Origin of the sequence: Alcaligenes sp. SORT26 (genome assembly GCF_017377875.1) — a bacterium.
GTDB classification, from domain to species: domain Bacteria; phylum Pseudomonadota; class Gammaproteobacteria; order Burkholderiales; family Burkholderiaceae_B; genus Alcaligenes; species Alcaligenes parafaecalis.
The window spans coordinates 689,533-1,142,856 of record NZ_CP070975.1; the positions used below are offsets into that span (position 1 = coordinate 689,533).

The following is a 453,324-nucleotide window of genomic DNA, read 5'->3' on the forward strand; positions in this document are numbered from 1 at the left end:
GGCTCCGCTTGAGCCAAAGGCGTGGCAGGCGTATGTCGTCAGGAAGATGCAGCAGAAACGGTGGCCGACTCTCACTTCGGGATAGAGCGCAATCGGTTGTGTGGGTGGTTGCTCATGACAAGTCCGGAAAAAGTTGTTGGGGATCAAAGCAATCCAGCTTTCCGCTATCCAGATGAAGAATGACCCCATAGCCGCGAGCGCCTTTTACAGCAATGGTTGCGATGGCTACGCCGAATTGGCCTGTGCGGGAGTCTCCCGCGCCAACCAAGTATCGAGATTGTGAGCCTGGGGGGATTTCATTGATTTCGATGAAACGTGAAACATCAAGTTTGTTTTTCATGGCCTGCTGTCCTCCTGGCACCGTGGGCAACATCCGGCCCAAAAGTTGACCTTGGAAATGAATGAGCCACATCCTTGGCAGCGGAGCGGTTCTTCTCTCTCGGGTTTTCGCTCAGCTAGGACAATCCCTGTCCCAGCCAGAGCTTCATCGCGTTTGACGTACTGCATGTCCACGGCTGGGCGAGTCTTTGCGTCGATGTACGCCTTGGGCCAAGGAATGTCAGTCTCCCGGCTGTTGTGCATCGCCTGGGCTTGCTCTTGGGTGTAGAGCTGGGCTTTTCGCAGGTCGGTGGTGTATCCATTGTCGTTCAGCCCCCAGAACAGCATGTCGTTCCCCACATAACTGCGGCTGTCTTGTAAATAGAAGAGGTCGCTCATGGACTGGCCTCCCATTTGTTCTCACCCCAGACCACACAAGAGCGTTGCAGCTTATGGCACAGGGATGCATATCCGTTATTGAAATGACCGTGGGTGTGCGTACGGCGGATCAGTTGCCGGGGCGCGGGGTCATAGCGAAGGGTAAAAAATTGCCCCGGTTCGATGTGTCGAAGGCGGGGCAAACGTGTGCTGCTGGGATGGCGTGTCATGTAAAGGATGCGTCGCTTATTTGTCCTTAGTAACGTAAACTAAAACACTTACCGTTTTTAATTAAAGATAAAATGGAACGAGCGTTTTTTACCAAAAACCCGACGCCTGCTGAGCTAAGAGTGTTGGCTAATTATCTTGGGACGTACCGGGATGGGACGGGAGGCTACCGTGAGAAAGATGGTAGTTCTCGTGCGGACTCTAGGCAGATTGAAAGATGCTTTGCGGAATTTTTGCATGGGAGCGCAACTGAAAGCAAAATGTTCTATGATTTTCTCATTGAGTTTAATGAGAGTGGGGGTGTGGCGGTTCGTGGTGCTTCTATAAAATCAAAAGAAGTTAAGGAGTTAAGAAGCTATAAAAAACTGGATTTAAGAGCTCATCTTGAAATCTCGAATTCTAGTGCGAGTGACTGGCGGTTATGCAGAGAAAACAACCTAACAGAAAATGATTTTTTAGAGATGAGGTATCCAGAGAAGTTTGGGGAAATAATATTGGCTAGACAGGTGAAAGAAAGAATTCTTTCTGAGGGTAAATATAAAGAAAAAAATTCCACAAAAAACAATCTATTTTTTGTGGATAAAGAGAGTATTTTTATATCGGTTCTTTATTCACCGATGCTGAGGGGGGAGAGGGATTGGTTGGTGTCAACATTTAATATAAATTTACCAAAACCAGAAAAGTGGCAGTTTGAGGGTAAAAGATTGGTTGGTTTAGATGAGACAGGCGGCCGTATTTATGAATGGTATGCCTTGTCGGGTAGTCAGTTTAAATACTATCCAAAGATAAGCTCCAGGGCGTATGGAACTGATCTATTTACTCTTCCTAAGCCAACCGTTGAGAGATTGCAGGCTAAGTCTGCTCGGCTTTTCGGCGCTTAAAGAATTTCTTTTATGTTTCTCATTATTTGCTGCATTAAGAGTGGTGGAACAGCATTTCCAATTTGTTCAAATTTTTCTGCTAAATCTCCCTCAGGTTCAAAATAAGAAGGAAACGTTTGTATAGCGGCACACTCCCTCCAAGATAACCTTCTTGGAGGATGTAAGTTTGGAAATTCTGGCGCAAATTCTAAGTGGTCATATATGTCCGTAAAGCGCCATTTTTGTTTCCAGCCATTTGCCAGGTCGCTCCACTCAAGCTCCATCAGGGGTGAGGCGGGATGGAGTGTTACGTGGCGGAAGTTTGCAACGACAGTGAATGCAGTTTCATCCCAACGATGCCGGCGGTTACGAGACATGAAATACCAGGAGAAGTTTCCCTCAGGGTCATGTGGACGTTCATAATACTCGCCTATTGGATTTGGCGGTAAATGACGGATAGCCTCACCATGAGAAGCCCAAGGCAGAAGTCCTGTTTTCTTCACTAGAGAAGGTTTGCAGTGAGTTGCCGTTGGGAAGATGAATTTATTATTAATGTCATGACGAACACCAACAATAATTACTCGCTTTCGTTGTTGTGGAACACCGTAGTCAGCAGCATTCAATAGCATTGAGGATACGTGGTACTTGACAGAGAGCTGGTTTTCATAAACGTCAATTTGTTTTTTGAACCATTCGCCATTTTTTATTTTTGTTAAGCCGGAAACGTTTTCTGCGATAAATATTTTTGGCTTTATTCTGTTAACTGCTTCAGCAAAGCCTAAGAACAGATTGGATCGCTCGTCTTTTGCTGGATTTCTTAAGCCGCCCATAGAGAATGATTGGCAAGGATAGCCACCCATCAAAATGTCGGCTTCGGGATATGGATTCTTCTTGCTTTCATTAAACTCAAAAATACCCGTCGTTTTAACGTCAGTGTCTGGAAAGTGTTTGGCAAATGTAGCCGTAGACGCTGCAAACTTGTCGAGTGCTAAAACCGTTTGGAAGCCCTCTGCGTGTGCTCCAAAGTCCATACCGCCGGCGCCAGAAAAGAGGGAGATAATTCGCAAACTCATGTGTGTTTTTATCCAGTAAAAAGTGGGTCAATTTTAAGAAGGTTTTCTCATCTTGGCCAGCAATATGTTGTTTTTATTCTACATATTAGATGTTGTTGCATTGTAGGAGCTAGGCTCAGCACTAAGCTGGCTTCTTTCTTCTTTGTAGTGTCCATTGCAAAGGGGCTGGGGTAAAGGGGTAGGGCGGAGTGTGGCAGCTAGAGATAGCCCGAGGACGGAGGTGCACTATTTAACACAGTCACGACGTCAGCGATCAGGCCGCCCAGCTCCGAAGTCATCAGCGTCATATCAGCATCAAAGATTTCGTCATCGTTGACGGCCGTCACATCTTGTTTTTCAGTCAGGATGTCCAGCGGGGCCACGCGTTTGACGTCCAGCGCGTCGGTCAGCACAAAGCTGATGCGATCCGCCCAGGTCATGGCCAAACGAGTGCATTGCTTGCCGGCTTCAACGTGCTTGCGCACTTCGTCAATGTCGGCGCTTTGCTTGACGTAGCGCACGGCAGCACCGCTGTCGCCTGTAGAGCGCAGCTCAGCATCTTGGTCAATGCTGAAATTGGCGGGGGCTTCATCATCAACCAACCAGGCCGTCATGGCGCCTGCGGGTGACCACTCGGTATACAGGGGCAGAACAGGGAAGGGATCTACGCTCTTGGCGAACAAGCCCAGCACCTCATCACTCTTCGCCACGGCTGGAGTATCGATAACAAACCAATGGTTTCGTGCGTCGATCCAGACCATGGTGTCGCGCTGCACGGCATGGGAGCGGGGCATCAAATCAATGATGATCTGCTCTTTGATTTCCTTCATTTGCTTGCGGCCTGGCTTATAGCCTTGCTGCTCTTCAATTTCGCGGGCCTTCTCGCGGGCTGCCTGGTTGACCACAGCACTCGGCAGTAATTTCTTCTCAGCACGCATGCAGATCAGATAGTGACCATTCACTTCATACACCAGCTCACCACCTTCGCGTGGCGGCACCCAGCCGAGGCTGAGAGGTTCTTGGCTGCCGCATGGCGTGAATGGATGTTTGGTCAGCATTTCGGCCAGTTGTTGAGCGGACAGGGCAAATGCCGTATCCATGCGATAGATACGCAAGTTCTTAAACCACATGGGTGTATTCCTTTCAGGATGGGCTATGCTCACGCAGTTATGTAACTGCATGTAGCGAGAGGGCTATGAGAATTAAATGGAAAGAGGATTACAGCTCGATCACCCAAAGAAAATTTGGTTTGCTGGTGGGTTATGCGGGCGGGTTGGTCTCAGCTTGGATTATTTATGGTGTCTACACATCGTGGTCGATGTTCGAGGCTGAATCATGGCTGGACATACTTTCAACTATCGGTACGCTAGGGGCAGCTCTTGCTGCCGTTTATGCGGGACGGGTTGCAATATATATTGCAGAGAACGAACGAGAAGATAAAAAATTAGAAATGGAGTTGGATAAAAAAAACAAGATTTATATATACGAAAGGGTGTTTGTGGGTGCCTACGCTGCCGTTCATGATGATCTTGTTTTGATGATAAATTTATTGCAAGAAAAAAAGCGGAATGAGTTAATGAAAATGATATCTGGAGGCGGATTTCTACATTTAAGAGCGCTTTTAAATAATGTTGATAAGCTTATATATTTCAAATCGAATGATATTGATAACCTTGTTCAAATGATTGCCTGCTTGGAGCTTGTCAAGGAATCAGTGGCTCAAAATTATGCTTCCGCTCTATCTGCTCTCTACAACAGGGATAATATGCTTGATGGGCAAGGCAGCCTTCGTGCCAGCAGGAATAAAGAGTTGGAGGAAATTGAGCGATTAGAGAATAGAATGGATTCCTTGCTGAAGAAAGTTTATGTGCATGCTCTTTCGGTCGAATGGTTAAGGAAAAATCTTCCTGACGGAGAGAGAGATTTTAAGCGAATGTTTACTAGCGGTCGGTTTGAGGTCGAGCCCTCTTCTGGTTTGTAGTTCTTATTACTCAAGATAGCGCAAAATTTGTATCTGTTTCGTAATGATTTCGGAGGTGTAGCGCTCCTGGCTGTCCTGGCCGGTCCACTTACGGGCTCGGGCCAGGCGCTAGTTCAGATGCAGTAGGCGTTGCGTGAGAGTAGAGGGGCGAACGGGATGTCATCGTCCATATCCGCCAGATTGCCGGACGAGGGCGGTGGAGACTGCCTTTGCTGCTGATCACGCCCAGTGGCATCAGCGTAGTTGTTGCGCTGCTGGCCCTGTAGCGGTGAGTTGGGTTGCTGTGCTTCCCCGTCACGACCGCCCAGCATTTGCATTTGCTCGGCAATAACTTCGGTGGTGAAACGCTCCTGACCGTCCTGGCCTGTCCATTTACGGGTGCGCAGGCGACCTTCTACGTAAACGGGACGGCCTTTGCGCAGGTACTCACCCGCGATTTCAGCCAGACGGTTGTAGAACACCACACGGTGCCGCTCGGTTTCCTCGCGGCGCTCGCCGGAGGTACGGTCTTTCCACTGCGAAGTCGTGGCAATGGAAATATTGCAGATGGCCGAGCCTTCTGCGCTGTAGCGTACTTCTGGGTCGCGGCCAAGGTTGCCCACCAGAATGACTTTGTTGACTGAGGCCATTTATGCGGCCTCCAGCAGGGCGTCCCGCAGTTCATGCTGATACTTGGTGACTGTTCGCTCGAACTTCATCAGATCGGATTCCAGCGAGTCGATCTGGTTGTCGTCGCGCTCGATGCGGATGATTTTCATGCGGTCCAGGTCGTGAACCCACAAAACCAGATCCACCCACTTTCGGCCAAGCAGCCACATTGCGCCATTGCACTGATCTACATAGGCGGCAATATCACCGTTCACAAAGGCTGTGAACAGGGTGTCGCTGCTGACCATTGTCTTGATTTCAATGATCCCGTCATCGCCTACCAAACCGTCTACGCTGACCCCAAACAGGCGGTCCGGTGTCGTGATGAAACCGGCCTCGTCAACGATGTGGCCTGTCTTACGCTCATAAACAGCGCGGGCGTAGGGCTCTTGTTCGGTTCCCAGGCGCATGGCGCCGTTTACAAAGACCTGCAAGGGCTCACCGCCTTCACGTTCCCGCGCCACGTCCATGGCGTAGTCCAAACATTTCTTGGATGGAGCACCGTTTTTTAGCCGGTCGCGACAGACATTGAAACGGCTGCCGGTGATGATGCCCTTACGGGCCTGGAGCCATTCTGGGGTGCCCTGTTCGGCGGTGTGAATGATTAAGCCTTCCATTATTGAGCCTCCGTGAGCATCTTTTTCTTGTCCGATACGGCCTTTTTGAAGGCGTTGTAATCGGTAAGATTGTTGGTTGCGTAAATGACGTTGCCGCCTTCCTGCCAGATGGTTTCCAGCTTTTCGAGTGTGTCAGTCTTGGTCACTTCGCTGATCCACTCGTCGCGTAGATCGGCGCTGATCTTCGAGTTAGCACTGCCTTGTCCGTCATCGTCGTCACCTTTTTCAGAAACGCCGGTGATGGCTTTGAGGGTGTGGCGCTCTAGGTAAGTGACGGTGGACGCGATGGCCTGGATGTTGTTCTTGCTCCCGCTTTGGTCTGCGTTGGCCTCAAGCCACACAGAGTCGGTATGGCCCTGTCGGTGCTTGAGAATGCAGGTAACGCGGATCAAGTCTTTCTCTTGATGAGTTTTCCAGCTCCAGGCGAAGCCATGCCTTGAAAGGGCAGGGCCTACCGCTTCGACCACATCGGAAAGCTCTGCGTACTTGTAGTAGGTGCGTCCCTTTTGACCGGTGAAATCGACAGTTTTGCGTTTGATGATTTCGACAGCTTCGGACTTGAATGCAGCCAGGGCATCGTTGAACGCTTTCTCGGCCTCGCGCTCTTCCCAGCGTTGTTGCAGGTTCATCATCTGCTCCACCTGGTCGAGCGTGGCGCCTTGTTTCATTGCAGCCATCATCATGCCCATGGGCGAGTTGGCGGGTACTTGATCTGCTGGCGCGGTCAGTTCGCGTTGTGGCGCCTCAATGATTTCTGTGCTCATAGTGTCCTCAATACTGGATTCGGATAGCCGGAATCAGGCCCTTGGCAATCAGAATGACGGCTTGCTTGGCGCACTCGTCTGGCATGCCGTTTTCGATGAATGCAGCTAGGGCGGCGTTGTTGATGCTGGCCTTGTGCGCTTTGTCCTCTTCGCGGCGGCGCTGCTCGGCCTCTTCGGCTGCCTTTTCGTCGGCCTGGCGTTTGATTTCGGCCTGACGGGCAGCCTCAGCGGCTTGCTTGGCCCGCTCGGCTGATGCAAGACGTTCAGCTTCGGCCTGTTCTTCGGCGCGGCGCTGGCGTTCGGCGGCGTCCTTGGCGTCCTGCTCGGCCTTGACCTGGGCGGCTTTCGCGTCCGCCTCACGCTTGGCGGCTGCATCGCGCTCAGCTTGGGCTTTGGCTTCCGCGTCGACTCGGGCTTTGTCTGCCGCTAGGCGAGCAATCTCAGCTTCGCGGTCTTTCTGCTCCTGCTCGGCCTGTTTGCGTCGTAGCTCGGCCAGTTCCGCCTGCTCAGCTTCGTACTTCTGGCGCTCAGTCAGGGCTGCGTTCAGGATTTCCAGAGCTTTGGCTTTGACCCGGTGAGCCTCAGCCTCAAATTCTTCCCAGGACTCGCCTATCACCACAGACTCAACCACTGCGATGCGCTGGCGCAGGGATTCAACATCAAGCCCACCGACTTCTCGGGCTTGATCAGCCATACCGTCCAGGTCGGCACGGTGGAGCGCTACCCGGCTGGCCTCTGCTTCTTCCCAGTCCGTCAGAGGCTTGCGCACCTCGTCCGCCAGTGAGTCCAGTTCGTCACGCATGCGCTTGCGTTCAGCGTCGATCAGCTTGGGGATTTCCTTGAGCCGGTCCACCTGCTCTTTGCCCAGGCTATCCAGAGCGGTTTTGATCTTGCGCACCTTGAATGCGCGGCTGGCGATTTCCTTTCGGCCCTTGTCGGTCTTCAGGTTCGGCGCATGCCCGGTGACTTCTTGTCGGATGCGCTCGATATACGGGTCCAGACCGTTTGGTGTTTGGTAAATTTGCAGCGCCGTTTCTGCCGGCGGCAGTTCCGTCAGCTCTAAGACTTCGGTCATGTCATGCTCCAATCGCTCGGGCCGCCAGAGTCGGGCCGAAAAAAAGCAGTCCGCAGACTGCTATGGCAAAGAGTAGGGTGAGGGGCCAGCCCCAAGGAGGTGTGCTGCTATTTGGTGCGTAGCATCCCCGTCCGTCGAATTGATTGCGGCGCCGGGTGCGGGGGAAGCCGGGGTTCTGGTCATTCACTGTTGCCTCCAGATACTAAGAACGCCCTCAATTCCGAGCGCAACAAAGAAAGCAGCGCAGCAAAAGAACACTGCAAAGATGAAAAACTCGATCAGCACGGCAGCGCCTCCAGCTCTTGCTGGGTCATGCAGTTATGCGTGGTGTCTGCCCAATCGCCGATGATTCGCTCACGCTTGGTGCGTAGGGCAGGGCGCAGGCTTTCATCATCCAGAGCAGCAAGCAGCTTTGCCGAATAGTCGAAACCTGCCGAACTGGACGTCAGAAGCGCATTCTCCATTTCCTCGATTAGTCCTATGCGGCTTACCTTCTGAGGAATCGATTGCAGGGTCCAGGCGATGTTCACGTACAGTGTTTTGCCGTACAGGCAGTTGCGGATCTGCTCCGCGATATAGGCGCGGCGGCGCTCCGCCAGCTCGTGCGCGTCTATCTCACGCATAGCAAAAGCGTTCATGTTTAGCTCCGGGGGGATTGCGCCGCGTCCGGCGCCATTGAAAGGGAAGAGGGTTAGCTTGTGGTCACCACCCTCACGTCCGGTGCGCACCGGAGCGGTATTGGTGGAGTCCCAGAGTTCTATGCCCTCTAGTCGCAGCACTCCCGACCGCCCATGGCGTGGGCGGGGCTGATTTAGAATTGGTTAAGGGATTGGGAATGCTGCGGCTGGAGAGCCCGAGATTGAGTAAGGCTTGGTGGCTTACTTTGTAACAACGCTATCTATATATGTGAACAGCGCTCATAGTGTGTCCAGGGACATTTTTCCCCTGATTAATTAGGACATACATTGAAAACAGAAATTGGTATCGTGAAGTGGTTCAATAACGAAAAAGGCTTCGGCTTCATCGCACCGGAAAGTGGCGGTAAAGACCTCTTCGCACACCACAGTGAAATTCAGGGTACTGGGTTTAAGTCTCTTGACGAGAACCAACGAGTTTCTTTCGTTGCAGGCGCTGGCCAAAAAGGCCCTTGCGCTACCCAGATCCAAATCGTTTGATCCCCTGCTTGCCTGACTAGGCAAGTGTTGAGTTGATCGGTTAAGGCCGGGCCCTTTGAAACATTGGGTTCGGCCTTTTCGTATGTGGGCGCCCACTCTTACCATGCGGGCCATGGGCCTGTGCGCTCTCAGGCTGGCGTGTGGCTTGCCGGGTGCTACCCGTATGCCAGCGGCGGGGAGGCCAGCGGCACATCATCCCCGTTATTCCTGGCTGGCCGGATTACTCGATCCGGTGCCTGCTAGTTTCCTGCTGACCATCACATAGCAGCCCCGGCACTGATCTCCGGGTTGAGGCGCTTCTTAGGCGGCGTCGAGCTTGCTTATTCGCTTGAGCCATCCCCGGGAGTCAGCCACGTCCCCCTGCGTATCAGCCTACGCATTGCTGCTATGTGATGCCCCTATCCTGGCGCAGGGAAGGCAGATCACTATCTGCTGCCAGTACGGCTACCCAGGTCGGCCCGCCGCGGGCCCGAGGAGATCCGGCAGTGCCGGCCCGCCTGGGCGGGTCATGATTCAGTAGGGCAGCCATGCCATGAGCGGCTTGCCTGTACGCTTATTGATGGAGCCATCGGGTTTCGGTCCGCGAAACATCACGCGCAGCCCGTTGGCTTTGACTGTCTTGTGCGCCAAGTCGATCCAGTCCTGGCAGAACTGCGGTGCGTCAAACTCAGGCGACACTTGCCGGGGTTTGCTCGACTCAAGAATCGTTGCCGCCCGCTCCGCATACCACTCGCTCAGTTCTTGGGCGGTCATCTTTTCCCGCGCCTTCTTGGGGGGGGCTTTACGCGCTGCCAGCGATTTGGCCAGCGGCTCGGTCATACCAAATACACAAAATGCTGACATGGGTTTCTCCCTTGGTTGCCATCCGGCGCGACTCTCAATGAAACCTGCCTCGGATAATGCCGGTCTATTCCCGGCTGTCACCTTCCGTGCTAAGTTGGAAATTCCGATTACAACTAGACATGGAGGGAGAGCGTGATTCCTGTTCGATCCAGTGCTATTGCTGCGGTTGGCTACGACCCCAACACTAAAAGAATGCAGATACGGTTTACTAGCGGTGGCATTACATATACATACTGCGGAGTTCCGCAATCTGTATACGACGGCCTTATGTCTGCGCCATCCAAGGGCACTTACTTCGACAGGGTTATTCGTGATCGCTATCAGTGCTAGATAGCGCTTGAATAGCCTGGTCGATAAGGCCTATTTCTTTATTGAAGTCGATCGTCCAGGAGGTTCCTTCTGATCGCGGAAGATCTGGACGATCGGTTGTAAGCGTGTTGTTGGTCGCGCACATCGCTAGTCGTGCAGCCTTTAGGGCCTGATTGGCCTTATCAATAGCCCTTCGGCGGGCATCTTTTATCTCAGTCATTAATCCTCTCGCTTCAGTAAGCACCACCATTGATGCTTACCAAAGCGGCCTGTTTCCAGGCCGTTGCTGGGATTCCAACCAGCGTGACCGTTTCCGTTTTTGGCCGTCTACGCCTCACCCTCTTTCTCCGTAAACCGTGCTTTGACGGACTGGAGACGGCAGGGATACCGCGCAGAGCCACAACCATGTTTGTGGGTGCCATTGATGCCGGACGAACACCCCACATAGGCAGGGTGAGCAACATCGGCAGGTGTGTTTTTAAAGAGCCTCCGCCGTAGCGGGCGCAGCCTTTGCTGCTGGCGCTCTCTGAACCGTTACTTACCGTGGCTTTGCCTAAAGGTGTTCTGCGGTTTTGGTGGAGCGTTGAGATGAATACTAGCATTGCTAGTATTCTAAAGTCAATAGCAACGCTATTTGATTTGTGGTTAAAAACCCGCCGAAGCGGGAAGGGGCGTTTCTATTAACGTAGGTTAGATAGTGCGCTGGTCAAGTCTTCCGCCAGCTCAATGGCGAGTTCCAGCAAGTTGGGCTGTAGTCCGGAAGTCAATACAGGGATAAGCTCAGCTAATTGGGCAGAGCGTTTTTGGGCCATCTCGGAATCCTCCAACGATAGACCGAGAGGCCGCGTTGGTGGAGTGTCAATGAAACTCGTCATATCGCAATGCTCTTCTCTTACAAGTGGGCGTTTTAAATACGCGCTCTGATTCGTGGGAGCTACGTGGAGCGCACCAATATGGCGGGGCGGGGGGATAGTTGTACTGTATATCTATACAGTATTTTAGGTCAAGGTAATGCGGCTAACTGTTGGTCTTGGTCTTGGTCTTGGTCTTGGTCTTGGTCTTGGTCTTGGACTGGGCGGCTTGGCTGGCCCGTGTAAGCCCTGCGCCAGCCTAATCTGGTACGATTTCGTCTTTATTCGTTACTTGGGAGAGGGGAGTGAAAAAGATTCTGGCTGCAGTGGCAATCGCTGCGCTTGTGGGTTGTGCCTCGACAGGCGTCCAGGTGAAAGACGAGCACCTGAGTGAAATGAAAGTAGGCGAGACAACCCAGGCTGATGTGTTATCGCGCTTTGGCAAACCAACAACGTCAATGCGAAACTCTGATGGCACTCGTACGTTAATGTATGTCTATGCTGAGTCACGCACCCGGGCATCTACCTTTATCCCATTCGTTGGAGCTTTTGTCGGTGGTGTGGACACGAACTCAACTAGCGTAATGCTCCGCTTTGACAAAGAGGGCAAGCTGCTTGACTACACCAGCGCCGAGAGCGAAATGGGCACGGCTACCGGCATTGCGGTGGATGCTGAGTCAGTTGAGAACCAGCCCCGTAAGCAGTAGTCTGGCATAGCCAACCTGACACAAAAGAAGAAGGACAGAAGTAACGCCTAAGAAAAAGCCCCCGGAGGGGCTTTTTCTTAAGATTGGAGAGTAGTAGTTAAAGAACCAATCTTTACTTTAGGGCTACTACGCAGCTTTCTTGCGACGTGCAATTCGGGGCGGTGACGAGGGTGCTGCTATCGCTAGTGCTGGGTGTTTATCTAAATAAGCTAAGCTATCCGGATTCTTTCGCTTGAAGTAACTCACCCCATTCACAGGGAGCCAAACATTTCGGAACCAGGTTCGAAAATCCGCCAATAGCGTATCGGGGTAAAGCTTTGCTTCTACAACACGTCCGTCATCTGGGTATATGTGTTGATAGGTTGGTAATGAGTTGGTATCCATACCTTTGTTTTCTCTCAACCACTTGCAAAAACTACGGCCGACTGAAATATCAGGAACCCAATCTGCTGGAATGATAAAGCCAACGTTATGTAGAGGGCCGAAAAGGTTTAGTGCTGTTTCCTGTAGGACAGAGAAGTATCCTGGGTGGACGTTGGGATCGTTAGCAAGGTACCTTGCAAGATGAGAAGGGAGTGGGGCTGGTTCTCTCGGTGCTCCTTGGCCGCTCATCCATTCGTACACCCACTCGGAGACTTGTACAGCAAAATCAGCTGATAGCCATTGCGCAAGATGAATGGCGACTTTTGGGTGTACCCACGTGCTAGCGGTACCGTTCTTATCTCTAACCTCTTGATTTAAATCCAAAACGCTAATTCGCGTTTTGGCAGCAAGTGCTCGTAAAAAATTTCCAGTAGTCTCGTTGCGAACGTAGTTATGCCAACGTTTGCCGGCTGCGTGACAAAGTTCTGTGGCATTGATGTAGCCGTCTGATGAGCGTTGCTGAACTATCCCTTGATCCGTCTTGTGTGTGATTAGGTAGAGTGATGTTTGATGTTGCGGGCGCATTGGTGTACGTTCCTTACATTGCAAGTCAGGTTGACGCCAGCACCACAAAATTAGACAATACCTACAGACACGGATGTCATTTTCTTGGTGCTAGCAAGAAATACAGACATCTCAAGGCCGCCGGGTTTCCCCAAACCCAGGCGGCTTTTTCTTTATCTGCCGTTACATTCTATGGCGTTCCATTTGGTTAGTCCAGATAGAAAGTCTGTCTGGGCACTAGTCTGTTACAATTTTGATCTGTTTTTATTGATATTTTTTATGGCTGTTTTTATATACACCACTATATGTAGTGGTTTTTGGGGCGGGACAGGTGTTTTAGTTTGGTCATTACGGCGTAACTTCTTGATCGGTTGACGCGGGTATTGATGTAGCTCACACCCAGTAGGGGTAAAAGGAGTAGGGCAAACAGATCAAGGAGTTACCGTTGAATAAAAAGCCCCGCTTGGCGGGGCTAGTGACATGGGTTTGAAAAAACCTCTAGGTGTAGGGTTTAGGACCGTCAATCTGTAAGGTTCATTTCTTCAAATAGGTATGGAGCAATTGAGATCTGCTTCTGATGAGCTGCTTTTCCTACGAAGTATTTTATATCTCGGCTGTCTTCCATTTTCCCTTGTACTCGCCCAATTTGATGGACTAGCATATTGCGCCCGTCTACGCTAAGCCATTGGTGAAATCTCGCCCGTCTCTTGCCGTCCGAAGTAATATTCAGTTCGTTCAACTTACTTTTCAAAAATCCGTACTCAAGAGGCTCGTAAATGTATTTGTTGATAAATTTCCCGTAGTACTGCGGCCTTGATCTAGATGTGGTAGGTTGATTACCGTACAGCCTGTCCAGTTCAGCGAAAAACGAATCTGGAAAGGTATGAACCCACTTTTGAAGTCCTTCCGCCAGATACTTGGAAAGCAGAAGACGCAGAGCGTCGTGCTTACGGTCTTTCTGAAATCCTGTAGCCTCGTCAATCAGAGCGTCTATACCCACTTCGGCTAAAGCGCTTAAGAGTATTTCTGACTGGATCGCAAGTTTCTTCTGTGGTTCCGTTAAGATGTCATCCCCTGCACGTCGCGCTGCTAAATAAACCTCACACATCTTTGGAAGTAGCCCGGCTGAGTACCCGGTTTTTTCCTGCCTTCCATCAAGGTATCGAATTACTTTGGTCCGGTCTAAAACCTCTTGATTTATAAAAGGTTCTAGGTTTTTTGCGGCAATAAAAGGGGGGATTTTGGTCCCATCTATCTCAAGTCGGGAATTCGCCCCTTTTCGCGGCCTCCCAAAAGCCTTAAAGATCGAGGCTGCTGATAGCACGCGTGTCTCATTCTCTAGCACAGCGCACTCTAATTCAACGTCTCCAATAGGAAGCAGCCCAGGATATACAGCTTTGGGCAAAGATTGAGATGTCCTCTGCTCTGTTTTCTCGGTGGGCTCGTTGTTGGTTGATTGCTGCAGGTTGTTGACAGATGGATTTGCCAGACCAATATCTGAAAACAGTTGCTCCGAGATACTAGTACTTAATGGGTTAATGCTGATTAGATCCTCGGGTTTTAACGCAAGGCCGTACTGCCGAGCTAATTCCATTAGTTTAAGGTGCCATTTCACTGGAATGGTCCCGGACTTGGCCCAATACGCTGCTGTGCTTTGAGCTATTCCCAAGAGTTGAGCTAGCGCAGACTGGCCGCCGAATAGATTGATGACTTCGCGTGCGTGCATGATCTTCTCCTAGGGGTTTTGAGATTTTTACAGTCAGTTATTAATGGATTTTATTTTTTAGTCAGCTTTATTTGTCGCTTCTGTCCGCCTCTTGTCTTCCATGTTTTCACATGCGAGGCTAAATCTAAGTGTTTCGTGGTTAAAAAATAAGGAGCCAAACGGCTCCTTGTCTCTTCCTGCTCAGTCCTTCTTACGTACAGCCTCCCTGGGCTGGGTCACGTTTCCTATCATTCACTTGCTCTCGTCTTTCTTTACGTCCAGACCGAGCTGGGCGGCGGCATTCAGAACTGACTTTTCCAACTGGGATCTGGCGCTATTGTCCAGGGCTTGGATTTTTCGCTCATCAAGCAAATCGAATGGCCAAGCAGCCCCGTCTTCGCTGTCGCCGGTCCACATCTCTGCTGCCTTAATCGTCTGAGCGATCGAAGGGCTGAAGTCTTCGATATTTACGCCCAGGCCAGACGCAAACCCCTTGGCCGCCTTCATATTCAAGGGCCTTCTGCCGTTCAAGTACTGCCACACAGCCCCCTGGTTGCCTATATCAAAACGAGCCCCGAACTCTGCTTGTGAGAGAGACGTGCGTTCGTTGTATAGGCGTTTCAGACGCGCAGCGTCGTCTTGCGGGGTTTGGGACAAGGGTTTGCGTGTTTGCATTGGCGAAATATAGCAACGCTATTAATATGTGCAACTAGCATAGCTATTGATTCAATTTAATAGCGATGCTAGTATTTGTTCATGAACCCTATTGCTCACTACCTAAATGCGACTGGCCTGACTCAGGCTGAGTTCGCCCGGAGGATTGGCGTAAGCCAGTCTCAGGTCTATCAATTCCTGAACGATATCCGCCCAGTATCTGAAAAGGTTTGCGTGCGTATAGAGGAAAGGACGAATGGGGAGCTAAGCCGGAAACATCTGCGTCCACACGACTGGGCGGACATTTGGCCTGAGCTTAGGAGATCCCCTCTGAGTCCCTCGCCACAGGAGCGTACCAATGTGTGATTCAGAAAAGCGGGAGCCGATTCCAATCGGCCCGACCGACGTTATTACGAAAGGAGAGTGCTGATGCGCAAGTTATATGCCCGATTCGTTTTGTTTCTGATCCGCCCGGCGCTAGAGATGCATCGCGCAAGTACGAAAACAGAGCGCGAGAACGAGATCGATGAAACCGTCTTCAACAAGATGATCCTAGGGAAAAGCATGATTAAAGACGGTCTCGAACATGGTTACGACATCACTTTGATCAGTCGTCAGAAGTAGTGCTAGCGGACTTCAAGATGGACTGCAGCAGTTTCCCGCCACCCTTTATTTCTTTTGCATTTGCTAGAGCAAGAAAGCAATTTCGAAATGCTGTTTTGTCTGGGTGCGTTTCCACCAAAGCCTTGATTGCACAAGTTAGAAGCTCAAATTCATCAGATTTTGAATCGCTCACGGCCAATTCCTTTCAAAAAGTTTAGTTACTGGAATCTCTAAGCATAGCTGATTGGAGTTGGCCACTTAATGCAGTTCATGAGTAGGGCAGGCGGGTTCATCTAGTTCCCGCGTGTCCTGCTCATCACACAGACGCGCAAACAGTTGCATGACGGTTTGCTGCGTTGGTTCTTCAAAAGTGCGCCGGGCGATGTCTTCTGCCTGGGTCAAGATTTTCTCGGTTTCGGTCATTTGATTGGCCCTTGTTTTATTTGGATGTATTCGATGAACACAGAAACAGTATCGGGCGAGCGGCGCGAAAGCACACGCAAGAACGGTGCACGAATTCAAGCACTGATCATGAGCCGACTTGCAGAGGTAACGCAGGCCCGTGCATCAGCTTGCATCGGCGTGGACCCAAGCACGGTAAGCCGCTGGGTGAAGGATGACCTGGAGTCAATCTGTCTTCTGTTGGCTTCGTTGGGTTTTCAGGTTTCTCGAACCACATCGATGGTGGTTGATCGGGACGAGCTCAAGTTTATGAAGCGCGTTGTGGCCAAGTACTTCATTGCTGAGCTTGAGCGAGAAGAGGACTGACATGCAAATCGTGAACAGCGACGAATCCCTGCAGCGCTTTATGGGCGACTTGCGTAGTCAGTACCAAGTCCACCGATACCTGCGAATTTCGATTAAGACCGGCAAGGCCCGTACTCTGCCGCAGAACGACATTACGCATGTCTGGTATGGGCAGATAGCGCGTGAGTTGCCCGAGGATGATGCGCTGGGCTGGCGCTGCTACTGCAAGCTGCATCACGGCGTGCCGATCCTGCGGGCCGAAGATGCCGAGTTCCAAGGCATGTACGACTCGATCATCAAAGGCCGGACCTATGAAGAAAAGCTGCTGATGATGAAGTATCTGCCGGTCACGTCATTGATGAGCCGCAAGCAGTTGAGTGCGTACGCCGAGGCTGTGCAGGCTGATTTCCGGGCCCGTGGAGTGATGCTGGAGTTTCCGGAGGCGTCGGCATGAGGACCGCCTGGAACAGCACCTTGCGCGCCGGTGGACCGCTGCGCACGTACAAGCCGATGAAGTCCAGTCCCTGGAAGAAGCGGGCGCCTAAGAAGCGGCCAGGTCGGCACGACGCCAAGCTGCGCAATGCAGTGCGTGGTCACCCCTGTTACTTGCAGATTCCCGGGCTGTGTCGCAGCTATCCCGACGACCCGACTGTGGTCCCGTGCCATCCCAACTGGTTGGAGTACGACAAGGCAGGCGGACTGAAAGCCCCTGATTTTTATACCGTCCCTGGCTGCTATGCCTGCCACGCAGAGTTGGACCAAGGGCGGCGATTTACACGTGATGAAAAGAAAGCCATGTGGGAGCGTGCGTTTGCCGCGTGGCGTCCAGTGCGGGATAAGGAGTGTGTATGAGCGTCAAGGTAATGACGGCCGTATTTGAACGGTACCCGGTCGGCGGTGGGGAGATGATTCTCGCTCTGGCATTGGCCGATCATGCTGATGATGACGGATGCAAGGTGTTCCCGTCCATTGAGCATTTGATGATCAAGACGCGGCAATCGCGCCGCACTGTCCAGTATCAGTTACGCAGGATGGAAGAGTCCGGCTGGCTGATTCTGGTCAATAGCGGCAATGGGGGCCGGGGCCAATCTCGCGAGTATCGAATCAACCTGGATTGGATTAAAGGTGGCGAACTGCCGGGCCAAGAAAACGGTGCAGAAATTGCACCCATTTCTGATGAAAAAAACGGTGCAGATTTTGCGCCCATTAATTCACCCGAAAAGGGCGCAATCCACGACATAAAGGGCGCATCTGACGACACAAAGGGTGCAAACGGCGACATGAAAGGGTGCAACGGGTTGCACCCGCATATAACCACCATAGAACCATCAAGTAACCGTCATAAACCATCAAAGGATGACGCCTTGATTTTGCCCGACTGGCTGGATTCTGATGCGTGGTCGATGTGGGATGAATTCCGAAAAGAAAAATCCGGTAAGGCTTGGACGGAGGCAGCCAAGCGGCTTTCTCTGCGAACGCTTGGAAAGCTGCATGCCGCAGGGCAGGACCCAACCGCCGCCATCGAGCAAAGCATTGAGCGTGGTTGGACTGGGCTTTTTGGTATCAAGGAAAGCAACACCGGACAAGGGATCTCAGTGCAGTCCAGAGGATTGAACCGCCAGGAGGCACTGGAGGCCCGAAACCGAGAAATTGCCCGTCTAGCCGCTTTGGAGTCCTGAGATGCACGACACTGAAAAACAGCAGTTCTTTGGCCTTATGGCCGACGTTTATGCCTTCTATCACCGGGACACATCCCGCTTTGCGCTGAACGTCTGGTGGGAGGCCATGAAACCCTTTGATTACCCTGCCGTGAACGAAGCCATAAACCGGCATTGCGTGAACCCCGACAATGGCCAGTATGTGCCTAAGCCTTCGGACATTGTGAAGCTGTTGCGCGGCTCGACTCAGGATAGCGCCTTGGTGGCCTGGGCCAAAGTGAATAAAGCCGTGCGCACCGTTGGCACATACCGCAGCGTGACATTTGACGATCCGATCATTCTGCTGGTCCTGCAGGATATGGGCGGCTGGATCGCACTGGGGACGAAGAAAGAAGACGAATGGCCGTTCGTGGCGCGTGAATTTGAGAATCGCTACCGCGGCTACGCCACACGCCCCAGCCTAGAGTATCCCCGTTGGTTGCCCGGCATTGCCGAAGCGCAGAACAGTCAGTCTGGCCAGCGGGTAGAGCCGCCGGTGCTTATTGGTGATGCCATGCGCGCCAGGCTGGTGCTGCAGAACGGTTCCGATATTCAGCGCATTGGATTCCAACAGCTCAGTGAGGAAGAGATGCAGGAGGCATTTGCGCCCAGCTCGCCGCGGAGGCTGCAAGCATGAAGCGCAAGTACGGAAACCGAAAAGTCACGCTGGACGGCCATACCTTCGATTCAAAGCGGGAAGCGTCCCGGTATGGTGCGCTCAAGCTGCTGGAACGGGCAGGGAAGATCACCGGACTGGAGTTGCAGCTACGTTTCGAGCTGATCCCCAAGCAGCGCCGGGCAGACGGTAAAGCAGAGCGAGCCTGTGAGTACGTAGCGGACTTTCGATACACGGACGTCCGCACCGGTCAGCAGGTAATCGAGGACGCCAAGGGCATGCGTACACGGGACTACATCATGAAGCGCAAGCTCATGCTCCAGGTTCACGGCATTTCGGTGAGGGAGGTTTGATATGTCATACCCAAGCTGGATGTACCAAGACCCGTCCAAGCATGTTGATTTTGTGCGCCGGAAGCGGCAAGAGCACCAGGAGCGGCAGCCCGAAGCAAAGCGAGAACGGGCACGAGAAGGACTCAAAGCGTTATTCGGGGAGGGCAATCATGCAAAAACTGAGCGGCGATGATTTGCTTTGGAACTGGGCTCGTTGGTGCTGGTCCGGCGAGACGGTTGGGAATATGGAGCGGTACGTGCCCTGGGAGGACGACTACCGCCCGATCAATCAGGACCACGCCGAGGCCGTGAATATTCTGTACCAATGCCTGCCGCTTTATCAGGCCATGGTGGTGCAGGCCGAGTACACCCGGAAGAACTCGCATTTTGGCAACCTGTCGGCATCTGAGCGCTTGGTGGTAGCGCGTCGGTGGATTCGCCAGATCACAGGAGCCATCTTGCGGGACGAGGATTACAAACGTCACCTGAAAGGGTTTAGGGCCAAGGTAGAAAAGGAGGTATTGCTGTGAAGTATGCGTCGGAGGTGATAGATCTGCTGGCGGCGTATCCGGGCCGAGAGTTCAGGATGGCTCAGATTGTGCGGCATGTCACCAGGGCAATGCCCGTGTCGGATGTGGAGCGGCATGCTGTCCGGAAAGGTGTAGAGCGAGTGCTGCGCAGCCTTTGCTCTTCTGGCCAGGTGGTACAAACGAAGGAAGGGCCAACGTCTGCCTATTACTCTTGGTGTCGCAGTCTGCGACATGGAGTTAATGCAAACTGCGACGTTAGTTGCGACAATAGGCCTGTACAGTTGCGCCCGTAAGATTTGAACAGCTCCGCCAGTCGAAAGATTGAGCGGGCTTTTGCTTTCATGCGCGGAGTTGACTCTTGTGGGCGACCGAATCAGAGTGCAGACAATATAGAAAAATACACCGCCGAAAAGCCAGCGCTTAGTAGTGCAATCGCAATGCTAAGTGCCCGGTTTACTCCGCGAGTTCGCCAGGCTAGTACAAGCGAAAGCAATGTAATGATAGGCAGAAGGATGATGATTGGCATGAGGTGGCTTTCCAATGGGGAGAGCATGCGATGTTAGCATTCGATACAGGTAGAGTAGGCCCGCCCATCGTGAGATCGGCGGGTTTTTCTTATTTCATTTCCCAGATATCTTTTGGAATATCTATCTCGACGGACTTGTAGTCTGTAGACCCCCTGAAATAGCTAAGCAAATTCTCAAGAAGTCGACCGTACAGTTTCACCATAGCGTCAGCATCCTTTTCTTTGTCCGGGACCCACCTAGGGCAGAACTCAATACTTTTTTCGTTTGTATTGTCTGTATGGAAGAGCCAGAACTCACCCTTATCAACCCAGTGCCCGCCACTGGTGTTGTGGTAGAGAGCTGCCCTGGTTACCACAACCTCTTTCTTGTCTCTTATGATTGTTTCCTTCCGTTGCCTATATGACCAAGTAAGTGATGTGTCACTTTTAGGGTCCTTGGCAGCAGCCATAATGCTTCTCAAATGTTTCTCTGGGTTGTCTGTGTAAATTTTTATCATCTATCTATCCTTCTCGCTAAGCCGGCGAAACTAAAAAATACGCGGAATGCGTCAACATAGAACGGCTGTTCGCCGCATATCTTTAATCGGGCTATGAGAGTAGCGCAAAACACTAGGCGAATGACCATTATGACCGCACAAGACAAGGCGGCTGCTAAGTCTAATAGCGGTCGTGCTTTGACCTCGAAACAAAGATGCTTTGTTGAGGAATACCTAATTGATCTGAACGCCACGCAGGCTGCTATTCGTGCTGGGTACAGTGCCAAGACTGCCGGACAGATCGGCGAGCAGAACTTGAAGAAACTTGAAATTGCTAATGCGATTCAAGAGGCCCAAGCCAAGCGGTCTGAGCGTCTACAGGTAGATGCAGATTATGTGCTGGCCCGTCTGGTCGAGATAGACCGAATGGACGTGCTGGACATCATGACCGATGCAATGAGTCTGAAGCCTCTCAGTGAGTGGCCCAAGGTATGGCGTCAGTACTTGACCGGGTTCGACCTAGCTGAGTTGTTTGGAGGTTCGGGCGATGATCGCGCGGCCATCGGCGTCCTCAAGAAAATCAAATGGCCTGACAAGGTGAAGAACCTGGAACTGCTGGGCAAGCATGTCAGCGTCCAGGCTTTCCGTGAGCAGGTTGGCCACGGCAGTCCTACTGGTGGGCCGATTGAGCTGGCTACCCTGACGAAAGAAGAATACAAACAGGCCCGGCAGGAGATGCTGGCTGATGACGACTGCTGACCAACGAACATACGCCCGCAAGATTGAGTGTGAAGAAGACGGCCTATATTTTGGCCGTTTTTTTTTCAAACAACGCATGGGCGCCAAGATGATCGTGGCCCCACACCACAAGGTGATCCAGCAAACGCTTGATCGTGTGGTGTCTGGTGAGATTACCCGCCTGATTATTAATGTGCCCCCTGGGTACACAAAGACCGAGTTGGCGACGATCAACATGATCGGGCGAGGTCTGGCGCTGAACAATCGCGCTCGGTTCATGCACCTGTCTTACTCGCACAATCTGGCGCTGCTGAACTCCAGTACGGCGCGGGGCATTGTGAAGTCGCAGGCTTATCAAAGCATGTGGCCCATGGTGCTGCGCGACGATGCAGACAGCAAGGCCATGTGGTGGACCGAGCATGGTGGTGGCGTATATGCGTCGTCTGCTGCCGGTCAGGTCACTGGCTTTCGAGCCGGCCACATGGAGCCAGGCTGGCAAGGTGCGCTGATCATTGACGACCCGGTCAAGCCTGATGATGCATACAGCGATACGGTGCGCGGCGGCATTAATGACCGATTCAACGAAACGATCAAATCACGGCTGGCAATTGAAACCACGCCGATGATCGTGATCATGCAGCGGATTCACTACCAGGACCTGAGCGGCTATTTGCTGCGTGGCGGGTCTGGGGAGAAGTGGCACCATTTGAATCTGCCTGTGATCATCGACAACAGTTTGCCGTACCCGGAAGAGAATACACACGGCATCCCGATTGATCACGGCCTGCCTGATGGCTGGCTCTGGCCTTTCAAGCACAACGAATCGCACCGGGCCGCGCTGTTTTCTCACCGGCGAACGGCAGAGGCGCAGTACATGCAGCGGCCACGGAAGTTCAACGCGGAGGGAGCGCTGTGGACTGAGGCGCTGATTACGGCTGCTCATGCTTTGCAGATCAGGCATGAGCTCGTACGCACGGTGGTGGCGGTTGACCCGGCCACGACTGCGAGTGACGAAAGTGACGAGACCGGCATCGTGGTGGCCAGTTCCTACGGAGCAGGCGACAACCGTCAGTACTCGGTAGACGGTGACTACAGCGGCAAGTACAGCCCGAATAGCTGGGCGCTGAAGGCCATCGGCGCATACGAGCAGCACAATGCCGACGCTATCGTCATTGAGACGAACCAGGGCGGCGATATGGCTGAGTCCACGCTGCGTAATGCTGGATTTAAGGGCCGCATCGTCCGTGTCCATGCCAGCAAGGGAAAGTTCGCCCGAGCTGAACCTATCTCAGCACTTTATGAGCAAGGCCGGGTCGCGCACAAAGGCGCTCTGTACCTGCTCGAAAACCAACTTATGGAATATGTGCCAACAACGGCCAAGAAATCGCCAGACCGGCTTGATGCCGCAGTCTGGGCATTGACCGAGCTTGCGCCAAATATCGGCTTGAAGTCGGCCGGAGTTGTCACAACTGCTTTTGGATAATCACATGCAAGACCCAAGTATCAAGCACCCGGAGTACATCAGCTTTGCTCCTTCATGGGAGTTGATGCGTGATGCGGTAGCGGGTGAGGACGATGTTAAGGAAAAAGGTGAGAAATACTTGCCGATGAAGACCGGCACAACAGCCATTGAGGATCCGGTCGCCAAGGCCCGCGTGTACGACTTGTATAAGACGCGAGCTGAGTTTCCTGAGGTGACCGCGCCAACAATTCGGGGGGCGGTCGGCATTATGTTGGCCAAGCCTGCGAAAGTTGAGCTGCCGGAATCCATGGAACATCTACGAGAGCGGGCCACGCTTGATGGCCTGACACTGGACGCCCTACACCGGCGCATGGGCATGGAAATCATGACCACCGGCCGGTATGGGCTGTTGCCTGGTCTTACCGAGGACGGGAAGCCCTACTTGTCTGGTTATGTGGCTGAATCCATCATTAACTGGGACTCGACGGATGGTGTGCCGGACTATGTGGTTCTGGATGAGTCTGGGCCCGTCCGTGATCGTGAAACCGGTGAGTGGAAACAGGTGACACGACTGCGTGAGTGCATGGCTTATGGCGGCGTGTACCGAGCCCGAGTTTGGGAGAAGGTTAATGGTGGCTGGCAAGCTGGTGAAGAGATTTCCGCCTCTACGCCACGAGGGGCTGTTCTGGATACTTTGCCTTTCGTTTTCGCTGGGTCACTGGACTTAACGCCTGAGCCAGACGATGTACCGCTTTATGGCTTGGCAAAGCTGGCTGTGCGCATCTACCGCCTGGATGCTGATTTCTCCTTCTCGTTGCACATGACCAGCGAGCCGACGCCAGTGGCCATAGGGTTTGACGATCCTGTAAGTGCAATTCAGCAAGGACTTGCGCCCAAAACGCTGGGTTCTTCAGTGTTATGGATTTTGCCGCAAGGTGGCGACGCCAAGTATTTGGAGTTTACTGGCCCAGGTCTGGAGAAGCAGGCAAATGCCATTCAAGAAGCCCTTGCACGAGCGGCTCAGTTTGGTGCTCAGGTACTCCAGTCAGGCCAGTCGGCTGAAAGCGGAGAGGCTCTAAAGCTACGCGCTGCCAGCCAGACTGCCACACTCACAAGCATTGCCCAGACCTCTGCCGCTGGTCTGGAGCGGGCACTGCGCAATATCGCTAAGTGGATTGGCGAAGGTCCTGAAAAGGTCGTTGTGACGCCGAACTTGGAGTTCTTCGATCGTTCTATCACCGCTCAGGACATTCAGGCGCTCGTTGCCGCATGGCAAGCGGGGGCTATGTCTCACAGAGCACTATTCGACAAGTTGCAGCAGGGCGGTGTCATACATGAAGACCGTACCTATGAAGAGGAAGAGGCCGGAATTTCTGATGGGGATTCCGGCCTTGATCTTTTAGCGGGCGCTAGCCCGCAGTTTACAGGCGCCGAGGGCGCTACTAATTAGGAGGCCATGACGTGGCTTTGAAATCTTTCTATACCGAAGCGGGTGAGGTTCCAGAAAACCTCAAAGACCTATACACAGAAGCGGCCGATGGCCGCTTTGTTTTGGACGTCGAGGATATCGACGCGCACCCGAAGGTTTCCGGCGTGATTCGCGCCAACAAGGAAAACGCCGCCAAGGCCAAAGAGCGCTTGACCAAGATCGAGGAGCTGGAAGGCTGCATTGGTGCGATGCCCGAGGACTTCGACGCTGACGAATGGGAGCGCCTTAAATCTGGGGCCAAGCCGGATGAACAGCTAGCTCAGCTTAAAGATCAGCATGCCCGGGCGGTCGAGGGCCTGAAAGCCAAGCACAAGACGGACCTGGACGCCATGACGGCGCAGGTGGCCGAGCGTGACGGCTATATCGACGGGCAGACTCGGCGTGATGCGCTGAATGCGGCCCTTGATGAAGCAGGTTTTGATCCTGTCCATAAGCCGATGTTGTCCAAGTTTCTTGCCGATCAGATCAAGGTACGTCGCGAAGACGATGGTCAGCGTGTCGCTTTTGCAGATACCGATCTGGGTGAAGTCTCCCCGGTGGAGTTCGTGAAAGATTTTGCTGCCAAGCAAGGAAAGGCGTATCTGGCCAAGGCGTCTGGCCCCGGCGCACCTGGAAGCCACGGCGCAGGGCAGCGCAGTCAGGCTGCCGGAAATTTTGGTGGTTCCAAAGAGGAGCGCCAACAAGCAATCGCTGCCAAGTATCCAGAGCTTGGCCGATAGATAGCTGCCCCGATGGGTGCAGCAACGCGCGAGGCGCGACAACACAAACTTAGCCGCCTCGCGCGGCATCCATCTTTACAGCTATAGGAGCTACAGATGTCTCTCTCTCAAATGGAAGTATTCAATAAGTACTTCATGCCAGCGACGATTGAAACGCTGGCCCAAATGGTCGATAAATTCAATGCCGCCTCCAACGGTTCCATTGTTCTGACCACTGAAGGTTTTGAAGGCGATTTTGTGATGACTTCGTTCTTCAAAAACCTGTCCAATGCGCGTCGCCGCGTTGATCGCTATGGCACCAACAATGCCGTGACGCCGGTGGATCTGTCGCAAGATAAGTTCGTGGCAGTGAAAATTGCTGGTGGTTTTGGCCCTGTGCGCTACGAGCCCTCGCAGATGACGTGGCTTAACAAGCCTACGGCTGAGGGCGTCGAGGTTGCCTCCCGCGCCTTTGCGGAGCTGTTGCTGCAAGACCAGCTCAATACCGTCATTGCTGCGCTGGTGGCCGCCATTGGCAATCAGGGGGCGGCCGCGACCGTGGATGTGTCTGCATCCAAGAAAGTTGATTACTTGACGGTGAACGAGTCGCACGCCTTGTTTGGGGATCACTCCAGCCAGATCGTTGCTCAGGTGATGGATGGCATTCAGTACCACAACTTTATCGCCTTGAATCTGGCCAATGCTCAAACGTTGTTCCAGGCAGGTAACGTTCGTGTGGTCGATATCTTGGGGCGTCCATCGATTGTGACTGATGCACCAGCTCTGTTTACTGCAGCCGCAGCGGAAGTCCCAGCGAAGCGTCGTGTTTTGTCCTTGACTACCGGCGCAGCCTTGGTGCGCGATCCTCGCAACCTAGTCTCCAACGTGGAAACGAGCAACGGCAAGGAACGAATTGAAACCACGCTGCAGATTGACTACGACTTCACCGTGGGCCTGAAAGGCTATGCCTGGGATATGGCCAATGGCGGCAAATCGCCTGCTGATTCCGAGATCGCTACCGGGTCGAATTGGGATCTGGTTGTGTCCAGCATCAAGCACAGCGCAGGTGTGATGGCCGAAGGCCAGGGTTAATCGATTTGAAGAGGGCGGCTTCGGCCGCTCTCCTTTATTGGAGATTTGGATGAAAGTCATCTACCAAAAACATCCGGTTACGCCGGAGCAGAAGGCGGATTTGCGGTCTCAAGGCTACAAGATCATTGATGCAGCTTTTGCTCCAGCTGGTTATGTGCATCCGATTGCGCGGCGTGAACAAGTAGAAGCTCAAGCTAAGGCAGAGCTTGAAGCGGCAGCCAAGCTCGAAGAGGATGCGAAGGCTACAGTAGATTCAACAAATGCCAGCGCAATGTCCGGCGATGGCCTGGATGAGTTAGACGTAGATCAACTGCATGCGCTGGCTAAAGAGCGCGGTGTATCCGTACACCACAAGGCAGGGGCTGACAAAGTGCGTGAGGCACTGCGCCAAACGGCGTAAGGGGCTGACATGGATTATTACGGCACTCTTGATGGGGCGCTGGAGTATCACTCCATGTCGGCTGGAGGTGCTGCTTGGTCCGGCACTGATGTGACTGATGTCCAGCGCACAGCCGCGCTAGTGCGGGCTAGTAGGTCCCTGGATGGGCAGTACGGGGTGCGTTACCCGGGCAAGCCCACGCAAGGCCGTGCACAGTCTCTGGCATGGCCAAGATCAGGCGCTGTCGATCATTGTGCAAATGAAGCGTTGCCCGACAATTCCGTACCGATCGAGATCGAGCATGCCGCCTATGCACTCGCGCTGGTGGAGCTTTTGACGCCAGGCGCGTCCAGCCCGAGTTTTACGCCGGGTGCTGTGAACAAGCGTGAGCGCGTGGATGTGATCGAGCGTGAACGATTCGGGCCGGCTGATGGTGTTGCGCTGACTCTTGATATGCAGCGCGCACAACTGGCTGAAGTTGAGGATTTGCTGCGCTGCCTACTGGTCAAGCGTGGCGCAACACAGTGCGTTTTGAGAGTGTGATATGGCCGACTTCTATTCAGACATGGCTAAGATGGCCGCTCAGCTGCTGGCTCCAACCAGCCAGGGGGGGCTGGGTCAGGGGGAGATAAAGCTCATTCGAAAAACACCAGGTGCGTCAGGGCCCAATCCTTGGGACCCAGTTAAGCCGGTCACTCAAAAGGAAACGCTACATGGCGCTGTGCGCGGTGTTAGTAAGCAGCTTATTGGCACAGAGATGGACGGGACGGTTATTTTGGCATCTGACCGGCAGGCTATATGCACAGTTCCAGCGATGCGGTACACGGCAGGCGACGTGCTGTCTGTGGATGGCGTGCCGGTTCACATTATCTCGGTAGAGCGCATACCGGCAGCCGGCGTTACCAGTGCAGTGAAATTCATTATTCGGGGCTGATATGGCTACACGTAGACCCAACCGGTCGCAGGCCCGCTTATTTGCCCAGCTCATTGCAGAGCTTGAGCCGGAGATTCACCGGGCTTTCATGGCTTCGGTTACCGACCTGCAAGCCAACGTCGATTGGCGGGCTTTGCTTGAAGCGCTGGCCAGAACGGACGTCGAGGGCGCGATTGCTGCGCTCAATATCAATGAGGCGGCCTGGGCTGAGTATTCATCCAAGATGACGCAGGCCTATGCACTGGCTGGCGCATCCACGGCGGCGCAGATCCAAGCGCAGGGGCTGGGCGGCATCGGCACTCGGTTCCGCATGACCAACCCCGGCGCTCAAGAGTGGATTCGCCAGAATGTCGCCAATCGCGTTGTGGGGTTCGCCGAGGAACAGACCCAAGTGGCCCGTATGGTTATTGAAGCTGGGTTCGGCAGGGGTCAAGGGCCACGCAATATCGCAGTCGATCTGGCAGGCAGGGTGCAAGGAGGGTCACGCGCTGGCGGCGTGCTGGGCTTGGATGCTCCCCGTGCAGCACGTTTGCAGGCAGTCACACAGGGTATGCGCTCCGCAGATGGTGTGCGAGATCTGGTGATTGTCCGGCAGGACGGAAAACTGGCGCTCCGGTACAAGGTGAACGCCGCGACCGAGCAGCGGATTATCCGGGCTTACAAAGCAGGAACGGCGGTGCCAGAGGCTGATCGGTTGATCAGTGAGCAGCAGTTCAGTAATGCGCTGCTGAAGGCAAGGGCGGATACGGTGGTAGCCACTGAGACAGCGAATGCCGTTATGTCGGCTCGGGACGAGCAATGGCAGCAGTTAGCGGAGTCAAAGGGGTTGGACAAGAGCGCGATTATCAAGACTTGGCATCATCGGCGCGGCGCAACCAAAGAGAGCCGTCCAGATCACGTGGCTATGTCTGGTCAGTCGGTCCGAGGATTGGATACGCCATTTGTATTTCCTGATGGCACGAGTATGCAGCACGCACACGATCCGGCCGGCGGAGCAAAACACGTTATTTCATGCGGCTGTGACACCACATACCGCCTGGATCATTCTGTGGGGCTGGAATGAGTAATTCATTTGCTGCAACAGTGTCAGCCTGGGCTGCGCAAAGCGAAAAGAGGCTTGAAGCGACTTACAGACGCTCGATTGAGCTGCTTGCTGATGAAATGCGGGAAACCAAACCAAATGGTGGGCGCCTACCTTTTCAGACAGGGAACTTGGCGCGGTCGCTTATGGCTTCCACGCAAGGTATGCCACAAGGAGCAGAGGGCGCGGCTGCATTTCTCAGCGATCAAGACGTAGGGGCAGTTACTGCCACCCTTGGGCTCGGTCAAGCTGTCTGGATTGGCTATCAAGCTATTTATGCCCGACGGCAGAACTATGGCTTTGTCGGAGCGGACTCCCTAGGCCGCGTTTACAACCAAGCAGGCTCTTACTTCGTTGAAGGAGCTATTGCGAACTGGCAGCAGATCGTGGCTAAAGCGGCAGCCGAGCTGCAATCAGCAGTTGAGGCGAAGAGCAAATGAGCGCAAGGATCGAAACAGCAATTTGGCTGGCTATAAAGGCCCGGATTGAGTCACTGCCTCTTGCTTATGCTAAAGCCTGGCCGGGCCAGACCTTTGAGGTGCCGCATGCGGGCGGGCTGCCGCAGCCGTACTTGCGGGTAGGGCGAGTTACAGTGGCGCCAGTTCGGCAAATGATCGCGCCAGGGAAGCCGCACCGACGAACAGGAGCCTTGATCATCACTCTGGTTTATCCGCTTGGCCAGGACGTTTCAGCCTACGACCAGATCGCGGGAACGGTAGCGGATCATTTTCGTGACGGCACGCAAATGACCTACGGTGGTGTGTGTGTGTCAGTGACCGACTATCCCCACGTTCAAGAAGGCTTTGAAGATAACGGGTTCTGGACTGTTCCGGTCCGCATCCCATGGCAGTGTTTTGCATAGGAGATATCGATGTGTACAGATTGTGAGGCCCGGCGAAAGCTGGCGCGTGATGCTTGGGTGAACGGGAAAATCGGTGAGGCTGCCGGCCATATGGCTAAGGGCGCAGCCGAGATGGTGGGCCTGAAACCGAAGACTGGCCGCCAGGAGTTCACCGGAAAACCGGAGCGGACGAAAACATCCGCTAATAAAGAATAGCCGCCATCCAGGCGGTTTTTTTATGCCCGTTCATTCGGGCAGACGCTTCCAAGCAACCTTAAATCGGTAGGTGCCGAGCCCGAGAGAGTGGGAGGGCCTGTTTGTTGATGTTTGGATGCTGATTGGTAGTGGAGGATCTCTCGCTCGGTGAAAGTGATATATGATGCGTATAGTTTTGTTACGCTTCTGTAGAACTTTTATTGATGGAATTGGGAGAGAGTGATGGAGGGGCTGGAAATACATAATGCGGTAATTCATCAGCTTGTGAAAGAGCAACATCAGAGGATACAGCCGTCAGTAACAAGAAGTACTGTGTTAGATCCAGCTCATGATGCAGTAGTGTCTACAATTAGTGGTGTAATCGCGGTTTACGGAAAGAAAAATAATAGTGCTCATTACGGTATTTTTAAAACTGGCGAAGGGCGTGGTGCATTTCCAGACGCTTTTGAGGCTTATGCCGATCTTTCTGAGGAACTGCCCGATGAAAATCAGTTTTTAGATCTTTCTATAATAGCGATGGAGCGGCTATACGATAAAGCATCCTCAGAGACAGCTGCATCAGGTGGGTACATACTATTTGCAGATTATTCTTTAGGTAATCAGGGGCGTTCCTTTCTGATTGCTATGGTTAAGCAAAAGAAAGGCATAACTTTGAACTCAACTCTTGAGCCTGAGGAGTTAATGCATTTAGACCTTTCTCGATTGAATCAAGCCGCAAAGGTTAGTTTTCTTAAGTTAAGAGATTATTTGAATACACCACCTAGCGATCGTGCTGAGTTAGGTAATTATCTTAGTTTTGTTAGCTCAGGATCTACTAAAACAGCGTCCGGATACTTTGTTATGGCGCTTGGATGCTCGGAGGGGACTGCCTCTGCTCAGGCCACAAGAACTTTAGTTCAAGAAACGCGTAGATTCTTTCGAGAGACTGAGGGGCTATCATCCAGTAGGAATGCATTTAATAAAAGTTTAGTTGAGTATTTGGGCAGGAAGGAAAATACTCGTACGTCTGTTAAATTAGTTGAAATTGAGCAGATTATAAGAAGGCATATACCTGATGAAATGGCTGAAAGAGCTGACGAGTTAGCTGAAGAGATTTTAGCTCGTTTGAATAGTGAAGAGTTTTCTGTGCCAGTTGAGTTTCCTGTAAGTAAAAGCGCGCTCACGCGAATAACCCAAATAAAAGGTGGCACCGACTCTTGGAGTATGTCTTTTGATAAGGGAGCGCTCGGTGATGCGCCTGGGGCAGATATTTATTATGATCGCGATAACGAGCTGCTTATCATACAGAATATCCCCGAAGGGCTGAAAGAAATGGTGCTGAGCGAACTCGATAGCCGAAATGGAGCGTAACTATGTCGTTAGGCCCCCTTGTCGGATTATATAGATTATGCAATCGCCCTGATTTAAATGGGGGAACGCGCATTAACAGCACTGCGCCGTACAGGGATGCTAAGCCATATATTGAAGAAATTGCTAGTGGAACTCTAGGGCATCTGGAAGAAATCATAGTAGATGGTAATGAATACGCTGTCACAGAATTACCTAATAGTGGTGAGCACCTAGAGTTTTCTCTCGCCCTGCCCGCAATGTCGAACGTGAGGTTTTATTCAAATATTGGAGAGTTGCTGAGGCTTGATAAAAAAGTGTCTCGAGGTGTGATTCCAGCAGAGTATTACATAGTTGAATCGGATTACTATAGCAACGACGTAGATGTCCCTGTCCCGGCATCATTAGAGGTTTTAAGTCGTGTGTGTAGATTAATATCAGGACTCTCGGAGCTTGCGCATTATCATGATGAAAAGCTAGGTGGTGGATATTTGAAATTGGTTTTTATTAGATCTGAAGCTATTTCGGACTTGAGGCCAATTGAGATTGAAACAAAAATCACTGAATCTATAATTGAAGCGGCAAAGAGTCTGAATGTGAGATTGGTCGATGAGTTATCTCAAAGCACCGCCGCTAATGATCCACATTACTCCGCTAAGGTGGGAGTGTTTGGAACAAGTTTGGCTGAGTTTGTGGCTGGTAAAGGGGTGGGTAATTCTTTCGATTATTTAGTTAGTCATTGGGATGAATTCGTTCGAGGTTATCAGCGAGATTTATCAACCTATTTAAGTGGTTTTGCTTTTCATAAGGCGAAAGTTGAAGTGGTAGAGGCCGAGCTGAAAATAGCTAATGAGTTTTCTAAGGTGTTAAATGATATTCTTGGTAAATTGCTCGGTATCCCGGTTTCTCTCGCTGCTGTTTTTGCAATTGAAAAAAATGATGGATTGTTAAAGCAGTTATTTGTCGTTTTTGGTGTTTTGATTGCTTGTTTAATCTTGTCTCGGGTTGTGGGTAATCAGTTTCGTCAATTTAAAAGAGTAGATAATGCAAAGGATATCTTGATTGGTGCTATAGAGGGGAAGAAGGAGTCTTATCCGGAGGATCTTAAAAAAGAAGTTGATGGATTGTCTTTGGCTTTGAAGGAAAATTCTGAGTTTCTCAGGAATACTTTGTATTTTTTTAGAACTCTTTGTTGGCTTCCATTGTTTGTGGTTTTTGTATATTTTGTATATATCAATTGTGAAGAATTTTTAAGATGCTTGTTAGGTCTTAGTTGCTTGCTTGGTGGGGAAGTAGAATTTTGATTTGTTATTTTCCTCGTCTATTTATTGACGTTTTTTATTTTCCTTAATCTAGACACCTTTCATTAATTGACCCGGCCAAGCGCCGGGTTTTCTTTTTCTGGCCTCGCTAAATCAGCGGGGCTTTTTTATTGGAGAAACCCATGAGCGGTGGACTTTACCCGGTATCCGGGTCAAAGCTGTATATCGGCGGACGTGTAACCGCCAAGGGAACTGTTACTGCGGCTGACTTTGCAGACGCGACCTGGACGGAGATTGGCGGTTGGGCCAATGCGGGCGCAATCGGCGATACGCAAGAGGTTGGCGAGCAGGCGTTGATCAACGAGAAGCGTGTGCGCAAGTTCAAGACCACTTTGAATGGCGGCACGATGGAAAACACTTTTGTACCAATGGCCCTGGACCCTGGCCAGATCAAGTTCAAGGCGGCTATTGCAGACTGCGTTCCGTACGCCTGGAAAATTGAATGGGGCGCTGATTGCATGCCGTCCTCTGATGTGACGATTAGTGTTGCAGCTCCGGCTGTAGTTACATGGCCAAGCCATGGCTTAGAGGCTGGTCAGCCTGTTGTGTTCAGCAATGAGGGTGGGGCTCTGCCCGCTGGCCTGGAGGCCGGAAAGATCTACTACGTCATTGCAGCCGGTCTTGCGGCTAACGCTTTCTCTGTTGCCACCACTCCCGACGCTACAGCCGGGATTGAGACGACCGCCGCTGGAACTGGCACGCATACCGCATCCGCGCCACCTGCTGGCATGACCGATATGTTTTACGGCCTTGCTCTGCCAGGCGCTCGCCAAGGTGGTGACGCGACTGCCGCGCACTTGCGCGCATGGTCGATAGCCGTCGATAGCAACATCATCGAGATCTAAGAACCCGCCATAGCGGTTAGGGGCGGGCGGAACTGGTCTCGCCGCTTGCCCCGTCTTGAGACCTGGGACCATAAGGATTGGAAATGGAAATCAAAGATCTGGTTTTGTCTGACGAAGCCTTGAACGTAATCGATAAAGGCACTTGGGTGGGTGATCTGGATGGCGCTCCCGGTGTTGAGCTGCTGGTGTGCGGCATTAGCTCCAAAGATGCCCAGAAGGCCCTGAGCCAAAAGCAAGCGGCACTGCGCCTAAAGAACCGCGGCAAACCCTTGAATGAAGAGCAACTGGCGAAGGCCATGCGTGAAACCTTGGCAGAAGTGGTTCTCAAGGGCTGGCGTGGCCTTAAGGATAGCGGCAAAGATCTGGTATATAGCCCAGAGCTGGCCGTGAGCTTCATCACTTCCCGCAACGGCGAACGATTCGCGGGCTTGGTTCTGCAGGCAGCTCAGCGTGTAGATGTGGACGCAAGTCTGTTTGTGGAGGAAGCCACAAAAAACTGATTGCCCGCCTGCGCTGGAGCCTTGATAACCCGAATGCGAAGAGAACCATTGAGGACTATGAGCGTTTCGGGCAAGACATCCCGGAAAGCCTGATACCGCCCGATCTTCATGATGTTGAGTGGAATTTCTGGCAGGCTTTCTGGGAGCTTTCTACAGACAGGCAGGTGGGTATGGCTTCAGGCCCTGTGCCTTGGACCGCGATTCATGCATATGCGCAATCCGAGCGCATCACCGATGTGTCGTCCTTCGCGAGAATCATTCGGGCCATGGATGATGCTTATCTCTCGCACCAGGGAGGGGAAAGCAAGACGTTTACACGTGACATGCTGAAGCGGTGAGTGTCTTGCTGCTGATGCGCGAAATGGATGATGTGTATTTGTTTTATCAGACCAATGAAAAACCGTCTTCTCGTTAGCGCCTAGCGCGGGCTTTCGTCGTTGGCTATGATCTCTGCATCGACTTTGTGGAGGTGGGGATGAGGAAGTTTTTTGTTGGGCTGGTGGTGCTTGTATGCGGTTTGTTCATCGGTTGCGTGTGGATATTCAATCAACGAGCTGCTATTGCCATTGAGTCAGTGGAGTCTGCGCTTCTCGCAAGCGGGGCAGAGAATGTTGTAGTGATCTCCAAGACTGTTACTTTTGACTGGAGAGACATTCTTGTTTGCGGGAAGGTTCGCACAGACAATGTGGTATCTGTAGATTCGTTTCCATCGAAGATTATTTACTTTGAGTATTTTCTGGGCGACGAGGCCACTTTATTCCCTGCAAGAACGACAGGAAGGGACCCAACGATTTGCCAAAAGAGCCATCCATGGTGGTGGATAAGCTGGTAGTTCAGGTCCATTAATCGAAGCACCTTAGGGTGCTTTTTTTGCGCTTGTACGGTTTGAGATTGTCGGTGTTTCTGGCTCGCTACGGCGGGTTTTTTTATGGGTGAAACATTATGGAAGTCGCCGCTTTAGGTTTGCGCGTTGACGGCGCAGATGGGATTGAACGTGCTCGCGATGCTCTAGGCGGTTTCACCAAGGCGAGTGAAGGCGCTGAGCGCTCTACCGAGAAGCTCGGCAAGGGTGGTCGGAAGGCAGCAGAAGGAATCAGTGAGGTTGATAAAGCCGCTGCCAAGGCTAGCAAAAGCTTGGCGGCCATGTACACAGATGCCATGCGCACCGCAAAGGGCTTGGTTGGTTTGTTTGCGCTTCGCCAGCTCCAACAGTTCGCTGATGGTTGGTCTGATTTGCAGAGCCAGGTGGGTGCTGCTACAGGCGATATGGATGGCGCAGCTGACTCTATGCAGCGGCTCACGGATATGGCAAACGCCTCATACTCACCGCTTCAGCAGACCGTTGGTGTCTACGCGAGAAACGTGGCGACATTCCGTGATCTGGGCCGTAGCGCGTCCGAAGCCGCCGATTTCACTGAGGCAGTGAACCATGCTCTGGTGACAACTGCCACGCGTGGGCAGGATGCAGATGTGATGATTGGTTCGCTTTCGAGGTCTCTGGCAACAGGCAGGCTCGATGCCCAGGCATTCGATACGATAGTCTCGCGTAGCCCACGAATCCTGAAGGCAATGGCCGACCAGATGGGAGTTACCACCAGCGAACTGCGTAAGCTTGCAGTGGAAGGGAAGGTTACGAGCGATGTCATTGCGACTGGCATGGTTTCATCGCTGAGCCGTCTGAGCGAAGAGGCCGCGTTGATGCCCGCCACTCTGACTGATGCGTTCGTGCGGGTACAGAACAACCTAACTGAGTTTGTTGGGAAGATCGATAAAGCGTCAGGCGCTTCCGGTGCCCTGGCAGAAGCTGTGCTTGGCTTTGCTGATGGCATTCGTATGGCGGGTGATTACGTGCTGGCATTTGGGGCTTTGGTGGGCCCAGCCTTTGATGTTGCTGGGTCAGCGCTGTTAGCTGTAGCCAAGTACGCTGACATTGCTGCCATAGCCTTGGCTGGGTTCTATTCCCCGGCTTTGATTGGTGGCCTTGCTGTTCTAACCAAATCGTTGGCCGGCGGGGTAGTTGGGGGCATTAAGGCGGTGACTGCCGCAATTGCAGCCAATCCCATTGGAGCGATTGTGGCCGTGCTGGCCGCTGCTGGGTACGCAATGTATTCAGCATTCTCTGAGGCAAAAAGCGGGGCTGATGCTCTTGCTCGTACTGTAGAGGACCTGAGATCGCCGCTCAGCTCGGTGGTCGAAAGTTTTAATAAGCTCAGCAAGGATCAGCAGGCCGGAAAACTTGTGGAGTACACAGAGGCTCTTGGAGAGGCAGTAAAAGTTGCTGATGGAGAGTTCGCAAAGCTGATATCAACGCTCAACTCTAATGTTATGGCCCAAGCCGGTGTTCCTCGGAGTGAAATTGAAGCGCTTGTCAGTCAATTGAAAGAGGCGAAGGCAAGTGGCGAGGCGCTATCTCCAATTTTGAATGACTTTGCCACTCGGTTTGGCATCCCGCGTAGTGCTTTGGACTCGTGGGTAAAATTGGCGAAGAGTTTTGATGAGGCAAAATCAAAAGCTGAAGGAGTGAAAGAGGGTCTAAATGCAGTTAATCAGTCCCTAAGTATTCTTTCGTCCTCATCAAACAGCTTCGCTGCTGGCATTGAGAAGTGGGACGAATACCTCAAGAAGCTGACTGATGCCCGCGATGTGATCGGCATGAGTGCACGTCAACTGGGCGTGTTTGAGGCCGCGCAGGCGGGTGCTAATTCAGTTCAGCGAGAAATGGCTGGTGTTATCACCGCACAGACTGATGCGTACAAGAAGCTGCAAACGGCTATTGAGGGTAAGGACAAGAAAGCCGCCGAGGCCGCCAAAAACAATATCCGGGCGTTGGATGTCGAGCGGCAGAAAGTGGAGTTGCTGGCGATCAAAACCCAGGCCCTTATTGCCGCAACCAATGCGTTTGCGCGCGGGGAGGTGTCGGGCGATGTGGCAAGCGGAATTTTGCAGAACATGCTTGCTGGTTTTGCCCAAGCCGAGGCAGCGATCAAGGTTAGCAAGGAGGCTGAGGCGCAGATTACCAACATCTACGCTAATGCTGTGCCTAAAAAAGATACTGGTGGCTCATCAAGGAGCGATGAACTCAAGAACGTGATCAAGCAGCTCACTCTCCAGAAGGGCGCTCTAGGCATGACAGCCGAGCAGGCCGCCAGGTACGAGATTGAGATGGCCAAGGGCTCGGAGACAGACCGTAAACGAGCCTTAACGCTGTATGACCAGATCCAAGCCTGGAACGAAACTGAGAAGGCTATGCAGGCGGCGATTGATTCGAGCCGTCAGTATTTGGCTTTCCAGCAGGAAATGGACGTGTTCCAGCAAAAGCTGAATCTGGAGTCAGCGGGCGTTGGGATGGGCGACCGACAGCGTGAGTTGGCCCAGGCTGACCTCGCTATTCGTCAGGAGTATGCCCAGAAGCGTCTTGATCTGGAGATGGCCCAGCAGGTCAAGGAAACGGCGCTCACTCAAGAGCAATACCAGTACCGTCTTGATTTATTCCAGCAGTTCGAGGAGCAGAAGCTCGCCGGCCTGCAGCAGTCAGCCGAAGCGCGAGCCATAGCCGAGGCTGATTGGACGAATGGCATGTCTCGTGCATGGGATAACTTCGCCACCAAAGCTCAGGATATCGCAGGTCAGACCGAAGCAATCTTTACCGGAATGCTGAACAGCTTTTCTTCCGGATTCGGTAATGCCTTCGAGAAAATGATTTTTGATTCTGAGAACCTGGGCGATGCTATGCGCAACGTGGCTCAAGGTATGGCGAGGGCAGTTGTCAATGCCTTGGCTCAAATGGCGGCGCAATGGCTGGCTTATCAGGCCGTGCAATTGATTGTTGGCAAGACCACTCAGGCGTCTAGCGCCATGGCCATGTCAGCTAATGCGTATGCAACTGCATTACAGGCAGGCCTGGCTGCCTTTGCTAGTACAGCTGCGATCCCGGTCGTCGGCCCTGCTGCGGCACCCGCTGCGATGGGGGCGGCATTGGCAGTAGCTACACCGCTGGCAACTGCTGTCAGCATGACCGCAATGGCCGGTATGGCTCACGACGGTATCGATTCTGTCCCTCAAACGGGGACATGGCTGCTGGAGAAGGGTGAACGAGTTACGACAGCAAAGACGAGCGCACGTCTTGATTCGGTGCTGGAGCGGATTGATGCGCGTCAGCGTGCTGGCCGTGCGTTTGACGGTCAAGCCGGGTCGTCCTCCAAGTCCGAGCCACGCGTCGTAGTTCAATTGATGGGCAGCGAGTTCCAGGGGGCGCAGGTGACAGAAGAGCGGGGATCAACCGATGAAGAGCTGATTGTCCGCGTAGTGTCACGGGATTTCCTGCAAGGCGGTAGAACCTTTGACGCGCTGCAGTCCGTTAGCAATGTACGAAGGGTAGGGGCATGATTCACACAGACATTAACTACCCTGAGGGCCTTCCTTGGCCAGTCCGTGATGGCTACGGGATAAAACACGCTCAGCCTTTTCAGCGAACGCAGATGGAGGATGGCCGAGCCCGCCAACGAAGGCGATTCAGCTCGGTCCCTACAACCGTCAATGTGAACTGGATCTTCAATGGCGATAACGAGGCCGCGCTTTTTGAGGCTTGGTTCCGGGATGCTATTAAAGACGGGGCCGAGTGGTTTAACTCGCCGCTTAAAACCCCGGTTGGTGCACAGCACTATGTGTGCCGCTTCGTCTCAATGTATACCGGTCCAGATCCGGTGGGAATGTGCGCCTGGCGTGTGGGCGCCACCTTGGAGATATGGGAGCGCCCGCTTATGCCCGTAGGCTGGGGCGAGTTCCCGGAGCTTGTGCTGGGGGCAAGCATTATTGATGTTGCACTTAACCGGGAGTGGCCAGAAGCATGAGTGCCTTAGAGATTGTGTATGCCAGCGCTCCGACCGATGCGATGTTGCTTTATACGCTGGAAGTGTCCGCGCCTGGTGTGACCCCGGTGCGGATTGTTCAGGGGTATGAAGATCGGATGCTGGGAGTAGATGGTCAACTGGTGTTGTTTGAGGCGGCAGCGGTTGAGTTGTCTCTGCCTTCGCGCAATGCATTAGGGCAGCAGTCTTTGCGGTTTGGGATTGCAGGGGCCAATGAGCGGATAAGACCCATCGTGTATTCCATGCTTGAGTCAGGGCACATGGTGACGCTGACAAGCCGGACGTACTTGGCCAGCGACATTACGGCACCGGCAGAGCGGCCGTATGTCATGACTGTGCTGAGCGGGCAGTTTGAGAACGGCACGTTTGTGGCTGAGGCCAGTTACTACGACTTGCTCAATACCGCCTGGCCGCGAGAGCGCTACACGGCTGAGACGGCACCGGGGATTCAATGGCTATGACGATTGATGACTTTCTGCGTACACGGTACAAGCCGTTTGGCCGTACCGTTCCGGAGCTGGACTGCTGGGGGTTGGTCAGGTTGGCCAGAGCCTCGCTGTTCGGCAGGTCCATGCTGCCCAGCTATTCGGAAACTGACCCGGACGATAAAGCGGGTCTGACCATGGCGGCCAGCGAAGTGCGGGAGCAGGGTGGGTTCAAGGAAGTGCAGCCCAGGCCCGGCGCCATTGCCACCGGCTGGCGCGCGCGGCTGTGTGTTCATGTCGGGCTTGTCGTAGAGGCAGACGGCAGACTCTGGGTGCTAGAAACAGACAGTGGAACAGGCCCTACTCTCACCAAGATCAACGGTTTTGAGGTTCGGTTTCTCAAGGTGATCTACTATGACAGCGAAATTTGAGAAGAAAGCACTGTCGGCTACTTTTTGGCTGCTTCGTTATCGGCCCAACTAGGTAAGGAGAATGCGTTGAATTTTGAGTCTTTGTTGTCCATATTGCTTACTTCCACCGCTGTTAGTGGATCTGTAGCTTTCCTGCTCAAAAAATGGCTAGAGCATTCTCTTAACGCGAAGCTTGCAGAGCTAGAGTTAAAAAATCGTATGCGAACACATGAACATCAAATTCGGTTTACTCGTTTTGATCAGAACGTGACTTCCGCCATAGAGGGAGCTTATGAACTTGTGTGTGAGTATACGGACGCTATTTCAGCGGTCATTAACGCAGCCTATATGAGCCCTGCTGAGGTTCAAAAGGAATATGCAGCTACAGATGAGATTGCACAAAGATTCTTAGAATATATGCGAAGGAAGTCAATTTACTTACCTAAGGATATAGCTGATCAGTTGGTGTTGACGAGACTAAGTTTGCGGGATGAATATATGACGGTGCTGGAGCGGAGTCGGCGGAATCTGTCGGAAACGGACAGTGAGGTCCCCAAAATACCCGCATTAATCTGGATGTTTGAGAAGTCCGGCTGGCAAAGAAAAAGTAATACTCTCATGCATGAACTTCAGGAGTTGGTGAGAGAGCACCTTAGTCAATTTGTACTGAAAAAAAATTAATCGGGTGGGCTCCAGTGACTATTCGCGTTTATCTGAGCGCTGCTTGCGGGCAGCCGTGTGAAGTATATGAATGGACCGGCACTTTAGCCGGTTTTTTGTTTTCTAAAGGACGGACATATACGCTGGCAGAGCTTCCTAGATCGCACGTGACGGTCAATGGGAAACCATTACCGATACTTGAGTGGGCTGACTTTCATCTTGCCGCTGACGACGATGTGGTGATGACGGCGATTCAGTACGGTGGCGTTTTCTCAGGCCTAGGCAAGCTTCTAGGGAGCATCTTCAACTTTGCCTTTGGCTGGTTGATGCCAAAGAGCAGCAGTCAGAACTACGGTTCCCCGGAGCAGGGCCAACGGCTTGAGACGACTTCAGCCAAGGCCAACCAGGCAAAGCTGGGCGATGTGGTGCCTGAGCTTGCCGGTCGCTTTCGTCGCTTCCCTGATTACCTGACGCCGCCGCGCCGCCGCTTCGTGAACTGGCGTGAACAGTGGCTGGAGTTCCATGCGTGTATCGGCCCAGGCCAGTACCAGATCAATGACGCGGACGTGAAAGTAGGGGACACGCCGTTCTCTGCTCTGGGTGCTGACGGTTCATATGCCATCTACGGTCCAGGTGCAGATCTTTCGGGAACATCCACCCATGAGCATTGGCATACGGTCCCTGCGGTCGGTGGCACATCGTCGGGCACGGCAGGTTTGGAAATGTCTACCGAGCTGGCAAACCGGGAGAACACTCAGCCTGCAAGCTACTCATTCGATGGCAGCTATATCTGGCGCTCTTCCGAGAGTGATTTTCCTCCTGGATGGGGCGCTGGAACTATCGTAGACATAACTCTTCCACAGCAATTTGACGTGTCGCGTCCTAACTTGCCGTTCCCAAACCCTCAGCGCAATCGATTTATTGGGGCTTTCAAGCATTTAATGCCCTTGGGAGGATTGGTTGGGAATGCGTCCCTAAGCATGGAGTTCTCTGGGCAACGATATACCGTGGTGGCCAGCTCAATGGAGCTGGACGAAAACGGAGATGGCTGGATCGAACTAACATTTCCGAGACAAAACCCGGACGATCCTGCCCAGTGGGTCAATTTCGTTCCTCTTGGTCAACAAACGATTATATTTCAGCGCTCTCCAGTGCCGCGCTACGCCATTCAACAATACTCTTCTGACAATATCGTTGTTTGGCGTTTGCTGCCCAACGGTCAGAACGATCCTAATTGGAAGGGCTTCCCACAAGTGACAACTGGTGACGCCACCATCACTTTCAACGGCGGTACGGTGTATGGCGAATGGAGCAGTGAGTTTGTAGCCACACCAGGCAAGGAAACAACGACTGGCATAGAGATCGACTTCTTCTTTCCGAATGGGCTAGGGTACATACGCGATAACGGTGATGTCACTACTCAAGGACTGGGCATCGAAATTCAGTACCGCAATGCAGATGGCGGCCCACGCACGACGATCAGCAAGTGGTATGAAAACTGGACGCTGGATCAGATCGGAATTACCGAGTCGATCAGTGTTCCGCAAATGCGGCCGTCTGTACGCGTTCGGCGGGTGGGAGCAAGCGCCACGTCAACGCAGGTCAAAGACACGATCCAGTGGTATGGACTGAAAAGCCGCCTGCGAACGCGGACGAGCTACCCGCGATGGACTACCATGGCGGCCAAGCTGCGAGTCGGTGGACGGCTGGGTGCGCAGTCGGAAAACCAGATTAACGTGGTTGCGACGAGGATCCTGCCAGTTCTGCAAAGTGACGGCACTTGGTCTGCGCCGCAGCCGACGCGGGACATTTCTGCATTTGCTCGCTATATCACCGGCTCAATTGGTTACTCGGATCTGAACCTGGATGCCGACGAGCTGAGGCGCTTGGATGCGATTTGGAAGGCCCGAGGTGAAACGCTCGATCATGTGTATGACCTGACGACCGCGCAAGATGCACTGAAACTTGCTTTCCGGGCCGGGTTCTCTGAGTTGACGGTGTCGCATGGCTTGATCAGACCGGTCCGCGATGATGTGCGCACGCAGTTCGAGCAAAGCTACTCACCGCTGAACATGACCAAGCCATTGCGTGAAAGCGTGAGTCCTCGTAAGCCCATGGACCCGGACGGGGTTGAGGTCGAGTACATCGACGAGGAGACCTGGACGTCAATGACAGTGAGGTGCCTGCTTCCAGGGGATCAGGGGTTCAAGCTGGAGAAACTGAAACTCGATGGCGTGACGGACCGGGTCCGAGCTTGGCGAATCGGTATGCGCAGGCGTCGGGAGCAGGCCTATAGAAATCGGGAGTACAGCTTCGGCACAGAAATGGACGCATTCAACAGTGAGTACCTGTCTTATGTACCGCTGTTCGATGACGAGCCCGGTAACGCGCAGATGGGCCTGTTGACCGATATCCGGGCCACCACTGGTGGCGCGCTGTTGCGAATCAGTGAGCCTTTGCGCTGGGTTGCCGGTGCGCCGCATTCTGTGGGCTATCGGACTCCAGATGGCAAGTTTGTGGGACCGTTCGTCGCATCGCCTGGACCCGACGACTTTTCTATCGTTGCTGATATTCCGCAGCCCTGGCCAGCGGTCAGCCTTAGGCAGGATCTGCCGCATATTTACTTTGGCTTGACGGCTGACTGGATAAAGCCAACACTTATTACGAACATCCAGGCCCGTGGCACCGATGCTACTGACGTTACCGCAGCAAATTACGACGTACGTGTGTACGCCGATGACAACAACAATCCGCCGGATTAATCCCGGCATCAGCATCAATCAACCCGCTTCGGCGGGTTTTTTTATGGGCGTTTGAAATGACGACATACAAAACCGGCAACCCACTTGGCAGTGTGGCTCCCCAGGACTTATTTGATAACTCCCAGAATTTAGATAAAGCGGTAAATAGTCAGGAGAGCACGTGGGAGGACAGGTTCGGAGTTGTCAGACCAACATTAAAATCCGCCGTGGACCCCATGGGGCTGGTGCAGGAGGCTGTGGAGGCAGCGGGGCGGGCTGAAGAGGCGGCAGATATTGCCGAGCATATCGCTGCCATGGGGACTTACCTCACAAAAACGGAAGCGGATGCGGCCTTGCCTAAGCCTAAAGGCACGGTAATCCGAGTAACTAACGACCCCGATCCAGCCAATAATGGTTACTGGGTATCCGATGGCTCGCAATGGGTCTGGTCTGGTGTGCAGCCTGCCAATTCAATCGACGTCCAGCGTTTGATGGCGCAGGACTCGCGCACGATCAATTCGGGCAAAGCTTATCCGTATTTACGAAAAGTGCGCGCTGGCAACAATTTCGAGCAGCGCGCCGAGTTTGCCAATGCGATCTTGGATGCCCGTGTTTACAGCGCAAACCCGCTCTATTTCTACCGCATCGCGGTCCTGGGCAACGGCAGCACGTCGCTGGGCGGCCCAACTGGGCAGGGCATTCGGATTGAGCGCTGTCTGATCAGCGCATTCACGACGACGGGCACAGGACAGGCTATCCACTCGGAAACCTCGTCTGTCGGCCTGACCTTTGACTACAGCGTGGGCGGCGTTCAGCGGCGGGCTATCCGAGTCGATGCGGTCAGCGGGGAAACCCTCGAACTGACGATTGACCTGTCCAAGCTTCCGGCATACGGGACGGCCGTGGCGTCGATCGCCAATCAACTGGGTGGGAACTGGGTCATTGATCCGTCCAACTATTTCACCGTTCCCAGCCCCACAGACACCGCCGCCACCGTGGCAGACACGGCGGCGCGAGACAGCTACACGATCAATTCGGGCAAAGCTGCGCCCATGGAAATCATCTTGCGCGATAGTGCCTCTCCGTTAAATATTCATCCGTACTTGCGATCTGCATTAGTGGATGGTCGCGTGAGAGGGGCCCGTGAGGGCTATTCCTATCGTGTTTCGTTTATTGGTAATGGCGCGGATGCTGGTGGCCAAAACCCAAACTACGGGGTGACGATTGCTCGGATCCCGGATGACCGCATGACCGAAGGATACGAACAAAACATCGTCACTTATAACGATTTGGGCGTGCGCATCATCCCGGATCGGGGAAAAGGCGGGTTGCAGACGTTCGCCGTTCCGTGCCCTCTGGACGATGGAACTACCGCCTATCTCACGTTTGACGTCGATAAGATGCCCGCCGACGGAACGGCGATCAACGCCAACAAAGGAAATAACGGTTTCAATGCGCGTTTGCTGCCCGCCGCCTACGAGTACCGGCCTGGCTTGGAATGGCGAGAAGGCGATGTGCTCGTCGAGTATTCGCCGACCGACAACAAGCTGATGGTGTCATACAAAGCCGGCAGCAAGTGGTACCGTGTGCACCTCGCTCGAAAGGCCGTCAACTACACCTTCACGCCGCTCGGTTTCAGCTTTGCCGAAGCATACAGCAGTCTCGGAGACCTCGTGTCGGTGCAGAATGCGTCCTGGACAATTCGGGCAGAGGCCCTCAGCGATTATCATGCGCCCATGACTATTGAGGCTGTGAATGACACCGATATCGTGGTGGAGTCATTTGCTGGCGAAAACCTGACTCCGGGCGACCCGGTCACTGCGTACAAGTCCGGCGTGGCCGTCGGCACGTCTACGGTCAATGCCTTGGGCTATTACGCAGTAAACGTGAAGGGTTCGGCGGCTTTGGGTGAAGTCTTGCAAGTTCAAGTCGGTACGTCAGCTTTGGTAGATCGCACCGCGAAAGTGCCGGTTAACCGATATTCGTCCGGCTCGCACGGGACCAATGGTGACGACACCGGAGACCCCACAGCTCAGCAAGGCGAGCTGATGATCCTCGTGGATGGTGTCGCAATTGACCTGGCGAAGAGTTTGAAGGTCCGTGCCCGGCGTGTCCGCTGCATTGGGAGTACCGCCGTCAAGGCATTCAACACATTCCAAACCGGACGTTTCGTCCTTGACCAGAATTATGTCTACGATTTGGGCGTCGACGGCCTTTGGATTTCCAATACGGTCACTTTTCGTGAATCGGTGAAGGTTTATGCAGACAATGCATGCCAGGCGTACATGGCAGGCCTCACGCCAATCGACAAGAACACTTACCTCTTCTGGGGCGGAAATACGGCCTCTCGTACGGCCATGCCTGTCGGGGCGTTTACAAGTGGAACCAAAGCGCAGTACCCGCGTGTTTTGGGCGTGTCGATTCGCCATCCCATTGCGGGCGAAATGTCCGTCTGGGTCGATCTGGATTACGGCGTTGGCAATCGCGACAACCTGGCTACGAACAATACGCTCTGGGATCACTCGAATGTTAACGGGGCCAAAATTTACCCCCGTATGTTTAATTACTCAGATCCCAAGACTTTTGCGGCTGGAGATAGCTACAAGTGGAGGGGGGGGTATCGGTGGGGCATGCCGACAAACACCGAGATCAACGACACGGTTCTTAACACGCAGGCAGGAGCCGTAACAGTTGAGCCAAACGGTATGTACAGGGTAATCGAAGAGTAAGGGTATTTAGCTACAGCGATGAGTCTTGTTTCATTTAACAATGCAGCTAAAGTTTTGCCGCAAGGCAGATCTGCGGATGTGAATGCTAAATAAGTTTACACAACCAATGTGGAGTAGATAATGAGTGGAGATTTTATCGCCTGGGATGCTTGCTCCGAGACGTTGCGCTGGCTGCAGGGAGTGGAGGATATGGCTGATCTGAGTGAGAATTTGCATAGCCATGTCGATTCATTTCAGCCTAGTACGAGCCATGAGGATATGAGTGCTGGAGAGGTAGGGGGGAGATTTGATGAGTTTGTTTTAACTTATAGGCGATCTTTGAATGCTGACCATTTTTTTCTAGAAGCTACGCGAAATGCAAGTCGTTGGGCTGGGCATTTGCTTAAACTCGATCCCTCTATCGAGGCAGAGGTTAATGACTTTGAAGCCGCAATTGTAGAGGTTAAGGCTATACGCGATATGCGCGTACATGCAGATGATTACATGGTGCCGGGCCGCAAAGGCAGGCGTAAAGACTTCGTCAGCCAAGTTGTTGAAAATGATATTCCCGTCGCGATGGTGGATGCTACATCCTCAGAGCGGCGCGGAAAAGACGTGATTTACGCCGGGCGGGTAAGTAGAGAAGCCGTGCGATCTGCTTCTAACCAATTAAGGGCTTTTCTTGCTCACAAGCTTCAGCACTATGAACAGGATATCCCATGAGCTAATGGCACGCGCAACAGGTCTTTAAAGACGCCGAAGGAAGCCAGGATAGTTCGTCTCGATAGACGGCGCTCCTATTTTTATCGCCCGCACTAGCGGGTTTTTTTACATCTGCTGCTTTTGCAGCGTTTCGCGGGAGACAGCCATGCCGACCGTAAACAAGGGGAAGAAACCAATGCTGCACAACGACGCCGCTCATTTGCCCATCAGCACCGGCTCGGCTCTGCTTATTTATGGATGGACGATGCAGGACTTTGTGCTGACGCTCTGGGCAGCCTATGTAGTGATTTTGATTGTGACTAAGTTGCCCGATTTCCTGCGGTCAGCAGCCCGTTTGGTTGGTGGCCTGCAGCGTGCTTGGGGGAATTTTAAGGAGTGGAAGCGTGGATCTAAAAACTAAGGTCGGTACAGGGGTAATTGCGGCTGCGATTGGTCTGGTTGCTGCATGGGAGGGACGTTCGCTGGTGGCCTATGTGGACCCGGTGGGCATCCCGACTATCTGTGACGGCTATACCCATGGCGTGAAGCTGGGCGATGTGACTACGCCAGAACGGTGCGACGCTCTGACAGAGCAGGAGGTGCGCAAGGCCTTGGCAGTGGTAGACCGTTCTGTGCCACAGGCTTTGCCGGATGGCGTACGTGTGGCGCTGGCAAGCTTCGTCTACAACGTGGGGCCTGGCGCTTACGGCAGCTCCACGCTGTTGCGCAAGCTACGGGCTGGTGATCTGGCCGGGGCTTGTAATCAGCTACCCCTATGGGTGTATGCCGGCGGCAAGAAACTGCGCGGCCTTGAACGGCGGCGCGAAGCAGAGAGGCAAATATGTCTATCCGATCTGCAGTAACGGGGGCTGCTGGACTGGCAGCCCTTTTTATTGGGCTGCAGCTCTACGGCTCAGCCGAGCACAAGAAAGGCTACAGCCAGGCCCAGGCAGAATACATGATCGCTGTTGCGCATGCAGAGGGCAGGGCGCGGCAGATCGAGCACGAATTAACCGAAGAAATGGAGGCCCGAGACCGTGACACCCAGAGAAAGCTTGCACAGATTGCTCTTGCTGAGCGCCATGCTGCTGATGAGCGCGTGCGCAAGTCAGCCGAAGAATACGCAGCCCGCTATCGTCGGGATACCGCGCTTGCCAGCGCTGCCGCAGAGCGCCAAGCAGCCGACGCCGCCCTCAGAATGTTTGCCGAGTTGCTTGGAGGGCTTGATGAGGCTGCGGAAATCTATGCAGCAGAGGCTGATCGTCGCGGAATAGCTGTGCTGGCGTGTGCGGCTGCATACAGGAACGCCCAAGGGCGGTAGCTACTGCGCGGCCGCTCAGCGCCCGTTCCAGTGGCGTTCTGATGCCTAGTGACGACGCGGCTTTTCCTGGGCGTCAACCGTCGACCCTGAGCAGACTTCCACTAACGCCTGAATTAAGCCATGTCTTGAGCGCCATCGGATTGAATGAATTGTTAGCACTCACGATACAGCAACAGCCTTGGCAAGAATTTCTTGCTCAAGTTGCTTTAGCTTTTCTGAAACCGGGACTCGATTCACTGGGTGCGTGGTGTCTACCTTTGCCACTACTACCGATAGCGATTCATCCGGCTCTTCTCCAAGAAGCGTAGAAACTCGCGACGAGATGCCATGGTGTTTTTCGTCCCAGAACAGCACGTCACACTCGTAATTAAAGTTCTTAAGGGTGTCGAATGCGCGTCGAGTCAGATTGCTGCTCCCTATGGCTGCGACAATAGGCTCACCTTGCGACTTTCCAATAAATACTTTGGCATGCCACTTATCACCACGGAGACGGAGTGGCGTGTGATTAATACATATGGAACAGCAGTGCGAGGCTATTCCTTTGGTGAAGTCTGAATAGCTGACCTTGCCCCCTCTGTAGTAACCAACTGTTGTCAGATGGAGATTATTGCAACAGCGAGATATGCCTGAGAACTTGGCAGCACTGATGCTATATGACGAATCTTCTTGGAAGAAGCCGCTGCAGAGCAACGCACTGTCTACATCAGGCATGTTTAGGGCAGCCATCACGGCTTCGCTGAACTTATTCTCTGAGAGCTTATTTCTTAGGAAGAATGCGACACTATTCATGTGAGTGCTAACGGACTATGTAAGCCGCCCGCAGTATGCTGGTCGGATTGAGTGATGGATTAGGCGGTCGGCCATGTTACTTTTATAGCAACTTTCTGGTTGTCAATTGCTTTGTATAGAACTCTTCCTCCATCTAAATGAATTAAAAGCTCAAGTTTGATTAGAGAACCTCGGGCATCATTTCCAGCGTGAACGAATACTTGCGCATAGCCTCCCGGTGGAAGCAGACAAGGCGGATAAGCAGTCCATTGATTTGGCGCTGTAGAATTTTCAAATGCAGTGCATGCAATCGGGGCGAAAAATTCAATTTCTTCTCGATTTTTGCAAGCCTTTTGTATTGCTGAATAGTTGTCTTTATTAAATTCCATGGGTTTATTTATTTTTAACTGGATTTAGATGAAAGCAAAAAAGCTCGTCGTTGTCATAAAAACGAATCTACCGGTAATTTTGAGAGTGAGCAATGATAAAAAGCTTCTTAGACAAACCTAAGAATCTCGGAATTGGATCTTGCTGATAGTAGCACTAAGAGTAATGATTAAACGACTGCTTATAGCTTGTTGCAGTCATTAAGGAAATAAACCCTCATTTTCACCTGCCCTTAAGTTTGTAGCGCACAGCTATGATGTGGTCGCAATCGTAACTATAATATGCGACTATCCAGTAAATTGGAATCAGACGATAAACATGGCTTTTATGTCAATACTTATGGCGCTGACACAGAATTTTATGGGGTACACAGTAGCCTAATTCAGTGAATAGCCCGCTTAATTCCATTCATTTCATCAGAGTACAGATTGGACTCCTGTCGGTCCGTTCAGATGGCGGTTGGATGATCTGTATTTGACGCTTGGTATTTAACATTGCTCATTTGCCGTGTGACAGGGTGCCATTGAAATGCAGCCTCGGGCCGCGCAGTGCTCAGCAGCTCCAGCGCTGCCTCGATTCCGGTTTCCGGGGAGGTCCATTCCCGTGCCGCTCCGGGCGTCAGCACGACCGGCCGCCGGTCACGCATCAGCCGGCGCCAGACGTAAAAAAGCCCGCCACAAGGGCGGGCGATTGTCAGGTAGATAGTCATCGACTCACCCATGTTGATGGGCCGGCAGACACCCTGCAGAAGCATTCTCATTTTTGGGGGCATAGATGGGGGTATGAGGCCCGTTCTTAAAAGAGGAAGCCTAGACATAACAACAGCCTAGCCAAACACCCCCGTTCCAGTACTGCCTACCAGAATACATGCACACAGCTCCAAGCTGTGCCAAGAAAAGCCCCAAAGATCAATGCTTTGGGGCTTTTTTGTTGCCTAGTTTTCCAAATCGCGCCGAGATGTTTTGGGGGCATGGTTGTAAGTGCGGCCACTTTGTTATGATCATGGTGTGCCAACGCGTGCTCAAGGCTCCCTGAGCGGAAACCGCTTTGCACAGTAGCGTTTATGAGCTCAAGTGCAATTTCTTCGTTCTTGCTGAGATGTGGGTCTGGTTGCTGTTACGAGCTGCCATCTGGCCTCTCCAAGTATTGAAACGAAGAGGATAAGCCAGCTAAGTAGGGTAAACCCGTGGTCAACCGAAATGGGTTGTAAGTGCTTCTCTCTATGGGGAAGCATTTATTTGACTCGTCGATGAATTAGCCCGTTTGAGTTGATTGCGTGCCGCCTTCGAGCGGTTTTTTTTACGCCTGTTGCTTTTGCAGCATTTCACGGGAGACAACCATGCCGACCGTCTTACACAAGGGGAAGGACGTGGAACCTACAAGCGCGGGAACATCGGCGGCTGTTCAATGCCGGTCACCAGGTCGGTGCTGCTGAGCAGAAACAAACCAAAGGCAGACAAAGCCGCCGTGGAGGTATCAACAGATGCCTCTGAAACGATTGAGCACCTGGACGATGATGCTGTGCGTGATCATGCTCGTCAGCGGATGCGTGACGAACAGGGGCGTTAGTTATTACGCAGTCGCTCAGCGACCGTTCAAGTGGCGTTTTAATGCTGAGATTGACGTTACGCCGATCAGGGTGCTGTGCTACGTGGAGCATGAACACAGTATTCAGGCCAGGTTCAGAGTCTAGGGAGCAGAGTGATTGAGCTGATATATATCAGCTCAATCAGCTTCTAAAGGAGCTTTACGATGAAACGCTCGACATTAGTTTGCGCTGTAACTATGGGTGCGATTGGCTTAGTTGGCGGCGCAACCGCCATGGCACAAAACCCCGTTCCTACCACCCATGACTCTGCTTATTCTGTACAAAAGGCGGCATCTACTCACCTTGCCTCTGCTCGTCCCGAGACTCCACAGTCTCCAAAGCCGAAGCCCAAAACGCACTAACTAAGTAAGTTGATCTGATAAAAGGGCCAGGCTTTGCTTGGCCCCTACTTCTTCAACGGCACGCTGCTTCTTGCGCCATTCCTTGATGGCCTTGTGTAGAAGAACGGTGATCGCAAGGTCTTCATACTTTCTGGCCTTGTGTTCGTTGCGTCATGCTGGGGTATCTTTAATCAGCACAAGGAACTCATTAGTCTCGCGCATGACCGCTTGACTGGTGTTGCAGGCCGTGGGGCGGGAGGTGGGCCGATTGGCTGAGGCTTGGAGGTGGAAAGCTTAAAAGCAAGCTGGGAGAGTTAACAAGTTTGCATACGCAAAAAAGCCCGCACTATGGCGGGCCTATTTTTTGTGTGGGGAATTTGTGGAAAATTAGCAGCAGCTAGTAGACGCTTATGAGCACTTAACTGTAGTCGGCTGTGGTCTGATTCCCTTTAAATCAATGGTTTAGTGTCCACCATGCTTGCATAGGGTGCAAGGGGGTGAAGGTTCAAACTCTTCCGTTGCGACCATATGTAAAAAGACCTGCAGCATTTTTTCTTTAGGCCTTTGTTCTTTCCTAAAGGGCTCGACCCCAGTTTTTTTGGGCGCTTTTTGCGTATTGCTTACCAGATGAAGATAAACAAGTTATTTATCGGTTTATGGCCTATCCTGTACTTACGTCCTGATATTTGTTGGGGCGACCATTGACCAATGGAGGTCATAATGGACAAGAGAGGCAAACCGCCTAAGAAGCCAAGTACACGCAAGTCTGAGCTCACGCCGTCGCAAGAAGGTTGGCCAGCTCAGGCTCCTAATGCGGGGATCAAGCGCGCCAGTGCTGCTCATGATCATAAACCCACGGGAAGAGGGGCTGCACGGGGAAGATAAACCTCGAGACTTGCATTCCCATCCTATTCCGCTATAGAAAGGGCCTGCGATGATACATCATCGCAGGCCCTTTTGATTGCAACCCTACACAGGGTACTAGCGTTGAAAATCCTGCAACATGCCCGGCCATAGCTTGAACCCTAAGCAAGAGCCCCAACGGTCACGCTCATACAACCACAATGTTTTGCAGTTGGAGCATTGGTATAAAGATTTTTTAGCTTCATCAGGGCCTTGCGAGCAAGGGCCAGCAGCAGCCATAAATTCGTGCTTGAGGCTGAGCGACGAGGATAGGGGCAAAAGCAGGCACAGAGTGCACAGATTATGTGAGCTTTGGTAGGGCACCTTGTTCTCCTGAAGGGGGCTCCAAGCGTTAGCCAGAGTGGTGAAAAGTTTTTATTGTTGTTGGAGGCGTCAGGGGTAGGGCTGTTGAGGCAGACGGGCCGTCCTGGAATGTTGACGGCCGTTTTGCAGACTCGTTGGTGCGAGTCTGCAAAAGCTACTTACTTGCCTTTCGGCGGGGCCTGCGGAGACTTGTCATCTTTTTTGCCATCTTTCTTGTCGTCAGGATGCATGGCTGCTTTTCGATCAGAAGAAGGTGATGGGTTTTGGGGAGGGGCTTGGGGTTTGTTAGGTGAGCTTGTTGTTTGTGTCATGAGAGACTCCAATAGGTGAACATTGCAGCAAACCAGGCATGTTGAGTGCACTGCTTTGCGCTGTGAGGCACCGATAGTTAGTTAAAAATGGATTGATCGTTTTGCGCTGGAGGAGGGGTGCGAGGCTTCTTGTCGCCGATAGGCTCATCGTTTGCAGGTAGCGTCTGATCGTCTTCGTGGATCCGTTCAATTTCGACGGGGCGTTTGTCGCGTGGGTCCGGGATAACGGGTTCGGCGGGGTCCGTGGCCGAGAGAAGGGGGAAGCGAAGCAAGTTAACTTTTCTTCCAATGGACCGGAGATTGTGTGTCATAGGCACTCCTGCCATGACTGGCGGGATATCTCTCAGAGAGTCTGAGCAACAGCGCCAGTAGCGCCTTCAGGGTGTCAGCGAGAAGGTCTAAGTTCATACTAGGCTGATCCTGGAATTGCCCACCATGCTAATTTGTAAATCATTGTATTGTAAGGAAAAGTTGAGTCTGTACGCTTTGATTTAATCCAGCCTGAAACGCTGGTGAAGATTACACTGAACCTTCATTCGACTGTCGACGGGAGGGGTTATGAGTACAGAAATATCATCGAGCGGGGGGCAATGGGACGATGATGGCGGGTCTCAATTGAAAGCCTTGGCAGTGGCACGAGCCGTGGATCAGCTAGATGACGATGATCAGTTGATACTAGGTTTTTTGGGGGCGTCGCTCTTGAGCTTATGGGATGATTTACCTGCCAGTGAGCAGCAGAGGTTGTTGAATAGTCAGGCTATTGAAAGTGCATTTGATAAAGCAGAAATCAAAACTCGAATTCAGCGGCTGGAAGAACATTTCAAGCGGTTAAAGTAGTCGCTCGCTTGGGCGGTGCCTCGGCCTTTCGGGCCTTGGCGAATGTTATGCGTGAATATAAAAAAACCGATCCATAATGGACTTTGAGTTTTCTAATAGATGAGGGCGTAAGCTGGTAGCCATTACCTTCCTGCAAAAGCATTTTCACCTATGGGTCATGGCTTTGGGGGTATGAGGCTAACCTTTGAAAGAGGAGTACTAAGCATAACAACAGCTTAGCCAAATCCCCTCATTCCAGTACGGCCTACCAGAATACATGCGCACAGCTCCAAGCTGCGCCAAGCCTCGATGAGTCGAACAAAGAATACGCCGCCAGTTGCTGGTGGCATGCCACGCTCGCCATTGCAGCCGTAGAGCGGCAGGCAGCCGACACTGTCATCTGAATGTTTGTCGAGTTGTTTGGAGGGCTTGGTGAAACCGTGGAACTCTATGCAGCAGAAACTGATCAGCGCTGAGTAGCTGGCTTGGCATGTGAGTTCGCTTAAGCAAATGGGTAGAGACGGGAGCTACTGTGATGGAGTTAAGTAGCCAAGGGAATTGGTCGTCGGGGGCGGCGCACCCCTTTGGGCAGCACTGCCTGATCGTCGCTGAACATGACGCCGTCGCCTTTTTTGTAGCGAGCGCTGGTTTCCTCTAGTTCTAAAACGACTCCTCTGTAATACCCGTTGGTTTTCTCAGGTAGTGCCGTCACCCGGATGCGCACCAGTACGCCTACTCGGGCGCACAAAAGCCGAACTTCATCCCCAATATTTATAACAATCATGCCTGGTGCTCGATGCGTATCGTTATGACCAACGACAACTTCCCAGCACGCAGGGCCGTGGCAAATAAATGCTGCCCGTACCCGCTGTTCAGCTTCGATAATCCGTGAAATTGCAGATTCCAGACTTGATGCAGATATGTGGTATTCATGCGCTGCTTCATCGACAGTCATACGATTAATCAGAACGTCTTCGGCTGCCTGGCTTGTTTGTTGCTCTATACCTAGCAGGTAGGCCACTGCTTGAAGCTGTTCAATTGTCATGGCTTAGTCTGCAAGAGGTTGGGAAGTGTTCGTGGCTTGATATTTCATATTACTAATTTGCTTGGCTTGTGCTGCTAAGTCACATTGGCGCGGTTTTTATTGACAAAAAATAGGCCTTGCTTATGTAGGGCATGAGGTTTCCTCCTAGCCTATTCCGAGCTTTTGTTTTTTGCCGCGAGGTTGATGGCCTTCTCTAAATTACCTCTTGAGCGCTACAACTGATGCGCTTTCTTAAGTTGGGCTAGTCAGCTTGGTGAGTGATCACCATGGTAACTGATCACTGATTTTTGCCACGTAAACCCCAATACCCGTCAACCTTACCCAGTCCTAGGATGAGAGCAGCGCGACGTGCGCTCTTACCAAACGAGGATCATCATGAAATTTGTGCTTTACAAGGACAAAGGTGGTGAATGGCGGTGGCGATTCAAGGCCGCGAATGGCAATATCATTTGCGTCAGCTCGGAAGGGTACTCAAGCAAGCAGAGCGCACAACACAGTATTGAGTCTGTGAAAAAGGGGATGGCCGACGCTCCAGTCGTTGAGGAGTAAGTAGATGAGGCTTTAACTGGCTCTCGTCATCACATAGGTGGGCTGGGCTTAGTTCTTGTTTGCCAGGTTCATGCAGGTTCTGCTGCCGCATGGTCAAGTGTGAAGGCAGGCCAATTGCGTGGATTTTGTGACCCTGCTTATGCTCATTCACGTCTACCTATGTGATGCATCTTCCAGCTATAAGGCGCTTATTTCATTTATATCCGCACCATATCACCATTAAAAACCGATAAAGAGGGCTTTATCTTGCTATGTGGCCTATGCTGTGGCGTTGGGCGTCGCAGGTTCGCGTAGCTCATGGTTGAAGATGAGGTGGATATGGATAAGAAAGATAAGGAACAGGGCACAGTTAACCCTGAGCCGGTAAAGCCTGCTTTGAAGCAGGTGCAGTCGCGCTGGCCCGGACAGAACGCGAATGCAGGTTTCAAGAATTCAAAATCTTTGCAAGGTCGCCGGCCGGTTGGACGAGGATCGGCCCGGGGTCGATAGCAGGGTGTAGAGCGCCAAGTCTGTTTCGAGCGTTTGATCAAGCAACAAAAAAGCCGCTAAAGCGGCTTTTTTGCAAGGAGGGCTTCAACGTATTAGAACGGAAGGCCCGGAAAACGATCTTTTAACTGCCGTATCAGATTTTGGCGGGTTTCCACTAATCGTTTGGCAAGGCCTTGCGAGCTTTCTGTGTCCGAATATTGTGATTCGACTAACGGCGATGTATGTAATGGGCTATGGCGAGCCTGATTCAGTTTTTTGTAAATAATTAAAACCTTCAGTGCTTTTTGTCATTAATCAACCTAGGGGCTAGCATGCATAAGCAGCCAAACACCCCGGATAGAAAAAATTAAAGCGTATTAAATTTATAAGTTAGCGAAATTGCTAATTTTGAGATTATGTACTCAGTAGATCAGTGTGGGATCTAAAATTGAAAAAGTACAGATCTGTATTGTAACATTTAAAACTGTCAAGTCAAAATAAAGGTATCTTGAAATTGATTTTGATAGCACGCACCAGCTTTGAAAACGACTTTCATCTATTTGTGGCTCGACCTGGGAAACGGTTCACTGCATGCCAGACAGTCAGGCAACTAGCTCGCGTCCTCTCGCAAACAATTGAGTGCGCGCCGGAGGTCCTTGGGTTCTGGGCTCAGGCCCACTGCACGTAGATGGCGGTTACAGATGAACCAGATCTCATCTTTGTCATTGGCCAAGATAAAGAAGGCATCGGAAGTCTCTGAGGGATTGAACATCCCGAGTGCACGATAGGCTGTCTGCATATTGAAGCCGCTTTGCAGCGGGAGGGGCTTGGGCCCATCGGTCAGCTCTTGAACACGAAGATAAAGTCCCGTCTCTAATGTGATCATTTAGGCCTCACCCTTGTTGGTTTTCTTTATTCTATGGATAGGATGAAGCGAGCGCTACTCGTTGAGACGGATAAATGTAAACAAGTAATTGAAGGTTTAACCAGGCTTATTGTTAGCAACAAAAAAAGCTCCCGATAAGGGAGCCAATAAAACTATTCAGTTGCATTGTTTATAGGGTGTGGATGCCAAGAAAGTGGTCATCCACATATCCGCTACTAATCCAGCATAGCCTCCGCTTCAATTTCAATTAACCATTCTGGTTTGGCCAGACCGCTAACAAGAATCCATGAAGATGGGGGCGGGTTGGTGGGGAAGCGTTTCAGCAAGGCGGCTGCTATATCCTCTTGTTCCTCTTGAGAGCTCGCGTCGTCCCTGATGAAAATACGTAGCATGATTACCTGATCAATGGTGCCCTCCACGTCAGCGAGAACCAGTTCGATATTGTTCAACGCCGCTTCAGTTTGCTCGCGCATTCCGCCCTGGACGGTTTGCTCTTGAGCGTCGACCCCCACTTGGCCTGACAGCATGACGCGGCGGTTGCCGGTAACGACCAGGCCTTGGCTAAAGCCGTATTGCAAGGAGTTGAATACGGTAGATGGGTTAATAGCGCTTTTTGTCATCTTGATAAATACATAAAAAGTTGAGGCGGTGCGTTCACGCGCCATCACCTTAACTTGGGGCTTTTTGATGAAAGACAAGGCCGTGTCTTTAAACCTGGTTTTCCTGGGTAGAGAGGGGCAATGCACAAGGCCTCTATATGCAGGGAGCAAGGAAAATTCGTCAATATTCGTTAAGTTTTATTTAAAGTGTCCATCATCTGGCTTTATGGGTTTTTGTTCTAAATAATCCATTTCCCTCTGCTATACTCGCCGCTTATTTTTTTCGGTAATAAAGGGAGCGGGAAATGAAGAAGATCGTATTTATAGCAGTCATGTCATTGGGCTTGGCTGGGTGTGAAACGATGAACTCCATGACTAAAGGCATTGATGATGCTTTTGCCAGTGTTAACGAAGCAATGGGTGCCGGTCCGATTGCAGATACGCCGGCACAAATTTGTTCAGAGATGCATGCTAACCATGCACGTGCTGTGAACAAATACAGTGGGAAAACCGTAGAAGTTACCGGCAAGCTGGAAGCCATGGAGCAGAACACACTGGCCGAAGCAATGAGCGGCATGAACTCGAAAGTGTGGGGCAGCGCCAAGCAGTTTGACGTTCGCGTGAGCAGCGGGCCTATCGTTTTTTCCTCCTTGATCAACCGTCGCACTGATCAATTGAATGTGTTCAATATTGGGGACACGGTGACGATCAAAGGCCGTATCAGTACGATAGGGAAAGGGAAGTCTTGTAGAATTTCCCTTGAGGAAAACATGAGCATCAAGCAGAAGTAAAGGTAGGAAGTCCGTTATGACGGACTAGATGAAAAGCCCGCTTTATAGCGGGCCATGTTGTTTCTGGGACCTGGGTTTTGTGCGGCGCTTGCTTGGGTGGGCGGCTTACATTGAGTTTCTAGCATCAGGCGATTCAGCCGTAGAATGACTCACAATCTACCTATAGAGGTGCGTATGGAAAACGACAAATCCATGATTCACGGGAAATGCCTGTGTGGTGCCGTTTCAATCAGTTTTCAGCAGGACAAGCCTTCAATCAGTGCCTGCCATTGCGGGATCTGCCGCAACTGGGCAGGAGGTCCGTTTTTGTCGCTGGAGTCTCACAAGGCGCCTGTGATCCAGGGTGAAGAGCATGTACGCTCCTATGCATCTTCCGAATGGGCAGAGCGCAGTTTTTGTGATGTGTGCGGCACGCATTTGTTTTATAGACTCAAGGCGGGCGGCTTTCATGCCATTTCTGCGGGGCTGTTCAAGGACAGCGGAAGCTGGCCGTTTGAGCTGCAAGTCTTTATTGATGACAAGCCAGATAACTACCAGTTCGCCAACAAAACACGCGAGATGACAGGTGAAGAGGTGGTTAAGCTATTTTCCTGATTCCTTGATCGGCCGGTACCGGTGGCAGAGTTAGTGTTCCATTGGCTGCGACTTGTATGGATATGGCCGTCAAAGCACGATTGCAGGCGCAAGACTGTTACCCATATTCCAGGAGAGCTCTGATGAAAAAAATCCTTTTCTTATCTTTGTCGGTACTGCTTGCCGCTTGTGCCTCTTCCCAGGCTGATCTGGCGACTCAAAAAGACGTAGACCTGAATAAGTACATGGGCACTTGGTACGAGCAGGCGCGTTTGCCCAATAGCTTTCAGCGCGAGTGTGTTGGGGATGTGCAAGCCAATTACGTGATGGAAGCGGACAAGAGCATCACCGTGACCAATCGCTGTCAGGCTGCGGATGGTGAAGTGAAAGAAGCCGTCGGGCAAGGGCGGCTATCGAGCAGTGTGGACCCTACCGATCCTGCAATACTGGAAGTGCGTTTTGCCCCGAAGTGGCTGTCCTGGTTCCCTATGGTTTGGGGGGATTACTGGATCATGAAGTTAGAAGGGGATTACCAGTACTCCCTGGTTGGGACGCCGGATCGGAAGTACCTCTGGGTTTTGTCCAGAGAAAAGCAGGCGGATTCAGCGACGGTCAATGACTTGCTGGATTACGCTGCATCCCAAGGTTTTTCGGTGCAGAAAGTGATCCCGACCAATAAGTAGAACGCAGCCGCTCATTGATAAGCACATCCCCCCCTAAACCAGAAGTTCTCCTTAGCGCTTCTAGTTATAAGCATGGGGAAATTTGATTGTTTTGAATAGATAGCGGCTGTGGTCGAATGGCACAACGGTATGTATCGGACGTGCCATTTTTTTATCGGGATGTTTTTATCATGAAGTCGTTTTTAAGCATTGCCGCAACCCTTACCCTGGCGTTGGTGGCTGGAGTGGCCCAGGCTGATCGTCTGGATGACATCAAGAAAACGGGTGTGTTGAAAGTTGCGTCTTTTGACAGTAATCCACCGTTTGGCTTTGTGGATCAGAAATCCCGACAGATCACTGGTTTGGATGTGGATTTTGCTCAGGCACTGGCGGACAAGCTGGGTGTGAAGCTGGAAGTGTTGCCGACCAATCCGGCTAACCGTGTACCTTTGCTCACTTCCAATAAAGTGGATCTGGTCCTGGCAAACTTCACCATTACAGAAGAGCGTGCCAAACAGGTCGACTTCAGCATTCCGTACTTCGCATCGGGTCAGCAGTTCCTGGCTAAAAAGGGCGTTTTGTCCTCCCCCGAGCAGTTGAACTCGCTGCGTATTGGCGTGGACAAGGGTACGGTTAACGAGATCGTGCTGCGTGAAAAATATCCCCAGGCCAAGCTGGTCGCTTATGACGACACCCCTTTTGCTTTTACCGCTTTGCGTAATGGCAACGTGCAGGCCATCACCCAGGATGGCCCCAAGCTGATCGGTTTGCTGGCCAATGTGCCGGACAAAGAAAACTATGAAATTCCGGCTTTCAGCATTTCCGAGGATTTGATCGGCATTGGTATTCCGAAGGGCGAGACGGCCTTGAAATCCTTCGTGGATGAAACCTTGTTGGAACTGGAATCCCAGGGCAAGGCTCAAGCGATCTATGACGTTTGGTTTGGCCCTCAGTCCAAGACCCCGCTGGAGCGCTTGTACCGCATCGGTCAGCAGCAGTAAGTTATCCCGCTGCGCGCAGGCCAGCCTTGTGTGAACAGGCTGGCCTTTTCCTGTTTGTATTGCTAACAGCGGGGTCAGCCGATCCTGCTTTTTGGTGTTTGCTATGCCGTCTTCTGATTTCTGGCTGGCACCCCACTATGTGGGTTGGTTGCTGCAAGGGTTCTGGGTCACGATCCAGCTCTCTTTCGTCGTTTCTGTGGTGGCGACCGTAGCAGGTTTTCTGGTGTGTATTGCCCGGCTGTCACCCTTTGTGTGGCTGTCCTGGCCGGTACGCGCTTATTTGAGCCTGTTTCGGAATACCCCTTTGCTGGTGCAACTGTTTTTCTGGTATTTCGGTGCCTCGGCCCTGATGCCTGCGCAGTGGGTGCAATGGTTGAACACGCAACATGTCTTGCGCTTGGTGCTGTTTGATGTGCAGTGGCCCAGCTTCGAGATGCTGGCCGCGTTTACGGGTTTAACGATCTACACCAGCGCATTCATTGCTGAAGAGTTCCGCTCTGGCGTACGGGCTGTGCGTAAAGAGCAATGGGCGGCCGCTGCTTCTTTAGGGATGCGTCCCATGCAGGTGTGGCGTTATGTGGTGATGCCGCAGGCTTTGCGCAATACTTTTCCCTCGCTGGTGGGGCAGTACATGAATGTCATTAAAAACACCTCACTGACCATGGCGATTGGTTTGGCGGAGCTGTCCTATGCTTCACGTCAGGTGGAAACCGAAACCTTCAAAACCTTCCAGTCCTTTGGTATTGCCACCTTGCTGTATGTGTTGCTGGTGATGCTGGTTGAGGTAGGTGGGCAATGGTTGCAGCGTCATCGGCTACAGGTTCGAGGTGGTCTGTAATGAGCTTCGATGTTATTCAGGATAATTTGCTGTACTTCCTTATAGGCGCCTATCCTCATGGGCCTTTAGGGGGCGCCGCATTAACACTCTTGCTAAGCGTGCTCTCGGCCAGCCTGTCGGCTATTTTGGGCCTGGTGTTTGGGGTGGCCCTGGTTCTGACGCGCGGTGTGACGCATACGGCTTTGCTGGTGTTTCTGGGCTTCTTCCGAGCCATCCCGGTCATCATGTTGATCTTCTGGGTGTATTTTTTGCTACCCATTTTATTCAAGGTTGATGTGCCAGGGCTGTTCACCGTTGTCTGCGCCTTGTCTCTTATCGGTGGTGCCTATCTGGCGCACTCGGTGGCTGCAGGTATTGGCAGTTTGCCAGCAGGACAGTGGCAGGCGGGTAAGGCTTTGGGTTTGAAAACGGCACAGATCATGAAGGCCATCATTCTGCCGCAGGCGCTGCCCGTGATGCTGCCTTCTTTTATCAATCAGTGGGTGGCCTTGATCAAGGATACCTCGCTGGCCTATGTGATTGGTGTGGCTGAACTGTCTTTTGTTGCCACCCAGGTCAGTAACCGGGTCATGGTGCACCCTACTGAAATCTTCTTGTTTGTCGGGCTACTTTATTACGTGATTTGCGCCACGCTGGAATTGATGGCGAATCGAGTGGCTCGACGTTATGACAAACATATGCGACTGGATGGCAAATGATCCGTATCGAGAGTGTTTCCAAGTGGTATGGCACCTTTCAGGTGCTGAAGGACTGCACGGCCCAGGTAGACAAGCAGGAAGTGCTTGTGGTGTGCGGGCCTTCGGGGTCAGGCAAATCGACCTTGCTGAAAACCGTTAATGGCCTGGAGCCGTTTCAGCAGGGAACGATTTGGGTGGATGGTATTTCCGTAGGAGATCCGGCAACGAGCTTGCCGGATTTGCGCAGTCGGGTCGGGATGGTGTTTCAGAATTTCGAGCTGTTTCCGCACTTGAGTGTCCTGGCCAATCTGACCCTGGCACAGCGCAAAGTGCTGGGCCGGGATCGTGACGAGGCGGATGAGCGGGCCTTGCTGTACCTGGATCGGGTGGGTTTGAAAGCCTTGGCAGACCGTTATCCAGCGAGTTTGTCAGGTGGGCAGCAACAGCGTGTGGCGATTGCGCGGGCCTTGTGCATGGACCCGGTCTGCATGTTGTTTGATGAACCGACCTCGGCGCTGGACCCGGAAATGGTCAATGAGGTGCTGGATGTCATGGTTAGTCTGGCTGAGGAAGGCATGACCATGATGTGCGTAACCCATGAAATGGGCTTTGCCCGCAAGGTGGCAGACCGGATGATTTTTATGGATCAGGGCAGGATCTTGGAAGACGTGGCCACTGAAGTGTTTTTTGGTGATCTGGCAGGTCGACCTGAACGGGTTCAAACCTTTTTGTCCAAGGAGCTGCGCCTGTAATCGTCTGTACGCTTGTCGGATAGAGGGCTTGATGAGCAGCTTGTCAGCCCGTTCATTTAGCCATGCGCAAAAAAAAGCCCGCCTGTTGAAAAATCGGCGGGCTTTTTATGGGCGACTACGCAAGGTTTGGTCAGACAGGGCAGGCAAGAGAAACAGAGGCCCGGCCTGGCGTGTGTCGCAATACTCACTCTTACTGAGTGCTCGTTTCGAACGATTGCAGCAAGGATTCTGCTGCCAGTACAGCACAGCGGGCTTGCTCGTGCTGATCATGCAGGGCCAGGTAACGTGCTTCGGCCTCATCGCCTCGTGTTACTTCCCCTTTGTATGACTGCTGGACGTAGTTCGCGTACCAAACAGACTCGGCAGCGGTCATGCCTACAAACACTTCATTGTTGTCCTGGTCTTGCGACAGGGCATGGATACCAGATAAATACGCCCGTTCACGGGGCTGAAATTCCAACATAAGACTCCTTAGATAAGCCTCCATTGTAGTTGCTGGAGGAAATCAGGCCAGAGCCGGGGTGATAGGGCAGGTCCAAAACGAGGAAAACTTGGCTAAATCGTGTGAGAGGAGGGTGTCAGAAGATGTCCAGACGGGCCATTGATAGCTTCCATGTCATTGTCTTGTTGTGAAGTTTTTTGATATGACAGGAAATGCAGCCAGTAAGACAGCAGATTATTGTGAAATAAAGAATTATTGTCTTGGTTTTTTGTTGTCGTTAATAAGTAATCTGACTAAAGGCTGAAATAAAAAATGCCTGATAAAAAATTACCAGGCATGGAAGAGATTTCCTAACTACTTGACTGAAAAAAGACTGACGCTTAGGCGACCTGTTTCTCAGGAAATAGTGTGCTTTATAGGCTATTTATCCCAACTATCTTGGTGTGGCTCATGCAGTGGGCACTGATTTTATAGGTGAAAACCAGGTAACCAATACCCAGGGTGACGATACTGATCAGTACCCACAAGAGGATATTGCCAATGATGCTAGCCAGATCAATGGTGCAAACCAGGCGGCCAACACGCTGCCCCTGCTCGTCATAGGCGTAAGTCTTGCTGATAATAAAGCGCTGCATGTAGTAAGGGAAGACAAACAGCGCCAGACCCAGTGTGACGATGGCTAGTAAAACCCAAATAATGACGTGGCCAATAACTTCCATGAAACCAAGTTCGGACTTCAACTGATAGTTGTGAAATGTAGTGCTCATTTTTATGCTTAAGTAGAGGTGAAAAAATGCATTTTATACAAGATTTGTTGAAATAGAAGTGGCTTTATTTTTTTGGCAATTTTTATTGATTTTTGTTTTTTTGGAAAATTTCTTTTTTTTTGAGTTTTTATTGAATATTTAGCGTGAAATTTTCTGCAATGGAGTTAAATGTTTCTTGTTTTTGACAAAAATGTTCGCGCTTTTAAGGAAATAGGAACGGCTGTTTTTCAACACGCTTGGGTGTTGACCATTGACAGCTAGCCTAGGGCGAGCGAAGTCAGGGTCCCGATTTGCAGGACGTTATTCAGGAGTGCCAGGCTAAGGTTGCCAGGCTAAGGTTGCCAGGGGTTTGGTGCCGAGTTAATACCTTGCATTCAGGATATGATTACAAAAAAAATACCATGGAGGGAGTATGAAAACGAACTGGATGATCGCGCTGCCCACTGCGGCATTGTTGCTGTTTTCCTCGCCAGCAGTATTGGGGCAAGTTACATCGGCTCGTGAGCAGGCATTGGCTCAGTGTCAGCAGGACTATCCCTATGCGCAAGAGGTCATGCGGGTTTGGCAATTAGGCGCCTCGAAAGAGGATTTGCTTAAATGGGCAAACAATGACGAGGAGCGTGTCTTTATGGTCGAGTCTGCATTTCAGCAGCCACGGTTTACTTCCGGGCAGTATCAATTGCAGGCGATCAGCGATTTCGGTGACTGGTACCTTAGTCAATGCAAGGTGTTGGCAAACAGCAAGTAAGCCCTTGAGGGGTTTACTTGCTCGCTATTGAGTATTAAGCAGGCATCGCTACCTTCTTCAGCCTGTATGCCAAAGCAGGCCGAGTCAGTCCTAGCCTGCGTGCCGCTTCTGAAATATTCCCGTTCGTTTTCTTCAGCGTCAATTGAATGATTTGCTCTTCCAAATCATCCAGATTGAAGGGTGTCTCCAGCAAATGCTCCACGCATTGGGTCTGGTTTGCCGTAAAACAGGTTTCCTTGGCCATATAGCCCTGGGTATTCAGGCTGCTCAGATATTGCAAAGCGCTTTTTTGCTGCGGGAACAGGTGATGGGTTTCGATCTCGTGATTGTGCTCGGTCAGGATGACACCACGTTCGATCATGTTCTCGAACTCACGGATATTGCCCGGCCAGTCGTACTGCATCAGCAATTCGCGGCTGCGGTCGCTGACGCCCATCACATGTTTTTTGTACATGCTGGAGTACTTGTTCAGGAAGTACTCGGTCAGTAGCGGAATGTCTTCCTTGCGTTCACGCAGAGGCGGGATGTGGATAGGGAACACATTCAGGCGGTAGTACAGGTCAGCACGGAAACTTCCTTTTTGTACGGCTTCGGCAAGGTCTTCGTTGGTAGCTGCTACGACTCGCACATCAATGTGACGAATGTTCTCATCCCCCACGCGTTCCAGCTCCTGTTCCTGCAAGACCCGGAGCAGGGCGGCCTGGGATCGGGGCGACAGCTCCACGATTTCATCCAGAAAGATGGTGCCGCACTGGGCGCGCTCAAAGCGGCCAGGGCGGGATTTGTGTGCGCCGGTATAAGCGCCTTTTTCCACGCCAAACAGTTCCGATTCAATCAGCTCCGGGGGAATGGACGCACAGTTCACCGCAATAAAAGGGTGATCAGCCCGGTCGCTGGCGGCATGCAGGCCGCGTGCGAAGGCTTCTTTCCCTACACCGGTTTCCCCCAGCAGCAGCACCGACACTTTGCTTTGTGCGGCTTTTTCCAGCAGATGACAGGCGGCCTGGTAGGCGGCTGACTGACCAATGGAGTTGGGCAAGGTGAAGTTGGCGCTGGAGTGTTTGAACTCCTGTTCGCGCAACTTCACCAGCTCACATCGCAAGGCAAACAGTTCGTCCTGGACCGGGTCAGGCAGCATGAAACGGTCGATCTCGGGGTCATCATCCTCCCATTCCTCGGCAGGCTTGCCCACGATCTTGCAGTGGCTGTGGCCCATGGCGCCGCATTGGGTTTCTTTGTAGATGATGCTCTTGCCCATATAGAAGCTGGTGTAGCCACTGGCATACCCCAGCAAGCTCCAACAGACCGGTTCGCTGGATTGGCCATGCTCTTTCTGGTGATTGCTGACTTCATAGGAATCGAACCAGTCAAATTCACCGTAGTACTGGCCAGCATCGCGATCAAAGGTCAGGGCGGTGGGCACCACTTTGACCATCCCGCGGATCGTGTGCATTTGCGGGCCTGCCAGAAAGGTCTCTTTCAGTGACAGGTCCGGGCGCACTTTTTGCGACACCTCGGCGTCCTTCATGCCCGCATGGTAGCCAAAGCGCATCAGAAAGTATTTGGCGCGTTCGCTACCCAAAGAGGCAATCAGTTCCTTGCGTAGCTGGCCAAAGCCGCTGGCGTGCAGCAAGAGCATGCGCTGTTCGCCAAACCATATTTTTCCTTCACGCGCATCAAAGCGAATAGCGTCGATCAGATCCTGACTTAATGGCAGTGTGAGTTCAGTAGCCCCCATGGCCGTCTCCATCCTGTTGTTTTTTATTGTGGTTTTGGGTGTTTTAAAAATCAGTATGCCGCCTGTCTTTCGGGTGACTCCAGGAAAACACAATAGTGTCCAGAGGACGGATAAAACGGTTTTTTCTAGGGCTTTACCCTAACTCAGCATTTGATGAAAACGGTGCTAAGCACTTGATCAAATGATCAATTTTCCATTCGCCTGCTTCGCCAACAGCGCATTCTGTCTACACCTTCATCCCTCTATCTCTTTAATCCTAAAGGGTTAAATCCTTCAAATTTAAAGTTGGCACGCGGTTTGCTGTGAACAGGCTGTGGACACTCATGCAACAGCTTGATCAGGAGGAGAACCGATGTCAGACACGAGCTTGCCCACTTTGACAAAGTACGTACGAGTACGCAGTCCCGCCAACGCCCGTTTTGTGGAATTTGACTTTGCCATTGGCCAGCCGGATTTGTTTGTAGAGCTGGTGATGCCACCCGCCGCCTTTGAGCACTTCTGCCTGCAAAACAATGTCCAGCTCATGAGTGATGAGCAAATGCGGATCAATGACGAGAACGAAGAAAAATGGCGTTTTGGTTATGACACTTTGGTCGGTAACAGCCGTCAGGCTGGAGCCCAATAGGTTTTATTCAGGAGAACAAGAGGATGACATTAGAAATTAAAACGGCCAGTTTGCAGCCTGTGCGGCAAACCTTCGCCAACGTGGCCCGCCGCTTTGGTGAGAAACCGGCCACGCGCTACCAGGAAGCGACTTACGACGCCCAGGCAACGGCCAACTTCCACTACCGCCCCTTGTGGATGCCGGACAAGACCCTGAACGACCCCACACATACCGCCATCCAGATGAAGGACTGGTATGTGTTCCGTGATCCCCGCCAGTTCTACTACGGCGCTTACGTGCAAAACCGCGCCCGCATGCAGGAGTCGGCAGAAACCAATTACGGCTTTTTTGAAAAGCGTGAACTGGCTCAGTACCTGAGCGAGGACGTCAAAGCCAAGGTCACCCGACTGCTGCTGCCTTTGCGTCATATCGAGCAAACCGCCAACCTGAACTTCATGTCCGGCTCGGCCTACGGTTATGGCACCACCATTACCCAAGCCTGTCTCTATGCCGGGATGGACTCGCTAGGTATGGCGCAATACGTCTCCCGTATTGGTCTGCTGATTGATGGCAATAGTGCCGACTCCCTGAGTCAGGCCAAAGAAGCCTGGATGCAGGATGCAGCATGGCAAGGTCTGCGTGCCTTGTGCGAAAAAACCTTGATTCAGAAAGACTGGTTTGAGTTGTTGATGGTGCAGTCCTTGCTGATCAACACCGTGGTGCACCAAGTGGTGTATCAGGGCCTGGTCGCGGATCTGGCCAAAGCAGGTGGCCGCGATCTGGATATGTTGCTGGAGTTCATGCTGGATTGCCATAAAGACCTGTCCAACTGGAGCGATAGCGTCTTCAAGATTGCCGTTGCCGAAAGCGAGGAAAACAAGCAGCAACTGCAAACCTGGCTGGATCAGTGGATGCCACAAGTGCAAGCTGCCTTCATGCCTTACATCCAGGCCGCCTTTGACGACCAGGCCGATCAGGTTTGGCAGCAAGTTCAGGACACTATTTCTAAACGCGTCACGAAAGCAGGCTTGAGCCTGGGTGGAGAAGCCTGATGACATCCAAGGTTTATATCGGTCTGCAAGATAACGACATGTCGCGCTACATCGTCGAGGCTATTGAAGAAGACAACCCGGACGCTACGGTCATTTACCAACCCGCCATGGTGCGTATCGAGTGCGCCGGTCAGCTGGTGGTCAAGCGTGAGACCGTAGAAGAAAAGTATGGGCAACAGTGGGACATGCAGGAGCTGCATCTGAATCTGATCACCTTGGGTGGCAACGTGGATGAGGATGAAGACCGCTTGTTGTTGCACTGGAACAGCTAAATCAGAAAAGGGGGCATTATGGCCACGAAAAAACTAAATATCAAAGACAAATATCGCTATCTGACTCGTGATCTGGACTGGGAATTCAGCTACCAGGATCGCAAAGAAGCCTTCCCCTACGAGGAGTTCGAGGGCATCAAGATTACCGATTGGTCCAAGTGGGAAGATCCGTTCCGTCTGACAATGGACGCGTACTGGAAATACCAGGCTGAGAAAGAAAAGAAGCTGTACGCCATTTTTGATGCCTTCGCGCAGAACAATGGCCAGATGAATATTTCTGATCCACGTTACCTGAACGCGATCAAGGTGTTCCTGACCGCGGTGACCCCGCTGGAATACCAGGCTTACCAGGGCTACTCCCATGTGGGACGTCAATTCAGCGGCATCGGTGCACGTATTGCGTGCCAGATGCAGTCGATTGACGAGCTGCGTCACGTGCAGACGCAGGTTCACGCCATGAGCCACTACAACAAGTTTTTCAATGGCTTCCAGGACTGGAGCCATATGCACGACCGCGTCTGGTATCTGTCCGTGCCCAAGTCCTTCTTTGAAGATGCCCGTGCCGCTGGTCCCTTCGAGTTCCTGCTGGCGATCAGCTTCTCCTTTGAGTACGTGCTGACCAACTTGCTGTTCGTGCCCTTCATGTCGGGCGCGGCTTACAACGGCGACATGGCCACCGTGACCTTCGGTTTCAGCTCGCAGTCTGACGAAGCGCGCCACATGACGCTGGGTCTGGAAGTGATCAAGTTCCTGCTGGAGCAGCACGAAGACAACGTGCCTATTGTTCAGCAGTGGATCGACAAATGGTTCTGGCGCGGTACCCGCCTGCTGTCCGTGGTCGGCATGATGATGGACTACATGTTGCCCAACAAGGTCATGTCCTGGAAAGAAGCCTGGGAGGTCTATTTCGAGCAGGCCGGTGGCGCTCTGTTCAAGGATCTGGCCCGCTACGGCATTCGCATGCCCAAGTACAGCGAAGTGATCGAGAAAGAGAAAGAGCACATCTCGCACCAAGCCTGGTGGATCTTCTACAACTTCGGTCACGCTGCCGGTTTCCACACCTGGATCCCCAGCGACGAGGAACTGGATTGGCTCAGCGCCAAGTACCCCGATACCTTCGACAAGTACTACCGTCCGCGTTGGGAAATGGCCAAGAAGATGGAAGCCGAAGGCAAGCGCTTCTACTCCAGCGGTCTGCCCCAGTTGTGCCAGGTATGTCAGGTGCCCATGACCTTTACCGACATGGAAAAACCCGACGAAATTACCTACCGCCAAAGCCAGTACAAGGGGGAGCGTTACCACACTTGCTCGGACGGTTGCCGCGACATTTTCGAGCACGAGCCTGAAAAGTACATCCAGGCCTGGCTGCCGGTGAACCAGATCCTGCAAGGTGGCTGCGGTGGCCCCGATCTGGAGAAGATCCTGAGCGACTACTACCAACTGAACGTGGGTGTCGACAATATGGACTTCAAGGGCTCCGTGGACGAAGCGCGCTGGAACGAATGGAAAGGAGTGACGGCCTAGTCACACGAGAAAAAGGGCAGCGCTCCCGGTGGGCGCTGCCACTACCTATAAAAATTGGAGATCAATATGGCAGTTACTGCAATTACCCCGGACTATCAAGGCTACGCGCGCGATCAGAAGTCGCATTACGGCGAAAGCATGCTGTTGTACATCGGTTGGGATGAGCACTTGTTGTTCTGCTCGGCCAAAGCCTTTCTGGTTCAACCCGACATGACCGTCTCGCAACTGATCCAGGAACTGATGCCCGCCGGTTTTGCCCAGCACCCTGACTTTGAACAGATCGAGTGGAGCAAGGTGCAATGGAATCTGAATGGCGAGGCCGTTGAACTGAACCCGGACGACACCTTGGGTGCCAAGGGTTTTGATCACAAATCCTTGTTGCGTTTCAAGACCCCTGGCCTGAATGGCTACAAGGGTACGGGCGTATAAGAGGCGGAGGCAGCAATGACGTATCAGGTAACCGTAGAACCCACAGGTGATGTGGTAGAGGTGGAAGACGGACAAACCTTGTTGGACGCCGCGTTGCGACAAGGGGTTTGGTTGCCTTTTGCCTGTGGACATGGCACGTGTGGCACCTGCAAGGTACAGGTGCTGGAAGGCTATGCAGACGCAGGCGATGCGTCCAGCTTTGCCCTGATGGATTCGGAGCGGGATGAAGGCAAGCTGCTGGCTTGCTGTTGCCGCCCCGAATCCGATATGGTCATCGAGGCCGACGTGGACGTGGACCCGGATTTCCAGGGCCTGCCCGTCGAGGATTATCAGGGCAAGGTCGTCCTGATTGAAGACTTGTCGCCCACGATCAAGCACATCCGTCTGGAGCTGGATCGTCCGATGGCGTTCCAGGCCGGGCAGTACGTCAACCTGCATGTGCCGTCCATTGACAGTACCCGTGCTTTCTCCATTGCGAATCCGCCGTCCATGACCGGCATTATCGATTTGCACGTACGAAAGGTAGAAGGGGGCGCAGGCACGACCTGGCTGCACGAGGAGCTGGAAGTGGGGCAGTCTCTGGATGTGTCCGGCCCTTATGGTCAGTTCTTTGTGCGCAAGTCCGACCCGCAAGGCGCAATTTTTATCGCCGGTGGTTCGGGCCTGTCCAGCCCCGAATCCATGATTATGGATTTGCTGGAGCAGGGCGATACCCGTCCCATTTATCTGTTCCAGGGGGCGCGTAATAAAGCCGAGCTGTATCACGCGGATCATTTCTATCAGTTGGCTGAAAAGCACGACAATTTCCACTACATCCCGGCCTTGAATGCGCCTTTGCCGGATGATGCCTGGGAGGGCTTTGTGGGCTTTGTGCATGAAGCCGTGGGGCAGTTTTTTGAGCAGCGTTGCGCGGGCAACAAGGCCTATTTGTGTGGCCCGCCCCCCATGATTGAAGCGGCGATCTCCACCTTGATGCAAAGCCGCCTCTTTGAGCGCGACATTCACATGGAGCAGTTCCTGACAGCAGCAGATGGCGCCACTGGCAAGGTACGTTCGGCGCTTTTCAAGCGTATCTAAGCGGTTTTAACTGACGGCTGGCCAGACCTTTTTGTAATGAAAAGGTCTGCTGCTGGTAGCTCTGTGAACGCCGTACTTTTCTGGCCTTGCAAGAAGCGTTCACGACGCTTTGCAGGGCCTTTTTGTATTAGGTGGTGGCGGCTTTGCAGTCTGACGGTATCAGCGCAAGCAAGTGAAGTAGAAGGTTTCGCTGCAAGCCAGAGCAGGCCAGTTGCTCATAGGCTTGCAGCCGTCAACAGGGTGGCGGCCCGTTGCTCAAGGCGCTGTGCCCCGGAATCAGCCAGGGCGGGTTCTCCGCATACATTTCCTCAATAAAGGCATGCATCTGGGCGATGTACCAGGAGTTGTCGTTTTTCCTGTGGCTGAAAATAATAGGCGAGGTTACTTTCTCGTCGTCAATCAGCCGGTACACCAGATCACTGCGTATCTGTGCTGCTGAAGGAATCAGGCACAAACCCACCCCACCTGCGACCAGTCCCATCGCCGTTTGCAGCTCCAGCACTTCGTGCACTTCGGTGGGGAAGATAGCGTTGTCGTGCAGAATATTCAGCACATGATCGGCAAAGCTGGGGCGTGGGGATTTGGGATACACAATAAAGGCGTGATCAGCGATGACTTGCAAGGACACTGGCCCCCGGTCCTTGGCCAAGTCAATCTTTGGCGGGATAGCCAGAACCAGGCGTTCTTCACGCAAGACAGTGCGGCACACGGCGCTGTCATGGATGCGCACACGCCCAAAAGCAATATCAATACGTCCGGCGCGCAAGGCGGGAATTTGCTGGCTGGAGGTCAGCTCCAGAAAGTGGAAGCGGATATCCGGGTAGGCGTGGCGGAACTTCTGGATCAGGATGGGCAGGCCACCGTACAAGGTGGAGGCCACAAAGCCAATCGACAATTGTGGGCGCTGGTTCAGACCGACTTCGGTGGTCGCCGCTTTCATCACTTCCACACGATTGAGCAATTGCAGTGATTGCTCGTAAAAGATGCGGCCCGCCTCGGTCAGTTGCAGGGGGCGGCTTTCACGTGACAGCAGCAGGACATTGAGCTCTTGTTCCAGCAACTGGATCTGTCTGCTGAGCGCAGGTTGGGCTATGTGTAACTGCTCGGCAGCGCGAGTGAAATTGCGCGCTTTGGCGACCGCAACAAAGTAGCGGATTTGTTTCAAGTCCATGTGCTTTGCCCGTGGTCCAGGTCCAGAAAATCCGAACCAATATATCACCTATCTCGACCATCCAAGCTTCAAGCATATACCCGACAAGCTCTAGGGTTAACGATAGGTTTTGTGTTTTAGATGATTTAAGTGGCTGATTTAATTCATAAAAAAACAAACTATAGCATTTTGCTATGGAGCGGGACCGATATGGTATTGGAAGCCTGCACCTCCAAAGACTGTAATGAAAGCCATGCAGAACAGCCCAGGATCTTTAGATAAAACGGGCTGGGCAAGATCAGTCCGATAGTGTCCCTGTCGGGCTTGAATCAGGCTCAAGGCCAAGCCAGCAACACGCTGCCACGAGCCAGTCCGGTCTCAATCCGGAGCGATTTTTCTTTTCTATCACGCGTACTTGCTATGCCTTCATGGGCATGGGCAGGGACGGCTGCAACTCTCATAAAGGCCACATCATGTCAGTCCTTATGGATAAAACCAAAGATATCAGGCACTTGCTTGATACTGCCCTGGAAGAAAACCAAGAAACGGGCGTGTATCGCTGCCGTCGTGACATCTTCACGAATCCGGATCTGTTCGAGCTGGAGATGAAGCATATTTTTGAAGGCAATTGGGTCTACCTGGCGCATGAAAGCCAACTGCCTAATGTGAATGATTACTTCACTACCTATATTGGTCGCCAGCCCGTGTTTCTGACACGCGGCAAAGACGGTGGCTTGAATGCCTTTATTAATGCCTGTGCTCACCGGGGTGCCATGCTGTGCCGCCGCAAGCATGGCAATAAAGGCAGCTTTACCTGTCCTTTTCATGGCTGGACCTTCAATAACGCAGGCAAGCTGCTCAAGGTCAAGGACGAGAAAAACACTCAGTATCCCGAGCAGTTCAATACCGAAGGCTCGCACGACTTGAAGCGTGTCGCGCGCTTTGAGAACTATCGCGGCTTTCTGTTCGGCAGCCTGAACCCGGATGTGGTGTCTTTGGACGAATATCTGGGTGAAACCAAAGTCATCATCGACCAGATCGTGGATCAAGCCCCTGAAGGCCTGGAAGTGCTGCGCGGCAATTCTTCCTATATCTATGACGGCAACTGGAAGTTGCAGATGGAAAACGGGGCTGACGGTTACCACGTCAGCAGTGTTCACTGGAATTACTCCGCCACCATGGGTCGCCGCAAAGAGGGCGGCACGCAAGCAGTGGATGCGAACGGCTGGAGCAAAAGCCTGGGTGGTGTGTATGGCTTTGATTACGGCCACATCTTGCTGTGGACCAAGACCATGAATCCAACCGTGCGCCCGGTCTATGAGCACCGCGAGGAGCTGAAGCAGCGCCTGGGCGAGGAGCGTGCCGAGTTCATCGTCAACCAGACGCGCAACCTGTGTGTGTACCCGAACGTGTATTTGATGGACCAGTTCTCTACCCAGATTCGGGTAACGCGTCCTATCAGCGTGGACAAGACTGAGGTCACGATTTACTGCTTTGGCCCCAAAGGTGAAAGCGCCGAGCAACGTGCCATCCGTATTCGTCAGTACGAAGACTTTTTCAACGTGTCCGGTATGGGAACGGCAGACGATCTGGAAGAGTTCCGTGCCTGTCAGGAAGGCTATGCCGGTATTGCCGCCCCCTGGAATGACTTGAGCCGAGGCGCACCTTTGTGGGTGCAAGGCCCGGACGAGAATGCCACCGCCATGGGCATGAAGCCCTTGATCAGTGGGGGGCGTAGTGAGGATGAAGGCTTGTTTGTCTGCCAGCACGAGTACTGGGCCAAGACCATGAGCCAGGCGCTGAAAGCAGAAAACGGGGAGGCATAAGCCATGAACGAAAGTTATCACTCTATTTGCGCGTTCCTGTATCGCGAAGCCCGTTTGCTGGATGACCGCCAGTGGGATGAATGGCTGGAATGCTATAGCCCCAAGGCTCAGTACTGGATGCCTTGCTGGGACGATGATGATCAACTGACCGAAGATCCGCATAGCGAGGTCTCCTTGATTTTCTATCCCAACCGTAACGGTCTGGAAGACCGAGTTTTCCGCATCAAGACCGAGCGTTCCGGAGCCTCGACGCCCGAGCCGCGTACCGCTCATATGCTGAGCAATATCGAGGTTCTGGCCGAACGTGATGGGCAGGTGGATGTTCGCTACAACTTTTTGACACTGAACCATCGCTATCGGGTGACGGATCAATTCTTCGGCACCATTTATCTGACCTTGTCGCCTCAGGAGCAGGGCTGGTTGATCGAGCAAAAGAAGGTGGTGCTAAAGAACGACTACATCCGTCAAGTGATTGATGTGTATCACATTTAAAGCGGAGAGCCAGTCGTGAACAGCTATCGTATTGCGCTGAATTTTGAGGATGGCGTCACCCGCTTCGTGGACTGTGGTGAACACGAAAAAGTGCTGGATGCCGCGTATCGCCATCAGATCAATCTGCCTATGGATTGCTCGGACGGGGTGTGCGGCACCTGTAAGTGTCAGGCCGAAAGTGGCCAGTATGAGCAGGGCGATGACTATATCGAGGATGCCCTGACGCAAGAGGAAGCGGACAAGGGTTTGGTTCTGACCTGCCAGATGATTCCCAAGTCGGACTGCGTGATTGCCGTGCCGATTTCATCGGGCGTGTGCAAGACCGCCGTGGCCAAGTGGCAGGGGCAGGTGTCGGAATGCCGTCAGTATGAGGATGCAGCTTACGAGCTGAAGATTGATGCGGCTGATGACGCCTTGCCTTTCCTGCCTGGGCAGTACGTGAATATCACGGTGCCCGGTGGGCAGGCGCATCGCTCCTATTCCTTCAGCTCTGCGCCGGGCGAGTCGCGTTTGAGTTTCCTGATCAAGCAGGTTCCAGGTGGCTTGATGAGTTCCTGGCTGGCGGCACAGCCGCTAGGACAACAGGTGGAAATGACCGGGCCTTTGGGCAGTTTTTATCTGCGTCAGGTAACACGCCCTTTGTTGTTCCTGGCCGGTGGTACAGGTTTGGCACCGTTCTTGTCCATGCTGGAAGTGCTGGTCAAGCAGGGCTGTACGCAGCCTGTGCATCTGGTCTATGGCGTTACGCGTGATCAGGATCTGGTGATGCTGGCTGAGCTGGATTCCTATACCCAGCGTTTGCCCGAATTCAGCTACACCACCTGCGTGGTAGACCCGGAATCCAGCCATGAACGCAAGGGCTACGTGACTCAGCATCTGGATCTGGCGCATTGGCATGAAGGGCAGGTGGATGTGTACCTGTGCGGGCCGCCGCCCATGGTGGATGCGGTTAGCCAGTTCATTGATGCACAAGCCTATGCTCCCGCGAATTTTTACTACGAAAAATTCATCACCAGCCAATAAAGGCATTCAAGCAGCGCCCCCTTTTGCGGGGCGTGCTGTGCTGGATGACTCCTACAAGGAAAGATCATGACTGCGCCTCTGCGTTTTCATCAAAAAGTGGCCATTGTGACGGGCGCGGCCCAAGGCATAGGCCGTCGCGTTGCCGAGCGCTTGCAGGCTGAAGGGGCCTGGGTGCTGGCGGTAGACCGCTCTGAATTGGTGCGGGAACTGGCCAGTGATACGGTCCTGACGCTGGAAGTGGATCTGGAAACCGTTGAAGGTGCACAAGCCGCGGCCCAGGCGGCGCTGGATAAGTGGGGGCGTATTGATATTTTGATCAATAACGTCGGGGGCACGATCTGGACGCGTCCTTACGAGCACTACACGCCGACGCAGATCGAAGCCGAGATACGCCGCTCGTTGTTCCCAACCCTGTGGTCCTGTCATGCCGTGTTGCCCAGCATGCAGGAGCAGGGCAGCGGGGCCATTGTGAATGTGTCCTCGATTGCAACCCGCAGCATCAACCGCGTGCCTTATGCCGCAGCCAAAGGCGGCGTCAATGCCTTGACCGCCTCATTGGCTTTTGAGAATGCCCAGCGCGGCATTCGGGTCAATGCCGTCTCGCCCGGTGGAACCGAGGCACCGCCACGGCGTGTTCCCCGCAATACCCAGATTCAAGAAGATCCCCGGGAAGCGATCTGGTATCAGCAGATTGTGGATCAGACCGTGGCCAGCAGTTTGATGAAGCGTTACGGCAGCCTGGATGAACAGGCCGCCAGCATTTTGTTTTTGGCCTCGGACGAGGCTTCGTATATCACCGGCACTGTCTTGCCAGTAGGAGGCGGCGACCAGGGCTGATCAATCGATGCGTGCGGCTGGTAGAGCGCAGGGCATCAAGACAAAAAACTCCATTTGGGGGAGACAAATCATGAAAACACTAGAAGTTAATGAAGTGATTGAGCAGGCGCGCTTCGGGCGCTTTCACTGGATGGTGATGAGCTTGTGTGCCTTGTTGCTGATATTCGATGGCTATGACTTGTTTATTTATGGTGTGGTCTTGCCGGTGCTGATGGACGAGTGGAATTTGACGCCGGTGCAAGCAGGTGCTTTGGGTAGCTACGCCTTGTTTGGCATGATGTTTGGTGCTTTTGTGTTCGGGCCGCTGGCAGACAAGATTGGCCGTAAAAAGGGCGTGACGATCTGCTTTGCCTTGTTCAGCCTGGCCACGTTCCTGAATGGCTTTGCAAGTTCTCCAACCGAGTTTGGTGTGTATCGCTTTCTGGCTGGTTTGGGCTGTGGAGGGCTGATGCCCAACGCCGTGGCCTTGATGAATGAGTATTCGCCCAAGCGCTCGCGCAGCACCTTGGTGGCGATCATGTTCAGCGGCTATTCATTGGGTGGTCTGTTGTCGGCGGCGATCGGCATTTACATGTTGCCGCGCTTTGGCTGGCAGTCCATGTTTTTCTGTGCGGCCATTCCGCTGTTGCTGCTGCCTTTTATTGTCTGGAAATTGCCCGAGTCGCTGGCGTTTCTGATTCGCCAAGGGCAAGAAGAAAAAGCACGCCGCATTGTGCAGACCTTGGCCCCAGAAATGGGCGTGTCCCACGATACCGTCTTGACCTTGCATGAGCAGAAAAAGATGGGTGTGCCGATGCTGGATCTGGTCAAGGAAGGGCGCTTGCTGGGCACCTTGATGATCTGGGTAGCGTTTTTCTGCTGCCTCTTGATGGTCTATGCCCTGGGCTCCTGGCTACCTAAATTAATGGCCAATGCGGGCTATAGCCTGGGTTCCAGCTTGTCTTTCCTGGTGGCCTTGAACTTGGGCGGCATGTTCGGTGCGATTCTGGGTGGTTGGCTGGGGGATCGTTTCAGCTTGCCTAAAGTGGTCGCCTGGTTCTTCCTAGTGTCGGCGGTGTCCATTACCTTGCTGGGTTTCAAGAGCCCGACTCTGGTGCTGTATGTGTTGATCGTGATTGCTGGTGCCACCACTATCGGTACGCAGATTCTGCTATACGCTAATACAGCACAGTTTTACCCCTTGTCCATGCGCTCCTCGGGCTTGGGTTGGGCGTCAGGCGTGGGGCGTATCGGTGCCATTGCCGGGCCTTTCCTAGGCGGTACTCTGATGGCGGCGGAGTTGCCTTTGCAGATGAATTTCATGGCCTTTGCTGTGCCGGGTGTTATTGCCATGCTCGCATTTCTAGTGTTTTTGGCATCCTCGCGTTCATCTCCCAAAGTGGCGCTTAATGCGGTGGCTGGTTGAGGGTGCTGAAAACGGTAGAGCAGGTGGCGGCGCGGTCATGCCAAGTTCACTTCAATCTTGAGTCGTTCCCATAGATTCTGGGTTCTTGTACTTGTTCTTCCCGCTAGCTTCTTGATTTTGAAGCTACTCGGAGTAAAGTGCATATACACCGTTTTCAATCGACGAATGCCAGCCTTTCAGTCTGAAAGGCTGGCATTGTCTATGGAGCCAAGCAGAATCATGACCGCCAGTAGCCTTTTGTTGTTTTTACCCGCCTGTTTTGCCCTGAATATGGCCTTCGGACCCAATAATCTGCTGTCCATGACGGTAGGGGCCAAGCAAGGAGTGTCGACTGCATTGGTAGCAGCCATGGGGCGTCTGGTCGCTTTTGCCATCATGATTGTGGTGGCGGCCTTGGGGATGGGCACCTTGCTGATGGTCTCGGAAACGGCCTTTACCGTGGTCAAGCTTGCGGGGGCGGCGTATCTGATTTGGCTGGGCATCAAGGTGTTGCGTGCCAGTGGCAAAACATCAGCAGAGCAGACTGAGGTGAGCAAAAAAGATATCTGGGGCCTGGTGCGTCAGGAGTTCTTCGTGGCTATTGGCAATCCTAAGGCCATTCTGATCTTCACCGCCTTCTTCCCGCAGTTTGTGGATATGAATAACTATTGGGCCAGCTTCATGACACAAGGAGTGATTTTTCTGCTGCTGGAAGTGATCGCGATTGCGGCATATGCCTATGTGGGGACCAGGCTGTCAGGTGTGATGCAAAATGCGCGTGGTCTGCGCTGGGTGAACCGTATTAGCGGCAGCATGATGATAGGCTTTGGTGTGATCCTGGCCATGGCGCGACGCTCTTGATGTGAAACCTGATCTGGCAGCTCAAGCCAGTTAGCAAAAAGCTCTCCTTGCGAGAGCTTCTTTTATGCCTATCACCGGCTTGAGAAGGCCAAGCCTCATGTTTTTACTGGCGTTTTTAGGTTCAATGCAAAGAACTTGAAAAATCCTATGTGGTTGTGTGAAGCACCTGTTTTGTTTGTGTTTCTATTTGTACAGGGTAAACACTGAATATGCTGTTTAACGCTTGAAGTTTGTAATTTTTTTGTTAGGATAAAAATTCGTTCTAGGCTTTCTTGATTAAATAAACAGCAGGAGGTTTGGATATGAATGACATGCCCATGAACTGGCCCAGTGATTTTCCGAGCAAGCACGATTCAATATAAAACTTCCAAGAAAGACGGAGACCATTAACCAGCTTGGCCGCCCTATGGGCGGCTTTTTCATTGGTGCCTGATTGTTCTGTTTTTTATATCGGTATGCTTTGAGGCTGAGCTGGTCGTTTATTGATAATATTCAAATTCTGAACAGCCCAAGGATGGAAAGTTTCACAGGGCTACCTTAAATTAGGTTTTATTGCGTTTTAATGCATTGGGTGGCTCGGGAAAACACGGAGCAGAAAAAGAATGAATGGTATCAAGGTCTTGTTTGTTTTGTGTTTTCCCCTGCTTCTTGGCGCTTGCTCCAGTATTGCCGTTACTTATCATAGCGACCCGGAAGGAGCCACTGTCGTTTGCAATGGCAGTGTCTACGGCGAGACTCCGCTGACCATTAACTATAAGCTTAGGGATGTCGATAAACGCCTGGGCATTCTTTATACAGATCCTTGTTATGCGCAGTGGCTCAGTGGATACCGAGTCTCGTATACCAATCGGGTGCCTCTGCCCCCGATCCCGGTTTTCGGCTATCAAATGGCTAAACGGCCTCTGGGTGACGGCTATGCGCAGGACGCAGATTACGGCTTGCGCGTGCAGACTCTGCGTCAGATGCGAGAACAGCAAGAAGAAAACCGCAGATTGATGCAAGCCCAACTCCGAGAGCAGCGTAAAACCAATTGCCTGCTGGAGGGGAAGTCAAAATGTTAGTGCCCCCTTGGGCAGGTATTAACTTGTACTATGGCGCCTGATCAAGATTGACCAAGCATCTTGGCCAAGACTTCTTATTTTTAAAGGTAGGCAGGTTCCTTAATGAGTAATTCAAAGCGGGTAGATCTGGGCGGCCTTGTAGGTGTCGCTTTTTGGATGTTGCTTCTGGGCGTTTTATTTGTAGGCTTTGTCTACCTCTTGTCCTTTCCATGGGCCTGGGTTGTGAAGGCGGCAATTGGCCTGGAAGTTGTGCTGCTGCTCATGGCTTTGATGATGGAAGTTTCCGCGAAGGACGTGGATGGAGCCGGAGGCTGGGCGACGTTCGGGTTTGTGTTGGGACATGCCTGGATATTCGCTGCTGCACTGGTTTTGCGCGGCATCGTGCTGGTGGGGCAGTGGATCTTTGGCTGATGTTGGCAGGTTCACCGCCTTGTTCCGCGTAAACAAGCCCTCAGGGCTATGCTATTTTCTTCTCTTTCCCTTTTCTGATTGATCCAGCCTTGCCACGCTCCTCTACTACCCCCTCTCGCCGTATCACCATCCGCGATGTCGCCAAGGCGGCAGGGGTGTCTTTGACGACGGTTTCACACGCTTTGAATGATCGGGGAGTCGTGGACCCCTTGACGCGGGCCAAGGTGAAGCAGATTGCTGCGGATATGGGCTATCGGCCCAACGTTCGGGCACAGCGTTTGCGCTCTGGCTCGGCCAATAGCATTGCGCTGGTTTCTTCCATGCCTTTTGCCGTGTCGGGTGGGGTTTCGCGTCTGGGCTTCATGATGGAAGTGGCGGGGATTGCAGCAGAAGCCGCCATGCGGCGTGGTCTGGCCCTGGTCTTTGTTCCTCCTCTGGAGAATGCCCAGGCTTTTTTGGAAGGCCTGGATATTGATGGGGCGATTCTGCTTGAACCCATGACGGATGACCCCAATGTGCGCTTGTTGCAAGAGCGGGGCGTGGCCTTGGTGTCGATTGGGCGTCAAGGGGGCGGTGCAGAAAGCATTCCTTTTATTGATCTGCAGTCCACAGCAACGGCGCATTTGCTGTTGAACCATCTGTGGGAACAAGGGCGGCGACGTATTGCGCTGGTGCAAAGCAGCGCGGCGCGGGATTCCTATGCCAGTCACAAGAAAGCCTATGAGAACTTTGCGACGGCGCATGCCATGCCTTTGCGCTATATGCAGGTAGAGGAAAGCCTGGGAGAAGTCGGGGGCCACAAAGCATGTGCGAAGTTGCTGGCTCAGTATCCGGATACGGATGCCTTATGTGTGCCTGTGGATGCCTTTGCGGTTGGCGCTCTGGAGGCTGTACAGCAAGCCGGTTTGCGAGTTCCGCAAGATGTGATGATCGCAACCCGTTACGACGGTTTGCGCGCTCGAACTGCAGAACCCGCCTTGACTGCAGTGGATCTGCATCTGGAACAAGTGGCTACTTTGGCGGTCGAGCTCTTGTTCGAGCATTTGTCGGGCGACAAGAGCCGCATGTCGGCATTGGGCCCAAAGCCGGAGCTTCGGGCCCGTGCGTCTACTCAGTTGGATGATTAAGTCAGCATGACGGCCAGACCGGATACGGTCGCAAAGACCAGAACTCCGATACGCAGGCGACGTTGATCCAGCCTGTGATGAACCAGGCTACTCAAGCCCATACCAAGCAAGAGCGCAGGTAGGCACAAGACGGCGTAGTTCAGGTGTGACCAGGCCAAGGCGCCTGATAAACCCAGCACGATTAGCGAGATCACTTCCCCCACCAGAAAGCACAAGGCGACTGTCGAGCGCAAGGTGGCGACGGGGGCATGCTGATACACCAGAGCCAAGGGTGGGCCGCCAATACCGGTCGCTGTTTCGGTAATTCCGGTGACCAGGCCCGTGGCAATAAAGGCTTTTTTGCCAGGCGTAAAACTGGGGGCCAGGACCGAGGCCAGTACAGCCAACAAGGTGCTGATACCCACGAATTGGTTTAACCAATAAGTGGATAGGACCAACAAAATGCCCAGCCCGGCAAAGGTGCCTGCAAAACGTCCAACGGTAATCCAGCCTGCTCCACTGCGGTCAATTGCCCCGCGTTCCCGCCAGGCGACATAGGCGTTCAAGGGCAACATCAGGAACAGGAGTGCTCCAGGAATGGCTTCGGGGTGAACCAATGCCAGGACCGGGACCACGATCAGGGCAAAACCCATGCCGCTGGCCCCTTGGATAAAGGCGCCAGCCAGGACAGCCGCGAAAGCAATTAACAAACCTGCTGTCATGCCAGGGCCTTTTCCTGCTCTGCACGACGGGCCAGATGCTCGGTGGATGGGGCATGGAGTTTGCGAATATCCGATTGGGCGACTGCGTGGCGAGCCAGTTCACGGACTTCTTCCAGCAATGGCAAGGGGTCCCAATCCACAGGCTGCCCTTCCCACAGACGCAGCTTGCCTTGGACGACGACGGCGCGGATCTGGTCGCGGGCGGCAATCCGTACCAGCTCCCAAGGCAGATCCCAGGAAGGCGTCATTTCAGGCACCTGCAGGTCCACCACTAGAAAGTCGGCTTGAGCACCCACACGAATCTGTCCGGTTTGTGTCCCCAGACCAATGACATCGGCACCGCCTCGGGTGGCCATATCCAGCCAGGTCCAGCCTGCGCCGCAGGAGGAATCGCCCACCATCATGCCAAATGCAAAGCGTTGTGCGGCCTCGCCATAATCCATCATGCGAAACGCGTCGCTGCGTGTGCCGTCTGTTCCCATGCCCAGCCGTATCCCCTGAACTCGCATGGCTTCTGCTGGGGCAACCGCATTGCCTTTCCAGGCGCTGGCAACGGGGTTGTAGGAAACAGCAGCATTCAGGTCTGCCAGCAGACGGATCTCGCTGGGGGTTACCAAGGTGGCATGGGCCAGCAAAGAGGCTGAGCCCAGCGCCCCGATGTGAGCCAGATGCTCGATGGGACGGCGGCCGTGGGCATTCAAGGAACGCTCAACCGCGACCAGATGCTCGTTGGCATGCGTCTGGAAAACACGACCGGCTTCTTCACTCATGGCATAGACGCGATGCAACATGGCGTCACTGGCGGCCTCGGGAATGGAAATGGCCAGTGAGGGACTGATCAAATCGTGGTGCTCCCATTGCTGTAAGTGGGCTTGGGCGCGAGCCAGAATCGGCTCGGCGTCCAATAGTACCGCGCCGTGCTTGTCGTTGCAGATCAGGCCCAATACGCAGCGTATTCCCACGTCCGTAGTGGCTTGCACAATGGCATCCAGGTCTTCCGAGGAGCGCGTACCGGCATCGCAGACAGTGGTGAAACCGCCGCGCAAGGCTTCCAGTGCCGACAGCTTGCTGGAGGCATACAGATGGCGCGCGTTCAAGGTACTTTCCAGGGGCACCCATACGCGGCGGAAAATCTCCGAGGGCTCGCCGTAAACCAGCGATTTTCCATAAGACTGGGTGACGTGGTGGTGTGCATCGATAAAGCCGGGCATCAATAAATGGCCGGGCAGGCTGAGCCGAGGCAGTTCAGGGTGACGGGTCGCGATGTCCTGAACCGTGCCAATATCACTAAAGCGACCTTCTTCAATGACGACGGCGTGTCCGCTTACAGGTCCTTGTGGCAGTAAAAGATGTTCAGGCTCCAGAATGCGGGCGTGGGCCAGGTCTTGGGATTGGAATAAAGCAGCGTGATTCATGACACAGCTCATTAAGAATGTTGAAGGGGGACGGCTTTGGCCGAGCGCTGACCCACGTGAATGAACAGGTAGTTCAGCACGGCAGCCGTCAGGGCACCCATAGCGACGCCGTTGGACAGCAGCAAACGCAGTTGGGCGGGGAGTTGGTCGTAAATGCCGGGGACAACAATGGGCAGCAAACCGATGGCCAGGGCCGTGGCGACGACGTACATGGCGGAGTGACCGCGCAGATCAACTTTGCGCAACATGTCTATGCCCATCGTGCCCACAATGGCAAAGACCACCAGGCCGGTTGCACCAATGACGGAGGCCGGGATCACGCTAATCAGGGCGGACAGGGGCGAGAACACGCCAAAGAGAATCAGGAACAGCCCGCCGACGGCGGTGACATAGCGCGAACGTACTTGGGTGGCGCGGATGATGCCGATGTTCTCGCCGCTGGTAATGATGAGCGAGGTCCCGAAAATGCCGCCTAGCAAAGAGGCCAGCCCATCACCGCGAATCGTGTTGGGTACTTGGGCTTGTTGCTCGGCCTCGTCTTCCTTGCCCAGGACTTCATTCAAGGCAATGGTCTGACCGGTGGCCTCCACCATGGAAATCAAGGTGAACAGCAGTAGCGGCAAAGCAGCAATCAGATCAAAGTTGGGTGGGCCGAAAGGGAAGGGGGAGGGCAGAGCCAACAGAGGTCCGCTGCCTACGCCACTCAGACTGATATCGCCCATCAAGGCGGCGGACAGGGCACCCACAATCAAACCCAGCAAGATGGCCAGTTGGCGGCACATTCCTTTCAGCAGACGCGCAAAGAGTACGGTGGAGGCAATGGTGATCAAGGCCAGCAGCAGATTGTCGGTATTGCCAAAATTGGCGCTACCGGGTGTACCAGCGATCAGCTTGCCGGAGATCTGTGCCAGGTTGATCGCTACCAGCAAGAGCATGATGCCAATGACCAGCGCGGGGAAGTAACGCAGAAAGCGTTTGAAGATAGGGACGATCAGAAAGTAGAGCAAGGCAGACAGAATGACGGCGCCGGAGGCCGTAGGCAGATCGGTTTGTTGCGCGATCAGAATGAACAAGATAATGGGTGCGCCGCCAGGCAACATCACAAAAGGCAGTTTTGCCCCTATGCCAGCCGGGCCGAAGGATTGGATCAAGGTGCCTATGCCACAGACCAGAAAGGTGGCGCTAAGCAATTGGGTGGTCAGAGCGGCATCAAAACCCAGGGCCTTGCTCATCAAAAAAACAGCGGCGATGGGCGAGGCGGCCATGACCAGTACGTGTTGCAGCCCGAAGGCAATCATGCGCTGGGGGGAATACAGCTCATCCACTTGCGCCGTGGAGGTGTTTTTCATCAGTGTCTCCTGTGCTGCGTGGTCAGGGTCTCAAGGAGCCTGCCGCAGTCCTTTAGGTTTTTATCGAATTTTTGAGTAAAACGATTTGGTTGGCAATTTTATGTCTAACCAAATCGTTTTGGTAGTGTATTAATGCTTTTCTAAAAAGTCGATGTGGAAAACAAATAAGGATTATTGCTTTAGGCTGAAATAGCCTGTTGAAGACAGGGACAGGGACAGGGACAGGGACAGGGACAGGAGCAGGAGCAGGAGCAGGAGCAGGAGCAGGAGCAGGAGCAGGAGCAGGAGCAGGAGCAGGAGCAGGAGGTAGGAGGCTGGGGGCAGGAGACAGCGTGGCCAGTTCCGCCCTTCAGGCAGTCAGCCTTGACTACCTGAAGCGCTTTTTACGTAACAGGCTTTAATCCACGATGTACAGCGTGGCGCCTGTTTGGGTAGAGGAACGGTGCGGCTCGGCATTATCGGCCACGTGGTAAGACTGTCCGGGCTCCAGAGTGAAGCGGCGTCCGTCTTCCAGTTCTGTGTCCAGCTTGCCTTCCAGGCACAGCAGCATATGGCCTTTTACGCACCAATGATCGGCCAGATAACCGGGGCTGTATTCCACCATGCGTACGCGGATAGGGCCAAACTGCTGGGTGCGCCACAGGGCCATGCCTGTCTCGCCTTTGTGTTCGGTGGGGGTGATGTCGGACCAGTTGACGGTGCAAAAGGGTAAGTTCTTGATATCCATGCTTGCGGCTCGTGAGAAGGGATTGTGAGCATAGTAGGCCTGTTCTCGGGTTTTGGCCTGCTGGTCTGGCTATTTTCCCTGATACAGGCAATTTCAATTTTGAGGTTTGCTGACGACTCAAAGGCCGTGGAATCAGGAATACTCGCGCTCAACAGGGGCTGGTCAGGGCACTTGTACTAATAAAAGGGGAAGCGCATGAATCTGTCTCAATCATTCCTATCGGCACGACGACTGGGGCGCTGGAGCTTGTTAAGCGCCGTTTTAGTTCTGGCAGCATGCAGCAACTTGCCGCCGCAGTCTGCGCAGCACGCTGTCTCGGCATCGGCTGCACCCCAAGCGAAGGCGAGCTTGGGAACCCAATGGGGGGAAGGGCGCGAGTCACGGGTTTATTCTGTCCAGGCCCAGCGTGTCGAGCCGCAGCGCGATGAGCTGCAATTCAACTATTCCGACGAGCAAAGTATTCGCCGGGCCTTGGGAAGCAATCTGGATGCACAACGCAGCATTTTGCTGGACAAGGGCAATGTAGAGCTGTCCGTACATGATGCAAGCGACAAGCCTTTGACTATCTATAGCAGCGTGGGCCAAAACAATTATCAATTGGCCGGCAAGGAGGGTGAGCGATATGTGCTGGTCTATACCAATCGCAGCGGAACGCCTTATGAAATCATTACAACCGTAGATGGCTTGGATGTATTGTCCGGCAAACCGGGTAGTCGTCGTCATAACGGCTATATGTTGCAAGCCGGGGCTGTGCTGCGTATTGAAGGGTTTCGCAAGAGCGCAAAAGAAGTGGCGGCCTTCCGTTTCTCCAGTAAAGATAGGGCGTATGCCGCTAACAGCCTGGCGGGCGATACACGTAATCTTGGCGTGATCGGTACTGTGCTTTACGAGGTACGTCCCGTGCAGCCGCGTCAACCTGCTGCTCAGACGCCTAATCCCTTTCCGGGGGATGACAGCAAGGGCCAGTACGCAGCACCACCGCGTTACTAAGTCTTGATCGTCTTCTTCGCCAGAATCGGTAAGCGGTTCTGGCGAAGTCGAGAGTGGCGGATATCGGGATACAAACGTCCTGGCGGGAAACTACGCGCTTGGAGCCCCGGAATGTCTCTGTTAAGGTGTGCCAGGATTAGCCACTATGCAAGGACAACGCGTGCCGCCAGAGTTGATCCATCCAGAGCATTTTGTCCACGTACGCATCATTATCGGTATGGTGCTGGGTATCAGCATTTCTCGTCTGATCGTGGGCGTTTCCGAGTTCATCCAACACCCCAAAGCCAAGCGTATCTATCCCATTCATCTGGGATGGGTTCTGTACTTGTTCCTGACGATTATCCATTTCTGGTGGTATGAGTTCAGCCTGGTCAAGGTACAGGTCTGGTCTTTTCAGTTGTACTTTTTCCTGATCCTGTATACCTGTGTCTTTGCCATCATGGCGTCCTTGCTGTTTCCCAGCAATATGCAGGAGTATCGGGGGTTTGAGGATTATTTTCAGACCCGGCGACGCTCACTGTATGGCTTCTTCGTACTGATTCAGATCATGGATCTGATCGACACCGCCATTAAAGGCAAAGCGTATTTTTTAAGCCTGGGTATAGAGTATCCCTTGCAACAGGCCATGTTTATTGCTCTGGGTCTGATTGCAATGGTGGTGTCCAGCAAACGGTATCAGGCTGCCTTGATCGTGTTGACGCTGGTCTATAAAGGGCAGTGGATTTTCCGTCTGTATGACATTCTGAATTAAGGCGGCACCTCGTGCTGCCTATTGCTAGTGCTCCTTTGCGGGACTCTGCATTACCAGCAGATAGATAAACAAACGATAGGGTGGTCAAAGATCCTCTTTAGCGGATCTGTCATCGAGCCTGGGCTAGAATCCCTTTTTCAGTTGTGTTCTTGGAGATGGTAACGACATGAGTGGCTCCTTTACTTTTGTAGTGATGGTGGCGTTTTTGGCGGTGGTCGTCGTGATGGCCGGAGTCAAAGTGGTCCCTCAGGGCCAACAATGGACGGTCGAGCGCTTTGGTCGCTACACCCGCACGCTGACGCCCGGTTTGTCTTTGCTGGTGCCTTTTATGGACCGCGTAGGCCGAAAACTCAAAATGATGGAATCCGTGCTGGATGTTCCATCGCAAAATGTCATTTCCCGCGATAACGTGGCCGTGACCGCCGACGGTGTGGTGTTCTATCGCATCGATAATGCCGCTCAGGCAGCGTACGAGATTGACCACCTGGAACTGGCTATCGTCAACCTGACCACGACCAATCTGCGTTCGGTTCTGGGGTCGATGGAACTGGACCATATGTTGTCCAACCGTGAAATGATTAACGACCGCCTCCTGGCTGCCGTGGATGCGGCCACGACCCCGTGGGGTGTGAAGGTGACGCGGGTAGAAATTCGCGATTTGAATATGGCCCCCGAATTGCAGGAAGCCATGAATCTGCAAATGACGGCTGAACGTCATCGTCGTGCGGTGGTGACCAAAGCCAGCGGCCAGAAAGAAGCGGAAGTGTTGCAAGCAGAAGGCGAAAAGCAGGCGGCCGTGTTGCGTGCTGAAGGTGAAAAACAATCCGCTATTTTGCGTGCCGAAGCGCGTGAACGTGAGGCCGAGGCCGAAGCCCGTGCCACTCGTGAAGTGTCCGAAGCGATTAAAAGCGGTGATGTTCAGGCCTTGCAATACTTCGTGGGTTTGAAATATGTGGAAGCCTTGCGCGACGTGGGTAATGGCCCTAATAGCAAGCTGGTTCTGATGCCTTTGGAGGCCAGTGGTATTACCGGCGCGGTTGCGGGTGTGACCGAGCTGCTGAAATCCACAGGCGGCAAGTTGGGACAAGGTTAAGCGGACGACGGGAGGTGCTGATCTTGGCATTCATTTTCGATTCCTTTTGGTATTGGCTGGTGGCCGGTGTGGTGCTGGTCGCCGCCGAGGTCGTCCTCTCCGGCGTTTACTTGCTGTGGCTGGGTCTAGGGGCACTGACGGTGGGTCTGTTTACCGCGGCCTGGCCTGATGCTCCTACCTGGTTGCAGTGGCTGATTCTGGCTGTTGCCATGTTGGGCTGGGTGGTGGTGGGCGTGCGCTGGCAACGACGCAGCCGGGCCAGTCAGCCCGATATCCTCAATACGGGCTTGAGTGCCTATGTGGGGGCGCGTGCCCAGGTCAGTGAGCGTTTTGTGAATGGCCGTGGACGTATTCGGCTTAACGATAGTTATTACAGTGCCACAGCGACCCAGGACCTGGAGCAGGGTACGGCAGTGGTGATCTTGGCTGTAGAAGGCGCCGAAATGCGTGTTCAGGCTGTTGAGTAATAGACATAGCACGGTGTAGAGCAATGATGAACAATCGCTACGGCAAGCTGGCTTCTTTGGTGTATCACCTGGATAAGCCCATAGGGCGCTCATTCGGGGATGTTGAGTATTACCTGGAGCGTTTGCACGGTATAAGCGGGCCTGTCCTGGAACCTGCGGTTGGCACGGGGCGTATTTTGATCCCCTTGCTGCAAGCGGGGCTGGATGTGAGTGGGTTCGATATCTCTCAGGAGATGCTGGATTATTGCCAGCGCGAATTGGGGCTGCGCTCCTTGAAAACTCGGCTTCAGTTGGCCGGTTTTACAGACTTCATGACGGAGCGTCCTGTAGAGGCGATTGTGGTGCCTGCCGGATCTTTCCAGCTACTGGATTCTTTCGAGCAAGGCATGGCGGCCTTAAGTCGTTTTCACGCCAGCTTGAAAACAGGCGGACGACTGTTGCTTGATCTGGATCCAGTCGCTGCCATTGTGAATGTGAGTCCTGGTATGCGGACATGGTCAGCGCCGCCACATGGTTTGATTACCTTGAACGCGACTGCCCTGGAAAAGGACTACTGCGCCCAAGTGACTCGTGAAATGCATCGCTACGAGTTGTGGGAGCATGGGGTATTGCTGGAAACCCAGTTAGAGCAATTTTCTTTGCGTTGGTGGGGCGTACAGGAAATGCGTATGGCCCTGGAACAGTTGGGCTTTGGTGAGATCGTGATATCGGGCGGCTATCGATATGGCAAGCCGCCTCAAGATACGGATGGGATTATTTCGTTTGAAGCGCGCAAGCTTTGAGACCGTTGCTTTCAAGAAAGTGCTGAGCTCAGTCTTGATGCCTGTGTTTGCACCTAGAGCGTGGCAGGTTTTTAATAAACCTGCCTCTGCCTCTGCCTCTGCCTCTGCCTCTGCCTCTGCCTCTGCCTCTGCCTCTGCCTCTGCCTCTGCCTCTGCCTCTGCCTCTTTTGCAGGCTCGACTTCCACCTTGGCCTTTTTCTCCCTCTTTATCCCCTTTACAGCCCCTGTTCCATCCAAGTCGAGGCTCTGGTCTTTTGGGCTCCTGGCCTTTTTGTTTGTTTTAATCAGCGTGTTCAGTCCCATCGTAGAAGGGAGCAGTCTGCAACAAGATGATCAAGGCTGGGTCTACGTGAATGATCAGGGTGAACCCATCTTGCGCCCCTTTATCTATGACAACGGCCCTGATTATTTTGAGGAAGGCCTGGCTCGTTTCGTATCCAAGGGGAAGATGGGATTTCATGACCAGGCATTGAAAATTCAAATTCCTGCCCGCTACGATTTTGCTTTCCCTTTTGTAGATGGCTACGCCAAGGTTGGCATGAACTGCAAGTTCATCCCGGAAGGCGAGCATCGTTCGGTGCTCTGCAAGCAGTGGGAGAGTATTCCCAATCCCTTGTCAGGCTCCAAAGATCGGCCCGCAAACTAGCCACTGCAAAGTACACTGCCATACAGACTTTATCCGGAGAGCACGATGAAGAAATGGGGAATCCTGGGGCTGGTGGGCGTGTTGTCTGCCTGCGCGAATCAAGCCACGACACAGCCACCGCTTGGTATTGCCAATCCTGCGTCGGCATATTGCGTGGAAAAAGGTGGGCGGCTAGATATTGTGAATACCCCGACCGGGCAGGTCGGGATGTGCACTTTGCCTGATGGCAGTGTGATTGAGGAGTGGGAGTTGATGCGTCGCGATCATCCATCGCAACGATCTTGAGACCACATGAAAAAAGCCAGCAATATGCTGGCTTTGTTGTCTTGAGAGGGGCCTGTGCAATCAGCGCTCGATACGGACTTCAAAGTAAGCTTCAGACTCGCCCAGATCGCGAAAACCATCGCTCATGGCGCGGGTGGCGGCTGCTATCCATTTTTTGGCCAAGGCAATGTCTTCCCCGGACAATTCTGTCTCTGCCGTTTCCTCGGCCAGTTGCCAGGCCCGATACGCCTGGACCACCGCCTCGGGGCCTTGCATAACTTTTTCTAAGCTACGGCGAAAGCGCTCTTCAGCCTCGCGGCGACCGCGTTCGGTGATATCGGAAGGAGCGTCGTGCAAAGTAATGGTATAGGACATGATGCTTCTTTTGCTGTATGGATGAACAGTAATTTAGCACGACTTTTTGTCTTGGGCTAGATTTTTATGATGGTTACTACCTGAGCTATTAGCCGACGTCTTTTTAGGGTTCAGACGGCATGGAAAATAGCTCGTCGCGCTTAGCTCTGCGAACTGTTGTACCAGACCTGATTTTCCACCATAGACTATCTTGTTCAGCCCGTGGGTATACTGCTTTCAACAGATCCACGCTCTCTTTTTATGGACGAGGTGCAGGGTGCAGCTTGTAGCAATTGGCAGTATTACCGTTGATATTGTGGTCTCTGGCATGCCCGCCGAGCTAGCGCGTGGAGACAAGCAAGAGGTGGGCTCGATAGACTTGTATCCGGGCGGCGGAGCACTCAATGCGACAGCCAGTTTTATGGCGCAAGGCGAGTCCGTACGACTGTTGGGGGCCTTGGGGCAAGATGGGCTGGGCGCTCGCTTATGCTCGCATATTGAACAGTTGGGTATTGATGTCAGCAGTGTGCAGCTTTGCCCAGATCAACCGACAGGTAAAGCCATTGTTTTGGTAGAACCTTCTGGAAGTGCGTCGGTGTTGGCCCGCCGTGGTGCTAATGCGTGCTTGCGTGTGCAGGCTCAGGATCTGCAGGCGGATTTGATTTATGTGGCGCCATTGGCACTGCAACCCATGGAGAGCCTGGCTCAAGCTTTGGCTGAAAGAGCAGACCAGTCAGCCTGCCTGGTAGTTAATCCCAGCGTGGCGTGTTTGCGCCAACAAGGGCAGGGATTCAAGCAGGTCTATGCTCGGGCAGATGTGCTGGGCCTGAACGCAGTAGAGGCTCAAATGTTGGCAGGCGTTCAGGATGCCGACATTCAGTTGGAACTGTCGATTCAAGAAGCCTGCGACTTGGCGACCCGTTTGCAGCATCACCCTCAACAAGCCTTGCTGATTACCTTGGGTGTACAGGGGGCGGTTTTGGCGTTCAATGGGCAGCATTATGCCGAGCCAGCGTGCAAAGTGACTGTATGTTCAACCGTTGGAGCGGGGGACGCATTTCTGTCCAGCTTTGCTTTGGCGTGGAAACGAGGCCTGGAGCCTTCAGCAGCCTTGAAGCTGGCCAGTCAGTCAGCGGCGGCACGCTTGGGACAGTGGGCGGCTAACAACTTCCCGCCCTTGTTCGGGCAGGATGCAGATGAGGTTCTGGTTTTATAAATAGCAGCAACAAAAAGACAGCGTAAAACGCAGCAAAACATAAGAACGGGGGAAACAATGGCAGCCACCACCACCACCATTATTATTGTGGGTTTGTATCTGCTAGTGACGGTCTTGCTGGGTGTGACACTCTGTTATACCCGGCCCAAGAGCTGGAAGCGTGACACTGCTTTATTAATGATTACGCCCTTGGCAGTGCCCGTGGTTTATGGTTTGTTTACCTTGCTGAGTTAATCGGCTCTGTTTGAACTGATACGTTTCCAAGGCTGTTTGTTGCGTGTTATGAGCTTTTGCGGTAATTTTTGCCACAAAAGTAAGCCCATGTAGCCTGATCTTGGTCTTTGTGTCGTCTCTGTGTCGGATCTTGACAATCGTTGACTTCATGTTCTGAGGGTGGCCCGTTACCATAGTCTTAAGCTTGTTTTAGTTGGGATTTTGGGATGTACGCCATGATTAATGCCTCGAATTTGATCGATTATGTACCTATGGTATTAATGTTGGCTGGCTGCGGTATTTTGGGCTTTATTTTGCTGTCATTCTGGCTGCACCGCTCTTGATTCACGCCCAGCGGCACTGTGCTTTGCAATAAAGCACGGATATTTACGCTTGATTTCAGCCCCATCTTTTACCTGACGTGTTGCTTTTGCTGCACGCTTGTCATCACACACTTTCCGTATCAAACAAGTGTAGTAAGCTATTTCCACGATCTGTTTCGCGACCAGCGCCTTGAGCTTTGCTCCTAACGTGCGCTAACAGCAGACGCTGCCTGTACCGCCATCACATTACGTGCTGGCTCAGGCATCAGCAAACATCAGGTCAAGGAGAAGGAAATCATGTTTTTCCGCTTAGTTTCTGCCTGCGCAGGTTCTTTGATGTTGTCAGCGTGCGCCAGCTCCACACAAAGCACCAAACCTGTGGCCCAAGCCAATTTGGCTTCTAACTTCTGTCAACGTATGGGTGGGCAAACCGTTGTCCATGAAAGTGGGCAAGGGGCTTACGGAACCTGTTTGATGAAAGACGGCTCGGAGTCGGAAGAATGGGCCTTTTACCGTAGCTGGTATCCCCGGATGGACTGAATTCTTCGCCAATTGTGGTTTTTGTGGCGATACTACGCCGCGATTGCAGGTGAAGGTGATAAACTTATCCAATCAAATGTGTTATTTGGGAAGCAGAATCTTATGAACTCAACGCGAACTACCCGTCGGCAAATCTAGCCGTGGCCGCGTAGCGTTTCGTTTGCTTTCCAAGAACGTTCAATTCAAAAGCGCGGCCTTTTCAAGGCCGCGTTTTTTATTTCAGGAAGTGTTATGGTTCGAATCACACTGCCCGATGGCTCCCAGCGAGAGTTTCAGGGCCCGGTTTCCGTCAGCGAAGTGGCGAACTCGATTGGTACTGGCCTGGGCCGTGCCGCCCTGGCTGGCCGCGTCGGCACGCCAGGCACTGAGTCGCGTCTGGTGGATACCTCGTATGTGATCGACCAGGATAGCAATTTGGCCATTATCACCGCCAAAGATGCGGATGGTTTGGACCTGATCCGCCACTCGACCGCTCACTTGCTGGCTTATGCCGTGAAAAGCCTGTTTCCCGATGCTCAGGTCACGATTGGCCCGGTGATCGATAACGGCTTTTACTATGACTTCTCCTACAAGCGTGCTTTCACGCCTGAAGATCTGGAAGCCATCGAAAAGAAAATGGCTGAACTGGCCAAGAAAGACGAAATCGTGACTCGCGAAGAGTGGATGCGTGACGATGCCGTGGCCTTTTTCAAGAGCATTGGCGAGGACTACAAGGCAGAAATCATTGCCTCTATTCCGTCAAACGAGCCGATCAGCCTTTACCGTGAAGGTGACTTCATCGACTTGTGTCGTGGCCCTCACGTGCCATCCACTGGCAAGTTGAAGGTGTTCAAGCTGATGAAAGTGGCTGGTGCTTACTGGCGTGGCGATAGCAATAACGAAATGCTGCAACGCATTTACGGCACTGCCTGGGCGACCAAGGAAGATCAGCAAGCCTACCTGACCATGCTGGAAGAGGCCGAGCGTCGCGACCACCGCAAACTGGGTCGTGAACTGGATCTGTTCCACTTCCAGGAAGAAGCTCCCGGTCTGATTTTCTGGCACCCCAAAGGCTGGGTGATCTGGCAGCAGGTCGAGCAATACATTCGCCGTGTCTATCAGGACAATGGCTACCAGGAAGTGAAAGCGCCACAAATTCTGGATTTGTCGCTGTGGAAGAAAACCGGCCACTGGGATAACTACGCTGAAAACATGTTCACGACTGAGTCGGAGAACCGTGTTTACGGCTTGAAGCCCATGAACTGTCCCGGCCACGTGCAAATCTTTAATTCCGGTCTGCATTCCTACCGTGAATTGCCGATTCGTTACGGTGAGTTTGGTCAGTGCCACCGCAACGAGCCTTCGGGTGCGCTGCACGGCATGATGCGAGTGCGCGGCTTTACACAAGACGACGGCCACATTTTCTGTACCGAAGACCAGTTGCAAGACGAATGCGCTGCTTTCACTGCGCAGTTGCAAGCGGTGTATGCAGATTTCGGGTTTACCGAGATTCTGTATAAGGTTGCCACTCGTCCTGAAAAACGGATTGGTGACGACGCCGTTTGGGACAAGGCTGAACAAGCCCTGATCGAAAGCTTGCGCCGTACCGGTTGCGAGTTCGAGATCTCTGAAGGCGAGGGCGCGTTCTACGGTCCGAAGATTGAATACACGCTGAAAGACGCGATTGGCCGTCATTGGCAATGTGGCACTATTCAGGTGGACTTTTCCATGCCTGCCCGTTTGGGTGCCGAGTATGTGGATGCCCAGGATCAGCGTCGTGTGCCAGTGATGTTGCACCGTGCTATTTTGGGTTCCTTCGAGCGTTTCATTGGCATGCTGATTGAAAACCACGCCGGTGCCTTGCCGGCCTGGTTGGCTCCAGAGCATGTGGTGGTATGCTGCATTTCCGAAAGTTCGGCCGATTATGCCCAATCCGTGGCGCAAAATCTGAAGAAAATGGGATTCCGTGCCTCCTCTGATTTGCGTGGTGAAAAAATCACTCGTAAAATCCGTGAGCACAGTATGCAAAAAGTGCCCTATATTCTGGTCGTGGGTGAAAAAGAGCGTGAAAACGGCGCAGTTGCCGTGCGTGCGCGTGGTGGCGTGGACTTGGGCGTCATGCCGTTAGCCGATTTTTCTGCACGATTGAAGCAAGAGATCGATAGCCGTCAGTAAAACAGGAACGCTATCGTTTTTATCGACATTTTTAGGAGTTTTCGACATCGCAACCGAGAAAAAACATCGCATCAATGGTGAAATTCGTATTCCAGAGGTGCGACTCATTGGAGTCGAGGGTGAGCAGCTAGGTATCGTCAAGGTGCCTGACGCCTTGGCAATGGCAGAACAACATGATGTGGATCTGGTGGAAATCGCCCCTGCGGCCGTGCCACCAGTGTGCCGCTTGATGGACTACGGCAAATTCCGCTATCAGGAACAGAAGCGCCAACAAGAAGCCAAGGCCAAGCAGAAAATCATTCAGATCAAGGAAGTCAAATTCCGTCCCGGTACGGACGAAGGCGACTACCAGGTCAAGCTGCGTAACGTGAAGCGTTTTATCGATGATGGTGACAAGGTCAAAGTGACTTTGCGTTTCCGTGGTCGTGAAATGGCTCACCAGGAATTGGGGATGCGTGTACTGGAACGGGTTCGCGACGAAGTCAGCGAAATCTGTCAGGTTGAAGCCATGCCCAAGCTGGAAGGCCGTCAAATGGTCATGGTCTTGGCGCCTCGCAAGAAAGCGTCCTGATACTCTTGCACGATACTGCCTGGATCCGCCCAGGAGCATTATGCGTCGCTCGATTCGCTCCCAAGTAGCGAGTCGGGCACAATCGCCTTTGCAGCCCGTCTGCAAAGGCGTTTTTCTCTAGGTGTGATATGCACGTTTTATTCATCATTGATCCCTTGCCCAGCCTGTCGGCTTACAAGGATTCCTCCGTTGCCATGATGCGTGCATTTTTGGCGCGTGGTCATCGCGTCAGCGTGACCCTGCAATCTGACTTGTACATTTCCCAAAGCCGGGTTCGTACGCGCAGTCAGGCGGTCAGTATTGCTGCTGATGCCGATTTGCGTGCGCCTTCGTGGTGGACACATCCCGAGCCTGCTGTCGAGCAGGAATTGAATGTCTTTGACGCAGTCATCATGCGCAAAGATCCGCCTTTCGATATGGAATATTCCTATTCCACGCACTTGCTCAGCTTCGCGCAGGAGCAGGGGGCCAAGGTATTCAATTCGGGTGCAGCCATTCGCAATCACCCCGAAAAACTCGCTATTACCGAATTTCCGGAATTTACGCCTCCCACCTTGGTGACGCGTGATATGGCCCGTTTGCGCGCCTTTCACCAGGAATACAAGGATGTCATCGTCAAGCCGCTGGACGGCATGGGCGGCATGGGTATTTTCCGGTTGCAAGATCCCGAGCCCAATCTGGGCGCCATCCTGGAAACGCTGACCGACAACGGCACGCAAACCATCATGGCACAGCGCTACATCCCGGAAATCGTCAAGGGTGATAAACGCATCCTGATTATTGACGGCGAGCCTGTGCCGTATGCCTTGGCCCGTATCCCCCTGGCGGGCGAGACGCGTGGCAATCTGGCCGCGGGTGGTCGTGGTGTTGCGCAACCTTTGTCTGAACACGACTGGCACATCGCCCGTACCCTAGGCCCGGTTCTGGCCGAGCGCGGCTTGTTGCTGATCGGTCTGGATGTGATTGGTGAGTACGTCACGGAAATCAACGTGACCAGCCCTACCTGTTTCGTCGAAATTACCGAACAGACAGGCTTTGATGTTGCGCAGCGTTTTGCCGAGGCCGTCGAAAAAGCGACGGGACGCGCGTGATTCGCCTTGCCTTGATCATGCACGAGCCCCTGGCCAGTGCGTTTGCCAGTTGTGCCGAGCACGTCCTGGGTGAAAAGCCCGATCTGTTTGTCTTCGACATTCAGGCCGACGAGTGCACGGACACGGCGGTAGACCGTTTGTTGGGGCAGTTGCAGACGCAAGCGCCGGACTCACCCGCCACACTGATATTGTGCGACCTGTACGGTGCCACCCCATTCAATGTGGCCCGTCGAGTTCAGCAAGCCTTGCAAGATCAAGGGCAGGGTGCGTATTTATTGACCGGCACCAATATGTGCATGGTGTTGAAAGCCTTGACCGAGCGACGTGACAACCCCGAGCAGTTTGCTCAGGATGTCATGGCAGGCGCGTTGCGTGGCATTGTCCATGCCGACTGCCATTGCTAATTTGAATTTTCACTTTCATTTTTCCAGTTGCCCTTATGCCTAGCGTATCCATCACGATCAGTAATAAATTAGGTCTTCATGCACGGGCAGCAGCCAAGCTTACCCAGTTGGCCGGCCGTTATAGCAGTGAGATTTTTATCGCGCGCGGCTCGCAGCGCGTGAATGCAAAAAGTATTATGGGTGTCATGATGCTGGCCGCCGGAATGGGGGTCACCGTGGTTGTTGACGCCCAGGGCGACGATGCCGATCAGGCCCTGAATGATATCCAGGCGTTGTTTGACGCCAAGTTTGGCGAAAACGAATAAGGAAGAAATCTGGTCATGAATAGTGCTGCAGCTCGAACTCCGGCGTCTGATTTGTCCGCGATGTTTACCGCTCAAGGTCAAGCCGTCGGGAAGGGGTATGCCATTGCCAAAGCCGTGGTGATGAGCGCAGCAGCACTGGAAGTTCCTCATTACCGGATTGCGGCGGAAGACGTGGACTCTGAAAGCCAGCGCTTGTTAAGTGCCATGGCCAGTACACGCGACGAACTTCGCGCCATGGTGGATCAGTTGCCCGTTGATGCACCGCGCGAACTCGCGCCTATTTTGACGGTGCATAGCCTGCTTCTGGACGACCCCATGTTGACGCAGCAAACCTGTGCCATTATTGCGGAACGCCATTACAACGCGGAATGGGCATTGACCTCACAAGGTCAGATGCTGGTCGAGCAGTTTTCCCAAATGGAAGACGAATACCTGCGCGAACGTGGTGCCGATGTGCGCCAGGTCATCGAGCGCGTATTGCGTGTTCTGGCAGGCAAACCCGCGTTGTTGCCCGGTTTTTCGGCTGCTCAGGAAGAGCCGCTGATTGTGGTGGCACGCGATATTTCCCCGGCAGATATGCTGCGCTTGCGCGGTGGTCATTTCGCCGGTTTTTTGACAGACCTGGGTGGGCCTACTTCCCACACGGCTATTGTGGCTCGCAGCTTGAGTGTTCCTGCCGTCGTCGGCTTGGGCAGTTTCCGCAGCCTGATCCGCGATGGCGATTATCTGATCGTTGATGGCTTCTCGGGTGCGGTTATCGTCAATCCGTCGGAACGGGTACTGGCTGAATACCGAGAGCGCCAGGAGGCCTACCGCCGCGAACGTGCCGAATTGGAAGAGCTGCTGGATGCACCTGCTGTGACTCTGGACGGCATCAATGTACGTCTGGAAGCGAATATCGAGCTTCCCGAAGAAGCCGAGCTGGCCTTGAAGGCAGGTGCTGATGGCATCGGTCTGTTCCGCAGCGAATTTCTGTTTATGGGCCGTAGTGATCTGCCTTCCGAGCAGGAGCAGTACGAAGCCTATTCTCGTGTGGTCAAGGCCATGCAAGGCAAGGTAGTCACCATCCGTACATTGGACATCGGTGCTGACAAGACGCTGGATGGGGACGCCACAGTAGCCACCAATCCCGCCTTGGGTTTGCGTGCGATTCGCTACTGTCTGGATAAGCCGGAAATGTTTGCCACACAGTTGCGCGCCTTGCTGCGTGCCAGCCAGCACGGACAAATTCGCATCCTGATTCCCATGATTTCCTCCATGAACGAGGTGCATGCCAGCCGTCAGGCGATTGAGTCCGCTGCTCGGGAGCTGGAGAAGTCTGGTACTCCGTTTGCACGGAACTACTTATTGGGCGCCATGGTGGAAGTGCCCGCCATTGCTATCGCTATTGAGCCTTTTGTGCAGGAGCTGGACTTTCTGTCCATAGGCACGAATGACTTGATTCAATATGTCCTGGCCGTAGACCGGGGCGATGCGGAAGTGGCTAGTCTGTACGACCCCATGCATCCTGCCGTGTTGCGCTTGATCGCCCATACGATCAATGCCGCCGACCGTGCAGGTAAACCCGTTGCGATCTGTGGCGAGATGGCGGGGGACGCGTCAGTGACCCGTATGCTGCTCGGATTGGGCCTGAAAGAGTTTTCCATGCATCCGCAGCAATTGCTGGATGTGAAAAAGGAAGTGCGCCTGTCGCATTCCAATGCCTTGCGCGTGAAGGTTGCCAGTGCCTTGAACCGTGCCGAGCGCATCGATCTGGCAACCTTAGCCGCCTAAGTTGTTGAAACTAGGCCAATTTAATTTGGCAAATATGTAACAAACCCCGGCTGTAGCCCTATGAGGGATTCTGTTTGTAACAGAGCCCCAGAACCGGGCTGCCTGCTAGGTGCTTGTTGTTAAAGGGTTTGTCACAAACCTTGAGCTATATCGTCAGAATAATTGAAATCAGGATTTACACTAATAGATTGGTCTGCTCGCTCAGCACCGATAGAATGGCTTCTAGGGGAGTTGTAACAGACCCAAGGCCGAGCTGGAAGTCGCACCAGGCATCGGCCCATTCTATCTAGCGACCTTGGAATAGTAGGAAGGAAATCTTATGAAACTGACTCGTGCTCATTTTGCTGTCATGGCCGCTGCTGCTTCGATGACTCTTTTGGCTGCGTGTTCCAAAGAGGACGATAAAGCCGCTACGAGCGCGCCACCTGCTCCTGTCGCTACACCACAATCGACAGCACCTGCCACTCCACCTGCACCAGAAGCTAACAAGTCCCTGGAGCAAAAAACGGAAGAACTGAAGCAGGACGCCGCTAAAGTTGCTGACGACGTCAAAAAAGAAGCAGAGGAACAGAAAGAAAACGCCAAGGAAAACACCAACACCCTGAAGGAAGATGCCAAGGCTGCTGGCGATAAAGTCGCTGAAAAAGCAGGTGAAGCGAAAGATGCAGTGGCTAACGCCGCTAGCCGTACGGGCGACGCTATTAAAGAAGGTGCTGCCAAGGCTGACAGCGCAATCCAAAGTAAGCTGGGTAATGGTGTAGATTCTTCGCCATCTTCGGTTCCTTCGGAACAAGCCAAACCTTAAGGTTTGAATAATTCGGCTGATTGTCTGGCCAGATGAAAAAAGCGGGTGCCTTTGGCACCCGCTTTTTCTATACTGCTGGTAGTGTCAATATTTTCAGGAGAGGACCATGATTAATCGTAGCGAGTGGCTGGAAGATCTGCAAAAAAACGTCTCGGAGCTGATCGCCAAAAGTCCGGCTGCCGATATTGAGCGCAATGTAAAAGCCTTTATGGGTCAGGCCTTCAACCGCATGGACTTGGTAACTCGTGAAGAGTTTGATACCTACAAGCTGATGCTGGAACGCGCGCTGGCTCGTGTAGCCGCTCTGGAAACACGCCTGCAAGCCCTGGAAGGGCGTCAAACGCCAGTGCCTCAAGACAGCGATACCGCTGGAAAAGAGGGCAGCCAAGGCTGATCACTTCATTTGAATACGGTCACCAGGCCTGGGGGCAAACAATCGGCCAGCCCCTTTTTTATTGCTGTTTTTCTTGTCCTGACCGGGGTGTGCGCCGCACTGCATGTGTGGAAAGTACCCCCGGCTTTGCCTTTTATGCAGCGGGAACTGGGCATGGATCTGGTGCAGTCCGGCTTTTTGCTGGCCAGCGTACAGATGGCAGGAATGCTGCTGGGGCTATGCATAGGCTTGATCTCCGAGAAAATCGGCCTGCGTCGCTGCATCCTGATCGGGCTGGGGATTTTGAGCTTGTCCTCGGTGATTGGCTCCCAGTTTGAGCACAGTAGCCTGGTCTTGTTGGGCCGGATGATAGAAGGCTGTGGCTTTCTGATGGTGGTGTTGCCTATTCCAGCCCTGATCAAGCGCATTACGGATGCGGCGCGTTTGAGCCGTGTAATGGGTTTATGGGGCTGTTATATGCCCGCTGGCGCTGTGTTGATGTTGTGGGCGGGAGCTGCCTGGCTAGCGATAGGCTCATGGCGCACCTTGTGGGTCGTGTTGGGCATACTGACGGCCATCGTCATGGTCTTGACCTTTATTTTGGTGCCGCCGGACTCTCAGACTCAAACCAAAAGCGCGGCACAGAATACCTCCTCCCATCGTTGGTCCAACTTGCTGCGCACGACTTTGAGTTCCGGCCGGGTCTGGCTGCTGGCCCTGGCGTTCGGTGTGTATGCCGCGCAATGGGCGGCGGTCGTAGGCTTTATGCCTACTATCTACAATCAGGCGGAGATTGCGGTCGGTACAGCCGGTTTGCTGACTGCCTTGATTGCTGCAGGTAATGTGGTGGGCAATCTGGGGGCAGGGCGCTTTTTACATGCGGGTATCCCGCCACATCGCCTGCTGCAAGCGGGTTACCTGGGCATGATTGCGTGCGCAGTCGTGGCTTTTGGCCTGACACAAAGTCTGGTCGTTCAGTTTGTCGCGATCTTGCTGTTCTCGATTGTGGGCGGCTTGATCCCCGCAACCTTGTTTTTTTTGGCTGTAACGGCAGCACCTTCACCCGAAACCACGTCAACCTCGGTGGGTTGGGTGCAGCAATGCTCTTCATTGGGCCAGTTTGTAGGCCCACCCGTTGTGGCTTCGGTAGTACATGCTTTGGGCGGATGGCAATGGGCCTGGATCGCCACCGTTAGTTTTGCCATATTGGGTTTGATTATTGCCTCGCGCCTGTCACGGCTGGGTTTACCCAACGGCCGTTAAGCATTGGTCAAAGCACTTCCACATAGCACGACGTAGTCAATGAAAGAGCCAGCTCAATAATGCTGGCTCTATTTTCTTGAAGGAAAAGCAGCAGCATGCTTGTCAGTAATGTCTTGGTCAGTAGAGAGGAGTTGGTCGATCTTCTGGCCGCTTCCCATGAGTCTTTACGCTTTGAAAACTGTAGCTTCGACGGCGAGGATCTGTCGGGTCTGGAGTTGGAAGGCTTGCAGTTTGCAAGCTGCAGTTTTCTGGATACCCGCTTTACACGGGCACATCTGCAAGACACAGTCTGGGAGCGTTGCAAGCTGGGCCAAGCAGATTTTAGTCTGGCCGATCTCAGTTCGGCCCGTTTCAGAGTGTGTGACTTGCACTTGAGCAAGTGGGTGCGCACGCAGATTGCCTCTGTGCAGATTGAGGACTCCAAGTTAAGCGGCGCAGTTTTTAATGAAACGCGTGGTTTGGATCTGGGTTTGCGCGAATGCAAGCTGGTAGGGACGACCTTGCGCGCTATTAATTTCCGTAAGCAAAGCTTGGTGCAACTGGACTTCTCCGATGCGGATTTAGGCGGTTGTAATTTCCAGGATGCTGTCTTTGAAGGCGGCAGCTTGCGCGGTGCCAGCCTGCGAGGGGTGAACTTTAAAGGTGCGGACTTGCGTAGTGTGGAACTGGGCAGCATCACCTTGTACGACTTGAATAATTCTTTTCAAGGTGCGTGTCTGTCTGTGGAGCAGGCGGTCCAGTTAGTCAGCTCCATGGGAGTGCAGGTTCAGTAAGCCCTGTAGACCGTACAAGTACGCAGTGATGTTTTAAGGCAGGCATCTGGAGCTTCTTTTTCCTGACGGGCAGACTGAATGTTTGCCTTGGAAAGGGAGAAGGGCATATGTCCTTGGCCGTGTTGAACAGTTGTGCCTTATCGGGCCTGGATTTTATCGACGTGCGTGTCGAGGCGCATGTCGCTCCAGGATTACCTGCCTTTCATATTGTTGGTTTACCCGATGCCGGTATTCGCGAAAGCCGGGAGCGCATACGGGCCGCCTTGCAAGCCAGTGGTTTTGATTTTCCCGCTGCCCGACTGACCATCAATCTGGCTCCTGCTGATTTGCCCAAGGATTCGGGGCGTTTTGATTTGCCTGTGGCTTTAGCAATCTTGCTGGCTAGCGGCCAACTCAGTCGTCCAGACGACAAACAACGTGAGCAGGCCATCACCGGTCTGGATCGTTATGTCATGGCCGGGGAACTGTCTTTGACCGGGGCTGTGGTTCCGGTTCAAAGCGCCTTGACGATAGCCTTGGGTATGGCGCGTCGGCATCCAGAGCTTTGTTTGCTTCTGCCTGCGCAGAGCGCAGAAGTTGCCGCCCATGTCCCTGATCTACAGGTCTGTGGGGTTGCCAGTCTGGCCGAGGCGGCGGGGTATCTGCGAGGGGACAAGGAACTGGAACCTGCGTTGGCCAAGCCCTGGCCAGAGTTGAATGAGGGCCAGCAGCTTTGTCTGTCGGACGTGCTGGGACAGCCTTTGGCTTGCCGTGCTTTAGAGGTGGCGGCTGCAGGTGGCCATAGCCTGTTGTTGAATGGCTCGCCGGGTGTAGGCAAAACCATGCTGGCTCAACGTCTGCCGGGTTTATTGCCAGATCTGGATCGATACGCTCAGCTGGAAGTGGCCGCCTTGTATTCCTTTGTGCAAGAACAGGACTTTTTCAGCAGGCGACCGCCTTTTCGCGCTCCGCATCATAGTATTTCGACTCCTGCCTTGATTGGTGGGGGAAGCCGACCTAGGCCAGGAGAGGTATCCTTGGCTCACCGTGGTGTATTGTTTTTGGATGAGTTGCCAGAGTTTAACCGCCGAGCATTGGAGGCCTTGCGTGAACCCTTGGAGCAGGCTTGTGTACGCATTTCACGTACTCAAAAACAAGCGGTCTTCCCGGCTCAGTTCCAGTTTGTTGCGGCGATGAATCCTTGTCCTTGCGGTTGGGCTGCTAGCCGGCATCGAGTGTGTCGTTGTTCGCCGTCGCAGCGGGAGCTCTATAGACAACGTTTGTCAGGTCCTATGTTGGACAGAATCGACTTATTAGTCACGATGACAGAAGTCGATTCGGAGCGTGCTCAAGCAGCAGAACCGTCGAGCCATATAAAAGAACGCGTTCAGAAAGCAATTGAACGACAGTTGCTGCGTCAGCGTTCAAGAAATGCACATTTGACGGTATCTGGTTTTAAAAAGTATGGCTTGTTATCTGGGGAGGCGGCGCAGTTGTTGACTAATGCTCGGCAACGTTGGCAATGGTCTGAAAGAGGGCAGGGTAGATTGCTGCGTGTTGCGCTTACGATTGCGGACTTGGCAGGAAGCAAGGAAATTACACGTTCCCATCTTGCAGAAGCCTTGCAGTTCCGTGCTGATTTAATGGCTACTGTGTGGTAGATGGCACTGTGGTCATAGAAGCTATGACCAAGCTGCCGGGCGGTCAGAGGTCTTTTTCTCGTATAAATGTACGGGCTGCCGAGAGGGTGGGACCGGTGGGAGACTCGCCTTCTTCTGAGACAAGCAGAATATTATTCTGGATGTTCTCTTCTCCTAGTTTTTGAATGATGGCTTGCCTAATATTTGTATATAAGCTTTCTATTATTTCTGCCTCATAGGAGTTTGTTTTGATTTCTCCTATCAAATCTTTTGTTAGAAATCTTTGTTCAAATATTTTTCCACTGCTCTTTTGGCCTGTTTTGAATATTATGTTAAATACATAAATTTTATTATTTTCATCTATGTTTGTTATTTGAAGGTTTATTATCGTTTCTATTTTTTGAGGTTTTGTTTTTTTTATTTTTGTTTCTTTTGTTGTTTCTTTTTTATAAAGCTGTGATGCATTATTGTCTTTTTCTAAAAGATCAAAATTTTCTATGCTTTCAATAATTGATTTTTTTTGAATTTCTTCTAGGTTTTTTAACAGGAATTCTTCTAGTATTTCCTGTATTGAGAAATCATATTTTCCTTTTTGGAATTTTATTGTTCCATTTGATTGTGCTATGAAATTCCAAAAAATTATTCCCAGTGATTCTGTGTAGTATTTCATCCATATTTCAGGGTTGTTAAATCTATTTTCGTATTCATTATCAGCCACTAGCTGAATGAAGAGATTGCTATGGATGGCATCTTTGTAGGTGTTTAAGTCTGTGTTTTTCTGGGTTGTTGAAAATAGATTCCCTGATACAACATAGTCATTGTTTGTTGAGATTTCCATTTTTTTGCTCCTTGCTATGTTAAAAGCCCGGGGTGCCCCGGGCTAGTTATGTTATTTCTTTTTAAGTACCAGGCCGTTGATAAAATCATCGGCGTTTTTACCTAATTTCTTCAGAACCGCAGAGCGAACCTGCGCATATACCTGCTCATTAAGCACGCTTTGTTGTGCTGCGCGGAACATGACAGAGTTTTTTGTTGACCATTTCCAAAATAGGAAACAACCATGTTGTTCTGTTGTTGTTGCATCCACTGAGGTCAATAACATGATTGTGTTGCCATCCCTGTCTTGTAGGGTTGGCAAAATCTGAAATGTACCAGTTTGACCAACGGTGCTTGTCATGCTGAATAAATCGACTGCATCCTTGTTTTTAGGATCGTTTTCCATCGAATCGAATGTTCGTTTTGTCAGCAAGTACGCTTCACTTGTTGGGCTAATGATTGCTCCTATTATTTCCAGAATAATCTGACTAATAGTGGCATTGGTGTTCTTTGGGTTGTATTTTTGATAGACATCGCTAAATCGTCCCCAGCCTAAATTGGCAAGCCCGCTTGTATAAAAATTAAACCAATCCTCTCGTTCTGTCCTGGGGTTGAACTGGGCATCAGCAGCAAGCTGCATTAGTAATGTGCTGTTTTGTACATCCTCTCTTGCTTGCTTAGGTAGTCCAGTAACAAAGCATGCGACGCTACCGCCTACAACATCGGCTGAGTCTTCTTTGTCTTCTACATTGAATCTTTGTTGCCTTGCCTTGATTCTAAGAAGAGCTTCTTCAGGGATTTTTAGAGATTCGATCCAGTCGTGGCGTTCTTTTTCATTTGAGATGGTGCTCATTTTTATTCCTTAAAATAAAAATAAATAATTTGAAGGCTGACTTTTTCAATCTAAAATGGAATTTTATTTTTCCATTTGTTTTATTTCATATTTTTTTCTTCTCTGAGTCCAATATCGTTCAGATATATTGCTCGTCTTTTTTTGTGTTTTTGGTTATTCGTGGCCATTTAGTTAGTTTGTTTTTAGTTGTTTTTCTTTGTTTTTTTCTTTTTGTTCCTTCTTATCTGCCTGTTTATTATTTCCTTGCGGATTGTGTTTGCGCTAACTTGACGATTCTTGTGGGGATATATAGTTGTGGATAGCGGGCCGGTAGCTTGGTTCAGCCACTGACGTCAAACAGGCTGTGCCACTCGTGGTAGCTTGAGTGGTGTTGCTAGATAGCATCTGTGTGGGCAGAAGGGGGAGGCGGAAGGGGGGCTATCGAGGACAGCACCAGCGGCCTTGATATCTAGCTATGGGGAATTGATAAAAGGCGATGAAAATCTGGACAATTTCCCAAGAATCACCCTATAATCAAGAGCTTTTCCCCTGTTTGGATTTGTTCTGGCAGCGGGCAAAGAAAAAAATAAGTGCCTGTTTTGGGTCATACAAGTGTCAGCCAGCTTCCTAGGCGACCACCCGCAGACACAAATTAGTCGAGTAATTTCATGCCTAAAATGAAAACCAAAAAAAGCGCCTCCAAGCGCTTTGTGGTTCGTGGTAGCGGTTCCATCAAGCGGGGCCAAGCGTTCAAGCGTCACATTCTGACCAAGAAGACGACCAAGAACAAACGTCAGTTGCGCGGTGCCGTCGAGGTTCATAAAGCCGACGTCGCTTCCGTAAAAGCAATGATGCCTTTCGCTTGATTAGGGAGAATCGAACATGTCACGAGTAAAACGCGGTGTTAACGCACGCGCACGCCACAAGAAAGTAATTGCCCAGGCCAAAGGTTTTCGCGGCCGTCGCGGTAATGTATTCCGTATAGCCAAACAGGCTGTCATGAAGGCAGGTCAGTACGCCTACCGTGACCGCCGTAACAAGAAACGCGTATTCCGCTCGCTGTGGATTACCCGTATCAACGCAGCTTGCCGCGAACTGGACATGAGCTACAGCCAGTTTATCGCCGGCCTGAACAAAGCCTCCATCGCTTTGGACCGTAAGGTTCTGGCTGACTTGGCTGTTAAAGACAAAGCAGGTTTTGCTGCTGTTGTTGCACAGGCTAAGAACGCTCTGGCTGCTTAAGCGGTATCTGACTGTATAGTTCACAAACGGGGCCTTTGGGGCTCCGTTTGTTTTTGGAAAGTAACACGCCATGACTTCCTCCCACGACGATCTGATTGCCCAGGCTCGGGCCTTATTTGAGCAGTCTCAGGACGCCGCCTCGCTGGAAAACGCTAAAGCTCGATTTTTGGGCAAACAAGGTGCCATCACTGCCTTGATGAAAGGCCTTGCCCAGATGGAGCCGGAGCAGAAAAAAGCAGCAGGTGCCAGCATCAACGTGCTCAAGCGCGAAATTGAAGATTTGCTGAACGATCGTCGTGCTGCCCTGGCGGCAGAACAATTGAACCAGCGACTGGCTCAAGAACAAATTGATGTGACCTTGCCCGGCCGTGGTCGTGGTATTGGCGGTATTCATCCCGTCATCCAGACCTGGCAGCGCGTCGAGGCCATTTTCCGCTCTATCGGTTTTGAAGTGGCTGACGGCCCCGAAATCGAAAACGACTGGACCAACTTCACGGCGTTGAACAGCCCTGAAAACCATCCCGCCCGCTCCATGCACGACACGTTCTACGTGGACATGCAGGACGAGACTGGCGAACCCTATTTGCTGCGCACGCACACCAGCCCCATGCAGGTGCGTTACGCCCGCATGAATCAGGCGCCCATCAAAGTGATTGCCCCCGGCCGCACCTATCGTGTTGATAGTGATGCCACCCACTCGCCCATGTTCCACCAGGTGGAAGGGCTGTGGATTGCCGAGAACATCTCCTTTGCTGATCTTAAAGGCGTCTACACCAATTTCCTGCGTGCCTTCTTTGAAAGCGACGATCTGGTCGTACGCTTTCGACCTTCTTTCTTCCCCTTTACCGAGCCATCCGCCGAGATTGACATGATGTTCTCCTCCGGTCCCAACAAGGGCCGTTGGCTGGAAATCTCCGGTTCCGGGCAGGTTCACCCGCAAGTGGTGCGCAATTTCGGTTTGGACCCAGAGCGTTACATCGGTTTCGCCTTTGGTTCCGGACTGGAGCGCCTGACTATGTTGCGCTATGGTGTTAACGATTTGCGCCAGTTCTTTGAAGGCGATCTGCGCTTTCTGAAGCAGTTCAATCGTTGATTCCTACTTCGCGCCGCTGGGCCTCTTAGGCCCGGTCGGTTCCGGTATACGCCGTTTTACGTCTCCATCTTTGCATCATGTTATTTTCCGAATCGTGGCTGCGCCGCTTTGTGAATCCCAAACTGGGAACTGAAGAACTGGGTCATCAACTGACGATGGCTGGCCTGGAGGTTGAAGAAATTCAAGCCGCCGCGCCAGCGTTCGAGAATGTTGTCGTTGGCTTTATTGCCGAGATTGCCCCTCATCCCGACGCTGACCGCCTGCGCGTATGCCAGGTCGATGACGGCTCGGGCAAGCTGCTGCAGATTGTGTGCGGTGCGCCCAATGCGGCTCAAGGCATCAAGATCCCGGTTGCACGTGTTGGTGCAGAACTGCCCGGTGGCATGAAAATTGGCCCGGTCAAAATGCGCGGCGTGGAATCCGCCGGCATGCTGTGCTCGGGCCGTGAATTGGGCCTGTCCCAGGATCACGACGGTTTGCTGGTACTGGATGCAGATGCACCAGTGGGCCAGAGCCTGCGTGAACTGCTGGATCTGGATGACCAGATTATCGAATTGAAGTTGACGCCTAACCGTGCGGACTGCTTGTCCGTGCTGGGCGTGGCGCGTGAAGTGGCCGCCTTGACTGGCGAACCACTGACACTGCCAGACTTCACTCCTGCTCCTGTCACGATTGAAGATCGCGTTTCCGTCTCCGTGAAAGACGCTGATCTGTGCGGCCGTTTTGCCGGTCGTGTAATTCGTGGCGTCAATGCGCGTGCGAAAACTCCGGACTGGATGAAAACCCGTCTGGAACGTAGCGGTCAGCGTTCGATCTCCGCTTTGGTGGACATCTCCAATTACGTCATGCTGGAACTGGGCCGTCCTACGCACGTGTTCGATTTGCAGCACGTACAAGCCGGTCTGGAAGTGCGTTGGGCACGTAAAGGCGAGCAACTGGAGCTGCTGAGCGGTTTGAACGTCGAGCTGGATACCGATGTTGGCGTGATCGCGGTTAACGATGTACCGCAAAGCATGGCCGGTATCATGGGCGGCGAACAAAGTGCTGTCACGCTGGACACGACGGATGTGTATCTGGAGGGCGCTTTCTGGTGGCCAGAAGCCATCATGGGCCGTGCTCGTCGCTACAAGTTTTCTTCCGACGCCAGCCACCGCTTTGAGCGTGGCGTGGACTTCGACTCCATTACCCCGCATCTGGAACGCACTACAGCGCTGATCCTGGAAATCTGCGGTGGTCAGGCTGGTCCTATGGACGATCAGGTTGTTGCCTTGCCCGAGCGCAAGCCAGTGGCCATGCGTCTGGATCGCTGCCGCCGTGTTCTGGGTATTCCGCTGGATCAAAAGCAGGTTGAGAGCATTTTCACCTTGCTGGGCTTGAGCTTCTCAGTCGCTGACGGTGTCTTTACGGTCAATCCTCCCAGCTTCCGTTTCGATTTGACGATCGAAGAAGACCTGATCGAGGAAGTCGCCCGTATTTACGGTTTTGAAAATATTCCTGATCTGCCTCCGGTCGCTGCCGCGCAAATGCGTGTGCCCGTTGAGTCCTTACGTGGCCCGCACGCCTTGCGCGCTGTGCTGGCTGCCCAGGACTACCAGGAAGTGATCAACTTCTCCTTTGTGCAGGAGTCCTGGGAAAAAGACATTAACGGACAGGCTGATCCTATCCGTTTGCTGAATCCCATTGCCAGCCAATTGGCGGTGATGCGTACCAGTCTGATTCCTGGTCTGCTGGCCAATATTGAACGCAACGCCAACCGCCGTCAGTCGCGCGTACGTGTGTTCGAGTTCGGTCGCGTTTTCATGCGCGATGCTTCTCAAGAAAATGGTCCTTTGACTGTGGCCGGTATCCACCAGCCCAACCGCATTGCGGCTGCTGCCTGGGGCCCGGTCGTAACCGAGCAGTGGGGTCAGCCAGATCGTCCAGTTGACTTCTTTGACGTTAAACGTGATCTGGAAACCTTGCTAGGCCAGCGGGCTGCTCAAGTTCGTTTCGAGCCTGAAGCTCACCCCGCCTTGCACCCAGGCCGTAGCGCCAGTGTGAAGCTGGATGGTAAAACCATAGGCTGGATTGGTGAAATCCATCCCCAGTGGCTGGCCGAATTCGGCTTGAATCAAGCGCCTGTGGTCTTTGAAGTGGATGTAGATGCCATTTCGCATGACGAGGTCGTGCATGCTCAAGAAGTATCCAAGCAGCCTGTGGTGCAACGAGATCTAGCAGTTTGGCTGGATAAAGACGTATCCTATCAAGCTGTGCTCGATACCTTGAACAAGGTGCGTAGCAGCGCAGAACAGGCAGCCATCGTTAAAGACATTCAATTGTTTGACGTTTGGCGCGACAAGAACGATGCATCGGAAAAGAGTCTGGCGATTCGCTTCTGGTTGCAAGACAGCGCCACCACGCTGGACGATGAGCGTGTCGAACAATGCCTGGAGGTATTGTTGGCAGCACTGGTGTCCGCGCATGGTGCACGGGCAAGGGCATAAGGAGACACAATGAACGTAGAGCGTACTTTGACCAAGGCGGATTTGGCCGAACTCTTGTTTGAACGTGTTGGCTTGAATAAACGCGAAGCCAAAGATATTGTGGATACCTTCTTTGCGGAGATCCGCGATTCCCTGGCTGAGGGTGTCGAGGTCAAGTTGTCCGGTTTCGGGAATTTCCAGGTTCGGGATAAACCTCCGCGCCCGGGTCGTAACCCCAAAACGGGTGAAGTCATTCCTATTTCGGCTCGACGGGTTGTGACCTTTCATGCCAGTCAAAAGCTGAAAAGCGTAGTCGAAGGGGCGCCAGTGTCACCTGAGGATGAACAGGACTAAGTCCTGGTACGTTTGCGTACAGTTTTGCCTGACTGAACGTGTAAAATCACTCCTATTGTCGATGAGCATTAGTGGCCATGAGCACAAACGAAAAGACGGCGACCTTGCCTCCTATCCCAGCCAAACGTTATTTCACCATTGGTGAAGTCAGTGAGCTTTGTCTGGTCAAGCCCCATGTCCTGCGTTATTGGGAGCAGGAATTTACGCAGTTAAAGCCCGTCAAGCGACGTGGCAATCGACGTTATTACCAGCACCACGAAGTGCTGCTGATTCGTCGAATTCGCGGTTTGTTGTACGACGAAGGTTTTACCATCAGTGGTGCGCGTAACCGCTTGGGTGATGGCCCGGATATGCCTTTTGATCAGGAAGCCGCTGTGCGCCTGACCGGGCAGGAAATGCAGGCCTTGCGCACGAATCTGGGACAGATTCAGACCATGTTGGACCAGGCTTTGGCAATGACGGACCCGGGCTCTGCCCAGTAATCCTTGATTGTCCTGCGGGAATGAAGGTCGGCCTTGGAGCCGACCTTTTTTATGGAAGGGATGGACGGTGAGTTTACGTAGTCAGGCTTTGGATGCTTTGCTGGTGCAGGAACCGGCTGCCAAGTTGGCAGCGGTTCGGGCCATTGGGCACGGCTTGCCCGTCGGGGCGGACGAACATCTGGAAGAACCGCCTGGCGTGCCTGGACGACCCCTTGGTTTGCAGTTCGTGAACCCGCAACATGTGCCCAAGCGTTCTGTGCGTACGATACCGGGGCGGGCTGCGCTTTTACATTCCTTGGCCCACATCGAATTTAATGCCATTAATTTGGCTTTGGATGTGTTGTGGCGCTATCCCGGTTTGCCGGATGCTTTTTATGCAGGCTGGTTGCAAGTGGCGGTTGAGGAAGCCTTGCATTTTGAGCTGCTCAACAATCATCTTCAAACCTTGGGCATCAGCTACGGCGATCTACCTGTCCACGATGGGCTCTGGGATATGGCGGAGCGTACCCGGTTTGATTTCTTGGCGCGTATGGCCCTGGTGCCTCGTACCCTGGAAGCGCGTGGTCTGGATGCTTGTCCTCTTGTGCATCGCAAGTTGTTGGAGGCCGGGGATGAGAAAGCCGCAGCCATTATTGCCATCATCTTGCGGGATGAGGTGGGCCATGTAGCTTTGGGGAATTACTGGTATCGCAAAGTGTGCCAGGAGCAGGGCTTGTCAGACTTCGATACCTATGGCGAATTGGCGCAGCGTTATCGTGCGCCGCGCTTGCGTGGGCCTTTTAATCGCAAAGCCCGCCTGGAGGCGGGCTTCACGGTAGAGGAAATTGACGAGCTGGAACGTCTGGATGCGGCGTTCAGGAACGAGTTGCGGACGCGTTAGCTTCGTTATTGGTGTTGGGCAGGGTGTCCAACTGCCCAAAGCTGACGATGCGGCCAATATAAAGCACGGGGCCTTCGGGTGCGCCGCTATTGGAACCGCCTTCTGTCTCTAGCGTCATTTCAAAAATCTGCTCATCTTCCACTGTGCCAATCAAGCCAGCGGGCACGGTAATAGGGCGGTTGGGGTCAATCAGGCCCAAAGAACGAATTTGAGTTCCGCGCGGGGTGTGTGTCCACAACTGTACGGATTGGGTCGCTTTGACTTCGGTGCTGACCTTGGGCACCAGCAGTACATTGCCTTGTGGGTCAACCGTGGCAATCCAGGCGGGCGTGGAGGATTGGCCCGGTGCCTGCAAAATGGCGGCTTGACGGGGTTTCATCTCAATCACGTTGACTGGTGGCTCCGAGTTCAGATTCATGAGCAAGGCAATGACCAGGCCCAGAATAAGTACAGCGGCCAAACCACCCAGCAGCAGCGGTTTAGGAAGCGCAAAGCCACGAGACTCGCGTTCGCCGTCTACAACAGATTCAGGTTTGCGTTTCTCGGCTGCCAGGGCCTCAGGTTCGGCCTTAGCCAGCTTTTTCTTGTCCGCAATTTTGGGTGCTGCAGGCGGTGCTACTTCAGGTTCCGTTGCCGTGCTTTTGTTGGCAGGGTCGGAGTCCGCACGTAACAAGGTAGGGAAGGGCGGAGTGTGCTCGTCAGCCTTGTCGTTGACGCTGGGGCTGCTGGCAGACCAACGGGGTTCGGTACGAGTGGCGGCAGCGGTGGGGGCGCTGTCTGCAGGAGCGCTGACCTTGATGCTGGGCTCTTGCCGTTCTGCTTTTGGTGCTGGGCTATGGGGGCTGGCCTTGCTGCTGACGCTGCTTTCTTTGCTGGCAGGTGCTTCGCCGCTGGCAGGACTTGTTGTGCTGCCAGCTTGGCGACGCGCTGCGGGAGGAGGCAAGCCCAGGGTGTGATGAATATGCGCCAGGCTGGTCGGGGCGGGCACAGTTGGGGTCAAGCAATCCACCAGCTCCAGCCAGGCTTGTTCCCAAGCCAGGGCCAAACGGGCGGCCTGATCATTTTGTTGCATCAAGGTATGGGCTTGGGCCAGTTCATGCTGGCTTAGGAGCCCCAGCGTGTATTCGCCAATCATGACCGCATGACGGGGATCGTTGGCATTCCCTTCATTGATCAAGGTACTAAGCTGCTGCAGGCCATGCTGAACCACCGCACGCAATTGAGCAGGCGAGCGGTTCAATTGAGGGCCTAACTGCTCATAGCTATTGCCGTGCAAATAGGCATGGATCATGGCTCGTTGGCTGGTGCCATCGAGCTTGCCCAAGGCTGGAATGAAGCGCTGTCCGCCTTGTGGCTTGATGGCGGGTAGTGCGTAGTTGTTGTCTCCACTTTGACTGCGTTGACGCAGGCGGGCCAGCAGCCTGAACCGCAGAATGCTGTAAATCCAGGCACGGCCTTCGCCTAAATCAGGGTCATAACCGGCGGCATTCTTCCAGAGCAGGACGAAGCTGTCGCGCAATACCTCTTCGGCATCAATGCGGCGACCTAAAACGGCCTGGCCCAAAGCCAGCATTAACGGCGCTTCCTGGTCGTACAGCAAATCCAGCGCCTGGCTGTCTTGTGCGGCTAACTGATCCAGGGAAGAAGAATACGAAAAAGAAGAAGACGGCATGAATGAGTTTTGCACGGTAAAGGGAGTCAAGAAGCAGATGTCAGGTGCCAGGCGCAGCGGGCAAGGTGTCTGCGCCTGTTTTAGACAAGCAGGTATTGTATGCTTTTCGCCTAAGGCTTGAAGGTAACAAAGTGCTGGATTGCCAGCATTTTCTTTGCAGTGGCAAGCCGTATATTTCCTGATTTGCAGCGCTTTTTCTGTGGTGGCCTGGATTGTCGCTCTCCGCACTGTGGTTTGTAGGCCATTAATCCGGCAAACAAACACGCCGACAGCAGGGTCTTGCCCAGGAAGTCAGACGCAAAAGGCTATACTTTCTTGTTGCTCGCGACCTGACCTTTTCTTGTTGGCTTCTTGGTTAGCGGGCCTTATTTCTACATTCGCATCAAGGGCATAGCAGGGCCTTACCTGCTGGTGACATAGGCGGCCTGCCTATCTGCTCTTGATTTCAGCGTTGTGCTGCAACTTATTTTTAAGCTGTCTGTGATTCTGCGGCCTGGTGCTGTTCGACACGGACCTATTGCGCGTGCCTCCTCGTCCTGAAGTGCTTGATGGTGTCTCCGGTGGTTTGAGCACCCTGAAATCCTTGTTCCCCTATGTTTGGCGATTCAAGACTCGTGTGGTCTTGGCCTTGTCCTGTTTGCTGTTGGCGAAAGTCGCAACCGTGATGATGCCGATCTACCTGAAGCAGGTCATCGATGCCTTGAGTTTGCCAGCCACCGCCTTGACGCTGCCGGTCGCCGCTTTACTGGGCTATGGCGCGGTACGTTTGGCCTCCAGCGCCTTGGGAGAAATACGGGACGCCTTGTTTGCCCGAGTCACGCAAGGATCGGTGCGCCTGATTGCGAATAATGTTTTTCGCCATTTGCTGGATCTGTCCTTGCGCTTTCATACCGAGCGGCAAACGGGCGGCTTAAGCCGGGATATAGAGCGCGGCACCAAGGGTGTCAGCTTTTTGCTGAATTTTCTGGTCTTTAATATTCTGCCTACCTTGCTGGAAATCGCGCTGGTCTGTGGCATCTTGCTGTGGCGTTACGAGTGGGCGTTTGCAGCCGTCACCTTGGGGACGATTGCCGCCTACATTGTGTTTACCTTGTTAGTGACAGAGCGCCGCATGCGGTATCGACGTGCCATGAATGACCTGGATAGCCGGGCGAATTCTCGCGCCATTGATGCCTTGCTCAATTACGAGACGGTCAAGTACTTCGGCAACGAGGATTACGAAATTGATCGCTATGACCAGAATATGGGGCAATGGGTCCAGGCGGCTGTACGTAATCAGGTCTCGCTGAATCTGCTCAATATTGGGCAGGCCTCGATTATCAGTATCGGGGTGACGGCGCTGCTGTTCATGTCGGCGCAAGGGGTGCTGGCCGGAACCATGACAGTGGGTGACGTTGTCCTGGTCTCTGCGTTCCTGACCCAGCTTTATGCGCCGTTGAACTTTCTGGGCTTTGTGTATCGCGAAATCAAGAATTCTCTGGCTGATATGGAGCGTCTGTTCTCTTTGCTGCGCCGCAAGCAAGAGGTGACCGATTCGCCGAACGCTCAGGTCTTGTCCTGTGAGCAGGCGGGTGTGCGCTTCGAGAACGTCAGCTTTGCCTACGATAGCCGCCGCAAAGTCATTCAAAACCTGAGCTTCGAGATTCCGGCTGGTAAAACGGTGGCGGTGGTGGGTTCTTCCGGAGCTGGCAAATCGACTTTGTCGCGCCTGCTGTTTCGTTTTTACGACGTCAGCGAAGGTCGTATCCTGTTGAATGAGCGCGAGCTGCGTGATTGGACACAAGAGAGCCTGCGCCGTCATATTGGTATCGTGCCGCAGGACACTGTCCTGTTTAATGACACGATTTTGCACAATATTGCTTACGGTCGCCCCGATGCCAGCAAAGAACAAATTGTGGCGGCGGCGCGTGCGGCCAGCATTCACGACTTTATCCTGAGTCTGCCGGATGGCTACGAGACGGTAGTGGGGGAGCGAGGTTTGAAGCTGTCTGGCGGTGAAAAGCAGCGCGTGGCGATTGCCCGCACACTTTTGAAGAACCCGCCTGTACTGATTCTGGACGAGGCCACCAGTGCCTTGGACACCCGTACCGAACGTGCCATTCAGTCCGAGCTGAACGAGATCGCTCGCGACCGCACCACCTTGATCATTGCCCACCGTTTATCCACGATTACAGACGCGGATTTGATTCTGGTTCTGGAGCGTGGACAGATTGTGGAGCAGGGTACGCATGCCGAGCTTTTGGCACGGGATGGCGCCTATGCCCGTATGTGGAATATCCAGCAAAGTCTGCAGGGATAATTTGACCATATAGTACCAAAGCGGTACTATATTGCTCTACGACCTGTTCAGAGAGAAGGAATGCTGCGAATCAGTAAAATCATTGATTACGGCACTTTGGTGCTGACACACATGGCTGGCGATCCAGACCGTGTGTTCAGTGCGTCTGACTTGGCCGCCATCCTGGGTTTGGGCCAACCAACTGTCAGCAAGGTGCTTAAACTGCTGGGCCAGCACGAGCTGGTGATTAGCAGCCGAGGCGCGCGCGGAGGGTATGTGTTGGGCCGCCCCGCCAAACAGATAAGTGTAGCGCAGATTATTGATGCACTGGAAGAGCAGCCTTTTGGCTTGACCGAGTGTGTTGCCACTCCCGGGGCCTGTTCCGTGGAGTCGGATTGCCATATACGTAGTAACTGGCAGCGAATCAACGATATTGTCCGGCGCACTTTGGAAGAAGTCAGTGTTGCAGACATGATACGCGTGCCCGTTACCGAATTTCCCCTGACACACAAGCCGGGTCCCGAATTGAAAAACAGAAACAAGGCGAGCACCTCCAACGTGGAGTTAACCGAATGAGTACCGTCAACGAACATCTGGACACCTTCCTCGATCGTGATTACGAGGCAGGCTTTGTCACCGACATCGAGTCTGAAACCATTCCGAAAGGTCTGAACGAAGACGTCATCCGTTTCCTGTCCGCGAAAAAACGCGAACCGGAGTTCATGCTGGAATGGCGCCTGGCGGCTTACCGCCAGTGGCTGACCATGAAGTATCCCAAGTGGTCGATTGTGGAATATCCACCTATCGACTTCCAGGACATCAGTTACTACTCCGCGCCCAAGAGCAAGGCCGACGGCCCCAAGAGCCTGGACGAGGTAGATCCCGAATTGCTGCGCACCTACGAAAAACTGGGTGTGCCTTTGCACGAACGCGCTCGTCTGGCCGGTGTGGCCGTTGACGCCGTGTTTGACTCGGTCTCGGTTGCCACCACCTTCCGCAAAGAGCTGGAAGAAGTGGGCGTGATCTTCTGTTCCTTTTCCGAAGCCGTGCGTGAATACCCGGAACTGGTCAAAAAGTACCTGGGTACGGTTGTCCCTCCTAGCGACAACTTCTACGCCGCACTGAACTCGGCCGTGTTCTCCGATGGTTCCTTTGTGTACATCCCCAAAGGCGTACGCTGCCCGATGGAGTTGTCCACCTACTTCCGTATCAATGCCCGCGACACCGGCCAGTTCGAGCGCACCTTGATCATTGCGGAAGAGGGCGCTTCGGTCAGTTACCTGGAAGGCTGTACGGCGCCGATGCGCGATGAAAACCAATTGCACGCAGCGGTCGTGGAACTGGTCGCGTTGGATGACGCCAAGATCAAGTACTCCACCGTACAAAACTGGTATCCCGGCGATAAGGACGGCGTAGGCGGTATTTACAACTTCGTCACCAAGCGTGGCGAATGCCGTGGCGCACGTTCGCACATCTCCTGGACGCAGGTTGAAACCGGCTCGGCCATCACCTGGAAATACCCCAGCGTGGTGCTGCGCGGCGATGATTCTCAAGGCGAGTTCTACTCGGTCGCCCTGAGCAATCACCGTCAGCAAGCCGATACCGGCACCAAAATGATTCATATGGGTCGCAATACCCGCAGCACGATTATCTCCAAGGGGATTTCGGCGGGCCAGGGTATCAATACCTATCGCGGCCTGGTTCGTATTACCCCCAAGGCAGAGAACGCCCGCAATTACACCCAGTGTGATTCGCTGCTGATTGGCAAGCGCTGTGCTGCACACACCTTCCCAACCATGGAAGTGCAGAATCCCAGCGCCAGTGTGGAACACGAAGCAACGGCTTCGCGCATTGGTGAGGACCAGCTCTTTTATGCCATGCAGCGCGGCCTGACTGCCGAAGATGCCGTCTCCATGATCGTGAACGGCTTTTGTAAAGAAGTAATTAAAGAATTGCCCATGGAGTTTGCGGTCGAAGCACAGAATTTGCTCGGCGTCAGCTTGGAAGGCAGTGTAGGTTAAGGAGAATAATGAAATGCTGACGATTAAAGATTTGCGCGCTTCGGTTGAAGATAAACCTATCCTTAAAGGTCTGAATCTTCAGATCAATCCCGGCGAAGTTCACGCCATCATGGGCCCGAACGGCTCGGGCAAGAGCACCTTGTCCCAGGTGCTGGCTGGCCGTGAAGACTACACCGTTGAAGGCGGTTCGGTAGATTGGCTGGGTCAAGACCTGCTGGAAATGAAGATCGAAGACCGTGCCCGTTCCGGCCTGTTCCTGGCATTCCAGTACCCCATTGAAATTCCCGGTGTCTCCAACGCCTATTTCCTGCGTGCTTCCGTGAACGCCGTGCGCCGTCATCAGGGTTTGCCTGAGCTGGACGCCATGGACTTCCTCAAGCGCGTTAAAGAGGAAATGAAGATTGTTGGTATGCGTGAAGAGTTCTTGTACCGCTCCGTGAACGAAGGTTTCTCCGGCGGCGAAAAGAAACGCAACGAAGTTCTGCAAATGAGCCTGCTGGAACCCAAGCTGGCCATTCTGGACGAAACCGACTCCGGTCTGGATATTGACGCTTTGCGCGTGGTTGCGGACGGCGTGAACCGTCTGCGTTCCCCCGAGCGTTCCTTGCTGGTGATTACTCACTACCAACGTCTGCTGGACTACATCGTGCCTGACTTCGTGCACGTGCTGGCGGGTGGTCAGATTATCCGTTCCGGTGGCCGTGAATTGGCTCTGGAACTGGAAGAACGTGGCTACGGCTGGGTGCTGGAACAAGCAGCCGCCGAACAAAAAGCCAAGGGAGCTGCGGTATGAGTCTGCCAGATTGGGTCAACAGCTTTGCCGCTCAGGCTGCACAAGCACCTGGGGCCGGTCTGCCATGGCTAAGCGCTATGCGTCAGCGCGCCCTGGATCGTTTTGCACAAGAAGGCTGGCCAACCACGCGTATTGAAGCCTGGCATCACACCTCTTTGGCTTTGCTGGAACAGCAAAGCTTTGCACCTCAGAAATCGGCCTCGGCTGCCGAGATGGTGGCTGCAGTGCGTCAGGAAGAAGACGGGTATTTCCTGGTCTTTGTGGATGGTCATTACGACGCGTCCTTGTCGCATCTGCGTGAGTTGCCTGCTGGCGTGCGTTTGTCGTCGCTGAGCGCCTGTCTGGAACAAGATGCGGACTGGTTGCAACAAGCGTACGGGGATGAGTCCCGGGGGGCGTCCACCGCTGCCTTGAATCTGGCCTTGGCCCAGGACGGTGCTGCGCTGCATATAGCTGCTGGTAAACATCTGGAGCAGCCTGTTCACTTGGTGTTTGTACGCACGCAAGGGGGCAGTGCCAGCTTTACCCGTAACCTGATTTCTCTGGAATCCGGTGCCAGTGCAACCGTAGTGGAACACTATCTGGGTCAGGATGGTACCGACGCTTCTTTGAGCAGCGTGGTTACTCGCTTGAATGTGTCTCCTGATGCCAACCTGACGCACATGAAGTTGCAGCAGGAAGCTCTGCAAGACTTCCACCTGGCTGCAATTGATGTGCAGCAAGGCCGTGGCTCGGTATTCAATTCGCACTCCCTGTCCTTCGGTGCCCGTATTGCCCGTAACGATATTGCTACCGTTTTCAACGGCGAGCGCTGCGAAACCTTGTTCAATGGTTTGTACTTTGTAGACGGCCGCCGTCACGTAGACCACAACACCATCATTGATCATGCCCAGCCTAACTGCCAAAGCCGTGAGTTCTATCGCGGTATTCTGGCCGACACCGCTCGCGGCGTATTTAGTGGACGTGTTCTGGTTGGCAAGGGCGCTGACGGTACGGATTCGGTACAGCGTTCGGACAGCTTGCTCTTGTCCAAAATGGCACGCGCAGATTCCCGCCCCGAGCTGGAAATCTATGCGGATGACGTCAAGTGCGCACACGGTGCCACGGTGGGTCAACTGGATGCGGATAGCCTGTTTTACCTGCGCTCGCGTGGTATGACGATGGAAGATGCTCGCAATATGCTGATCTACGCGTTTGCGGCCCAGTCCCTGGAGCGTATCGCTTCCGAGAGCCTGCGTAGCCGTGCCACAGTTGGTATCAACGCTTTGTTGCCCGGCGGTCTTGCCCTTGGAGAGCTTGCATGAATGCGCCTATGCCCGTAACTGCTGCTGGTTTGCTGAATCACCGCGAGGATTTCCCTATCCTGGCGCGCCCCATCCGGGGTCAACGTCTGTCCTATCTGGACAACGGGGCGACGACGCAAAAGCCGCGCTCGGTTATTGAAGCCGAGGCGCGATTCTATGAGCAGTCCAATGCGAACATCCATCGCGGTGTGCATTGGCTGTCTCAGCACGCTACTGAGCTGTACGATCAGGCCAGAAGTACAGTGCGGGCATTTCTGAATGCCGCACGCGATGAAGAAATTGTCTTTACACGCGGCACAACAGAATCCATCAATCTGGTGGCCTATAGCTGGGGCATGGACAATCTGAAAGCAGGCGATGAAATCCTGCTGACAGGCCTGGAGCATCACTCCAACATCGTGCCTTGGCAGCTTGTTGCTCAACGTACCGGAGCCATCATTCGCGTGGTGCCAGTGCTGGACAACGGTGAACTGGATCAGGAAGCATTCAAGCAACTGCTGAACGAAAAAACCCGTTTGCTGGCCGTTGGACACGTTTCCAACGCCCTGGGTACGATCAACCCCATTGCCGAAATGACCCGTCAGGCCCATGCCGTCGGTGCCAAGGTGCTGGTGGATGGTGCTCAATCCGTTCCTCACGGTGTGGTGGACGTTCAGGCTCTGGATGCTGACTTCTATACCTTTTCGGCGCACAAGCTGTACGGGCCAACCGGTATGGGCGCCTTGTACGTGCGCTACGAGATTCTGGACAGCATGTCGCCTTGGATGGGCGGCGGTGACATGATCACCACCGTCAGTTTCGAGCAAAGCAATTACGCGCCTGTGCCACAGCGTTTTGAAGCGGGTACACCCAACATCGCCGGTGCCATTACTATGGCTGCCGCCATCGACTATTTGATGGCGATTGGCATGCAACGCATTGCTGATCACGAGGCCTTGTTGCTGGATTACGCCACCGAAGCCTTGCTGGCGATGCCGGGTATCCGCATCATCGGTACGGCTGCACACAAGGCGGGCATTGTGTCCTTCCTGGTCGACGGCATTCACCCGCACGATCTGGGCACCATTCTGGACATGGACGGTGTTGCTGTACGTGCCGGCCACCATTGCGCCATGCCCTTGATGACGCGCTTTGGCATTCCTGGTACCGCTCGTGCCTCTTTTGCCTTGTACAACGATTACGCTGATATTGATGCTTTGCTGGGCAGCCTGCGCAAAGCTCAAAAACTATTTGGAGTTGGCTAAATGAGCCAGGATTTCAACGGGCTGCGCGAGCTCTACCAAGAGGTTATTTTCGACCACAACCGTAGCCCGCGTAACTTTGAAGTAATAGAAAACGCCAGCCATTTTGCCAATGGCCACAATCCTCTGTGCGGGGATCAACTGGCTGTCTACGCGGTCGTGGAAGACGGCATTGTGAAGAAAGTCAGTTTTGTGGGGCATGGCTGCGCTATTTCCAAAGCTTCGGCATCCTTGATGACTGAAGCGGTGAAGGGCCTGAGTCTGGCCGAGTTTGAGTCTCTCTTTAAAGACATGCACGCCATGTTGACAGAGGCCCACCCCGATCGAGACCTGGGCAAGCTGGAAGTGTTATCGGGTGTGCGTGAATTCCCTGCACGGGTTAAATGTGCCACCTTGGCCTGGCATACCCTGCATAACGCCATCAATCAGGCCAAAGAAACCGCGCAAACTGAATAAAGGCGCAAGCAAGCCATGAGTTACTTTGAACGACATGATGTGCTGGTCAGCCGGGATTGCCCGGCCGTCAGTATCCCTTACGGTGCGCCCGTCACGATCGAGTCGGGCTGTACGGCAACCATTACCCAGAAGCTGGGTGGCAGCTATACCGTGATGGTAGAGGGCAACCTGTACCGGATTGAAGGTGTCGATGCCGATGCGCTGGGTTTTGAGTCCCAGGATAAGCCCGAGGTGTTTGTTCCCGAGCTGCCCCTGAGCGAAAAAACCATTGAAGACGCCGCATGGATTGTGCTCTCCAGCGTGTATGACCCGGAAATTCCCGTTGATATCGTCAACCTGGGCTTGGTCTACGCCTGCCACGTCACGCAAACTGGCCCAGAGACCTTTTCCATGACCATGGAAATGACGCTGACGGCGCCTGGCTGCGGCATGGGCACCATGATTGCTGATGAGGCCCGCTACAAGCTGGAGACTATTCAGGGCGTTGAAAAGGCCGTTGTGGATCTGGTTTGGGACCCACCGTGGAGCCGTGAACGCATGAGCGAATCAGCCCGCTTGCAATTAGGGATGCTGTAAAAGAGAAAGCCTGCAGAATATGCAGGCTTTTTTTTGTCTGGAGCTTTTATCTAGGTGCTCTTGCTGGAGGTGTGAGCGGCTTCCGGTGGTAGTGACAGTACGGTTCGTAATGGTGTTAGCGTTTGAAAACACTTCTTTCTTTAGCAAATTCATGTGCTTATTTTTGCTGGTTATTTAGACAAGATATTGCTTGATAGCGACAAGTACTTGCCTTATTATTCGAATCTAAAGGAAATTGATTTAATTCGTGTTTGTGTGGCACGAAAAGTGTCGATTATTATATTTCTTGGTGTTTTATCAAGAATATGAGCTTTTAGCAGAATTCAATATGCGTGATTCTTGGCTGTGATGTTCGGCAAGATCATCCGAGGTCTATTCTTGGGCTAATACCAGGTCCCATGCGCTTTAGTGCCAGGCCTTACCTCAGGCACCAAGGCTTCAGTCAGTAAATAACAATCCGGGATATCAGTGTCATGTCGCTGCCGCTCAGTATGGTCGGCAGATTGCCTGCGTGTGGGCATATTTTTAGTAAAAGGGAGATTGCGATTGTTCAGGATTGAAAAAATCATATTGTTATTTGACGACAATGATCTAATCCAACGGCTGACTACTGATTTTGCTTTATGGGGAATCCCTTTGCGTGTGCTTCAAGAAAGAAGCGCTGCGGAGTTATGTTTGGATTCTGCCGAGCCAGGCGAGTTAATGATGATGTGCTCGCATAAGCAAGAATTATTGCGGGATGTTGGATGTTTGCGGGCTCAGTCACCGACTATAGGTATTGTTGTTTTGCGAGTCGATGAAATGCTTTCGCCTGTACACAGTGGATTTTTGATGCTGGCAGGCGCTGATATCTGTTTGGATCAACGCGCCCAAAGCATGGAGGTCCTGGCCAGTATCCAAGCCTTGCGTCGACGCGAATTGGCGTTGAAGGCCAAGTATTTAGAGAGTAGGGACAAGGTTTTGCTGCCCGCTCCCATAGAGTTCAACGCGAATGATTTCCGCCTTACACACGGCCCAATCTGCGGTTGGAGCTTACTGGAGGATGGATGGCGTTTGATGACACCCGGAAGCCATGCGGTAGCACTGACGGGGGCTGAGCGACGGGTGATGCGGGTATTGTTGGAAGTAAGTCCCGAGCCTGTAACGCGGGAAAAACTGTTTAGCGATAAAGAAGAGGGGCAACCCACGAGTCGCTATATCGATGTGGTGGTTAGTCGGTTGAAACGCAAGGTGGCCTTGCATGGTGAACGACTCCCTATTCGTTCTGTGTGGGGCGTTGGCTATGTTTTTGCGGCCGACTAATTATAGAAATGTTGCTTTCGAACGCCCGTAGATAGTCCGTTTTTAGCTATTACGCTGACTGCGTAGAGATACAGGTCTGTCAGCAAATGAAATTAGGTATCACTATCGTTATCTGAATGATGCCAATTCAATCAAGTTATTCAGACTAGTTTCATCCATCTTTTTCCCCTGACGCAAGTACATCTCATAAACCAGACGAATAATGCGTGCCTCTGCTTCTGGCCGCAGGCCTACGCTTTTTGCCTGAAATAATAACTGCGCCTTGGTGATGATTTCCTCCAGGATATCCAGTTCCAGCACTGTGGATGATGGTTCACATGGAGTAGGGCTGCCTTCGCCTGATGCGAGCCAACTGACCGACAGATTGCTTGCCTGGGCCATTTTTACCAGACTTGACCGAGAGGGGTCGGAGTTCCCTGAACGCCAACTTCGTAACACTGATGTGGACATTCCCATTTTATCCGCCAAGCTCTTTGCGCCACCGGCTCGCGCGATTGCCAAGTTGATCCGGTCCGGGAAATCTTTGAATTCATTGTCCATATGAGTGTTATCTAATCTGCTACGAAGTTGGGGGGAGGGCGCCTCAACTAATTTAATTGCAATTTAACGTCTCGTTCTTTGTCTCTGATCAATTCTTGTCGTTTCAGCAAGGTAACACCTTGTCGCGATAAGGTCGTGCTGCACTGCGCATGCATAGAGATATGGGAGTGCATGTTCTTGATGGGAAAGCGGCAATTTCCAGCGTTATCCTGCTCTGTTCAACAAACAATCCATTCTATCGATTAACGTTTGTTGCAGTGTGACGCTTTCTTCATGCTTGGGTGTGTTGTGCGTAGTGTCTCATCAGAGTCACTAGCGACTCTCGCGGCGCGCTTGCTATGCCGCTGGCTGCTTGAGACCTTAGCTGCGGTGATTCTACCTCTTGAATGTTCATTTGTGTTGAATGTGTGATTATCGTCTTGATATAAGCGATACAAAAAGTCATATATAGGCATTTTTTCAGTCTGAACTCTCGATGGATGAGTGCATGGTGGCAGGCGCAGCAGAAGACATCCTTGGCACTTCTACGCTTTTACTTGCTGTGGTGACATGAGTCCGCCATCCTCTTTAATATGAAATTTATATTTCATTTGTTGCGATGTGATTTCACTCGAGAGTCTCAGTTTTCAGACTATCTGGCATAAACCCTGTTTTGAAATTTAATCATTAATTAACAGTAGTTTAGGTGCTTTCCTGCTACGCCAGATTCACCTTTTTGATCTAACCCAAGGGTAAATACGGAGCCAAATCATCGCAGCCATAATTGAAATTTAAATTTTATTAAGTATTATGTGAAAAACAAATTTCAATTTTAGGTTGTGTCATGGTCATCAAAGATTCGATCCTGGATATTCTCGATGTCCTGCCCAGTGCGGAGCGGCGTTTGGCCGATGTGGTCTTGTCTCATATGGGGCAGTTAGCCACGTATTCCGCCCAGGAACTGGCCGAGAAGGCAGGCGTGTCAGCGGCTACCGCAGTGCGCTTTTTCCGGCGTTTGGGTTTTAACGGTTTTAACGAGTTCCGGGTCACAGCCCGCGAGCAAATGGGGGATGGTGCTCCTTTCAAGCGCCTGCACTCCATGTCCAGCAGCGGTATTCAGGCTGATATGACGCCGTTTATCAATGCAGACGTACAGAACATTTCCACCACTTTTCAGAACATCACTGAACAGCATCTGGACAATTTCACCCAAGCCGCTCTGAAAGCACGACGCATCTGGGTGTTTGGTTTCCGCAATGGCCAGATCCTGGCGTGCTATGCCCACTCCTTATTGCAGCAACTGCGCTCCGATGTGCATCTGGCGGTGGGGACGGTTGCCCATCTGACCGAGCAGTTGGCCGATGTGGAAGCAGGGGACCTGGCCCTGGTGATGGACTTTCGTCGCCGCTCGGTGCTCTTGCCTTCCTTGGTGGAGCACCTGCGGGGCGAGTCGGTTCAGATGGCCTTTTTGACGGATGGTCTGGAAAGTTCCTTGCTGCGTTCGCAAGACATTGCTTTCACGGTAGCGACACGCGGCGAGTACTTGTTTGACTCGCATACCGGGACGCTCAGTCTGATCAATTATCTGGTCAGCCGGGTGGCCTTGCAGGCCGAGACGCAGGTGGCGCGCAAGTTGCAGAAGATTGAATCCATCCATCGCAGTTTTCAGGACTTGAAGTCCAATAATTAAACCCATAAAAGTGGAGCAGACATGAACAAACATGCCGTTCGGGAGCAAGGCGCGGTGCAACTGTATCTGAACCCTCGTTGCGTTCAGGACAGCCAGGAATACGACGCCTCCTTGCAATCGATTTTGTCGGTAGCCGCCTTCGAGCAGGCTCAGGCCAGCATTGTGCAGTGGCCCGGTTATGCGCCTACCCCTTTACGTCATTTGCCCGGTCTGGCCGCGCAGATGAAGGTGGGCGGGGTGTACTACAAGGATGAGGCCGGTCGTTTTGGTTTGGGCAGCTTCAAGGCCTTGGGCGGAGCGTATGCGGTCAATCGCTTGTTGCTGCGTCAGTTGCAGGCCTATACCGGCAATGCCAGCCTGAGCTTGGATGATCTGAAGAACCCCGCCTACAAAGACTTTATTGCAGGCCTGACGGTCACGTGCGCCACTGACGGTAATCATGGCCGTTCGGTTGCCTGGGGGGCGAAGAATGCGGGTTGCCAGTGCGTGATCTATATCCATGAGCACGTCAGTTCCGGTCGTGAACAGGCGATTGCGTTCTACGGTGCCAAGGTGGTCCGGGTGCCCGGCAATTACGATGATTCGGTCCGTCAGGCGGCTGAAGATGCCAAAGAGCATGGCTATTTTGTGGTGTCCGATACGTCTTACCCCGGCTATATGGATGTGCCCAAGGATGTGATGCAGGGCTACACCGTCATGGTGCAGGAAGCCCTGGACCAGATCGGTTCGGGCAAACCTGTCAGCCATGTCTTTATTCAAGGCGGTGTGGGTGGTTTGGCGGCAGCCGTGTGCGCTCATATGTGGGAGCGTCTGGGTGCACAGCGTCCTCGCTTGATTGTGGTTGAACCCAACAAGGCGGATTGTTTGTTCCAAAGTGCCGTGCAAGGTAAACCGGTCACCGTTACCGGTGATTTGAATACGGTGATGGCCGGTCTGGCCTGCGGCGAAATCTCTTTGCTGGCCTGGGAAATTCTGGATCCTGGCACCTATGCCTATATGACGCTGGAAGACGATGCCGCCTTGCAAACCATGCGCCGTCTGGCCCGTGCGGATAAAGGTGATGCGCCGATTGTGGCGGGTGAGTCTGCTGTGGCCGGTGTAGCCGCTTGCATGGCCGCTTGCGAGCAGCCGGATTGGCGTCAGGCCTTGGGCATTGATGAAAACAGCCAAATCCTATTTTTTGCCAGCGAAGGCGATACCGATGCGGAGCTGTATCAGCGCATTGTCGGTATGAGAGCCAAAGACGTGCTGGCTCAGGAGCCGGTATGAACAGCCCAGCCAGCACTTGTTTAGCCATTAATGGCGAACGCCTGCTGCAGCGTATTGCGCAGTTGGCGCAGATTGGTGCCATCGACGGGGGCGGCGTCTGCCGTCTGGCCTTGACGGACGAAGACAAGGCCGGTCGGGATCAGGTCGTTCACTGGATGCGCGAACTGGGCATGAGTGTGCAGATCGATCAGATCGGCAACATTATCGGGACACGCGCCGGTCTTCTGGATGTGGCGCCAGTCATGACGGGTTCGCACATTGATACGGTGCGCACTGGTGGGCGTTATGACGGCAATCTGGGTGTGCTGGCTGGTTTGGAAGTGGTGGCCAGTTTGAACGATGCTGAGGTGCAACTGGATCGTCCCTTGCAAGTGGTGGCCTTTACTAATGAAGAGGGCGCACGCTTTGCACCGGACATGATGGGCAGCCTGGTCTTTCAAGGTGGTTTGTCCTTGCAAGAGGCGCTGGACACCGTGGGCATTGATGGCAGCACCGTGCGCGAGAACCTGGAGCGTATTGGCTACGCCGGTTCCGTGCCTTGCGGCCAACCCAATGTGCATGCCTATATGGAACTGCATATTGAGCAAGGCCCGGTGCTGGAGCACGAAAGCATCGATATTGGTGCCGTGACTGGAGTGCAAGGGATTTGCTGGCTGGAATTTGAAGTGCAGGGCGTATCCAATCACGCAGGCACCACTCCCATGCATTTGCGTCATGACGCCGGTGTTGTGGCACAGCAGATCGGCAGTTTTGTGCGTCAGTTAACGGAGCGCTACGGCCCACCGCAACTGGGGACAGTAGGGCGTTGTGAGCTGTTCCCGAATCTGGTCAATGTGATCCCCAGCAAAGCCGTGTTCACCGTGGATTTGCGCAATGTGGACAAGGTCAGCCTGGACCAGGCCGAGCAGGAAGTGCTGGATTTCGCCCGGCAGGCTGCGGAGCGCGAGGGTGTGCAGATCAAGCATCGCCATCTGGCCCGCTTTGATCCTGTGCAGTTTGATGAACGCTTGATCAGCACGGTCGAGCAACACGCCAAGGATCTGGGCTGCTCGGTCAAGCGCATGCCTAGCGGTGCCGGGCACGATGCGCAGATGCTGGCTCGTTCCTGCCCCACAGGCATGATTTTTGTACCGAGTGTGCGTGGCCTGAGCCACAACCCGGCAGAGTTTACCCACGACAAAGACCTGATAGCGGGATGTTCGATTCTGCTATCGACCTTGGTGGAGCTGGCCCGTGAATAAGCAGTAAACCCCCGATGACGGGACCGCCGCCACAAGAGCAAAGGCGGACCGCTTTTAACTACCTGGAGAGACAAAAAATGAGCAACCTGCTTAAGGACCGCTTGCGTCCTGCCAAATCGTTAGCCGCCGTCTGGGCTGCCCTTGCTATTACCGCGATTGCCCCTGTGGCCGTCAGTGCTCAAACCACGCTGACTGCCGTGATGGAAGCGCCCTTGCGCTCCCTGGATCCGGTCATTACCACCTCCTACATTGTGCGCAACTACGGCTATATGGTGTACGACACCTTGCTGGCTGAAGATGCGCAAGGCCAGGTCAAACCGCAGATGCTGGAGGGCTGGAAAGTGTCCGAGGACGGCCAGACCTACACCATGACCTTGCGTAAAAACTTGCGCTGGCATGACGGCTCGCCAGTGACGGCAGAGGATGCGGTGGAGTCCATCAAACGCTGGATTCAATTGGACAAGATGGGCCAGATCATGACGGAGTTCCTGACCAAGATGGAGGTCGTGGATGATCGCTCTTTTGTGATGCAGTTCTCTTTCCCCACGGATATTGCCTTGCGAGCGATGGGCAAGCCCAGTTCTCTGCCTTTGTTTGTGATGCCTAAAGAGGTGGCACGCACACCGGTCAGTCAGGCTATTACCTCTACCGTGGGTTCGGGGCCATTCCGTTTTGTGGACAAGGAGTATCGCCCAGGTGTGCAGGCCGTGTTCGAGAAGAACCCGGACTACGTACCTCGCAATGAACCCGCCAGTGGTTTGGCCGGTGGCAAGCAGGTCAAGGTAGACCGCGTACGTTGGGTGGCCATGCCCGATGCCATGACAGGGGTGAACGCGCTGCGCAGTGGCGAGATTGATGTCATCGACCAAGTGCAGTTGGACCTCCTGCCTCTGCTGCAAAACGAATCCGACATCGTTCTGAACGCCTCGACGGCTCGCGGTGCGCAGACCGAGATGCGTTTTAACTTCTTGCAACCGCCATTCAATAACAAACAAGTGCGTCAGGCCGCCATGATGGCCTTGAATCAGAAGCCCTTGATGCAAGCGCAAGTGGGCAACCCGGAATACTTTGAAACCTGCGGTGCGGTGTTTGGCTGCCACAGCGTGTTCCCATCACAAGCGGGCTCTGAAGCCTATTTCAAAGGTGATGCTGCCGGTGCGAAAAAGCTCCTGGAGCAGTCCGGATACAAGGGTGAGCCCGTGGTTCTGCTGCATCCCACGGACTTCCTGACCTCGCCCGTGGTGCCTGTGATTGCGCAGCAATTACGCAATGCCGGTTTCACCGTCAACGTGGAAGCCATGGACTGGCAAACCGTGCAGACACGTCGCACATCCAAGCGTCCCGTGCAAGAGGGCGGCTGGAGCATCATCACCACCTATTCGGGCCTGGTGGATGTGAGCAACCCCTTGAGCTTTATGGCGGTGGCCTCCAATGGCGACAAGGCCTGGTTCGGCTGGCCGGATGTTCCTGCCATTGAAAATACACGCATGGAATTTGCCCGCGCTAGCGGCGAGTCCGAACTGGGTCGTTTGGCGACTGATCTGCAAAAACACATCATGGATGAAGGTGTGATCGTCCCCCTGGGTGAGTTCAAGATGGTTAGCGCCATGCGCAAGAACCTGAACGGCTTTCTGCAAACCCCGGTTCCGGTCTTCTGGAATGTGGAGAAGCGATGATTGGGCTTATTTTCAAGCGCGTACTGGCCACTATCCCGGTATTGCTGATTGTGGCGCTGGTGATCTTTGTGGTCCTGCGCATGACACACGGTGATGCCGCGGTACTGGTGGCGGGGGACAACGCGACGGATGCACAGATCGCCGAAATCCGTCACCAGATGGGGCTGGACCAGCCCGTACCGGTGCAGTTCGTTCAGTGGCTGGGCAGCATGGTGCAAGGGGACTTTGGTACGTCCCTGATCTCCAGTCGCCCGGTCAAGGATCTGGTGCTGGATCGTTTGGGACCGACGGTGTCACTGACCTTGTTGACCCTGGCTTACACCCTGGTTATTTCGATTCCGCTGGGGGTGTGCTCGGCCTGGTATCGGGGCAAGTCTCTGGATCGCTTTGTGATGGCGGGGTCGGTGGCGGGCTTTTCCGTACCGGTATTCATCGTGGCTTACTTGTTGATCCTGCTGTTCTCGCTGGAGCTGCGCTGGTTGCCGGTACAGGGCTACAAGCCCTTGAGCGATGGCCTGTGGGAGCACTTGCGGCATTTGATTCTGCCTGCGGTGTCTCTGGGCACGGTGTACATCGCCCTGATTACCCGCATTGTGCGCACCAGCGTGATCGATACCTTGAACGAAGACTACATCCGTACGGCCCGTGCCAAAGGTCTGAATGAGCGTCGTGTCCTGACACGTCACGCCCTGGGCAATGCAGCGGTTCCTATCCTGACGATTATCGGCATCAGCATCACCATGCTGATCGGCGGGGTGGTGGTAACGGAATCGGTCTTCAACATTCCGGGACTGGGACGTTTGGTGCTGGACGCGGTGCTGTCACGCGACTTTACGGTGATTCAGAGCCTGATCGTGCTGTTTTCGCTGGTGTATGTAGGGGTGAATCTGCTGATTGATATCTCCTACATGCTGGTCGATCCCCGTATCGATTATTGAGCCCTCGCTTTTTACAGGTAGAACAATATGCAAAAGCTCAACAAATTGAAGAAAGTGGTCGCCAGCAATTCGGCCCGTGCCGCCTTGCTGTTCCTGATCCTGATGGCGTTCATGGCCATTTTTGCTCCCTTTCTGGGCACACAAGATCCCACTCAGCTAGACCCCAGTGTGCGCTTGCAGCCGCCTTCCGCGCAGTTCTGGTTGGGGACGGATGCACTGGGCCGGGACTTGTATTCCCGCGTGGTGTACGGGGCGCAGGTGTCCTTTATGGTGGGGTTTGGTGTCCTGGCCATCAGTGTGTTCTTTGGGGTGATTCTGGGTTCGCTGGCGGGTTATTTCCGTCGTCTGGACGCGGTCATCATGCGGGTGATGGATGGGGTGATGGCGATTCCCGGCATCTTGCTGGCTATCGCCCTGGTGTCAGTATCCGGTGCCAGCCTGACCACGGTACTGATCGCTATCGCCATTCCTGAAATTCCTCGCATGACCCGTTTGGTGCGTGGCGTGATTCTTAGCGTCCGCTCCGAGCCTTATGTGGAAGCGGCCATGACGGTGGGGACATCGGCCTATGTGATTCTGTCGCGTCATATGTTCCCCAACACCTTTGCGCCTTTGATTGTGCAGGGCACCTATGTGTTTGCCTCGGCCGTTTTGCTGGAAGCTGTCTTGAGCTTTCTGGGGGCGGGCATCCCGCCGGAAATGGCCTCCTGGGGCAACATCATTGCCGAAGGCCGTCTGTACTTCCAGTTGATTCCCGGCATCGTGCTGTACCCCGGCATTGTGCTGTCCATCACCATTCTCAGTATCAATGTTCTGGGCGACGCCTTGCGCGATGCTCTGGACCCCAAGCTGGTCACACGGCTGTAAGTGACAAGGGCAGGAGACATGACAATGAATACCTCTAATAGCCAGGCTCAATGCGTTTTGTCGGTGAAGGACCTGTGCATTGAAACCAAAGCCGCCCAGCCGCGCCAGTTGGTGAACAAGCTCAGCTTTGATGTTTATGCAGGCGAGACGCTGTGCATTGTGGGCGAGTCCGGTTCAGGCAAATCCCTAAGCTCTTTTGCCATCATGGGTTTGCTGCCGCCCGATACCTTGCGTGTCAGCCAGGGCAGTATCGAGCTGATGGGCCAGAACCTGCTGACGATGGACAAGGAGCACTTGTTGTCCTTGCGGGCCTCGGCCATGTCCATGGTGTTTCAGGAACCCATGACAGCCTTGAACCCGGTGCAACGGGTGGGTGAGCAGATTGATGAAGTCATCCGTATCCACGAGAAGAACAGCTCCCGGCAGGAGCGTCGTCAACGTGTGATCAATATGCTGGAGCGCGTGCGTTTGCCGGAGCCGGAGAAGCTCTTCATGGCCTATCCGCATGAGCTGTCCGGTGGTCAGCGCCAGCGCATCATGATTGCCATGGCCTTGATCTTGCAACCGCGTTTGTTGATCGCGGATGAACCCACCACGGCACTGGATGTGACCACGCAAAAGCAGATCCTGAGTCTGATCAAGGAGCTGCAAAGCGAATGTGGTACTTCGGTGATTTTTGTGACGCACGACTTTGGCGTGGTGGCGGATATTGCCGACCGGATTCTGGTGATGAAGCGTGGCGATAGCGTGGAGATGGGCACGTGTCAGCAGATTCTGTCCAACCCCAAAGAAGCCTACACCCGCTCTCTGATTGCTTCCGTTCCCAATGTGCATCCGCCAGCAAAAGAGGAAGTGCAAAACGAGATCGTGCTCAGCGCCCGTGGTTTGGGCAAGGTCTATGGCTCGGACTGCTGGTTCTCCAAGGGGCGCAAGATGCATGCGCTTAGCGACATCAATCTGGATATACGCCGTGATGAAGTGCTGGGTGTCGTGGGGGAGTCCGGCTCGGGCAAGTCCACCTTGGCCCGCTGCATTATTGGTCTGGTCGAGGCCAGCTCGGGACAGATCACCCTGAACGGTGAAACCTTGCCCGCCGCCTGCAAGGACCGCAGCCTGGCGCAGCGGCGCAAAGTGCAGATCGTGTTTCAGGACCCGTATCGCTCGCTGAATCCTCGCGTGACGATTGGCCAGTCTTTGACAGAAGGCATGCACAACATCGGCGTTGATCCCAAAGTCGCTATCGAACGCGTGACCGAGGTCTTGTCCATTGTGGGCCTGGACGCGGATGTGCTGGAGCGCTATCCGCATCAATTCTCGGGCGGTCAACGGCAACGGCTTTGCCTGGCCCGCGCCATTGTGATGGAGCCGGATGTACTGATTGCGGACGAATCCGTGTCGGCGCTGGATGTGCTGGTGCAAGAGCAGGTGCTCAAGCTGCTGCTGGATATCAAACGCAAAACCGGCGTGGCCATCCTCTTCATTACCCATGACTTGCGTGTTGCTGCGCAGATTTCTGATCGCATTGTGGTGATGCAAAAGGGCCGGATTGTGGAGGCCGGAGACCCGGGGCGTGTCATTAGCCAGCCTAGCCAGGCTTACACCCGTGAACTGGTGGAATCTGCACCCGGTGTGCATTGGGATTTTCAGAATTTTTGTGCTTATGCCTGATTAACACGGCTGTTGAGGCTGTGTTGATCGTGCAGGGCTAAATCCTGCTTCTGGAAAGAAGCAGGGCGTACCGAATCCCGCCTTGGGCGGATCTTAATTGTTGATGGAGTTCAAATCTCATGTCCAGGTTTGTCAATGTAGCAGCGGCTCAGTTGGGCCCTATCGCACGCAGCGAAACTAAAAAACAGGTAGTGGACCGCCTGTTGGCCCACTTGCATCAGGCCAAAAAAATGGATGTTGATGTGGTGGTGTTTCCTGAGCTGGCGCTGACCACGTTTTTTCCTCGCTGGTTTAGCGAAGATATTTCGGACTTTGATTGTTTTTATGAAACCCAGATGCCGGGCCCGGACACCCAGCCCTTGTTTGATGCCGCTGCCAAGCTGCAGATTGGTTTCTATCTGGGCTATGCCGAGCTAGTCATTGAAAACGGCGTGAAACGTCGCTTCAATGTGTCCATCCTGGTCGATAAAACCGGCACGATTGTGGGCAAGTATCGCAAAGTGCATTTGCCGGGCCACGGTCAGGATGAGCCTTGGCGTGCTTTCCAGCATCTGGAGAAATACTACTTCGAGCCCGGTCAGGAATTTGGAGTGTGGTCGGCCTTCGGGGGCGTGATGGGTATGGCCTTGTGCAACGACCGCCGCTGGTCGGAAACCTATCGTGTCATGGGTTTGAAGGGGGTGGAAATGGTCATGCTGGGCTACAACACGCCGGTTCACAACCCGCCAGCGCCAGAGCATGATGACTTGTCCATGTTCCATAACCACTTGGTGATGCAGGCTGGGGCCTATCAGAACGGCACCTGGGTCGTAGGGGTGGCCAAGGCGGGCAGCGAAGAGGGGATCGAGATGATCGGAGGCAGCGTGATCATTGCACCGTCCGGCGAGATTGTGGCGTCTTGCTCAACCAAGGGTGACGAGTTGGCCATTGCCCGTTGCGATCTGGATTTGTGCAATTCCTACAAGAACACCACCTTCAACTTCGAGCGGCATCGTCGACCAGAAGCGTATGGTTTGATCAGCTCGCAACGTGGAGCGGTCGTGCCATGGGCGTGAACGAACATAAAGCCAGGGAACTGGCCTGGGATGCCGTCAGTCTGACACAGGCTTTTGTTCGCATCCCCAGTCTGTCCGGGCAAGAGCAAGGCATGGCGGATTTTGTGCGGCAAGTCATGCGGGAACTGGGCTTTGATCAGATCAGTGTGGACGAGAAAGGCTCGGTGCTGGGTTTACTAGGCCCGGCACAGGCACCGTTAGCCTTGCTGTTTGATGCCCACATGGATGTGGTGCCGATTGCGGGGACCTGGACGGTAGAACCTTTTGGGGCCGAGATCCGGGACGGACGCATGTATGGGCGTGGTACCAGTGATATGAAGGCCGGTCTGGCCGCCGCTTTATGTGGCGCGGCAGCCGCGGCTCGTTCGGGCAAATTAAAGCAACGCATCGCCGTATCAGCCAGCGTGATGGAAGAGGTGATCGAAGGCTTTGCCTTGTCTCAGGCGCTGGAGCACTGCGAACCCGCGGCTGTCGTGATTTGTGAGCCATCGCGTTTGCGCATCATGGTGGGACAGAAAGGGCGTCAGGAGATTTTGTTGCGTCTGCAAGGTCGCCCGGCGCATGCCGCCTTGCCGCATCTGGGGGTGAATCCTATTCAGGCGGCAGCCAGGGCGATTTCCGCACTGCAAACCCTGGATTTGCCGCAGGATGCACAGGTGGGGCAGGCCCTGCTGGTGCCTACTGACATTATTTCCGATCCGCATCCGTCCATCTCCCTGATTCCTTCCTCCGTGACAGTGCGTTTTGATCGCCGCACGCTGGTGGGAGAAAGCAGCGTATCGGTGTTGCAGCAGATGGAGCAATGCTTGCAGGCGGCAGGGGTGGAGGGCTTTTCGCTGGAACTGGTAGACAGTCAGGTACAAACGTATACAGGTCAGCAGGCCAGCCCTCAGAGAGACTTGCCCGCGTGGCGTCTGGACGAGTCTGCGCCATTGGCGCAAGCCATGGTGCAAGCGGTTCAGCAAGCAGGGCGGCCGGTTGAGATGGATACGTGGTGGTTCTGCACGAACGGGTCGGAGTCTGCAGGGCGACGGGGGATTCCAACCATCGGTTTAGGGCCTGGCGAGGAGGCTCAGGCGCACACCGCCGATGAGTCCGTGGCGATCGATGATGTTCTGGGGGCTAAGGACATCTACGAGCAGCTCTGCATCCAACTGGCGGGACAGGCGTAATAGCAATCGGAGACAAGTGATGCGTATTGCAGTAGCGGGTTTTCAGCACGAGACCAATACCTTTGGACCGGCCATGGCCACGATGGCGGATTTTGAGCATGGGGGCGGCTGGCCAGGGATGTGCCGGGCAGCCGCCATCGAGCCTGCCTTGCGTGGGGCCAATATTCCGGCGGCTGGCTTTATGGCGGCTGCTGCGCAGGCCGGGGTCGAGTGCGTCCCGCTACTGTGGGCCGCCGCCAGTCCTTCTGCACCAGTCGAGGCCATGACTTACGAGGCGATTGTCGCGGAGATTCTGTACCGTCTGGAGCAAGTTCTGCCCGTGGATGCGGTGTATCTGGATTTGCATGGCGCCATGGTGGCCGAGCATCGCGATGATGGTGAAGGGCATTTACTGGTTCTGGTGCGGGAGATGGTGGGGCTCGATGTGCCTGTGGTTGCCAGCCTGGATTTGCACGCTAATGTCAGCGATACCATGCTGGTGCAGGCGGACATTCTGGTCGCCTACAAAACCTATCCGCACGTGGATATGGGCCAGACCGGAGAGCGCACATTTCAAGCCCTGATGCGATGTGTCAACGAGGGAGAACGCCCCAAGCTGGCCTGGCATCGACTCCCTTTCCTGATTCCAGCGATATGGCAAAGCACAGAGATGGAACCCGCTGCCAGCTTGTATCGCAGCTTGTCAGCGCTGGAAGAGATAGAGGGTGAAGGCAGCGTGTCATTTGCGATGGGTTTTCCCGCTGCCGATGTGCCGGAATGTGGAGCTGTACTTTGGGCCTATGCACAAAGCCAGGAGCAGGCCGATGCTCGTCTGGCGGAGTTCCTGGATGAGGTCTTGAGTAAGGCGGAAGGCTTTCAAGGCAAGCTCTACGAGCCGGATGAGGCGGTGCAATGGGCACTGAATCATCCCGGTAAAGGCCCGGTCATTATTGCGGACGCCCACGACAACCCCGGCGGTGGTGCCAGCTCGGATACCTGTGGACTGCTGCGGGCCTTGTTGAAAGCCAAGGTCTCGGACGCGGCTTTGGGGCTGATCGTGGACCCGGAAAGCGCAGCGCTGGTTCATCAGGCCGGTGCGGGTAAAACAATTGAATTGTCCTTGGGCGGTAAATCCGGTGTGCCCGGTGACATGCCTTTGCATGCACGCTTCTATATCGAGTCGGTATCTGATGGGCAATTCCGCGCCACTGGCCCGTACTACGCAGGCTGTGCCATGAATCTGGGCCCCAGCGCCTGTTTGCGCATAGAGGGGGTGCGTATCGTGCTGGCGTCCTACAAGTCGCAAATGGCCGATCAAAGCATGTTCCGTTTTGTCGGAATAGAACCGGAACAGATGAAGATACTGGTGCTGAAAAGCGCCGTGCACTTCAGGGCAGACTTTGGCAGCATCAGCGACCAAATCATTGTGGGTGCGGCGCCAGGAGGTGTTTCCATGCGCACAACGGATTTGCCGTGGCAGCGCTTGCCGGTAGAACGCCTGCTGTATCCCGGTGGTCCCAGCTTGTTGCAATGGCGGATGATGCAGTCAGAAGGGCGGGCAGGATGACAAGAGCTTTGCATTTTTAAACCAAGTAGGTATACTCCTGCCTTCACGGTTTTGATACGGATTTGCTTGGTAAGCGAGCATTGAAAATCAGACCGCCTGTTCAAGCAAGTACAGGATTTTGATTGATGCCGAGATTAACTATCGAAAATCTCGAATCGAAAGAAAATACCTAAAAAATACTTGCCAGAAAGGAAGAACAGGGTTATAGTTTAATTCTTTCGGGGCGTAGCGCAGCCTGGTAGCGCACTTGCATGGGGTGCAAGGGGTCGAAGGTTCAAATCCTTCCGTTCCGACCAGATTTTAAAAGGCCTACAGCATTTTTGCTGTAGGCCTTTTTTCATTGTTGTGGGAGTTTTGTGGGGATTCATTTTCATTGTTCCCTACGCCTTGTCAAAACTCCACAGCGGAACGAATGCTGCAATGCGATGCATTGGCTTTAGACGAATTGCATATAGCTGAATCCTGTTGGTCAACACTCGCCCACGTACCCGGCAAGCTTGATATGCCTGTCATTCGCAAGCTCTCTACCTGGTTGCTTTCGATCACGCGTTGTTGAGTCTGTGGCAGGGGTTGCGTGCTTAAAACTCGAACTTTTGTGGGGAGTTCGACTCCGTCATTTCCATATCAATGCAGCTTTCAAGAAGCGTGTAGCTACCTCCTGTAGTGCTGGCGAGTCGGTCGCAATAGGAGACGGTTTTCTCGGGTATGGATTCCCACATGTTTTTGAGCTTGTTGTACGAGCTTTGCTCCATTTTGATGCACTCGTTCGCGAGCGTTGCGGACCCTCCCGATAGAGAAGAGATTCTTTCGCAGTACTTGTTCGGGTCGTATCGTGGCAGTTCAGCAGCTTGAGCGATGGACATGACACTAAGTGCTGTGATTCCAATGACGATGGCAGTTTTCTTCATTACCCCTCCGGTAACTATTGATATATAAAAAATAAGGAGCCGAAAGGCTCCTTGTCTTTTTTGCTCAGTGTGTGTCTCGTACGAATAGTGAATTGATGGCTTCAGTCATTTTCCCTATGTCTCTATCTTGTGTCTGTACGCCCACCTACTGAACGAAGTATGGGATTTGCTTGCTAGTGGTATCCCTCGGGCAAGGATTCAACAATGTTCTTCGCGCCCATATAGATCTCTTGGTCCGGATTTCGTGTGCAGTAGTTCTGCATCCATTCAGCGACTCGCTCGGGGCTCAGTCGGATTTGGCCATTTTGTGGCCTATGAAGGTTTGTCGCGGAAATGAAGCCTTGGACCCAAGACATGTAGGCCAAGCTCATTGTGGCAAAAACTTCTCCATCAGAGGGATCTTTCCACATGGCATTGTGCGCGCGCATGTCTAAAGCTTCAGCCATGGATTTGCATTTGTGATGAGCGCCCAGACCTTGTCCGATGCCTTGTCCGACGCCTTGCGCATTTGCCGTTGTAATGCCTGTAAAAAGACAAATGGCCAATATTGTTTTTTTCATTCTGATGCCTCCCGCGCTAAGCGCTCCTATCTTTTGGTATTGGCGAAATATAGCAACGCTACCAATTCGTGCAACTAGCATAGTTACTGATTGGATTCTGTATTGATATCTTGGCGTGAATTTGAGTTTCAGGATGGAACTGCGCCGGGACAAAAGCCTGGGAGACAGGCTTTTGTGTTTAATGATTGTGTTCGCTGGTTCTCTTACCAACCCCAGCAAGTCCCCGCCGCAGGCTTGCCGCAATTGCGGTAGTTCACTGCAAACCACAACTTGCCAGCCCCCCGTGGACTGCCGTCAGACTTGATGTCATCGCGTGGTAGTTCTTCCAGGGTGTCGCGCGCTTTTTTAGTGACCGAGTCACTGGCAGCGTCGGCTTCCAGGACGATACGGCCTAGCGTTGCTGCATCACGGTCTTCAAAGACCAGATCGGTATCGCTCAAGGCTGTCATTTTCAGGGCAGCATCCCGCACGGCAGCCGCGTAGCTGTCGTCTGAACCACCGGGTTTCAATGCCTTGTTCAGGGTGCTGGCGGCCAGGATTTGTGCCGGTGTGGCAGGTGGGGCCATCAGGTATTCGTCCAGCTTGGTCAATTGGCCCTCTGAAGCCTGGCGGCGTAGCCAATCGCCCCACAGAAACTCCGCGTATTCCGGCAAATTGCCATTGTTATAAGCAATGTCGCGGGTGAAATACACCAGGGAGCGATAGCGGTCTTCCTGCATGCCTCCGGCTTCTTTTTCGCTGGCAAGGCCGACGCGGGTGGGAAGCTGCTCGACGGTAATAGCTTGGTTTTGCCCGTCGCGCAGCCAGACCAGTTTCTCTTTGCTCATGCGTTCCCAAAAGGCGGACGCTTCACGAATATCGCTGTAATTGGCACTGACTTTGACCCAGACGGGGAGTTTGGGGCCACCGTCAGAGATCTCGCGCAGGGAGGAGAAGGTATGGTGGCCATCGGTCAGGTACAGATTGCCGTCCCAGCCTACAACCACGGTTTTAAGGTTCTCTGTTTGCGAACCCAGAGGGTCTTTGCACAGGTAGGTCGTGGGTTGATCCAGGCGGGCGGCTTGTACTTCGGCAATAGTCAGAAATTTCTGTGCTCGCTCGGTGCCGCCCATGTCTTCACAGTAGTCGTCAAACTTTTTGCCGATCGTGCGATTCAGATAGTCCAGTTGCTGCTTGGGATTGTTTGCCCATGTTGAGCGATCCAGATCACCTTGCCAGCGCCCGAGCTTGTAGTAGACCTGATCGTAGCCAATGGCCGCTTGGGTGGGGTGCAGTTCGTCGATGCGCACTTTAATCACATCGCCTGCTTTGTTGTTCAGATAGGCGGTGTTGCGGGGTGGTTCTGGTGTTGGCTCTTCGGTGACTGGGGGCGTGACGACGGGAGCTTCGGGAGAGTTGTTGCCGCCGGTGCTGGAGCCGCTGTCACAGGCCGCCAGGGCTAGGGGGAGCAAGGCAATGCCCAGGGTGCGCAGGAGCTGCTGTCTGGCGTGAACGAGAGTGTGCAGGGAAGCGAGAGTCATGGTCCGTTGGGGGATTTTGTTGGAAGATCCTAGATCATGAGGGATGGGTATTGCCGGAACATTGCATTCAGAAACATTCAGCGCTTGTGCGGGTTGTGATCGGATACGTGGCGGGATGTCACTGATGAGCTGGAAATTGTGACGAGCTGGCTCAGTCTCCTCTGCATTAGGCTGAATCCCGTAAACTATCCACGCTTAAATTAAATTGATAAATCACTTCCAGGCAGTGGGAGCTGATTTTAAAAGGTCATTAATGTCGCTCTACAAAAAAGCCTGGCTGTTTACCTTGTTCAATGTCGTGCTGCTGGTCGCCTTGTATTTTGGGCTGCCGGTGTTGGACCGTGTGTTTGGGACTCTCGGGTTTTTGGTGTTTGGCTTCTACATTCTGGGTCAGGGGCTGGTGGCGATGACGGCTTTTAGTTGCCCACAATGTGGCTTGTCACCGTTTATGGGCAGCCAGAGCTTGTTCACCAGTTATTCGCCATTTCCGCGCAAAAAGTGTGGTCAATGTGGGCATGACCACACTCAGACTGAGTAGAGTAATGGCGATCCGGCGATCCGGCGATCCGGCGATCCGGCGCGGTGACGCCTTACTGACTCAGTCCTTGCGCAGTGGGTTCTCTTTCGGGGCTTAGCCTGGGTGATGGTTGTGATCTACCACCATGTTTTCGCCAAAAGTAGAGAATTTAGCGGTGACCGCAGCAGGCAATTTGGCCTCTGCTGCGCTGGTGTTCTTGACCAGGCGTTCCGCCGCATCTGCATTCATCCCCGCCATGCTCAGGGTTTCCACATCGTTCAAGCCGTCGCCTCCGCACATATGCACATTCCATTCACCATGGCGATTTTTTAGCAGCGCACGGCCGCCACGCGCTAATTGTGTCCATCCGGCCAAGGCGTAGTCGCCTTCGATCACGATAGGTTCTACGGAGAGGGGCGCTTCAGGGCTATCCCAAATTGCCTTCATGGCGTGTGCAATACGATCTGCTTCTGAGGGTGCAGCGCGAGCCACGCCAGACAGGGCAGCGAACAATATGAACAGCGCCATGGCGAAGAAAAAACCATGCAGCGTCACCTTGAAGGTTTGGCGAGCTTGTAAACCTGTTTTCATAAAAACTCCTTGTTTCTTAAGCTGATAAAGGACAGGGAGGAGCTTTCGCCCCGAGCAGAAGGCTCATCTGATTTCCATTCAGACGTGGATGGGTTCCCAGACCTTCAACAATCAGTCGCTTCAATTGGAAAGTCATGCCGTAGCCTTTGATAGGTGTTGAAGAAAGGTGTGATCAGTACTGGATCTGGACGCCCGCAAAGACGGCTCGCCCAGTACCCGGCTCGAACAAGGGCGAGGAGGCCGTTGCATAGTCCGTGATGCTGGCACTGGCGATGCAGCGGCGGTCTGTCAGATTGCGGCCATCTATATAGAAGGAGTAGGGGCCGTGTTCCCAACCGGCTCGCAAGCCCAGCAAGGCATAGGAGCTGGTCTTGGTCGTGTTCGCGTTATCGACGTAATAGGCCTGTGGCACCCACTCCATGTTGGGGCCAATGTGAAAGCCCGACGGGTGTTTGTAGATGATCTCTGCTCGCAGATAGTGCTTGGGTACTCCGGGCATGTGATTGTTGTTCCAGTCCTGATCATTGTCGAACTTGAAGTTGCTGTAGGTGTAGGCACCTTTGATGTCCAGACTATCCGTTTGCAGACCTTGTACAAACAGGCCACGGCCTGCTGTCCATTGAACACCCAGCTCCAGGCCTTGATGTGTTGTGCGGTCTGCGTTCACGGTCTTGTCGCAGATGTTCCAGGGGGCGCTGATGCATTGCAGTTCATTTTTGATGCGTGCATGGTACAGCGAGACGTCCCAGACCAGGTCTCCGCTTTCTCCTCGGGTGCCTATCTCGAAGGTGGTGGCGCGTTGTGCTTGCAGGCGATCCAGATCATTGCTGGTCGAGAAGCTCATGTCATCAAATGTTGGCGGCTCGGCGCTGCGTGAGATATTGCCGTAGATTTGCCATTGTGGGCCCGCGTCCCACAGCAGGCCCAGCTTGGGACTGAAGAAGTTGTAGCTCTTGTCCCCGGAGCGTGTGGTGGGCAGGCCACCGTTATAAAGGTCCTGACGCTTGCGTTCGGCGTGCAGGTATTGCAAGCCGGTAATCAGGGATAGATCAGGGCTAAGGCTCCAGGCGTTTTCAGCGTAGGCCGTCAGGTTGTTGGCTTTGTCTTTGCTGGCGGACAGCTTCTCCAGTCGGTTCCCCCCAGCGTTTACGGAGTTTTTTGCATCGATCTTGCCTGCCGACCAGGTCAGGCCCAGTGTGAATCGATTGTCTCTGCCCGCAAGCGGGGTGGAGTTGACCAGTCTGCCGTAGGCACCATAGCTGGTGGTGTCTCTGTCAACAAATTGATAAATAGGATGCCGCAGCGAGCTTTGCTCAAACCAGTCACCCAGTTCATATTGGGTCTCCCCGATGACCATAACGGTACGGTTGGCAATACGGCCTCCATCCAGATTGAGCTGCCAGTCGTGTTTTTTATTCTCTGTGGCGGCTTGTCGTGGCTTATTCAGCGCGTGATCGCGGCTGACTGAACCGGGAATCTCTTGATGAATTTGATAGCCACTCAGGTAGAAGCGGGTTTCTGCCTGATCTGATAGCCGCCAGCCCAAGTTTGCGCTGGCTCGCAAGGAATGGCCTGCGCTTTGTTCACGATACCCATCTTGAGTTTGCCAGGAACCAGACACCATTCCATCCAGTTTCTCGCCAGCGAAACCACTGCTGAGTTGCACGCGTCGCCAGCCAAAACTGCCTGCATCCAATCGTCCTTGAAACGCATCAGCATCCCAGCCTGTAGGGGTGACGAAGTTGATGGCTCCGCCTAAGGTAGCGGCTCCGTACTGCAGGGCATTGGCGCCTTTGTAGACCTCGGTATAACGGTATGCTGTTGGGTCGATACGGTGAAAATTGCTGCTGCCGTCCGGGTCATTCAGCGGGATGCCATCTTGATACAGACTGATGCCACGAAGATGGTAATAGCGTGACAAACCTGAACCACGTATGGACAAGCGTGCATCATCTCCCCATTTGGGCTGCGCAAAGACCCCTGGCGTGTAATCCAGCATGTCTTTGACCGTGGCGGCTTTGCTATCACGCCAGGCGCTGTCAGGCACCAGGGCGACTCCTCCGGCGGTTTGTTCAAGGGTCTTTTGAGCTGTCTGCAGATCAGGAACCGTCAGACTTTTACCGCGCTCTGGCGTGACGATCACAGGTGCCAACGTCGGCGTCTGCGCGTGGGCAAGTGTTATCCAGGAGCTGGAGCACATCAACGCCAGCGCCAGAACGCAGATTCGTACTTGTGGGGAGGGACCCGGGCCGTGCGTCAAGCCGACAGCGGGCAGCAAAGGAGGGGCCTGCACAGCGCGGGCCTGTGCAGAAACACAAAAAATGGACATAAAAAAACCTTGTAATGATTTCGCTGACAATCGACCGCCCACGAGGCAGTCGGCTAGGAGAGATCAAACAAGGTTGGCAGGGGGAGCGCGTGACCCTAGAGGTGGCCCCAGCGCAGGCAGAGGTGGCAGGGTTTGATTGCGGTGCACCAGCAGCAAAGGCTGGTGGGCCACCGGAGCATCCAGACTTGCCAGAGCGGTGCTGGGCAAGGCCACTTGGGACAGAACCAGGGCGTAAGGACACTTCTGGATATCCGCATGTTCGTTAGATTGCGGCTGGTCGGCTTGTCCTGTCAGGCTCATCCAGACCGTGCTGGGTGTTCCACCGGGGGCACAAAGTGTGACGGAAAAGAAGCCGTCCTGCTCGCCAGACCTGTCCGGCATGTAGCCCGCTGGAACTAGCGAACGGCACAGAAATGACAGGATTGCCAGGCAAAACAGAATTTGCCAGGCTACGCCATTCTTTGCAGGAGAGCAGTGCCGTTGGACAGACATGGCGCGATTGTATTCCAACTGATTCTCAATTGGATTTGATTTACGTAATGGTCTGACTCAGAAATTAATGATGGATCACGGTTTTGCCGAAGTGATGGCTTTGTTGCACGTAATGGCAGGCATCATGGGGGATTCATGCAGGGTTTAGGGTCATTACTCCGTGGTCTTGCTCAATGAGGCCGTCAGCTTAGTAACGGCCTGCTTGTCTTTTGTTGATGGCAGCGCATTGTGCTGTCAAGCGGCGCTTGCAGTGAGTCCTGTTTACCGCTTGCTTTGAAGGCCACGCCCTTTATCCAGATAGGCCTGAAATTCCGCCTCGGGCACCATGCTGCCCCCCGTCCCCCAGACCAGATGAGTGGCGTTTTGTAATTGAGCCTGTGTAAAGCCCATACGCCGCACATACTCGGGTGAGTTCAATACTCGCGCCATGCCCGGCACACCCGCCAGGGCGGAGGGTTCCAGCTTGACCTTGTCCTGTTCGTAGGCAATCACCATCAAGCGGTAGAGTTCTTCGTCCGTGACGGTGTAGTAGCCATCAATCAGGCGCTGCATGGCTTTGCCGACAAAACCCGAAGGACGGCCCACGGCCAGGCCATCGGCAGCGGTGATGTTATCAATCCCTATATCCTGTACGCTGATTTCATCATGCAGACCGGTATACACGCCCAGGAGCATGCAGGGTGAATGGGTGGGCTCGGCAAAGAAGCAGTGCACCGCATCCCCAAAGATCAGCTTCAGGCCAAAAGCCACACCGCCGGGACCGCCGCCTACGCCGCAGGGTAGATACACAAACAAGGGGTGTTCGCTGTTGACGTGAATGTTTGCGTCCAGGAACTGTGCAGCCAGACGTTCCGCCGCGACGGCGTAGCCCAGAAACAGATCAGGCGAGTTTTCATCATCCACAAAATAGCAGCGAGGGTCGTGGGAAGCCTGTTCACGCCCTTGTTCTACGGCCACGCTGTAGTCGGATTGGTGCTCGACCACATTGACGCCGTTGGCGCGCAGCTTGTCTTTTTTCCACTGTCGGGCATCAGCAGACATATGGACGCTAACCTTGAATCCCAGCTTGGCGCTCATGATGCCAATGGAGAGTCCCAGATTGCCGGTAGAGCCGACCGCGATGGAGTACTGGTTAAAGAACTGGCGAGCCTTGTCGCTGGCCAGGGTGCTGTAGTCGTCTGTCAAACGGATCAGACCAGCCTCCAGCGCTAAGTCTTCGGCGTGTTTCAGAACCTCATGGATACCGCCACGGGCTTTGATGGAGCCGGAGATGGGCAGTTCGCTATCGGCTTTCAACCACAAAGCGCCGACGTGCTCCAAGGCGTTTTCCTGAATCAGGGTCTGGCGCAATTGAGGTAAAGGCGTGATGGGGGATTCGATAATGCCTTGGGTGGCTGCCGTGTCGGGGAACACGGTTTTCAGATAGGGGGCGAAGCGTTGCAGGCGAGCGCTGGCGGCTTGTACATCTTGGGCTGTCAGCCCGACATCCGCCAAGGCTTGGGCGGTGGGGGCGATAGCTGGATTGAACCAGGTGCTTTCTTTCAAGGCGATCAGATCGCGGATAAGAGGATGGCTGTCTTGCCAGGCGGCCAGGGTTTTTCCATGGATCATGTGTGCACCTGATGAATAACTGGGTTTCAAGGTAAAGAGAGAAAAGATGCTACACGATTGTGCTTAATGAGAGGGGCGGCAAGGCGGTCTAATAGCAACTGCCCTCATCAAGAGGGCAGTTGCTATGGTGTTGAGAAGGTCTGTCTTCAGGCCCGAAACCTTTAGACAGGCTTTGGCAGATAAACCTTAATCAAACCAGGAATTGCAGGTGTTAATACCGGGCATCCTTGGGCTTTTTACCGTTCGGCCAATCGTTCACCTTGCCTGCGAAATCAGGTCGTGGCATATGCGTAAAGTATTCGGCAATGTCCACGGCATCCTGATCTTCCAGCACACCGCCTTGGCCCCAGGCTCCGTGCGAAGCGACGCTCATCGGCATGTTGTATTTGATGAAAACTGCCGCTTTGAAGGTACGCGCCATCCCTGCGCCAATATTGAAGGACTCATCGCCCCAGAGCGGAGGGAACACAATATTGCCGCGTTCATCTTTCAGGCCTTCGCCGTCCATGCCATGACAGGTGGCGCATTGGGCGGCATAGAGCGCCTTGCCACGTTCCGGGTTGGGAATCAGTTCATGATCCAGCGGGCCATCAATGGGCACTTGTACCTTTTGACCCGGCTGCACGCCTTGAGCCAGCCATTTCATATAGGCCAGCATGCCTTGCATTTCGGGTGAATCCACAGGGACGGCCTTGCCGTTCATGGAACGCATGAAACAGCCATTGATACGGCCTGCCAGATCCACCATCTTGCCCGAGCGGGGCATGACTTTGGGGTAGCTGACAAAGCTGTCGATGTAGTGTGCGCCACGCGGTGCCTTGCCTTGATCAATGTGGCAGCTATTGCAGTTCATGGCCGCCCCCACATTATTGGGAAGCAGGCGGCGCGTTTCGTTCAGCAGGCGTTTGCCGTACAGAATGGCCGCGGCGTCAGGTTCTTTTTCGATCAGCAGATCGGAGGGAATGGTGTACTGGCCCACGACCTCTTTGCTGTCCACATTAATAATGGGATAGGTGGTTTGGGCTGGCGCTGTCAGGGCGGGGCTGGCTGCAAAGGCATACCAGCTTGCCGCCGCCACACCGGCAATGGCCACAGCCAGAACGGACAGGGTTTTGGCTTTACTCATGGCTGGCTCCTTCGGGCAGGATATTGGGCGATTTATTGGCTACAAACTGGCGGATATGGGCAACGTCGGCCGCCTGGACGGTGGGCGCTTCGTTGGTCCAACTTGTGCGGATGTAGTTAACAAGATCGGCAATGTCCTGATCGCCCAGGTGACGGAAGGCAGGCATGGTGAAGGTCATTTTGTCGACCTTGTTTTCAGGCATGCGACCGCCTTCCAAGGTGACTTGAATGACGGATTGCGGGTTGTTGGCAAAAACGGCCGAGTTACCTGCCAGTGCCGGGAAAATGCGCGGTACGCCTTTGCCGTCGGCCCGGTGACAGGTCACACAGTGGGCGGCATACAGCCAGGCTCCGGGCGAGGTGTATTCACCATCCAGCTGTTTTTGTGTGGTGGTATCTGTCTGATGTGGGATCTCGGGCTTACGGCCTTTAACCGGGGGTAGGGATTTCAGGTACTGCACCATGGCCGTTTGATCCTGCGGCGTCATGTACTGCGTGCTGTGCTCGACGACGTCTGTCATGGCACCAAAGGCGGCCACCTTGTCGGTACGGCCTGTGGCAAAGAAGTCCAGCAGTTCGGCTTCCGACCAGCTCGCCAAACCACGCCCTTCGCCGCGCAAGCTTTTGGCACGCCAGCCATCAATGACGGCACCGGACAGGTAGTCATCACCGTCTTTCAGGCTAAGGGCCAGCTCCTGGTATGCCAGCCCGCGCGGTGTGTGACAGGCGCCGCAGTGGCCCGGTCCTTGAACCAGATAGGCTCCGCGGTTTTTCAGATCATCCAGACCTTCATCGGCGACAAAACCTTGATCTTTAGGCGCAAACATCCACTGCCAGAAAGCGATCGTCCAGCGCATCTGGAAAAGCTTGGGCAAGGTGGGGGCGGCATTTTCCTGTTTGACGGCCGGGACACCTCGCATGAAGTAGGCATACAAGGCATCCATATCCTCGTCGCTCATGATGGCGTAGGAGGGGTAGGGCATGGCCGGGTACAAAGCGGCCCCGTCTTGACGCACACCGTGCTGAACGGCGGTCTTGAACTGGTCCAGGGTATAGCTGCCTATGCCGGTTTCTTTATCGGGTGTGATATTGGTGGAGTAGATGGCTCCCAGTGGCGTTTGCATGGCCAGGCCGCCCGCATACTTTTGACCACCGGGAACGGTATGACAGGCTACACAGTCGCCTGTCCTGGAGACGTAGGCTCCCTGTTGGATCAGGGTTTCATCATCCAGATTTAGTGTGTTTGCCGATGAGGACACGATACTGCGCTGCGACAAGATGAGCTGCGACCCGCCATAGGCGGCCCCCAGCCCCACGAGCGCAACGATCAGGGTCTTGGACAAGGCTTTCATAGACATTACCCATAATTATTAAATAAATGTGCCAAATAACTTCATGTCACACTCAGTACGCATGGTATAGACAGCCCAAAGGGCAAGAAACCCTTGTCCAGACCAAAATTGATCTAACTCAAGGGTTATATACATAAGCTTATAACGAGATTGAAATTGTAAACTTAAAGTGACAGTTATATGGCGGCTGAATAGAGTGTTCAGGGCTCAAGTGGTGGAAGAGGATCAAACGAGGCTTAGTGCTTAACGTTCGCATCTACGCTGGCTTTAGGGGGTGCTCAAGCGTATTTTTTTGCTGAAGATGTATTTTGAGTGTCAAGCTGATCTGCTTTTTTGGCCGCTGCTGTTTGAATCAAATGTAAGCAGGGAATGGGTAGGGCTGTGGGTTTGAACACGTATCTTGTTGAGTCTCAAGGCCTTGTTTTATTTGATTCATCGTTCAAAGGCCAAGAGCGACAAGCAAGTTTTATGCCAGTTATGGGGCATTGGCCTGGTTAGCAAGGCTGTGCGAGTTGGCGTTCTACTTTTCAGAATCAAGATCAAGAAATCGCTGATAAGTATTATTTAGATACATCAAGAATTATTTAATTAACAATACTCCATCAAGTCATCACGATGCATGGGCATGATTCGGGCTGCCCTGTGCGCCTTTGAGTCAGTGTTTGTACGCTCAGGGCCGGTAGAGAGGGTGGCGTAGATCGTGCTAAAGCAATGCCATCGGCCCCTTCGCCCTTGTTTGCTTTATTGCTACGGAATTCCCATGCTGAAGATACGGCTGAAAAAAGCGAGCCTGGCCTTGGCCCTGGCTGCGCTTTCTGCCACCGCTATGCCTGTTATGGCTGTCACACAGCCTGCCACCCCTGAATCAGTGCAAAGCAGCCGCGCGCTGGCGGAGCTAAGCCGCTATGTCCAGGAAATGGCTCGCAAAGTAGCCTTGCGCCCGAACTTTAGTAGCCTGCAATATGCCTTGATTGAGAACAACACCGTTGTGTTGTCCGGCTATGCGGGCGAGAACGATACGCCCCTGGACCATGAGACGGTTTACGCCATTGGCTCTGTCAGCAAGATGTTTGGGGCAGCCAGTGTCATGAAGCTGGTGCAGGACGGCAAGCTGGATCTGGATACGCCTATTTATCAGTACTTGCCCGACTTTCGCATGGCGGACCCCCGTTATCAGCAGATTACGGCTCGGATGTTGCTGAATCACTCCGCTGGTTTGCGGGGGGATGACGTCATCAATGATTCGCTGTTCATGGGTGATAACAATACCAAGGGTTATGAATATTTTCTGGACACCCTGGCGCTGCAAACCTTGAATGCTGATCCCGGTGCGTTTTCTGTCTATTGCAATAGTTGCTTCACTTTGGCGGAGAAGCTCGTTGAGCAGGTGAGCGGACAAAGTTTTACTGATTACATTCAGTCCTCGTTTAACGAGCCTTTAGGCATGAGGCACACCAGCACTCCCGTACAGGGTCCGGGCGACAATTATGCGCGCTTGAAGTGGCCAGGCCGTGACGGTGGTTTGCCCTGGATTCATTACAACGTGATTGCTTCAGGTGGCGTTAATTCCACGGCTGAAGATATGGCCAAGTTTGCTCGTCTGTTCATGCAAGACGGTCCAGATCTTTTATCCCCTCAATCGCGGGAGGCGATGCAAGCCCCGGAGTATTTGCGTGGTTTCTGGCCAGAGGACAGGGACGACAGCGGTAATTACGGTTTGGGTTGGGATAGCGTCAAGCTTTATCCCTTTAATGACCTGGGTATTCAGGCTTTGGCTAAAGGCGGAGACATCAGCGCGCATCATGCGATTCTGGTGGTCTTGCCCAAACTGAACATGGCTGCCGTCGTGCTGAGTGCGGGCGGGAATAGCGGCACCAATCAGTTGATGGCGACAAGAATCCTGCTTAAGGCCCTGGAGCTGAAAGGGTTTGACTTGTCCGCTCTCAGCACAAAATCCTTCCCGGTAGAGGCGGGCGCATCAATGCCCCCACACTTGCTGAGCTATGCCGGTGTCTATGGCGATAGCGGCTCTTTGATGCAAGTTGATATCCAGGCGAATGGGGCCTTGCGTATCGAAACTGGAACGCAGGAAACGGAGCACTACCAGTACGCCGGTCAGATGGGCTTTGTGGATGCCAAACGCGCTATTCGTATTGAGTTCGTGGAAGCCGCCAATGGTCATACCTATTTGTGGGATCGACGCTATGAAATGGACAAGGGCCTGGGCCAGAACGCGGAATCCGCGTACCGGGCCCAGAAACTGCCGCCCAATCTTCTGGATGAGGCTACCCAGGCGGTGTGGGCGCAACGCGATGGCTTGCGCTACTTTCCCTTGAAGTACCTCTACAACTCGGAGTACTACTTTGTGGACGGGCTGCCAGGTGCCAAGCTGGCCTTGAGCAAAGAGCTGGCCGGTTATGTGGGCGCTTTGCGTATTCGTGATGCTTATACCGCAGCCAGTGAAGTGCAGATTCCGGGACAGGCGGGTCGCGAAACCCAGCATGCCAGTTTTGAGCTGCATGATGGTCAGGAGTATCTCTTGCTCAATAACGATTTGATGCTCAGTGAGCAAGCTATTCCGACCTTGTCGACTAAGACGTCTCGCGTGCAGATCGGAACCAATGGTTTTGCGCAATGGTTCTTGCTGGGTGATCAAACCGCCGAGCAGACCTTGAACGTGACATTAGCGGCAAAAAGTGCTTACGCCGTTTATGACAAAGAGGGGGCGTGTGTTCATTACAGTTTGCTGGATGGGGCCGGTCCGGTGCGCTTGCCCAAAAAAGGCAGCATTGTATTTGCAGGTTCTCCAGCGGCGGTGTTTGAACTGAGTATTCCTTAAGTCTGTTTTCCCAAGGGCGTCCTGTTGAGCACGGACGGGCGCTTTTTAACCTTCTGACTCGTTTGGGTCAGAAGGTTTTTTTATCTTTTTTCTAGCGCAGTCTTGTTGTTCGACTCCGCCGGATTTCAAAGAAATTCCATGATGTTTGAATAATTTGCTGGCTAGATACGGCTTTTTGGCCCTTGACGTGTCCATGTCTCTATCTCCTTGTCGCAAGCTCTGAAAACCGGGGGAATCCTTCGCTTGGAGGTGAAAATGACTGGGAAGCGGCTTGAAATAAGGCTCCGGTTTCACTTGAAAGTGTCCGCCTAGTAAAAACCCTCTTGGATGTTTTTCTGGGAAAGACCTACTATTAGCCCTCAATTATCGGATATGAGAATTTTATGGTGTATGACTACGTAATTGTTGGGGCCGGGATGGCGGGCGTGTCGTTGGCCTACCGTTTGCCCGAAAGTGCCCAAGTGCTGATTCTGGAAAGAGAGTCCCATGCTGCGTATCACTCCACGGGACGCTCGGCCGCGATGTTTGTTGAAACCTACGGTACTGAGACGATCCGAGCCTTGACGGTAGCGGGCAATGATTTCTTCAGCCATCCGCCTGCCGGGTTTAGCGATCAGCCTATTTTGTTGCCGCGTGGGGTCTTGTACGTGGGCACGGCCGAGCAACAGGATTTGCTTGATAGCCAGTTCAAGGATTGGCACGAGCAAGGCCTGGATGTCAGCCGTTTGACGGCCGAGCAAGCCTTGGCCATGGTGCCGTGCCTGGATGCGGCGCAATTGGCCGGTGGTTTGTATGACGCACAAGGTCAGGACATGGATGTGCATGCCTTGCATCAGGGTTTCCTGAAAGGCGCACAAGCCAAGGGCGTGGCCCTGCGTCTGGATACCGAAGTTGTGTCGGCTCAATGGGATGGCGAATGCTGGGAGGTTCAGCTCAGTTCCGAGCCGACTCCTTTGCGCACCCGCGTGCTGGTCAATGCCGCCGGTGCTTGGGCGGATACCTTGGCCCAGCGTTGTGGTGTCCAGCCTTTGGGTATTCAACCCAAGCGCCGTTCTGCTTTCCTGTTCTCGCCACCAGAAGGGGTGGAACATCGTGACTGGCCCGCCGTGATTGATATTGGCGAAGAGTTCTACTTCAAACCTGATGCGGGCATGTTGCTGGGTTCTCCCGCCAATGCAGATGATGTCGATGCGCACGATGTCGTGGCCGAGGAGCTGGATGTGGCGACCGGTATTTACCGTATCGAAGAGCGTACTCAGCTTCGTATCCGTCGCCCCAGCCATACCTGGGCCGGACTGCGCAGCTTTGCGCCCGATGGCGAACTGGTGATTGGTCAGGATGCCCAATGTTCAGGATTTTTCTGGTTGGCGGGCCAAGGGGGGTATGGCATTCAGACCGCGGCCGGAGCTTCCTTGCTGGCAGCCAGTTTGCTGCAAAACCAGGAACTGCCTGACTGCTTGATGGCCTTGGAAGTGGATCCGGCTGTGGTGTCTCCCGCTCGTTTCAGAACATAAAAACAGCAGCACTTTGATCTCCCGGAGGAGAAAGCATGTCGAATATAAAAAATATCCTGGGCATTGCGATGGCTTTTGTCGGTGTGGTGGTGGGGGCCGGCTTTGCATCAGGACAAGAGATATTGCAGTTTTTTAGCAGCTTTGGGTACTGGGGCTTGCTGGGAGGGGTGGTTAGTGGTCTGTGTTTTACGGTACTGGGCATGGCGGTGGGGGAGCTGAGCCAGGTTTCAGTGTCGCATTCGTTTAAAGAGGGTTTGTATCTGATTTGTGGTCCACGTCTGGGCGTGGTGGTCGACATCATGATTACCTTCTTCATGTATGCCATTGCCGTGGTGATGTTTGCAGGGGGCGGCTCGTTGATGGAGCAGCAGTGGGGCGTCCCGGCAGAGTACGGCAGCATCGCGGTGATGTTGATTACTGTGTTGATTGTGTTCTTGCGCGTTGACCGGGTGATGGCCTTTATTGGCAGCGTCACCCCCATTCTGGTTCTGATGGTAATTTTCCTGTGTATTTACAGTTGGAATACGCGGGGTTTGCCCTTGCAGGAGCTGGATGTGATTGCCCATACCAAACCGCAGGGAGCGGGGCATTGGTTGGTTGGCTCTTTGCTCTACGTGTCCTACAACATGGTGGTGGGTGCCCCGTTTCTGATGATTGCAGGCGCACAAGCTACATCTCGCCGCAATGCTTTGCTGGGTGGCCTGGTAGGGGGCTTGTTGCTGGGCTTTTTGATTGTGCTGATCAGTGCCGGTGTGTTTGGCCGTATCGACACGATTGGTTCGGCTGCCTTGCCCATGTTGATGCTGGCGACTGAACAATCCAAGCTCTTGGGGACCATTATGTCAGTGGTGATTTTTGCCATGATTCTGACAACATCCGTGGGGGTTTTGTATTCCTTCTCGGCTCGTATCCTGCCGCCCAACACGCGCAAATTCAATATTGGAACGGCTATTGCCGGGGTCCTGGGATTGGTGGGAGCCAAGATTGGATTCATCAACTTGGTCGGCACGGTATACCCGTTTTTTGGCTACCTGGGCTTCGTGTTGATGGCCTGGATTCTGATTGCCTGGTTCCGTTTGTGCCGCTTACAATCCAGGAATGCTACGTAATGAACTGCTCAGCAAGGAACAGGTAGGAACCCGCCTGCGCCAAGCCCGACATAATCAAAAACAGACTCTCAAGCAGTTGTCTGAAAAAACCGGCTTGGCGCTTTCTACTATTTCCAAAGCAGAGTTGGGGCAGGTCACCTTAAGCTATGAAAAGTTTGTGGTGCTGGCCCGCGCCTTGAATATAGAAGTGGGCTCCCTGTTCGCTGTCCCGGATGGGGAAACCGCCCAGCCTTTGCCCACTACGGAAGTGGGCATTTCCAGCCACAAATCAACCGCTACTCCAGGCTATGCCACCCGTAACTACGAGTACGGTTTGCTGTTTGGCGAGTTGAGCGGCAAGCACATGAACCCGATTCTGGCCGTGATTGACTCACGCGATGCCAGCGAGTTTGACGACTATATCCGTCATGCCGGACAAGAGTTTGTTATTGTGCTGTCCGGCTCTATCGCCATTCAATTTGAGACGGGCGAAACCCTGTTTCTGGATGCCCATGAGTCTGCGTATTTTGACAGCGGCATTGGACATATCTACCTGTCTACCAGCGTGGATGATGCCAAGGTGGTCGCTGTCTGTACCAGCGGCTTGCCGCCGGGGATTGTTTAGTCTTTATTGAATGCGGCTTGCTTAAACATCATCAGGTTGTGGATGCTTGTCGTACCGAGACACTGGAAAGATGTTTGTATCCGCTCGCAATCGTGAGCAAGGCCGCGGCACCGCCACCGACAGCAATCCAGAAACCGTTGGACGGGCCATAGACGGCGCTTGCCAGTCAATATTGCCAGTGTGTTTGGGACAGCATGGCGACAATGCCGATGGTTGTTATGGGTAATGCCAGCGCAATGGGCGAAGCAGAATGCCTAGCCTTGTGAGGTAGCACCCTGAACTTGGGGTTTGTCCACCACATCATCAAAAACCGGTGGCAGGATGGTGTTTGGCGCGGTGGGCAGTGGTGGCGTCCCGTTCGATTTCAAGGGCGCAACACAACGCGCCGTAGCATTCTGGACGTAGACGGTGCCAGCAGGACGACCACGCAGGCGGGCCAGTTCGGGCTTGGCTTCTATGCTTGCCTCGGACAAAGGAAACACAATCCCACGTGTGGGGATGGTGTTGCGTGAGGAGTTGGCCTCATCGCTGCCGCCTTTGAAAATACGGATATGGGCTGGATCGCGTGCCGGGTCGGAAATAACCCATTCATGCAGTCCGCTGGCCATATCTTGTATGCCCAAGGGGTTGGGCGGGAAGGCACCGGTATTGTTTTTGTCGGCCTCACTGCTTTGGGTGGGCAAGTTTCGGCCTGCTTGCCATTGACCGTTATCAGTGGCCCAAGGCAGAGGCTGACCACGGCTGCGTGCGGCGTATTCCCATTCAGCTTCGGTTGGCAGGCGCATATCCAGGCTGCTGTGTTCGCCCAGCCAGACGCAAAAAGCTTCGGCTTCGTCGTAAGGCATATTGGCGGGCTGTTCTCCATCCCCTTTGACGGGTTGCCAGCGGGCAGGGCGTTTGCTTTGTTTCAGAAAACGGTCATACAGCGCGTTGCTGGCTTCTTTTTTCATGATGGAAAAAGCGTTGACCTCGACCGGATAGGGAGCCAGAGCCGCCTGGTCGGGCTGCGCGACCCATTGCACCGATTGCTCGCCATCCGGGGCGCGCATGGGAACCTGAAAATTTCCGGCCATAAAGGAGCCGCCTTCTACCTGGATCAATTCGGGACCGGGGTCGGGGCTGGTAGACAGTGATCTCAAGACCAGCAAGAGCAATACGCTGGCAACGATGAGGGTCGCACTGATCCGGACAGGGGTATGACGCAATCTTGTTTCCTTGCTCCGGACTTCGGGGAAGAGGGAGCTTTATTAATAAATTTCGCTTATACGCTTCCGTATTATTTCATGCCTGCTTATAAGACGGGTTTGTCTGTGTACAGAGTTTCTTCATTTATTGGCACAGTTTGGACGCTAAATCAGTTTATTCTGTGTTTTTTGGGGACTTTTCAGGAATAAAGCGCAAAGGAATACGAATGGCTTGCCCTTCCTGAATGACAACACTCCAGCGCTCGGGATCAAACAAGGCAGGGCTGATCTCAAACACGGCGACATCTGACACGCTGACCGATGGATTGATCTTGTCCGAACCTACCGTGTCCAGATCATGGGCGTAGCGATAATCCTGCGTGGCTCGTTGATTGGGGGCCACTTTCTGACCTGATGAGTCCGCCAGAAACAGGCGTGGTTTGTGGATTTGCGGGTTCAGCGGGCGTGTTGTCGTATTGGTATAGCGGTAGTGCAGGACGATAAACAGATTGTCCTGACGAGCCGGTGTGGCCCCCGTATCCAGTGTGGTCTGGCTATGCCATTGATCCAGGTAGGTATGCAGGCGCACGCCCTGATAGTCGGGCGTGAACAAGACGGTCCCGTAGTTCAGCACGGGAGCCGCAGGAGGAATAGGGGGAATGCTGCGAGGTGCAGCAGGTTGTTTTTGCGTGGACAGAACCCGATCGTTTTGACTGTAGGCAGTGGCAGAACATAAGGCCAAGGCGGCGCACAGCCAAAAACGGGGCAGGGTAGCAATCATGGGTGTGAACAGAGCAGGTTCGATAAAGGTGAGCGGGGGTTAAGCTTATGCCCAAGTGGCAGGCAAAAAAGAAACGGCTCATTGGCCGTTTTTTTTAACTACTTTTTTCAGATCATCCAGCTCTTTGCGCAGGGCGACGACTTCGTCGCTGAGCAAACCAATAACAGCCATTTGACTTTGGTACATCTCTACCAGGGGGTGATAACTGATACCACGGCTGGTCAGTTCCCGACACAGCGCGCTAAGACCCGTTCCAGCGCGCTTGGTTAAGGTAGCCATCTTCCGGTGATCCATAAGCCTGCGTCCTGATCTGTAGTTGTTCGATGTTTACATCCGTTAACCATACCAAAATTCAATGACAATAGTCGGTTTTCTTAAAACTTCTTGTATATCTGTGGTTTAGCCACAGGTTTACCCGACTTGAAAGTTGCCTTCCGGGTAGCGTATGCGGCTGCGCTTGCGGGTGGCCAGGGAGTAAATCAGGGTCAGGGGGCCCAGTCGGCCTGCAAACATCAAGACCATGATCAGGATCTGGCTGGGTGTAGAGAGCTTGTGGGTAATACCGTGGCTCATACCGGTGGTGCTCAAGGCTGAGGCGGCTTCAAACAGCAGGCTGGTAATGGGCATGTCTTCAAACAAGGTCAGCAGCAAGACGCTGATGAAATACAGAGCGCCGGTAATCAGGAACAGAGCCAGGGCTTTCTGGACGGTTTCGGGGGCGACGCTGCGCTCCATCAAGACCACTTCTTCGCGTTGACGGATATAGGAACGTACCGCCGCCAGCAACACAATCAAGGTGCCGATTTTGATACCGCTGGCCGTACTGAGCGAGCCGCCGCCAATCAGCATCAGCACAATCAGGGTGAGTTGGGTGCTATCGCGCAGGCTGGCAATGTCCATGGTGGTGAACCCGGCCGTGCGAGTGGCCGCATTTTGCATCCAGGCGGCCAGGGCCTGATCGCCTACGCCCAGCATGCCCAGGGTTTTCGGGTTGCTGAACTCCAGGGCCCACAGGCTGCTAAAGCCGATCAGGTTCAGAATCAGGGTGCCGATCAGAATCAGCTTGGTGTAGGGCAAAAGGGTTTGCCAGCGTTTTTTCTGACCCACATCGGCCAGGACGGTAAAGCCGATCCCACCCAGAATAATCAGGCCCGACAAGGTCATGACCGAGACAAAATCCCCGGAAATGGGGATGAGTGAGTCATGGAAGAGCGAAAAGCCTGCATTATTGAAGGCGGTCACTGCATGGAACAGGGCGCGGTAGAGCGCGGTGGTCCAGGGCAAATCAATGGTCCAGCGTAGAAACAGGATGGCGGCGGCGATCAGTTCGATCAGGGCTGCAATCTTGAAGACCTGGAACGCTGTGCTGCGGATACGCGAAACGCTGGTTTGATTAAAGGCTTCCAGCGCCAGCGCCTGTTGGCTGACGCTGATACGTTTGTGCATGGTGATGGCGGCAATGACGGCAAAGGTCACAAAGCCCATGCCGCCAATCTGCACCAGCAGTGCCAGCACAATCTGCCCAAAATGCGTCAAATCCGTGGCGGGGTCAATGACGGCCAGACCGGTCACGGTAACGGCCGAAGTCGCCATGAACAAGGCCTGGAAAATTCCCAGCCGCTGTTCGGCCGCTTGTGGCAGGCTTAGCAAAATAGCACCCAGCACAATCAGGGCCATAAAGCCCAAGGCCAGAACCAGTGGGGGGCTGGCACTTAAGGTGCGGGTATGGGGGTTGACCTCAAGGCGGCGGGTCAGACTATTTGGCAGCCAATTGCGCATACATCAGACCAGTTTGGGGGCGGCAGTGCGTAGTGCTTGCAATTGTCCCAGCAGGATCAGCAAGTCTTTGGCGTGCAGGGCAAAATCCGGGTCCGGCTGTATGGTGGTTTGCCCACGACGTTTGACCAGCAAGACCTGCACATCGTCCATTTGTTCGCGCAGCACGTCTTTGATGGTCTGGCCATTCATATTGTCGCTGGCCGTCACTTCCACTACATAATCGCCATTACCCAGACTGATATAGTCGTTGACCATGGGGTAGCTCAGCATTTGCGCCACCCGTATGCCCATTTCTTCTTCGGGGTGAATAATTCGGTTCACGCCGATTTTGGCCAGAATCAAATGCTGGGTGTGGGAAATGGCTTTGGCCCAGATGGTGGGGACACCAAAACTTTTCAGGTGTACGACACAGACCAGGCAGGATTCAATATCTGCCCCAATCGCAACCAGAACTACGTCATAATTGTCCAGCCCCAGCTCTTCCAGAGCCTGGCGGTCAGTGACATCAGCAATAACGGCGCGGTTTAATTGGTCCGCATATTTGTTGACCAATTTGGGATTGGTATCCACGCCCAGCACGGAGTGGCCCATTTTCATGAGTTCCAGGGCGCAGGCCGAACCGAAGCGGCCTAATCCTATAACGGCGAACTGTGCCATGGCTTATTTGATCCGTTTGATGCTTGAAACAATTTCAAGCCAAATTAAGCGTTGATGGTATAAAGACATATCTGGTAAAAACCCTTATCGGGTATTCCCTTGGGCGCGTGTCGTTCTGGCCCTGGCGGAAACATCAATAGTGGACAGTGTAAAACAATGGTTAGTTTGTTTGATCCAATCAAACTGGGCGATATTGAGCTCATGAACCGCATCATCATGGCGCCCATGACACGCGCGCGCGCCTCGGAGGGCCGTATGCCCAATGATTTGATGCGTATGTACTATTGTCAGCGGGCCAGTGCGGGGCTGATTGTAGCCGAAGCCACCTCGGTTTCGCCGCAAGGTGTGGGCTATGCACACACGCCGGGCATTTGGAGCAGTGCGCAGGTTGATGCCTGGCGCACCATTACCGAAGCCGTACACGCCAAGGGCGGCCGTATTGTCTTGCAGTTATGGCATGTTGGGCGTGTCTCTGACCCGGAATTTCTGAATGGCCAGATGCCGGTAGCCCCCAGTGCGATTGCCTGTGAGGGCACGGTCAGCCATTTAAGCCCGGAGCGTGCCTTTGTGGTGCCGCGTGCCTTGCGCAGCGAAGAGATTGCCGACATCGTCGACGATTTCGCCGTTGCCGCTCAGAACGCCTTAAGTGCGGGTTTTGATGGGGTGGAGATACACGGTGCCAATGGGTATCTGATCGACCAGTTTTTGCATGATGGCTCCAACACGCGTACGGATGTGTATGGCGGCTCGATTGAAAACCGGGCGCGTTTCCTCTTGGAAATTGTGGATGCCTGTGTCGCCATTTGGGGTGCTGGTCGAGTTGGTGTGCATTTGTCCCCACGCGGTGGCTTGCATGGCATGAAGGACTCCGATCCGGCCCGTTTGTTCTCCTACGTGGCTTGTGAACTGGACCGACGCGATATCGCCTTCTTGTTCTTGCGTGAAAGCCCGGCCTCAGACAGCTTGTTGCCCATGATCAAGTGCCAGTTTGGTGGTGCGATTATTGCCAACGAACATTTTGATTTGCCCACGGCACAGACCACTTTATCCAAAGGCATGGCAGACGCCGTGTCGTTCGGTAAGGCTTTTTTGTCTAACCCGGATTTGCCCTTGCGTTTGCAGCTACGCGCCCCCTTGAATGGCTGGGATTGCGGCTCCTTCTATACCCAAGGACCTAAAGGCTATACGGACTATCCGTTCTTGAAGTCCAACCCGGAATGGGATCAGCCTGTGGGTGAGGATTTGCAGGCGCATTAAGGCCTTAAAGTTAACTGCCGCGTACAACCCGAAAGGTTGCGGCAGCTTTCACCAGCAAGCGATCTTTCTCGTCGTAGCCACCGCCTTCACAATAGGCTGTATCACCTTCCAGATACAGGCATTTGGCCTTGAACCAGACATCGCTACGCGCAGGCAATAGAAACTGTGAGTTCATGTCTATGGTGGCCATGCCCGAGCCAGGGCGTTGAGCCCGTGCGGCGGCGCTAAGGGTAAAGTCCAGAATGGCCATCAAGGTTCCCCCGTGCACATCGGCACGGGAGTTGGCATTGCAGGCTTGCCAGGGCAGAAAGGTGATCACTTCCTGCTTGGTGCTGCTGACGGTTTGCAGGCCCAGATGCTGCATCAGAGGGATATGAGTGCCGAAAAAATCCTGTTTGGGCTGCGCCAGTTCGGCCTGCAAATGCTTCATGGGTTCAGTTTTTGCTTCACTTGTGCGGAAACCATGGACATATCGGCACGGCCTGCCAGCTTGGTTTTCACCAAACCCATGACTTTACCCATCAAGGCAGGGCCTTGCGCGCCATCGGCTTGAGCCTGGGCAATGGCATCAGCAATGGCGGCATCCACTTCTGCGCTATCGGCTTGCTGAGGCAAGTACTCCTGCAGAATCTGCAATTCAGATTTTTCTTTGTCGGCGCTTTCTGTGCGGCCTGCCGATTCAAAAGCCTGAATGGATTCGCGGCGTTGTTTTACCTGCTTTTCGATGATGCTAGTTACTTCGGCATCGCCCATCTCGATACGTTCGTCCACTTCGCGTTGTTTGATCGCAGCTTGCAGAAAACGCAAGGTCTCCAGGCGTCCGCTGTCGCGAGCGCGCATCGCCGTTTTAATATCTTCAGCTAAACGGGTTTTGAGTGTTTGACTCATGGTGGTTCCTGGTTGAACGGGCAAAGCGCTAGTTTAACGCAGCGCGGGGGTCGGGAAAAATCCGAGATGAGAATTTTGTGATGGGCAGTAGAAGGGGAGCCTGCTATTGAAAATCCCGGCTGCGGGCGACCAAGTCCCCAATCAGATGATTCATCGTCACCAGACGGCGGGCAATCAGATGGCAGACGGCCCCGTCGCGTTGCCAGACGCCATACACGCCCAGCAAACGGGATTGCAGCAAGGCCTGGGATTGTTCCTGTGCCAGCTCTTCTCGCACAATGACATTCACACTGCCAGTTTCATCTTCCAAGGTCACAAAGACGGTTCCTTTGGCTGTGCCGGGCCGTTGGCGGGTGGTGACCAAGCCACAAGCCCGCGCCAGACGCCGATCAGGACAATGCTGGTTCAAGTGTTCGGCTGTTAAAAAGCGCATCGGCTCCAGTTGCGTACGTAGTAATGCCAAGGGGTGGCGGTTCAGGCTAAGTCCTACCGCCTGATAATCGCTAAGTACTTCTACGCCCAGGCTGGCACGCGCCAAGGTCGGTGTAGTGTCTGGCGTTTCAGCATGACTGAGCAAACCCGGCTGACTGGGACGTCTTGCATCCCAGACGCTCTGGCGGCGTTGGCGATAGGCGCTACGCAAGGCATGGGCTTGTGCCAATGCTTGCTGGTCGTGGGCTGACAGGGCTAGTTCCTGGCGCAAGCAGGCCAGATCCAATGTTTGCTCCGGGTGGGTTTGCCGGTAGCTAACGATGGCTTGTGCGCCATGCTGGCTTAAGCCCTTGACCATATGCAGGCCCAGGCGCACCTGACGAGGGCTGCCGGGTTCTGAACACACATGGCTGTCGAACCTGCTGTATTGCACATCCACCGGCAGCACGTGTACGCCGTGACGGCGTGCATCCTGGACCAACTGACTGGGGCCGTAAAAGCCCATAGGCTGGGAGTTGAGCAAGGCAGCCAGGAAATGATCGGGATAACGTGCTTTCAGGTAGGCACTGAACCAGGCCAGTTTGGCAAAGCTGGCTGAATGACTTTCGGGGAAACCGTATTCCCCAAAGCCACTGATCTGATCAAACAAACGTTGGGCGAATTCCGGTGCATAGCCTTTGGCGGCCATGCCATCCAGCAGCTCTTGCTCGAAAGGCCCTAAACCACCCCGACGACGCCAGGCAGCCATGGCCCGACGCAAGGCATCGGCTTTGTCCGCCGAGAAACCGGCGGCCTCCATGGCCAATTCCATGGCTTGTTCCTGAAAGATAGGCACGCCCAAAGTACGTTCCAGCACATGACGGATTTCGGGGGCGGGGTAGTCGACTTTGCTGTGATCGCGGCGACGTTCCAGATAGGGATGCACCATGCCACCTTGAATGGGTCCGGGGCGCACAATTGCTACTTGCACAACCAGGTCATAAAAACACTCGGGACGCAGACGTGGCAGCATGCTCATCTGGGCGCGGGACTCGATCTGGAACACGCCTATGGTGTCGGCCCGCCGTATCATCCGAAAGGTTTTAGAGCTCTGTAATGGAATGTCCTGCAAGTGAAACGGTTCGCCCTTTTGCTGGCTGATGCTGTCCAGACAACGGCGCAAGGCACTGAGCATGCCCAAAGCCAGAATATCGACTTTCAACAGACCCAACACATCCAGATCGTCCTTGTCCCATTGCACGACACTGCGCCCGGGCATGGCGGCATGTTGAATAGGCACCAATCGGTTCAGGGGCGTTTGTGAAATCACAAAACCGCCCGGGTGTTGGGACAGGTGGCGCGGGAAGCCCATCAACTGACGAGTCAGAGATAGCCATTGATGGGCCTGCTCCGGCGGGCATTCTGGAAAGCGTGACAGGACTTCATCCTGGATATGGGTGTCTTTAAGCCAGGCCCGATCGCATTGAATCAAGGCCTCGATCAGGGCCTGAGGAATACCTAGCGCTTTACCCGTATCGCGCAAGGCACTGCGTCGCCGATAGGTGGTGATGACGGCCGTCAAGGCTGCCCGTTGACGACCATATTTGCGATAAATGTATTGGATGACTTCTTCGCGGCGCTGGTGCTCGAAGTCCACATCAATATCCGGTGGCTCGGCTCGTGCACGACTGATAAAACGGGCAAACAGAGTATGGCTGCTGGCCGGGTCGACCTCGGTAATGCCCAGGCAATAACACACCGCAGAGTTGGCTGCCGAGCCCCGGCCCTGACACAGAATTCCCTGGCTGCGTGCATAGCTGACGATATCGTGCAAGGTCAGGAAATAAGACTCATAGCCCAAATCTTCAATCAGGCTTAACTCCTCTTGTAGCCGCTTGTGCAAACTGGCGCTGACGCCTTTGGGGTAACGAACTTGCGCCCCGCGCGCGGTTTCCTGACGCAGGTAATCGATGCCACTCATCCCCGGCGGAACAATCTCGATCGGGTATTCGTATTTGATTTCACTTAAGGAAAACTGGCACAGGTTCTGAATGAGGTCGGTCGTCTCACGCAGATCGGCCGGGTATAAATTGGCTAGCTGAAAACGGCTGCGTAGATGATGCTCGGCATTGCTGGCCAGAGACCAGCCACATTCCTGTACTGGTGTTTTTAACCGTATCGCCGCCAGCGTGTCGTGCAAAGGCTGGCGGGAGCGTACATGCATATGGACACCCCCCAAGGCCGCACAACGTAAACCACAGGCTTGCGAAGCCAGACGAACGGCACGTAAATGGTGCATGTCCTGATCGCGCCGGTGCAGGCTGACACCTAAAAACAGACGATCGGGAAATAGTTCCAACAGGCGCTGGGCCTGATGTTGAATGTGTGTGCTGCTCAAGCCATAAGCGGGTTTGTAAATGACCAGACAGTCTGGCAAAACCTGATTGAGTTCGCTTGGACTGGCCTGCTGCAAAAAAGACCAGTCAATGCAGGCCTCCTGTTTCAAATCCAGCGACTGATGCAAATGAGAGATGAATTGGCACAGATTGCCGTAGCCCTCTTTATTGCGGGGCAGTATCAGGAGTTCGTGGGCCAGCCTGTCGTCGCAGGTATTCGTGTCGATGTTCTTGGTGTGTGTGGCCGTGGTTTCCCAAGTTCCAGTAAACCGAAAGCGACTTCCCACCAGAAACCGAATCTCCGGGTGCAACTTGGCCTGGGCATAGGCGCGTACAACCCCGGCCATGGAGGCGTAATCACATAAAGCCAATGCCTTATAGCCCAGCTCTACCGCACGGCTGATCAGTTCTTCAGGGTGGGAGGCACCATTCAAAAAACTGTAGTTGGACAGGCAGTCCAGCTCGGAATACAGCAGATCGATGGGATTCATCCAAAGACTCCGTGCAGATACCACGCGTGTTCCTGGCTTAAATCCCGATACACCCAATACAGCCGTCCTTGCGGACATTGGGCAATAAAGTAGTCCCGTTGTTGATGTCCGGAGCCACTCCACCACGCGGTTTGCACCCGTTCCGGTCCTTGAATCAAGCGCAGGCGCTGATTGTCCAGGCAAGGAGACTGATGATCGTGTTGCAAGGGCTGAGCCGGGTCCAGCATCCAGCAGGGACGTTGCAAGGCGGGGGCAAGTGCGCAGTCAGGCGGGTCGGCTTGCAAGGCTAACCATCGGTTTGCTTGCTCGGGCAGATAGCTGGCTTGAGCAGCAGGGGTCAGAATCTGCTCGGCTCCCAGCCTGGCCTGCAAGCGTTCCAGAAGTTGCTGGTCTTGCTCTTGCCAGTGGCGGGCGTCTGGAAACAGGCTGCTGGCATGGGTTTGACGCGGGTGCAGTTGTTGCGCTGTCAACACAAGGCTTTGCACTGCTGCCTGCAAGTGCAGTTGCTGAAATTGTTCCTGCCACACAGGTAGAAAATCCTGGCTGCGCCAGCAAGATCGAGCCATTTGTAGTTCTAAGGACGTGGCGGTGGGGGAGTCTTTATATCGTTCGGTGTGCAGTACCAGTTCCAGCCGCCCGCAAGCGAGTTGGTATTGATTTAGCCAGCCCTCCAGCTTGTTCAGCATCCGGTTCACACTGCGTAATACGGCCGTTTTGTTATTGGATGGGGTATCCAGTTCAAGGCGATGCGTAAATTGTGGAGCCGCGTGTACCCAATCCAGGGCCCAGCTTTGTGTGCCGTAGGCTTGATCCAGTTGCAATAACAGCGGGCGCAGACCGCGTTGAGACAGACCGTCACGAGGCAATTGATGCAATTGGCCCAAGGTATGACAGCCCAGATTGTCTAGCCACTGCAATTGGTCGGCGGGTGGAGACAGCAAATGGATAGGTAAAGGACTCAGGCAGGCGTGCAAGCGCCGCCAGCAACGCCGTTGCGGACGCTTGGATAAGGCCAGCAGACAGGCGGCTCGGGCGGTGGGAGCCAGGGCCAGACGCGGCGTCAGGATAAAGGCTTGCAGATCAGCCTGGATGCTTCTGTACAGGCTGCGTACCCCCCCAAACAGCCGGATGCTGGCATTGATGTTCAATACCCATAAATCGGCTTGAATCCGTGCCAGTTGAGGGCTGTAGCGCAGTAACACCGCCTGAATCCCATCCTGCTGTTCGGAGCTACCCTCAGGCGTAAGCAGGTTCTGGGGTAGGCGCAGGCACAGGTACATGGGACGGGATAGCCGCAGGCGGCATCAAAGTGTGGTGAAGCGCTAAGGCAATGCTATCCATGCACGGTGGCCCACGCCGTTTGCGGATATGAACATCCAGCCAGGGCTGTCCTTGGCTGTCTTGTCGTGTTTGTAGTTCCAGACGTAAAGAGGCTGGACTATTGGATTGGCTGTGACTAGGGCGCAAGCAAAAAAACAGGCTGTCACTGTGGCTGGCCAAAAGCTGTAATTGGCGCAAGGAAGCCAAAGGGACATGGGCAGGTAACCAGGTCAGTACGGCTGCACAGTGTCCATGACGCAAGGCCTGGGCACTGGCCCACAAGGTGTCGTTCAGGTGTTGGCTACGTATCCAAAGCAGGCGGGCGGGCAAGCTTCCTTCCTGGGATGGAGGGTGCTGGCTTGCTGGAGTACCGCGCCAAAGCTGCTGCACAGGCTGATAAGGCGGTGCCACCAGAATGCGCAAACGCTCCGCCTGCAAGGTGTTCAAGACGGGCAGCAACAAGGACAAGGCGCTGCTATTTAAGGGGGCCTGAAGTTCGATAAGACTGCCTACAGGCCACCCTCCACCGGGTAACTGGGCATCTAGTGCATCAAAGCCGCTGGGCAAGCAGGAGCCTGCGGTATGCGCATAATGTTTGCCTGTCCAAAGCGAGGGATGGAGGTCTAAAAGGGAACGAAGTGAGTTGGCCATGTGCTTGCTCCTATTGCTGTATAAATATACAGTAAATCTGTTTGGGAGCAAACTGGGCATCTGTTTCAAAGAGGATCTTTTATATACTGTGGCCTTCTGTTTGGCGCCTCTGCATGAATTCTCCTACTCCTTCTCGCCCTGGTCGTTGCACACAGTGTCAGCGCCCGCTAACGCGTTGTCTGTGTCCTTTGATTCCTTCAATTGAAGCAGCTTGTTCCGTATTGATCCTGCAGCATCATTCCGAAGCCCGGCATGCGCTGAATACGGCGCGTCTGGCGTATCTGGGCTTGAAAGGAACGGAACTCTGGGTGGGGGAGTGTTTTGAGGATCTGGACGCGCGTCTGGCCCAAGCCCGTCAGCCGGTGCTCTTGTTTCCGGGGCCAGAGGCCCAGGTGGCGGGGGCGAAGCCCCAGGGAGAAAAGCCGGATTTGATTGTGGTGCCGGATGGTACCTGGCGCAAGGCTCGCCTTATTTTGCATAGCAATCCGGCCTTGCAGACCGTGCCGCGCTGGGTGCTGCCTGAAGGAGAGGTTTCGCGTTATCGGCTGCGTAAAGCGCCGGACCCGCAGGCGGTGTCGACCTTGGAGGCCATTGTCCGTGTCATGCAGATCATGGAGCCAGGGCGAGATTTCAGCCCCTTGTTACGGCCTTTCGAGCATTTGATTGAAGAGCAGATCCAGGCCATGGGCCTGGATACCTATCAACGTAACTATCCTACTTCCAGGTAAAGTTCAGCTCGCGCGACTGGCCTTCGACGATAGAGGCCTGGCGTTCCTGGGTTTGGCCCTGGTAGGTGGCAAACACCTTGTAATTGCCGGGGGACAAGCGGACCAGGCAGTAGGGGCCGTCGATCAGGCTGTTCAGGACGGTTTGGTCGGTGCTGCTGCGGATCACTAGCTGCACATCCGAGATATAGCCCACACGCTCGCCCTGATTGGCGGAGAAGTTCACCGATAGGGGAAAGGTGTTGCGCACCATGCGAAACAGTTGGGCTTCATCGCTGCCTATGCCGCCGCTGATGTACTCGGTCGAGCCGTAGTATTGGCTGGGTGGCAGTTCCTGGGCATGCACAATGGGGCTGCTCAATAAGGCCAGCGACATGGCAATGCCGATCAATGAAAGACGAGGACTCATGAGATTTCCTTGCTGGAAGTAGGGTGGCTAAGCGGGCCATCAATGGCCCTGTTGCTGTTATGGACGTTTTTGGGGACCGCGCAGGGATGAAAACCTGGCCAGGACACCGGCCAATCATGCTGACGGCTTACTTGGGCATCGGCATTGAAACTGCGCTCGCGCAGCAGGCCTTGCCCCTGCTGATTAATCGCAATCACGGTGGTGCAGCGGGTGCCGTAATCGGGGCTGACAATAAACGGGCTGCTTAACAGGCGTTCGTGCTCCAGGCTTAAGCCGGTCTTGGGCAGATCTGTATCGGGGGCGACTTCCTGATTGCGCAAACCCTGAAACAAACTTTCAAAAGCGGGTTCTGAGCCATCAAAATGCTGTGCCTGCAGGGTTTCTTTCAGGAACAGGCTTTTGGGCCAGGGTGTGTTGAGCCAGGCATTGCTCAAGACATGCACGCCCGGCTCAAGAATGTGTGGGCTGCCGTCGTGATGACGGTTGCTGTAATAGCCCAGACGCAAGGGCTGGTCGCCCGTGGGCCACTGCAGCACAAACAGATTAAAGCCTGCGTAGTCGGCCCCTTGCAGGGCTAGCTGTTCAAGATAATCTTTGGGAGAGCGCTCATCGCGCAAAAACTGCGGGATTAACTCTCCGCGAGAGCGCTGCTGACCGGTTTTACTGCCGGGGATTTCCCGATAATTGGTGAGCAGGGCCAAACGTCCGCGGTTTTGCGTCAAGCCTAGCCAAGTTCCTCCGGCCAGCAGATCCCGACCCGCCAGAATGTCAGGCTCGTCTTGCCAGGGCTTGGCAGCCTGGCTGGGGCGAGCATGATATTCGTCGCGATTGGCGGCAATAATCAGCGGCCAATCTGCATTAACTCCGACGGCGATATAAGCGATGCACATGTGCCGATTGTAGGATGGCTATGTAGGCTTTGGTAGCCAAAGAGCCGCCAAGTTCCGTTTTTTTTCTCGCTATTGAGAATACTAATAGTGACTTGGTATAGTCGCATCACGGTGAAAGCACGCCTGATCCATGACTGTGTCGAAGACCTTGAGGCCAGGATAGAACCTACCTGAATGGCGAGTAAGCGCTTAAGTGGATGAATAGTCCCGAGCCAGACGCACCACGGTGACACCAGGGCGAAGTTGACGCAGAGAAGGCATCACCAAGGTGCAGTTGTCGTAGGGGGTCAATAAGGGCTGGCCATCGGCATGGCCTATTGTGCTGCCTGCTTTGGGCAAGGTCTCCAGCCCCTGCCAGTTCTCGGTGAAGCTGACCTGCATGGAGGGGGCGACCAGGGCATGGGTGACCTGCAGAACACGTTGCTGATCGGGATCGGCCCGACGCCAGGCTGAGGGCAAGTCTGTGGCATCGACAATCTCTGAGGCCAGCAGGAAACGGGCTATCAAATCCAGGGCGATGTCGGGCGTATCGGGGTCGCCATGAAAGCCGCACTCCAGAAGCAGGGAACAAGCCTCATGGGCCTCCGGGTCCGCAAAGCGGCCGTAATCGCGCATGCGTACGCCATCTTTATGGCCGGTATCCACAATCACATGCTCGGGGGCTCCCAGAGTTCGGGCCAGTTCGATATTGCGTGGCAAAGGACCGGTCAGCAACAAGGGGGCGCTGGGTTCATGCATGGAGTGCAGGTCCAGGAGCCAGTCGGCCTGCTCCAGCCACGGCAAAATAGCCTGGGCGCGGACTTGTTCCCGTGTTTGCTGTAGGGACAGTTTCTGATCACTCCAGACACGGTTCATGTCCTCGTCCACATAGCGGCTGGCATCGTGCTGCGCAGGATCAAAACGGTCAAAAGCGTCCAGATTGCAAAAGGCCAGAATCAACTTGCCTCGACGTGGCTGTAATTGACTGGCTAGCAGGGTTTTCAAGGCCCAGGCGCCGCACAGCTCATTGCCGTGTATCAAGGCGCTGATCATGACATTGCGGCCAGGTTTGCCAGAGTCCAGACACCAAACGCCAGGAACGCCGGTATTGCCCTGACGCTCTTGGGAAATGTCAGGGAAAGAAAGGGAGAATTGCATGGTGATGACTCCATCGCCCCAGCCACAGGCCGGGGCGCATGTACTTTATTCGGCTTGCAGTTTGGCCAGTTCGACGAGACGGGCGTATTTCTCGACCTCTTTAGCCTGAAACTCCGCTGCGTTCATGCCGGGGGCGTACAGCGTTGCGCCATTGGATTGCATTTTCTCTTGCAAGGTGGGGGACTCCAGGCTGCTGTCCAATGCTTGACGCAAGGTCGTGGCGACGGATTCTGGCAGCCCTTTGGGAGCATACAAACCAAACCAGACGTTGATATCGACTTTTTCAAAGCCGGGAGTGTCTGCCAGCGGTGGAATTTCCGGGGCAGCGGGGGAGGCATGGGTTTCGGTAATGCCCAAAGGCACAATCGCACCGGCTCGGGCTTGTGACAGGCCCGAGGACAGGACCAGGTAGGCGGTGTCCAACTGTCCGCTCATCAAGTCCGATACCAGTGGTGGTACACCCCGGTAGGGCACGTGCATGGCGGTAGTGCCGGTAGAGGCATTCACCATTTCACCGGCCAAGTGCAGGGTGGTGCCTACGCCGGAGGAACCAAAACTAAAGGCCTCAGGTTTGGCGGCCCGCAGTTTCTCGGCATAGTCTGCGGCGGAGCGAATACCGGATTCTTTGGAGGCTGCCAGCAGCAAGGGCTGGGAGGCAATCATGCCAATGGGTGTGAAGTCCTTTTGCCCGTCGTACCGCACGGCCTTATTGATCATGCCCGCGATGATCATCTCGTTGGTGGAACCCAGCAATAAGGTGTAGCCGTCTGCTGCCGCACGCTGTACGCGTTGGGCGCCGATGGTGCCGCCAGCACCGCCTGCATTTTCAACCACAACGCTTTGCCCTAAACGGCTGCTGAGTTCTTCAGCCAGCAGACGGGCGGTTAAATCAACGCTGCCGCCAGCGGGGTAACCCACGACCAGGGTCAGGTTGCGTGAAGGATAGGTGTCTGCATGGCTGATCGTGGCCTGCAGCAGGCTACAGGTGCCTAGAACCGCCAGAACCAGTCCGCGCTTGGGTATGGAAAAAGACATGATGTGCTCCCCGTTCGATGGATAGGTCTTCAGCAAGCGGCCAGTGCGGGCGCTTCGGACCTGTTTATCCTTAGTTATGAAAGGGTATTGTGTCTGCTGTGGTGAATCGTGATGTGCCGTTACAGCACATCTTCGTGCTGTTTGTGGTTTTGATTGTTTAGCGACTGTGCTGAGTGAAGGCCCAGACGGATTCAGCCAGATCGGAGAGCTGGGCGCGGGAGCGATACAGGCGCACCTCAAAGGCAATCTCATCGCCTTTACCGCCCAATTGCACTAACGTGCCGCGACGGCATTCATTGGCAATCATGGATAGTGGCAACCAGGCCACGCCCATCCCTTTCAGCACCGAACCCATTGCGGTATCCAGAGAATCACAGCGCACCGTACTGACCAAGGGATAAGGGAAGTGATGCAGCTTGTCGCCCAGGATGCGAGCCATGGCCAGGCCACCTGAATAAGAAATCAAGGGAACGCTGCGACCGCCATCGGCATTCAATTCATACAAGGGAGTGCCGTTCTTGCGCCGCTGACAGGTGGGCACCAGCTTGTCGGTGGCGATCGTCATATAGGTCACTTGCTCGGCCAATAATTCGATGGACAAAGCCGGGTGTTCATAGCAGCACAGAAAGTCTGTTTTACCTTGAGCCAGCAGCTTGGCCATATCAGCCATCATGCCAGTGCTGATATCGATGGGGACATGCGCAGACAAAGGTGCCTGGCTGCCTTTTTGAAGACGGCTGACCCAGTCTGTGACCAAGGTGCGAGCCAGGCTGCGGCCTGTAGCGATACGTAAAGAGCCTTGCCCGGCCTGATCCGAGGTTTGTAGTTGCCGCCGCACGCGATTCAGTTGCTCCAGCACCTGGTTTGCTGTGTTGTAGAACACCTGACCTTCCGGTGTCAGGCTGATGGGCAAGCTGCTGCGCTCCACCAATGGCGTTCCGACCCAGGCTTCCAGAGCGCGTATGCGACGTCCAAAGGCCGGGTGCGTGACATGACGCTGTTCTGCCGCCCGTACAAAGCTGCCAGCGCGTGCCAGCGTAACGAAGTCTTCAAGCAGTTTGAGCTGGGACATGGGCGGGCCTTTTTATCGTGCTGGACTCAGGATCAAGGCCAGCCAGTAATTGTTATAAGACGGCTGTAAAAACGCCCCAAAACCGGGCCAGATGACCGGGTGTTGGGGCGCTTAAGACCAGGACTGCTCAGGCGCAAGCAAAGTGCTTAGAGCATGGCCAGACCGTTGGATTTTTCAACCAGATCGCGAATACGAACGGCATCGCCAATACGCGAATAACGACCGGAGGAATTCAGCAGCACAATCGCCACTTCCCGGTCTTCGATCTTGGTCAGCATCACCAGACATTCACCGGCTTCATTGATGAAACCGGTTTTGGATACCTGAATATCCCAGTTCGCGTTCTTCACCAAACGGTTGGTGTTGTTAAAGACCAATTGGCGACCGCGCACCGGTTGTACGGAGTATTGATCGTTGGTGGTGTATTGCTGAATGCGGGCGTGCTGGCTGGTAGCTGTCAGCAGCTTGACCAGATCGCGCGGGCTGGCCACGTTATCGCTGGACAAACCGGTGGGTTCCACAAAACGGGTATTGCGCATACCCAAAGCACGCGCCTTGTCGTTCATGGCACGAACAAAAGCGGGCAGGCCACCGGGATAGTTGCGACCCAGTGCATGGGCAGCACGGTTTTCCGAGGACATCAGGGCCAGATGCATCATGTCGGCCCGGCTCAGTTTGGAGCCGACGCTAAGACGCGAGCTGGAATGTTTGACGCGGTCTACATCTTCGTCGATGATCTCCAGCACTTCGTCCATAGGCAAGCCGGACTCAGCCACGACCAGGGCCGTCATCAACTTGGAAATAGAGGCAATGGGGCGGACGGCGTCACTGTTCTTCTGGTACAGCACGGTGGACGATTCCAGATCTTGCACAAAGGCAATTTCGGAACGCAGCGCGGCGTGCTGGATCAGGGCGTCGTGTTTCAGGGCGTTCAGGGCGCGGCGGCTATCGTTCTCGCTGTAGCTGATGGGCTGCAGGTTTTTCTCGAAAACCAGATGCGGGACGTTATAGCTGATGGCGGCTGTTGCTTCGTCCAGCGTGGACGGTTCAGCCAAAGCCAAGGTTTGCGCCAGGGACGAAATCGAAAAAGGCGCTAAAAATAAAACACATAGCGCACGGTGCATGAATTTATTTGTTCTGGTCTGAGGCATTTTTCAGTTCCCGGAGGGCGAGAAACAGAAGGGCGAATAGAATTTATGCGCTTATGCTACCAGAAAAAATCCTCTTTATATTAGTATCTTACGGCTCAAAGTTAAAAAAAATTTAAGATATCTGCGCGGTATCATTAAGAAACTTATTTTTATCTGTATAAAAACACAGTTTATGTATTTATTGAAATTCCGAAATAATAAAAAACCTGTTTTTATAAACAGTTTTTTAAATTCCTTATTCATTTTTATGTCTGTGGGAAGTGTGCCTGCAATGGGACACAGTGCGTCTTTAGCATGGGACGGAGAGCAGCTTAGCGATGCCATCACCACTGGTTCACCACGCACTCAGCAAAGCTTTATGCCACCAGAGGCGATACGGGCGCAGGCCAGCACTATTGGCAAGGTCGAAATCAGCTACGACCATAATGGGCGGGCCGTTCTGAAAAGCCGCCTTTGCTTGCAGGGTGGCTCCTGCGTAGACATGAATGGATCGGTACTCAGCACCCGCGCTTTTGTGGGACAGGATGCGCGTCATGGCTTTGTGCTGGAGCATGAAGTCTGGAGCTGGGCCGGGAGCACCGAGGCAGTACGTGTGCGGGCCTCCATACGGGTGAATTACCAGCGCTAGTCGAGTGCGGTTCCTCAATAAGCGATTTAATTTCGTTTGTCGTTGATCCACCTCAAGGTCTAAGCCTAAAGAAACCCGTCTAACTGCCGATATGTAGTCCTGACGCCCATCGGGCCCATAACCAGGACTTGTGCATGAATCCCTCTACTCTGATCGGCATCGTAGCCAGTGTGCTGCTGTTTGCCGTGATCTTGTTTTTTACGGCAGAAAACCCTGCCTTGTTTGTGGACCTGCCCAGTCTGGCGGTGGTGCTGGTGGGCACCTTGGCGGCAACCTTTATCAGCTACCCCTTAAGCGAAGTGGTTCGTATCTTTGGCTTGATCGGTACTGTCTTGCGCAACGAGCGTCTGTACACCCAGCAGGATATGGATGAGCTGATCAACATCTCCCGACTGTGGATGATGGGCGATATCCGGGCGGTTGAAGATGCGCTGGAAAAAGTAGCCAACCCGTTTTTGAAAACCGGCGTTCAACTGGTCATTGACCGGGCTCCGCAAGAAGATATTGAAGATCTCTTGCAATGGCGCATCAGCCGCCTGCGCGCTCGTGAGCATGCCGAAGCTCAGCTATTTCGTTTGATGGCCAGTTTTGCACCGGCCTTTGGCATGGTCGGCACCCTGATCGGCTTGGTCAACTTGATGTTCTTGTTGGGCGATGGCGATATTACGTCTATTGGTCAACAAATGGCCCTGGCCCTGATGACGACTTTCTATGGTGTGCTGTTGTCCAATCTGGTGTTCAAGCCGGTGGCGGTCAAGCTGGAGCGTCGTACGGAACAACGCGTGGTCTTGATGAATATGATCATGCAAGGGGTATCCATGATGAGCCAGCGCCGAGGCCCGGCCTTGATGCGCGAGACGCTCAATTCTTTCATGGCTCAGTACCAGGACGAGATCAATGACCGGGGTGGCCGTGACGATGATGCGGACCCGGCTCCGGAGAGAGGTTGATCCCATGGGCAATATGGAACAGGACCTGACCTTGGGGGAACTGGCTGATCGCCAGAAATCCCTGCAAAAGGAACTGGAGCAGGCCCGGGGCGCCAAGATCGAGCAGCAACTGGCCAGCAACCTGGGAAACCGACGCCGCAGCCGACCCTGGAATGATCCAGGCCTGGCTGTGCCAGAAGAGGAAGAGGCCTGGCTGACCACCTATCTGGACATGATGACCTTGTTGCTGGTCCTGATGATTGTGATGTTGTCTTTTGCAGGCAAGCGAGCCCAAACAGCAGCACAAGGGCAGGGACAGGGCGCGGCCGCTGTGGTGGCGCAAGTCGGTAAAGAGGGGGGCGGATTGTTGCCCGCAGGCGCGGGTTTGTTTCCGGACTCAGGCTTGGGTGAGGGCCAAGGGAAAGGCAGTCATGGTCTGGATCTGGACGGTTTGGGCGACAGCATCGATGTGGTCATGAACGATCAATCCGTGAGCTTTCGCATTAACAGCGAACTTCTGTTTACGTCTGGCGGCGCGGATCTGGGCCTGGAAGGTTTGACGGTCTTGCGTCAATTGGCGGCTGTGCTGCAAAAGTCCCAACATCCGGTGGTGATTGAAGGGCATACGGACTCGGTGCCGATTCGCAGCTATCGCTATCCCTCGAACTGGGAGCTGTCAGGCGCACGAGCAGGCAGCGTGGTGCGTTATATGGAAGCCAATGGTGTAGGCAGCTCGCGTTTGAGTGCGGTAGGTTATGCCGATACCCGGCCTTTGGGAGACAATGAAACCTCGCAGGGGCGGGCAAGTAATCGACGGGTGGAGATTATTGTGCAGATCCCGCAAACACAGGCGGAACCTTCAACAGAGACACCCTAAAAACAAAACCCCGGTTTGTATGTCGCAAACCGGGGTTTTGTTTTGGCCTTGATTCAGAGGCGTGGAGTTTTAATCCAGCACACGGGTCGAGGATGCCAGGGTGCCCAAATCAAACTTGGGCAGATGACGGCGCAAAGGCATGATCAAAACGCTGAGGATCACCGGCACAATAGCTGCCAGCAAGAACGATTCCAGCAAGTAATCCATCGGCCCGTTCGGGCGAGGGAATACCGCCAGACCGGCAACCAGACCACCGATTGTGCTGATCGTGGCGGTAAAGCCATCGTAGCGGCGGCTGTATAGACCAAAGAAAACCGGAAAGGCGGCTGCCGAGCACAGCAAGTCGGCCAGCAGGAACAGGTACAGCACGCTGAAACCCTGCGCCGAGGCGTAGAGCACGGGGATGGAGCAAATCCAGATCAGGGAGCGGGACAGACTCATCATTTGGGCGGTATTGCGATGCGGCATGATGCGGCCCAGGTCCACGGCAATCAAGCTGGAGACGGCGCTGATGGCGGTGTCCGCACTGCTCATGACCAGCGACAGGCCCAGTGGAATCAGCAGCACCAGGAACCAGACGGGCACGTGCGGCAAGATCACATTGAACAAGGCCACGGAGCTGTCACCGGGCGAGCCCAAACCGACAAAGGCCAGACCAAACAAACCCATCAGGAAGATGAAGGGGGCAACAAACAAGCCGCCCAGCAAAAAGCCCCGACGCATGGATTTGGTGTCTTTGGCGGCATAAATACGCTGCCAATTGCCTTGGTGGAACAGGCCGGTCAGCAGGATGGCTACAAAGAAGGTCAGCCCGGCTTTGATACCGACGGGATCGCTCAGCTCAATCAGACGAGGAGCTTCCAGTTTCACACTGTCAAACAATTGCACCGGGCCGCCCACCGCTTGCCAGCCAAACATCACGATCAGGAACAGCATGGGCAGGATCACAAACATCTGTACCTTGTCGGTAAAGATGGAGGCTCGCAGTCCGCCGTAGGAGGTGTAGATCAGGGTAGCCAACAGCACAATGCTGGCGGTGACCCAGAGAGGAATAGGGGCAATCAAGGTGATCATCTTGGACATGGCGGTAATTTCAGCTGTCATGGAGATGAACATGTAAAACAGCATGATGATCAGGGTCAGCGCATACATGGGACGGCCATAGCGGGCAATCACGAACTCACTCAGGCTGTGGCCGCGCGGCAGCAATTCACGCATGCGTTTGCCCAGCGGAATCATGGCCAGACGAGGTGACATGGAACCGATGGCATAGCCAATGACAGCGCTTAAACCGCCCCAGGTGGCCGCCTGGGCTGGCGAGAACAGAATCCATGCGCCCAGCGAGGAGGCTAATAAAGTCAGAATGGTGGCGACGGAGCTTTGACTATTGCGGGCCACCACAAAGTCTTCAAGCGAGTTTCTATAGTGGCGGGCGTACAGCACACCGGCCAAGGCAAAAGCGGCAGAAAAAACGATCAGCCACAGGAGGGTGGCGGTTTGGTCCAGCATGAGATCTCCCCAAAAGCCTGTTGAACAGGCACAAACCGGCCCAGTTGGCAGGGAGCCAAGACAGGGCGCAGAAAAATGGAGGGATTGAAATGGGGCTGTGAGCTTGTGAATGCGCCACACAGAGACGTGCGGGCAGGCTGCCAGGCCGCGTTTCCTTTCCCTTCGCCGGCATGATCCGGATCAGGTTCTAAGGGTTACCGCAGCAATTGCGGAGTCTCAGCCCGTTAAGGACTCCCCCAGGAACAGGCTAGAAGAGTAGGAGAGCTTCTTTCAAATGTCAATAATACGGTTTGCTGCAATTTATGCTATGGTCTGGCTGCGGCACGGGGTGTCCTTCATGAAAAGGGCTGAGATAAAACCCGTCGAACCTGATCCAGCTCATACTGGCGAAGGGATGTCCGAATCCATAGCCCTGCGTCCGAACTGGGCCGACATCCTCGCCGAATTTTTGCAAGGAATGTCATGTCTGTGGAACACGTCTCGGAACTCTCCCAACAATTGGTCCTGGTCACCGGCGGCGCACGCGGCCTGGGGGCTTGCCTGGTGCGCGCCTTTGCACGTCAAGGCGCCAAAGTTGTCATCAATTACCTGAAAAGTGAAGCAGCCGCCCAGGCGCTGGCGGACGAGTTCCCGCAGCAATGTCTGGCCGTACGAGCGGATGTGACGGATGCGGCTTCGGTGCAGGCTTTGTTTGCCAAGGCCCAGACGCATTTCGGCCAGCCTGTCACCACAGTCGTCAATAACGCTTTGCCTGAATTTTCTTTCAACGGCGATGCCCGTCCCCATGCCGATACTCTGACATGGGCACAGTTGAATCAGCAGTTGGAAGGCATTGTGGGTGGCGCCTTGAACACCACGCAAGCCGCCTTGCCCGGCATGAAGCAGGCCGGTTTTGGCCGCATCATCAATATCGGCACCAATCTGTTCCAGAACCCCGTTGTGCCGTATCACGACTACACCGCAGCCAAAGCCGCCTTGTTGTCCATGACACGCACCCTGTCGCACGATCTGGGGCCAGATCAGATCACCGTGAATATGATTTCCGGCGGTTTGTTGCGCACCACTGATGCATCCTCGGCCACACCGGAAGCGGTCTTTGATTTGATCGCCGCCAGCACACCGCTGCGTCGTGTGACCACGCCAGAGGAATTTGCGGATGCGGCTCTGTTTTTTGCAGGCCCGTGGGCACGTGCAGTGACAGGTCAGAACTTGGTAGTTGACGGTGGATTGGTGAAAAACGGATGAGGCAGTTGCACTTCAATTTGTTCATTATGGGCTGCGGGCATCACAAAGCAGCATGGCGTCATCCCGATTCGCAGGTAGAGCGTTTAGGCGATGTACGGTTTTACGAAGAGCTGGCCCAGATAGCGGAGCGTGGCAAGCTGGATGCCATCTTCTTTGCAGATGGCCAGGCCAGCGATAATGTTTCGGACGGCCCGCGCTGGTTTCTGGAACCCTTGACCATGATGGCCGCGCTAGCGCGAGCCACCGAGCGTATCGGCCTGATCAGCACTGTCTCCAGTACCTTCTATACCCCCTTTGTGGCAGCACGCATGTTGTGTTCGCTGGATCATGTGTCCAAGGGACGGATGGGCTGGAATGTGGTGACCTCCATGTTTGATGCCGAGGCGCGTAATCACGGTTACGAAGCCATGCCCGATCACGCCTGGCGTTATGCGCGGGCGGAAGAGTTTGTTGATACCGCACTGCAACTGTTCGACTCCTGGAGCGATAGCGCTTTGGTGATGGACAGACAGGGCGACTACGCCAAGGTTGATCAGGTTCGCCAGATCCTGCACAAAGGTGATCACTTCCTGGTGGATGGCCCCTTGACCTTGCCGCGTTCGCCTCAAGGTCAGCCCGTGTTGTTCCAGGCTGGTGCGTCTGAACAAGGCCGGGATCTGGCCGCCCGTAAAGCCGAGGCAATTTACGCCGTGGCTTACGACTTGCCCTCTGCCCAGTCCTATTACCGCGATATCAAACGACGTGTACGTGAAACTGGCCGCGGCGTGGATGTGCCTGTGATGCCCGGTTTGGTGACCTATGTCGGCTCTACCATGGAAGAAGCACGTCGCAAACAGCGCGAGCTGGACGAGCTCTTGCCCGCCGACACGTCCTTGCGTCAACTGGGCATGTTTGTCGGTCAGGACTGCATGAACTGGGAGCTGGATGCGCCTGTGCCGCCACTGCCACCGTTGGAAAGCTTCAAAGGCCCCAAAGGACGTTACGCCACCATGCTGCGTATCGTCGAAATGGAAAAGCCGACGGTGCGTCAACTTCTGGGTCGCATTGCGGCTGGTGGTGGACATTGCACGATGGTCGGGACGCCAGAATCCATTGCCGACCAGATCGAGCAATGGTGGCGCAATGAAGGGGCGGATGGCTTTAATTTGATGCTGCCTTCCTTGCCCGACGGCATCAGTGATTTTGTCGAGCAAGTGATTCCTGTTCTACAAAAACGCGGCCTGTTCCGCCATGAGTACGAGCACGCAACCCTGCGTGGCCATCTGGGCCTGGACCGTCCTGTAGCCTGATACACAGGTGGGGGAAAAGCGAGCTTTTCTATAGACAGATTTGCCCGCTTTTTCCCTAGGGTGAAGGGACTACTAAGTTCCGGAAGTTTGCTATCCTTAATGCTTTAATTGTCGCCTGCTTAACGAGCAGCGAGCTGTATAGGGATCGCACTATGAAAACCGCTGTTGTCACCGGGGCTTCCTCAGGGTTTGGGGCTGCACTTGCCCGTAAATTGGTATCTGAAGGTCATACCGTGCTGGGTCTGGCCCGTCGTCAGGACAAGCTGGATGCATTGGCTGCAGAGCTGGGTGAACGCTTTGTACCGGTCAGCGTGGATCTGACGGATCGTGCGCGTGCCGAAGCGGTGTTGGCTGATCTGACGGCTCGTTTCCCCAATATCGATGTGCTGATCAATAACGCCGGTCTGGCTCTGGGTGTGGACAAGGCGCAAGACGCCAAGATGGATCAGTGGGACACCATGGTGGCCACTAATATCAGCGCGCTGCTGCATATTACGCATGCTTTGCTGCCTGGCATGGTCAAGCAAAACAAGGGTCACATTATCAATCTGGGTTCGACCGCAGGCGAGTATGCCTACGCAGGTGGCAATGTGTACGGCGCAACCAAGGCATTTGTGCATCAACTGGGCCTGAATCTGCGTGCCGACCTGTCGGGCACGGCAGTTCGTGTGTCTACCGTGGCTCCTGGCCTCTGTTCCGGTACGGACTTCTCTACCGTTCGTCTGGGCGATAAAGATAAAGCCGCTGCGCTTTACCAGAATGTGGATGCCCTGACTCCTGACGATATTGCCGACACCATCGCCTGGATCATGAATGCGCCTGCTCATATGAACGTCAACTACATCGAGTTGATGCCAGTGGCGCAAAGCTTTGCTGGTTTGAGCGTGCATCGCAAGGCCTAAGACCTGCGGCTGACCGGAGCCGTGCTTGATTAGAGTCGGGCTCCGGTCTTACACTGCAAACGTCTTCAGGGCGGGGTGCAATTCCCCACCGGCGGTAAAGGAAATCTCCCAAGCCCGCGAGCGCTTTCCTTCAGGGAAAGGTCAGCAGATCAGGTGAGAAGCCTGGGCCGACGGTAAGAGTCCGGATGAAAGAAGATGAAGCATCGCTGCCTTGTGATCAGGGCAGCGACGTGTTTTATTGCTGCCCAGAGGACGCATTGTTTACTCAAGGATGCGTTCAAATGAAAAATCTGAAAATCTCCCCTGCATTAGCCGTTGGTCTTTTGCATGAAATCTGCGAAGGAGTGTGCTGATGTATACCGGGATTGTTAAAGCGGTTCGTCCTCTGACGGCCGTCAAGGCTGAGCTAGGCCGTACCGAATTCGAGATCGATTTCACCGACGAGCTGCTGGTAGACCTGCAATTGGGTGCCAGTGTCAGCGTTGAAGGCACATGCCTGAGCGTGACCAGTATTTCCGGTCCTAAAGTGACGTTCGATGCGATTCCCGTCACGTTAGAGCGCACGAATCTGGGTACTCTGAAAACAGGTGATCTGGTCAATATCGAGCGATCGGCCAAGTTGAATGAAGAAATTGGCGGCCACGTCATGGCTGGTCATATCGCGACTACGGCTGAAGTGCTGGAGTTAAGCATTACTGAAGCGGGTAACCGCCTGCGTTTCCGTGTACCGGAAGATTGGGCCAAATACGTGTTCCCACGCGGTTTTCTGGGCGTTAATGGCTGCAGTTTGACGGTGGCGGATGTGGAAGAGGGCGTTGTGACCATCAACCTGATTCCGGAAACGCTGCGCCAGACGACTTTCTCCCGCTACAAGGCGGGTGATCTACTGAATATTGAAGTGGATCAGCAAACAGTTGTTCTGGTCGATGTGCTGGAGCGTACGGTGGCAGGGACTCTGTCTCGCGTGATGCCCGCTTTGAAAGGCTGATTTCCGCCTGAATGAAGTGAAAAGAGCGGTCAGTTTTAAGACTGGCGGCTCTTTTTTATGGAGCTTTTGCTGTGCCTTGCTGTGTCGAATGCTTTGGTTTGCGTACAAGGCTTGGAGTGAACCGCAGCCCACAAGTGGATTATGGGCCTGTGTGAGCCCGCCCCTTTTACTGACCTGATAGCTTGCATAACAAGGCTTTACTCACATTTGAGCTAGCGCCTTCAAGACAAAATCAGCACGTTTCTCTACTGTTGTTTTGGGCAACAGGCTCACTTGGTAGCCCAGCAAGGGATAAATACGCTCCAGACGTTCATACTCACGTAAAGCGGCGTCCATATCGTGACGACGTTCTGGATCAGCCTCGTATATTTCAGGCCAGGGCGGCGTTAAAAACACCTGTGAGTGGTAAGGGCAGGACTTGTTGAGATCATCCAGCAGTGGCACACCCTTCAATTCCTGCAAAGCGGCTGCCGCATCAAGCAAGCCTCGATCAAAAAACACCCAGCGACCGTCTTTTGGGGCATTCAAATAGTCATCCTGCGCTGTCTTTATGGCTTCTATCAGGAAGGCTTTCATATCCAGCCAGGGAAGGGCAGAGCCACCCTTGGCCAGTTGCTCCTGAACAATACGTCGTCCAGGTTCCTGAATAACCGTATAGCCTCGCTTTTGAAGCTCGGATAATAAAGTGGATTTTCCGCCGCCAGAGCAGCCGGAGATAAGGACGAAAGGATTCATAAACGTAAGGTCAGTAAAAGGGGAAAGACTGGTACAGACGTGCTCAAGCCCCGAAACTGAAGTCGGATGTAGGGATGTAGGGATGTAGGGATGTAGGGATGTAGGGATGTAGGGATGTAGGGATGTAGGGATGTAGGGATGTAGGGATGTAGGGATGTAGGGATGTAGGGATGTAGGGATGTAGGGATGTAGGGATGTAGGGACGAGCTAAGGCTGGATAGTGGGGAAATCTTGATCAGATACCCGCGGGGATTTCGCGAGTTTAACGTATTTCCGCATCGCCTATATCCATATCCCATCCCTAGCCAGCAATACGCACTAATCTGAGAATAATAAAATGCAATTAACGGAAAAGAGTTTTCTTCATCGAAAAGATAGTCTACAGCAAAAGGAAGGGCGGATTTACTCACCATCCATTGGCTTGTTGACGCAGTATCAGAAGGAAGTGCAGCGATGGAGAGCATTTCTTGCTCTCATACATTCATATCAAGACCTTTCCTCAAGACCAGACTGATACTTTGAGCAAACAGACCCCCATACACACATAAAAAAGCTCAAAGAAAAACGCCGATTATCCAAAGGACAATCGGCGTTTTTATCTTTCAAGAAACTCTTGAAAGAGGGGGCGCTGTTAAGCCGACAACTTCTCCACCTTGGCTGGCAAGCCTTGACGCACGGCAGCGCCAGACACCCAATCAATCCAGACGTTGTCCTGGCCATTACCACGGGTCGGGTCAGCAAAGCCCAGTTCGTTCAGGTTTACACCTGCAGCCAGATCCGTCAGGTGAGGCATCGCTTCACCGTCAATCTGGTGCGAACGCGCACCCAACTCGGTATGTCCAAAACCGTGCTCGATAGCGATAGCCCCGCGCATGATACCGCCGCGCACCAAAGCCACACCATCAACAGCACCGCCCGGTGTGCTGACGCGAATGCGGTCACCGTTGCGAATACCCATGTTCTTCGCATCATCCAAATTCAAGGAAATCGGATTATGCGGGTGTACCTGGCGCAGACGAGACATACCGATAGACATGGAACTCATCAAATTGGATTTGTAGGAGCTCATCAGCAGCGGCCATTCCTGTTCAGAGAAATGTTCGCGCATTGGGCTTCCATCGGCCAGACGGGTAGGGTACCAAGTGGGGCAACCACTCAAGCGCTCGCCTGTCATGGTGTGACGCATCTTGGCCAGGTCTTCGTTCCAGACCTGCAAAGCGTTGTCGTAGCGGTTTTTAAGCTGATTTCCTTTCCAGGCGTTTTCGATTCGGTCGAATCGGCCACCACGAGTCAACAGCATCGCTACTTTACGTTGCTCTTCCGGATGCAGGCGCGATTGTAGATCCGGCAAGAGGCGATCAACGCCTGTCACACGCATATCGTCGTCGGATGCATCGCCAACCGGGCGGCCTGCACCAAAAGCGATATTGGCCATACCTCGCAGATAGAAGTCCTCTGCACGCAGCAAATCGTGTGGATTCCCTGCTTTGTCTTTCAACACGCCTTTACCAAAACCAGGCAGTCCAAGACGCAAGGCCACCGCGAACAAGAAACTTTCCAGATTGATAGGCTGATCGTCAGCAGTCCGGTCTACGCGTGGCTGCATGACAGGCCAACGCAATGTGGAAGACTTGGCAATCACGTCCGCCCACGGTGCGGAAACGCCCCAGCTTTCATAGGTCACCGTGTCGGGCACGATGTAGTCGGCGTAGGCATTGGTTTCGTTGATGAACGGGTTGACCGAAATCGACAAAGGCAGAACAGCCGGGTCTTTCAGCTTGTGCAGCAAGGCATTTTTGAAGCCAGCAATCGCGTAGACCGGATTGCTCATGTGGTTAATCCACACTTTGCTGGTGTAGGGGTAGCCGTTCAAGCCCGAAGCGATCATTTCACTGCTTAAGGCGCCCACGGCGGGGTACCAGGGAGCGGGAGCCGGGTATAAAGCCTCACCATTCGCCTGACGACGCTTGAATTCGCTGGATTTTTCGTAAGCGAAGCGATGGCGCGACAAGGACACGCCTTTCGCCGTCACTTTGCCGGGGAATTGGGCGAAGTTATAACGTGGGCCGGGGCCGAATGGGCCAAATGGACCTGCATCCAGCACCAAACCACCTTTCAGGTTCAAGTTGCCCACCAAGGTGTTCAACATGGCGATGGCATAAGCCGTGTAAAAACCCGAGCCGTTCATGGTGCCACCGTGGGCGTCGGCAACGGCTTGGCGGCCATAGCTGGTGAATTCACGGGCCAGCTCGATCAGGGCTTCTTCGTCCATGCCGCAGCCTTTGGCGTAGTCGGCAATGGATTTTTCCTGACTGCGCTCGCGTAGCATGTGCAAAGCGGTACAGACGCGTACGTCCTTGTCTTCCAGTGCTACCGTGCGGTCGACAAACAGCGTGGCGCGGTCCAGATCGGTATGGGCGCGCAGCTCGCCTTGTTCGTCCTGAACGATAAAGGGCGACTCGGCACCTTCAGCCACTTCCCAACCCAGGTCTGTGCCACGCAAATAGCGGCCAAAACCAGGATGCTTGGGATCGGCGATCAGCAAATGGCTGGCGTTAGTCCAGGACGCGGTGTTTTCGTCTTGCTCTGTTGGAGCATGGGGCAAGGACAAGTGCTCTACATCAAAGCGTTCTTGTTCCAGAATCCAGCGCAACATGCCCATGACCAGAGATAGATCCGTGCCCGGCAGAACAGGTTGCCAGCGGTTGCCACTGCCCGAGGCCAGGCTGGACGAGGTAGGCAGGATCGGGGAAACAACAACGTATTTGAAGGTGTTTTCAGGACGCGAGCGGGCTTCAGCCAATTCACGGCCCTGACGCTGGAACGGGTTACCGGATTGAGCTGGTGCTGCACCAATAAACAGCCCAAACCGGGCATTTTTCCAGTCAGGCTTGCCGTGTGGCATGCCTTTAATGTCGCCCATCGCCGCACCGGTACCAACACGGAAGCTTTGGCCGCAGTAAGAACCGTGATTACTGACGTTAATCGTCCCGAAAGCCTGCTCAGCAAAGCGCTTGACCAAGGGTGTACGGCCTTCGTTAGCCGCATCCGTGAACAGCAACTGGTTGGCCAGCGGACCAAACTCGGGGTTTTGCGGGTCAATCAGGGTTTCGTGATCCCAGATCGCACGCAAACCGTCGACTTGACCTTCTTTGAACAGATCGCCGCCTTCGCAGACCTCTTCAATCAATTGTTCAAAGCTGATGCGCTCCCATTGACCGGAGCCACGAGGGCCAACACGTTTCAAAGGCGAGAGAACGCGGTAAGGGCTGCTGTGCTGTTCCAGCATGGATGCACCACGGGCACAGGCGCTTGCGCGGCCTTCCAGACCGTTTTCCCCACCCAGCATGGCGTAGACCTCGCGCACAGGCTGGTCCATGGGGGCCGACTGTGTGGTGGCCAGGGGGTGGTAGGGGTTACCTGCGATACGCAGAATCTTGTTGTTCTCCGTATCGATGCGAACACGCACACCGCACTGTGTCCAGCAGCCCAGGCAACTGGAGGGGCTCACAATTTGACCGGGCTGGGTATCGAGCAGGCCCGTGATCGGATCGATACGGAATTCAGCCTGCAAGGAGTTACCACGGGTTGCGTGGGCGGTGGGAACACCGGCTGTGCCTTGACCCAGACCTTGCACCGCTTTAACCACGGTATCGCTATAGCCCGCCGCGAAGGCAGCCAGACCACCCACGGCAACGCCGCCGCGGGTCAAGACCTGTCGACGCGACAGGTTAGGGGTTTCTTTTTTCTTGCTCATGACGATAAGTACCTGAAAGCTAGTTAATCTGCGGGGCTCAAGCCGTCAAGGAAGGACGACGAGCCGGGAACAGAGAAAGCAGGGTGGTGCTGGCGGCAAGCAAGGCAATACACAAGCCCAGCACACCCAGCATTCCCAGCAGACCATCGCTGCCTAAGGGCATGGTGTAGAGGTACAAACCAGCGCCGTATTTAGGGACACCTTGTACCGCCATGAAAATAATCCAGCGAAATACCCAGGCAGAGCCGAGCAGAAAAGCTGCGCACAACAAGCTGTAGAAATTGCCTTGCAAGGTGCTGACAGGGCGGCTGAGCATGTACAGAATCAACAGACCAAAAGCCGAAGAACCCAGGAAGCCCAAGCGCCAGACGGGGTAAGTCTGGAACAACTCCCAAGCTGCGCCGAAGGAATGGCTATAACCCATCAGACCGGAGCCAACCCAGAACAGGGCCACCACGATCAAGGTCGCGACTACACCTAAAGACCAGCGGCGTACGTATTCCAGCGGCAAAGCAGCCACACCGCCAGGCAGGAAACGAGCCACCAGCAAAATAGCGCCCAGGCTAGCCAAAGCCGCTGTCAAAGCAAAGTTGATCGGCAGGAAAGCGGTATTCCACAAAGGACGCGAACGCAACACCATCACTTCAAAGCCGCTGTACACCAGAATAGACAAGGCCGACACCAGCAAGGCCAGGCTCAACCAGCGCCACAGGGCACGTTTATTCAACCACCAGGCCAAGACATTGGCCACGGACAAGCCGACAAACAAAGGCAACAGAACAGCGCCTAGCGACATCCAGGACCAGGGGGTGAAATGGGCATAGAAATGCCAGAATCGACCGGGTTGGTGCAAGTCCGCCAACAAGGACACAGGAGCGGCAATGCTGCTGCACAGCAGCACGATCATCAGCGCGGGTTCCAGACGGCGCAAGGCACTGTCGCTGGACCAGGCACAACGCCATACCCAGACGGTGCTGGTGGCGGCCATACCGACCAGGAAGAAGTATTGAACCGCCCAAGGTAGCCAGGCAACTTCGTAGGCGGGGGTCAGGATTTCGATAATAGACATAGCGGCCCCTTAGAACTGATTGGTCAGGCGCACACTGGCCTGGCCATCCACACCATCAACGAACTCGTCCGGCAAACCGATGTAGAACACATGCGGGTTGGTATTCATACCGGGTTTGAGCACGCGGATTTCCTCTTTGTGCTCTTTAAGCAGTTGGGAAATGGTGCTGGTTTCGTCGTTCATATCGCCAATAACGCGCGCGCCACCCACGCAGCTTTCCACACAGGCGGGCAGCAGGCCCACTTCCAGGCGGTGCTCGCAGAAGGTGCATTTATCGGCGGTTTGCGTTTCATGGTTAATGAAACGGGCGTCGTAAGGACAGGCTTGAACACAGTAGGCACAGCCGACACATCGTTCGTTGTCGACCAGCACCACACCGTCTTCGCGCTGGAAGGTCGCCTGTACCGGACAGACCGGCACACAGGGCGGGTTGTCACAGTGATTACAGAGGCGTGGCAGGCTCAGCATGGCCGCCTGCTGTTGCTCATCGAGCACCTCGTACTGCAGAACCGTGGTGCGGAACTGCCCGATAGGCGGTGCGTTTTCGATAGAGCAACTGACCGTACAGGCCTGGCAACCGATACATTTTCTTAGATCAACCACCATGCCATAGCGGGCCCCATCTTTCCCACCGCTACGTCGTGGAGGTTGGCTGTTCATGGCAGCTTGAACAGGTTGAATAGGAATAATCGTTGCACCGGCACTAAGGCCCAGCAATTCCTTAAGAAAACGTCGCTTGCCCTTTTTGGGCTCGGCGGTTGGAATCATGTGTTTTCCTTTTTATGCTTGGGTTGAACCCATTTACATTATTTGTAGTTATAAGCATATGAAGAATACAAAGGTCTAGTCTTGATGAAGGTCAAAAAGAACATTTAAAGGTTGAAATGTTGACGCTCGGCTGTATTTTTCAGACATAAAAAAACGCCCCTCCATTTTTTGGAGGGGCGCTATATACCTGAGTTTTAGACGAGAACTGCTTAGAACGTCCCGCTCAAACCCAGGAAGAAAGTGCGACCTGGTTGGTTGAAAGTATGAGCCCCGGCACCGTAAATGTAGTTGGGTGTACCCAGGTTCACACCGATGGCATTACCACGGCGGAACAGGCGTTTGTCAAAGAGGTTATCGACACCGGCATTGATACGGAAATGCTTGTTGATCTTGTATTGCGTACTCAGACCAAACAAGGCGTACGGGGAGACCTTGTCGGTTGCAGAACCCGTTAAAGGCTGGCCGTAGTAGTCATACTTCGGTGGCTTTTGCTCGCCGTAGAAGGTTGCCTTGGCGCGCAGGGACCAGTCGGCATTCACATTCCAGTCCAGAGTCGTGTTGATGGTGTACTTGGGAATTGTCGACAGCGCTTCACCTGTAGTCTTGTTCTTGGACTCAATCATGTAGGTGAAGTTGGTTGACCACAGCCAGTTTTCGGCCAAAGGCAGCGTCAAGTTACCTTCCAGACCCGAAACCACGGCTTTGGGAATGTTTTCCCATTGCAGAATCAGTTGCTGATTGTTCAAGGCCGTAAAGCTGCTGGTGGCAAAACGCCCAGCTTCCACTTTGTTGCGGTAATCGTTGTGGAAGTAGGTCAGGCTGGCACCCAGGCCGTTGTCACCCACGTACTCAACACCCAATTCTTTATTGATGCTGGTTTCCGCCTTCAAGTCCGAATTACCTTGCAGGAAGCAACCCGTGCTGCTGCCCGTGGTATTGCCCCAGCAGCCGTTACCCAGGCTGTACAAGGTGTAGCCGTCATTGCTTTGATACAGGTTGGGAGCCTTGTAAGCGCGGGCAATACCGGCTTTCAGCAACCAGTTATCCGTCACGGCATGCGTCAGGTTCAGCGAAGGGCTCCAGTTGCTGCCATGCTTGTCGTGATAATCAAAGCGCAGACCGGGGGTAACCGTAGTCTTATCAGTCGCGTAAATATTGTTTTCAGCGAAAACCGAGTAAATATTCGCCCGCGACTTGGGTTTGTATTTGTTGGGGACGCCAGGGATACGGGTCGGATTACGTTGTGCCAAGTCCGAGGACTTGTCGTTCAGTTCCTGACCCACCCACTCCATACCGAAAGTGGCGTATTGCTCAACACTGCCAGTCTTGAATTGATGACTGGCCTCGGCGTGAGCCGTCATGGTCGTCAGATCCACCGTGCCGAAACCACCATCATTCACACGTGTTGGATCATTAAAGGCCCCTTCAGTACCACCTGCCAGACCCTCAAGCAGACGATAGTTGCGCGTTTTTTCGTACTGGAAGTAGGCGAGGGAATTCGTCTTGTCATTCCAGTCGCCACGATGCGTCAGCGAGTAGCTCTGGCGATACATCTTGTTCGTCTCATCGCCCAGCTGACGTTTCACCTCGTCGTTGGTATTCGTATTCTGGGTATCACCCGTGTAGATATTGCCCTGGCGGCTATAGGAAGCCTCCAGATCTACGGTTTGGCGGCTATCCGGGCGCCAGGACAGCAAACTATTGATGTCCTTGTTGCGCACACCTTCACGACCGGCTGGCAAACTGTTCGCGTTGGCACCGCCACGCTCGGTCTGATGCCCTTTATTGATCTCCGGATCATCCGAATCGGTCTTGTTCAGGTTCCCGTACAAACGGAAAGACAGGGACTCGCTGATCGGGCCGCTCAAGCCGAAGCTCATGCGTCGCGTTGCACCTTCATCACTATGCTCAGGTAGGTTGCCGTACAAGGAGTAGGTGCCCTGGAAGGTGTCTGTTGTAGGCTTGGTGATGATATTGACCACACCACCCGCTGCGCCGTTACCGTAACGGGCCGCTGCCGGGCCACGCAGCACTTCTACACGCTCGATCTGTTCAGCAGGCACCCAGTTGGTGTCACCACGCGAATCGCGCTCGCCACGCCAGCCGAAACGCACGGCAGAGCGGGAGCTGACGGGTTTACCGTCAATCAGAATCATGGTGTTTTCCGGGCCCATGCCACGAATATCAATCTGGCGATTATTACCGCGCTGGCCGCTGGCCGAGTTACCGGTCAGGTTCACACCCGGCATGGTGCGCAGGACTTCGGAAATATCGTTGGCGGGAGGGGATTTCTGGATGTCTTCGGCGGTGATGATGGAGGAACCCAGAGTTTGCTTGAGTTCATCCTCGGCCTTGACCACGATGCGGTCTAACTCGTCCACCGGTTGCGCATGTGTCTGATAGGAGAAGGCCAAACATAAAGCCACTGCCAGACTGCTTAAAGGCAAAAAAGATGCGCCGCTAGGCACCTGGCGCATAGCGGCGAGAGACGAGGACACCGACATAATAAACACCCAGTAATAATGAGATTGATTCGTGATTATAAACAGGGCGAATCATGTTACAGGGCGTTAATCTCGTAAAACCAACACATGGGGCCGGACAAATTCAGCCTGGGCCGCGCCGTTCCAACCATAAGGGCAGGACTGTCAGAGCTAACAGCTTGCTTATGCGGCGTACTGACGGTATTTAGGCGCAAACGCTGCAGCCGGGGCCCATACAGGTGTGGATCACAGAGTTTCGGGTACTGGATCGGGTGCCTGGACCCGTTACATTATTTCCGGCCAAAGCCTGCTGTGGCGTCAAACCGCGCGTGGGGCTGTCTTTGCTGAACAGTCGTCGTGGTGCGCTTACTTGCAGCAAGAGGCTGCCTTTTTCACAGGCAGGGCAGGTTTGGGGATCATTGCGGGTGGCAATACTGCGCAAATGGCTGCTGCGTTTCAGGCAATGATTACAGAGGTAGTCGTACAAAGGCATGGCAAATCCGAGTAAAGCAAGCCCTGGCTCTGAATCCAGAACCAGGGCCAGAGACCGATCAGGTCAAGTTACAGCGAGTGCCTGGACGGCCAAAGCGGGCCGCATCATTCAGAGCACCTTTAGGCAGGATATCGGTATCAAAAATACCGGTAGGCAATGCCAGAGAAGCGGAGCTGTTAGGCAGATCCACTACGCCACCGTAACGGCCTTCAACCGGAGCCGCTGTCAGCAGCATGTAGGCCTGTGCACGCGACAGGTCTGTCGTGCGGCTGATGTAGTCGATAGCGGCCAGACAGGCCTGGCGGTACGCAACCGTGGAATCCAGGTAGTAGTTGACGCCTTCCTCGACACTGATGCCGGTGAAGTGCATCCACTGATCGTACTTGGGATCGTGACGGCCTGGAACGTAGATAGGCGCGGTCAGATTGTACTTGGCCATACCGCCTTTGATCAGATCAAAGCCGAGATGGGCCGCACCGTCCATTTCAATGGCGCCACAGAAGGAGATTTCGCCATCGCCCTGGGAGAAGTGCAAGTCACCCATGGACAGGCCCGCACCCTTCACATAGACGGGGAAGTAAATCCGCGAGCCAATGGTCAGGTTCTTGATGTCCAGGTTGCCGCCGTGCTCACGTGGAGGCACGGTACGGGCGGCTTCTGCCGCCATGCGGTCAAATTCAGCGCCTTTTACGCCGCGCAAAACGGCTGTCTTGGCATCAGGTGGGTTGGCATGGCCTTTAGGCACCAACAGGGCTTCACGGCGATTCCACTCGCGCAGCAATTCGTGCGAGGGCAGGGTGCCGATCAAGCCAGGGTGCATCATGGCAGCGATACGCACGCCAGGGATGTGACGGGAAGTGGCGTACACGCCGTGCAAGTCCCAGATGGCCTTGTCGGCTTCAGGGAAATGCTCAGCCAGGAAACCACCGCCATTTTCTTTGGCAAAAATGCCAGAGAAACCCACAGGGGTAATGCAGCGAATATCCAGCAGGTCCACCACCAGAATATCGCCAGGTTCGGCGCCTTCTACGTGGATAGGGCCAGTCAGTGGGTGGGCACGGGTCAGATCAACGTCGCGCACATCATTTGCGCTATCCGTGTTTTGAATCTGGGCGTCCAGAAAGTCCATACATTCCAGAATCATCTCTTCGCCAGGTTTCACGCTGGTCAGGTCTGGAATATCCGGATGCCATCGGTTGTGACCGATCTCGGCTTGCTCGGCCAGGGGTGCGCCGGGTTTGATTTTTATATGCTGCATGTGTTCTCCGAATAATGTGTGCGAGGTCCGCACAACGGCGCTTTTAATGCGCTTGGCGACACCATTAACATGACTGAAGCAGCATGGTCAAAATGTGTGGACAGGCGGTTTTATATGCTTTTTTATGCCATTAAATAAATTCTTAAGCGGGCCAATGATTTAGGCTTTAAGCGATTAAAGGACAATACTCCGACGTTTTTGTCCAGAGGATAAATCCTGATTTTGAGCAACTTTTTTATGTCGCCGTATGCCGTAAAAAAAATGGGGCATCGATATACAGGAATCCGTATAGAAGACATATGGGTTCCTGAATGACATAGGAATAATCAAGCTTTGGAGCGGAACTGGCTCACAGGATCCTTGGGCTTCAGATAACCCTTATCACAGCAGGTATATAAGTCGGCAAGTCGAACTGACAACAATAAAAAGCAAATAAAACGCAGGAGACACACTCATGATTAGCCGTTCCCCGATCCTGTGGATTCGCAATCCACTGGCCTGTTCAGATGCGCAAGCTGCCGGTGGCGTACTGGTACAAGACAGCCGCATTATTGAAAAGGTCGCTGCCGGACAACAGCCCCACCAAGCCTACGATCAAAGCTGGGATGCATCCCGCCATGTCTTGCTGCCCGGCTTGGTCAATACCCATCATCACTTTTATCAAACCCTGACACGGGCCTATACCCCTGCGCTGAACAAGCCCTTGTTCCCCTGGCTGACCACGCTATATGACGTCTGGGCCGGTCTGGATGATGAGCAAATGCAGGTGGCCAGTGAACTGGCTATGGTGGAACTGCTGCAATCGGGCTGTACCACCGTCGCTGATCACCACTATGTGTTTTCGGGGGCCTTGCAGCATGCGATTGATTGTCAGGCAGAAACGGCTCAGCGTCTGGGTGTTCGGGCAGCCCTGACACGCGGCTCCATGAGCGTAGGCCGCGATCAAGGCGGCTTGCCCCCGCAAAACGTCGTACAAGATGAGCAAACCATTCTGGACGACAGCCTGCGCCTGATTCGCCAGTATCACCAACGTGAAGATGGGGCCATGATTACCTTGGCTTTGGCTCCGTGTTCGCCGTTTTCCGTCAGCCGCGAGCTGATGAGTGAAAGCGCCAAGCTGGCCGAGCGCGAAGATGTGCGCCTGCACACCCATTTGGCTGAAACCGACGACGAAACCGCTTACTGCGAACGCCTCTTTGGCATGCGCCCGCTGGATTATCTGGATCAGCAAGGCTGGTTAAGCAATCGCACCTGGCTGGCCCACGGCATTCACTTCAACGCTGAAGAAATCCAGCGTCTTGGCCGCGCCGGTACGGGCATCGCCCATTGCCCCTCGTCCAATATGGTGCTGGGCAGCGGCCTGTGCCGCACCATCGAGCTGGAAGCGGCTGGCGCACCGGTAGGCTTGGCCGTCGATGGCTCGGCCTCCAACGATCACTCCAATCTGGCTCAAGAGATGCGACAGGCACTCTTGTTGGGCCGCCTGCGCTACGAGCCGGGCCAAGTCACCCATCAAGCGGTTATCCGTTGGGCAACCCAAGGTTCGGCCCGTTGTTTGGGGCGCGAAGACATTGGTGGCTTGAATGTGGGGCAACAGGCCGACCTGGCTTTGTTCACCCTGGATGAATTGCGCTTTTCCGGCGCAGAAAATCCCCTAGCTGCCTTGCTGCTCTGCGGTGCAGATCGTGCTGACCGTGTCATGGTCGCCGGTCAGTGGCGAGTTATTGACGGCCAACCCTGCGGCATTGATTTGGAAGACTTAATGCAGCGTCATCAAGCCGCCGCCCGTCGCTTGCGCGACAAGGTACTGGATACCGCGACGACGGCTTAAGTTCAGTAGCGACAGGGCCTATAGAGCCCTGCCTATTTATTTTCGGAGACATCCATGACAACACCTACAACGGCTACGGGTGCAGCGACTGCTCAGCGCCCCGAAGACGAGAATCTGGGCCTGGGCGCTAATCTGGCCTATGGCTTTCAACACGTATTAACCATGTACGGCGGCATTATCGCCGTGCCCCTGATTATTGGCGAAGCGGCGGGTTTGCCTGCCAATGAAACCGGCTTGCTCATTACCGCCTGCCTGTTCATGGGCGGCCTGGCCACCTTGCTGCAAACTCTGGGCGTCCCATTCTTTGGCTGCCGTCTGCCTTTGGTGCAGGGCGTCTCGTTTTCCGGTGTCGCCACCATGATTGCCATTCTGGGCACGGGTGGCGGTTTGCCAGCGGTCTTTGGTGCCGTCATTGTGGCCTCAATAATAGGGCTGCTGATTACACCAATCTTTTCACGGGTCATCCGCTTTTTTCCGCCCTTGGTAACAGGCTGCGTCATCACGACGATTGGGCTGACCTTGATGCCCGTCGCGGCATTCTGGGCTATGGGCGGCAACCCCTCATCGCCTGATTTTGGCAGCGTTGGCAATATTTCCCTGGCCGCCATGACCTTGGTGATTGTGCTGCTGCTCAGCAAACTGGGCAGCGCCACCATCTCGCGCTTGTCTATCTTGCTGGCCATCATTATCGGCACGGTGATTGCAGTGGCGATGGGCCATGCCGACTTCTCCGCAGTCAGTGAAGGCGAGGTCTTTGCCTTGCCCAGCCTGTTTCACTTTGGCATGCCTACCTTCCAGACAGCCGCCATTATTTCCATGGTGATTGTGATTCTGGTCACCCTGGTCGAAACCTCGGCCGACATTCTGGCCGTGGGCGACATTATTGAAACCAAGGTGGACTCCCGCCGTCTGGGTGATGGCTTGCGTGCCGATATGTTGTCCAGCCTGGTCGCTCCAATCTTTGGCTCCTTCACACAAAGTGCATTTGCCCAGAACGTCGGCTTGGTCGCCGTCACTGGCGTGAAAAGCCGCTATGTCGTCGCGTTTGGTGGCCTGATTCTGATCGCGCTGGGCCTGCTGCCGGTCATGGGCCGTTTGGTGGCGGCTGTTCCACCCGCCGTCCTGGGCGGCGCAGGCATGGTCTTGTTTGGCACCGTAGCCGCCAGTGGCATCCGTACCTTGGCCAAGGTGAACTACGAAAACAATATGAACCTGATCATCGTAGCAACGGCCATCGGTGCAGGCATGATCCCGATTGTGGCTCCCAAGTTCTACGAGCATTTCCCTGTCTGGTTTGCAACGATTTTCCATTCCGGCATCAGCTCGGCCGCCTTGGTCGCCATTGTGCTGAACCTCTTGTTCAACCACTTTACCCTGGGCAATCCCGATCAGCCTTCTGTGTTTGCCGCTGGAGGAGGCCGCTATTTGCGGGTCTCGGATGTGGCCAAGCTCAATGAAGGTGACCGTGTCATCAATGGCAAGGTCATGGATAAAGACGGCAAGGAAGTCCCGGTGATTGGGGATGAGCACCCCGAGCCGGAGCAGCATGCCATCCTTCATGCCAAGCCGGGTTTAAGCAGCACTTGATTGAGACAAAAGCCCGCATCCAGACCGATATAAAGGCCATCTCAACACACAGGTAAAAAACATAAGATCGTACCTTTACCCGCCTTGTCTCCCTAGGGAGTCAGGCGGGTTTTTTTATCTAGACTCTTGAAATATCAGGCACTAACGCCATGTGTAGTGACGTAGGCGAACGAGCCCACGCCTTCCATTGCAGCAGGGCTCAGCAAAGGAAAAATGGAGATCGAGCATGGCAAATCATTTGACACGTTTTAATCCGTTTGGCGATCTGGCAGGCCTGGATACATGGCGGGATATTGAAGACATCTTCCGACGCGTCCCTGTTGTCGGCTCTTTAGCCGGTAATACACCGCCCAGCATCCGTCTGGACGTCAACGAGACCGAAGAAGCCTATCAAGTCAGTGCTGAAGTGCCTGGCATCAACAAAGAAGACGTGCATGTCAGTGTTGAAGGCAATGTCGTTTCTATTCGCGTAGAAAGTCGTCGCACTCAGGAAGAAAAAGAGGGCGATACGGTCTTGCGCAGTGAGCGCTATTACGGGGTTCAAACCCGTCGCTTTAGCCTGGCGCAGGATATTGACGAGTCCCAAGCCACAGCCAAATGCGAAAACGGTGTGCTGGAGCTGATCCTGCCCAAGAAAAAGAGTGGGACAGGCGCCAAGAAGCTGGAAATTCGTTAAACGGCTAAATCGGCAGATCCGTTAACAGGAATGGCCCCCTAGGCCTGGACTCGTGTCCAGCTTTTGGGGGCCATTCACTTTGTTGCGGTTCTGTCGCTTGTTGCCTTTATTTATGCCCAAGTTCCAGCACAGAAGCCAGACCACCGGCATCGATACGTCGTAACAAACGAAGCCCGGCACGATCAAACATGGCTTCAAATTCGCCTAAAGTGCGCTCCCGGCTATCTTCCAGCACACACATGGTGATCAGATCCAGCAACTTGCCGCCATTAGGCTTATTGTCGGGTTCGATCACACTTTCCAGCACCAGAATCCGGCCATTTTCAGACATGGATTGTGCACAGTTACGCAAAATAGTGATGCCTTGCTCATCGCTCCAGTCGTGCAAGATCATCTGCAATAAGTACACATCACCAGCCGGGCAACTCTGAAAGAAATCCCCATCCACCAGTTTCCATCGTTCGGGCTGATTCAAGCCAGGTAATACAGAGTTGGCTAAAACCTGGGCTTGGTCAAACAAAATTCCATATGCGTCCGGGAATTTTTTCAGAATCAATAAAAGCAAACCTCCTATCCCACCACCGACATCCACCACGGTCGCATTGGCAGGAATGGAGATTTCATTAATTAAAAACACATTTGAAGCACGAGACAATCCTGAAACGCCTTGATGAAAAATATCGTGAATGTCTGTATCGTCCCAATGCTCAAAAAAAGCATGCCCAAATCTTTCTTTAAATATGGGAATGCCAGCCGCCGCTTGTGATAAATCGCCTGCGCAATGAAGAAAGGTTTGATCGGTCAACATCAAGGCTGCTTCTTTCAAACGACTGGGCGAGTCCGAGCACAGGTTCCAGCCCAATTCATCCAGTTGATACGTATTGACCGGTTGCTCTTTAAAGACTCGATGGGCGCACAAGACGCGCAAGATGCGCTGCAAGTGGGACGCCTGAGTACGACTGGCCTGAGCCAAGGCTTCTACGGTTTTGGGGCCGTCTTTCATCAGGTCTGCCAGATCCAGTTGGGCGGCTGCCCGGACTGCTGTGGAAATGGAATACGCCATGATCAGATTAAGCAACTCTGTACCGCTATGGCGGGTAACGCCAGAATCCTGCTTTAGTTGATTCACTCCATTATGCGTCTTCATGTCTACTCCCTTTTTATAAAAAAAAGCCGGTCACTGAGACAGTGAACCGGCCATTTAAAAAACGAAAGCCAATCAGTCAGAATGAGCGACTAATATGCATGAGTTTTTAATATCAACATTCAATAAAAACTAAGGATTATTGCTTTGGATCATGTAGGTTAAAGAACTGGCCAACAAAGCACGGGTCCCAATTCGGAGTGCATCTTCGTTAATGACAAACTCTGGGGAATGATTCGGCGCACCATCCTTGTCAGCATAGGGAGAGGCGAACAAACGCCAAAAAACCAAGGGGATGTTTTTGCCAAACGCACTGAAGTCTTCCGATGCCATGGATGGTTCCGTCTCATGGGCTCCAATCCCGTCCGTAGCCAACTCCAGAGCGGGGATCAGCATGGCTGTCGTTGCGGGATCACTAATGACAGCATCGTAACCACCGCGAATAACAATATTGGCCGTTACGTCATGGTTTTTGGCGATGTTTTCGGCATAGCGTCGAACCAGGTCCTGAGCAATTGCCTGGTTGTTAGGCGAGTAAGAACGTATGGTTCCTGCCAGACTGGCCGTATCGGGAAGCACATTTCCTCGAATCCCGCTTTGCAGCTTGCCCAGGGTCACGACGGTCGTGCCATCCGTAGGATTGGTGCGTTGCGCCACAATATTATTCAAGGAGAGGGCAATCTCTGCGGCAGCAAGCAAAGGCGATGTTGCCGTCCAAGGCGAGGAACCATGGCCACCTTCACCTTGCAGGCCTATCGTAAAACCATAACCACCGGCCGAGATGGCGCCCTGACGATAGCCAATGCCTCCAGCCGGCTGCGCCGCGCGGATATGCTGCGCCATAATGACATCCACTTTAGGGCTATCCAGCACACCTTCAGCCATCATGGCATTCGCGCCGCTTAGCCCACCAGGCGTAGGATTCCCTTCTTCTGCCGGTTGAAACAAAAGCACAATGGTGCCCGGCAAATCGGCGCGCAGATCAGAAAAGACTTGAGCGGCACCCAAGAGCATTGCTACATGGGTGTCATGACCGCACACATGGGAAATAGGCACGTCCTGCCCTTGCCACGTTCCACGGGCAGTGGATTTGAAAGGCAAGTCATTCACCTCCTCAATAGCCAAAGCATCCATATCGGCTCGTAGCGCAACAACAGGCCCTGGCTGACCACCTGTCAATACCGCTTTAATCCCCGTTTCGGCAACGCCGGTTTGAATCACATAACCGGGCATGGTTTCCAGGGCTGCCTTGATATAAGCCGCCGTATTGTTCTCCTGATAGGAAAGCTCGGGGTTTTGATGGATATGACGTCGCCACGTAATGATTTGCGGCTCTAATAAATCCGCCTTCTGCATGGCAAGATCAATAATCGTAGGGGGTGTTTGTGCCATAACAGTACTGGCAGCCATATACGTTGCAGCGAGAAAACCAAAACAAATAGAACGCTTCATGATGCTTCTCCCTTCCGTGGTGAATGGTGGGCTGATAGTAGCATCGACGTAAATAAAAAAATAAAATATCAGAAAATTAAATTAATCCTCTTTAAAATCAATAAGATATGTAAATTAAATTAATGACACCCAATGGTATGAATAAATTTTTGCAAAATAAAAACCAAGAAAAAAGCCAACCCATAATAATGAGCCGGCTTAGCGGAAGAACTATGGATTTATTGAATTTTTAGCGAAAAACCCATTCATTAAGCACAGGAAAATATGATCAAGGCTTCTTGTTCTCCAGCATATACGTCAAGGAACTGGACAACAAAGCACGTGTACCAATACGCAATGCTTTCTCATCAATCATGAACTCAGGCGAATGATTCGGCGCACCCATTTTGTCGGCATAGGGAGAGGCATTGAGACGCCAAAAGACAACGGGCACATTCTTGCCAAACGCACCAAAGTCCTCCGAACCCATGCCGGGAGCGACTTCTTTGGCGCCAATCCCGTCAGTCGCCAGATCCAGGGCAGGAATCACGGTTTGCGTCGCTTTAGGGTCGCTGACCAGGACCTCATAGCCTGTGTCGATACGGACAGTGGCTTTCAAGTCGTGGTTCGCGGCAATGTTTTGCGCATAACGCTGAATCAGCTCATGCGCGGTTGCCTGGTTCTGCTTGGATAGGGAACGCACGGTGCCGCTGATGTCAGCGCTTTCCGGCAATACATTGGGGCGGTTACCGCTTTGCAGCGAGCCTACCGTCACGACAGTCGTACCGTCCTGTGGATTGGTACGCTGAGCAATGATGTTGTTCAAAGCCACCACTGTTTCAGCCGCCGCAACCACGGGCGAGGCCGCATTCCAGGGAGAGGAGCCATGGCCGCCTTTACCTGCCAGGGAAATGGAAAACACATCGCCACTGGCCATCAGACTACCGGGGCGATAGCCAATGCTACCTGCGGGGTAGGAGGGCCCAATATGCTGGCCCATCACCACATCCACCTTGGGCTGATCCAGCACACCTTCAGCCATCATGGCGTTGGCACCGCTCAGTGGTTTGCCGGGACCTTGTTCTTCAGCAGGCTGGAACAGCAGCACGATGGTGCCGGGCAGTTCATCACGCATATCCGAGAACACTTTGGCCGCACCCAAGAGCATGGCAACGTGGGTGTCATGGCCGCAAGCGTGCGATACCGACACCTCTTTACCTTGCCAGATTCCTTTTGCCGTGGACTTGAAGGGCAGATCATTGCGTTCCTGCACGGGCAGGGCATCCATATCGGCCCGCAAGGCAACGACCGGACCCGGTTTACCGCCTTTCAGCACCGCTTTAACGCCAGTCTGGGCAATGCCGGTTTGAATCTGGTAACCCGGCATGGTTTCCAAGGCCGCTTTGATATAGGCCGCCGTGTTGTGCTCTTGATAAGACAACTCGGGATTCTGGTGAATATGACGACGCCATTCAATAACCTGCTGCTCCAGCGCATCGGCTTTGCTCATGGCTGTGTCAATCATGGGGTTGCTGGCTTGCGCCAAGGCTGTACCAGCCATCAAACATGTCACTGCCAACAGGCTCAGGCGGAATGAATGTTTCATACAGTCTCCTCTCTTTTTTAGTAGTAATAAGCGATTGATCATAGCATCGCTCTATACAGCCGACGGAGGAATTAATTGACATCTATAGCATTGATATGGACCTAAAGCGGCGGAAGAAAAATCACCGTAGACCATCTGCGATACACACAAAAAAAACCGGCTCACCAGGAGGGTGAGCCGGTTTGATTACCCTGCATCAACCGTCAAATCAAATGGATAAAAAAACGTGCGGCAGCAAGCGCTCAATCGCCTCCAGTCAGAATCAAGGGCTGGAGTTTTCAATCATGTACATCAAGGCAGTGGCCAGCTTATCAACGCCTAATCAACATTCTGTTTCTGACGGCTGTAATGACCGGGGGTCACACCTGTCTGTTCTTTGAAAAAGGCAATAAAAGCACTGTCGCTGGCAAACCCCAAGTCCGAGGCCAATTGGGTGACACGAGCACCGGTAGAGAGCTGCTCAATAGCCTTGAGCAAGCGCCATTGTTGTCGCCACTGCTGGTAGTTCAAGCCGGTATCCCGCTTGAACAGACGGCTGATGGTTTTTTCGCTGGCCCCCAGATAGCTGGCCAGCACGTTCAGCGATGGGGGGAGGGTATCCAGATCGATATGTCTCAGTCGACTATCTTGGGGCAAGGGCAGAAAGAGAGCCTGGTCGGGAGCGTGTTGCAGCTCATCCAGCAAGACCAGCATGACATGCCGTCCCGGTGCCTGATCCCAATCCATATCCAGATCAGCTTGTGTAATCCGGTCCAGTGCGGCTGTCAGCAAGTCGTTCGCCGCCAGGAGCTGAACTTTGGCAGGGAGGTCCGGGTAGTGAACGGGGTCCAGATATACGGAGCGGTAGTCCACTTGTTCGCTCATTTGCGCTTGGTGGGGCAGAAGGGCAGGAATCCAGATCAAGCGTCCCGGTGGCAACAAACACAACTGCTGATCCAGGGTGACGGTAATGCAGCCGCTATGCGTGTACAGAATCTGCCCCCAGGGATGCTGGTGCAGGCCGGAATCATGTTGCGCCAAGCGGGCAGCAATACCCAAGACGTGGCGGCCTGTCAGATCGGGAAAAGGGTCACTTGCGTCTAGCCAGGGCATGATTGTCTGATTTCATGGATTTTTAAGCAGAATACTTGTAATGGAGAAATTCGACCAGCATTACGCTGATTCTTTTCAAACTGATATGTGAATTGGCATGACTCGTTTTCTTCTCTTGATGATCGCTTTGATCATGTTCCCGCAGGTGGTGGAGACCGCCTATAGTCCCGCTTTACCCTTGATTGCCCAAACCTACGCTGTCTCGGCCAGTGAGGCGGGGCAAACCTTGTCCGTCTACTTTATTGCTTTTGCCGTCGGTGTGCTGTTCTGGGGGTGGCTGTGCGACCGGCTAGGGCGCAGACCAGCGGTTCTGGCGGGTTTGACGGTATATGGCCTGGGCTGTCTGCTTGCCTTGTTCAGCCCGAACTTCACGGTGCTCTTGCTGGCCCGCATGATTAGCGCATTTGGTGCAGCGGTGGGCTCCATTGGCGTACAAACCATGCTGCGGGACCGGTATCAGGCCGAAGAGTTGGCCAAGATTTTCGGCACTATCGGGGCCGCTCTGGCGCTTAGTCCTTTGATGGGTTTGGCCATGGGTGTGGCCTTGTCCTCGGGTGCTCAAGTGATGCCGGTTTTTATCGGTCTGCTGGTTCTGGCCTTGGTTCTGTTGAGCGTCTGCCTATTGCAGCTCCCTGAAACCCGTCCCGTCCAACGCCAAAGCAGCAGCTTGTGGCAGGTTCTGATTCGCCTGCTGAAAGATCCTGCAATCTGGCAATCAGCCTTGTTGGTGGCTCTGTTCAACACCACGATTTTTGCGTTTTATCAGTGGGCTCCCTTTTTGCTGCAAGGTTTGGGTTCGGACAACCGGCCCATGATGATTGCCGGTGTCTTGCTGGCTGCGGGCACGTTTATCGGCGCATTCTTGAACCGCCGCTGGCTGGCAGCGGGGCAGTCATCCCATAGTCTGATTTGGCGGGGAATCCTATTGTTAGCGGTATCGGCTATTGGGCTGGAGCTCGCGGGCAAACACCTGATTTTTCTACTACCTGCCATGTTGCTGGCACTGGCCTATGCGGTGGCCATTCCTAACCTTTTATCCGCCGCCTTGCAGAACTATCGTTCCGTTGCCGGAATGGCAGGTGCTGTCTTCGGTCTGATGTACAGCCTGCTACTGGGCTTGGGTTTGGCCTTGTCGGCCTGGTGGGGAAATCTGGCAGATGTCACGGTAGTTTGCGCCGTGCTAGCAGCAATCTGCCTGGCTTTACCTTTGAAAAAAGCCTAAGGACAAGCCCTGATGCTTCGTTCGTAAGGCGGCTCACCATAGGGAATATACTAATACATATGTATTGACATGCATTAAGCGGAATCACCATAATCCTTCATGTTTAAAGCAATCGAAGAGTGTGCCTCACAAACACTCAGCTTGAACATTTTTCCAAAGGAGAGGATGACATGGTGGAACAGGGGGTTATGGGCACTCCGCTCGACAAGGCCAAGCCACGCGGCGCAATTGCCTTGTTAATGTTGCTGATGGCTGTGATGGGCGAAATGTGCCTGGCAGCCGACTTTTACGGCTTTGCTGCCGTTATCAAGATTGTGTCGGCAGACCTGTCGCTAAGTCCCGCACAAGCCGGGCTGGTGCAGGGGGCTTTTGGGGTTTCGTTCGCCTTGGGCATGTTGTTCTGGGCACCACGCGGTCGCTCCATGAACTCGGCCCGTCTGTATCTGATTGGTTTGGGCGGCAGCGGTTTGCTGATGCTTTTGCAAACCCAGGCACAGGATTTCACCCAGTTATTTTTGCTGCGTCTGGTCGTGGGCTTTTTTGACTCTGCGGTGTGGGTCGGGTCCATGAAAATCGTCATGCAATGGTTTGCACCACGTCGTCAGGGCCTGGTCCTGGGCATCATTCTGGCCGCGTATTCACTGGCGATTACCCTGGACTTTGCCTTGGGGCTGCCTTACGCCATGGACCATGGCTGGCGCGCTTTCTTCCTGGTGCTCGGTGGCCTGACCTTAAGTGCCTGTTTGATCACGCAATTGGTCGTCCGTCCCGGCCCTTATCAAGATCCTCACGACAAGATCAAAACCGATGCAGGTGTGTTGCGCTCCATTGCTGCACGCCCCTGGATCTGGGTTGGCATTCTGGCGATTTTTGGTGCCTTGTTCTCGGTAGCGGCAACCGCAACCTGGCTGATTCCTGCCTTGATTGATGTGCAGAAAATGGCCCCTGAACAGGCTCCCTTGTTCGGCACCATCATGGGCTTGTCCCAAGTCTTTTTCCTGATTCTGGGCGGTTACGTCAGCGATCGCTTCACCCGTGTTGGTGTGATGCGTGTGGGAATGTGGTTAACCATTCTGGCGGCTAGCGCCTGTGTTCTGGTTGCTTGGCAGGCCTTGCCCTACAGCGGCTTGCTGATTGTGGCCATTCTGTGCGGCGTAGGGGTGTTTCATGGCGGGGCCATTTTCAGCTATGTGGGTGAACGCTATGGCGTGAACCTCGGTCCTTGCGCCGCTGGCTACGCCGAGATGGGCGGTGTGTTCGCTACCTTTGTCGCGCCGTCCTTGCTGGGCCTGTTACTGAGCCTGACCGGCTCCTACGTCTGGGCCTTTGGCAGCTTCCTAGCGGTGGAAGTGCTGGTTTTCATCGGTTTCCTGATGTTGAACCGCTTGTCTTCGGCGCAGGCGGAGTAAAGCAATGAACAAACTTGTTTTCGATCCAGCCGACCTGGAGCAATACCGGCTCCAGGCCTCGGTCTCGGACTTTGATGCTGAAATGGCCGCCTACAAGCATGCCAGTGAACGCGCCCGTACTACCTTGGGCTCCTGTTTTAGCACCCATGCCTATGGCGATGATCCGGCAGAAAAGCTGGACGTCTATGCAGCCAGCCAAGTCGGCGCCCCGGTTTATCTGTTCATCCATGGCGGCTACTGGCGCATGTTGTCCAAGAACGACTCGGCCATGATGGCGCAAAGCCTGCATGCCGCCGGTGCCACGGTAATTTGCCTGGACTATGGCCTGGCCCCGGAATACCGCCTGCCGCAGATTATTGAGCAATGTGAACGCGCCTTGCAGTGGATCCACGCCAACGCCGCGCAGTTCAATGGCGATCCACAGCGTATTCATATTAGTGGCAGCTCGGCAGGAGGCCATTTAAGCGGCATGTTGTTGGCCGCCGATGCCCAACGTGAACAACGTCTGATTCACAGCGCCAGCATTATCAGCGGCGTGATGGATTTGCATCCGATTTTGCAAACCGCCGTCAATGGCTGGCTGCAACTGGACGAAGAACAAGCCCAACGCTACAGCCCGGCCCTGTATCCCCCCGCCGCCCGCACTCCCGTGCTGGTCGCCTGGGGCGAACTGGAGCCCGCCGTCATGCAGGAACAAAGCCGCCACTACGCCCGGCAATGCGAGCGGGCGGGCTGTTACGTACACAGTCTGGCTGTGCCAAACCGTAATCATTTCAATGTCTTGATGGATCTGGAACAAAGCGACAGCGCATTGACGCTAGCCGTGTTGCAGACCATGAACTGTCATACCAAGGAGGAGAGACTATGACACAAGCAACTTCCCACTCCATCCAAACCGCGTGCTTTGAGCCCCGCCGTCTGGGCCACGTCAATCTGTGGGTTGATGAACTGCAACGCGGCGAAGATTTTTACAGCCAGGTGTGCGGCCTGAAAGTGGAGTTTACCGAGCCTGATCTGGTGGCGACTTTTCTAGGCACCGGCCACACCCCCCACGATCTGGGCATGATGGAAACCACCAAAGGCGTTAACCGCTATGGTCGCGACGGCCTGTTGCAGCTACCTGGCACGATCGGCTTGACACCCGGCTTGAATCACTTGGCCTGGGAACTGGAAAACGAGGCTGAACTGGTCGCTGGTTGGAAGCGTGCCAAAGAACAAGGCCGCGATATTGATATGACGGTGGACCACCAGGTGGCCCATAGCGTCTACATGTTTGACCCTGATGGCAATTACAACGAGTTCTACTGCGACACCATTAAAGACTGGCGCAGCGTGTTGGGCGGCCCTATGGAATTGCTGACCAGTCGCTGGGACCCGGAAGCTCAGGAACCCTTTAGCGAAGGCCGCTACGATTCCGATCCCATTCTGGAAACCGTGGCTGATGCTCCCGTACAACCACGTCGCGTTACTCATGCGGTCTTGCGTACGGCTCAACTGGATGCGATGCGTGTTTTCTACACCGAAGTCGGTGGACTGGAAGTGGTCTATCAGAACGAGCAGGTGGTGTATTTGCGTGCAGGTCTGGCTAATTATGACTACAGCCTGATTCTGGTGCAGGACGAGCAGGCCTCCTTTTCTCATGGCAGTTTTGAACTGGCCAGTGTGCAGGATCTGGAGCACACTTTGGAGCGCTTGAAAAAACAGAACATCACGCCTGTGCACGATGTAAATCTGCCCTGGAAACGGTCCTTATTTCTGCGTGACCCCGATGGCTTGCTCAGTGAGTGGTATGTGACTCTGGCTGGCGAGCGTGTGCTGGACACCAATCACTCTTTGCCTTTGTGGGCGCAAGTTTAAGGAAAGCATCATGTCCGAGAAAAAACTAAGTGCCTTGATTGCGGGTGGTGGTCTGGGTGGCTTGGCTACGGCCGCCGCTCTGGCCCAACGCGGCTGGGATGTCACCGTGCTGGAGCGCCAATCGGAATTACGCGCCAATGGCTCGGGTATTTATATCTGGGAAAACGGCCTGCGCGTCCTGAAAGCCTTGGGCGCTTACGAGCAAGCCATCGAAGGCGCTTTTTACGGTAGCCACTTTGAGCAACGCGATCTGAACAATGAAGTCATCGATTGCGGCCCCACACCGGCGAATCGTCGTCTGATTACCGTGATGCGCTCGCAACTGCTGAAGTCTCTGGAGCAAGCGGGCAAGCGCGCAGGCGTGAAAGTTCGCACAAATGTCGAAGCCATTAGTGCCAGTGCGCGTGGTGAAGTCCAGCTGGCTTCGGGAGAGCGTCTGCGGGCTGACCTGGTGGTCGGCGCTGATGGCATCTGGTCACGCATCCGTCAATCTTTGGGCCTGGAGCTGATTCACGAGCAAACGCGTGAAGGTGCCTTGCGCACCATGATAGATCGCAAGCCCGGCGACACCGCTGAGCAAGACGCCCAGAAATATATTGAGAACTGGAACGGCCTGCATCGTTTATTGATTACGCCAGTCAGCGAAACCCAGACCTATCTGGCTCTGACATGCCCGCACGATGATATACGCGCCAGCAATACACAGATCGACAAGGAATATTGGTCTGCCTTGTTCCCCCATTGGGCACATTTGATCGAACGTATTGATGGCCCCGTAAGCTGGGGTCGCTACAGCGTGACGCGTTGCAAAGCCTGGTCCAGCGGCCGCACGGCTATTTTGGGTGATGCCGCACACGCACAACCACCCAATCTGGGACAGGGTGGGGGCATGGCCATGCAAAATGGTCTGGCTTTGGCAAGTTTCCTGGAGCAGGTGCACGACGCCCGTGACATTCCTGCGGCCCTGGAAGCGTGGGAATGTAGCGAGCGCGATATTGTGGAGCACTGCCAGAAGTGGTCCTGTCTGTACGGCGAAATCAGCGCCTTGCCCGATGCGGTACGGACCCAAGTGGTACGTTCGGCCATGGCCAACCCCTGGAGCTACGAACAGATTTTCCGCGCTGCCAGCCACACGCCAACGGGAACCGTCTAAGCAGAGCTCTGCTAGTATACTGACGGTCCGCTTGTCGCCCTGTTTTCATAGGGCGACAAGCGCAGGACTGACTCTCCCAAGGCATTATGAGCAAAACACCCGTCTCCATCCCCGACAGCAGCGTAGAAACCAATCTGGCCTTCCAGATGGCCAACATTATCTACAAGCTGGACCAAACCCTGCGATCGACCACCCTGCGCGAGCACAATATGACCTATGTGCATTTCCGGGTCTTGCAATACCTGTGGGATAAAGACGGGCGCAGCATTGGAGAAATTGCCAAAGCGATTGTGGTGCATCAGCCGGTCTTGAGCCGGGTCATTGATCAGATGCAAGAGCGCGAATTGGTACAGCGCCGTGCGGACGAAACCGATAGCCGCTTCATGCGCGTATACCTTAGCGAAACAGGCCGCGAGCGCTATGCGCAGGTCTGGCCCGCCGCCAAGGAAATGATTGATGATGCCCTGTCCGTGCTCAACCCGAATGAGCGTGAGGACCTGGGCCGCATGCTGCGCAATGTCGCCACCCATCTGGCGACCTGAAGCCTGAATTTATTCTGCGGGGCGCCCTGGCAAATTGGCTCGTATCAAGCGCCCAGCAATGGAATCGGTATGGGGCAGATCGGGCAAGGTATCGCCAGGACCAAACCAACGGGCATCATTGATCTCGTCAGCCTGAACACGTATATCTCCACCTGCGTACTCGGCGGTATAGGCCACCATCAAAGAATGCGGAAAAGGCCAGGACTGGCTGCCGAAATACCGGATATTGTCCACACGCAGGCCCACTTCCTCCAGAACTTCGCGATGAATCGCTTCTTCCAGGTTTTCACCGGCCTCCACAAAACCAGCCAACGCGGTGTAGCGGGCCGTTGCGTAGGTCGAATGGCTGGCCAGCAAGATACGATCCTTATCGCGGATCAGCACCATCATGGCGGGAGAAATCCGTGGGTAGGCTGAAAAGCCACAGGACGTGCAACGAAAGCACAGCTCATGCTTCACGCGCTCCATGGTCGAGCCACAAACGCCACAGAAGCGGTGGCTGCGCGCCCATTCCGACACCTGAAAGGCCCGATTCGCAATACTGGCCTGTTCACCCAACTGAGCCAGCACGCCACGCAAAGGGCGGAAGGTAAAGCCTTCGGGGGCCTGGGTCTGTGCCGTCACATGAGAAGCAAAATCCTGGCAATCATCCCCGGAAAAAAGCGCATGCCATTGCGATGGCGCTAAATCCAGAGCGGGTTGGGCGGGAATCAAGGCCTGCCCCTCTTGGCTGCTGACCAATATTTCATTTCCACGAAAAATGAAATTCATGTGTTTCTTGTCCTTTAATAAGCCGCCTAAGTGCAGCCCAGCGCTGGCTATTGTAAGGGAATGGCCGAGCGAAAAAAAAGCAGAAAAACGGTGGGGCAGGGAAGCAGTACGTGAAGAGCGTACTCAAAAAAACCCGCGTTTTAAAACCAGAAATATAAATGTCAAAAAGATGACGTTTGTCATCAGTCTGCCGAGAAAAGCCCAGGACAAAACTAACAAGCCGCCTAATTAGCAGACAAATAATCAAGTATGAATTTATTTAAACCGGCAGTTTTATTCTTTGCTTTTAAGAACCGGATTAATTATTTATAAAAATCATTTTTTATTAGCTGTTTTATTTTTTTATTTAAAAAAGGCTATTTTATTTTTAGATATTAAGGCAGCTTATAAAGTGTATGTATTTATTTCCCTCCCTCACTAGACCACTTTTCAAAAAAACAGGTGGCTCCTGTTCTGGCCCTATCAGAAAAAAGGCACAAAAAAACCGCCTGGCCTAGCAAGACGGTCTTCTTGAAAAACACGGTAAAACCTGGAGGTTTTGTGCGTTTTAGCTCAGACAGGCTGACGGAAAAAAACGCAAAAATAGCAAGTAATAAGGCCTAGGCCGGTTTTACTCGATGTTTTGTGTCTGTTCGCGCAACTGCTCAATACACAGTTTCAGGTCGATAGAGGCCCGCGTCATGTCCATGCTGCCTGCCTTGGAACCCAGCGTATTGGCTTCGCGGTTCATCTCTTGGAACAGGAAGTCCAGACGCTTGCCGGTACTGCCTTGGCGCGTGCTTTTCTTGTTGGGTGTGGCTTGGGTATCGCCATTCAGAATCAGCTCCAGCTCCGTCAAATGCGAGCGCAGGCGGGCGATTTCCTCAGCCACATCGATACGCAGGGAGAAGGCGGCGGCTTCCTGGGCGACGCGTGCGGACAGCTCCTCGCCTGAAATCAGGGCAAAACCGTCCGGGCTGGCTTGCAGCAAGGCATCATGCAGACGAGTAGCGATCTTGTTCTTTTGCTCGCTCAGGATAGAGGGCAGGTGTTGCTCGACCTCATCGACGATGACGCTCATGTCCTGGCGAATATCCAGCATGGCTTGGGCCAAGCGCTGACCTTCACGCTGACGGGTGGCCTGAAAATCCTGCAAAGCCGCCTCAAACGCCTGGCTGATCATGGGCAACCAGACTTCCGGGTCCATACCGGAGTTATTGCCACTTTGATTGCTCAACAAGGTGCTCAATTCCGGGGCTGGCAGGTCAGGAATAGCCACACGCGCGGCTTTCAACATCTGTGCCGTGCGCTCCACGGCCTCCATGTCCAGACTGCGCTGCTGATCCGTGCCGCTACGAGCAAAGTTGACCCGCAACTCCAGCTTGCCGCGCTGCACACCTTGAGCAGCCAGCTCACGCAAGAGATTTTCCGCGAAACGCAGTTCCTCGGGCAAACGCAGATTCAGGTCCAAAAAGCGGTTATTGACGCTGCGCATCTCGATATTGATGGAGCCTGCTTCGGACTCGGCTTTGGCGCTGCCAAACGCGGTCATGCTACGGATCATGGGTGGGTCACTTTAAGAATGGAGTAAAGCCGCCAATTGTACTCTGCTGTCCTGGTTTAGGCGGCTCCTCTAGCCCGTGCAAAGCTCTATACTTTAGGCATTCAAGGCCTATGTGGGCCGATTTTTTTTCATTGAAGGCAGGCAGTCATGCTAAGAATCTTGCATACAGCCGATTGGCAAATAGGTCGCCAGTACTCGCGTTTCGAGCTGGAGGACGCGGCCGCCTTGGCTGAGGCGCGTTTCAAGGCCATCGAGAAACTGGCCGCACTGGCCACCGAGCACCGAGCCGACCTGATTATGGTGGCAGGTGATGTGTTCGATTCGCAAACCTTGAGCGACCGTAATCTACGCCGCAGTTTCAATGCCATGGCGGGTTTTACCGGCCCCTGGCTGCTCCTGCCCGGCAACCACGACGCCGCCCTGAGTGAAAGCGTCTGGACCCGTGCCCGGCGTCTGAACTGCATTCCCGATTACGCATACGTGCTTGATACGCCAGAACTTTTCCTGCTGGATGCCTTGAAAGTAGCCATCTTGCCAGCGCCCTTGACGCAACGACAGACTTATCAAGACCTGAGCGACTGGTTCGATCAGGCTGATAGCCCAGCAGGCTATTGGCGTCTGGGCCTGGCCCATGGCAGCGTCAGCGGCGTGCTGGAGCATCTGGACAGCCATAACCTGATTGACCAAAACCGCGTACACCGCGCCCGTCTGGACTATCTGGCGCTAGGCGACTGGCACGGTATGGTCAAAATCAACGATCGCTGCTATTACAGTGGCACCCCTGAACCGGACCGTTTCCGGGACAACGATTCCGGCCAGGCTTTGCTGGTGGAAATCAGTGCACCCGGCGCGATACCTGTGGTTCAAGCCTTGCCGGTCGCGCAGCACCCTTGGCGCAGCATCCAGCATCATTTGAATGACGACACCGATCTGGACCTGCTGGAGCGCGAGCTAAGCGCCCTGGCCGAGCAAAGCGTGGTCGAACTGGAACTCTCCGGGCAACTGAGCCTGAGCGGTTTTGAGCGCCTGGACAGCCTGTTGGGGCAGGCTCAGGCCCGTTGCCGCGCCTGGGATTGCCAGCGCGACGCCTTGCGTCTGGCGCCTTCAGAACAGGATCTGGATGCCTTGCAAGCCGACGGCTACTTGCAGGCCGCATTGAAACAGTTGCAGGAGCTGCGTCACGGTAGCCAGCAGCAGGCGGCAGAAGACGCCTTGTTGATTCTGGCTGGTTTGCTGCGCGATAAGGAAAGTGGTCATGCACATTAAGTCCCTGCGCGTTGAGCAGTTCAAGCGTTTCCGTCAGCCTGTAGCGCTGGACAAGCTGGATCCCGGTCTGAACATCATTAGTGCTCCCAACGAGGCCGGTAAAAGCACCCTGGCCGAAGCCTTGCGTACAGTGTTTTTCGAGCGATATGGCACAGGGACCCTGACTAAAATTCTCCCTTGGGGCGATTCCTCTGCCGCACCGGAAATCGAGCTGAATTTCAGCCTGAATGGCCAGGATATGCGCCTGAGCAAACGCTTCTTCAAACGCAAGCGCTGCGACCTGTATATCGGCAATCAGCACCTGGACAATGACGAGGCCGAGCAATACCTGGCCCAGCAGATGGGCTTTGAATACGCCGCCAAAGGCAGCAGTCAGGCCCGTAACTGGGGCGTGCCGGGCCTGTTGTGGATCGAGCAAGGGCAGGGTCAAGACCTGCGCAGCTCGGTTGAACACGCCAGCGGGACCTTGCAGCAGGCCTTGGGCAGTGAAATCGCTGATCTGACCAGTGCAGACGGCGATTATCTGATTGAACAGGCTCAGCAACAGCTAGACCAATATGTGACCCAGGCTCAAGAACAGCCGCGCGGCGTCTGGCTGGCCGCTCAAAAAGAAGCTAAAGAACTGGAAGAACAGTTGCAAAGCCAACAATCGGCTTTGCAGCAGTATCAGCAGTGGGTAGACGAACTGGCGCAAGCACGGCAGCAAATCGCCCAGGCAGAAAGCAGTCGCCCTTGGGAACAACTGCGTGAGCAGGCCAAGCAAGTGCAGATTCAACTGGCCCAAGCCCGCCAACTGCAGGAGCGCGCCAAAGAGCTGCAACAAGCCCTGACCATGCTGGAAGAGCGTGAAAAGCTCTACCAACAAGCCGGTGAGCGCGACCAGGAATGGGCCAGCCAACGTAGCCAGCGGGCGGGGCAGATCACAAGCTTAGGCTCCAAACTGGAGCAAGAGCAGGGCATTCTAAGCAGCCTTAGCCAGCGTCTGGAACAGGCCCGCAGCCATAAGGAGGCCAGCCAACAAGAGCAGGAACGTGCTCGTGCCTGGCAACAATGGTTTCAGGAGCAAGCGGCTTTTGAAGGGACGCAGCAGCAATTGCAGCAGGTACAAGGGCAACTGGAAGAACTGAGCAAGCTGGAAGCCCAGTTGGCTCAGTGCGGCGCGGCCTTGGTCCAATTGAAAATCAGCGACGAGGCTCTGGAGCAGTTACGCCAGCAAAACCAGCTTATTCAGCGCCTGCAGCATCAGCTTGAAACCATTTCCACCGAACTGCAGATTGACCTGCAAGAAGGCGCCAGCCTGCTTCTGGACGGCGAGCCTGTTCAGGGTCAACACCGCGCCCACCTTAGCGCCAGCACTCGGATTGAATTGCCGGGCCTGGGTCAGCTACGCATTATCCCTGGTGGCCGTGATCTGGGCAAAGTGCAGCAACAACTGGCGCAAACCCAGCAGGATTACGCACAAGCACTGGCTCAGCTAGGCGGAAAAAACCTGGACGAACTGGAGCGTCGCCGCGAACAGTACCGGGAGCAAGAACAACAGGATCGCCTGCTGCGTACCTCCATGAAGGCGCTGGCTCCCCAAGGTAAAGCTCATTTACAAGGCCTGGTCCAGGCCGCCCAGCAGCGCGTGGCCCCACAGCGCCCCGGTGGAGAGGCCATTGAAGCCACGGAACTGGGCCGTATCGCGCAAACCGCCGCCTTGGCGGAACAGCAATATCGCGCGCTGGAGAGCGACTGGCATGACGCCCGCGAGACCGTCGCCCGCACTCAGGCTCGTCTGGAGCAGGCCCAGGCTGAAGCGCAAAGCCTGGAACAGCAATGGGCTGACCCGCAACGCCAGCAAGCCCAGCAAGAGCGTGAACAGCAGTGGGGCCAGCTACGTCTGCAACGCGAGCAGCGTCTGGCTGATCAGAAAGCGCTGGAAGCCGAACTGGCCGCCTTGTCCGTCTCGGTTCTGGAGCAGGATCTGCTGCGTTTTGAACGCAGCGCCCAACAGCAAGAGCAAAGCTATAACGACGCCCGTCTGGCCGCTCAACTGGTGCAGACCCGCCTGGAAACACACGGTGCCCAAGGCCTGGAAGAACAAATCGATCAGACCTCTTTGCGCTTGAATGATTGCCAGCGTCGCTGTGCAAGCTACGAGCGCCGTGTGGACGCCTTGCGCCTGCTGCTGTCCGTACTGCGCGAGCAGCGCAATACCTTGACCCAAAGGCTGCACGAGCCTCTGCAAAAGCACATCAACCACTATCTGCGCCTGCTCTTGGGCAAGGCACGGGTAGAGCTGGACGAGTATCTGGCTCCGCGCTGGCTGCAACGCGACAGCGGACAAGGGCTGGCGGACGATATCGACGGTTTGAGCTTTGGTGCGCGCGAGCAAATTGGCCTGATCGCACGCCTGGCCTATGCGGATTTATTGCAGCAGGCCGGACGTCCCACGTTGCTGATTCTGGATGACGTTCTGGTCCACAGCGACAACGAACGTCTGGGCGCCATGAAGCGCATTATTCATGACGCTGCCCAACGCCATCAAATCCTGCTTTTCACCTGTCAGGCCGATAAGTGGATGGACATGGGTGTTGCGCTCCGGCCCGTGCCGCAAGGCGTACAATAGGCGTTTTGATTTTTGTCCGGAGCCTTGCCTTGTCTGAAACCGCTACGATTGCACGCCCCTCGGGTCGATCCGCTGCACAATGCCGTCCTATCGAACTGGTGACCGGTTTTACCCGTCACGCCGAAGGCTCGGTGTTGATCCGTCTGGGTGAAACCCATGTACTGTGCAATGCCAGCGTGCTCGACAAAGTCCCTCCCTTTCTGAAAGGCAAGGAACAGGGCTGGGTCACGGCGGAGTACGGCATGCTGCCTCGCTCTACGCACACCCGCTCGGATCGCGAAGCGGCCCGTGGCAAGCAAAATGGCCGTACCCAGGAAATCCAGCGTCTGATCGGCCGCAGCCTGCGTGCTGTCTTCGATCTGAAGGCCCTGGGTGAGCGCACCATTCACATTGACTGCGACGTCCTGCAAGCCGACGGCGGCACCCGCTGCGCCAGCATCACGGGCGCCTGGGTAGCAGCCAGCCTGGCCGTGCGCAGCCTGCAAGAGCAGGGCAAGCTGCAAGCCTCGCCCATTCTGGATCAGCTAGCCGCCGTCTCGGTCGGCGTATACGAATCCAACCCCGTGCTGGATCTGGATTATCTGGAAGACTCTGCCTGCGGCGTGGACATGAATATCGTCATGACAGGCAGTGGCAATCTGGTCGAAGTGCAGGGCACCGCAGAAGGGCAAACCTTTGCCCGTCCTACCCTGAACCGCTTGCTGGATCTGGCCGAGCAGGGCATTGCCGAATTGATGCAAGCTCAAAAACAAGCTTTGCAGGGCTGATTGTTATGAATTGGGTCTGTCCTGCCACCTACGCCACACGGCCAGGTAGCAGGACAGACCCGCTATTGGGACGCCGTGCCGTCCCGCGCAGCATCCACTGCCTGGCACGGCGCCTTGCCATCTTTACTGAACAGGGCGCTTTAGCGTCTGCAGCGACTTATGAACACTGAATCCAAGCGTGTGGTCCTGGCTTCCAACAATGCCGGCAAGCTCAAAGAGTTTTCGGCCATCTTGGCTCAGGCCGGTATCAGCATGGTTCCGCAAGGCCAGTTGGACATTCCCGAGGCCGAGGAACCCTTTGCCACTTTCATCGAAAACGCCTTGGCCAAAGCGCGCCACGCCAGCCAGTTAAGCGGCTTGCCCGCCCTGGCCGACGACTCCGGCCTCTGTGTACGTGCGCTCGATGAAGCACCCGGCGTTTATTCCGCCCGCTTTGCAGCACGTGAACGGGGTGGCGAGAAGTCCGATTCAGCCAATAACGCCTTGCTGGTAGAACGCCTGCAAGGACAAAGCGACCGCCGCGCCTGTTATGTGGCCGTTCTGGTGTATGTGCGCCATGCCCAGGACCCACGGCCCATCGTGATTGAAGGCGTGTGGGAAGGGGAGATTCAGGATCAGCCCGAAGGCGATAACGGCTTTGGCTACGACCCGCATTTCTACTTGCCTGAGCTCAAACAAACCGCTGCGCAGCTCTCGCCTGAAGTGAAGAACAAGTACAGCCATCGTGCGCAAGCCATGCGAGCGCTCCTGGCACGCCTGGCCGACGAGTAAAAACATGACTGTTTTCTCTCCCGAGGTACGCATCCGACCGGGTTCCGGACCTGCAACCCTATTGCCCAGCCTGCCGCCCCTTTCCGTCTACGTGCACGTGCCCTGGTGTGTGCGCAAGTGCCCGTACTGTGACTTCAACTCACACGAAGCACCGGCAGAACTGCCCGAAAACGAGTATCTGGACGCCTTGCAAGCTGATCTGGAACAGACCTTGCCGCTGGTCTGGGGCAGACAGGTTATTTCCGTCTTTATTGGCGGTGGCACCCCCAGCCTGCTGTCAGCCCAGGCCTTGGACCGCATGCTGGCCTTGCTGCGCTCCCATCTGAACTTGCTGCCCGATGCAGAAATCACCCTGGAAGCCAATCCCGGCGCCTCGGAAGCCTCGCGCTTCATGGATTTCGCGCAGAGTGGCGTAAACCGGATTTCCCTGGGAATTCAAAGCTTTAATGATGAGGCCCTGAAAGCCCTGGGCCGGATTCACGACAGCCAGCAAGCGCGTCAGGCCATTGAAGCCGCCATGAAGGCCGTGGACCGCGTCAATCTGGACGTCATGTACGCCTTGCCAGGTCAGACGCCTGCGCAATCGGAGCAGGACATTTTGCAGGCCATGTCCTATGAGACCGAGCATTTGTCGCTCTACCATTTGACGCTGGAACCCAATACTGTCTTCGCGAAATACCCGCCAGCCTTGCCCGATGACGACGATAGCGCCGCCATGCAGGACCGCCTGATCGAGCTGACCGCCAGCCGTGGCTGGAACCAGTACGAGATTTCGGCCTACAGCAAGCGCGGCGGTCATAGCCGCCACAATCTGAACTACTGGGAGTTTGGCGACTATATCGGCATAGGCCCGGGCGCTCACGGCAAGCTGTCCTTTCACGACCGCATTATCCGTACCGCGACCACCCGCAGCCCGGCGCAATGGATGCAGAACGCCGTCAAGCGCGATGGCAGCCATTACGCCCACAATGCCCGCGTCACCGCTAAAGACTTGCCTTTTGAGTTCATGCTGAACGTACTGCGCCTGAAAGAGGGTGTTCCGTCCCAGTACTTCCCGGAACGTACTGGTGTACCCCTGACGCAGATCCTGCCCGTCATCAAGCGCAATATCGAAAAAGGTTTGCTGGCGTCCGATCCAATCCGTATTCGGACCACGGATTTAGGCTGGCGCTTTCTAAATGATTTACAGGAAGCATTCCTTCCCGATGAAGGTTCCTGACATTTAATTGTTTATTTAAGACATTTTTTATTGTGCATCTGCACAATTGCTCTACAATTAATTTCTGGTAAGTCCTATGCCATAACGACTTTATCGATGCCGGCCTGTTTGCATCTAATTCAGCCCCGATTCTGATAAGCGCGGTTAAGACCTGCCTTAGTGGGTTACACAATGATCCGCGCCACTCCTCCTCTCTTTTTGTTAACGTCATTGACGCTGGAGTAACCATGTCCTCCCCCGAAGATGTTCTGAAGATCATCGCCGAACGCGAAATCACGTTTGTCGATTTCCGCTTTACCGATACCCTGGGCCGCGAGCACCACTTGACCACCCCTGCACACGCGGTGGACGAGGATCGCTTTGAGTCTGGTGTCGCCTTTGACGGCTCTTCCTTGCCTGGCTGGAAAGGAATTGAAGCCTCGGACATGTTGCTCATCCCGGACGCGAAAACCGCCCGTATGGACCCGTTCCGTGAAGAGCCCACCCTGATTCTGACCTGCGATGTGGTCGAGCCTTCCGATTTGAAAGGTTACGACCGCGACCCACGTTCGCTGGCCAAGCGTGCTGAAGCCTACCTGCGCTCCAGCGGTTTGGGCGATACCGCCTACTTTGGTCCCGAGCCAGAATTCTTCGTGTTCGACGGTATTACCTGGAACGACGACATGTCGGGCAGCTTCGTGAAGATTCGCTCTGACGAAGCCCCCTGGTCGCGTGGTCTGGAACTCAATGGCAATAACCTGGGTCACCGTCCTGGCATCAAAGGCGGCTACGTTCCTGTTTCGCCTACGGATTCGTTTGCAGACCTGCGCTCCGAAATGTGTTTGCTGCTGGAACAGCAGGGCGTTCCTGTTGAAATCCATCACCACGAAGTGGCGGCTCCTGGTCAATTGGAAATCGGTACTCGCTTCTCGACCCTGGTCGAACGCGCAGACTGGAACCAGATCATGAAGTACACCATCCATAACGTGGCTCACGTTTATGGCAAAACGGCAACTTTCATGCCCAAGCCTGTGGTCGGTGACAACGGTTCCGGCATGCACGTGCACCAGTCCATCTGGAAAGACGGCCAGAACTTGTTTGCCGGTAACGAATACGCCGGTCTGTCCGAGTTCGCGCTGTTCTACATTGGCGGCATCATCAAGCACGCCCGTGCCCTGAACGCCATCACCAACCCCACGACCAACTCCTACAAGCGTCTGGTTCCGCACTTTGAAGCTCCGGTCAAACTGGCGTACTCCGCCCGTAACCGCTCGGCCTCGATCCGCATTCCCTACGTCAGCAACCCCAAGGCACGTCGTGTGGAAGCCCGCTTCCCCGATCCAATGGCCAACCCATACCTGGCTTTCTCCGCCTTGATGATGGCCGGTCTGGACGGTGTGCAGAACAAGATTCACCCCGGCGATGCAGCCGACAAGAACTTGTACGATCTGCCACCCGAAGAAGATGCAAAAATCCCAACCGTTTGTGTGTCGCTGGAACAAGCTATCGAGTCCCTGGACAAAGATCGCGAATTCCTGACCCGTGGCGGTGTTTTCAGCAATGAAATGCTGGATGCCTTCATCGAGCTCAAGCAAGCTGAAATCACCCGTCTGCGTATGGTTCCGCATCCGGTTGAATTCGACATGTACTACAGCCTTTAAGATCGAAGGTGCTGGCAATTCTTGCCAGCAGGATAAAAAAAGAGCAGCCTTCGGGCTGCTCTTTTTGTACTTGCAAGTCGTGCTGAGACGATTACCATACGCAGTCAATAAATCACTATCGTCATGGAAGTAGAGATGGATCTGGTTTTTCAATGGAAGCAGTTGGATGATCTGTCCACGCGGGAACTGTACACAATCATTCAGGCGCGTGAGGCAGTGTTTGTGGTCGAGCAGGCCTGCGCCTATCAGGAAGTTGATGGTCTGGATGTACATTCCTGGCATCTTTCCGTGCTGAAGGACGGCGAACTGGCAGCGTACGCCCGTGTCGTTGAGCCAGGCCTGAAATACGAGCAGCCATCTATAGGCAGAGTCCTGACCCTGGCCAAATTCAGAAGCCTGAAAATTGGCTACGCTCTGGTGGCAGAAGCGATTCGTTTCACGGAAGATCGCTATCCCGGTGCCGGAATACGCATTGGTGCCCAGGCACACTTGCAGAAGTTCTACGGGTCCTTAGGCTTCGAGCCGGTAGGCGATGTGTACGACGAGGACGACATTCCTCATATTGATATGGTCAAACCCGCTGTCATTGCCTGATGTGATCACTGTATGTGAGTGACGACTGCCACTGCGCAAAATGACTTAAGTCAGACCGCAGACCAGACCACCTGCTCAAGAGTCTTTCTGAAAATCACTAGCAGGTGGCAGATATTGATCTTAGTCCGCGCTTAGTCCTGGCAAGCCATAGCTATCCCGCTGCTTCTTCAAATACTCAATCAAGGCACGCGCCGAGTTCGACAAGTGTCGTCTATGTGTATAAGCCAACACCAGGCGTAAAGGCGCGGGAGGTAAGGGCAGGGGAACCGGGATCAGCCGCCCCTGTTCAATCTCTTTTTGACAGCTTTGCCGCCCTAAAATCGCAAAACCCAATCCTTTCACCGCTCCGGCACCGGCCAATAAACCGCTATTGACCCGAAATCGGCTGGCAACACTCAAGATCTGAAACTTCCCATCCGGCAATACAAACTGCCAGGCCTGACCATCCAGCGCCGTATCCGTGCTAATGCAGGGTAGTTGCTCCAGCTCCTCCAGAGTGGCAGGCATTCCGTACTGCTCAATCAAAGAGGGCGCAGCCACAACCTGACAATCAAAGGAGCAAAGCTCCTGCACCACCAGGCTGCTATCGGCCAAAGCCCCACGACACATCAATAAAGCCAGATCAAAATCCTGCGCCAGCACTTTGGGGCCTTCCAGATTGGTCTGGCAATGCAACTCCAGATCCGGATGCTGCGCCGCAAAATCCGCCAACACCGTCGCCAATAAAACCGGGCCGACTTCCGAGGGAATACAAATCCGCAAACGCCCCGACAAACGCGTACGCTGATCCAGCAAATCCTGCTCCGCCTGCTTCAAGGCGCCCCACCAGGGCTGTACCGTGTCGAACAGACCTTGGCCCACACTGCTCAAGCGCAACTGTCGGGAGTTACGCTCCAACAAGCGCTGACCCACTTGCCGCTCTAACTGGGCTACATAACGGCTGACGTTAGACGTAGGCAAGTCCAGCACTTGAGCGGCCGCCGTAAAACTGCCACTTTCAGCGACTTGTACAAACACCCGCAAGGCATTCAGATTTAGCTGGGAGCTCATCAGACAATCCCGATTTTGATAACTCAATATTCAAATTATAGAGACTACATATCAAAACCATGAAGAACTAGCCTAGAACCTTGTTTCTTTACGGTCATTACCATGTCTGAATCTGAAGTTTCCCATCCCAAGCAACGGGCTCGGGCCGTCTCCTTTATCCAGTTTGTGCACGCCCTGGAGTTCATGGCGCTAACTCCGCTCTTTGTCTGGATGGCAGTCGATTTTGACGTTCCACCCGCCTATGCTGGCTATGCCGCCTCTCTGTATATGGGGGCCGCGGCCTTATCCGGTGTGCTGGCTGCGCGCTGGATGCCCAAGCTGTCCTTGAAACCCTTGCTGCTCCTGGCCCTGTGTTTTCTTGCCGTGTTGACTGCCTTGGGAGCCCTTAGCTCGCACTTTGCCTTATTTCTGGTACTGCGCCTGGGAGCAGGCTTATTAGGCGGGTTTTTAATGAGTGCGGCTATGACCTTGCTTTTGAATGGCATGAATGCCGAGCAGCGCACAGACGCCATTGCCATTGTGGTCAGCGCCTTTGCCTTGGTCAGTGTTGTCGGTATGCCTACGACCTTATTCATCGCAGTAAATGCAGGCTGGCGTATCGCCATGCTGGTTCTGGCCGTTCTTTGCTTGCTTGCCTGCGTCTTGGCTTACTTCTTTCTGCCGTCAAGCTCTCCTGTGATCACTCAAACAAGCTCCAAGCCCTTGGGGAGGGGCGTCTGGCGGTGGTTGAGCCTGCCCGCTATTGCTCAGGCTGGCTCACTATTACTGATTCCCGTCCTGATTCCTGTCCTGGCTCTGCGCTACGGCACGGAACTGCCGCAGATACCGTTCATTTTTGTTCTGGGGGGGATCGCAGCCTTGCTGGCTTCGCGCCTGTCGGCCGTAGGTATCAAGAAGTGGAGGGAAACCACGGTCGCCAATCTAGGCACACTGGTTTTGATCCTGTCTCTGATCTTGCTGGCAGTGGGTTGGGGGACGGCTTACGGATTCATGATCCTGTTCATGGCGGGAACCTATATCCGCCTGGTTTGTGCCAGCGCCTACAGCGCCAGCTATCCCGATCAGGCCCAGCGTGCTCGCTTCATGGCCTTGCAGACCACAGGCAATCACATAGGCAGCTTTATTGCCTTGGCTGTGCCTTCCCTGATTTTTAGTGATCAGGAGGTTTCTCTATCAGTACTGCATACCTTGCTCTTGCTGACAGTGCTGATCGCCTTTGCCTTGCCAGTCCTGATGCGTTTTGCTGCCCGCAGGCCCTCTGTGCAGATTGGGCAAACGCCCGTCAAAGGGCAGTAAGACCCGTCCGATCAAAGAACCAAGCTAAGTGATTTGTAGCTCAGCAGGCTCACCGCGCAAAAAGGCCTGGGCCCGCTGCGCCATGATGGCTTCACGACGGACAAAGTCCGCTACAAAATCATTCACAGGGCGGTGGTGCAGGCTATAGGGCGTATCCCATTGGATAATCTTGCCAGCCTGCATCACGCCGATACGGTCTGCAATGGCAAAAGCCTCGGCCTGGTTATGTGTCACCAAAATCGCAGTCATACCGGCGCTTTTCAGAATATCGCGCACTTCAAAGGCGAGACGTTCACGGGTATCCACGTCCAGATTGGAAAAGGGCTCGTCCAGCAGCAACAAAGAGGGTTTGGGCGCCAAAGCCCGTGCCAAAGCCACGCGTTGCTGCTGACCGCCGGAGAGCTCGTGCGGATAACGCTGCGCTAAACGAGCCAGATCCACCAGCTCCAGCATTTCCAGGACGCGTGCTTGCCGCTCGCCTTTATCCCACTTGCGCAGGCCAAAACCTACGTTTTTCTCTACGGTTAAATGGGGAAAGAGGGCATAGTCCTGAAACATCATGCCTACTTGGCGATGCTCAGGCGGCACTTGCTGCGATACGGCAGACAACACGCAGCCATTCAACAGAATCTGCCCTTCACGCAAAGGCTCAAAACCCGCAATCGCCCGCAAGACCGTCGTTTTGCCACAGCCCGATGCGCCCAGCAAACAACCAATTTCCCCTTGGGGCAACTGCAAGTTGAGCTGATCGACTACAGGCCGAAAACCTTCGGACGTTTCGTAGGACAGGGTAATTGCCTGCAAATCCAGAAAATTGTTCATGATGCGCGTGGGCCAGAGGCCATCAATTGGGTACGTGCCAATAAAATAACGGGAATCAAACCGGCCAGAACGATGGCCAAGGCGGCAACAGCGCCTTCCTCATACGTTCCGCGAGCGGCCTCTGCATACAACCAGGTTGCCAGCGTCTCGAAGTTCATCGGGCGCAGCAGCAAGGTAGCAGGCAGCTCCTTCATGGCATCCACAAAAATCAATAAAGCAGCCGCACCCATGGCAGGCCGCAGCAAAGGTAAGTGCACTCGCTTCAAGGTACCGGCAGGTGTTTCACCTAAAAGGCGGGACGCCTGTTCCAGCGAGGAGGGGATGCGCGCCAGACCCGCTTCGATACCGCCGATTGAAATCGCCAAAAAGCGCAGGGTATAGGCCAGCACCAAAGCCAGAGTCGAACCCATCAAGAACAGACCGGTGGAGGTAATACCGAACCAGGACAGGAACTGATTGTAGAAGGAGTCAAACATGACCAAAGGGGTGAGCAGACCAATGGCCAATACCGTACCCGGAATGGCATAGCCCAAGCTGCTGACACCGGCCAGGAAACGAGCCAAACGGGGCTTGCGTCCCGAACGGACCGCGCGTGCGGCCCAGGCCACCACCAGACCACAGGTCAGGGTGGCAAGCGTTGCCAAGGCGGCGATATACAAGGTGTTCCAGGCGCTGCTTAGCAATTGCGCGGACAAACCACCTGCCTGTGTCACATGCTTGATGGTTTCATTCAGCAAGTACAGGGAAGGGGCCACAAAACCCACCAGCACAGGAGCGACGCCCAAGGCAATGGCGATACAGGCGGCCGAACCTTTCAATTTGGTCGGACGTATCGGCTCCGAGCGTTGATTGCTGGAATAGGACTGACGACGGCGACCATAGCGTTCAATGCTGATTAGGGCCGCCACCAGACAAAGCATGGATACCGCAATCTGCGCTGCACCAGCCAGGTCAGACCGCGTCACCCAGGTGGTGTAAATAGACACGGTTAAGGTCTGCACACCCAGGAATTCGGAAGCACCAATATCGTTCAAGGTTTCCAGCAAGGCCAGACTGACGCCCACCGCAATGGCGGGGCGAGCCATAGGCAAGACAACCCGGAAAAACACACTGCGCCCCGATTCACCCATAATGCGAGCTGCTTCCAGCAAACTGGCCGATTGCGTGGCAAACATGGCGCGTGTGCTGAGATACACGTAGGGATAGAGCACCGAGCCCAGCAAGAAGATGGCGCCACCCAGGGAACGCAGATCCGGCAAGCGAAATTCACGCGGGCTGCTATAGCCCAAGACATAGCGGATTGCGGATTGAATCGGGCCAATCGGATGCAGCAAATCCAGATAAGCAAAGGCCACGATATACGTAGGCACGGCCAAGGGCAGGAGCAAGGCCCATTGCAAGATACGCCGACCGGGGAACTCATAGGCCGTAATCAACCAGGCCGAACCCACCCCTAAACAACTGACCACCACACCGACGCCCAGAAGCAGCAGCAAGGTATTGCTCATGGCCTGGGGCAGCACAAACTGGAACAGATGTGACCAGTGCTCGGTTGAGCCGCCTAAAGCGTGGGTCAGCAGGGTAATCACAGGCGCTGCCACCACAAGGGCAATCACAGCAGCAGCCAGGGACCAAAGAGGCAGACGGCGAAAAAAGGGCATTATGAAAGACTAGGTATTACAGGCGCTTAAATGCGCGACGACCGCCGCTCTGATTTCTCAAAGCTGGCGGTCGTAGAAAAAGAGAGTAGGGCGATTTTAGTTGTCGAAGCCAACTTTATCTACCAACTCGCTGGCTTGCTTGCGATGTTTGGCGATTTCAGTCAGTGGCAAAGGATCAATCGTCATGGGGCCGAAGCTGGCAACAACCGGATCCAGCTCAACGCCTGCGCGTACCGGGTATTCGTAGTTGGCCTTGGCGTACAGGCTCTGGGCTTTCTCGGAAACCAGGTACTCCAGCAGTTTGACGGCATTGTCTTTATTAGGAGCATGCTTGGCCACAGCAGCACCGGAGATGTTCACGTGTGTGCCACCGCCTTTGGTATCGGCAAAAGTCGGGCGCACCACATTGATCGCTTCACCCCATTTGTAGGAGTCGCTACCGGGTTCGGCATTTTTCATGCGACCCACGTAGTAGGCGTTGGCGATACCGACATCACAAATGCCACCCAGAATGTCGCGGGCGACGTCACGGTCACCTCCAGCAGCCTTGCGACCCAGATTGTCTTTCACACCACGCAGCCACTGCTCGGTTGCCTCGGCACCGTTATGCGCAATCATGGCGGCGACCAGTGCCGTGTTGTAAGGGTGCTGGCCAGAGCGAATGCACACCTTGCCTTTCCATTTAGGATCGGCGAAATCTTCGTAGTGAATGCTTTTCACATCCACATCCTTGGCCACATACGCCACGCGATCACGCAGGGACAGGGAGTACCACTGTTTGTCTTCACCGCGCAGATTGGCGGGGATGGCGCTGTCCAGCTCGGCGGAATTAACCGGCTGCGTAATACCGGCTTCCACCAGATCCAGCAGATTGCCAATGTCCACCGTCATCAGGATGTCGGCTGGGGACTTGTCGCCTTCGGTTTTCACACGCTCGATCAAACCGTCTTTGACAAAGACGGTATTGACCTTCACGCCCGTGTCCTTGCTGAAGGTTTCCAGCAGGGGAGTGATCAAACCGGGTTCGCGTGTGGTGTAGAGGTTGACTTCGCCTGCGGCGAAAGCGGCCATCGACATCGTGCCCATCGCGGACAGAAGCAAGGCTTGGGTCAGAGCACGGCTACGAAGAGTAAAACGCATTATCAACACTCCAAAAACGGGCAAAATAGCGAATAATCCGGAAAACGTGAATGATTATCAAACGTATGCAGAAACTAGGCAAGAGCTATTTCGGCGCCCAGCCATGCATTCATCCGAAAACAGGCCATCAACCTTGCCAGACCAGGAAAATCAAGGCTTCCAAAACTTAATGGTAAGTCCTGATTGCGATCAAATCGTATTGCTGAATGAGCATAGATTTACCTGGGGAACTCGGTACAATGGTCAAATATTTGCTTACTGATTCGGGCGCTTTTGCCCCACGAGACGACAATTACCATGGCAGCTTTCAATACCGAACAAGTGCTTAGCGTCCACCACTGGAACGACACACTGTTCTCCTTTACCACCACACGCGACGCAGCCCTCCGTTTTCATAATGGGCACTTTGTAATGATCGGTCTGGAAGTCGATGGCAAGCCGCTGATGCGTGCTTACAGTATCGCCAGCGCCAACTACGAAGAGAATCTGGAATTTCTCAGCATCAAGGTGCAGGACGGTCCCTTGACCTCACGCCTGCAGCACCTGAAAGAGGGCGACACCATTCTGGTCAGCCGCAAGCCAGTGGGCACCCTGGTCATTGACGACCTGCGCGCTGGTCGTAATCTGTTCCTGTTTGGCACTGGCACCGGTCTGGCTCCTTTCATGAGCATCATCAAAGACCCCGATACCTACGAGCGCTTTGAAAAAGTGGTGCTGGTTCACGGTGTGCGTTTTGTCAGCGAGCTGGCGTACTCGGACTTCATCCAGAACGAACTGCCGCAGAACGAGTACTTTGGGGAAATCGTGCGCGAGAAGCTGCTGTATTACCCTACCGTTACCCGCGAAGAATTCCGCAACACCGGCCGCATTACGGACCTGATCGATTCGGGCAAACTCTGCGCGGATCTGGGCATTCCCCAACTGGACCCGGCTCAGGATCGCGCCATGCTGTGCGGTAGCCCCGCCATGCTGACTGATATCAGCGCCATGCTGGACAAGCGCGGTTTCGAGGTTTCCCCCGGTGTGGGCCAACCCGGTGACTACGTGATTGAACGCGCCTTCGTGGAAAAATAATCACGCCAAGATCTGTTAATTTTAGCTATAGGCGCTTAAACTCTGATAGTACAACACTCATCAGAGGTTTCTTATGACTAAGCAAGTTGTCTTCACCGATGCCGCTCCGGCTGCCGTAGGCCCATACTCTCAGGCCATCATCGCTTCGGGCGGCCAGACAGTATTTCTGTCTGGCCAAATCGGTCTGGAGCCTGCCACTGGCGAACTGGTATCTGAAAACTTTGAAGGTCAGGTACGTCAGGCATTTGCCAACCTGGAAGCTGTGGTCAAAGAAGCTGGCGCCAATCTCAGCGACATCGTCAAACTGACCTTGTTTTTGACAGATCTGTCCCGCTTTGCCAGCGCCAATGCCATCATGGCCGAACTGATTCCTCAGCCTTTCCCAGCACGCTCCACCATTGGTGTGGCCAGCTTGCCCAAAGGCGCTCAGTTCGAGGTCGAGGCCATCCTCAATTTCTAAAGACGTATAGCCATGACCGCAGGTCGGCCTGCGCCTCAGGCCAAACGGGCTGCGCCACGCAAGGCCGTCAGTCTGGATCAGAAATTTGAAAAGCTCGGTTTACGAGAGCCTGCCGATTTCGTGGTCCATCTTCCTTTGCGCTACGAGGACGAGACGCAGGTCGAGCCCATTGCCCATCTTTACCCTGGCAAGATGGCGCAAATTGAAGGCCGAATCCTTAGTACGGATGTCCAGGCTCGTCCCCGCGCGCAGCTACACGCACGTATTGCCGATGAAAGCGGCGAGCTGGCCTTGCGCTGGCTGCATTTCTACCCCAGCCAACTGAAACAACTGCAAGGCGATCTGCCCTTGCGTGTGCGGGGAGAAGTGCGCCAGGGCTTTCATGGCCTGGAAATGGTGCATCCCAAAATCACCAAAGCTGGCCAGCCTCTGGCCCGTGCGCTGACCCCGGTCTATCCCACTACCGATGGCTTGAGCCAGGTACAGCTACGCAAGGCCATTGCCGATGCGCTCAATAATGCGGATCTGCGCGACACCTTGCCTGAAGCCGTACGTACCGACTACGGCCTGATGCCGTTTTCCGAAGCCATTCGGCTGCTGCATTACCCACCACCCGAATTAAGCTACGACGACCTGTTCGAGCACGGTCATCCAGCCTGGAGCCGTATCAAGTTTGACGAACTGCTGGCCCAGCAGCTGTCTCTGGCACAAGCGCGTGCCGCCCGTCAGGCACAACGCTCCAAGCCCATGAAAGTGGGCAATAGCGACTTGGCCAAAGCTTTGTTGGCCTCTTTGCCTTTCAAGCTGACAGCGGCTCAAAAACGCTGTGTTAAAGAAATCAGCGCGGATATGAAGCGCTCCTATCCCATGCACCGACTGTTGCAGGGTGATGTGGGTAGCGGCAAAACCATTGTGTCCGCCATTGCGGCTGTGCAAGCCATTGCCAGCGGTTTTCAGGTCGCCCTGATGGCTCCCACTGAAATTCTGGCCGAGCAGCACTATCTGAAAATGCGTGCCTGGCTGGAGCCCTTGGGCGTAGAGTTAGCCTGGTTAAGTGGCAGTCTGGGCGTGAAAGCCAAGCGCCTGGCTTACGAAGCCATCAGCTCCGGGCAGGCAAGACTGGCAATCGGCACGCAGGCCCTGATTCAGGACAATGTGCAGTTCCAGCAACTGGGGCTGGTCATTCTGGACGAGCAACATCGCTTTGGCGTGGGGCAGCGTCTGGAACTGAACCGCAAAGGCGATGCGCAAGACAAGAAAGGCCAAGCCTACTTGCCGCATCAACTCAATATGAGTGCGACGCCTATCCCTCGTACCTTGGCCATGGCTTTCTTTGCGGATCTGGATGTCTCCGCTATTGACGAACTGCCGCCGGGCCGCAGTCCCATCATTACCAAACTGGCTGCTGATAATCGCCGGGATGAAATCATGGCGCGCGTTCGAGCCGAAGTCGCTCAAGGTCGCCAGGCCTACTGGGTCTGCCCCTTGGTCGAAGAAAGCGAGGCCTTGCAATTGCAGACCGCCGTCGATACCCACGCTGCGCTGGAGCTGGCTTTGGCACCGCTACGCGTGGGGCTGATCCACGGCCGTCTGGCCTCCGCAGAAAAAGCGGAAGTCATGGAAGCGTTCCGATCCGGCAATCTGGATGTCCTGGTCGCCACGACTGTGATTGAGGTCGGCGTGGATGTCCCCAATGCCTCTCTAATGATTATTGAACATGCCGAGCGCTTTGGTCTGGCCCAGCTTCACCAGTTGCGTGGCCGGGTAGGGCGAGGACAGATTCAGTCTGTCTGTGTGCTGCTTTATCAAGCACCGCTGTCAGCCATCGCCCGGCTACGTTTGCGCGCCATGTATGAAACCACCGATGGTTTTGAAATTGCCCGCCGCGATCTGGAACAACGTGGTCCGGGTGAATTCATGGGCATGCGTCAATCCGGGCAGGCAGGTTTGCGTTTTGCCAGCCTGGAGTCCGATGAAGATCTGATCGAGCAGGCCCAGACATTGGCCAGCACCTTTCGCCGTGATTATCCAGACCACGCTCACCACCATTTACAGCGCTGGATGAAGGGCCGGGAAGAATTACTCCGTAGTTGACCCAAGGTCTTAATGCTGTTTTGCACAAGGAATTGTCATGACATTGACCGAGCTGAAGTACATCGTTGCCGTGGCACGCGAACGTCATTTTGGACGTGCCGCGGAAGCCTGCTTTGTTAGCCAACCGACACTGTCAGTGGCTATCAAGAAACTGGAAGACGAATTAGGCGTGGTCATCTTCGAGCGTGGCGGGCCCGAAGTGGCTATTACTCCGATTGGACTGCGAATTGTCACCCAGGCGCAAAAAGTGCTGGAAGAGGGTGCCAACTTGCGCGAAATCGCCCGCCAGGGTCACGATCCTTTGGCTGGACCCTTGCGCGTCGGCATTATTTACACGGTTGCACCGTACCTGCTACCCAAACTGGTTCCCAAGCAGATCGAGCTGACCCCGCAAATGCCACTTTTATTGCAAGAAAACTTTACCGTGCGCCTGCTCGAATTGCTGCGCCAAGGTGAGATTGATTGCGCCATTGTGGCCCTGCCTTTACCCGAAACTGGCCTAGTCATCCGCGAGCTTTACGACGAACCTTTTGTGGTGGCCATGCCCCATGAACATGCCTGGGCCAAGCGCAAGGAAATTGATCCTGAACAGCTCAAGGACCAGACCATGTTGCTGCTGGGAGCAGGCCATTGCTTCCGTGATCAGGTGCTGGATGTCTGCCCGGAACTGTCGCGCTTTTCGGCCTCCAGCGAAGGCATACAGCGCACCTTTGAAGGCTCTTCACTGGAAACCATCCGACATATGGTGGCGACCGGCATCGGCCTGACCGTACTGCCCGCCAGCTCGCTGACTGCCCCTGGCCAGGCCAATGATCTGCTGGCCTATGTCCCCTTCAAAAAACCCATTCCAGATCGTCGCATTGCCTTGGTCTGGCGCAAAAGTTTTCCACGTACCTCGGCCATTGATGCCTTGACTCGTGGGATCATGGAAAGTGGGTTGGCTGGGGTCAATTACTTAAAAGTCGAATACAACAGCAATTTCCCGTATCCTGAACTAGCGTAAGTCGCACACCTACTGCGTGTTATTCTGCTTCAGTACCTATTTAGCCCTCTGTTTAACAGGAGTCCACTATGGCAAAAGCCGTGAAAGCAGTGAGTAAAACCGCCAAGGTCAGCAAGGCCGAAGAAGCCCCGAACACTGATACCAAGGTCGCAGTTGCAGCCGATGTAAAGGCTGAACCAAAACCGGCAGCCGCCAAGGCCCCCGCCAAAAAAGTGACCGCTAAAAAGGCCGTTGCCAAAAAGCCTGCAACCGCAGCTAAAGCAGCCGCTAAACCCGCTGCGAAGCCTGCTGCCAAACCAGCCGCTGCCCGCAAGCCTGCCGCGACCAAGCCCGTTGCCGCTGCCAAACCCGCTGCTCCTGCCAACGCCGCCAGCAGCGCACTGAAGATCGATATCGGTATTTCGACGGCAGACCGTGCCGCTGTGGTGAATGAGCTGTCCAAGGTACTGGCCGACTCCTACACCGTGTACCTGATGACGCACAACTTCCACTGGAACGTCACCGGCCCCATGTTCAAGACACTGCATGAGCTGTTCATGACGCAGTACACCGAACTGTGGCAAGCCCTGGATGACATCGCCGAGCGTATCCGTGCTTTGGGTCACTACGCACCCGGCACTTACGCCGAGTTCCAGAAGCTGTCGTCCATCTCGCAGCCTGCGTCCGTTCCAAACGCCACCACCATGATCGAACTGCTGGTCAAAGGCAACGAAGCCCTGGCCCGTACCGCACGCGCTGCGTTTGATCGTGCTGACTCGGCAGACGACCAGCCTACGGCTGACCTACTGACCCAGCGTCTGGACGTGCACGAGAAAAATGCATGGATGCTGCGTAGCCTGCTGCAGTAATTCCGTTCTTATCGCCCTCAAATAGCGATAAAAAAAGGCCACCAAACGGTGGCCTTTCCTATTCCTCCTATAGAAAACCCTGAATTGGGGCGCAAGGCAGGCATAAAGCCCTGTTATCGGTGTATGCTTTCCTGCATATTCACGGAGGTGTTTTCTATGAAAATTCGTTTCACTCCTGTTGCAGCGGCCATGAGCCTGGCAACGGGTCTGCTCTTGTCCGGTGCTGCTCACGCTGACAACATCCGTATCGCGCTGGCCGGTCCTTTCACAGGCTCGGTTACCCAGTACGGTGACATGGTCAAACAAGGCGTCGATACAGCAATCGAACAGATCAATGCTGCCGGTGGCGTTCTGGGCAAACAGCTCGAACTGGTCACTGTGGACGATGCCTGCGAACCCAAGCAAGGCCCCGTCGCTGCCAACCGTATCGTGAATGACAAGATTCATTATGTTGTCGGTCACGTTTGTTCGGGCGCAACCATCGCTGCCACTGATATCTACAACAACGAAGGCGTGTTGATGGTCACCCCCTCGGCAACAGCACCTGCTGTTACCGACGGCAAAGGCTACGAAATGATCCTGCGCACCATCGGTCGCGACGATCAGCAAGGCCCAGCGGCTGCCAAGTTCATTCTGGAACAGATCAAACCCAAGAAAGTAGCCGTGCTGCACGACAAACAATCCTACGGTCAAGGCATTGCCGCTTCGGTTCGCTCCGAACTGCAAAAAGCCGGTACCGAAGTGGCCTTGTTTGAAGGCATTAACGCAGGCGATAGCGATTATTCCGCCGTCATCACCAAGCTGAAATCCACCGGTGTGGACTTCGTATACTTTGGTGGTTACCACCCAGAAATGGGCCTGTTGCTGCGTCAAGCCGCAGAGCAGGGCGTGAAAGTCCACTTCATGGGCCCAGAAGGCGTGGGTAACCCCGACATTAACGCGATTGCTGGCAAAGCCGTTGAAGGCATGTTGCTGACCTTGCCTGCGGACTTCTCGCAAGACCCAGACAACCAGGCCATCGTCAAAGCCTTCCAGGACAAGAAGCGTGACCCAAGCGGCGCGTTCCAACTGTCTGCCTACGCCGCTACCATTGCGATTGCTGAAGGCATCAAGGGCGCTGGCGCTGATGATCCCGTTAAAGTCGCCGACTACCTGCACGCTAACAGCGTGAAAACGCCAATCGGCCAAATTAGCTGGAACAAGCAGGGCGACCTGAACGACTTCAAATTTGACGTCTTTAGCTGGCACGCTGACGGTACTAAAACCGTCTACGGCAAGTAATCTCTGATTCTTGCTCGTAAAAAAACCGACCTTCGCGGGTCGGTTTTTTTATTGTGCGGCTGTTTGAGCAGCCACGGACTTAGGCGTCGATACGCAAGCCCGTATCGCGATCAAACCAATGCAAAGGATGGGGAGGCATGTAGCCGATCTGAATAGCCTCACCCAGTTGAATCGGGTATTGGCGTGTTTGCTCAATAGGGCAGCGCACAATAATGCGGTAATCCCCACAGCCCAAATGCAAAAGCTGCTCGGAGCCCAGAATTTCCACCATTTCCACCTGGGTTGTGACCCCGGGTACATGTAGCTGGATATGCTCGGGCCGTATGCCCAAAAACACCTTACGACCACGCACGGCAGCAGGCACCATTTCCGGGCCAAACTGCACGGGTTGACCGTTGTCCTGCATGATCTGACCTTGCTCGTCCACCTGTACTGGCAGCAGGTTCATGGGCGGTGAACCGATGAACGTGGCTACAAAGACGGAAGCAGGCTTCTCGAACACCTCGGCAGGGGTACCAATCTGTTCAGGCATGCCCTGATTCATCACAATCATGCGCTCGGCCAGGGTCATGGCTTCGATCTGATCGTGGGTTACGTACAAGCTGGTCGTCTTCAAGCGGCGATGCAGCTTTTGAATCTCCAGGCGCATCTGCACCCGTAGCTTGGCATCCAGATTGGACAAGGGTTCATCAAACAGGAACACCTTGGGCTCACGCACAATGGCACGGCCCATTGCAACCCGTTGGCGCTGCCCGCCCGATAGCTGACCAGGGCGACGTTCCAGCAAAGCGCCCAACTCCAGAATGGCTGCGGCCGCATTCACTCTCTGCTTGATCTCGTCCTTGGAGAACTTACGGATCTTCAAGCCATACGCCATATTGTCAAAGACCGACATATGGGGGTAGAGCGCATAGTTCTGGAACACCATGGCAATATCGCGCTCGGCAGGTTCCAGATCATTGACGACCTTGCCATCAATCAGCACCTGGCCTTCCGTGACGGATTCCAGGCCCGCCACCATACGCATCAAGGTGGATTTCCCGCAGCCAGACGGGCCCACAATGACCACGAACTCGCCATCGTTCACGTCCACATCAATGCCGTGAATAACGACCGTCCCATTCGGGTAGGTTTTCTTGACGCCTTCAAATCGTAAGCTAGCCATTCAATAAAGCCTGTAGAGAATTACTTTTCGGAGTCGATGAGACCTTTGACGAACCACTTTTGCATCAGCATCACCACCAGGGCAGGCGGGATCATGGCCAGCAAGGCTGTCGCCATCACCACGTTCCACTCGGTCACACTGTCGCCACCAGAGATCATGCGCCGGATACCCACCACAATCGGGTACATATCCTCTTGGGTAGTAATGATTAAAGGCCACAAATACTGATTCCAGCCGTAGATGAACTGAATCACAAACAAGGCCGCAATGCTGGTTTTGGACAAAGGCAGCAGCACATCTTTAAAAAATCGCATCGGGCCAGCGCCGTCAATACGGGCGGCCTCGATCAGCTCATCGGGCACCGTCAGAAAGAACTGACGGAACAGGAAGGTAGCGGTTGCAGAGGCGATCAAGGGCAGGATCAGGCCGCCATAGCTGTCAAGCAACTGCAGGTCCGCCACGACCTTGTACGTGGGCATAATGCGCACTTCCACCGGCAGCATCAGGGTGATGAAAATCATCCAGAAAAACAGCATGCGAAACGGGAAGCGAAAATACACCACGGCAAAGGCCGAGAGCATGGAAATAATGATCTTGCCCACCGCAATACCCAGCGCCATCACCATGCTGACCAGCAACATGCGTCCTACCGGCGGGGAGTTCGTCGCGGTGCCCTGCAAGGCAGTAATGTAGTTCTCCACCATATGCGAGCCCGGCAGTAGCGACATGGGGGCACGGGCCACCTCCGCGCTGGTTTGGGTGGAGGCCACAAAGGTGATGTACAGGGGCAGGGCAATCACGATCACACCCAGAATCAGGGTCAGATGCGTGAAAAAATCAAGAATAGGGCGTCGTTCAACCATGACTGTGTTCCTTGCTGCGCATCAGCTATACGTCACTTTGCGATCAATGTAGCGGAACTGAATCACCGTCAGTGCCACAACCACCGCCATCAGTACCACAGACTGGGCGGCTGAAGAGCCAATATCCAGGCCACGGAAACCCGTGTTGTAGACACGGTAAACCAGAATCGAGGTAGCTTCGCCCGGCCCGCCCTGACTGACCACGTCAATAATGGCGAAGGTGTCAAAGAAGGCATAAATAATGTTCACGACCAGCAGGAAGAAAGTCGTCGGGGCCAGCAAAGGAAACACAATGCCCCAGAAACGGCGCATGGGACCGGCACCATCCATGGCCGCCGCTTCAATCAGGGAGCGGGGGATGGCTTGCAGGCCTGCCAGGAAAAACAGGAAATTGTAGGAAATCTGCTTCCATACCGAAGCAATCACCACCAGCAGCATGGCGTCATTGCCATTCAAGCGCGGGTTCCACTGAATACCGTGCTCCAGCAGAAACACGGCCACAATCCCCACCGAGGGAGAAAACAGGAACAACCACAGCACCCCGGCTACCGCAGTGGCCACGGCATAAGGCCAGATCAGCAAGCTGCGATACAACAGCGCGCCTCGTATCACTCGATTTGCCATCACGGCCAGGACCAGAGCAACAACCAAGCCCAACACCGACACGGCCGCCGAAAACACCGCCGTCGTCTTGAACGAGGCCATGTATTCCGCACTACTGAATAGCTCGGCAAAATTATCCAGGCCAACAAACTGCGAAGACAGGCCAAAAGGATCTTCCAAATGAAAAGCCTGCCACAGTGCTTGTCCGGCAGGCAGGAAGAAGAAGATCAGGGTAATGGCTAGCTGCGGAGCAAGTAGCAGATAGGGCAGTGTCTTATGACGAAAGACGACACGTTTTTCCATAGGTTTGCGCGCGTTGGGAAAGGAGCGCCACCATCAGGGTGGGCAGACTTCAAGTGAAACGAAAAGCGTATGAGCGGCTTGGGCTACATGGTGACAGTTTGCTGGCTTTACGCCAAGACAGTACGCCATCATAAGCTGCGCTCATACGCTCGATTGTAAACCACCCGCCCCAGGCGGGACGGGCTTACTTCACGCTCTTTTCAAAGCGCTCCAGCAGTTCATTGCCACGACTTTGCATGGCTTTCAAACCTTCTTCCGGCGTTACTTTGCCCGCAAAGATCTGTTCCATCACACCGTCTTCAATATCACGAATCTGAGGCAGGGAGCCCAGACGAATACCACGCGAGTTCTCGGTCGTGCTGGCATCCAACTGTTTCACCGCAACGTCAGCCCCGACGTTCTTGGCGTAGAAGTCCGACTCTTTGGTTTTCTCGAAGCCCGCTTTGGTCACAGGCACATAGCCGGTGTCCTGATGCCAGGCGGCAGCTTGCTCGGGGCTGGAGATGAAGTGGAAGAACTCGGTCACGCCTTTGTAGACATCATCCGATTTCTTGGCAAAGACCCACAGGGAAGCGCCACCAATAATGGAGTTCTGAGGCGCGCCTTGTACATCGCTGTAGTAGGGCAGGCTGCTGGTGCCGAATTCGAATTCACCGGTTTTGATGATGTTGGCGCGGTTACCGCTGGAACCGGTAAACATACCGCACTTGCCGCTGGTAAACAGGGCATTGGGGGTGTCACCACGACCACCGTAGGAGAAGGAGCCATCCTTGGACATGTCAGCCAGGAAGGTCATGTGCTTCAGGAACAGGGGGTTATCCAGTTGCAGGCGGGCGCTGGGGCCGCCAAAACCGTTGTTTTCGCTGGCAAAGGGAATGTTGTGCCAGGCGGCGAAGTTCTCCAGCAGAATCCACGATGGCCAGGAAGAGGTATAGCCACACTCCTGACCGGACTCACGCAGTTTTTTGGCCGCTTCGTGCAGTTCCTGCCAGGTCTTGGGTGGTTTCTCCGCATCCAGACCGGCTTTTTTGAAAGCGTCCTTGTTGTAGTACAGCACCGGTGTGGAGCTGTTGAACGGCATGGAAATCAGCTTGCCCTCGTTGGAGGAGTAGTAGCCTGCCACTGCACCCAGGAAATCATTGGGGTTAAGCGGTTTACCGGCTTTTTCCGACATTTCCTGCACGGGCTGAATAGCGCCCTTGGCAGCCATCATGGTGGCCGTGCCAACCTCAAACACCTGCAAAATATCCGGGGCGTTACCGGCGCGGAATGCGGCCACACCCGCATTCATGGATTCACCGTAGTTGCCTTTATACGAAGCTTTAACCTGGTAGTCCGACTGAGATGCGTTAAAGTCTTTGACTAGTGCATTAACTCGCTCACCCAAGGCTCCTTCCATCGAGTGCCAGAACTGAATTTCCGTTGCTGCTTGTGCAGTGCCTATGGAAGCAATCAGACCGGCCAGAGACAGGGCAAATAGTTTTGTTCGCATCGGGGCTTTCTCCTGATAAAAGATGCCGCTAAGGTGTAGCAGGTTTTAAAACTCAAGCTTATGACTTGTTTATGACACTCTTGTGAATGTATCCAAGGCACAGTCATATAAGCAATGATTAATTACCCTCAAACGCTAACGAAACGTGTCAGAGGACAGATTTTTAATGGGAGCGATGATGAATCCACACGATACCTCTTTTAAGCTGGCGTTTATTGGCGCGGGCAATATGGCCAGTGCATTGGCCGCCGGTTTAATTGGGAAACGCTGCGGCGGTTCGGACGTTTTGGCTATTGATATCTACCCGCCCGCTCTGGAATCGTGGACCCAGCAAGGCGTGCATACAGCTAATGAACCCGGCCCGGCTCTGTCCAAACAGCGCATCTGGGTCTTTGCCGTCAAACCCCAGGTCATGAAAGAAACCGTCCTGGCCTGCAAACCTTACCTGCAGGAAGACACCCTGGTGATCAGCGTGGCAGCCGGTATTCCCGCTACGGCTCTGGCCGAATGGCTGGGCGAGCCTGGTAAACCCTACCAGCGCGTGATCCGCTGCATGCCCAATACCCCGGCCTTTATTGGCTGTGGCATTACCGGCCTGATGGCCCTGGAGCAAGTGGATGAAAGCGATAAAGCCATTGCGCAGCAATTGTTGAAGTCCGTGGGTGAAGTCGTGTGGGTCGAGAACGATGCCGCCATTGATGCCGTCACCGCCGTATCTGGCAGCGGTCCAGCTTACGTCTTTTTGTTCATCGAAGCCTTGATCAAAGCCGGTATCGAGCAAGGTTTGTCGCCCGAACAAGCCCGTCAGCTTTCTCTGGCCACGCTGCACGGTGCCACCCAACTGGCCACGCTTTCGCCTGAAGAGCCTTCCGTTCTGCGTGAACGTGTCACCTCCAAAGGCGGCACCACCGCGGCCGCTCTGAACACCTTTAATGAAGGTGGATTTACACCGCTGGTTCAAAAAGCGGTGAATGCGGCCAAAGTGCGGGCCGGTGAACTGGCTAAAGAGTTTTCCTGATACCCGAATGACTCCCGGTCACTTTGTCAGAATTGATCTAGCGCAATAAAGAAGCAGGGTAGAGGGGCACTCAAGTGGTGCCCCTCTTTTCTTTTACCCATCAGGCTTTTAGTATTCGGGCGGGTTTTGGAAACATGCTGTTAACAAAGCGTCATTATTTTAAAAATGAATTTCCAGGGCGCTAGGGCTTATACGAAGTGACAAGTTTTAGGCGGCTCCCCCAAAATGGGTTCCCCTGGTGCAGAAGCATGCACAGCCAGGCTCCAGAATAAGCACTTTCTAAAAAGCAATGCCGGTAGACACCGGCCTCGGGAGACAGCCGCTATGACCTTTACTCGACGCTTTACCCCCGCTCTTACCGCTTTGGCCACTGTACTGGCCATGGGCACGACTGCCTATGCGGCAGACACCATCAAAATTGGTATTCCTCAACCCATGACTGGCCCGTCCACCCAATACGGTGACCAGATTCAGGCCGGTGCCCTGACCGCAATTGACGCGATCAACGCCGCAGGGGGTGTCAAAGGCAAAAAGCTGGAAGCCGTGTTGATTGACGATGCATGCGAGCCCAAGCAGGCCGTTCCTGCTGCCAACCGCGTGGTCAACTCCGGTGCCAAGTTCGCTGTGGCTCACGCGTGCTCGGGCACAACCGTCCCCGCCGTGAACATTTACGAGCAAGAAGGCATTGTGGCGATTACTCCCGGTGCTACTTCGCCCCTGGTTACCGACACCATCAAGCCCCATTACTTTTTCCGCACCATTGGTCGTGACGACCAGCAAGGCCCCTTTGCTGCCGATTACATTGCGGACGTCCTGAAGCCCAAGACAATTGCCGTCCTGCACGACAAGCAGACATACGGCTCGGGCGTGGCCACCCAGGTACGTGATGCCCTGAAGAAAAAGGACATGAATATTGTCATGTACGAGGGCATTAACGTCGGTGACAGCGATTACTCTGCCGTCATCACCAAACTCAAAGGCGTCAACCCCGATCTGATCTACTTTGGTGGTTACCACGCCGAGCTGGGTCTGCTGCTGCGCCAGGCGCGTGAACAAGGCATGAAAAACACCTTCATGGGTCCGGAAGGGGTCGCCAACCGGGATCTGGTCGCGATTGCCGGTCCGGCAGTGGAAGGTTTGCTGGTGACGTTGCCAACCGACTTTACCAAGATGCCAGCCAACAAAGAGGTGATGGAAAACTTCACCAAATACAAGCGCAATCCTAACGGGGCCTTCACGTTCCCCGCCTACGCAGCCGTGCAGATTATTGCCGATACGATCAACGCGGTAGGCGAAGATTCGACCAAGGGAGCCGACTACATGCACGCTAATGCGTTCAATACCGCCATTGGCAAGGTAGAATACGACGCCAAGGGTGATTTGAAGCATTTCGAATTTGCCGTTTTCAAGTGGGATAAAGAAGGTAACTTTGATCTTATTGAGAAATAAGACAGGTTTACGTGCCCCCGCTCTTTACGAAGAACGGGGGCATTGCTTTTGGATGCCCACAAAGCCTCAAAACAAAACGACGGACTCAACGGAAAAAAACAAGCATGTCTGATTTACTCCCTCAGATCGTGCAGCAGCTGTTCAATGGATTATCCTTGGGCGCTATTTATGCACTGATCGCCATCGGCTACACAATGGTCTATGGCATTATCGGAATGATTAACTTTGCCCACGGCGAGATCTACATGATCGGCGCCTATGTCGGGCTGGTTACCCTGACTGCGATTGGCGTAGGCTCGGGTCTGCCCATCTGGCTGATCATTCTTATCATGTTGCTGGTTGCCATCCTGGTAACCGCCGTCTACGGCTATGCGATTGAAAAAGTCGCCTATGCGCCGCTGCGAGGCAGCCCACGGCTGGTCCCGCTGATCTCGGCCATTGGTATGTCCATTTTCTTGCAAAACTGGGTGGCCCTGGGCCAAGGTGCACGCGATATGGCCGTGCCCACGCTGCTGTCGGGTTCCTTCCAGTTCACCCTGGGTTCGGATGGTTTCACCATCACCGCGCCTTACTCACGCGTCATGATCATTGTCGTGACCGTGGTGCTGATGATCATGCTCAGCCTCTATATCAAATACTCCCGCCTGGGCCGAGCCTCGCGTGCTTGTTCACAAGACTTGCGCATGGCTAACCTGCTGGGTATCGACACCAATAAAATCATCTCCTTCACCTTTGTCATCGGCGCCATGCTGGCGGCGGTGGGTGGTGTGCTGATTGCCACCGCCATTGGCAAACTGAATCCTTTCATCGGCTTTATCGCCGGTATCAAGGCCTTTACTGCAGCGGTACTGGGCGGTATTGGCAGCATCCCCGGCGCCATGCTGGGCGGCGTGCTGCTGGGTCTGGCAGAAACCTTTGCTGCTGCCTTTATTTCGTCGCAGTACAAGGACATCGTGGCCTTTTTACTGTTGGTCTTTATCTTGCTGTTCCGCCCAACGGGCCTGCTAGGTAAACCCGAGGTGGAGAAAGTCTGATGATGAACCGCTTTAGCAATGCATTTATCGCCGCTGTCTTGGCAGGCATTATTGTGGCCCCCGTCTTTGGCCTGCAGATCGTGCGCGCCGGGATGAACACCCATCTGGAAAGCGATTGGCAAATCATTCTGATCGGTATGGCACTGGTCTTTGTGGTGCAGCTCATTCGTCCTAACGTCAATCGCACCAAGGTACGAGAAAGCCGTTGGACACTGCCTAAACTGAGCATGCAACACAAGAAGATCCTGCTGTATATCGTGATCGCTTGTGCCGTGGTCTGGCCCTTTTTCGGTGGTCGTGCCCAGGTGGACATTGCCACCCTGGTGCTGATCTACATCATGCTGGGCCTGGGGCTGAACATCGTGGTGGGCTTTGCAGGCCTGCTGGACCTGGGTTTTGTCGGCTTTTATGCCGTGGGTGCCTACACCTACGCCTTGCTCTATCACTACGCAGGCTGGGGCTTCTGGGAAGCTCTGCCACTGGCCGGTGGTATGGCAGCCCTGTTTGGCTTCCTGCTGGGTTTCCCCGTGCTGCGTTTGCGCGGCGACTATCTGGCCATCGTCACCCTGGGTTTTGGTGAAATCATTCGCCTCTTGCTCATCAATATGTATGACCTGACTGGCGGCCCGGATGGTATTTCCGGTATCCCCAAGCCCACCGTATTCGGTTTCCCCATGGCACGCCGTGCACCAGAAGGGCAGACGACCTTCCACGATCTGATGGGCTGGACCTTCAGCAACCAGGACGTGGTGGTGTATCTGTACTTGATGGCACTGGCCTTGGCCCTGATTACCTTGCTGGTCTCCAGCCGTGTGGTGCGCATGCCCATTGGCCGCGCCTGGGAAGCCCTGCGCGAGGACGAGATTGCTTGCCGTTCGCTGGGCCTGAACCCCACCTCCATCAAACTGTCCGCCTTTACCATGGGCGCCATGTTTGCCGGTTTTGGTGGCGCGTTCTTCGCCGCCCGTCAGGGTCTGGTTAACCCGGAGTCCTTCACCTTTATTGAATCCGCCTTGATCCTGGCCATCGTGGTGCTGGGTGGTATGGGTTCGCAAATCGGCGTCATTCTGGCTGCCATTGTGCTGACAGTGGTTCCTGAATTGGCCCGAGAGTTCGCGGAGTATCGGATGTTGATTTTTGGTCTGGTCATGGTGGCCATGATGGTTTGGCGTCCACAGGGCTTGCTGCCTGTGCAACGTCCTCATGTGGAGTTGCGTACATGAGCCCATTACTGCGAGTATCAGACCTGTCGATGCGTTTTGGTGGCTTGCTGGCGGTGGATTCCGTCAGCTTCGAGGTGGCTAAAGACGAAGTTTTTGCCATCATAGGCCCTAACGGCGCCGGTAAAACGACCGTATTTAACTGCGTAGGCGGCTTTTACAAGCCTACCTCCGGTGCCGTCACTCTGGAAGACCAGCCCATCCACGGCCTGTCCAGCCACAAAGTGGCTCAAAAAGGCCTGGTCCGTACCTTCCAGAACGTGCGTCTGTTCAAGAAACTGACCGTGCTGGAAAACCTGCTGGTCGCCCAGCACAGCCAGCTCAAGGCAGGCTTCCTGTCCGGTCTGCTAAACCTGTCGCGCTACAAGCAGTCCGAAAGGGAAGCCAAAGAGCGCGCCGTGACTTGGCTGGACTTCATGGGTCTGACCGACCTGGCCAACCGTGAAGCGGGTAACCTGGCCTACGGACACCAGCGCCGCCTGGAAATTGCACGTTGCATGATCACCCAGCCTCGCTTGCTGATGCTAGACGAGCCTGCAGCAGGCCTGAATCCCCAAGAGAAACGCGATCTGCAAGCCCTGATCGACCAACTGCGCCGTGAATTTGGCGTCGCCGTCTTACTGATCGAGCACGATATGAGCCTGGTTATGGGCGTATCAGACCGGATTCTGGTGATGGAATATGGCAAACCCATCGCCACCGGCCTACCTGAAGAAGTGCGCAATGATCCGCGCGTCATCAAAGCCTATCTGGGGGAAGAATAAGTGCTGAAGCTGGACTCCGTCTCTACCCATTACGGCGCTATTCAGGCGCTCGATCAGGTCAGCGTGGACGTCAACCAGGGCGAGATCGTCACCCTGATTGGCGCGAACGGCGCTGGAAAAACCACCTTGCTCATGACCGTGTGCGGCTCGCCCCGAGCCAGTTCAGGCAGCATCTCCTTCATGGGCGAGGACATCACCAAAGCCGACACGCACCGCATCATGCGTAAAGGCATTGCCATCTCTCCCGAAGGCCGCCGCGTCTTTCCAGATCTGACCGTCTCGGAAAACCTGAAGATGGGTGGCTTCTTTCTGAACCGCAGCGAAATCGAAGAAGGGGAGGAGCACGTCTACAAACTGTTCCCTCGCCTGAAAGAACGTGCTTCGCAGCGTGCCGGAACCATGTCGGGTGGTGAACAGCAAATGCTGGCCATCGGCCGTGCGCTGATGAGCAAGCCTTCCTTGTTGCTGCTGGACGAACCTACGCTGGGCCTGGCCCCGCTGATCATTGCGCAGATTTTCGACATCATCCGCATGATTCGGGAAGAAGGCGTAACGGTGTTCCTGGTCGAGCAGAACGCCAACAAGGCCCTGCAAGTCGCAGACCGTGGCTATGTGCTGGAAACCGGGAAAGTGGTGATGCAGGATACCGGCGCCAATCTGCTGGCGAATCCGGATATTCGGAAGGCGTATTTGGGGGCTTAACCCACAAGACCATAAAAAAAACCGGCTCATGAGCCGGTTTTTTTTATTTCAACTGTTTTCAAGCGAGCCGCAAATGAGTTTACAACCAGCCATTCTATGTCAATAAAATAAAAATCATTAATGTTTATTTTTAAAATATAAAATAACTAATTAATTAAAAAAACCAAAGAAATTTAAATTGCTATATCATTGACGTAATGCTGAAATAAATTAATAATCAATCTAAAAAAATAGTTAGAGAATAAAAACAATAAAACCAGTTAGGATGAAAAATATAAGCGGGCTAATTTTCTGATTTTTATTTCTCAAGAGGGTAAACAATGATGCGTAAATTAAGAAAAGCTATTGCAATTGCCGCTTTCTTTCCAATACTATCAATAGCAAGCCCCAACGAAGATTGGCCAATAGGAAATTTTAAATTAACGATAGATTCCAGACCATCAACACCTTATCCCTCTCTACAAAACTATAACACCACGCTGACATCGCAAGGAGCAGGGGGGAATTACCCTGTTACCGTATCAAGGCATCATATAATACCGCTCAATGTATTGAGAGAGTTTTACAACGAAGTTTCCCGGCGAGAAAGATTGCGCAGCATCCATGGATTCTTCAGCGTTTACTCCTCACATATATATTCCTATGCAAGCGCTAATAATATCAATTGCGCCCCTATAGACGGTGATTTACAAGGTGCAGAAAATTTGGCGCTTGCACAAGGTTATGGGATCGCAAGGGGAAGTGGGACATCGTGGGCGCCCAACTTTGATACCTTCGCGCAGTTTTATGCTTGGTTACCCGGCAATTTATTTGTAGGTCCAAATAATCGATCAGACGATCCACAAGACGGTTTTGAGGTTAATGCAGCAGTCGTTGTGGGTACTAGCTACTTTAATATTGCTCAGCGCGCTTATGACAACATGCAGAGATTCAACAGGGGCGATCAAAACCCTAATCTATACAATGCCATCACACATGATTTAACAATCATGGCACAAAGAACTACGATATTTGCGCTTGATCCTGAGAATTGGGAGTACGTTCATGGCAGCTACCGGCTAAAACAAAATAACCAGTCAAGTAGCAAAAAAACAAAAAAACTACAAACTATTCAGATTTCTGATTTTTCCTGCAGCAAAGGACCTTCAATTAACCTGACAAATAGAATTGCCGCTGTTCTCGTTGTTATATAAATACCAGAACTAAAAATCTTTTTATTGAAAACTAAACTCAAGGATGTCAAAAAATGAAAAGTATAAAATCTTTATTTATAATCGTTGGCCTCGCTATGGCAAATACTGCATTTGCTGGCGAGTACTCACAAGATGGCTACATCACAGAGGTAAAAGTTAATATTCAGGGAAAAGTTTGCAATATTATGCTGTCTGAAGTGGACGGAACAAAAATCCAAGGCGGACAATGGAATTGCGACAGCACGATGGGGCAAGGAATGCTAAGCAATGCGCAACTAGCTAAGTCCTTAAACTACAAGGTAACCGTTACTTTTGAAGGTAATGGCGCCACTTATAAACCCGTTTATAGTATTAACATTCTTAACTAAGCAATGGGTTAACAGCACCTAGAAGCCACGAGGGATGCCCAAGCGGTTTTTCTTGCAAGGTACCTGTACGGGCCATTGCTTTACGTAAGACGGCAGACATACCCACCAAAAAAAAGAACCTCAGTAAAGAGGTTCTTTTTTCTATCAGTGAAGCAGCGGACTCACTCTTTTTTTAGTAGGCCCTCACCACGCAGAGCCGCTTTCACGCCTTCGTTCTGCTCCATACGAGCAAAGAAAGCGTTCAGGTTTTTCATACCCGACAGGTCCAGCTTCATCAGGCCAGCCCAACGCAGCACCACGTACAGGTAAGCATCAGCCACGGACAAGGAGCCCGACAGGGTTTCTTTACCTTCCAGATGCTTGTCGATCACACCCAGTTGCTTGGTCAGCAAAGCAGCGGTCTTGGCTTTGACTTCGGCCTGTGTCGCTTCCTGGTCAGCATAGCGATGCGTACCGAACACCACACCCACGTTGCGGTGGATTTCAGCATTCAGAAATGCGAGCCAGCGGCGGGCTTCAAAGCGTTGTTCGATAGTGCTGCCCAACAGATTTGCCTGGGGATTCTTCTCGTTCAGGTATTCCAGGATGGCGATACTTTGGGTCAGAACCAGATCACCATCTACCAGAACAGGCACGGCGCCGTTGGGGTTCAGTTTCAGGAATTCTTCTTGTTGCAGCTCGTCGCGGCTGACGCGCTGGGATTCAAAAGGCTTGCCTATCCACTCCAATGCAATGCGGGTCACCAGAGGACAAGCACCAGTCATGTAATACAGTTTCATAAGTTCTCTTTCCAAAAGTGCGATAAACAAAATGGCGCGAGTTCGTCGCGCCACTCTACAACCATTATGGGTGCAAATGTCGCGCTAAAAAGCGTTCCATGCGCTCGTAAAACTCGAACTTGTTCTCGTCGTTATGGAAGCCATGGCCTTCGTTGTCCTTGACCATATATTCCACATCCACGCCACGCGCTTTCAACGCCGCGACCATTTGATCACTTTCCGCCTTGTTGACTCGTGGGTCGTGTGCCCCCTGGGCGATGAACAACGGTGTACGGATCTTGTCGGCGTGCAGAACAGGGGAGTTAGCCTCCAGCAGTTCTTTGTCCTTTTCCGGATCACCAACCATGGCGTGCATTTTCACCAGCAAAGGTTTCCAGTACGGGGGAATGGTATTCATGAAAGTCAGCAGGTTGGACACACCCACATAATCCACGGCCGCTGCGTACAAGTCCGGGGTTTTGACGATACCGGCCAAGGTGGCGTAACCACCGTAGCTGGCGCCGTAAATGGCGATACGCTTGGGATCAGCAATCTTTTGATCGATCAGCCACTGAACGCCATCGGTGATGTCGTCCTGCATGCTCAGGCCCCATTGCTTGAAACCCGCTTCCCAGAACTTGCGACCATAACCAGTGGAGCTGCGGAAGTTGATCTGCAGGACGGCGTAGCCACGGTTGGCCAGAAACTGCACCTCGGGGTTGAAGCCCCAGTAATCGCGCGCCCAAGGGCCACCGTGCGGGTTGATCACCACGGGCAGATTACGGCTGGGCACGCCCAATGGCAGGCTCAGGTAACCGTGAATTTTCATGCCATCACGCGCTGTAAATTCGATGGGATGCATGACTGCCATATCGCTTTCTGGCAGGGCGCTATTGATAACGGCCAGCTTATGCAGGCTGTTGCTGTCCACGTCGTAAAGGTAGCGTGAACCTGGATTGCGGTCGCTGTAGCTAGCCACAATCATTTTCTTTTCATCACGGGTGATGGACTGAACGCTGATCTCGTAGCCGGGCAGTTGGCGGGCGATAGCGGCGTGAATCTGCTCGCTACGCTCGTCAAAGAAATGCTGACCGGGTTTGTCGGTGTAGTAATCCACCGAAGTCAGCACCTGACGCAGGCGCGAATAACCCGCCCCCATCAGATCATGATTGGGCAATTCGTAGATTTTCTCTTCGTCGTCCGGCTTGGCGGGGTCAATCAGGACCAAGGCCAAGGTGTCACGACCACGATTGCTCAAGGCATAGAAGCGCTGGTTATCGGCGTGGAAGAAGAGGGGGCTGACTTCGGTACGGAAATCCGTTTGCAAAATACTGCGGAACGGCTCGGATTCGCTCTCACGGTAGCGCAGTTCGGAATCTACGCCAGAGATGGAAATGGCCATGCGCACTCGACCTTGATGGTCAGTGCTCCAGCCCAACACGTCACCGGGGTTTTCAGCGGCCAGTGTGCTTTCACCGGTCAGGACGTTAACCTTGTAGACATCGAACACTTCAGGGTTACGGCCATTGTGCGAGACCAGGATATGTTCCGGATCGTCCGGCAAATCATCCTGCACACCAGCCCGGACACCTTCCAGCGGCGTCAGGTCAGTGACCTTGCCAGTCAGCGCATTTACAGCTAGAACGTGATAGTTCTCGTCGCCATTCACGTCTTTAGCGTAAATAACAGTCTCATCGCCCTTCCAGAAGTACTCGGCAATATCACGTTGATGTTCAGCAGTGATGCGGCGAGCCTCACCAACGGGCTCACTGCCTTTTAACTCTTGCACAAAGATGTTCTGGCGGGCGGGTTGGCCGTCGATCTTGACGGGTTCCATGAAGCCAATCATGCGCCCCTGATCAGAGATTCGGAAACCGCTACGCTTGGGATTCTGAAAGAAATCCCGAATGTCATACAGTGGGGGAGTGGCGCTAGCGACGTTATCCGGAATCAGGGCGTGGGCACCCAAAGAGAGCAAGAGGGACAAGAGCATAAGCAATAACCTATAAAACAGGGTTATGAGAGTGAGACCTAGGACAAGCCTGTATCAATCCCATTACTATATCGGATGATGAACCCAAGCAAGGGCAAGAACCTTCTGAAAATAGGGCCAGAATGTCAGGTGGCCGCTCAGGACAAGGACAGGCATGACTTCTAAAACTCGTATCGTTTTTCTGGATAGGGAAACACTGTCAGACAGCGTCACGCTGCAACAGGTTCCCTTTGAACACGAACTTCAGGTTTACGGGCGTACCACGCCTGAACAAGTGGCTGAACGTATTGCGGATGCCGACATCGTCATCAGCAATAAAGTGGCGCTGCGACGCGAACATCTGGAGGCAGCAAGCCAGTTGAAAATGATCGCGCTGGCCGCGACCGGCAGCGACAATATTGACCTGGATGCCGCCCGTGAACGCCAGATTGTGGTCAGCAATATTCGGGACTATGCCGTCCGTAGTGTTCCCGAACACGTTTTTGCCCTGATCTTCGCCTTACGCCGCAATATTTGCGCCTATCGCCAGTCCGTGAAAGAAGGCCGCTGGCAAGAGGCGCAGCAGTTCTGTTATTTCGACTATCCGATCCGCGATCTGGCGGGCTCCACCTTGGGGCTGATCGGTTCGGGCTCTTTGGGCCAGGCAGTCGCCACCCTGGGCCGAGCTTTGGGCATGAAAGTCATCTTCGCCCAGCGCCGTGGCCAAACGATTGTCAGCAATACGGACGATCGCTTGCCCTTTGAACAGGTGCTGGATCAGGCCGACATTATTTCCTTGCATTGCCCCCTGACAGCCGAAACTCAGAACATGCTGGGCATGCAGGAATTCGAGCGCATGGCGGCTCGCCGCCCCTTGCTGATCAATACCGCCCGTGGCGGGCTGATTGATAATCAAGCGCTGGATCATGCCTTGCGACACGGCTGGCTGGGAGGGGCGGGTATTGATGTCTGCACACCCGAACCACCACCCGCAGACCATATCCTGATGCGCTTGTTAGACTTACCCAATTACATTTTGACGCCGCACATAGGCTGGGCCAGTCAGGAAGCCATGCAGGCCCTGGCAAACCAGCTCATCGAAAACATTGTGGCTTTTCACCGTGGCGAACCACGCCATACGCTGTAAATAATGACTGACTTAAGCTCCTATCAAGCCAATTTCTCCCTGGCAGGCCGCTGTGCTCTGGTTACTGGCTCGTCCGCCGGTCTGGGCCTGGAGATTGCCCGCGCCTACGCGGCTCATGGTGCCCATGTTGTGCTGCATGGCCGTAATGCCAGCAAGCTCGCCAGCCTGGCGGATCAATTAAAAGCAGCCGGTGCCCAGACCGATATCTGGGAACACGATCTGGCCGATCTGGACTCCTTGTCCGACTCTTATCAGGCCCTATGCCAGCGTGTCGGCACCCCGGATATTCTGGTGAACAATGTAGGCGTACGACTGCGCAGCAGCTTGCAGGATGCCGCCTGGGACGATATTGAGCATTTGCTGCAAGTAGACCTGCTGGCGACGCTGAAATTATCCAAATATGCCGCCCAGGCCATGCTGAAAGCCCAGACCCGACAGGGCCGGATTGTGACCCTGACCTCCATTGCTGGCCCACTAGCCCGCCCAGGAGATGCAATTTACCCCGTCGCCAAGCAGGGACTGGCCGGTATGGTGCGCGCACTGGCAGTAGAATTTGGCGGGCAGGGCATTACCAGCAACGGCATCGCTCCCGGCACGTTTGCCACGGAAAGCAATGCGGCCTTGGCCCAGGACCCGGTCAAAGGCCCGCTGGTCGTCGGTCGCAACCCCTTGGGGCGCTGGGCCAATCCGGATGAAATCCGCGCTGCTGCTGTATTTTTGGCCTCTCCGGCTGCCTCCTATGTCAATGGCCATATTGTGGTTGTAGACGGCGGATTCTCCATTACTTTCTGATTTTTATTGATCATGCCGCTACCTCGTCCCATCCGCATCGCGATCAATGGCTATGGCCGCATAGGGCGCTGCCTGCTGCGTGCCATTTACGAATCCCCACAAAGCCAGGAATTTGAGGTTGTGGTGATCAACGAGCCCGCCACGATTGCCACCATGGCCTACCTGACGCGCTTTGATTCGACCCACGGGGTATTTCCAGCTTCGGTAGAACACAATGAGCACGAGCTGATTGTGGGCGGCAAGGCCATACGGGTATTGCACGAGACAGATCCCAAAGCCATAGATTGGGCAGCGCTGGACCTGGACATGCTGATCGAATGCAGTGGTGCCTTTGGCAGCCGTGCCGAGCTACAACAGTTTCTGGAGGCCGGTTGTCCGCGCGTCCTGCTCTCCAACCCCGGCAATAGCGCACACGACGTGGACTTCACTGCCGTCCTGGGCATTAATCACGAGCAACTTCAGGGCGACGAACGGATTGTCTCCAATGCCTCTTGCACTACCAATGCCATCATCCCGGTGCTGGCCGAGCTGGATAAGACCTTTGGCATACGCCATGCTTTTTTAAGCACGCTGCACTCGGTCATGAACGATCAACCCATGATTGACGGCTATCACAGCAGCGATCTGGCTCGCACCCGTTCTGCCTTGCAATCCATGATTCCGGTTTCTACCGGACTGGCGACCGGGGTAGAGCGCCTTTTGCCGCAGCTAAAAGGCAAAGTTCAGGCCAAGTCTATCCGCGTGCCTATCTTGAACGTGTCCGCCATTGATCTGATGGTCAATCTGGAGCGCGACACCAGCCGGGACGAAATCAACCAGCTCTTCCAGCAAGCGGTACAACAATGGCCTGGTATTCTGGACTATTCCGATCAGGCTCATGCCTCGATCGACTTCAATCACAATCCACACTCTGCTGTGGTGGACGGCTCGCAAACCCGCACGAATGGGGACGGGCTGGTCAATATGCTGGTCTGGTTTGACAACGAATGGGGATTTTCCAACCGCATGCTTGATATTGCCTGTGTGTGGGCTGCGCGCTTTTTGCGCCAGCCGTGAACACCCCATTTTTCAAACCAATCCGCCATCCTCTTTCTTACAGGAGCCATGATGAGTACGACACGTATTGAACAGGATTCCATGGGAACCATTGAAGTTCCCGCCGACCACTACTGGGGCGCGCAGACACAGCGCTCGATCCAGAATTTCCCCATTGGCCGCGACCGCTTCCAGTGGGGCCGCAGCATGATCGAGTCGCTGGGTATCCTGAAAAAATCCACGGCCCTGGCTAACCAGGAACTGGGTGAATTACCCGAAGACCTGGCCCGCCTGATCGTCGAAGCGGCTGATGAAGTCATCGCAGGCAAGTGGGACACAGAGTTCCCGCTGGTGGTGTTCCAGACCGGCTCTGGCACCCAAAGCAATATGAACGTGAACGAGGTGATCTCCAACCGCGCCATTGAACTGGCCGGTGGCGAGAAAGGCAGCAAAAAGCCCGTACACCCGAATGATCACGTGAACCGTGGCCAGTCCTCCAACGACACCTTCCCTACCGCCATGTACATCGCGGTAGGTCTGGAATGTCAGCGCCGCCTGCGTAAAGATGTGGGCCAACTGCGCGACACCCTGGCCGCCAAAGCCAAACAGTTCAACGACATTGTTAAAACTGGCCGTACCCACTTGCAAGACGCGACTCCCATCACGCTGGGGCAAGAAATCGGTGCCTGGGTGGCACAGATTGATTTCGGCCTGCAAACCGTGGACAAGGCGCTGGATGGTATTTACCAATTGGCGATTGGTGGCACGGCTGTCGGTACAGGCCTGAATGCCCACCCTCAGTTTGGTGAACGCACCGCCGCCCATATCGCCAAAATCACCGGCTTGCCGTTTGAGGCAGCAGAAAACAAGTTCTTTGCACTGTCGGCTCACGACGCGCTGGTGAACCTGTCCGCTTCCCTGCGTACCCTGGCGGGTGCCTTGATGAAGATGGCCAATGATGTGCGTTGGCTGGCCAGCGGCCCTCGTTGCGGGATTGGCGAACTGCAAATCCCTGAAAACGAACCGGGTTCCTCGATCATGCCCGGCAAGGTCAACCCCACCCAGTGTGAGGCGCTGACCATGGTCGCCGTGCAAGTGTACGGTAACGATGCAGCAGTCGGTTTTGCCGGCAGCCAAGGCAACTTCCAGTTGAACGTGTACAAACCGGTGATGGTGCACAACGTGCTGGAAAGCATTGCCCTGATCAGTGACGCGTGCCTGGCCTTTGACGAGCATTGCGCCCAAGGTCTGGAGCCCGTCATGGAGAAAATCCAGCACAATCTGGACCAGAACCTGATGCTGGTAACCGCCTTGAACCGCCACATCGGTTACGACAAAGCGGCCGCGATTGCGAAAACAGCCCATAAAGAAGGGCTGACCCTGCGTGAGTCCGCCCTGAAATCGGGCTACCTCACCAACGAGCAATACGATCAGTGGATTGTGCCGCTGGACATGACCCGCCCAGGCTAAACACCTGTGTAGGCTATGCTTGAATGTATTCGCCCCTTTACTGGGGCGAATACATAAACAGCGTCGTCATTTGTCCCTATGAAAGAGTAGGGGAGTGCGGTATCCCACCTATCTGTCTTTCACTGCCTTATGCGTATAAAAAAAACCTTCAGCTTGTCCTTTGCCTTGGCGGCTACCGCCTTGGGGCTAGCCACACTTGCCGCTCCCCTGAGAGCTTGGGCGCAATCTGAACCTGTTCCCGCTATCAGCGGCCCAGCCGTATCGGTCGAGACCTTGGCCAGCGGGCTGGAACACCCTTGGGCTCTGGCTTTTTTACCCAATAATGCCGGGATTCTGATTACCGAACGCCCAGGCCGTCTACGCGTCTGGACAAAAGAAAACGGTCTGTCAGAACCGATTGGCGGTGTGCCCAAGGTACATGTCCAATCTCAAGGTGGCTTGCTGGATGTTGCCTTGGCCCCGGATTTTTTCCGTAGCCGCCGCATTTATCTGGCCTATGCCGAACGTCGCGACAAGCAGAACTCGGCCACCACAGTGGGCTACGGCGTGTTGTCCTCGGACCTGAAACGCATTGACGCCTTCCGTCCGATTTTCCGCCAGGAACCCGCCTTATCCACCGGACAGCATTATGGCGTACGAATGGCCTTTGATCCGGGTGGTCGAGACCTGTACATCGCCTTGGGCGAAAACAATCAGCCGCCCACCGCCCAGCAACTGGATCATTTGCAAGGCAAAGTGGTACGCATCCGTCCTGATGGCATGGTCCCGCGCGACAACCCATTCCGCAGCCAGCGGACCGCTCGTGCAGAGATCTGGAGCTACGGGCACCGCAACCCCCAAGGAATGGCCTGGAATCCCTGGACAAATGAGCTATGGGTTGCGGAGCATGGCCCGCAAGGCGGCGATGAACTCAACCGTATCAAGCCCGGCGCGAACTATGGCTGGCCCCTGCGTACCGAGGGCCAAGGCTACGATGGCAAACCCATCCCTGATGCCAGCTCCACCCCTCTTGAAGGACTGATTGAGCCATTCCATTACTGGTCAGTCTCACCCGCCATTAGCGGCATGGCTTTCTATAACGACGAACGTATCCCCGACTGGCAGCACAGCCTGTTTGTCGGAGCCTTAAAGGAACAAGCCTTGATTCGTCTGCAATTTGACGAAGAGGACGGCCATATTGTCGGAGAAGAGCGCCTGCTACAGGATTTAAAGCAACGTATCCGTGATGTACGTGTCGGGCCAGATGGCTATCTCTATGTGCTGACCGACGAGAACGACGGCCAGCTATTGCGTGTCCAGCCCAAACCGTAGAGCTTAAGCGGGCTTGAGACTGTGCGTAGCAATAAAGCTAGGCAGATACTTCTCGATTTCAAAGCGTGGGGCGGGGTGCATTTCTTCGATGTAATCGACAAGATGCAAACCCGCTTCCAACTGCCCGCCAATTTGCTGTGCAAAGGAATGACCAAACATCAAGGGTTCCATTCGATCCTGCTTGGCTTGCAAGGCATCTGCATCCAGACTGCTCAAATCCGAATAGGGCACCGTGAATTTAGGGCGAATCAAACCTTGCTGTGCATAGCTGGGGTCACGGTCTGCAATAAACACCGCCGGATTAAAGAAGCTGGACAGCAAATGCCCGCCCGGACGTAACACGCGAGCACACTCCTGCCAGACCAGGCTGATATTGGGTACATACTGGTTAGAGACCGGATGCAGAATCAGATCAAAACTCTCGGACGCGAAGCGCGACAAATCGCACATATCGCCTTGTTCAATCTGCAATGACAAACCATCGCGCTCAGCCACCATGCGGTCTTTGTCCAACTGCCCGGCAGACAGATCAAACACCGTTACCTGCGCTCCAGCCGCCGCCAAAATAGGGGCTTGCTGCCCACCCGCGCTGGCCAGACACAGAATCGACTTGCCCTGCACATCCCCCAGCCAATCCGCAGGTACAGGAGAAGGCAGCAAATGCACCTGCCACTGCCCCTGACGAGCTTTTTCTACCTGTTCACTGCTGACAGGCAAAGACCAGGGGCTTTCTGTTTGCGCCTGCTTGTCCCAGGCACGGGCATTGTGATCAAGTAAGGACATATCTGACATAGGATCTTCTTATGAAATCAAAAGCAAAATCTATTGAAACACAGACGTATCTGGCTTGGCATTAAGGCAGGATTTTTTTATCTGCGCTGTCCGAGAAAGTTCCATAACACGACTAGCACCTCCACTTCCCAGGCAGGCATCAAAAAGGCCGTCTCAAAGACGGCCTTTCCAGACGTACAGTCAGCTCCGCTTACTTGATCAAGGTAACGGGCACTTTAACCAGACTCAACACCTTGGTCGTCACCGAACCCAACACCAGACCGGGCAGGGCGCTCAGGCCACGTGTACCCATCACAATGTGGTCGACATTATTCTTTTCCACATAGTCTTTAATTGTCTGGGCAGCGTTGCCCGCAATAATGCTTTCCTTGATCTTCAGGGGCGAATCAGCCAGCACGGCACGGGCAGGCAACAAGGCGTTGCTGCCTTCGTCCTGGTAGTACGCCTGAAGCACATCTTCAGAGAAAAAACGCTTGACGTTACCGGACACGATAGGGGTAGGCACGGCCAGCACATGCAAAGTGGCTTCTGGCTTGCCCTCTAGTATGTCAACTGCCGCTTGCAGAGCACGAGTGGAAGCATCAGAGCCATCAACAGGGACGAGAACATTAAGCATGAAGACCTCTTGTGTAGTGTGTGAACTGTTTAAGTATGAAGCAACAACTTCTACTAGGACATTACCGAATAAGCGCGCCGACCAGCTTGATTAGCATCAAGGCCCACCGCTATTTTTCAAAGGCTGTTCTATCATAACCGTATGATCACGAAGTGAATGCCACATAGCCCCATTTATGTGCGGAAAAACAGAAGCGCAGCATTCATTCCACGCCATCTTTCCTGCGCCGGTTTTACTTAGGAGATTCCCCTCATGACCTTGAAGCAACTGCTGGTCTGTACTGCCTTGTTAAGTACCGGTTTCAGTGCGCAGGCAGCCGAACCCAGTTTTGATTCGGTCAACGATATTCTGACGAAAAACGCCTGTCTGGCCTGTCATACCGTAGACAGGAAAGTGGTGGGTCCTGCCTACAAGGATATCGCCGCCAAACGCAAAGATGATCCTGCCAACGCAGAGATCCTGGCCCAGCATGTGCGGCAAGGCAGCAAAGGCGTATACGGCCCTTTGCCCATGCCTGCCAACCCCGTTATCTCCGACGATGACATCAAGGCAGTGGTGGATTGGATTATGGCGGGCGCGCCTAAATAAGGCATTTCTGACACAAGAAAAACGGCCCGGGTCATATCCATGCCCAGGCCGTTTTTTATGTGCTGCAAGCTTGAAGAAAAATCAGGCGTCCGGATTCATCTTGCGTGCGTAATTGGCCGGTTGAAAGCTCCAGGCCATCACCGCCACAATAAGTGCCAAAGCGGCATGCACCATCCAGCCTGCTTGAAAGCCACCACTGACTTCGCGCAACTGCACGCTAATCATGGGGAACAAGGCGGCAATCGGAAAACCACCGCCTTGCATCAGGGCGCTTAAGGTACCCGCACGAGCAGCATCAGGGAAATGGTCCAGAGCCACCAGCAGCAGCAAGGAGAAGCAGCCCCCCAAACCGATACCAATAATGATCGCCCACAAGTAAGGGGCCATATCGGGTATCCAGGCAAAGGCCAGAAAACCTATACATTGGAAAGCCAGGGCCAGCCATACCCACAGGCGTCTGTCCTTGTTCTTGGCCGCCAAGGTCGGCAAGCCAAAGGCCGCAATCGCCTGGGCCACTGACAAAACAGCCACCAGGCCGCCGCTGGCCTCCGCAGTCCAGCCTCTATCCTGGTAAAAAGTCGCCAGCCAGGTCACCAAAGATGCATAGCCGCCGTTGATCAGACCAAAGCAGACAATCAGGGTCCAGGTGCGGGGACGGCGCAACAAGTCCAAAGAGGGAGGCGACAAGTTCGCACCCGGTTTCTCACGCGGCACAACCTTCCAGGCAATCCACAAAGCCACGCTAATCGGCAAGGCCCAGAAGGCCAGCGCAATACGCCAGCTATCGGTCAAGGAACTGACCCAAGGGGTCACTTGTGCGCCCAAGGCTCCACCACCCATCAAGGTTGCGGAGTACACGCCAGTGACCTGGGCAATATGTCGGGGAAATTGCTCTTTGATCAAGCCGGGCATTCCCGCCTGCAACAAGGACACGCCCAAACCACAGATCAGCGCTGTGGCGATAAGACTGGCCCCATTGGGTACAAACCAGCGCAACACACAGCCCAGACACAGAAGCAGCAGGGAAGTGATCAGTACATGGCGCAAGGCCATCACGCGCCGCAAGGAGGGCATGCAGAAAGCCCCCAGACCCATCACCATCATGGGCAATAAAGTCAGCCAGGCCAGGCTGCTCAAGGGCATGTTCAGGCCCTCGGCCACCTGTCGAGCCAATGTACCGCTGGAGGTTAGAAAAGGGCGTAGATTCAGCCCAACCAGAATGACGAAAGCCAGCCATAAACCTGGGCTGGCCTGTGCCCCCGTCGATGTGGCGGTCGGGGCAGTCTGAAAAGAAGACATAGAATCGTTATTGTTGTGATTAGAAGAAAAACAGCGAGGAACAAGCCACAGCACTGGCGCAAGGCCTAAGGATTCGCTCCGGCTTGTTCCAGAATACGGGCCATCTCGGTCTGACTGCGCTGTTGCGCCAGGCTCAAGGGCAACACGCCCTGACGATCCGGCAAATTCACATCGGCTCCCGCCTTGATCAGCAGTCGCAACACTTCTTGATGCTCGGGGCCACCATCGGACAGCACAATGGCTTCATGCAAAGCCGTCCAGCCCAAATAATTCACATGATTGGGGTCAACGCCCGCCTGCAACAACAGACGAACTATATCCACATACCCATGTTCAGCAGCCGGAATCAATGCAGTGCCACCATAACGGTTTACACTGCGCAAATCCGCGCCATTCTCCAGCGTCATGCGCAGGATTTCCAGGCGGCCCTGTGCACCGGCAACCAGATAAGGACTGTCGTGAATGGCATCGGCCTGATTCACATCCGCACCCGCGCGAATCAACTGCCGAGCAATATCAATATGGTTCAACCAGGTTGCGCGCAACAAGGGGCTTTGCCCTTGATCGTCGCTGACCCCCACCGTAGAGCGGGCCCGTTTTTCGGACAGGATTTCGCGCACTTTGGCACCATCCCCTTGCTCTACCGCTTCCAGCAATACTGTTTGCGACCACGCATTGCCACTGGCTAATGCCAAGCTGATGGCAAATCCTGCCAGCCAGCCCTGCCGTGTTCTTCTCATGCGCTTCCCCCATCTTGACATCGGTCCCGCAGGACCAAACGCCTATAAATAGCATAGTTAGGCCCGAACCAACACAGCCTGAGTACGATACTGCTTATTTTTTATGGGTAAGGCTGGGCCGCCGCGGCTACATCCAGCTCAGGTTGGGACATCAATCTGTCCAGTTCGCTACGCAGGTAGTTCAAGAATACACGGGTTTTTTGAGGCATCAGGCGTGATGGCAACAAAGCAAGAATAGGGAAGGGTGCGAACTCCCAGTCGGGCAAGACACGCTCCAAATGCGCACAATCCGGGTCCAGTTTACGTTCCAGCAAGGAAGAGGCGGTGATACCCAAATCATGCACAGCCAGTTTGCGCATCATGATGGCGTTATTGACGGTGATCGAACCTTCCACCATCGCGTCGTAACGCTCCTGATTCGGGCCGCGCAAGGACCAGACCCGATCCGTGCTGGCAGGCCGGGCACAAATACAGGTATGTCCCGCCAATTCGGAAGGATGCTTGGGGCGCCCCTTGCGGTCCAGATAGTTGCGCGTGGCATACAGCCCCAGCCGAATCTGGCCCAACATCGTGGCAACGGCGCTTGAGTCAGGCTGAGCACCCACACGGATGACGCAATCGTAGTTATCGGCCTGCAAATCAATAGGCCGTATGGTCAGGTCAAACTCCAGCTCAATGTCCGGGTACTGCTGATTGAACCCTCGAATAATGGCGGGCATCAGCACAATACTGAAACTGGCTGGCATGGACACCCGCAAGCGTCCTTTCGGTGTCTGGGCCACATCCAGCAATTGTTCATGAGCCAGACGGGCCTGCTCGACCACGGCCAGACAACGCTCGAAATAGACTTGCCCAGCGTCGGTCACATCCACATTGCGCGTACTGCGTTTCAGCAGGGCGACACCCACTTCTTTTTCCAGTTCACGAATGCGACGTGACACGGTAGAAACCGGCATACCCAGGGCCTGAGCGGCACGGCTGAAGTGGCGGGCGCGGGCCACTTCCACGAAGATTGCAATGTCGTTGAGCAGGGGCCCGGCGATAATGGTACTCATTTGAATTGTTCCATGAATGGAAATACGTTTGCAATATTAAGGGTTTTTACTAGGTCTGGAAAGGCTCATACTCCATCTAACGATTCGCTAAACGCAACAGCGAACCACCGAAAAACACACCGTAGATATTTGGAGTAAATAATGAAAAACATCGCACGCGCAACTATCGCCAGCCTGATTCTGGGTGCTTCTGCTTTGAGCGGTACCGCTATGGCCGCCACCAACAACGTCGCTACCGGCGAAAACCTGAACTACCCAACGGTCCAATCGAGCGACGCTCCTTTGAGCCGCCAGCAAGTGGTTCAAGAACTGGCTGCTGCTCAAGAGCAAGGCTACATTAGCACAGGCTCCATGGGCGACTACCCACGCATCGACACCCGCTCCGAGCTGAGCCGCGACCAAGTTGCTGCTCAAGCCAAAGACTGGAACAACAACAACGGTTCGTTCGTCGCTTACTAAGCTGATTGAGCCCTAGTTAGTCCTGACTTCCCCCTTGAAACGCCTCTTCGGAGGCGTTTTTTTATATCTCGTGTTGACCTTCCCATCGGGTCAAGCCCTAAAGTGGCTTCATTGACGATCCATTGAAGGGTGATTTCGATGACAACAAGCGCTTCAAACCAAGGCTCACGCCTGACTTTAGATGTGGAAGGCATGACCTGCGCCTCCTGCGTCAGTCGGGTTGAAAAGATTATTGGCAAGGTTCCCGGGGTGCAATTGGCCCAGGTTAATCTGGCCACCAACAAGGCAACCGTGGATTTCGAGGGGGCTGCCCCCATCGAGGCCATTATGCAGGCTGTGGAAAAGGGTGGTTACAAAATCACCCAGCAAGACATTGTGCTGGATGTGCAGGACATGACTTGCGCCTCTTGCGTAGGCCGGGTTGAAAAAGCCTTGCTGAAAGTACCGGGCGTACAAAAAGCTGCGGTCAATTTGGCCACTGCCAAAGCACATGTTCAAGTGGCACAAGGTGTCAAGGTGCCCGACCTGATTCAAGCGGTGAGCAAAGCCGGGTATCCCGCCAGCCTAGCCGAAGCCGCCGTCAACAACGACCAGTTCGAGCGCGCCGAACAAACCTACGAAACCCTGCGCAAGCGTTTCTGGCTAGCCACGATTTTGGCCTTGCCCGTCTTTATTCTGGAAATGGGCGGCCATATGGTGCCTGCTTTCCATCACTGGGTTGCCAGCACCATTGGGACCCAGAACAGTTGGTTGATCCAGTTTGTCCTGACCACGCTGGTTCTGGTCTTCCCAGGTCGCGAGTTCTACACCAAAGGCATTCCCGTGCTGTTACGTGGCGGCCCGGACATGAATTCGCTGGTCGCCGTGGGCACCTTGGCGGCCTATGCCTTTTCACTGGTGGCTACCTTTGCGCCCCAATGGTTACCGGCTGAATCTGTCTATGTGTACTTTGAGGCTGCCGCCGTCATCGTGGCCTTGATTCTGCTTGGCCGTGTGATGGAAGCCCGCGCCAAGGGCCGTACCTCCGAAGCGATTCAACGCTTGCTCAGTCTGCAACCACCTACCGCTCGCGTACGCCGCGACGGCCAGGAAGTCGAGCTGCCTTTAGCGGATCTGCATACCGGCGATATCGTCCTGGTTCGCCCCGGCGAGCGTATTCCGGTTGATGGTGATGTCGTTGCCGGTCAAAGCTATGTGGACGAATCCATGGTGACGGGCGAATCCATTGCTGTCTCCAAATCCCAAGGCGATAAGGTCATTGGCGGCACGGTGAACCAGAAAGGCTCGCTGGAATTTGAAGCCACTGCCGTGGGGCAGGACACCGTACTGGCCAATATTGTCTCCATGGTTGAACAGGCCCAAGGCTCCAAGCTGCCGATTCAAGCGGTGGTCGACAAAATCACCCTGTGGTTTGTGCCAGCCGTCATGACCTTGGCCGTGCTGACTGCGATTGTCTGGCTGATTTTTGGCCCATCACCCGCACTGAGCTTTGCATTGGTCAACGCTGTCGCTGTGCTGATTATTGCTTGCCCTTGCGCCATGGGTCTGGCGACCCCTACCTCCATCATGGTGGGAACCGGCCGCGCCGCTCAGGCTGGGGTGCTCTTTCGTAAAGGGGATTCCCTGCAAGCGCTGCGCGATGTGAAAGTCGTGGCCGTGGATAAAACCGGCACCTTGACCAAAGGCGCTCCCGAACTGACGGATTTTGTCATCGCTCCCGGTGAAAACCAGGATCAGGCTTTGGCCGCCATTGCCGCCCTGGAAAACTACTCCGAGCATCCCATTGCCCAGGCAATTGTCAGTGCTGCCAAGGACAAGCAAATCACGCTGCCCAAAGCCGAGCAGTTTGAGTCCCTGACCGGTTTAGGCGTTACCGCCCAGATTGGTGCTGACCAATGGCATGTGGGCGCAGACCGGCTGATGACGCAGTTAGGCGCAGACCTGTCTGCGTTTGCAGAGCAAGCCCAGACCCTGGCACAAGAAGGCAAAACACCGATGTACGCCGCCCGCAACAAGCAGGTGATTGCCTTGCTGGCCGTGGCCGACCCCATCAAAGACACCACACCACGCGCCATTGAGCAGTTGCATGCCCGCGGTATCAAGGTTGTCATGATTACCGGCGATAACCGCCATACCGCCAATGCCATCGCCCGTCGTCTGAACATTGATGAAGTCGTGGCAGAAGTGATGCCTGAAGGCAAAGTGCAGGCCGTCCAGGCCTTGCGCGAAACCCATCAGCATCTGGCCTACGTGGGTGACGGTATTAACGATGCACCGGCGCTGGCAGTGGCCGACGTAGGGATTGCGATTGGTACTGGCACGGACATTGCCATCGAAGCCGCGGACGTGGTCTTGATGTCAGGTGATATGCAAGGCGTGGTTACGGCCATTTCCCTGTCTCACGCCACCATGCGCAACATCCATCAAAACCTGTTCTGGGCCTTTGCCTACAACGTGGCATTGATTCCGGTGGCGGCGGGTGTGCTGTATCCCTTTAACGGCACCTTGCTCTCGCCCATGTTTGCCGCCGGGGCCATGGCCTTGTCCAGCGTCTTTGTCGTCAGTAATGCCTTGCGTTTGCGACGCGTGAAGCTAAGCTAAAATCAGAGCCGTGCTTATCATAAGCACGGCCCAATTTTCCCCGGTCCTCTCCTTCATGCACCAAGCTCGCTGATCTATGCAAGAAACTCGCCCCATCGACATGCAAGCGTTGCGGATCTTTCTGACCACGGCTCAGGACTGCAATATGTCCAAGGCCGCAGAACGACTGGGTATTACCCAATCCGCCGTTTCTCAGTCCATACGCTTACTGGAGGAGAACTTTGGGACGCCCTTGCTGAACCGTTCGGCTCGGCCTTTGACCTTGACCGCCGCCGGTCTGACCTTGGTGAATAGAGGGACAACACTCTTGAACCAGGCCATGAACCTGCGCGGCTCCGTGATTGAAGCCAGCCAGGGAATCAAGCCTAATTTACGAGTCGGACTGGTGGACTCCTTTGCCGCCAGTTGCGGCACGCCCTTGGTTCAGGAGCTACTACGTGGCACCGCGCAGTTGTCAGTACGCACGGGTTTGACACCCAATCTGGCCGAAGCGCTGGTACGGCGGGAACTGGATCTGGTGATCTCAACCCGCACACTGGATATAGAGGGAATAGGGAATCACTTTCTGATGTCGGAGCGATTTCTGGTCATTGCCCCCAAGGGGCTGGCTTTCCCATGTACCAGCATGGCGGACCTGGTCGCGCTGTCCAAGCAACTGCCATTAATCCGTTTTAACGCCCAATCTCACTTGGGTACGCAAGTCGAGCGCTCCTTGCGTCAAGCAAGTATCAGCTCAGCCCGCCGTTTGGAAGTGGAAACAGCAGACACACTGACGTCCATGGTAGCGGGGGGAATTGGCTGGGCGATCACCACACCCTTGTGTCTGCTTCAAGGTGCTCGATCCGCAGGAGCCTTGCATTTGGGATTTGTTCCCGAGCTTAATGCCGAACGTCGGCTGTATCTCCACGTTCGCACAGGCGAATATGGTCAACTGGGCAAGGAAACCTTTGAGTTGGCAAGCACTATTTTGGGGACGCATGCTCACGACGAGCTGCAAGCCATCAATCCCATTTTGCCGCAGTTGATCCAGCTTTATCCCTGGGTAGATGCTCCCTAAGCACACTTAGGGAGCCACAATAACAGAATCAAAACGCGGGTACGGAAGCCTTCTGGATTGCCTGCACAGCCTGTTCTCTAGACAGGACTCCGGACTCTTCAAGAATTTCCAACAAGGGGCGCTGCTCTACGACCGATTGGCGCGCCAGCTTGCTGACTTTGGCATAGCCCAATGTGGGCACCAAAGCCGTGGCGACAGCCATAGAACGCAATACATGGTTTTCATTGCGAGTACGATCCGCGCTGATGCCAGCCACACACAAAACATTAAAGCGTTGAATACCTTGGGTCAGCATATGGATACTGTCAAAAACCCGCGAAGCCACGACCGGCTCGAAATGGTTGATTTCCAGCTCACCATACTGCACTGCCTGTGCCACGGCCACATCATTACCCACGACTGCAAAGCTGAGCTGAATCATAGCCATGGGTAGAACCGGATTCACCTTGCCCGGCATGATGGACGAACCGGCCTGGGCTTCTGGTAAACGCAACTCCCCTAAACCACCTGTCGGCCCGGAGGACAACAAGGTCAGATCCGCAGCGACCTTGGCCAGGGCCGTTGCGCAAGTCCGCAACTCGGCCGAGACTCGGGAGAAGGTATCCATGTTCTGCATGGCATCGAACGAATTATCCGGTGCCTGGTAGCGAACACCTGTCAGCGTCGCCAAATGGGTATACACCGCCGCACGATAACCTTCAGGGGCTCCAAAGCCCGTGCCAATCGCGGTACCGCCTAGAGGCAAGGTGCAGAGCTTTTCACGTACCCCCAACAGTTCAGCTTGCAAACGGTGCGCCAGAGCGGCATAGCCTTCAAACACATGGCCCAGTCGCATGGGTTGAGCGTCCTGCAAACAGGTGCGGCCCAGGTGCAGAATATCTGCAAACTCCGCAGCTTTCTGGCTGAAGGTCTGGCCCAGCTCGCCCACCGCATCAATCAAACCCGCTAGCATGTCATACGTCGCCATTTTCTGAGCGGACGGGTACGCATCATTGGTGGATTGAGAGCGATTGACGTGGTCATTCGGGTGCACCACCTCGTAAGAACCGACAGGTTTGCCCAGAATCTCCTGGGCTCGATTGGCGATCACCTCATTGAAGTTCATATTGGTGGACGTCCCACCCGAGCCTTCCATCAGATCCACAATCAGGGAATCAGCCAGTTTCCCATCCAGCAACTCCTGGCAGGCCTGCGCAATCGCATTGGCAATCTCGGGGCTGATTACACCGCAGTCCCGGTTGGCCAAGGCGGCTGCCCACTTCACCTGCGCAAAAGCCTGGATAAAAGCAGGGTAGTGGCCCACAGTTTGGGTCGAGACGGACAAATTGTCCTTACCCCGTACGCTATTGACGCCGTAATACTTGCTGCAAGGAATGGATACCTGGCCCACGTAATCATTTTCAGTACGTACTGACTCAACGTTAGAAGACACTTCCATATTTACTCCTACGATGCTGACAAGTGCTCCACCCACGACGGGCAGAGCACTCTGAACATCAATGTCCTGTTTTTTGAAAAAATCCCGGCTATGTACTGGCAGGGTGGGAGCGAGAGGGGATAGCGACCGTTTCCATCCGGTGGCCCGTCAGAACCAGGAATCGGCTGAAATCCTCTTGGCTGATAGAAACCGTGGCGGTATTGCGCAGCGGGTGAAATAGAAACTGGACTTCACCCGACAAGCTCGCATCCCACAGCAAACGGACTTTCTGCGCCTGGGCATCTCCAACGAGTGCAAACGGACTCAAAGCCCCCGATGCCACCTGCAAAAGCTCGTGCATCTGTTCGGCAGGACATAGGGACAATCTGCCTGCCCCCATTAATTGCCCCAAGGCGGCCAGATCAATACTGGTCTCGGGCGCCAGCACCACCAGAAAGAAGACCCGGTTCTTCTTGTCTCGCACCAGCAAATTCTTGCAGCGGCGTCCGGACAAGGCGATGTTCAGTTCGGCGGAGTCCGCCATCGTAAACACGGCCGGGTGGTTGACCCGTTCAAACCCGATGCCTGCTTGCTCCAGATAGGCCAGCAAGGTCTCCTGCGTCCACTCTTCAAAGCCTTGGACGCTTTGCCATTCATGGGGGGCGAGAGGGTGGGTGTTAGACATCAGCCAATCTCATGCGCGATGTTTCAGGGGCCCACAGATACGAGACCAAAGCACCGAAGAGCAGGACGACGACACACGCTCCCAGAGCAATGGAAACCCCATGGTTTTGAACAATACTGGGCAGCAGGAAGGTACTGATGGCTGCACCAAAACGACTGGTCGCGGTAGCAAAACCCACACCCGTGCCACGCAGATGCGTCGGGAACAGCTCAGGTGGGTAAATAAATTCCAGATTGGCCGAGGCCGACAGAATCAAGGCAAACAGGGCAAACGCGATAATCACTCCCGTCGAGTCCAGCACACCGGCCGCCATCACAGACAAGACCGCGGCACCAGCAATGAACGTACCGATCAGAAAGGAGCGGCGCGCAATTCGGTCTACCACCATGGTCCCGATGACCGCACCCAGAAGCAGGAAGGCGTTATAGGTCAGACCACCGACATACTTGTCTGTCACATTGAGCGACTCAAGGATCTTGGGCAAGAAGGTGCCCAGAGCGAAGTAGGGAATCACCTGGCAAGCATAGAAGATGCCACCCACTGCCGTGTTCTTGCGCCATTTCTTGGAAAACAGCTCTTTCCATTCCCCGCCTGTTTTTTGCGGTACAGGACCAGCCTCCGGCAACACGATGCCATCGCCCAGTTTTTTGCGAACAATCTCCTGCGCTTCTTGTATTCGACCCTTGCGGATCAGCCACAGCGGCGACTCCGGCACGCCCAGTCGGAATACAAAGATCAGCAAGGCCGGTACAGCGCTAACCACCAACATATAACGCCACGCATCAGGCCCCAGATCACGCAGCAAAAAACCGGCTGCATAGGAGCAGGCATAGCCAGCCACCCAGGCAATCGCCATGATGCTCAACAAGCGACCCCGAAAACGCACGGGCGAGAGCTCGGTCAACAGCGCTTTACTGACCACATAGTCAAAGCCCAGCACCACACCCAGAGCAAAACGCAACAAGAGCATTTGCCAGGCTTCGGTGACAAAAAACTGGGCAATCGAGAGCACGGCGGCAAACAGCATGTCCCATGCAAAAATCTTGCGTCGACCCACACGGTCCACAATCACGCCCGATACCAGGCTACCCAGGAACAGCCCCGCCAAGGCCGCCGCTCCCAACAAACCCATCCAGACGGCATTCAGGTTCAGCGGTACTGCCGCCAGGGCAATGGCCAAACCAATAATTCCCAGCTCAAAACCATCTGCAAACTGCCCTCCGCAGGCTGTCGACCCCACACGAAGGTGAAAGCGCCGAAACGGCACATTCTCAAATTGGGTCATCTGACCCGACATGGACCCACTCATATTTTGTCTCCTCTATTTGCGACTAAGCAGTAGTAGGAGCGCATTGTAGGCAGCATAAGAAGCAGAAAGAATGATGAATTGGATAGTATTAATTTATTTTATAGTTAATCCGGAGCGGCACTTATCAAGGATAGTCATAGCGATTCCAATTCTAAAAATTAGACTGTTCCGGAGCACCTAGGTACATGTACTCGCCGCCCAACCGCAGGATCGCCACCCTACACGCCATTTAAAACCTGTCGTTTTAAAGACAGGCCTATTTATTCTTATTTCCAACTGGGGTGAAGTACGTCTGGTAAAGACCTGCAGTCACGCAGCTAAACTGCAAGCGTAAAAAATGCCGTCCACAGGGCGGCATTTTCTTTGAACGGAAAGGCCCGCATCCGCTCTGGATTCAGGCCTGTCCCGTTCTGTGCCTCATCAATCAGGCTTTCAAGGTATAGCGCAGGATTTCCACGATTTGCTCGGGTGATGTCGCCCAGGCTTGTGCGCTGGCATCGACTTCCTTCAAAGGATGGATGATGTCTTCGGCATGCAAAGTCACATACGGTTTGCCCAAGGCCGCACAGAAACCGGCGTCAAAAGCGGCATTCCACTGCTTGTACTTGTCCCCAAAGCGAACCACCACCAAATCAGCTTGCTCAATCAAGGTCCGGGTACGGATAGCATTGATTTTGGAGGATTTGTGATCACGCCAGAAGCCCTCACTGGCCGGACCCAGGTGATCGCCTGCCGCATCGCTGGCATCGTGGTCGGTTACTGGGCTGGTAAAACAGATATCCAGTCCTGCTGCCTTTGCACCCTGAGCAATCTGCTCGCGCCAATCCGTGTGAATTTCGCCGGACAGATAAACGGTGTAAGTCATTACGCACTCCATAAAGAAAAAGCCGGGCGCCTTTCCAACAGGCGCCCGGCGCATTCAAACCTGGCTAACAGTAGCATATTGAGCGGTGTCTGATAGCAGCCAAACGCTATAGCCTTTATCAAAACCTGTCGCAACGCAGGCCTTTTAGCGGGCCATTGAGCTCGGTACTTTCTTAGCGAAGTGGAATGGCGACGGGGCGCAAGGGAGCGGCATCACCACCTCGGATTTTCAGCGGACCACCAATAAAGGCAAACTCGTAGACCTTGTCCTTGGACAATTCGTCCAGCGCGATCAACTCAATAATCGGGGCTCCCTGTTGGGCCAGCAGATAGGTGTGCAAAGGCACGTAGTCGTCCTGAACTTCAGACGGGAAGGTCTCAAAGCTCAAGTTGTCTGCACCTACGATCATGGCGCCGCCTTCCTCAACCAGATAACGGGCCGCATCCAGACCCATGCCGGGAGGGGCATTCATATAGGCTTTGGGGTCATTGAACAGCTTCATGCGCCCTGTGCGAATCAGCACAATATCGCCTTCTTTCAGTACCGTTTTTTGACGGGCCAGGGCATCTTTCAAATCCTGGCGGGTAATGCGGTATTGGTCGGGCAACATCTCTACGCCTTTGGCAGCCGCCACGTCGATCAGAACACCTCGGGCGATTAAGGGCGGAAATTTCTCGATGCCGGTACGGTTCCAGCCACGATCACCCAGATGTTCATCCGCCTTGAATCCGTTCCAGATTTTTCCATGAATACCGAAGTGGTTCAGCGCATCGATATGCGTGCCCGTATGGCTGTACATGGAGAAAGCCGTACCGGTATAGCTACGAACGGTGTTCATGTCTTTACCCACGCCCATTGGGTCATCGACTTCCGTACCGCGTGGGGTATGGGTCATCCAGAATTGATAATGCGGGTCGCCCGCATCTTGCCAGCTTGGCATGCCCAAATAATAGTCAGTGGCCAAGTCATACACTTTCGAGCCATCCAGACGAGCCAGAATGGCAGCGCGAGAGGCTGGGGTAATCAGGTTGAGGCGACCAATTTCATCGTCCGGCCCCCAGGGGCTGATACCCACTTCCTGCCCACTCAAAGACGGGGCAGTACTGGTCTGCGGAACAGAATGAGCTAAAGAGACGCTGAGGCTACTTGCACCAACCAGCAACAAACCGAGCAAACGGTGAGAGAAACGAATAGACATGGGGTGTCCTTGTAAGGAAGGGGATATAAGAAGAAAAAGGGGGAGACCGTTTACAGCAGTGCTTGCAAACGGCTTTTAAGAAGATCGGCAGATTGGGTCTGCAGACGCGCCAGCACCTGGCCCGTCTTGGGAGAGGAAACCAGCAAGGTGGGAATAGAACGGATGCCAAGCCGTGCCGCTTCGCTGCGGTCCGCCTGCACCCGTTGATGAGCAAGTTCACTGTCCATGGCGCTCAAAAAGGCAGCACCGTCAAAACCTTGGGCGACAGCAAGAGCCAGCAAGGTATCAAGATCACCAATATTGCGGCTGTCTTTCAAATGAGCGCCTTGCACCGCATCGAAGTAATCCCAATGGCCTTTATCTCCCGCCAGCAAATGCGCTGCCTGGCAGGCCAATGCGGACAACATGCCATTGGGGTACTCGAAACTTTGCGCCCGCATGCCGTCGATATTGATGGATTGGGAATCATCCTGTTGAGCGCAGGCGGCCCAGTGCCCAAGGATTTCGTGTTTGGCACGTTCCATGGAGCCAAAAGCCTGCACCATCTGCTCGCGGCTGTCTTGCAGCACAAAAGTATGGTGGCGAACGGGAATCCCCAGTTCAGCAGCAACCTGGCGTAGCCGAGGAGACATGACATAACACCATCCGCAGACGGCATCATGAAAGAAATCAATAATCAGAGGGCTAAGAAGAGGAGCAGACGCAGCGGTGCCGGTAGCGGCGATGTCCGGGGAACCCGTCTTGTCATTCTGTGTTTGAAGCAGCATTGTGATGTCCTTGTAATATGGTCATCACAATAGCAATCCCAAGGGCTGGGAATAAGCACGTGGCGGTGCAAACAGTTTTTACTGTGGGTTTAGAAAACCTGCTCAGGAAGCTGTGGACATGGCGGCAGGCAAGCGTTCCGCCAGATAATCCACAAAGGCTTTGACCTTGGGCTGCAAGTGCCGATTGGTTGGATAGACGGCATAGATATGGCGGGGTTCATTGACGAAGTCGGGCAAGATACGCTGCAACTGCCCGTTGGCGATAGCGGGGTCCGCCAGAAAAGACGGTAAAGCGCCGATACCCAAGCCTGCAATCAGAAAATCCCGCAGCATCAGGCTGTTATTGACCTGGCTATGTTCACCTGCAAACAGCAGCGCGGTATGGCTTTGAAGAGGGCTGGGTGTGCTGTTTTCAAAATCGCTATCAAACACTATGCCTTGGGTATGGGCCAGGCTGTAGCTGATCATTTGGTGCGCGCGCAGATCCTGAAGTGTCTGTGGTTCGCCATGCTGCTTCAAATACACAGGCGCCGCACACAGCTTTTGTTCAAGCGTGGCCAAGCGGCGGGCGATCAAAGTGGAGTCGTCCAGACTGCTGCGCAAGCGCACGGACATATCAAAGCCATGCGCCACAGCATCCACGATGCGGTCCTCCATCACCAGCTCCAGCTTCAAATCCGGGTACTGGCGCAGAAAGTCCGTAATAAGCGGAGAGAGAACACTAAGCGCAAAAGACAAGGGGGCATTCACGCGCAGGGTGCCTGCCACCCGCTGCGATTGCTGTTTCACCGAACGCTCCAAAGCGTCCAGCTCATCCAGTATCCGACAGCATTCTGCGTAATAACTGCGGCCTGTTTCCGTCAGGCTCATGCTGCGCGTGGTGCGCTGAATAAGCACCGTATCCAGATGGGCTTCCAGTGTCCGCAATTGCTTGCTAAGGCCTGCTGCCGATATCCCTAAATCCTCGGCCGCTTTGGCCAGCCCGCCCAATTCGACAATCCGTCGAAACGTGCGCATGACATTAAAAGTGTCCATAAGGGATGTGTACTCCAAGGGTCGGCGATAGCAGGATCTTCCTGTGACTACCACGGCTGGGAACAGAAGTACCGCGCCGGGAGTCGTATCCTACCGCATTGTGGCCCGGCTCCGGTGCCTGCTTTTTTGATGAAGAAGCTGGCGTAGGGACGGCGCCTTATTGCCAACCCAGGCTATGTGACTGCTCCAGGGCTTGATGACGTTGGTCATCATCCGCATGAAGATAGATATTGGTGGTTGCAATGGACTCGTGGCCCAGCGTGTCACGGATGATACGCAGATCCACCCCTTGATCAGCCAGGTGTGAACCGGCCGAATGGCGAAGCCAGTGTGCGGACGCCTGTTCCAGAACCCGTGCCTGAGACTCCTGATCAGGATGCAGAGCCCGTAAACGCTCTGCACTGCCCTGGAAAACCTGTTTCACCAGCACATGTGCCATCGCCCGGGTCAAATGCTTGTCCGTCGCACCGGCTGACATGAGTAAAGGGTAGGGCTCCAAGCCCTGCGGTGGTCCTTCCAGGCCATGGGTTTGCCGATAACGCATCAATTCACCGTACAGCTCCTGCGTTAACGGCACCCGTCGCCATTTGTCGCCTTTGCCATGAATATGCAACCACCATTGGGCTGAAGCTCCCGCGTCTGCACGTTTCTGCACATCGGCCATACGAGCCTGCACCAGTTCCGAAATACGTAATGCACCGCCGTACAGAATAGAAAAAAGCCAGCGTACACGGGCCTTGTAGCGCAACTCGCTCTGCGTATCTTCAGCTAAAGACTGGATGTAGTCCTGCACCCAACGCCATTGCTGTCGACTCAAATACCGCTGTTGAGGGGCGGCCTTTTGCTTTTGACGACGCCCCTGATGGGACAAAGCCAAAGGATTGCCTGCCAAGTAGCCAGCTTGAACCAGCCAACTAAACAAGGAGTTCAAGATCAACAAAGCCTGATGACGGCTGCTTTCCGACAAAGGGCCCGCAAAAGGTCGCCATGCCGCATGGTGCCGGGCAGGGCGCGAACGTCCTTGCACGACCCAGCGATGTGCGGGTTGCGGGTCCGCTAAAAACAGACGATAGGCCAGGATATCTTCCAAGCTTAAGGACGAAAGATCCTTGCGACGCTCCAGCACCGCCCAGAGCAGCAGACGCTCTGCTTCCTTGCGGTAGTTCGCATACGTACGCGGGCTATCTATATAGCGAGCCAACCAGGCACGCAAAGCCTCTATATCGGTTTGGGCCTCGATCTGAGCACGTCCACCTAAAGAACGATTCGCGCCTTGCCGCCCATCAAAGCGAGCCAGCAACTGAGCAATATCGTCTGATCCCAGATCGATCGGGGGTGAAGTTTTGGCTATTTCCATAGAGTCGCAAGAAAACGAGAGCGTGGGGAGAGCAGGGCAGGAGTGATGAACCTGTATGGCTGCATGTGGCCTTATCCAAGGCTGAATATTTGACATTATAGAGATAATGTCAAATTACAGAACCTGATTTGTTGATAATTTTATATATTACGTTGTATTATTAATTAAATTATCATCAGAGGTGGAAAAATGGAGCAAAACCAGCCCAATGAGGGCCAAATCCTGGCCGATGTCGCTGAATTACGTGATCGTTTCAGCCATACGCAGACTTTGTATAAAGAAGTGGCCGCACTCCTGTTTTTTCGCTATGGCGTCACACCAACGGCTAACAAGCTGTACCAACTGGTGCGCAAAGGCAGCATGAGCGCGCCCGCACAAGCACTACAGACGTTCTGGGAAGATTTGCGGGATAAAAGCCGTGTTCGGCTGGATGTAGCCGATATGCCGGAAGCGCTGCAAACCCTGACGGGAGATCTGTTGGGCCGTATCTGGCAAGAAGCCATAAGCCAGTCCAAACAGCAGATGCTGCATTACCAAACGCAGGCAGACGAACGAATCGCCCAGGCATTGGCACAAACTCAGGAGGCCCGGCAGGCACTGAAAGCAGAGCAGGGCGCCTTAAAGAGTGCACAAGCCAACATAGAGCAACTGAAAGAAGAGCTGCAGATGGCTGGCCAGGAACAGGCCGCCCTGAAGCAAGACCTGTTGCACGCCAAACAACGGCAAAACGAACTTGAAACTGAAAAGCAGCTTGCTCAGCAAGAACTGCGCCGCCAAGGTGAGCAATTCACCCAGGACCTGGAACGGCTCCAAAAGGCGATTGAGCTGACCGAAGAACGCGCTCAAGCCAATGAGCGACGTGCTCTGCTGGAGATCGACAAAGAACGCTCGGTTCAAACTCGTTTGCGTCAGCAGATAGAAGAGGTCGAACAGGCAAACAAGGCCCAAAGACAGGCTCACGAACAGGAACTGAACAAGCAGCAGGATCAAATGCAGAAACTGCGCCAGGAGTTAGGGCAAGAGCAGGGCGAGCGCCGAGCCATGCAGGCCGCCTTGGACATCAGCCACAGCCTGTCCAAAGAAATGCAGGGACAATTGCAGTTGCTCCGTACTCGTAGCGCCTTGCTGGAACGAGAAAATGAGGAAGCGCGCAAGAAAGCCCAGCAGCTCAAGCAAGAGCTGGAACAAGCCCAGACTCAGCAAGTTCGGCCTGTACGATTGAAGCGGCGTTTGATTAAAAACGAGCCCGAGTAGTAGGCTGCGTAGATGAGAGCGTTGCAACGCCCAACTTAGCCTCAGAACTCCAAGCAAACTGCTACGTCACAGACTCTTATCTAGTAGAGTCTGCCCTGCGTAACGATCTGTTTTAACGCAAACGGATAGCCGTGGCCTCGTGCTAAGCTCCTATTCATGCTGTTCACACCGCACACACCCCACAAAACATTAGGCTGGCTGCTTTTGAGCAGCCTGATTGTTTTTCTGCTCTGTCTTGGTTTGAGCAACACGGTGGCTGCCCAAACTACGCATCAGCACACTGAACGAACAAGCATCCATACGGCACATGTGTCCCCAACACAGTCTGGCCACAATGCCCCGAATCACTGCAGCACCCCGCAGAAAAGCGGCTGCTGCGCCTGTCTGGCTGTCAAAGCGCCAGAACCGGAGGCAGCCACTTTACAGCCTGCTTTCCCTCCCGTCCCTCTGCATCAAAACTACATCTCTCGTCTGGTTGGGCCTGCCCAACCCCCTCCACGCTGGTCCTGATCATCTCGTTTTCATTGCCGCTCCCTGGCCTCTAGAAGCCAGCCCCTTATTCGTGGGCGAGGACGGCGCACTGCTATTGATGATTTGTAGGAATACACCATGCAACGACGCGATTTTTTCAAACTGACTTTGGGTGCCAGCCTCTTGAGCAGCCTTCCTATGCGAGGCTGGGCTCAAGGCATGATGGGGCACCATGGTTCTATGTCTGGCCCCATGTCCGCCAGCAACATGACGGCAGCTCAAGGCCTGATGCCCGTAGAAAAAATGCCAGCAGGCCAAGCCCTAAAACCTTTGACTGTACTTAAAAACAGTAGTCAGAGAAAGGGGCTGTTTCAAGCCAAAATTACGGCTTCTCCCCAACAAGCGGTGCTGGCCGATGGCAAAACCACGGAGCTCTGGCTGTATAACGGTCAGGCTCCTGGCCCCTTGATCGAACTCCACGAGGGCGACCAGGTAGAAATCGAGTTTGAAAACCAGCTTGACCAAGCTACCACCATTCATTGGCATGGCCTGCCTGTGCCTTCAGATCAGGATGGCAACCCGCAAGACCCGGTTTTGCCAGGGCAAAGCCGCTACTACCGCTTTACCTTGCCCAATGATTGTGCGGGCACCTACTGGTATCACCCACATCCTCATGGCAAAAGTGGCGAGCAAGTCGCCCATGGTTTGGGCGGCACCATTATTGTTCGTTCCTCCGATGATCCGCTAAAGCAGTACACCGAACAGCACTGGGTCATCAGTGATATGCGTCTGGATATCAATGCTCATATCCCGGCCAACACGGGGCCAGACTGGATGGATGGCAGGGAAGGGCAGTTTGTGCTGCTCAATGGCCAACGTCAGCCACGGATTCAGACCCATACTGGCGAGCGCATTCGTGTCTGGAACTCTTGCTCCGCCCGCTACTTGAATCTGCATGTGCCTGGCGCGCGTCTGGTTCAAGTGGGAACGGATGGTGGACTGCTGGAGCAGCCCCGGCCTGCGGTCGATTCCATCTTGCTGGCACCGGCCGAACGGATGGAGGTCTTCATCCAGACCGATCAAGACCTGGATACCACCCTGCAAGCCTTGTACTACGACCGACAAAAAATGATGACAAAGGACAGTCGGGAGAATTTGACCTTGGCGACACTACAAATCCGTCATCAAGAAACAGAACTGCCCCAGCAACTGCGTACCATTACAGCCATTCCTGCTGCCTCCAGCACGGCGAAAGTTGTATTTAGCGAAGTCATGCCCCACAACATGCCCATGCAATCTGGTCATGAAAACAGTTCCTCAGCCTCGTCCAGCATGGGTCAACACGATATGGGTGGAATGGGTGGCGGGCAGATGATGCCGGATATGGCAGCCATGCGCTCCATCTTTCGCATCAATAACAAGGTCTACGACATGGACCGGATTGACCTGCGTTGCCCGACCGGACAATGGCAATACTGGGATGTGATCAATGATTCCCATATGGATCATCCTTTCCATCTGCACGGAACCCAGTTTCAGGTGATGGCGCGTCAAACAGGCATGCAGTCCGTACCCGAAGCTTTCCGTGCCTGGCGCGATACGGTCAATTTGCGCCCTAATGAAACTATCCGCCTGGCGTTTCGCCAGGAACTACCCGGACTACGCATGTTCCATTGCCACATTCTGGAGCACGAGGATCTGGGCATGATGGCGCAGTTGATGGTGGAGTAAGAAACACCCGGCCCCAAAGCCGACTAAAACCTTGAAAAGCGCCGCTCTGCTAGCCACTGTGCCAGCAGAGCGGACAAAGCCGTCCTGCTTAAAAAGAAACCGGGCACTGCCTGCATTACAATACCGCTTTTGAATTTCTTACTTTCAGCGGAGCACGCGCCATGAGCCTGTTGGGCACCCCTTTATCGTCGTCGTCGGACAAAATCATGCTCTTGGGCTCGGGAGAGCTGGGCAAAGAAGTGTTGATTGCGCTGCAACGCCTGGGGGTTGAAACCATTGCGGTGGACCGCTACGAAAACGCACCCGGCCAGCATGTGGCCCATCACTCGCGCACTATCACCATGAGTGACGCCGAGCAACTGCGCGCCCTGATCGAAAAAGAACAACCCACTCTTGTCGTTCCCGAAATTGAAGCCATCGCCACCGGTGTGCTGGAAGAGTTGGAAGCGCAGGGCAAAGTTCGTGTCATTCCCACAGCCCGTGCCGCTCGTCTGACGATGGACCGAGAAGGCATTCGCCGTCTAGCCGCTGAAACCTTGGGCGTACCCACCAGCCCCTACCAATTCTGCGAGTCGCTGCAAGAGCTGCAAGCCGCCATCGACGACAAGATTGGCTACCCCTGCGTCGTCAAACCCTTGATGAGCAGCTCGGGCAAAGGCCAAAGCAAAATCAGTGGCCCCGACGATGTTGCCAAAGCCTGGGACTACGCCATGGCAGGTGGCCGCGTCAGCCAATGCCGCGTGATTGTGGAAGGCTTTATTGATTTCGACTACGAAATCACCTTGTTGACGGTACGTGCCGTCGGCGCAGACGGCCAGATCGAAACCCAGTTCTGCGACCCCATCGGCCATAAACAAGTGGATGGTGACTATGTAGAAAGCTGGCAACCTCAACCCATGAGCCCCAAAGCCCTGCAAAGCGCACGCGATATCGCTCAGGCGGTCACCCAGAACCTGGGCGGCCAAGGCTTGTTTGGCGTAGAGCTGTTTGTAAAGGGCGATCAGGTCTGGTTCAGCGAAGTCAGCCCCCGTCCACACGATACCGGCATGGTGACTATGGCCACCCAATGGCAGTCTGAATTTGAATTGCATGCACGCGCCATTCTGGGCCTGCCCGTCAATACCGCCTTGCGCATGCCCGGTGCCAGCGCCGTGATTTATGGCGGTGTTGATGCCCAAGACGTGGACTTCCTGAATGTGGCGGAAGCCCTGCGCATCCCACAAACAGATATCCGTCTGTTCGGTAAGCCCGAAAGCTTTGAAAAACGCCGCATGGGTGTTGCTCTGGCGGCCGACACCGACCTGGAAACCGCGCGTGAAAACGCCCGCCAGGCCGCAGCGACCGTCAAAGTTCAAGCCCGCTAAGCGCAGGAGCCTTCCACCATGCCAGTTATCGTCGTACTGCTTTTTATCGCGATTATTGCGGCGCTTGTGTATGGTGGAATGCAGCTTTTTAGCTTGGTCAGCGCCAGCGCCGGTGTCATCGCCGCGATCTTGAGCCTTGTGATCGCAGCGGCCATTCTGCTGGCTCCGTTTATTATGTGGCGACGCCGTTATGTAGCCATTCACGGCAAAAAACAGCAGGGTCAGCGCATTCTGGAGCTGGTTTTACCTGATGGCCTGATCCGCCTGGATGCCTTGCAAAAACGTGGTCAGATTCAAACCGGGCAGGGCACCCGCGCCTTTATCTTTGCGGATATAGCGGCGGTAGAACAAGAAGGCAGGGGATTGCGGCTGTCATTGCGTAACCCCACGCAAGACTGGAGCATTCAGCCTGCTCATCCGGCAGACGCCAAACGCTGGCACAAAATAATCAGTCTGGCCGCAAGGCAGGATTTATAAGGTTTGCTCTATCAAGGCTGGCGACGGGCACACTTGAAAACCAACTCAGATTTACTCGTGCCAGTCTGAGTATCAATGCCCATACACCTGCAAGATCTATCAGCACACGTCCCGCCACACCAGATAAGCACACCGCACAGAAAACAGCCTCGAATTTGACACCATCAAACCCGAGTCTGTTCTTCAGCTGTTTTGCACTAATAGTCTTGTTTCTTATACCTGCTCACTGACCTGATCAGACAAGGCGGGCTCATTCAAGCTGATCATGTGCTCATCCAAAGACTCGAGCGTTTCCACTACCGTACGCAACACCTGAATCCGTGCCGCTTTTTTGTCCTTGCTGGGCACAATATGCCAAGGCGCCATATGAGTATCGGTCTGGGCGAACATTTCCTCTGCGGCTCGTTGATAGGCCGTCCATTTTTCCCGATTACGCCAATCGTCTTCCGTAATCTTGTAATTCTTGAAGGGCGTTTCCTCGCGGGCCTTGAAGCGTTTAAGCTGCTCGTCCTTATCAATATCCAGCCAAAACTTGATCACGGCAGTGCCGTTAGCCAGCAACTGCGCCTCAAATTCGTTGATTTCCTCGTACGAGCGATGCCAGGCGGCACGGGAAATCAATTTTTCCACTCGCTCGACTAACACACGGCCATACCAGGATCGATCAAAAATCGAGATTTCACCCAAACGCGGTAGTTTGCGCCAGAAACGCCATAGATACGGGCGCGCCAGCTCCACAGCGTTAGGGGCAGAAATAGGGTGGATATCGTAGGTGCGTACATCCAGAGCTTCGGTCAAACGACGAATCGTGCCGCCTTTTCCCGCCGCATCCCGTCCTTCAAAAACCAGCACTAAAGAGTGCTTGCGAAAGGCTTTGCTACGTACCGCGCAGGACAAGCGGCCCTGCCAATGCAATAGCTCAGCATCGTAATCCTGCACAGGCTCTACAGGAGGAGGTGACTGAAGTGAAGCGGTCGGCACATTCAAGCGGAATGGGAAAGCATGGGGTTCTTTCACCTGACGCGGAACGATGGGCTTGTCCATCGCTTGTAAAACCACTTTTGCCAATGACACATCACGCAAGTTTTGATCAGCGCTGGGGATCACGACCCAAGGGGCGTAATTACGATGGGTGAGGTTAATAGTTTGCGTAGCGGCATTGCGCAAACGATTGAATTGCTTATGAACTTTCAGGTCAGCCTTGCTGACACGCCATGCCGTATTAGGGTCGGCCATCAAGGTGGCGCATCGATCTAGCTGAGCCTGGGCCGACAAGTGGAACCATAACTTCAGAACCTGCACACCTTGATACGCCAATTGAGCTTCAAAACGGTTGATCAGATGGGTATACAGCGCAATCTTGGCCGGGTCGGGCTCTTTACGGCCCAACTCCTTCATTAAAGGCGCATACCAGGAGCCGAACACCAAGCCCGTCTGACCACGAGCGGGCAAGCTATTCCAATAACGCCACATCAGTGGGCGCATGGCTTCTTCTTCGCTGAGCTTGCCGAATGCCAAGGTATGCACATGGCGAGGGTCCAACCACGTATTCAAGGTATTGATAGCGGAGCCTTTACCCACACCGTCCATACCGGCCACCACGATCAACAAAGTTTGATCCGCTTTATCCAGTCGCTCGTACTGTTTGGTAAGCAAGGCTTCACGCAGAACTTCAATCTGCTCCTTGGCCAGGTCATCACTCAAACTGGGATCGCGTTCGGCAAACTGTAATACATGGCCCATGGTGCATTGCTCCGGTTTACGTAGCTGCTCACTATAACCATGCAAAGGAAAACATAACTACCTTCAGAGCGAAAATAATCTGGGTAAGAGAGACGCCAGGAGGGAGGTGGACGAGGATCGATGTGGATCCTTATCCATTAATGACTTTACATAATATACATTATGCGATGTTTATAGTTATTAAGCCCGGCATATTTCTCCCAGGCCTCTGAGCTTGATCCTCATGGTCACTTGCCGCCTGTCGCGTCCAGGAATGTTCCAGTCACAAAGGAAGCTTCAGAGCTGGCTAGCCATAAAATTGCACGTGCCACTTCCTCTGGCTGACCACCACGGCCCATCGGAATGCTGTCCTTCAAGCGTTCTACCCGGCCCGGTTCACCGCCACTAGCGTGCATATCCGTATAAATATGTCCAGGCCGAACGCAATTGACACGAATCCCTTCCCGGGCCACCTCTTTAGCAAAGCCCGTTGTGAAAGTCTCCAGGGCTCCTTTTGAAGCGGCGTAATCCACGTATTCGTTCGGACTGCCTAGCTTGGCCGCTATTGACGAGACATTAACCACGGAGCCTCCTTGCCCGCCATGGCGATAAGCCATACGTTTGGCTGCCTGTTGCGCACACAGCATGGGACCAATCGCGTTGACTGCAAAAGTGCGTTGCATACGCTCGAACCCAATATCTTCCAAACGAGATTGCTGAAACAACACGCCTGCGTTATTGACCAAAACATCAATCCGCCCAAACCTTTGATCAAGCTGCTCAAAAAGTCGGATTATCTGCTCCGGGTCTGCACAATCTGCCTTGACAGCAAAAGCTTGCCGACCTGCCGCCTCTACATCAGCGACCACCGCCAAGGCATCAGCTTCGCTTGTGACATAGCTAAGAACAATGTTGTAGCCCTGTCTTGCCGCCAGACGCGCTGTCGCTGCACCTATCCCACGGCTCCCGCCGGTAATCAACATGACTGGATAATCTGACGCTAAACCCATCTGCGTATCTCCAACATAAAGTTTGAAGGCATCATAAAGCGAAAAGCCAGGCCCTGCTTGAGACTAGAACTGACCTCCTGCACGCTGTCGATACAAGTCCTTGCTATATACTCCCCAGTCTTTTGATCTACAGGCTGCACCGCTCAATAGCAAACTGCGAGTCTTTCGCTACATAACAGAGCCAACCACCATGATGAAATTCGTTTTAGTGAGTTCATGCCTGCTTGGCAAACCAGTCCGCTACAACGGCACCCACAAGCTTGCAGAAAATGACGTGTTGGCGCGCTGGTTGAACGAAGGCCGTGTCATCTCTGTTTGTCCCGAGCTTGCAGGTGGCATGCCGGTCCCTCGTCCTCCTGCTGAAATTATCGGAGGCGGTGGCATGCAGGTGTTTTCAGGGCTGGCGCGTGTTGTGGATGCTCAGGGAAATGATGTATCTCGCGCTTTCGTCGCTGGCTCCGTGCAAACTTTAGAGCAAGCAAAGCTCAAAGGTATTCGGGTCGCCGTTCTTAAAGAAGACAGCCCATCCTGTGGTTCCGGCTCTATCTACGACGGCACCTTCACGGGCAAGCGTATCCAGGAACAAGGTGTCACCGCCGCTTTACTGGAATCCGAAGGTATTCGGGTCTTTAGCGAGACGCAATTTGCACAGGCTGAGGCCTATTTACGCAGTTTGGACGCTGAGGCTACGGAGTAAGCGAAACCGCTCTTTAGCGACGTTTTCTCCATTTCGCCAATCAGAATCCCCCTTATTGAGCCCTCCCCGGCCTGGATTAAACTATTTGCTGGTCCCAGGAAACTTCCCGGCATCGCACGAAGTTATAGCCCTAAGAGATCACCGCGATACTTGGCTTATACACAGCCAGGAAAATCAGCTAAGGAAGCAGTTTTTCCCAGGGAGCACCACTGGAAAACGCTTTCTCTACCCATGCCTTGAATACAGCTGTTTTCGATGGCGTGAACTTGACGGAAGGACGGATAAAGTAGATGGCTGACTGCCTGTCAAATGCCCAGCCAGGCAGAACAGGCACTAAGGTCCCTGCCGCAATATCCCGCGCAACCAACCAGTTGCTGGACCCAAGTATCCCTATCCCTTGGCGTGCGGCATCCAGCAAGGCTTCGCCATCATTACTGACAAAGCTTCCCCTGGCCGTAACAGCAAGCGCTTCCTCACCTTGATATAAAACCCACTCAGGATAGGTACGCAGGCCTGTATGACCAAGACAATTGTGATTAGCCAGCTCTTTGGGATGAGCAGGACGAGTATGTCTTTCGAGATATTGGGGAGAAGCACACAAAATTCTGCTATGGCTACAAAGCCGATTCGCAATCAGGCGGCTGTCCTCTAAAGCGCCGACTCGAATGCAAGCGTCATATCCCTCCGCAATTACATCCACGTACTTGTCTGAATAGTCCGTGTGCACCGTCAAGCGGGGATGGGCCTGGGCGAACCGCGCGACAATCGGACTAAGCCACATCCTGCCTAATGCACCAGGCAAGCTAATCCTTAGACTGCCCACTATCTCTTTAGACAAATGCCCGGCTTCCTGCTCTGCCTCGTCAAGTATTTGAGCGGCCTCAATCAGCCTTTCATAGAAGCGCTCACCGGCATCTGTCAGCTTGATACGCCGTGTGGAGCGTTCAATCAAACGCACGCCCAGACGCTCTTCAAGTGAGGCAATCCGTTTGGAAATAATTGATGGATGACGTTGCAGTTTCAAGGCCGCCGCGGAAAATGATCCGGCACGGACAATTGCAATGAATGCAGCAAACTCATCTGATTGCTGGCTGGCAAATGAGGATGCGCTCACTTAGCACCTCTCCAAAGATTGACTGTACATAGCACACTCCTGATCAAGCATAGCCCGCCTGTAGACTATTTCCTTGCATATCAGTTGTGCATCATACGCACCAATCATGCTTATGTTTTTTGATAAGGTAAAAAAACACGCCCATTTCTGGGTAAGACACTTATCAAGCAGGTGCTTATATGCAGGTTAAATTCAAGCAAGTTGATGTTTTTGCCAACACCTCATTCAAAGGCAACCCGGTCGCTGTCGTGCTTGATGCCACGGGCCTGACCGAGTCTCAGATGCAAGGAATTGCCAACTGGACCAACGTCTCTGAAACAACCTTTGTGTCTGCCGCCACCAATCCTGCTGCAGACTACAAGATCAAAATCTTTACTCCGACCTCGGAACTGCCCTTTGCGGGACACCCGACCATTGGAACGGCGCATGCGCTGATTGAAGCCGGTATCGTCCAGCCCAAAAATGGCTGGATCACCCAGCAATGTGAAGTTGGCTTGATTCCAATCCTGGTAGAGCGCGAAAGCAATGGACCTACACAGATTTTCTTTGAGCTGCCCAAAGCAGAATTTACAGAGCTGAACGCCGAAGAAATCCAGCGCGTTCAAGACATTCTGGGCACCCCTTCCCTGTCAGCCATCACACCCAGGTTTGTGAACGTCGGGCCCATTCATACCGTGGTGCAACTGCCTACCGCACAGGATGTGTTAGCGCTGACACCCAAGCTGGACGATCTGCATAGATTCAGCAAAGAGCACGGCACAGCAGGCATCGTTGTATTTGGTGCTCAAGAAAGTGACAAGGCAAGCGCTATTGAAGCCCGTTCCTTCTTCCCCATACTCGGCATCAACGAGGACCCAGTGTGTGGAAGTGGCAATGGCGCAATCGCCGCATTTATCGCCGAGACCCAGCAAACCAGCGTCTTCGGCAATCACTTCTCAAGCTCCCAAGGCCAGGCTCTCGGACGCGAAGGAAAGATAGCACTCAGAATTTCACCCGACACCCGTATTCAGGTGGGTGGAGAAAGTGTCACGACTATTGATGGACTCATTTCAATCTAAGCGGCTTGCACATGCACAAATCTATCATTTCGACTGAACATGCTCCCAGCACCTTGGGGGCGTACTCGCAAGGCGTCCGAACGGGGGATTTTCTCTACACCTCTGGGCAAATTGGCATTGATCCTGTCTCAATGCAGCTTGTAGACGGCGTTGAAGATCAAATTCGACAGACCTTTCAAAATATCCAGGCTATCTGCGAAGCAGAAGGCGCCGATCTCTCGAACATCATCAAATTAACCGTGCTTCTTGTTGATCAAGATTCATGGGCCTTGGTCAACAAGGTCATGCAGGAGATGTTCAACAGCCCATACCCCTCTCGTACTGCCTTTGGTGTGGCATGGCTTCCCCTTGGGGCAGCGATCGAGGTCGAGGCTGTGATACGCCTGGACTCTACTCAATAGCAAGCACGTAAAGAGCGCTTTTCCCCTCTGAGTTCGGCGTACCCGACAAACACGACCTGTCTGTTCTACGGTGCCAGAGACAAAGCCGGTTTCGTCTGCATCGGTGTATCCGGGTTCGTGATTCCAAGCGCCGGGTTCAGCACGGGACTGCCCACCTGCAAGTGGCCCTTGAATTTAAAAGACTGCAAGGTGGCCAAAGAGATAGCCAGCTTGGCGTTGATAAAGTTGAAGGGAACGATAATTTCCAGTTCCGTCGCTGTGTGAGGGCCTCTGTAGATGTACCCTTGCAGCCCAAGCGTCTCGATCAGTGGTTTACTCTCGGGAATTTGAATTCCTATGTCACTCAAGGCTTTTCTGACCAGCCTGGCTTTTTCTTTCTGAGGGACATTGGGGTCCGCTATTTCACTGCCCGTAATGTCTACAAACTGGGTTTTCTTGCCCTTGCCATCAAAATTATTGACGGTGGATGCCTCGATATCGATCAGGTTGATGTAGGCTTCACCGGTTCCGCTTTCGGGCAAGGAATCCGGCAAGTACCCCTCTGCCGTCGCACGGTCTTGGGCCACATAGAATCCAGCCCAATCATCTTTTTTCCCTTCGGGATACGACTTTATAAGCTCTCGATGGCTCTTGTCCTTGGCAGTAATGCCAGAGGACTTGTAGCCTAGAAAGACACATGATGGTCCTGGCTGTATGGCAATACTCGTTACTTTCGCCTTAACGGTCATCTCAATACCTTCCTATTAAGGACATCAATTACAAGATCAATAACCCCCGATGTTTATATATTTTTAATTATTAAAAAATAGAGACAGAAATATGGTTAACCAGGACTCAAACTCAAAACCTCTTCAGACCGCAACAAGCCTGAAGAGGTTTTTACTATCATTTCCCAAAATGATCATTTTTCAAACTACTCTTTGATTGCTTAGCCAAAGATATTACTGATTCGCTCAACTGTTCCAATATAGCTCGTACTTATCTTACGCAGAGTATACGGAACTTTGCTATCCCAGTCTTTAGACCATGAGTCGCTGCTTAATGTACAAATATTGAGCTTTCCAAGTTCTTCTTCCAAATCTGCGAATTGGGTTTGCAGAGACTCACTAGAGGCGAGACTTCTACCCTGGCTTTGACCACGCCAGTCAATTCCCTTAGCAGCAGAGTATGGAATAGGTATTAAACGAAGATCACCATTAAGCAAAACCCCTTCTTCTTTGTCTGCTTCTAATTTCAGCGCACTTGCCCCACCTTTGGTAAAGATCATCTTTTCGGGCAAGGCTTTTCTTAATAGCATTAAAGAAGGGCCAAATGCATAAATATCACCGTTTGTATCGATGAACGGGAGCATTTTTACAAAAGAGCTAAAAGAAGTGGGGTTATTACTTCCATAGCTACAATAAGCAGCTTTATAGGTAACTTCCGGGTAAGGTACCGGATGAACATTTATTATTTCACTGCTTACTGATCTATCATCAAGCAGCAGCCCTAAACCAAGCTCCGCATTACGCAAAAATCCGAGCTGGTTCCATATAACGTAAATTTTTTTGGCTTCTTCGCTTAATGACTCAAATGCTGTTTCTATAGCATCATCTCGACCCATATTATCGCTTAATTTTATTTGAGCGATTTTAAAAGAATCTGCCACTTGGGATGCTGACTTAAGATTACAAAAGTCCAAATTGATGTTGCATGCGTTAAATGTATTATAGATAGTATTCAACGTGGACAAGTCCTGCATCATGCAGCGAATTTTCAATATATATTCTGCTACCTCATCATCGCTGATCTCGTTCATATACCCCATAGACATCCACGGGAAAATATCAGACCAGTTTGCTATCCATGCCCCCAAAACAGCATAGTCAGAACCTGATTTCAAAATCCCTTCCCTGGCACCCTTTAACAAGAATTTAGGGATCCCTTTAGACATCCTCCCTTCAGATAAAGTATCCAGTGAGTTTTCCTGAACCATAGCTGCCAAGTTATTTAGGCCATCAATATTATTCTTATCTCTAACTTTTGACCTGAATTCATCCATGGTTAGCTCTGGATTTGTTTTTTTTGCTTCCTCATACCCTGAAGATATAGAAAACTCCTCAGAATCACCCAGCTTTTCCATTGATTCCAGTTTTTCCTCAACTTCCGGATCTTTTTCAGGTTTTAAAAAATCGGGGATTTCAGGGGGGCGGCTGACCGAACTTTGCATTGGCGCTTTGTCCAGCAAGCTGATCTCCGATATTTCGGCAAAGGACTTATTAGCAACGACATCAAACCATGCGTTCACCTGGCTTTCAACGCAACCCCCACTCGCGAAGGCCCTGCAAGAAACATTGACATCGGAAGTCTGGTCTTTTTGAGAACCATTATATGTTTGCTCTATGGATACTGAAGTCCCGACTCCTGAATAGCTGAATCCAGCCGTTTCACCGTACTTCCAACTATCTGCCGACTTCTTGCTGCTCATTTCTGTTGAAACAGAACCCATCCCTCCCCAGATGGCTCCAACAACCAAACCATCACCATAGGAAGAGATGAAATGTTGCAGCTCTTTCACCCATTCCTTCATCAACTTTTCTTTTTCGCTAGATGAGCCGACGTGATCACGAGCAGCGATAAACTTGTCGAGGACACTCAAGGCTTGATGCTTGGGCCCTGCGCTTAAAGAATTTAAAACATCTTCCACCAGCAAGTTATCAAAATCGATATACTCTATGCCCGATATCATAGAAATATTATAAGAAACTTTTATCGACTTAGACTCTGAGGCAGTGGCGTTACTAACGGACACGGCAACGGCAGAAGTGAACTTCGCTACACCCGAAGGTCCATATGCTCCTGAAAATCCGAGCGTTCCTTCATTTAAAGAATCTGTATACACATATTGGCTTTTCCCGCTCATGCTCATCTCAACTTCTTTTTGAGTGATCATTTTGGTAATCGGCTGATTCAATACTGATGGCGAAAAATCATTTCCAAGAACGGTAGACCCGACGGTAATCCCTAATAGGGGATTGATAGACTTAGATTCTATGGCCATGATTTTCACCATTAATATTTTTTAACGACAGTAATAAAAATATTTCCTGATGCACCACTGGGGCTACCGCCACCTTTTTTGCTGACTACATATCTTTCTTTATCTTTTACATCCAATTTATCGCTATTTGATCCACTCCATGGGCAGTCCCAATTGTATTGAAATACTTGCTTGTCACCATCATATAGTGAAAATCTCCCCTCGGTTCCGGATGACGCACTCTCTCGCCCGCAGGACGCTATTGTGTAGGAATCCTCATCTTTAATGATGGTTCCATTTATTTCACTAGCGTATATTTCTTTGTCCTTGTTCCCTGGTTTATGAAACTTCCCCCAATCCAGATGAGCACCGTCCACTCTGAAATCAGCGTTAACCACAAACACAGTGATCTCAATCCATTGGGCATAGGCACGGAGTGTTTTATCTTCATCCGAAAAATCTTTATCTGCCTTGTTATTCATATCAAACTCCTCAGCTTGTTAATTAAATAGCCCCTAATTATTACGGGCTTGCCTTAGGCAAACAAAGAGTATCAGACGAATTACAAAATCTCAAACAATCCATTATTTAAAAACAATATTTTAAATAAGGGGGATTGCTATCTGGCAACTAATAAAAAATTAAATAATTTTTCCCCTAATCATTTTAATTTTTAATTATTTTTTAATTAGGCAGCCCGAATCATCAGATATTTATTATCTAATCAGAAGCAGAATTATTCTCGTATTCCAAAGACAAAAACTCGATGACACGGCGACGTAGATTTCTAGAAAAGAGACCGTCTTACAGGGTAAGTTTGAAACCCTTATGGCTAGCCGTAAAACCCAGTTGCTCGTAAAACCGATGTGCATCGGCTCGCGCCATATCCGAGGTCAACTGCACAAGTCGACATTGACGCTGACGGCATTGCTCTACCGCCCACTGGATCATCAAACGCCCCAAACCCGAACCACGAGCGGAACTGGCGATGCGCACGGACTCGATTTCCCCACGCCAGGCACCTTGGTGCGACAGGCCAGGCATATAAGTGATCTGCAAAGTTCCGACAACGGCGCCATTCAGCTCTACAACGGCCAGATACTGGTTCGGATCCGCCTCTATCGCTGCAAATGCGTCCAGATAGGACTGGGCCAAAGGCATGCTGGTGTTTTCACGCTTCTGACCCAAAATATCGTCCGCCAACATGGCCACGATCGCTTCCAGATCTGCTGCTACAGCACGACGAAAAAAAGGTGTAGACGTCACTTCACACTCCTGATCAATGAATAGACGAAATGAGCCTGAAATTATGCCTCCTGTAGCTGACTAATCTGTGACTAGCCCCTTCATTCCGACTGCATATTCTCTGTAATTGCAGGATTGTCAGGTGTTTTCTGCACATACAGCCACGCCAACCAGGACGCTTGCAGACGCCAGGCACTGGCAGCACCTGGAGCGTAGCCCATAATTTCCTCGATTTCTGGCAGAGAAAAGCCGCGTTCGATCAAGCCTGCACCAAAGGTATTGCGCAGCCTTTGGGGTGTCATTAAAAGATCCATCTGCTTGATGCCCCATTTGCTGACGATACGGGCCAGCGTAGCGGGATTCATTTGCGCTTGGGGTCGAGCAGCGCTGATCTGACGGCTGCCGGGAAAGACACGGCTATCTTTTCCCCAGGCTGAAGCGTCTTCAGCTCCGCTAAAAATTAACCAGCTACGCAAAATGCCTTCGCACCAGACGGGCACAACAACCTCACGTTTTGCCGCACCAGCGAGTTTGAGCAGAATAGTGCCATCACGCCAGTGGGTTGACTCTTCGTCATCTGCTTCATCTGTTTCTGTAGGTTCCGCTGTGCGTTTGGCTACGCCTATCGCAGAAGGGTGCAACTGGCCCAACTCCACCGGCCGCAAACCTGTACCCAGCATCACGGCCACAATCGTCATATCTCGATATTCGCGCCAGCGGGCAGCGATGGTCATATCACTGGCCATATCCAGGACCCGAAGTCGGGTGCGCAGGGCCTTAATTGTGGCAAGGCATTGATCTACAGATAGAAATTGGGTGGCCTGGTTGTCAGGGGCCTGGCGCCAGGTCTCCTTGAAGGGGTCATTGATGGCGGGGGCCAGTGCGGGGTTTTCCGAGCGGCCATCCTGACGGCAGAGCTCTTCGTAAGCACGGGCGATGACTTGTTGATAGCGCTCACGCTGCGGTCTGCGCACTTCATTCAGATTGGCCAGAAAGTCCCGAATATCCACGGGTTTGATCTGTGTGTACTGTTTTTTGTGATCTTGCAGCGCCTGCAAAAAACGCCGCCATAAGGTGCGATAAACCCGCTGCGTACTGGGCGCCATAGGCGGACGCTGATGCTGCAACCAGGTGTCAAACAAGGCCTCTGCCGAGATATCCGCGGCCTGTGAGCCCAAAATTGGCAGGTCAAACTGCCCTTCTTCTCTTGCAGACCGTTTTTTCATCTTGTTCTCGACTTTTCCGTTAATTGCATTTTATATATGTAATGGTGCGGCTGACAAGCTAAGCAATCACGCCGAGATGAGGAAAATAAGAGAAAAACAGAAGATCAGGAGCTGAGCGGCTGATTACAATGTCCCGGCCTTACCACCTTCACACAGACATCATGATGAACTATCTGGTCACCGCCTCACATCGCTCTGAATACCCCAACCCCTTGGTACTGCAGAACGGGGACAGGGTAACTATTGGCGAGCTTTATCAAGGTCCCGAAAACTGGGATCACTGGATTTACTGCTCTACAAACGAACATTCAGGTGGATGGGTGCCTGAACAAATTATTAAACGTCTGCCCGACACGAATACCGGCCGTGTCATTCAGGACTACAGCGCTCTGGAAATGAATGTTGATGAAGGAGACCTCGTGCACGTGAACAGACAGCTCAATGGCTGGTGCTGGTGTGTACGCCCCAAGGATGGAGCACAAGGCTGGGTGCCTGTCAGCCACTTGTCGCCACAACCCACCAGCCCCTAGCATCCACAGCGGTATTCCTCCCCTCCTCCCTGCCAGACTTTTTATCACCTGCCTTGAGGAGAGGGTCCCGCCCCCGCGGCTATCTGTACAGATTCTGATGAACCCAGCCTTTACTGGTCAAAATCATCCTGGCCTGCCCCTCTACTTCCTGCGCCGTCAAAGTACGTAAGTCCTCGTAGCTGTCCAGCACAGCGCTATCCTTGATCCAGGCTGCCGCATCGGCCAGATGGTAGACATAGTTCACCTGACTGACCATAAAGCCACCTGCACTAGCCGGTTCTGTGAAGTAACTGATGCGATCCAGAACCAGGCGGCCCGTGCAAAATGCATCATGCTCGCCCTTGGACTGCTCAGAACTGGAACGGCGTAAATACGTATCTGCATTGGCATCCAGCTCGTAACGGGGCGCGTCTTCTTTGCCAACCTGGCGCAGCAAACCCACCTTGGCCAACGCAGCCAGACGAGCTCGATCTTCCACGATCAAAGGCGAATCATGTTCGGCCTGGTAGGGATATACACGCCCTGGCACACCCACACATAAACCGTCTCGGGTATCCAGATAGCTCTGGATGGCACTGTTGAAGTTGTCCTCATTGGCCTGTTTGGAGTCCTCGCACCCGGCTAGTAAGCCTGCCACCACCACGACCAACGCTGTTTTCCACATAGATACTTCCTTGCTTGCTGACGAGCTGAAAGACCGAGTTTAGCCCGCCCCCGCCCCGCACTAAAAGCCTTGTCACAAGCAGACAAGAAAATGCCGTGCTCGCGCAGTCAAGACGCAATACCCACCAATATTGCATTACTGCATTGCAAAATCTGCTCTTTTACGATCCTTACAAACAGGTTAAAGTTTCCTGGCTTCGTAAATGAAAGGCATTATCAATGAGCATCACCCCCGTTCCAGTCGCCCGCCAACGCTACACCGTCGTAGCGCGCACCTTGCACTGGCTAATGGCCCTGGCCCTGACCGCGTTGGTGACGGTGGGCTACACCATGAAAACCTTGCCCCTGTCTCCACTGAAACTACAGGTCTATTCCTGGCATAAGTGGGCCGGTATTTCTTTATTGGTATTAGTGATCTTGCGCCTGCTCTGGCGTTTGTTTAACCGCCCCCCTGCTCTGCCCGAAGGCATGTCGCCCCTGACCCGGGCTCTGGCCCATGGCGGCCATGCCGTCCTGTACTTCTTGATGATTGGCATCCCTTTGACAGGCTGGCTGATGAGCTCAGCCAAAGGCTTCCAGACCGTCTGGTTTGGCGTACTGCCCCTGCCTGACCTGGTCTCCAAAGATAAACCTTTGGGCGAGTTACTGGTCCAAGTCCACATCTTTTTCAATTACGCCCTGATTACCATGGTCAGCCTGCATATTCTGGCGGCCTTGAAGCATCAGTTCATAGACCGTGACGGCTTGCTACGCCGTATCACCTTTACTTTAGGCAAAGCCAAATCATGAGCAAATCTGTCTTCCTGTCCCTGCTGGTCGGCTCCCTGAGCCTGAGCGCCAGCCTGTCAGCCAATGCCAAGAACTACCAGGCCCTGGATACCCAAAATAGCGAAATCGGCTTTCAGTATTCCCAGATGGGCGTGAAGCTGGATGGCCAGTTCCGCAAATTTGAAGGCGAGCTGAACTTCGACCCTGAAGCCCTGGATCAGTCCAAGGTGGTCTTGAAAGTTGCTTTGGATAGCGTTGATACCGGCTCGGACGAAGCCGATGACGAACTGCAGGATGTGCGCTGGTTCGATATTGACGCACACCCCCAGGCCGTTTTCAGTTCCAAGAGTTTCCGTGCTGTCAGCGCCCAGCAATATGAAGTGCAAGGCACGCTGCAAATCAAAGGCCGTGAACAGCCTGTCACCGTGATGGCGACCATGGCTCCTGAAGGAGACAAGGCGACGTTTAGCGGTGCATTTGAAATCAAGCGTGGCGATTTTTCTATCGGTGAAGGCTCCTGGTCCACCTACGACATCGTGGCCAACGAGATCACCGTCAACTTCAAAATTGATGCGAAGTAAGCAGACGCATCAGCGCCCCCCTCCTCCCTACCCGCTCAACAAGGATTACCTCCCTATGATCAAGCCAGTGATTGCCCTGTCCGCCAGCTTCTTGTTTGTGTTTGCCGCCCAGGCTGCTCCCGTCACCTATCAGGTCGAGCCTAGCCACACTTTCGTGCATTTCAGCTACAAGCACCTGGGACTGAGCACGCAAAGCCAGCGTTTTGACAAGGCACAAGGTACGGTCACCCTGGACCAGGAAGCCAAGAAAGGCAGTATCGACATGAAAGTGGATACTCGCTCGGTCAGCACCGGCTTTCCTCTGTTCAACGAACACATTCAGGGCAAGGACCACTTTGACACCGCGCAATTCCCTGAAGCGACCTTTGTGTCCAAAGACATTCAGTTCGACGGTGACAAGCCTGTTTCGGCCAAGGGCGATCTGACCATCAAGGGCATTACCAAGCCCGTGACCATGACCATCGAGTCCTTCCTGACCATGCCCAAGCACCCCATGATGAACAAAGCAGCTTTGGGCGCTGACGGCAAGATCGAGATCAAGCGCAGCGAGTTTGGCATGGCTGCCAACGTGCCTTACGTGGGTGACGAAGTCACTATCCGCATCGCACTGGAAGCCATTGCCCAGTAATAGCGAGCCACTCGCTACTCAGGAAGTCTGATTACAGGATTTCCTGAACCACTTCCAGGGGACGCGCCAGACGCGTCCCTTTTTCTGTCACCACGATGGGGCGATTCAACAAAATGGGATTAGCCTCAATAGCAGCCAGCAAGTCCTCGTCGCTCAGATCGGGATTGCCCAGATTCAGCTCGCTGTAAATGGCTTCTTTGCTGCGCATGGCTTCACGTACGGTCAAACCCGTCGCCGCTATCAGCGCTTTGAGTTCGCTACGCGACAAAGGCGTTTTCAGGTACTCGATGATCTCGGGCTTCAGGCCTTTTTCCTGCATCATGGCCAGGGCATTACGCGAAGTGCTGCAGCGCGGATTATGATAGATTTTGCTCATGACAGTCTTTGACTTCCTATAAACCGTATTCAGGCGAACAATAGTAGCCCAGCGCCACTGGATACGTCATCTGGGTAGCTTGCTGCAGACCGGCCAGCGTCTTCACTTAGCCAGGAGAACACATGATCGACCTGTATTACTGGACCACTCCCAACGGACACAAAGTCACGATGTTTCTGGAGGAGTCCGGCCTGCCCTACACCCTCCACCCCATCAATATTGGCCAGGGCGATCAATTCAAACCTGAATTTCTGCGCATCGCCCCTAATAACCGTATTCCCGCCATTGTTGACCAGGCCCCGCAAGACGGCGGCGAGCCTATCTCCCTGTTCGAGTCCGGCGCTATCTTGCAGTATCTGGCGGAGAAAACCGGCCAGTTCCTGTCCTCCGACTTGCGGGTCCGTACCGAGACCTTGCAGTGGCTGTACTGGCAAATGGGGGGCTTGGGTCCGATGGCCGGTCAAAACCATCACTTCAACGTCTATGCGCCCGTCAAAATTGACTACGCCATTGACCGCTATGTACGTGAAACGGGCCGCCTTTACGGTGTGCTGAACAAGCACCTGGAACAGCGTGACTTTATCGCGGGCGACTATTCCATTGCCGATATGGCCAGCTATCCCTGGATTGTCTCCCACCAGCGCCAAAGCCAGAACCTGGACGACTTCCCGCATCTGAAACGCTGGTTTCAGCGTATTGGCGAGCGCCCGGCGACCCAGCGCGCCTATGCTCTGGTCGAGCAGATCAACCCCGGCTCCCCCGTCCATGACGAGAAAGCCCGCCAGATCCTTTTTGGCCAAGATTCCAAAACTATTCGATAGGACTATCAACCCATGACCTTGCAGCGCCCCTATCAGCTACTGCTTATTGGCCTGACCGCCATGGCTCTGTCTGCGTGTTCCAGCACGCCCAGCTCCAATATTTCCCTGATCCCCACACAAACCCAGGATCAGACGGAAAAAGACGGTGTTTTCACCCAGTCGCTGAACTACAAGCACGTCAAACCTGGCTGTACCGGTGAATGCCCACGCCTGGAAGTGAAATCCCTGATTTTCCCTGGCAATACCGAACTGACCAAGCTGGTCGACGAAAGTCTGGCCCATATGACCGTTATCTCGGAACGCCACCCCGGCTATCGAGGCCTGAAAGAGTTTGAAGACTACTACTGGGCAACCGCCAATAACCGCGACGAAGTCCATCTGGCTGCCCGTACCCGCTACCGTAACCGTGACCTGACCGTTGTAGAGCTGAGTTCCGGCATTTACATGACCGGTGCCGCTCACGGCATTACCGCCACACAATTCATCAACTGGGACAATCGCCTGAAAATCGCGTTGCCAGTGGACCGCATTATTGCCCCTGGCAAGCTCAAACCTTTCCAGGAACTGGTACGCCAGGCGCACAACAACTGGGTTTCCAGCCTGAGCGAAGCACGTGAAGATCGCGCTGGCTGGGACAGAATGTGGCCCTTCCAGCCCGCTCAGAACATTGCACTGACCGATCAGGGCCTGCTGGTCAAATACAACCCGTATGAAGTTGCCCCCTACTCGCTAGGCCAACCTGAGCTGCTGCTGCCCTACTCTCAGTTGCGAGGCATCTTGCGTCCAGACTATCTGCCTGCGGACTAAATCACTGAATCATTCTGCTCAATACACTGGCAGCCTGCTCCAGGCTGCCACTTAAGCAAGCACACCCTGTTTTGTACGCTGCCCACGGCCCGGACAGAGCCAAACCTGCAAACCCGGCCCCTAGCCTGCAGGCAGCGTCCCACCCCTTCTTTAAAGCTCCCATACCGCCATGTCTGATAACTTGTTCCGCTTTCACGACCTGTTTGCTCAACTCGGTCTGCCCAACTCCCCCGAGGCGATTGCCAGCTTTCTGGAAAAACACCGCCCCCTGTCCAACGACATCCTCCTGGCCGATGCTCCCTTTTGGGACGAATCCCAGGCCGAGTTCATCCGCGAAAAACGTCTTCAAGACTCGCCCGAATGGATTCAAGTAATCGACCAATTAAGCGAAGCCTTGCGTCAGACCACCGGCGTGGTGAACCTGTCCGGTCCTTGCCGCGTTCTGGCCTTGTCTGGCAGCCTGCGCCAAACCTCCTTCAATACCGCCTTGGCCCATGCAGCTCAAGCCCTGGCTCCCCAAGGAATGGCGATTGACGTCGCAACCTTGCACGGTATCCCTCTGTATGACGGCGATATCGAAAGTAAGGACGGTATTCCAGAGGCCGTCCTGAGCTTGAAAGAAAAAATTCTGAACGCCGACGCCCTGCTCTTGGTCACGCCGGAATACAACAATGGCGTGCCCGGCGTGTTTAAAAACGGGATTGACTGGCTGTCCCGTACCGACATGAAAGCCGTTTTCTCGGGCCGTATTACCGGCTTGATTGGCGCTTCCATGGGTGGGTTTGGCACTATCTCGTCCCAGGCCGCCTGGCTACCTACGCTGAAAATGCTGGGCGTGTCGCTGTATAGCGGCGGCTCCTTGCTCGTGTCTCGCGCACAGAACTCCTTTGATGCGCAAGGCAAGCTGCAAGATGAAAATATCCAGAAAATGCTGACGGCTTACCTCCAGGGCTTCCAGACCTTTGTCCATGCCTCCCATATGGCCAAGGCGCAGGAAAAAGCCAACTAAAGCAAAGTAGATAAGCGTGGGGGCTGCCGCGACAGGAAAACGTCACTCAGGCGTAATACCGGCAGCCACAGCCACTTCGCGGAACACCGCGATGTCACGCGCCACGGTCTGGTCCAGTAACTCGGCCGTGCTCGGCGCGATCACAAAACCCAGTTCCTCCAAGGGCGCAGCAAACTCACGCGAGCGAAGTACAGTCGTGATGTCGCGGTTGAGACGTGCCACTACCTGATCCGGCGTAGCACGCGGAACGAAGATACCCTGCCAGCTTTCGATCAGGAAGTCAGGTACGCCCAGTTCCTGGAAGGTGGGTACATCTGGCAGAACCTTGGAGCGTTCCGACGAAGTAACAGCTAAAGGCACGAGCTGGCCAGTCTGGACGTTCTGAGTCGCCGACGAGATATCGATAAACACGCCATCCACATGGCCACCGAGTACGGCCAAAATAGCCGGTGCCCCACCCGGATAGGGAATGTTATTAGTCTGCGTCCCCAGGCGCTGATTAAGCAACTCAACCGCAAGATGATAGATGCTGCCATAGCCAATCGGCAGCGCTGCAGTCACCTCACCCGCTTGCCGCGTCAACAGCTCACGATATTCATCAAAGTGGCTAACACCCAAACCCGGACGCACCACCAGAACCTGTGAATTGACGATAGTGCGGGTCACACCACGAACATCAGTCTCACGGTAAGGGAGTTTGCGACCGAGGGCAGCATTAAGCGCAAGCTGATCACCGCTGGACAACAAAGTGTGGCCGGTGGGTGCCGCGTGGACCACCTGATTAACGCCAAGACTGGTGTGGGCACCAGGCACATTGTCCACGATTACCGTTTGCTGCCACAGTTCGGCGAGACTTTGTGCGAGCATTCGCGCGATGCGGTCAGCATTGCCGCCCGGATTGACCGGGACGACGATACGCACAGGCCTCGAAGGAAAGGTTTCGGCCTCCTGCGCGAACACGGGAGCAGCCAAGGGAGCCGCAACAAGCGCAGCACCCAGTGATGAAGCAGCTCCACCAAGCCGGGTCACAACAGCCGCGCCGGTGGCTTTCAGAATCATGCGACGATTCATACCAGGCTCCAATAACTAAGCGATAGACCGATCGGTCCGGGGATATGGCCTGTAGCTTAGTGAGCCTTCATCCTCCAATCAAGTCAAACCCATTCAGGCTTATCCAGCGGATTACCCTATGGACGTCGTGCAGAAACAGAAAAGGAGCCTTAAAGGCTCCTTTTTTCTATTCTGCCTATGTCTTAAGGCTGAACAGGCTTGTCAAAACGATCCAGGTCAAAATAACGGCTGGAGCTATTGGACGATGCAGGTTTGGACGTGGAACTCTCGGCCGCTGCCTCAGGCTGAGGCTCTACGGTCACGGTTTGCACGCGATTCAAATCGGGCTGCTCCACACGCTCTGGAACTCCATAGGTTTGTACCGCCCCCCCGGAGTAGCTTCCTGCCGCAGGTACGGAAGCGGACTTGCGTGCCGCAGCCTGATCCAGAAAGCTGGCCAATTGTTCATGATTGGCGGATCGGGCCCAGTCTGCCGGACTCAAGCCTTGAGCATTTTGCATCGTGGGATCTGCACCCGCTGCCAACAGGACCTCGACCACTGCACGTTTTCCCGACAAGGCCGCCATCATCAAGGGGCTGGTTCCATCCGGTGCAGGAGCATTCACAATCGCTTTTTGGGATAGCAAATAACGAACGGTTTCCTCGTGCCCTTTGGAGGCTGCATAGTGCAAAGGCGACCAACCCACTCGATTGATCTGTCCACCCCGTGCCTGCAAATCCCGCAAGCGAGCCGTTTCACCCATCAAGGCCAGATACATCATGGGGGTTTCACGGGACTCGTTCTCGATATTCACGTTGGTGCGTCGGTTCGCCAGCAAGGCATCCACCACCTTCCAGGACTGATTGCGCATCGCCAACATCAGGGATGGATTGCCTTTGGAGTCCACCGCATTGGGATTAGCCCCCCGAATGAACTCTTGTTCGATGATGTTGGGCCGGTCGTTTTCCAGAGCCAGATACCAATTTCGGCTTTCAAACTCCGGCTCCTGAGCCAGAACGGGGGCTGACAAGAGGACAGCAAAAGGAAACACCAGGGAAAGGATGGCTTTATTCGCCATTTTTCTTTTAAAAATCATATTATTAAGTCCTTTTCATAAAGTGTTTTATTAGCTCAAGAACGCGTCACGAGGTAGCTATAAGGAGGAGTTCAGGACCTGTTTGTCCAATTCAAGACTGGAAGCATTTAACTATAAACTGGTTCAATAAAATCAAATAAACCATTGATTATTAATAAAAATTAACTTTTCAACAATGATTTCAGGCTACCAAAACAGGCTGAAACCTCATCGAAAATTCTATAATTTATATTTAAAATCAGCAGCTTATTAGATTTTCTTGATAAACATAATTAACTTTAGCTTCTGATCAGACAACTTCCTGACAATCAGTGCAGGCAAGTATCGCAGCGACTAATCAGACCTCTAAACAAGATTAATTTATGCTCGTATCTTGCTGAATAATTTAAAGAAATTTTCCGTACTTGCCTCTTCCACTTCCTTGACCGAAATGCCACGCAACTCTGCAATCTTCTCGGCCACATGAATCACCAGGGAAGGATTGTTCATTTTGCCGCGATAAGGCACCGGTGCCAGAAAAGGCGAGTCTGTCTCGATCAACAAGCGATCCAGCGGCACCCGCTGGGCGACCTCCTGCAACTGGGTCGCGCTCTTGAACGTCACGATACCGGAGAAGGAAATATAGAAGTTCAACTCCATCGCTGCCTGCGCGACTTCCCAGGTTTCGGTGAAGCAATGCATCACGCCCCCGGCGATCTGCGCTTGCTCTTCACGCATGATGGCAATGGTGTCCGCACTGGCCGAGCGGGTATGGATAATCAGGGGCAGGCCCGATTCGCGACTGGCCCGAATATGGGTACGGAAACGCTCACGCTGCCAATCCAGGGGTTCTTGCAAACGGTAGTAGTCCAGGCCTGTTTCACCAATGGCCACGACCTTAGGGTCTTGAGCGTGCTGCAACAGCTCCTGCACGGTAGGCTCCGTTACTTTCTCGTAATCCGGATGCACGCCAACCGAGGCAAACAAGTGCGAGTGAGGACGAACCAGGTCCATCAGACCGGGCCAATCGTCCATATCCACGCTGACCACCAGCGCACAGCCCACCTGGTTCTGGCGCATCTTGTCCAGAATATCGTCCAGATTTTCAGCAAGTTCGGGGAAATTAAGATGGCAATGCGAATCAACAAACATGATTAGACGGTACTTTTTTAAACACGACGACATGCCTGATGCAATCGATCCAGAGCATGATGAATAAACAATTTAGCATTGAGCGGGTGGTTGCCCAGCGCCTTTTGCTGAACCAGCCACTTCAAGGCTTCGGTAACAGCAGCGGTATTGGATTGAGCCGCCAGGGCATCAATACGTTTTTGCAGGGACGGATAATACCGCGCCGCTTGCGCAAAACCAGCCAACTGGATGTCGACAAACAGGCGCTGCCAGTGATCAATCCATTCCTGAGCAGGCAATTTTTCCAAGGTATCGGCCAGAGACAAATCCGCTTCACGCCCCGCTTTCAACACCCCATCCATCCAGGCACTTAACCAGTCCGGGCACGGGGCATTCATCTGCTGGCTGGCACTTAGCGCCTTTAAAGGTGCCCCGCCCCAGGCAGCCAACCAGTCCGAGGCCTGATCCACTCCTTGCTGTTCCAACCATTGCACGGATTGCGCCACGTCAGGGGCAGGCAAAGGCAAACGGCGGCAACGGGAAACCAGCGTAGGCAACAGTCGGTCTGGTGCATCCGCAACTAGCAGGAATACGGTGCGGTCGGCGGGTTCTTCCAATACTTTCAACAACGCATTGGCTGATACCAGATTCAGAGCCTGGGCAGGATACAAAACGGCTACCCGCCACCCACCTCTATGAGTAGCGGTATTGAACCAATGTTGCAACTGGCGCAATTGCTCTACCCGTATCTCACGCGATGGGTTTTTACGTGCAGCCGCATCTTTAGCCAACTCCCCTTCCTGGGTATCTGGCCCTTGCTCTTCCAGGGCGACCGCATCAGGACGCAGCAGGCGCAAATCTGGGTGATTCCCGCCTCGCACCCACTGACAGGCCTGGCATTGGCCACAAGCCAGCCCTTGCACGGTTTGATCGCACAATAAACTGGCTGCTGCTGCACGGGCGAACTGCGCCTTGCCGATACCCGGCAGACCGTGGATCAGCCAGGCATGGGCAAAACGCTCCCGATTACCCAACCAGCTTTGGGCGGTCTCGATTTGCCAGGGTAGAAAAGTCAAACTATCAGACACCGTATTGCCTCAAGGTTGCACATCAAAAGGCCTGATTCACGCAGGAAAGACAGGGTCATCGCCCCTGCTTGAACAGCTCAGCGCACATTGTAATATGAACCGGTAAAATGCCTGCTCCACTACCAAGGATGATGAAGTGAGCTTATTGATCGGGCTGGCCGCCAAAGCGCGTTCTGGCAAAGATACGGTGGCCAATTTGCTACTGGCACAAAACCCCTTACTGGCGGCCTATGCCTTGGCCGACCCCGTCAAAATGGGCTGTGAAGTGCTGTTTGGCCTAAGTCCGGCCCAGGCCTGGACGGACGATAGCCTGAAAGAAGTGCCTATTACCCTGTGGCAGCGCTCCCCCAGACAGTGTTTTCAGCTACTGGGAACAGACTGGATGCGCCAACGTGACCCCGACCACTGGTTGCGCCGTGCCCAGCATGTGCTGGAATTTGGGCCGGGCGTGCCCATGGCCAAGAACATTCAGGACTACTCGGTCTGGGCGCTGGCCCTGGCCGCCATTTACGGCATGTCGCCCGAGCACCTGGATGACGAGCGGGCCGATCACATTGATACTTTTTGGGGTTTGAGCCCGCGTCAGGCTGTAGAGCACCTGCGTAGTCAGGTTCTGGCCGAGTACCCGGATTACGAGCAGCGCCGCCACACCTTGCCCCTGCTCCAGCCCAGCCACCAGCTTCCTGACATGAGTCAGGCCCGCTGCCTGCTGATTAAAGACATTCGTTACGAAAACGAAGCCAGTTTCATCCGCGAGCATGGCGGAGAGATTTGGCATATCGAACGTGCCGGTAATCCGGTTATCAGCCAACACTCTTCCGAGTGGGGTGTGGAACGCGCCCCCCAGGACTATCTGATTCGCAATGACGCGGGCCTGGAAGAACTGGCCAGCAAGGTCCATGATTTGTGGACGGGGTTCACGCAACGGCACGGCTTAAAGCTTTGACGCCTTGATGCCTGAATAGCGCCTAGCCGTACAGCACCATCAAACAGTCTCCCAAAAGCATTCAGGCCCCTAATGGGGCCTGATCGATTTATCGCTTCAGAATATATTTGGCGACTGCCCGATTATGCGCGGCCAGATTTGCCGAGAATTCGCTGGTTCCATCCCCACGCGACACAAAATAATAGAAATTATGTTTTTCGGGATGCAAGGTCGCCATCAAGGACGCTTTGCCGGGGCTGGCGATGGGAGTTGGTGGTAGCCCCGTACGGGTGTAGGTATTCCAGGGTGTGTCCGTCGTCAGATCGCGCTTGCGGATGCGGCCGTCATAGGCTGAACCCATGCCATAAATGACGGTTGGATCTGTCTGCAAAGGCATACCCACACGCAGACGGTTCATGAACACTCCGGCCACACGTGCACGGTCCTGGCTGTGCCCTGTCTCACGTTCCACGATAGAGGCCATTATCAGTGCTTCGTAGGGGCTTTTCAGGGGCAAATCGGCATCACGGTCGGCCCACAACTGCTCCAGCAACTCCTGCTGAGCCTGAAAGCCGCGACGCATAATGTCCACATCAGCCGTACCCGGTACAAATACATAGGTATCGGGATAGAACAGACCTTCGGGGTGGACAGCCTCCACACCAAAGCGCTGCAGCAAGTCCGCGTCGCTAACATCACCCAAGGTTTGTCGAACCTGGGGATTGGCCGCCAAGGTGTCGCGAATACGCTGATAGGTCCACCCCTCGGGAATGGTCAGGCGAGTTTGCAGCATATTGCCGCTGGACATACGCTCCATCACCATCCACGGAGTATCACCGCGCACCGCTTCATACGCCCCCGCCTGCAAAGACGTGTCCAGGCCGGAGAAGCGTGCCATCCAGACAAACGCATCTTCCTGAATATCGATCCCGGCCTGCTGCATGCTGCGTGCAATCGCGCGCGGGCCAGAACCTGCTGGCACCACATAGTCGATGCGTTCAGCACTCATGGTGACAGGCTGCTTTTTAGCCCAATACCAGGCGCCACCCGCTATCACACAGGCGGCCACCACCAACAGGCCCAATAGGGCGGAGAAAATCTTGACAGTTTTTTTCATGCGAGCGCTATTGTAAACAGAATGAGGCGGCTTATTCCTGAATATGTGTCACAGCTAAACACAGAAACCGGGACCCGCCAGCACGGCAGGCTCCTTCTATCCAGCCCATGCCCTGATCCCAGCGGGGATATGCCCCTTGAAGCAGCCTCACACACGGTATCATTGATGTTTAAATTTATTCTTTCGCTCAGCCATGACCGGAATGTCTGCCCCCCTCTCCTTTACCCTGCCTGATTTGTGCGTCCTCCAGTTTCAGGGAGCCGATGCCGTTTCCTTTCTCCACGCCCAAGTCAGCAATGATCTGGAGCATTTGGCCGCTGATCAAGCCTGCATCGCCGCCTATTGCACCGCCAAGGGCCGCAGCCTGGCGACCATGGTGCTCTGGCGAGAGCAGGACGAAACGGTCTTTGCCCTGGTACGCCGTGATTTAAGCGAAGCCCTGATCAAGCGCCTGCGCATGTTTGTGCTGCGTAGCAAAGTGACAATCAGCCTGTCCGAGCTGCAGGTGTACGGCGTGGCGGACTCATCTCCTGCCCAAGCCGTCTGGAGCCTACGCCGCGATGGCACAGACACTTTGATTCAGGCACCGGGCGAGCTGAATGGTTTACGCCGCTTCTGGCGGGTTTCGCCACTGCAGGACGCGGCGGCACAAGCGTCTGAAGGCCGCTGGGAAAGCGCAGATATTCTGGCAGGTTTGCCCTGGATTGGCGCCGCTACCCAGGACTTGTTCATCCCCCAGACCCTGAATCTGGATCTGATTGGCGGGATCAACTTCAAGAAAGGCTGCTATCCCGGTCAGGAAGTAGTGGCGCGCAGCCACTACCGAGGCACTATCAAGCGACGCATGATGGCGGCCCGTACCGCCGTGTTGGACACAGCCCCACAGGTACAGGAAGGTTCAGATGTGTTTTTGCGTTCGAGCACAGATACAAGCGCAGAACTCGCCGCCGCCGCCCGCATTATCAACCAAACCTGGTTGGCCGAGCAGCAACGCAGCTATATCTTGATGGAAGTGGTGCTGGCAGATCTGGAACAAGGCCAGTTTCAACTGGAGCAAGGACAGGCGCTGGAACTGCAGCCCCTGCCCTATGCGCTGCCAGAGCTTAGCTCTTCTGACGGTACAAATTAAGAATGCTGGAGAAATCCAGTCCCGCATTCTGACCTTGTGCGGCGTGCAAGGCGAACAGGTTACGAGCCAGTTCGCCTAAAGGCGTCGCACTGTTCTGGCTGACAGCCGCATCGGCCGCCAAACCCAAGTCTTTCAGCATCAGGCCCGTCGCAAAACCGCCCTGATAATCACGCGAAGCCGGTACATCCGGCATTACCCCAGGCCAGGGGTTGTACAGCTCGGTTGCCCAGTTGCGACCGGAACTGCGCGCCATAATGGTCGACAGCACGGCGGGGTCCAGACCGTGGGCCACGCCCAAAGCCAGGGCTTCGGACGTACCCGCCATCAAAATCCCCAAGAGCATATTGTTGCAGATCTTGGCAACCTGACCGGCTCCGGTTTTACCGGCATGGAAAATGTTCTTCCCCATGGCGTCCAGATAAGGGCGAGCCTTTTCCAGCGCCTGGTCTTCGCCCCCGACCATAAAGGTCAAAGTGCCTGCAATCGCACCGCCCGTCCCACCAGAAACAGGCGCATCCAGCATGATCAGACCCAGCGTCGCGGCTTTGGCCGCCAAATCCTGACTGGTTTGCGCATCAATCGTGCTGCAATCGACCAGTACCGTACCGGGGGCAACGGCCAGCAACAAGCCGTTGTCGCCCTCGTAGACCTGGCGCACATGGCGGCCTGCAGGCAGCATGGTAAAGACCATCTGCGCATCTTTGGCGATTTGCACCGCCGACTCCCCCACTTGCGCGCCCGCGGCCTGCAGCTCTTTCATGGCCTCCGCATTCAGGTCAAACACCTTCAGGCTATGACCGGCCTTGAGCAGATTCAGCGCCATGGGTTTGCCCATATGGCCCAGCCCGATAAATGCAATCGTGTTACTCATTTTGTCTCCTCGTAATTATGAAAACGGCGCCGTCAGGCGCCGCAGCGGTCTGCCTGGATCACAGGTCAGCCAAGGGATGAATCGTTTCTGCAGGCCAGGCGGGAACAAAAAAGCGTTCCACCCAGCGGGCATCAGCCTGTTCCAGCGACGCCGGATTCCAGCGTGGCTGTTTGTCTTTATCAATCAGCAATGCACGTATACCTTCCTGGAAGTCGCCCTGAACACCACATTGCAGCGACACAATGTATTCCAGACGGAACACATCAGCCAAAGACAGGTGATGAACACGTTCCAGCAGCTCAAAAGACAAGCGAGCCGAACCTGGCGCACCTTTGGCAAAGGTTTGCGCGGCACGGGACAGCCAGGGGTCAGGACTGTCCTGCCACTGCTGTAGAGCTTGCGTAATGCGCTCAAATTCACGGCTGGCGCAGACATCACGCAGCATGCCGTAGTTTTGCTCCAGCGGGCCGCTATCGGGGCGAGCGCCCTCCGCCAAGCGACGCAACACCTGATGCACGCTACTATCACATGCAGCACGCTCTGCTGGCCAGTCAGTGCCTTGCAGGGCCTGGAGCAAGGCATCGTAATGTGCTCGGGGCAGATAGGCATCAGCCAGCCCCAGAAACAGGCAGTCCGACGCATTGATTTGCGCACCACTCAAGGCCAGGAAATGGCCAATACCCGCAGGCAGGTGCGACAGCATCCAGGTGCCGCCCACATCGGGGAACAGGCCAATAGAGATTTCCGGCATGGCAAAACGCGTGGTGTCGGTCACAACGCGATGGCTGGCACCATTAAACAGGCCCACGCCGCCGCCCATCACAATCCCGTCGCCCCAGCACAAAATGGGTTTGGGAAAGGTGTGGATCAAATAATCCAGGCGGTATTCCACATCAAAGAATTCACGGGCGTACTCGTTGTTCCAGGCCGAACCGTCCTGGTTCTTTTGCATGGAGGCATACAGGGAATGCAAATCGCCCCCAGCACACAGCGCCTTGTCGCCCGCGCCACGCAGCACCACCACGGCAATGCTGTCGTCCTTAGCCCATTCCTGAAACTGCTTGAACAGCAACTGGCACATTTCCAGATTCAGGCCATTGAGTGCCTGTGGGCGATTCAGTGTCGCAACCCCAATCGCCTTCCCATGTTGGCCGGGCAGGCGATCAAACAAAACAGAATCCGTCATCGAATATCAGCTCCAAGATCAATGATTTGTCGTGCAATGATGACACGCATGATCTCGTTTGTGCCTTCCAGAATCTGGTGCACCCGAGTATCGCGCACCAGTCGCTCAACAGGATAATCCTTCAGATAACCATAACCACCAAAGAGCTGTTGGGCATCTACGCAAGCCTGAAAGCCCAGATCGGTCGCCAAACGCTTGGCCATGGCGCAGTAAGTACTGGCCTGGCTGCTGCCTGCATCCAGATGGGACGCGGCCAGGCGCACCATCTGGCGGGCAGCGACCACGCTGGTCAGGATATCGGACAATTTGAATTGCAGGGCCTGGAACTGGTCCAGATGCTTGCCGAACTGGCGGCGCTCCTGCATGTATTGACGGGCGGCATCGTAAGCGCCTTGGGCGGCTCCCACCGAACAGCAAGCAATATTGATGCGCCCGCCATCCAGGCCTTTCATGGCCAGCTTGAAGCCCTCGCCTTCTTGACCCAGCATGGCCGAGGCAGGCACACGCACACGCTCGAAAGTGATGCCACGGGTGGACTGGCTGTTCCAGCCCATTTTCAGTTCTTTACGGCCGTAGGTAATGCCTGCCGCATCAGCAGGAACAGCAAAGGCGGAAATGCCCTTGGGGCCATCGCCCCCGGTGCGCGCCATCACCACCAGCAAATCCGTATCTCCGGCACCGGAGATGAATGCCTTGCTGCCACTGATCAGGAAGTCGTCCCCATCACGCTCAGCACGGGTGCGCAGCGAAGCTGCGTCTGAACCGGCACCGGGCTCTGTCAGACAATAGGAGCCCAGCTTCTGGCCACTGCTCAGCAATTCACCCCATTGGGATTTGACCTCATCCGAGCCCCAGGTGCCCACCATCCAGGTGACCATATTGTGGATAGTCAGAAAAGCGGTGGTCGATGGGTCTACCGCCGCCATTTCCTCGAACACAAGACTGGATTCCAGGCGTCCCAGACCCAAGCCACCAATGGATTCCGGGGCATAAAGCCCGCAAAAACCCAATTCACCCGCTTTACGGAAGGCCTCAATCGGGAAAATCTGTTCTTCGTCCCAGCGCGCCGCATGCGGTGCCAGTTCCCCTTCGGCAAACTCACGCGCCGCTTGCGCGAAGGCGTTCTGATCGTCTGTCAGTATCATGCTTGTCTCCTTGTTTTTACCCACCATAATGCGAGCCGCCCCCTTTAGTTGTCGTGCTGATGACAATCAGCCCTTTCATAGGGGGCAGAGCAAGGTAGGAGGCGACAGTCTAGCTGAAAGTGGCGGCCTGATGATCAGGCGCAGAAGAACTAGGCGCGAGCAGGTTTGCGGCGGGGTCTGGCGGCAGCGCGGGCAGCCAGCTTGTGCGCGTAACGACGACGGCGCGAATCCATAGGGTCAAACACCAGTTCGCGATAGACCTCGACCCGATCCTGGTCTTGCAAGAGCTGATCAAGCTGGCAACGCTGGCCGTAGACGCCTACGTGCAAAGCATCCAGGCCTTGCTGATCATCCAGAGGAGGCAAACCACATTCGCGCAGACCCTCAGCTATCCCTGCTTTGAGCAAGGCGTCGCGCACACAACTGCCTGCAGGCAAACGCACAGCGGCTTTCCAGACCTGAGCCTGAGTCGCCACCAGAACGCTGACGGATAACTCAGTCACCGTAAACCTCTTGAGCACGACGAGTGAAGGAATCGATAAAGCTGTTGGCAACGCGGTTGAAGATGGGGCCCACCACCATTTCCAGCGCCCGGCTGGAGAACTCGTACTCCATCGTGAACACGATCTTGCAACCGTCTTCACCCAGGGGAGTAAACTGCCAGTCTCCCGTCAAGGCCGAGAATGGCCCTTTGACCAGGCGCAAGATAATACGATTGGGATAATCGTGTTCGTTACGCGTGGTGAAGGTTTGACGAATACCCGCAATGCTGATGGTAACCGAGGCTTCCATCCCCTTTTCGTCGCGCTGGTTGACGGTCGCGCCACCACACCAGGGCATGAATTCAGGGTATTTTTCCACCTCTGCGACCAGGTCAAACATCTGTTCACAGCTATAAGGAAGGAGGACGGAGCGTTTTACTGTATGCATCAGGTCTGGTTAATAGATAGAATGTTCTGATTTTACAATCTATGGTTGGCAATTAATTCATGAGTATTGTTGATAATCGCAAGGCTACCCACGAATATTTTATCGAAGAGCGCTTTGAGGCCGGTCTGGTCCTGGAGGGCTGGGAGGTCAAGGCGATCCGAGCTGGTCATGTTCAGCTCAAAGAAAGCTTTGTCATCGTACGCGAAGGCGAGCTGTTTATTATCGGGATGCACGTCAGCGCTTTGCCGACGGCCTCGACCCATATCCGGCCCGATGCTACCCGTACCCGCAAGCTGCTGCTCAAAGCCGAGGAAATCAGCAAGCTGATCGGCAAGGTTGAACAACGTGGTTACGCCCTGGTTCCCCTGAATCTCCATTACAAGAAAGGTCGTATCAAGCTGGACTTCGGTCTGGGACGCGGTAAAAAACTGCACGATAAACGTGATGTTTCCCGCGACAAAGACTGGAAGCGCGAACAAGAACGCTTGATGAAACACGACACCCGCCGCAAGACGAATGAATAAAACGGGCTAAAAAGCCCGTTTTGTTCCAAATCTCAATGTAATTTAACACGAGGGGCGGCCCGTTTGCTGAGCAAACGGCCCAAAGCCAGGGTTGCCGTACGCGCAGCACCCAAAATGGCCATGTGGTGCATCAAATGCAGGCTCATGTACATGATGCGAGCCAGCAAGCCTTCGACAAACCAGCTTTTGCCCGACAAGACCCCCATCAGGCTCCCTACTCCGCGGCTATGGCCCACGGAGACCAGTGAGCCGTAATCCTTGTAAACGAAGGGTGACTCATCAACCGGTTTGCCCTGAATACGGGCGGCCAGGCGTTTACGCAAATAGCTGGCTTGCTGGTGCGCAACCTGGGCGCGCGCTGGCAGAAACTGGCCCTCTTTATCCCAAGGGACTTGTGCGCAGTCGCCCAGGGCCCAGATATACGGGTCCGGCGTGGCCAGACAGGCATCCAGCACCAATTGATTGATACGGTTAACAGGCAGGCCCAGTTGAGCCAAAAAGGCAGGCGCTTCAATCCCCGCGGCCCACACACACAGATCATTGGGATACTGCCCGCCGTTCACATCCTCGATATGATCAGCAGCCAAGCGGCTGACACGTACAGACGTCCGTACGGCCACGCCACGCTGCTCCAGCAGGCTTTGGGCAGTCGCAGACAGCTTGGGCGGCAAGGCGGACAGAATGCGATCTGCGCCTTCCAGGAGCGTGATACGCACCTCTCGGTCAGAACTGCTGCCGGGGATACTGTAGATACTTAGATCGGCACGGGCTTCCAGCAGCTCTGCCGCCAACTCCACCCCCGTTGCTCCGCCCCCGACAATATTGATATACAAAGGTGCACCCTGCTCACGCTGGGCACGACGGGTCACGCTGATCAGTTCATTGAGCAATTTCAAGCGGAAACGCTCGGCCTGATGGGTCGAGTCCAAGGCCAGCGCGTGTTCATGGGTGCCAGGCGTATTGAAGAAGTTGGATTTACTGCCCACAGCCATCACCAGCGTACCGTATGTCAGGCTGCGCTCCGGGAAGACCTCTTCGTGATCGGGGCCCAGGACCGGTGCCAGCGTAATTTCGCGCTGCTCACGGTTTATACCGGTCATTTCACCCTGAATAAAGGTGAAGCCACAGTCCCGCGCCAGCATGAAGTACGACAAACCTTCACGGTGAATGTCCAAGGTGCCCGCAGCTACCTCGTGCAAAGACGGCTTCCAGATATGGTCGCTGTCTTTATCAACCAGAAAGATATGCTGACGCCCGAACTGGCGCCCTAATTTGGCAGCCAGTTCCAGGCCGCCTGCCCCGCCCCCAACGATCACCACTTGATACGACTGCGTAGTAGACATCCACAACTCCTCGGGCTTTGTCTTAAGCAAAGAGAGTATCAGAACCGCCGCCTTATACTTTAAATCAAAACAGATAAGGACTATAGCGATCATCAAACGCCCCTGCACGAGCCCAGGACGTCTGCCCTGTGCTACCACCCGAATATGTGGTGATTTTGAGCAGTAACAGGCCCCAGATCAAAGACTGGAGCAAACAAATCGTTGCAGGTCCGGTGCATGGCGTAAAATCAGGGAGTCAGTCTAGCCTTCCCTTAACGATCGAAATAGAGCAGCAGCACATCAGCCATTGATACGGTATGATGCTGACTTTGTCCTATTCACCTACTTTTTGCCTGCCATTATGCACGACGATGTTCCCCGAAAATCTCAACGCGCGACTCGAAAAGGACGCGAACGCCGCGATAAAATCCTGGAAGTGGCTTCCGAGGTTTTCCGCGAGAATGGTTTTGAGGCGACATCCATGTCCCAGATCGCTGCCTTGGCAGGCGGCTCCAAGGGCACTCTTTACAATTACTTCCCCTCCAAAGAAGACTTGCTGCTGGCCGTGCTACTGACCGGCGCCCAGGAATTTACCGAGCAGGTCCTGACCAAGCTGGACACGGAGGGCGACATACGCGAAGAACTGCAGCGTTTCTTGCTGCCCATGCTGCGCAATCTCTACTCCAAGCAAACGGCCCAGCTATTGCGTATCGTTGTTTCTGTAGGCGGCCATAGCGATATTGGCAAACGCTTTATGGAGATGCTGGATGATCAGATCTGGGACGGCGTGCAGTGCTTTTTTGCCCGCCATGTCGAGCGTGGCACTCTGCGCAAACTGGACCCGGCCTTGATGGTGGAACATTTCCGCTGCCTGAGCGAAGGCGAAATTGTCTTGCTCCTGATGGGGGCGATGGAACCCTGGAGCGAAGAGCGCATTCAGAGCGAAACCGAACATATTCTGGATATGTTCCTGCACGTTTACCAAAGCGACGTAGCCAACTAAGGTTTCATCACGCTGCTACATCGCTGGCTATCAGCACCCTACCCGTAGCAACAAAAAGCAAACACCTCATATAAAAACACCCCGGCATGGAAGCTCCATGCCGGGGTGTTTTATTTTAGCTGGCTTGACCAGCGTACTGCCAGAGAAACTCTGGCAGCCGCTTAAGTCTTAGGCCTTGGCCAGACGCTGCCAGGTGTCCACAACCGTGTCCGGGTTCAGCGACAAGGAAATAATGCCTTCGTCGCTCAGCCACTTGGCCAGATCAGGGTGGTCGCTGGGGCCTTGACCACAAATACCGACGTATTTGTTTTGTGCCAGACATGCCTTGATGGCACGGCTCAGCATGAACTTCACGGCTTCGTCACGCTCGTCAAAGTCAGCAGCCAACAGTTCCATACCGGAGTCGCGATCCAGACCCAGAGTCAACTGAGTCATGTCGTTGGAGCCGATGGAGAAACCGTCAAAGTACTGCAAGAACTGATCGGCCAAAATAGCGTTGGAAGGCACTTCGCACATCATGATCAGGCGCAGGCCGTTTTCGCCGCGAGCCAGACCGTGATTAGCCAAGAGACCCACCACACGTTCTGCCTGACCCAGAGTACGCACGAATGGCACCATGATTTCGACGTTGGTCAGACCCATTTCGTCGCGTACTTTCTTCAGGGCTTCGCATTCCATCTTGAAGCATTCTGCGAAGTCTTCGGACAGGTAGCGAGCCACGCCGCGGAAGCCCAGCATTGGGTTCTCTTCCTCGGGCTCGTAGCGCGAACCACCCACCAGCTTGCGGTATTCGTTGGACTTGAAGTCCGACAAACGCACGATGACGGGCTTGGGGTAGAAGGATGCGGCCAGAGTCGCAATACCTTCAGCCAGTTTTTCTACGAAGAAAGCACGCGGGCTGGCGTAGCCACGGGCAGCCGATTCCACCGCTTTTTTCAGTTCGCTATCCACATTGGGGTAGTCCAGAACCGCTTTGGGGTGAATGGCGATATTGTTGTTGATGATGAATTCCAGACGAGCCAGACCCACACCATCGTTCGGGATTTGCGAGAAGTCGAAAGCCAGTTGTGGGTTACCCACGTTCATCATGATTTTCAGGCCGATCTCGGGCATTTGACCCCAGCTCACCTCTTCGATCTCGGTTTCCAGCAGACCGTCGTAAATACGACCTTCGTCGCCTTCAGCACACGAAACGGTCACTTCCTGGCCTTCCTTCAGCACATCAGTGGCGTTGTTGCAACCGACCACGGCAGGAATACCCAGTTCGCGCGCAATAATCGCCGCGTGGCAAGTACGGCCACCACGGTTGGTGACGATAGCCGAAGCCAGCTTCATGATGGGTTCCCAGTTAGGATCCGTCATGTCAGTGACCAGCACGTCGCCGGGTTTGACCAGGTCCATCTCGGAAGCATCAGCCACGATACGGACTTTGCCCGAACCGATCTTCTGGCCAATAGCACGGCCAGTCACCAGCACTTCGCCGGTGGCTTTCAGACGGTAACGCTCTTGCACATCGTTGCTGCCTTGCTGGGACTTGACGGTCTCAGGACGGGCTTGCAGGATGTAGATCTTGCCGTCGATACCATCACGACCCCACTCAATGTCCATAGGACGCTGGTAGTGTTTTTCGATGATGGTGGCGTAGCGGGCCAGTTCGATAACTTCTTCGTCGCTCAGGGAGTAACGGTTGCGCTCGGACACGGGCACATCAACCGTGCGCACAGCGTGGTCCGTGGTACGGCCTTCGTCAAATTCCATCTTGATCAGCTTGGAGCCAATGCGGCGGCTGATGATGGGGTAGTGACCGGAAGCCAGGGTTGGCTTGTAAACGTAGAACTCGTCCGGATTGACCGAACCTTGAACCACGGTTTCGCCCAGGCCATAGGAGGAAGTCAAAAAGACCACATCCTTGAAGCCCGACTCGGTGTCCAAGGTGAACATCACGCCAGCACTGCCCTTGTCGGAGCGCACCATGCGCTGAATACCAGCGGACAGAGCCACTTCAGCGTGAGCGTAGCCCTTGTGCACGCGGTAGGAAATAGCACGGTCGTTGTACAGGGAAGCAAACACGTGGTGAATCTTGCCCAGCACTTCGTCAATACCGACGACGTTCAGGTAGGTTTCTTGCTGACCAGCAAAAGAGGCATCAGGCAAGTCTTCTGCAGTCGCGGAAGAACGTACGGCAAAGGAGCCCTTGCCATCGGCGTCCAGTTCGGCAAAGGCCTCACGTACGGCTTTCTCGAACTCGGCAGGGAAAGGAGTGTCGATGATCCACTGACGAATTTCGGCACCGGCGGCAGCCAGTTCACGCACATCGTCGGCGTCCAGCGTATCCAGACGCTGCTGAATGCGCTTGTCCAGATCGTTGTTTTTCAGGAAAACGCGGAATGCTTCGGCTGTTGTGGCGAAACCACCCGGCACGCGCACACCAGCATCAGCCAACTGGCTAATCATTTCACCCAGCGAAGCGTTTTTACCGCCCACTGTGTCGACGTCCGTCATGCGGAGCTTGTCGAAACCAATTACGTAAGACATAAGTCACCTTGAATAGAAAAAAAAGCGTGTTTGCTTAAGGCAGTGATCCGCACAGCGCTGTCTGTGTGATCTGTCCTAAGCAAACCTGCCTTTCTCATACCCTGATCCGAGCGGTAAATGGTAATCTTGCAAATTGTACCGTTTCCCGAGCATTGTGCACGACTTATTCCATGACATCTTCTCCTATTGAGCGTACCGTCTTTGTCGTTTCTGACAGCACGGGCATTACCGCCGAAACTTTCAGCAACTCCGTCCTGTCGCAATTCGCTCAATTCGAATTTCAGGCCATCCGGATTCCCTTTATCGATACTATCGAGAAAGCCCAGTCTGTCGCTGATCGCATCAACCAATGCGCTCAAGAACAAGGCCAGCAGCCTCTGGTATTCAGCACTCTGGTTGACCCCAAGATGGCGCACATTATTGGCGCGGCCAACTGCACCTTCCTGGATCTGTTTGGTGCCTTTGTACGACACATTGAACGCGCCCTGGGAGTGAAATCCAGCCGTTCCGTGGGCCGTTCGCACTCCGGTGGCATGTCCAAGCGCTACAACAATCGCATTGAGGCCATCAACTTCAGTCTGGCGCACGACGATGGTCAGTACGTGAATGGTCTGGAACAAGCCGACGTGATTCTGGTGGGTGTGTCCCGTTGCGGAAAAACGCCTACCAGCTTGTACTTGGCGATGCAGTACGCCGTCAAGGCCGCCAACTACCCCATCATTCCCGAAGATTTCCAGCGCGGCACCCTGCCCGCCACGCTGGCTCCCTACCGGAAAAAGATTTTTGGCCTGTCCATTCATCCAGACCGCCTGTCTGAAGTGCGTAATGAGCGCCGTCCCGGGAGCAAATACGCCACCATCGAGCAATGCCGTATGGAAGTGGCTGAAGCGGAACGACTGATGCGTATGGAAGGCATTCCCTGGCTGTCTACCACCACCAAGTCCATCGAAGAAATCTCCACCAAGATTCTGGATGATGTAGGTCTGGATCGCCGCTCCTACTAAAGCGTGACGCCATCCCGGATGCTGTACGGATTTCCACCTCAGGGAATTCGGACAGCATCATCAAAACCACTGCGCAAGATACTGGTTAGCCACAAAACGGGGGGCACGATCGTGCCCCCAATAGCCAAGTAGACTTCAGCTCTTACGGCTTGTAGGCGACCCAGCCCTTGAACGTGAATGCGCAATAGAAAAGTTCAATATCAATAAATCCGGCCTCACGAAGCAGGTCAACATCCTGCTGCGGTGAAAGCACGGGCAGCCGCTCCTTGATCGCCGCCATATTGCCCTCGGCCTGTTCCACAGACACGCCAGAAGCCGTAGTGAATGCCGCAGTACGCGCAAGCCATTTATCTCTAGCAGGATCGTCGTCTGTGAAGCTGTGATGTGCGACGACAAGGGGCGCCCCAGGCTTGAGTCTGAGGAACATCTGTCTCAAGGTCTGCAGGCGTTCGGCTGATGGCAGAAAATGCAGCGTCAGAAAGCAAACAGCGCCATCAAACGGCCCCTCTGGGGCACTGTCGATATAGCCCTCGTGCAGGCGCACACGCCCCCCGTCCTGACCGATTGTTGTGCGGGCGAGCTCAAGCATCTGAGCTGACGGATCAACACCGTCGAAAAGCCAAGTCGGCCGCATATGGGTAAAGGCCTTCAGCTCCAGTCCGCCGCCTGCACCGAGCACCAGGATACGTGCGTCAGCAGGCGCACGTTCACCCAACAGCACGCCTGCCATCCTATGCAAATCAAAAAGGCCGGGCACAATCCTGGGCGCCCGATCGGCATAGCTCGATACGGACACCGGGTCAGAGAACGGGTTCATCAAACGTGACCTTTCGTGAGTGAGACGTCATGCCGTTGGCGCAAGGTGACCGCTCCCAGGTCAATACGGATACGTCATCCCTCTAAGTAGCCTCGATCGGACTTCACAATGCCCGCTGTCCGCAGGTATCCCATGCTGCGTCGGACGACGACGGGATGAGTGCCCAGACACTGAGCCAGAGATTCTGAAGTAGTGGGTTCACCCTGTTCAGCCATGCGCAAAAGCGCATGAAGGAAGGACGATAGGCGGCTATCTCTTTTCATGTAACTTATAATGTTCTCTTTGAAATGTAATGTCAAGCAGATGTAACCCAATGGCATCATCCAGCAAATGTCAGTGCTGAAATCACGGCGAAATAAAAAGGGCCTGAGTCCAGTGCAATACCGAACTCAGGCCTTCCGCTATTAATTTTTAACTGTCCAACCTCTTGGGCTCAGTTCACAACACCGACTTCAGGCCGTTGATAGGAAACCATCTGTCTGGAGTGCAGTCGCCCCACCCCGTGAATAGTACGTCTCAATCCAAACGGCCAACCCAGACTTGGGGATGTTGATCTGCCCAGGGCAAAGCCTGCTCCAACTGCCCTGCCAGACCAAACAACATGCACTCCTGACCATAGGCGGCGGTAAACATCATGCCAATCGGCAAAGAGGTCGCCACATCGTATCCCGCTGGTACGGACATGGATGGCGAACCACTGATATTGGCCAAAGCCGCAAAAGGCGCTTGCCGAAATACATGGGCTATCCAGCCCAGGCCGTCCACCTGATCTTGTACCTTGTTGTACTCCCCCACTTTCATGGGCAACGTGGGGACAGTGGGGGTCATCAAAACATCATATTTTTGAAAATACGCCCCCAGATTGCGTGAAACCGTATTGCGGACCGCAATCGCCCCCAAAATATCAATACCTGTGATTTTCTTGCCATAGGCATAGGCTGCCAGCGTCGCCTTTTCCAGATACTCCTCGTTAACAGGACGCCCCGTGGCCGCTGCAATACTGTCCACCCAGGCTGCCGTATTCACGTTCCAGAACTGGGCATTGGCATGCACAAACGCCTCCCAGCTCACCCCCGAGTCAAACTGCAAGGGCTCGACCTGATGTCCCAGAGACTCCAGCACAGAAGCCATATCAATGGCCTTGGCTGCAATCATCGATTGGGTTTTGTCACCGCTGGGAGGGTCCATCATCAAGCCAATGCGCAAAGGCCCTGGATGCTTTTTCACGGCTGATAGGAAACTGCGTGGCGGTGGAGCCGTGTAATACGGCTCCCCAATGCCAGGGCGGCTGATCGCATCCAGCAAAGCGGCACTGTCACGGACGCTACGGCTGACGCCCAGGTGAGCCAATAAACCGCTCCACACCTCATCTTGCAAGGGGCCGCTGGATACCCGCCCCCGAGTCGGTTTCAAGCCGAACAAACCATTGACTGCCGCCGGAACCCGAATAGAACCACCTCCATCCGTCGCATGGGCAAGTGGCACCATTCCTGCCGCTACCGCGGCGGCAGAGCCCCCGGTTGAGCCGCCTGCATTAAAAGCGGGATTCCAAGGGTTCAGGGTGGGCCCTACGCAGCGCGCCTCGGTCGTGGTGCTGATGGCAAACTCCGAGGTCGTCGTGCGCCCCAAGGTCATCAGCCCCGCTTCCTTGTAATAACGCATCAGGGTGCTATCAGAATCCATCACCATATCCTGTGCCAGCTTGCTGCCCAGCTCGTAGCGCTTGCCCTTCATGGTGATGGCCAAATCCTTGATCAGAAAAGGCACGCCGTAGAGCACAGAGTCCCGATCAGCATGGGGGTCCACTTCTGCATCCCAGCTTTCCACGACCGCATTGATTTTGGGATTAAGCTTGTCGATGGCTTTTTTGCCCACCTGACTCAACTCTTGAACACTGATTTGTTTCTTGGCGACCAGCTCGCCCAAAGCCAGGGCATCGTAAGCCGCGTATTCGCTAAGTTTCATTGTTGACCTCATCTGAAAAAACAAGGATTAAGAATCCAGCCGGATACCAACGATGGAGCGATACAAGGGGAAGGGGCAGCACGTGCAGGGCTGCAGATAGACGGGCAAGCAAGACTGGCCTGCCCCGTCAGGTGCTTAATGCTAGCGTATCGATAACTAGGCACCTTACTAGATGATTTACTTGATTTTACAAGAAGAAACAAGTGCTATATCAAGACAGAATTGTCTTGTACACGTTCATTCTGCTTAAGGCTTTGCAATGAAAGCAGCCAGGGCTAACGGCTATGTTGACGTCGTTGCTCGTACAGGCAAAGGGCGGTGGCGATAGCCACATTCAAAGACTCGACTCCCGGAGCCTGGGGAATGAACAGGCGCTGATTCGCCTCGGCCAGCAAGGCTGGGCTGACGCCCTGCCCTTCATTACCAAACACCCAAATCGCTTGGTCAGGCAAGCTAGCTTCGTACAAATCCTGAGTATCGGGCCCCAGAGAGGTCACCAGCACCGGCAAGGCGGCCTTTTCCAGCAGCTCCGCCCCATCCACTTGCTCATGCACCTGAATAGAGAAATGAGCGCCCTGCGCGCTGCGCAGCACTTTCTGTGACCAGACGCTGGCACAGCCTGGTGTCAGATAAACGGCTTCCAAACCCACTGCCACCGCAGTTCGCAATACAGTCCCCACATTACCGGGGTCCTGGACCTGATCCAGCAAGATGGCGCGTTTACGGGGAGCCGTCCAGGCTTGCCCACGAGGCACGCGGACAATAAAGCCGACGCCCTGCCCCTGACCCACCTGGGAGACAGCGTTCATCAAGGTAGCATTGAAAATGACACTGCTATGACCAGGCAAAAAACGCGCCAACTCCAGCAGTTCTTCCGAGTGACGATCCATCTCGAAAACAGCCAGCTCCGGCTGGCCACGGCGTTCCAGCCACATCTGACAGAGATGGATGCCTTCCAACCAAATTAGCTGATCACCCCCGTCCAGCTCGCGCTTATCATGAGCCAGGCGCTGCACTCGTTTGAACAGTGCATTATCTTTGGATTCAATCAGCCTCATTCTTCAACTTACCTAACTAAAGATGCGCGTACCGGCGCGAAACTTCGACGATGCTCTGGACAAGGGCCATGCTGTGACAAACGCTGCAAATGCAAGGCCGTCCCATACCCCTTGTGTTGATCAAAACCGTACTCGGGATAGTCACGGTGCAGTTCCAGACACACTGCATCCCGTGCCGTTTTAGCCAGAATGGAAGCGGCTGCAATAGCCGCATGGCTGGCGTCGCCTTTGATAATGGCCTCGGCGGGACAGCACAAATTCGTTGGAATACGATTGCCATCAACCAGAGCCTGCTCTGGTTTGACCTTCAGGCCATTACAGGCTCGCTGCATGGCCAGCATGGCCGCATGCAAAATATTGATGTCATCAATCTCTGCAACGCTTGCACTGGCAATTTCCCAGGCCAAGGCCCGTTCCTTGATCAGTACAGCCAGCGCTTCACGCCGTTTGGCGGTCAGCTTTTTGGAGTCGTTCAAACCCTCGATGGGATTATCGGGATCCAGAATCACGGCAGCCGCAAAGACCGGGCCTGCCAAGGGACCACGTCCCGCTTCATCCAGCCCCGCAACCAAACCGGCCGACACATCACTGACCAATAAATCTAGCTGCTTCATCCACGTGCCATCTTCAAAATAACCTCGGCTGCCAAGGCAGGCGTGTCGCGGCGCAAGCTCAGATGCATGTCAGTAAAGACCTGCTCTATATGGGCCACATAGTCCTGATCGCTCAAGGCTTTCCAGCACGCTTGTGCCAGCTTCTGCGGCTGGGCGTCTTCTTGCAGCAATTCCGGCACCACGAAATCACGGGCCAAGACATTGGGCAAACCCACCCAAGGCACATACGGCCTGTCCTGCCCGGATTTCCAACGTATGATGCGCTCCATCATGGGGCTAAGCACATACGAAATAACCATGGGACGCTTGTACAGCGCTGTTTCCAGACTGGCTGTCCCACTGGCAACCAGAACCGCATCACTGGCTTCCATCACCGTCCAGGCGGGAGGACGAATGACGCCTTCCGAGTCCGGCTCACGAATCCCGGCGGTATGGGCATCAATAATGTGCACATTGCGTACCGGATGCTGTGCCAGCGCCTCTTCAAACTCCTGGCGACGCTTGGGATTGACCATAGGCACCAGAATCGTCAGATCAGGATCTTGATCCTGCAGAATTTGTACGGCCTGCAAAAAGCGGGGCGACAACATCTTGACCTCGGACGAACGACTGCCCGGCAACACACCCAAAATACGACCTGACTCCGGCAAGCTCAGACGACGGCGTGCATCGGTTTTATCGGGCTGCAAAGGAATATTGGCCGCCAGCGGATGCCCCACATAGGTCACGGGAATGCCTTCCTTTTCGTAGATCTCGGTCTCGAAAGGAAACAGCACCAGCATATGGGAAACCGCTTCACGGATTTTGTGGATGCGCTCATAGCGCCAGGCCCAAATCGACGGACCCACAAAATGTACCGTCGGTACGCCTGCCTGACGCAAACGATGCTCCAGGCGCAAATTGAAGTCCGGCGCATCAATGCCCACAAACACATCGGGACGTTGACGCAAATAGTGATTGCGCATGCCCAGATAAGTGGAAACCAGGCCCGGAATACGCTTGAGGGCCTCGACGTAGCCAAACACCGTCAAGGCATCCATGGGATAGTGCTGGTGAAACTGCTGGGCAGCCATCTCGGGGCCACCAATACCTTCTACCTGCACACCAGGGCTACCCTGGCGCAATCCCTGGATGATACGAGCCGCCAGCAAATCGCCGGACGGCTCGCCTGCTACCATTCCTACTCGCAGATCCCGCATGGCCCCAGTTTGCCCCGACCCGTCTGAACGTGCCGCTAATGGGCTGGAGGCGCTGCTCATGGTCGGCAAATACCCCGGCTGGAGTCATTCAAGAAGTCGACCATGACCTGCACGGCGGCACGGCAATCGGGCTGTGCTTCTTGCAAGGCCTGCATTTGCTCTACTGCCTGCTCCACTGACAGCTTGCGACGGTACAGCAGTTTGTAGCTTTCCTTGACGGCCGAAATTGCTTCAGCCGAAAAGTTGCGACGGCCCAGACCTTCGCTATTCACACCAACCGGGCGAAAAGGATCACCCGCACCGATGACGTAAGGAGGAATGTCCTGACGCACCGAGCTGGTACCGCCAATCATGCTGTGAGCGCCGATACGACCAAACTGGTGCACGGCCGTCAAACCGCCCAGAATGGCCCAGTCGCCAATGTGCACGTGACCGCCTAACTGAACGCTATTGGCAATAATCGTGTGATTACCGATCTGGCAATCGTGAGCAATATGGGTGTAGGCCATGATCCAGTTGTCATCGCCTACACGCGTCACGCCCACATCCTGCACCGTACCGGTGTTGATGGTGACGTACTCGCGAACCATATTGCCATCGCCAATTTCCAGACGAGTGGGTTCACCAGCGTACTTCTTGTCCTGCGGCATGCCCCCGATGGAGCAGAAACGGTAGAAATGGTTATTGCGACCAATCGTGGTCACGCCATCTATCACGCAGTGAGGGCCCACTTTGGTGCCCGCGCCAATCGTGACATTGGGCCCAATGATGCTGTAAGGCCCGACCTCAACATCATCTGCAAGCTGAGCGCCCGCTTCGATGATGGCCGTTTCATGAATACGCATAAACTATTCTTCCAATTGACGGATAGCACACATAATTTTGGCTTCGGCAACCACCTGGCCATCGACCAGTGCACGGCCTGTGTACTTGCACAAAGCGCGGCTGATGCGGTCAGCCGTCACTTCCAGACGCAACTGATCGCCTGGCATCACGGGCTTGCGAAAACGCGCGCCATCCACACCAACCAGGTAGTAGGCCAGCTTGTTGTCCACTTTGGCATACGGATCCTCGGGATCGGTAAAAGAGAACAGCGCAGCAGCCTGAGCCATGGCTTCAATGATCAAAACACCTGGCATCACCGGCATATGGGGAAAGTGGCCGGTAAAAAAGGGTTCATTCATCGACACGTTTTTAATGGCGACGATGCTCTTGCCGGGCACCAGTTCCAAGACGCGATCAACCAGCAGCATCGGGTAACGATGAGGGAGGCGATCCATAATTTGTCGAATGTCGAGTTCCATGTCCTGTCCTGCTTATTTTTGTTTATTGATATGTTCAGATGATTCGTTTGCCCCATCGGCCTGTTGACGTTCCAGAGAACGCAGGCGACGACGCAAACCGCTCAGTTGCCCCAATACGGCAGCATTTTTCTGCCAGTCCTGGTGCCCTGCAAAGGGATAAACCCCTGTGTAACGCCCGGGCTGGCTAATATTGGATGTGACGGCGGTACCGCCGGAGACGTGCACATCATCACCCAGGACCAAGTGTCCCGAGAGCATGGCTGCCCCCGCAATCGTACAACGCGCCCCGATTTGGGTAGAGCCGGCCACCCCCACACACGCCGCCATGGCGGTATGTTCGCCGACCTGCACGTTGTGCCCGATCATGATCTGGTTATCCAGCTTGACGCCATTGGCCAGGACGGTATCATCCAGTGCACCACGATCTACCGTGGTATTGGCACCGATTTCCACATCGTCACCAATGCGTACATGGCCAATCTGCGCAATCTTGGCCCAGGCCCCCTTCCCTTTCACAGGGTCCGGCGCGAAACCAAAACCGTCAGCTCCCAGCACCACGCCCGAATGCAGAATGGCGCGCGCGCCAATATGCACCTGGTGGTACAGGGTAACGCGGGCATGCAGCAAACAATCCTGCCCCAGGGTCGAGCCTGCGCCGATGACACAATGCGCGCCCAAACGAGTGCCGCGTCCAATCTTGACCCCGGCCTCGACCACACAGAATGGCCCGACCGACACGCCTTCGCCCAACTGAGCGCTGGGATCAATCACCGCACTGGGATGAATACCTGTAGGCAAATCCGCCATGCGAACCTGATCGAAGCGTTGCGCCAGCAGCGCATACATCAGATAAGGTTGCGAGCACAGCACCGGGATAAAAGACGGTGCAGCAGTCAGGCTTTCATAGGCTTGCGGCGTCAGAATCACCACCGCAGCAGCAGTCTGCTCCAGCAGCTCCTGCATCTTCGGATTGGACAGAAAGCTGATTTCCTCCGGGCCCGCAGAAAGCAAAGAGCCTAGGCCCCGAATCCGGGGCATAGGCTCTGTAATGCCTTCTGGCAGCTTGCAATCCAGTCCGGTCTTGTTGATGGCGTCTATGAGTTCAGACAGCTGTACAGCCTGATCAGCGTTCAGCAATACCGGCATAGTGCATCAACCGCCCAGTGCTTTCAGGACTTCCTCGGTGATGTCCACACGTGGGCTGACGGTCACGGCGTCCTGAATGATCAGGTCGTAGCCTTGGGAATCAGCAATACGCTTGATGGCGGCATCAGCCTGCTCAACAATGGCCGAGAACTCTTCGTTGCGGCGACGGTTGAAATCTTCCTGGAACTCGCGACGCTTGCGTTGCAGATCGGAGTCCAGATCAGCCAACTGACGCTGACGCTTCACACGGTCGGACTCGGACAGCACAGGAGCGTCCTTGTCGAACTTCTGAGCTTGCGAACGCAGGTTGTTAGCCAGGCGCTCCAGCTCTTCGTCACGGCGCTTGAATTCTGCTTCGATTTTGGTCTGAGCAGCTTTGGCCGGTTTGGAATCACGCAAGATACGCTCTGTGCTGACAAAACCGATTTTGGTCTGTGCCTGAACAACAGGTGCAGCGGTCATGGCGCCGACACCCAGCGCGGCAGCCAGAACGAGCGCTTTATTGCCACGCGACAAGCTGCGGGCGATGTTTGTAAGTTTTAATGCGATGTTTGACTTCATGAAAAATCTACCTTGCTAATTAGGCTGCAGAATAGTGCAATTGTGCCACTAAACACGAACATCAGAAAGCGGTACCAATCTGGAACTGGAAGGCCTGCTTATCGTCGCCTTCCTTGGCGCGCAGGGCGCGACCGTAAGACAACTGCAGAGGACCCAACGGCGATTCCCACGACAAGCCCAGACCGGCAGCGTACTTCCAGCCGCATGGGTCTTCCGACAGACGATCAGGTCGGCCCATTGGGCAACCACCACTGGTATTGTCCACTTTACCGGCGTCGGCAAAGACGAACCAACGCAAGGTACGGTCACGCGATGCACCTGGGAATGGCAGGTACAACTGAGCGTTGGCGATCATACGACGCGAACCACCCAGATAGTCACCCGTCAAGGTGTCTCGGCCACCCAAAGAAGCCCCTTCGTAACCACGTACCGAGCCGATACCACCGGCGTAGACGTTCTTGATCACTGGGAAGGATTTGCCACCAATGCTGCGACCATAGTCAATGGCACCATTCAGAGCCAATGTGTACGCACGGCCCAATGGAATGTAGTGCTGGTGGCTGGCGCGCAGCATGTAGTAGCGCAGGTCCACAGTACCCATATCAGCCGACAGGCTGGTCAAGCTGCCCTTGTTGGGAGCAATCGCGCTGTCGCGGGTATCTTTGGACCAACCCAGGTTGAAAATAAAGGTGTTGGTGCCTTCGCCGTACTCGTTCACGTAATCCTGATAGGCACGCGGCGTGTACTGCGGGCTCAGGCGCGAGAGCTTGTTGTGCTCGAAGTTCACGCCCATGAATACGCGATCGTACTCAGAGATAGGAACACCGAAGTTCAAGCCAGCACCGATCGCCGTGTTCTGGTAATCACCCCAACCGTCATTGGACTGGTAAGGCGTTGTACGGCGGTAGTAAATCGAGGTTGTCTTACTGATACCGTCACCCGTCCAGAAAGGATTGGTGTGGCTGATCACAGCCGCACGGTTAATTTTACTGGTGTTGATCTGCAGGGACAGGCTGTTACCGCTACCGAAGATGTTGTCCTGGCTGATACCTGCCGACAGCATCAGCTTGTCGGTAGAGCCGTAACCAATACCCAGGTTAACCAGACCCGTCGGTTTCTCTTTCACTTCCACGTTCACATCCACCTGGTCAGGCGAACCGGGAACGGGTTTGGTGTTCACGTCCACTTCGTTGAAGTAGCCCAGACGGTCCACGCGGTCACGCGAGAACTTGATCGCGTCCGAGTCGTACCAGGCCGCTTCTTGCTGACGCATTTCGCGACGTACCACTTCGTCACGGGTGCGGACGTTACCACCAATTTCAATACGGCGCACATACACACGACGACCGGGATCGACGTAGAACGTCAGGTCGGCGGTATGGTTTTCACGATCCAGCACTGGGTTCGGATTGGCGTTGGCAAACGCGTAGCCCAGGCCACCCAAGTATTCCGTAATGGCTTTCACGGTGCCGCTCGTTTTGTCCGAGGAGAACACCTCACCTTCTTTTTGCTGAACCAGCGGTTGAATCTTGTCTTCCAGACCCAGCAAGTCGCCAGCCAGCTTCACGCTGCTCAGCGTGTAAGGCTGACCTTCATGGACAGTCAGGGTGATGTAAATGTCTTTACGATCAGGCGAGATCGAAACCTGAGGCGCTTCAGCCGAATACTCCAGGAAACCACGGTTCAGGTAGTAGGAGCGGATACGCTCCATATCGCCTTCCAGCTTTTCGCGGGAGTATTTATCAGTACCGGTGTACCAGGTCATCATGCCCGACGTCGTCAGTTCCATCTGATCGAGCAAGTCGCCTTGCGAGATGGCTTCAGTGCCGACGATGCGAATTTCCTTGATTTTGGCCAGGCCACCCTCAAAGATATCGAAGCTCACACCCACACGGTTACGTGGCAACGGCGTGATGATAGGCGTGATTTCCACACCATACTTGCCCTTGGACAAGTACTGTTGCTTCAGCTCGAATTCAGCGCGTTCCAGCATGGAACGGTCAAAAACTCGGCCTTCTCCAAAGCCAACCTGGGCCAGGGAGTTCGTAATATTCTTGGCGTCAAACTCGCGCATGCCGTTAAAAGACACGGAGGCGATGGTTGGACGTTCTTTGACGTTAACGATCAGCACATTAGTGCCGGTGTCAATTTGCACGTCGCTGAAAAAGCCTGTGGCGTACAGACGCTGAATCGCATCAGCCGCCTGCTCTTCCGAGAAGGACTCACCGACTTTGACCGGCAAAGACGAGAACACGGCGCCGGGATCGACCCGCTGGATGCCGTTGACTTGAATATCGCGCACGACAAACGGTGCAAATGCATTCGCCAAGGCGGGAGCAAGCAGACTTGCCACCAATACGGGCAGAACACGCAACGCAAAAGTAGGTTTCCGGCTAAACGACATCCTGGACAATCCTTGGTCGGTCAAATGGTTGGAAATTGTATGCCACCCGCTCTCAACTGAAAAGACGGGTGATGTCATTAAAAAAAGCAATACTCATCAGTGCGGCCAATAAGGCCAGGCCCAGGCGCTGCCCGATGAGCATCATACGCTCTGAAGCGGGCTTGCCGCGCACAGCTTCGATGGCATAGTACAGTAGATGCCCCCCGTCCAGCATAGGCACGGGCAATAAATTCAGTAAACCAATGCTAATACTGATCAAGGCCAGGAAATTCAGGTAGGCAATAAAGCCAATACGCGCTGTCTGGCCCGCATAATCCGCAATAGTAACCGGCCCGCTGACATTACGTACAGAGACTTCCCCGCTAATCATGCGCCCGATCATCTTTAAAGAGAACCAGAAGGTCTCCCCAGTACGGGTAAATCCGCGTTCCACGCTCTCAATCGGGCCATAACGCACCAGCGTCATCGGCATATCCATAGCGACTTGCGCACCAATTCGCCCCTGATCACTGCTATCGCCCTGGGGAGTCACCTGCAGGCGTTGAATTTCACCTTCGCGCAGTACATCCAGCCCCAGTGTTTTGCCTGCCGATTGTTGCACCTTTTGGACAAAGGGCGTGATACCGGGCTCGATCAAATCATCCAGCCTGAGAATGACGTCATCTTTTTGCAGGCCTGCTTGCTCGGCCGCACTGTCTTTAAACACCTCTTGGACAATAGAGCGCGCCGGACGCAAAACCAGCCCGGCCTGTGCCATCAAATCCTGTCCATTTGGCAAAATCTCGCCCGGCGGTAAAGTCAGGTAACGATTCTGTTCGTGACCGAGCAGATCCTGCACCCCGACTTCCAGCTCGCCACCCGAGGACAAGGCGTCCATAAAAGCCCAGCGCGCCTGTAACCAGGAGTCGACTGGCTTGCCATCCACCGAGATCAGGCGGTCTCCAGCCTGAAACCCCGCCTGAGCCGCCGGTGTTTCTGCCGGAACAGCACCAATCTGTGCGATAGGTTCCTGCGTGCCCAACAAACCGACAAAAGCGTAAATGACCACCGCCAAAATCAGATTCGCCATTGGGCCTGCCAGCACAATCGCAGCACGTTGTCGCAATGGTTTCTGATTGAAAGATTCGTCGATTTGCGCCTGCGTAGCATGCGCAGGCGGATCATTTTGCATGGCGACGTAGCCGCCCAAGGGTAAGGCGGAGACGGCCCACTCGGTGCCGTTCTTATCAAAACGTCGATACAACACCTTGCCAAAACCAATGGAAAAGCGCTCTACCCGTACACCGCAGCGGCGTGCAACCCAGTAGTGGCCCAGCTCGTGAAAAGTCACCAGCACGCCCAAGGCCACCAAGAAAGCCAGAACGGTGAACAGCATGTTAATTCCTGTTAAATACGCGCAGAACTACGGCAGTAATCCAGCGCCAGCGAACGTGTTTCGCTATCCAGTTCCAGGACTCCATCCAAGGCGTCCAAAGCCTGACTGGCTCGGCCATTGAGCTTGTCCAGACAGTGCTCGATTACAGCCGGGATCTGAGTATAGCCAATCTGCCGTTCCAGAAAACGGTCTACAGCGATCTCATTGGCAGCATTCAATGTGACACAAGCCGCCTGACTATCACGCAACGCGTCATAAGCCAGTTTCAAACAGGGGAAACGCAGAAAGTCGGGCTGCTCAAAATCAAGACGGCCCATGGTCGCCAGATCCAGCAAACTCACTCCGCTGTACAAGCGCTCCGGGAAACCCAGACCATAGGCAATCGCCGTACGCATATCGGGCTGACCCAACTGCGCCATCACCGAGCCATCTATGTACTCAACCATGGAATGAATGACGCTTTGCGGATGCACCACCACATCAATCTGATCCACGGGTACGGAAAACAGCCAGTGCGCCTCAATGACTTCCAGGCCTTTATTCAGCATGGTGGCCGAATCCACGGAAATCTTGCGGCCCATGCTCCAGTTGGGATGGGCGCAGGCTTGCTCGGGCGTCACTGCATCCAGTTCGGACAAGCTGCGCGCGCGGAAAGGACCACCGGAAGCCGTCACCAAAAGGCGGCGTAGAGCGGCAACAGGCTGACCAGGCTCAGGGGGCACCTCACCGGCCAAACATTGATAGATCGCGCTGTGCTCGGAGTCGATAGGCAGAAGCTGTGCCCCGCCCTCTTGCACGGCTTGCATGAAGATGCGGCCCGCCGCGACCAGCGCTTCTTTATTGGCGAGCAAAACACGCTTGCCCGCGCGCGCTGCTGCCAAGGCCGAAGGCAGACCGGCAGCCCCGATAATGGCCGCCATCACCGTGGTCACTTGTGGGTCCGCTGCTGTGTCAGCCAAGGCCTGTGCACCCAAACGAATCTCGGGCAAGGTGCCACCCTGCCAGGCCGCCAGAAAACGGCTGCGGGCGGCTTCATCCGGCACCAGAACAATGCGGGCGGCACTGTCGCGAGCTTGTTGAGCCAGCAGCTCCATACGACTGTGGCCACTCAAGGCATAAACCGCCATCCGATCAGGATGGCGAGCAATCACATCCAGTGTGCTGACACCAATAGAGCCAGTGGCCCCTAACACACAAACATGCTGGAAACTCATGAGTTCTTCCTTGACGCAAACGCTTTAAACCCACGCAGGATTAAAAGAGCCACGCCCCGCTTAATAGCAAGGCTAAGGGAGCGACCGGCAACAAGGCGTCGATACGGTCGTACACCCCACCATGTCCGGGCAATAATTGGCTGGAATCTTTAACAGCAGCGCGGCGCTTGAGCAGGGACTCGAACAAGTCACCCACAATGGACAAGGCTGCCAGAGCCACACCCAAGGCAGCCGTTGCCACCCATCCCCAACGCTGCACAATATCGGCCGCAAAGCTGCCGGACCAGTTGGCGCTAGCCAACATCCATATGGCAGCCGCCACCATACCACCCACCGCTCCGGCCCAGGTTTTACCAGGACTGACACGAGGAGCGAGCTTGGCTTTACCAAAGGCTCGACCGGCAAAATAAGCGGCGATATCCGCTACCCAAATCAGGACCAGCAGGGACAGTACATAAACAATGCCCTGCTCGTGCAAAAACAGATACAGACTGGCCCATGCGACCAGGGGAGCCAAGACCCCCATCACGCTTAGCAAGACGCCTTGCGCACGCTGTGTTGCCTGTCCCTGGAGAACCAGGCCAGTCGCCCCAACGATCCACAAGGCTGCCATCAGCGGCACCAGGGCGCGATAGACCAGATCAGCCGCTTGCCCTTGCGGACCCGTTTCATACCAGTACACGCTCAGCCACAGCATCAGCGCGCCATTCAGCAAGGCCAAGGGCCAGGCCCACCGCTGCTGATCCTGGGACAGACTCAGGCGTTCCCACTCCCAGCAAGCCAGGGTACTCATCAGGACAAAAATAGCCAACAAAGGCCAGCGCACCGGGGCAAGCATGGCCGCGCCCAGGATGATCAGCATGATCACGGCGGTGATGACTCGTTGTTTCAACATAGATAAGGCTCCGTCAAGGCGCGGGGGTACCCTGCACCTGGGCACTGGTGCGCCCAAAGCGCCGCTCGCGCCCACGATACCACTCGAAGGCCTGCTCAAGCTGCGCCCGGTCAAAATCCGGCCAGTACGCGTCTGTAAAGTACAGTTCGGTGTAGGCCATCTGCCAGATCAGAAAATTGGAAATGCGGCGCTCGCCGCCCGTACGGATGAATAAATCCGGCTCAGGAGCGTACGACATCGCTAGATAGGGACTGAACATGGCCTCATCCAACTGCTCGGGATGATCAACCAAATGGGGATGGGCTGCCAGCGCCTTATGAGTCGCCTGCAAAATATCCCAACGACCGCCGTAATTGGCCGCAATCGTCAAATGCAAGGTGTCGTTATCGCGGGTTTGTTCTTCTGCATCAGCAATCAGCCCACGCAATTCTTCGCTAAACGCAGACAGCTCGCCAATAATATGAAGTCGGACGCCGCTTTTTTTAAGCGTTGCCACTTCTTTTTGCAGCATCTTGACGAACAGTCCCATCAAGAGGGACACCTCTTCGGGAGGACGTCGCCAGTTCTCGGAGCTAAATGCAAAGAGAGTCAGATAACGCACGCCGAGCTCGCCACAGGCCTCGACAATGCGTCGCACAGTTTGCACACCACGCAAGTGCCCTGCCGTGCGTGGCAAAAGACGACGGGTTGCCCATCGTCCATTGCCGTCCATGACAATCGCCAGGTGGCCAGGAACCTGACCGTGTTCCGGAATAGTTTGGGTAGAACTGAAAGAAATCACCTAGCCACCTGTGCAAAAGCCGTTAGACCGTCATGATCTCGGCTTCTTTCAGGGCGATCAGCTTATCGACCTCAGCCACGTACTTGTCGGTCAGCTTCTGGACTTCTTCCTGGGCACGACGCTCGTCGTCCTCGGAGATTTCCTTGTCCTTGACTTGCTTTTTGAGCGTGTCATTGGCATCACGACGCAGGTTGCGAATGGCCACTTTGGCATCTTCGCCTTCACCGCGTACGACTTTAGCCAGATCGCGGCGGCGCTCTTCAGTCAGCGCGGGCATAGGCACACGAATGCTCTCGCCCATGGAGATGGGGTTCAGACCCAGCTCGTTGTCGCGAATGGCTTTTTCAATGGGGCCAGCCATATGCTTTTCCCACACCTGAACGTTCAGGGTACGAGCATCCACCACCGTGATGTTACCCACCTGGCTAACAGGCACCATGGAGCCGTAATACTCAACCTGGATGTGATCCAGCAAGCCTGCAGTAGCACGGCCAGTGCGAATTTTGGCCAGGCCTGCCTTGAGAGACTCGAGGGACTTACCCATCCGGCTGTCGGTCGATGCTTTAATCTCGGAAAGACTCATGGACTAAATTCCTATAACTTTAAACGTGAACCAGGGTGCCCTCGTCCTCACCAGAGACCGCGCGCGTCAAGGCGCCGGGCTTGTTGATGGAGAACACTTTGATAGGCAATTTCTGATCGCGACACAAGGCAAATGCCGTGGCATCCATCACTTCCAGACGACGCACGATGGCCTCGTCAAAGCTGATGCGGGCATAGCGGGTCGCGCCTGGATCTTTATTGGGATCGGCACTGTAAATGCCATCGACTTTGGTCGCTTTCAGTACGATTTCCGCCCCAATCTCGGCACCGCGCAGGGCTGCTGCCGTATCGGTGGTGAAAAACGGGTTACCCGTACCAGCCGCAAAAATAACAACTTTGTTTTCTTCCAGGTAACGCAAAGCCTTGGGACGAATGTAAGGCTCTACCACCTGTTCAATATTCAGAGCAGATTGCACGCGGGCATCCAGGCCACGGTGCTTCAAGGCATCTTGCAAGGCCAGAGCATTCATGACGGTAGCCATCATGCCCATGTAGTCGGCCGTAGCACGATCCATGCCCTGGGCACCGGGTGCGATGCCGCGAAAGATATTGCCCCCGCCAATCACGATAGCCAACTGTACCCCCAACTGGGCAACTTGGGCGATCTCCTCCGTCATACGAATGATTGTGCTGCGATTAATACCGAACGAGTCCTCGCCCATCAGCGCTTCGCCGGAGAGCTTCAACAGAACACGTTTGTAATGAGGGGTAGTCATGGTTGGGATTCCAAGTGACGAAGACAGAAGAGAGTGTAAAGCAGCAGGGCAGGCACCGCCACTACGGTGCCTGCCCTGAAAAAACAAGCTAGATTAGGCTTGGCCGGCAGCAGCAGCTACCTCAGCGGCGAAATCTTCAACACGCTTTTCAATGCCTTCACCCACAACGTACAGGGTAAAGCCAGCGATCGATGCTTTTTTCTCGGTCAGCATTTGCTGTACGCTTTGCTTGTCGTTCTTGACGAAAGGCTGGCTCAGCAGAGTCACTTCTTTCAGGAACTTGGCAACAGCGCCGTCAACCATTTTGGTGACGATATCAGCAGGTTTGCCCGATTCAGCGGCCTTCTGAGCAGCCACGGAGCGCTCGGCTTCGATTTCAGCAGCGTCAACGCCCGAACCGTCCAGTGCCTTAGGACGAGTTGCAGCGATATGCATGGCCAGATCTTTACCCACTTCTTCGTCACCACCGGCGAAGTCAACCAATACGCCGATCTTGCCACCGTGAACGTAGCTGGCCAGTTGGCCGGCTGTTTCGTAACGCTGGAAGCGACGGATCGAGATGTTTTCACCAATCTTGCCAACCAGAGCAGCGCGCACGGTCTCGACATTGCTGTCGGCCAGTGGCAGTTCAGCCAAAGCGGCCAGGTCTGCTGGGTTGTTCTTGGCGACCAGTTGAGCGACGTCGTTGATAAAGCCGATGAAATCATCGTTCTTGGCAACAAAGTCGGTTTCGCAGTTAACTTCAACTACGGAGCCGGTCTTGGCGTCGTCAGCGATGTAAACAGAAACCAGGCCTTCAGCGGTAACGCGGGTAGCTGCCTTGCTAGCCTTGCTGCCCAGCTTCACGCGCAAGATTTCTTCAGCACGTGCCATATCGCCGTCGGCTTCGGTCAGTGCTTTTTTGCATTCCATCATGGGCGCGTCGGTTTTCTCGCGCAATTCTTTAACCATCGATGCGGTGATTTGAGCCACGGTTTTCTCCAATTCTGTAGAACATGCCCCGGCAAGCCGGGGCGATACGAAAGGTCACTGTAGCTGTCTGCCATGACAACTTAAGGTGTCGGGCAGACAGCGGTGAACCTGTTACTCCTGGGCGTCAGCCTGAACTTCGACGAATTCTTCGTCAGCAGCGATCTCTTCAACCAGACCGTTCAGGTTCTGTTCGCGGCCAGCCAACACGGCGTCAGCCATGCCACGTGCGTACAGAGCGATAGCCTTGGCCGAGTCATCGTTACCAGGAATCACGAAATCCAGACCTTCTGGCGAGTGGTTGGTATCAACCACGGCCACAACTGGGATACCCAGTGTGCGAGCTTCAGCCACAGCAATCTTGTGGTAACCGACGTCGATCACGAACAATGCGTCAGGCAGGTTGTTCATGTCCTTGATGCCGCCGATGGCCTTGTTCAGCTTTTCCAGTTCACGTTCGAACATCAAAGCTTCTTTCTTGCTCATGGTTTCCAGACGGCCTTCAGCCATCTGACCTTCCATTTCTTTCAGACGCTTGATGGAAGTCTTGACCGTTTTGAAGTTGGTCATCATGCCACCCAACCAGCGGCTGTCAACGTAAGGCATACCGCAACGCTCGGCCTCAGCAGCGACCAGTTCGCGAGCAGCACGCTTGGTGCCTACGAACAGCACGTTGCCGCCACGAGCAGCCAGTTGACGCACGAATTTGGTTGCTTCTTCGTACTGAACAACCGTTTTTTCCAGGTTGATGATGTGGATGTTGTTACGCTGACCGAAGATGAACGGAGCCATCTTGGGATTCCAGTAACGGGTTTGGTGGCCAAAGTGCACACCAGCTTCCAGCATTTCACGCATTAAAGACATAAAGTTCTCCAAGGGTTTGGTCTTGTAACTGCCCGGTATCCGGTAAGGGCCGCAGCCTGTGCTGCATTCCAGACACCCCGAGACGGACAGTCACGCGATTTACAACTTAACTACATTAAAAACGTCGCCCAACATGAGTGACGCCTGCACTACAACGGACTCGCGCCACCTGGCAGATGAAAAATCTGCCCGTCGGGCCCAAGCCTGTAACTTTTCTGGCCACCCCCTGCATACAGCGCACTGTTCGCAGGTGTATCCTAGAGGATTGGATTGGCCAGCACGTGTTGAACAGGAACCGATCCGCAGCGATGAATGTGCAAGTCAGCCTGGCTGTCTTGTCTGACCCTCTTGCTGCTGTCGTCGCTTTAGCCAAGGCTAATTACTGTTCCTGCGATCCCGCTGGCCATCATGTGTTGTGAATTTAGCGGCTTGTTGCTGCCTGTCCGCCACGTACCCTGAGACTCGTTCGCTGATGCCAGCTTGTTATACAGCTTGTTGTACATACGATCCAAGTTATTCAGATCATCTGAAAACAGGCCTGCCAAGCCAAGGAAACCCAGATACTGCGCGGCACTCAACAGACTAAAGTGGTCTGTGCGGCACTGCAAAATTCACAAAAGCCTATAATTCTACTATTTTTCAATAGACCTGTTCAAGTTGCTATGAGTATTCTCGTCACAGACCCCACTGATCTCGATAAAATGCGCGCCGCTTGCCAGACGGCAGCCTCCATCCTTGACTACCTGACTCCCTTCGTCAAAGCGGGCGTCACCACAGGCGAATTGGATCGCCTGTGCCTGGAGCGCATCAATGAATTAGGGGTCAAATCGGCCACCGTGGGTTACGCGCCCCCTGGCTATCCGCCCTTTCCAGGTTCTATTTGCACCTCCGTCAACCACGTTATCTGTCACGGCATTCCCGGCGATAAAGTGTTGAAAAATGGCGACATTCTGAATATGGACGTCACCATTATTCAGGACGGCTGGTTTGGTGATACCAGCCGCATGTACTACGTAGGTGAACCCAGCATCCTGGGCCGCCGCCTGACTGAAACCACTTACGAATGCATGTGGTTGGGTATTGACCAAGTCAAACCCGGCGCCACGCTGGGTGATGTGGGCCACGCCATTCAGCAACACGCTGAAAAACAAGGCTTTTCCGTGGTACGCGAATATTGCGGACACGGTGTGGGCCAGAAATTCCACCAGGATCCGCAAGTGCTGCACTACGGCAAGCCCGGCACTGGTGTGAAACTGGAACCCGGCATGATCTTCACCATTGAGCCCATGATCAATGCGGGCCGTCGTGAACTGCGCACCCTGGCCGACCAATGGACTGTGGTCACCCGCGACCACAGCTTGTCGGCTCAATGGGAGCACGCCGTGCTGGTGACCGATACCGGCTACGAAGTGCTGACCGTCTCGCCTGGCATGCCTGCCCCTCCGGCCATCATCAAGGCGTAAACCATGTCTTTCCTGGCCCAGCTTCGCGACAGAATTGCTTGCCGCCGGGCTCGGGCCTACGAGCGCTTCCGGCAGGACCTGCATTGTGACCGCCTGCTGAAAAGCCTGTGCCAGATTTGCGATCAAGGCCTGCGTGAGCTGCTGGATCGCTACCCTTTGCCTCGCCAGGCCAGCCTGGCGGCGCTGGGTGGCTACGGTCGTGGTGAGCTCTACCCGCACTCGGATGTAGACCTGCTGATCCTCTTGCAGCGTGAACCCAACGCGCAGGACATTGACCGCATTCAGGCCCTGGTCGCCGCACTCTGGGACATAGGCCTGGCCCCCAGCCACAATGTGGCCACGCCTGCACAGTGCCTGGAACAAGCCAACCAGGACATCACTACCGAAACCGCCTTGCTGGAAAGCCGTTGGCTGGCGGGCTCGCGCCTGTTACTGCGCCATGCACAACAGCAACTGCAAAGCCAGATGGACCCGCAGGCTTTCTTTTTGGCCAAGCAGGCCGAACAGCAACAGCGCCATGCGCACTTGCAAGACACGCCCTATTCCCTGGAGCCCAATTGCAAAGAGTCGCCCGGCGCCTTGCGGGACCTGCAAGTCCTGCTCTGGATGGCGCGAGCTGCGGGCCTGGGGCGTAGCTGGGTGGATGTTGCCCAATCTGAACTGTTGACCCAATCTGAACTGAAAGCCCTGCAACGGGTAGAAGAAGCCTTCAAGCGCCTGCGTATCGAGCTTCATCTGCTGACCGGGCGCGCCGAAGACCGGCTACTGTTTGATCTGCAACCTCGTCTGGCAGAAATCTACGGCTTTCAACCCACTGCTACCCGCCGCGCCAGCGAACTGCTGATGCAGCGTTACTACTGGGCGGCCAAAATCGTCAGTCAGTTGAATCTGATCCTGATGCGCAGCATTGAAGAGCACCTGTTTCCGCAAACCGATCAGGCGCCCCAGATTCTGGACCCTCACTTTCAGATTCATCACGGCCAATTGGAGTTGCGTCAGCCCGATGGCTTTGAGCAGGACCCTTCCTTGATATTTGTGGCGATGCTGCATTTACAGCAACAGCCTAATCTACGCGGCCTGAAGGCTGATACCTTGCGCGCCCTTTGGCATGCCCGCCGCCTGATTGACGCCAAGTTCCGGGCCGAGCCCCGCAATCGACGTTTGTTTCTGGACATTCTTCAGCAGAACAAAGGCATTGTGCACACGCTGCGCCTGATGAACCTGCTGAATCTGCTTCCCCGCTACCTGCCCGTTTTCCGGCGTGTGGTCGGCCAGATGCAACACGACCTGTTCCATGCCTACACCGTGGACGAGCACACGCTGAAAGTCATACGCAACCTGCGTCGCTTCACCATGGCCGAGCACAGCGAAGAGCTGTCCATGGCCAATCAGTTAATGAGTGGTTTTGATCGTCACTGGCTGCTGTACATCGCTGCCCTCTTTCATGACATTGCCAAAGGACGCGGCGGCAATCACTCCGAACTGGGCGCCCAGGACGCACTGGCGTTTTGCCAGGACCACGGACTGATGCCTGTCGATGCCGAACTGGTGGTATTTCTGGTTCGCGAGCACCTGAGCATGTCGCAAGTAGCCCAAAAACGCGACCTGAGCGACCCGCATGTCATCTTTCAGTTCCTGCAAACGGTAGGCACGGAACGCCGCCTGACGGCTTTGTACCTGCTGACTGTGGCCGACATTCGCGCCACCAGCCCAACTGTCTGGAACTCCTGGAAAGGCAAGCTGCTGGAAGACCTGTACAACCTGACACTTGCCGCACTGGGCCGCCAAGCCAAGGACGGCGTGTCAGTACTGGATCAGCGCAAGCACGACGCCGCAGGCGAAATACGCCTGGCCGGACTGCTGGACGACGCCCGCGAAGATTTCTGGCAGTGGCTGGATAAACCCTATTTTCTGCGTCACGATGCCAGCGAAATTGCCTGGCACACGATTCAGCTCTATCACCAGTCCCACAGCCTGACACCGATTGTGCGCATCCGTCCTGCCGGGCAGACCGACGCCTTGCAGGTGCTGGTCTATACCAAAGACGCTAGCGGCCTGTTTTTACGTATCTGTCGCTATTTTGACAGCCAGGCCGTCAGCATTCAGGATGCCCGCATCTACACCACCCGTCATGGCTGGGCACTGGACAGCTTTATCGTCATGCTGCCCGCTTACGATCACGCACTGCGGCGTGACCCCTTGCTGATCGAAACCGAGCTGTGTCAGGCACTGCAACAAGATGTGCTCCCTAGCGAGCACATCAACTATCACTATCGCGATATTCGTTCGCGTCGCGCCCGTGTCTTTCCTATCCAGCCCACCGTGGACTTACGCCCGGACGACAAGGGCCAGGACTGGATTTTGACGCTTAGTGCCACAGACCGACGCGGTTTGCTGTACAGTCTCGCCCAGGTATTCGAGCACCACGATGTGCGACTGCGCTCGGCCAAAGTCATGACCTTGGGCGATCGCGTGGAAGACGTGTTCATCCTCAATGGTGCCGCCCTGGAACAAAACCGGAATCAATTGCGCCTGGAGCGCGATGTACGCCTAGCCCTCTCTCAACAAGCCTCCCCGTCTTAATGGAAATCTCCTCCGTATTCGCTGATGTCAGCCGCAGCTTTCTGTTTGCTTTGGCGACCTTACTGCCCATGCTTAATCCACCTGCGGCAGCCCCCATCTTTCTGACCCTCACGGAAGGCGCCAGCGTGCCCGACCGCGCCCGCCTGGCCAAGAAAGTAGCCATCAATATTTTCATCATGCTGGCCATTGCGATGGTGGCGGGCAATATCGTGCTGAATTTCTTTGGCATCTCCCTGCCCATCATTCGTATCGGCGGGGGTCTACTTGTGATCGGCACCGCCTGGCGCCTGATCAACGCCTCGGACTTTGATGCCGCCCATGCCCAGAACATGGCCGAGTCCTATTCCTGGGAACAGATTCGCTCCAAAGCCTTCTACCCCCTGACCTTCCCCATGCTTTGTGGCCCCGGCTCCCTGTCCGCCGCGCTGACGGTAGGTGCGACTTTGCACGACAACTCGGTCACCGGCACCATGAGCAAACTGGCTGGAGCCCTGCCTGCTATTGCCGCCGCCAGTTTTATTGTGTTTCTGGCCTTACGTTTTGCATCGCAATTCCTGTACAAACTGGGTAAAAATGGCACGGCTGTCGTGATGCGCTTGTCCGCCTTCATTCTTTTGTGTTTAGGCGTGCAGATTACCTGGGCCGGTTTCCATGAACTTTTCCTGGGTTTGCTACACGAAGCCTCTACCTTTCATTCTTTGAGTTCTTCTTGATACCATGGCCGCAACACTTCGCCAGTCCGCTGCACCCTATTACCTGATCGCCCTGCTCGCCTTTTCGGGCGTAGGCATTGCCCTGCTTTCCCAGCACGTCTTCAGCATCCCGCCTTGCGCCTGGTGCGTCTTGCAGCGCTTTATTTTCATTGTTCTGGGCCTGTGCAGCCTGATCGCTGGCGTACTGCGCCAACTGGGCCATCAACGCAGCTCCACCCTGGCCAGCCTGCTGGGCCTGGCGACAGCGGTGGGCGGTATTCTGGCCGCGTGGTATCAGGTTTCCGTTGCACAGCACTTGTTTAGCTGCGACCAAACCTTTGCAGATCGCTTCATCACCCAATCTGGCCTGGAAAGCGGCCTGCCTTGGCTATTCGGCATTTACGCTTCCTGCATGGATGCACGCCAGCCGCTGCTGGGGATTGAGTACGCGTACTGGAGCCTGGCTCTATTTGTGATTCTGGGCTTGGGCCTGTTGGTGACGCTATTCAAGCGTCGTAGCGCTTGAGCACTTCAGTCGCCCACTAACAGCTCTACCTGATTGAACGCCCCCCCCAACAAGTGGACAGCGCTCCAATTTGTTGGGGTGTTTTTTATATCCAAATTCGATGAGCGCCTCACGCGGGCATCAAACCCAGATCAGTGTAGACAGCATCTCTGACTTGATCCGGGAACGCACCAAACAGGCCCTCAGGCGCGGTATTGGTCATGCTGACAATAATCACATCCTGATAGGGATCAAACATCCACTTCTGTCCGAACGCCCCGACCCATTGCAAGCTGCCTGCTGACATGGGCATGGTGCTATCCGGCTCCTGACGGGAAACGGCCGCACCGTAGGTATACCCCCAATTACTCCATATACATTTAGGCGAATCCGGCACAAGGTCCGTCAACACCGCTTGATAGTGCTCGTTGGAGAGCAAGCGGCCACCGCGCAAGGCAAGCAAAATACGCATCAAGTCCATTCCCGATCCAAGCATGGACACACCGGCATAAATAGGCATAGAGCGCAAAGACATAAAGGCCTCATCAAACTGCAAGATGCCTATCCCCAGATCAAGCGTGCGATCAACTCGTGTCAAACGATCACCATGGTTCTGGTAATTGGCCGCCATCTGAAAATAGTCGCGCTCGTAAAAAGAGCAATGTTCCAGTCCTAAAGGCTCGCAGATCGACTCCTCCAACAAGGTCGACAAGCCCTTCCCCGAAGCCACCTGCAAAGCCTGCCCCATCACATCAATACCCAATGAGTAGCGCCAACTTGTTCCGGGGGCAAAGCGCAGAGGAACAGTACACATGCGCCGGAAATTCTCCTGCCAGCTCAAGTCGGGCTGATCAACCCCATCACTAACCTGAGCCCGAGCATACAAGCCTTTTTCTCCATCGGTAAAACGATAGCTCAGCCCAGATGTATGGGTCAGTAATTGATGAATCGAAATCGGCGGGCAAACCGATTGATAGCTAGGCCCAAAATCTGGCAAGTAACGCGTAATTCTGTCTTTTAATGATAAGACACCGTCCTCGATCAAACGTAAGGCCAGCCAGGAGCTAATTGATTTACTGACCGAGCCCAAACGGAATACGGTGTTGTCCTGCATGGGCTGATTCTTTTCTTTATCCGCCCAACCATCCGCCACACTTAACAGTAACTGGCCCCGATGAGCAACCAGGACAACAGCTCCCATAACCTGTTGATGACCTAAAGCGTGCTCAAGAAATTGATGCAAGGAAGAAAAATCGGGTTCTGATGTCGCGGTCTGAATCGCTCCAGCCGAATCAGCAGATGGCATTGCTTGAGTTGATTTAATATCGCCGCTTAAGTTTTTCATCTTTGAATCCAGATAGTATGAGTCGTAACACTCATGAGTTATCAAAAGAAACAAAGAAAAAATATAAGTTAATTTATGAAAAACACATAACAATCAAGAAGAATATAAAATTATCAATAAGATACAGAAAATAGATTAATTTTATAAAGCAGGCTTATTATTAAAATATCAATAAATAGAAAAATAAATAAAATCACCAAAACCAATGAAGAAAAAAGAGCAATAAAAAACCCGCTATAAAAGCGGGTTTTTTGTCAAACCTGACCAGCAGCTTGTTAATCCGTCACATCAGGCACTTCACGGCCATCCTTGCGACCTTCTGCCAACAGATTCAGATAAGCCTCATCCACATCACCCGTCACGTATTCGCCGCTAAAGCAGGAAGACTCGAAACCGGCAAAACGTGGGTTCAGATCGCGCAAGGACTGTTCCAGATCGTGCAATTCCTGATAAACCAGGCCATCTACCCCAATTTCCTTGGCAACCTGATCCACATCGCGTCCCGTGGCGATCAGCTCGGACACGGTAGGCATATCAATGCCGTACACGTTCGGGAAACGCACAGGTGGCGCTGCCGAAGCAAAGAAGACCTTGTTCGCACCAGCGGCACGAGCCATGTCCACGATCTGGCGGCTGGTCGTGCCACGTACGATGGAGTCATCCACCAGCAACACATTCTTGCCACGGAATTCCATGGGAATGGCGCTCAGCTTCTGACGCACGGATTTCTTGCGAACTTCCTGACCCGGCATGATGAAGGTGCGACCCACATAGCGGTTCTTGATGAAGCCTTCGCGGTAGTCCAGGTTCAGATGTGCAGCCAACTGCATGGCCGAAGGACGGGCTGAGTCCGGGATGGGCATGACCACATCAATATCAGCCAGACGCAAATTCTTGGCGACGTTCTCAGCCAGGTAAACCCCCATCAACAAACGGGCATCGTAGACCGATACACCGTCAACCGTAGAGTCGGGACGGGCAAAGTAGACGTACTCAAAGACACAGGGATTCAGACGTGGGTTTTCAGCGCACTGGCGGCTGGTCAAGTTGCCGTCCAGATCCACAATAATGGCCTCACCGGGCTCCACATCGCGGACCAGTTCAAAACCACAACCGGTCAAGGCGACGGACTCGGACGCGACCATCCATTCTTCACCCTTGGGCGTGACATTGCGGCCCAGGCACAGCGGACGAATCCCGTTCGGATCACGGAACGCCACCAGGCCAAAGTTCGCAATTTGCGAGACTACGGCATAGGCGCCACGAGCGCGACGGTGTACGGCGGCCACGGCTTCAAACACTTCGTCCTGAGACAGCTCGGGGCCGGTCGCCGCGCGCTGCAACTCGTGTGCATACACGTTCAGCAGAACCTCGGAGTCCGAGTTGGTGTTGATGTGACGACGATCAATGGTGAACAGTTCTTCACGCAGCTCGCGCCAATTGGTCAGATTGCCGTTATGCACAAAGCTGATGCCAAAGGGGGCGTTAACGTAAAACGGCTGCGCCTCCTCCACGCTTTGGCTGGAACCCGCAGTGGGGTAACGCACGTGGCCAATTCCGCTATTGCCCGGCAAGGAGCGCATGTTGCGGGTACGGAAGACGTCCCGCACCAGGCCAAATGCCTTGTGCATGCTGAAGAACTGGTCGTGCCAGGTCGCCAGGCCCGCTGCGTCCTGCCCGCGGTGCTGCAGCAAGAGCAAACTGTCATAGATCAACTGATTTACAGGGCTGCGCGCAACAACCCCTACAACTCCACACATGATTGGTTCCCGTTAGTGTGTTCTCAATAAGGCAGCCATTCTGCCAGAGACGGCGGCAGCATGGCCTTAATCGACTGCACCGCGCGGATCGCAGGCTCAGCCAGCTTGGCCTGCTCCCACCACGGTTCTTTAGGTAAATCGGTATGCCCGGCCAGGATGACCAGTATCAGCACCAGCAGCACACCCCGAGCCAGACCAAACAAGCCGCCCAAACCGTGATCGGCAGGCGTCAAACCCGTTTGTTCTATCAGGCTCGCCAGCAGCATATTCAATAAGCCCACCAGTAACAAGACCATAAAAAAAACGGCTCCGTAGGCCAAAGCCGTACGTAATAAGCCGTTTTCTATCCAGACTTGTATCCAGCCTGATGTGCGTGGCCCCCACCAGATTGCGGCCATGAAAGCCAGCAAATAGGCGCTGAGCGAAAGAACTTCCTTGATCAATCCGCGTATCAGACCCAGGAGGCCTGATACACCCACAATTCCAAGGACGATATAGTCGAAGCTGCTCACTTAGCCGAGATAAAACTGTTCTCGTAACCGAGTGAGCGCAAGCGGGCCTGAGCTGCCTGAGCCGCTTCACGAGTCGGGAATGGACCCACTCGCAAGCGATAGGTTGGCTTGCCACCACTTTGTGCCGTCTCTACATAGGCATTGGTCACACCAGCCGATACCAATTGATCGCGACGCGACTGGGCGTCGTTCTGGTTGGAATAGGCGACAATCTGCAAAATGAAGTTGCCTTGTTGCGCAGCCGGTTTGGCGGCCGCCGCAGGGGCAGGTTTATTAGGTACACGGCCTTCCAGCAAGGCCAGGGCATAGGAGCCATCGTCGGTACGATTTGCCGGTGCAGGAGGCGTCGTAGGCTTGGGCTTTTCGACGGGTTTGGGTTTTTCTACAGGCTTGGGCGTCTCTGGACGCGTGGTCACAGGAGGCGGCGCTACAGGCGTTGTCGGCGTAGTGACATGCGCAGGGTCTGTTTCCAGACCGGGGTTCACCACGGCCAAACCACCGTCAGTCGCGGTAGAAGGATCGGTCACCAAAGGTTCGTCTGGCTGCTCGATCACCGGTGTTGGGGTGTTTTCCTGCACCACCAGCTCGCCAGGACGGGTTTGTGCCGTGCCCTGCCCTGTGGTCTGGCCTATGGGCCCCAGCGCCAGGGATTGCTCCGGCTCAGGTGGCGTTTTGTCGGCTGTCAGCATGGGGACCAGCACCACCACCGCCAGAACCAGGGCCAGCGCGCCGATCAGACGGCGTCGAGCCCGTCCACGCAGTTCCGATAGTTGGGAATCGCTGGAAGCACCCGAACGGCGACCCGACGATGAAGAAGTATCGTTACGTGAAAATAAACCCATGAGCCCCAGACCTATGAAATGAGCAGTCTTACCGATATTCAGGAAGATGAACGGACGTTTGCGGCTTCAAGAATCGGCCCTACCGTCGCAAACGAGCCAAACACGACAATTCTATCATTGTCACTGGCCTCTTTTAGTGCCGCCTCGTAAGCGAGCTGAGGACTGTTGTAACTGGATACGACCGCTGACGCTTTACTGACCGAAGCGCGTGCAACGGGGCGAACACCTGGGCGATGCGCACTGGACTCTGCTTCCGGTGCCAGTACATCATCAGGTGCCTCGCCACTGGCCAGCACCGTGCGTACATGATGGGCCAGATCCTCGCCCGACAAGCTGCGCGGCCCTTCCAGGCTGGCACACATCCAATGATCGATACGGGTCGCCATACGGGCGATCACACCATCCACATCCTTATCCTTGTACATACCCACTACAGCAATCGTCTTGGGATAAGGAGGCATATTGTCCAGGTTCTGCGCCAAGGCCGCCGCGGCATGCGGATTATGTGCCACATCAAAAATGACACAAGGCAGGCCGGGCTGAATCTGAAAACGTCCTGGCATCTGCGCACGCAGCAAACCGGCACGCACCGCTTGCGCAGGAACCGCCAAACGAGGATGCAAGGACTCTAGCGCCGCCAGCGCGGCAGAGGCATTAAGCAATTGGTTTGCGCCACGCAAGGCCGGATAGGCCAGGGCTGCACGTCGCTGAGTACGGCCACCGTAAGCCCACTGTTGGCGATCCCCGGAGTAATTGAAATCTTTGCCAAACAGCCACAACTTCGCACCGACTTGCTCGGCGTAATCCAGCATGGTCTGTGGCGGCACGGGATCAGCGCAAATGGCGGGACGATCCGCACGGAAAATATGAGCTTTTTCCCAGGCAACCTGCTCTCGGGTATTACCCAGGTATTCGGCGTGGTCAATATCAATGCTGGTGATGACAGAACAATCCGCATCAATAATATTGACGGCGTCCAAACGACCACCCAGGCCGACTTCCAGCACAGCGACGTCAACACGCTGCTCCTGGAACAGCAACAAGGCGGCCAGCGTGGAGAACTCAAAATAAGTCAGCGTCAGATCGCCACGCGCTTCGTTGATACGCGCAAATTGCGCCGTGATCTGCGCATCCTCGGCCATCTCGCCATTCAAGCGAATGCGCTCGTTGTAGCGCACCAGATGCGGCGAGGCATACACGCCTACCTTATAGGCTGCTGCCAGCAAAATGGCTTCCAGCATGGCGCAGGTCGAGCCTTTACCATTGGTGCCACCCACCGTAATGACGACGGAATCCAGTTTGATGTTCAGACGTTGGGCAACCTCGCGAATTCGGCCCAGGCCCAGATCAATGGTCGAGGGATGCAAAGTTTCCAGATAGGACAGCCAGTCACTCAGCGAGGAGTCGGCTTTCAGAACAGGATTAGTCATGGACAACACCAATTACAAAATAAAAACGGCAGGCGCTGATGATAGCACCTGCCGTGGTCCAATACGCCTTAACTATCAGGCTGGTACTGGTATTACTTGCGACGTGTTGGCGGCAAGTCCGTGCACGTACCTTCGGCGACGGCAGCCGCTTTGCTGACCGACTCGCACAAGGTCGGGTGCGGGTGGATGGATTTGGCCAAATCGACGGGGTCTACGCCCATCTCAATCGCCAGAACCAGCTCACCAATCAGCTCACCTGCGTTGGTGCCGACGATACCGCCACCCACGATACGGTGGGTTTCAGCATCGAACAGAACCTTGGTGAAGCCTTCATCGCGGTTGTTGGCAATCGCACGACCGGATGCAGCCCAGGGGAACACGCCCTTCTCGACCTTGATACCGTCTTTCTTGGCCTGATCTTCTGTCAGACCTACCCAGGCGATTTCCGGATCGGTGTAGGCCACCGAAGGAATCACGCGAGCGTCAAAGAAGGATTTTTCACCGGCGATGACTTCGGCTGCCACGTGCGCTTCGTGCTCGGCCTTATGTGCCAGCATGGGCTGACCCACGATGTCGCCAATCGCATAGATGTGCGGCACGTTGGTACGCTGCTGCTTGTCAACCTGGATGAAACCACGGTCGGTCACCTGCACACCGGCTTTCTCGGCACCGATCTTCTTGCCATTGGGCGAACGGCCCACGGCTTGCAGAACCAGGTCGTAGCACTGAGGCTCGGCCGGAGCGTTCTTGCCCTCAAAGGTCACCCAGATACCGTCTTCGCGGGCTTCAGCCGCCACAGTGCTGGTTTCCAGCATCATGTGGTCGAAGCGGTGCTTGTTCATCTTCTCCCACACCTTGACCACGTCGCGGTCTGCGCCCGGCATCAGGCCGGTTTGCATTTCCACCACGTCCAGGCGTGCGCCCAGAGCCGAGTACACCGTACCCATTTCCAGACCGATGATGCCGCCACCCACGATCAGCATGCGCTTGGGCACAGACTTCAATTCCAGCGCGCCAGTCGAATCCACAACACGAGGATCATTGGGCAGGAATGGCAGTTTTACCGACTGGCTACCGGCCGCAATAATGGCCGAGCCGAACTTGATCACTTTCTTGGTGCCGTCATTGGCGGTCACTTCGATGTGGTTCGGGTCCAGGAATTCGCCGTTACCGACGACAACCTGCACCTTGCGGCCTTTGGCCATACCGGCCAGACCACCAGTCAACTTGCCGATCACCTTGTTCTTGTAGTCGCGCAGCGCATCAATATCGATTTGCGCTTCGCCGAACTTGATGCCATGCGTTGCCAGGGACTTGGCTTCCTCGTAGACCGCCACGGTGTGCAGCAAGGCCTTGGAAGGAATACAACCCACGTTCAGACACACGCCACCCAAGGTGCTGTAGCGCTCGACCAGAGCCACTTTCAGGCCCAGGTCAGCCGCACGGAAGGCCGCGTTGTAACCGCCAGGGCCAGCGCCCAGCACGACCACATCCACGGAATCATCCGAGCCGCCTTGATGGCTGGCGGCCTGCGGAGCAGGTGCCGCGGCTGGAGCAGCAGCGGCCGGAGCGGCTGCTTTAGGCGTTTCTTGTTTGGCAGGTGCCGCAGCGGGAGCCGCTTGGCCCTCCACCACTTCGATCTTGGCAATGGCCGAACCCTGGGAGACTTTGTCACCCACTTTGACCAGCAATTCCTTGATCACCCCTGCCTGAGCGGCGGGGATTTCCATGGAGGCCTTGTCGGACTCCACGGTGATCAGGCTTTGCTCGACTTCGACCGTATCGCCGACCTGCACCAGCACTTCGATGACATCGACTTCGCCGGAGTCACCGATATCCGGGACCGTCAGATCAATCAGACTCATGACAACTCCTTACAGTGCAATGCGGCGGAAGTCAGCCAGCATCGTTGCCAGGAAGGCATTGAAGCGAGCAGCCGAGGCACCGTCGATAACACGGTGGTCGTAGGACAGGGACAGAGGCAGCATCAGGCGTGGCTCGAATTCCTTGCCATTCCAGACAGGCTGCATGGAGGAACGCGACAGACCCAGAATGGCCACTTCTGGCGCATTGATAATGGGTGTGAAGTCCGTACCGCCAATACCGCCCAGCGAGGAAATGGTGAAGCAACCGCCTTGCATTTGCGCAGCGCTCAGCTTGCCATCACGGGCCGCAGCCGCCAGTTCGCCGGTTTCACGGGCGATATCCAGAATGCCTTTCTTGTCAGCATCACGGATCACTGGAACGACCAGACCGTTAGGCGTATCAGCCGCAAAACCGATGTGGTAGTACTGCTTGAGCACCAGATTGTCGCCGTCCAGCGAAGCGTTGAACTCGGGGAATTTCTTCAGGGCAGCAACCGCCGCCTTGATGACAAAAGCCAGCATGGTGACGCGAGCGCCGGACTTCTTGTATTCCTCGTTCAGCTCTTTACGCAGGGCTTCCAAAGAGGTGATGTCAGCCACATCGTTATTGGTGACATGAGGAATCATGACCCAGTTGCGATGCAGGTTGGCACCCGAAATTTTCTTGATGCGCGACAGAGCCTGAGTCTCGACCGGACCAAATTTGGTGAAGTCGACTTTAGGCCAGGCCAATACATCCAGACCGCCCACTTGAGCAGCCGTGCCCGCAGCCGTGACTGGGGCAGCGCCACCAGCAACAACCTGCTTCACAAAGCCACGCACGTCATCAGCGGTAATGCGGCCTTTGCTGCCCGTACCGTGAACCTTGGCCAGATCCACACCCAGTTCGCGAGCAAATTTGCGCACGCTAGGCGATGCATGAGGCAGATTGCGCACGGAGCCTTCCGCTTCGGCAAAGGCTGCCGTAGGCGAAACGCGCTCTGGTGCGGGTGCACCGGCGCTGACCACCACCGAGGAACTGGCGGCAGGCGCAGCAGCCGGAGCGGCGGCGGGAGCAGGAGCTGCTTCCGCTTGCTTGGCCGGCGCAGGTGCCGCAGCGGCACCTTGTACCGCCACTTCCAGAATGTCGCTGCCCTGGCTGACCTTGTCGCCAAGCTTCACTTTGATGGCCGTAACCACACCGGCGTGAGAGGACGGCACTTCCATGGAAGCCTTGTCCGATTCCACGGTGATCAGGCTTTGGTCCACTTCAATGGTGTCACCCACTTGCACCATGATTTCGATAACGTCCACATCGCGGGCGTCGCCGATATCAGGGACTTGAACCGTCACTTGCTGCTCGGCACCGGCAGGAGCAGCCGCTGCTGCGGCGGCGGGAGCCGCGGCAGGTGCCGCTTCTTCAGCCTTGGGAGCAGGAGCAGCTTCGGCCTTGGCAGGCTCAGCGGCAGGCGCGGCCTGCGCGCCTTCGGCGGCTTCCAGTTCCAGAACCAGGCTGCCTTCCTTGACCTTGTCACCCAGCTTGACCTTGATGGACTTGACCACGCCAGCGTCGGACGATGGGATTTCCATGGAGGCCTTGTCGGACTCCACCGTAATCAGGCTTTGCTCGACCTCAATGGTCTCGCCTTCCTTGACCAGGATTTCGATCACTTCGACAGCGTCGTCAGCACCGATATCCGGGATTTTGACTTGAATGATATTGCTCATGGTTCAGTCCCTTATGCGTGCTGCGGGTTGGCCTTGGAAGGATTGATGCCGTATTTGGCAATCGCTTCGGACGCTTTGCTAAATGGAATCTTGCCTTCTTCAGCCAGCGCGCGCAGAGCAGCCAACACCACAAAGTGACGATCAACCTCAAAGTGCTCACGCAGCTTGAAGCGGTAGTCGGAACGACCAAAGCCATCGGTACCCAGCACTTTCAGTGTGCGGTTCTTGGGCACGAAAGGACGAATCTGGTCACCAAAGGCCTTGATGTAGTCGGTGGAGACCACGATAGGACCGTCGGTGTTTTGCAGTTGGGTCGTCACGTACGGTACTGGCAGATCCTTGCCTTCCGGATTCAACAGCGCAGCACGCTCGCAATCCAGACCATCACGACGCAGTTCGGTAAAGCTGGTGACGCTCCAGACGTCGGAGCCAATGCCCCAGTCTTTTTCCAGCAGATCTTGTGCAGCGATCACTTCGCGCAGGATCGTGCCCGAACCCATCAACTGAACACGCAGCTTGCTGTCTTTGGCCACGGACTTGAACTTGTACATCCCGCGCAGGATGCCCTCTTCGTCGCCTTCGACCAGACCGGGCTGAGCGTAGTTCTCGTTCATCAGGGTGACGTAGTAGTACACGTCTTCCTGATCCTGAACCATGCGCTTCAGACCGTGCTGCATGATGACAGCCACTTCGTGCGAGAAGGTGGGGTCGTAGGATACGCAGTTAGGAATCAGCGAGGACTGAATATGGCTGTGGCCATCTTCGTGCTGCAAACCTTCACCGTTCAGGGTGGTACGACCGGCAGTACCGCCCAGCACGAAACCACGTGCCTTCATGTCACCCGCTGCCCAGGCCAGGTCGCCAAAGCGCTGGAAGCCGAACATGGAGTAGTAAATGAAGAACGGGATCATGATGCGGTTGCTGTTGGAGTACGACGTCGCAGCCGCAATCCAGGAGCTGAATGCACCCTGTTCGTTAATACCTTCCTGCAACAACTGACCGTTGGCCGTTTCGCGGTAGTACATGACCTGGTCTTTATCGACCGGGGTGTACTTCTGGCCTTCTGGTGCGTAAATACCGATCTGACGGAACAGACCTTCCATACCGAAGGTACGGGACTCGTCAGCCAGGATAGGTACAGCACGAGGACCAACTTGCTTGTCGCGCAGCAAGGTGTTGAAGAAGCGTACAAAAGCTTGAGTCGTGGAAATTTCACGACCTTCGGCAGTGGCTTCCAGCATGGGCTTGAACGCGTCCAGCGTGGGCACGGTCAACTGTTCGTCAGCCTTGTTGCGACGCTTGGGCAGGTAACCGCCCAAGGCTTGGCGACGGGCATGCAGATACTGCATTTCTGGCGAATCATCGGCAGGCTTGAAGTACGGCAGCTCTTCCAGTTTGTCGTCAGGAACCGGGATATTGAAACGGTCGCGGAATTCGCGCACGGCGTCCAGATCCAGGCTCTTTTGTTGGTGCGATGGGTTCTTGGCTTGGCCCACGTGACCCATGCCGTAGCCCTTGATGGTCTTGGCCAGAATGACGGTAGGCTGACCTTCGTGTTTGGTTGCGGCGTCAAACGCCGCAAATACCTTGTGCGGATCGTGACCACCACGGTTCAGGCGCCAGATGTCTTCGTCGCTCATGCGGCTGACCATTTCCAGCAGCTTGGGGTGTTTGCCAAAGAAGTGTTCACGTACGTAAGCACCGTCGTTGGCTTTGTAGGCCTGGTACTCGCCGTCCACGGTTTCTTCCATGACCTTGCGCAGGATGCCTTCCTTGTCGCGAGCCAACAATGGATCCCAGTAACCGCCCCAGATCAGTTTGAGCACGTTCCAGCCAGCACCACGGAAGGTGCCTTCCAGTTCCTGGATGATCTTGCCGTTACCACGCACAGGACCGTCCAGACGCTGCAAGTTACAGTTCACGATGAAAATCAGGTTGTCCAGCTTTTCACGTGCGGCCAGACCGATGGCGCCCAGGGATTCAGGTTCGTCCATCTCGCCGTCGCCCAGGAACACCCAGACTTTACGGCCGCTGGTATCAGCAATGCCACGGGCATGCAGGTACTTCAGGAAACGGGCTTGGTAAATCGCCATCAGTGGGCCCAGGCCCATGGAGACGGTGGGGAACTGCCAGAATTCGGGCATCAACTTGGGATGCGGGTAGGAAGGCAAGCCTTTGCCATCCACTTCCTGACGGAAGTTGTTCAACTGGTCTTCGGAGATACGGCCTTCCATGAAGGCGCGGGCGTAAATACCGGGCGAGGAGTGGCCCTGGAAAAACACCATATCGCCGCCGCGATCTTCGGTCTCGGCGTGCCAGAAGTGGTTTTGACCGCAGCCAATCATGGTGGCCAGCGAGGCAAACGAAGCAATGTGACCGCCCAGACCGCCGCCATCAGGAGGGGTTTCGCGGTTGGCGCGCACGACCATGGCCATGGCATTCCAGCGAATGTAGGAACGGATACGCTCTTCCAGTACCAGATTGCCGGGGTGGGCAGGTTCCAGACCGGGGGGAATCGTGTTCTCGTAAGCCGTATTGGGCGAGAACGGGATGTGAGCGCCGGAACGACGGGCCAGATCGATCAGTTTTTCGATCAGATCATGTGCGCGGGCCGGGCCTTCACGGTCCACCACCGCTTCCAGGGCGTCAAGCCACTCTTTTGTTTCTAGGGCTTGGTCTTGACTGACCTGAGCCGAACTATTGTCTTGGGTTGAGGACATATAGTGTCTCCATATATGTGGTAGTAGTCCGGTCTTGCTCGACGCTGAGCCGCCCATCTAATAAGTAGTAAAGCGATCCTGACCGAAGCGGGTATTGCGGACTGTGAGCGTTCTAGGCGGGGTACGCCTGCACCAAACCATTCTAGGAAAGAACGCTCAAACGCTCAAGCAAAATTTCATTTTATGGTATGTGTTTTCATAATACGAAATATCACTAAAAAAAATAGCCCTACATTACAATCCAGCCATACTTCTTTTCTTGCTGTTATGGCCACTCATCCCAAAAAGTCCCTCATCCCTTCAACCTTCTATGATCAGGCCAAGCAGAATCGCCGCGGATTCTATTGGTTGACACCGGTTGTTGTGCTGTTTCTCTACCTCTGTGTCATGGGCGTTTTCCTATGGCTGCAGCGCCTGCAAAACGATAGCGTCATGTTTGTGACCATCGACCAGGAAACACGGCAGCAACGCCTGATGATGGTGATTCTGGCCCTGTCCCTGGTGATTGTGGTCAGCCTGCTGGCGCTCTGGCGCTATACCCGTTTCCGCACGCATGCCGAAGCTGCCCAGACCGCCGAAACCGGTTTCCGGCGCGCCATGGAAAACTCCATGTCCACGGGGATGCGCGTGTTTGACATGCAAGGCCGCATTGCCTACGTGAACCCGGCGTTTTGCAGAATGATTGGCTGGAACGAGGCCGATCTGGTCGGTCGTACCGCCCCCTTCCCTTATTGGTTACCCGGTCGTCATCAGCAGCATCAGGAAACCCTGGATCTCCTGCTGTCCGGCCGCACGCCCAGCAGCGGTCTGGAAGTGGAAGCACAGCGCCGTGATGGCTCGCGCTTTACTGCCCGTATGTATGTCTCGCCTCTGCGTGCTCCTAATGGAGAGCAGATCGGCTGGATGACCTCCATGACGGACATTACCGAACCCAAGCGTATTCGCGAGGCCCTCACCGCCGCGCACGAACGCTTCATGACGGTGCTGGAAGGTCTGGATGATGCGATTTCCGTGGTGGCCGATACGTCGGATGGCCTGGAGCTGCTTTTTGCCAACCGCACCTATCGTCGCTTCTTTGGCGCCCAGTCCAATGGGCACGCGGAATTGCTGGGGGGCCGCCTCGGCCGCTTCACCGACGAAACCGTAGAGATTTACTCCGAATCCGCCGCCCGCTGGTTTGAGGTCCACCACCGCATGCTGGCCTGGACAGATGGCCGTCGTGTACGCCTGCAGGTGGCACGCGACATTACCGACCGCCGCAAACATGAAGAGGCCTCGCGGATTCAACAAGAGAAAGTGCAGTTGACCAGCCGCCTGACCACGATGGGTGAAATGGCTTCTTCCCTGGCGCACGAACTGAATCAGCCGCTGACAGCCATTAATAACTACAGCATGGGTGCAGTGGCCATGCTGAAGTCTGGCCGCTACCAGCCCGAGACCTTGCTGGCCGCGCTGGAAAAAGCAGCTCAGCAGGCCGAACGCGCAGGCAAGATCATTAGCCGCATTCGTGAGTTCGTGAAACGTAGCGAACCGCGCCGCACTCGCGTCAAGGTCATGCGTATTGTGGAAAATGCCGTCGGCTTTGCCGAAATCGACGCCCGCAAGCGCCAGATCGAGATTGAATTGAGCATTCCGGATCCCGTTCCTGACGTCATTGCCGACCCCATTCTCATAGAACAGGTATTATTGAATCTGCTCAAAAATGGGATCGAAGCCATGGAACACAGCGAGCATCATGTGCTTCAATTGGTGATTACCCAACAAGAATCGCTTTTGGAGATGGCCGTCATCGATCGCGGTCATGGCTTGAAAGACCCCGAGCGCCTCTTTGAACCGTTTTACAGTACCAAGTCCGAAGGCCTTGGGATGGGCCTGAATATCTGTCGCACAATTATTGAATCGCACCACGGCCGCCTGTGGGCAGTCGGCAATCCAGAGGGTGGAACGATTTTCCGTTTCAGTCTACCTTGTGCGGCACCCGATGTAGCGGACACCCTTGATAACAAACTGGAGATACCCGAATGACCAGCCCGCAAATGCCATGCACCATTTACGTAGTCGATGACGACGAAGCCGTACGGGACTCCTTGCGCTGGCTACTGGAAGCCAACGGCTACCGGGTCCGCTGCTTTGCATCGGGCGAAGAGTTTCTGGGCGCTTACGACCCGGCACAAGTGGCCGTCCTGATTGTGGACGTCCGTATGCCCGGCATGAGTGGTCTGGAGCTTCAGGAAGCCTTGATTGCCCGCAAATCGAATATCCCGATTGTGTTCATTACCGGCCACGGCGATGTACCCATGGCCGTGAGCACCATGAAGAAAGGCGCCATCGACTTTCTGGAAAAACCCTTTAACGAAGCCGATCTGCGCACCATTGTCAGCCGCATGATCGACCAGGCTACGGCTCGTGCCTCGCAAGCGCAGGCGCAAAAAGATCAACAAGAAGTCCTGGGCCGCCTGACCGCGCGTGAGCAGCAAGTGCTGGAGCGTATTGTGGCCGGCCGCCTGAACAAGCAAATTGCTGGGGACTTGAATATCAGCATTAAAACTGTCGAAGCGCATCGCGCCAATATCATGGAAAAACTGGAAGTCACTACGGTTGCCGACCTCATGAAAATCGCCCTCACCAAGTCCGAGGACGCGTAAATGAGTGCTCGCATCATTGATGGAAAAAAGCTGTCCACCGCCATCAAGGCGGAAGTTGCAGAACGCGTTGCCAAACTGAAGCAAACTCACGGCATTCAGGCCGGTTTGACCGTGGTGCTGGTCGGAGAAGATCCGGCCTCCCAGGTTTATGTACGCAACAAGGGCCTGGCATGTGAAGCCGCTGGTCTGAAGTCCGAAATCATCCGCCTGCCTGCCGACACCACGGAAACCAAGCTGCTGGCCCTGATTACTCGTTTGAATCAGGACAGCTCGGTACACGGCATTCTGGTTCAACTGCCCTTGCCCGCCCACCTGGACGAGCACAAGGTGATTGAAACCATTGCGCCGCATAAGGACGTGGACGGTTTTCACGTCAGCAATGCGGGCATGCTCATGACTGGCAAGCCTCTGTTTGCCCCCTGCACGCCCTACGGCGTCATGAAAATGCTGGAGTCCGAAAACGTGGCACTGCGTGGCGCAGAAGCCGTGGTGGTCGGTGCCAGCAATATCGTGGGTAAACCTATGGCCATGCTTTTGCTGGCTGCAGGCGCTACCGTCACCCTCTGTAATTCCAAAACGCGTGATCTGGCCGCTCAGACCCGCCGCGCCGATGTGCTGGTCGCTGCCGTAGGCCGCCCTGGCATCATTACCGGTGATATGGTCAAGCCCGGTGCCGTCGTGATCGACGTCGGTATCAACCGTGGTGCAGACGGCAAGCTGTGTGGTGACGTGGACTTTGCCAGCGCCAGCGAAGTGGCCTCGGCCATTACGCCCGTGCCCGGTGGCGTCGGCCCCATGACCATTGCCATGCTGCTGGTCAACACCTTGGAAGCGGCCGAACGTTCGGCCAATATCAGTCTTTAATTTAATCAACGGTTTATGACGACAAATCCCTTACTGGTTCCTATCGACAGCCTTATTGACTATCCCGCCATCCAGCCCGAGCACATCGAGCAGGCGGTGGACCAACTGCTGGCCTTGGCCCGCCAAGCCGTAGACACAGTCTCCAACGACGATAGCGAACCCAGTTGGGGCAACATCGTCGAGCCCATCACCGACGCCACCGAAACCTTGTATCGCGCCTGGTCGGTGGCGGGTCACCTGAACTCGGTCATCAATACGCCCGAGCTGCGCACGGTCTACAACCAGTGCCTGCCGCGCATGAGCGAGTTCTCGACCTGGGTGGGCTTGAACCGTCCTTTGTTCCTGCGTTATCAGGCTCTGGCCGACAGTCCGGCCTTTGCCGCCCTGACGCCCCAGCGCCAACGTATCATTACCCTGGCCCTGCGTGATTTCCGCCTGAGCGGCGTACAACTGGAAGGTCAGGCGCGTGATGACTACGCCCGTATTTCCGAAGAGTTGGCTCAGACCTCGCAGCAGTTCTCCGAGCATGTGCTCGATGCCATTGACCAGTGGCATTACCTGGTCACGGACAAGGCTGAGCTGGACGGTATCCCGGACGACGTTCTGGCTGCTGCCCAACGTGCTGCCCAGGAAAACGATCAGGAAGGCTGGCGTCTGACGCTGAAAATGCCTTGCTACCTGCCTGTCATGCAATACGCTCGCAATCAAACCTTGCGTGAGCTGATGTACCGGGCCTACACCACCATTGCCTCCGAACAAGGCGATGCCCAATTCGATAATTCCCAGGCGATTGAAACCCTGCTGGACCTGCGTGCCCAGGAAGCCAGCCTGTTGGGATTTGCCAGCTACGCCCATATGCGTCTGGAAACCCGCATGGCCGACACCCCTGAGCAGGTGATGAGCTTCTTGCGCGATCTGGCCGCCAAAGCCCGTCCCTACGCCCGCCAGGATCTGGACGAACTGCAAGCCTTCGCTCAAAAAGAACTGGGCCTGGAAACCTTGCAAGCCTGGGATGTCCCTTTCAGTGCCGAGCGCTTGCGCGAACAGCGCTACGCCTACTCGGAAGACGAGGTCAAACAGTACTTCACAGAGCCCGCTGTCTTAAGCGGCCTGTTCAAAGTCATTCAGCGTTTGTTCGATGTCACGCTGCGTGCCGCCGACGTCCCCGCCTGGCATCCTGCCGTGCGTCCTTTTGAAGTGATTGCCTCGGATGGCAAGGTGCTGGGCTATCTGTACATGGACCTGCATGCTCGCCAAGGCAAGCAAGGCGGTGCCTGGGTGGATAGTGAACGCAGCCGTCGCCGTCTGGGTGAAGAGCTGTGTCTGCCTATCGCTTACCTGGTGTGCAACTTTGCCGAGCCCCAGCCCGGTCGCCCCGCCCTGCTGACGCATGACGATGTCATCACCCTGTTCCACGAGTCCGGCCACGCCCTGCACACGCTGCTCTCGCGTGTAGACGATCCGGCTGCCTCGGCCTTCTCCGCCGTGGAATGGGACGCCATCGAACTGCCTTCGCAGTTCATGGAAAACTTCTGCTGGGAATGGCCCGTCGTTCAGATGCTGACCGCCCACGTGGAAACCGGCGAACATCTGCCACGCTCGCTCTACAACAAGCTGAATCTGGCTCGCAATTTCCAAAGCGGCATGCAAATGGTGCGCCAACTGGAATTTTCGCTGTTCGACATGCTGATCCATTCGCGTGACAGCGGCATGAGCATTGACGATGTGATGGACATTCTGTCCCAGGTTCGTCAGGAAGTCGCCGTCTTGTTCCCACCCGAATGGCACCGCTTCCCGCATCAGTTCTCGCACTTGTTTGCGGGTGGCTATGGTGCGGGTTACTACAGCTACAAGTGGGCAGAGGTCCTGTCCGCCGATGCCTACTCGGCCTTTGAGGAAAAAGCCTATACCCACTCGGATGGGGCGCGTGATACCCTCGACAGCAATACGGGGCATCGCTTCTGGCGCGAGATTCTGTCCGTAGGGGGCGAACGCCCGGCGGCTGACTCCTTCCGTGCTTTCCGTGGCCGCGACCCTTCCATTACCGCCCTGCTCCGTCACAGCGGCCTGACTCCAGAGCCAGCCTGAACTCAGAGGACGTCCATGACACCCAGCCGCCCCGTTCAGTCCATTCTTGTCTTGTTAAAACAATGTGGTCTGAGCCTGGCGCTGGGGCTATTCATGCTTGGCAGTGCTGCCGCTGCCAATCTGCATCCCGTACGTGGCTTCCTGCCCGACCTGCGTTTTTCCCTGCAAGCCGCTGGCCACAAAACCGTCACCCAGGATGACTTCAAGGATAAAGTCGTCATGATGTTCTTTGGCTATGCCAGTTGCCCGGATATTTGCCCCACCACCTTGGCTCAACTGGGCCTGGTCATGGAAGAACTGGGGAACGATGCCGAGCAGGTACGCATCATCTTTGTCAGTGTGGACCCCCACCGCGATACGCCCGACTCCCTGGCCCGTTATGTGGCCGCCTTTGATGGCAAGCACACGACAGGCCTGACAGGCTCTGAAAAGCAAATTGCTGATCTGGCCCGTCGTTACCGGGTAGCCTTCCAGATTGAAAAACCCGATCCCAAAGCGCCCGAGAACTACGAGGTATCGCACAGCCGGGGCGTGTACATTTTCGACCAGCAAGGTAGAGCGCGCTATCTGGCTCCGGATACCGAGTCGGTGCAGGTTCTGGCGGCTGGGGTACGCAGCTTGCTGCCCTAAGCCTGCTGCTCTTTCACCGCTTGAGGCGGATTTCTGAAGCTGATTGCCAAACGGTTATAGGTATTCATCAGCCCGATAGCAATGGTGAGATCCACCAGTTCTTTCTCGCTAAATACCTCCCGTGCCGCCTGATAATCCTGATCAGGCACACCCGTGCAGGCCACATTCGTGACGCTCTCGGCCCAGGCAAGCCCGGCACGTTCACGCTCACTAAAAAGAGAACCCGCTTCGGCCCAGGCTTGCAGCAAAGCCAGCTTCTCAACTTTCACCCCATGCTTGAGAAGATCACGGGTGTGCATGTCCAGACAATAAGCACAATTATTGATCTGCGATATACGCAGAAAAATCAATTCGACAAACTGGGTATCCAAGCCACACTGCAGCACGTAGGCATAGACCGAACCCAGGCTTTTAGTTCCAGCGGGCGCAACCTGCGCATAATCAATTCGTTGGGTCATCTCTTGCTCCCTGATTAAATAAGATGGGCTATCTTGCTAACTGACGACGAGGACATGGAACAGCCCGTACGACTCAAGAAACCACTCCGTCCTTGACCGACCAGTTCATAAAATACTCAGCAATCTCGGCCTGCGCTCCCAGCCTGGCTTCCTCCAGCAGCGCTTCGTCTTTGGCACTACCTTGCACCGAAAAAAAGGTGATGCATTTAAAGCCAATCGTAGCCAGCACGGCTCTCAAATAAGGCGTCAGGAAATCCGGCTGATGGGCCTGGGAGCCCGAAAACACGGCACCCGACGATACGGCTACAAAAACAGGCCGGTCCGCTAGCTTCCCGATTTTTCCTGCTGGCGTGGCACTAAAAGTATGGCGAATCCGCACAACATGATCTATCCAGGATTTCAAGCCGGATGGAACGGTGTAATTATGCATGGGCGTGGCAATGACCAGATAATCCGCTTCCGACAAGCTCTGAATCAAGTCATCTGACCGCCCTAAAGAACCGCCTTCAGCGTCCTCAGGATCGCATGGTCCACCCAAGGCGCGAGCATAGGGTGCGTCCACATGCGAGAGCCGATTCGCGTCAATCTCAAGAATCTCTGTGCCAAGGGCGGCATCGGATTTTGACAAAGCCTCCACAATGAACTGCGACAAGCGAAAGCTTTCCGAATGCACGCCATTTGGGCTACAAGCCAATCGAAGAATAGTCACGATATCTATTTACCTAACACTTTGCTAAATCCCAAGGAAGCGCTCAGCATCCCTTGCCGAAAATAAAACCGCTGTGCGAGTGCGAAATTCAGGCCGGTATCCAATACCAAGCGCGAGCAGCCTGCCTCCTGGGCCAGACTCTCCAGCCTATGCAACAGACTAGCACCATGACCAGCGCTACGCTTCTCTGTGCTCACGACCAGATCGTCCACATAAAGAAAGTGACCGAAGATCAGATTTTGCTGATAGCGATAGCCAGCCAAAGCAATAGGCTCCCCCGCCTCCCACACCGCCAGCAAGGCGTAGCGTTCTGATCGCATATCCTCCACTTGGCGAACAAACTCATCTGCATCCAGCAGATGAGGCCGTAATTGCTGCATAAGTGCGAAGCACGCTCTGAGCTCCTGAGCGGTTTCGACATGGCGCATTTCCAAAATAGCCACGAGCCCCTTCTCCTCAATATCTCTGCCCAACTGGCAGTCGCTGAGGCTATTTTGCGTGGATTCATGACACAATCAAAGATCCATAAATTGGATTTTCAACTAGTCCATGTTGCCTATATTTATTGAACGCCTTGCGCTCAGCAGCTCCCGTAATGAGCCCATGTACAAGCAGATTTATGAGCGCTTCCGGGCCGCTATCATTCAGGGCACACTGAGTCCGGGCGACCGGATTCCCTCTGCACGCGGCTTGGCAACGGAATTAGGAGTGGCGCGCGGCACCGTCGAGATGGCCTACTCCTTGCTGCATGCTGAAGGTTATGTGCAGCCACGGGGGCAAGCGGGCACGGTAGTTACTCCGGGATTGCAGGCCCGGCCCTCAGAAACGAGCTCGCATCTTGCCACTACGCTGTCCACAAGGGCTCTGGATCAGGAGCAGGAGCCCATGCCATTCCAGATGGGCTTGCCTGCCCTGGACGCTTTCCCCCGCAAGATCTGGGCGCGTCTAGGCGCCAGACACTTGCGCAGCATGCAGGCTGCGGACCTGTCCTATCCACCGCAAAATGGCTTGCCCGAACTACGTGCCACGATTGCCACCCATTTGCAGGTAGCGCGCGGTATCCAATGCACGCCTGCACAGGTATTCATTACTTCGGGATACCGAGAGAGCTTGCATCTGTTCATCCACGCACTCTTGCAAAACCATGAACAAGTCTGGGTGGAAGACCCCTGCTATCCATTAACGCGTGAAATACTGCAGCACTCGGGTTTGAGCATGGTGGCCGTGGGCGTTGATGAGCAAGGCTTAAGAGTGTCCGAGGGCATACAAAAAGCACCGCAGGCCAGCGCAGCAATCGTGACGCCCGCCCACCAAAGCCCACTTAGCGTGACGCTGTCCCTGACCCGACGCCAAGCCTTACTGGAGTGGGCAGAGCGCAATCAACGCTGGATCGTGGAGGATGATTATGACGGAGAATATCGCTATGTCAGCCGGCCTCTGCCCGCTTTGAAAAGCCTGGATCATCATGGTCGTGTAATTTACGCAGGCACCTTCAGCAAGCTGCTGTTTCCCGGCATTCGCCTGGCCTATCTGGTAGTTCCTGAAGCGCAGATTCAGCGATTTGACGCCGTCAAACAGGTTTTGGGCAGCGGTATCCCTGGACTGACGCAAGCCTTGCTCAGCTCCTTCATGGTCGAAGGGCATTTTGCACGCCACATTCAGCGCATGCGAAGGCTGTATGCAGAGCGCCGAGAGGCCACGGCAGCGGGATTATCCAAAGCGTTTGGTGCCAGCATGTCCATTGATCCGCAACCGGGTGGCATGCATCTATTGGTCAGGATGCAAGGTCATCACACTGATCGTGCGCTGGCCGATCGCCTGCGCCAGAACGGCATCTATGCGCAGGCCTTATCGCGCTGGACAAGTGAAGCTGCTTGCGGCTCGGGCCTCTTGTTGGGCTTTACCAATATAGAGTCGCAAGAGCGGGCCGAGCAGCTCGGCCGCCGTATCATGGACCTGAAGCAGCACCCTGACGACCAAGTCTGATCGGGTGCTTTTTGACAGGCTTTGCGGCCTGTCAGAAATCCATCAGGAAGATTTCAAAGCAGATTGAGCCTGACGCAAGGCCGTACGCAAACCTTCTTCCAGTACCGGATGGTAGAACGGCATCGCCAACATCTGATCCAGGGTCAGCCCCATCTGCAAGGACCAGGCCAACAGGTGGGCGATATGCTCGGCTTGAGGCCCGACCATCTCGGCTCCCAGGAACTTGCCCTCCTTGTCCGCATAAACATGCAGCAAGCCACGGTTAACCAGCATCACGCGAGCACGGCCCTGATTGCCGAAGTTCACGCTCCCTGTCACCGCGCCTTCTGGCAGTGATTTGAAGGGTGTACCAACGACAGCCACCTGCGGATCACTAAATACCACCGCCATGCGCGCACGACGCGCCATAGGCTCGTCCTGGCCATTGCTGATGGCCTGCAAAGCGGCCAGACGACCATCATCCGCTGCCTCGTGCAAGATAGGCGCACGCTGATTCACATCACCCGCGAGATAAATGGAGGTGCCTTTCAGTTGCAGGCTGTCCATGTCAAAGACCACACGCCCTTTGCTATCCCACTGCGCTGGCGTATTTTCCAAGCCCAGATTGTCCAGTTGCGGACTGCGCCCGGCGGCACCCAACACGTAGTCGTAATCCTCGACCACTTCCTTACCATCCACCTGCAAACGCACGCGTGCCTTGCCATTGACAACTTCGCTACCCAATACGGCTACGTCAGCGCGAATGTTCAGCTCCTGGCTGAAAATTGCCCGTCCGGCTTCACGCACCTCGGGATCAGAAAGACCGGCCAGACTCTGGCTGCGGTTGATAATGGAGACTTTCACCCCTACACGCGCCAGCGCCTGCCCCAGCTCCAGACCAATTACGCCCGTACCGACAACCAGCACGCTTTCCGGTAAATCCGTCCAGTCGAAAACATCCTCGTTATTGATCAGCAAGGCTCCCAGCGGCTCCAGCTCCTTGGGGCGCACGGGCGTGGAGCCTGTGGCAATAATCACGTGCTTTGCGGTGATACGAGTATGGTCATCCACCTCCAGCACATGCTCGGAGACAAAGCGGGCATGGCCACGCACTTTATCCTCGGCATCAAAGCCTTCCACATCATCCACGACAAACCGCACAAAGCGATCACGCTCACGACGCACCCGGTCCATGACCTGTTTGCCATCAATGCGAATATCGCCGTCCACATGCACACCAAAGGGAGCGGTATGACGCGCGTGATGCGCCGCATCGGCAGCCGCAATCAGCAGCTTGGAGGGCATGCAGCCAACCCGTGCGCACATCGTGCCGTAAGGGCCCGACTCGATCATCAGCGTTCTCTTGCCGGCCCGTTTGGCCGTGCGATACGCTGTCATGCCCGCTGTCCCCGCTCCAATCACGGCAACATCACACTGAATTTCTTTCATAACCGCTCCTTGAATTCATACTAAGGCAATCAGGGGCCTGATGACCTACCCGAGCACCCGTTCTACAATGTGCAGAATCGACCTTTTCAATCATAACGCAGTCCCCCCGTACTGCCCGAGGAAAGCCCATGCTGATTAGTGAAGCGGCCCGCATCACCGGCCTGACACCCAAGATGATCCGGCACTATGAAGATCTGGGACTGTTAAATAGTGACCGTGCCCCCAATGGCTATCGTGTCTACCAGGATCAGGACCTAGATACCCTGCACTTTATTGTGCGTGCCAAGGAGCTGGGGTTCAATCTGGCAGACATCCAGCAACTGACCAGCCTGTGGCGCGACCAGCAACGCCCCAGCAGCGAGGTCAAGCAACTGGCACAGGCCCATATCAAAGCCTTGGAAAGCCGCGCTGCCCTCTTGCTGGACATGGCAGCCAAGCTGCGGGTGCTGGCCGAACAATGTCAGGGTGACCACCAGCCCGATTGCCCCATTCTGGACGGTTTGGAAGGCGGCCATTGTTCCGGGTCGGCACAAAAAACTGCCTGAGCGCAGGCTCATCCAGACACAGGCCGCACTTGTCGGCATCCCACAGATCTCTTGAAGCAGAACGGCTCTAAAAAAAATGCCTCTCAAACCTTCAACAAGGCTTGAGAGGCAGCGGCATAGTGCCAATCTATAGATAGGCTAGGAACCAGCCACCAAGTTAGGCAGCCACACCGACACTTGTGGGAACAGGGTCAAGATGACGAGTACCAGCAAGGCCGTGAACAGGAAGGGAGCAATCCCCACCACACCACGCTCCAACGAGATACGAGCCAGCAAGGACGAAATATTCAGGCACAAACCGGCTGGCGGTGTAATCAGACCAATACACAGGTTCACGACGGCCACCACGGTAAAGTGAGTCGGATCGATCCCCAGCTTCATCGCAATGGGATAGAGCACAGGAATCAACATCACCAGTGCGGCATTGGTTTCCAGGAACATACCCACGATCAGCAACAACACATTGACGAACAGCAGGAACACAAGCGGGTTGCTGATGTTTTCCAAAACGAAAGCGGAAATGGCTTCGGGAATACTGACATACGCCAGCAGCCAGCTAAAGACACGCGCTGCGGCAACGATGATCATGATCACAGCGGTGGTATGGGCTGCGCCAACCAGGCTGTCTACAAAAATCTTCCAGGTGATCTGACGGTAAATCAGCGTCCCGACGACCAAGGCATAAATCACAGCCATGATGGCCGCTTCGGTAATGTTGAAAATACCGCTGCGAATGCCACCCAGAATAAAGACTGGCAGCAACAAGGCGAAGGCCGAGTTCTTAAAGGTAATCCAGATTTCCCGGCCCGAGGCTTTGCCTTGTGTTGGGAAATTATTGCGCTTGCTGATCCACCAGCTCATCACCAGCATGGACAGCATATAAAGAACGCCTGGCACCACACCGGCCAAGAACAAGGTCGTGATGGACTGGCCTGTCAGTACGGCCACCACAATAAACGGGATGGAAGGCGGAATGATGGGAGCCACCACGTTCGCGGCTGCAATGACGCCGCCTGCAAAACCGGGGGGATAGCCAGAGCGGATCATGGCGGGAATCATGATGCGGCCCAAAGCGCTGGTGTCCGCGACGGCCGAGCCGGAGATGCCGGCAAACATGCCCGAGGCCAGCACACCGCTCATGGCCAGGCCACCTTTGAAACGGCCCAACAAGGCATTGGCAAAATCCAGCAAGCGGCTGGTCAGGCCACCGGAGGTCATCAGGCTACCAGCCAGGACAAAGAACGGAATGGCCAGCAAGGAAAAACTGTCCAGCCCACTGAACAATTGCTGGGGAACCGCCATCAAGCTGATATCACCCAGTGCTACCAAAGCAGCCAGAACGCCCGCCGTGATGGCAAAGCCGATCGGCATGCCAATCAGCATGAGAATGAGCGTCAGAAGGGTAATTAAGGTTACGGTGATCATAAAAAGTGTTTTCCGTACTTAGGGATGCTCGTCGGTACTGCCGGATGTCCAATCAGGCTGACTGCCCAAGCGGATTAACAGCAAAATCACTACGCACAAGCCCATTCCCAGCCACAGGGACGCATAGACCCAGGACATGGGGATATCCATCGCTGCCGAGAGCTGAACCGCATTGATTTGCGCAAATTCCCAACCGTAGTAAGTGATGCAGAGCAAGGTCGCCAGCATCAGCAGGTCGCGAATAATCAAGACGCGTCGTTTCAGCTTGCTTGAAATGTGATCCAGCAAAATCGTGACCGTGACATGACCACTACGGCGCAAGACAGCCGCACTGCCCAGCAAGGAAATCCACACCATCAAGAAGCGAGCGACTTCCTCACTCCAGGAGGACATATCTTTCAGGACGTAGCGAGAGAAGATCTGCCATGCAATAACCGCACACATCACAAACATCATGCTGCCGATAATCCAGTCCAGCGCCTTTTCAATAACAGACGCGCTTTTATCGGCCCAATTTTCTGTTTTGGTCGGTACGTTGTTAGTTGTCATAACTTTTACCTGTGGGGTCGGGACATGCGGGTGACACATGTCCCGATTTTTTCATTATTGAACGGCGCGGATTTTATCCAGCCAAACCTGCAGCTCGGGGAACTCTGCATCCATGGCTTTAATCTTGGTCGCAAAGGCTTCGCGATCAACGGCGTTAAATGCCATGCCTTTTCCGGTCAGGAACTGCTTCATGTTTTCTTCTTCCACGATCATGCGATCCGTGGCTTCCTTCATGACACGCTCGCCCTCTTCCTGCAGAATCTGGCGTGTTTCTTCAGGGAGTTTCTTGAAGTAGGCGTCCGAGTAGATCAAGGTCATGGCACCGATGGTGTGCTGAGTTTCAGCCACGTTCTTTTGCACCTCGAACAGATTGACGTTCTTGATCACTTCCAGGGGGTTTTCCTGGCCATCAATCATGCCGTGCTGCAAGGAAGTGAACAGCTCGGCCATGCCCATAGGCACCGGGCTGGCACCCAGCGTGGTCCAGGTGCTGCGATACATACGCAGTGGAGGGACACGCATTTTCAAACCGTGCAAATCATCCGGGTTTTGAATCACACGGTTCGATGTCAGGTAACGAGCACCGCGGTAGGCCGCCCCCACCAGCTTGAACCCGCTTTCCTTGGCGATCTGGTCATACAGCTCCTGGCCGACTGGGCCGGTATAAACCGCACGGTAGTGATCCATATCGCGAATCAGGTAGGGGTAGGCTTCGACACCGGCCGATTTTGCGTAGCGATCCAGGGCCCCCACACTTTGCAGCACGATGTGATTAGTGCTCATGCGCAGGCCTTCAATGGACTGAGGCCAGTCACCAGTCAAACCATTGGCGTCGATATTGATCTTGATTTTCCCGCCCGAACGCTCTTCAACAGCGGCTTTAAAGCGCTCTGCTGTTTGCCCCCAATGATCCTGGACGGCATAAATATGCGCAAACTTCAGCGTAACGGGTTTGATTTCTGCCTGAGCGGCAACACTGCTGAACAAGCCAACAGCGGCAAAAACGGTAGCGAGTAGAGAAAACTTTTTCATGTCTTCCTCCGTATTAATCGTTATATGAAAAGAGGTGGACTACTGACCGGAAGGGCGACCCAGGAAGCTCTGATCATCCAGAGCCAGGGTCATGGCGGTCAAGGCAGCCAGATAGCTGTAATGGCGCATGCCCATGCAAATGCCAGTAGCGGTATGGGTGAAACTGGACTGAATGCTGCCACCACCCAAACCACGGGCAGCGCCTGCACTGGCAGCAATGTTCGAGAAGTGAACTTCCATCACGGGCAGCTCAGTGTCTTCCAGGGCATGACGCACGCCTTCCCCAATCGTGGTCAGGCCAGCGGGATTGATCAGGTAGCCATCCACCCGATGAGCGGACTCGTGGATGTATTCCAAAATATCGCCCATGTGATTGGACGAAAAATTCTCTACCTCTACACCCAACTGCTCACCAAAGTTGCGCACGCACTCCTTGAGCTCGTCCAGGGACTGGATGTTTCCATAGACTTTTTTGCTGCGCTTACCTAGGCTCGACATGTTCGGGCCATCAATCACAGCGATAAGGTGTTTGCGGTTGGAAGAACGGGTGATGGTGAAGTTATGTGCACTCATGCTTGGAAGCCTCTTGCTAAGTGGGATTAGTTAAAACGCAGACCAGCATCCACGTTCAGTGTCTGACCAGTGATGTATTTGCTTTCATCAGAAGCCAGGAACATGGTGGCGCCGATCATGTCGCTGACATCCCCTTTGCGTTTCAGGGTTTGGGCAGCGATGATGGCGTCCCATTGCTCTGGACGAATGGTGTCGCGTGGGACTTCAGTCACGATGCCGTGCGGGCTGATAGCATTGACGTTGATGCAGTACTCACCCAGCTCGGTGGCCAGGGCGCGGGTCAAGGCAACAACCGCCCCTTTAGAGGCCACGTAGTGCGCGTAATTCGCACGGCCCGTCACCACAACGCTGGAAGAAATATTGATGATCTTGCCGCTTTGCTGTTGCTTCATGAAGGGCGATACCGCCTTGATGCAGTTAAAGACACCACGGGCATTCACGCCCATCACAAAGTCCCACTCGTCTGCGTCGATTTCTTCAAATGGCTTCATTTTCAGGGTCGAGAAAACGGCCGCATTGTTAATCAGCACGTCCACCGTGCCAAAGGCTTTGACTGCCTGCGCAACCATCTCGGCCGTGCTCTTGTCGTCCGACACATCAACTTTGACGGCCAGTGCCTGACCATTTTCTGCCTGAATTTCTGCGGCAACAGCCTGTGCTTTTTCGATGTTCAAATCAGCCACCACCACCGCAGCACCTGCCTTGGCAAATTCTTGCGCGTAGGCACGACCAATCCCTTGGCCCGCTCCGGTGATAATCACTGTTTTATTTTCAAATCTCACGATAGTTCCTTATTGATATGGGTATGAATGTGTTCAGGCAGGCATACGCAAGGTAGCCATACCACCATCAATATTGATGATGGTGCCGGTGTAAGACAGCGCACCCGGATGGGCAACGTGGGCAACCAGACGAGCAACCTCTTCGGGCTGAACCATTTGCCCGGTGGGTTGGCGACCGTGAAACTCATTGCGCTTGGCCACCGGATCGCTAGTGCGATTGGCCAGCTCGGTCATGAAGGGGGTGTCTACGGTGGCGGGGGCAATGCCCACTACGCGAATCTGCTCGGCAATCAAATCGGCGGACATGGCCAGCGTCATGGACTGGATCGCCCCTTTGCTGGCTGAATACAGCGCACGCTCGGGCAAACCATTGATCGCGGTGCAAGAAGACATATTGACGATCACGGCATTTTTCGACTGACGCAAATACGGCAAACACGCACGCGTACTACGCATATAGCCCAGCACGTTGATATTAAAAATGCGCAGCCAGTCTTCGTCACTGCCATCTTCTATCGTGCCCACAAAGCTCACACCGGCGTTGTTGACCAAGACATCAATGCGACCCTGTTCCTGGGCGAACCCGGCCAGTGCCAGATTCAAGGATTCCTGATCGGTCACATCAGCAATCAAAGCCGTAGCCCCTTCCGGGATGCCCTCAGGCTGACGGTCAATACCGCCAACGATAGCGCCCAGCTCCAGCAGGTGCTGGCATACAGCCTGGCCTATGCCTGCGGCGGCACCTGTGACAACAACGATTCGGCCTGTAAAGTCTGACATAAGCGTTCCTAGCGAAAATGAGTGGTGCCGGATGCCTTGAAATGCGCCAATAGCAAGTCAATCAAGGTATCGGGCGGGGTCAGTGGCAACATGTGCCCTCCCCCATCAATAATGTGTAGCGCGGTCTGTGTCTTGCCCGCCTTGTGCAAAGCATCCAGGATGATCTGCATGGCACTGGCGGGGGTAGACAGATCCTGGCTGCCCGTCAGCAGCAAAGTGGCCGGCAAGTGCGCCGCCAGGTCGCCGTACCCGGAAAACTGGGCAAGACTTTGCCAACTGCTCAGCAATGTCTCCACCGGAACCAGGCTGAGCTGTTGCTCTGCGTACTGCATGGCTTGGGCTAGCTCAGGGCTGGTCTCCAGCCCACCAAACCAGCGCTGCATGGTGGTCTCTACAATGGTTTGACGACTTTCATGCTGCATGGCCTGAGCACGCTCACCAAATACCGCCAAGCCCATCGGCGGGCTGGCGATAATGCTCAGGCTTTGCACCGTTTTAGTGGGACGATCGGCCAGCCTGGCCGCTGCCAGCGCTGCAATCACCCCGCCAATCGAATGTCCCAGCAAATGAACCTTGTCAAAACGGCAGGACTCCACCACCTTGACGGCATCGTCCACCAAGGTATCCAGGTCGAAATGCGATAGCGCGGCGGCCGAGCCATGACCTCGCAGGTCGTAGCTCAGACACGGGTAATCGGCAGCCAAGTGGCTGAACAGTGCGTCAAAGGAGCACGCATCGACCCCGATGGAGTGCAAGGCAATGACACACTCATCACGGCTCGCGCCCGTCTCTGCGACGAGCAAAGAGCTTGGGTAATGAAGCCTGGCCAATGGGGTCGTCATGCTTGGCTGCACGTGCTGTTCAACAACACGCCTTTACTTTGTAAAGACGACACGGCTTCAGCAGACAGGCTTAACCACTCACCCAACACGCGCGCATCATCCTCGCCCTTCTTGGGCGGGAACCGGGATGGAGCAGCATCAGCGCCCACGAACTTGATGGGGTTTCCAACCACCTCAATACTGTGGTCTTCATTTTGAAGGGCCAGAATCATGCTGCGCTCTGAATCGCGTGCATGTGCCAATGCCTCTGGAACGGACTGGATCAGGGCAACCGGCACGCTATGCTCTTCCAATAATGGAATCCAATGCGCAGCCGCCTGGGTCGCGAAAGCGCTTTCAAGCAGCTCCCACAAGGCCTGTTTGTTTTTCAGACGGCTGGCGCCATTCTGAAAGCGCTCATCGTCAATCAGCGACTCCAGGCCCAGCACACGGCACAAGCCTTGCCACATTCTCTCGGTATTGGCCGTCACTACAAACTCGCGGCCATCCCCACCTCGGAAAGAGCGATAGGTAGGAATAGAATCATGCTTGGCCCCTTGGGGAGCAGGCGTCACGTCCGCAATCAAGGCGTAAGCACTTTGATAAGACAGCATGGCTAACTGGCAATCCAGCATCGCCACATCCACAATCCGACCCTTACCAGTACGTTCCCTGTCAGCCAGGGCAGCATTGATAGCGATAGTCGCGTACAGGCCAGCCACCGTATCACCGGCTGGAATACCCAAACGTACGGCGGGTCTGCCCTCTTCGCCCGTCAGGCTCATGACGCCTGACAAGGCTTGCACAATCATGTCGTACGCAGGTTTGTCGCGATCCGGGCCGGTTTGTCCAAAACCACTAATGGACGCCCAGACCAGACCGGGATGCTCTTCACACAGGGCCTGCGGATCCAGGCCCAGACGGGCTGCCACACCGGGGCGGTAGTTTTCCACAACCACATCCGCTTTCAGGATCAGTTGTCGAACCAGATCCAGCCCTTCGGCGGTTTTCAGATTTACCGCCAAACTGCTTTTATTGCGGTTGATACTCAGATAGTAAGCACTATCCTCACCCACAAAATGGGGGGGAATACTGCGACTGGAGTCACCTTCCGGTGCCTCGATCTTGACCACTTCAGCCCCCAGATCCCCCAGCACTTGCGTACAAAAGGGACCGGACAAAAAGGTAGTGAGGTCGATGACCTTATAGCCTGCCAGGGGCTGCGCGGTAGCGGTATGACTCATAATTTGGTTTTTCTATGTCGGTATCCGAACATCTCGGACAGTTTTTCGGCATGATGAATAACGGCAGCGGTAATGGCGCTCAAACCTGCACTGGGCACACGGGTGGTGGGCATGGTCAAACAAATACAGCCCACAATGCCGTGGTTATCAAAGACAGGTGCGGCAACCCCGCGTGCATCGGGCAACTTCTCGCTCATGCTGTGGGCATAACCGTTCTGGCGCACTTCGCTCAGTTCTGCCAGGAGCGACTCCAAAGCAGGCAAAGGTGCATCTTGCGCCGGAGAGGTTTCAGCCTTGGCATACACACGCTCTATCGTGTCCTGATCCAGATACGCCAAAATAGCTTTGCCGGACGCGCCCCATACCAGGGACATGGGCTTGTGCAAATCAATCTGATATTGCAGCTTGTGCTCGCCCCGTGCGATGGCGGCAAAACTCATGGCCGACTCGCTGACGGCATACGTGCCAAACAGAACGGTCTCGTTGAACTCGGAAGCAATCTCGTCCAGAGAGTTTTGTGCCAATGCAGGCTTGGATTCAGCGCTCATGACTTGCGCCGCTACTCGATAAAATTCAGGCCCAATGCTGTACAAACCACTGCCACCACTGACCACCGCAACAAAATCATCTTTGCGCAGCAGATTCAGCAAGCGGTGAGCCGTTGAAGGGGCCAGGCCCATTTGCTCGGACACTTGCTTGACGGTTACCGGGCCGTTGGACTCGGCCAAGACAGCCAATAGCTGAAGCGCGCGGCTTACGGTTCCGGTTGAACTAGTAGAGGTGGACGTGTTTTGTGTGGTCATATCTGGGCTTCAAAAATATGGATTGCACAAGCACCATGATCAAGGCCCGCAATACCGCCACCCGTGACGTGAGTCATGGCGTAGCGAGCATCAGGAACCTGACGTTCTCCGGCCTGGTGTGTCAGTTGCCAGTACATTTCCACGGCTTGGGCCACACCGCTTGCTCCCACTGGGTGACCCTTGGCCAGCAAACCTCCACTGGGGTTCACCACCACGTCACCGCCGTAGGTACTGCGGCCATCCAGCAGAAACTGAGCGGACTGCCCGACCTCACACAAACCTAGTGCTTCGTAATAAATAAGTTCGGCGATTGTAAACGCGTCATGCAGCTCAACTGCATCCAGATCCTGGGCGGTGATCCCCGCCATCTTGTAGGCGTCGCGGGCGGATTCCGCTGAAATCTCGGGACGGGTCATATCGCGAAAGCCGCTGGTCGCCTGACCGGAATGCAGCACGGACGCAGCGACACGCATGGCAGGTTTCTGCAAGCGTTTCAAGGCACGCTCGGACACCATGATCAAGGCTGCCGCGCCATCACCCGTAGGGCAACATTGCAGCAAGGTCAGCGGATCACAAATAGGACGGGATGCCAGCACCTGCTCCACCGTCAGCGGATCGCGATACTGTGCATAGGGATTATGTTTGCTGTGTGTGCGAGCCTTGATGGAGACCTGTGCCAGAACTTCTGGCCCCAGATTGCGTTCATGCAGGTAACGACGAGCACGCATGCCATATACCGCAGGCATCACCAAACCTTGCTGGACTTCGGGATCTTCCTGCACCAAAGGCAAGGTGCCTCCGCCAAACTGCGTGAGCTTGTCCACACCGATCACCAGTACGACGTCGTGTCGGCCAGCCTGGATATCTTTCCACGCCAAGTGAATGGCCGTGGCCCCACCCGAGCAGGCGTTATCGCAATTGACGACGGGCACCGTGCCAATACCGATTTCCTTGACCAAGCGCTGTCCCGTCAACATGCCGCCAAAGGCGTGGCCGCAAACAACAGCATCAATATCCTGAGCCTGTACACCAGCACTGGCCATCGCGTTCAGGATGGCAGGCAAGGCCAAACCGGTATAGCTGGATTCTTTATGACGAGCCATGGGAATCATGGCCGCGCCGACTACATACGCTTCACTCACCTTACTTCTCCGCCGACATAGGAGTTACAAACCAGTCATTGCCATCCGTGGCGGTGCTGACAGGCATATCGCAATACAAGGCACTCACGTCTTCACAACGTACGTGTGCCAAAACACGCACCCCGTTAGGAAAATCCACATATCCCAAGGTGTAAGGCGTGGGGCGCGACGCAGAAACGTAAATGGTGGAAAAACTGTAGAGCTTTCCAAACGGGCCAAAAAACATGTCCTGCATGTCACGGGCACCTGTTTCCATGCAGACTGCACGGACAGGAAAAGCCTGACTGCCGCTGGAACGGCTCTGGCTGCCACGCAACAAGACGGCGCCATCTTCAACAACAAACTGGCTCGCCTGGTCTGAGGCAATATCGCGTATCGGCTGTGCATGTACACCGAACGCCATGGCCGTCGGCAGCTCAGTAGATTCAGTAACTGGCATGAATTAATCCTTGCAGCATTAATTAACTTGATTCCAAAAATTCTCAATTTGCAGTGCGAAGGCCTCGGGCACTTCAACCGGCGCCGTATGGCCGGACTGCTCAAATACCGTATGTGTGCTGTCTGGAAGCAAGCTGTGCATATGCTCCATATCAGCAGGCTTTTTGGCTCTGTCCAAAGCGCCGCTGATCAACAAATGAGGGGTGGTGTTGCCTGCCAAAAAAGGCTGATAGTCAGGACGGGCAAACACACCATTGACTGAGTCGGCAATACTGGGGGGCAAGTGTGCGAAGTAGTCGCGCCACTGCTCCTGCTGAGCCTGAGCGGCAAGGTCTGTGCTGGTCAGAAAGGCGTCCCCAAACATGGTTTGCAGCAAGGCCGACACATAGGGCGCACCGCCATCACGACGCAGTTGCGCTTCCAGTTGATCGAAACGCTCTTTCTGCTGTTCAGCCATTGAGGTGCAGCAAGACAGGACGGCAGAACGAACCTGCTGAGGAGCACACTGCATCAGCTCCTGAGCCACATAACCTCCCATCGAGCTGCCCACTACATGCAGAGAAGAAAGCTGCAGCACCTGAGCGAGGAACGCGTAGTCCTGTGCCAACTGATGCATGGTGGCGGGTTTCTGGCCTGCGGTGCTCAAACCCTGATTACGATGATCCGGGCAAATAATGTGCCATTCGTTTTGCAGCGCCTGGATCACGGGCAGGAACATGCCGCCATTGAAAAACAGGGAGTGCAGCATGAGCACGGATGGACGAGATGCGCTGGGCTGCCCAATTTCTACGTAATGTAGTTCGGCCCCATCGGGAAGCATCAGGTGCTGTGTGCTGACTCGTTTCATCATTTTCCTGTAGATATTCCGTTAATCGGAATGTCATTCTAATGTATGGAATAATGATAAAAGCGGGGCTAGGTTCATGCCTATAAGTACAAACCCTAGGACACAAAAAAAGCCTGAATCCAGAAAGGATTCAGGCTTTTTAAAACATTCCACAGCAATCACCCTCCAGGGTGATGCCAGGTAACCAGCCCTATCTCAGAGCCGGTTCATCACTAGCCAGACTTCAGGCAGCTTGCCACTCAGTCAGAAACTGTTGAGGCTCAGGGCGCTGCGCAGGGCCTAATTTATGAATCGGTGTACCCACCGACACAAAGCCCAGGAACTGGTAATCCAGGGAATCAAAACCCAAGGCTTCAGGGACTTCTTCGCCGTAGGTGCCCAGGCCGGTGCTCCAGAACGCGCCAAAACCCAGTTGATGCGCTGCATGCAGCATATTGCTGACGGCCGCACCCGTTGCCAGAACACGTTCCAGTTCTGGAATTTTTTCTTCGCCATGATCGATGTGGCTGGCCACAGCAATCAGCATGGGCACTTTGGACAACCAGGCGCGAACGCTGGCGGCTTTCTGCTCGGTCAAAGGATTACCAGCACGTTCGTTAGCGGCAATGGCCAGCTCGCCCAATGCCTGCACGTTCTCACCGCGAATCAGGCAAAAGCGCCATGGCTGCAAACGGCCATGATCAGGAGCGCACATGGCGGCGCGCAAAATCAGATCCAGCTCTTGCTCGCTCGGGCCGGGGCCTTGCACCAGCTTGATGGAGCGACGGGACAATAAAGAATCAATGGTACTCATCGTATTTCCAGAATCGGTTAAGAGTGCCCTGCCCTGAAAGGCAGGGCTCAGTCAGGCTTGAGCAGGAGCGCCCGCTTGCACCAGCAGGGCTTTCATATCGCGCACGGCTTTTTCCCAACCGTCAAAAACGGCCTGGGCAACAATAGCGTGGCCAATATTCAGCTCCGCCAAACCCGGCAAGGCGGCAATTGCCTGTACGTTGCCGTAATGCAGGCCATGACCGGCATTCACACGCAAACCTTGCGACACACCCTGGGCGATACCCGCACGGATGCGTTCCAGTTCGCTAGCGGCTTGCTCGGGCGTTTGAGCGTCCGCATAGGTGCCGGTATGCAGTTCAATCACGGTTGCGCCAACTTGGCTGGCCGCCTGAATTTGAGCGGGGTCGGCATCAATGAAAAGCGACACACGAATGCCTGCGTCCTGCAGTTGCTGCACTGCCGCCTTGACCTGATCCAGACGACCGACCACATCCAACCCACCTTCGGTGGTCAGTTCGGCACGGTGTTCGGGAACCAGGCAGACATCGTCCGGTTTGATCCGGCAAGCGATGTTCAGCATTTCGGTGGTGATGGCGCATTCCAGATTCATCCGGGTACGCAGCACGGGGCGCATGGCCTCGACGTCGGCATCCTGAATATGACGCCGGTCTTCACGCAGATGTAAGGTGATCAGGTCCGCTCCGGCTTCTTCTGCTCGCAAAGCGGCCTGAATTGGATCAGGGTATGTGGTCAGACGCTGCTGGCGCAGCGTCGCCACATGATCGATATTGACGCCCAGTTCTAACATTCCCCAAGGACCTCCGTAGTTTCAGGGATGAATGACTAGACGTATTATCGCCTGTTTATTCCGGCGCTGTCCCGGGAGCCGGAGTCTTTGTTTCAGGCTTGACGGTTTCGGCTGTCCAGCCGCCACCCAAAGCCTTGTACAACTCGACGCGGTTCATCAGGGAAGCCAGGCCAGTCTGGATATAGGCTTGACGGGTGCTGTACAGGCTGACTTCAGCCGTTTGCACCTGCAGGAAACTGTCTATACCCACTTCGTAACGCAGCTTGGCCAAACGCAAACCTTCGCTGGCTGCCTGATCGACTTCCTGCAAAGCGTCGATCTGCTGGCCATAGGTCGCTTCGCCCGCCAGAGCATCAGCCACTTCACGGAAGGCCACCTGAATGGTCTTTTCGTACTCGCTGATCGCAATATCACGACGAGCCTCGGCCAGATCCAGATTGGCCCAGGTGCTGCCGGACAGCAGCGGCATGGTGATTTGCGGCTGGAACTGCCAGTAACGGTTACCCGAACTGAACAGGCCACCCAGCTCAGGGCTCATGAAGCCCAGCAAGCCAGTCAGGCTCAAACGTGGGAAGAAAGCCGCCCGCGCCGAACCGATGCTGTAGTTGGAACCGCGCAAAACGTGTTCCGCAGCCAGAATGTCAGGACGACGCTCCAGCAGTTCTGCCGACAAGCCCACAGGCAAGCTAGGCATCAACTGAGCACGGGTAAAAGGCAGACCAGCGGGCAAGTCAGTCGGTATGTCACTACCCAACAAGACCTGCAAGGCATTCAAGGCGCGCTGACGATCACGCTCCACAGCCTGCATATCGGAGCGCACCGTGTTGTATTGCACCTTGGCCTGATTCAGGTCCAGCGCAGATACCGTACCGGCATCAAACGAGGACTGCACCAGACGCAGCGTCTCTTGACGGCTGCGCAAGGTATTGCTCATCAAGGCATGCAGCTCTTCAGCGCTACGTACTTTGAAATACGCTTCGGCTGTGCCCGCCACCAGGGCGATATGCGCGGTGCGCTGGGCCTGTTCAGTCGCAAAGTATTGTTCGCGAGCGGCACGGGCCAGGTCACGGACTCGACCAAAGAAGTCCAGTTCAAAGGCGGTGATACCGACACCGGCCTGGTAAGAGCGGGAGACAGGCGCCGAGCTTGGGCCACCAGGACGCAGGTCAGCCGGTGTGTGGGTAGCCTGCTGGGCCGCCTGCACACCAATGCTGGGCAACTGGTCACTGCGTGCCACACCGTACTGCGCACGAGCTTCCTCGATACGCTGGGTGGCAATACGCAAGTCACGGTTGTTTTCCAAAGCCTGCCCGATCAGGGCATGCAAGCGCGGATCGGTAAAGAATTCGCGCCAGCCCAGATCAGCTGCCTGGGCGGCATCCGCCTGGCCCTGCTGGGCCAGAGGGAATTGCGCAGGCACCGGAGCGTCGGGACGCTCGTACTTCGGTGCCAGTGAGCAAGCCGACAAGGCAAACGCCACAGCCAGCACTACAGGACTACGTAAAAACAGGCTAGACATTAGTGCTGTCCTCCTTGCGAACCGGCGGCTGGTGTACCTTGCTTGGCCAGTTCTTCCTCGTGCATTTTGGCGGCTTCGCCAAACAGACGAGGTTTGGTTTTAAAGAGCTTGAGAATCACGACAAAGAAGGTCGGCACCATCAAGACCGCCAAAGGCGTTGCGGCCAACATACCGCCCAGCACGCCCAGACCCACCGCGTTCTGGCTGGCAGCACCCGCACCGGTAGAGGTAGCCAGAGGCACCACACCCAGCACAAAGGCAAAGGAGGTCATCAAAATAGGACGGAAACGCAGACGGGCAGCTTCCAGAGTGGCGTCGATCAAGGTTGCGCCACGAGCGTAGGCATCCTTGGCAAACTCCACAATCAGAATCGCGTTCTTGGCCGACAGACCGATCACCGTCACGATACCCACCTGGAAGTACACGTCATTAGGCATACCCAGACCGGACACCAGCAAGACCGAACCCAGCATGCCCAGTGGCACGGCCAGCATCACGGACAGCGGGATAGCCCAGCTTTCGTACAAGGCAGCCAGCAACATGAACACCACCAGAATGGCCAGACCCATCAAGATACCCGACTGACCCGCAGCCTGACGTTCCTGGTAGGACAGACCTGTCCAGTCCACGCCGAAACCGCTAGGCAATTGCTTCATCAGGTTTTCCATCTCGATCATGGCTTCACCCGAGGTGTAGCCAGGAGCGGGACCACCACTGATACGTACGGACTCGTAGCTGTTGTAGCGCACGATCTGCACCGGACCTTGTTCCGTAGTCTGGGTCACAAAGGCAGACAGCGGAACCATCTTGCCCTCGCTATTGCGAGCGTTCAGCTTGAGCACGTCGTCGATGGTCATGCGGTATGGCGCATCCGCTTGTACCCAGACACTTTGCACGCGTCCCTGGTTGGTAAATTTACCCACGAAAGACGAACCCAGAGCGCCACCAATCAAGGCAGAGGCTTCGCTAAAGTTCACGCCCAGAGCGGCGGCTTTTTCACGGTCAATTTCCAGACGAATCTGTTTGCCCGGTCCCAAGCCGGTAATACGCACGCTCTGTGGATCAAACACAGGGCTTGCCTTGGCCAGACCCAACAACTGGTCAGCCGCTGCCATCAATTCATCGTGACCCATGCCACCACGGTCTTCCAGACGCATATCAATACCCGAGGAGTTACCCAGAGCAGAAATAGCGGGTGGCACAATCGCGATCACCATGGAGTCGGGCAAACCGAACAGCAACTGGCCCATGGCCTTGCCGGAAATGGCTTGAGCCGAGTTTTCCTTGCCTTTACGTTCGTTGAAGTCCTTCAAAGGCACAAACGCAATCGCCGAGTTCAAACCACTACCGTTAAAGCTGAAGCCCTGAACGGCAATGATGTTTTCAACCTGGGGTTGCTCTTTAAAGTAGTCCTCGACCTTGGAGATGGTTTCAATCGTACGGTTAGCTGTCGAACCGGCAGGCAGCTCGATGTTGGCAATCACGTAGCCCTGATCTTCTTCAGGCAAGAACGCGGTTGGCATGCGCATGTACAAGAAGCCCAGCACCAGCACCATGATCAGGTAGATGAACATCATCCGACCGCCACGACGCAGCGTCTTGCCAATAAAGCTTTCGTAGCCCTTGGTCGTACGCGTAAAGACGCGGTTGAACCAGCCAAAGAAACCACGCTTGGTTTCGTGATGGCCTTTGGGAATCGGCTTGAGCAAAGTCGCGCACAGTGCAGGGGTAAAGGTCAGTGCCAAAAAGCCGGAGAAGGCAATCGATACAGCCATCGCCACCGAGAACTGGCGATAAATCACGCCCACTGAACCGGCCATAAAGGCCAGTGGCAGGAACACGGCCGACAGCACCAGGGTAATACCGACAATCGCGCCACTAATCTGCGGCATGGCTTTTTTGGTGGCTTCTTTAGGTGAAATACCCTCTTCCACCATGATCCGTTCGACGTTCTCCACCACCACGATCGCGTCGTCCACCAAAATACCAATGGCCAGCACCATCGCAAACATGGTGAGCACGTTCACCGACATGCCCAGCACCTGCATCACCGCGAAAGCACCCAAAATAGCCACAGGCACAACCAGAGCGGGAATCAGGGTATAGCGTACATTCTGCAAGAACACGTACATCACGATGAACACCAGCACCATCGCTTCCAGCAAGGTGTAAACCACCTGGGTGATGGATTTGTCCACGTAGGGAGACGTGTCGTAAGGAATGTCGTAGCGGATGTTTTCCGGGAAGAACTCGGCCAACTTCTCCATTTCGACTTTAATGGCAGCAGCGGTATCCAGCGCGTTCGCTTCAGGCAGCAAGGAAATAGCAAATGCGGCCGTTGGCTTGCTGTTCAGACGGGCACCAAACTGGTAGTTGTCCGCCCCCACTTCAACACGTGCCACATCCTTGATGCGCACCGTCGAACCATCTGCCTGCGAGCGCAGGATGATGTTCTCAAACTCTTTAACAGTTTGCAGTTGACCATTCACCGTGATCGGCGCCGCAACACGTTGGCTGTCCTGGTTAGGTGGACCACCCAGAATACCCGCCGACACCAGCATGTTCTGCTGGCGAATCGCGTTGGTCACATCCGATGGGCTCATCTGGTAACCCACCAGCTTGGCGGGGTCCAGCCAGACGCGCATGGCGCGACCCGAGGCAAACAACTGGAAGCGAGCCACACCAGGAACACGAGAAATCGTGTTCTTGATATTGCGCTCGATATAGTCGGCCAGGGCCGTCTGGTCCAGACTGCCGTCCGTGGACGACAAGGTCACCACTTGCAGAAAGCCGGTACTGGATTGCTCCACGTGCAGGCCCTGCTCCATCACTGCCGTCGGCAAGGACGCAGTAATGTTGCTGACCCGGTTCTGGACGTCCACCTGAGCCATGTCAGGATTGGTGCCAGGACGGAAGGTTGCCGTAATTTCGGTCGAGCCGTACGAGTCACTGACGGACTCGTAATACAGCAGGCCCTTGGCACCGTTCAACTGATCTTCAATCACACTGGCGACCGTGCTGGCAACGTCTTCCGCCGTTGCACCTGGGTAGGTCGCCCGGATCGTGACAGAAGGAGGTGCCACATCGGGATACTGCGCTACGGGCATATTGGGCAAAGCCAATAAGCCAAATAGCGTGATCGCCAAGGCAACGACCCATGCAAAAATGGGCCTTTCAATAAAAAACTGAGGCATGTCGCTTACTCGCTAGACTTGGCTTCGGTTGGCTCAGCAGCGGCGGGTTCCTGTGCGGGGGCCGCAGCAGCATCAGCACCGGCTGGCTTGTTGCCCTTCCAAGGAATCGTCTGAACAGGAGCGCCGGGACGAATCTTCTGGAAGCCTTCTACAATAATCTGGTCACCGGCTTGCACGCCTTTATTGACCACATATTGACCATGGCTTTCAGGGCCCAGCACAACGGGAACGGATTGCGCTTTGTCTTCACGCACCACATACAGATTGGACGCACCGTCCGAGGTGTATTGAACGGCTTGTGCAGGCACCAGCAAGGCATCCGGGATCACCCCTTGCTCCAGACGCAGGCGAACATACATGCCGGGCAAGAGAATTTCGTCGGGGTTCGGGAACACGGCACGCAAGGTCACTTGCGAGGTAGACGGATCCACGCTGACACCGCTAAACAGCAAGACACCATCCTGATCGTAGGTAGAGCCATCTTCCAGCACGGCGGTGGCCTTGGCCTGGCCTTCACCGGCGGAGGTCAAGCTGCCGTCGGCCATGGCACGACGCAATTGAGTCAGTTCAGCGGTAGAACGCGTCACGTCCACATAAACCCGATCCAGTTGCTGCACGGTCGCCATATGTGTGGCATTGGCGGCCGACACCAAGGCACCTTCCGTCACCAGGGACTTGCCGATACGGCCAGCAACGGGCGAGACAATCTTGGTGTAACCCAAATCAATATTGGCACTTTCCAGAGCAGCCTGTGCAGCCGCAATCGACGCATCGGCTTGCATGGCGCGCGCTTTGGCGTTGTCGTAATCCTGACGCGAAACCGCGTTTTCCTTGATCAGACGCTCGTAACGCTGAGCCAGTTGTTTAGCGCTTTGCGCATCTGCCTGGGCGTTTTTCAACTGAGCAGCGGCCTGATTGCGAACCGCACGGTAAGGAGCGGGATCAATCGTAAACAAGAGCTGGTCCTGTTTAATTTCAGCACCCTGCTCAAAGTTGATTTCTTCCACAATCCCGGAAACACGGGCGCGGATTTGCGCATCTTTGATGGCTTCGACTCGTCCAGGCAGCTCGGAGAACAACTCGGTAGAGGTCGGTTGGACGGTAATCACACTGACCGGGACCTTCATCCCGCCGGCCGGAGCTTGAGGCTCTTTATTGCCGCAAGCGGCGAGCAGAACCAAGGAAGAGAAGGCAGCGATACGAAACGGCTGCCGACCCAGCAAGCTTTTAAATGACATGAAGAACTCCTGAGCTAAGCGTTGCATGGGAGTTTAACGCTTAAACTGACTGGATTGTATGGTTTGGACAAGCAGCAAGTATATGTCGAAAAAGCTCAAATAAAACAGCAAAATTTGCGATGAGACTCATTTCGGTCTTGCTATCATTTGGCGACTACGATTAGCCAGCTACCCCCTTGCACCTGCCCCGTCGTCTGCCTGCCTCAAAAGAACACGTATTATCATATACCTAGGGTTTTTTGAATATAAAAAAACCGCGTTTAAACCCTAGAGTTCACGCGGTTTTCCAGATCCGGAATAGTGCTTTCTAACCGAGCAACAAACTATCGTCGGCCAGCGTTTCACCCCGCACCCGCTCGAACATCTCCAGCAAATCACGTACATCCAGGCCTTGGCGCTGTTCACCACTGACGTCCAGCACCACCTTGCCCTGGTGCAGCATGACCGTGCGGTCACCCACATCCAGCGCCTGGCGCATGCTGTGCGTCACCATCATGGTGGTCAGGCCACCTTCACGCACAATACGGTTAGTTAGTTGCAGGACAAAGTCAGCGGTACGCGGATCCAACGCCGCCGTATGTTCGTCCAGCAGCAAAATCTTGGAAGGACGCAAGGCAGCCATCAACAAGCTGACGGCTTGACGCTGACCACCCGACAACAAACCGATACGGTCTGTCAGACGGTTTTCCAGGCCCAGACCCAAGGTTTCCAGACGCTCGGCAAATTCCGCACGCATGGAATGACGCACGGCACGGCTCAGACCCCGACGACTGCCCCGGCACGTTGCCAAAGCCATGTTCTCTTCAATAGTCAGGTCTTCACAGGTGCCGGCCATCGGGTCCTGAAACACACGGGCAACCCAATTGGCACGCTCCCACACCGGGCGACGGGTAACGTCCACATTGTCGATCATGATGTGGCCGTCATCGACGGACTGGTCACCGGAGATCGCATTCAGAAAGGTGGACTTGCCCGCGCCGTTGGAACCGATCACGGTCACGAACTGCCCTTCTGGAATCGTCAGGGACAAACCACGCAAGGCGCGGGTTTCAATAGGCGTACCTGGATTAAAAGTCAGGGACAGGTTTTTTGCTTCTAACATTACTGGGCCCCCTTCTGTTTACGAGCACGCTTTTTCTTGAGCAGAGGAATCACCAGCGCTACTGTCACCAGCAAAGCGGTTACCAGATTCAAGTCCTGAGCTTTCAGGCCGATCACATCGGCATTCAGAGCCAAGGCAATAAAGAAGCGGTACAGAATCGCACCCAGCACCACAGCCAAGGTGGCGTAGAACAGTTTGCGTGCGGGCAAAATGCTTTCACCCACAATCACAGCGGCCAGACCAATCACGATCGTACCGATACCCATAGAGATATCTGCACCGCCTTGCGATTGAGCAAACAAGGCACCGGCCAAGGCGACCAGAGCATTGGAAATAGCCATACCCAGCAAGAGCATATTGCCGGTTGCCACGCCTTGAGCACGCGCCATGCGTGCATTGGCGCCAGTGGCACGCATCGCCAAGCCCGTTTGGGTGCCAAAGAACCAGTCCAGCGCCAGCTTGGCGGCCAGAACCAGAGCAATCAGCAACAAGGGACGCGCAATATAGTCAGCAATGGACTCAGGCTGCAGAATCGTGAATACCGTGGGTTCCATGATCAAGGGCACATTGGGGCGACCCATAATGCGCAAGTTGATGGAATACAAGGCGATCATCATCAGGATACTGGCCAGCAGATCCATGATCTTCAGACGTACATTCAGCCAGCCCGTAATCGTGCCAGCAATCGCACCGGCAAAGGTGGCAACGACGGTAGCCAGAAAGGGATCGTTACCCTGGCTGATCAGGATGGCGGCAACGGCCCCACCCAAAGGAAAACTGCCATCGACCGTCAGGTCAGGAAATCGCAGGATGCGAAAAGAAATCAGAACACCCAGAGCAACCAGTCCGAAAATCAGACCAATCTCCAGGGCCCCCCACATTGAATAAATAGACATATTGTTGGACGTCTAGGATACAAAAGAAACAGGCGGGCAGCTTGTGGCAACCCACCTGCAAGAAGCAGTCAGATCAGGCTTATTCGACGATTTTTGTAGCGGACTTCACGAAGTCCTCGTTAAGCGAAACGCCTTGGCGCTTGGCAGCGCCCGGATTGACATACAGTTCCAGATTGCTACTGGTCTCGGAAGCCATATCACCAGGTTTTTCACCCTTCAGAATACGGATGACCTGTTGACCGGTTTGCAGACCCAGGTTGTAGTAATTCACACCCAAAGCAGCGATGGCACCACGGGCCACACTATCGGTGTCCGAGGCGATCAAAGGCACTTTGGCATCGTTACCGACCTTGACCAGGGATTCGTAAGCCGACACCACGTTGTTATCCGTATTGGTGTAGATCACGTCCACCTTGCCCACCAGACTACGAGCGGCAGCGCCCACGTCCACGGTACGTGGCGCAGTGGCCTCGACCAAGGTCATGCCGTGCTTGGGCAGCAATTCCTTCATTTCCTTGACGACCACGGCGGAGTTGGCCTCGCCAGGGTTGTAGACCATGCCCACGCGCTTGGCGTCAGGCACGACCTTCTTGATCAGATCCACTTGGGCTTCCAATGCCAGGGCGTCAGAAACACCGGTCACATTGGTACCCGATGCGGCCATGCTGGGCACCAGATGCGCCACAACAGGATCGGTCACAGCCGAATACACCACGGGAATCGTCTTGGTTGCCGACACAACGGCCTGAGCAGACGGTGTGGAAATGGCCACAATCACGTCAGCCTTGTCGCCCACGAATTTGCGAGCAATCTGTGCAGCAATGGCAGGGTTGCCTTGCGCGGTCTGAAATTGCCATTTGAAGCCCGAAGCTTCGTTGTAACCGGCATCAGTCAGTGCTTTGTGTACCCCATCCTTAATGGCGTCCAAGGCCGGATGTTCCACAATCGACGATACCGATACAGATTGCGCCTGAACCGCAGCGCTCGACATCAATCCCACACACGCCAAAGCGGCCGCCACCTGATGCACCGATCTGATCAGTTTCATCCAATACTCCTTAGATGCAAAAACAATAATTTTAGGCGTTAAGTCTAACGCGAACAGCAAGACTTTGCCCCTTGAGGTAATCCCTGCCCCGACTCTCTATTGATCCTGCATCTGCCGACGGAAAGACAGCAATTCCCGAGCCCACCGAGTCGCTGGCAAACCGTAATCGGCCTGCACCTGTTCGGCACGGTTCAGCAGCTCTCCTGCCGTCATCTCCAGCGTACTGCCCTTAAAGGCCAGCACAACCTGGTTGCCCTCATCCATCTCGGGCAACAGCAGGACTTTGCCATTGAAGGCTTCACGAATATTGTCGATATTGTGTTTGAAGCTGGGATGCGCACCAAAAAGATTGACGGTCATAATGCCCTCGTCGTCCAGAATGGCACGGCAATCCTGATAAAACTCCAGACTGTCACGCACCGGACCTTCGGCATGAGCGTCATATAAATCCACCATCAAGGCGCGATATTGGCCGTGCTGATCGCTGTCTTGCACCCAGACCCCGGCATCAGCCTGATCAATCAGGGAGCGCGGGCTACGTGGCAAACGGAAAAAGGCATGACACATCCCGATGACCGACGGGTTCCATTCCACCGTCTGAACCTGGCTGTCGGTCTGCTTCAGACAGAAGCGCAACAAGGAGCCCGCCCCCAGGCCCAGAATAGCCAGCTTGTGTTCGGGTTTGGGGTCTTCCATAAATAGCAGCCAGGCCATCATCTGTTGTGTGTAGGCCAAGACCAATTCAGCGGGCTTGCGAATACGCATGGCACCTTGAATCCACTCCGTTCCAAAATGCAGATAACGGATCCCTTCGCTTTCCGACAATGTGGGACTATCGTCCCCCTGCTCACCAGCCATGAAACTCTTCCTTGCAAATCAGTCAGGCGACCCGGCTCAAACAGGTGCCACGCGGCCCCCGACACAATCCTGCACCTGGATCTAAGCTGACGACAGAGAAAACAACGCCAAAAGGCGGCATCGCGCCACTTCCGGCGTTTTTTAGCAAGGCGCCATCATAACAGTGATCACTAGATGGGGAACGGCTCACTGACGTTCGATAATCATGGCCACTCCCTCGCTACCGCCATGACACATGGTTACCAGGGCATACCGCCCATGGATGCGCTGCAACTCATGCAAAGCCTTGACCACCAGTGCCGCTCCTGTCGCCCCCAAAGGGTGCCCCATACTGATACTGCCGCCATTCGGATTGACACGCTCCGGATCAAAATCCAGTTCTTTGGCAACGGCGCAAACCTGTGCTGCAAACGCCTCATTGGACTCGATCACATCGATATCGCTAACCGTCAGCCTCGCTCGCTTGAGCGCCAGGCGAGTCGCTGGCACCGGCCCCATTCCCGCAAATTGTGGGTCCACGCCCGCATGCGCCCATGAGCGCAGCTTGCCCATGGGTTCCAAGCCTTTCCGGCGCGCCTGCCCCTCTTCCATCATCAGCACCACCGCTGCCGCATCGGCCAAGCCCAGGATATTACCGGCCGTCACCGTTCCCCCGTCGCTCTGGAAAATAGGCTTCAAGGCGGCAAGCTGTTCCAGACTGCCATCATGCCGAACATGCTCATCCTGCTCGAAGGCGATCCCATCGTGGCCCACCATAGGGACGATCTGCTCTTTAAAGTAGCCATTTTCAATGGCACGAAGCGCTCTACGGTGCGACTCCAGGGCCAATTGGTCCTGTTCACAACGAGACACACCGTACTTTCTGGCGACATTCTCCCCCGTCACCACCCCCACATGCTCCCGAGTTAAAGGGCTGATGAAAATTTCCGACAGCACATCAACCAAGGCCACATTGCCCATGCGGCTCCCCCAGCGCTGGCTTGTCGCCATATACGGCATTCGACTGGTGCTTTCCACACCGCCCGCCAAGGCCACGCTGGCCTCACCCAATATGATCGCTTGCGCTGCCGAAATAATGGCCTGCAAACCTGATGCACATAAACGGTTCACGCTCATCGCAACTGCCTCATGAGCGACTCCCGCTTTCATGGAGGCTGCCCGCGGCAAATAGATATCCTGGGGCTCGGTCAGCACCACTTGCCCCATCACCACCTGCTCCACCTCCGAGGCGGATACGCCACTTCTGCCCAACACTTCCTGCATGACCGCAGCCCCCATCTCAACGGGAGAGACACTCCGTAAGGCGCCGCCGAAATTACCGAAAGCGGTTCGACACGCCTGAACCAGGACGACTTCTTGCATACGAATCTCCTTTTATTCTGACGAGAGAAAACAAGGGCTTCATGCTCAGCCACACAAGCCCCGCATTACTTTTAAAACAATTCGATGCAACTGGCCGAGTGCTTAGGGGCCGCTACAAAAACAAATCATCAAGTCGGCGTTTTTATAAGACTTACTTGTATATGCCGCAAAAAAAAGCCGGAAAGCGGTTTGAAACCACTTCCGGCTTTCTTGCTCTCTAAACCAGGCTTGGAGAGAGACTATCCGCAACGCTTAGGGGCGCTCGAAAATCGCCGCAATGCCCTGCCCGCCACCAATACACATGGTGACCAGCGCGTAACGACCCTGAACACGCTGCAATTCATGCAAGGCCTTCACGGTAATGGCCGCGCCGGTCGCCCCAATGGGGTGGCCCAAGCTGATACCGCTACCGTTGGGATTCACACGAGCCGGGTCCAGACCCAATTCACGCACCACTGCACACGCTTGAGCGGCGAAGGCTTCGTTGGACTCGATCACATCCAGATCCGACACGTTCAAACCGGCGCGCTCCAGCGCAAAACGCGTTGCGGGCACAGGGCCAATTCCCATGATGCTCGGGTCCACACCTGCATGGCCCCAGGACACCAGCTTGGCCAAGGGTTTCAAACCACGCTGGCGAGCTTCTTCGGCACACATCAGCAGCACAGCGGCCGCACCATCATTCAGGCCAGACGCATTACCGGCAGTCACGCTGCCACCCTCGGGCAAGAACACAGGCTTGAGGCCCGTAAAGTTGTCCATGGTCGCATCCATACGGACGTGCTCATCCTGATCAAACACAATCTCGCCCTTACGGCTTTTCTGGATGATGGGAACGATCTGTTCTTTAAAATAGCCTTGCTCAATCGCACGACGCGCACGTTGGTGCGACTCCAGTGCCAGCTCGTCCTGGTCGGCACGGGTAACGCCATACTGACGGGCCACGTTTTCAGCCGTAATACCCATATGAACGCGATCAAACGGGTCTGTCAGTGCGCCGGTCATCATGTCCATCATGACCGAATCCCCCATGCGGGCACCCCAGCGATGGGCGCTGGACATATACGGAGCCCGGCTCATGCTCTCTGCGCCACCGGCCAAAGCGACTTTGGCATCACCCAGCAGGATTCCCTGTGCCGCCGACACAATGGCTTGCAGACCGGAACCACACAAACGGTTGACGTTCATGGCCGGAGTGCCGTGTCCCACGCCTGCCTGTACCGAGGCCACACGCGACAAGTACATATCACGCGGTTCGGTCTGGATGACCTGCCCCATCACCACATGCTGAACGTCTGCTGCCGACACGCCACTTCTGTCCAGTACTGCGCGCAATACCGTGGCTCCCATCTCGATTGGCGACACATTCTTCAGACCACCACCAAAATCACCAATCGCGGTACGGCATGCCTGGACTACAACCACTTCTTTCATATGAATCTCCCTCAATCCCAGTGGGATATGATGACCTGCATAAAAAAGCCGAGCTGACAAAAACGTCCACTCGAATATACACGGCTGCCATGGAAAACCATAAAGCAGACACAAAGACCGTAATTCGCAGTATGGTTTGATACCTTACCCACAAGACACGTTCTTGATAACCCTTTTTATAGGATTCCCCCTCATGTACGAGCGTATCCTGGTATGCACCGACGGCTCAGAACTGTCCGCCCACGCTGTCACCCATGCCCTGAATCTGGCCAAGACCAGCGGCGCCAAATTGCTGGCCCTGCGCGTCATTCCGCGCTATCGCCAAAGCTACCTGGAGGGCGGCCCCATTATTGATCAGAAGCTCGATAGCCGTATCGAAGCCTCCTGGGTAGAGCACGCGCAATCCGAACTGGCTGCCGTCAAGCAAGCCGGGAAAGATATTGGCGTCTCGGTGAAAGGTCTGGTGGTGAAATCCGAACTGGTGGCCGATGCCATTATTTCCACCGCTGAAAAACAAAACGCCGACTTGATCGTGATGTCCTCGCACGGCCGCAAAGGCTACAAGCGCCTGCTATTGGGCAGCGAAACACAACATGTGCTGACCTATTCGGAAATTCCGGTATTGGTTATTCGCAAGAAAGCCAAGAAAAAATAAAAATATCGCCAGGCATCAAAACGCAAACTTCGGTTTGCGTTTTTCGTTCTCAGGAGCCCGCCATGAGCATTAGCACACAGGAAAAACGCCGCCGCTTTCGCGCCTTGCATGAAAGTGGCCTACTGATTTTGCCCAATCCCTGGGACATAGGCGGAGCCAAACGCCTGGAACGTCTGGGTGCACAGGCCATTGCTAGCAGCAGCGCAGCCTTTGCCTGGTCAAACGGTCTGGAAGATTTTGAGGTGGGCCGAGATGCTCTTCTCGCCCATTTGCAGGAGATAGCGGCCAGCACAGACTTGCCGCTTAATGCCGACTTTGAAAATGGTTTTGCCGATGAGCCGGATCAAGTCGCCGCGAATGTGACCCTGGCGATTCAAACCGGTATTGCCGGTTTATCCATTGAAGATCGCTACGGTGACGAGCTTTATGATCTGGACTTGTCCGTAGCCCGCCTGCAGGCAGCCAAGCAAGCCATTAACGCCAGCGGTGAGGATGTCCTGCTGATAGGACGTTGTGAAGGTCTGTTGATCGGCCTGCTGGATCTGGCTCAAACCATTACCAGATTGCAAGCCTATGCCCAGGCGGGAGCAGATGTGGTCTACGCGCCCGGTTTGCGCGAACTGGACGATATTGCCCAAGTGGTACAGGCGCTGGCCCCTACCCCGGTCAACGTGCTGCTGATTCACCCCGGGCTCAAGGTCCCCGATCTGGCCGCTATTGGCGTGCGTCGTGTCAGCACCGGTTCACAACTGGCCCTGGCGACCTGGAACCGTTTTGAACAAGCCAGTTTGCAACTTCTGGAACAAGGGCATTTACCCCCTACCCAGCCGCATCGCCGCTGGTCCTGACTCACAGACACAAAACAAGCAGGCATAAAAAAAGCGCAAGCCTCACAGCTTGCGCTTTTTAACCCTTCAGTCAGAACTTAGCTGTCCTGAGCCTGGTCGCTGGACGCGTCCACCTTGGCTTCCTGATCGGTTTCTACGGCAGCTTTCTTAGGAGCAACCCAATTCAGGGGCTCAACCTCGAATGCTTGTTTACGACGTACTGGTTTCGATTTGCTCACGAATAACTCCTGCTCAATATCGACAGGGGGCGCTGCCCTTAGCGCCCCGATTTCTTTATTATATCAATGATTAGACCACAAATCAATTTTGCTTATGATATGAGCTCATTATGAAAGCAAATTAGGCGACGTTAGAACAAAATAAAGACAAATTGAAACAGCGTTTTCTCATAGACGATTCAGACCAAAACAAGGGCCCTGACTACGTCGCGATTCATACCGCTACAAGGCAAGCGTAAAAACTCAGTTTTCACACATTTGCGTACAACAATAAAGAGACAATGGCATGCACGATTTCCGCCCCACCGACAACCTGGATCGCTCCTTGCGCGGCTTTTTACGCATCGCTCAATTGGGCTCGGTCAGCAGAGCCGCCGATGATTTGGGACAAAGCCAATCCAGCCTGAGCAAACAATTAAGTTCGCTGGAGCAAAGCCTGGGCCAGACTCTGTTTACGCGCACTGGGCGCGGAGTCAGCCTGAATGATGCTGGTGAGCTGCTGCGCCAAGCCATCGAGCCCGCCTATAGCCGCATTGACAGTGCCATTCATGCTGTACGCCAGGATCACGGCGTCAATTCAGGCACAGTGCGGCTGGCCACCGTACATACCTTGAGCTACTACTTCATGTCCGATGTGGCTGCCGCTTTCATGAGTTCCCACCCAGGCGTGAATTTGTCCTTGTTGGGACGCAGTTCGCCCGAGGTCGTGGCTTTGGTGGAAAGCGGCAAGGCCGATGTGGGTTTTGTGTACGACTCGGCGGTGGACTGTGGAGGCTTGATCTCGCACACTTTGTTTGACGATCAAATGTGCCGCATCTCCGCCCGGCAGGAGCCTTTTCCCAATGCAGACTTAAGCCACCAGACCTTGCGCCTGATCGGCTTTCCGCCCCACTACGCCCTGCGCCGCATGATTCACAGCAGCGGCCTGCATCCCGAATTTGTGACCGAAGTTGAAACCATAGACGCCATGTTGCGGCTGGTGGCTTCAGGACTGGGAGACTGTATCTTGCCCAGCCGCATTCCCGACAGCCTGTTGCACGAGCACAATCTGCATAAATACCCCATTGAGCAGCCCATTCTGCAACGCCGCGTCGTCGCAATCTTGCGGGCAGACCGTGATCCGCAAGCCCTGACCTCCAGGCTACTGGAATGTGCTTTACGCACAGCCCAAAGCGTATAGCAAGACTTTGCAACAAGAACCAGTCGCAAGGGTTCGTCACAGATAAACAGTCCATAAAAAGGGGCCTGATGAGAGACCCTTCAAGTCTGGAACGCTTCCAGAATCCTGAAGGCCAATCATCAGGCCCGCTTGCTTTCCTGCCCTGCTCAAGCGCCGAAGCCCCGCCCCGGTGCTTGATGGCAGCTTGCTTTACTGTGCCACGCAGTCCACGTAGTAACGCTTCTGACCGGAGGCATCCACCTCTTCCACAAAACCGTGGATATCCGTACCAAAGCCAGGACACTGGCGATGTAGTTCACGCGAGAACTTCAGGAAATCCACAATCGTCTTGTTGAAGGCTTCGCCAGGAATCAAGAGCGGAATGCCGGGTGGGTAAGGCGTGATCAAGTTGGTGGTCACACGACCTTCCAACTGATCAATCTCGACCCGTTCAGTACGGCGCTGGGCGATGCAGGCAAAAGCATCAGCCGGACGCATGACAGGCACCACATCCGACAGGTACATATCCGTCATCAAGCGAGCAATATCGTGCTTGGCGTACAACTGGTGCACGTGCTGGCACAAATCGCGCAGGCCCATTTCTTCGTAGCACGGATACTGACGCGCAAACTGTGGCAGGACACGCCAGACAGGCAGGTTACGGTCGTAATCGTCCTTGAACTGCTGCAGCGCTGTCACCAGAGAATTCCAGCGGCCTTTGGTAATGCCGATGGTGAACATGATGAAGAAGCTGTACAGGCCAATCTTCTCCACGATCACGCCACGCTGTGCCAGGAACTTGGTCACGATGGAGGCCGGAATACCGGTTTCCCCAAAGGTGCCTGTCAGATCCAGGCCGGGGGTGACAATGGTCGCCTTGATGGGGTCCAGCATATTGAAGCCATCAGCCAGCGGGCCAAAGCCGTGCCATTCGCTGTGCTCGACATCATCCGTGATGATCCAGTCCTCGGGCTGACCGACACCATCCTCTGCCAGCGTGGGTGGGCCCCAGACCTTGAACCACCAGTCGTCTTCGTCAAACTGCGACTCCACCTTGCGCATGGCACGGCGGAAATCCAGCGCTTCAATAATGCTTTCTTCGACCAGCACACGGCCACCGGGAGGCTCCATCATGGCGGCTGCCACATCGCAAGACGCAATAATCGCGTACTGCGGGCTGGTGCTGGTGTGCATCAGATAGGCTTCATTGAACAGGTGACGGTCCAGGCTGCGCGTGGCCGAATCCTGGGCCAGCACGTGGCTGGCCTGGCTCAAACCGGCCAGCAGCTTGTGCGTGGATTGAGTAGAGAACACCAGCGTCTCTTGTGGACGGGGGCGGTTCTTGCCCATGGCGTGGAATTGACCATAGAAAGGATGGAACGCCGCGTGCGGAATCCAGGCTTCGTCAAAGTGCAGCACTTCCACATACCCGTCTACGGCATTCTTGATCACCTGAGTGTCGTAAATAATGCCGTCGTAGGTGGACTGAGTCAGCGTCAAAACGCGGGGTTTGACCGTGTCCGCATCCAGGTGCGAGAGCAAGGGATGCTTGCGGATTTTCTCGCGAATGGTCTCGATATCGAATTCGCTGCGTGCAATGGGGCCAATAATCCCGAAGTGGTTGCGTGTAGGACGCAGGAACACGGGGATGGCACCTGTCATCACAATGCTGTGCAGGATGGACTTGTGGCAATTGCGGTCCACCACCACCACATCGCCCGGGGCCACCGCGTGATGCCAGACAATCTTGTTGCTGGTGCTGGTGCCGTTGGTGACGAAAAAGCAGTGGTCGGCATTGAAAATACGTGCCGCATTGCGTTCACTGGCGCCAATGGCGCCGTTGTGATCCAGCAACTGGCCAAGTTCCTCGACGGCATTACACACGTCGGCGCGCAGCATGTTCTCACCAAAGAACTGGTGAAAAATCTGCCCGACCGGGCTTTTCAGAAAAGCCACGCCACCGGAATGACCAGGGCAATGCCAAGAATAAGAACCGTCCTCGGCATAATCCAGCAAGGCTTTCAGAAACGGCGGCTTGACGCCTTCCACATAGCTGCGCGCCTCACGCACGATGTGACGCGCCACAAACTCGGGCGTGTCCTCGAACATGTGAATGACGCCTTGCAGCTCGCGCAAGATATCGTTTGGCATATGACGAGCCGTTTTAGTCTCGCCATAAACATAAATGGGTACATCGGTATTGCGACGACGCACTGCCCGAATAAAGGCACGCAGATTGACTAGCGCGGGGGCGCTGTCTCCATCTTGCGTGAACTCCTCATCATCGATGGACAAAATAAACGCGCTGGCACGACTTTGCTGCTGGGCAAATTGACTCAGATCGCCATAACTGGTGGTTCCCAACACCTCGAAGCCTTCGGCCTCGATCGCATCTGCTAATACACGAATGCTCAGACCAGACGCATTTTCAGAACGAAAATCCTCATCGATGATCACAATGGGGAATTGATATTGCATGCCATGTCCTTAATACAAGGGAGTGCCGCGCAGGCGGCAAAAAAAGGAGGGACGTCAGTCGCTTTTGTGCAGCAGATCGTACCGGGTTTAACGTCCCATCATGTGACACTTGCTTTTCCCTACGTCCTTGGGCATAATTCTACATGTCCCAGGACAAAACAAAAGGCGTGGTGACAGATTGGCTATGTGACGGACTGCAAATCCGTTCAGGTTGGTTCGATTCCAGCACACGCCTCCATCTTGCTTGCATTCAAGACAGACAAAACAGGCTTTGTTTCCGGTTTTGATCACACAGAAAAAGTCGCCATTACGGCGATTTTTTTATTCCTTTTTCCTGTACAGCAAATCCTTGTACTACGCGCTGCGGCCAAGCACTTCCATCGGTTTTGGCCCACCGTTCCAACTTGGCCTGCAATTTAACACAAGCAAGCGCGTGATCTGCGCAAAAAACCCTCTTTTTAGTGCCCTAAAAACATCAATTTGCCTGCAACGCCTTTCAGGTCTTGAACCCTGACTTTGTAGCTGTTACATGCAGATGGTTTGAGGGCAAATTTATTGTCTGAAAGTGTCTGTTTTTCACTACGACCTAGAACAAAGCCGAACCCGGCAAGCGGCAAGACCACCCTATCCTTTTACGACAACGTAACGCTGCTGTGGTCCCGGTAAAACACAAGCTGATCTCAAGCCCTGTTTTTATTGACAACCCGCCCCACCCAAGCAAAATATCCGGGCAGGCGGAAACCGTGGCGCTGCATAAGGTGATGGTGACCACCGCCGCTGTGATCTGGAACTTTCTTTACAACTGGGTCTTTGAAGCCTGGGAGAGAAAGCGCAACATGGCGTCCCGCAGTCTTTTGCTTCGCTGCGCACACGCCATCGGCTTTGAGGGTGGTCTTATCCTGACGTGCTTACCTATTTATATGTTGTGGTACAGCATCGGCCCGTGGAAGGCTTTCACCATGGCATTGGCTCTTCTGGTGTTTTTCCTTGTGTACACCTTCATCTTCACGCTGCTGTTCGACAAGGTGTTCAGACTTCCACAACATCAGGCCGCCTAAGGGCCCACACGCAACAAGAAAAACAGCCCCGCTTTCGACACGTCAAAGCGGGGCTGTTTTTATCTTCAGATAGGGAAATGGAGCTGTGTGAAACGCACATCGCAGACCCATTCACCTGGCTTACGCCCAGGTATCAAGAGCTGCTAAAAAGCTGAGCGCTGATATGATAGTGGCATCCGCGCAACATGAGCAGCTCTGACACCGCAAGGACTGAGTCAGCCCTGAACGGGGCAGGCCAATAAAACAATGTCAGCAGCCCCATGCAACACCCTGAATTCAAAAGAATATCTCTACACCATGAAATTAACCACCTGGAACGTCAACTCCCTGAACGTCCGTCTTCCCCAAGTCCTGGATTGGCTGGAGGCTAACCCGGTAGACGTCTTGTGTCTGCAAGAGCTGAAACTGCCCGACGAGCGCTTCCCCTTGGAGGCCTTTCAGGAAATCGGCTATCACGCCCACTGGGCAGGCCAAAAAACCTATAACGGTGTGGCTCTGATTTCCCGTGAACCCGGCACCGACGTACAGCGCAACCTGCCCAATTACGAAGACCCGCAGCAGCGCCTGCTGGCCGCCACCTACGCATCGCCAGACGGCCCGGTACGGGTGATCTGCGCCTACTGCCCCAACGGGCAATCGCTGGAAAGCGAGAAGTACACCTACAAGCTGGAATGGTTTGCCGCCTTGCACGACTGGCTGGAAAAAGAATTGCAGCAGTATCCGCGTCTGGCCATTCTGGGCGACTATAATATTGCCCCAGCCGACCAGGACGTCTACGACCCCGCCAAGTGGGTTGATGACGTTTTAGTCTCTCCACCAGAACGTGCTGCCTTCGAGCGCTTGCTGGCACTGGGCCTGCACGATGCCTACCGCTTGTTCGAGCAAAGCGGCAGCCCCTTTACCTGGTGGGACTATCGCCGTTTTGCGTTCCGTCGCGATGCGGGGCTGCGTATTGATCATGCCCTGCTGTCCGACGCCCTGAAGTCACGTTGTACGGCCTGCGATATTGATCGCGAACCACGCGCCAATGAGCAGCCTTCGGACCACGCACCGGTCACAGCCACCTTGTCTTTTAGCTGACACACTCATTTCATTATGCAAATTCAAAGCCAAATCATTGAGCAGACTGACTCGGCCTATGTGCTTGAGATCACCTTGGAAGAAGAACACAAGGTCTGGGCCTATCTGGCCATTAGCGAGCCTGATCTGGATGCCGTCGCCCAAATCGTCCCGCCCGAGCAGTTTGAAGCCGGTGGCGATGTGCATGTGATGGCCATTGCCCAAGCTGAAGATGCCCCACGGGAAGTGGAAGAGGTTCTGTTTTCCATGAGTCCCAATGACACGGTCGTCTTTCTGTGTGCGGATGAAGCCAGTGTGACGGCTGTGTTGAATGAGTTCGGGCAAACCGACTCCAGCAGCAACTAATTCTTTTATAAAAATCTACTTCTAGAGTCTGCTCTCCATGTCCACGAGCTATCCTGGCACTGTTTTTATGGTTGTCGCCCCCAGTGGGGCGGGCAAATCCAGTCTGGTCAACGCCCTCCTGGCTAACGATTCCAACATCATGCTGTCCATCTCGGCCACCACACGTGCGCCCCGCCCCGGTGAAACCGACGGTGAACACTATTTCTTTGTGGACAAAGCGCGCTTTGAAAACATGGTCGCAGAGAACGCCATGCTGGAATGGGCTCAGGTGCATGACAACTACTACGGCACCCCTCGCGATCCCATTCAGAAAGCCCTGGGTGAAGGCCGGGATGTGTTGCTGGAAATCGACTGGCAAGGTGCCCGTCTGGCCCGCGAGCATTTCCCCGAAGCTGTGGGCATTTTCATCCTGCCGCCCTCCTTGCCCACACTGAAGGCGCGTTTGCGCAAACGCGGGCAAGACAGCGAAGAGACGATTGCCCGTCGCGTCGAGGCCGCCGAGCACGAAATCGCCCATGTCCGTGACTGTCAATATGCTATTATCAATGAGGATTTTGATACGGCATTACAGCAGCTATTGAGTATTGTGCAGGCCAGTCGTTTGCGCACTGCCACTCAGTCAGTACGGCATCGCCAACTCTTTCAACAATTAGGCGCAGATGCCCTGCTGAACCAGGGCTGATCTCCTTCTTATTTCTTTTTGATAACAGGTCTACTATGGCTCGCATCACTATCGAGGACTGCCTGGAGCAAGTCCCCAATCGCTTTAAGCTCACCTTGGCAGCCGCCTACCGTGCGCGTGAACTGGCTCAGGGCCACGAACCACGCCTGGAAAGCAAGAACAAGCCTACGGTTACTGCCTTGCGAGAAATCGCTTCGGGCGCGACCGGTCTGGAAATGCTGCGCAAAGTTCCTACCTGATAGGCACGGGCGGAGCACGGTATGGCATTTTCTGGTTTACGGGGCGCATCGTCTGGGCTGTTGGCCGTCCTTAAAAAAGGCTCACGGCTAGGTCGTCGCAAGCCTAAAGACAAGAACACCCCGGCGCTGGCACAGAATTCTCAGGAAAGTACCAGCCCTCCCATTGCCTCACTGGCTCCGCTGAACAAGATTATTTCGCAGTACCTGGACCCGAAAGATGTTGAACGGGTACGGGAGGCCTATCGTTTTTCCGATCAGGCCCACCTGGGGCAGTTTCGCGCCAGCGGCGAGCCCTATATCTCGCACCCTATTGCCGTCACGGAAATCTGTGCGGGCTGGAAGCTGGATACCGATGCTCTGATGTCGGCCCTGCTGCATGACGTGATCGAAGATCAGGACGTCACCAAGCAGGAACTGGCCGAGAAATTCGGCACCGATGTGGCCGAGATCGTGGATGGCTTGTCCAAGCTGGAACGCTTGGAATTTGCCACTAAAACACAGCAGCAGGCTGACAGCTTTCGCAAGATGCTGCTGGCCATGTCGCGCGATGTACGCGTCATCCTGATCAAGCTGGCCGACCGCTTGCATAATATGCGCACGCTGGATGCGGTCAAGCCTGAAAAACGCCGTCGGGTGGCCCAGGAAACCCTGGATATTTACGCTCCGATTGCGCATCGCCTGGGCTTGAACGCCCTGTTCCGCGAGCTGCAAGACCGCTGCTTCAAAGCCATCTATCCCAATCGCTACAAAGTCCTGCACAAGGCCTTGCTAGCTGCGCGTGGCAACCGCCGCGAAGTGCTGGGCAAGATCACGGATGCCGTCAAGATTGCCTTGCCTGCCGCCGGGATTGATGCCGAGATCTCCGGTCGCGAAAAGTCGCTCTACAGCATTTTCTGCAAGATGGTTGAGCAGAAAAAGTCCTTCTCGGACGTGCTGGATATTTACGGCTTTCGCATTATTGTGCACACCCTGCCCGAGTGCTATTTGTCGCTGGGTACGCTGCACCAGTTGTATCGCCCCGTGCCAGGCAAATTCAAGGACTACATTGCCATCCCTAAAGTGAATGGCTACCAGTCCCTGCACACAACCCTGATTGGCCCCTACGGCACCCCCGTCGAGTTCCAGTTCCGCACCCGCGAAATGGACCACGTGGCTGAAGAAGGCGTGGCCTCTCATTGGCTGTACAAAGAAGACGACGTCACCCTGAATGATCTGCAAAAGCGTACACACCGCTGGTTGCAATCCTTGCTGGATATTCAGAGCCAGACGGGTGACTCCACAGAATTCCTGGAACACGTCAAAGTTGATCTGTTCCCTGATGCAGTTTATGTTCACACGCCCAAAGGCAAGATTATTTCCTTGCCACGCGGTGCGACACCCGTGGACTTTGCCTATAGCATCCACACTGATATTGGTAACCACGCTGTGGCGTCCAAGATCAATGGTGAATTTGCGCCACTACGCACCGAACTAAAGAGCGGTGACTCGGTAGAGATCATTACCTCCCCTGCCGCCCGCCCTAGTGCCCAGTGGCTGAACTATGTTCGTTCGGGCCGCGCCCGTTCGGAAATTCGTCACTACCTGCGTACGGTCAAATACGAAGAATCGGTTGCCTTTGGTCGTCGCCTGCTGGATCAGGCCTTTGATCAGCTAGGCTTGCCGCACGCCACCGACGACGATCCAAATTGGGACAAGCTGGCCAAGGGTTCGGGCGCTGCTTCCCGCGAAGAGATTCTGGCCGATATCGGCCTGGGTAAACGTCTTGCAGCAGTTGTGGCCCGCCGCTTTGCCCCTGAAAACCCTCTGCTGGAAACCACGGCAGCGGCGTTTGACGAGATCAATGCTAACACCTCTGCACCGATTCTGATTCACGGTAATGAAGGTCAGGCAGTACAACTGGCTCCGTGCTGTGGTCCTTTGCCCGGCGACGCAATTATTGGTGGCATTCGTCTGGGTCACGGCCTGGTCGTTCACATGGCTGAATGTGCCGTGGCACAACGCGCCCAGGCCAAAGAGCCCGAGCGTTGGGTGCCTGTGATGTGGGACAGCAATACGGCCCGTCACCTGTCGACTCGTCTGGATGTCACCGCTATTAACGAGCGGGGCGTGCTGGGTCGTCTGGCCGCTGAAATTACCGATGCCGACTCCAACATCCTGCATATTTCCATGCCGGACGAATCAGCCGCTACATCGGTGCTGCACCTGACCGTTCAGGTTGATAGCCGTACTCACCTGGCCCGCGTGATCCGCTCTATTCGTCACGTACCACAAGTCCAGAAGATTGTGCGAGTGAAGGGTTAATTCCCCGCAACAAGCACGCTCTAGCCCCTAAACAAAACGCCTGCTGCCTAGCAGGCGTTTTGTTTTCCCGGTGCCTCGCCCCAACCGCTAGGCCAAGGTCTCACGTACATGCTGCTCCAAGGCCTGGATGAATACCTCCACCGGCTCATGGGCATAATCATCCTGGGGCAGGAACAGCGAGACGGATGGCAAAGCAATCCCGTCAAAGGGCAAAGGGACAACTCGGACAACGCCCTGCTCACTAAACTGTCGGGCCGAGATCGAGCCTAATAAGACCAGCGCCTGGTTCTCGCGCAGGACGGCCAGATTGGCTAAGGTCAAAGTCGATTCCAGCAAGCAGCGCGGCTCCTGAAAACCCTGCCGAGCCAGCCAGAATTCCAAGGTACGGCGCAGGGGAGCACCCTGCGGAGGCAAAACCCATTCATAGCTCAAGGCATCACCCCAATCCAAAGTCGGTTTGGAAAAAATGGGGTGCTGCGGGTCCGCCACCATCACTATGGATTCGTTATACAAATGCAGCGTGTCGAAATCCTCCAGATCCTGGCTGTCCAACACCCGGCCCAATACACAATCCAGACGCCCATCGCGCAAGCGCTCCAAGAGGCTGGCACTACTGCCCTCCTCGATCCGCAAGACAACATCCTGACCGGCTGCACGCATGGCGGCCAACGCTCCAGGAATCACCGCACCACAAGCAGGCGACACACCCACTCGAACCCTTCCTGTTGCACCTTGCTGGGCTACTTGCACTTCCTCACCCAAACCATCCACCATGCCCAGGAAGCGCTGGGCTCGCAATGCCAATGCAGCACCCACAGCAGTGGGCAGTACGCCGCGATTTGTACGTTCATACAAAGCCGCTCCCACCAAGGACTCAGCCTCCAGCAAGAGCTTGCTGGCAGCGGGCTGACTCATACCCATCACCTCGGCAGCATGCTTCAGACTGCCATGCTCGCCCAAGGCCGCCAGCAACTCCAGATGCCGTAAACGAATACGCCGTGACAAGGGGGGAAGCTGAGAAGAAATTGTCGTCTCCGTCATATCACTGCTCTCCAAAACCAGCGTCACGATGGTCCAAAAAATAGGCAAACTGCTCCAGGGCTTGATGCAGCACAGGATCACTCTGAACGTGGTCCCCAAACAGCAAAGACGCCGGAGCATCGATACCGCCAGCATCCTGAAGACAAAGCGGTTCCACCACCCCTGCTTGCTGCAAATAATCCGCCTGCACGGCAGGTAGCCAGGCCAAGGCATCCGATTGGGCCGCCATGGTGCTCAAACCCTGTCCGGCCGGTATCTTCCAGGCCTTGATGCCCGCTCCTATCCCGGCTTGTGCCATCCAATGTTCCAAATTTCGATGAAACGCAGGCACGGCCGTAGGTAAAACCCAATCCAGAGCCTGCAAGTCCTGGGCATTCAGCGGTCTGCCCTCCCGCAAGCAAGGATGCTGTGTTCTTAAAACGGGGACCATGCGACCGTTAACAATGTGCTGCTCGGGCCACTCTGTTGTGGGCTCATCCAGCAGGACCGCATCCAGCTCCGCCTGACGCAAAAGCTGTAGCGCCAACTGAGGCTCCAGTTCAAGCAAGCGCAGCGTCAGCACCTGTGACTGCCGCCACTGAACAAAGGCCTGCCCCAAGGCCATGCCATGCAAATCCGAGACATAGCCAATGTTAAGCACCGGGCCTTCTTTAGGGTGATGCCCCGGGCCATGATCGAGCACATGCAGCAAATGCGTCACCCGTCGCAAAACCAATCGCCCCAACGCATTCGCCTCAATCCCCTGGCGGCTACGCGTAAACAAAACAGCGCCCATCTGCGCCTCAATCTCGGCCAGGGCTTTGCTCACCGCTGACTGAGTCAAGGACAGATCTCGGGCAGCGCTATGGATGCTGTCATTCCGCCCCAAAGCGGCCAGAACCAGGACTTGGCGCGGTTCCAGGCGCTTCATGGAGTACTGAAAACCGTCGCTAAAACACGAATACTGGTATTCATCATGGTTATAGCAATACGTGAATTTTTCATTAACTGGGAATAGATGGCCGAGCATACCATGAACTTCATGTTCAACAGCTACTCGGATTTTTCTATGTTTTCCCTTAAAACTTTGCTGATCCATCAGGCTCCCGTGGCCTGCTTGTCGGTCGATGGAAAGGACTATTCCATTGCCGCTTTATGTCAGCGCTTGAACGCTGCCACCTTGCCCGACAGCGTGTTCGAGCTCCTGGAGCATTGGGATGACAATCTGCCCAAACTCCAGGCCCTGGCTGAACAGGCAACTGCCCAGACAGACCTGGTCTTGACCGACACCGACGCCACCCTGCCGCCCGTGCTGTACCCCGGCAAGATTCTGTGCGCTGGTGCCAATTACTACGACCACTTGGAGGAAATGAATGTCCCTGCCGAGAAAAAAGACCAGCGTCTGTTCTTCTTTTTCAAGCCCGCCCGCCAAGCCGCGATCGGTGACGGCCAGCACGCAGCCATCCCAAAGAACTGTCAAAAATACGATTGGGAAATTGAGTTGGCCATGGTGATTGGCAAGAGAGCCAAAGACCTGACGCTGGAAAATGCGATGGAGCACGTGGCGGGCTACACCATCGCCATTGATCTGTCGGCCCGCGACTTCGCCCGCGCTCCCGAGCAGTTCTACAAATTTGACTGGGTCGCCGCCAAAGCCAATGACGCAAGCTGCCCCATCGGCCCGGCCCTGATCCCTGCCTGCTTTGTCAGCGATCCGCAAAACCTGGATATGAGGCTGGAGCTGAACGGCCAGATCAAACAGGACGCCAACACCTCCGGCATGATTTTTGACCTGCGCGAACAACTGGTTCGTCTGACTGAAATCATGACACTGGAGCCCGGCGATGTTGTCCTGACTGGCACCCCTGCTGGCGTCGGCGCGGCCCGAGGTGAGTTTCTGGCCCCGGGCGACCAGTTGCGCGCCCATATCAGCGGTCTGGGCACCCTGCACACCACGATTGCCTAACACCCATTTCCTCTCTTACCAGGAGCACACCATGAGTATCGAACGCTTTCACCAGAATAAAAACATGAGCAAATACGTCATTCACGACAAAGTTGTCTACATGTCGGGACAAGTTGCCATGGACCCTTCGGGCACGTTTGAAGAGCAATTGCATCAGATCCTGAATCAGATTGACGAGCAATTTCAGGAAATCGGGATCGACCGCAGCCACATTCTGCGTGCCATGATCTGGATTGACGACTACAAAAAATGGCCATCGCTTAACGAGATCTGGAATGCCTGGGTCCCGGCGGATAAAAAACCAGCCCGCTCCTGCGTAGAGTCCAAGCTGGCCTTTCCACAATACCAAGTCGAAGTTGAAATAACCGCCGCTCTCTGATCCTAGAACAGAGCGCGACACCGGGAGACATCATGAAAAAAAGCAAAATAAGCTTGGGCGCAGCAATCATCGCTTCCTTTCTCAGCGTGGGATGGCTGGGCACCGCCCAGGCCGACTCCGCACAAACCGCACGCATTCTGGTTGGTTTTCCAGCCGGGGGCAATGTGGATCTGGTCGCACGGCTGATTGCCCCCGATTTGTCCAAAGCGCTGGGAAGGCCTGTCATCGTGGATAACCGACCGGGAGCCTCCGGACGGCTGGCCTTGAACCTGGCCACCACTTCGGCAGCCGATGGCTCGACCTTTATTTTGACTCCCGGTGTCGCACTAAGCCTGTATCCCCACACCTTTACAGAACTGCGCTACGAGCCCTTCAAAGACCTGGCCCCCATCAGCAATGCAGTGAACTGGAACTTGGGCCTGGCCGTACCCAGCAGCTCGGGTATCAAGAGCTTTGCGGACTATGTGCAAAGCATTAAAACTGACCCGAATCAAACCTTTTTTGCCAGTTCATCCACCGGTAGCGGTCAGCATCTGGCCGGTCTATACCTGGGGCAAACTTTGGGGGTTCCACTGGAGCACGTAGGCTACAAAGGGGCGAGTGAAGCCATCGTGGCTTTAGTGGGCGCACAGGTCCCGGCCGCAGTGTTGAATATTGGCGAGCTGATTCAGCAATCCGAAGCGGGCAAAGTGAATGTGCTGGCTCTCTTTGACAGCCAACGCGACCCGTTGCTGCCAGATACACCATCGATTGCCGAGCTGGGCTATCCCCAGTTGAAAGTAAACGGATGGCTGGCCTTCTATGCCCCTGCAGGCACCAAGCCGGAGCTTATTCAGGCGGCACAAGCCTCGATTGCGACGACGCTGAATAATGAGGCTGTCAAAGAAAAGCTACGCCTGGCGGGCATGCAAAGCGCAAGCAGCACTCCGGAAGAACTGGATGCCAAAGGCAAGAAAGAGTTTGAGCATTGGCAGACAGTGACCAGCAGCCTGCCTAACTTCAGCAAGTTTTAAGCAGGACGTGTTTCAGGCCGAATCGGCATTCAGCCAAACGGCTTGTACGCCACGCAGGTTTTAACGAATTTGGGCGTCAAACCGGCAGCACATATCCTGCTGCCGGTTTGACGCCCAAATTGCAAGGTGAATGCCTGTCAAAAAGCCGACTTATACACCCACATAAGCGACACACAAACCATAAGCCAGCACTCCGGTCAGTGTCGAACCCGCAATCCCTCCCGGCCACCGGCGTCCCAACAACACACCTGCCAAACCCGCCAGCAAAGGCGGTAAATCCAGCGACATATGCTCGGGACGCAGCAAGGAAATCAAGGACACCACCAGCAAGGCCACCACCCCGGCCGGTCCAATCGCGCCAAACAAACGTGGCCAGATCGAAACACGACTTGGGTCCGCCTTGCCTTGTCGCCCACCTAAACGTAAGGGCAGATACCGAATCAGAAAGGTGCCCAGGCCCGCCAGCACAATCATGAGTAGAAAACCCCAATCCATCTCCACTCCTTAAGCGCGGCGCAAGGCCATCAAACCACCGGCCAGCATGCCCACGATAATGGCCAGATACGAGGGCACTACCGTCATGGCCAGTACGGCCCCCAAGGCGGCCGCCACCAGCACAGGCAAGGGTGCAGAGCGGCGGATTTCCAGTAATAAGGCAAAAAACAGGGCCGGTAATACAAAACCCAAGGTCTTTTCCAGCACGGGCGATTGCCCCAGCAAATCGCTGGCAAAAAACGCCCCGATCGCCGTTCCCAGAACCCAGGACAGGTAGGAACCCAGTTGCAAGCCGCAATACCAGGATTCCTGCTCGTGAGCGGGTTGACGCGCCACGCCTGCCGCGGAAGCGGCAAAGACCTCATCAGTCAGACCGGGAGCCATAAATAGGCTGGAGACGCTTCTGGAGCCAGTAAAAAACCCCATCAAGGTAGGCCCGTAAAAAACATGACGCAGGTTCATGACCAGCACAATCCCCAAGATACTGGGATAAGCCGCCCCTGCCACAAACAGGCTGATCAAAATGAACTGACTGGCCCCGGCATACACAATCAGGGACACCAATACTGCCAGCCAAGGCGACAAACCTGCATGCACGGCAGCCAGACCAAAGGAAATGGCCACCGGCACATAGCCCAAGGCGATAGAGGCGCTGTCTCGCAAGCCCCGTCGATATGCCGAAGCAACTATCATAGAAACCCTAAATGTCCGCTCAGGCTTGGAAAGCGCCAATAAAAATAGCGGGATCAACCCGTGTATTATTCAAACTGACGTTCCAGTGCAGATGGGGCCCTGTCGCACGTCCTGTTGCCCCGGAGCGCGCAATCACATCGCCCTTGCGCACGCTATCGCCCACTTTCACATCAAAGGCCGACAAGTGGCAGAACATGGTGATCAGGCCCTGGCCATGGTCAACAAATACGGTTTTGCCGTTAAAAAAGTAATCCGCCACGATAGTGACAACACCGTCCGCAGGGACTTTGACGGAAGTGCCGGTTGCGGCGGCAAAATCCAGACCAGAATGCGGATTACGTTCTTCGCCATTAAAGAAACGGCGCAGGCCAAATGGACTGGTCAGACGACCGGGTACGGGCTTTTCAAACACTACATTGCTGGGGCCTTCGGGGCGGAAGCTGGCATAAGCCTGCATCTGCTCTTCGTACTCGCGCTCGAACCGCGCTTGCTGCTGCGGGTCGGGATTCACATGGGATTTGTTCTTCAAGGTAATGCGCTGCTCGCGGTAACGCTTGCTACCCACTTGAAACGCCACACTCGACTGCCCTTGCACGGATACGCTGTGCTGACCCGGCTTTGTTTTCAGATCCAGCCCGACAATCGCTTTCCAGCGCTGATCGGCGTCCTGAATCACCAGGACACGATGCCCATTAAAGTTCACGACAGGCGCCTGGTTCCCTGCTCCCAAATCCAGTACGGCTACCCCGCCCGGTACGGGTCGGTTCAAGGTCCGTTCAATAAACGTGCCCTGGGGGGTCGCCTGGGCCTGGGCCAGCCACGGTGCTGTCAGGCCCCAAACAGTTGCGGCGCCTAAAAGGCGCCGCCGTACCAGGGAAATTTCAGAATGATTCATCAGAATGCTCTTTGAAAAACACCCTGAAGCAGACTTGCTCCAGGGTGATTGGTTCTGACTCACAACCCGCGTTACTCGCTATCGCCGCTGGAGGTCAATTCTTTCTCTGCTTCAGGCAGGAACTGGACTTTCTCTTCCACACGCATCGCTTGCAGAACCGCCTGGGTCTCGGTACGAGCCATGGCTTGCGTCAGTTGGGCCGTCAACATATCCAGACCGGGGTTACCAGCCTTGCCAGGTTCGTGGCTCAGAATCTGTACCACGGTGTAGCCCTGTGGCTGACGGTCACCCACATAAGCAGGCAATTTGTCCACGGGATTGGCCAGAACCTTGTTCAACAAGGCTTCGTCCATCTCGGGGAACTCAGCACGGCTAACGGCAAATTGAGCCGAGAAGCTTTCAGGCTCTGCGCCTTCATTCAATTGCTTCAGGTAGTCCTCGCCCGCTTGCACGGCCATAGCGGCTGCTTTCTCGCGGCGCAGATTTTCCTGGGCGATGCTACGCACTTTATCCAGTTCTGGCACATGCGCGGCTTGCACGTCGATAACGCGCACAGCAATCAAGGTATCTGGCGAGACTTCAATAACGCCAGCGTTTTTGCGCGAAGCCAGGGTCTCAGGGTTGAACAAGGCCTGGCGAACACGGCTGTCGTCCAGCACAGCGGCATCGGGGCTCTTGGCAGCAGCCAGATCACCGTCGACTTGCGAGGCAGGAATCAAACCTTGACGGCTAATGCCCTCAGCCTGTTTCAAGCTCAGACCCAAGGCGTTGGCGGCCGCTTCCAGGCTATCTTCGTTGTCGTAAACCAGATTGGTCAGCTTGCTGGCCATATCGGCAAAACGCTCGGAAGCCAGTTGCTTGCGCACTTCGTCCTGCACCTTGCTACGGGCCTGCTCGAAGGACTCGCCTTGTTCAGGCTGAACTTCGTTGCTCTTGAAAATGTGGAAGCCGTTAGGGCCTTCGATCACACCGGATACATCACCTTTCTTCAAAGCGAACACAGCGCCTTCCAGCACGGAGGGCCAGGAGCCTTTGCTGATCCAGCCCAGCTCGCCACCTTCGCGGGCGCTACCGTCGTCCTGGGAGTTGGCACGTGCCAAATCGGCGAAACCGTCTTTATTGGCCTGGGCTTTTTCAGCCAGATCACGGGCCTTGGCCTGGGCCGCTTCACGTTCGCTGTCCGATGCACCGGCAGGCAGTGTCACCAGGATATGGCTGATGTTCACGCGGCCAGCTTGTACGTAGCGGGCCTTGTTTTGTTCGTAATACTGCTTGAGCTGATCTTCGGTAGGCGTTGCCAAGTCTTTGGAGGCAGCTGCTTCGTTCAGCAGCAGATATTCCACTTTGACTTGCTGGGGCAGTTCCAGCGATTGTTTGTTGGCGTCGTACCAGGCTTGCAAGTCTGCATCGCTGATCTGAACCTTGGATTCAAAATCACGTGTCAGGAAGCTGCGAGTGCGCACACCACGTTCTTCAGTCAGGGCGATTTCCAGCTTATTCATCACGCTGGGCAGCATGACGGTACTGGAGGCCACTGGACCGAGCACGCGTTGCAGGGCCAACTGGCCACGCTGGCTTTGCTCGAAATCACGGGTATTGATACCGGCTGAGGCCAGAACCTGGCTGTAGAGCGCAGGCGAGAAGGTACCGTTTTCCTGAAATTCCGGCATGGTGGCGATATTGTCGCGCAGGGCAATGTCGGACACATTAAAGCGGGCCGAGGTAGCCACTTCAATTTGTACACGCTGATCAACCAGGGATTCCAGCAAGGCACGACGGCTCTCCAGGCTATCCGCCTGAGCCAGATCAAAACCGGCAGGATTGTTACGCTGCATATCGTCCAACTGCATGCGGCGCGCACGATCAAATTCCTGGGATGTAATGGCGCTATCGCCAACCTTCACAATATCGCTATCGCCAGAAACATAGCTGGAGTAGCCGCTGACGCCAATCAGTACAAAAGACGGCAGAATCAGCACTAACAGGACCAACTGCATGACGCGTTGGTTCTTACGGATAATCTCGAACATTAATCATCACCTACTTTCGCTTGCAGCAGGGGCGCTGCGGGCGGCGCATCAGGCCGGAGAGCCCAGCTCGGCCTGAAAATATACCGTGTTTGGATCAAGTGTGTTTGACGTAAACTGTGGCCTCATAAAGCGAGCCCACGCCGCGCAGCAAATGGCGCCATGGGTGCTTGATTCGGCCTAGGATCGGATTGTAAATCCAAAACCGTAACCGTACAGTGTACAGCCCCGGTTAAAATAGTACATTGGCTTTTTATCACGCCTCTTGCGAGTCCGCCATGCCTTCAATGAATCATCACTGGCCCTACCCTGCTTTGATTGCCCACCGAGGGGCAGGCAAGGTGGCCCCGGAGAACACCCTGGCTGCCATTCGAGTCGGCGCCCAGAATGGTTTTCACATGATGGAGTACGACGTCAAACTGAGCCGTGACGGGGTTCCCGTGCTGCTGCATGATGACGAACTGGATCGCACCTCCAACAGCCAGGGCATCGCCTCTGCGCTGACGCTGGCAGAACTGTCAGCACTGGATTTTGGGGCCTGGCATTCTTCGGCCTACGCAGGCGAGCCCATCCCTACCTTGAGTTCGATTGCCGCCTTTACCCTGGCCAATCAGATTCACAGCAATATCGAAATCAAGCCGACCACGGGCGACGAAGCCGAGACTGGCCGCGTGGTGGCACTGGCCGCTCAGGCCCTGTGGGCGCAGGCCAGCCTGCCCCCCCTGCTGTCCTCCTTTTCCGAAGTCGCCCTGCAAGCGGCCCAGCAAGCCGTCCCCACCTTGCCCCGCGCCTTGCTCATCGAAGAGAAGGTGCCAGCCGACTGGCCCGAGCGCCTGGAGCGCCTGGGCTGCATGGGCCTGAATCTGAATAACCGTTTTGTTGACCAGGCTCTGGTCCAAGCCATCCGTCAGGCGGGCTATACCGTGGCCGTCTGGACCGTCAACGACGCCGAACGGGTGCGCGAGCTGCTGGATTGGGGGTGCAACGGCATCTTCACTGATAAAGTCACCACGATTCGCCCCGACACTCTTTAAACCGCCACACCCAGGATTTCTCTTGTTCAGTTACCGTCACGCCTTTCATGCTGGCAATCACGCGGATGTGCTCAAGCACGCCACCTTGCTGCATATCTTTAATTACTACGCCCAAAAAGACAGCGCTTTCAGCATTATCGATACTCACTGCGGTGCCGGTATCTATGATCTGGAGCACGACTGGGCGCAAACCAAGGGCGAGTTCTACGACGGCCTGGACCGGGTCTTGCAGCAAGATGAGTACCCGGAACTGGTAGAACACTATATTGATGCCATTGCCGACCTGAACCCGGACGGGACCGCCCGTTACTACCCCGGTTCACCCTGGTTGGCCCTGGAGCGTTTGCGTAACCAGGACAGTTTTCACGGTTTTGAATTGCACCCGTCTGAATTCGAGGTCCTGAGCGAAAACGTGGCGCAGTTGTTTCCCAAAGGCAATCGTCGGGTTCGCCTGTATCCGGAAAATGGGTTTGAACAGTTGGGACGCTTGCTACCACCCCCATCACGACGCGCTGTTGTCGTCATGGACCCCTCCTACGAGGCCAAGGCGGACTATCAGCAGGTCTTGAACAGCGTCAAAAATGCCCTCAAGCGCTTTGCTCAAGCCTGTATCGTGGTGTGGTATCCCATTGTGCAGCGGCCTGAAGTACAGGCCTTGCAACGCAAGCTGGAGCAACTGGATACGCCTTGGCTGCATGTCAGCCTGTCGGTTCGTGCTCCGGCCAAAAATGGTTTGGGTTTGCATGGCAGTGGCTTGTTCATCAGCAATCCTCCCTGGACGCTGCTCAAGGCTCTGGAACAAAGCATGCCGTGGTTAACAGAAACGCTGGCCCAGGATGACAAGGCCAGCTTTCAACTTCGTCATTCGGGGCTGTAAGCCGCCCCTTTGCCTTTAGGCCAGGCGCTCGGATTCTTTCATGTAGCGCCACTGGCCCATAGGCAGGTCGCCCAGTACCAGTTCGCCAATACGCACGCGCTTCAAACCCACGACCTTCAGGCCAACCAGCTCGCACATGCGGCGAATCTGGCGCTTTTTGCCTTCACGCAGAATGAAACGCAGTTGGTCATCGTTCTGCCAGGACACTTGAGCAGGCAGCAAGGGCTTGCCATCCAGGCTCAAACCGAAATTGAGCAGCTCCATACCGCGTTCGCTCAATTTGCCGGTCACACGCACCAGATATTCCTTGTCGATGACCGAGTCCTCGCCAATAATCTGCCGCGCAATGCGACCATCCTGAGTCAGGATCAGCAAGCCAGTGGAGTCAATATCCAGACGACCAGCCGGTGCCAGACCGCGCAGATGCGCCGGGTCAAAGCGTGGGCCACCACGGCCACCCTTGTACTGCGTGGCAGCACCGATCAGGGACACCGCATTGCGATAACCGGCTTCGGCCTGGCCCGACACATAGCCCACAGGCTTGTGCAGCAAGATCGTGGCACGTTGGGTCTGGCGCTGACGCGCTTGTTTTTCCAGTGTGATTTTCTGATTGGGATAGGCTTTGCTCCCCAATTCAGAGACGGTTTCACCGTCCACACGCACCCAGCCGCGCTCGATGAAAGCATCCGCCTCACGGCGTGAACACATGCCGCGCTGGGCCATTAATTTTGAGATACGTTCTTTTTCCATGAGCGCTATTTTATGGCTTTGGCGATAATACAGGACATGAAATTTCCCTCCAGCACAAAAAAACCCTGGCATGACCGGGTTCACCCCTCCGCCACACAGGCCCAAAAGTACTGGCTTCACCGTCCCGGCGCCCTGACTACCGGTCTGCGCCGTCTGGGCCAGGTCCATCTGGAAGTCGTCAGCGAGTACGCCTGCCGCCTGAACCCGCAAGAGGCTGCTTTGATTCAAAAGCCGCCAGGCACGCTGGCCTGGATACGAGAAGTGTCCATGGCAGTAGACGGAATCCGCTGCGTTATTGCGCGCAGTTTCACGCCCCTGCCCGCCTCCCACAGTGTCTGGCAAGGCATACGGCGGCTGCGCAGTCGCCCGCTGGCGGACATGCTTTATAACGATGCCCAGATACAACGCTCGGCCTTTTTAAGCTGCCGTTTAAACCGTGGCATGAGCTTTTTCCGCACGATTGAGCGCGCCGTAACGCCCAGCGGCGAGCCTGTTCCAGATGCTCAACAGGTTTTGTCGCGTTGTTCGGTCTTTTGGCGACACGGCCAACCCTTGCTGGTCGCCGAGTCCTTTATGCCTGCCTTCTGGGCTCGCGGTGCTACACTGGTTTAGCTGAAATTCAGCATTAACTAATAAAACAAAGTTATATACCGAGACCAACCATGTCCACGCAAGTCGATTCAAGTCGCCGTAACGCCTTTATTCTTTCTGGAATGCAAGCACTGGGCGGGGCGAATCCGGCATTGGTCGTGGCCTTGAGCAGTCTGGTCGGTCAGAAAATGGCCAGCAGCACGGATCTGGCCACCTTGCCAGTGGGTATTTTCAACCTGGGCCTGGCCATCGGCATCTTGCCTGCCGCCTATCTGATGCGCAGGCTGGGACGCCAAGGCGGCTACATAATCGGTGCCTTGCTGGGCGTGGGAGCAGGCCTGCTGGCCGCTGCCGGTATTTACAGTCTGTCTTTTGCCCTGTTCTGTGTGGGCACCCTCCTAGCCGGGCTGTATGCCTCTTATGTACAAAGCTATCGTTTTGCCGCTGCTGATGATGCCAGTGATACGTTCCGGCCCAAAGCCATTTCCTGGGTCATGGCCGGGGGGCTGCTGGGAGCCATTATTGCCACCCAGACGATTATCCATACGCAGGACATCTGGCCCGAACACCCCTTTGCTGCTGCCTTCCTGGCACAAGCTGCCTTGGCCGCCCTGGTTTTACCCTTTGCCTTTAGCTTGCGTTTGGCACCGGGCACGCGCAATCAGCAAGAAAAAGTACCCTATACGGGACGCCCCCTGCGTGAAATCGCCTCCAATAGCTATTTCATTGTTGCGGTCGTAGCTGGTGTGGCCTCGTATGTGCTGATGAATTTTCTGATGACAGCCTCGCCACTGGCGATGGTGATGCACGGCCATAGCCTGAAAGAATCCACCCTGGGCATTCAATGGCACATTCTGGCCATGTTTGGTCCCAGCTTCTTTACCGGCAACCTGATCAAACGCTTTGGCAAAATCCCCGTCACCTTTGCAGGTGTGTTCCTGTTGGGTCTGGCCAGTATCATCGCCTTGCTAGGCATGACGGTGCCGCACTTCTGGGTCAGCCTTATTTTTCTGGGTCTGGGCTGGAATTTTGGCTTTATTGGTGCGACCAATATGGTGGTGGATTGCTACCGCCCTGAAGAACGTGGTCGTGTGCAGGCCTTGAATGATTTCATTATCTTCACCTGTGTGGCCTTGTCCTCTTTTACCTCGGGCCGCGTTCTGGCCGTGTATGGCTGGTACGGCGTCAATACCTGGACCCTGCCGATTTCTGCGGTGGTGATGCTGGCACTGGCCTGGCTTTACTTCAAAAACAAACGTCAGCCTTACTTTTCCAGCTAAACCAAGCTCGCGACCTGGAAAGACAAAAAGAGAACGGCCCCTGGTTCTGGATACGCATCCACACCTTGGGGCCGTTCTCTTTACTGTTCAAATCATGGGCAAATAAGGAGGCTTGGGTCCACGCGCAAACTGTGCGTCCAAGGCCTGAATGTGTTCAGGCTGCAAGATCAGATCCCCGGCCGCCGCGTTTTGCTGGGCATGCAGCGCTTGCGAGGCTTTGGGAATCACGAACACATTGGGATCGCGCAACAAAAAGGCCAGGACCACTTGCCGGGGCGTTACCTGATACTGGCGAGCAATCTCGGCCAGCAAGGCACCGCCCTTGTCATCGGGCTTGGGAAAGTCGTCATGTCCGAACGGGCTGTAAGCCACCACGCTAACCTGATGTTTCTGACACCAAGGCAGCACAGCATGTTCAATGGCGCGCTCCTTCAGGTGATACAAGACCTGGTTGCAGGCAATCTCACCTGGCCCCACGATCTCGTACAAGTCCTCCAGATCCGGCACATCAAAATTGCTGACACCCCACTGCCTGATTTTGCCCTGCTGCCTGAGCTGATCAAAGGCCGCGCAAGTCTCTTCCAGAGGAACCTGACCGGGCCAGTGCAATAAATAGAGATCCAGATAATCGGTGCCCAGACGCTTCAGACTGGCTTCACAGGCACGGATCACCCCCTGACGGCTGGCATTAAAGGGCAAGACCTTGGACACCAGAAAAGCCTCGTGACGGCGGCCTTGCAAAGCCTGCCCGATCAGGGTTTCTGCCTGACCATCGCCATACATTTCTGCCGTGTCGATATGATTCATGCCGGCATCCAGCCCAGCCTGAAAGGCAGCAATGCTTTGCGGCCAATCGGCCTGTTCCACATACCAACTGCCTTGCCCGACACGCGAGACGCGTGAGGCCGAACCCAGCTTTTCATAACGCATCAGAATGCCCTTCCCTTGACGCTGTCAGAGTCAGCCCTTGAAAGCCAGCACCGCCTTACAGCGCGTCGCGGCCACTTTCCGAGGTACGAATACGGATAGCCTGCTCAACAGGGGTTACAAAAATCTTGCCATCACCGATCTTGCCGGTATGGGCCGCTTTGATGATGGCCTCGATAATCGCTTCACAGCGATCGGCCGCCACCACGATATCCACGCGAATCTTGGGCAGAAAATCCACCACATATTCGGCACCGCGATACAGCTCGGTATGACCTTTTTGACGGCCAAAGCCTTTGACTTCGGTCACGGTCAAGCCGTTCACATCCAGTTCTGCCAGAGCTTCGCGCACTTCATCCAGTTTGAAGGGTTTGATGATGGCCGTAATTTGTTTCATGGTTACTCGCACGTCAAATTTAAAGAGGGTCTTTGGTACTGCCCGGCAAGGACGGACGGTGACTTTCGGCTGCCAGACTCAAGCCCAGGCTCAAATCGCGACCGGTAGGCGACTGGAACAGACGCAAGCCGATTTCAGGCAGCACAGCCAGAATATGGTCAAAAATATCGCCCTGAATGCGCTCGTGGTCTACCCAGGCGGTTTTATTGGTAAAGCAGTAGACCTCGATAGGAATACCCTCTGCGGTGGGCTCCATCATGCGAACCATCTGAATCATGTCCTGATGGATTTCAGGGTGACGCTTGATATAGGCCATGCAGTACGCCCTGAAGGTGCCCAGATTGGTCAGGCGACGGTAATTGACCGCATCCATGCCCGCACGGCTCAATTCCTGATTGGAACGCTCCAGATCTTCTTTTTTCTCGTTCAGGTAATCGCGCAGCAAGGCGAAGCGCGACAGACTATCCACTTCAGCCGGAGTCAGAAAACGAACGCTGGAGGCATCAATGCTCAAGGTGCGTTTGATACGCCGTCCACCGGACTCGAACATCTGCCGCCAGTTGCGGTAGCTCTCGGAAAACAGCTTGTAGGTGGGGATGGTCGTGACGGTCTTGTCCCAGTTCTGGACTTTGACGGTATGCAGTGCCATATCGATCACAAAACCATCGGCCCCGGCCTGCTTCATCTCGATCCAGTCGCCGATGCGCAACATATCGTTGGTGCTCATCTGCGTGCTGGCCACCAGCGACAGCAAGGTGTCTTTAAAGACCAGCAACAAGACCGCGGATAAAGCACCCAGACCGGAGAGCAGCAGCACAGGCGACTGGTCCAGCACGATGGAGATCATGACAATAATGCCAATGGCCCACACCGCGATCTTGGCCACCTCGACATAGCCCTTGATGGACTTGGTGCGCCCCTTGCTGGAATTGGCATAGACCTCTTGCCACGCCCCCAGCAGGCTGACCACCGCCATGATAAGGAACACCAGAAAGCCCAGCAGTGCCACCCGCTCAATCACTTCCAGCAAATTCTTGGCCAAAGGCAGCAGGGTCAGATTGGAGCTGACCACCAGCAAAGGCACGGCATAACCCACATTGCGCACAAAGCGCTTTTTGACCAGGGCACGGGCCCAATCGTCCTTGCCCGCTACTTTCAGCAGCCTGCGCACCAGGCGCGAAAGCACAGAACTGGTCAACCAGCTCACAATCCAGACCAGCACGGTCAGCATGGCCAAACCGGCCAATATCTGTACCCAGCGATCCTGCGGTAAATACGCTTCGATCCATTGCCAGCCCAACAAATCGGCAAAGGTGCGTTCTTGCTCCATGTATTCTTCCTTGTCCAGCCAGCCCCAAAAAGGGCCCGCATGGTTTCCTAGAGTCTCAAAACTATCTAATATACTGCACAGCGTCTGTTTTCTGCGGGACTGGATGACCTGCGTCAGCCCGTCCAATCCACTATAATTGCCCTCTATGTCATCAAACACCCCCTCCTCTTCCCAAGACCAGTTTGCCAATAAAGCCATGGCCTGGTCGGCTCGCTTTTCCGAGCCCGTCTCTGACCTCGTCAAACGCTACACAGCGTCGGTGGACTTTGACAAGCGTATGGCACGCTTTGATATTCAGGGCTCTCTGGCCCACGCCAGCATGCTGGCCGCCGTCGGTGTGATCACCGAGCAGGACAAAGCGGACATCGAGCGCGGCATGAGCCAGATTCTGGACGAAATCGCCCAAGGCCAGTTCCAGTGGTTGCTGGATCTGGAAGACGTGCACCTGAACATCGAAAAACGTCTGGTCGAACTGATTGGCGATGCTGGCAAACGCTTGCACACCGGCCGTTCACGTAATGACCAGGTCGCCACCGATATCCGCCTGTGGCTGCGCAATGAAATCGACATTGCTCTGGACCTGCTGGCTCAGATGCAGCGCAAACTGGCTGAACTGGCCCTGGCCCAGGCAGACACTATTTTGCCCGGTTTCACCCACCTGCAAGTGGCACAACCCGTGACGTTTGGCCACCATTTGCTGGCCTACGCCGAAATGTTCCAGCGCGATGCCGAGCGTCTGCAAGACTGCCGCAAACGCGTGAACCGCCTGCCCTTGGGCGCTGCCGCCCTGGCCGGTACCAGCTACCCCATCGACCGCGAAATGGTCGCCAAGCTGCTGAACTTTGACGATGTCTGCCGCAACTCGCTGGATGCCGTATCGGACCGCGATTTTGCCATCGAGTTCTGCGCCGCTGCCGCCCTGATCATGACGCACATCTCCCGCTTCTCCGAGGAGCTGGTGCTGTGGATGAGCCCACGCGTTGGTTTTATTGATCTGGCTGACCGTTTTTGCACCGGCAGTTCCATCATGCCGCAAAAGAAAAACCCCGACGTTCCCGAACTGGCCCGTGGCAAGACCGGTCGCGTCAATGGCAACCTGATCGCCCTGCTGACCCTGATGAAAGGCCAACCGCTGGCCTACAACAAGGACAATCAGGAAGACAAAGAAGGCCTGTTCGATTCGGCTGACACCATTCGCGACACCCTGACCATTTTTGTCGACTTGATCTCCGGTATCAAAGTCAAACCTGATGCCATGCGCGCCGCAGCCCTGCAAGGCTTTGCGACCGCTACCGATCTGGCCGATTACCTGGTCAAGAAAGGCCTGCCTTTCCGGGACGCCCACGAAACCGTGGCTTTGGCCGTACGTGAATGTGAACAGTTGGGTTGCGACCTGGCCGATCTGAACCTGGAACAACTGCAAAAATTCGATAGCCGTATTGAATCGGATATTTTTGGTGTGTTGACCCTGGAAGGCTCGGTCGCTTCGCGCAAACACATCGGCGGCACCGCCCCCGAGCGCGTTCGTATCGAGGCACAGCGCATTCTAGATCGTATTCCGGGCTGATAAGAGCTTCGGCTGGAAGAAGAAAAAGCCGCTCTTAGAACAGGAGCGGTTTTTTATAGAAATCGACAGCAAATTACGTGGGTGCGACGTAGTTAGACTGTGACGCGTAGGTTTTACGTATACAAGGCACGCTCGACATCAAGCGCACGCCAAGAGTGTTGAACACCATCTCGATCAGTCCATTTCTTACAGCGCTCTACGGAATTTAGCTCCTGTGCGGTGGACTGCAGGAACATACAATAGTCTGTGTAGCGGGCTCGGTTGGCTGACGTATTCTTAATGAATCCCTTAGCCAGCTCAAAGCCGAACTGTGGAAATTTATCTGCAATCACAGAATCAACCACACCGCATTTCGTCGGATCAATGAATGCACATAACTTTGATGAAAACGCGATTTGAAGCTGAGGTATATTGTTGAGCGCCTGAAGAGCCCAGGCGTAGTCATTTGCGGCAATGCTCTGAGTCGCTTCTCGTATATGAGCGGCCACAACATCTATACCAAAATCACTCACACCGCGCATACGCTGAATGCTGCCACGATGAGTGCGATCACGACCATTAAGAGCAAGTCGAACCCTTCCGTGCGCCCGTGGGGCTCTTAACCGACCGTCCTGCCCACTAACATGCCCCCAGAAAAGAACTGACGCGTAACCAATCACTGCTTGAGAATCCTCTTCAGAACGCAGCAGCCGGTTTAGATACATATCCAACTTTGATGTACTTTCGAACTCAATCTGAGTTAACTCAGAGAGCGTTCCCGTGAGCGCGATAGCTGGATAAGCGTACGCATTGCGTGTCGCTTGTAATAGAGCGGGTGATATTTGTAGATACGACACGGAGTTTCTTATGAAGCTAACGAAATGTAGAGTGTACCAATCCACCACTCTCGTCTCCGAAGCTTTGTGTGAGTGGCCGGTTTGGGTCATTTTCCGCCCGATAGATCTGCCAGCGTCTGTCAGATCAACCTGAGTCAGTACATTTATACCGCTTCGACCTACTTCCAATCCTGCCTGCCTGGATTTGCATCTTAGTCTTCGTACACAGCTTAGCTGCTGATACTGGAAAGCTACCTTTCCTCACTACCTCTCCTGGCCTGCTAAACCCTCCAGCAACGATCGAAGAAGCGGCACCGCCCCAAAGTGCAGGTGCCGCACTCATTGTTATGGCTGAGGCTGAATCAGCAGCATCGTGCTGCTTTGCGCATTGCGGCGAATGTCCGAGTGCGTCACATCCATCGTCTTGCACTCGAAGTTCTCATACAACTTCAACTGATCCTCGTAATGCGGGCTGCGCACGCCATTACGATCCGTGAATCCACTTTGGCCGGGCGGCATGGCATCGCAGAACTCCACGCCCTGGGTATCAAACACCACACGGTTGTTTTCCGTGCCACGGTTCTGATAGCCGGAAAAGGCAAAGGTATTGCCCGAAGTCGTTTGCGGGGTTCCTGTGAAGTTCTTGTCACTGAAGCGATGCACCGACGTCGGCATAGTCCAGCGTTCCATCTGAGTGCCTTGCTCCTGGCTCAAACGAGCCTGCGCATTTTGCAAAGCCGTGTGCATGATTTCCTGAGAGGAACGCTCACCAAAAACATTCACACGCTTGGGATCAGGATGGGCTTCCAGGGCCAAGGCACGCAACAGAACCTTGGTGCCCATGCTCAAGTTGATCGAACCGGGGTTGGGGCCTTGCTGCGTGGCAAAACCAGTCTGGCTATACATGGCGCGATGCGATTCAGGCACGACCGGCATCAAGACCTGCTTGTACATTTCCTCCAGCCAGGTTTTAAACAGGACACGCGCCGCTCCGGCATTGTGCCCATCCTGATCGCGCTCCATGCCATCCCAGGCCAGCAAGGTCGTCAACGCGGCTTTACTGCCATCATTGGCAGGCAGACTTTGCGCCAGCTTTTCCAGATGCGGACGGAAGTAGCGCCAGTTCACATCGCTATAAGACGCCTTCTTGTTGAATGCCCAGATCTCCTGCACGCTGAATACGTCTTTCTGCTGGTACTGGCTGGCCAGCTCGTTCATGCGGTCGCCATAGGTCCAGTAATAGGTATCCGTGTTGGTCTTGTCCGGTGCAGGTTTATTGTTCCAGTTGACCAGATAGCCTTGGGGCGGATTGTAGGCTTTGGGAATCGCCTCGAAGCTCTTGATGCCTTGCCATTCCATGCTGCCATCGCCTTTGGCAGGCACGCGAATATCCTGGTCAGCGGGACGCTGGGGCAAGAAGGCAGGCGAGACATAGCCGATATTGCCGTGCTTGTCGGCGTAATACCAGTTAATGGAAATCGCCATCTTGCTGGCTTGATCCAGAAACTCCGTCCAGTTGCGAGCCTTGGCAACATTCAACCAGGCCAGCAGCGACTGTACTTCGTAGCCGTCCCAGCTACGTTTTTTGCTGTAGGCTGCGCCCTGCTCTTTATCAAACTGCATTACCGGGCCGTGCACCGTACGCCAGATCGTCATTTCCCGATCAGCCTGGCCGCGAACCTTGATCAGCTCCTTGCGTTGCTCCATGGTATGCCAGGCATTGTTGAACCAGTACTGATCGGCACGTGCCGGATTCAACTTTTCCTGATACATGTCCACCACGTCCTGTGGACCGGCAGTTGCCCCCCAGGCAATGTCGCTATTCGTGCCGAACAGAACAATCGGATAGGCGAACGGTGTATTGCCCACCACATCAAAGCCTGCACCATGCAGGCCGATACCGTAGGTGTACGCCGGGTTATACCAGCCAAACTGCGGACCATTAATCAGCACCGTGGAACCGCCCTGAACACGCTCGGGTCGGGTACTCCAGAGGTTACTGGCCTTGGGGGCAAAATCCGGGCCTCGACCGCCCCAGGATTTGTCCTGACGCTCCAGTTCTGTAGCCAATAATTTCGTGGAAACCTGAGCCAGATTCTGCACATCGGCTTGCGCCTGTGGTTTGTGCTCTGTGTTCAAGGCAGGAACCGTAGTCGGTGCCGTCGGGTCATTCACCCACAACAACTCATCAAACAAGGCTCGCCCGCGTTCAGGCCCATGCTGTTTTTCCAGCGACTGACGCATGGCCAAAGCGGTCACTTCCAGATTCGTGTCCGAGAAGCGATTGGCCATGGAGCCCACCCAGATCATGACCACATCAAAGTCAGTCAGCGGCTCGGGCTGGAAATCAAAATCTACATATTCTTTGGGCAGCAGTTCAGGACGTCGTCGCACCTGCTCCAGATAGGCGTTATAGCCATCGGCATAGCCACGAAAAATGTCGCGCTCGTCCTTGGACAAGGCCGCGATCTGCCGCTGTATGGAAGCCGGGGTGAAGTTCTGCCGTACCTGCATGTCGTACTTGACGTAGACATCCTGCTCACCAGGGCCCAGAACGGCTGCAGTCGTACCTACAAAGGAGCGGCGCGCCATATCCATCTGGAAAAGACGATCTTGGGCGACCGCATAACCATAGCCGTAATACAAGCCATAGTGGCTGTCGGCAAAGACGTGCGGCACGCCATAGCTGTCGCGCATCACCTCTACCGACTGCACCTGCGCGTGGGCCGGTGCCCACGTCAAACCCAAGATCAAACCAGCGGCCGCAACCCCGGTACGAACAAGCCCTTTCTGCATATCTGTCCCTTGTTTTTATGATACTGAAAATTCTTATGAACCTAAAATATTGAAGCCAATACAAATAGGAAATCACAATGTAAAGCAATCAGGATCGAAAACAAGTAAGGGCTTGCCCTAGTCAGCGCTGCTAAATAGGGGCTTGAAAACGGACTTAGAAAGACACCAGACGACCGGGGTTCATCGCGCTCATCATGCCGATGGCCGCCTTGACCACAGGGATCGCCAGACCCGATAACTGGTGGCCCAAAGGAATGCTGCGGTGGGTAATGTCCGTCAACATGGCGAAATCCTCGTTGCGACCCATCACATCATCACTAATGGCTTTACCAATACGCACGGTTTGTGCCACGCCGTGACCACTCCAGCCATGCACCATGTACACGGGAACCGCATCCTCGGTCTTGCGCGAGTCCGTGGCACCGTTCAGGGTGAAGTCACTGATACCGCTCCAGGAAAACTCCAACTGCACCTGCTCCAACTGTGGAAACACGGTCTGGATACGCTCCAGCAAGTAATCGTTGATGCGCTCGGGGGACCAGCTTGTACCCGTACCTTGCCCACCAAACAACAGGCGGTTCTGGCGCACAGCACGGTAATAGTCGATCTGGAACTGCGTGTCATACACCGCGCGATCCGTTGGCAAAAGCTCGCTGACTGGGCATTCCAAGGGCTCAGTCACACCGACATAGGTGTAGAACGGCACAGTGGTATTGGACTGGGTCGGCAAAAACTGCGATGTGGTGTCATGCACCGCCAGGACCAAGGCCTGGCGCGCCAAAATCGTCCCGCCGGGGGTGATAGCCAGGGCGCCCTGCTCAGTCTGCTCAATTTCCTCGACGGGGCTGCCTTCAAAGACGCGCCCGCCATGTTGAACCAGGCCGTAAACCAGACCACGCAACAAGGCCAAAGGGTGAAGTTGACCACCCAAGGTATCCACGACCGCACCGTGATACAGCGGCGAGCGGATTTCCTGCTCCAGCTCGTAACTGCCCACGATTTCCACACTGGTATCGCCCAGATAGCGGCGGGCATCCGCCCCCTCTACCAGAGCACCCATATGGCCTGCATGAACGGCCGCCGTCAAATGACCACGACGACGATCAAAATCCAGTTCGTAATCCTGGGCAATCTGATCGAGCAGATCCATAGCTTCGTGGGAAGCAAAACGCCACAAGCGACGAGCCTCATCCAAAGGGAGATGGGCGATCATGTCGGCGGCCTCCCAACGGGCCAGGCCGGGTGTTAACTGGCCACCATTACGGCCTGATGCCGCGGAGCCGATACTGTCTTTTTCCACCAGCACCACATCCAGACCGGAACGGGCCAGGTGCAGGGCGGTAGACGCGCCCAGCAAACCACCACCCACGACCAGCACATCACATTGCGTGTCGGCTTGTAGAGGATCAAAGCGGTTCCAGGGGGCAAGCGATGCTTCGTAATACGTCGCGGGCGCGACGGCCTCGTTCAGATGACCTTGTCGCCAGTTCCATAATCGGGGATTACTGACCAGCAGGCTCTCTGCGCTGGAAACATCGTTTAAAAGAGTGGGTTTAGAAATAAGCATAAATGTCCTGTGTCTGTCACGGCCTTTTGGCCGCCTGGATCACAGAGCGGAATGCTCCGGTGACGCCCCGTCAACGCGGCGTTCCGTTCTGTCTCGTTATCAACACCGCGTCGTAAAAACGGGGTGGAACGATCTTCTTCTACGCTGTAGAATTAATTCATTCTACTCTGTAGAGTTAAACTTGGCAAATCTGCCCTTTCCGCTATCTGGCTCGACAAAGGAACTCTATTGGCCCAAGCACCCTCCACGCGTACACGTAAATTGAACAAGGACGAGCTGGTCATCGCCGCCGTCACCTTGATGGAGGAAGCCGGAGACAGCGGCTTTTCTTTACGCAAACTGGGGGAGCGAGTCGGCTGCGATCCGATGGCCGTGCTCTATCACTTCAAGTCCAAAGAAGGCTTGTTGCGTGCCATGGCGGATTATTTGACGGGGCGCATCCAGGCGGTAGACACCAGCTTGTCGTGGACAAAGCGACTTTATGAGCTGGCCCGACAGTACCGCGAACTGGCCTTGGGCCACCCGCAGACCTTCAGGCAGATGCAGCGGTTTCTGAATACGGGCAAGGCGGACTATCTAGTTCTTGAGCAGGTGTACCGAGCCTTGCGCGATGGCGGCTTGAGCGACGCCGAAATTCCCGCCGCCTGTGTAGGCTGGTACGCCGCCCTCTACGGCTTGATTCAAGGAGAGCTGGGCGGGCTGATACGGCCAGTGACCGAGGAAGAGCTGAAGGAACTGGAGCAGTGGCCTGCCGATGACGTGCCTATGCTGCGCCAGATTCTGCCGCGTTTTGTACATCTGCAATCCGAGCAGGTATTCAAAATGATGATGGAGCTAATACAGGATGGCTTGATTGCCCATGCGGGGAAAGCGGCGACACCTGTCACCCAGCGGTGAAACCAGCAACGGACCGAATCAAACACACAAACCCGATCAGCCTGCCTAGCCTTCAAACGCGGTGATAAAAAGCATATATAGCTACCTGCTGCCTTGTCACGGACACAGGCTGGCTCATGCCCAAATCTGGAGAAAAGCACCAGAACACGACTGATCTTTCAGCCAGCTTTTAAAACGTGATACCGCCGAATTGGTCGGCATTGAAGGCAGCAGCACCTTGGGCGAACGAGCTGGCAAAGCCACCCTGAAAAAACAAAACGCCCCGCAAACTGGAACTCTGTCCAATTTGCGGGGCGTTTTATATCAAGCCTGCCTGGCTGTACTTAGCGTGTGAAAACCGCAATCGATTCCACGTGCGCGGTGTGCGGGAACATATTCACCACACCGGCCGATTCCAGCGTGTAACCACCTTGGTGAACCAATACACCCGCATCACGAGCCAGGGTGCCTGGGCTACAGGACACATACACCAGACGCTCGGGGCGTTCGTGCTTTTCCAACTGTGCCAATGCAGTTGCCACAGCGAAAGCACCATCACGTGGGGGGTCAATCAACATGCGATCAAAATGTCCCAGATCGCGCAGCCACTGCACATCCACTTCAAACAGATTCAGCGTGGTGAATTTTGCCTTGTCCTGCAAATCGTGAGCCAAGGCCGCTTCACCGGCACGTTCGGTCAGGGTAGTGCTACCCTCGATCCCGACCACTTCCGCTGCACGACGTGCCAAAGGCAGACTGAAGTTACCCAGACCGCAGAACAAGTCAGCCACACGATGCTCAGGCTTCACATCCAGCAAGGTCAGTGCACGCGAGATCAAGCTGCGATTGATATCGTGGTTGACCTGCGTAAAGTCCGTTGGCCGGTACGGCATGCGCAAATCAAATTCGGGCAAGGCGTAAGCCAGTTTGTCCGCATCCTCACGCAACAAAGGGTGCGCTGTTTCAGGGCCCTTGGGCTGCAACCACCAGCTAATATCGTGCTCTTGGCCAAAGTCTTGCAGGCGTTGAATATCTTCACCCGTCAAAGGCTCCATATGGCGCAAGGTCAAGGTGGTGATCTTGTCACCCATGGCCAGCTCAATCTGCGGCAAACGGTCCGGGCGGGACAGGCCTGCCAGACAGGAGCGCAATGGCTCCAGCAAGGCGGATACCTTGGCAGGCAAGACACGACATTCCGTCATGTCCACCACGTAGCGGCCATTCTTTTCACGGAAACCGACCAGCACCCCACCCTTTTTAGGCACGTAGCGCATGGAGAAACGGGCGCGATAACGGTAGCCCCAGTAAGGGCCATGCAAAGGGGCCAACACCCGGCCTGGCTTGACCTTGCCGATGTGGCCTAAAGAATCTTCCAGTACACGTTGCTTGACGGCAACCTGGGCAGAGGGCTCCAGGTGCTGCATGGCACAGCCGCCACAGACACCGAAGTTGGGACAGGGAGGCTCGGCACGCTGCGACGAGGCTTTCAACAAAGCCGTCATGCGAGCTTTATCGTAAGAATCCTTGGAGCGCACGGTCTCGGCCAGCACTTCCTCGCCGGGCAAGGCGCCTTCCACAAACACCACTTTGCCGTCTTTATGAGCGACGCCGCGCCCTTCCAGATCCAGCGATTCAATTAACAATACGTCAGACATTCGATAAAAACCTAAATAAGCGTCCTGCCAAGCAGAATGGCGCAGTTGCATTGCTGCAAACGATGGCGAATCGCTGATTTTACAATGAGCATTCAGCACAACGGGTAAAAACAAGCAGAACACGGCAATAGCGGTTCGGTAACACGATGAAATCCCTGCTACCCGAGCTGAACAAGAGGCGTGGCCGTCCAAGCTGGGAGCCAATCACCTTTAAACGAGCCATTTCACCCCAAGCGGCCAAATACGACACATAAAAAAAGCGGCCAGAAGCCGCTTTTTTCAGTCCAGATACCGTGATTAACGCGTAGGCAGATACGAGATCGGGTTCACCGGCGTGCCGGAGCGACGAATCTCGAAGTGCAGTCGTGGCGAGGTGGTGTCAGACTGACCCAGATCCGCAATACGCTGACCCTTAGTCACTTGCTGGCCGGTTTTGACGTGCAAGGTGCTGTTGTGAGCATAGGCCGTAATAAAGCCATTGCTGTGACCGACCAGAACCATGGAGCCTAAACCGCGTACACCGTTACCGGCATACATGATCTTGCCATCGGCAGCAGCAACCACGGGATCGCCCACCTTGCCTTCAATATCAATACCCTTGGTCGAGGCATTGAAACCCTGAATGATCTTGCCACTGGCAGGCCAGCCCCAGGCGATCAGGGCAGCGTCACTGGCGCGAGGCGCAGACACGGGCGTTTCAGTCTTGACCGGAGTGGCCGGACTGACGGGCGAGGTCTGTGTGCCACCGCTACCGGCTGGGCGAGTGTTGACTGCCGCCATCGAGGTATTGCCATCCAGACGCAAGGTTTGACCCACGCGCAGCATGGAAGGATCGGTAATCTGGTTCAACTGGATCAGCGAGTTCACGTCCATGCCGTGCGCCTGGGCGATTTTGTACAGCGTATCGCCAGGACGGACCACATAGGTACCCGTCGCAGTGCTGACGCTGCCCGCCGCCGAAGAAGAACTCAGGTCAGTGACTGGGGCACGCTCGTTACGGCTTGCACAACCAGCCAGCAGGGTACTGGTGACCACAGCCGCCACCAGGCACTGACGGGGCGTCAAGAACCACTGTGTACCGGTGGAAGCAGCGGTTAACGGTAACCTGACTGCATGCTGCATATAAATCTCCTGAGAATATCTGACTAAATCTGGGTTCCGGCTCGCATCGGCACGAAGCGAACCGCATCAAGTTCTTCACGACGCCAAGTAGCCTGTCCGGTGCGTTCCACCAAAACCAGGCGCTGTTGAGTCGTACCTTCGGGGGCAATCAGTCGCCCCCCCAATGTTAATTGTTCCAATAAGCTTCTAGGAATGACTGGACCGGCTGCCGCCACAACAATAGCATCATACGGGGCTGCCGCAGGGTAACCTTGCATTCCGTCACCAAACATTATGCGGGCACGTTGCGACAGGCCTAATTGACGCATGTGATCGCGGGCCATATCGCATAATCCCTTGATACGTTCTACGGCATACACTTCTTTGACTAATTGTGCCAAAACAGCGGCCTGATAACCACATCCCGCACCGACTTCCAGCACCTTGTTCGGTATTTTCTGGTCACACACCAGACTGATCATATGGGCCACAACCCAAGGCTGGGAGATGGTCTGCGCAAAGCCAATGGGCAAGGCATCATCTTCATAGGCCCGACTGGCCAAACCCTGATCAACAAACTGATGGCGCGGCACTGCCTGCATGGCAGCCAGCACTCTTTCGTCGCTAATCCCCTGTCGGCGCAAGCGCTCGATCATCATGCCACGCGAGCGTTCCGAGTTCAAACCCAGGTTGACACTTGTTGACACTTGCGGTGACAAACCGGCCGACGGTGTCGGTTGTAACTGCCCCCGTTGCACAATACGTGTATTGCTGTTGCTGGCCGACAGACCACTGCCCAGGCTGGACTTGCCAAACCGGTTCCGTGTGCCGTCCGCAAAGGGGTAGCGCTTGCCTGGTTTACTTGTCATTGCACCCAGTCCCGCAAACCCGCCAGTTGCTCGTGATGGGTCAAGTCCGCGCGCAAGGGCGTAATCGACACAGCGCCCTGCTCGACAGCACCGAAATCTGTGCCGTGATCGCTATCCGACACCCCGCCCACACGGCCAATCCAATACACCGGCTCGCCATACGGCGTCTGGCTTTTCACGACAGGCTCCGAAGGATGACGCTTGCCCAGGCGGGTTACTTGCGTGCCCTTCAAGGCCTCGTAAGGCAGGCAGGGAATATTGACGTTCAGCAAAGTATTCGCAGCCAAGGGCTGCTTCTGGCAACGCTCGACCAAATCGCGGGCGACGCGAGCCGCACTATCCAGGTTTTTCCAGCCACGCTCGATCAAGGAAAAGGCAATCGCAGGAATACCAAACAAATGACCTTCCATCGCCGCCGCCACAGTGCCTGAATACAAGGTGTCATCACCCATATTGGCGCCATTATTAATGCCGGACACAATCAGGTCCGGGCGAAAATCCAGCAAGCCGGTCAGGGCCACGTGGACGCAATCGGACGGTGTACCATTAACAAAATAAAAACCATTGCTGGCCTGGCGCAGCGACAAAGGACGATTCAAGGTCAGGGAATTGCTGGCACCACTGCAATTGGTCTCGGGTGCAATGACAGTCAGCTCGCCCAGTCCTTGCAAGGCTTCATACAAAGCCTCGATACCGGCTGCTGTATAGCCATCATCGTTGGAGACCAGAATACGCATGCTTTTCTTTTCCGTTAAAAATCTAACAGGGGTAGCAAATTGTACCCGCTGCCTTTGGTATTTTGCTGCAAGGCCGGTAGAATCCGCGCAACAATAATTGTGGAGCTCAATCCTCATGAACGCCGTTTCTTTCGCTGTGGCCGCCCCGCTTGTCGCCCTCTTGTCCTATTTGCTGGGATCACTGCCGTTTGCCGTAATCGTCAGCAAGATCATGGGCTTGCAAGACCCTCGCACCTTTGGTTCGAAAAATCCGGGAGCCACTAATGTACTACGTAGCGGCAATAAAAAAGCAGCCATTCTGACCTTGTTGGGCGATGCCTTCAAAGGCTGGCTGGCTGTCTTTCTAACCCAACAAGCGATCAGCCTTTGGGGATGGCCCGTCAGCTTGCTGGGTATCAGCGCTTTCTTTGCCTTTCTGGGCCATCTCTACCCTGTCTTTCTAGGCTTCAAGGGTGGCAAGGGCGTGGCGACGGCCATAGGCGTCATCCTGGCCCTGCTGCCCTGGCTGGCTTTAGCAACGGTAGCCACCTGGCTGATTATTGCCTATGTCAGCCGCTACTCGTCCCTGGCGGCTATCATCAGTGCCATTTTCGTCCCCTTGTTTTACCTGCTGGGTGCCAAGGTCGCCTGGCCCATGAATGCGTCAATTGCCACGGCCTTTGTTCTGATCAGCGCCTTCTTGCTATGGCGTCACCAGGAAAACATCCGTCGCCTGATGACCGGCACAGAAAGCAAGATTGGCTCCAAAAAGAAGTAGGCCCTAGGACTCTTGCTGGGATACAGGCTGATTCACACAGGCCAAATCCCAGCGGGGCCGGATGGCAAAGCCATGGCTGCTGTCATCCAGGCTTGCTAATCCATGCTTGACCCGCATCGCCGCCGCAAACGCAATCATGGCACCGTTATCGGTACAGAATTCCAGCGGCGGAAAAAACACCTCGCCCTTCAAACGTGCCACGGCTTTTTGCAAATAAGCACGCAAGTGGCGGTTGGCACCCACACCTCCGGCCACCACCAGACGCTTCAAGCCCGTTTGCTTCAAGGCCTTGATAGCTTTAGCGGCCAGCACATCCACAATAGCGGCTTCGGTGGCAGCGGCCAGATCAGCACGTTGCTGTTCAGAAATCCCGCCCTCTTCCGCTTCCAGCTTGCGCAAGCGTGTCAGCACGGCTGTTTTCAAGCCACTAAAGCTGAAGTCCAGATCCTTGCTATGCAACATGGGGCGCGGCAGATCGTAGACGGTGGCGTCGCCCTGCTCGGCCAGACGCGACAAGGCCGGGCCACCGGGATAGCCCAGCCCCATCAGTTTGGCGCTTTTATCGAAGGCCTCACCGGCGGCATCGTCCAGCGTCTCACCCAACAGTTCGTACTGGCCCACTCCATCCACCCGCATCAACTGCGTATGGCCACCCGAGACCAGCAGGGCCACAAATGGAAACTCCGGGCGCGGCTCGGCCAATAAAGGCGAGAGCAAATGACCTTCCAGGTGATGAATGGCAATGGTCGGTTTCTTCAACGACCAGGCAATCGATTGCGCCACACTGGCTCCCACCAGCAAGGCCCCGGCCAAACCTGGGCCTGCGGTGTAGGCGATAGCATCGACCTGATCCAACTGCATATTGCAAGAAGCCAACACCTGCCGCGTCAACGGCAACACCCGGCGGATATGGTCGCGGGATGCCAGTTCAGGCACCACTCCACCGTATTCACGGTGCATGGCAATCTGGCTGTGCAAGGCATGGGCCAAGAGCCCATGTTCCGTACTAACCAGCGCAACGCCGGTTTCATCGCAGGAACTTTCAAATCCAAGAATATTCATGGCGCTATTTTAGCCTGCTGTATTGGGGAAAATAGGAATTTATCCCCTTGCGTGAATAAGCTGATAGTGTCTGGGTTGTGCCGATACATCGCGACAAAGGGGGGCGACGCAGTGGCACAGTCGTGGTTAAAATCCCGCATCGATAATTTCACGCTCCGATCGCCTAATAATCACAAGGAGGCTGCCCATGTTTGAACGTCTCTTCAAACTCTCTGAGCATGGCACCAACGTTCGTACCGAGGTTCTGGCGGGTATCACTACCTTCCTGACCATGTCCTACATTATTTTTGTGAATCCAGACATCCTGTCGTCCACAGGAATGGATCGCAATGCCATTTTTGTAGCCACCTGCTTGGCCGCTGCTCTGGGCACCTTCATCATGGCCTTTGTGGCCAACTGGCCTATCGGCATGGCGCCGGGCATGGGCCTGAACGCCTTCTTTGCCTTCACCGTTGTCGCCACCCTGGGCTATACCTGGCAGCAGGCCCTGGGCGCGGTCTTTATTTCCGGCGTGATCTTCCTGATTCTGACGGTAACCGGCATCCGGTCCTGGCTAATTCGGGGTATCCCCAAATCCCTGCAAAGCGCGATTGCAGCCGGTATTGGCATGTTCCTGGGCCTGATCGCCCTGATGAACTCGGGCATTGTGGTCGCCCACCCTGCCACCAAGATTGGTCTGGGTGATCTGACGCAACCCGCTGCGCTGTACGCGATTCTGGGCTTCTTTATTATTGCCGCCCTGGATGCGCTGAAAGTACGTGGTGCCATTCTGATCGGTATTCTGGCGGTGACTATTCTGTCCATGCTGACCGGGCATAGTGCCTTTGGCGGCGTGGTCTCCACCCCTCCTTCGCTGATGCCCACCTTCATGCAACTGGACATCATGGGTGCCCTGCACACCGGTTTTGTCCACGTGATTCTGGTTCTGGTTCTGGTCGAAGTGTTTGACGCCACCGGCACCATGATCGGGGTAGCCAAACGTGCCCGCCTGATCGAAGAAGGCAAACCCAACCGTCTGGGCCGAGCCCTTCTGGCTGACAGTACCGCCATTGTGGCCGGTTCCATGCTGGGTACCAGCAGCACCACCGCCTATGTGGAAAGCGCCTCGGGTGTGCAAGCGGGTGGGCGCACCGGTCTGACCGCACTGACGATTGGCGTGCTGTTCTTGCTGGCGCTGTTCTTCTCGCCGCTGGCCGCCACAGTTCCCGGTTACGCCACGGCTCCTGCCTTGCTGTACGTGGCTTGCCTGATGATGCGTGAAATCACCGAAGTGAAATGGGACGACATGACCGAGGCTGTACCTGCTGCCCTGGCTGCCTTCACCATGCCCTTCACCTACTCGATTGCGAACGGTCTGGCCTTCGGCTTTATCAGCTACGTGATCCTGAAACTGGCAACCGGCCGCTGGCGCAGTATCCACCTGGCCACACTGATTGTCGCCATCTTGTTTGTGATCAAGTACGCAATCGCTACGGAATGAAAAACCCTACAGCAAACTGGTTTGGCGCTTTAGGGCTGTCTGGAAAGCGAGTACACTAATTACATGTTTAACAAAGCGGCTGAGCATCATCAGCCGCTTTTTTATTGCGGAGGCTCCCCCATGAGCATCGTCGAACTGAACGAAGAAACATTCCAGGCTGCGGTAGAAGACGGCAAGCCCCTGATCATCGATTTCTGGGCTCCCTGGTGCGGTCCATGCCGCCAATTTGCTCCCGTCTTTGACGCAGCCGCCGCCAAACACCCAGGCGTCACCTTTGGCAAGGTCAACACGGAAGAAGAGCAGGAACTGAGCGCTGGCCTGCGCATTCGCTCCATTCCTACGCTGATGGTTTTCCGTGAGAACGTCTTGCTGTTCTCGCAAGCCGGTGCCTTGTCGGCCGCCCAACTGGACGATCTGATCGAACAAGTCCAGGCCGTGGACATGGAAAAGGTTCACGCTGAAATTGCAGCCCAGCAAAATCAGCAGCCTGACCAGGCTTGATTAGTCCGGTTTCAGAAAAAACGCCAGACAGACTGTCTGGCGTTTTTTTATGCCTGAAGCTGATTTACTCGCAGTTTTCCAGCTCGATAATGGCAAAACCACTACGCTTGATTTCGTTCTCTACCGGCGCGGAAGCCATTTCGGTATGGCAAAAGCGGCATTCGCGGGACGTGAAACTTTCCACATTCACCCCTTTGGCCGCCAGATAGCGTTGACCATAGCTCAAGACCTTGTCCATATCCTTGGCCTCATCGCTGACCAAAATATCAAAGTGCATGCGACGCCCATCGGGACGCACGACATAGGTATCAAACACAGCAATCTTCATGACACACCCTTTTCAGCAAAAAACTTAATAGGTACACCGTGGTCCACCAGCCTGGGTTCCATCCATCCCGACAGCGGCTTGCACGGTTTCCTGACTCTTGTCCTGAGCGCTTGTTTGACGGGCAATGAGCTGGCCCACAAACGCGCCTAGACGCAAATCATCCAGATGACCTAGCTCCTTCAAGGCCAACTTGCCGTCCCGATCAAAAATGATGGTGGAAGGCGTGCCGCCCAAGCCCCACTCCTTCATGGTGCGCGGCAAGGGGCCGCTCTCGGAGGCCTGATCAATGGCAATGGGGAAATTCAGCCGATACTCGTGGGCGAACACCTGCAAGGCGGCGGGGCCCATGACATCGTGATGTTCGAACACGCTGTGCAGACCGATGATGCGCAAATCATCCCGCGAAAACAGCGTGTCCAATTGCTTGGCTTGCGGCAGGCTATTGATAACGCAGCCGGGACAGAGCATCTGAAACGCGGTGACCACCACCACGCGGCCACGCAAGGACGCCAAACTTAATGGCGCGGCAGTATTAAGCCACTGACTGGCATAGATCTCGTAAGACATGGCAGACACCCACAAGATGGACTAAACCCGATCATAAGCCCAAGTTTGATGTGGGCTTGGAAGGAATCAAAGATGGGTAGTATGGCCATGTACTGGACGGCGCAGAGGGACAATCGTCTGGGAAAGATACCTTTTCGTCCAGGTACGCTTATCTGAATGAGGACATACGAACAGGTCCATTGCAGACCTGCTTCTTGAATAGTGGACGATTCAGGCTTGTTCCAGGGGCTCGCACTCGCCCTGGCCACGCGTCATATTGATAAAAGCCTGCTGAAACTCGGCTTTATGCTCGACTGGCAAATTCAAAATCCAGGCCACGCCTTCACCGTCGAACTGTTCGTCCTGAACCTGAACGCCAAAACCATCGAAACGGGATTGAACCAGCGCCAGATCCGCAAAGGAGCAACGGCATCGCAACGCGGCCATGGGAATCAGCTCCAGCTTGTCAGCCAGACGCAGGCATTGAGCGGCCACGCCCCCATAGGCACGTACCAGACCACCCGTTCCCAATTTGACGCCGCCAAACCAGCGAATCACCAGCACCGCGACCCGGTCGCAATCCTGCCCTTCTATGGCTTGCAAAATAGGACGCCCGGCCGTCCCGCCGGGCTCACCATCATCATTAAAGCGATATTCAGACCCGATTTTGTAGGCCCAGCAATTATGCGTGGCATCGGGTACACCCTGGGCTTGAAAAAAAGCCAAGGCTTGGCTGGCACTGTCTACCGGAGCAGCCAGTGCCAGAAAACGGCTTTTTTTGATGTCCTGCTCGAAGCGGGTGGGCTCACGCAGGGTAAAGACAGCCACCCTTAGCCTCAGTCCTGCTCGCGGCTGGCCAGGTAGTCTTCGTAGCCACCGCGGTAATCGATCAGGCGGCCTTCCGGCATCACTTCGATAATGCGGGTAGCCACACCAGACACGAATTCCCGGTCATGCGACACAAAGATCAAGGTGCCTTCAAACTTTTCCATGGCCATCTGCAAGGATTCAATCGATTCCATATCCAGGTGGTTGGTCGGTTCGTCCAGCAACATGACGTTGTGACGGCCCAGCATCAGACGCGAGAAGGTCATGCGGTTTTTCTCGCCACCAGACAGCACTTTCACGGGTTTGATGATGTCGTCAGCAGAGAACAGCATGCGGCCCAAGACCGAGCGCAAGGACTGATCGTCGTCGCCAGCCTGACGAAAACGGCTGACCCAGTCGAACACATTGTCTTCCGTGTCGAATTCGTTCGACACGTCCTGAGCCATGTAGCCGATATCAGCGTTTTCGGACCAGACGACCGAACCGCTATCCGGAGCAAGATTACCGGCCAGCAAACGCAGCAAGGTGGTTTTACCCACGCCGTTCGCACCCACAATGGCGATTTTCTCGCCCGCTTCAATCATGGCCGAGAAATTCTTGATGATGGGATGATCGTAGGACTTGCTCAAGCCCTCGATGGTGACAGCCAGGCGGTGCAGGACTTTTTTCTGCTCAAAGCGGATAAACGGGTTCTGACGCGAAGAGGGTTTTACCTCGATGGTGTCTGCTTTCAAGCGACCAATCTGTTTCAGACGCGAGGTTGCCTGACGGGACTTGGACTTGTTGGCAGCAAAACGACGCACAAAGTCCTGCAGTTCGCCAATACGCTCTTTAGCCTTGGAGTTGGCCGCCATGACGCGTTCGCGCGACTGCACCGAAGCCAGCATGTAGTCGTCGTAGTTGCCAGGGTAGACACGCAACTCGCCATAATCCAGGTCAGCCATGTGCGTACACACCTGGTTCAGGAAGTGACGATCGTGACTGATGATGATCATGGTGCTCTGGTAGCTATTGAGCACATCTTCCAGCCAACGAATGGTGTTGATGTCCAGGTTGTTGGTGGGCTCGTCCAGCAGCAGGACGTCGGGATTGGAGAACAGGGCCTGCGCCAGCAGCACACGCAGCTTCCAGCCCGGAGCCACTTCGCTCATGGGCAGTTGGTGCTGTTCGACCGGAATTTCCAGACCCATCAGCAATTCACCGGCGCGACTTTCGGCGGTATAGCCGTCGTACTCGGCAAAACGGGCCTCCAGCTCGGCGGCCTTCATATAGTCTTCTTCGGTGGCTTCCGGATTGTCGTAGATGGCATCACGCTCTTGCATGGTGCTCCACATTTCGGTGTGGCCCATCAATACCACGTCCAGCACACGCAGCTCTTCGTAGGCAAACTGGTCCTGACGCAGCTTGCCCAGACGCACGCCCGGGTCCAGCGATACATTACCCCCGCTTGGCTCCAGGTCGCCGCCAATGATTTTCATGAAGGTAGACTTGCCCGACCCGTTGGCACCAATCAGGCCATAACGGTTGCCTCCGCCCAGTTTGACACTGACGTTTTCAAATAAAGGCTTGGCACCAAACTGGATCGTTAAATTAGCGGTGGAGATCACGTAAACGTACTTTGAAAAAGGTTGAGTTCAACCCAGTAGTGTATCAAGCAGCCGGGAAATCCGTTAGTGCTCGTGCTCATCCAGGACCAGATAAGCCATGCCGTCCTCGGTGGCCAGGCCTACTTCCTTACCCACCGGCAGGCTGACTTTCACGTCCACATGCCCATAAGGCAGGCCCGTCACCACAGGAACCTTAACGGTTTCACGCAACCAGCGTATGACTGAATCCATGTCAAAGCCGTTATCGCTGGCGCCTGTTTTATAGGCGGTGAAACGCCCCAGAACGACCGCCATTTGGCGATTGAGCACACCTGCATGCCACAGTTGCGTCAACATGCGCTCGACCCGGTAGGGGGCTTCGCCCACGTCTTCCAGGAACAAGATACCGCCGTCGATATTGGGGAAGTACGGTGTGCCCAGCAAGGAGCAGACCAGGGCCAGATTGCCCCCCCACAGAATCCCGTGACCATCTACCGCATCCGAATCCTCAGACTCGAAACTGAACAGCTCCAGCTCGCCGCGCATCAATTCGCCAAACAGCTCGGTCGTCAGCTCATCCGTTTCGTCGCCGCCGAAATCGGCAATCGCGGTAGGGCCGGTGTAGCTGATCGCCCCCGTCTGAGCCAGCAAGGCCAGATTGAAGGCCGTGAAATCCGACATGCCGACAAAGCGTTTGCCGCTATCGGCCACTGCACGCCAGTCGATCTGGCCCAGAATGCGGCTCAAACCATAGCCTCCCCGCGTTGCCATCACGATGGGCTGGGGCTGCTGCAAAGCGCGCTGCACAGCGGCCAGACGCTGGGCGTCCGTTCCGGCAAAGCGCTCGTGCACCGCCAGAGCGTCCGGGTCTATGTCCACTGCAAAGCCCAACTGATTCAAGCGCTGGCTTGCCAGCTCCAGGCGTTTGGGTTCAAGGATCTGGCCGGAGGGCGAAAACAAGTAAATGCCCGAACTGTCCTGCTGCCCACAATGGCATTCGCCATGCTCGTGGTGATGATGGTGATGGTCGTGCTCGGGGCTGCTCATGATTAACCTTGAAAAGAAAGTGCTGCTATTTTAACGAGACTACGGGGCCTCATCCAGCGGGGATTGGACAGATTGAGCCTGCTTTTGCAACTTCTTCTGTTCGCGCCGCTCGCGAAAGAAATCACGCAAGGCCTGGGCGGCATCCTCGGCCATCAAACCACCCGACACGCGGGTGTGATGATTCAGAGTGGGATGCAAATGCAGGGACTCCACGCTGCCACAAACCCCGGTTTTAGGGTCGGCGGCGGCCCAGACCACACGCGACAAGCGGGCATGAAGCAAAGCGCCCAGACACATCATGCAAGGCTCCAGCGTCACGAACAAACTGGCACCGGGCAAGCGGTAATTACCCACTTTACGCGTCGCCGCCCGCAAGGCCACGATCTCGGCATGCTGGGTGGGATCGTGATCACAGACCGTGCGGTTCGAGCCCACGGACAGCAGCCTGCCATCCGCATCCAATAGTACGGCCCCTACCGGCACTTCCCCTATGCTTGCCGCCAGTTGAGCCTGCTCCAAGGCTAAAACCATAGCCTGAGCATCACTCAAAACGTCACTCTCTGTTTGCGGTGGTAAGCTAGTTGGCATCGTCAAATCCATTGCGTTATTCAAACCCTGTCGGCACAGCAAAAGGGTCATTTTACTGTCTATGCAGAACACTCCTGATTCCCACGCTATTTTGCGTGTTCGAGGCCTGAGCAAGCAATACGCAAACGGTCATCATGCCCTGCACTCTTTGGACCTGGATATTCGGCGAGGCGAGATTTTTGCCTTGCTCGGCTCCAATGGTGCAGGCAAAACCACACTGATCAGCATTATCTGCGGGCTGGTCAATCGCAGCAGCGGCACGGTGCTGGTTGACGGTGCCGACAATGTCGCCGACTACAAGCGCGCCCGCCAGAAAATTGGCCTGGTTCCGCAGGAGCTCAGCGCAGATTCGTTTGAAACGGTCTGGAATACCGTCAGCTTCAGCCGCGGCCTGTTTGGCAAAGCCCCCAACCCGGCGCTGATCGAGCAAATCCTGAAAGACCTGTCACTTTGGGATAAAAAAGACAGCCCCTTGATTACGCTCTCGGGCGGCATGAAACGCCGCGTGTTGATTGCCAAGGCGCTCTCGCACGAGCCGGAAATCCTGTTTCTGGACGAGCCTACCGCTGGCGTAGACGTCGCCTTGCGGCAAGGCATGTGGGCCTTGGTCAAAAGGCTGCGCAGCCAGGGCGTCACGATTATTTTGACCACGCACTATATAGAAGAAGCGCAGGAAATGGCCGACCGCATTGGCTTTATCAATAAAGGTTCGCTGCAATTGGTGGAAACCAAAGACAATCTGATGCGTCGCCTGGGCGGCAAGACCTTGAATCTGAGTCTGGCCGAACCCTTGGGCACCCTGCCCGCCTCGCTGGACGAACTGGGGCTGCAAACCACAGCCGACGGGATGAGCCTGCTCTACCCCTTGACCCAGCATGAACAGGAACATGATTTAAGCGCTTTGCTGGCCGCAATCGGTCAGGCAGGTTTGACGATTACCGACATCCATACCCGCGAGCGCAGTCTGGAAGATATTTATGTTGAATTTGTAGGGGCACAGTCATGAACTGGTACGCCATCCTGGCCATTTACCGCTACGAAATGTCGCGCACGCGTCGCACCCTGCTGCAAAGCATTGTCGCCCCCGTGATTTCCACGGCCTTGTACTTTGTGGTGTTCGGGGCGGCCATAGGCCATCGCATCAATGAAATCGGGGGGGTGCCCTACGGCGCCTTCATCGTGCCTGGGCTAACCATGCTGTCGGTGCTGACCCATAGCGTCTCCAATGCGGCCTTCGGAATTTACTTTCCGCGCTTTACCCGCAATATCTACGAGATTCTGTCTGCCCCTATTTCGCACTTTGAGGTGACTTTGGCCTTTGTCGGGGCCGCTGCCACGAAATCCCTGTTTTTAGCAGCCATCATTCTGGTGACAGCACGGCTGTTTGTGCCCTACGACATTGCGCACCCCATCTGGATGCTGTGTTTTCTGGCACTGACTGCGCTGACCTTCAGCCTCTTGGGCTTCATTATCGGTATCTGGGCCGATAACTTTGAAAAGCTGCAATTCGTGCCCATGCTGATTCTGACGCCACTGACCTTTTTGGGTGGCACTTTCTATTCCATCGATATGCTGCCCGAGTTCTGGCAAAAACTGACCTTGCTGAACCCGGTGCTATATCTGATCAGCGGGTTTAGATGGAGCTTTTTTGATCTTGGCGATGTGAATGTGTGGCTGAGCCTGGGCATGACGCTGCTATTTTTAAGCGTGTTTCTTGCCGTAGCGGGCTGGATCTTCAAAACGGGCTATAGATTGCGCCCGTAAGTAAAAAAGCCGGGATATTCCCGGCTTTTTTTTGGCGACTCGAACTGCAGACGCAAGAGCTGAAGCTTGGCTGTCCGGTAAGGACAACTCAATCAGGACGCACCACACAATCCATGAAACTGGCTTGCTCACCATACTGACGCAGCTTGGCTTCCAGCACGGGTTCAGGTACGCCTTCAATCGGCTTGTAACCCAGGCGCTGCCAATAACCCACTGCCGGGCCTAAAGACACCAGACTGCAACGGCGCAAACCGCGCTGCCAGGCATAGCGGCGACCAGCTTGCAACAAGGCTCCGGCCACACCACGCCCTTGCGCACGGCGCATGACCGCGCAGTCATGAATAAACCATTGGTCCGCAGGCGAAGGCAGGCTGTTCAGGGCATCGCCCAAAGACGGCGGCAAGAGCCCCGCCCAAGGATAGGACACCAAATAACCTTGCAATTGATTGTCGGCATCACGTGCCACCCAGCAGCTATCAGGCGCCAGATCCAGGCGGTTCTGATAAAAGCTGCGGTCCTCCAGAATATCTGTGTCGTACACATCGGCCTGGACTTCCAGTACCTGGCCCAGATCGTGCAAACGCATTAATTCAATTCGTAAATTCATAGCAGATACACGGCAGCGTCACGCCGCCACCGTGCCGTTTCACTCGGTTTAGTCGCGGAAGTTGTCGTACTGCAAAGGCAGTTCCACTTCGGTCTGTTTCAACAGAGCGATGGCAGCCTGCAAGTCATCCCGTTTCTTGCCAGTTACGCGCAGTTTTTCGCCTTGAATCTGCGTATCCACTTTCAGCTTGGCGTTCTTGATGGCGGCAATCAGTTTCTTGGACGTAGGCTGGTCCAGACCCTGTCGCACTTTCACCTTTTGACGCGCACCGGCCACATTTTCCAACACCTTCTCGGTGTCCAGGCAGCGCACATCAATACCGCGAGCCGCAATACGGCCACGCAGAATCTGCATCATCTGCTCCAACTGGAACACGCTGGGAGCCGATTGCAAAATGGTGTTTTCATCCTCAAGTTCAAATTTGGCATCCGTACCTTTGAAGTCAAAACGGGTAGCCAGCTCGCGGCTGGCTTGTTCGACTGCATTACGCAGTTCGTGAGTGTTGACCTCGGATACAACGTCAAAAGATGGCATTCCTAACCGTCCTGTACCTTAAGTGCAGACAGGCCGCCTAAAGCGACCTGTGTGCTTTTTAGAAAACGCTACGTTCAGTCCGAAGCGGCTTGCTTGGCCTGCTGACGCAGTGCGAATTTCTGTATTTTACCTGTTGCCGTTTTCGGCAACTCCATAAAACTGAAATGTCGCGGTATTTTAAAGCCAGCCAGGTACTGTCGGCAATGTGCCCGCAGTTCCTCGACCGTGACTTCCGCACCGGGACGCAGTTCCACATAAACATGGGGAGCTTCGCCCCAACGCTCGTCGGGCTGGGCTACCACAGCGGCAGCTTGCACGGCCGGATGGCGATACATGACGTCCTCAATCTCGATAGAGGAGATGTTCTCGCCCCCGGAAATAATGATGTCCTTGCTGCGATCCTTGATGCGCACATAACCGTCCGGCTCGCACACGGCCAGATCACCTGTGTGGAACCAGCCGCCACCCAGAGATTCTTCTGTAGCCTTGGCGTTCTTCAGGTAGCCCTTCATGGTGATGTTGCCACGGAACATGATCTCGCCCATGGTCTCACCGTCTGCTGGAACAGGTTCCATCGTGTGCGGGTCCAGAACCTGTACGCCCCCTTGCAGGTGGTAGCGCACCCCTTGGCGCGCATTGCGCTTGGCACGCTCCTGAATATCCAGCTCGCCCCACGGGGCATGCTGCGCACAGACCGAAGCGGGGCCATAGGTTTCTGTCAGGCCGTAAACGTGGGTCAGTGCAAAGCCCATGCGCTCCATGCCTTCGATCATCGTAGCCGGTGGTGCAGCGCCTGCCACCATGGCCGATACGCCCTTGGGCAGACGGGACTTCAAGGCTTCGTCAGAATTGACCAGCAGGGAATGCACGATAGGCGCGCCACAGTAGTGGGTGACGCCGTAATCGACCATATTGTCCACCATGGCCTGCGCTTCCACCTTGCGCAAACAGACGTTTACGCCCGCACGAGCGGCGACCACCCACGGGAACGTCCAGCCATTGCAATGAAACATGGGCAGGGTCCACAGATAGACCGCATGCTTGGGCATGTCCCATTCCAGGACGTTGGACAAGGCACCCAGATACGCGCCACGGTGGTGATAGACCACACCTTTGGGCTTGCCGGTTGTGCCGCTGGTGTAGTTCAGGGCAATGGCATCCCATTCATTGGCAGGCAATTGCCAGTCGTAATCAGGGTCACCACCATCTACAAATTCTTCATAGGTCTGCGAACCAACGCGCTCCGAGCCCGTGTCGAAGTAAGTATCGACCACGTCGATCACCAGAATAGGTTCTTTACTTTCGCGCAGGCTCAGCGCCTCTTTCATGACGGCGGCAAACTCGCTATCCACCAGCACGGCACGGGCTTCGCCGTGATCGAGCATATAGGCAATGGTGCTGGCATCCAGACGGGTATTCAAGGTGTTCAGCACGGCACCGCACATGGGCACGCCAAAGTGCGCCTGCACCATGGGAGGGGTATTGGGCAGCATCACGGCCACGGTATCGCCTTTGCCCACGCCTGCCTTGGACAGCGCACTGCCCAATTGGCGGGTACGGGCATAAAGCTGCGACCAGCTCATCTTGATGCCGTCTTGGGCGGGCCCGTAAACCAGAGCCGGGTAGTCAGGGTAGACAAAAGCACTGCGCTCGATGAAATCCAGCGGGGACAAAACACGATAATTGGCGTCTGTCTGGGGCAAATCCTGATCGTAAATACTCACCACAAAGTCTCCAAAAAAGGGCGGGCTAACCGAAATTCACGGCGGTCCGTCTGATAATTGCGCTCTTACATTAGCTGGCTACCGAGCTTTGGGCAAGGTCGCCTTTTCAGCTACAGAGGCGCATAATGACACGCTATCTAAGGTATATATCGCGACCGGCTGACTGCTCGCTGACAGTTTGCCCCCTACCTGAAGGCCCTCCATGCCCGTAGCCATGCTGTATATCGCCGCCGGTGGCGCCCTGGGCGCACTGGCGCGTTGGTTTTTAAGTCAGGCCTTGAATGCCCTGTTCCCTACCCTGCCCCCCGGTACTTTGCTGGCTAACTTGATTGGCGGCTATTTGATGGGTATCGCCATGGCCTATTTCAGCGGTCTGGGCCTGGGTCACGAAGGCTGGCGCATGTTTGTGATGACGGGCTTTCTGGGCGGCCTGACCACCTTTTCTACCTTCTCCGCCGAAATCATGACCTTGATGATGCAGCAGCGTTATCTCTGGGCCATGGGCGGTATTGCTATCCACGTTGTCGGCTCTCTGCTGATGCTTGGCCTGGGTATGGCGACGTGGAGTCTGTTGCGGGGACAAGCATGATGGACGTGCATTTTCTTCAAGCCGGTTCTCCTCCCCCGGATGTCGAACAGCGTTTTGGAAATCAGAACGCCTGGTTCAAGCGGGCCTTGCAGCCCTTGAATGTGAATGTCCATACCTGGCGCGTACATCAGGACAAGGCCTTGCCACCACCTGACTGCCCCGACCCGATTGTGATTAGCGGTTCCTGGAGCATGGTGACCGACCGGCTGGACTGGAGCGAGAATCTGGCCGCCTGGATTCGGGAGCGCTATCAGACCCAAATGCCTTTATTGGGTATTTGCTATGGGCATCAACTCATGGCCCACGCTTTGGGCGGGCGCGTGGATTACCATCCCAAAGGGGCCGAAGTCGGATATTTGCCCATTCAATTGACCGAGCAGGCTCATGAGCATGAGCTGCTGGCCAATCTGCCCATGCAGTTCCCTGCCCTGCTCACGCACCAGCAAAGCGTGCTGAGCTTGCCAGATCATGTTGAAATCCTGGGTAGTTCAACGCACGACCCGCATCAGATCCTGCGCTATGGCCCCTCGCAATGGTCAATCCAGTTTCACCCCGAATTCTTTGCGGGCCTGCTGCGTTACTGCGTGCTGCGTAAAGCGGAACACTGGAGGGCCCAGGGCATTGATCCCCAAACGCTGGCTGATCCTATTCAAGACACGCCCGACGCCCACCGTCTGCTCTGCAATTTTGTGCAGACTTATTCATCCAGCGGGCCCAATGGACGGCGAAAAAACTCGCCAGGCGTTTGACCCATCAAATCCCGAAAAGCGGCTACAAAGGCCGACATGCTTTCATAGCCACAGGCCAGCGCCACATCCGTCACACGCTCTTGCCGCTCCAGCAAGGGCAAGGCGCTCATGACTCGCAGGCGCTGACGCCACACACGGAACGTTAGCCCGGTTTGCTGGCGAAACAGACGGCTCAAGGTCTTTTCTGACAAGCCCTGCTGCTCTGCCAAATCCTGCAAACTCCAATCCCCGGCGGGGTGCGCCTGCAATTGCTCGCACACGTGCAATAGGCGTGGGTCCGAAGGCCAGGGCAGAATCAGGCCGCTTTCAGGTGCCGCCAAGAGCCGATCCAGCAAGACCTGCACCAGACGGCCTTGTGCACCCTCACGCTCGTACAGCACGGGCAACAGACTGAATTCACGAATCAGCTCGCGCAACAAGCGGTCCACCACAACCACCCGACACACTTCGGGCGCGGCAGGCAAAGCGCTGACATCAATATAAAGACTACGAATCTGGGCATCCGGTGAGCTACGTACCCCATGTTCGACGCCCGCAGGCACCCACACCGCCTGCTGAGGCGGCGCCATGAAGCGCCCACTGGCGGTGCGAACTTCAATCACTCCCGTCAGCGCATAAGAGAACTGCACCCAAGGATGTCGATGAGGGCGTGCAATCGCCTGATTGGGCAAGGTGCGTTCCTGACCATATAAAGGCCGTGGCAGATAACACAGTTGCCGCAAACTCTCTGGAATGTGCTCCGCAGGCATCAGAATGTCCGTTTGTCGATAATCCATATCCGTTTAACGATAAACCCCCAAAAAGGTCTACGGTAAAGTGAGGCCTTTCTTAACGCAAGCCTTTCAAGCCTTTAACAAACCCATGCTCTCTCAACTGCGACTGCTTTTTGACAACTTCACCCTGATCCTGATCAGCGTTGTGGCTCTGGCAAGTTTCTTTCCCGCCTACGGCCAAGGCGCGGTGATCTTTGATGTGATCACCGGCCTGGCCATTGCCCTGCTGTTCTTCATGCACGGCGCCAAGCTGTCCCGTGAAGCCATCATCGCCGGGGCCACCCACTGGCGTTTGCACCTGCTGGTCTTTGGCTGCACCTTTGTGATGTTCCCGCTGCTGGGTCTGCTGTCCAAGCCCCTCTTGTTGCCTTTGCTGGGCATGCCTTTGTTTATTGGCATTCTGTACATGTGTGCCCTGCCCGGCACGGTGCAATCGGCCATTGCCTTTACCTCGATTGCTCGTGGTAATGTCCCCGCCGCCATTTGCAGCGCCTCGGCCTCCAGCCTGATCGGTATTGTGCTCACCCCCGTCTTGCTCAAGCTGCTGCTGGATGCGGACGGTGGCTCGGCCACCTCCACCCTGGAAGCAATCAAAAAGATCAGCCTGCAGTTGTTGCTGCCTTTTGTGGTCGGCCACTTGATGCGCCCGCTGATTGGCAAATGGATGGATCGCAACCGCAAATGGCTGCGTAGCGTGGACCAGTCCTCTATTTTGCTTGTGGTCTACACCGCCTTCAGTGCCTCGGTCATCGGCGGTCTGTGGCAAGCCGTTCCACCCAAATCTCTGGCTATTTTGACGGTCGTCTGCATCGTCTTGCTGGCCATCATCCTGTTCCTGACAACCTGGCTGGCTCGCAAACTGGGCTTCAACAAAGAAGACGAAATTACGATTGTCTTCGGTGGTTCCAAAAAGAGTCTGGCAACGGGCGTACCGATGGCGCAAGTACTGTTTACCGGTGCCGCCATTGGCCCGGCCCTGCTGCCCATCATGATTTTCCACCAGATTCAATTGATGGCCTGCGCCTTTATCGCCAATCGCTATGCGCAGCGCCCGGAAACCCCGGAAGAAAAAATCAGCCTGCAAAAGGCCTGATAGCAAGGCAAATGAAAAAGGCCCGGTTTCCAGGAAACCGGGCCTTTTTTCTGATGGAGTACCAAAGCAAAACCGGCAGTTTGATTCGCTCCTGAAGGCAGCTTATTAGTCAGTCTTCAAGAGCCTTTCAATGGCCGGTTTCAGCTTATTTACAGATCCGATATGTACACAAAAATATTGGTGCCGTCGTACTTGAACGAGCCATCCGGATTCTTTTGATTCAGCACCTTGCGCAAATCCACGGGATGCAGCCACCCTGCCCCCAAGAGACCGCCATTGATCGCCCGGATCTCGGTGCCGCCAACGGCAATGGCTGCATGGAAAAACTGCATGCCAGTGACTCGACAAAAACCAATGGCTTTACCACCGGGCAAGGAGCTTTGCCCATCCCACTTCCTGCCTTTGGCGAAATTAAATAAAGGCAGCCAGTTCTGAGCGGATATGGACGTTAATTGTTCGTAAGTAATTTTGGCGTTATATAAATAACGCATATAAGCCGCAGCATCATAACAAACACCCTTCATATATGCCGTAATATCATCCGGCCCATGAATAAGGTGATTATCTGCGTAAATAATTCTATCGGGTGCTGAAAGTTTGGCGGTCTTCGTGCCTTTATCTGTCAAATTCATGGCTAAATCCTTATAAACAGATGAAAAACCTCGGCACATAGTAGCAATGAATATCGTGTTAAAACCTTTGAAAACCGCTATTTTGCGATTAAATTAAATAATCAAAAAACAGGACAGCACCTAATTAATAAAAAGAAAAACAAAAATAATTAAATTAATTATTAAAAAACCATTAACAGACTTATTAATCACAAATTAACAAGCCATACATTCTTAACAAGCATCCGCATAAAATCCCAAGCTCGACAACAGCCCAAGCGAAAAGAGCGTTGAAGAAGCTCCTGCTCCAACGCCCTACTCCATACGCTACAAATAAGGCCATACCGTCACACGGGGCGGCGGACCCGAGTATCAAGCCCTGGCTACACCAGCCCTATGCTCCTGGCTTGCATCGTCACAGTCTCGCTGACGCCAAACCCAATTTCCTTACTGCAACTTGTTGATCTTGTCATTCAAGGTCGCTGCCGATAGCTCCCCGGCCCGCACGTCCACCAAGCGACCTTGCTCGTCCAGAAACAGAGTCGTAGGCAAACCTCGGCTGCGCACAGCCTGGCCCAACTTCATTTGCGGGTCGCGCCACATATTGCCCAGCTCCAGATTTTCCTCGTTCAGGTATTGCTGAATCACCTTCAGTTCCTCACCCTGATTGGCGAACACAATATTCACATCGGAGCGGCTGGACTGGACTTGCTTGAAAGCGGGCATTTCACGGCGGCACGGTGGGCACCAACTCGCCCACAGGTTAACAACCGTAACCTTACCCTTGTAGAGATCCAGATTGTCAGGTGCGCTGAACTGCGCCTCCATGGGGATCAAATCAATTTCTGGCAAAGGCATGGCCGTTTCCACGCCCCCTCTGCCCGTCGCCACCATGATGAGCGAAAACGCGGCCACCCCCACCGCCAAACCACCCGCCGCGGCAGGCAGCACCGCCTTGTCACGCAGCACACGCCACAAGACATAGAACCAACCTGCTGTGACGGCCGCCGGAATCATCAGACCGCCGTCGCGCAGGTCCAGCCAGCTTAAAGGTTCACTCTGGTAAAACTCCCACTGCTGGATCAGGAAACCCAGACGGCCCACTACCACACCCAAAATAATGGCGCGCCATAGCACCGATTCAGCACGGGTTTGCTTGCGTCGATCCAGCCAGGCGGCCAGAAACAGCCCCAGTAATGCCGCGACCATAAACGCAAATAAAGGCGTGGCAAAGGTAAAGGGACCAAGCTGTATGCTTTGCATAAACATAAATCCTGACAAGACCAAATAAAAAGAAACCCGCCAAAAGCGGGTCGGGCCAATACCAACAGACAGCTTGAATGCTGAAAGATTCCCTAGCTCAGGGAAACACTGCTCAATACCTGCATGAATTGGCCCATTTTCGTATGGCATTTGATGCCAGGTTCCAGCTCTACACCACTGCTGACATCAATCGCATAAGGTCGGTGCAAAGCGACCCGCTCCGCCACATTGTCGATACGCATGCCCCCAGCTAGGACCAATGGAGGCAAACCATCCTGACCTTCCAGGCGAGCTTGCAGGCCCTGGATCAATTCCGGATCAAAAGCGGTACCCGTACCGCCATAGGCATCGTGATAACCATCCATCAGCCAGGCCCGTGCATCGCGGTACTTCAAACAATGCTCCAGCAAGCCTTCTACCGTATCCAGACCGGGTGCACCCACACGAAAGGCCTTAATGTAAGGATGCGCATACTGACGGCATTCTTCAGGGCTTTCCTCCCCGTGGAACTGCAATAAATCCGGCTGCACCTGTTCCAGAATTTCCTGCACAAATTCGGGCGACGCATTCACAAACAGACTAACTGCCTGCACAAACGCGGGAACGCGAGCCCGCAGAGCCACGGCCTGTTCGGTGCTAAGCATACGGGCGCTTTTGGGATAGAACACAAAGCCCACCGCGTCCGCACCTAATTGCACGGCAGCATCAATATCCTGCGCTCGGGTAAAGCCACAAATCTTGACTCGGGTACGGCTGAACATCACATATCCTCGAATAAAAAACGGGGGCTTGATGCCCCCGTGTGAATCATAAACCGACTTTATTGGAAACTGCTGGCGGCGTCATCCGTTCCAAATCCATAGCTGTCAGAACCATAGGTCGATTCTGTGCCGAACTGGATTTGAGAATCCTCCAAGAGGACTTCGCCATGCTTGTAGTGCGTGACCAGTCCGGGGAAGACCAGCACCGCCGCCACCATCAACAACTGAATGATAATGAATGGCACCGAGCCCCAGTAAATATCCGTTGTAGCCACCCGCTTGATGCGCTCGCCCGTCACCTTGTCGGTGTAGTCCTCTTTCGGGGCTACTGAGCGCAGGAAGAACAGGGCAAAGCCAAACGGTGGGTGCATGAAGGAGGTCTGCATATTGACCGCCAGCAAGACACCGAACCAGATCAGGTCAATCCCCATCTTGTCCGCAATCGGTCCCAGCAGCGGCACAATAATAAAGGCCAGCTCAAAGAAGTCCAGGAAGAAAGCCAGCAGGAAGGTCAGAATGCTGACGATGATCAGGAAGCCCCATTCACCGCCCGGCATGTCGATCAGCAGGTGCTCCACCCACAGGTCGCCATTGATGCCACGGAAGCTCAAGCTGAAGACCGTCGAACCCACCAGAATGAAGACCACAAAGCAGGACAAGCGCGTGGTCGACTCCATGGCCTGACGCAACAGCTTCCAGGACAGACGGCCACGCGACACGGCCATGATGATGGCACCAACAGCCCCCATCGCCCCGCCTTCAGTTGGCGTAGCTACACCAATAAAGATCGTACCCAGCACCAGGAAAATCAGGAACAGCGGCGGCACCATGACAAACACCACGCGCTCGGCAATCTTGGACAGCATTTTGAGCTTGAGCAGCTTGTTGATCAGTGCGATCACCCAGGCCGTCACCCCCCACAGCAAGAGCACCACCACCACGTGCTCATCCATAGGGATATTGGGGTGCGTGGCAAAGTAATGCTGCGAACCAAAGTACGCTACTGCGGTTGCCACCAGCGTCAACACGACCAGCGAGGTCAAACCGCGACTGCCGTTATCCTCAATATAGACACGTGCCTCTGGCGGCAAGGCCGGTGCCGATTTGGGTTTGATGTAGGACATCACCACGATGTAAAGAATATACACCGCAGTCAACAGCAAGCCCGGCAACATCGCGCCACGGTACATATCACCGATGGAGCGACCCAATTGGTCAGCCAGAATGATCAGCACGATAGACGGCGGAATAATCTGTGACAAGGTTCCGGAGGCCGCAATCACCCCTGTCGCCAGCCTTCGATCGTAGCCATAGCGCAGCATGATGGGCAGGGAAATCAGACCCATGGAAATAACGGAAGCCGACACCACCCCTGTCGTTGCAGCCAGCATGGCACCGACCAGCACCACCGCAATTGCCAGACCGCCACGCAAGGGGCCGAACAACTGTCCAATGGTATCGAGCAAGTCCTCCGCCATCCCTGATCGCTCAAGAATAAGCCCCATCAGGGTAAAGAAGGGAACCGCCAACAAGGTGTCGTTCTCGACAATGCCAAACACGCGCTGCGGTAAAGCCTGGAACAAGGCAGGCTGCATCATGCCCAGCTCAATGGCGACCAGTCCATACAGGACGCCGATGGCGGACAAGGTAAACGTAACCGGGAAACCCAACAGCAAAAACACGATCAGGTTAATAAACATGATCGGGGCCAGATTATCAATCAAGAATTCCATTGTTACTGGCCCTTGGAAACAGAGGTTGTTGCTTCATTTGCCTGGGCAATCTCGCGGATTTCCTGGGCAAGCTGTTCTTCGGCACTGAGACCACCCGAGGCCTGCAAAGGATTGGGGCAAGCGCCACGCAAAAAGCCTATGCATTTGATCAGGTGAGAAACACCCGCCAGGGCCAATAAGAAAAACCCGACAGGAATCAATAACTTGACCGGCCAACGTATCATCCCCCCGGTATTGGAGGAGAGCTCGTTCAGCACATAGGATTGCTCAAAGAAAGGAATGGAGAGCCAGAAGATAAGCAGCGTGGCTGGTAGAAGGAAAAAGATCACGCCGATAATATCGATCCAGACCTGTACCCGGGGCGGGAATCGTTCCGCCAGGGCATCCACCCGCACGTGCTCATTGACAAAGAAGGTGTAACCGGCAGCCAGCAAGAAAATTGCACCGAACAAATACCACTGCAATTCAAGCCAGTAGTTCGAGCTGACGCCAAATACTTTGCGCACGATGGCGTTAATTGCACTGACCAACACCACGATCAGGGTTAGCCAGGTCACGGACTTACCAACGACCGTATTCAGACGGTCGATCAAACTAGACAATCGTAAGAAGAATTTCATGGCCTTGCTCAGGATATGGTCGCCTTCTGGATTCGCTTGTGGCTAATGCCCGAAGGTGGTCGGCCTTATACAGATAAGAATGTAATAAAGAAAATGGCCTCACATTTTATACGATTGAAGCATGTGAAGCCGGTTCGAATACCGGGGATAAACCCTTTAGAAACGGGCTAAATCATCATTTTTTTTCAGGCCGTTTCACCAAAGCGCAATCCGCTCAATTCATAGAGCAAATCATAGGGATTGCTGGTGGGGATACCAAACTGCTCGGGATAATCCACCCCGGCCAGATACAGGCCGCTGGCATCAAAGGTGGGAGCCGATAAACGGCGGTCCCGCTGAGCCAGTAAATGCAGCACCCAGGATGGGGGCTGGCGTCCTTGCCCGATATAAATCAGCATGCCCATCAGATTGCGAATCATGTGATGCAAAAAGGCATTGGCGCTGAACCGGAACAGGAAAAAATCGCCCTGCTGTTCAATGTGAATCTGCGACATGGTGCGCACCGGACTGGCCGCCTGGCATTGCGAGGAACGAAAAGCACTGAAGTCATGCTCGCCCACCAGATGCTGGGCAGCCTCTTGCATCAACGCCAGATCCAGAGGTCGATACACCCAGGCCACGCGTCCCTGCAACAAGGGGGAGCGCACCCGATGCTGGCGCAACAGGTACACGTAGTGACGGCCCTGGGCCGAGAAGCGCGCGTGGAAGTCGTCGGACACTTCTTGCGCCCATTGCACCGCAATGGAATCCGGCAACAAGGCATTGAGGCCACGCACCCAGGACTCCAGGCTGCGTTCTGCAGCCGTGTCCAGGTGAACCACTTGATTTAAGGCATGAACGCCGGTGTCAGTGCGACCGGCGCAGATCGTAGAAACAGGCTGGGCCGTAAAACGGCCCAGTGCCTGCTCCAGAACATCTTGAACGGTGTTGCCACCGGCCTGACTTTGCCAACCCAGCCAGGATGTCCCTTCATAGCAGACACCCAGTGCGATACGTCTCATGGTGGGTTTGCCTTACTGACGTACAGGAGGCTCGTCCGAAGGCGGCTCATCCAGATCCAGATTGATTTTTTCCAGTTTTTCCCGGACCATCGCTTCGCTGACAGGCGCAGGAGAATCATCGCCATTGCGGTTTTCACTATTGGCACGACGCAAGACCCAGGTCACCAGGACCACGATCAACGCCAGTACCACGGCCATCACGGCCAACATATGTTCTTGAATCCAGGACACGGTCTTTTTTGCCTTGTTAACTGCACCGGCCATCTTGCCCTGTTCGGACTCGGAAGGCACGGTAATCGCTCCTGCCACGGCGGCAGAAGATGCGGCGCCCGAAGCGCCAGAATGGGTGTTGCTAGTCGCAGCGTCACTGCCCGAATCGCTCAGACCCAGCTCATTAGCCGAGTCCAGAACCAAATCCTTGGCGGCCTCGCCTTGGGACTGCAAGGCACGACCCAAAGTAGACACATTGTCTTCCAGTTGCGAGACGCGATCACCGGTCTCGCGCAACTCGTGTTGCAACTGCTGTTTGGCATCACGGGCCTCGGCCCCTGCCGACAGCAGCAAACGATCTTGACCCTGGCCTTGAGCACCCGACTCAGCAGAGCCTGTTTGTGCCACCCCTTGGGACGCATCAGCCTGGTCCTGCCCTGCCTGTGCGGCGGAGCGCAAGGCCTGAGCCTGATCCACATAGAAGCGACGAGCCTGAGCATCGTCAATCGACAACATAGTCGCCGCATCAGGCACTTGCAGTGTCTTGCCTGCTTTCAGGCGGTGCATATTCTGATCGATAAACGCATCAGGATTCTGCTTTTGTACCGCCATCATCCACTGATAGGAGCTGACACCGTCCACGGCATGGCGGCGAGCCAGCGCATGCAAGGTATCGCCCGATTTCACGCGTACTGCGCTTTGGGCCTGCACATTGGATGAAGAAGTCGAAGCCGAAACCTGTACCGATACAGGGGCCTGATGGCCTGCAGGTGCCTGGGTCGCTGCCTTCACGGCCACCGGGGCCGGAGCCAGAACGCTGACCTGATGCAGGAACTGCCCGCTATCACTTTGAATCTGCAAGAGCACATCGGCGACCGAGCCGGAGAACATCTGCTCGGAAGACAATCGAATGCGCCGTACTTGCCCCTGCCCGTCCCGATCCATCACGGCTTTCAACGAAGCCAGATCCACCGGAGGGGTCAAGCCAGCCTGTTGCCAGGCCGACAAGGGAGCCGGTGCCACTTTCAAGGACAGGCTTTCTTCAGGGCTGATCTGTCGAATACCCACATCCAGCTTGAAAACCTGATTCGGAGCGGACACCAAACGACTATGGCCGATTTCCAAAGCGGAAACCGGCGCGGCCGCCAGCATCCCGGCCACTAGCAGGGCCGAACCCAGCGTACGTACAGGATGCAGACGGCCAGCCATGATTAGAGCTCGCCCAAAGCGATGCGCAGCATGCGGCGCAGCGGTTCAGCCGCACCCCACAGCAACTGGTCGCCCACTGTGAAGGCGCTCAGGTACTCGGGGCCCATGTTCAGCTTGCGCAGACGGCCAACGGGGATATCCAGCGTGCCGGTCACGGCAACAGGAGTCAGAGCCTGAACCGTTGCTTGACGCTCGTTAGGAATCACTTTGGCCCACTTGGAACCTTCAGCCAGGATGTCGGTGATCTCGTCCAGCGGAACATCACGCGTCATCTTGATGGTCAAAGCCTGGCTGTGGCAGCGCATGGCACCAATACGTACACACAAACCGTCGATAGGAATGTGCTTGTCCTGTGCACCACGGCCCAGGATCTTGTTGGTTTCCACACCAGCTTTCCACTCTTCGCGCGTCATGCCATTGCCCAGGTCGGAATCGATCCAGGGAATCAGGCTGCCGCCCAGCGGTACGCCGAAGTTTTTCTGAGGCAAGTTAGGATCACGCTGTGTCTGCAAGACACCGCGGTCGATATCCAGAATGGCCGATGCCGGGTCGTCCAGCAGGCTGGAGACGGACTGGTTGATCAGACCGAACTGAGTCAGCAGTTCGCGCATGTGTTGTGCGCCACCGCCCGAAGCCGCCTGGTAGGTCATGCTGGTCATCCACTCAACCAGATTCTGGTTGAACAGACCGCCCAGACCCATCAGCATGCAGCTAACGGTACAGTTGCCACCGATGAACTGCTTGCCACCTTTGGCCAGTGCAGCATCAATAACAGGACGGTTGACCGGGTCCAGCACGATCACGGAGTTTTCGTCCATGCGCAGCGTGCTGGCCGCGTCAATCCACAAACCGTTCCAGCCAGCAGCACGCAGCTTGGGGTAGATCTGGCTTGTGTAATCTCCACCCTGGGCGGTCACAATAATTGGCAACTTTTTCAAAGCGTCAATATCGTGAGCATCCTGCAATGCGCCAGCACCGTCAGCCCACGAAGGAGCTGCGCCGCCAGCATTGCTAGTCGAGAAAAACACCGGCTGAAAAAGGGAAAAATCGCCTTCGTCGCGCATGCGCTGCATGAGCACGGAGCCCACCATCCCACGCCAGCCGACCAAACCTACCGCTTGAGTCATGGTAATACCACCTGGATATATAAAAAAATAAAACGATAAAAGATACTATCGCAAAGCCTTGAGCACTGCATCCCCCATAGCACTGGTGCTCAGCAATTGGCAACCGTCTTCGTAGATGTCGCCGGTACGCAGACCTTGTTCGAGCACGCTGGCAACCGCCGCTTCGATACGCTTGGCCTGGTCTTCTGCATTGAGCGAATAGCGCAGCAACATGGCAGCGGACAAAATAGTGGCCAAAGGATTGGCCTTGTCCTGACCGGCGATATCGGGTGCCGAGCCGTGGCTGGGTTCGTACAAACCTTGCTGGGATGCGTTCAGGGACGCCGAGGGCAACATACCAATGGAGCCCGTCAACATGGCTGCTTCATCCGATAGAATATCTCCAAACAGGTTGCCTGTGACAATCACGTCGAATTCTTTTGGTGCACGCACCAATTGCATGGCGGCATTGTCCACGTACATATGGCTCAATTCCACGTCCGGATATTCACGGGCCACATCAATCATGATGTCGCGCCAGAACTGCGATGTTTCCAGCACATTGGACTTGTCCACGCTGCACAAACGCTTTTGACGCTTTTGGGCAGCCTGGAAACCCACATGGGCAATACGGCGCACTTCGCTTTCAGCGTAGTGCATGGTGTCAAAACCCTGACGCTCGCCCGCGAAATTACCCTCTTCCACGGTACGCACGCCACGCGGCTGACCGAAGTAGATATCGCCTGTCAGCTCACGCACGATCAGGATATCCAGACCGGACACGACTTCTGGTTTCAGGGTGGAGGCGTTAGCCAATTGTGGGTACAGGATGGCGGGACGCAGGTTGGCGAACAGGCCCATGGCACGACGCAGGCCCAGAATGGCTTGCTCGGGGCGAAGGTGACGTTCCAGCGAGTCGTATTTCCAGTCGCCCACGGCGCCGAACAGCACGGCATCGGAGCTTTGAGCCAGGCTCAGTGTTTCGGGTGGCAGGGGGTGGCCGTGCAAATCGTAAGCGGCGCCGCCCACGGGAGCCACGGTCATTTCCAGATCCATGCCCAGAGCGCCCAGCACACGCTGAGCCTGTTCGGTAATCTCGGGACCGATGCCATCACCGGGCAATACTGCAATTTTATGAGTCATGATGAGTAGGACGTAAAAATTAGGGAGTAAGAGTGAAGAACTCCGGCCTGAAGGCCGGAGCATCTTGGCCGCCTAGAAAGGCAGCAACAGCGAGACTTCTACAAAACCTGCACCCAGGCTCAAGGTTGCCCAACCAGCCAGGGGTGGCGGGCCAGACGCTCGGCTTCGTACTGACGAATCATGTCCGCTTTCTGCAAGGTCAGACCAATTTCATCCAGACCATTCAAAAGGCTGTGTTTGCGCGAGGCATCAATCGTAAAGGACAACTCACGACCTTCAGGCGTAATGACGCGCTGCTCGGCCAGATCAATACGCAGCTTGTAGCCAGGAAAGGCTTTGACTTCGTCGAACAGACGGGCAATATCCAGCTCGTTCAGGACGATAGGCAACAAGCCGTTCTTGAAGCTGTTGTTGAAGAAAATATCGGCAAAGGACGGCGCGATAATGGCGCGAAAGCCAAATTGCATCAAAGCCCAGGGAGCGTGCTCACGGCTGGAGCCACAGCCAAAGTTCTTGCGGGCCAGCAGCACGGAAGCGCCCTGGTAGCGGTCCTGGTTCAACACGAAGTCCGGGTTCAGCGGGCGGCGGGAATTATCCATGCCAGGCTCGCCGTGATCCAGATAGCGCAGTTCATCAAACAAGTTGGGGCCAAAGCCGGTGCGCTTGATGGATTTGAGGAACTGCTTGGGGATGATCAAGTCCGTATCCACGTTCTCCCGATCCAAGGGAGCGACCAGACCTTCATGAGTAGTAAATGCTTGCATGGTGTGGATTTCCTCAGTTGAACGAACGCACGTCGACAAAATGGCCGGCAATGGCAGCCGCCGCCGCCATGGCTGGGCTGACCAGGTGGGTACGACCACCCTGACCCTGACGTCCTTCAAAGTTACGGTTGGAGGTCGAAGCGCAACGCTCGCCGGGTTCCAGACGGTCGGCGTTCATGGCCAGACACATGGAGCAACCAGGTTCACGCCACTCAAAACCGGCGTTCAGGAAAATCTTGTCCAGGCCTTCTTGCTCGGCCTGACGTTTCACCAGACCGGAACCTGGAACAATCATGGCTTGCTTGACGTTGGACGCCACTTTGCGACCTTTGGCCACGCTGGCAGCCGCACGCAAGTCTTCAATACGGGCATTGGTACAGGAGCCGATGAATACGCGATCAATGCGGATGTCGGTCAAAGGCATATTGGGCGTCAGGCCCATGTACTCCAGCGCGCGTTCCATACCGTTGCGAGCGACTTCGTCTTTTTCTTTTTCTGGATCGGGTACACGGCTGTCAATAGGCAGCACCATTTCGGGCGAGGTGCCCCAGGTCAGTTGAGGCGTGATCTGGCTGGCATCAATGCGGACAACGTGATCAAACTGCGCGCCTTCGTCGGTGTGCAAGGTGCTCCAGTAAGCCACGGCCTGATCCCACAACACGCCTTTAGGCGAGTAAGGACGGCCACGCAGGTACTGAATGGTTTGCTCATCCACGGCCACCATGCCCGAACGTGCACCGGCTTCAATCGCCATATTGCACACGGTCATGCGGCCTTCCATGGTCAGTGCGCGAATGGCCGAACCACCGAATTCAATGGCATAACCCGTACCACCGGCAGTCCCGATCTGACCGATCACGTACAGGATCAAGTCCTTGGCGGTACAGCCGAAAGGCAGTTTGCCATCCACCTGGATCAGCATGCTTTTGCTTTTCTTCATCAGCAAGGTCTGGGTGGCCAGCGTGTGCTCAACCTCGGACGTGCCGATACCGAAGGCCAAAGCGCCCACCGCACCGTGCGTACTGGTGTGGGAGTCGCCACACACCACAGTCATGCCGGGCAAGGTCGCGCCTTGCTCGGGGCCGACGATGTGCACAATGCCCTGACGCACGTCGTTCATGCGGAACTCGGTAATACCGAATTCTTCACAGTTGGCATCCAGGGTATCGACTTGCAGGCGCGAGATCGGATCTTCAATACCGTTCTGGCGGGAGGTGGTGGGGACGTTGTGGTCGGCCACGGCCAGGTTGGCACTGATGCGCCAAGGCTTGCGGTCGGCCAGTGTCAGGCCTTCAAAGGCCTGGGGGCTGGTCACTTCATGCAGCAAGTGGCGATCAATGTAGATCAAACAGGTGCCATCCGTGTCCTGATGCACGACGTGTTCGTCGAACAACTTATCGTATAAGGTTTTTGCCATTGCGCTCTCGCGATTCAGTTGAGATTACAGCCCGCACGGAGCCGGCTGCACATAAATTTTTTCTTATTATGACAGGCGCAGTAACTGGGACAAGACCAGTTGCTATCCTAGTATTGGAACTACTAGGATAGATTCGAGCTAGAAAAGCGCATTAAGCAAAATATCCAGCCATAGCCGCGCTCAAACGTCGCACCCAATCATCCGCCATGCTCTGGTCGCTGATATTGGCAAAACCCATTAACAAGCCCTTATGCACGGCAGGCGACATTTGCCAGTCACTCAATGCCTGCACCGCCAGGCCTTTTGCCTGTGCCGCCTGTGCCAGAGACCGATCATCTTCTGACTGTTTCAGATTCGCGAGCACATGAATCCCGCCTGCCTGGGCCTGCACCTGCAAGCGCTCTCCGACATGTTGCTCCAGTGCATGCACCAGGCAGGAACGTCGTTGCGCGTACAACGTCCGCATTTTGCGCAGGTGGCGCGCAAAATAGCCCTGCTCCAAAAAACCAGCCACCGTGGCTTGCGTCAGGATAGAGCCCGGCCCACCTGAATAATGAGCCACCTGCCGGAAGCGCTCGATCTGAGACATGGGCACGACCAAGTACGCCAGACGCAAACCGGGATTCAGGACTTTGCTGAAGGTGCCGGTATAGATCACCCGCTCGTCCCTATCCAGACTTTTCAGAGCGGGTAAAGGACGACCGTGATAGCGGAATTCGCTGTCGTAATCATCCTCCACAACCCAGGCTTGTTCTTGCCGCGCCCAATCCAGCAACTGCAGCCGTCTGGACAGGGACATGGCCATCCCCATCGGGCTTTGATGCGTCGGCGTCACAATGGCAAAGCGCGCCTGCGCGTACCGCTCCTGTGCGAGGGGAACATTCAGGCCTTCAGCATCCAAAGGCACTGGCTGCACCTTCATCCCGGCCTGCATCAGAAACTGGCGGGCAAATATATAGCCAGGGTCTTCATACCAGCCCATGTCACCGGGATTCAGGACACTGCGACACACCAATTCCAGCGTTCCCCAGTACCCAGCCGTAATAAATACTTGCTCAGGCACGCAAGCGATGCCACGCGACACGCCCAGATAGGCCGCAATGGCACGACGCAGCGGTGCATAACCTACCGGGTCGGGATAGCGCATGGCCCGCGCACCCAATGCACGCTGATTATGATTGGCCAGACGAGCCCAGGTCTTACGTGGAAAGGCATCCAGCGCTGGCAAGCCCAGTTGAAACGGCAAAGGCGGAGCATCTTCCGAAGGCACATAAGGTGAAGACCGGGGTGGAGAGGCCGGCACGCTGGCGTAGCGGCTTGCATCCAGACGGGCTAACTGCGGCGACACCACGGTACCGGCAGGCCCTCGCGCCAGAAAATAGCCCTCGCCCAGCAGGATTTGATAGGCCTGCTCGACCGTCCCCTTTGCCACATTCAACTCACTGGCCAGGCTGCGCACCGACGGCACCCTATCGCCAGGGCGCAACTGACCCGCCGCAATAGCGTCCCGGAAACGCAGGTACAACTGTTGGTAAATGGGTGTGCCCGGCTCCCGGCTAGGTTTCCACTGGCTCAGGGCCATATCTATGTCCTAGTGATTTTTTGATTTCTTGTCACTTATAACTAGGACATTACTCATGGAGAATCAACAAGTAAAGCAGGCAGCCGATTTATTGATCGTAGCGGTTTAAGCACTTCAATCACTCAGCACAAACGCTGCCTTCGGCCCCCTCCTCTTTTTTCGGCTGGATACCTGATGATCACTCTTCGCCTTCCCTACGACACCCTGTCTCCCAAAGCCTATCAAGGCCTGCTGCAAACGAAACTGGCCCTGGACAAAAGCAGCCTGGGCAAAGAGTTGATTGAGCTGGTGAATTTGCGGATTTCGCAAATCAACGGCTGCTCCTACTGCCTGGAAATGCACGCAGCCTCCCTGCGCGGCTCAGGCGTTGCGAATGCCAAGATAGACAGCCTGGCAGGCTGGCGTGTCAGTGCGCACTTTGACGAACGCGAACGCGCAGCCCTGGAATGGACAGAGTCCGTGGTGGATGTGGCTCACACCCATGCACCCGACGAGCACTTCGAGCCCTTGAAAGCCTATTTCAATGATGCCGAAATCTCGGACCTGACTTTTGCGATTGCCTTGATGAGCGCCTTCAATCGCCTCGCCATCAGCATGCGCAAGTAAACGCGAGGGATGATTCTGCAATCGCTGCACTACTTCGAGCTTGAACCGCTCGTCGTACTTAGCCATGTAATAACCCCAAAGGTTGGAATAATGTCCAACTTTCGGGGGTCAGCTCAGGCGCGGTTCCCCAATCTGCAGGGATGCAATTATTTCAGATCGGCCTTGAGGGTTTCCAAGGCTGCTACGGCACACGCTTCATCCAGGTGCCCGCCAGGCGCGCCGCCCACGCCGATGGCGCCTATCGTGTCATTGTCAACCTTGACCGGCACACCACCGCCCAGCAGCAGAAAACCCTGGATATCGCCCAGATTGGCGGCGCCAGCATTTTTCTGCGAACCTTCCAGCATGGCGCTGGTGAGACCGCGCGCCGAAGCGGACGTATAGGCCTTGTCGATGCTGGCATTGACGGTATGCGGACCGGCCTGGTCAGCGCGTTGGAGCGCACGCAGCACACCAGCGCGATCGACCACAGCCACCGACACGTTGTAGCCTTTGGCCGAACATTGCTTGACGGTTTCGGCAGCCAGACGATTGGCCAGATCCAGGGAGATGTTTTTTTCGGTCAGCACACCCTGGGCCTGAGCGGCGCCAGCGGCGAACAACAAAGCCATCAGAAGGGAAGAGCGCAACATAGCGGTAATCTCCATTTATCAGTTCCGACACCATTGTCGGCATGGAAAAACTATACTTGCGCCGCCCGAACGGGACTATTCGGGCGCTTACCCTCGCATCTACGTAGTTTTACGGAGAGACACTCACCAAGCTGGCGTAATGCCGAATCAGGTGGGCCAGGTTATCGACCTGCAGTTTGGCAAACAGGTTGGCGCGATGGGTTTCAACCGTACGGGGCGACAGCGACAGCGCCCGACCTATCTCCTTATTGGTCAAGCCCTCGACAATCAGCGCCAGTACCTCGCGCTCGCGCTCGGACAAACTTGTGTAACGCTCACGCGCCCATTGATCAGCCGCAAGACGCTCGCGGCGACGCACGTGCTGGCGCACGGCCTGCTGGACCGTGTCCAGCAGCACATCGTCACTGACCGGCTTTTCCAGGAACTCGACAGCACCCGCCTTGAAGGCGCGCCGGCACATGTCCACCGTGCCGTGCCCGGTCAACAGAATAATGGGCTGATCCACGCCTTGCTCGACCAGAGTATCGAGCAGGGTCAATCCACTGATGCCGGGCATGCGCACATCCAGAATCAAGGCCCCGATAGACTGCCGATCGAAAGACTCCAGAAACTGTTGCGGATCCGCCCAAGTCTGCACCCGTAACCCTACCGTGCTGATCAGCAAGGACAAGCTTTGACGCACGGCGGCATCATCGTCCAGCAGATGGATCAAGGGCGACAGGCTAGAGCCATTTTCGGTCAGATTCATGATGATTCTTCATCCACTCGCTGCAGTTCCAGCGCAAACGCGGCCCCGCCCTTGGAATCATTGAACGCTGTCAAGCCGCCGCCCATGGCCTGAGCCAGCGACTCGCTCAGACTCAGGCCCAAGCCCAGACCGTCGGAACGTGTTGTAAAGAAGGGCTCGAACACGCGAGCCAAATGCTGCGGGTCTATTCCCGGGCCATTGTCACGCACGATCAAGTCCACGCGCCCTTGTCGTCGCTGCACCTCAAGCCAGATGCAGGGATTGCTGGTCTGGGCGGCGCCCAAAGCGGATACAGCATTATTGAGCAGATTATGGATGATTTGTCCGAGCGCCACGGGCTCGCCGACAACAACGACATCGTGTGAAGGAAGGCATTTTTCCAGGGTAATGCCATGCCGCTCCAACTCCGGCATCAGCAAGTGCACAGACTCGTCCAGCACCTGCGTCAAGGACACCGGACGGCACTGCTCAGCCAGTCCGCTTTCACGCAAACTGTGTCGCAGGCCCGTCAGCACGCTGGCCGCACGCTTAATCTGTTCCACCGAATGCGTCATGGCCTCGCGTGCCGGTTCCAGATCGGGAGGATCTTCCTGCAAAAGCCTCAGGCTGGCTTGTGTATT

Annotated in this window: 445 protein-coding genes, 2 tRNA genes, 1 pseudogene and 3 riboswitches (2 of these 451 cut by a window edge); of the genes and pseudogenes, 229 read left to right on the forward strand and 219 right to left on the reverse strand. The window is 54.7% G+C overall.

Annotated features, from left to right (window positions below; translation table 11 throughout):
- Positions 1–85, forward strand: partial view of a hypothetical protein gene (locus tag JYG33_RS18745; protein WP_347708948.1) — the 3' portion only. The gene continues 125 nt to the left of window position 1, outside the view; the window shows 85 of its 210 coding nt (coding positions 126–210); its start codon lies beyond the left edge, outside the window; the stop codon is at positions 83–85.
- A gap of 27 nt (positions 86–112) precedes the next feature.
- Here the strand turns inward: JYG33_RS18745 and JYG33_RS03135 are convergent, their stop codons facing one another.
- Both JYG33_RS03135 and JYG33_RS03140 read right to left on the reverse strand, forming a co-directional pair.
- Entirely contained in the window at positions 113–340 is a 228-nt protein-coding gene (locus tag JYG33_RS03135; RefSeq protein ID WP_207874283.1) for a hypothetical protein, read from the reverse strand.
- Entirely contained in the window at positions 337–717 is a 381-nt protein-coding gene (locus JYG33_RS03140; protein ID WP_207874285.1) for a hypothetical protein, read from the reverse strand. Before JYG33_RS03140 ends, JYG33_RS03135 begins: the two co-directional genes overlap by 4 nt.
- Positions 718–998: 281 nt before the next feature.
- Here JYG33_RS03140 and JYG33_RS03145 point away from each other — a divergent pair, with 281 nt between their 5' ends.
- A complete protein-coding gene (locus JYG33_RS03145; protein ID WP_207874287.1) occupies positions 999–1,805 on the forward strand; it encodes a hypothetical protein in 807 nt (268 codons plus the stop codon).
- Here JYG33_RS03145 and JYG33_RS03150 read toward each other — a convergent pair.
- Both JYG33_RS03150 and JYG33_RS03155 read right to left on the reverse strand, forming a co-directional pair.
- On the reverse strand, positions 1,802–2,857 hold the full coding sequence (locus tag JYG33_RS03150) for a DNA cytosine methyltransferase (RefSeq protein ID WP_207874289.1): 1,056 nt from the start codon (positions 2,855–2,857) through the stop codon (positions 1,802–1,804). The two genes, JYG33_RS03145 and JYG33_RS03150, sit on opposite strands and share 4 nt — an antisense overlap.
- Positions 2,858–3,054: 197 nt before the next feature.
- Positions 3,055–3,966: a recombination-associated protein RdgC gene (locus JYG33_RS03155; RefSeq protein ID WP_207874291.1), complete on the reverse strand. Its 912-nt coding sequence runs from the start codon at positions 3,964–3,966 to the stop codon at positions 3,055–3,057.
- Between the two features lie 65 nt (positions 3,967–4,031).
- Here JYG33_RS03155 and JYG33_RS03160 point away from each other — a divergent pair, with 65 nt between their 5' ends.
- The gene (locus tag JYG33_RS03160) at positions 4,032–4,817 is read left to right on the forward strand and encodes a hypothetical protein (protein WP_207874293.1); all 786 of its coding nucleotides are present in this window, start codon (positions 4,032–4,034) and stop codon (positions 4,815–4,817) included.
- Positions 4,818–4,930: 113 nt separating this feature from the next.
- Here JYG33_RS03160 and ssb read toward each other — a convergent pair whose 3' ends face one another.
- The 5 genes from ssb to JYG33_RS03185 all read right to left on the reverse strand — a co-directional run bounded on the left by ssb (position 4,931) and on the right by JYG33_RS03185 (position 8,559).
- On the reverse strand, positions 4,931–5,446 hold the full coding sequence (gene ssb, locus JYG33_RS03165) for a single-stranded DNA-binding protein (protein ID WP_207874295.1): 516 nt from the start codon (positions 5,444–5,446) through the stop codon (positions 4,931–4,933).
- The gene (locus JYG33_RS03170; RefSeq protein ID WP_207874297.1) at positions 5,447–6,082 is read right to left on the reverse strand and encodes a lambda exonuclease family protein; all 636 of its coding nucleotides are present in this window, start codon (positions 6,080–6,082) and stop codon (positions 5,447–5,449) included.
- On the reverse strand, positions 6,082–6,846 hold the full coding sequence (locus JYG33_RS03175) for an ERF family protein (protein ID WP_207874299.1): 765 nt from the start codon (positions 6,844–6,846) through the stop codon (positions 6,082–6,084). Before JYG33_RS03175 ends, JYG33_RS03170 begins: the two co-directional genes overlap by 1 nt.
- A gap of 7 nt (positions 6,847–6,853) precedes the next feature.
- Complete coding sequence (locus JYG33_RS03180) at positions 6,854–7,921, reverse strand: hypothetical protein (protein ID WP_207874301.1); 1,068 nt, start codon at positions 7,919–7,921, stop codon at positions 6,854–6,856.
- Between the two features lie 278 nt (positions 7,922–8,199).
- A complete protein-coding gene (locus JYG33_RS03185) occupies positions 8,200–8,559 on the reverse strand; it encodes a hypothetical protein (RefSeq protein WP_207874303.1) in 360 nt (119 codons plus the stop codon).
- 327 nt (positions 8,560–8,886) lie between these two features.
- Between JYG33_RS03185 and JYG33_RS03190 the strand changes: the two genes are divergently transcribed.
- The gene (locus tag JYG33_RS03190) at positions 8,887–9,096 is read left to right on the forward strand and encodes a cold-shock protein (protein WP_207874305.1); all 210 of its coding nucleotides are present in this window, start codon (positions 8,887–8,889) and stop codon (positions 9,094–9,096) included.
- Positions 9,097–9,609: 513 nt separating this feature from the next.
- Here JYG33_RS03190 and JYG33_RS03195 read toward each other — a convergent pair.
- On the reverse strand, positions 9,610–9,939 hold the full coding sequence (locus JYG33_RS03195) for a hypothetical protein (protein ID WP_207874308.1): 330 nt from the start codon (positions 9,937–9,939) through the stop codon (positions 9,610–9,612).
- A 192-nt stretch (positions 9,940–10,131) separates the two neighbouring features.
- Here JYG33_RS03195 and JYG33_RS03200 point away from each other — a divergent pair, with 192 nt between their 5' ends.
- On the forward strand, positions 10,132–10,269 hold the full coding sequence (locus JYG33_RS03200) for a KTSC domain-containing protein (protein ID WP_207875718.1): 138 nt from the start codon (positions 10,132–10,134) through the stop codon (positions 10,267–10,269).
- Here the strand turns inward: JYG33_RS03200 and JYG33_RS03205 are convergent.
- Positions 10,244–10,498: a hypothetical protein gene (locus JYG33_RS03205; RefSeq protein ID WP_207875950.1), complete on the reverse strand. Its 255-nt coding sequence runs from the start codon at positions 10,496–10,498 to the stop codon at positions 10,244–10,246. The two genes, JYG33_RS03200 and JYG33_RS03205, sit on opposite strands and share 26 nt — an antisense overlap.
- Positions 10,499–11,404: 906 nt before the next feature.
- On the opposite strand from JYG33_RS03205, the gene bamE reads away from it, so the two are divergent.
- The gene (gene bamE / locus JYG33_RS03210; protein WP_207874310.1) at positions 11,405–11,806 is read left to right on the forward strand and encodes an outer membrane protein assembly factor BamE; all 402 of its coding nucleotides are present in this window, start codon (positions 11,405–11,407) and stop codon (positions 11,804–11,806) included.
- 126 nt (positions 11,807–11,932) lie between these two features.
- Here the strand turns inward: bamE and JYG33_RS03215 are convergent, their stop codons facing one another.
- From JYG33_RS03215 to JYG33_RS03225, 3 genes are all read right to left on the reverse strand, one after another.
- On the reverse strand, positions 11,933–12,754 hold the full coding sequence (locus JYG33_RS03215) for a KilA-N domain-containing protein (protein WP_207874312.1): 822 nt from the start codon (positions 12,752–12,754) through the stop codon (positions 11,933–11,935).
- A 499-nt stretch (positions 12,755–13,253) separates the two neighbouring features.
- Positions 13,254–14,459, reverse strand: coding sequence for a P63C domain-containing protein (locus tag JYG33_RS03220; RefSeq protein WP_207874314.1), 1,206 nt, complete (start codon positions 14,457–14,459; stop codon positions 13,254–13,256).
- 231 nt (positions 14,460–14,690) lie between these two features.
- The gene (locus tag JYG33_RS03225) at positions 14,691–14,951 is read right to left on the reverse strand and encodes a hypothetical protein (RefSeq protein ID WP_207874316.1); all 261 of its coding nucleotides are present in this window, start codon (positions 14,949–14,951) and stop codon (positions 14,691–14,693) included.
- 243 nt (positions 14,952–15,194) lie between these two features.
- On the opposite strand from JYG33_RS03225, the gene JYG33_RS03230 reads away from it, so the two are divergent.
- On the forward strand, positions 15,195–15,458 hold the full coding sequence (locus JYG33_RS03230) for a YdaS family helix-turn-helix protein (RefSeq protein ID WP_207874318.1): 264 nt from the start codon (positions 15,195–15,197) through the stop codon (positions 15,456–15,458).
- A gap of 63 nt (positions 15,459–15,521) precedes the next feature.
- Complete coding sequence (locus tag JYG33_RS03235; protein ID WP_207874320.1) at positions 15,522–15,716, forward strand: hypothetical protein; 195 nt, start codon at positions 15,522–15,524, stop codon at positions 15,714–15,716.
- A 237-nt stretch (positions 15,717–15,953) separates the two neighbouring features.
- Here the strand turns inward: JYG33_RS03235 and JYG33_RS03240 are convergent, their stop codons facing one another.
- Complete coding sequence (locus JYG33_RS03240) at positions 15,954–16,118, reverse strand: hypothetical protein (protein ID WP_207874322.1); 165 nt, start codon at positions 16,116–16,118, stop codon at positions 15,954–15,956.
- 33 nt (positions 16,119–16,151) lie between these two features.
- Between JYG33_RS03240 and JYG33_RS03245 the strand changes: the two genes are divergently transcribed.
- The 7 genes from JYG33_RS03245 (at position 16,152) to JYG33_RS03275 (ending at position 19,617) form a co-directional block, all read left to right on the forward strand.
- On the forward strand, positions 16,152–16,463 hold the full coding sequence (locus JYG33_RS03245; RefSeq protein ID WP_153229998.1) for a CII family transcriptional regulator: 312 nt from the start codon (positions 16,152–16,154) through the stop codon (positions 16,461–16,463).
- 1 nt (position 16,464) lies between these two features.
- Positions 16,465–16,896 carry a hypothetical protein gene (locus JYG33_RS03250; RefSeq protein ID WP_207874324.1) on the forward strand — a complete coding sequence of 144 codons (432 nt, stop codon included), beginning with the start codon at positions 16,465–16,467 and terminating at the stop codon, positions 16,894–16,896.
- Complete coding sequence (locus JYG33_RS03255; protein WP_207874326.1) at positions 16,893–17,294, forward strand: nuclease domain-containing protein; 402 nt, start codon at positions 16,893–16,895, stop codon at positions 17,292–17,294. Before JYG33_RS03250 ends, JYG33_RS03255 begins: the two co-directional genes overlap by 4 nt.
- Positions 17,291–18,121, forward strand: a complete 831-nt coding sequence (locus tag JYG33_RS03260; RefSeq protein ID WP_207874327.1) for a helix-turn-helix domain-containing protein — start codon at positions 17,291–17,293, stop codon at positions 18,119–18,121. Before JYG33_RS03255 ends, JYG33_RS03260 begins: the two co-directional genes overlap by 4 nt.
- Before the next feature lies 1 nt (position 18,122).
- Positions 18,123–18,776: a DUF6475 domain-containing protein gene (locus JYG33_RS03265; RefSeq protein WP_207874329.1), complete on the forward strand. Its 654-nt coding sequence runs from the start codon at positions 18,123–18,125 to the stop codon at positions 18,774–18,776.
- Positions 18,773–19,108 carry a DUF1064 domain-containing protein gene (locus tag JYG33_RS03270; RefSeq protein ID WP_207874331.1) on the forward strand — a complete coding sequence of 112 codons (336 nt, stop codon included), beginning with the start codon at positions 18,773–18,775 and terminating at the stop codon, positions 19,106–19,108. Before JYG33_RS03265 ends, JYG33_RS03270 begins: the two co-directional genes overlap by 4 nt.
- Before the next feature lie 149 nt (positions 19,109–19,257).
- Positions 19,258–19,617 (forward strand): hypothetical protein, encoded by a 360-nt coding sequence (locus tag JYG33_RS03275; protein ID WP_207874333.1) that lies wholly within the window; start codon positions 19,258–19,260, stop codon positions 19,615–19,617.
- A gap of 615 nt (positions 19,618–20,232) precedes the next feature.
- On the opposite strand, the gene JYG33_RS03280 is transcribed toward JYG33_RS03275, so the two are convergent.
- Positions 20,233–20,640, reverse strand: coding sequence for a hypothetical protein (locus JYG33_RS03280; protein WP_207874335.1), 408 nt, complete (start codon positions 20,638–20,640; stop codon positions 20,233–20,235).
- A gap of 129 nt (positions 20,641–20,769) precedes the next feature.
- Here JYG33_RS03280 and JYG33_RS03285 point away from each other — a divergent pair, with 129 nt between their 5' ends.
- The 26 genes from JYG33_RS03285 (at position 20,770) to JYG33_RS03410 (ending at position 47,377) form a co-directional block, all read left to right on the forward strand.
- Entirely contained in the window at positions 20,770–21,378 is a 609-nt protein-coding gene (locus JYG33_RS03285) for a terminase small subunit (protein ID WP_207874337.1), read from the forward strand.
- Positions 21,365–22,840: a hypothetical protein gene (locus JYG33_RS03290; RefSeq protein ID WP_207874339.1), complete on the forward strand. Its 1,476-nt coding sequence runs from the start codon at positions 21,365–21,367 to the stop codon at positions 22,838–22,840. Before JYG33_RS03285 ends, JYG33_RS03290 begins: the two co-directional genes overlap by 14 nt.
- Before the next feature lie 4 nt (positions 22,841–22,844).
- On the forward strand, positions 22,845–24,269 hold the full coding sequence (locus tag JYG33_RS03295; RefSeq protein ID WP_207874341.1) for a DUF4055 domain-containing protein: 1,425 nt from the start codon (positions 22,845–22,847) through the stop codon (positions 24,267–24,269).
- An 11-nt stretch (positions 24,270–24,280) separates the two neighbouring features.
- Positions 24,281–25,027: a hypothetical protein gene (locus JYG33_RS03300; protein WP_207874343.1), complete on the forward strand. Its 747-nt coding sequence runs from the start codon at positions 24,281–24,283 to the stop codon at positions 25,025–25,027.
- A 96-nt stretch (positions 25,028–25,123) separates the two neighbouring features.
- Positions 25,124–26,098, forward strand: a complete 975-nt coding sequence (locus JYG33_RS03305) for a major capsid protein (RefSeq protein WP_207874345.1) — start codon at positions 25,124–25,126, stop codon at positions 26,096–26,098.
- Positions 26,099–26,147: 49 nt separating this feature from the next.
- On the forward strand, positions 26,148–26,498 hold the full coding sequence (locus tag JYG33_RS03310) for a hypothetical protein (RefSeq protein ID WP_207874347.1): 351 nt from the start codon (positions 26,148–26,150) through the stop codon (positions 26,496–26,498).
- A gap of 9 nt (positions 26,499–26,507) precedes the next feature.
- Positions 26,508–27,020 carry a DnaT-like ssDNA-binding protein gene (locus JYG33_RS03315; protein ID WP_207874349.1) on the forward strand — a complete coding sequence of 171 codons (513 nt, stop codon included), beginning with the start codon at positions 26,508–26,510 and terminating at the stop codon, positions 27,018–27,020.
- Between the two features lies 1 nt (position 27,021).
- A complete protein-coding gene (locus tag JYG33_RS03320; RefSeq protein WP_207874353.1) occupies positions 27,022–27,411 on the forward strand; it encodes a hypothetical protein in 390 nt (129 codons plus the stop codon).
- 1 nt (position 27,412) lies between these two features.
- A complete protein-coding gene (locus tag JYG33_RS03325) occupies positions 27,413–28,474 on the forward strand; it encodes a hypothetical protein (RefSeq protein WP_207874355.1) in 1,062 nt (353 codons plus the stop codon).
- The gene (locus JYG33_RS03330; protein WP_207874357.1) at positions 28,471–28,932 is read left to right on the forward strand and encodes a hypothetical protein; all 462 of its coding nucleotides are present in this window, start codon (positions 28,471–28,473) and stop codon (positions 28,930–28,932) included. The genes JYG33_RS03325 and JYG33_RS03330 overlap by 4 nt, the downstream gene beginning before the upstream one ends.
- Positions 28,929–29,354 (forward strand): DUF4128 domain-containing protein, encoded by a 426-nt coding sequence (locus JYG33_RS03335; protein WP_207874359.1) that lies wholly within the window; start codon positions 28,929–28,931, stop codon positions 29,352–29,354. Before JYG33_RS03330 ends, JYG33_RS03335 begins: the two co-directional genes overlap by 4 nt.
- Before the next feature lie 417 nt (positions 29,355–29,771).
- The gene (locus tag JYG33_RS03340; protein WP_207874362.1) at positions 29,772–30,899 is read left to right on the forward strand and encodes a nucleoid-associated protein; all 1,128 of its coding nucleotides are present in this window, start codon (positions 29,772–29,774) and stop codon (positions 30,897–30,899) included.
- A 2-nt stretch (positions 30,900–30,901) separates the two neighbouring features.
- Positions 30,902–32,179 carry a hypothetical protein gene (locus JYG33_RS03345; protein ID WP_207874365.1) on the forward strand — a complete coding sequence of 426 codons (1,278 nt, stop codon included), beginning with the start codon at positions 30,902–30,904 and terminating at the stop codon, positions 32,177–32,179.
- A 140-nt stretch (positions 32,180–32,319) separates the two neighbouring features.
- The gene (locus tag JYG33_RS03350; protein WP_207874368.1) at positions 32,320–33,042 is read left to right on the forward strand and encodes a hypothetical protein; all 723 of its coding nucleotides are present in this window, start codon (positions 32,320–32,322) and stop codon (positions 33,040–33,042) included.
- Between the two features lie 83 nt (positions 33,043–33,125).
- Positions 33,126–33,542, forward strand: a complete 417-nt coding sequence (locus JYG33_RS03355; protein ID WP_207874372.1) for a hypothetical protein — start codon at positions 33,126–33,128, stop codon at positions 33,540–33,542.
- Positions 33,543–34,484: 942 nt separating this feature from the next.
- Positions 34,485–37,928 carry a tape measure protein gene (locus JYG33_RS03360; protein WP_207874375.1) on the forward strand — a complete coding sequence of 1,148 codons (3,444 nt, stop codon included), beginning with the start codon at positions 34,485–34,487 and terminating at the stop codon, positions 37,926–37,928.
- Positions 37,929–38,020: 92 nt separating this feature from the next.
- Positions 38,021–38,392 (forward strand): hypothetical protein, encoded by a 372-nt coding sequence (locus tag JYG33_RS03365; protein WP_207874378.1) that lies wholly within the window; start codon positions 38,021–38,023, stop codon positions 38,390–38,392.
- Positions 38,389–38,871, forward strand: coding sequence for a DUF1833 family protein (locus tag JYG33_RS03370; RefSeq protein WP_207874381.1), 483 nt, complete (start codon positions 38,389–38,391; stop codon positions 38,869–38,871). The genes JYG33_RS03365 and JYG33_RS03370 overlap by 4 nt, the downstream gene beginning before the upstream one ends.
- Positions 38,868–39,266: a hypothetical protein gene (locus JYG33_RS03375; RefSeq protein ID WP_207874384.1), complete on the forward strand. Its 399-nt coding sequence runs from the start codon at positions 38,868–38,870 to the stop codon at positions 39,264–39,266. The genes JYG33_RS03370 and JYG33_RS03375 overlap by 4 nt, the downstream gene beginning before the upstream one ends.
- A gap of 66 nt (positions 39,267–39,332) precedes the next feature.
- A complete protein-coding gene (locus JYG33_RS03380; protein WP_207874387.1) occupies positions 39,333–39,926 on the forward strand; it encodes a hypothetical protein in 594 nt (197 codons plus the stop codon).
- Between the two features lie 14 nt (positions 39,927–39,940).
- Positions 39,941–42,667 carry a host specificity factor TipJ family phage tail protein gene (locus tag JYG33_RS03385; RefSeq protein WP_207874389.1) on the forward strand — a complete coding sequence of 909 codons (2,727 nt, stop codon included), beginning with the start codon at positions 39,941–39,943 and terminating at the stop codon, positions 42,665–42,667.
- Between the two features lie 56 nt (positions 42,668–42,723).
- On the forward strand, positions 42,724–45,375 hold the full coding sequence (locus JYG33_RS03390) for a hypothetical protein (protein WP_207874392.1): 2,652 nt from the start codon (positions 42,724–42,726) through the stop codon (positions 45,373–45,375).
- A 120-nt stretch (positions 45,376–45,495) separates the two neighbouring features.
- Complete coding sequence (locus JYG33_RS03395) at positions 45,496–46,077, forward strand: hypothetical protein (protein ID WP_207874395.1); 582 nt, start codon at positions 45,496–45,498, stop codon at positions 46,075–46,077.
- A gap of 145 nt (positions 46,078–46,222) precedes the next feature.
- Positions 46,223–46,477, forward strand: coding sequence for a twin-arginine translocase TatA/TatE family subunit (locus JYG33_RS03400; RefSeq protein ID WP_207874398.1), 255 nt, complete (start codon positions 46,223–46,225; stop codon positions 46,475–46,477).
- A complete protein-coding gene (locus JYG33_RS03405) occupies positions 46,461–46,919 on the forward strand; it encodes a lysozyme (protein WP_207874401.1) in 459 nt (152 codons plus the stop codon). Before JYG33_RS03400 ends, JYG33_RS03405 begins: the two co-directional genes overlap by 17 nt.
- Positions 46,898–47,377, forward strand: a complete 480-nt coding sequence (locus tag JYG33_RS03410) for a DUF2514 family protein (RefSeq protein WP_207874404.1) — start codon at positions 46,898–46,900, stop codon at positions 47,375–47,377. Before JYG33_RS03405 ends, JYG33_RS03410 begins: the two co-directional genes overlap by 22 nt.
- 159 nt (positions 47,378–47,536) lie before the next feature.
- Here JYG33_RS03410 and JYG33_RS03415 read toward each other — a convergent pair whose 3' ends face one another.
- From JYG33_RS03415 to JYG33_RS03425, 3 genes are all read right to left on the reverse strand, one after another.
- Complete coding sequence (locus JYG33_RS03415; RefSeq protein WP_207874407.1) at positions 47,537–48,166, reverse strand: hypothetical protein; 630 nt, start codon at positions 48,164–48,166, stop codon at positions 47,537–47,539.
- 59 nt (positions 48,167–48,225) lie between these two features.
- Positions 48,226–48,534: a hypothetical protein gene (locus JYG33_RS03420; RefSeq protein ID WP_207874409.1), complete on the reverse strand. Its 309-nt coding sequence runs from the start codon at positions 48,532–48,534 to the stop codon at positions 48,226–48,228.
- Between the two features lie 446 nt (positions 48,535–48,980).
- Positions 48,981–49,241 (reverse strand): hypothetical protein, encoded by a 261-nt coding sequence (locus JYG33_RS03425; RefSeq protein WP_207874412.1) that lies wholly within the window; start codon positions 49,239–49,241, stop codon positions 48,981–48,983.
- 563 nt (positions 49,242–49,804) lie between these two features.
- On the opposite strand from JYG33_RS03425, the gene JYG33_RS03430 reads away from it, so the two are divergent.
- On the forward strand, positions 49,805–50,101 hold the full coding sequence (locus JYG33_RS03430) for a hypothetical protein (RefSeq protein ID WP_207874415.1): 297 nt from the start codon (positions 49,805–49,807) through the stop codon (positions 50,099–50,101).
- 1,745 nt (positions 50,102–51,846) lie between these two features.
- On the opposite strand, the gene JYG33_RS03435 is transcribed toward JYG33_RS03430, so the two are convergent.
- Positions 51,847–51,999 (reverse strand): hypothetical protein, encoded by a 153-nt coding sequence (locus JYG33_RS03435; protein ID WP_207874418.1) that lies wholly within the window; start codon positions 51,997–51,999, stop codon positions 51,847–51,849.
- 77 nt (positions 52,000–52,076) lie between these two features.
- Complete coding sequence (locus tag JYG33_RS03440) at positions 52,077–52,271, reverse strand: hypothetical protein (protein WP_207874421.1); 195 nt, start codon at positions 52,269–52,271, stop codon at positions 52,077–52,079.
- Between the two features lie 286 nt (positions 52,272–52,557).
- On the opposite strand from JYG33_RS03440, the gene JYG33_RS03445 reads away from it, so the two are divergent.
- A complete protein-coding gene (locus JYG33_RS03445; protein ID WP_207874424.1) occupies positions 52,558–52,836 on the forward strand; it encodes a hypothetical protein in 279 nt (92 codons plus the stop codon).
- A 520-nt stretch (positions 52,837–53,356) separates the two neighbouring features.
- Here JYG33_RS03445 and JYG33_RS03450 read toward each other — a convergent pair.
- Complete coding sequence (locus JYG33_RS03450) at positions 53,357–53,860, reverse strand: helix-turn-helix domain-containing protein (RefSeq protein WP_207874426.1); 504 nt, start codon at positions 53,858–53,860, stop codon at positions 53,357–53,359.
- A gap of 375 nt (positions 53,861–54,235) precedes the next feature.
- Between JYG33_RS03450 and JYG33_RS03455 the strand changes: the two genes are divergently transcribed.
- On the forward strand, positions 54,236–54,409 hold the full coding sequence (locus tag JYG33_RS03455) for a YegP family protein (protein WP_207874429.1): 174 nt from the start codon (positions 54,236–54,238) through the stop codon (positions 54,407–54,409).
- 1,569 nt (positions 54,410–55,978) lie between these two features.
- Here the strand turns inward: JYG33_RS03455 and JYG33_RS03460 are convergent.
- On the reverse strand, positions 55,979–56,383 hold the full coding sequence (locus JYG33_RS03460; protein WP_207875719.1) for a Rid family hydrolase: 405 nt from the start codon (positions 56,381–56,383) through the stop codon (positions 55,979–55,981).
- Between the two features lie 284 nt (positions 56,384–56,667).
- Between JYG33_RS03460 and JYG33_RS03465 the strand changes: the two genes are divergently transcribed.
- The 7 genes from JYG33_RS03465 (at position 56,668) to JYG33_RS03495 (ending at position 61,656) form a co-directional block, all read left to right on the forward strand.
- Positions 56,668–57,153, forward strand: a complete 486-nt coding sequence (locus JYG33_RS03465) for a hypothetical protein (RefSeq protein ID WP_207874431.1) — start codon at positions 56,668–56,670, stop codon at positions 57,151–57,153.
- A 174-nt stretch (positions 57,154–57,327) separates the two neighbouring features.
- Complete coding sequence (locus JYG33_RS03470; protein WP_207874434.1) at positions 57,328–57,747, forward strand: GFA family protein; 420 nt, start codon at positions 57,328–57,330, stop codon at positions 57,745–57,747.
- A gap of 122 nt (positions 57,748–57,869) precedes the next feature.
- A complete protein-coding gene (locus JYG33_RS03475; RefSeq protein ID WP_207874437.1) occupies positions 57,870–58,409 on the forward strand; it encodes a lipocalin family protein in 540 nt (179 codons plus the stop codon).
- Between the two features lie 170 nt (positions 58,410–58,579).
- A complete protein-coding gene (locus JYG33_RS03480) occupies positions 58,580–59,389 on the forward strand; it encodes an ABC transporter substrate-binding protein (protein ID WP_026482714.1) in 810 nt (269 codons plus the stop codon).
- Positions 59,390–59,492: 103 nt separating this feature from the next.
- On the forward strand, positions 59,493–60,227 hold the full coding sequence (locus tag JYG33_RS03485; RefSeq protein WP_207874440.1) for an amino acid ABC transporter permease: 735 nt from the start codon (positions 59,493–59,495) through the stop codon (positions 60,225–60,227).
- Positions 60,227–60,925, forward strand: a complete 699-nt coding sequence (locus JYG33_RS03490; RefSeq protein ID WP_207874443.1) for an amino acid ABC transporter permease — start codon at positions 60,227–60,229, stop codon at positions 60,923–60,925. The genes JYG33_RS03485 and JYG33_RS03490 overlap by 1 nt, the downstream gene beginning before the upstream one ends.
- Positions 60,922–61,656, forward strand: coding sequence for an amino acid ABC transporter ATP-binding protein (locus JYG33_RS03495; RefSeq protein WP_207874446.1), 735 nt, complete (start codon positions 60,922–60,924; stop codon positions 61,654–61,656). The genes JYG33_RS03490 and JYG33_RS03495 overlap by 4 nt, the downstream gene beginning before the upstream one ends.
- A gap of 190 nt (positions 61,657–61,846) precedes the next feature.
- On the opposite strand, the gene JYG33_RS03500 is transcribed toward JYG33_RS03495, so the two are convergent.
- Positions 61,847–62,119, reverse strand: a complete 273-nt coding sequence (locus JYG33_RS03500) for a hypothetical protein (RefSeq protein ID WP_207874449.1) — start codon at positions 62,117–62,119, stop codon at positions 61,847–61,849.
- Positions 62,120–62,511: 392 nt separating this feature from the next.
- The gene (locus JYG33_RS03505; protein WP_207874452.1) at positions 62,512–62,865 is read right to left on the reverse strand and encodes a DUF6693 family protein; all 354 of its coding nucleotides are present in this window, start codon (positions 62,863–62,865) and stop codon (positions 62,512–62,514) included.
- 412 nt (positions 62,866–63,277) lie between these two features.
- Between JYG33_RS03505 and JYG33_RS03510 the strand changes: the two genes are divergently transcribed.
- Entirely contained in the window at positions 63,278–63,613 is a 336-nt protein-coding gene (locus JYG33_RS03510) for a hypothetical protein (protein WP_207874455.1), read from the forward strand.
- 34 nt (positions 63,614–63,647) lie between these two features.
- Here the strand turns inward: JYG33_RS03510 and JYG33_RS03515 are convergent, their stop codons facing one another.
- Positions 63,648–65,351: a sigma-54-dependent Fis family transcriptional regulator gene (locus JYG33_RS03515; RefSeq protein WP_207874458.1), complete on the reverse strand. Its 1,704-nt coding sequence runs from the start codon at positions 65,349–65,351 to the stop codon at positions 63,648–63,650.
- A 352-nt stretch (positions 65,352–65,703) separates the two neighbouring features.
- Here JYG33_RS03515 and JYG33_RS03520 point away from each other — a divergent pair, with 352 nt between their 5' ends.
- The 6 genes from JYG33_RS03520 to JYG33_RS03545 all read left to right on the forward strand — a co-directional run bounded on the left by JYG33_RS03520 (position 65,704) and on the right by JYG33_RS03545 (position 70,309).
- Positions 65,704–65,976, forward strand: coding sequence for a phenol hydroxylase subunit (locus tag JYG33_RS03520; protein ID WP_207874461.1), 273 nt, complete (start codon positions 65,704–65,706; stop codon positions 65,974–65,976).
- Between the two features lie 23 nt (positions 65,977–65,999).
- The gene (locus JYG33_RS03525) at positions 66,000–67,007 is read left to right on the forward strand and encodes an aromatic/alkene monooxygenase hydroxylase subunit beta (protein WP_207874464.1); all 1,008 of its coding nucleotides are present in this window, start codon (positions 66,000–66,002) and stop codon (positions 67,005–67,007) included.
- Positions 67,007–67,279 carry an MmoB/DmpM family protein gene (locus tag JYG33_RS03530; protein ID WP_153230052.1) on the forward strand — a complete coding sequence of 91 codons (273 nt, stop codon included), beginning with the start codon at positions 67,007–67,009 and terminating at the stop codon, positions 67,277–67,279. The genes JYG33_RS03525 and JYG33_RS03530 overlap by 1 nt, the downstream gene beginning before the upstream one ends.
- 18 nt (positions 67,280–67,297) lie before the next feature.
- Positions 67,298–68,803: an aromatic/alkene/methane monooxygenase hydroxylase/oxygenase subunit alpha gene (locus tag JYG33_RS03535; protein ID WP_243430262.1), complete on the forward strand. Its 1,506-nt coding sequence runs from the start codon at positions 67,298–67,300 to the stop codon at positions 68,801–68,803.
- A 66-nt stretch (positions 68,804–68,869) separates the two neighbouring features.
- Positions 68,870–69,232 (forward strand): phenol hydroxylase subunit P4, encoded by a 363-nt coding sequence (locus JYG33_RS03540; protein WP_207874467.1) that lies wholly within the window; start codon positions 68,870–68,872, stop codon positions 69,230–69,232.
- A 15-nt stretch (positions 69,233–69,247) separates the two neighbouring features.
- Complete coding sequence (locus JYG33_RS03545) at positions 69,248–70,309, forward strand: phenol 2-monooxygenase domain-containing protein (protein WP_207874470.1); 1,062 nt, start codon at positions 69,248–69,250, stop codon at positions 70,307–70,309.
- Between the two features lie 232 nt (positions 70,310–70,541).
- On the opposite strand, the gene JYG33_RS03550 is transcribed toward JYG33_RS03545, so the two are convergent.
- The gene (locus JYG33_RS03550) at positions 70,542–71,480 is read right to left on the reverse strand and encodes a LysR family transcriptional regulator (protein ID WP_207874472.1); all 939 of its coding nucleotides are present in this window, start codon (positions 71,478–71,480) and stop codon (positions 70,542–70,544) included.
- A 452-nt stretch (positions 71,481–71,932) separates the two neighbouring features.
- Here JYG33_RS03550 and JYG33_RS03555 point away from each other — a divergent pair, with 452 nt between their 5' ends.
- The 9 genes from JYG33_RS03555 (at position 71,933) to JYG33_RS03595 (ending at position 80,481) form a co-directional block, all read left to right on the forward strand.
- Positions 71,933–73,285 (forward strand): Rieske 2Fe-2S domain-containing protein, encoded by a 1,353-nt coding sequence (locus JYG33_RS03555; RefSeq protein WP_207874475.1) that lies wholly within the window; start codon positions 71,933–71,935, stop codon positions 73,283–73,285.
- 3 nt (positions 73,286–73,288) lie between these two features.
- Entirely contained in the window at positions 73,289–73,777 is a 489-nt protein-coding gene (gene benB / locus JYG33_RS03560) for a benzoate 1,2-dioxygenase small subunit (RefSeq protein WP_207874478.1), read from the forward strand.
- Between the two features lie 15 nt (positions 73,778–73,792).
- The gene (benC, locus tag JYG33_RS03565) at positions 73,793–74,800 is read left to right on the forward strand and encodes a benzoate 1,2-dioxygenase electron transfer component BenC (protein WP_207874481.1); all 1,008 of its coding nucleotides are present in this window, start codon (positions 73,793–73,795) and stop codon (positions 74,798–74,800) included.
- 66 nt (positions 74,801–74,866) lie between these two features.
- The gene (locus tag JYG33_RS03570) at positions 74,867–75,637 is read left to right on the forward strand and encodes a 1,6-dihydroxycyclohexa-2,4-diene-1-carboxylate dehydrogenase (RefSeq protein ID WP_207874483.1); all 771 of its coding nucleotides are present in this window, start codon (positions 74,867–74,869) and stop codon (positions 75,635–75,637) included.
- 70 nt (positions 75,638–75,707) lie between these two features.
- On the forward strand, positions 75,708–77,042 hold the full coding sequence (locus JYG33_RS03575) for an aromatic acid/H+ symport family MFS transporter (protein ID WP_207874486.1): 1,335 nt from the start codon (positions 75,708–75,710) through the stop codon (positions 77,040–77,042).
- Positions 77,043–77,261: 219 nt separating this feature from the next.
- On the forward strand, positions 77,262–77,882 hold the full coding sequence (locus JYG33_RS03580; RefSeq protein ID WP_042482092.1) for a LysE family translocator: 621 nt from the start codon (positions 77,262–77,264) through the stop codon (positions 77,880–77,882).
- Between the two features lie 602 nt (positions 77,883–78,484).
- A complete protein-coding gene (locus JYG33_RS03585; RefSeq protein ID WP_207874489.1) occupies positions 78,485–78,943 on the forward strand; it encodes a PEGA domain-containing protein in 459 nt (152 codons plus the stop codon).
- A gap of 102 nt (positions 78,944–79,045) precedes the next feature.
- Complete coding sequence (locus tag JYG33_RS03590) at positions 79,046–79,354, forward strand: hypothetical protein (RefSeq protein ID WP_207874492.1); 309 nt, start codon at positions 79,046–79,048, stop codon at positions 79,352–79,354.
- An 89-nt stretch (positions 79,355–79,443) separates the two neighbouring features.
- On the forward strand, positions 79,444–80,481 hold the full coding sequence (locus tag JYG33_RS03595; RefSeq protein WP_207874495.1) for a LacI family DNA-binding transcriptional regulator: 1,038 nt from the start codon (positions 79,444–79,446) through the stop codon (positions 80,479–80,481).
- Here the strand turns inward: JYG33_RS03595 and JYG33_RS03600 are convergent.
- The 4 genes from JYG33_RS03600 to JYG33_RS03615 all read right to left on the reverse strand — a co-directional run bounded on the left by JYG33_RS03600 (position 80,478) and on the right by JYG33_RS03615 (position 84,673).
- Positions 80,478–81,182 carry a sulfite exporter TauE/SafE family protein gene (locus JYG33_RS03600; RefSeq protein ID WP_207874500.1) on the reverse strand — a complete coding sequence of 235 codons (705 nt, stop codon included), beginning with the start codon at positions 81,180–81,182 and terminating at the stop codon, positions 80,478–80,480. The genes JYG33_RS03595 and JYG33_RS03600 overlap by 4 nt on opposite strands.
- Positions 81,179–82,597 (reverse strand): amidohydrolase family protein, encoded by a 1,419-nt coding sequence (locus tag JYG33_RS03605; protein WP_207874507.1) that lies wholly within the window; start codon positions 82,595–82,597, stop codon positions 81,179–81,181. The genes JYG33_RS03600 and JYG33_RS03605 overlap by 4 nt, the downstream gene beginning before the upstream one ends.
- Positions 82,598–82,608: 11 nt before the next feature.
- Positions 82,609–83,946, reverse strand: coding sequence for a solute carrier family 23 protein (locus JYG33_RS03610; protein WP_207874510.1), 1,338 nt, complete (start codon positions 83,944–83,946; stop codon positions 82,609–82,611).
- 397 nt (positions 83,947–84,343) lie between these two features.
- Positions 84,344–84,673: a DHCW motif cupin fold protein gene (locus tag JYG33_RS03615; protein ID WP_207874513.1), complete on the reverse strand. Its 330-nt coding sequence runs from the start codon at positions 84,671–84,673 to the stop codon at positions 84,344–84,346.
- Positions 84,674–84,868: 195 nt separating this feature from the next.
- Here JYG33_RS03615 and JYG33_RS03620 point away from each other — a divergent pair, with 195 nt between their 5' ends.
- The 7 genes from JYG33_RS03620 to JYG33_RS03650 all read left to right on the forward strand — a co-directional run bounded on the left by JYG33_RS03620 (position 84,869) and on the right by JYG33_RS03650 (position 89,687).
- On the forward strand, positions 84,869–85,663 hold the full coding sequence (locus JYG33_RS03620) for a hypothetical protein (RefSeq protein ID WP_207874515.1): 795 nt from the start codon (positions 84,869–84,871) through the stop codon (positions 85,661–85,663).
- A gap of 145 nt (positions 85,664–85,808) precedes the next feature.
- Positions 85,809–86,414 (forward strand): hypothetical protein, encoded by a 606-nt coding sequence (locus tag JYG33_RS03625; RefSeq protein ID WP_207874518.1) that lies wholly within the window; start codon positions 85,809–85,811, stop codon positions 86,412–86,414.
- Between the two features lie 166 nt (positions 86,415–86,580).
- Positions 86,581–87,507, forward strand: a complete 927-nt coding sequence (locus JYG33_RS03630; RefSeq protein ID WP_207874521.1) for an SPFH domain-containing protein — start codon at positions 86,581–86,583, stop codon at positions 87,505–87,507.
- A 14-nt stretch (positions 87,508–87,521) separates the two neighbouring features.
- A complete protein-coding gene (locus JYG33_RS03635) occupies positions 87,522–87,974 on the forward strand; it encodes an NfeD family protein (protein ID WP_207874523.1) in 453 nt (150 codons plus the stop codon).
- A gap of 23 nt (positions 87,975–87,997) precedes the next feature.
- Positions 87,998–88,756, forward strand: coding sequence for a class I SAM-dependent methyltransferase (locus JYG33_RS03640; RefSeq protein ID WP_207874525.1), 759 nt, complete (start codon positions 87,998–88,000; stop codon positions 88,754–88,756).
- A gap of 289 nt (positions 88,757–89,045) precedes the next feature.
- Positions 89,046–89,402: a WG repeat-containing protein gene (locus JYG33_RS18660; RefSeq protein ID WP_243430263.1), complete on the forward strand. Its 357-nt coding sequence runs from the start codon at positions 89,046–89,048 to the stop codon at positions 89,400–89,402.
- A 45-nt stretch (positions 89,403–89,447) separates the two neighbouring features.
- Complete coding sequence (locus JYG33_RS03650) at positions 89,448–89,687, forward strand: DUF333 domain-containing protein (RefSeq protein WP_207874527.1); 240 nt, start codon at positions 89,448–89,450, stop codon at positions 89,685–89,687.
- Between the two features lie 60 nt (positions 89,688–89,747).
- Here the strand turns inward: JYG33_RS03650 and JYG33_RS03655 are convergent, their stop codons facing one another.
- Positions 89,748–90,041 carry a hypothetical protein gene (locus JYG33_RS03655; protein ID WP_003800394.1) on the reverse strand — a complete coding sequence of 98 codons (294 nt, stop codon included), beginning with the start codon at positions 90,039–90,041 and terminating at the stop codon, positions 89,748–89,750.
- Between the two features lie 256 nt (positions 90,042–90,297).
- Here JYG33_RS03655 and JYG33_RS03660 point away from each other — a divergent pair, with 256 nt between their 5' ends.
- From JYG33_RS03660 to JYG33_RS03725, 14 genes are all read left to right on the forward strand, one after another.
- Positions 90,298–91,236 (forward strand): PfkB family carbohydrate kinase, encoded by a 939-nt coding sequence (locus JYG33_RS03660; protein ID WP_207874529.1) that lies wholly within the window; start codon positions 90,298–90,300, stop codon positions 91,234–91,236.
- 57 nt (positions 91,237–91,293) lie between these two features.
- Positions 91,294–91,470: a hypothetical protein gene (locus JYG33_RS03665; RefSeq protein WP_207874531.1), complete on the forward strand. Its 177-nt coding sequence runs from the start codon at positions 91,294–91,296 to the stop codon at positions 91,468–91,470.
- A 599-nt stretch (positions 91,471–92,069) separates the two neighbouring features.
- The gene (locus JYG33_RS03670) at positions 92,070–92,312 is read left to right on the forward strand and encodes a DUF333 domain-containing protein (RefSeq protein WP_207874533.1); all 243 of its coding nucleotides are present in this window, start codon (positions 92,070–92,072) and stop codon (positions 92,310–92,312) included.
- Positions 92,313–92,543: 231 nt separating this feature from the next.
- Positions 92,544–94,466 (forward strand): threonine--tRNA ligase, encoded by a 1,923-nt coding sequence (gene thrS, locus JYG33_RS03675; protein WP_207874535.1) that lies wholly within the window; start codon positions 92,544–92,546, stop codon positions 94,464–94,466.
- A 46-nt stretch (positions 94,467–94,512) separates the two neighbouring features.
- Entirely contained in the window at positions 94,513–95,037 is a 525-nt protein-coding gene (gene infC / locus JYG33_RS03680) for a translation initiation factor IF-3 (RefSeq protein WP_207875722.1), read from the forward strand.
- A gap of 128 nt (positions 95,038–95,165) precedes the next feature.
- Positions 95,166–96,128, forward strand: coding sequence for a glutathione synthase (gshB, locus tag JYG33_RS03685; protein ID WP_207874538.1), 963 nt, complete (start codon positions 95,166–95,168; stop codon positions 96,126–96,128).
- Positions 96,125–96,532, forward strand: coding sequence for an IIA component of sugar transport PTS system (locus JYG33_RS03690; RefSeq protein WP_009454402.1), 408 nt, complete (start codon positions 96,125–96,127; stop codon positions 96,530–96,532). The genes gshB and JYG33_RS03690 overlap by 4 nt, the downstream gene beginning before the upstream one ends.
- 35 nt (positions 96,533–96,567) lie before the next feature.
- Positions 96,568–96,837 carry an HPr family phosphocarrier protein gene (locus tag JYG33_RS03695; RefSeq protein WP_003800381.1) on the forward strand — a complete coding sequence of 90 codons (270 nt, stop codon included), beginning with the start codon at positions 96,568–96,570 and terminating at the stop codon, positions 96,835–96,837.
- Between the two features lie 60 nt (positions 96,838–96,897).
- Complete coding sequence (ptsP, locus tag JYG33_RS03700) at positions 96,898–98,610, forward strand: phosphoenolpyruvate--protein phosphotransferase (RefSeq protein WP_207875723.1); 1,713 nt, start codon at positions 96,898–96,900, stop codon at positions 98,608–98,610.
- A 319-nt stretch (positions 98,611–98,929) separates the two neighbouring features.
- The gene (locus JYG33_RS03705) at positions 98,930–99,415 is read left to right on the forward strand and encodes a hypothetical protein (protein WP_207874541.1); all 486 of its coding nucleotides are present in this window, start codon (positions 98,930–98,932) and stop codon (positions 99,413–99,415) included.
- Between the two features lie 106 nt (positions 99,416–99,521).
- Positions 99,522–99,809 carry an accessory factor UbiK family protein gene (locus JYG33_RS03710; protein ID WP_207874544.1) on the forward strand — a complete coding sequence of 96 codons (288 nt, stop codon included), beginning with the start codon at positions 99,522–99,524 and terminating at the stop codon, positions 99,807–99,809.
- A gap of 135 nt (positions 99,810–99,944) precedes the next feature.
- Positions 99,945–101,051 (forward strand): MFS transporter, encoded by a 1,107-nt coding sequence (locus tag JYG33_RS03715; RefSeq protein ID WP_243430264.1) that lies wholly within the window; start codon positions 99,945–99,947, stop codon positions 101,049–101,051.
- Between the two features lie 95 nt (positions 101,052–101,146).
- Positions 101,147–101,824 (forward strand): pentapeptide repeat-containing protein, encoded by a 678-nt coding sequence (locus tag JYG33_RS03720; RefSeq protein ID WP_207874549.1) that lies wholly within the window; start codon positions 101,147–101,149, stop codon positions 101,822–101,824.
- Positions 101,825–101,931: 107 nt separating this feature from the next.
- Entirely contained in the window at positions 101,932–103,464 is a 1,533-nt protein-coding gene (locus tag JYG33_RS03725; protein ID WP_207874552.1) for a YifB family Mg chelatase-like AAA ATPase, read from the forward strand.
- 43 nt (positions 103,465–103,507) lie between these two features.
- Here the strand turns inward: JYG33_RS03725 and JYG33_RS03730 are convergent, their stop codons facing one another.
- Together JYG33_RS03730 and JYG33_RS03735 are read right to left on the reverse strand one after the other, a co-directional pair.
- Positions 103,508–104,281 carry a hypothetical protein gene (locus JYG33_RS03730; RefSeq protein ID WP_207874555.1) on the reverse strand — a complete coding sequence of 258 codons (774 nt, stop codon included), beginning with the start codon at positions 104,279–104,281 and terminating at the stop codon, positions 103,508–103,510.
- A gap of 51 nt (positions 104,282–104,332) precedes the next feature.
- Entirely contained in the window at positions 104,333–105,112 is a 780-nt protein-coding gene (locus tag JYG33_RS03735) for a hypothetical protein (protein WP_153230082.1), read from the reverse strand.
- A 647-nt stretch (positions 105,113–105,759) separates the two neighbouring features.
- Here JYG33_RS03735 and rpmI point away from each other — a divergent pair.
- From rpmI to JYG33_RS03770, 7 genes are all read left to right on the forward strand, one after another.
- Positions 105,760–105,957 (forward strand): 50S ribosomal protein L35, encoded by a 198-nt coding sequence (gene rpmI / locus JYG33_RS03740; RefSeq protein WP_003800367.1) that lies wholly within the window; start codon positions 105,760–105,762, stop codon positions 105,955–105,957.
- Between the two features lie 16 nt (positions 105,958–105,973).
- Positions 105,974–106,333: a 50S ribosomal protein L20 gene (gene rplT / locus JYG33_RS03745; RefSeq protein WP_009454390.1), complete on the forward strand. Its 360-nt coding sequence runs from the start codon at positions 105,974–105,976 to the stop codon at positions 106,331–106,333.
- A gap of 70 nt (positions 106,334–106,403) precedes the next feature.
- Positions 106,404–107,426 (forward strand): phenylalanine--tRNA ligase subunit alpha, encoded by a 1,023-nt coding sequence (gene pheS / locus JYG33_RS03750; RefSeq protein WP_207874558.1) that lies wholly within the window; start codon positions 106,404–106,406, stop codon positions 107,424–107,426.
- Between the two features lie 77 nt (positions 107,427–107,503).
- Positions 107,504–109,909 carry a phenylalanine--tRNA ligase subunit beta gene (gene pheT, locus JYG33_RS03755; protein ID WP_207874561.1) on the forward strand — a complete coding sequence of 802 codons (2,406 nt, stop codon included), beginning with the start codon at positions 107,504–107,506 and terminating at the stop codon, positions 109,907–109,909.
- A 9-nt stretch (positions 109,910–109,918) separates the two neighbouring features.
- Complete coding sequence (locus JYG33_RS03760) at positions 109,919–110,242, forward strand: integration host factor subunit alpha (RefSeq protein ID WP_207874564.1); 324 nt, start codon at positions 109,919–109,921, stop codon at positions 110,240–110,242.
- Between the two features lie 77 nt (positions 110,243–110,319).
- A complete protein-coding gene (locus JYG33_RS03765) occupies positions 110,320–110,724 on the forward strand; it encodes a MerR family transcriptional regulator (protein ID WP_108727425.1) in 405 nt (134 codons plus the stop codon).
- A 67-nt stretch (positions 110,725–110,791) separates the two neighbouring features.
- Positions 110,792–111,604, forward strand: a complete 813-nt coding sequence (locus JYG33_RS03770) for a ferritin-like domain-containing protein (RefSeq protein ID WP_207874567.1) — start codon at positions 110,792–110,794, stop codon at positions 111,602–111,604.
- On the opposite strand, the gene JYG33_RS03775 is transcribed toward JYG33_RS03770, so the two are convergent.
- Complete coding sequence (locus JYG33_RS03775) at positions 111,579–113,276, reverse strand: anti-sigma factor (RefSeq protein ID WP_207874570.1); 1,698 nt, start codon at positions 113,274–113,276, stop codon at positions 111,579–111,581. The genes JYG33_RS03770 and JYG33_RS03775 overlap by 26 nt on opposite strands.
- Before the next feature lie 517 nt (positions 113,277–113,793).
- On the opposite strand from JYG33_RS03775, the gene JYG33_RS03780 reads away from it, so the two are divergent.
- The 9 genes from JYG33_RS03780 to JYG33_RS03820 all read left to right on the forward strand — a co-directional run bounded on the left by JYG33_RS03780 (position 113,794) and on the right by JYG33_RS03820 (position 123,247).
- Complete coding sequence (locus tag JYG33_RS03780; RefSeq protein ID WP_207874572.1) at positions 113,794–115,575, forward strand: ABC transporter ATP-binding protein/permease; 1,782 nt, start codon at positions 113,794–113,796, stop codon at positions 115,573–115,575.
- Positions 115,576–115,635: 60 nt separating this feature from the next.
- Positions 115,636–116,130, forward strand: a complete 495-nt coding sequence (locus tag JYG33_RS03785; RefSeq protein WP_207874574.1) for an SUF system Fe-S cluster assembly regulator — start codon at positions 115,636–115,638, stop codon at positions 116,128–116,130.
- Entirely contained in the window at positions 116,127–117,575 is a 1,449-nt protein-coding gene (sufB, locus tag JYG33_RS03790) for a Fe-S cluster assembly protein SufB (RefSeq protein ID WP_003800345.1), read from the forward strand. The genes JYG33_RS03785 and sufB overlap by 4 nt, the downstream gene beginning before the upstream one ends.
- Positions 117,576–117,588: 13 nt before the next feature.
- Entirely contained in the window at positions 117,589–118,368 is a 780-nt protein-coding gene (gene sufC / locus JYG33_RS03795; protein WP_094196592.1) for a Fe-S cluster assembly ATPase SufC, read from the forward strand.
- Positions 118,365–119,672, forward strand: coding sequence for a Fe-S cluster assembly protein SufD (gene sufD, locus JYG33_RS03800; RefSeq protein WP_207874577.1), 1,308 nt, complete (start codon positions 118,365–118,367; stop codon positions 119,670–119,672). Before sufC ends, sufD begins: the two co-directional genes overlap by 4 nt.
- Positions 119,669–120,916 carry a cysteine desulfurase gene (locus tag JYG33_RS03805; protein WP_207874579.1) on the forward strand — a complete coding sequence of 416 codons (1,248 nt, stop codon included), beginning with the start codon at positions 119,669–119,671 and terminating at the stop codon, positions 120,914–120,916. Before sufD ends, JYG33_RS03805 begins: the two co-directional genes overlap by 4 nt.
- Positions 120,917–121,369, forward strand: coding sequence for a Fe-S cluster assembly sulfur transfer protein SufU (gene sufU, locus JYG33_RS03810; protein ID WP_207874582.1), 453 nt, complete (start codon positions 120,917–120,919; stop codon positions 121,367–121,369).
- Between the two features lie 15 nt (positions 121,370–121,384).
- Complete coding sequence (gene sufT, locus JYG33_RS03815) at positions 121,385–121,945, forward strand: putative Fe-S cluster assembly protein SufT (RefSeq protein WP_207874585.1); 561 nt, start codon at positions 121,385–121,387, stop codon at positions 121,943–121,945.
- Between the two features lie 546 nt (positions 121,946–122,491).
- Positions 122,492–123,247 (forward strand): winged helix-turn-helix domain-containing protein, encoded by a 756-nt coding sequence (locus tag JYG33_RS03820; RefSeq protein WP_207874588.1) that lies wholly within the window; start codon positions 122,492–122,494, stop codon positions 123,245–123,247.
- A gap of 108 nt (positions 123,248–123,355) precedes the next feature.
- Here JYG33_RS03820 and JYG33_RS03825 read toward each other — a convergent pair whose 3' ends face one another.
- Positions 123,356–123,787 (reverse strand): helix-turn-helix transcriptional regulator, encoded by a 432-nt coding sequence (locus tag JYG33_RS03825; RefSeq protein ID WP_207874591.1) that lies wholly within the window; start codon positions 123,785–123,787, stop codon positions 123,356–123,358.
- A gap of 823 nt (positions 123,788–124,610) precedes the next feature.
- Here JYG33_RS03825 and JYG33_RS03830 point away from each other — a divergent pair.
- The 11 genes from JYG33_RS03830 to JYG33_RS03880 all read left to right on the forward strand — a co-directional run bounded on the left by JYG33_RS03830 (position 124,611) and on the right by JYG33_RS03880 (position 137,184).
- Positions 124,611–125,456, forward strand: a complete 846-nt coding sequence (locus JYG33_RS03830; protein ID WP_207874595.1) for a MurR/RpiR family transcriptional regulator — start codon at positions 124,611–124,613, stop codon at positions 125,454–125,456.
- 21 nt (positions 125,457–125,477) lie between these two features.
- Positions 125,478–126,725 (forward strand): diaminopropionate ammonia-lyase, encoded by a 1,248-nt coding sequence (locus tag JYG33_RS03835; RefSeq protein ID WP_207874598.1) that lies wholly within the window; start codon positions 125,478–125,480, stop codon positions 126,723–126,725.
- Positions 126,722–127,966 (forward strand): Zn-dependent hydrolase, encoded by a 1,245-nt coding sequence (locus JYG33_RS03840; RefSeq protein WP_207874602.1) that lies wholly within the window; start codon positions 126,722–126,724, stop codon positions 127,964–127,966. The genes JYG33_RS03835 and JYG33_RS03840 overlap by 4 nt, the downstream gene beginning before the upstream one ends.
- Before the next feature lie 77 nt (positions 127,967–128,043).
- Entirely contained in the window at positions 128,044–129,642 is a 1,599-nt protein-coding gene (locus JYG33_RS03845; protein WP_207874605.1) for an ABC transporter substrate-binding protein, read from the forward strand.
- A complete protein-coding gene (locus JYG33_RS03850) occupies positions 129,639–130,580 on the forward strand; it encodes an ABC transporter permease (protein ID WP_207874608.1) in 942 nt (313 codons plus the stop codon). The genes JYG33_RS03845 and JYG33_RS03850 overlap by 4 nt, the downstream gene beginning before the upstream one ends.
- 27 nt (positions 130,581–130,607) lie before the next feature.
- Complete coding sequence (locus JYG33_RS03855; RefSeq protein WP_207874611.1) at positions 130,608–131,447, forward strand: ABC transporter permease; 840 nt, start codon at positions 130,608–130,610, stop codon at positions 131,445–131,447.
- 24 nt (positions 131,448–131,471) lie between these two features.
- Positions 131,472–133,115: an ABC transporter ATP-binding protein gene (locus JYG33_RS03860; protein ID WP_207874614.1), complete on the forward strand. Its 1,644-nt coding sequence runs from the start codon at positions 131,472–131,474 to the stop codon at positions 133,113–133,115.
- 119 nt (positions 133,116–133,234) lie between these two features.
- Positions 133,235–134,170 carry an N-carbamoyl-D-amino-acid hydrolase gene (locus JYG33_RS03865; RefSeq protein WP_207874617.1) on the forward strand — a complete coding sequence of 312 codons (936 nt, stop codon included), beginning with the start codon at positions 133,235–133,237 and terminating at the stop codon, positions 134,168–134,170.
- On the forward strand, positions 134,161–135,342 hold the full coding sequence (locus JYG33_RS03870; RefSeq protein ID WP_207874620.1) for a YgeY family selenium metabolism-linked hydrolase: 1,182 nt from the start codon (positions 134,161–134,163) through the stop codon (positions 135,340–135,342). The genes JYG33_RS03865 and JYG33_RS03870 overlap by 10 nt, the downstream gene beginning before the upstream one ends.
- A 19-nt stretch (positions 135,343–135,361) precedes the next feature.
- Positions 135,362–136,888, forward strand: coding sequence for a M81 family metallopeptidase (locus JYG33_RS03875; protein WP_207874623.1), 1,527 nt, complete (start codon positions 135,362–135,364; stop codon positions 136,886–136,888).
- 219 nt (positions 136,889–137,107) lie between these two features.
- A tRNA-Pro gene (locus JYG33_RS03880) sits at positions 137,108–137,184 on the forward strand.
- A gap of 282 nt (positions 137,185–137,466) precedes the next feature.
- Here the strand turns inward: JYG33_RS03880 and JYG33_RS03885 are convergent.
- The 3 genes from JYG33_RS03885 to JYG33_RS03895 all read right to left on the reverse strand — a co-directional run bounded on the left by JYG33_RS03885 (position 137,467) and on the right by JYG33_RS03895 (position 139,876).
- A complete protein-coding gene (locus tag JYG33_RS03885) occupies positions 137,467–137,796 on the reverse strand; it encodes a hypothetical protein (RefSeq protein WP_207874627.1) in 330 nt (109 codons plus the stop codon).
- 173 nt (positions 137,797–137,969) lie between these two features.
- Positions 137,970–138,356 carry a hypothetical protein gene (locus JYG33_RS03890; RefSeq protein ID WP_207874630.1) on the reverse strand — a complete coding sequence of 129 codons (387 nt, stop codon included), beginning with the start codon at positions 138,354–138,356 and terminating at the stop codon, positions 137,970–137,972.
- 203 nt (positions 138,357–138,559) lie between these two features.
- A complete protein-coding gene (locus JYG33_RS03895; RefSeq protein ID WP_207874633.1) occupies positions 138,560–139,876 on the reverse strand; it encodes a ParB/Srx family N-terminal domain-containing protein in 1,317 nt (438 codons plus the stop codon).
- Between the two features lie 253 nt (positions 139,877–140,129).
- On the opposite strand from JYG33_RS03895, the gene JYG33_RS03900 reads away from it, so the two are divergent.
- Positions 140,130–140,414: a hypothetical protein gene (locus JYG33_RS03900; protein WP_207874636.1), complete on the forward strand. Its 285-nt coding sequence runs from the start codon at positions 140,130–140,132 to the stop codon at positions 140,412–140,414.
- A gap of 93 nt (positions 140,415–140,507) precedes the next feature.
- On the opposite strand, the gene JYG33_RS03905 is transcribed toward JYG33_RS03900, so the two are convergent.
- From JYG33_RS03905 to JYG33_RS03930, 6 genes are all read right to left on the reverse strand, one after another.
- Positions 140,508–140,984, reverse strand: a complete 477-nt coding sequence (locus JYG33_RS03905; protein ID WP_207874639.1) for a copper uptake system-associated protein — start codon at positions 140,982–140,984, stop codon at positions 140,508–140,510.
- A gap of 172 nt (positions 140,985–141,156) precedes the next feature.
- Positions 141,157–143,313 (reverse strand): TonB-dependent receptor, encoded by a 2,157-nt coding sequence (locus tag JYG33_RS03910; protein ID WP_207874642.1) that lies wholly within the window; start codon positions 143,311–143,313, stop codon positions 141,157–141,159.
- A gap of 63 nt (positions 143,314–143,376) precedes the next feature.
- A complete protein-coding gene (locus tag JYG33_RS03915; protein ID WP_243430265.1) occupies positions 143,377–143,694 on the reverse strand; it encodes a DUF2946 family protein in 318 nt (105 codons plus the stop codon).
- 372 nt (positions 143,695–144,066) lie between these two features.
- Complete coding sequence (locus JYG33_RS03920) at positions 144,067–145,416, reverse strand: D-serine ammonia-lyase (RefSeq protein WP_207874648.1); 1,350 nt, start codon at positions 145,414–145,416, stop codon at positions 144,067–144,069.
- A 211-nt stretch (positions 145,417–145,627) separates the two neighbouring features.
- On the reverse strand, positions 145,628–146,542 hold the full coding sequence (locus tag JYG33_RS03925) for a c-type cytochrome (RefSeq protein WP_207874651.1): 915 nt from the start codon (positions 146,540–146,542) through the stop codon (positions 145,628–145,630).
- A complete protein-coding gene (locus JYG33_RS03930; RefSeq protein ID WP_207874655.1) occupies positions 146,535–147,893 on the reverse strand; it encodes a cytochrome c in 1,359 nt (452 codons plus the stop codon). The genes JYG33_RS03925 and JYG33_RS03930 overlap by 8 nt, the downstream gene beginning before the upstream one ends.
- Before the next feature lie 760 nt (positions 147,894–148,653).
- Here JYG33_RS03930 and JYG33_RS03935 point away from each other — a divergent pair.
- The 5 genes from JYG33_RS03935 to JYG33_RS03955 all read left to right on the forward strand — a co-directional run bounded on the left by JYG33_RS03935 (position 148,654) and on the right by JYG33_RS03955 (position 154,185).
- Complete coding sequence (locus JYG33_RS03935) at positions 148,654–150,732, forward strand: serine hydrolase domain-containing protein (RefSeq protein ID WP_207874658.1); 2,079 nt, start codon at positions 148,654–148,656, stop codon at positions 150,730–150,732.
- Positions 150,733–151,115: 383 nt separating this feature from the next.
- Complete coding sequence (locus tag JYG33_RS03940; RefSeq protein ID WP_207874661.1) at positions 151,116–152,246, forward strand: FAD-dependent oxidoreductase; 1,131 nt, start codon at positions 151,116–151,118, stop codon at positions 152,244–152,246.
- Between the two features lie 35 nt (positions 152,247–152,281).
- Complete coding sequence (locus JYG33_RS03945; protein WP_207874664.1) at positions 152,282–153,355, forward strand: hypothetical protein; 1,074 nt, start codon at positions 152,282–152,284, stop codon at positions 153,353–153,355.
- Complete coding sequence (locus tag JYG33_RS03950) at positions 153,345–153,959, forward strand: XRE family transcriptional regulator (protein WP_207874667.1); 615 nt, start codon at positions 153,345–153,347, stop codon at positions 153,957–153,959. Before JYG33_RS03945 ends, JYG33_RS03950 begins: the two co-directional genes overlap by 11 nt.
- 70 nt (positions 153,960–154,029) lie before the next feature.
- A complete protein-coding gene (locus tag JYG33_RS03955) occupies positions 154,030–154,185 on the forward strand; it encodes a hypothetical protein (protein WP_207874670.1) in 156 nt (51 codons plus the stop codon).
- A 28-nt stretch (positions 154,186–154,213) separates the two neighbouring features.
- Here the strand turns inward: JYG33_RS03955 and JYG33_RS03960 are convergent, their stop codons facing one another.
- The 5 genes from JYG33_RS03960 to JYG33_RS03980 all read right to left on the reverse strand — a co-directional run bounded on the left by JYG33_RS03960 (position 154,214) and on the right by JYG33_RS03980 (position 158,360).
- Positions 154,214–155,164 carry an SUMF1/EgtB/PvdO family nonheme iron enzyme gene (locus tag JYG33_RS03960; protein WP_207874676.1) on the reverse strand — a complete coding sequence of 317 codons (951 nt, stop codon included), beginning with the start codon at positions 155,162–155,164 and terminating at the stop codon, positions 154,214–154,216.
- A gap of 154 nt (positions 155,165–155,318) precedes the next feature.
- Positions 155,319–155,924: a hypothetical protein gene (locus tag JYG33_RS03965; RefSeq protein ID WP_222668119.1), complete on the reverse strand. Its 606-nt coding sequence runs from the start codon at positions 155,922–155,924 to the stop codon at positions 155,319–155,321.
- A gap of 78 nt (positions 155,925–156,002) precedes the next feature.
- Positions 156,003–156,203, reverse strand: coding sequence for a hypothetical protein (locus JYG33_RS03970; RefSeq protein ID WP_222668118.1), 201 nt, complete (start codon positions 156,201–156,203; stop codon positions 156,003–156,005).
- A gap of 132 nt (positions 156,204–156,335) precedes the next feature.
- The gene (locus JYG33_RS03975) at positions 156,336–157,703 is read right to left on the reverse strand and encodes a potassium transporter TrkG (protein ID WP_207874682.1); all 1,368 of its coding nucleotides are present in this window, start codon (positions 157,701–157,703) and stop codon (positions 156,336–156,338) included.
- Between the two features lie 3 nt (positions 157,704–157,706).
- Entirely contained in the window at positions 157,707–158,360 is a 654-nt protein-coding gene (locus JYG33_RS03980) for a TrkA family potassium uptake protein (protein ID WP_207874685.1), read from the reverse strand.
- Between the two features lie 156 nt (positions 158,361–158,516).
- On the opposite strand from JYG33_RS03980, the gene JYG33_RS03985 reads away from it, so the two are divergent.
- On the forward strand, positions 158,517–159,617 hold the full coding sequence (locus JYG33_RS03985) for an alkene reductase (RefSeq protein ID WP_207874688.1): 1,101 nt from the start codon (positions 158,517–158,519) through the stop codon (positions 159,615–159,617).
- A 10-nt stretch (positions 159,618–159,627) separates the two neighbouring features.
- On the opposite strand, the gene JYG33_RS03990 is transcribed toward JYG33_RS03985, so the two are convergent.
- From JYG33_RS03990 to imuA, 5 genes are all read right to left on the reverse strand, one after another.
- A complete protein-coding gene (locus JYG33_RS03990) occupies positions 159,628–160,047 on the reverse strand; it encodes a PaaI family thioesterase (protein ID WP_207874691.1) in 420 nt (139 codons plus the stop codon).
- Positions 160,044–160,505: a GatB/YqeY domain-containing protein gene (locus JYG33_RS03995; protein WP_207874694.1), complete on the reverse strand. Its 462-nt coding sequence runs from the start codon at positions 160,503–160,505 to the stop codon at positions 160,044–160,046. The genes JYG33_RS03990 and JYG33_RS03995 overlap by 4 nt, the downstream gene beginning before the upstream one ends.
- Before the next feature lie 103 nt (positions 160,506–160,608).
- Entirely contained in the window at positions 160,609–163,803 is a 3,195-nt protein-coding gene (locus JYG33_RS04000) for an error-prone DNA polymerase (RefSeq protein WP_207874698.1), read from the reverse strand.
- Positions 163,800–165,083 carry a DNA polymerase Y family protein gene (locus JYG33_RS04005; protein WP_207874700.1) on the reverse strand — a complete coding sequence of 428 codons (1,284 nt, stop codon included), beginning with the start codon at positions 165,081–165,083 and terminating at the stop codon, positions 163,800–163,802. Before JYG33_RS04005 ends, JYG33_RS04000 begins: the two co-directional genes overlap by 4 nt.
- Positions 165,040–165,774, reverse strand: coding sequence for a translesion DNA synthesis-associated protein ImuA (imuA, locus tag JYG33_RS04010; protein WP_243430266.1), 735 nt, complete (start codon positions 165,772–165,774; stop codon positions 165,040–165,042). The genes JYG33_RS04005 and imuA overlap by 44 nt, the downstream gene beginning before the upstream one ends.
- 113 nt (positions 165,775–165,887) lie before the next feature.
- Between imuA and JYG33_RS04015 the strand changes: the two genes are divergently transcribed.
- Positions 165,888–166,502, forward strand: coding sequence for a DTW domain-containing protein (locus JYG33_RS04015; RefSeq protein ID WP_207874706.1), 615 nt, complete (start codon positions 165,888–165,890; stop codon positions 166,500–166,502).
- On the opposite strand, the gene JYG33_RS04020 is transcribed toward JYG33_RS04015, so the two are convergent.
- From JYG33_RS04020 to pbpG, 6 genes are all read right to left on the reverse strand, one after another.
- Positions 166,489–166,908, reverse strand: a complete 420-nt coding sequence (locus JYG33_RS04020; RefSeq protein ID WP_207874709.1) for a carboxypeptidase-like regulatory domain-containing protein — start codon at positions 166,906–166,908, stop codon at positions 166,489–166,491. The two genes, JYG33_RS04015 and JYG33_RS04020, sit on opposite strands and share 14 nt — an antisense overlap.
- Positions 166,905–167,798, reverse strand: coding sequence for an NRDE family protein (locus tag JYG33_RS04025; protein WP_207874712.1), 894 nt, complete (start codon positions 167,796–167,798; stop codon positions 166,905–166,907). Before JYG33_RS04025 ends, JYG33_RS04020 begins: the two co-directional genes overlap by 4 nt.
- Positions 167,799–167,987: 189 nt before the next feature.
- A complete protein-coding gene (locus JYG33_RS04030) occupies positions 167,988–168,935 on the reverse strand; it encodes a succinylglutamate desuccinylase/aspartoacylase family protein (protein ID WP_207874716.1) in 948 nt (315 codons plus the stop codon).
- Between the two features lie 45 nt (positions 168,936–168,980).
- Complete coding sequence (locus tag JYG33_RS04035) at positions 168,981–169,970, reverse strand: tripartite tricarboxylate transporter substrate binding protein (RefSeq protein WP_207874720.1); 990 nt, start codon at positions 169,968–169,970, stop codon at positions 168,981–168,983.
- A gap of 157 nt (positions 169,971–170,127) precedes the next feature.
- Positions 170,128–171,042, reverse strand: a complete 915-nt coding sequence (locus JYG33_RS04040) for a LysR family transcriptional regulator (protein ID WP_207874723.1) — start codon at positions 171,040–171,042, stop codon at positions 170,128–170,130.
- Between the two features lie 146 nt (positions 171,043–171,188).
- Positions 171,189–172,166, reverse strand: a complete 978-nt coding sequence (gene pbpG, locus JYG33_RS04045; protein ID WP_243430267.1) for a D-alanyl-D-alanine endopeptidase — start codon at positions 172,164–172,166, stop codon at positions 171,189–171,191.
- Positions 172,167–172,464: 298 nt separating this feature from the next.
- On the opposite strand from pbpG, the gene JYG33_RS04050 reads away from it, so the two are divergent.
- The 3 genes from JYG33_RS04050 to JYG33_RS04060 all read left to right on the forward strand — a co-directional run bounded on the left by JYG33_RS04050 (position 172,465) and on the right by JYG33_RS04060 (position 174,627).
- Positions 172,465–172,821, forward strand: coding sequence for a flagellar protein FlhE (locus JYG33_RS04050; RefSeq protein WP_243430268.1), 357 nt, complete (start codon positions 172,465–172,467; stop codon positions 172,819–172,821).
- Between the two features lie 134 nt (positions 172,822–172,955).
- The gene (locus JYG33_RS04055) at positions 172,956–173,771 is read left to right on the forward strand and encodes a MotA/TolQ/ExbB proton channel family protein (protein ID WP_083053549.1); all 816 of its coding nucleotides are present in this window, start codon (positions 172,956–172,958) and stop codon (positions 173,769–173,771) included.
- A 4-nt stretch (positions 173,772–173,775) separates the two neighbouring features.
- Positions 173,776–174,627, forward strand: coding sequence for an OmpA family protein (locus tag JYG33_RS04060; RefSeq protein WP_243430269.1), 852 nt, complete (start codon positions 173,776–173,778; stop codon positions 174,625–174,627).
- Positions 174,628–174,696: 69 nt separating this feature from the next.
- Here JYG33_RS04060 and JYG33_RS04065 read toward each other — a convergent pair whose 3' ends face one another.
- Positions 174,697–176,136 carry a sodium:solute symporter family protein gene (locus tag JYG33_RS04065; RefSeq protein ID WP_207874729.1) on the reverse strand — a complete coding sequence of 480 codons (1,440 nt, stop codon included), beginning with the start codon at positions 176,134–176,136 and terminating at the stop codon, positions 174,697–174,699.
- A 139-nt stretch (positions 176,137–176,275) separates the two neighbouring features.
- A riboswitch (TPP riboswitch) is annotated at positions 176,276–176,384 on the reverse strand.
- 66 nt (positions 176,385–176,450) lie between these two features.
- A riboswitch (TPP riboswitch) is annotated at positions 176,451–176,548 on the forward strand.
- Positions 176,549–176,598: 50 nt separating this feature from the next.
- On the opposite strand from JYG33_RS04065, the gene JYG33_RS04070 reads away from it, so the two are divergent.
- From JYG33_RS04070 to JYG33_RS04090, 5 genes are all read left to right on the forward strand, one after another.
- Positions 176,599–177,381, forward strand: a complete 783-nt coding sequence (locus JYG33_RS04070; RefSeq protein WP_207874732.1) for a 3-oxoacyl-ACP reductase — start codon at positions 176,599–176,601, stop codon at positions 177,379–177,381.
- Positions 177,378–178,670 carry an LLM class flavin-dependent oxidoreductase gene (locus tag JYG33_RS04075; protein WP_207874734.1) on the forward strand — a complete coding sequence of 431 codons (1,293 nt, stop codon included), beginning with the start codon at positions 177,378–177,380 and terminating at the stop codon, positions 178,668–178,670. The genes JYG33_RS04070 and JYG33_RS04075 overlap by 4 nt, the downstream gene beginning before the upstream one ends.
- A 152-nt stretch (positions 178,671–178,822) precedes the next feature.
- Positions 178,823–179,572 (forward strand): SDR family NAD(P)-dependent oxidoreductase, encoded by a 750-nt coding sequence (locus JYG33_RS04080; RefSeq protein ID WP_207874737.1) that lies wholly within the window; start codon positions 178,823–178,825, stop codon positions 179,570–179,572.
- Between the two features lie 57 nt (positions 179,573–179,629).
- Positions 179,630–179,773: riboswitch (FMN riboswitch) on the forward strand.
- Entirely contained in the window at positions 179,758–179,925 is a 168-nt protein-coding gene (locus JYG33_RS04085; protein ID WP_207874739.1) for a hypothetical protein, read from the forward strand. Its footprint overlaps the riboswitch before it by 16 nt.
- Positions 179,925–180,560, forward strand: a complete 636-nt coding sequence (locus JYG33_RS04090) for a riboflavin synthase subunit alpha (RefSeq protein WP_207874741.1) — start codon at positions 179,925–179,927, stop codon at positions 180,558–180,560. Before JYG33_RS04085 ends, JYG33_RS04090 begins: the two co-directional genes overlap by 1 nt.
- A 201-nt stretch (positions 180,561–180,761) precedes the next feature.
- Here JYG33_RS04090 and JYG33_RS04095 read toward each other — a convergent pair whose 3' ends face one another.
- The 7 genes from JYG33_RS04095 to fmdA form a co-directional block, all read right to left on the reverse strand.
- On the reverse strand, positions 180,762–181,295 hold the full coding sequence (locus JYG33_RS04095) for an AAA family ATPase (RefSeq protein ID WP_207874743.1): 534 nt from the start codon (positions 181,293–181,295) through the stop codon (positions 180,762–180,764).
- 631 nt (positions 181,296–181,926) lie between these two features.
- Positions 181,927–185,052 (reverse strand): tetrathionate reductase subunit A, encoded by a 3,126-nt coding sequence (locus JYG33_RS04100; protein WP_207874745.1) that lies wholly within the window; start codon positions 185,050–185,052, stop codon positions 181,927–181,929.
- Between the two features lie 37 nt (positions 185,053–185,089).
- Positions 185,090–186,121, reverse strand: coding sequence for an NrfD/PsrC family molybdoenzyme membrane anchor subunit (gene nrfD, locus JYG33_RS04105; protein ID WP_207874747.1), 1,032 nt, complete (start codon positions 186,119–186,121; stop codon positions 185,090–185,092).
- A gap of 9 nt (positions 186,122–186,130) precedes the next feature.
- On the reverse strand, positions 186,131–186,889 hold the full coding sequence (gene dsrO / locus JYG33_RS04110) for a sulfate reduction electron transfer complex DsrMKJOP subunit DsrO (protein WP_207874749.1): 759 nt from the start codon (positions 186,887–186,889) through the stop codon (positions 186,131–186,133).
- Between the two features lie 209 nt (positions 186,890–187,098).
- Positions 187,099–189,393, reverse strand: coding sequence for a TonB-dependent siderophore receptor (locus JYG33_RS04115; protein WP_207874751.1), 2,295 nt, complete (start codon positions 189,391–189,393; stop codon positions 187,099–187,101).
- 184 nt (positions 189,394–189,577) lie between these two features.
- Entirely contained in the window at positions 189,578–189,865 is a 288-nt protein-coding gene (locus tag JYG33_RS04120; protein WP_207874753.1) for an FmdB family zinc ribbon protein, read from the reverse strand.
- A gap of 58 nt (positions 189,866–189,923) precedes the next feature.
- Positions 189,924–191,123, reverse strand: a complete 1,200-nt coding sequence (fmdA, locus tag JYG33_RS04125) for a formamidase (RefSeq protein ID WP_207874755.1) — start codon at positions 191,121–191,123, stop codon at positions 189,924–189,926.
- A gap of 454 nt (positions 191,124–191,577) precedes the next feature.
- Between fmdA and JYG33_RS04130 the strand changes: the two genes are divergently transcribed.
- The 3 genes from JYG33_RS04130 to JYG33_RS04140 all read left to right on the forward strand — a co-directional run bounded on the left by JYG33_RS04130 (position 191,578) and on the right by JYG33_RS04140 (position 195,217).
- The gene (locus JYG33_RS04130; protein WP_207874757.1) at positions 191,578–192,954 is read left to right on the forward strand and encodes an 8-oxoguanine deaminase; all 1,377 of its coding nucleotides are present in this window, start codon (positions 191,578–191,580) and stop codon (positions 192,952–192,954) included.
- Between the two features lie 54 nt (positions 192,955–193,008).
- Complete coding sequence (locus JYG33_RS04135) at positions 193,009–194,541, forward strand: nucleobase:cation symporter-2 family protein (protein WP_207874759.1); 1,533 nt, start codon at positions 193,009–193,011, stop codon at positions 194,539–194,541.
- A 226-nt stretch (positions 194,542–194,767) separates the two neighbouring features.
- Entirely contained in the window at positions 194,768–195,217 is a 450-nt protein-coding gene (locus tag JYG33_RS04140) for an Hsp20/alpha crystallin family protein (RefSeq protein WP_207874761.1), read from the forward strand.
- 106 nt (positions 195,218–195,323) lie between these two features.
- Here JYG33_RS04140 and JYG33_RS04145 read toward each other — a convergent pair whose 3' ends face one another.
- The 4 genes from JYG33_RS04145 to JYG33_RS04160 all read right to left on the reverse strand — a co-directional run bounded on the left by JYG33_RS04145 (position 195,324) and on the right by JYG33_RS04160 (position 200,490).
- Positions 195,324–196,364, reverse strand: coding sequence for a methyltransferase (locus tag JYG33_RS04145; protein WP_207874763.1), 1,041 nt, complete (start codon positions 196,362–196,364; stop codon positions 195,324–195,326).
- 129 nt (positions 196,365–196,493) lie between these two features.
- Positions 196,494–197,813, reverse strand: a complete 1,320-nt coding sequence (locus JYG33_RS04150; RefSeq protein ID WP_207874765.1) for an amidohydrolase — start codon at positions 197,811–197,813, stop codon at positions 196,494–196,496.
- A gap of 268 nt (positions 197,814–198,081) precedes the next feature.
- Positions 198,082–199,398 carry an amidohydrolase gene (locus JYG33_RS04155; protein WP_207874767.1) on the reverse strand — a complete coding sequence of 439 codons (1,317 nt, stop codon included), beginning with the start codon at positions 199,396–199,398 and terminating at the stop codon, positions 198,082–198,084.
- A gap of 318 nt (positions 199,399–199,716) precedes the next feature.
- Positions 199,717–200,490: a helix-turn-helix transcriptional regulator gene (locus JYG33_RS04160; RefSeq protein ID WP_207874769.1), complete on the reverse strand. Its 774-nt coding sequence runs from the start codon at positions 200,488–200,490 to the stop codon at positions 199,717–199,719.
- A gap of 97 nt (positions 200,491–200,587) precedes the next feature.
- Between JYG33_RS04160 and JYG33_RS04165 the strand changes: the two genes are divergently transcribed.
- The 6 genes from JYG33_RS04165 to JYG33_RS04190 all read left to right on the forward strand — a co-directional run bounded on the left by JYG33_RS04165 (position 200,588) and on the right by JYG33_RS04190 (position 206,673).
- Positions 200,588–201,712 (forward strand): MFS transporter, encoded by a 1,125-nt coding sequence (locus JYG33_RS04165; RefSeq protein ID WP_207874771.1) that lies wholly within the window; start codon positions 200,588–200,590, stop codon positions 201,710–201,712.
- Between the two features lie 170 nt (positions 201,713–201,882).
- Positions 201,883–203,121 (forward strand): MFS transporter, encoded by a 1,239-nt coding sequence (locus JYG33_RS04170; RefSeq protein ID WP_207874773.1) that lies wholly within the window; start codon positions 201,883–201,885, stop codon positions 203,119–203,121.
- A gap of 4 nt (positions 203,122–203,125) precedes the next feature.
- Entirely contained in the window at positions 203,126–203,989 is an 864-nt protein-coding gene (locus JYG33_RS04175) for an alpha/beta hydrolase (protein WP_207874775.1), read from the forward strand.
- A complete protein-coding gene (locus JYG33_RS04180; RefSeq protein WP_207874777.1) occupies positions 203,986–204,978 on the forward strand; it encodes a VOC family protein in 993 nt (330 codons plus the stop codon). The genes JYG33_RS04175 and JYG33_RS04180 overlap by 4 nt, the downstream gene beginning before the upstream one ends.
- A gap of 10 nt (positions 204,979–204,988) precedes the next feature.
- Positions 204,989–206,131 (forward strand): NAD(P)/FAD-dependent oxidoreductase, encoded by a 1,143-nt coding sequence (locus tag JYG33_RS04185; protein ID WP_207874779.1) that lies wholly within the window; start codon positions 204,989–204,991, stop codon positions 206,129–206,131.
- Between the two features lie 86 nt (positions 206,132–206,217).
- The gene (locus tag JYG33_RS04190; protein WP_207874781.1) at positions 206,218–206,673 is read left to right on the forward strand and encodes a MarR family transcriptional regulator; all 456 of its coding nucleotides are present in this window, start codon (positions 206,218–206,220) and stop codon (positions 206,671–206,673) included.
- Positions 206,674–206,682: 9 nt separating this feature from the next.
- On the opposite strand, the gene nudC is transcribed toward JYG33_RS04190, so the two are convergent.
- On the reverse strand, positions 206,683–207,444 hold the full coding sequence (gene nudC, locus JYG33_RS04195) for an NAD(+) diphosphatase (RefSeq protein ID WP_207874783.1): 762 nt from the start codon (positions 207,442–207,444) through the stop codon (positions 206,683–206,685).
- 610 nt (positions 207,445–208,054) lie between these two features.
- The gene (locus JYG33_RS04200; protein ID WP_207874784.1) at positions 208,055–208,987 is read right to left on the reverse strand and encodes a YicC/YloC family endoribonuclease; all 933 of its coding nucleotides are present in this window, start codon (positions 208,985–208,987) and stop codon (positions 208,055–208,057) included.
- 147 nt (positions 208,988–209,134) lie between these two features.
- Here JYG33_RS04200 and JYG33_RS04205 point away from each other — a divergent pair, with 147 nt between their 5' ends.
- The 7 genes from JYG33_RS04205 (at position 209,135) to JYG33_RS04235 (ending at position 217,855) form a co-directional block, all read left to right on the forward strand.
- A complete protein-coding gene (locus tag JYG33_RS04205; RefSeq protein WP_207874786.1) occupies positions 209,135–210,253 on the forward strand; it encodes a DNA repair exonuclease in 1,119 nt (372 codons plus the stop codon).
- On the forward strand, positions 210,243–212,864 hold the full coding sequence (locus JYG33_RS04210) for an AAA family ATPase (protein ID WP_207874787.1): 2,622 nt from the start codon (positions 210,243–210,245) through the stop codon (positions 212,862–212,864). The genes JYG33_RS04205 and JYG33_RS04210 overlap by 11 nt, the downstream gene beginning before the upstream one ends.
- Before the next feature lie 29 nt (positions 212,865–212,893).
- Complete coding sequence (gene rph / locus JYG33_RS04215) at positions 212,894–213,631, forward strand: ribonuclease PH (RefSeq protein WP_207874788.1); 738 nt, start codon at positions 212,894–212,896, stop codon at positions 213,629–213,631.
- A 159-nt stretch (positions 213,632–213,790) separates the two neighbouring features.
- Positions 213,791–214,402 (forward strand): RdgB/HAM1 family non-canonical purine NTP pyrophosphatase, encoded by a 612-nt coding sequence (gene rdgB, locus JYG33_RS04220; protein WP_207874790.1) that lies wholly within the window; start codon positions 213,791–213,793, stop codon positions 214,400–214,402.
- Between the two features lie 4 nt (positions 214,403–214,406).
- A complete protein-coding gene (gene hemW, locus JYG33_RS04225; RefSeq protein WP_207874791.1) occupies positions 214,407–215,621 on the forward strand; it encodes a radical SAM family heme chaperone HemW in 1,215 nt (404 codons plus the stop codon).
- A gap of 227 nt (positions 215,622–215,848) precedes the next feature.
- Positions 215,849–217,261, forward strand: coding sequence for a type I glutamate--ammonia ligase (gene glnA / locus JYG33_RS04230; protein ID WP_207874793.1), 1,413 nt, complete (start codon positions 215,849–215,851; stop codon positions 217,259–217,261).
- Between the two features lie 135 nt (positions 217,262–217,396).
- Entirely contained in the window at positions 217,397–217,855 is a 459-nt protein-coding gene (locus JYG33_RS04235) for a GNAT family N-acetyltransferase (RefSeq protein ID WP_207874795.1), read from the forward strand.
- 120 nt (positions 217,856–217,975) lie between these two features.
- Here the strand turns inward: JYG33_RS04235 and JYG33_RS04240 are convergent, their stop codons facing one another.
- Positions 217,976–218,905, reverse strand: coding sequence for a LysR family transcriptional regulator (locus tag JYG33_RS04240; RefSeq protein ID WP_207874796.1), 930 nt, complete (start codon positions 218,903–218,905; stop codon positions 217,976–217,978).
- A 102-nt stretch (positions 218,906–219,007) separates the two neighbouring features.
- Here JYG33_RS04240 and JYG33_RS04245 point away from each other — a divergent pair, with 102 nt between their 5' ends.
- On the forward strand, positions 219,008–220,201 hold the full coding sequence (locus JYG33_RS04245) for an MFS transporter (RefSeq protein WP_207874797.1): 1,194 nt from the start codon (positions 219,008–219,010) through the stop codon (positions 220,199–220,201).
- A 24-nt stretch (positions 220,202–220,225) separates the two neighbouring features.
- Here JYG33_RS04245 and JYG33_RS04250 read toward each other — a convergent pair whose 3' ends face one another.
- The 3 genes from JYG33_RS04250 to JYG33_RS04260 all read right to left on the reverse strand — a co-directional run bounded on the left by JYG33_RS04250 (position 220,226) and on the right by JYG33_RS04260 (position 223,824).
- Entirely contained in the window at positions 220,226–221,023 is a 798-nt protein-coding gene (locus JYG33_RS04250; RefSeq protein WP_207874798.1) for an ABC transporter ATP-binding protein, read from the reverse strand.
- The gene (locus tag JYG33_RS04255) at positions 221,020–222,684 is read right to left on the reverse strand and encodes an iron ABC transporter permease (protein ID WP_207874799.1); all 1,665 of its coding nucleotides are present in this window, start codon (positions 222,682–222,684) and stop codon (positions 221,020–221,022) included. Before JYG33_RS04255 ends, JYG33_RS04250 begins: the two co-directional genes overlap by 4 nt.
- 96 nt (positions 222,685–222,780) lie before the next feature.
- A complete protein-coding gene (locus JYG33_RS04260; RefSeq protein ID WP_207874800.1) occupies positions 222,781–223,824 on the reverse strand; it encodes a Fe(3+) ABC transporter substrate-binding protein in 1,044 nt (347 codons plus the stop codon).
- A 297-nt stretch (positions 223,825–224,121) separates the two neighbouring features.
- Here JYG33_RS04260 and JYG33_RS04265 point away from each other — a divergent pair, with 297 nt between their 5' ends.
- From JYG33_RS04265 to JYG33_RS04290, 6 genes are all read left to right on the forward strand, one after another.
- Positions 224,122–224,898 carry a ferredoxin--NADP reductase gene (locus JYG33_RS04265; RefSeq protein WP_123049313.1) on the forward strand — a complete coding sequence of 259 codons (777 nt, stop codon included), beginning with the start codon at positions 224,122–224,124 and terminating at the stop codon, positions 224,896–224,898.
- Between the two features lie 73 nt (positions 224,899–224,971).
- Positions 224,972–225,358, forward strand: a complete 387-nt coding sequence (locus tag JYG33_RS04270; RefSeq protein ID WP_207874801.1) for a Rid family detoxifying hydrolase — start codon at positions 224,972–224,974, stop codon at positions 225,356–225,358.
- A 12-nt stretch (positions 225,359–225,370) separates the two neighbouring features.
- Complete coding sequence (recG, locus tag JYG33_RS04275) at positions 225,371–227,452, forward strand: ATP-dependent DNA helicase RecG (protein WP_207874802.1); 2,082 nt, start codon at positions 225,371–225,373, stop codon at positions 227,450–227,452.
- Positions 227,453–227,489: 37 nt separating this feature from the next.
- The gene (locus JYG33_RS04280) at positions 227,490–228,455 is read left to right on the forward strand and encodes a LysR substrate-binding domain-containing protein (RefSeq protein ID WP_207874803.1); all 966 of its coding nucleotides are present in this window, start codon (positions 227,490–227,492) and stop codon (positions 228,453–228,455) included.
- A 380-nt stretch (positions 228,456–228,835) separates the two neighbouring features.
- On the forward strand, positions 228,836–229,303 hold the full coding sequence (locus tag JYG33_RS04285) for a Dps family protein (protein WP_207875727.1): 468 nt from the start codon (positions 228,836–228,838) through the stop codon (positions 229,301–229,303).
- Positions 229,304–229,459: 156 nt separating this feature from the next.
- Entirely contained in the window at positions 229,460–230,584 is a 1,125-nt protein-coding gene (locus JYG33_RS04290; RefSeq protein ID WP_207874804.1) for a branched-chain amino acid ABC transporter substrate-binding protein, read from the forward strand.
- Between the two features lie 79 nt (positions 230,585–230,663).
- Here JYG33_RS04290 and JYG33_RS04295 read toward each other — a convergent pair whose 3' ends face one another.
- The 4 genes from JYG33_RS04295 to ugpB form a co-directional block, all read right to left on the reverse strand.
- Positions 230,664–231,749, reverse strand: coding sequence for a sn-glycerol-3-phosphate import ATP-binding protein UgpC (locus JYG33_RS04295; protein ID WP_207874805.1), 1,086 nt, complete (start codon positions 231,747–231,749; stop codon positions 230,664–230,666).
- Positions 231,750–231,769: 20 nt separating this feature from the next.
- On the reverse strand, positions 231,770–232,612 hold the full coding sequence (ugpE, locus tag JYG33_RS04300; RefSeq protein WP_207874806.1) for a sn-glycerol-3-phosphate ABC transporter permease UgpE: 843 nt from the start codon (positions 232,610–232,612) through the stop codon (positions 231,770–231,772).
- Positions 232,613–232,633: 21 nt separating this feature from the next.
- Entirely contained in the window at positions 232,634–233,518 is an 885-nt protein-coding gene (gene ugpA, locus JYG33_RS04305) for a sn-glycerol-3-phosphate ABC transporter permease UgpA (protein WP_207874807.1), read from the reverse strand.
- Positions 233,519–233,702: 184 nt separating this feature from the next.
- A complete protein-coding gene (ugpB, locus tag JYG33_RS04310) occupies positions 233,703–235,010 on the reverse strand; it encodes a sn-glycerol-3-phosphate ABC transporter substrate-binding protein UgpB (RefSeq protein ID WP_207874808.1) in 1,308 nt (435 codons plus the stop codon).
- A 166-nt stretch (positions 235,011–235,176) separates the two neighbouring features.
- On the opposite strand from ugpB, the gene proC reads away from it, so the two are divergent.
- The 8 genes from proC (at position 235,177) to JYG33_RS04350 (ending at position 242,758) form a co-directional block, all read left to right on the forward strand.
- The gene (gene proC / locus JYG33_RS04315; protein ID WP_207874809.1) at positions 235,177–236,028 is read left to right on the forward strand and encodes a pyrroline-5-carboxylate reductase; all 852 of its coding nucleotides are present in this window, start codon (positions 235,177–235,179) and stop codon (positions 236,026–236,028) included.
- A gap of 381 nt (positions 236,029–236,409) precedes the next feature.
- A complete protein-coding gene (locus tag JYG33_RS04320; RefSeq protein WP_243430331.1) occupies positions 236,410–237,477 on the forward strand; it encodes a high-affinity branched-chain amino acid ABC transporter substrate-binding protein in 1,068 nt (355 codons plus the stop codon).
- A 104-nt stretch (positions 237,478–237,581) separates the two neighbouring features.
- Positions 237,582–238,511: a high-affinity branched-chain amino acid ABC transporter permease LivH gene (gene livH, locus JYG33_RS04325; protein WP_207874811.1), complete on the forward strand. Its 930-nt coding sequence runs from the start codon at positions 237,582–237,584 to the stop codon at positions 238,509–238,511.
- Positions 238,511–239,734: a high-affinity branched-chain amino acid ABC transporter permease LivM gene (locus tag JYG33_RS04330; protein WP_207874812.1), complete on the forward strand. Its 1,224-nt coding sequence runs from the start codon at positions 238,511–238,513 to the stop codon at positions 239,732–239,734. The genes livH and JYG33_RS04330 overlap by 1 nt, the downstream gene beginning before the upstream one ends.
- Positions 239,731–240,495 carry a high-affinity branched-chain amino acid ABC transporter ATP-binding protein LivG gene (livG, locus tag JYG33_RS04335; protein ID WP_207874813.1) on the forward strand — a complete coding sequence of 255 codons (765 nt, stop codon included), beginning with the start codon at positions 239,731–239,733 and terminating at the stop codon, positions 240,493–240,495. Before JYG33_RS04330 ends, livG begins: the two co-directional genes overlap by 4 nt.
- A complete protein-coding gene (locus tag JYG33_RS04340) occupies positions 240,496–241,197 on the forward strand; it encodes an ABC transporter ATP-binding protein (RefSeq protein WP_207874814.1) in 702 nt (233 codons plus the stop codon). It begins immediately after the preceding gene.
- A gap of 320 nt (positions 241,198–241,517) precedes the next feature.
- Complete coding sequence (locus tag JYG33_RS04345; protein WP_207874815.1) at positions 241,518–242,390, forward strand: hypothetical protein; 873 nt, start codon at positions 241,518–241,520, stop codon at positions 242,388–242,390.
- A 53-nt stretch (positions 242,391–242,443) separates the two neighbouring features.
- Positions 242,444–242,758: a hypothetical protein gene (locus tag JYG33_RS04350; protein WP_207874816.1), complete on the forward strand. Its 315-nt coding sequence runs from the start codon at positions 242,444–242,446 to the stop codon at positions 242,756–242,758.
- Between the two features lie 161 nt (positions 242,759–242,919).
- Here the strand turns inward: JYG33_RS04350 and JYG33_RS04355 are convergent, their stop codons facing one another.
- Together JYG33_RS04355 and JYG33_RS04360 are read right to left on the reverse strand one after the other, a co-directional pair.
- The gene (locus JYG33_RS04355) at positions 242,920–243,537 is read right to left on the reverse strand and encodes a glutathione S-transferase N-terminal domain-containing protein (RefSeq protein ID WP_207874817.1); all 618 of its coding nucleotides are present in this window, start codon (positions 243,535–243,537) and stop codon (positions 242,920–242,922) included.
- A gap of 64 nt (positions 243,538–243,601) precedes the next feature.
- Positions 243,602–245,509, reverse strand: a complete 1,908-nt coding sequence (locus JYG33_RS04360; RefSeq protein WP_207874818.1) for a S9 family peptidase — start codon at positions 245,507–245,509, stop codon at positions 243,602–243,604.
- A gap of 154 nt (positions 245,510–245,663) precedes the next feature.
- Here JYG33_RS04360 and JYG33_RS04365 point away from each other — a divergent pair, with 154 nt between their 5' ends.
- The 5 genes from JYG33_RS04365 to JYG33_RS04385 all read left to right on the forward strand — a co-directional run bounded on the left by JYG33_RS04365 (position 245,664) and on the right by JYG33_RS04385 (position 251,243).
- Entirely contained in the window at positions 245,664–246,635 is a 972-nt protein-coding gene (locus JYG33_RS04365) for a D-2-hydroxyacid dehydrogenase (protein WP_207874819.1), read from the forward strand.
- Between the two features lie 3 nt (positions 246,636–246,638).
- Positions 246,639–247,427 carry an SDR family oxidoreductase gene (locus JYG33_RS04370; RefSeq protein WP_207874820.1) on the forward strand — a complete coding sequence of 263 codons (789 nt, stop codon included), beginning with the start codon at positions 246,639–246,641 and terminating at the stop codon, positions 247,425–247,427.
- 12 nt (positions 247,428–247,439) lie between these two features.
- Positions 247,440–248,483, forward strand: coding sequence for a glyceraldehyde 3-phosphate dehydrogenase NAD-binding domain-containing protein (locus tag JYG33_RS04375; RefSeq protein ID WP_207874821.1), 1,044 nt, complete (start codon positions 247,440–247,442; stop codon positions 248,481–248,483).
- A gap of 51 nt (positions 248,484–248,534) precedes the next feature.
- Complete coding sequence (gene fumC / locus JYG33_RS04380) at positions 248,535–249,932, forward strand: class II fumarate hydratase (protein WP_207874822.1); 1,398 nt, start codon at positions 248,535–248,537, stop codon at positions 249,930–249,932.
- A gap of 129 nt (positions 249,933–250,061) precedes the next feature.
- On the forward strand, positions 250,062–251,243 hold the full coding sequence (locus tag JYG33_RS04385; protein ID WP_243430270.1) for a PQQ-dependent sugar dehydrogenase: 1,182 nt from the start codon (positions 250,062–250,064) through the stop codon (positions 251,241–251,243).
- A gap of 3 nt (positions 251,244–251,246) precedes the next feature.
- Here JYG33_RS04385 and JYG33_RS04390 read toward each other — a convergent pair whose 3' ends face one another.
- Together JYG33_RS04390 and JYG33_RS04395 are read right to left on the reverse strand one after the other, a co-directional pair.
- A complete protein-coding gene (locus JYG33_RS04390; RefSeq protein ID WP_207874823.1) occupies positions 251,247–252,035 on the reverse strand; it encodes a class I SAM-dependent methyltransferase in 789 nt (262 codons plus the stop codon).
- A 190-nt stretch (positions 252,036–252,225) separates the two neighbouring features.
- Positions 252,226–252,651: a universal stress protein gene (locus tag JYG33_RS04395; RefSeq protein ID WP_207874824.1), complete on the reverse strand. Its 426-nt coding sequence runs from the start codon at positions 252,649–252,651 to the stop codon at positions 252,226–252,228.
- Between the two features lie 252 nt (positions 252,652–252,903).
- On the opposite strand from JYG33_RS04395, the gene JYG33_RS04400 reads away from it, so the two are divergent.
- On the forward strand, positions 252,904–253,239 hold the full coding sequence (locus tag JYG33_RS04400) for a c-type cytochrome (RefSeq protein WP_207874825.1): 336 nt from the start codon (positions 252,904–252,906) through the stop codon (positions 253,237–253,239).
- Between the two features lie 81 nt (positions 253,240–253,320).
- Here the strand turns inward: JYG33_RS04400 and JYG33_RS04405 are convergent, their stop codons facing one another.
- The 3 genes from JYG33_RS04405 to JYG33_RS04415 all read right to left on the reverse strand — a co-directional run bounded on the left by JYG33_RS04405 (position 253,321) and on the right by JYG33_RS04415 (position 256,333).
- On the reverse strand, positions 253,321–254,538 hold the full coding sequence (locus tag JYG33_RS04405) for a cyanate transporter (protein WP_207874826.1): 1,218 nt from the start codon (positions 254,536–254,538) through the stop codon (positions 253,321–253,323).
- 65 nt (positions 254,539–254,603) lie between these two features.
- Entirely contained in the window at positions 254,604–255,278 is a 675-nt protein-coding gene (locus JYG33_RS04410) for an ankyrin repeat domain-containing protein (protein WP_207874827.1), read from the reverse strand.
- A gap of 101 nt (positions 255,279–255,379) precedes the next feature.
- A complete protein-coding gene (locus JYG33_RS04415; RefSeq protein WP_207874828.1) occupies positions 255,380–256,333 on the reverse strand; it encodes a LysR family transcriptional regulator in 954 nt (317 codons plus the stop codon).
- 141 nt (positions 256,334–256,474) lie between these two features.
- Here JYG33_RS04415 and JYG33_RS04420 point away from each other — a divergent pair, with 141 nt between their 5' ends.
- The 3 genes from JYG33_RS04420 to JYG33_RS04430 all read left to right on the forward strand — a co-directional run bounded on the left by JYG33_RS04420 (position 256,475) and on the right by JYG33_RS04430 (position 260,450).
- Positions 256,475–256,792: a DUF4148 domain-containing protein gene (locus tag JYG33_RS04420; RefSeq protein WP_207874829.1), complete on the forward strand. Its 318-nt coding sequence runs from the start codon at positions 256,475–256,477 to the stop codon at positions 256,790–256,792.
- Positions 256,793–256,930: 138 nt separating this feature from the next.
- Entirely contained in the window at positions 256,931–259,393 is a 2,463-nt protein-coding gene (locus tag JYG33_RS04425; RefSeq protein WP_207874830.1) for a heavy metal translocating P-type ATPase, read from the forward strand.
- A 76-nt stretch (positions 259,394–259,469) separates the two neighbouring features.
- The gene (locus tag JYG33_RS04430; RefSeq protein WP_207874831.1) at positions 259,470–260,450 is read left to right on the forward strand and encodes a LysR family transcriptional regulator; all 981 of its coding nucleotides are present in this window, start codon (positions 259,470–259,472) and stop codon (positions 260,448–260,450) included.
- Positions 260,451–260,478: 28 nt separating this feature from the next.
- On the opposite strand, the gene JYG33_RS04435 is transcribed toward JYG33_RS04430, so the two are convergent.
- The 8 genes from JYG33_RS04435 to JYG33_RS04470 all read right to left on the reverse strand — a co-directional run bounded on the left by JYG33_RS04435 (position 260,479) and on the right by JYG33_RS04470 (position 269,083).
- Positions 260,479–261,888: an aspartate ammonia-lyase gene (locus tag JYG33_RS04435; protein ID WP_207874832.1), complete on the reverse strand. Its 1,410-nt coding sequence runs from the start codon at positions 261,886–261,888 to the stop codon at positions 260,479–260,481.
- A gap of 88 nt (positions 261,889–261,976) precedes the next feature.
- Positions 261,977–262,552, reverse strand: a complete 576-nt coding sequence (locus JYG33_RS04440; RefSeq protein ID WP_207874833.1) for a prolyl-tRNA synthetase associated domain-containing protein — start codon at positions 262,550–262,552, stop codon at positions 261,977–261,979.
- Positions 262,545–263,861: an MFS transporter gene (locus JYG33_RS04445; protein WP_207874834.1), complete on the reverse strand. Its 1,317-nt coding sequence runs from the start codon at positions 263,859–263,861 to the stop codon at positions 262,545–262,547. Before JYG33_RS04445 ends, JYG33_RS04440 begins: the two co-directional genes overlap by 8 nt.
- Positions 263,862–264,285: 424 nt before the next feature.
- The gene (locus JYG33_RS04450) at positions 264,286–264,726 is read right to left on the reverse strand and encodes a YtoQ family protein (protein ID WP_207874835.1); all 441 of its coding nucleotides are present in this window, start codon (positions 264,724–264,726) and stop codon (positions 264,286–264,288) included.
- Positions 264,727–264,898: 172 nt separating this feature from the next.
- Positions 264,899–265,924 carry a cyclase family protein gene (locus tag JYG33_RS04455; protein ID WP_207874836.1) on the reverse strand — a complete coding sequence of 342 codons (1,026 nt, stop codon included), beginning with the start codon at positions 265,922–265,924 and terminating at the stop codon, positions 264,899–264,901.
- A 50-nt stretch (positions 265,925–265,974) separates the two neighbouring features.
- Entirely contained in the window at positions 265,975–266,691 is a 717-nt protein-coding gene (locus JYG33_RS04460; RefSeq protein WP_207874837.1) for a DsbA family protein, read from the reverse strand.
- A gap of 102 nt (positions 266,692–266,793) precedes the next feature.
- On the reverse strand, positions 266,794–267,726 hold the full coding sequence (locus JYG33_RS04465) for a LysR family transcriptional regulator (protein WP_207874838.1): 933 nt from the start codon (positions 267,724–267,726) through the stop codon (positions 266,794–266,796).
- A 157-nt stretch (positions 267,727–267,883) separates the two neighbouring features.
- Entirely contained in the window at positions 267,884–269,083 is a 1,200-nt protein-coding gene (locus JYG33_RS04470; protein WP_207874839.1) for a tyrosine-type recombinase/integrase, read from the reverse strand.
- Positions 269,084–269,272: 189 nt separating this feature from the next.
- Between JYG33_RS04470 and JYG33_RS04475 the strand changes: the two genes are divergently transcribed.
- From JYG33_RS04475 to JYG33_RS04490, 4 genes are all read left to right on the forward strand, one after another.
- Entirely contained in the window at positions 269,273–270,337 is a 1,065-nt protein-coding gene (locus JYG33_RS04475) for a DNA-binding protein (RefSeq protein ID WP_207874840.1), read from the forward strand.
- 609 nt (positions 270,338–270,946) lie between these two features.
- Positions 270,947–272,539 (forward strand): multicopper oxidase family protein, encoded by a 1,593-nt coding sequence (locus JYG33_RS04480; protein ID WP_207874841.1) that lies wholly within the window; start codon positions 270,947–270,949, stop codon positions 272,537–272,539.
- Between the two features lie 161 nt (positions 272,540–272,700).
- Complete coding sequence (gene purT / locus JYG33_RS04485) at positions 272,701–273,903, forward strand: formate-dependent phosphoribosylglycinamide formyltransferase (protein WP_207874842.1); 1,203 nt, start codon at positions 272,701–272,703, stop codon at positions 273,901–273,903.
- 18 nt (positions 273,904–273,921) lie between these two features.
- Positions 273,922–274,380: a hypothetical protein gene (locus JYG33_RS04490; RefSeq protein ID WP_207874843.1), complete on the forward strand. Its 459-nt coding sequence runs from the start codon at positions 273,922–273,924 to the stop codon at positions 274,378–274,380.
- Between the two features lie 213 nt (positions 274,381–274,593).
- On the opposite strand, the gene pap is transcribed toward JYG33_RS04490, so the two are convergent.
- Positions 274,594–276,123, reverse strand: a complete 1,530-nt coding sequence (pap, locus tag JYG33_RS04495; protein WP_207874844.1) for a polyphosphate:AMP phosphotransferase — start codon at positions 276,121–276,123, stop codon at positions 274,594–274,596.
- Positions 276,124–276,350: 227 nt separating this feature from the next.
- Complete coding sequence (locus JYG33_RS04500) at positions 276,351–277,112, reverse strand: SDR family oxidoreductase (protein ID WP_207874845.1); 762 nt, start codon at positions 277,110–277,112, stop codon at positions 276,351–276,353.
- A gap of 193 nt (positions 277,113–277,305) precedes the next feature.
- On the opposite strand from JYG33_RS04500, the gene JYG33_RS04505 reads away from it, so the two are divergent.
- Positions 277,306–277,809 carry a DUF523 domain-containing protein gene (locus JYG33_RS04505; RefSeq protein WP_207875729.1) on the forward strand — a complete coding sequence of 168 codons (504 nt, stop codon included), beginning with the start codon at positions 277,306–277,308 and terminating at the stop codon, positions 277,807–277,809.
- Positions 277,810–277,987: 178 nt separating this feature from the next.
- Here JYG33_RS04505 and JYG33_RS04510 read toward each other — a convergent pair whose 3' ends face one another.
- Positions 277,988–278,923 carry a LysR family transcriptional regulator gene (locus JYG33_RS04510; RefSeq protein ID WP_207874846.1) on the reverse strand — a complete coding sequence of 312 codons (936 nt, stop codon included), beginning with the start codon at positions 278,921–278,923 and terminating at the stop codon, positions 277,988–277,990.
- Positions 278,924–279,102: 179 nt separating this feature from the next.
- Here JYG33_RS04510 and JYG33_RS04515 point away from each other — a divergent pair, with 179 nt between their 5' ends.
- Both JYG33_RS04515 and JYG33_RS04520 read left to right on the forward strand, forming a co-directional pair.
- The gene (locus tag JYG33_RS04515; protein ID WP_207874847.1) at positions 279,103–279,981 is read left to right on the forward strand and encodes a PhzF family phenazine biosynthesis protein; all 879 of its coding nucleotides are present in this window, start codon (positions 279,103–279,105) and stop codon (positions 279,979–279,981) included.
- Positions 279,982–279,992: 11 nt separating this feature from the next.
- The gene (locus JYG33_RS04520; RefSeq protein WP_207874848.1) at positions 279,993–280,382 is read left to right on the forward strand and encodes a Rid family detoxifying hydrolase; all 390 of its coding nucleotides are present in this window, start codon (positions 279,993–279,995) and stop codon (positions 280,380–280,382) included.
- Between the two features lie 65 nt (positions 280,383–280,447).
- Here the strand turns inward: JYG33_RS04520 and JYG33_RS04525 are convergent, their stop codons facing one another.
- From JYG33_RS04525 to JYG33_RS04545, 5 genes are all read right to left on the reverse strand, one after another.
- Positions 280,448–281,110 (reverse strand): hypothetical protein, encoded by a 663-nt coding sequence (locus JYG33_RS04525; protein ID WP_207874849.1) that lies wholly within the window; start codon positions 281,108–281,110, stop codon positions 280,448–280,450.
- Between the two features lie 200 nt (positions 281,111–281,310).
- Positions 281,311–283,422 carry a hypothetical protein gene (locus JYG33_RS04530; RefSeq protein WP_207874850.1) on the reverse strand — a complete coding sequence of 704 codons (2,112 nt, stop codon included), beginning with the start codon at positions 283,420–283,422 and terminating at the stop codon, positions 281,311–281,313.
- An 11-nt stretch (positions 283,423–283,433) separates the two neighbouring features.
- On the reverse strand, positions 283,434–283,883 hold the full coding sequence (locus JYG33_RS04535; RefSeq protein WP_207874851.1) for an aegerolysin family protein: 450 nt from the start codon (positions 283,881–283,883) through the stop codon (positions 283,434–283,436).
- 322 nt (positions 283,884–284,205) lie between these two features.
- A complete protein-coding gene (locus JYG33_RS04540; protein ID WP_207874852.1) occupies positions 284,206–284,667 on the reverse strand; it encodes a GNAT family N-acetyltransferase in 462 nt (153 codons plus the stop codon).
- Between the two features lie 80 nt (positions 284,668–284,747).
- Positions 284,748–285,872, reverse strand: a complete 1,125-nt coding sequence (locus JYG33_RS04545) for a tyrosine-type recombinase/integrase (protein ID WP_207874853.1) — start codon at positions 285,870–285,872, stop codon at positions 284,748–284,750.
- Between the two features lie 161 nt (positions 285,873–286,033).
- Here JYG33_RS04545 and JYG33_RS04550 point away from each other — a divergent pair, with 161 nt between their 5' ends.
- Positions 286,034–286,402: an SH3 domain-containing protein gene (locus JYG33_RS04550; protein ID WP_243430271.1), complete on the forward strand. Its 369-nt coding sequence runs from the start codon at positions 286,034–286,036 to the stop codon at positions 286,400–286,402.
- Between the two features lie 79 nt (positions 286,403–286,481).
- Here the strand turns inward: JYG33_RS04550 and JYG33_RS04555 are convergent, their stop codons facing one another.
- The gene (locus tag JYG33_RS04555; protein WP_207874854.1) at positions 286,482–287,066 is read right to left on the reverse strand and encodes a hypothetical protein; all 585 of its coding nucleotides are present in this window, start codon (positions 287,064–287,066) and stop codon (positions 286,482–286,484) included.
- 218 nt (positions 287,067–287,284) lie between these two features.
- Here JYG33_RS04555 and JYG33_RS04560 point away from each other — a divergent pair, with 218 nt between their 5' ends.
- From JYG33_RS04560 to JYG33_RS04570, 3 genes are read left to right on the forward strand one after another with little or no spacing between them, the layout of a single operon-like run.
- Entirely contained in the window at positions 287,285–287,854 is a 570-nt protein-coding gene (locus tag JYG33_RS04560) for a cytochrome b (RefSeq protein WP_207874855.1), read from the forward strand.
- A complete protein-coding gene (locus tag JYG33_RS04565) occupies positions 287,851–288,414 on the forward strand; it encodes a YceI family protein (RefSeq protein ID WP_207874856.1) in 564 nt (187 codons plus the stop codon). Before JYG33_RS04560 ends, JYG33_RS04565 begins: the two co-directional genes overlap by 4 nt.
- Before the next feature lie 55 nt (positions 288,415–288,469).
- A complete protein-coding gene (locus tag JYG33_RS04570; protein ID WP_207874857.1) occupies positions 288,470–289,042 on the forward strand; it encodes a YceI family protein in 573 nt (190 codons plus the stop codon).
- Positions 289,043–289,073: 31 nt separating this feature from the next.
- On the opposite strand, the gene arsC is transcribed toward JYG33_RS04570, so the two are convergent.
- Entirely contained in the window at positions 289,074–289,418 is a 345-nt protein-coding gene (gene arsC, locus JYG33_RS04575) for an arsenate reductase (glutaredoxin) (protein WP_207874858.1), read from the reverse strand.
- A gap of 122 nt (positions 289,419–289,540) precedes the next feature.
- On the opposite strand from arsC, the gene JYG33_RS04580 reads away from it, so the two are divergent.
- The 3 genes from JYG33_RS04580 (at position 289,541) to JYG33_RS04590 (ending at position 292,055) form a co-directional block, all read left to right on the forward strand.
- Positions 289,541–290,239 carry a glutathione S-transferase N-terminal domain-containing protein gene (locus JYG33_RS04580; RefSeq protein WP_207874859.1) on the forward strand — a complete coding sequence of 233 codons (699 nt, stop codon included), beginning with the start codon at positions 289,541–289,543 and terminating at the stop codon, positions 290,237–290,239.
- A 12-nt stretch (positions 290,240–290,251) separates the two neighbouring features.
- A complete protein-coding gene (locus tag JYG33_RS04585; protein ID WP_207874860.1) occupies positions 290,252–291,046 on the forward strand; it encodes an RsiV family protein in 795 nt (264 codons plus the stop codon).
- Between the two features lie 169 nt (positions 291,047–291,215).
- Positions 291,216–292,055 carry a DUF2789 family protein gene (locus tag JYG33_RS04590; RefSeq protein WP_207874861.1) on the forward strand — a complete coding sequence of 280 codons (840 nt, stop codon included), beginning with the start codon at positions 291,216–291,218 and terminating at the stop codon, positions 292,053–292,055.
- A gap of 42 nt (positions 292,056–292,097) precedes the next feature.
- On the opposite strand, the gene JYG33_RS04595 is transcribed toward JYG33_RS04590, so the two are convergent.
- The 4 genes from JYG33_RS04595 to holB form a co-directional block, all read right to left on the reverse strand.
- Positions 292,098–293,126, reverse strand: coding sequence for a tripartite tricarboxylate transporter substrate binding protein (locus JYG33_RS04595; protein ID WP_243430272.1), 1,029 nt, complete (start codon positions 293,124–293,126; stop codon positions 292,098–292,100).
- 182 nt (positions 293,127–293,308) lie between these two features.
- On the reverse strand, positions 293,309–294,202 hold the full coding sequence (locus tag JYG33_RS04600) for an ankyrin repeat domain-containing protein (RefSeq protein ID WP_207874862.1): 894 nt from the start codon (positions 294,200–294,202) through the stop codon (positions 293,309–293,311).
- 360 nt (positions 294,203–294,562) lie between these two features.
- Positions 294,563–295,333 carry a TatD family hydrolase gene (locus JYG33_RS04605; RefSeq protein WP_207874863.1) on the reverse strand — a complete coding sequence of 257 codons (771 nt, stop codon included), beginning with the start codon at positions 295,331–295,333 and terminating at the stop codon, positions 294,563–294,565.
- A 17-nt stretch (positions 295,334–295,350) separates the two neighbouring features.
- Positions 295,351–296,400: a DNA polymerase III subunit delta' gene (gene holB / locus JYG33_RS04610; protein WP_207874864.1), complete on the reverse strand. Its 1,050-nt coding sequence runs from the start codon at positions 296,398–296,400 to the stop codon at positions 295,351–295,353.
- Positions 296,401–296,536: 136 nt separating this feature from the next.
- Between holB and JYG33_RS04615 the strand changes: the two genes are divergently transcribed.
- The gene (locus JYG33_RS04615) at positions 296,537–297,346 is read left to right on the forward strand and encodes a deoxynucleotide monophosphate kinase (RefSeq protein ID WP_207874865.1); all 810 of its coding nucleotides are present in this window, start codon (positions 296,537–296,539) and stop codon (positions 297,344–297,346) included.
- 88 nt (positions 297,347–297,434) lie between these two features.
- On the opposite strand, the gene mltG is transcribed toward JYG33_RS04615, so the two are convergent.
- Entirely contained in the window at positions 297,435–298,442 is a 1,008-nt protein-coding gene (gene mltG, locus JYG33_RS04620) for an endolytic transglycosylase MltG (RefSeq protein WP_207874866.1), read from the reverse strand.
- A 202-nt stretch (positions 298,443–298,644) separates the two neighbouring features.
- Between mltG and JYG33_RS04625 the strand changes: the two genes are divergently transcribed.
- Positions 298,645–299,571 (forward strand): folate-binding protein, encoded by a 927-nt coding sequence (locus tag JYG33_RS04625; protein ID WP_243430273.1) that lies wholly within the window; start codon positions 298,645–298,647, stop codon positions 299,569–299,571.
- Here the strand turns inward: JYG33_RS04625 and mmsB are convergent.
- From mmsB to JYG33_RS04650, 5 genes are all read right to left on the reverse strand, one after another.
- Entirely contained in the window at positions 299,546–300,442 is an 897-nt protein-coding gene (gene mmsB, locus JYG33_RS04630) for a 3-hydroxyisobutyrate dehydrogenase (protein ID WP_207874868.1), read from the reverse strand. The two genes, JYG33_RS04625 and mmsB, sit on opposite strands and share 26 nt — an antisense overlap.
- Before the next feature lie 58 nt (positions 300,443–300,500).
- Positions 300,501–301,628 carry an enoyl-CoA hydratase/isomerase family protein gene (locus tag JYG33_RS04635; RefSeq protein WP_207874869.1) on the reverse strand — a complete coding sequence of 376 codons (1,128 nt, stop codon included), beginning with the start codon at positions 301,626–301,628 and terminating at the stop codon, positions 300,501–300,503.
- Positions 301,625–302,773 carry an acyl-CoA dehydrogenase family protein gene (locus tag JYG33_RS04640; protein WP_207874870.1) on the reverse strand — a complete coding sequence of 383 codons (1,149 nt, stop codon included), beginning with the start codon at positions 302,771–302,773 and terminating at the stop codon, positions 301,625–301,627. Before JYG33_RS04640 ends, JYG33_RS04635 begins: the two co-directional genes overlap by 4 nt.
- A gap of 149 nt (positions 302,774–302,922) precedes the next feature.
- Entirely contained in the window at positions 302,923–303,276 is a 354-nt protein-coding gene (locus JYG33_RS04645; protein WP_207874871.1) for an RnfH family protein, read from the reverse strand.
- A complete protein-coding gene (locus JYG33_RS04650) occupies positions 303,269–303,703 on the reverse strand; it encodes a type II toxin-antitoxin system RatA family toxin (RefSeq protein ID WP_207874872.1) in 435 nt (144 codons plus the stop codon). Before JYG33_RS04650 ends, JYG33_RS04645 begins: the two co-directional genes overlap by 8 nt.
- Before the next feature lie 59 nt (positions 303,704–303,762).
- Here JYG33_RS04650 and smpB point away from each other — a divergent pair, with 59 nt between their 5' ends.
- The gene (smpB, locus tag JYG33_RS04655) at positions 303,763–304,227 is read left to right on the forward strand and encodes an SsrA-binding protein SmpB (RefSeq protein WP_042480746.1); all 465 of its coding nucleotides are present in this window, start codon (positions 303,763–303,765) and stop codon (positions 304,225–304,227) included.
- Between the two features lie 32 nt (positions 304,228–304,259).
- Here the strand turns inward: smpB and JYG33_RS04660 are convergent, their stop codons facing one another.
- Positions 304,260–305,570: an NAD(P)/FAD-dependent oxidoreductase gene (locus JYG33_RS04660; protein WP_207874873.1), complete on the reverse strand. Its 1,311-nt coding sequence runs from the start codon at positions 305,568–305,570 to the stop codon at positions 304,260–304,262.
- A 460-nt stretch (positions 305,571–306,030) separates the two neighbouring features.
- Between JYG33_RS04660 and JYG33_RS04665 the strand changes: the two genes are divergently transcribed.
- On the forward strand, positions 306,031–306,552 hold the full coding sequence (locus JYG33_RS04665) for a TetR/AcrR family transcriptional regulator (RefSeq protein WP_243430274.1): 522 nt from the start codon (positions 306,031–306,033) through the stop codon (positions 306,550–306,552).
- Positions 306,553–306,720: 168 nt separating this feature from the next.
- Here the strand turns inward: JYG33_RS04665 and ppsA are convergent, their stop codons facing one another.
- Positions 306,721–309,087: a phosphoenolpyruvate synthase gene (ppsA, locus tag JYG33_RS04670; RefSeq protein WP_207874875.1), complete on the reverse strand. Its 2,367-nt coding sequence runs from the start codon at positions 309,085–309,087 to the stop codon at positions 306,721–306,723.
- Positions 309,088–309,257: 170 nt separating this feature from the next.
- On the opposite strand from ppsA, the gene JYG33_RS04675 reads away from it, so the two are divergent.
- Complete coding sequence (locus tag JYG33_RS04675; protein WP_207874876.1) at positions 309,258–310,091, forward strand: pyruvate, water dikinase regulatory protein; 834 nt, start codon at positions 309,258–309,260, stop codon at positions 310,089–310,091.
- 142 nt (positions 310,092–310,233) lie between these two features.
- Here the strand turns inward: JYG33_RS04675 and JYG33_RS04680 are convergent, their stop codons facing one another.
- From JYG33_RS04680 to rpsB, 19 genes and pseudogenes are all read right to left on the reverse strand, one after another.
- Positions 310,234–310,908, reverse strand: a complete 675-nt coding sequence (locus tag JYG33_RS04680; protein ID WP_207874877.1) for a class I SAM-dependent methyltransferase — start codon at positions 310,906–310,908, stop codon at positions 310,234–310,236.
- A gap of 77 nt (positions 310,909–310,985) precedes the next feature.
- A pseudogene (locus tag JYG33_RS04685) lies at positions 310,986–311,171 on the reverse strand (Rrf2 family transcriptional regulator); the annotation flags it as partial.
- Positions 311,172–311,424: 253 nt separating this feature from the next.
- Positions 311,425–312,873: an amidase gene (locus JYG33_RS04690; protein ID WP_207874879.1), complete on the reverse strand. Its 1,449-nt coding sequence runs from the start codon at positions 312,871–312,873 to the stop codon at positions 311,425–311,427.
- Between the two features lie 275 nt (positions 312,874–313,148).
- On the reverse strand, positions 313,149–313,931 hold the full coding sequence (locus JYG33_RS04695) for an RNA methyltransferase (protein ID WP_207874880.1): 783 nt from the start codon (positions 313,929–313,931) through the stop codon (positions 313,149–313,151).
- Positions 313,932–313,939: 8 nt separating this feature from the next.
- On the reverse strand, positions 313,940–314,545 hold the full coding sequence (gene rnhB / locus JYG33_RS04700) for a ribonuclease HII (RefSeq protein ID WP_207874881.1): 606 nt from the start codon (positions 314,543–314,545) through the stop codon (positions 313,940–313,942).
- Positions 314,542–315,744 carry a lipid-A-disaccharide synthase gene (lpxB, locus tag JYG33_RS04705; RefSeq protein WP_207875732.1) on the reverse strand — a complete coding sequence of 401 codons (1,203 nt, stop codon included), beginning with the start codon at positions 315,742–315,744 and terminating at the stop codon, positions 314,542–314,544. Before lpxB ends, rnhB begins: the two co-directional genes overlap by 4 nt.
- 56 nt (positions 315,745–315,800) lie before the next feature.
- Positions 315,801–316,589, reverse strand: a complete 789-nt coding sequence (gene lpxA, locus JYG33_RS04710) for an acyl-ACP--UDP-N-acetylglucosamine O-acyltransferase (RefSeq protein ID WP_207874882.1) — start codon at positions 316,587–316,589, stop codon at positions 315,801–315,803.
- Positions 316,590–316,592: 3 nt separating this feature from the next.
- Entirely contained in the window at positions 316,593–317,048 is a 456-nt protein-coding gene (gene fabZ, locus JYG33_RS04715) for a 3-hydroxyacyl-ACP dehydratase FabZ (RefSeq protein ID WP_003799758.1), read from the reverse strand.
- A 12-nt stretch (positions 317,049–317,060) separates the two neighbouring features.
- The gene (lpxD, locus tag JYG33_RS04720) at positions 317,061–318,194 is read right to left on the reverse strand and encodes a UDP-3-O-(3-hydroxymyristoyl)glucosamine N-acyltransferase (protein ID WP_207874883.1); all 1,134 of its coding nucleotides are present in this window, start codon (positions 318,192–318,194) and stop codon (positions 317,061–317,063) included.
- Positions 318,195–318,200: 6 nt separating this feature from the next.
- Entirely contained in the window at positions 318,201–318,755 is a 555-nt protein-coding gene (locus JYG33_RS04725; RefSeq protein WP_189390600.1) for an OmpH family outer membrane protein, read from the reverse strand.
- 61 nt (positions 318,756–318,816) lie between these two features.
- Positions 318,817–321,159, reverse strand: coding sequence for an outer membrane protein assembly factor BamA (gene bamA, locus JYG33_RS04730; protein ID WP_207874884.1), 2,343 nt, complete (start codon positions 321,157–321,159; stop codon positions 318,817–318,819).
- Positions 321,160–321,211: 52 nt separating this feature from the next.
- A complete protein-coding gene (gene rseP / locus JYG33_RS04735) occupies positions 321,212–322,534 on the reverse strand; it encodes an RIP metalloprotease RseP (protein ID WP_207874885.1) in 1,323 nt (440 codons plus the stop codon).
- Between the two features lie 11 nt (positions 322,535–322,545).
- A complete protein-coding gene (locus JYG33_RS04740) occupies positions 322,546–323,748 on the reverse strand; it encodes a 1-deoxy-D-xylulose-5-phosphate reductoisomerase (protein WP_207874886.1) in 1,203 nt (400 codons plus the stop codon).
- Between the two features lie 40 nt (positions 323,749–323,788).
- Positions 323,789–324,643 carry a phosphatidate cytidylyltransferase gene (locus tag JYG33_RS04745; protein WP_207874887.1) on the reverse strand — a complete coding sequence of 285 codons (855 nt, stop codon included), beginning with the start codon at positions 324,641–324,643 and terminating at the stop codon, positions 323,789–323,791.
- Between the two features lie 13 nt (positions 324,644–324,656).
- On the reverse strand, positions 324,657–325,421 hold the full coding sequence (gene uppS / locus JYG33_RS04750; protein WP_207875733.1) for a polyprenyl diphosphate synthase: 765 nt from the start codon (positions 325,419–325,421) through the stop codon (positions 324,657–324,659).
- A gap of 25 nt (positions 325,422–325,446) precedes the next feature.
- The gene (gene frr / locus JYG33_RS04755) at positions 325,447–326,007 is read right to left on the reverse strand and encodes a ribosome recycling factor (RefSeq protein WP_207874888.1); all 561 of its coding nucleotides are present in this window, start codon (positions 326,005–326,007) and stop codon (positions 325,447–325,449) included.
- A gap of 19 nt (positions 326,008–326,026) precedes the next feature.
- Positions 326,027–326,743: a UMP kinase gene (gene pyrH / locus JYG33_RS04760; RefSeq protein ID WP_207874889.1), complete on the reverse strand. Its 717-nt coding sequence runs from the start codon at positions 326,741–326,743 to the stop codon at positions 326,027–326,029.
- 93 nt (positions 326,744–326,836) lie between these two features.
- Positions 326,837–327,715: a translation elongation factor Ts gene (tsf, locus tag JYG33_RS04765; protein ID WP_207874890.1), complete on the reverse strand. Its 879-nt coding sequence runs from the start codon at positions 327,713–327,715 to the stop codon at positions 326,837–326,839.
- Positions 327,716–327,826: 111 nt separating this feature from the next.
- Positions 327,827–328,576, reverse strand: coding sequence for a 30S ribosomal protein S2 (rpsB, locus tag JYG33_RS04770; protein WP_207874891.1), 750 nt, complete (start codon positions 328,574–328,576; stop codon positions 327,827–327,829).
- Between the two features lie 662 nt (positions 328,577–329,238).
- On the opposite strand from rpsB, the gene map reads away from it, so the two are divergent.
- Genes map through JYG33_RS04790 form a run of 4 tightly spaced genes read left to right on the forward strand, consistent with a single transcriptional unit; the run spans position 329,239 to position 333,840 of the window.
- Positions 329,239–330,039 (forward strand): type I methionyl aminopeptidase, encoded by an 801-nt coding sequence (gene map, locus JYG33_RS04775; protein ID WP_207874892.1) that lies wholly within the window; start codon positions 329,239–329,241, stop codon positions 330,037–330,039.
- 3 nt (positions 330,040–330,042) lie between these two features.
- On the forward strand, positions 330,043–332,622 hold the full coding sequence (locus tag JYG33_RS04780) for a [protein-PII] uridylyltransferase (protein WP_207874893.1): 2,580 nt from the start codon (positions 330,043–330,045) through the stop codon (positions 332,620–332,622).
- Positions 332,622–333,335 carry a MarC family protein gene (locus tag JYG33_RS04785; RefSeq protein ID WP_009457020.1) on the forward strand — a complete coding sequence of 238 codons (714 nt, stop codon included), beginning with the start codon at positions 332,622–332,624 and terminating at the stop codon, positions 333,333–333,335. Before JYG33_RS04780 ends, JYG33_RS04785 begins: the two co-directional genes overlap by 1 nt.
- A gap of 4 nt (positions 333,336–333,339) precedes the next feature.
- Complete coding sequence (locus JYG33_RS04790; RefSeq protein ID WP_207874894.1) at positions 333,340–333,840, forward strand: disulfide bond formation protein B; 501 nt, start codon at positions 333,340–333,342, stop codon at positions 333,838–333,840.
- A gap of 109 nt (positions 333,841–333,949) precedes the next feature.
- Here the strand turns inward: JYG33_RS04790 and JYG33_RS04795 are convergent, their stop codons facing one another.
- The 8 genes from JYG33_RS04795 to aceE form a co-directional block, all read right to left on the reverse strand.
- Positions 333,950–335,020, reverse strand: coding sequence for a serine hydrolase domain-containing protein (locus tag JYG33_RS04795; protein ID WP_207874895.1), 1,071 nt, complete (start codon positions 335,018–335,020; stop codon positions 333,950–333,952).
- Between the two features lie 419 nt (positions 335,021–335,439).
- Entirely contained in the window at positions 335,440–336,924 is a 1,485-nt protein-coding gene (gene purF, locus JYG33_RS04800; RefSeq protein ID WP_207874896.1) for an amidophosphoribosyltransferase, read from the reverse strand.
- A 23-nt stretch (positions 336,925–336,947) separates the two neighbouring features.
- Positions 336,948–337,436 (reverse strand): CvpA family protein, encoded by a 489-nt coding sequence (locus JYG33_RS04805; RefSeq protein ID WP_094196828.1) that lies wholly within the window; start codon positions 337,434–337,436, stop codon positions 336,948–336,950.
- Complete coding sequence (locus JYG33_RS04810; RefSeq protein WP_207874897.1) at positions 337,433–338,278, reverse strand: SPOR domain-containing protein; 846 nt, start codon at positions 338,276–338,278, stop codon at positions 337,433–337,435. The genes JYG33_RS04805 and JYG33_RS04810 overlap by 4 nt, the downstream gene beginning before the upstream one ends.
- Positions 338,279–338,316: 38 nt before the next feature.
- Positions 338,317–339,708, reverse strand: a complete 1,392-nt coding sequence (gene folC, locus JYG33_RS04815; RefSeq protein ID WP_207874898.1) for a bifunctional tetrahydrofolate synthase/dihydrofolate synthase — start codon at positions 339,706–339,708, stop codon at positions 338,317–338,319.
- A 92-nt stretch (positions 339,709–339,800) separates the two neighbouring features.
- Positions 339,801–341,573 carry a dihydrolipoyl dehydrogenase gene (lpdA, locus tag JYG33_RS04820; RefSeq protein ID WP_207874899.1) on the reverse strand — a complete coding sequence of 591 codons (1,773 nt, stop codon included), beginning with the start codon at positions 341,571–341,573 and terminating at the stop codon, positions 339,801–339,803.
- A 9-nt stretch (positions 341,574–341,582) separates the two neighbouring features.
- Positions 341,583–343,280 carry a dihydrolipoyllysine-residue acetyltransferase gene (gene aceF / locus JYG33_RS04825; RefSeq protein ID WP_207874900.1) on the reverse strand — a complete coding sequence of 566 codons (1,698 nt, stop codon included), beginning with the start codon at positions 343,278–343,280 and terminating at the stop codon, positions 341,583–341,585.
- 11 nt (positions 343,281–343,291) lie between these two features.
- Positions 343,292–346,000 (reverse strand): pyruvate dehydrogenase (acetyl-transferring), homodimeric type, encoded by a 2,709-nt coding sequence (aceE, locus tag JYG33_RS04830; RefSeq protein ID WP_207874901.1) that lies wholly within the window; start codon positions 345,998–346,000, stop codon positions 343,292–343,294.
- A 267-nt stretch (positions 346,001–346,267) separates the two neighbouring features.
- Here aceE and JYG33_RS04835 point away from each other — a divergent pair, with 267 nt between their 5' ends.
- The 5 genes from JYG33_RS04835 to JYG33_RS04855 all read left to right on the forward strand — a co-directional run bounded on the left by JYG33_RS04835 (position 346,268) and on the right by JYG33_RS04855 (position 352,227).
- Positions 346,268–348,025, forward strand: coding sequence for a PAS domain-containing sensor histidine kinase (locus JYG33_RS04835; protein WP_207874902.1), 1,758 nt, complete (start codon positions 346,268–346,270; stop codon positions 348,023–348,025).
- Positions 348,022–348,645 (forward strand): response regulator transcription factor, encoded by a 624-nt coding sequence (locus tag JYG33_RS04840; protein WP_207874903.1) that lies wholly within the window; start codon positions 348,022–348,024, stop codon positions 348,643–348,645. The genes JYG33_RS04835 and JYG33_RS04840 overlap by 4 nt, the downstream gene beginning before the upstream one ends.
- Positions 348,646–349,509 carry a bifunctional methylenetetrahydrofolate dehydrogenase/methenyltetrahydrofolate cyclohydrolase FolD gene (gene folD / locus JYG33_RS04845; RefSeq protein ID WP_207874904.1) on the forward strand — a complete coding sequence of 288 codons (864 nt, stop codon included), beginning with the start codon at positions 348,646–348,648 and terminating at the stop codon, positions 349,507–349,509.
- 15 nt (positions 349,510–349,524) lie between these two features.
- Positions 349,525–351,597, forward strand: a complete 2,073-nt coding sequence (locus JYG33_RS04850; protein ID WP_207874905.1) for a M3 family metallopeptidase — start codon at positions 349,525–349,527, stop codon at positions 351,595–351,597.
- Between the two features lie 93 nt (positions 351,598–351,690).
- Positions 351,691–352,227, forward strand: a complete 537-nt coding sequence (locus JYG33_RS04855) for an SCO family protein (protein ID WP_243430333.1) — start codon at positions 351,691–351,693, stop codon at positions 352,225–352,227.
- On the opposite strand, the gene JYG33_RS04860 is transcribed toward JYG33_RS04855, so the two are convergent.
- The 3 genes from JYG33_RS04860 to JYG33_RS04870 form a co-directional block, all read right to left on the reverse strand.
- Entirely contained in the window at positions 352,224–352,685 is a 462-nt protein-coding gene (locus tag JYG33_RS04860) for a carboxymuconolactone decarboxylase family protein (RefSeq protein WP_207874907.1), read from the reverse strand. The genes JYG33_RS04855 and JYG33_RS04860 overlap by 4 nt on opposite strands.
- Before the next feature lie 73 nt (positions 352,686–352,758).
- A complete protein-coding gene (locus JYG33_RS04865; RefSeq protein ID WP_207874908.1) occupies positions 352,759–353,394 on the reverse strand; it encodes an NAD(P)H-dependent oxidoreductase in 636 nt (211 codons plus the stop codon).
- Between the two features lie 5 nt (positions 353,395–353,399).
- Positions 353,400–353,837, reverse strand: a complete 438-nt coding sequence (locus tag JYG33_RS04870) for a GNAT family N-acetyltransferase (protein WP_243430275.1) — start codon at positions 353,835–353,837, stop codon at positions 353,400–353,402.
- A 106-nt stretch (positions 353,838–353,943) separates the two neighbouring features.
- On the opposite strand from JYG33_RS04870, the gene JYG33_RS04875 reads away from it, so the two are divergent.
- A complete protein-coding gene (locus tag JYG33_RS04875) occupies positions 353,944–355,380 on the forward strand; it encodes a PLP-dependent aminotransferase family protein (protein WP_207874909.1) in 1,437 nt (478 codons plus the stop codon).
- A gap of 42 nt (positions 355,381–355,422) precedes the next feature.
- Here JYG33_RS04875 and JYG33_RS04880 read toward each other — a convergent pair whose 3' ends face one another.
- Positions 355,423–356,808 (reverse strand): dihydrolipoyl dehydrogenase, encoded by a 1,386-nt coding sequence (locus JYG33_RS04880; protein ID WP_207874910.1) that lies wholly within the window; start codon positions 356,806–356,808, stop codon positions 355,423–355,425.
- Positions 356,809–356,936: 128 nt separating this feature from the next.
- On the opposite strand from JYG33_RS04880, the gene JYG33_RS04885 reads away from it, so the two are divergent.
- Complete coding sequence (locus tag JYG33_RS04885) at positions 356,937–357,353, forward strand: MerR family transcriptional regulator (protein ID WP_207874911.1); 417 nt, start codon at positions 356,937–356,939, stop codon at positions 357,351–357,353.
- Between the two features lie 138 nt (positions 357,354–357,491).
- Here the strand turns inward: JYG33_RS04885 and JYG33_RS04890 are convergent, their stop codons facing one another.
- From JYG33_RS04890 to JYG33_RS05000, 23 genes are all read right to left on the reverse strand, one after another.
- Positions 357,492–358,778 carry a TRAP transporter large permease gene (locus tag JYG33_RS04890; RefSeq protein ID WP_207874912.1) on the reverse strand — a complete coding sequence of 429 codons (1,287 nt, stop codon included), beginning with the start codon at positions 358,776–358,778 and terminating at the stop codon, positions 357,492–357,494.
- 18 nt (positions 358,779–358,796) lie between these two features.
- On the reverse strand, positions 358,797–359,327 hold the full coding sequence (locus JYG33_RS04895) for a TRAP transporter small permease (protein ID WP_207874913.1): 531 nt from the start codon (positions 359,325–359,327) through the stop codon (positions 358,797–358,799).
- 54 nt (positions 359,328–359,381) lie between these two features.
- The gene (locus JYG33_RS04900; protein WP_207874914.1) at positions 359,382–360,359 is read right to left on the reverse strand and encodes a TRAP transporter substrate-binding protein; all 978 of its coding nucleotides are present in this window, start codon (positions 360,357–360,359) and stop codon (positions 359,382–359,384) included.
- Between the two features lie 39 nt (positions 360,360–360,398).
- On the reverse strand, positions 360,399–360,932 hold the full coding sequence (locus JYG33_RS04905; protein WP_207874915.1) for a type II 3-dehydroquinate dehydratase: 534 nt from the start codon (positions 360,930–360,932) through the stop codon (positions 360,399–360,401).
- 26 nt (positions 360,933–360,958) lie between these two features.
- Complete coding sequence (locus tag JYG33_RS04910) at positions 360,959–361,714, reverse strand: glucose 1-dehydrogenase (RefSeq protein WP_042480846.1); 756 nt, start codon at positions 361,712–361,714, stop codon at positions 360,959–360,961.
- A gap of 33 nt (positions 361,715–361,747) precedes the next feature.
- On the reverse strand, positions 361,748–362,494 hold the full coding sequence (locus tag JYG33_RS04915) for an SDR family oxidoreductase (protein ID WP_207874916.1): 747 nt from the start codon (positions 362,492–362,494) through the stop codon (positions 361,748–361,750).
- An 8-nt stretch (positions 362,495–362,502) separates the two neighbouring features.
- Positions 362,503–363,336 carry an alpha/beta hydrolase gene (locus JYG33_RS04920; protein ID WP_207874917.1) on the reverse strand — a complete coding sequence of 278 codons (834 nt, stop codon included), beginning with the start codon at positions 363,334–363,336 and terminating at the stop codon, positions 362,503–362,505.
- A complete protein-coding gene (locus JYG33_RS04925; RefSeq protein WP_207874918.1) occupies positions 363,333–364,559 on the reverse strand; it encodes a CoA transferase in 1,227 nt (408 codons plus the stop codon). Before JYG33_RS04925 ends, JYG33_RS04920 begins: the two co-directional genes overlap by 4 nt.
- Positions 364,556–365,362, reverse strand: coding sequence for an IclR family transcriptional regulator (locus JYG33_RS04930; RefSeq protein ID WP_207874919.1), 807 nt, complete (start codon positions 365,360–365,362; stop codon positions 364,556–364,558). The genes JYG33_RS04925 and JYG33_RS04930 overlap by 4 nt, the downstream gene beginning before the upstream one ends.
- Positions 365,359–366,504 (reverse strand): thiolase family protein, encoded by a 1,146-nt coding sequence (locus JYG33_RS04935; RefSeq protein WP_162090416.1) that lies wholly within the window; start codon positions 366,502–366,504, stop codon positions 365,359–365,361. Before JYG33_RS04935 ends, JYG33_RS04930 begins: the two co-directional genes overlap by 4 nt.
- A gap of 1 nt (position 366,505) precedes the next feature.
- Entirely contained in the window at positions 366,506–366,943 is a 438-nt protein-coding gene (locus JYG33_RS04940) for an OB-fold domain-containing protein (protein ID WP_243430276.1), read from the reverse strand.
- Positions 366,944–366,961: 18 nt separating this feature from the next.
- On the reverse strand, positions 366,962–367,792 hold the full coding sequence (locus JYG33_RS04945) for an alpha/beta hydrolase (RefSeq protein ID WP_207874920.1): 831 nt from the start codon (positions 367,790–367,792) through the stop codon (positions 366,962–366,964).
- Between the two features lie 220 nt (positions 367,793–368,012).
- Complete coding sequence (locus JYG33_RS04950; protein WP_207874921.1) at positions 368,013–368,582, reverse strand: nitroreductase; 570 nt, start codon at positions 368,580–368,582, stop codon at positions 368,013–368,015.
- 51 nt (positions 368,583–368,633) lie between these two features.
- Positions 368,634–369,371 (reverse strand): pyridoxine 5'-phosphate synthase, encoded by a 738-nt coding sequence (gene pdxJ, locus JYG33_RS04955; RefSeq protein ID WP_207874922.1) that lies wholly within the window; start codon positions 369,369–369,371, stop codon positions 368,634–368,636.
- Positions 369,372–369,426: 55 nt separating this feature from the next.
- Positions 369,427–370,890, reverse strand: a complete 1,464-nt coding sequence (locus JYG33_RS04960; RefSeq protein ID WP_207874923.1) for an efflux transporter outer membrane subunit — start codon at positions 370,888–370,890, stop codon at positions 369,427–369,429.
- Positions 370,890–374,084 (reverse strand): efflux RND transporter permease subunit, encoded by a 3,195-nt coding sequence (locus JYG33_RS04965; RefSeq protein ID WP_207874924.1) that lies wholly within the window; start codon positions 374,082–374,084, stop codon positions 370,890–370,892. The genes JYG33_RS04960 and JYG33_RS04965 overlap by 1 nt, the downstream gene beginning before the upstream one ends.
- A 5-nt stretch (positions 374,085–374,089) precedes the next feature.
- Positions 374,090–375,322, reverse strand: coding sequence for an efflux RND transporter periplasmic adaptor subunit (locus JYG33_RS04970; RefSeq protein WP_207874925.1), 1,233 nt, complete (start codon positions 375,320–375,322; stop codon positions 374,090–374,092).
- 307 nt (positions 375,323–375,629) lie between these two features.
- Complete coding sequence (locus tag JYG33_RS04975; protein ID WP_207874926.1) at positions 375,630–376,424, reverse strand: ABC transporter ATP-binding protein; 795 nt, start codon at positions 376,422–376,424, stop codon at positions 375,630–375,632.
- Entirely contained in the window at positions 376,424–377,320 is an 897-nt protein-coding gene (locus JYG33_RS04980) for an ABC transporter permease (protein ID WP_207874927.1), read from the reverse strand. The genes JYG33_RS04975 and JYG33_RS04980 overlap by 1 nt, the downstream gene beginning before the upstream one ends.
- A 79-nt stretch (positions 377,321–377,399) precedes the next feature.
- Entirely contained in the window at positions 377,400–378,311 is a 912-nt protein-coding gene (locus JYG33_RS04985) for an ABC transporter substrate-binding protein (protein ID WP_243430334.1), read from the reverse strand.
- Between the two features lie 153 nt (positions 378,312–378,464).
- Entirely contained in the window at positions 378,465–379,226 is a 762-nt protein-coding gene (locus JYG33_RS04990) for a spermidine synthase (protein WP_207874929.1), read from the reverse strand.
- A gap of 186 nt (positions 379,227–379,412) precedes the next feature.
- Complete coding sequence (locus JYG33_RS04995; protein ID WP_207874930.1) at positions 379,413–380,588, reverse strand: acetyl-CoA C-acyltransferase; 1,176 nt, start codon at positions 380,586–380,588, stop codon at positions 379,413–379,415.
- A 252-nt stretch (positions 380,589–380,840) separates the two neighbouring features.
- Positions 380,841–382,022 carry an acetyl-CoA C-acyltransferase family protein gene (locus JYG33_RS05000; RefSeq protein ID WP_207874931.1) on the reverse strand — a complete coding sequence of 394 codons (1,182 nt, stop codon included), beginning with the start codon at positions 382,020–382,022 and terminating at the stop codon, positions 380,841–380,843.
- Positions 382,023–382,215: 193 nt separating this feature from the next.
- On the opposite strand from JYG33_RS05000, the gene JYG33_RS05005 reads away from it, so the two are divergent.
- Together JYG33_RS05005 and JYG33_RS05010 are read left to right on the forward strand one after the other, a co-directional pair.
- Positions 382,216–382,677 (forward strand): universal stress protein, encoded by a 462-nt coding sequence (locus tag JYG33_RS05005; protein WP_153230271.1) that lies wholly within the window; start codon positions 382,216–382,218, stop codon positions 382,675–382,677.
- 62 nt (positions 382,678–382,739) lie between these two features.
- Positions 382,740–383,525, forward strand: coding sequence for an isocitrate lyase/phosphoenolpyruvate mutase family protein (locus tag JYG33_RS05010; protein ID WP_207874932.1), 786 nt, complete (start codon positions 382,740–382,742; stop codon positions 383,523–383,525).
- Positions 383,526–383,602: 77 nt separating this feature from the next.
- On the opposite strand, the gene JYG33_RS05015 is transcribed toward JYG33_RS05010, so the two are convergent.
- Entirely contained in the window at positions 383,603–383,743 is a 141-nt protein-coding gene (locus JYG33_RS05015; RefSeq protein ID WP_207874933.1) for a hypothetical protein, read from the reverse strand.
- Between the two features lie 286 nt (positions 383,744–384,029).
- Between JYG33_RS05015 and JYG33_RS05020 the strand changes: the two genes are divergently transcribed.
- Entirely contained in the window at positions 384,030–384,923 is an 894-nt protein-coding gene (locus JYG33_RS05020; protein WP_207874934.1) for a LysR family transcriptional regulator, read from the forward strand.
- A gap of 189 nt (positions 384,924–385,112) precedes the next feature.
- On the opposite strand, the gene JYG33_RS05025 is transcribed toward JYG33_RS05020, so the two are convergent.
- The gene (locus JYG33_RS05025; protein WP_207874935.1) at positions 385,113–387,380 is read right to left on the reverse strand and encodes an arginine/lysine/ornithine decarboxylase; all 2,268 of its coding nucleotides are present in this window, start codon (positions 387,378–387,380) and stop codon (positions 385,113–385,115) included.
- A 164-nt stretch (positions 387,381–387,544) separates the two neighbouring features.
- On the opposite strand from JYG33_RS05025, the gene JYG33_RS05030 reads away from it, so the two are divergent.
- From JYG33_RS05030 to JYG33_RS05060, 7 genes are all read left to right on the forward strand, one after another.
- Positions 387,545–387,618, forward strand: a tRNA-Cys gene (locus JYG33_RS05030).
- Positions 387,619–388,123: 505 nt separating this feature from the next.
- Positions 388,124–388,438: a PACE efflux transporter gene (locus tag JYG33_RS05035; RefSeq protein ID WP_207874936.1), complete on the forward strand. Its 315-nt coding sequence runs from the start codon at positions 388,124–388,126 to the stop codon at positions 388,436–388,438.
- 297 nt (positions 388,439–388,735) lie between these two features.
- A complete protein-coding gene (gene xth, locus JYG33_RS05040; RefSeq protein WP_207874937.1) occupies positions 388,736–389,518 on the forward strand; it encodes an exodeoxyribonuclease III in 783 nt (260 codons plus the stop codon).
- A gap of 15 nt (positions 389,519–389,533) precedes the next feature.
- Entirely contained in the window at positions 389,534–389,863 is a 330-nt protein-coding gene (locus tag JYG33_RS05045; RefSeq protein WP_207874938.1) for a hypothetical protein, read from the forward strand.
- Between the two features lie 37 nt (positions 389,864–389,900).
- Positions 389,901–390,545: a guanylate kinase gene (gene gmk / locus JYG33_RS05050; RefSeq protein ID WP_207874939.1), complete on the forward strand. Its 645-nt coding sequence runs from the start codon at positions 389,901–389,903 to the stop codon at positions 390,543–390,545.
- A 35-nt stretch (positions 390,546–390,580) separates the two neighbouring features.
- Positions 390,581–390,784, forward strand: coding sequence for a DNA-directed RNA polymerase subunit omega (gene rpoZ, locus JYG33_RS05055; protein WP_003799665.1), 204 nt, complete (start codon positions 390,581–390,583; stop codon positions 390,782–390,784).
- 21 nt (positions 390,785–390,805) lie between these two features.
- A complete protein-coding gene (locus JYG33_RS05060; RefSeq protein ID WP_207874940.1) occupies positions 390,806–393,085 on the forward strand; it encodes a bifunctional (p)ppGpp synthetase/guanosine-3',5'-bis(diphosphate) 3'-pyrophosphohydrolase in 2,280 nt (759 codons plus the stop codon).
- A gap of 87 nt (positions 393,086–393,172) precedes the next feature.
- On the opposite strand, the gene JYG33_RS05065 is transcribed toward JYG33_RS05060, so the two are convergent.
- Together JYG33_RS05065 and JYG33_RS05070 are read right to left on the reverse strand one after the other, a co-directional pair.
- Complete coding sequence (locus tag JYG33_RS05065; protein ID WP_207874941.1) at positions 393,173–394,126, reverse strand: LysR substrate-binding domain-containing protein; 954 nt, start codon at positions 394,124–394,126, stop codon at positions 393,173–393,175.
- Position 394,127: 1 nt separating this feature from the next.
- Positions 394,128–395,036, reverse strand: a complete 909-nt coding sequence (locus tag JYG33_RS05070; protein WP_207874942.1) for a LysR family transcriptional regulator — start codon at positions 395,034–395,036, stop codon at positions 394,128–394,130.
- A gap of 138 nt (positions 395,037–395,174) precedes the next feature.
- On the opposite strand from JYG33_RS05070, the gene JYG33_RS05075 reads away from it, so the two are divergent.
- From JYG33_RS05075 to JYG33_RS05085, 3 genes are read left to right on the forward strand one after another with little or no spacing between them, the layout of a single operon-like run.
- The gene (locus tag JYG33_RS05075; protein ID WP_207874943.1) at positions 395,175–396,071 is read left to right on the forward strand and encodes a fumarylacetoacetate hydrolase family protein; all 897 of its coding nucleotides are present in this window, start codon (positions 395,175–395,177) and stop codon (positions 396,069–396,071) included.
- A gap of 31 nt (positions 396,072–396,102) precedes the next feature.
- Positions 396,103–396,450 carry a RidA family protein gene (locus JYG33_RS05080; protein ID WP_207874944.1) on the forward strand — a complete coding sequence of 116 codons (348 nt, stop codon included), beginning with the start codon at positions 396,103–396,105 and terminating at the stop codon, positions 396,448–396,450.
- Positions 396,451–396,482: 32 nt separating this feature from the next.
- Positions 396,483–397,463, forward strand: a complete 981-nt coding sequence (locus JYG33_RS05085) for a tripartite tricarboxylate transporter substrate-binding protein (RefSeq protein WP_207874945.1) — start codon at positions 396,483–396,485, stop codon at positions 397,461–397,463.
- Positions 397,464–397,613: 150 nt separating this feature from the next.
- Here JYG33_RS05085 and JYG33_RS05090 read toward each other — a convergent pair whose 3' ends face one another.
- The 4 genes from JYG33_RS05090 to JYG33_RS05105 all read right to left on the reverse strand — a co-directional run bounded on the left by JYG33_RS05090 (position 397,614) and on the right by JYG33_RS05105 (position 401,576).
- A complete protein-coding gene (locus JYG33_RS05090) occupies positions 397,614–397,958 on the reverse strand; it encodes an AzlD domain-containing protein (protein WP_207874946.1) in 345 nt (114 codons plus the stop codon).
- Between the two features lie 9 nt (positions 397,959–397,967).
- Complete coding sequence (locus JYG33_RS05095; protein ID WP_207874947.1) at positions 397,968–398,651, reverse strand: AzlC family ABC transporter permease; 684 nt, start codon at positions 398,649–398,651, stop codon at positions 397,968–397,970.
- A gap of 19 nt (positions 398,652–398,670) precedes the next feature.
- Positions 398,671–399,546 (reverse strand): M23 family metallopeptidase, encoded by an 876-nt coding sequence (locus JYG33_RS05100; RefSeq protein WP_207874948.1) that lies wholly within the window; start codon positions 399,544–399,546, stop codon positions 398,671–398,673.
- 71 nt (positions 399,547–399,617) lie between these two features.
- Positions 399,618–401,576 carry a SurA N-terminal domain-containing protein gene (locus JYG33_RS05105; RefSeq protein WP_207874949.1) on the reverse strand — a complete coding sequence of 653 codons (1,959 nt, stop codon included), beginning with the start codon at positions 401,574–401,576 and terminating at the stop codon, positions 399,618–399,620.
- Between the two features lie 284 nt (positions 401,577–401,860).
- Between JYG33_RS05105 and ugpQ the strand changes: the two genes are divergently transcribed.
- Together ugpQ and rlmJ are read left to right on the forward strand one after the other, a co-directional pair.
- Positions 401,861–402,607: a glycerophosphodiester phosphodiesterase gene (gene ugpQ, locus JYG33_RS05110; protein WP_207875736.1), complete on the forward strand. Its 747-nt coding sequence runs from the start codon at positions 401,861–401,863 to the stop codon at positions 402,605–402,607.
- A 22-nt stretch (positions 402,608–402,629) separates the two neighbouring features.
- On the forward strand, positions 402,630–403,484 hold the full coding sequence (rlmJ, locus tag JYG33_RS05115) for a 23S rRNA (adenine(2030)-N(6))-methyltransferase RlmJ (RefSeq protein ID WP_207874950.1): 855 nt from the start codon (positions 402,630–402,632) through the stop codon (positions 403,482–403,484).
- Positions 403,485–403,499: 15 nt separating this feature from the next.
- On the opposite strand, the gene JYG33_RS05120 is transcribed toward rlmJ, so the two are convergent.
- A complete protein-coding gene (locus JYG33_RS05120; protein WP_207874951.1) occupies positions 403,500–404,234 on the reverse strand; it encodes an rRNA pseudouridine synthase in 735 nt (244 codons plus the stop codon).
- Positions 404,235–404,270: 36 nt separating this feature from the next.
- Between JYG33_RS05120 and JYG33_RS05125 the strand changes: the two genes are divergently transcribed.
- Together JYG33_RS05125 and JYG33_RS05130 are read left to right on the forward strand one after the other, a co-directional pair.
- Positions 404,271–404,846: a chorismate lyase gene (locus tag JYG33_RS05125; protein ID WP_207874952.1), complete on the forward strand. Its 576-nt coding sequence runs from the start codon at positions 404,271–404,273 to the stop codon at positions 404,844–404,846.
- Positions 404,847–404,896: 50 nt separating this feature from the next.
- On the forward strand, positions 404,897–406,105 hold the full coding sequence (locus JYG33_RS05130) for an MFS transporter (protein WP_207874953.1): 1,209 nt from the start codon (positions 404,897–404,899) through the stop codon (positions 406,103–406,105).
- An 87-nt stretch (positions 406,106–406,192) separates the two neighbouring features.
- Here the strand turns inward: JYG33_RS05130 and JYG33_RS05135 are convergent, their stop codons facing one another.
- The 3 genes from JYG33_RS05135 to JYG33_RS05145 are packed head-to-tail and all read right to left on the reverse strand — an operon-like array spanning position 406,193 to position 408,759.
- Positions 406,193–407,035 carry an aldo/keto reductase gene (locus JYG33_RS05135; RefSeq protein WP_207874954.1) on the reverse strand — a complete coding sequence of 281 codons (843 nt, stop codon included), beginning with the start codon at positions 407,033–407,035 and terminating at the stop codon, positions 406,193–406,195.
- 55 nt (positions 407,036–407,090) lie between these two features.
- Positions 407,091–407,429 (reverse strand): P-II family nitrogen regulator, encoded by a 339-nt coding sequence (locus JYG33_RS05140; protein ID WP_189390672.1) that lies wholly within the window; start codon positions 407,427–407,429, stop codon positions 407,091–407,093.
- A gap of 19 nt (positions 407,430–407,448) precedes the next feature.
- Complete coding sequence (locus tag JYG33_RS05145) at positions 407,449–408,759, reverse strand: mechanosensitive ion channel domain-containing protein (RefSeq protein ID WP_207874955.1); 1,311 nt, start codon at positions 408,757–408,759, stop codon at positions 407,449–407,451.
- Positions 408,760–408,904: 145 nt separating this feature from the next.
- On the opposite strand from JYG33_RS05145, the gene argH reads away from it, so the two are divergent.
- The gene (gene argH / locus JYG33_RS05150) at positions 408,905–410,326 is read left to right on the forward strand and encodes an argininosuccinate lyase (protein WP_207874956.1); all 1,422 of its coding nucleotides are present in this window, start codon (positions 408,905–408,907) and stop codon (positions 410,324–410,326) included.
- Positions 410,327–410,439: 113 nt separating this feature from the next.
- Here argH and JYG33_RS05155 read toward each other — a convergent pair whose 3' ends face one another.
- The 3 genes from JYG33_RS05155 to JYG33_RS05165 all read right to left on the reverse strand — a co-directional run bounded on the left by JYG33_RS05155 (position 410,440) and on the right by JYG33_RS05165 (position 415,504).
- Positions 410,440–411,162: a hypothetical protein gene (locus JYG33_RS05155; RefSeq protein ID WP_207874957.1), complete on the reverse strand. Its 723-nt coding sequence runs from the start codon at positions 411,160–411,162 to the stop codon at positions 410,440–410,442.
- Positions 411,163–411,486: 324 nt separating this feature from the next.
- Positions 411,487–413,937, reverse strand: a complete 2,451-nt coding sequence (locus JYG33_RS05160) for a penicillin G acylase (protein WP_207874958.1) — start codon at positions 413,935–413,937, stop codon at positions 411,487–411,489.
- Between the two features lie 154 nt (positions 413,938–414,091).
- Positions 414,092–415,504, reverse strand: coding sequence for an FAD-binding oxidoreductase (locus JYG33_RS05165; RefSeq protein WP_207874959.1), 1,413 nt, complete (start codon positions 415,502–415,504; stop codon positions 414,092–414,094).
- A 228-nt stretch (positions 415,505–415,732) separates the two neighbouring features.
- Here JYG33_RS05165 and JYG33_RS05170 point away from each other — a divergent pair, with 228 nt between their 5' ends.
- Positions 415,733–416,401, forward strand: coding sequence for a TetR/AcrR family transcriptional regulator (locus JYG33_RS05170; RefSeq protein ID WP_207874960.1), 669 nt, complete (start codon positions 415,733–415,735; stop codon positions 416,399–416,401).
- A gap of 323 nt (positions 416,402–416,724) precedes the next feature.
- Here JYG33_RS05170 and rlmD read toward each other — a convergent pair whose 3' ends face one another.
- The 4 genes from rlmD to surE all read right to left on the reverse strand — a co-directional run bounded on the left by rlmD (position 416,725) and on the right by surE (position 420,742).
- Positions 416,725–418,035: a 23S rRNA (uracil(1939)-C(5))-methyltransferase RlmD gene (rlmD, locus tag JYG33_RS05175; RefSeq protein WP_243430277.1), complete on the reverse strand. Its 1,311-nt coding sequence runs from the start codon at positions 418,033–418,035 to the stop codon at positions 416,725–416,727.
- Positions 418,036–418,332: 297 nt separating this feature from the next.
- The gene (locus tag JYG33_RS05180; protein WP_207874961.1) at positions 418,333–419,157 is read right to left on the reverse strand and encodes a peptidoglycan DD-metalloendopeptidase family protein; all 825 of its coding nucleotides are present in this window, start codon (positions 419,155–419,157) and stop codon (positions 418,333–418,335) included.
- Between the two features lie 23 nt (positions 419,158–419,180).
- Positions 419,181–420,005, reverse strand: coding sequence for a protein-L-isoaspartate(D-aspartate) O-methyltransferase (locus tag JYG33_RS05185; protein WP_207874962.1), 825 nt, complete (start codon positions 420,003–420,005; stop codon positions 419,181–419,183).
- A complete protein-coding gene (gene surE, locus JYG33_RS05190; RefSeq protein ID WP_207874963.1) occupies positions 420,002–420,742 on the reverse strand; it encodes a 5'/3'-nucleotidase SurE in 741 nt (246 codons plus the stop codon). Before surE ends, JYG33_RS05185 begins: the two co-directional genes overlap by 4 nt.
- 115 nt (positions 420,743–420,857) lie before the next feature.
- Here surE and plsY point away from each other — a divergent pair, with 115 nt between their 5' ends.
- The gene (gene plsY / locus JYG33_RS05195; protein ID WP_207874964.1) at positions 420,858–421,499 is read left to right on the forward strand and encodes a glycerol-3-phosphate 1-O-acyltransferase PlsY; all 642 of its coding nucleotides are present in this window, start codon (positions 420,858–420,860) and stop codon (positions 421,497–421,499) included.
- Positions 421,500–421,502: 3 nt separating this feature from the next.
- Here the strand turns inward: plsY and tsaD are convergent, their stop codons facing one another.
- Positions 421,503–422,561 (reverse strand): tRNA (adenosine(37)-N6)-threonylcarbamoyltransferase complex transferase subunit TsaD, encoded by a 1,059-nt coding sequence (gene tsaD / locus JYG33_RS05200; RefSeq protein WP_207874965.1) that lies wholly within the window; start codon positions 422,559–422,561, stop codon positions 421,503–421,505.
- A gap of 187 nt (positions 422,562–422,748) precedes the next feature.
- On the opposite strand from tsaD, the gene JYG33_RS05205 reads away from it, so the two are divergent.
- Positions 422,749–424,041, forward strand: a complete 1,293-nt coding sequence (locus JYG33_RS05205; RefSeq protein ID WP_207874966.1) for an NCS2 family permease — start codon at positions 422,749–422,751, stop codon at positions 424,039–424,041.
- Between the two features lie 120 nt (positions 424,042–424,161).
- A complete protein-coding gene (gene trxA / locus JYG33_RS05210) occupies positions 424,162–424,542 on the forward strand; it encodes a thioredoxin (protein WP_207874967.1) in 381 nt (126 codons plus the stop codon).
- A 64-nt stretch (positions 424,543–424,606) separates the two neighbouring features.
- On the opposite strand, the gene JYG33_RS05215 is transcribed toward trxA, so the two are convergent.
- The 6 genes from JYG33_RS05215 to tadA all read right to left on the reverse strand — a co-directional run bounded on the left by JYG33_RS05215 (position 424,607) and on the right by tadA (position 429,465).
- The gene (locus JYG33_RS05215; RefSeq protein ID WP_207874968.1) at positions 424,607–424,870 is read right to left on the reverse strand and encodes a DUF2024 family protein; all 264 of its coding nucleotides are present in this window, start codon (positions 424,868–424,870) and stop codon (positions 424,607–424,609) included.
- A gap of 24 nt (positions 424,871–424,894) precedes the next feature.
- Positions 424,895–425,437: a redoxin family protein gene (locus JYG33_RS05220; RefSeq protein ID WP_207874969.1), complete on the reverse strand. Its 543-nt coding sequence runs from the start codon at positions 425,435–425,437 to the stop codon at positions 424,895–424,897.
- A 210-nt stretch (positions 425,438–425,647) separates the two neighbouring features.
- Entirely contained in the window at positions 425,648–426,244 is a 597-nt protein-coding gene (locus tag JYG33_RS05225; protein ID WP_207874970.1) for a YigZ family protein, read from the reverse strand.
- Positions 426,245–426,252: 8 nt separating this feature from the next.
- Positions 426,253–427,851 carry an ABC-F family ATPase gene (locus JYG33_RS05230; RefSeq protein WP_207874971.1) on the reverse strand — a complete coding sequence of 533 codons (1,599 nt, stop codon included), beginning with the start codon at positions 427,849–427,851 and terminating at the stop codon, positions 426,253–426,255.
- Between the two features lie 63 nt (positions 427,852–427,914).
- The gene (locus tag JYG33_RS05235) at positions 427,915–428,877 is read right to left on the reverse strand and encodes an LD-carboxypeptidase (protein WP_207874972.1); all 963 of its coding nucleotides are present in this window, start codon (positions 428,875–428,877) and stop codon (positions 427,915–427,917) included.
- Between the two features lie 39 nt (positions 428,878–428,916).
- Positions 428,917–429,465: a tRNA adenosine(34) deaminase TadA gene (gene tadA, locus JYG33_RS05240; RefSeq protein ID WP_207874973.1), complete on the reverse strand. Its 549-nt coding sequence runs from the start codon at positions 429,463–429,465 to the stop codon at positions 428,917–428,919.
- 61 nt (positions 429,466–429,526) lie between these two features.
- On the opposite strand from tadA, the gene JYG33_RS05245 reads away from it, so the two are divergent.
- Positions 429,527–430,471, forward strand: a complete 945-nt coding sequence (locus JYG33_RS05245) for an ABC transporter ATP-binding protein (protein ID WP_207874974.1) — start codon at positions 429,527–429,529, stop codon at positions 430,469–430,471.
- Positions 430,468–431,229: an ABC transporter permease gene (locus JYG33_RS05250; protein ID WP_207874975.1), complete on the forward strand. Its 762-nt coding sequence runs from the start codon at positions 430,468–430,470 to the stop codon at positions 431,227–431,229. The genes JYG33_RS05245 and JYG33_RS05250 overlap by 4 nt, the downstream gene beginning before the upstream one ends.
- 88 nt (positions 431,230–431,317) lie before the next feature.
- Here the strand turns inward: JYG33_RS05250 and JYG33_RS05255 are convergent, their stop codons facing one another.
- From JYG33_RS05255 to JYG33_RS05265, 3 genes are all read right to left on the reverse strand, one after another.
- On the reverse strand, positions 431,318–431,815 hold the full coding sequence (locus JYG33_RS05255; protein ID WP_207875738.1) for a GNAT family N-acetyltransferase: 498 nt from the start codon (positions 431,813–431,815) through the stop codon (positions 431,318–431,320).
- A 69-nt stretch (positions 431,816–431,884) separates the two neighbouring features.
- Complete coding sequence (locus tag JYG33_RS05260) at positions 431,885–432,370, reverse strand: YajQ family cyclic di-GMP-binding protein (RefSeq protein WP_108727566.1); 486 nt, start codon at positions 432,368–432,370, stop codon at positions 431,885–431,887.
- Between the two features lie 74 nt (positions 432,371–432,444).
- Positions 432,445–434,097 (reverse strand): acyl-CoA synthetase, encoded by a 1,653-nt coding sequence (locus tag JYG33_RS05265; RefSeq protein ID WP_207874976.1) that lies wholly within the window; start codon positions 434,095–434,097, stop codon positions 432,445–432,447.
- A gap of 199 nt (positions 434,098–434,296) precedes the next feature.
- Here JYG33_RS05265 and crcB point away from each other — a divergent pair, with 199 nt between their 5' ends.
- Both crcB and JYG33_RS05275 read left to right on the forward strand, forming a co-directional pair.
- Positions 434,297–434,683: a fluoride efflux transporter CrcB gene (crcB, locus tag JYG33_RS05270; RefSeq protein WP_207874977.1), complete on the forward strand. Its 387-nt coding sequence runs from the start codon at positions 434,297–434,299 to the stop codon at positions 434,681–434,683.
- Positions 434,680–435,432, forward strand: coding sequence for a glutamine amidotransferase (locus tag JYG33_RS05275; protein WP_207874978.1), 753 nt, complete (start codon positions 434,680–434,682; stop codon positions 435,430–435,432). The genes crcB and JYG33_RS05275 overlap by 4 nt, the downstream gene beginning before the upstream one ends.
- Here JYG33_RS05275 and JYG33_RS05280 read toward each other — a convergent pair.
- A complete protein-coding gene (locus JYG33_RS05280) occupies positions 435,381–436,208 on the reverse strand; it encodes a helix-turn-helix transcriptional regulator (RefSeq protein ID WP_207874979.1) in 828 nt (275 codons plus the stop codon). The genes JYG33_RS05275 and JYG33_RS05280 overlap by 52 nt on opposite strands.
- A gap of 85 nt (positions 436,209–436,293) precedes the next feature.
- Here JYG33_RS05280 and JYG33_RS05285 point away from each other — a divergent pair, with 85 nt between their 5' ends.
- Positions 436,294–437,298 carry a bile acid:sodium symporter family protein gene (locus tag JYG33_RS05285; protein WP_207875739.1) on the forward strand — a complete coding sequence of 335 codons (1,005 nt, stop codon included), beginning with the start codon at positions 436,294–436,296 and terminating at the stop codon, positions 437,296–437,298.
- 149 nt (positions 437,299–437,447) lie between these two features.
- Here the strand turns inward: JYG33_RS05285 and JYG33_RS05290 are convergent, their stop codons facing one another.
- The 12 genes from JYG33_RS05290 to JYG33_RS05345 form a co-directional block, all read right to left on the reverse strand.
- A complete protein-coding gene (locus tag JYG33_RS05290) occupies positions 437,448–437,930 on the reverse strand; it encodes an urea amidohydrolase (protein WP_243430278.1) in 483 nt (160 codons plus the stop codon).
- 426 nt (positions 437,931–438,356) lie between these two features.
- Entirely contained in the window at positions 438,357–439,172 is an 816-nt protein-coding gene (locus JYG33_RS05295; RefSeq protein ID WP_207874980.1) for a TlpA disulfide reductase family protein, read from the reverse strand.
- Between the two features lie 92 nt (positions 439,173–439,264).
- A complete protein-coding gene (locus JYG33_RS05300) occupies positions 439,265–439,933 on the reverse strand; it encodes a phosphoribosylanthranilate isomerase (RefSeq protein WP_207874981.1) in 669 nt (222 codons plus the stop codon).
- Positions 439,934–439,992: 59 nt separating this feature from the next.
- Positions 439,993–441,666: a TRAP transporter large permease subunit gene (locus JYG33_RS05305; RefSeq protein ID WP_207874982.1), complete on the reverse strand. Its 1,674-nt coding sequence runs from the start codon at positions 441,664–441,666 to the stop codon at positions 439,993–439,995.
- Between the two features lie 2 nt (positions 441,667–441,668).
- On the reverse strand, positions 441,669–442,286 hold the full coding sequence (locus JYG33_RS05310) for a TRAP transporter small permease subunit (RefSeq protein WP_207874983.1): 618 nt from the start codon (positions 442,284–442,286) through the stop codon (positions 441,669–441,671).
- A gap of 185 nt (positions 442,287–442,471) precedes the next feature.
- Positions 442,472–443,287, reverse strand: a complete 816-nt coding sequence (gene truA / locus JYG33_RS05315) for a tRNA pseudouridine(38-40) synthase TruA (RefSeq protein ID WP_207874984.1) — start codon at positions 443,285–443,287, stop codon at positions 442,472–442,474.
- A gap of 12 nt (positions 443,288–443,299) precedes the next feature.
- Positions 443,300–444,706, reverse strand: coding sequence for a FimV/HubP family polar landmark protein (locus JYG33_RS05320; protein WP_207874985.1), 1,407 nt, complete (start codon positions 444,704–444,706; stop codon positions 443,300–443,302).
- 2 nt (positions 444,707–444,708) lie between these two features.
- Positions 444,709–445,833 carry an aspartate-semialdehyde dehydrogenase gene (gene asd, locus JYG33_RS05325; RefSeq protein WP_207874986.1) on the reverse strand — a complete coding sequence of 375 codons (1,125 nt, stop codon included), beginning with the start codon at positions 445,831–445,833 and terminating at the stop codon, positions 444,709–444,711.
- Positions 445,834–445,878: 45 nt separating this feature from the next.
- The gene (gene leuB / locus JYG33_RS05330; RefSeq protein WP_086059920.1) at positions 445,879–446,955 is read right to left on the reverse strand and encodes a 3-isopropylmalate dehydrogenase; all 1,077 of its coding nucleotides are present in this window, start codon (positions 446,953–446,955) and stop codon (positions 445,879–445,881) included.
- Positions 446,956–447,074: 119 nt separating this feature from the next.
- A complete protein-coding gene (gene leuD / locus JYG33_RS05335; protein ID WP_207874987.1) occupies positions 447,075–447,719 on the reverse strand; it encodes a 3-isopropylmalate dehydratase small subunit in 645 nt (214 codons plus the stop codon).
- Between the two features lie 13 nt (positions 447,720–447,732).
- Positions 447,733–449,136, reverse strand: coding sequence for a 3-isopropylmalate dehydratase large subunit (gene leuC, locus JYG33_RS05340; protein ID WP_207874988.1), 1,404 nt, complete (start codon positions 449,134–449,136; stop codon positions 447,733–447,735).
- A 151-nt stretch (positions 449,137–449,287) separates the two neighbouring features.
- A complete protein-coding gene (locus tag JYG33_RS05345) occupies positions 449,288–450,718 on the reverse strand; it encodes a PLP-dependent aminotransferase family protein (RefSeq protein WP_207874989.1) in 1,431 nt (476 codons plus the stop codon).
- A gap of 174 nt (positions 450,719–450,892) precedes the next feature.
- Here JYG33_RS05345 and JYG33_RS05350 point away from each other — a divergent pair, with 174 nt between their 5' ends.
- Entirely contained in the window at positions 450,893–451,324 is a 432-nt protein-coding gene (locus JYG33_RS05350) for a carboxymuconolactone decarboxylase family protein (RefSeq protein ID WP_207874990.1), read from the forward strand.
- A gap of 146 nt (positions 451,325–451,470) precedes the next feature.
- Here the strand turns inward: JYG33_RS05350 and JYG33_RS05355 are convergent, their stop codons facing one another.
- From JYG33_RS05355 to JYG33_RS05365, 3 genes are all read right to left on the reverse strand, one after another.
- Entirely contained in the window at positions 451,471–451,971 is a 501-nt protein-coding gene (locus tag JYG33_RS05355; protein ID WP_207874991.1) for a heme-binding protein, read from the reverse strand.
- Positions 451,972–452,065: 94 nt separating this feature from the next.
- Positions 452,066–452,704 (reverse strand): response regulator, encoded by a 639-nt coding sequence (locus tag JYG33_RS05360; RefSeq protein ID WP_207874992.1) that lies wholly within the window; start codon positions 452,702–452,704, stop codon positions 452,066–452,068.
- A protein-coding gene (locus JYG33_RS05365; RefSeq protein WP_207874993.1) for an ATP-binding protein crosses the window boundary here: on the reverse strand, positions 452,701–453,324 show its final stretch. Its footprint extends 843 nt past the window's final position; the window shows 624 of its 1,467 coding nt (coding positions 844–1,467); its start codon lies beyond the right edge, outside the window; it ends in the stop codon at positions 452,701–452,703. The genes JYG33_RS05360 and JYG33_RS05365 overlap by 4 nt, the downstream gene beginning before the upstream one ends.

What these genes read in the sequence shown, in the direction of transcription:
- JYG33_RS03135 (WP_207874283.1), bottom strand. Translation starts at nt 340, where the DNA reads ATGAAAAACAAACTTGATGTTTCACGTTTCATCGAAATCAATGAAATC.
- JYG33_RS03140 (WP_207874285.1), bottom strand. Translation starts at nt 717, where the DNA reads ATGAGCGACCTCTTCTATTTACAAGACAGCCGCAGTTATGTGGGGAAC.
- JYG33_RS03145 (WP_207874287.1), top strand. Translation starts at nt 999, where the DNA reads ATGGAACGAGCGTTTTTTACCAAAAACCCGACGCCTGCTGAGCTAAGA.
- JYG33_RS03150 (WP_207874289.1), bottom strand. Translation starts at nt 2,857, where the DNA reads ATGAGTTTGCGAATTATCTCCCTCTTTTCTGGCGCCGGCGGTATGGAC.
- JYG33_RS03155 (WP_207874291.1), bottom strand. Translation starts at nt 3,966, where the DNA reads ATGTGGTTTAAGAACTTGCGTATCTATCGCATGGATACGGCATTTGCC.
- JYG33_RS03160 (WP_207874293.1), top strand. Translation starts at nt 4,032, where the DNA reads ATGAGAATTAAATGGAAAGAGGATTACAGCTCGATCACCCAAAGAAAA.
- ssb (WP_207874295.1), bottom strand. Translation starts at nt 5,446, where the DNA reads ATGGCCTCAGTCAACAAAGTCATTCTGGTGGGCAACCTTGGCCGCGAC.
- JYG33_RS03170 (WP_207874297.1), bottom strand. Translation starts at nt 6,082, where the DNA reads ATGGAAGGCTTAATCATTCACACCGCCGAACAGGGCACCCCAGAATGG.
- JYG33_RS03175 (WP_207874299.1), bottom strand. Translation starts at nt 6,846, where the DNA reads ATGAGCACAGAAATCATTGAGGCGCCACAACGCGAACTGACCGCGCCA.
- JYG33_RS03180 (WP_207874301.1), bottom strand. Translation starts at nt 7,921, where the DNA reads ATGACCGAAGTCTTAGAGCTGACGGAACTGCCGCCGGCAGAAACGGCG.
- JYG33_RS03185 (WP_207874303.1), bottom strand. Translation starts at nt 8,559, where the DNA reads ATGAACGCTTTTGCTATGCGTGAGATAGACGCGCACGAGCTGGCGGAG.
- JYG33_RS03195 (WP_207874308.1), bottom strand. Translation starts at nt 9,939, where the DNA reads ATGTCAGCATTTTGTGTATTTGGTATGACCGAGCCGCTGGCCAAATCG.
- JYG33_RS03200 (WP_207875718.1), top strand. Translation starts at nt 10,132, where the DNA reads ATGCAGATACGGTTTACTAGCGGTGGCATTACATATACATACTGCGGA.
- JYG33_RS03205 (WP_207875950.1), bottom strand. Translation starts at nt 10,498, where the DNA reads ATGGTGGTGCTTACTGAAGCGAGAGGATTAATGACTGAGATAAAAGAT.
- JYG33_RS03215 (WP_207874312.1), bottom strand. Translation starts at nt 12,754, where the DNA reads ATGCGCCCGCAACATCAAACATCACTCTACCTAATCACACACAAGACG.
- JYG33_RS03220 (WP_207874314.1), bottom strand. Translation starts at nt 14,459, where the DNA reads ATGCACGCACGCGAAGTCATCAATCTATTCGGCGGCCAGTCTGCGCTA.
- JYG33_RS03230 (WP_207874318.1), top strand. Translation starts at nt 15,195, where the DNA reads ATGAACCCTATTGCTCACTACCTAAATGCGACTGGCCTGACTCAGGCT.
- JYG33_RS03235 (WP_207874320.1), top strand. Translation starts at nt 15,522, where the DNA reads ATGCGCAAGTTATATGCCCGATTCGTTTTGTTTCTGATCCGCCCGGCG.
- JYG33_RS03240 (WP_207874322.1), bottom strand. Translation starts at nt 16,118, where the DNA reads ATGACCGAAACCGAGAAAATCTTGACCCAGGCAGAAGACATCGCCCGG.
- JYG33_RS03245 (WP_153229998.1), top strand. Translation starts at nt 16,152, where the DNA reads ATGAACACAGAAACAGTATCGGGCGAGCGGCGCGAAAGCACACGCAAG.
- JYG33_RS03250 (WP_207874324.1), top strand. Translation starts at nt 16,465, where the DNA reads ATGCAAATCGTGAACAGCGACGAATCCCTGCAGCGCTTTATGGGCGAC.
- JYG33_RS03255 (WP_207874326.1), top strand. Translation starts at nt 16,893, where the DNA reads ATGAGGACCGCCTGGAACAGCACCTTGCGCGCCGGTGGACCGCTGCGC.
- JYG33_RS03260 (WP_207874327.1), top strand. Translation starts at nt 17,291, where the DNA reads ATGAGCGTCAAGGTAATGACGGCCGTATTTGAACGGTACCCGGTCGGC.
- JYG33_RS03265 (WP_207874329.1), top strand. Translation starts at nt 18,123, where the DNA reads ATGCACGACACTGAAAAACAGCAGTTCTTTGGCCTTATGGCCGACGTT.
- JYG33_RS03270 (WP_207874331.1), top strand. Translation starts at nt 18,773, where the DNA reads ATGAAGCGCAAGTACGGAAACCGAAAAGTCACGCTGGACGGCCATACC.
- JYG33_RS03275 (WP_207874333.1), top strand. Translation starts at nt 19,258, where the DNA reads ATGCAAAAACTGAGCGGCGATGATTTGCTTTGGAACTGGGCTCGTTGG.
- JYG33_RS03280 (WP_207874335.1), bottom strand. Translation starts at nt 20,640, where the DNA reads ATGATAAAAATTTACACAGACAACCCAGAGAAACATTTGAGAAGCATT.
- JYG33_RS03285 (WP_207874337.1), top strand. Translation starts at nt 20,770, where the DNA reads ATGACCGCACAAGACAAGGCGGCTGCTAAGTCTAATAGCGGTCGTGCT.
- JYG33_RS03290 (WP_207874339.1), top strand. Translation starts at nt 21,365, where the DNA reads ATGACGACTGCTGACCAACGAACATACGCCCGCAAGATTGAGTGTGAA.
- JYG33_RS03295 (WP_207874341.1), top strand. Translation starts at nt 22,845, where the DNA reads ATGCAAGACCCAAGTATCAAGCACCCGGAGTACATCAGCTTTGCTCCT.
- JYG33_RS03305 (WP_207874345.1), top strand. Translation starts at nt 25,124, where the DNA reads ATGTCTCTCTCTCAAATGGAAGTATTCAATAAGTACTTCATGCCAGCG.
- JYG33_RS03310 (WP_207874347.1), top strand. Translation starts at nt 26,148, where the DNA reads ATGAAAGTCATCTACCAAAAACATCCGGTTACGCCGGAGCAGAAGGCG.
- JYG33_RS03315 (WP_207874349.1), top strand. Translation starts at nt 26,508, where the DNA reads ATGGATTATTACGGCACTCTTGATGGGGCGCTGGAGTATCACTCCATG.
- JYG33_RS03320 (WP_207874353.1), top strand. Translation starts at nt 27,022, where the DNA reads ATGGCCGACTTCTATTCAGACATGGCTAAGATGGCCGCTCAGCTGCTG.
- JYG33_RS03325 (WP_207874355.1), top strand. Translation starts at nt 27,413, where the DNA reads ATGGCTACACGTAGACCCAACCGGTCGCAGGCCCGCTTATTTGCCCAG.
- JYG33_RS03330 (WP_207874357.1), top strand. Translation starts at nt 28,471, where the DNA reads ATGAGTAATTCATTTGCTGCAACAGTGTCAGCCTGGGCTGCGCAAAGC.
- JYG33_RS03335 (WP_207874359.1), top strand. Translation starts at nt 28,929, where the DNA reads ATGAGCGCAAGGATCGAAACAGCAATTTGGCTGGCTATAAAGGCCCGG.
- JYG33_RS03340 (WP_207874362.1), top strand. Translation starts at nt 29,772, where the DNA reads ATGGAGGGGCTGGAAATACATAATGCGGTAATTCATCAGCTTGTGAAA.
- JYG33_RS03345 (WP_207874365.1), top strand. Translation starts at nt 30,902, where the DNA reads ATGTCGTTAGGCCCCCTTGTCGGATTATATAGATTATGCAATCGCCCT.
- JYG33_RS03350 (WP_207874368.1), top strand. Translation starts at nt 32,320, where the DNA reads ATGAGCGGTGGACTTTACCCGGTATCCGGGTCAAAGCTGTATATCGGC.
- JYG33_RS03355 (WP_207874372.1), top strand. Translation starts at nt 33,126, where the DNA reads ATGGAAATCAAAGATCTGGTTTTGTCTGACGAAGCCTTGAACGTAATC.
- JYG33_RS03360 (WP_207874375.1), top strand. Translation starts at nt 34,485, where the DNA reads ATGGAAGTCGCCGCTTTAGGTTTGCGCGTTGACGGCGCAGATGGGATT.
- JYG33_RS03365 (WP_207874378.1), top strand. Translation starts at nt 38,021, where the DNA reads ATGGAGGATGGCCGAGCCCGCCAACGAAGGCGATTCAGCTCGGTCCCT.
- JYG33_RS03370 (WP_207874381.1), top strand. Translation starts at nt 38,389, where the DNA reads ATGAGTGCCTTAGAGATTGTGTATGCCAGCGCTCCGACCGATGCGATG.
- JYG33_RS03375 (WP_207874384.1), top strand. Translation starts at nt 38,868, where the DNA reads ATGACGATTGATGACTTTCTGCGTACACGGTACAAGCCGTTTGGCCGT.
- JYG33_RS03390 (WP_207874392.1), top strand. Translation starts at nt 42,724, where the DNA reads ATGACGACATACAAAACCGGCAACCCACTTGGCAGTGTGGCTCCCCAG.
- JYG33_RS03395 (WP_207874395.1), top strand. Translation starts at nt 45,496, where the DNA reads ATGAGTGGAGATTTTATCGCCTGGGATGCTTGCTCCGAGACGTTGCGC.
- JYG33_RS03400 (WP_207874398.1), top strand. Translation starts at nt 46,223, where the DNA reads ATGCCGACCGTAAACAAGGGGAAGAAACCAATGCTGCACAACGACGCC.
- JYG33_RS03410 (WP_207874404.1), top strand. Translation starts at nt 46,898, where the DNA reads ATGTCTATCCGATCTGCAGTAACGGGGGCTGCTGGACTGGCAGCCCTT.
- JYG33_RS03415 (WP_207874407.1), bottom strand. Translation starts at nt 48,166, where the DNA reads ATGAATAGTGTCGCATTCTTCCTAAGAAATAAGCTCTCAGAGAATAAG.
- JYG33_RS03420 (WP_207874409.1), bottom strand. Translation starts at nt 48,534, where the DNA reads ATGGAATTTAATAAAGACAACTATTCAGCAATACAAAAGGCTTGCAAA.
- JYG33_RS03425 (WP_207874412.1), bottom strand. Translation starts at nt 49,241, where the DNA reads ATGACTATCTACCTGACAATCGCCCGCCCTTGTGGCGGGCTTTTTTAC.
- JYG33_RS03435 (WP_207874418.1), bottom strand. Translation starts at nt 51,999, where the DNA reads ATGACACAAACAACAAGCTCACCTAACAAACCCCAAGCCCCTCCCCAA.
- JYG33_RS03445 (WP_207874424.1), top strand. Translation starts at nt 52,558, where the DNA reads ATGAGTACAGAAATATCATCGAGCGGGGGGCAATGGGACGATGATGGC.
- JYG33_RS03450 (WP_207874426.1), bottom strand. Translation starts at nt 53,860, where the DNA reads ATGACAATTGAACAGCTTCAAGCAGTGGCCTACCTGCTAGGTATAGAG.
- JYG33_RS03455 (WP_207874429.1), top strand. Translation starts at nt 54,236, where the DNA reads ATGAAATTTGTGCTTTACAAGGACAAAGGTGGTGAATGGCGGTGGCGA.
- JYG33_RS03460 (WP_207875719.1), bottom strand. Translation starts at nt 56,383, where the DNA reads ATGACAAAAAGCGCTATTAACCCATCTACCGTATTCAACTCCTTGCAA.
- JYG33_RS03465 (WP_207874431.1), top strand. Translation starts at nt 56,668, where the DNA reads ATGAAGAAGATCGTATTTATAGCAGTCATGTCATTGGGCTTGGCTGGG.
- JYG33_RS03470 (WP_207874434.1), top strand. Translation starts at nt 57,328, where the DNA reads ATGGAAAACGACAAATCCATGATTCACGGGAAATGCCTGTGTGGTGCC.
- JYG33_RS03475 (WP_207874437.1), top strand. Translation starts at nt 57,870, where the DNA reads ATGAAAAAAATCCTTTTCTTATCTTTGTCGGTACTGCTTGCCGCTTGT.
- JYG33_RS03480 (WP_026482714.1), top strand. Translation starts at nt 58,580, where the DNA reads ATGAAGTCGTTTTTAAGCATTGCCGCAACCCTTACCCTGGCGTTGGTG.
- JYG33_RS03485 (WP_207874440.1), top strand. Translation starts at nt 59,493, where the DNA reads ATGCCGTCTTCTGATTTCTGGCTGGCACCCCACTATGTGGGTTGGTTG.
- JYG33_RS03490 (WP_207874443.1), top strand. Translation starts at nt 60,227, where the DNA reads ATGAGCTTCGATGTTATTCAGGATAATTTGCTGTACTTCCTTATAGGC.
- JYG33_RS03495 (WP_207874446.1), top strand. Translation starts at nt 60,922, where the DNA reads ATGATCCGTATCGAGAGTGTTTCCAAGTGGTATGGCACCTTTCAGGTG.
- JYG33_RS03500 (WP_207874449.1), bottom strand. Translation starts at nt 62,119, where the DNA reads ATGTTGGAATTTCAGCCCCGTGAACGGGCGTATTTATCTGGTATCCAT.
- JYG33_RS03505 (WP_207874452.1), bottom strand. Translation starts at nt 62,865, where the DNA reads ATGAGCACTACATTTCACAACTATCAGTTGAAGTCCGAACTTGGTTTC.
- JYG33_RS03510 (WP_207874455.1), top strand. Translation starts at nt 63,278, where the DNA reads ATGAAAACGAACTGGATGATCGCGCTGCCCACTGCGGCATTGTTGCTG.
- JYG33_RS03515 (WP_207874458.1), bottom strand. Translation starts at nt 65,351, where the DNA reads ATGGGGGCTACTGAACTCACACTGCCATTAAGTCAGGATCTGATCGAC.
- JYG33_RS03520 (WP_207874461.1), top strand. Translation starts at nt 65,704, where the DNA reads ATGTCAGACACGAGCTTGCCCACTTTGACAAAGTACGTACGAGTACGC.
- JYG33_RS03525 (WP_207874464.1), top strand. Translation starts at nt 66,000, where the DNA reads ATGACATTAGAAATTAAAACGGCCAGTTTGCAGCCTGTGCGGCAAACC.
- JYG33_RS03530 (WP_153230052.1), top strand. Translation starts at nt 67,007, where the DNA reads ATGACATCCAAGGTTTATATCGGTCTGCAAGATAACGACATGTCGCGC.
- JYG33_RS03535 (WP_243430262.1), top strand. Translation starts at nt 67,298, where the DNA reads ATGGCCACGAAAAAACTAAATATCAAAGACAAATATCGCTATCTGACT.
- JYG33_RS03540 (WP_207874467.1), top strand. Translation starts at nt 68,870, where the DNA reads ATGGCAGTTACTGCAATTACCCCGGACTATCAAGGCTACGCGCGCGAT.
- JYG33_RS03545 (WP_207874470.1), top strand. Translation starts at nt 69,248, where the DNA reads ATGACGTATCAGGTAACCGTAGAACCCACAGGTGATGTGGTAGAGGTG.
- JYG33_RS03550 (WP_207874472.1), bottom strand. Translation starts at nt 71,480, where the DNA reads ATGGACTTGAAACAAATCCGCTACTTTGTTGCGGTCGCCAAAGCGCGC.
- JYG33_RS03555 (WP_207874475.1), top strand. Translation starts at nt 71,933, where the DNA reads ATGTCAGTCCTTATGGATAAAACCAAAGATATCAGGCACTTGCTTGAT.
- benB (WP_207874478.1), top strand. Translation starts at nt 73,289, where the DNA reads ATGAACGAAAGTTATCACTCTATTTGCGCGTTCCTGTATCGCGAAGCC.
- JYG33_RS03570 (WP_207874483.1), top strand. Translation starts at nt 74,867, where the DNA reads ATGACTGCGCCTCTGCGTTTTCATCAAAAAGTGGCCATTGTGACGGGC.
- JYG33_RS03575 (WP_207874486.1), top strand. Translation starts at nt 75,708, where the DNA reads ATGAAAACACTAGAAGTTAATGAAGTGATTGAGCAGGCGCGCTTCGGG.
- JYG33_RS03580 (WP_042482092.1), top strand. Translation starts at nt 77,262, where the DNA reads ATGACCGCCAGTAGCCTTTTGTTGTTTTTACCCGCCTGTTTTGCCCTG.
- JYG33_RS03585 (WP_207874489.1), top strand. Translation starts at nt 78,485, where the DNA reads ATGAATGGTATCAAGGTCTTGTTTGTTTTGTGTTTTCCCCTGCTTCTT.
- JYG33_RS03590 (WP_207874492.1), top strand. Translation starts at nt 79,046, where the DNA reads ATGAGTAATTCAAAGCGGGTAGATCTGGGCGGCCTTGTAGGTGTCGCT.
- JYG33_RS03600 (WP_207874500.1), bottom strand. Translation starts at nt 81,182, where the DNA reads ATGACAGCAGGTTTGTTAATTGCTTTCGCGGCTGTCCTGGCTGGCGCC.
- JYG33_RS03605 (WP_207874507.1), bottom strand. Translation starts at nt 82,597, where the DNA reads ATGAATCACGCTGCTTTATTCCAATCCCAAGACCTGGCCCACGCCCGC.
- JYG33_RS03610 (WP_207874510.1), bottom strand. Translation starts at nt 83,946, where the DNA reads ATGAAAAACACCTCCACGGCGCAAGTGGATGAGCTGTATTCCCCCCAG.
- JYG33_RS03615 (WP_207874513.1), bottom strand. Translation starts at nt 84,673, where the DNA reads ATGGATATCAAGAACTTACCCTTTTGCACCGTCAACTGGTCCGACATC.
- JYG33_RS03620 (WP_207874515.1), top strand. Translation starts at nt 84,869, where the DNA reads ATGAATCTGTCTCAATCATTCCTATCGGCACGACGACTGGGGCGCTGG.
- JYG33_RS03625 (WP_207874518.1), top strand. Translation starts at nt 85,809, where the DNA reads ATGCAAGGACAACGCGTGCCGCCAGAGTTGATCCATCCAGAGCATTTT.
- JYG33_RS03630 (WP_207874521.1), top strand. Translation starts at nt 86,581, where the DNA reads ATGAGTGGCTCCTTTACTTTTGTAGTGATGGTGGCGTTTTTGGCGGTG.
- JYG33_RS03640 (WP_207874525.1), top strand. Translation starts at nt 87,998, where the DNA reads ATGATGAACAATCGCTACGGCAAGCTGGCTTCTTTGGTGTATCACCTG.
- JYG33_RS03650 (WP_207874527.1), top strand. Translation starts at nt 89,448, where the DNA reads ATGAAGAAATGGGGAATCCTGGGGCTGGTGGGCGTGTTGTCTGCCTGC.
- JYG33_RS03655 (WP_003800394.1), bottom strand. Translation starts at nt 90,041, where the DNA reads ATGTCCTATACCATTACTTTGCACGACGCTCCTTCCGATATCACCGAA.
- JYG33_RS03665 (WP_207874531.1), top strand. Translation starts at nt 91,294, where the DNA reads ATGGCAGCCACCACCACCACCATTATTATTGTGGGTTTGTATCTGCTA.
- JYG33_RS03670 (WP_207874533.1), top strand. Translation starts at nt 92,070, where the DNA reads ATGTTTTTCCGCTTAGTTTCTGCCTGCGCAGGTTCTTTGATGTTGTCA.
- thrS (WP_207874535.1), top strand. Translation starts at nt 92,544, where the DNA reads ATGGTTCGAATCACACTGCCCGATGGCTCCCAGCGAGAGTTTCAGGGC.
- gshB (WP_207874538.1), top strand. Translation starts at nt 95,166, where the DNA reads ATGCACGTTTTATTCATCATTGATCCCTTGCCCAGCCTGTCGGCTTAC.
- JYG33_RS03695 (WP_003800381.1), top strand. Translation starts at nt 96,568, where the DNA reads ATGCCTAGCGTATCCATCACGATCAGTAATAAATTAGGTCTTCATGCA.
- ptsP (WP_207875723.1), top strand. Translation starts at nt 96,898, where the DNA reads ATGTTTACCGCTCAAGGTCAAGCCGTCGGGAAGGGGTATGCCATTGCC.
- JYG33_RS03705 (WP_207874541.1), top strand. Translation starts at nt 98,930, where the DNA reads ATGAAACTGACTCGTGCTCATTTTGCTGTCATGGCCGCTGCTGCTTCG.
- JYG33_RS03710 (WP_207874544.1), top strand. Translation starts at nt 99,522, where the DNA reads ATGATTAATCGTAGCGAGTGGCTGGAAGATCTGCAAAAAAACGTCTCG.
- JYG33_RS03715 (WP_243430264.1), top strand. Translation starts at nt 99,945, where the DNA reads ATGCAGCGGGAACTGGGCATGGATCTGGTGCAGTCCGGCTTTTTGCTG.
- JYG33_RS03720 (WP_207874549.1), top strand. Translation starts at nt 101,147, where the DNA reads ATGCTTGTCAGTAATGTCTTGGTCAGTAGAGAGGAGTTGGTCGATCTT.
- JYG33_RS03725 (WP_207874552.1), top strand. Translation starts at nt 101,932, where the DNA reads ATGTCCTTGGCCGTGTTGAACAGTTGTGCCTTATCGGGCCTGGATTTT.
- JYG33_RS03730 (WP_207874555.1), bottom strand. Translation starts at nt 104,281, where the DNA reads ATGGAAATCTCAACAAACAATGACTATGTTGTATCAGGGAATCTATTT.
- JYG33_RS03735 (WP_153230082.1), bottom strand. Translation starts at nt 105,112, where the DNA reads ATGAGCACCATCTCAAATGAAAAAGAACGCCACGACTGGATCGAATCT.
- rpmI (WP_003800367.1), top strand. Translation starts at nt 105,760, where the DNA reads ATGCCTAAAATGAAAACCAAAAAAAGCGCCTCCAAGCGCTTTGTGGTT.
- rplT (WP_009454390.1), top strand. Translation starts at nt 105,974, where the DNA reads ATGTCACGAGTAAAACGCGGTGTTAACGCACGCGCACGCCACAAGAAA.
- pheS (WP_207874558.1), top strand. Translation starts at nt 106,404, where the DNA reads ATGACTTCCTCCCACGACGATCTGATTGCCCAGGCTCGGGCCTTATTT.
- pheT (WP_207874561.1), top strand. Translation starts at nt 107,504, where the DNA reads ATGTTATTTTCCGAATCGTGGCTGCGCCGCTTTGTGAATCCCAAACTG.
- JYG33_RS03760 (WP_207874564.1), top strand. Translation starts at nt 109,919, where the DNA reads ATGAACGTAGAGCGTACTTTGACCAAGGCGGATTTGGCCGAACTCTTG.
- JYG33_RS03765 (WP_108727425.1), top strand. Translation starts at nt 110,320, where the DNA reads ATGAGCACAAACGAAAAGACGGCGACCTTGCCTCCTATCCCAGCCAAA.
- JYG33_RS03775 (WP_207874570.1), bottom strand. Translation starts at nt 113,276, where the DNA reads ATGCCGTCTTCTTCTTTTTCGTATTCTTCTTCCCTGGATCAGTTAGCC.
- JYG33_RS03785 (WP_207874574.1), top strand. Translation starts at nt 115,636, where the DNA reads ATGCTGCGAATCAGTAAAATCATTGATTACGGCACTTTGGTGCTGACA.
- sufB (WP_003800345.1), top strand. Translation starts at nt 116,127, where the DNA reads ATGAGTACCGTCAACGAACATCTGGACACCTTCCTCGATCGTGATTAC.
- sufC (WP_094196592.1), top strand. Translation starts at nt 117,589, where the DNA reads ATGCTGACGATTAAAGATTTGCGCGCTTCGGTTGAAGATAAACCTATC.
- sufD (WP_207874577.1), top strand. Translation starts at nt 118,365, where the DNA reads ATGAGTCTGCCAGATTGGGTCAACAGCTTTGCCGCTCAGGCTGCACAA.
- JYG33_RS03805 (WP_207874579.1), top strand. Translation starts at nt 119,669, where the DNA reads ATGAATGCGCCTATGCCCGTAACTGCTGCTGGTTTGCTGAATCACCGC.
- sufU (WP_207874582.1), top strand. Translation starts at nt 120,917, where the DNA reads ATGAGCCAGGATTTCAACGGGCTGCGCGAGCTCTACCAAGAGGTTATT.
- sufT (WP_207874585.1), top strand. Translation starts at nt 121,385, where the DNA reads ATGAGTTACTTTGAACGACATGATGTGCTGGTCAGCCGGGATTGCCCG.
- JYG33_RS03825 (WP_207874591.1), bottom strand. Translation starts at nt 123,787, where the DNA reads ATGGACAATGAATTCAAAGATTTCCCGGACCGGATCAACTTGGCAATC.
- JYG33_RS03830 (WP_207874595.1), top strand. Translation starts at nt 124,611, where the DNA reads ATGGTCATCAAAGATTCGATCCTGGATATTCTCGATGTCCTGCCCAGT.
- JYG33_RS03835 (WP_207874598.1), top strand. Translation starts at nt 125,478, where the DNA reads ATGAACAAACATGCCGTTCGGGAGCAAGGCGCGGTGCAACTGTATCTG.
- JYG33_RS03840 (WP_207874602.1), top strand. Translation starts at nt 126,722, where the DNA reads ATGAACAGCCCAGCCAGCACTTGTTTAGCCATTAATGGCGAACGCCTG.
- JYG33_RS03845 (WP_207874605.1), top strand. Translation starts at nt 128,044, where the DNA reads ATGAGCAACCTGCTTAAGGACCGCTTGCGTCCTGCCAAATCGTTAGCC.
- JYG33_RS03850 (WP_207874608.1), top strand. Translation starts at nt 129,639, where the DNA reads ATGATTGGGCTTATTTTCAAGCGCGTACTGGCCACTATCCCGGTATTG.
- JYG33_RS03855 (WP_207874611.1), top strand. Translation starts at nt 130,608, where the DNA reads ATGCAAAAGCTCAACAAATTGAAGAAAGTGGTCGCCAGCAATTCGGCC.
- JYG33_RS03860 (WP_207874614.1), top strand. Translation starts at nt 131,472, where the DNA reads ATGAATACCTCTAATAGCCAGGCTCAATGCGTTTTGTCGGTGAAGGAC.
- JYG33_RS03865 (WP_207874617.1), top strand. Translation starts at nt 133,235, where the DNA reads ATGTCCAGGTTTGTCAATGTAGCAGCGGCTCAGTTGGGCCCTATCGCA.
- JYG33_RS03870 (WP_207874620.1), top strand. Translation starts at nt 134,161, where the DNA reads ATGGGCGTGAACGAACATAAAGCCAGGGAACTGGCCTGGGATGCCGTC.
- JYG33_RS03875 (WP_207874623.1), top strand. Translation starts at nt 135,362, where the DNA reads ATGCGTATTGCAGTAGCGGGTTTTCAGCACGAGACCAATACCTTTGGA.
- JYG33_RS03885 (WP_207874627.1), bottom strand. Translation starts at nt 137,796, where the DNA reads ATGAAGAAAACTGCCATCGTCATTGGAATCACAGCACTTAGTGTCATG.
- JYG33_RS03890 (WP_207874630.1), bottom strand. Translation starts at nt 138,356, where the DNA reads ATGAAAAAAACAATATTGGCCATTTGTCTTTTTACAGGCATTACAACG.
- JYG33_RS03895 (WP_207874633.1), bottom strand. Translation starts at nt 139,876, where the DNA reads ATGACTCTCGCTTCCCTGCACACTCTCGTTCACGCCAGACAGCAGCTC.
- JYG33_RS03900 (WP_207874636.1), top strand. Translation starts at nt 140,130, where the DNA reads ATGTCGCTCTACAAAAAAGCCTGGCTGTTTACCTTGTTCAATGTCGTG.
- JYG33_RS03905 (WP_207874639.1), bottom strand. Translation starts at nt 140,984, where the DNA reads ATGAAAACAGGTTTACAAGCTCGCCAAACCTTCAAGGTGACGCTGCAT.
- JYG33_RS03910 (WP_207874642.1), bottom strand. Translation starts at nt 143,313, where the DNA reads ATGTCCATTTTTTGTGTTTCTGCACAGGCCCGCGCTGTGCAGGCCCCT.
- JYG33_RS03915 (WP_243430265.1), bottom strand. Translation starts at nt 143,694, where the DNA reads ATGCCGGACAGGTCTGGCGAGCAGGACGGCTTCTTTTCCGTCACACTT.
- JYG33_RS03920 (WP_207874648.1), bottom strand. Translation starts at nt 145,416, where the DNA reads ATGATCCATGGAAAAACCCTGGCCGCCTGGCAAGACAGCCATCCTCTT.
- JYG33_RS03925 (WP_207874651.1), bottom strand. Translation starts at nt 146,542, where the DNA reads ATGAGTAAAGCCAAAACCCTGTCCGTTCTGGCTGTGGCCATTGCCGGT.
- JYG33_RS03930 (WP_207874655.1), bottom strand. Translation starts at nt 147,893, where the DNA reads ATGAAAGCCTTGTCCAAGACCCTGATCGTTGCGCTCGTGGGGCTGGGG.
- JYG33_RS03935 (WP_207874658.1), top strand. Translation starts at nt 148,654, where the DNA reads ATGCTGAAGATACGGCTGAAAAAAGCGAGCCTGGCCTTGGCCCTGGCT.
- JYG33_RS03940 (WP_207874661.1), top strand. Translation starts at nt 151,116, where the DNA reads ATGGTGTATGACTACGTAATTGTTGGGGCCGGGATGGCGGGCGTGTCG.
- JYG33_RS03945 (WP_207874664.1), top strand. Translation starts at nt 152,282, where the DNA reads ATGTCGAATATAAAAAATATCCTGGGCATTGCGATGGCTTTTGTCGGT.
- JYG33_RS03950 (WP_207874667.1), top strand. Translation starts at nt 153,345, where the DNA reads ATGCTACGTAATGAACTGCTCAGCAAGGAACAGGTAGGAACCCGCCTG.
- JYG33_RS03955 (WP_207874670.1), top strand. Translation starts at nt 154,030, where the DNA reads ATGTTTGTATCCGCTCGCAATCGTGAGCAAGGCCGCGGCACCGCCACC.
- JYG33_RS03965 (WP_222668119.1), bottom strand. Translation starts at nt 155,924, where the DNA reads ATGATTGCTACCCTGCCCCGTTTTTGGCTGTGCGCCGCCTTGGCCTTA.
- JYG33_RS03970 (WP_222668118.1), bottom strand. Translation starts at nt 156,203, where the DNA reads ATGGCTACCTTAACCAAGCGCGCTGGAACGGGTCTTAGCGCGCTGTGT.
- JYG33_RS03975 (WP_207874682.1), bottom strand. Translation starts at nt 157,703, where the DNA reads ATGCGCAATTGGCTGCCAAATAGTCTGACCCGCCGCCTTGAGGTCAAC.
- JYG33_RS03980 (WP_207874685.1), bottom strand. Translation starts at nt 158,360, where the DNA reads ATGGCACAGTTCGCCGTTATAGGATTAGGCCGCTTCGGTTCGGCCTGC.
- JYG33_RS03985 (WP_207874688.1), top strand. Translation starts at nt 158,517, where the DNA reads ATGGTTAGTTTGTTTGATCCAATCAAACTGGGCGATATTGAGCTCATG.
- JYG33_RS03990 (WP_207874691.1), bottom strand. Translation starts at nt 160,047, where the DNA reads ATGAAGCATTTGCAGGCCGAACTGGCGCAGCCCAAACAGGATTTTTTC.
- JYG33_RS03995 (WP_207874694.1), bottom strand. Translation starts at nt 160,505, where the DNA reads ATGAGTCAAACACTCAAAACCCGTTTAGCTGAAGATATTAAAACGGCG.
- JYG33_RS04000 (WP_207874698.1), bottom strand. Translation starts at nt 163,803, where the DNA reads ATGAATCCCATCGATCTGCTGTATTCCGAGCTGGACTGCCTGTCCAAC.
- JYG33_RS04005 (WP_207874700.1), bottom strand. Translation starts at nt 165,083, where the DNA reads ATGTACCTGTGCCTGCGCCTACCCCAGAACCTGCTTACGCCTGAGGGT.
- imuA (WP_243430266.1), bottom strand. Translation starts at nt 165,774, where the DNA reads ATGGCCAACTCACTTCGTTCCCTTTTAGACCTCCATCCCTCGCTTTGG.
- JYG33_RS04015 (WP_207874706.1), top strand. Translation starts at nt 165,888, where the DNA reads ATGAATTCTCCTACTCCTTCTCGCCCTGGTCGTTGCACACAGTGTCAG.
- JYG33_RS04020 (WP_207874709.1), bottom strand. Translation starts at nt 166,908, where the DNA reads ATGAGTCCTCGTCTTTCATTGATCGGCATTGCCATGTCGCTGGCCTTA.
- JYG33_RS04025 (WP_207874712.1), bottom strand. Translation starts at nt 167,798, where the DNA reads ATGTGCATCGCTTATATCGCCGTCGGAGTTAATGCAGATTGGCCGCTG.
- JYG33_RS04030 (WP_207874716.1), bottom strand. Translation starts at nt 168,935, where the DNA reads ATGCAATTCTCCCTTTCTTTCCCTGACATTTCCCAAGAGCGTCAGGGC.
- JYG33_RS04035 (WP_207874720.1), bottom strand. Translation starts at nt 169,970, where the DNA reads ATGTCTTTTTCCATACCCAAGCGCGGACTGGTTCTGGCGGTTCTAGGC.
- JYG33_RS04040 (WP_207874723.1), bottom strand. Translation starts at nt 171,042, where the DNA reads ATGTCCCAGCTCAAACTGCTTGAAGACTTCGTTACGCTGGCACGCGCT.
- pbpG (WP_243430267.1), bottom strand. Translation starts at nt 172,166, where the DNA reads ATGCACCGTGCGCTATGTGTTTTATTTTTAGCGCCTTTTTCGATTTCG.
- JYG33_RS04050 (WP_243430268.1), top strand. Translation starts at nt 172,465, where the DNA reads ATGGGACACAGTGCGTCTTTAGCATGGGACGGAGAGCAGCTTAGCGAT.
- JYG33_RS04055 (WP_083053549.1), top strand. Translation starts at nt 172,956, where the DNA reads ATGAATCCCTCTACTCTGATCGGCATCGTAGCCAGTGTGCTGCTGTTT.
- JYG33_RS04060 (WP_243430269.1), top strand. Translation starts at nt 173,776, where the DNA reads ATGGGCAATATGGAACAGGACCTGACCTTGGGGGAACTGGCTGATCGC.
- JYG33_RS04065 (WP_207874729.1), bottom strand. Translation starts at nt 176,136, where the DNA reads ATGCTGGACCAAACCGCCACCCTCCTGTGGCTGATCGTTTTTTCTGCC.
- JYG33_RS04070 (WP_207874732.1), top strand. Translation starts at nt 176,599, where the DNA reads ATGTCTGTGGAACACGTCTCGGAACTCTCCCAACAATTGGTCCTGGTC.
- JYG33_RS04075 (WP_207874734.1), top strand. Translation starts at nt 177,378, where the DNA reads ATGAGGCAGTTGCACTTCAATTTGTTCATTATGGGCTGCGGGCATCAC.
- JYG33_RS04080 (WP_207874737.1), top strand. Translation starts at nt 178,823, where the DNA reads ATGAAAACCGCTGTTGTCACCGGGGCTTCCTCAGGGTTTGGGGCTGCA.
- JYG33_RS04085 (WP_207874739.1), top strand. Translation starts at nt 179,758, where the DNA reads ATGAAAGAAGATGAAGCATCGCTGCCTTGTGATCAGGGCAGCGACGTG.
- JYG33_RS04090 (WP_207874741.1), top strand. Translation starts at nt 179,925, where the DNA reads ATGTATACCGGGATTGTTAAAGCGGTTCGTCCTCTGACGGCCGTCAAG.
- JYG33_RS04095 (WP_207874743.1), bottom strand. Translation starts at nt 181,295, where the DNA reads ATGAATCCTTTCGTCCTTATCTCCGGCTGCTCTGGCGGCGGAAAATCC.
- JYG33_RS04100 (WP_207874745.1), bottom strand. Translation starts at nt 185,052, where the DNA reads ATGAGCAAGAAAAAAGAAACCCCTAACCTGTCGCGTCGACAGGTCTTG.
- nrfD (WP_207874747.1), bottom strand. Translation starts at nt 186,121, where the DNA reads ATGTCTATTATCGAAATCCTGACCCCCGCCTACGAAGTTGCCTGGCTA.
- dsrO (WP_207874749.1), bottom strand. Translation starts at nt 186,889, where the DNA reads ATGATTCCAACCGCCGAGCCCAAAAAGGGCAAGCGACGTTTTCTTAAG.
- JYG33_RS04115 (WP_207874751.1), bottom strand. Translation starts at nt 189,393, where the DNA reads ATGTCGGTGTCCTCGTCTCTCGCCGCTATGCGCCAGGTGCCTAGCGGC.
- JYG33_RS04120 (WP_207874753.1), bottom strand. Translation starts at nt 189,865, where the DNA reads ATGCCTTTGTACGACTACCTCTGTAATCATTGCCTGAAACGCAGCAGC.
- fmdA (WP_207874755.1), bottom strand. Translation starts at nt 191,123, where the DNA reads ATGCAGCATATAAAAATCAAACCCGGCGCACCCCTGGCCGAGCAAGCC.
- JYG33_RS04130 (WP_207874757.1), top strand. Translation starts at nt 191,578, where the DNA reads ATGATTAGCCGTTCCCCGATCCTGTGGATTCGCAATCCACTGGCCTGT.
- JYG33_RS04135 (WP_207874759.1), top strand. Translation starts at nt 193,009, where the DNA reads ATGACAACACCTACAACGGCTACGGGTGCAGCGACTGCTCAGCGCCCC.
- JYG33_RS04140 (WP_207874761.1), top strand. Translation starts at nt 194,768, where the DNA reads ATGGCAAATCATTTGACACGTTTTAATCCGTTTGGCGATCTGGCAGGC.
- JYG33_RS04145 (WP_207874763.1), bottom strand. Translation starts at nt 196,364, where the DNA reads ATGAAGACGCATAATGGAGTGAATCAACTAAAGCAGGATTCTGGCGTT.
- JYG33_RS04150 (WP_207874765.1), bottom strand. Translation starts at nt 197,813, where the DNA reads ATGAAGCGTTCTATTTGTTTTGGTTTTCTCGCTGCAACGTATATGGCT.
- JYG33_RS04155 (WP_207874767.1), bottom strand. Translation starts at nt 199,398, where the DNA reads ATGAAACATTCATTCCGCCTGAGCCTGTTGGCAGTGACATGTTTGATG.
- JYG33_RS04160 (WP_207874769.1), bottom strand. Translation starts at nt 200,490, where the DNA reads ATGCCCTGGCTAGACGCAAGTGACCCTTTTCCCGATCTGACAGGCCGC.
- JYG33_RS04165 (WP_207874771.1), top strand. Translation starts at nt 200,588, where the DNA reads ATGACTCGTTTTCTTCTCTTGATGATCGCTTTGATCATGTTCCCGCAG.
- JYG33_RS04170 (WP_207874773.1), top strand. Translation starts at nt 201,883, where the DNA reads ATGGTGGAACAGGGGGTTATGGGCACTCCGCTCGACAAGGCCAAGCCA.
- JYG33_RS04175 (WP_207874775.1), top strand. Translation starts at nt 203,126, where the DNA reads ATGAACAAACTTGTTTTCGATCCAGCCGACCTGGAGCAATACCGGCTC.
- JYG33_RS04180 (WP_207874777.1), top strand. Translation starts at nt 203,986, where the DNA reads ATGACACAAGCAACTTCCCACTCCATCCAAACCGCGTGCTTTGAGCCC.
- JYG33_RS04185 (WP_207874779.1), top strand. Translation starts at nt 204,989, where the DNA reads ATGTCCGAGAAAAAACTAAGTGCCTTGATTGCGGGTGGTGGTCTGGGT.
- JYG33_RS04190 (WP_207874781.1), top strand. Translation starts at nt 206,218, where the DNA reads ATGAGCAAAACACCCGTCTCCATCCCCGACAGCAGCGTAGAAACCAAT.
- nudC (WP_207874783.1), bottom strand. Translation starts at nt 207,444, where the DNA reads ATGAATTTCATTTTTCGTGGAAATGAAATATTGGTCAGCAGCCAAGAG.
- JYG33_RS04200 (WP_207874784.1), bottom strand. Translation starts at nt 208,987, where the DNA reads ATGATCCGTAGCATGACCGCGTTTGGCAGCGCCAAAGCCGAGTCCGAA.
- JYG33_RS04205 (WP_207874786.1), top strand. Translation starts at nt 209,135, where the DNA reads ATGCTAAGAATCTTGCATACAGCCGATTGGCAAATAGGTCGCCAGTAC.
- JYG33_RS04210 (WP_207874787.1), top strand. Translation starts at nt 210,243, where the DNA reads ATGCACATTAAGTCCCTGCGCGTTGAGCAGTTCAAGCGTTTCCGTCAG.
- rdgB (WP_207874790.1), top strand. Translation starts at nt 213,791, where the DNA reads ATGAACACTGAATCCAAGCGTGTGGTCCTGGCTTCCAACAATGCCGGC.
- hemW (WP_207874791.1), top strand. Translation starts at nt 214,407, where the DNA reads ATGACTGTTTTCTCTCCCGAGGTACGCATCCGACCGGGTTCCGGACCT.
- glnA (WP_207874793.1), top strand. Translation starts at nt 215,849, where the DNA reads ATGTCCTCCCCCGAAGATGTTCTGAAGATCATCGCCGAACGCGAAATC.
- JYG33_RS04235 (WP_207874795.1), top strand. Translation starts at nt 217,397, where the DNA reads ATGGATCTGGTTTTTCAATGGAAGCAGTTGGATGATCTGTCCACGCGG.
- JYG33_RS04240 (WP_207874796.1), bottom strand. Translation starts at nt 218,905, where the DNA reads ATGAGCTCCCAGCTAAATCTGAATGCCTTGCGGGTGTTTGTACAAGTC.
- JYG33_RS04245 (WP_207874797.1), top strand. Translation starts at nt 219,008, where the DNA reads ATGTCTGAATCTGAAGTTTCCCATCCCAAGCAACGGGCTCGGGCCGTC.
- JYG33_RS04250 (WP_207874798.1), bottom strand. Translation starts at nt 221,023, where the DNA reads ATGAACAATTTTCTGGATTTGCAGGCAATTACCCTGTCCTACGAAACG.
- JYG33_RS04255 (WP_207874799.1), bottom strand. Translation starts at nt 222,684, where the DNA reads ATGCCCTTTTTTCGCCGTCTGCCTCTTTGGTCCCTGGCTGCTGCTGTG.
- JYG33_RS04260 (WP_207874800.1), bottom strand. Translation starts at nt 223,824, where the DNA reads ATGCGTTTTACTCTTCGTAGCCGTGCTCTGACCCAAGCCTTGCTTCTG.
- JYG33_RS04265 (WP_123049313.1), top strand. Translation starts at nt 224,122, where the DNA reads ATGGCAGCTTTCAATACCGAACAAGTGCTTAGCGTCCACCACTGGAAC.
- JYG33_RS04270 (WP_207874801.1), top strand. Translation starts at nt 224,972, where the DNA reads ATGACTAAGCAAGTTGTCTTCACCGATGCCGCTCCGGCTGCCGTAGGC.
- recG (WP_207874802.1), top strand. Translation starts at nt 225,371, where the DNA reads ATGACCGCAGGTCGGCCTGCGCCTCAGGCCAAACGGGCTGCGCCACGC.
- JYG33_RS04280 (WP_207874803.1), top strand. Translation starts at nt 227,490, where the DNA reads ATGACATTGACCGAGCTGAAGTACATCGTTGCCGTGGCACGCGAACGT.
- JYG33_RS04290 (WP_207874804.1), top strand. Translation starts at nt 229,460, where the DNA reads ATGAAAATTCGTTTCACTCCTGTTGCAGCGGCCATGAGCCTGGCAACG.
- JYG33_RS04295 (WP_207874805.1), bottom strand. Translation starts at nt 231,749, where the DNA reads ATGGCTAGCTTACGATTTGAAGGCGTCAAGAAAACCTACCCGAATGGG.
- ugpE (WP_207874806.1), bottom strand. Translation starts at nt 232,612, where the DNA reads ATGGTTGAACGACGCCCTATTCTTGATTTTTTCACGCATCTGACCCTG.
- ugpA (WP_207874807.1), bottom strand. Translation starts at nt 233,518, where the DNA reads ATGGAAAAACGTGTCGTCTTTCGTCATAAGACACTGCCCTATCTGCTA.
- ugpB (WP_207874808.1), bottom strand. Translation starts at nt 235,010, where the DNA reads ATGCGAACAAAACTATTTGCCCTGTCTCTGGCCGGTCTGATTGCTTCC.
- proC (WP_207874809.1), top strand. Translation starts at nt 235,177, where the DNA reads ATGGGAGCGATGATGAATCCACACGATACCTCTTTTAAGCTGGCGTTT.
- JYG33_RS04320 (WP_243430331.1), top strand. Translation starts at nt 236,410, where the DNA reads ATGGGCACGACTGCCTATGCGGCAGACACCATCAAAATTGGTATTCCT.
- livH (WP_207874811.1), top strand. Translation starts at nt 237,582, where the DNA reads ATGTCTGATTTACTCCCTCAGATCGTGCAGCAGCTGTTCAATGGATTA.
- JYG33_RS04330 (WP_207874812.1), top strand. Translation starts at nt 238,511, where the DNA reads ATGATGAACCGCTTTAGCAATGCATTTATCGCCGCTGTCTTGGCAGGC.
- livG (WP_207874813.1), top strand. Translation starts at nt 239,731, where the DNA reads ATGAGCCCATTACTGCGAGTATCAGACCTGTCGATGCGTTTTGGTGGC.
- JYG33_RS04345 (WP_207874815.1), top strand. Translation starts at nt 241,518, where the DNA reads ATGATGCGTAAATTAAGAAAAGCTATTGCAATTGCCGCTTTCTTTCCA.
- JYG33_RS04350 (WP_207874816.1), top strand. Translation starts at nt 242,444, where the DNA reads ATGAAAAGTATAAAATCTTTATTTATAATCGTTGGCCTCGCTATGGCA.
- JYG33_RS04355 (WP_207874817.1), bottom strand. Translation starts at nt 243,537, where the DNA reads ATGAAACTGTATTACATGACTGGTGCTTGTCCTCTGGTGACCCGCATT.
- JYG33_RS04360 (WP_207874818.1), bottom strand. Translation starts at nt 245,509, where the DNA reads ATGCTCTTGTCCCTCTTGCTCTCTTTGGGTGCCCACGCCCTGATTCCG.
- JYG33_RS04365 (WP_207874819.1), top strand. Translation starts at nt 245,664, where the DNA reads ATGACTTCTAAAACTCGTATCGTTTTTCTGGATAGGGAAACACTGTCA.
- JYG33_RS04370 (WP_207874820.1), top strand. Translation starts at nt 246,639, where the DNA reads ATGACTGACTTAAGCTCCTATCAAGCCAATTTCTCCCTGGCAGGCCGC.
- JYG33_RS04375 (WP_207874821.1), top strand. Translation starts at nt 247,440, where the DNA reads ATGCCGCTACCTCGTCCCATCCGCATCGCGATCAATGGCTATGGCCGC.
- fumC (WP_207874822.1), top strand. Translation starts at nt 248,535, where the DNA reads ATGAGTACGACACGTATTGAACAGGATTCCATGGGAACCATTGAAGTT.
- JYG33_RS04385 (WP_243430270.1), top strand. Translation starts at nt 250,062, where the DNA reads ATGCGTATAAAAAAAACCTTCAGCTTGTCCTTTGCCTTGGCGGCTACC.
- JYG33_RS04390 (WP_207874823.1), bottom strand. Translation starts at nt 252,035, where the DNA reads ATGTCAGATATGTCCTTACTTGATCACAATGCCCGTGCCTGGGACAAG.
- JYG33_RS04395 (WP_207874824.1), bottom strand. Translation starts at nt 252,651, where the DNA reads ATGCTTAATGTTCTCGTCCCTGTTGATGGCTCTGATGCTTCCACTCGT.
- JYG33_RS04400 (WP_207874825.1), top strand. Translation starts at nt 252,904, where the DNA reads ATGACCTTGAAGCAACTGCTGGTCTGTACTGCCTTGTTAAGTACCGGT.
- JYG33_RS04405 (WP_207874826.1), bottom strand. Translation starts at nt 254,538, where the DNA reads ATGTCTTCTTTTCAGACTGCCCCGACCGCCACATCGACGGGGGCACAG.
- JYG33_RS04410 (WP_207874827.1), bottom strand. Translation starts at nt 255,278, where the DNA reads ATGAGAAGAACACGGCAGGGCTGGCTGGCAGGATTTGCCATCAGCTTG.
- JYG33_RS04415 (WP_207874828.1), bottom strand. Translation starts at nt 256,333, where the DNA reads ATGAGTACCATTATCGCCGGGCCCCTGCTCAACGACATTGCAATCTTC.
- JYG33_RS04420 (WP_207874829.1), top strand. Translation starts at nt 256,475, where the DNA reads ATGAAAAACATCGCACGCGCAACTATCGCCAGCCTGATTCTGGGTGCT.
- JYG33_RS04425 (WP_207874830.1), top strand. Translation starts at nt 256,931, where the DNA reads ATGACAACAAGCGCTTCAAACCAAGGCTCACGCCTGACTTTAGATGTG.
- JYG33_RS04430 (WP_207874831.1), top strand. Translation starts at nt 259,470, where the DNA reads ATGCAAGAAACTCGCCCCATCGACATGCAAGCGTTGCGGATCTTTCTG.
- JYG33_RS04435 (WP_207874832.1), bottom strand. Translation starts at nt 261,888, where the DNA reads ATGGAAGTGTCTTCTAACGTTGAGTCAGTACGTACTGAAAATGATTAC.
- JYG33_RS04440 (WP_207874833.1), bottom strand. Translation starts at nt 262,552, where the DNA reads ATGTCTAACACCCACCCTCTCGCCCCCCATGAATGGCAAAGCGTCCAA.
- JYG33_RS04445 (WP_207874834.1), bottom strand. Translation starts at nt 263,861, where the DNA reads ATGAGTGGGTCCATGTCGGGTCAGATGACCCAATTTGAGAATGTGCCG.
- JYG33_RS04450 (WP_207874835.1), bottom strand. Translation starts at nt 264,726, where the DNA reads ATGACTTACACCGTTTATCTGTCCGGCGAAATTCACACGGATTGGCGC.
- JYG33_RS04455 (WP_207874836.1), bottom strand. Translation starts at nt 265,924, where the DNA reads ATGTCTATTCGTTTCTCTCACCGTTTGCTCGGTTTGTTGCTGGTTGGT.
- JYG33_RS04460 (WP_207874837.1), bottom strand. Translation starts at nt 266,691, where the DNA reads ATGCTGCTTCAAACACAGAATGACAAGACGGGTTCCCCGGACATCGCC.
- JYG33_RS04465 (WP_207874838.1), bottom strand. Translation starts at nt 267,726, where the DNA reads ATGGACACTTTTAATGTCATGCGCACGTTTCGACGGATTGTCGAATTG.
- JYG33_RS04470 (WP_207874839.1), bottom strand. Translation starts at nt 269,083, where the DNA reads ATGGAAATAGCCAAAACTTCACCCCCGATCGATCTGGGATCAGACGAT.
- JYG33_RS04475 (WP_207874840.1), top strand. Translation starts at nt 269,273, where the DNA reads ATGGAGCAAAACCAGCCCAATGAGGGCCAAATCCTGGCCGATGTCGCT.
- JYG33_RS04480 (WP_207874841.1), top strand. Translation starts at nt 270,947, where the DNA reads ATGCAACGACGCGATTTTTTCAAACTGACTTTGGGTGCCAGCCTCTTG.
- purT (WP_207874842.1), top strand. Translation starts at nt 272,701, where the DNA reads ATGAGCCTGTTGGGCACCCCTTTATCGTCGTCGTCGGACAAAATCATG.
- JYG33_RS04490 (WP_207874843.1), top strand. Translation starts at nt 273,922, where the DNA reads ATGCCAGTTATCGTCGTACTGCTTTTTATCGCGATTATTGCGGCGCTT.
- pap (WP_207874844.1), bottom strand. Translation starts at nt 276,123, where the DNA reads ATGGGCCATGTATTACAGTTTGCCGAACGCGATCCCAGTTTGAGTGAT.
- JYG33_RS04500 (WP_207874845.1), bottom strand. Translation starts at nt 277,112, where the DNA reads ATGGGTTTAGCGTCAGATTATCCAGTCATGTTGATTACCGGCGGGAGC.
- JYG33_RS04505 (WP_207875729.1), top strand. Translation starts at nt 277,306, where the DNA reads ATGAAATTCGTTTTAGTGAGTTCATGCCTGCTTGGCAAACCAGTCCGC.
- JYG33_RS04515 (WP_207874847.1), top strand. Translation starts at nt 279,103, where the DNA reads ATGCAGGTTAAATTCAAGCAAGTTGATGTTTTTGCCAACACCTCATTC.
- JYG33_RS04520 (WP_207874848.1), top strand. Translation starts at nt 279,993, where the DNA reads ATGCACAAATCTATCATTTCGACTGAACATGCTCCCAGCACCTTGGGG.
- JYG33_RS04525 (WP_207874849.1), bottom strand. Translation starts at nt 281,110, where the DNA reads ATGACCGTTAAGGCGAAAGTAACGAGTATTGCCATACAGCCAGGACCA.
- JYG33_RS04530 (WP_207874850.1), bottom strand. Translation starts at nt 283,422, where the DNA reads ATGGCCATAGAATCTAAGTCTATCAATCCCCTATTAGGGATTACCGTC.
- JYG33_RS04535 (WP_207874851.1), bottom strand. Translation starts at nt 283,883, where the DNA reads ATGAATAACAAGGCAGATAAAGATTTTTCGGATGAAGATAAAACACTC.
- JYG33_RS04545 (WP_207874853.1), bottom strand. Translation starts at nt 285,872, where the DNA reads ATGAAAAAACGGTCTGCAAGAGAAGAAGGGCAGTTTGACCTGCCAATT.
- JYG33_RS04550 (WP_243430271.1), top strand. Translation starts at nt 286,034, where the DNA reads ATGATGAACTATCTGGTCACCGCCTCACATCGCTCTGAATACCCCAAC.
- JYG33_RS04555 (WP_207874854.1), bottom strand. Translation starts at nt 287,066, where the DNA reads ATGTGGAAAACAGCGTTGGTCGTGGTGGTGGCAGGCTTACTAGCCGGG.
- JYG33_RS04560 (WP_207874855.1), top strand. Translation starts at nt 287,285, where the DNA reads ATGAGCATCACCCCCGTTCCAGTCGCCCGCCAACGCTACACCGTCGTA.
- JYG33_RS04565 (WP_207874856.1), top strand. Translation starts at nt 287,851, where the DNA reads ATGAGCAAATCTGTCTTCCTGTCCCTGCTGGTCGGCTCCCTGAGCCTG.
- JYG33_RS04570 (WP_207874857.1), top strand. Translation starts at nt 288,470, where the DNA reads ATGATCAAGCCAGTGATTGCCCTGTCCGCCAGCTTCTTGTTTGTGTTT.
- arsC (WP_207874858.1), bottom strand. Translation starts at nt 289,418, where the DNA reads ATGAGCAAAATCTATCATAATCCGCGCTGCAGCACTTCGCGTAATGCC.
- JYG33_RS04580 (WP_207874859.1), top strand. Translation starts at nt 289,541, where the DNA reads ATGATCGACCTGTATTACTGGACCACTCCCAACGGACACAAAGTCACG.
- JYG33_RS04585 (WP_207874860.1), top strand. Translation starts at nt 290,252, where the DNA reads ATGACCTTGCAGCGCCCCTATCAGCTACTGCTTATTGGCCTGACCGCC.
- JYG33_RS04590 (WP_207874861.1), top strand. Translation starts at nt 291,216, where the DNA reads ATGTCTGATAACTTGTTCCGCTTTCACGACCTGTTTGCTCAACTCGGT.
- JYG33_RS04595 (WP_243430272.1), bottom strand. Translation starts at nt 293,126, where the DNA reads ATGAATCGTCGCATGATTCTGAAAGCCACCGGCGCGGCTGTTGTGACC.
- JYG33_RS04600 (WP_207874862.1), bottom strand. Translation starts at nt 294,202, where the DNA reads ATGATTTTTAAAAGAAAAATGGCGAATAAAGCCATCCTTTCCCTGGTG.
- JYG33_RS04605 (WP_207874863.1), bottom strand. Translation starts at nt 295,333, where the DNA reads ATGTTTGTTGATTCGCATTGCCATCTTAATTTCCCCGAACTTGCTGAA.
- mltG (WP_207874866.1), bottom strand. Translation starts at nt 298,442, where the DNA reads ATGAAAAAAACTGTCAAGATTTTCTCCGCCCTATTGGGCCTGTTGGTG.
- JYG33_RS04625 (WP_243430273.1), top strand. Translation starts at nt 298,645, where the DNA reads ATGTCTGCCCCCCTCTCCTTTACCCTGCCTGATTTGTGCGTCCTCCAG.
- mmsB (WP_207874868.1), bottom strand. Translation starts at nt 300,442, where the DNA reads ATGAGTAACACGATTGCATTTATCGGGCTGGGCCATATGGGCAAACCC.
- JYG33_RS04635 (WP_207874869.1), bottom strand. Translation starts at nt 301,628, where the DNA reads ATGACGGATTCTGTTTTGTTTGATCGCCTGCCCGGCCAACATGGGAAG.
- JYG33_RS04640 (WP_207874870.1), bottom strand. Translation starts at nt 302,773, where the DNA reads ATGATACTGACAGACGATCAGAACGCCTTCGCGCAAGCGGCGCGTGAG.
- JYG33_RS04650 (WP_207874872.1), bottom strand. Translation starts at nt 303,703, where the DNA reads ATGCATACAGTAAAACGCTCCGTCCTCCTTCCTTATAGCTGTGAACAG.
- smpB (WP_042480746.1), top strand. Translation starts at nt 303,763, where the DNA reads ATGAGTATTGTTGATAATCGCAAGGCTACCCACGAATATTTTATCGAA.
- JYG33_RS04660 (WP_207874873.1), bottom strand. Translation starts at nt 305,570, where the DNA reads ATGTCTACTACGCAGTCGTATCAAGTGGTGATCGTTGGGGGCGGGGCA.
- JYG33_RS04665 (WP_243430274.1), top strand. Translation starts at nt 306,031, where the DNA reads ATGTCCCAGATCGCTGCCTTGGCAGGCGGCTCCAAGGGCACTCTTTAC.
- ppsA (WP_207874875.1), bottom strand. Translation starts at nt 309,087, where the DNA reads ATGTCTTACGTAATTGGTTTCGACAAGCTCCGCATGACGGACGTCGAC.
- JYG33_RS04675 (WP_207874876.1), top strand. Translation starts at nt 309,258, where the DNA reads ATGACATCTTCTCCTATTGAGCGTACCGTCTTTGTCGTTTCTGACAGC.
- JYG33_RS04680 (WP_207874877.1), bottom strand. Translation starts at nt 310,908, where the DNA reads ATGAACCCGTTCTCTGACCCGGTGTCCGTATCGAGCTATGCCGATCGG.
- JYG33_RS04690 (WP_207874879.1), bottom strand. Translation starts at nt 312,873, where the DNA reads ATGAAACTTAGCGAATACGCGGCTTACGATGCCCTGGCTTTGGGCGAG.
- JYG33_RS04695 (WP_207874880.1), bottom strand. Translation starts at nt 313,931, where the DNA reads ATGAGGCTGATTGAATCCAAAGATAATGCACTGTTCAAACGAGTGCAG.
- rnhB (WP_207874881.1), bottom strand. Translation starts at nt 314,545, where the DNA reads ATGAAGCAGCTAGATTTATTGGTCAGTGATGTGTCGGCCGGTTTGGTT.
- lpxB (WP_207875732.1), bottom strand. Translation starts at nt 315,744, where the DNA reads ATGCGGGATCTGCGAGTAGGAATGGTAGCAGGCGAGCCGTCCGGCGAT.
- lpxA (WP_207874882.1), bottom strand. Translation starts at nt 316,589, where the DNA reads ATGCGTATTCATGAAACGGCCATCATCGAAGCGGGCGCTCAGCTTGCA.
- fabZ (WP_003799758.1), bottom strand. Translation starts at nt 317,048, where the DNA reads ATGGAACTCGACATTCGACAAATTATGGATCGCCTCCCTCATCGTTAC.
- lpxD (WP_207874883.1), bottom strand. Translation starts at nt 318,194, where the DNA reads ATGCCGGTATTGCTGAACGCTGATCAGGCTGTACAGCTGTCTGAACTC.
- JYG33_RS04725 (WP_189390600.1), bottom strand. Translation starts at nt 318,755, where the DNA reads ATGAAGTCAAACATCGCATTAAAACTTACAAACATCGCCCGCAGCTTG.
- bamA (WP_207874884.1), bottom strand. Translation starts at nt 321,159, where the DNA reads ATGTCGTTTAGCCGGAAACCTACTTTTGCGTTGCGTGTTCTGCCCGTA.
- rseP (WP_207874885.1), bottom strand. Translation starts at nt 322,534, where the DNA reads ATGCTGTTCACCGTTCTGGCTTTCTTGGTGGCCTTGGGCGTGCTGGTG.
- JYG33_RS04740 (WP_207874886.1), bottom strand. Translation starts at nt 323,748, where the DNA reads ATGAGTTTCCAGCATGTTTGTGTGTTAGGGGCCACTGGCTCTATTGGT.
- JYG33_RS04745 (WP_207874887.1), bottom strand. Translation starts at nt 324,643, where the DNA reads ATGTTGAAACAACGAGTCATCACCGCCGTGATCATGCTGATCATCCTG.
- frr (WP_207874888.1), bottom strand. Translation starts at nt 326,007, where the DNA reads ATGAGTCTTTCCGAGATTAAAGCATCGACCGACAGCCGGATGGGTAAG.
- pyrH (WP_207874889.1), bottom strand. Translation starts at nt 326,743, where the DNA reads ATGACTACCCCTCATTACAAACGTGTTCTGTTGAAGCTCTCCGGCGAA.
- rpsB (WP_207874891.1), bottom strand. Translation starts at nt 328,576, where the DNA reads ATGTCTTTAATGCGTGAAATGCTGGAAGCTGGTGTGCACTTTGGCCAC.
- map (WP_207874892.1), top strand. Translation starts at nt 329,239, where the DNA reads ATGAGTATTCTCGTCACAGACCCCACTGATCTCGATAAAATGCGCGCC.
- JYG33_RS04780 (WP_207874893.1), top strand. Translation starts at nt 330,043, where the DNA reads ATGTCTTTCCTGGCCCAGCTTCGCGACAGAATTGCTTGCCGCCGGGCT.
- JYG33_RS04785 (WP_009457020.1), top strand. Translation starts at nt 332,622, where the DNA reads ATGGAAATCTCCTCCGTATTCGCTGATGTCAGCCGCAGCTTTCTGTTT.
- JYG33_RS04790 (WP_207874894.1), top strand. Translation starts at nt 333,340, where the DNA reads ATGGCCGCAACACTTCGCCAGTCCGCTGCACCCTATTACCTGATCGCC.
- JYG33_RS04795 (WP_207874895.1), bottom strand. Translation starts at nt 335,020, where the DNA reads ATGGGAGCTGTTGTCCTGGTTGCTCATCGGGGCCAGTTACTGTTAAGT.
- purF (WP_207874896.1), bottom strand. Translation starts at nt 336,924, where the DNA reads ATGTGTGGAGTTGTAGGGGTTGTTGCGCGCAGCCCTGTAAATCAGTTG.
- JYG33_RS04810 (WP_207874897.1), bottom strand. Translation starts at nt 338,278, where the DNA reads ATGGGTTTATTTTCACGTAACGATACTTCTTCATCGTCGGGTCGCCGT.
- folC (WP_207874898.1), bottom strand. Translation starts at nt 339,708, where the DNA reads ATGACTAATCCTGTTCTGAAAGCCGACTCCTCGCTGAGTGACTGGCTG.
- lpdA (WP_207874899.1), bottom strand. Translation starts at nt 341,573, where the DNA reads ATGAGTCTGATTGATCTGACGGTCCCGGATATCGGTGACTCCGGCGAA.
- aceF (WP_207874900.1), bottom strand. Translation starts at nt 343,280, where the DNA reads ATGAGCAATATCATTCAAGTCAAAATCCCGGATATCGGTGCTGACGAC.
- aceE (WP_207874901.1), bottom strand. Translation starts at nt 346,000, where the DNA reads ATGTCCTCAACCCAAGACAATAGTTCGGCTCAGGTCAGTCAAGACCAA.
- JYG33_RS04835 (WP_207874902.1), top strand. Translation starts at nt 346,268, where the DNA reads ATGGCCACTCATCCCAAAAAGTCCCTCATCCCTTCAACCTTCTATGAT.
- JYG33_RS04840 (WP_207874903.1), top strand. Translation starts at nt 348,022, where the DNA reads ATGACCAGCCCGCAAATGCCATGCACCATTTACGTAGTCGATGACGAC.
- folD (WP_207874904.1), top strand. Translation starts at nt 348,646, where the DNA reads ATGAGTGCTCGCATCATTGATGGAAAAAAGCTGTCCACCGCCATCAAG.
- JYG33_RS04850 (WP_207874905.1), top strand. Translation starts at nt 349,525, where the DNA reads ATGACGACAAATCCCTTACTGGTTCCTATCGACAGCCTTATTGACTAT.
- JYG33_RS04855 (WP_243430333.1), top strand. Translation starts at nt 351,691, where the DNA reads ATGCTTGGCAGTGCTGCCGCTGCCAATCTGCATCCCGTACGTGGCTTC.
- JYG33_RS04860 (WP_207874907.1), bottom strand. Translation starts at nt 352,685, where the DNA reads ATGACCCAACGAATTGATTATGCGCAGGTTGCGCCCGCTGGAACTAAA.
- JYG33_RS04875 (WP_207874909.1), top strand. Translation starts at nt 353,944, where the DNA reads ATGTTGCCTATATTTATTGAACGCCTTGCGCTCAGCAGCTCCCGTAAT.
- JYG33_RS04880 (WP_207874910.1), bottom strand. Translation starts at nt 356,808, where the DNA reads ATGAAAGAAATTCAGTGTGATGTTGCCGTGATTGGAGCGGGGACAGCG.
- JYG33_RS04885 (WP_207874911.1), top strand. Translation starts at nt 356,937, where the DNA reads ATGCTGATTAGTGAAGCGGCCCGCATCACCGGCCTGACACCCAAGATG.
- JYG33_RS04890 (WP_207874912.1), bottom strand. Translation starts at nt 358,778, where the DNA reads ATGATCACCGTAACCTTAATTACCCTTCTGACGCTCATTCTCATGCTG.
- JYG33_RS04895 (WP_207874913.1), bottom strand. Translation starts at nt 359,327, where the DNA reads ATGACAACTAACAACGTACCGACCAAAACAGAAAATTGGGCCGATAAA.
- JYG33_RS04900 (WP_207874914.1), bottom strand. Translation starts at nt 360,359, where the DNA reads ATGAAAAAGTTTTCTCTACTCGCTACCGTTTTTGCCGCTGTTGGCTTG.
- JYG33_RS04905 (WP_207874915.1), bottom strand. Translation starts at nt 360,932, where the DNA reads ATGAGTGCACATAACTTCACCATCACCCGTTCTTCCAACCGCAAACAC.
- JYG33_RS04915 (WP_207874916.1), bottom strand. Translation starts at nt 362,494, where the DNA reads ATGTCAGACTTTACAGGCCGAATCGTTGTTGTCACAGGTGCCGCCGCA.
- JYG33_RS04920 (WP_207874917.1), bottom strand. Translation starts at nt 363,336, where the DNA reads ATGACGACCCCATTGGCCAGGCTTCATTACCCAAGCTCTTTGCTCGTC.
- JYG33_RS04925 (WP_207874918.1), bottom strand. Translation starts at nt 364,559, where the DNA reads ATGAGTCATACCGCTACCGCGCAGCCCCTGGCAGGCTATAAGGTCATC.
- JYG33_RS04930 (WP_207874919.1), bottom strand. Translation starts at nt 365,362, where the DNA reads ATGACCACACAAAACACGTCCACCTCTACTAGTTCAACCGGAACCGTA.
- JYG33_RS04940 (WP_243430276.1), bottom strand. Translation starts at nt 366,943, where the DNA reads ATGCCAGTTACTGAATCTACTGAGCTGCCGACGGCCATGGCGTTCGGT.
- JYG33_RS04945 (WP_207874920.1), bottom strand. Translation starts at nt 367,792, where the DNA reads ATGATGAAACGAGTCAGCACACAGCACCTGATGCTTCCCGATGGGGCC.
- JYG33_RS04950 (WP_207874921.1), bottom strand. Translation starts at nt 368,582, where the DNA reads ATGAGTACCATTGATTCTTTATTGTCCCGTCGCTCCATCAAGCTGGTG.
- pdxJ (WP_207874922.1), bottom strand. Translation starts at nt 369,371, where the DNA reads ATGTTAGAACTGGGCGTCAATATCGATCATGTGGCGACGCTGCGCCAG.
- JYG33_RS04960 (WP_207874923.1), bottom strand. Translation starts at nt 370,890, where the DNA reads ATGTCTAGCCTGTTTTTACGTAGTCCTGTAGTGCTGGCTGTGGCGTTT.
- JYG33_RS04965 (WP_207874924.1), bottom strand. Translation starts at nt 374,084, where the DNA reads ATGCCTCAGTTTTTTATTGAAAGGCCCATTTTTGCATGGGTCGTTGCC.
- JYG33_RS04970 (WP_207874925.1), bottom strand. Translation starts at nt 375,322, where the DNA reads ATGTCATTTAAAAGCTTGCTGGGTCGGCAGCCGTTTCGTATCGCTGCC.
- JYG33_RS04975 (WP_207874926.1), bottom strand. Translation starts at nt 376,424, where the DNA reads ATGTTAGAAGCAAAAAACCTGTCCCTGACTTTTAATCCAGGTACGCCT.
- JYG33_RS04980 (WP_207874927.1), bottom strand. Translation starts at nt 377,320, where the DNA reads ATGTCTATTTATTCAATGTGGGGGGCCCTGGAGATTGGTCTGATTTTC.
- JYG33_RS04985 (WP_243430334.1), bottom strand. Translation starts at nt 378,311, where the DNA reads ATGTCGAGCGCTGCGGTTCAGGCGCAATCTGTATCGGTATCGTCGATT.
- JYG33_RS04990 (WP_207874929.1), bottom strand. Translation starts at nt 379,226, where the DNA reads ATGGCTGGTGAGCAGGGGGACGATAGTCCCACATTGTCGGAAAGCGAA.
- JYG33_RS04995 (WP_207874930.1), bottom strand. Translation starts at nt 380,588, where the DNA reads ATGCAAGAAGTCGTCCTGGTTCAGGCGTGTCGAACCGCTTTCGGTAAT.
- JYG33_RS05000 (WP_207874931.1), bottom strand. Translation starts at nt 382,022, where the DNA reads ATGAAAGAAGTGGTTGTAGTCCAGGCATGCCGTACCGCGATTGGTGAT.
- JYG33_RS05005 (WP_153230271.1), top strand. Translation starts at nt 382,216, where the DNA reads ATGTACGAGCGTATCCTGGTATGCACCGACGGCTCAGAACTGTCCGCC.
- JYG33_RS05010 (WP_207874932.1), top strand. Translation starts at nt 382,740, where the DNA reads ATGAGCATTAGCACACAGGAAAAACGCCGCCGCTTTCGCGCCTTGCAT.
- JYG33_RS05020 (WP_207874934.1), top strand. Translation starts at nt 384,030, where the DNA reads ATGCACGATTTCCGCCCCACCGACAACCTGGATCGCTCCTTGCGCGGC.
- JYG33_RS05025 (WP_207874935.1), bottom strand. Translation starts at nt 387,380, where the DNA reads ATGCAATATCAATTCCCCATTGTGATCATCGATGAGGATTTTCGTTCT.
- xth (WP_207874937.1), top strand. Translation starts at nt 388,736, where the DNA reads ATGAAATTAACCACCTGGAACGTCAACTCCCTGAACGTCCGTCTTCCC.
- JYG33_RS05045 (WP_207874938.1), top strand. Translation starts at nt 389,534, where the DNA reads ATGCAAATTCAAAGCCAAATCATTGAGCAGACTGACTCGGCCTATGTG.
- gmk (WP_207874939.1), top strand. Translation starts at nt 389,901, where the DNA reads ATGTCCACGAGCTATCCTGGCACTGTTTTTATGGTTGTCGCCCCCAGT.
- rpoZ (WP_003799665.1), top strand. Translation starts at nt 390,581, where the DNA reads ATGGCTCGCATCACTATCGAGGACTGCCTGGAGCAAGTCCCCAATCGC.
- JYG33_RS05060 (WP_207874940.1), top strand. Translation starts at nt 390,806, where the DNA reads ATGGCATTTTCTGGTTTACGGGGCGCATCGTCTGGGCTGTTGGCCGTC.
- JYG33_RS05065 (WP_207874941.1), bottom strand. Translation starts at nt 394,126, where the DNA reads ATGACGGAGACGACAATTTCTTCTCAGCTTCCCCCCTTGTCACGGCGT.
- JYG33_RS05070 (WP_207874942.1), bottom strand. Translation starts at nt 395,036, where the DNA reads ATGAAGCGCCTGGAACCGCGCCAAGTCCTGGTTCTGGCCGCTTTGGGG.
- JYG33_RS05075 (WP_207874943.1), top strand. Translation starts at nt 395,175, where the DNA reads ATGTTTTCCCTTAAAACTTTGCTGATCCATCAGGCTCCCGTGGCCTGC.
- JYG33_RS05080 (WP_207874944.1), top strand. Translation starts at nt 396,103, where the DNA reads ATGAGTATCGAACGCTTTCACCAGAATAAAAACATGAGCAAATACGTC.
- JYG33_RS05085 (WP_207874945.1), top strand. Translation starts at nt 396,483, where the DNA reads ATGAAAAAAAGCAAAATAAGCTTGGGCGCAGCAATCATCGCTTCCTTT.
- JYG33_RS05090 (WP_207874946.1), bottom strand. Translation starts at nt 397,958, where the DNA reads ATGGATTGGGGTTTTCTACTCATGATTGTGCTGGCGGGCCTGGGCACC.
- JYG33_RS05095 (WP_207874947.1), bottom strand. Translation starts at nt 398,651, where the DNA reads ATGATAGTTGCTTCGGCATATCGACGGGGCTTGCGAGACAGCGCCTCT.
- JYG33_RS05100 (WP_207874948.1), bottom strand. Translation starts at nt 399,546, where the DNA reads ATGAATCATTCTGAAATTTCCCTGGTACGGCGGCGCCTTTTAGGCGCC.
- JYG33_RS05105 (WP_207874949.1), bottom strand. Translation starts at nt 401,576, where the DNA reads ATGTTCGAGATTATCCGTAAGAACCAACGCGTCATGCAGTTGGTCCTG.
- ugpQ (WP_207875736.1), top strand. Translation starts at nt 401,861, where the DNA reads ATGAATCATCACTGGCCCTACCCTGCTTTGATTGCCCACCGAGGGGCA.
- JYG33_RS05120 (WP_207874951.1), bottom strand. Translation starts at nt 404,234, where the DNA reads ATGGAAAAAGAACGTATCTCAAAATTAATGGCCCAGCGCGGCATGTGT.
- JYG33_RS05125 (WP_207874952.1), top strand. Translation starts at nt 404,271, where the DNA reads ATGAAATTTCCCTCCAGCACAAAAAAACCCTGGCATGACCGGGTTCAC.
- JYG33_RS05130 (WP_207874953.1), top strand. Translation starts at nt 404,897, where the DNA reads ATGTCCACGCAAGTCGATTCAAGTCGCCGTAACGCCTTTATTCTTTCT.
- JYG33_RS05135 (WP_207874954.1), bottom strand. Translation starts at nt 407,035, where the DNA reads ATGCGTTATGAAAAGCTGGGTTCGGCCTCACGCGTCTCGCGTGTCGGG.
- JYG33_RS05140 (WP_189390672.1), bottom strand. Translation starts at nt 407,429, where the DNA reads ATGAAACAAATTACGGCCATCATCAAACCCTTCAAACTGGATGAAGTG.
- JYG33_RS05145 (WP_207874955.1), bottom strand. Translation starts at nt 408,759, where the DNA reads ATGGAGCAAGAACGCACCTTTGCCGATTTGTTGGGCTGGCAATGGATC.
- argH (WP_207874956.1), top strand. Translation starts at nt 408,905, where the DNA reads ATGTCATCAAACACCCCCTCCTCTTCCCAAGACCAGTTTGCCAATAAA.
- JYG33_RS05160 (WP_207874958.1), bottom strand. Translation starts at nt 413,937, where the DNA reads ATGCAGAAAGGGCTTGTTCGTACCGGGGTTGCGGCCGCTGGTTTGATC.
- JYG33_RS05165 (WP_207874959.1), bottom strand. Translation starts at nt 415,504, where the DNA reads ATGCTTATTTCTAAACCCACTCTTTTAAACGATGTTTCCAGCGCAGAG.
- rlmD (WP_243430277.1), bottom strand. Translation starts at nt 418,035, where the DNA reads ATGTCTGACGTATTGTTAATTGAATCGCTGGATCTGGAAGGGCGCGGC.
- JYG33_RS05180 (WP_207874961.1), bottom strand. Translation starts at nt 419,157, where the DNA reads ATGCAGCATGCAGTCAGGTTACCGTTAACCGCTGCTTCCACCGGTACA.
- JYG33_RS05185 (WP_207874962.1), bottom strand. Translation starts at nt 420,005, where the DNA reads ATGACAAGTAAACCAGGCAAGCGCTACCCCTTTGCGGACGGCACACGG.
- surE (WP_207874963.1), bottom strand. Translation starts at nt 420,742, where the DNA reads ATGCGTATTCTGGTCTCCAACGATGATGGCTATACAGCAGCCGGTATC.
- plsY (WP_207874964.1), top strand. Translation starts at nt 420,858, where the DNA reads ATGAACGCCGTTTCTTTCGCTGTGGCCGCCCCGCTTGTCGCCCTCTTG.
- tsaD (WP_207874965.1), bottom strand. Translation starts at nt 422,561, where the DNA reads ATGAATATTCTTGGATTTGAAAGTTCCTGCGATGAAACCGGCGTTGCG.
- JYG33_RS05205 (WP_207874966.1), top strand. Translation starts at nt 422,749, where the DNA reads ATGTTTGAACGTCTCTTCAAACTCTCTGAGCATGGCACCAACGTTCGT.
- trxA (WP_207874967.1), top strand. Translation starts at nt 424,162, where the DNA reads ATGAGCATCGTCGAACTGAACGAAGAAACATTCCAGGCTGCGGTAGAA.
- JYG33_RS05215 (WP_207874968.1), bottom strand. Translation starts at nt 424,870, where the DNA reads ATGAAGATTGCTGTGTTTGATACCTATGTCGTGCGTCCCGATGGGCGT.
- JYG33_RS05220 (WP_207874969.1), bottom strand. Translation starts at nt 425,437, where the DNA reads ATGTCTTACGAGATCTATGCCAGTCAGTGGCTTAATACTGCCGCGCCA.
- JYG33_RS05235 (WP_207874972.1), bottom strand. Translation starts at nt 428,877, where the DNA reads ATGAGCAGCCCCGAGCACGACCATCACCATCATCACCACGAGCATGGC.
- tadA (WP_207874973.1), bottom strand. Translation starts at nt 429,465, where the DNA reads ATGCCAACTAGCTTACCACCGCAAACAGAGAGTGACGTTTTGAGTGAT.
- JYG33_RS05245 (WP_207874974.1), top strand. Translation starts at nt 429,527, where the DNA reads ATGCAGAACACTCCTGATTCCCACGCTATTTTGCGTGTTCGAGGCCTG.
- JYG33_RS05250 (WP_207874975.1), top strand. Translation starts at nt 430,468, where the DNA reads ATGAACTGGTACGCCATCCTGGCCATTTACCGCTACGAAATGTCGCGC.
- JYG33_RS05255 (WP_207875738.1), bottom strand. Translation starts at nt 431,815, where the DNA reads ATGCGTTTGCACGATCTGGGCCAGGTACTGGAAGTCCAGGCCGATGTG.
- JYG33_RS05260 (WP_108727566.1), bottom strand. Translation starts at nt 432,370, where the DNA reads ATGCCATCTTTTGACGTTGTATCCGAGGTCAACACTCACGAACTGCGT.
- crcB (WP_207874977.1), top strand. Translation starts at nt 434,297, where the DNA reads ATGCCCGTAGCCATGCTGTATATCGCCGCCGGTGGCGCCCTGGGCGCA.
- JYG33_RS05275 (WP_207874978.1), top strand. Translation starts at nt 434,680, where the DNA reads ATGATGGACGTGCATTTTCTTCAAGCCGGTTCTCCTCCCCCGGATGTC.
- JYG33_RS05280 (WP_207874979.1), bottom strand. Translation starts at nt 436,208, where the DNA reads ATGGATTATCGACAAACGGACATTCTGATGCCTGCGGAGCACATTCCA.
- JYG33_RS05285 (WP_207875739.1), top strand. Translation starts at nt 436,294, where the DNA reads ATGCTCTCTCAACTGCGACTGCTTTTTGACAACTTCACCCTGATCCTG.
- JYG33_RS05290 (WP_243430278.1), bottom strand. Translation starts at nt 437,930, where the DNA reads ATGAATTTGACAGATAAAGGCACGAAGACCGCCAAACTTTCAGCACCC.
- JYG33_RS05295 (WP_207874980.1), bottom strand. Translation starts at nt 439,172, where the DNA reads ATGCAAAGCATACAGCTTGGTCCCTTTACCTTTGCCACGCCTTTATTT.
- JYG33_RS05300 (WP_207874981.1), bottom strand. Translation starts at nt 439,933, where the DNA reads ATGTTCAGCCGTACCCGAGTCAAGATTTGTGGCTTTACCCGAGCGCAG.
- JYG33_RS05305 (WP_207874982.1), bottom strand. Translation starts at nt 441,666, where the DNA reads ATGGAATTCTTGATTGATAATCTGGCCCCGATCATGTTTATTAACCTG.
- JYG33_RS05310 (WP_207874983.1), bottom strand. Translation starts at nt 442,286, where the DNA reads ATGAAATTCTTCTTACGATTGTCTAGTTTGATCGACCGTCTGAATACG.
- truA (WP_207874984.1), bottom strand. Translation starts at nt 443,287, where the DNA reads ATGAGACGTATCGCACTGGGTGTCTGCTATGAAGGGACATCCTGGCTG.
- JYG33_RS05320 (WP_207874985.1), bottom strand. Translation starts at nt 444,706, where the DNA reads ATGGCTGGCCGTCTGCATCCTGTACGTACGCTGGGTTCGGCCCTGCTA.
- asd (WP_207874986.1), bottom strand. Translation starts at nt 445,833, where the DNA reads ATGACTCAAGCGGTAGGTTTGGTCGGCTGGCGTGGGATGGTGGGCTCC.
- leuB (WP_086059920.1), bottom strand. Translation starts at nt 446,955, where the DNA reads ATGACTCATAAAATTGCAGTATTGCCCGGTGATGGCATCGGTCCCGAG.
- leuD (WP_207874987.1), bottom strand. Translation starts at nt 447,719, where the DNA reads ATGCAAGCATTTACTACTCATGAAGGTCTGGTCGCTCCCTTGGATCGG.
- leuC (WP_207874988.1), bottom strand. Translation starts at nt 449,136, where the DNA reads ATGGCAAAAACCTTATACGATAAGTTGTTCGACGAACACGTCGTGCAT.
- JYG33_RS05345 (WP_207874989.1), bottom strand. Translation starts at nt 450,718, where the DNA reads ATGGCCCTGAGCCAGTGGAAACCTAGCCGGGAGCCGGGCACACCCATT.
- JYG33_RS05350 (WP_207874990.1), top strand. Translation starts at nt 450,893, where the DNA reads ATGATCACTCTTCGCCTTCCCTACGACACCCTGTCTCCCAAAGCCTAT.
- JYG33_RS05355 (WP_207874991.1), bottom strand. Translation starts at nt 451,971, where the DNA reads ATGGAGATTACCGCTATGTTGCGCTCTTCCCTTCTGATGGCTTTGTTG.
- JYG33_RS05360 (WP_207874992.1), bottom strand. Translation starts at nt 452,704, where the DNA reads ATGAATCTGACCGAAAATGGCTCTAGCCTGTCGCCCTTGATCCATCTG.